The following is a 456,975-nucleotide window of genomic DNA, read 5'->3' as shown; positions in this document are numbered from 1 at the left end:
GTGTCGTCGTGGACGACGGCTCCGACATCGGCGGCGGCGCCTCGATCATGGGCACCCTCTCCGGCGGCGGCAAGCAGACCGTCTCCATCGGGAAGCGCTGCCTGCTCGGTGCCGAGGCGGGCATCGGCATCTCGCTGGGCGACGACTGCATCGTGGAGGCCGGCCTGTACCTGACGGCCGGCACCCGCGTCACCCTGCCCGACGGCAAGGTCGTCAAGGCGCTGGAGCTGTCCGGCGCGAACAACCTGCTGTTCCGTCGCAACTCCACCACCGGGACGGTCGAGGCCCTCCAGCGCTCCGGCTCCTGGGGCGGTCTGAACGAGGCGCTGCACAGCCACAACTGACCCCGAATCCGGTGCCTTCCGGTCCCGCCGCCCGCACCGGGCGGCGGGACCGTTACCCTTTCCGGCCATGGGCGATCTCATGGCCGGAGCGCGGTACCTGGGGCGGGGTCAGAAATGGGTCCTGGGCAACGGGCGGTGGTTCGGGTTCGGGCTGCTGCCCGCCCTCGTCACCCTGGTGCTGTACGCGGCGGCGCTGACCCTCCTCGCCTTCCGCGCCGACGACCTGGCCGTCTGGGCGACGCCGTTCGCCGACGACTGGTCCTCGCCCTGGAACGGACTGTTGCGCGGCACGTTCACCGTGCTGCTGTTCGCGGGCGGACTGCTGTCGGCGGTGCTCACCTTCACCGCCGTCACCCTGTTGGTCGGCGACCCCTTCTACGAGTCGCTGTCACAGAAGGTGGAGGAGACCGAGGGCGGTGCCCCCGAGGGACCGGACGTCCCGCTGCTGCGGAGCCTGTGGATCTCGCTCCGCGACAGCCTGTACGTGCTGGTGCGGGCGCTGGCCCTCGGCGCGCCGCTGTTCGTGCTGGGTTTCGTGCCCGTCGTCGGCCAGACCGTCGTCCCGGTGGTCGGCTTCGCCGTCTCCGGGTTTTTCCTGACGCTGGAACTCACCTCGGTCGCCCTGCAGCGCCGTGACGTCCCGGTCCGCGAGCGGCTGCGGCTGCTGCGCGGGCGCAAGGCGCTGGCCGTCGGGTTCGGCGCGCCGCTGGTGCTGGTGTTCCTGGTGCCGTTGGCGGCGGTCCTCCTGATGCCGGGCGCCGTCGCGGGGGCCACCTTGCTGGCCAGGGACCTGACGGACGGCTCCCGGCCGGACGGCGCCGACGACGGGCGGGACGGCGGGAGGCCCCGGCCCGGGTACCCCGGCGTCGGGCCGCACCTGCCGTAGGGAACGCCCGGCGGGCCGGGGCTCCACCCCGGAACCCGCCGCCGTCGCGGCCGTGTCGCCCGCCCCGCGGACGGGCGACACGGCCGCGACGGGCCTCGCGTCAGGGCCGGAAGCGGATCACCTGGGGGTCGTGGTCGCTGACCTGGTCGGCGAACTCCGCGTTGACGTGGACGATGTCGTAGTCGAAGCGGCGGATGCCCGGGGAGACCAGGGTCTGGTCCAGCACCTGGGAGTTGCCGTCGTAGACGTAGGTGTAGCGCTCGGACCTCGGCAGCGAGAACACCGCGTTGCGCAGCGCGCCGCCCGCGGTCAGCTTCCGGGCGGTGGTGGAGAACTCGAAGTCGTTGATGTCGCCGAGCACGACCACCCTGGCCTTGCGCTCCACCGCCAACACCTCCCGCACGAAGCGGTTGACCGCCTCGGCCTGGCGGTGCCGCTGGACCTCGGAGGAGCGGCTCGGCGGCTGGACGGCCGCGTGCAGGGACTGGTCGCCGCCCTTGGAGGCGAAGTGGTTGGCGACCACGACGACCGTCCGGCCGCGGAAGCGGAACTCGCCGACCAGCGGCTTGCGGCTGTCCTCCCAGGCGGGGTCCTCGGGCGCGATCCGGGCGGGGGAGTGGGTGAGCACGGCCCGGCCGCGCTCGCGCGCCACGCCGACCGCCGTGGTCGCGTCCGCGCCGGGGCGGTCCACGAAGGAGACCCGGTCGGGGTCGAAGAGGAAGACGTTGCGGATGTTGCCGCCGGGCAGGCCGCCGTCGGCGCCGTCGACCGGGTCGATCGAGCGCCACTCGTAGCGGGGGCCGCCCGCGGCGACGACGGCCTCGACGAGCCGTTCCACCGTCGCGTCGGCGGAGACCGTGCCGTCGTCGGTGGGTCCGGTGTCGTCCTGGATCTCCTCCAGGGCGAGGATGTCGGGGGAGGCGAGGTTCTCCACCACGCCCCGGGCCAGCCGGTCGAACTTCTCCGGGTCGCTGCCGGGGTGGAGGTTCTCCACGTTGTAGGTGGCCACGGCCAGTTCCTTCCGGTGCCGGGCGCGGGTGCGCTCCCGTTCCGGACCCCGGTCGACCACGGTGCCCATCTCGCGGGCGGCCACGAGGTAGCCGCCGTACTGGTCGTAGTCGAGCGGGCCGGTGGTCGCGCCGGCGAGCACGTCACCGGTGTCCGCGGTGGGGAAGGGCTCCTGGGAGAGCGGGACGAGGGACTCGACCTTGACGCGACCGGGGTTGGGCTCGTCGTAGCCGCCGTAGACCGTGCCGCCGCGCCGCGTCGGGTTCTGCCGGGGCTCGACGGTCACCCACAGCTCGGCGTACTCGGTGCTGGGGCCGACCACCCGGGCGTCGCGGATCCGGACGTCCATGCCCTCCAGCGACTCGTACAGGTCCAGCGCGTGGGTGTCGGGGCGCAGCCGGAGACCCTCGATGTCGCCGCCCGCCGCCGGGTCGCCCTGGGGGGCGTACGCCTCGGGGACCGAGGAGGAGTCCAGGACGACCGGGGCGGGCGTCTCGTGGCCCGAGGAGACCACGGTGACCTGCGGCCGGGTGATCTGGGTGACCGTCTGGTTGCCAGAGGAGGCCCCGCCCGGACGGTACTCGTCGACCGTGCCCGAGACCCTCACCAGGTCGCCGACGAGGACCTTGGGCGCGGAGCCGGTGTAGACGAAGACTCCCTCGCTGGTGGCCGGGTCGGCGTCGGGCGCGGTGTCCTGGATCCAGAAGCCGCGCGAGCCGTAGGCGCGGACGCCGGTGACCACGCCGGAGACGTTCGACACGCGGGTGCCGTCCAGGGGGGACAGCCGGGTGTCGCCCTGGATGTCGTGGACGCGGACCGTGCCCGCCTCGGCGGGCTCCGCCGCCGAGGCGGGCACGGCCAGCAGGGTCGAGGTCAGCGCGGCGACGGTCAGTGCGGCGGTGCGGGCCGCCGGGGTTCTGCTCACGTGGTCCCTCCGGGAGGGTGCTGGAGTGGTGATCGAGGTGCTGGGGTGACTGGGGAGCGGATGGGGAGCGGACGGGAAGCGGAGAGAAACGGCGGTGCCGTTCCGGGCCGGTGGACCGGTGGGTCCGGTGGCGGTGGTGCGCGGGGAGCGGTCACACGGTCCTACCGTGTGTTTCTCTACGCGCGTAACGTGCCGTCCTGGTCAGGTGCTTGTCAAGGAAGAGAGGCGGTACGGGCACGGAAGATCCGGTGAACCGGACGGCCGAGTCGAAAGCGGTCTACGCTGGGCAGCGTTCTTGCCGCACACCCGGCCGACCCACCGAGGAGCACTTCCCCCATGACCGGTGACGACCGTCCCACCGCACCCCCCGTACGGCTGCCCGCGGAGGCCGAGTTGGCACGGGAGGCCCTCGCCTCGCCGCTGCTGTCCCGCGCGGCCCGGCTCGCGCGCTGGGCGGAGGAGGGGGTCCGGGTCGGCCCCGGAGGGGAGCTGCCCGACGGACGGCTGGCGGAGGCCGCCGCGCTCCTGGGACTGGACGGGGACGACGAGGAGGCGCGGGAGTACGCGGCGTGGGCGTGGGACCTGGCCGTCGACACCGGGCTGCTGGAGGTCCGCGAGGACGGTGACGGCGGTGACGGCGGTGACGGCGGTGATGTCGACGGGGGAGGCGACGGAACGGCCGGCACGGCCGCCCCCGGCGAGGAGCTGGCCCTGCTCACCGGCGGTGGCCCCGCCGACGTGCTGGACGTCTGGCTCGGCGGCCTGGAGACGGTGCTCGCCGACGCGGCCACCCCCGGTCTGGAGGACCTGGTCGGCGAGTTGGGCATCGGCGAGGACGGCCGGATCGACCCCGACTCCCTCGACCTCGAAGCGCTCGACTGGGACCCGGAGGAGGAGGCCGACTTCCTCGCCGGCGCACTGACCAACCTCTACCTGCTGACCGTCGGCGACCCCACCGTGACGGCGGGGGCGATGGTGCCGCTGCCGGTGCTGGCCGCCTCGCTGGTCGCCCCCGAGGACATGGAGCACCCCGACGACGACGTCCTGGAGGAGATCTCGGCGGTGATGGTCCGCCTGGACGAGCAGTTCCGGATGCTGGAGCAGACCGGGATCCTCGTCCACCACCCGATGGACGAGGCCCTGGTCGACGAGGTCGACGGGGACGAGCCCGACACCCCGGAGGCCCCCGAGGACGACGAGGTGGCCCGCTACGGCATGGTGCGCCTCACCCCGCTCGGCCTGTACGGCGTGCGCCTGCGACTGCTGGAGGCGGGCGTCCACGCCCCGGCCGTGGGCGATCTCGCGACGGAGGACGCCCGGACGCTGCTGGCCGCCCTCCCCGGCCACGGCGAGGAGGCCGCCCGGGAGGAGATCGAGGGGTGGCTGGCCCGCCGCGCCCCCCTGGACGCCGCGCGCGAGCTGCTGGCCGCCGCCCGCGGTGACGACCGTCACGCGCCGCGCCGCCGGCTGGCCTGCCAGCAGGCGCTCTCGCTCGTCGGGCCGGAGGCCGAACCGGCCCTGCGCGAGGTCCTCGACGACGGTCACCTGGGCGGGCTGGCCCGGGTGTGGCTCTCCGAACGGGGCCTGGGCGACGTACCGGCGCCCTCCGAGGAGATGGTGTTCTGGTTGACCGTGGACACCTTGGCGGCGCAGCTCGCCACCGAGGAGGGCGAGGACGACTCGGAGGAGCTGCGCGACCTGGTGCGCGGCCTGGTCGACCAGCACAGCGGCTTCTTCGACAAGGCGTGGCGCGTCGACCACCCGGCCACCGGGGAGGTACTGGAGGCGATGAGCCGGGTGCACCCCGACCGCCAGGCGGCCAAGGACGCCCGCAAGGCGGCGTACAGGGCGAGGTCGCGCGGCTGAGCCGTCCGGTTCGGATGGTGTTCAACCCCCGTTCGCCACGGGAGGGGACGCTGGTCGGCGCCGAGCCATCGCGCAGAGCGGACGGGAGAGACGATGCCGACCACGCCGACCATGCCGACGGATCCGACGGGGCCCACCGGACCGTCGGTGCCGGCCGGGTCCATCGCCCCGGCCGCCGGCGCCCGAGTCGGTCGGGCGCGCCTGACCAGGCGGTCCGTGGTGGCGGGGGCCGGGATCGCCGTCACCGGCGGCGCGGCCGGCATCCTGGCGGGCACCTCGGGCGCGTTCGGCTCCCAGGGCGAGGGGGGACGGGAGAGGGGGGAGCCGGACGAGGTCCGGGAGGCGCGGGGGTACGGTCCGCTGCTGCCCGACCCCGCCGGGGTGCTCGCCCTGCCCGCGGGCTTCTCCTACCGCGTCCTGGCCCACTGCGGCGTCACCCGGCTGGAGAGCGGCGAGCACACCCCCGCCGGACACGACGGCAGCGCGGCGTTCGACGGCCCCCGCGGTCGGACGCTGCTGGTCAACAACCACGAGCTGAAGGGCCCCCGGACCGACTGGGAGCACCCGGTCCCGCCGGTCGAGGGGCTGGTCTACGACCCGGCCGCCGCGGGTGGCTGCACGGTCGTGGAGGTCTCGGAGGACGGGGAGAGGCTCGCCGAGTGGGTCGGCCTCGCCGGCACCTCCACCAACTGCGCGGGCGGGGTGACGCCCTGGGGCACCTGGCTGACCTGTGAGGAGAACTCCGACCGGGCCGGCGAGCGGGGCATGACCCGCGATCACGGCTACGTCTTCGAGGTCGATCCCCGCGACCGGCGGGCCAACCGCGACCCGAGGCCGATCAGGGCGTTGGGCCGCTTCGACCACGAGGCCGTCGTCGTGGACCCCGGGCGCGGCCACCTGTACCTGACGGAGGACGACTCCGAACCCAACGGACTGCTGTACCGCTGGGTCCCCCCGAAGGGCTTCCGGCACGGGCGCGGGCGACTGCGCACGCTCGCCGACGACGCCGGGAGGCTCCAGGCGTTCCGCTGCCTCGACTCCGGCGGCCGGTTCGTCGACGACCTCTCCCGCGCGGTGCGCCCCGGAACCGTCTACGGCGTGGACTGGGTGGACGTCCCCGACCGCGACGCCCGCGAGGTGCCCGTGCGCGCGCAGTTCACCGGGGACGAGGTCACCCGGGCCCGCAAGCTGGAGGGCATGTGGTGGGCCGACGGCGGCGCGTACGTGGTCGCCTCCTACGCGCGCGCCGGTGACAGCCCCGGGCAGCCGCACGACGGCCAGGTGTGGTTCTACGACCCCCGCCGCCGCACCCTCACACTGCGGCTGCGCTTCGGCGTCGTCCGCGACCCGTCGGCCCCCGACGTCCCGGACGGGCCCGACAACATCACCGTCTCGCCGTACGGCGGGGTGATCATCGCCGAGGACGGCGAGGGCCTCCAGCACCTGATGGCCGCCGACGACCGGGGCCGGGTCTTCCCCGTGGCCCGCAACGAGGTGAACATCGGGACGACGGAGGAGCCGGAGTACGGCGAGTTCGCCGGGGTGTGCTTCTCGGGCGACGGGCGGACGCTCTTCGCCGGCATCCAGGAGCCGGGCATCCTGGTGGCGATCACCGGCCCCTGGGAACGTCACCGGAGCCACCGGCACCCCTGAGGAACGCCGTCGGCGGCCGGGCGTCGCCGGCGTGCGGAAGGCCACGACGCGGAAGGGCCCGCGGGGTCGCCCCCGCGGGCCCTTCCCTGCCGCGGCGCCGGCGCGCCGCCTCGTCGTGCGCCGCTCAGGCGGCGGTGGTCATCCCGGCCCGTCCGGCCGCCCGCCACACGGCCCGCAGCCGATCCAGCTCGGCCAGCTCCGCACGGGACCAGGGACGGTCGCCGTGGGCGCGTACGAAGGCGCGGATCGCCTCGTTCGCCTGCGCGGGAGTCTGATGCCGGGGACCCGGGTTTCCTTGCTCGGAAGGGGTGGACATGGGACCAGAGTAGGCGCTGGGTATGACAACGGCAGGTCCCACCGCGTTCCCTTCGCCCACATGGTTTAAACGTCAATCGCTCCGCAAATGACCGAAATCGCGCTGACCTGCGAACTTTCCCTTCCTGCCGCCGAGTTGACGCGTACCCTCCCTCCGTCGGTGCGACGGATATCACGTCGCCCGATCGCCGGGGAGGGACCGTCACGACGCTCCCCGGGCTCCTCCACGCCGCCTTCGCGCCCCGGTCACGTCTCCCCGTCGCCGCCGACCGGCGGGGCCCGTCACAGGGCCGCTCCGCCGGGCTTGACCATGCCGCGGACGGTGCGGGAGTCGACGTAGTCGCCCAACGCCGTCATCTCCCACTCGCCCGAGTACTGGCGGATCAGCTTGCACATCAGCACGCCCGTGCGCGGCTCGGAGCCGGTCAGGTCGTAACGGACCAGCTCCTCGCCGGTGCCGGCGTCCATCAGCCGGCAGTACGCCTTGGCGACCTCGGTGAACTTCTGTCCGGAGAAGGAGTTGACCGTGAAGACCAGGCCCGTCACCTCGGGCGGCAGCCCGCCCAGGTGGACGGTGATGGTCTCGTCGTCGCCCGCGCCCTCGCCGGTGAGGTTGTCGCCGGAGTGCTGGATCGTCCCGTTCAGGATGGCGAGCCTGCCGAAGTAGCAGTTGTCGATCTTCTTGCGGCGGGCGTCGTACGCGATGACCGACGCGTCCAGATCGACGTTCTTGCCCCGGAAGGCCGGCTCCCAGCCCAGCCCCATCCGCACCGAGCTCAGCAGCGGCCTGCCGCCCTTGACCAGGGAGACGGTCTGGTGTTTCCGCAGGTCGACCCGGCCCTTGTCCAGGTTGATCTTCCCGCTTCCGGGCGCCGGGGCCGGAGCCGGTACCGGCGCCGGGGCCTGGCCGGCGGGCGGCGGCGCCGGTACCGGCTCCGGCGCGGCGGGTGCGGTGGGCGCGGCGGGTGCGGTGGGCTCCTCCACCGTCACCCCGAAGTCGGTGGCGATCCCGGCCAGCCCGTTGTCGTACCCCTGACCGACCGCGCGCACCTTCCAGTCGCCACCCCTGCGGTAGACCTCGACGACGACCAGGGCCGTCTCGGGGCCCAGCCGGGGCGGGGTGAAGGTGGCCACCACCGTGCCGTTCGCCGCGTCCCGGACGGTCGCCGTGGGCTCGGTGCCGGCGAACGTCGCTCCCGGGGCGTCGAGGCTGGCCGTCACCACGATCTTCTCGACGTCGGCGGGGACCGCCGCGGTGTCCACGGTGATGGTGTCCGCACCGCCGGCGGTGCCGTGGGTGACGCCCGGCCCGGACGGCTGGTTGTAGAAGACGAAGTCGTCGTCCGAGCGGACCTTGCCGTCGGCGCCGAGCAGCAGGCCGGAGACGTCGAGCCGCACCGGCGCGGTGACGTCCACCGCCACGCGCGGCACGGACAGGGGAAGGTTCGAGCCGGGAGTCATCGCAGTCATGGTCCGATTAACGGACGGCCGGACCGTGCGGTTCCACAATCCCCTCCCCGGCGTGTCGCACCGTCGCCCGACGGCCGGGCGGGGACGACGGTGCCCGGTGGGGCGGGTCCGAGAAGGCGGTGCGCCGGCTGCCCGCGCTCTCACGGCGCCGGGCCGAGGACCGACGCACCACCCCTTCCGGGCACGAGCTCGGGCGGGCGGCGTGACCGGGTGCCACACGCCCATCCGCACACCCGACAAAGGCGGTGCGGAGAATGTCGGGTGGCCGGGGCCGGTGCCGCCGCACGATGGGGGCATGGACGACACGACCCTGGTATCCCGCTTCCTCCGTGACGGCTTCGTGAAGGTGGAGGGCGCCGTCGCGCCGCGCGTGGCCGCGGACTGCGCGCGGCTGCTGTGGCGGGAGACGGGCTGCGACCCGGACGACCCGTCGACGTGGACGCGGCCCGTGCACTGGGTGGGCGGTATGGCGCGGGGACCGTTCGCCGCCGCACCCAACTCCCCGTTCCTGCACCACGCGTACGACCTGCTCGTCGGCGCGGGACGCTGGGAGCCGCGCTACTCGCTGGGCACGTTCCCCCTGCGCTTCCCGCACGAGGAGGAACCGGACGACGCGGGCTGGCACATCGAGGGGAGCTATCTGCCGGAGGGCGAGAGCTGGTACTTCACGAACCTGCGCTCCCGGGGCCGGGCGCTGTTGATGCTGTTCCTGTTCGGCGAGGTCGGTGAGGAGGACGCCCCGACCCGGATCCGGGTCGGCTCACACCTCGACGTGCCGAAGGTGCTGGAGAAGTACGGGGAGGACGGGGCGAGCGGGCCGACCCTCGCGCCCGAGCTGGTGGCGGCGTCCGACCACCGGCCGCTCGCCCTCGCCACCGGATCCCCGGGCGACGTCTTCCTGTGCCATCCGTTCTTGGTGCACGCGGCGCAACCGCACCACGGGGTGCGGCCGCGCTTCATGGCCCAGCCGCCGCTGATGCCGGCCGCGCCGTACGAACTGGAGCGGGCCGACGGCGCGTACTCGCCCGTGGAGATCGCGATCCGCCGGGGCCTGGGGCGGGACACCCCGGTCCGGACGGGGACGGCACCGACCACAGCGCCGGGTGGACGCGCCTGACGACCACCGCCGGCGAGGCGGCCGACGAACTGCGCCACAGCGTCGATTCGGGTGCGGTGAGGCTCGCTTCTCCCGGGGCCCGACGAACACGCCTACGCCTGTCGGGGACGGCGTCGCCGCCGTTGCGCCGGCACGGCTCGAGCCGCGTACCCGGCGCCCGGGTTGCTCAGGTGAGGACGGGCTCCGGGGCAGAATCGTCAAAGGGCGGATACGTCTGGCCGCCCATGCGCTCGGCCGCGTCAATGTAGTCGGCAAGAGCGGCACGGGATTGAGCGAGCCTGTCCATCCGGTCGTCCAGTCGCTGCAGCCGCACCCGCATCGCGGCCAGCAGTTCGGGACACCCGACCAGTTCCGGGGCCTCCCCGACCGCACAAGGCAGCAGGTACGCGATGTCCTCGGAGGACAGACCGGCGCCAAGCAGGTGGCGGATCTGTTTCACCCGCAGTACGGCACTCTCGTCGTACTCGCGGTAGCCGTTCGCGCCGCGGTCCGCGTCCAGCAGGCCCTGGGCCTCGTAGTAACGCAACTGATGGGTGTTGACGCCCGTTCGACGACTCAGTTCACCGATCCGCATCGAAACCTCGCTTGACCTTCACACCGGTATCAACGTTGACGATGCTGCCATGAACAGGACCGACACACCCGTGACAGTCATCGGACTCGGACTGATGGGCCGGGCCCTGGCCGGCGCGTTCTTGAAAGCCGGGCATCCCACAACCGTGTGGAACCGAACGGCGTCCAAGGCCGACCAGTTGGTGGCCGAGGGCGCGCGACTGGCGCCAACAGTCGGCGACGCGCTCAGGGCGGGATCCTTGGCGATCATCTGCGTGACCGACTACCAGACCGTGCACGCGTTGCTCGACGCGAGCGACGTCGAGCTCGACGGCACGACGTTGATCAACCTGACCTCGGGCGACTCGGCCCAGGCCCGGGAAACCGCCCGATGGGTCGAGCAGCGCGGCGCCCACTACCTTGACGGCGCCATCATGGCCATCCCGCCGACCATCGGCACCGCCGAGGCGGTGATTCTGCACAGCGGGCCGCAGACGAACTTCGAAGCGCACAAGTCGACACTCGACGCACTCGGCACCGTTACCCATCTCGGCGCGGACCATGGCCTGGCGTCCCTGTACGACGTGGCCGGCCTGGCCATGATGTGGAGCGTCCTGAACGCATGGCTTCAAGGTACTGCCTTGCTCAGGACGGCCGGTGTCGACGCCGCATCGTATGCGCCGTTCGCGCGGCAGGTCGCGGCCGGGGTGGCCGAGTGGCTGCCCGGGTACGCCAAGCAGATCGACAGCGGTTCCTTCCCCGCCGAGGTGGCGACCCTGGAGACCGACGCGCGGGCCATGACACACCTGATCGAGGAGAGCGAGGCGGCGGGTGTCAACGCCGAACTGCCGAAGCTGTTCAAGGCGATGGCCGACCGCTCGATCGCCGCGGGACACGGTGGGGAGCAGTACCCCGTGCTGATCGAAGAGTTCGGCAAACCCCGCACCGACTGACCGGCCTCGACACCGGGAACCAAAGCGTGTCGCAGAAGGCCGTGAGCAGGCAGGTCGAGCTGCGGTTCGGCCTCGTGTCGATCACGCGGCGAGGGTGAGGTCGTGCGTGCGGGCGACGGCCGCGGAGGACCTCGCGGTCCTTCATCCGGGCGAAGGGGCGCTCGACCCTGGCCCGTACCCGACGGGGCTCGGCGCCGTCCGCCTCCTCGCCCGCCGACAGGGCCCGTCCGGGGCGTTCGCGATGCGGCACGACCGGCCCGGTGTCGAGGTACGCGCCGTCGCCCGGCACCGGCGGTGGTGCCGGGCGACGGCCGGCCTGGTGGCCGGCTCGAGCGCGAGGAGCGGCCGCAGTCGCTGGGTGGCCCGGCACACCGTGGCCGGCGAGCCCCCGAACAGCGACGCGAGCTGCCGCATGGTGAGATCCGTTCGGCAGCACACCGTGACTGAGGCCTGTTGCGAGAGTGGAGCTGTCGGATCGGACGTGCCCTGCGGCAGGTACCGCTTCACGCCAGGCTCCGAGAGCCGCCGCCCTGGGGGATTGTCAGTCGCGATCGGGAGGCTGCGCCGTCATCCGGTAGGGCGGTCACCAGAGCGCGGTGTGCCAACAGGACCACGGCGAGGTCCGCAGCGCCGCCGTCCAGCTCGGAAGGGCGTACGGCGCCGAGGTCACGGCCCCCGCCCGCGCCGCCAACCTCGGCTTCGTCCGCGGGCTCGGCGCGCACAAGGCCGTCGACCACCGGACCGTGCGGCCGGCGGAACCGGGCCGCTTCGACGTGGTTCTGGACACCGTGGGCACCGACCTGCGCGCCGGCGCCCTTTCTCGATCCTCGGTCCTCGGTCCTCGATCGCCCGGAGGCCGTCGGGCCCGGCCGCGAGGACTCCCGGACCTCTCGGGACGGGGCGAGACGGGGCGTCGGGGGGTGCCGGGGGAGGGGAGCGGGACGCGACGAACGGACGACGGCCCCATGGGGAGGCGGGCCCAACGTCCCTGTCGCTGAACGGTGTTCACACCCAAGACCGAGGGGGCGTGATCCCGACCGCCTACCCGGGGCTACGGTGGGCCTCCCACCACGGCCGATCCGGGCCGAGGCGAGGAACCCGCGGGGAACGGAACTGTTCACGGACACGTACGTACGGCACCATCGTGGCGGCGCGGCCGAAGGGTGGGAGGAGCGTGTCGCGCGGGTTTGCCCCCGCCGCCCGCCCGCCCGTCTTCGCCGCGCCGCCCCCTGTCCCCACCACCAGCCTCCAAGGAGCCGCCGATGCGCGCATCCGCCTTCGTCTACCCCTGGGACGTCGTCGGTGACCCGGACGCCGCCCACCGGATCGCCGACCTCGGGGTCCGGCAGGTCACCCTCGCCTCCGCCTACCACTCCACCCGGGCGCTGACCCCCCGCCACCCCCGCCACCGGATCGTCACCGCCCGGCACTCCGCCGTCTACCACCCGGTGGACCCGGCCCGTTGGGAGGACGCGGCGCCCGGCGTCCCGCGCCCGTACCCGCAGGACTGGACGGCGGGCGACGACCCGTACGGCGAGGCCGCCGCCGCGCTCGCCGGCGCCGGACTGGAGGTGCACTCCTGGGTGATCCTCGCCCACAACACCCGGCTCGGCGAGGAACACCCCCGCCTCACCGTCCGCAACGCCTACGGCGACCGCTACCCGTGGGCGCCGTGCATCGCCCGGCAGGAGGTGCGCGACTACGCGGCGCGCCTGGCGGCCGACTCCGCCGTGCGTCCCGGCGCGCGCGGCACGGAGCTGGAGTCCTGCGGCTGGTACGGGCTGCCGCACCTGAACGCCCACGACAAGACCGGCGGGGTGCGGCTCGGCGGTGCCGGCCAGTACCTGATGTCGCTGTGCTTCTGCGAGGTCTGCGAGGCGGGTTACGCCGCGCACGGCGCCGACCCCGGACGGCTGCGGTCCGCCGTCACCGAGGCCCTGGGGCCGCTGTGGGCGGGGGAGCGCGAGGACGGCGCCACGGGGCGCGAACAGGAGTGGGAGGAGGTCGTGAAGCTCCTGGGGGAGGAGCTCGCCGGGGCCGCCGCACGGTGGCGCGACCGGGTGGCCGGCGCCTTCCGCGGCGAGGTCGTCCGGGCCGTGCGCGACGCCGCCCGCGTTCGGGGCGCACAGGACTTCCGGGTGTTGCTGCACGCCGACCCGGCCCCCCACCGCTGCGGCGCCAACGTCGGCGTGGACCCCGCCGGCGTGCTCGGCCTGGCCGACGGGGTGGTGCTGCCCTGCACCGGGGACGACGCCGAGCGCGTCGACGTGCTCTCGCCCTTCCTGCCCCACCGCACCCCCGCCACCGTGCTCGCCGCCAACCTCACGGTGGTGTCCGGCATGGGCGGACGCCCCCGGGAGTTGGTCGAGCACGCGGCCCACGCGCGGGAGTCGGGGGCGAACGAGTTGCGCCTCTACCACGCGGGGCTGGCCGGTGAGGCGGACCTGGCCGCCGTCCGCGCCGCGCTGGCCCGGCTCGGCTGAGGTCGCCCGGCGGCGCGCGTCGCGCCGGGACGGCTGCTTCCTCGCCGCCCGCCGCCGCCCGTCGTCCCACACCGGCCCTCGGGGCCCGTTCCGCACCGTGCCGGAACGGGCCCCGAGGGCTGCTCGAACGCTTTCCGTAGCAGCGCCGTGTAACGGGTCAAGCGCCTCTTGTCGCACACGGTAAGCGCTTTCCAACTCGGCGCCGAAAGTTCTGTCACAACCGTTGACGGGGGCCGAGGGCGGACCTACTTTCTTCCCCACCGCGCCTCGTACGCCATACCTGATACGTCATATACGAGACGCCGTGTACGACCCGCACCGACGCGTGCACCACGAACGCCCAGCGCGTGGCGCGGTGTCCGCGTCCCCTCCTTCCGCGTGCCCGATGCCGGAGCCGACCCGAGAGCCGCCTGCATGAGAGCCCCCCTGACCGGTCCCCCACCGGTGCCCGTTCCCTCCAGGACGCAGTACGTCCTGGAGCACCTGACCCACGCGATCCTCACCGGCCGACTGCCACCGGGACAGCCCCTGGTGGAGACCGAGCTGGCCGCGAGGTTCGGCGTGTCCAAGACCCCGGTCCGCGAGGCGCTGAAGACCCTCGCGGGCCGCGGGCTGGTGGTGATGAGCGAGTACAAGGGCGCCACCGTGCGCACCGTGGACGCCGCCATGGCCCGCTCCGTCTACGACGTGCGGCTGCTGCTGGAGCCGGAGGCGCTGCGCCGCACCGTCACCGCCGGCGCCGACCTGGCCGGTGCCCGCGCCGCCCTGGAGCGGGCCGACGCCGCCACCGACCGGGCCGACCGCTCGTTGGCCAACCGGGACTTCCACCGCGCCCTCTACCTGCCCTGCGGCAACCCGTTGCTGGCGCGGATGCTCGACGACCTGCGCGACCAGGCCGCCCTGGTCTCCACCGTCGCCTGGGAGGCGGTGCCCTCCTGGGAGCGCGAGGCCGCCGAGCACCGCGAGATCCTCGCCCGCGCCCTGGACGGCGACGCCGACGGCGCGGCACGGCTGCTCCACGGGCACATCGAGGGGTTCGTCCGCCGGGCCTTCCCGGCCGCCGCGAGCACCGACACGAGCACCGCCGTGAGCACCGACACGAACATCGACGAGAACGTCGCCGCGAACACCGGCGCGAACCAGGAAGGGCAGGTCCTGCGATGACGGACTTCTCCCGCCGACGGGCGGCCCTCGCCGACGTCGTGGCCATCCCCGTCACCCCGTTCGACGAGCGGGGCCGGTTGGACCCCGACGCCTATCGCGCCCTCGTCCGGCGACTGTTGGACGCCGGGATCCGCACCGTCACCCCCAACGGCAACACCGGCGAGTTCTACTCCCTCACCCCCGAGGAGCGGCGTCTGGAGGTCGAACTGACCGCCGCGGAGGTGGCGGACGCCGGCGGGGAGGCCGAGATCGTCGTCGGCGTCGGCCACGACCCGGCCGGGGCGGCCGACGCCGCCCGGCAGGCGCGCGAGGCCGGGGCGGGAATGGTGATGGTCCACCAGCCCGTCAACCCCTACGTCTCCCAGGCCGGTTGGATCGACTACCACCGGGTCGTCGCCGAGGCCGTGCCCGACCTGGGCGTCGTGCCCTACCTGCGCAACCCCCTCATCGAGGGCGAGGCGCTGGCCCGGCTCGGCGAGGAGTGCCCCAACGTCATCGGCGTCAAGTACGCCGTTCCCGACGCGGCCCGCTTCGCCGCCTTCGCCCACGACGCCGGGGCGGACCGTTTCGTGTGGGTGGCCGGACTCGCCGAGCTGTACGCGCCCGCCTACTTCGCCTGCGGTGCCACCGGCTTCACCTCCGGCCTGGTCAACGTGGCGCCGCGGATCTCCCTGGAGATGCTCCGCGCGCTGCGCGCCGGCGACCACGCCGCCGCCATGCGGGTGTGGAAGCGGATCCGCCACTTCGAGGACCTGCGCGCCGAACGGCAGTCGGCCAACAACGTCTCCGTCGTCAAGGAGGCCCTGGCCGTCCTGGGGCTGTGCCGGCGCGACGTCCGGCCGCCGAGCCGGGAGTTGCCCGATGACCTGCGCGAGAAGGTCGCCGAGATCGTCAAGGAATGGGAGCAGCCGTGACGGACACCCCGCGCCCGAGGACCCGCCGGACCCCCGAGGACCTGCGCAGCCACCAGTGGTACGGCACCGACGGACTGCGCTCCTTCAGCCACCGTGCCCGCACCCGGCAACTCGGCTACCTGCCCGAGGAGCACCTGGGCAAGCCGGTCGTCGCCATCCTCAACACCTGGTCCGACATCAACCCCTGCCACCAGCACCTGCGCGAACGCGCCGAGGCCGTCAAGCGCGGGGTGTGGCAGGCCGGCGGTTTCCCCCTGGAGTTCCCCGTCTCCACCCTCTCGGAGACCTTCCAGAAGCCGACCCCCATGCTCTACCGCAACCTCCTGTCCCTGGAGACCGAGGAACTGCTGCGTTCCTACCCGGTGGACGGCGCGGTGCTGATGGGCGGCTGCGACAAGACCACCCCCGCCCTGCTGATGGGCGCGGCCAGCGTCGACCTGCCCACCGTCTTCGTGCCCGCCGGCCCCATGCTGCGCGGCCACTGGCGGGGCGAGACCCTCGGCTCGGGCACCGACATGTGGAAGTACTGGGACGACCGGCGCGCCGGACTCATCGGCGACTGCGAGATGGCCGAACTGGAGTGCGGACTGGCCCGCTCGCCCGGCCACTGCATGACGATGGGCACCGCCTCCACGATGACCGGTGCCGCCGAGGTCCTGGGCGTCACCATGCCCGGCGCCTCCTCCATCCCCGCCGTCGACTCCGGCCACTCCCGGATGGCCGCCGCGGCCGGGCGACGGATCGTGGAGATGGTGTGGGAGGACCACCGGCTCTCCACCGTGCTGACCCGCGAGGCCTACGAGGACGCCGTCGCCGCCGTCTGCGCGCTGGGCGGTTCCACCAACGCCGTCATCCACCTGATCGCCATGGCCGGCCGCTCCGGGGTCGGCCTCACCCTGGACGACTTCGACCGGATCGCCCGCACCACTCCCGTCCTGGCCAACCTCCGCCCCGGCGGGAAGTACCTGATGGAGGACTTCCACTACGCGGGAGGGATGCCCGGCTTCCTCTCCCGGCTGCGGGACCTGCTCCACCTGGACCGTCCCACCGTCGCCCACGACACGCTGCGCGAGCAGATCGCCGGCGCGCTCGTCCACGACGACGACGTCATCCGCACCGTCGACGAGCCCCTGGCCGAGGAGGGCGGCATCGCCGTCCTGCGCGGCAACCTGGCCCCGGACGGCGCCGTCATCAAGCACATCGCCGCCGAGCAGCACCTCCTCAAGCACACCGGTCCCGCCGTCGTCTTCGACGACTACCGCACCATGCAGGCCCGCATCAACGACCCCGCGCTGGAGATCACCGCCGAGAGCGTGCTGGTGCTGCGCGGCTCCGGCCCCCTGGGCGGGCCGGGGATGCCCGAGTACGGGATGCTGCCCATCCCCGACCACCTGCTCAAACAGGGCGTGCGCGACATGGTCCGGCTCTCCGACGCCCGGATGAGCGGCACCAGTTACGGCGCCTGCGTGCTGCACATCGCCCCCGAGTCGCACGTGGGCGGACCGCTGGCCCTGGTGGAGACCGGGGACCTGATCACCCTCGACGTCGCCGCGCGCACCCTCCGCCTGGAGGTCGACGACGCGGAGCTGGCCCGGCGCCGGGCCGAGTGGCGCCCCCCGGCGGCGCGCTACGGACGCGGCTACGGGGCCCTGTACGAGGAACACGTCACCCAGGCCGACGCCGGCTGCGACTTCGCCTTCCTCGCCCGGCCCGGCGAGGTCCCCGAACCGTACGCGGGCTGACGGACCCCGTCCCGGGCCGCCCCGAACCGCCGCCCACCACCAGTCGCATTCTCGAACGACGTTCGACAGCCCTTCGTCGACGGAACGACGACGACAGAACGGAGCACCGGCAATGGCCCTCACCGCCGTGCCGAAGAAGCGTGCCCTGCCGGGCACTTTGGGGGGACCGGGAAAACCCGGCAGAGCAGGAAAGACCGGGAAATCCGGGAACCCCGGAAAACGCAGCCTGCCGTACGTGCTGATCGCGCCCGCCGGGCTGCTGATGCTGGGCTTCATCGCCTACCCGATGCTCAGCGTCCTGTACTACAGCCTCCAGCACTACAACGTCACCAAGCCCTGGCGGAACGGCTACGCGGGTCTGGAGAACTTCCGGGAGATCTTCTTCGAGGACCCGCTGTTCTGGCAGACGCTGGCCTTCAGCGCCAAGTGGGTCGTGGTGGAGGTCGGACTCCAGCTCGTCTTCGGCCTGGCCCTCGCCCTGATCGTCAACCAGACGTTCGTCGGCCGCGGCATCGCCCGCGCCCTGGTCTTCTCGCCCTGGGCCGTCTCCGGGGTGCTCACCACCACCATCTGGATCCTGCTGTACAACCCCTCGACCGGTCTGAGCCGCTACCTCGCGGACGCCGGCATCGGCGAGTACGGCACCTCGGTCCTCTCCGACACCGGCACCGTCTTCTGGGCCGCGGTCCTGGCCGAGCTCTGGCGCGGTGTCCCCTTCTTCGCGATCCTCATCCTCGCCGACCTCCAGTCCATCTCCAAGGACCTGTACGAGGCGGCCTCGGTGGACGGCGCGAGCCGCTTCCGGCAGTTCTGGCACATCACCCTGCCGCACCTGAAGGACGCGATCATCCTCTCCACGCTGCTGCGCGCGGTGTGGGAGTTCAACAACGTCGACCTGCTCTACACCCTCACCGGCGGCGGCCCGGCGGGCGTGACCACCACGCTCCCGCTCTACGTCGCCAACACCGGGATCGAGGGCCACGACTTCGGCTACGCCTCCGCGCTGACCACCGTGGCCTTCGTGATCCTGCTCTTCTGCTCGATCCTCTACCTGCGCCTGAGCAAGTTCGGAGGCGACGACAAGTGACCGCCGCACTCGCAGAGAAGAGCCCGGGCGCGCCCGCCCCGGCTCGGAACGCGACCCCACCCCGGGCGCGGGGGACGGCCCGGCGCCGCGGGCTCGACGACGGACCGCCGCGCTGGCAGATCTACCTTCCCCTGGGGATCTACCTGCTGTTCACGCTGATCCCCTTCTACTGGATGCTGCTGTTCGCCCTCCGCCCGTCCGGCTCGACCTCGCTGGTGCCCTGGCCGGTCACCACCGAGCACTTCGAGAAGGTCTGGAACGAGCGGAACTTCGGCACCTACTTCCTCAACAGCACCCAGGTCGGCATCGCCTCGATGGTGATGACGATGCTGGTGGCACTGGCCGGCGGCTACGCCCTGGCGCGCTTCCGGTTCCGGCTGAAGAACGCCTTCATGCTGGCGCTGCTGTGCTCGCAGTTCATCCCGGGCGCGCTGATGCTCGTCCCGCTGTTCGAGACCTTCCGCAACCTCCAGCTCATCAACTCCATGTGGAGCGTGATCATCGCGGAGACGGTCTTCCAACTGCCGCTGTCGATGATCCTGATCAGCGGCTTCATCAAGAACGTCCCCGAGTCGCTGGAGGAGGCCGCCTGGGTGGACGGCTGCTCCCGGCTGCGGGCCTTCCTCGCCATCGTGCTGCCGATGCTGCGCCCCGGACTGATCGCGGTGGGCTCCTTCGCCTTCGTGCACAGCTGGAACCACTTCCTGTTCGCCCTGATGTTCCTCTCCTCCCAGGACAAGCAGACCATCCCGGTGGGCCTCAACACCCTCATCGGCGCGGACAGCGTGGACCTGGGCGCGCTGGCCGCGGGCGGTGTGGTGGCGGCCGTACCCGTGGTGATCATCTTCGCCTTCATCCAGAAGTGGCTGATCACCGGCTTCAGCGCGGGGGCGGTGAAGGGCTGATGAGCGACCGCGTTTCCGGGCCCGCCCTGCCCGTCGTCCTGGCCGGCGCCCGCGGCCACGGCCGCTGGCACCTGAACAACATCCGCCGTCTCGCCGAGGAGGGCCTGGTCGACCTGGTCGGCGTCTGCGAGCTGACCCCCCTCACCGCCGAGGAACTGGACGGTTTCGGCACCCCCGAGCAGTCCGCCGACTTCGCCGCCCTGCTGGAGCGCACCGGCGCGCGGATCGCGGTGATCTGCACTCCGATCCACACCCACGCCGACCTGGCGCTCGCCGCCGCCGAACGGGGCGTGCACGTGCTGCTGGAGAAGCCCCCCGCGCCCTCGTACGCCGAGTTCGAGCGGATGACCGACGGGCTGCGGGCCGCCGGAGTCGCCTGCCAGATCGGCTTCCAGTCACTGGGCTCGCACGCCGTCACCGCCATCCGCGAACTGGTGGCCGACGGTGCGATCGGCACCGTCCGGGGCATCGGCGCGGCCGGGGCCTGGGCCCGCGACCTGGCCTACTGGACCCGCGCCCCGTGGGCCGGGCGGCGCCGCCTGGACGGTCGGGACGTGGTGGACGGCGTCCTCACCAACCCCCTGGCCCACGCCGTGGCCACCGCGCTGCGCATCGACGGCGGCGACCGCGCCGAGGACGTCGCCGACATCGAGCTGGAGCTGTACCGCGCCAACGACATCGAGTCGGACGACACCTCCTGCGCCCGCCTGCGCACCGTGCGCGGCGACGGCACCGGGGGCGAGATCACCGCGGCCGTCACGCTCTGCGCCGAACGGCCCGGCGAGCCGTACGTCGTCGTCCACGGGACCGAGGGCCGCGTCACCTTCTGGTACAAGGAGGACCGGGTGCGCCTGGAGCGCCGCGGACGGGAGCCGGAGACCACCGAGCACGCCCGCACCGACCTGCTGCGCAACCTGCTCGACCACCTCGCCGACGGCACGGAGCTGCTGGTGCCGCCCGAGCGCACCGGCGCCTTCATGCGGCTGGTGGAGGCCGTCCGTACCGCTCCCGAACCCAGGCCGCTGCCGCCGGACACCTGGCGCGCCGAGCCCGGCGCGGACGGTGCCGGCCCCGCGCGGCGGATCGTGGCGGGGGTCGACGAACTGGTCGCCGAGGGCGCCGAACGCCTGGCCCTGTACTCGGAACTGGCCGCCCGCCCGGACACGGCGGCGCGGGCCGGCTGGGCCGCGGCCGCGGGCCCCGTCCGGGAGGGAGTCGGACGATGACCGAGCGCGACACGGCCCACGACGCGGGCGCCGTCCGACTCCTGTGCGGCGGACGTCCCGTGGCCCGCTACGAGTACCGGCCGGACCTGCCCGCCCGTGAGTCCCCACGCCCCCACCTGCACCCCGTCCGCACCCTGGGCGGCACGGTCGTCACCGAGCTGCGGCCCGCCGACCACGTGCACCACCTGGGGGTGAGCGTGGCCGTCCCCGACGTCTCCGGCACCAACTTCTGGGGCGGTCGCACCTTCGTCCGCGACCGCGGCCCCACCGAGCTGGACAACCACGGCGTCCAGCGGCACCTGCGGTGGCTGTGGCGGGACGAGGACGGCCTCGCCGAGGAACTCGCCTGGGAACGCGACGGACGACGGCTGCTCACCGAGCGCCGCACCATCGTCGCCCGGGAGGTGGACGACACCTGCTGGGCGCTGGACCTCACCACCGAACTCGTCAACGTCCGCGACGAGGAGCTGTCCATCGGCAGCCCGGCCACCAACGGCCGTCCCGGCGCCGGATACGGCGGCTTCTTCTGGCGTCCGCCCATCGGCCCCCGTCCGCCCGCGGTGTTCACCGCGGACGCCGAGGGCGAGGAGGCGGTGCACGGATCGGTCGCTCCGTGGCTGGCGATGGCGGCCGACGCCTGGACGCTGGTCTTCGTCGGGGCGACCGAGGACACCCGCCGCGACCCGTGGTTCGTGAGGGCCGCCGAGTACCCGGGCGTGGGCTCCGCGCCGGCCTGGGAGCGCAGACTGCCGCTGCCGCCGGGGCGGCCGGTCGTCCGGCGCGTGGTGACCGCGGTCGCCGACGGCCGGTTGGACCGGGACGCCGCCGCCCGCGTCGCGGACCGGCTCGCCCGGCTCGCCCCGCCCGACCGAGAGGAGGCGCCCGCATGACGGCTCTCCCGAGGACCCGGACGGCCCCGCCCCCCGCTCCCCGCCCCGACGCCCCGGAGGGCCCGACGGGTCCCGCGCCGGCGGAGACCTACCGCAACCCGGTGCTGGACGCGGACTGGTCCGATCCCGACGCCATCCGGGTCGGCGACGACTACTACCTGACCGTCTCCAGCTTCGGCCGTGCGCCCGGACTGCCGATCCTCCACTCGCGCGACCTGGTGAACTGGCGGATCATCGGCCACGCGCTGGAGCGGCTGGAGCCCGAGCAGGCGTTCACCGTCCCGCGTCACGACTGCGGGGTGTGGGCGCCGTCCATCCGCCGGCACGCGGGCCGGTTCTGGATCTTCTGGGGCGACCCCGACCACGGCATCTACCAGGTCAACGCCGAGGACGTCCGCGGCCCGTGGAGCAGACCGCACCTGCTGAAGGCGGGCCGGGGGCTGATCGACCCCTGCCCGCTGTGGGACGACGACGGCCGCGCCTGGCTGGTGCACGCCTGGGCGAAGTCGCGCTCGGGGATCAAGAACCGGCTGACCGGCCACCGGATGAGCCCGGACGGCCGTGAACTCCTCGACGCCGGCCGCACGATCGTGGACGGCGACGCGCTGCCCGGCTGGTTCACCCTGGAGGGGCCCAAGCTGTACCGGCACGACGGCTGGTACTGGATCCTCGCGCCGGCCGGGGGAGTGGAGACCGGTTGGCAGGGCGCCTTCCGCTCCAGGGACTTCTTCGGCCCCTACGAGGAGCGCATCGTGCTCGCCCAGGGCCGTACCGACGTCAACGGCCCCCACCAGGGCGCCTGGGTGCGGGCGGCCGACGGCGGCGACTGGTTCCTCCACTTCCAGCAGCGCGGCCCGTACGGACGGGTGGTGCACCTGCAGCCGATGCGCTGGACCGACGAGAGCCGGGGGGAGGATCCCGGGTGGCCGGTGATCGGTGACGACGGGGAGCCCGTCGCGGTCCACACCCGGCCGGTGCCGGCACATCCCGCCGAGCGCCCGGCCTCGCCGGCCACCGACGACGACTTCCCCGGCGGACGCTTCGGCCTCCAGTGGTCCTGGGCCGCCAACCCGGGGCCGGGGTGGACCGTCGCCCACTCCGGTGACGGGCTGCGCCCGGTCTGCCGTCGCAGCCCCGACGTCCACGACCTGCGCAGGCTGCCGAACGTCCTGGTCCAGCGGCTGCCCGGGAGGCCGTGCGCGGTCGAGGTGGAACTGCGGCTGGACGACGGCCGCCCCGGCGCCAGGGCCGGACTGACCGTGCTGGGCGACGCGTTCGCCTGGATCGGGCTGGAGCGGGACGCCGACGGGATCCGTCTGGTGCACCGCTTCGCCGAACCCGTCGCCGAGCACGAACGGGACGCCGCGCGCTCCCGGCCCGCGCCGGAGGGACGGGCGCGGCTGCGGGTGGAGGTCCTGCCCGGCGCCCGTTGCCACTTCTCGGCGCGGCTGCCCGGGGACACCGGCTTCCGCTCCTCCGGCCCGCCCTTCGCCGCCACCCCCTGGCGCTGGGTCGGCGCCCAACTCGGCCTGTTCGCCGCCGCGCCCGAGGGCGACGGACCGGCCGGGACCGCGGAGTTCACGCGCTTCCGCGTCGGCTGACCCGCCCGTTCGCGGACGGGCGCGCCCCGTCCTCCCGACCCTCGACCCCCGGAAGCCCCGAAGACCCGACACATCCCGAACACCCACGCGGAAACGCACGACCGAGAAATGAGCCGACGATGAGCACAGACCCCAGCCGCAGAACCCGCGTCCGCGCCCTGCTGGCCCTGGGCACCGCCGCCTCCCTCGCCCTCACCGCCTGCGGCGGTGGCGGGGGCACCGAGGCCGGCAGCGAGGGCGACGGCAAGGGCAAGATCGTCTTCTGGGACAACAACGGCGGTGTGCGCACCGATGTCTGGAAGAAGATCATCGCCGAGTTCGAGAAGGAGAACCCGGACATCGACGTGGAGTACGTCGGCATACCCATCGCCGACGTGCAGTCCAAGTACGACACCGCCATCCAGGGCGGTGGCGACAGCCTGCCGGACGTCGGCATGGTCGGCACCGCCTACCTCGCCAACATGGTGGCCCAGGGCGCCCTGGAGCCGGTCACCGACCGGATCGAGGACAGCCCTCTGAAGGGCAAGCTCGTCAAGGGCATGGTCGACAGCGTCAGGGCCGCCGGCGGCGAGGAGGACCTGTTCACCGTCCCCACCTCCGCCAACCAGGGCGTGCTGTGGTACCGGACCGACCTGTTCCGGAAGGCCGACCTGGAACCCCCCACCTCCTGGGAGAACTTCTACCGGGCGGCCGAGGAGCTGACCGAAAAGAGCGAGAACCGGTTCGGCTTCACCATCCGCGGCGGCGCGGGATCGATCGCCCAGGCGCTGGAGATGATGTACGCCCAGTCCGGCATCGACAGCTTCTGGAAGGGCGACAAGGCCACCGTCAACGACCCCGCGAACATCGAGGCGTTGGAGAAGTACGTCGGCCTCTACAACAAGTACACGCCCGAGGCGGACCTCAACAACGACTTCACCAAGATGGTCGCCACCTTCACCGGCGGCGAGGTCGGCATGCTCCAGCACAACCTGGGTTCCTACACCGACCACGTGAAGGCGTTCGGCGAGGAGAACGTGGACGGGCTGCCGATGCCGCCGTCGTCCGAGGGCGGTCCGCGCACCCTGGTCTCCAACCCGGTCGACGGGCTGGGCCTGTTCCGGGCCGGCGACAACAAGGCCGCGGCCTGGAAGTTCATCGAGTTCGCCGCCTCGGCCGAGATGAACAGCCTCTGGAACGAGTCGGCCGGAGCCATTCCCGCCCACACCGACGCGGCGGACGACGCGTGGATCACCGAGGCCGAGCCGACCAGGGCGGCCATGGAGTCCCTCGACGACCCGAACACCAAGATCGTCCAGCTGCCGTACTACCTGCCCGACTGGAACAGCATCAGCAAGGCCGACACCGAGCCCAACTTCCAGAAGCTGCTGCTGGGCCAGATGACCGCCAAGGAGTTCGCCGACGACCTGGCGGAGCGGCTCAACGAGGCACAGGCGGAGTGGAACGAGCAGAAGGGCTGACACCGACACCGGCCCTCCGAGTCCACCGCGGCGGGGCGGCCCCGCCCGCCCCGCCGCGCGCCCTCGCCCGGGCCCCCACGCCCGCCACCCCCCCTCCCGCACGTCCTTTGACGCCCGACCCCGAACCGAAAGGGTGGGACCCCCGTGCCCGTCTCCCGTCGTCACGCGGCAGCGACGCTCGCCGCGCTCCCGCTCGCCCTCGCCGCCGCGGGCCCCGCGCTCGCCGACACCGGGTCCGCGCGCGGCCCCGGCCGCCCCCGCCGCGGGGGCACCGTGTACATCGCCGGCGACTCCACCGCCGCGCCCAAGACGGTCGGGGCCGCCCCGGAGGCGGGCTGGGGCATGGCCCTGCACGCCTTCCTCGGCCACGGCTGGACGGTGGCCAACCACGCCGTGAACGGCCGCAGTTCCAAGAGCTTCCACGACGAGGGGCGGCTGACCCCGATCCTGGAGGCGATCGGCCCGGAGGACCTGTTGCTCGTCCAGTTCGGCCACAACGACGAGAAGACCGAGGACCCCGCCCGCGGCACCGACCCCCACACCACCTACCGGGAATACCTGCGCCGCTACATCGACGGCGCCCGCGAGCGCGGAGCCCGTCCCGTGCTGCTCACCCCCGTGGAGAGACGCCGCTTCGACGCGGACGGACGGGCCAGGCCCACCCACGGGGAGTACCCCGCCGCGATGCGCGCCCTGGCCGCCGCCGACGGCGTACCGCTCGTCGACGTCCAGGCCGCGAGCCTGGCCGAGTGGGACCGGCTGGGCCCGGACGGGACCCTGGAGATCTTCCTCCACCTCGCACCCGGCGACCACCCGAACCACCCCGACGGCAAGCGGGACAACACGCACTTCGGGCCGCGCGGGGCCATCGAGGTCGCCCGGATGGTCGCCCGCGGCCTGAAGGGGCTGCGACTGCCGCACCCGGGCACGGTCCGGCGGCTGGACGACGCCGTGCCCGAGGACACGCTCACCTGGTCGGCCGACTGACGCACCGCGCCGCTCGTCGCCCGGCGGCGGTCCCGCGCCGCGACACCACCGAAGAGACCGAGAACACCGGAACGACCGAAGGGGTCACAGTGCAGAGAAAAGTGTGCCAAGCTCGTGTCATCGCGCTGGTCGGATGCGCCTCGCTCGCCCTGGCCGCCCTCACCGTGCCCGCCCAGGCCGCCCCGCGCCACGGAGGCGACTCGGCGCGCGCCGTCCTCCCGGAGAAGGACGGCTGGGGAGCGGCCGAGGGCGGCACCACCGGCGGCGCGGCCGCCGACGCCGACCACGTCTTCACCGTCACCAACCGCGCCGAGCTGGTCGCGGCGCTCGGCGACGGAGACGACACCCCGAAGATCATCAAGGTCAAGGGCACGATCCACGGCAACGCCGACGACCAGGGGAACCCGCTGAGCTGCGAGGACTACCGGCGCGACGGCTACACGCTGGAGAAGTACCTCCAGGCGTACGACCCCGCCACCTGGGGCGACGCCGAACCGTCGGGCCCGATGGAGGAGGCCCGCGCCGCCTCGGCCGCCGAACAGGAGAAGCGGGTCAAGATCCGCGTCGGCTCCAACACCACCATCGTCGGCGTGGGCGACGACGCCACCATCCTCGGGGCCAGCCTCCAGATCCGGGGGGTGGAGAACGTCATCGTCCGCAACGTCACCTTCGAGGACACCTACGACTGCTTCCCGCAGTGGGACCCCACCGACGGCGACAACGGCGCCTGGAACTCCGAGTACGACAACGTGGTGGTGTACGGCTCCCGCCACGTCTGGCTGGACCACAACACCTTCACCGACGGCCGCCGCCCCGACAGCGCCCAACCCCGCTACTTCGGGCAGCTCTTCCAGCAGCACGACGGCCTGCTCGACATCGTCCGCGGCGCCGACCTGGTGACCGTGAGCTGGAACGTCTTCACCGAACACGACAAGACGATCCTGCTGGGCAACAGCGACTCCGCCGCCGCCGACGACCGCGGCAAGCTGCGCACCACCTTCCACCACAACCTCTTCGAGGACGTCAACGAACGCGCCCCGCGCGTGCGCTTCGGCAAGGTGGACGCCTACAACAACCACTTCAAGCAGAACGCCGGCGCGAAGTACGGCTACACCTGGGGCATCGGCAAGGAGGCCGCGCTCGTGGCCGAGCACAACGCCTTCACCCTCCACAAGGGGCTGACCCCGGCCGACACCATCCGCCAGTGGACCCCCGGCACCTCCATGACCGAGCGGAACAACTGGGTCAACCACCGTCCCGTGGACCTGCTGGCCGCCCACAACGCCGCCAACCCCGACCGCGTCCTGGGCGACGACGCGGGCTGGACCCCCACCCTGCGCACCCGTGTCCACCACCCCCTGGCCGTCCCGTACCTGGTGGACCGCCACGCCGGGGCGGGGAAGCTCGACATCAGGGCCGGAAAGGGGAACAAGTGAGCGCCACCCGCCGCGGCGTCCTCCTCACCGGGGCGGGCGCCGCCCTCTCCCTGGCCCTGGCGGGACGGGCCCACGCGGGGACCGCCGGCCGTTCCCGGGCACGGCTGCTGACCGTCGCCCGGGACGGCAGCGGCGACTTCACCGGCGTGCAGGCGGCCGTCGACGCCACTCCCGACCACCCGCGGGAGCCCTGGACGATCGTCCTGGCGCCCGGGACCTACCGCGAGACGGTGCGGGTGCCCGAGTCCAAGACGGGGCTGACCCTGCTGGGCGGCACGGGCGATCCGCGCGACACCGTGATCGTCCACGACAACGCCGCGGGCACGCCGAAGCCGGACGGTTCCGGCACCCACGGCACCTCCGGCAGCGCCACGGTCACCGTCCGTCCCGACGGCTTCACCGCCCGCCGGATCACCTTCGCCAACGACTGGCTGCGCGCCGAGCACCCGGAGATCAGTGGCACGCAGGCGGTGGCGATCAAGGTGATGGGCGACCGTTCGCTCTTCGACCGCTGCCGCTTCCTCGGCCACCAGGACACCCTCTACGCCGACACCCGGCACGTGGGGCTCACCGCCCGGCAGTACTTCCACCGCTGCCACGTGGAGGGGGACGTGGACTTCGTCTTCGGCCGGGCCACCGCGGTCCTGCACGGCTGTGAGCTGCGCACCCTGGACCGGGACGTGGACTTCCGGCCGTACGGGTTCGTCTTCGCCCCGTCGACGGCGGCCGGGACCCGGTTCGGCTTCCTCGCCCACCGCTGTCGTCTCACCACCACCGCGCCGGCGGGCGCGTACAAGCTGGCCCGGCCGTGGGTGCCGAGCAGCGACCCGACCGCCCGTCCCCGACTGGTGGTGCGCGACAGTCTGCTGGGCGCCGGGATCGACGCGGCGGAGCCGTACGCGAACATGCGCGAGCAGTACCCCTGGCAGGATTTCCTCTTCCGGGAGTACGCCAACCGGGGTCCCGGGGCGGTCGTCACCGACCCCGCCGCCCGCCCCCGGCTCACGGACGCCGAGGCGGCCGGGCACACCCCGGCGGCGTATCTGGACGGTTGGCGGCCCGACGTGCGCTGACGGTCGTCCGTCGGGGCTCGTCCGGCACTCGTCCGGTGGCCGCCCGGTACCGCACCGGGGGCCACCGGTCCCGCCCGCGCCACGCTCCGGTCCCCCGCACGGGCGGACGGACTCCGCCACGCCGCGCGATCCGCCGCGTCGTCCCGCTCCGGCGGGCCCCCGCCGTGGGCACAATCGCCCCGCGGCGCCGATCGGTCGCCCGGCGGGCCGCGGGCCCGCCGGGGCGGGGGCCATGGCGGCGCGAGGAGTCGAGAGCGCCGGGAGCGCCGGGAGGACCCGAAGCGCCCGGAGCGTCGAGAGAACCGAAGCACCGAGGAGCGCCATGCCCGCACCGCCCCTGCCCCCGGCCGTCGATCGCCGTTTCCGGGTCGGCGAACGCGGTTCCACCCTCGGCCGGGAGGTCCGGGGTGGTGTCGCCACGTTCTTCACCATGGCCTACATCCTGGTGTTGAACCCGATCGTGCTGGGCGGTGCCGAGGACCGGTACGGCAACCGGCTCCCGGAGGAGCAGTTGGTGACCGTCACCGCGCTGGTGGCGGCCGTGATGACCGTGCTGATGGGGCTGACGGCCAACGTTCCGCTGGCGTTGGCGGCCGGGTTGGGCATCAACGCCCTGGTGGCCTACCAGATCGCTCCCACGATGAGCTGGCCCGACGCGATGGGGCTGGTGGTGCTCTCGGGGGTGGTGGTCTGTCTGCTGGTCGTCACCGGGGTGCGCGAGGCGATCATGCACGCCATTCCGCACGAGATGAAACAGGCCATCAGTGTGGGTGTCGGGCTGTTCATCGCCTTCGTCGGCTTCGTCAACGCGGGCTTCGTCACCCGGGTGGCGGGGGAGGACGCCTCGGTGCCGGTGCAGCTCGGTGACGACGGCGACCTGTCCGGTTGGCCGGTGTCGGTCTTCTGCCTGGGGGTGCTGTTGACGGCCGCGCTGTTGGCGCGTGGGGTCAAGGGCGCGATCCTGGTGGGCATCGTGGTGATGACGGTGGTGGCCGTGGTCGTCGACGCGGTCGCGGGGCTCACGTCCCGACAGTGGGGGCTGACCGCGCCGTCGCTGCCGGACGACCCGGTGTCGCTGCCGGACTTCTCGTTGGTGGGCGAGTTCAGTCTGTTCGGTGCGTTCGAGCAGGTCGGCGTGGTCACGGCGGTGATGCTGGTCTTCACGCTCTTCCTGACCGACTTCTTCGACACCATGGGCACGGCGGTCGGCGTCAGCAGCGAGGCGGGGTTGTTGGACGAGCAGGGGAGGGTGCCGAACCTGGGGCGTCTGTTGTTCGTCGACGGGCTCGCCGCGGTCGCGGGCGGCGCGGCCTCGGCCTCGTCGGGCACCAGCTACCTGGAGTCGGCGGCCGGTGTCGGGGAGGGGGCGCGTACGGGGTTGGCCAACCTGGTGACGGGCGGGTTGTTCGCGCTGGCGCTGTTCCTGGCGCCGCTGGCCGCGGTGGTGCCGGCGCAGGCGGCGGCGCCCGCGCTGGTGGCGGTGGGGTTCCTGCTGATGTCGCAGGTCCGGTATGTGGACTGGACGCGGTTGGACGTCGCGATCCCGGCGTTCCTGACGATCGCGGTGATGCCGTTCACGTTCTCCATCACCCATGGCATCGGCGCGGGGTTCGTGTCCTATGTCGTCGTCAAGGCGGCTGTGGGGCGGGTCCGTGAGGTGCCCGCGCTGATGTGGGTGGTGGCCGGGCTCTTCGTGGTCCACTTCGCCATCGACCCGCTGGAGCGGTTGTTGGGGGTGCGGTGAGCGCCGCCGGTCGCCCGCGGGCGTCGTGTCGTCGGGTTCGCGCCCGCCGGTTCGGTCTCGCCTCGTGGCGGGGGCTACAGGCGTCGGGTGGCCAGGGTCAGGCGGTCCCGGGCGTCGAACAGGGCTTCCTTGATGGTCTGTTCGTGGGCGGGGGTCAGTCGGGCGACGGGTACCGAGCAGCTGATGGCGTCCCGTGCGGGGGTGCGGTAGGGGATGGCGACGCCGAAGCAGCGCAGTCCCAGGGTGTTCTCCTCGCGGTCCACGGCGTAGCCCAGTTCGCGGACCTGTTGGAGTTCCTCGATGAGTTTCTCGCGGTCGGTGACGGTGTGTTCGGTCAGTGGTGTCAGCGTCTTGGGGAGCATCGCGCGGACCCGGTCGTCGTCGTAGGTGGCCAGCAGGGCCTTGCCGAGGGAGGTGGAGTGGGCCGGCAGCCGTCGTCCCACCCGGGTGAAGGGCCGCAGGTAGTGCTGGGACTGGCGGGTGGCCAGGTAGACGACGTTGGTGCCGTCGAGTCGGGCGAGGTGGATGGTCTCGGTGGTGTCGTCGGAGAGTCGGTCCAGGGTGGGCCGGGCGGCGGCCACCACCTCGTCGCCGTCGATGTAGGAGGTGCCCACCAGCAGGGCGCGCACGCCGATGCCGTAGCGGGTGCCGGTGGCGTCGGTCTCGATCCAGCCCAGGTCCACCAGGGTGCGCAGCAGCATGTAGAGGCTGGATTTGGGGTAGCCGACGGCCTCCTGTACGGCGGCCAGGGAGTGCATGCCGGGCTGTCCGGCGAAGAACTCCAGCAGTTCCACGGTGCGTACTGCCGACTTGACCTGTGCCCCGCCCGCCTCCGGCTTGCGGCCGGGGGCGCCCCCGCGCTCAGACGGCATCGACCTTGACCCTTTCACTCGACCAGCCATAGAGTCCCGGACAGATATTCACACACCGGGACAGCGTTCAGCATATCGAACAAGGTCCCTCGGGGGACAGCCCCCGGCGTCCGGGAGCCCGGGCGCCCCCGATCGGCATTCCCGCCGGCCGCGGGCCCGGCAGACGGCCGGCGGCCGCCCAGAAGGAGGAGTTCAGCGGTGGCAGTACCAGTGTGGAGCGTCGACCCCAGGACGGGGAAGCAGCGCGAGCGGGTCGCCGTCGAGGCCACGGCCGCCGACGTGGACGCGGCCGTGCGCGCCGCCCATGCCGCGCGTGGCGCGCTGGCCGACCGTACGGCGCGGATCGCCCTGCTGCGCGCGGCCGCCGAGGAGTTGGAGGCCGCCCGTGAGGAGGTCGTGGCGAGCGCGGACGCCGAGACCGCCCTCGGTCCGGCGCGGTTGAACGGGGAGCTGGGCCGTACCACCTACCAGTTGCTCGCCTTCGCCGACGAGGTCGCCGACGGCGGCTTCCTCGACGTCGTCATCGACCACGCCGACACCTCGCTCACTCCGCCCCGTCCCGACCTGCGCCGCTACAAGGTGCCGTTGGGCGTGGTGGCCGTCTACTCCGCCTCCAACTTCCCCCTGGCCTTCTCCGTCCCCGGCGGCGACACCGCCAGCGCGCTGGCGGCCGGTTGTCCGGTCGTGGTCAAGGCGCACCCCGACCACCCGGCCACCTCCGAGCTGTGCGTGGCCGCGCTGCGCCGTGCCGCCGCCCGCGCCGGTCTGCCCGAGGACGTCGTGACGGTGGTGCACGGCTTCGACGCGGGCGTGGAGCTGGTGAAGCACCCGCTGGTGGCCGCGGCCGGGTTCACCGGCTCGATCCGCGGCGGGCGGGCCCTGTTCGACGCGGCCGCCGCCCGTCCGGTCCCCATTCCCTTCCACGGCGAACTGGGCAGCCTCAACCCCGTCGTCGTCACCGAGGAGGCGGCGGCGGAGCGCGCCGAGCGGATCGGCAGCGGGCTGGCCGGGTCGATGACGATGGGCACCGGTCAGTTCTGCACCAAGCCGGGGCTGGTCCTGGCGCCCGAGGGGGAGGCGGGCGACCGGCTGGTGGAGGCGCTGGCCGGTGCTCTCGGCGAGGCCGCCCCGGGCCCGCTGCTGGACACCCGGATGCGCGAGGCGTTCCTCGCCGGTGTCCGGGCCCGTGCCGAGCTGGAGGACGTGACGGCGCCGGTCGCCGCGTCCGCGGGCGAGGAGCAGGCCGTGGGCGCGGGCTTCCTGACCGTTCCGGCCGGGAGGCTCGCCGCCGGCGGACCGCACGAGCTGCTGTTGGAGGAGTGCTTCGGCCCGGTCACCGTCGTGGCCCGCTACCGGGACACCGACGAGGTCGGTTCCGTGCTCTCGAAGCTGCCCGGCAACCTCACCGCCACCCTCCACCTCGGCACCGAGGAGGCGGACAGGGGCGACGGCGAGGCGGCCCGGTTGCTGGGCGAGCTGACCGGTCTGGCCGGACGCGTCCTGGTCAACGGCTGGCCCACCGGCGTCGCGGTCGCCCCCGCCCAGCACCACGGCGGCCCCTACCCGGCCACCACCTCCACCTCCACCTCGGTCGGCGCCACGGCCGTCGAGCGCTGGCTGCGCCCGGTCGCCTACCAGGACACGCCGGAGGCGTTGCTGCCGGAGGAGCTGCGCGACGACAACCCGCTCGGTCTGCCGCGCCGGGTGGACGGCCGTCGCGAGATCTGACCCGCGCGCCCGGAGCCCTGTGTCCCCCGCGCCGCCGTGCCCCGGCGGCGCGGGGTGATACCGGGGCAAACCTCGTGGACAGGGTGGCGGCGGAGCGTCACAGTGGGGTCCATGGAGACCACACCGCCGGGGCTGCCCGGGTTGCCGGAGAACGAGTTCGCGTCGAAGACCACCTACCTCGACACCGCTTCGCACGGCCTGTTGCCCGCCCGCACCGTCGAGGTCCTGCACCGTGTGATCCGGGAGACGGCCGAGGGGCGGGGCAGCATGCCCGACTGGCTCGCCGCGGTCGAGCGGGCGCGGGCCCGCTACGCCCGGATCGTCCGGGTGTCACCCGACCGGGTGGCGCTGGGAACGGCCGTGGCTCCCCAGGTCTCGCTGGTGGCGGGCGCGTTGCCGTCCGGTGCCGAGGTGCTGGGCGCCGACGGGGACTTCAGCTCCCTGCTCAATCCCTTCGCGATGCGCGCCGACCTCAAGCTGCGCACCGTTCCCCTGGAGGAGCTGGCCGGTGCCGTCCGTCCCGGCACCGCGCTGGTCGCCGTCAGCGCGGTGCAGTCGGCCGACGGTCGGATCGCGGACCTCGACGCGATCGCCGGGGCGGCCCGCGACCACGGCGCCCGCACCCTGGTGGACACCACCCAGGCCGTCGGCTGGCTGCCGCTGGACGCCGGCGCCTTCGACCACACGGTCTGCGGCGGCTACAAGTGGCTGCTGAACCCGCGCGGCGTCTCCTTCCTCACCGTGCCCGAGGACGGCGGCGGCCTGGTGCCCCTCCAGGCCGGCTGGATCGCGGGGGAACGGCCCTGGGAGAGCTGCTACGGCACGGTGGACGAACTCGCCCGCTCCGCCCGCCGGTTCGACACCGCGCCGGCCTTCCTGCCCTGTCTGGGGGCCGAGCGTTCCCTGTCCCTGCTGGAGGAGGTCGGCCCGGAGGCGATCGGCGTCCACAACCGGGCGCTGGCCGAGCGGTTCCGCGTCGGCGCCGCCGAGGCGGGGCACCGGCCCGTGCCCGGCGACTCGGCGATCGTCGCCGTGCCCGGGCTGGGAGAGGCGGCGGAGCGGCTGACGGAGGCCGGGGTGAGGGCCTCCGTCCGGGCGGGGAACCTGCGCGTCGCCTTCCACCTGTACAACACGGCCGCGGACGTGGACCGGCTGTTGGCGGTGCTGCCCCGCCCCTGAGGGGGCGGGCGGACGCGGGGCGCGGTGGGGCGGCGGAGGCGACCGGCCACCCCGTCCCGCCCCACCGCGCCCCACAGCGTCAGGCCGACTCGCGGACCACCAGCTCGGTCGGCAGGACGACCGCCGACGGTTCCTCGCCGCCGATCAGGGCCAGCAGCACCCGCACCATCTCCGAGCTGATCCGGTCCCAGGGCTGGCGGATGGTGGTCAGCTCCGGAAGGCCGGAGACGGCGGCGGGGGAGTCGTCGAAACCGCCGACCGCCACGTCCCGGGGCACCCGCCGCCCCGCCCGTTCCAGGGCGGCCAGGGCTCCCCGCGCCATCAGGTCGGAGGCGACGAACACCGCGTCCAGGTCCGGGACGCGGTCCAGCAGCTCGGCCGTGGCCCGCTCTCCGCTGCCGCGGCTGTAGTCGCCGTGGGCGACCAGCTCGTCCCCGGCCGGCAGGCCGGCTTCCACGAGCACCTCGCGCCAGCCCGCCAGGCGCTCCACGCCGCCGGGGGTGTCCGGCGGGCCGGCGACCGTGGCGATGGTGCGGCGGCCGGTGGACACCAGGTGCCGCACCATCTCCCGGGCGCCGGCCCGGTCGTCCGCCGCCACGTGCGCCAACCTGGCCGTACGTCCCTGCCGGTCGATCGGCTTGCCGCTGGCGACCACCGGTATGCCCGTTCCCAGCAGGTGCTCGGCCACCGGGTCGCCGGTGTGGCTGGAGACCAGCAGTACCCCGTCGACGTGGCCGGCGGTGACGTAACGGATGACACGGCGCCGTTCGGCGGGGGTGCCGGCGATCATCAGCAGCAGTGGGATGTCGTGCGCGGCCAGCGCCTGGGTGCAGCCCCGCAGCAGCACGTTGAAGTTGGGGTCCTCGAAGAGCTTCTCCTGCGGCTCGGTGAGCAGGAAGGCCACCGAGTCCGAGCGACCGGTGATCAGACTGCGGGCGTGCCGGTTGACGACGTATCCGGTCCTGCGGATGGCCGCCCGTACCGCGTCGGCCGCGGCCGGGCTGACGTTGTGTCCTCCGTTGAGGAAGCGCGAGACCGTGCCCCGCGAGACGCCCGCCTCCCGGGCCACGTCGTGGATCGTCGGCGGACGTCGCCGCTCGCCGCCGCTCATGCGGTGCCCATCCTCGTTCCTCGTCCCCTTCTGCGCGCGCGCCGTCGCGCCCTCGCGCCCTCGCGTCCCGTCGATCTCCCGCTCCGGTGTGCCGTCGTGCCGTTCTCCCGCGCGGGGTGACGGTCAGGACTTTACGGCGCCGGAGAGCAGGTCCAGGCTCCAGAACCGCTGGATCACCAGGAACAGGACGATCAGCGGCACGATCGCCAACAGTGCCCCGGTGATCACCAGGGTGTACAGGGCCGGGCTGCTCGCACCCTGCTGGAGCAGGGTGAACAGCCCCAGGGTGACCGGGAACTTCTCGTCGTCGCCGAGCATGATGTACGGCAGCAGGAAGTTGTTCCAGATCGCGACGAACTGGAAGAGGAAGACCGTCACCAGGCCCGGCAGCATCATCGGCAGCGCCAGGGAGCGGAAGATCCGCCACTCGCCGGAGCCGTCCGTCCGTCCCGCCTCGACCACGTCCTTCGGTACGGCGGCGGACGCGTAGACGCGCGCCAGGTAGACGCCGTAGGGGGACAGGATCGACGGCAGCAGCACCGACAGGTGGGTGTCGGTCAGGTTCGCCTCGGCCAACAGCAGGTACTGCGGCACGGCCAGGATGACCGGGGGCATCAGCACCCCGGTGAGCAGGACGTTGAAGACGGCTTCCCGGCCGCGGAAGCGGTAGACCGCCAGGGCGTACCCGGCCAGCGCGGAGACCGCGGTGGACAGCAGGGCGCCGAGTCCGGCGTAGAGGGCCGAGTTGCCCATCCACTGCCAGTAGACGCCGTCGCGGTAGGCCGACAGGTCCGCCAGGTTCTCGGTGAACCCGGTGCCGGGCAGGAAGGTGAAGGTGGAGAACAACTCCCGGCCGGACTTGGTGGCGGCGATCAGGACCCAGGCGACCGGCAGCAGGCAGTAGAGCGCCCCCAGGAACAGCGCCGCGGTGGGCAGCGCCGCGATCCGGCGCGGGGCGCGCGGCGTGGGGGGAAGAGGGGCGGAGAGGGTGGCGGTCATCGGGTTTCCCCCTGGCGGGTACGGGAGCCTGCGATCCTGAGGAAGCCGAAGGAGAGCACGAGCGTCACCGCGGCGATGACCACCGCGGTGGCGGCGGCCGTGTGGATGTCGTTCCTGACGAAGGCGTCCTCGTAGACCTTCATCAGCGGACTCCAGGTGGTGGGAACGCTGTTGGTCAGAGGCTTGAGCGTGGTGGGTTCGCTGAACACCTGGAGCGTGGCGATGACCGAGAAGAAGAAGGTCAGCACCAGCGACGGCGCCACCATCGGGATCTTGATCCGCAGCGCGATCTGCAGTTGTGAGCAGCCGTCCAGCCGCGCGGCCTCGTAGACCTCGGCGGGGATCGCGCGCAGCGCCGTGTAGATGACGATCATGTTGAAGCCGGTGCCGCCCCAGACGGCGATGTTGGCGAGCGCGACGTAGAGCGGACCGCCGTCGAGCAGGTCCGGCTCCGGCAGCCCGAGCTCGCGCAGCACGTGGTGGAAGGGGCTGATGTCCGGCAGGTAGAGGAAGCCCCACAGCAGTGCCGCGATCACCCCGGGAACGGCGTACGGCAGGAAGATCGCCAGCCGGGTGAACGAGCGGCCCCGGACCCGGTCGGCGTCCAGCATCAGGGCGAAGACCAGGGCGAGACCGAGCATGGTGGGGACGACGATCAGGCCGTAGCCCAGCACCCGCAGCGCGCCGGCGACCAGTTCGGAGTCGGTGAGCGCGTCCGTGTAGTTGGACAGGCCGGCCCACACCTCCTCGCGCGCGCCGCTGCCCAGGCCGAGTCCCTTGACCTCGACCCTGCGCAGGCTGAGGTACAGGGCGTGGCAGACGGGGAGCGCGAAGAAGAGGAGGAACAGGGCGGTGGCGGGCAGGAGGAAGAGGTACGGAGCCCGTCGTGTGCCGCGCGTCCCGCGCGGGGCGCGCGTCGCTGGGGTCGTCGGGTCCGTCGGGGTCGGCGGCGCGGTCTTCGCGGACCGCGCCGCCGGAGACACCCGTGTGGTGCGGGTCGCCGGTGTCACTCGGCGACCTCGAATCCCTGCTTCTTCAGGTCCGCCACGGTCGCCTCGTGCATGGTGCGCAGCGCGGCGTCGAAGTCGGCCCGGTCCTTGGCGGCCTTGCCGAAGGCGTCCTTGAAGGTGCTGTAGGCGACGTTGACGTTGGGGCCCCAGGCGGCGGGCGCGGTACCCGCCGCGATCTTCGCGGCCCGCTCGTAGAAGTCGGGCTGGTTGGGGAAGAAGTCCGGGGCCTCGGCCAGGGCGTCACCGGTCTGGGCGGCCTGTGCGGCGGGGTAGATGCCGCTCTCCTTCACCAGGGCGGCCAGCGCCTCGGGGTCGGTGTTCAGCCAGGTGGCGAACTCGGCGGCGGCCTCCTTGTGGTCGGAGTCGTTGGTGACGGCGGTGGTGGAGCCGCCCCAACTGCCGGTGGTGTTCGCGCCCTCCTCCCACTGGGGCAGGGGGGCCATCGCCCACTTGCCCCTGGTGTCGGGGGCGGCGGTGGTCAGGGTGCCGGGGGCCCACACGGCGCTGACCCAGGCGAGCTGCCGGCCGGTGTTGAGGGCGTTGTTCCAGGCCGGGGTGTACATCGGCTGGTTGTCGATGACGCCCTCCTCCACCAGGCCGCCCCAGAAGTCGGCGACCTTCCGGGTGGCGGTATCGTCGATGGCGACCTTCCACTTCTGGCCCTCGGTGGTCCACCAGCGGGCGCCGGCCTGCTGGGCGAGACCGGCGAAGAGTCCGGCGTCGTTGCTGGAGAAGGTGGTGAGGTCCGCCTCCGGCTCCTTCTCCTTCAGCTCCCGGGCGGTGGCGGCGAACTCCTCCCAGGTGGCGGGGACGGACAGGCCGTACTCCTCGAAGAGGTCCTGGCGGTAGAAGAGCATCATCGGGCCGGAGTCCTGGGGGAGCGCGTAGACCGCGTCGGTGCCCAGGGTGACCTGCTGCCACAGACCGGGGGCGAACTCCTTCTCCGCCCCGGCCACGTGGTCGGACACGTCGGCCAGGACGTCGTTGCCGACCAGGGTGGGCAGCGCCTGGTACTCCGCCTGCATCAGGTCGGGGGCCTCGCCCGCCTTCGCCGCGGTGATGGTCTTGGTGACCAGGTCGTCGCCACCGGCCTGCTTCTTCACCGTGACCCGCACGTCCGGATGCTTCTCGTTCCAGAGCCGGACGACCTTGTCCATGCCCGGCGCCCAGGTCCAGTAGGTCAGCTCGACCGGTCCGGACCCGGCCGAGTCCCCGGACGAGCCGCAGCCGGTGAGGACGGCGGCCGCCAGGGTGGCGGCGGTGCATGCCGCGACGGTGCGGTTGTTCATGGTCCCTCCCTGACAGGGTTCTGTGAACGTGCACAGTAGAAAAGCCGTAATCGCTCTTGTCAATGGTTGGGAACCTGTTGTTTTCTAGGTGACACGGCCGACAAGCGACTGTGAACGTTCACAGTATCGGCTCGGTTTCCAGCCATACCGGGGCCCGGAGGGCCCCTGTCCCGACCCAGGAGGTCGTATGACGCGCCTCGCCTACGGCGGCGACTACAACCCCGAGCAGTGGCCCGAGGAGGTCTGGCACGAGGACGTCGCGCTGATGCGCGAAGCCGGGGTGACCATGGTCAGCGTCGGGATCTTCTCCTGGGCGATGATCGAACCCCGCGAGGGCGAGTACGACTTCGACCGGCTGGACCGGATCGTCGAACTGCTCCACGAGGCCGGCATCGGTGTCGACCTGGCCACCCCCACCGTGGTGCCGCCCGCCTGGTTCTACCGCGCCCACCCCGAGGCACTGCCCGTCAGCCGGGAGGGAGTGCGCTGGGAGATCGGCTCGCGCGGCGCGATCTGCCACAACTCGCCCGCCTACCGGGAGGCGGCCGCCCGGATCACCCGCGCGCTGGGCGAACGCTACGGCAGGCACCCGGCGGTGGTGATGTGGCATGTCCACAACGAGTACGGCGTCCCCGTCCTGGAGTGCTACTGCGAGACCTCCGCCGCCGCCTTCCGCACCTGGCTGCGGGAGCGCTACACCACCCTGGAGGCGCTCAACGAGGCCTGGGGGACGACCTTCTGGGGGCAGGTCTACCACGACTGGGAGGAGATCCGGCCGCCCCGGGCCACCCCCACCGTCTGCAACCCCGCCCAGCGCCTGGACTACGCGCGCTTCGCCGACGACAGCGCCCTGGCCAACTTCCGCCGCGAGCGCGACCTGCTGCACGAACTGTCGCCGGGCGTACCGGTGACCACCAACTTCATGGTCTCGCCCGCCCAGTGCGACACCATCGACTACTGGGCCTGGGGGCGCGAGGTCGACATCGTCACCAACGACCACTACCTGACGGCCGAGGACGACCGCAACCACGTCAACCTCTCGATGACCGCCGATCTGACCCGCTCGGTCGCCGGCGGCGGCCCGTGGCTGCTGCTGGAGCACTCCACCAGCGGCGTCAACTGGCAGCGGCGCGGCATCGCCAAGCGCCCCGGGGAGATGGCCCGCAACTCGCTGGCCCACATCGCCCGCGGCTCGGAGGGGGCGATGTTCTTCCAGTGGCGGGCCTCCCGCTTCGGCGCGGAGAAGTTCCACTCGGCGATGGTCCCGCACGCCGGCACCGACAGCCGCGTCTGGCGCGAGGTGGTCGAGCTGGGCACCCGGGTCGGCGCGTTGGAGGAGGTCCGCGGCACTCGTACCGTCACGGACGTCGGGGTGGTGTGGGACTGGCAGTCGTGGCGGGCGCAGCGCCTGGAGTGGCGGCCCAGCGACGACCTCGACGCCCGTGAACGCCTGGAGGCCTGGTACGCCGCGCTCTTCGACCGCCATCTGACCGCCGACTTCCTCCCGCCCGACGCCGCCGCCCCGCGCCTGGCGACCCACCCGCTGGTCGTGGTGCCCGCCCTGTACCTGGCCACGAAGGAGACGGGAGAGAGACTGCGCGCCTACGTCGAGGACGGCGGCACCCTGGTCGTCTCCTGCTTCTCCGGCATCGTCGACGAGTACGACGCCGTCCACCCCGGCCCGCACCCGGGCGCGCTGCGGGACGTCCTGGGGGTGACGGTGGAGGAGTTCCAGCCGCTGCGGGCCGGACGGACGGTGACGATCGCCGGCGCGGACGGCCCTTCGCTGGAGGCGGAGGTGTGGGCCGAGACGGTGGTGCCGCGCGGCGCCGAGACGGTGTGGTCCTACCTCGACGGGCCCGCCGCCGGCGGTCCGGCCGTCACCCGCCACCGGCTGGGGCGGGGCACCGCCTGGTACGTCTCGGCGCGGCTGGCCCCGGCGGGGCTGGCCGCCGTGCTGGACGCGGCCTGCGACGACGCGGGACTGGCGCCGCGCGACGACCTTCCGCGCGACGTCGAGGTGGTGCGCCGCTCGGGGGAGGGCGGCACCTACCTGTTCGCCCTCAACCACACCGATGCCGAGGTCAAGGTGCCGCTGGAGGGCGACGGTGCGGAGCTGCCCGGCGAGGAGCGGGTCTCCGGGCGCCTGGTGGTGCCCGCGGGCGGGGTCCGCGTGGTCCGCCTCCGGGACTGAGCCGCCCGGGCGACGGCCGGGCGGACGCCCCGCCCGCTCGGAACGCACCGAGCGGGCGGAGGGACGGGGGCACCGCGGGGCGTCGGAACGTCAAGCGACCGGAACGACGGAACGACCGGAACGACCGAAACAAGCGGAAGAAAGGGTCACGACATGCGCAGACGCACCGCCCTGCGACTGGGGGCGGCCGCCCTGGCCGCACCCGCCCTGGCCACCGCCGTGCCCGGCACGGCCGCCGCCGCGCGGCGGCTCCGCGTCCGCGGGGCCGACCTGTCCTCCCTGGCCAAGAGCGAGGACCTCGGCGGCACCTACCACCGGGCCGACGGCAGACGGGACGATCCCGTCCGCATCCTGGCGGGAGCCGGGGTCAACTGGGGACGGCTGAAGGTCTGGGTGGACCCGGCCGACGGCTACCACACCACACCGCACGTCCTGCGCACCGCCCGGCGGATGCACGAGCGGGGCATGCGGATCCTGGTCGACTTCCACTACTCCGACACCTGGGCCGACCCGGGCAAGCAGTACAAGCCCGCCGCCTGGGAGGAACTCCACGGAGCGGCCCTGGAGCAGGCCGTGAGGGAGCACACCGCCGACGTCCTGGGCGCGCTGCGCGCCCAGGGGACCCCGGCCGCCATGGTCCAGATCGGCAACGAGATCAACGGCGGCATGCTCTGGCCCGACGGCTCCACCGACGACTGGCCCCGCCTCGCCGCCCTGCTCACCGCGGGCGCGGAGGCCGCGCGTGCCGCCTCGCCGGGCATCCGGGTCGCCCTCCACCTGGCCGAGGGCGGTCGCAACGCCGAGACCCGCTGGTGGTTCGACAACGCGGTGGCGCACGGCGTCCCCTTCGACGTCATCGCCCTGTCCTTCTACGGCTACTGGCACGGCACGCTCGCCGACCTCCAGGCCAACCTGGACGACGTCTCCGCCCGCTACCGCAGGGACGTCGTCGTCGCCGAGACCGCCTACCCCTTCCGGCTGGACAGCGAGGACTTCCTGGAGAACATCGTCGACCTGCCCTCCGAGCTCGTTCCCGGCTACCCCGCGACCCCCGCCGGACAGGCGGCCTGGCTGCGGGACATCACGGCGGTCGTGGCCGCCGTCCCCCACGGGCGCGGCCTGGGGCTGTTCTACTGGGAGCCCACCTGGACCGCGGTGCCCGGCAACGGTTGGGACCCGGCCGATCCGGCCTCGGGCAACGGCTGGGAGAACCAGGCGCTCTTCGACTACGACGGCCGCGCCCTGCCGGCCCTGGAGGTACTGGGCCGCGGCTGACCGACCCGCGCCCGGGGCGGCCGGGGAGGCCGCCCCGGGAGAGCGCGCCGGGAGGACGGAGGAAGGGGCGGGACCGCCGTGCGGTCCCGCCCCTTCCCCGGCTTTCCTTCCGGTTCCCCGCCGTCCGAGCGGCGGCTCACCCGCGGCGCGGGCGGTCTTCGCCCGCGCCGCGGGTCCGTGTCACCTCACCGGGGTGAAGTCCCGGGCGCCGATGAACTCAGGGCGCCGCACGGGCGCGGCGAACGGCTCCACCGCGGTGTTCTCCACACTGTTGAAGACGATGAAGACGTTGCTCCGCGGGTACGGGGTGATGTTGTCCCCGGAGCCGTGCATGCAGTTGCAGTCGAACCAGGTCGCGGAGCCGGGCTTGCCGGTGAACAGCCGGATGCCGTACTCGCTCGCCAGCTGCGTCAGCGCCTCGTCCGAGGGGGTGCCGGCGTCCTGCATCTGCAGCGACTTCTTGTAGTTGTCCTTCGGGGTGGCCCCCGCGCAGCCGAGGAACGTCTTGTGCGATCCCGGCATGATCATCAGACCACCGTTGGTCGCGTAGTTCTCGGTCAGCGCGATCGACACGGACACCGTCCGCATGTTCGGCAGGCCGTCCTCGGCGTGCCAGGTCTCGAAGTCGGAGTGCCAGTAGAACCCCGAGGCTCCGAAGCCCGGCTTGACGTTGATCCGGCTCTGGTGGACGTAGACGTCGGAGCCGAGGATCTGCCGCGCGCGGCCCACCACGCGCGGGTCCCGCACCAGGTCCGCGAAGACCTGGCTGATCTTGTGTACCTCGAAGACGGACCGGATCTCCTGCGACTTGGGCTCGACGATCGAGCGCTCGTCCGCGCGGATCAACGGGTCCGAGATCAGCCGCTCCAGCTCTCCGGCGTAGACCTCCACCTCCTCGGGGGTGATGAGCTGGTCGATCGCCAGGAAGCCGTCCCGCTCGTAAGCCTGGAGGTCGGCGGCCTCGATCGGCCCCGGCGCTCCGGGCTCGGACCACACCACCGGGTCCTGACGCGGGGTGATCACCTCGGTGGTGCCACGCGTCGGGTAAAGGTCGGTGGTGCGCTCGGGTGCGGTGGTCATGGTGTTGCCTTCCTCTCCTCTCGTACGGCCCTGATGATTACTGTGACCTGCGTCGCGGGTCACTTCGCGGGGCCCTGTGGCAGCGGCCCCGCGAAAGCGGTGCCCGCGTGAGGGTCGGGTCGGGCTCACCCTGTGCGGGGTGTCAGGCCTCGTCGGGTTCGGTGAGCAGCGGGTAGACACCGTTCTCGTCGTGGTCCTCCCGGCCGGTGACCGGCGGGTTGAAGACGCAGACGCAACGGAAATCCGTCTTGGGACGAAGTGTGTGCTTCTCGTGGCCGTCCAGCAAGTACATGGTGCCGGGAGTGATCCAGTGCTTCTCACCGGTCTCGTCGTTGGTGAGCTCGGCCTCGCCCTCCACGCACAGGACGGCCTCCACGTGGTTGGCGTACCACATCGAGGTCTCCGTACCGGCGTACAGGACGGTCTCGTGGAGCGAGAAGCCCACCCGCTCCTTCGCCAGGATCAGGCGCTTGCTGCGCCAGGTGCCGGACGCCGACCGTACGTCGCGGTCGGTGCCCTCGATTTCCTGCAGGGATCGCACGATCACGGTGTTTTTGGTGCCTTTCCGTCGGTGGCCCATCCCCGGAGGACCGGGGATGGGCCATTCGGGTGGTGCGGACGGCTCCCGGGGGGTCCACGGCGTCCGCGTACGGGCACCGTGGATCCCAGGGGGGCCGTCTTTACGCGGTCTCGCGGACCGCGCGGGCCAGGACGCGCAGGCCCTGGTCCAGTTCCTCGGGCGAGATGGTCAGCGCGGGCAGCAGCTTGACGACCTCGCTCTCGGGACCGGAGGTCTCGATGAGCAGGCCGAGCTCGAAGGCGCGGGAGGCGACGGCGCCTGCGCGGGCCTTGTCGTGGAACTCCAGGCCCCACACCAGGCCGCGGCCGCGGACGTCGGCCACCTCCTGGGGGTGCTCGGCGGCGATGGCGCGCAGGGCGGACTCGACCTGCTCGCCGCGGGCGAGGGTCTGCTTCTCCATCTGCCCGTCGGTCCAGTAGGTGCCCAGCGCGGCGGCGGCGGTGACGAAGGCGGGGTTGTTGCCGCGGAAGGTGCCGTTGTGCTCGCCCGGCTCCCACACGTCCAGCTCGGGACGGAACAGCGTCAGGGCCATGGGCAGGCCGTAGCCGCTGATCGACTTGGAGACGGTGATGATGTCCGGGGTGATGCCGGCCTCCTCGAAGGAGAAGAAGGCCCCCGTGCGGCCGCAGCCCATCTGGATGTCGTCGACGATGAGCAGCATGTCCTGCCGCTCGCACAGCTCGGCCAGGGCGCGCAGCCACTCGGCGCGGGCGACGTTGATGCCGCCCTCGCCCTGCACGGTCTCCACGATCACCGCGGCCGGCCGGTTCAGGCCGGAGCCGGAGTCCTGCAGCAGCCGCTCGAACCACAGGAAGTCCTCGACCTTGCCGTCGAGGTAGTTGTCGAACGGCATCGGGGTGCCGTGCACCAGCGGCACGCCGGCGCCGGCGCGCTTGAAGGCGTTGCCGGTCACCGCCAGCGAGCCCAGCGACATGCCGTGGAAGGCGTTGGTGAAGGAGACGATCGCCTCCCGTCCCTTGACCTTGCGGGCCAGCTTCAGGGCGGCCTCGACGGCGTTGGTGCCGGTGGGGCCGGGGAACATCACCTTGTGGTCCAGCCCGCGCGGGGCCAGGATCGTCTCCTGGAAGGTCTCCAGGAAGGCCCGTTTGGCCGTGGTGGACATGTCCAGGCCGTGGGTGACGCCGTCGCGCTCCAGGTAGTCCAGCAGCGCGCGTTTGAGGACCGGGTTGTTGTGGCCGTAGTTCAACGAGCCGGCCCCGGCGAAGAAGTCGAGGTAGGCGTGGCCGTCCTCGTCGTACATGTGGCTGCCCTGGGCCCGGTCGAAGACGGTGGGCCAGCCACGGCAGTAGCTGCGCACCTCCGATTCCAGGCTCTGGAAGATGCTCAGGTCCGGCTGGGTGATGGTCACAGCGATCTCCTGGGAGATGTGGTTGCGGGAGTGAGAAGTCCGGGTGCGTGCGTTCGTGTCGTCGGGCGCGCGGCGACGCGGCGGGGTCAGTCGCCGGTCGGGGCGGTCGCGCCCGCGGAGGCGGTGGGGGAGGCGGAGGCCAGGGCGGGAACCGGTCCGATGCGGTACAGCACCTCGGGCTCGTGGCCCTCCTCCGGGAACAGCGCGTCGTCGAAGAGGACCTCGCGCCGTACCGGCGCGCCGTGGCGCTCCGCGTAGGAGGTGAACAGTCGGTTGGAGGCGGTGTTGTCAGGGGTGATCGTCGTCTCTATCCCGTCGATGCCCAGCTCCTCGGCGACCCGGGTGGTCAGTCCGTCGAGCATCGCCGCGGCGAGACCCCGTCCGCGCTGCCCGTGGTCGACGGCGACCTGCCAGACGACCAGGGTCCGGGGGCGCTGCGGGCGGACGTAGCCGGTGACGAATCCGACCGGCTCGCCGTCGCCGTCACGCGCCACCGCGGAGGTGGCGGCGAAGTCCCGGCACCACAGGAGGTAGCTGTAGGAGGAGTTCAGGTCGAGCGTCCGGGAGTCGCGCGCGATCCGCCAGATCGCTGCGCCGTCCTCCACGCGAGGTGCGTCGAGCTTCAGTCCCTCCGGCATTCCAACGGTCTTGTGATGGGCACGTTCTCGGTCGGCTTGTGCGGCGGTCATGCAAATCCAATTTACCCAGGCCGAAGTTAAAACACATCGAGCAGAGGGGTTACGGGCAAGCGTGCGTTGTGATATCACGCGTGGGTGCGCCCGCGCACGGTACCGACCATGTGGTGTCCGTTTCGTCCGGTTTTTTCCGGTCAAAACGACGCCGGTGTTGAGTCTGTCACAGATCCATAACGAGGATGGAACGTGTCCGAAATACGCGGTTCGCCGATATCGAATCTTTGTGTTTAAGGTTTCCGAGAGTGGGCATGAGAAGATGGGATTCTATTCGGAATAAATGCCCGGGAATTCATCTTCGATTCACGGAAGATACCTCGGCGATACCCGATCGTGAGATTCGACGCGGTGGTTCGGCGAAAGTCGCCGCGGACCGACACCGGGCCCGCCGGTCCGTCCCCGGAAGCGGCGTACGTGTCCCCGGCGGTGTCCCGCCGCCCCTCGGCGTGGTGGTACTGACCGGCGAACCGGTGCTCGCCCGCGGGCACCGTGCGCCCCTCCCGCAGCACCCAGCGGTACACCAGCGCGCCGCCCTCCGAGCCCACCGTCACCTCGAAGTCGTCGGCCGGCAGCGTGCACCAGTGGCCGGTGGGGTGCACCCCGCCGGTCCGTGCCACGCGCAACTCGACGGAGAGGGACGTCATCGGCTCGGTGGCGCGCAGGACGACGTCGCTCTGTGCCCAGAAGGCGTTGCCGCCGGGGCCGGGCACCCCGGCGGAGTCCAGGTAGCCGTCCCCGGCGCCGGACGGGGCGGCCGTGCCGCCGGCGGGGAACGACGGGCCCCCGGAGGGCGGTCGCGCGCCGCCGTTCCGAGGCGACGGGCCGTCCGGTAAGGAGGAACCGTCGGGGGAGGGCACGGACGGCGCGGTGGACGACGCCGGCGGACCGGCCGATTCCGTCGCGGACGACCCCCGGGAGGGAGGGGAGGGGGAGACCCCCGGACCGGCGCCGTCCGGCGCGGGCCCGGCGGCGGGTCGGGCCACCCACGGCACCCCGCCGCCCCCGACCCAGCCGGTCACCAGGGCGGCGGCGACGAGCACGGCCACCAGGCCGCCCGCCGCCCAGGCCGCACCGAACCGGGCCCGGAGCGGTCCGGACCCTCCGGCCCCGTCCGGCGCGGGCCCGGTGCCCCCCGACTCCGTCCCGGCGCGGGCGGCGTGCACCCGGGCCCACATCCGGGCCCGGTCCGGCCGGTGCTCCGCGGCGGCCGTCCTGAGCCGTGCGGTCACGTCGACGCGGTCGGCCACCAACTGCTCCGTCCTGCGGGTTCGGTACGCAACGCCCGCACGGCCCGGTACGTGTGGTGTTCGTACGCGTGTCGGGCGGACCGGCGATCCGGCGCCAACAGCCGCTCCAACTCGGCGATGCCGCGCGAGGTCTGGCTCTTCACGGTACCGACCGAGACGCCCAGGGCGCGGGCGGTCTCCTTCTCCGACAGGTCGAAGGCGTGCCGCAGCACCACGCACGCGCGCTTCCGCAGCGGCAGCCGCGCCAGCGCGTCCCGCACGTCCAGCACGGCGGGTACGTCCGGGTCGTCGATGCGATCGGGCCGGTGCGACCAGAACAGGGCGATCCTGCGCCGCTCGCGCATCAGGCTGCGGGTCCGGGTGCGCGCCATGCCGGCCACCACGCCGCGCGCGTGCGCGAGCGGGTCGCCGGTCGCGCGGACCCGGTCCCACCGCCGCCACACCGCGACCAGCGCGTCGGCGGCGAGGTCGTCCGCGCCCTCGGAGTCCCCCAGCAGGAGGTAGGCGAGGCGGGACAGGTCGGCGTAGTACCGGTCGAAGAAGGCGTGGAACTCTTCGGTGGGGGCGTCCACGCGGCCTCCTTGGGGCTCGATGGATGCAGTGCTGTTCGGTACCACGACCCCCAGTGGCTGCGTGAGCCTAGCAGGAGCCTCGTACAGTGCGGGATATGAGCGAGCGCGGGAACTTCCACATCAGGGGCCGGATCCTGACCGGACCGGACCGCGAGGCGGACGTCCGGGACGAGATGTGGGTCGTGGACGGCCGGATCACCTTCGAACGCCCCGCCGGGGCGCGGGAGATCACCACGGTCGAGGGCTGGGTGCTGCCCGGCCTGGTCGACGCCCACTGCCACGTCGGACTCGACGCCCACGGCGCCGTCGACGAGGCCACCAGCGAGAAACAGGCGCTCACCGACCGCGACGCCGGGACGCTGCTGATCCGGGACGCCGGCTCCGCGGCCGACACCCGCTGGATCGACGACCGGGAGGACCTGCCCCGCATCATCCGCGCCGGCCGCCACATCGCCCGCACCCGGCGCTACATCCGCAACTACGCCCACGAGATCGAGCCCGAGGACCTGGTGGCGTACGTGCGGCGCGAGGCTCGACGGGGCGACGGCTGGGTCAAGCTCGTCGGCGACTGGATAGACCGCGAGAGGGGCGACCTGGCCGCCTGCTGGCCGCGTGACGCCGTGGAGGCCGCCATCGCCGCCGCCCACGAGGAGGGCGCGCGGGTCACCGCCCACTGTTTCGCCGAGGACTCGCTGCGGGACCTGGTGGAGGCCGGGATCGACTGCGTCGAGCACGCCACCGGACTGACCGAGGAGACCATCCCGCTCTTCGTCGAGCACGGCGTCGCCATCGTCCCCACGCTGGTCAACATCGCCACCTTCCCCGACCTCGCCGCGGGCGGCGAGAAGAAGTTCCCGCGCTGGGCCGACCACATGCGGCGGCTGCACGAGCGCCGCCACGACACCGTGCGCGCGGCGTACGACGCGGGCATCCCGGTCTTCGTCGGCACGGACGCGGGCGGCTCCCTGGCACACGGGTTGGTGGCCGACGAGGTCGCCGAGCTGGTGACCGCGGGCATCCCGCCGGTGGCCGCCCTGGCGGCGACCACCTGGGCGGCCCGTGCCTGGCTGGGGCGGCCGGGGCTGGAGGAGGGCGCCGAAGCGGACCTGGTGGTGTACGAGGCGGACCCGCGCGCCGACGTACGGGTGCTGGCGGCGCCGCGCCGGGTGATGCTCAGGGGCCGCATGGTGCGATGAGATGCGTGAACGTCCCGTGGGAACTCGGTGTGTTACCCGTGATGCGCTGATAGAAAACCATGACCGGTGTGACTCTTTCGAGTGAACTTACTCTGGGTATCCACTCCCTGGCGGTAGGTGAGTCAACAATGGCATGGTCTCGGTCACCGGTGTGGGCGATGTCCCCTTTATTGGCCCCCGGTGACGCCATGCAATTCGTGGGGGTTTCACCTGTGAACACATCTGTCCTCGGCCTGCTCGCCGCCGCGACCCTGGTGGGCGTGGCGGCCGCGCCCGCGCACGCCGCCGGCGACGAGGGAGCGGCGAACGCGGCCGTACTCCGGGCGGGACTGGAGGTCTCACTGCTCAAGGGCGGGGTCACCACGCCGTTGAACGCCGAACTCAACGCGGTCCGAGCGCCCGGCGATGCGAAGAAGACGGCGCTGACGGTCACGCTGGACGGCGCGCACGGCGACGAGCCGATCAGGATGCTGCGTGCCGACGTCGCGGAAGCGAAGGCCACGGTCACGGCGGGGAGGACCGAGGGCCGCTCCCGTCTGGTGAAGGCCGAGGTCCGCGTCCCCGGCCTGCTCGGACCCCTTCTCGGGGCCGATCTGGTCACGTCCCGGGCCGTGTGCGAGGCCGGCGCCGAGCCGGTCGCCGAATCGAAGATCCCGGGCACGGTGACGGTGTTGGGCAAGAAGGTCGCGGTCGAGGCCGGCGGTACCACCACGGTGCGGGTGGCCGGCGTCGGCACGGTCGAGCTGAGGCTCGCCGAGACCACGGTCGCCTCCGACACGGCCGCCGCCACCGCGCTCGCGCTGGACATCGCACTGGACCCGGCCGACCTGGGCGTGGCCGAGGTGGAGGGACGGGTCTCGCTGGTGGAGGCCTCCTGCCGGACGCCCGGCGAGGGAGGCGGCACCGGTGGCGGTTCCTCCGACGGTGGGGCCACCGAGGGCGGTGCCACGAGCGGTGGTTCCACCGGTGGCGGTTCCTCCGACGGTGGGGCCACCGAGGGCGGTGCCGCGAGTGGCGGTTCCACCGGTGGCGGTTCCTCCGACGGTGGGGCCACCGAGGGCGGTGCCACGAGCGGCGGGGCCACCGAGGGCGCTGCCACGGGCGGCACCACCTCCGGTGGTTCCCCGGGCGGCGACACCGACTCGGCCGGCACCTCCGGCGGGGCCAACGAGCCGGAGCCGCAGACCGGCTCGGACGACTCCTCCGACACGGAGCCCACCGGCAACCTCGCCGAGACGGGCGGCAGCTCGGCCACCCCGTACATCGCGGGCGGTGCCCTGGCGCTGGTCGCCGCGGGCGGTGCGCTGACGCTCGCCCGGCGGCGCCGCGCCGCCGGGGCGACCGACGCCTGACGTCCGCGCCCGACGTCGGCGGACGAGGGGCGGCGGGGCCCGGACCCCGCCGCCCCTCGCGTTCAGCGGACGCCGAGCCGGGCCAGGGCCCGCACCAGGCGGTCCGTCGTCGCCCGATCCCGTACGGCCATCCGCAACCACCGACCGTCCAGGCCGGGGAAGGTGTCGCCGCGCCGCACCGCGATGCCCTCCGCGCGCAGCCGCTCCCGCAGGACGGCCCCGTCGGGGTGTCGGACCAGCACGAAGGACGCCCGCGGATCCGGTGTCGCCCGGCGCAGCGTGCCGAACTCCGCCAACCGGCCCGTCAGGTACGCGCGGTCCGCGGCCGTCTGCCGCGCCGCCCGCTCGGCCTCGGCCAGCGCGGCCGGGGCGCAGCACGCCTCGGCCGCGACGAGCGCGGGGGAGGAGACCGGCCACAGCGGCTGGTGACGCTCCAACCGGGCGACGGTGACCGGGTCGGAGAGCACGTAGCCGACGCGCAGCCCCGCCAGTCCCCAGGTCTTGGTCAGGCTGCGCAACACCACGGTGGTGCCGGGCAGTTCGGTGACCCGCGCGGCCAACGACTCGCGCTCGCCCGGCACCGCGTCCACGAACGCCTCGTCCACGACCAGTGTCCGGCCCGGTCGGGCCAGTGCCCGCAGGACGGGGGCGGGATGCAGCACGGACGTGGGGTTCGTCGGGTTGCCGACGACCACCGCGCGGGCTCCCTCGGGGACGAGACCGGGATCGAGCCGGAAGCCGTCCCGCTCGGACAGGACGACGCGTCGCACCTCGTGGCCCGCGTCGCGCAGCGCGGCCTCCGGCTCGGTGAACTGCGGATGCACCACGACCGGACGTTCGGCGTCGTCGGCCGCGACGGGCAGGGCACGGGCGAGCAGCACGAAGGCCTCCGCCGCGCCCGCGGTGAGCAGCACGCACTCCTCGGGCAACCCGTGCCGGGCCGCCACCGCGCGCCGCGCGGCCCGACCGTCGGGGTAGGCGGCCAACGAGCCCAGCGAGGTGGCGATCCGCTCCCTCAACCACGCGGGGGGCGTACCGGCGCGGACGTTGACGGCGAGGTCCACCAGGTCCGCGCCCGCGTCCCGCAGCTCCGCGTCACCGTGGTGGCGCAGGTCGTGCCGGAGCTCGGGCGATCGCCGCCGGGCACCGGCGTCGGGCGGAACCGGAACCGCCTTGGCGCGCTCCGCCGACTCAGTGCGCATGGGCGTGGCCGCCGTGATGGTGATGGTGGTGGCCGTCGTCGTCCGGGTGGTGGTGCGGCTGCTGCGGCATGCCGACCTTGTCCTCGAAGCCGGGCAGCGCGACGCGGTAGACGCACGTGTCGCAGTTCATCCGCAGGTCGCCCCGGACGGCCTCCTCGTACCGCTCCCACACCAGCTCCGCCAACTCGTCGGTGGGGCCCATGACGTCGGCGCAGCGGACCTCGGTCTCCGGATGGGCCTTCGCCCAGCCCTCGGCCTGCTGCCGCACCCGCTCCGGCAGGATCCCGGTGAACAGGAAGTACGGCAGCACCACGATCCGGTCGGCGCCCAACCGCCGGCAGCGCTCCAGACCGGCGGGGACGTCGGGCGCGGCGAGCGAGACGAACGCCGTCTCCACGCCCGCGTAGCCGCGTCCCTCCCACAGCAGACGGGCGGCCTTGTGTACCTCGGCGTTGGCGTCGGGGTCGGTGGAGCCGCGGCCCACCAACAGCACCGTCGTGCGGGCGCGGTCGCCCGGGAAGCTTCCCGTTCCGCCCGGCGTCCCGAGGTCGCGGCCGGGGTCGGCCAGTGCCTCGTCCACCCGGCGCTCCAGCACCTCCAGCAGGGACGGGTGCGGTCCGAGCGGACGACCGTAGGCGTAGGAGGTGCCCGGGTGGCGGAGCTTCTCACGGGCCAGCGCGGCGGGAATGTCGCCCTTGGCGTGCCCGGCCGAGACCAGCATCAGCGGAACGGCGGCGAAGCGCCGCACGCCCCGGCCCGTGAGGTCGGAGACGGCGTCCGCGAGCGGCGGCGGAGACAGCTCGATGAACCCTCCCGCGACGGGGAGGTCGGGCCGCCGCCGGCCGAGGTCGCGCACGAAGGAACGGAACGCCTCGGCGCCGGCGTCGTCACGGGTGCCATGGCCGACGAGGAGCAGGGCGGGCGGGGTGGTCACGAGATCTCCTTGGTGGTGACGGAGGGCCGCGCCGCGGTCGGCGGCGGGACGTCCGAGGGCGTGTACAGAAGGGCGTTGAGGGCGGCGGCGGCCACCGCGCTGCCGCCCTTCTCCGAGACGTTGCTGATGGCCGGCAGACCGCTGGCCCGCAGCGCCTCCTTGCTCTCGGCCGCACCGACGAAACCGACGGGCAGGCCGATGACCAGGGCGGGATCGACGCCCAGGTCGAGCAGTTCGAACAGGGCGGTGGGCGCACAGCCGACCACCCACACCGCGCCGGGACCGACCTCCTGGTGGGCCAGCCGGACCGCGTGCGCCGAGCGGGTCAGTCCGGGGCCGCCCGAGGCGTCGGACAGCCGGCACACCGTCCTGCGGCGGGTGATCCCGGCGGCGACCATTTCGACGTCGACCACGACCGGCGCGCCGGCGTGCAGGGCGGTGTGCGCGGCGCGCAGCGCGCCCTCGTCGGTGACCAGGTCGTCGGCGTAGGCCGGATCGGCGCTGGAGTGGACCACCCGCTCCACCACGGCCCGGGTCAGCGGGGGCAGATGCGAGGTGTCCAGTCGGGAACGCAGGATGCGGTACGACTCCTCCTCGATGGGGTGGACGGTGCGGGACGACGGCGGCGGCGTCGGCGACGTCACGGTGCCTCCTCGATGAGCTTCTCCGCCCGCGCGGCGAGGGGGCGCGGGGTGGTGGTCCGCGGTGGGGTGGCCGCGCGTGCGTCGCTCACGGTGTCTCCTGGGTGAGCTTCTCCGCCCGCGCGGCGAGGGGGCGCGGGGTGGTGGTCCGCGGTGGGGTGGCCGCGCGTGCGTCGCTCACGGTGTCTCCCGCGCGGGCCGGTGTGGCGGTCTCCTCGATGGCATCGACGGGGCACACCTCGACGCACTCCAGGCAGCCGGTGCACGTCTCCGCCCGCACCAGCAGCGTGCCGCCGGACGGACGGATCGCGTGGACCGGACAGGTCAGCAGACAGGCGCCGCAGCCGGCGCAGCGCGCGGTGACGGTCACGGGGGCGGCGGAGGTCGGGGCGGTGACGACCGGCCCGGGAGGGAGCGTCACGAGCCCTCCTGCCAGCGGTAGCCGCGCGGGGTGACCATGCGTCCGGCGACAACGCGGGTGGCGGTGTTGCCGACGGTCACCACGGTCATCATGTCGACCACGTCCGGGTCGAGCTCGCCCAACGTGGTGACGGTGACCCGCTCCCCGGGGCGCGAGGCGTTGCGCACCACACCGACGGGCGTGTGGGGGGCGCGGTGCTCCGCCAGCAGGGAGAGCGCCTTGGGAAGCTGCCAGTCGCGACCCCGGCTGCGGGGGTTGTAGAACGTCACCACCAGATCCGCCTCGGCCGCCGACCGCACCCGGCGCTCGATCACCTCCCAGGGCGTGTGCAGGTCCGAGAGGCTGATCGAGACGTGGTCGTGGCCCAGCGGCGCGCCCAGCAGCGCGGCGGCGGCCAGCGCGGCGGTGACCCCGGGGACGCCCACCACGTCGATGTCCGCCGATGCCTCGGCGAGGGCGGGGGAGGCCATCGCGTACACCCCGGCGTCCCCGCTGCCGATCAGCGCCACGGCGCGGCCCGCGCGGGCCTCGGCCACGGCGGTGCGGGCGCGTTCCTCCTCCGCGCCCAGCCCCGACTCCAGCACCCGGGTGCCCGGGCGCAGCAGGTCGCGGACCTGGTCCACGTACTGGTCGAGGCCGACGACCACCGAGGCGCGGCGCAGCTCCTCGCGGGCGCGTGGGGTGAGCAGGTCGCGGGCGCCCGGCCCGAGGCCGACGAGCGCCAGGCGGCCGCGCGGCCGGCGCCGCGCCACGGCGCAGGTCGCCATCGCGGCTCTTGCCCCCGGTCCCCCCGGTTCCGACTTCCGCTTGGGGACGACCAGTTCGGCTTCCTCGCCGCAGGCCAGCAGCGCGGCGGCCTCCGCCACGCTCGGAGTGCCCACGGCGGCCAGCGGCGCGTCGGAGGGGTGGGGGACGGGCACGGCGGCCAGCGCGTCGGCGGGATACGTCCGCACCGGCACGCCCAGCCGCCGGGCCGCCTCGACGATGCCCGGCTCCTCCGCCTTGGCCTCGACGGTGGCCAGCTCGGCGACGCAGCGGGGCGAGAGACCGGCGTCGGCCAGCGACCGCTCCACCAGGTCGGTGACCTCGTCGGCGGGTGCGCCCCGGCTGGCCCCCACCCCGACGGAGAGGACGGGGGGCCGCAGCACGGCCGTGCGGTCGTCCGGCACCACGGCACGGTCGCTGACCAGCAGGACGTGACCATCCTCGTCACGCTCGGTGCCGTTGTCGGTGGCCTCGGTTACGTTGGGTGGCATTGCCGGAAGGGGGGAGGCGACGTGCCGCACCAGACGGACGGGTCCGCCGTCCAGGATCGCCCGCGAGACCGCCGCCACGGCGCCCTCGACGGGCATGCCGAGGGTGTCCAGGCCGGGCACGCCGACGGCGTCGGTGGCGGTGGTGACGACGGGCCGGCAGCCGGGCAGGGCCTCGGCCACCGCGTGCGCCAGTTCGTTGGCGCCGCCCGCGTGGCCGCCCAGCAGGGCCACCGCGTACCGCTGGGCCTCGTCCACGCACACCACGCCCGGATCGCTCGCCTTGTCGCCCAACAGCGGGGCGACCAGGCGCACGGTCGCGCCGGTGGCCAGGAAGCAGACGAGCCGGTCGCACTCGGCGAAGGCGCGGGCCACCGCGTCGCGTACGCTGCCGGGCCCCGCGCCACCGCCGGCGCCGTCCCCGGTGGTGTCGTAGACGCGGGTCTCACCGGGCCAGGCGGCGGCCAGCCGATCGCGGGCGCGCCGTCCGGCGGCGGTGGCGGAGACGAGACCGATCGGGCCTTTCGGGGGGTTCACGAGAACGCTCCTTCGGGGGCGGGGCGAGTGCCCCACAGGACGAAGACGGGATTGCGGGCGGCGAGGCGGAGCACGTCGCCGGGCAGGGGAGCCAGACGGGAGGACTGCAACAGCACGCCGTCGCAGTCGAGTCCGGCCGAGTCGAGCGCGGCCCGCACGGCCGACACCCGGTCCAGGGCGGCGAGCGTGACGACGACGGCCCGACGGGCGCGGCGGGCGCAGGCGGAGACGACCGACTCCACGTCCCGGCCCCCGCCGCCGACGAACACCGCGTCGGGGTCGGGCAGATCCGCCAGCACGTCGGGCGCGGAGCCGTGCACGGTCTGGACGTCCACACCGTGGGCGGCGGCGTTGGCCCGGCAGCGCCGGGCGCCGTCGGCGGCGCGCTCCACGGCGATGGCAGCCGCCCCCAGCCGCGCGCACTCCACCGCGACCGAACCGGAGCCCGCGCCGACGTCCCAGACCAGATCGCCCGGGCGCGGCCCGAGCCGGGCCAGGGCCAGGGCCCGCACCTCGTACTTGGTGACCATCGAGTCGCGGTGCTCGAAGGCCTCCTCGGGCAGCGCCCACCCCGCGGGCGGGCGGTACGGGCCGGCGAGCGCGCGGGGCGCCGGGGCCAGGGCCCGGGACTCGTCCAGGCACAGCACCACGTTCACCGCGTCGGGCCAGACGCGCGCGGCTGCCTCGGCGGGGGAGAGGCGCTCGACGCGTTCGTGCGGCGTGCCCAGGGCGCTCGCCACCACCAGGGTGCGCGGCAGACCGGTGCCGGTCAGCGCGGCGCCCAGCTCGGCGGGGCCCGCGCCCGGTCCGGTCAACACGGCGGTCTTGGGGTGGGCGCGGCAGACGTTGACGGCGGTGCGCGGGTCGCGTCCGTGCGCGCTGACCACGGCCGCGTCGTCCCAGGGCAGCCCGGCGCGGGCGAAGGCGGCGGCCACGGACGGCACGGTGGGCCGCACGTCCAGGGCGCGGGGGCCGAAGCGTTCGGCGAGCGCCCGGACGATCCCGAAGAACCCCGGGTCGCCGGAGGCGAGTACCACCACTCGGCCGGCGGCGAGATACTCCTCCACCGCGTCCAGGGCCGGTGCCAGCGGGCCCAGCACCACCCTCCGCACTCCGGGGGGCACCCCGGCGGCCTCCAGGTGGCGGCGGGCGCCCACGGCCAGGGACACCCCCCGCCAGTCGGTCCCGCCGGCCGGCGTGGCTCCCGTGCCCGTGCCCACGACGGTGATCACGGCAGCAGCCCCCCGTCGGCGGAGTGGAGGGCGATCACCGCGCGGCCCGTGAAGTCCACCAGGGCCGTCTCCGCCGTGACCCGGCGGTCGACGAAGCGTTCCAGCACGTCCGCCACCCGGCGGCACAGCTCGGCGCCCGCGGCGGGCAGCAGTCCCGCCGCGTCCCACAGCTCGTAGGCGTGGCGGGCGGTGTTGGCCGCCGCGACCTCCTCCGCCACCGACTCCGGCCCGCCCACCGCGCGGGTGACGTCGGCCAGGACGGAGGTGTCCACCTTCGACCGCGTGTAGTGGGTCATCAACACCCCGGAGGCCAGCTTGGTCAGCTTCCCCACCATGCCGACGAACACCACCCGGCCCATGCCGTGCTCGACGGACCGCCGCAGCGCGGCGCCCGTGAAGTCACCGACCTCGACGAAGCACACCTCCGGCAGGTCCGGCAGCAGCTCCATGGCCCCCTTCTCGGTGCGGCCGCCGGTGCACAGCACCACGGCCGGCGCGCCCTGCGCGGCCGCCACCGACACCGCCTGCTCCACGCTGGCCCGCCAGGAGGCGGTGGAGAACGGCCGCACGATCCCGGTCGTGCCGAGGATGGAGATGCCGCCGATGATGCCCAGCTTGGCGTTGGTGGTCTTCCGGGCGCGCTTCTCGCCGTCCGGCACGCTGATGGTGACGTCCACGCCGTGCTCGGTGACGTCGACGACCTCGCCCACCGCCTGGCTGATCATGGCGCGGGGCACCGGGTTGATCGCCGGGCCGCCCACCTCCAGACCGAGCCCCGGCCGGGTGACGACGCCGACGCCCACCCCGCCGTGCAGCTCGATGCCGGGCTCGTCCCGCCGGCTCACCGTGGCGGTCAGACGCGAACCGTGGGTGACGTCGGGGTCGTCGCCGGCGTCCTTGACCACCACGGCCTCGGTGCGCCCGGGGCGCAGCTCGGTCGAGCACTCCACCGCGAACGTCACGCGCCGTCCCGAGGGCAGCGCGACCTCCACCCACGGCTGGGGCTCGCCGGTGACCAGGTGCAGCGCGGCGGCGCGAGCCGCCGCCGAGGCGCAGGTGCCGGTCGTCCAGCCGGTGCGCAACGCCTTCGGCCGCTGCTTGGCGGTCCGCGGCAGGTCCGGTTCCCGCAGCTCGGGGCCCGGTGTGGTGCCGCGGCGCGGGCCGCCGTCCGGAGTCCGGCGCGCTGGGTTCCCCGGGCCCCGGTCCGTTCCCGGCGCCGGCCGCTCATCCACGGCCGGCCTCCGAGGGGACGGGAGCGTTCGCCGCCCGGCCCTCCCGCCGGGCCGCCCGCAGGGCCCGCCGCGCCTCGGGCTCGGCACGGCGGTGGCCGTGGAAGTGCCCCGGGTGGTACAGGTGCGAGCGGGTGCCGGAGGCGGACAGCGCGGGGCCGACCAGGAACAGCGTGTGCTTCCACAGCCGGTGCTCCTTGACGGTCTCCTCCAGGGTGCCGACGGTGCAGCGCAGCACCAGCTCGTCGGGCCAGGTCGCCTGGTGCGCGATCACCACCGGGGTGTCGGTCGGGTAACCGCCCTCCAACAGCTCCACCGCCAACTGTCCCGAGCGCGCCGCCGACAGGAAGACGGCCATGGTGGTGCCGTGCCGGGCGAACTCCCGCACCTCCTCGCCGGGCGGCATCGGCGTCTTGCCGCCGCCGAGCCGGGTGAGGATCACCGACTGGGCGACCTCCGGGATCGTCAGCTCCCGCCCCGCGATGGCCGCCACGGCCGAGAACGAGGACACGCCGGGCACGATCTCCACCTCGACGCCCAGCTCCGCGCAGCGGTCCACCTGCTCCTGGGTGCCGCCCCACAGCGCCGGATCGCCGGAGTGGACGCGCGCCACCCGCAGGCCCTCGTGGGCGGCCCGTTCGTAGACGGCGACGACGTCCTCCAGGGACATCGACGCCGAGTCCAGGATCTCCGCGTCCTTCCGGGCGTGTTCGAGGACCTCCTCGCGCACCAGACTGGCCGCCCAGATCACCACGTCGGCCTCGGCGATGGCCCGGGCGGCGCGGAAGGTGAGCAGATCGGCGGCGCCGGGGCCGGCGCCCACGATGGTCACCTTGCCGGAGCGGTGCGTGTCGGTGCTCGGTGCGGTGGTCACAGCTTGCCTCCTCGGCTCTCGCGGCGGGCGGGGGCGATCAGTGTGGACAGATAAGGCAGTTCGGCGTCCGGTGAGGCCGATTCGGCCTCCAGCTCCGCCGCCGGTCGGATCGACTCCTGCGGCAGCCCCAACGACGATCCCCACACCGCGCCCTCGGTGCGGCCCGTGGCGCGCAGCGCGGCGGCGACCTCGCGGGCCCGCCGCCCGAACTTGTACGCCACGACCGTCCCCGGCCCCTCCAGCGCCTGCCGGAGCGCCGCCGTTCCGGCCGTCACCGGCACCAGCGTCAGCGGTTCCGTCCCCTCGGTGAGCACGGCCCCGCCGCGCGCGGCCAGGTCCTGCATCGCGGTGATGCCGGGCACGGTCTCCACCACGGTCTCGGGCACCAGCTCGCCGACGGTCTGCGCGAGGTAGGTGAAGGTGGAGTACACGTTGGGGTCCCCGATGGTGGCGAAGGCCACGGTGCCGCGGGCGCGCAGCAGCTCGGCGACGCGCTCGCCGGCCGCGTCCCACGCGGCCTCCCGGCGGGCCCGGTCGCTGCGCTCGTTGAGCGCGAAGACCACCCGCTCGATCCGCTCGTGCGACACGTGGTGCAGCACGGTGGCCTCGGCCCGGCCCGTACCGCCGTCCTCCATCACCGGCACCACCACCACGTCCGCCGAGCGCAGCGCCTTGACGCCCTTGACGGTCACCAGGTCCGGATCGCCCGGTCCCACTCCGACGCCCACCAGCCGGGGCGCTCCTCCGTCACCGCTGCCGCTCATGCCGCACACCCTTTCCGACGCTCTGGGCGCCCTCGGCGCACCCGTTGACGAACCGCCGGGCGAGGGAGGGCTCGGCGGCCCAGTGCACGTGCAGGTACGACGCGTGCACCGCACCCCGCACGAAACCCTCCAACCGCCGCCCGGGCCGGGAGCCACCCCACGACAGCCCCCACGCGGGTGAGGCACCCGCCTCCGGTTCCACCACCGTGCGGTGGAACTCGTGACCGCGCACCCGTGTCCCGGCGACGGCCGGCACGCTGTCGCAGACGGCGACGGCCTCGCGGTAGCCGAGGGTGAGCCGCTCGGTCATCCGCGCGGTCACGTCCAGCACCCCGCACATCGGCGCGCCGTCCAGCTCCCGCGCCAGGTACAGCAGTCCGGCGCACTCGGCGGCGATCGGCGCTCCCGAGGCGGCCAGCTCGGCGACGGCCCGGCGCAGCGGCTCGTTCGCCGACAGCTCCGGCGCGTACACCTCCGGGAACCCCCCGCCGAGGACCAGCCCGGCCGTGCCCGCCGGCAGTTCGGTGTCCCGCAGCGGGTCGAAGACGGCCACCTCCGCGCCGGCCGCCCGCAGCAGCTCGGCGTGTTCGGCGTAGGAGAAGGTGAAGGCCGGTCCGCCCGCGACGGCCACCACCGGTCGCACGCGCGGCACGGGGGCGGGGGCCGGGGGCTCCCACGGTTCCTCCGGCAGCGGTGGCGCGGAGCGCGCCAGGGCGAGCAGCGCCTCCAGATCGCAGCCGGACCGTACCCGTTCCGCCAGCTCGGCCACCGACTCGGTGGCCTCCGTCCGCCGTTCGGCCACCGGCACCAGACCCAGATGACGGGAGGGAGTGCGCACCTGGCGGGCACGGCGCAGCACGCCCAGCACCGGCACCCCCGAGGCGTCCAGCGCCTCGCGCAGCAGCTCCTCGTGGCGGTCGGAGGCCACCTTGTTGAGGATCACTCCGGCGACGCGCACCTGGGGGTCCCAGGAGGCGAAGCCGTGCACCAGCGCCGCCACCGAACGGGACTGCGAGGAGGCGTCCACCACCAGCACCACCGGCGCCCGCAGCAGCTTGGCCACCTGCGCGGTCGAGCCGAGGTCCCCCCGCCCGCCCGGTCCGGCGTCCCCCTGGCCGGCGGCCCCGTCGTACAGGCCCATCACGCCCTCGACCACGGCCAGGTCCGCGCCGGCCGCCCCGTGCAGGAACAGCGGCGCGATCAGCTCCGGGCCGCACAGGTACGCGTCGAGGTTGCGGCCGACGCGTCCGGTGGCCAACGCGTGGTAGCCCGGATCGATGTAGTCCGGACCCACCTTGTGCGGGGAGACGGTCAGCCCGGCCGCCGAGAAGGCGGCCATCAGCCCGGTGGCGACGGTGGTCTTGCCGCTGCCCGAGGAGGGCGCGGCGACCACCAGCCGGGGAACGGTCGTACTCATCCGGTGCTCACCACTCGATGCCCCGCTGGCCCTTCTGACCGGTGTCCATCGGGTGCTTGACCTTGGCCATCTCGGTCACCAGGTCGGCGGCGTCGAGCAGCGCCTCCGGCGCGTTCCGCCCGGTGATCACCACGTGCTGGGTGCCGGGACGGTTCCGCAGCGTCTCCACGACCTCGTCGGTGTCCACCCAACCCCAGTGCATCGGATAGGTGAACTCGTCCAGCACGTACAGCCGGTACGTCTCGGCCGCCAGGTCGCGCCTGACCTGCTCCCAGCCCTCGCGCGCGGCCTCCTCGCTGGACTCGATGTCGCGCTGGACCCACGACCAGCCCTCGCCCATCTTGTGCCAGGCGACGGTGCCGCCCTCGCCGCTCGCGCCCAGCACGCGCAGCGCACGCTCCTCGCCGACCCGCCACTTGGCGGACTTCACGAACTGGAACACCCCGATCGGCCAGCCCTGGTTCCAGGCGCGCAGCGCCAGCCCGAAGGCGGCGGTCGACTTGCCCTTGCCGACGCCCGTGTGCACCGCCAACAACGGGCGGTTGCGGCGCTGGCGCGTGGTGAGTCCGTCGTCGGGTACGACGCTCGGTTGTCCCTGCGGCACTACGCGGCCCTCCTGCGGCTCTGGTCGGGATTCTGAACGGAACGGACAAGTCCGGTCACGGTGTCGGCGCGCAGCTCCTCCAGGGTCACCGCCGGCCCGCCCAACTCGGCGGCGAGCGCGCCCGCCAGCCCCAGCCGCACCGGCCCCGCCTCGCAGTCGACCACCACCGACGCGGTGCCGTCGGCGGCCAGCAGCCGGGCCGCCTGCCGGGCCCGCGCCGGCGGCCCGGCTCCGCCCGTCGCCCGGCCACCGTCGGCCGGCGCGCTTCGCGGCATCCCCTTCTCCGTGGCCCGGCCGTCGGTGACGGCCACCAGCAGGGCACGTCGCGCGGGATCGCGCAACCGCTCGACCCGCAGCACGTCGCGGGCCTTCAGCAGCCCGGCGGCCAGCGGGGTGCGGCCACCGGTGGGCAGCGACTCCAGGCGCGCCGCCGCGGCGTCCACCGAGGAGGTGGGCGGCAGGACGACCTCGGCGCCCCGCCCGCGGAAGGTGATCAGACCGACCTTGTCACGGCGCTGGTAGGCGTCCAGCAGCAGCGACAGCACCGCGCCCTTGACCGCGCCCATCCGCTGCCGAGCGGCCATCGAACCGGAGGCGTCCACGACGAACAGCACCAGGTTGGACTCGCGGCCCTCGCGCACCGCCTCGCGCAGGTCGTCCCGGCGGACCACCAGGCCGGGCCCGGAACGCCCCCGCGCCCGCTGGTGCGGGGCAGCGGCCCGAACGGTCGCGGCCAGGTGCAGCCTGCCCAGCGAGCCCCGGGGACGGCGGGCGCCGGTGGTGCGGCCCTGTGCGGTGCGGGCCCGCGAGCGCCGCCCGGCCGCGCCCTCGCCCACGCCGGGCACGTGCAGGGCGCGGGCGCGGAACGGCTCGCCCGCGCGGGCGGGGGTGCGCTCGCCGGCCGTGCCGCCTCGGCGGTCGCTCCCCTCGCCGTCCTCCCGGCCGGGCCCGCCGCCGCGGGACTGCTCCGGGACGGACGGCTCGGACGGCTCGGACGGCTGCGAGGGATCGGAGGAGGCGGAGGGATCGGAAGGATCGGAGGGGGCGGGGGAGTCCGGGGTGCCGGGGGACTCCTCCGGTCCGCCCCGCGGGGGCCGCCCACCGCCGGGACCGCCGTCGGGACCGCCGTCGGGACCGTCCGGATCGGGGTCGTCCCCCTCCCCGTCGTCGCCGTACTGCCGCAGCGTCTCGTCCAGCTTCTCCTCGTCGAGGCCGGGCGCGTCGAAGGGGTTGCGACGCCGACGGTGCGGCAGCGCCAACAGCGCGGCCTGCCGCACGTCCTCGGCGAGCACCTCGGTGCGTCCCGCCCAGGCCGCCAGCGCGCCGGCGGTGCGCGCCATCACGATGTCGGCCCGCATGCCGTCCACCTCGAACGCCGCGCAGGTCGCGGCGATCTGCCGCAGCGCGGCGTCCCCCAGCCGCACCGCCGGCAGCAGGGCGCGGGCCGCGGCGATCCGCTCCCGCAGCGCGGTCTCCTCACCGGCCCAACGGGCGGCGAAGGCGGCCGGGTCCTCGTCGTACGCCAGGCGCCGCCGCACGACCTCCATCCGCTCGTCCGGCTCGCGGGAGGCGGTGACCTCCACGGTCAGTCCGAAGCGGTCCAGCAGCTGCGGACGCAGCTCCCCCTCCTCGGGGTTCATCGTTCCGACCAGGAGGAAGCGGGAGGCGTGCCGCACCGAGACGCCCTCGCGCTCGACGTACGAGGCGCCCATCGCGGCGGCGTCCAGCAGCAGGTCCACCAGGTGGTCGTGGAGCAGGTTGACCTCGTCGACGTAGAGCACGCCCCGGTGCGCGGCGGCCAGCAGCCCCGGCTCGAAGGCCTTCACGCCCTCCGACAGGGCCCGCTCGATGTCCAGCGCCCCCACCAGCCGGTCCTCCGAGGCGCCCACCGGCAGTTCCACCATCCGCGCGGGCCGGCTCTCGCCGGGCCCCGCCCCGTGCGGCCCGTCCGGGCAGGCGGGGTCGGGGCGGTGCGGGTCGCAGGAGAAGCGACAGCCGGGGACCACCTCGACCTCGGGCATCAGGGCGGCCAGCGCCCGTACGGCCGTGGACTTCGCCGTTCCCTTCTCGCCGCGCACCAGGACGCCGCCGACGGCCGGGGAGACCGCGTTCAGCAGCAGCGCCAACCGCAGGTCGTCCATTCCGACGACCGCGGTGAACGGAAAGCCCGTCCGGGACCCCGCGGTCCCGGCGGTGTCCGCCGTGCCGGTGGTGCCGGTGCCGGTGGTGACAGGGGTGCTCATGCGTCGCCCTCCGCGTCGTCGTCGAAATCGCCTTCGAGGTCGCCTTCGAGGTCGCCTTCGAGATCGAGGTAGACCTGCCGGAGCCGGTCCAGGGTCTCCGCGTCCGGTTCCGCCCACAGCTCGCGGTCGGCGGCCTCCAACAGCCGTTCGGTGATGCCGCGCAGCGCCCACGGGTTGGAGCGCTCCATGAACTCCCGGTTGGTCCCGTCGAAGACGTACTCCGCCGCCAGCCGCTCGTACATCCAGTCGTCCACGACCCCGGCCGTGGCGTCGTAGCCGAAGAGGTAGTCGACGGTGGCGGCCATCTCGAAGGCGCCCTTGTAGCCGTGGCGCCGCATCGCCGCCATCCACCGCGGGTTGACCACCCGCGCCCGGAAGACGCGGTGGGTCTCCTCGCCCAGCGTCCGCGTCCTCACCTGGTCGGGTACGGCGGAGTCGCCGACGTACGCCTCGGGGGAGGAGCCCGTCAGGTGGCGCACCATGGCGACCATGCCGCCGTGGTACTGGAAGTAGTCGTCCGCGTCGGCGATGTCGTGCTCGCGGGTGTCGACGTTCTTGGCGGCCACCTGGATGCGGCGGAACGCCGTCTCCATGTCGCCGCGCGCCGGACGACCGTCCAGCCCGCGCCCGTAGGCGTAGCCGCCCCACACCGCGTACACCTCGGCCAGGTCGGCGTCCGAGCGCCAGTTGCGGGCGTCGATCAGCGGCAGCAGGCCGGCCCCGTACGCGCCCGGCTTGGAGCCGAAGATCCGTGCCGTGGCCCGGCGCCGGTCACCGTGCGCGGCGGTGTCCTCGTCGGCGTGGGCCCGCACGTAGTTGGACTCGGCGGGCTCGTCGAGCTCGGCCACCGCCCGCACCGCGTCGTCCACCAGACCCACCACGTGCGGGAAGGCGTCCCGGAAGAAGCCGGAGATGCGGACCGTGACGTCGATGCGCGGACGTCCCAGCTCCTCCAGCGGCACGATCTCGAAGCCCGTCACCCGCCGGGAGGCGTCGTCCCACACCGGACGGCAGCCCAGCAGGGCCAGGATCTCCGCGATGTCGTCGCCCTGGGTGCGCATGCAGGAGGTGCCCCACACCGTCAGACCCACCGACGTCGGATACGCGCCGTGGTCGGCCAGGTGCCGGGCCAGCAGCGAGTCCGCCAGCGCGCTGCCGACGTCCCACGACAGCCGCGACGGGACCGCCTTGGGGTCCACGGAGTAGAAGTTGCGGCCGGTCGGCAGGACGTTGACCAGGCCGCGCGTCGGGGAACCGGAGGGGCCGGCCGGGACGTAGCCGCCGTCCAGCGCGTGGAGGACGTTGCCGATCTCGTCCGTGGTGCGTGCCAACCGGGGCACCACCTCGTCCGCGGCGAACTCCAACGCCCGCACCGCGCCCGGCACCTCGGAGCCCAGCACCTCGGCGGTCACCTCGCCGACCGCCGCGCGCGCCCAACCGCGGGCCTCCATGCCCTCCACCAGGCGCCGCGCCAGGTGCTCCAGCAGGTCGATCGCGTCGGAGGCGGTGCGCGCCGGACCCTCGGCCAGCGCCGTGAGCGCCTTCGGCACCTCGACGCGGGCGCCCGGCTCGGCCAGCAGCTCGGCCTCCTGAAGCCCCACGTGCTCGGCCAGCACGGCCCGCAGGCCCGGCAGGGCGCCGCCGACACCGCCCCACATCTGTGCCGAACGCAGCACGGCCAGCACCAGGTTGACGCGCGGTTCGCCCGCCGGACCGCCGCCCAGGACGTGCAGGCCGTCGCGGATCTGCACGTCCTTGATCTCGCACAGCCAGCCGTCGATGTGCATGACGAACTCGTCGAACTCGTCCTCGTCCGGCTGCTCCTCCACCCGCAGGTCGTGGTGGAGTTCGGCGGCCCGCACCAGGGTCCAGATCTGGCTGCGCACCGCCGGCGCCTTGTCCGGGTCCAGGTCGCAGACCAGCGCGTACTCGTCCAGCAACTGCTCCAGCTTGGCCAGGTCCCCGTAGGAGTCGGCCCGCGCCATCGGCGGCACCAGGTGGTCCACGACCGTGGCGTGGCCGCGGCGCTTGGCCTGGGTGCCCTCGCCGGGGTCGTTGACGATGAACGGGTAGACCAGCGGCAGATCGCCGAGCACCGCGTCCGGAGCGCAGCCGGCCGACAGACCCAGCCCCTTGCCCGGCAGCCACTCCATCGTGCCGTGCTTGCCCATGTGGACCACCGCGTCGGCGCCGAAGGTGCGCTCCATCCACCGGTAGGCCGCCAGATAGTGGTGGGAGGGCGGCATGTCCGGGTCGTGGTAGATCGCGATGGGGTTCTCGCCGAAGCCGCGCGGCGGCTGGATCATCACCACCACGTTGCCGAACCGCAGCGAGGCCAGGACGATCTCGGCGTCCTCCCCCTCGCCGGCCACGTACAGCGAGCCGGGCGGCTCCCCCCAGTGCTCGCGCATGGCGTCGCGCAGCTCGGGGTCGAGCGTCGCGAACCACGCCCGGTAGTCCTCCAGCGGCACCCGGGCCGGGGCGGCGGCGAGCTGCTCCTCCGTCAGCCACTCCACGTCGTGGCCGCCGGCGGCGATCAGGCGGTGGATCAGCTCGTCGCCGGTATCGGGCAGTTCGCCGGTCTCGTAGCCGGCGGCCTTCAGCGCCCGCAGCAGCTCCACCGCCGAGGCGGGGGTGTCCAGACCGACCGCGTTGCCCACCCGCGAGTGCTTGGTGGGGTAGGCGGTGAAGACCAGGGCGAGCCGCTTGTCGGCGTTCGGCTTGCGCCGCAGGGCGGCGTGCCGCACCGCGATCCCGGCCACGCGCCGGGCCCGCTCGGGGTCGGCGACGTAGACCGGCACGCCCTCGGGACCCTCCTCCTTGAAGGAGAACGGCACGGTGATCAGCCGCCCGTCGAACTCCGGGATCGCCACCTGCATCGCGGCGTCCATCGGCGACAGGGCCGCGTCCGACGCCTCCCAGGCGGCGCGGGAGCCGGTCAGACACAGTCCCTGGATCACGGGCACGTCCAGCGCGGCCAGGGCGCCGACGTCCCAGGCCTCGTCGTCGCCGCCGGCGCTCGCGTCCGCAGCGCGGGTGCCACCGGCGGCCAGGACGGTCGCGACCAGTGCGTCGGCCCGGCCCAACAGCTCGTACAGGCCGGGGTCGGCGCCGCGCAGCGAACCGCAGTGGACGGGGAGCGCGTTGGCGCCCCGCTCCTCGATCGCGTCGCACAGGGTGTCGACGAAGGCGGTGTTCCCGGACAGTTCGTGGGCCCGGTAGAACAGCACGCCCACCGTCGGCCGGGACGGATCGTGTCTCCGGTCGCCGTGGACGCCGTACTCGGGCATCGGCCGCGGCTCGGAGAAGCCGTGGCCGGTCAGCAGCACGGTGTCGGAGAGGAAGCGGACCAACTCCGCCAGGTTGTCCGGCCCGCCCGCCACCAGGTACTTCAGCGCCTCGGCCACCACGCCCGCCGGCACGGTGGACATCGCCATCAGCTCGGCGTCCGGGACGGACTCGCCTCCCAGCAGCACGGTCGGGACACCGGAGGCCCGCAACGCCTCCAGTCCCTCCTCCCAGGCGCGCCGGCCACCCAGCAGACGCACGACGGCGATGTCCGCGCCCTCGACGAGCGTCGGCAACTCCTCGGTGACGTCGACGCGGGTGGGGTTGGCGATGCGGTACGGGGCGCCGGAGGCGCGGGCCGCCAGCAAATCGGTGTCGGCGGTGGACAGCAGCAGTACCGTGCTCATCGAACCCCCATCGGTGCGTAGGCCCTTCGTCGTGGTCGTTCGGTCCGTCTCGTTCGCTCCGCCTGCGGCGGTCGTATCGTTCGCTCCGCTCACGGCGGTCGTATCGTTCGCTCCGCTCACGGCGACCCCGGTGGTACGAACGGCAGGCCCTCCGGCGCGCCGTTCTCGATCAGCCGCAGCAGCGCCGCGGTGTCGGCGTGTTCCTCCACCAGATCGCCCAACCGGTCGAGCTGCTCCTCGCGCAGCGCGGCGAACGACGTGTCGGGAGCCGGGACGAACGCCCGCCCGGCGTCGGCGGCCACCCGCCGCAGGAAGGCGCGCCGGAAGCCGTCGCTCTCCAGCGACCCGTGCCAGTGCGTGCCCCACACCGAGCCGCTGCGGCAACCGTCCAGGAACGGCTCGTCCCCACCCGTCACCTCGGCCACGCCGTGGTGGATCTCGTAGCCCTCCACGCGCTCGCCCAGGGCCTCGCCGACGGGCCGGGCCAGAGTCTTCTCCGGGGCGAACCGCACCCGCAGCGGCAGCAGGCCCGTCCCCCGGACCGTCCCGGCCCGGGACTCCACCTCGTCCTCGATCCACTCGCCCAGCATCTGGAAGCCGCCGCAGATCCCCAGGACCGGGCGCCCCTCGGCGGCCCGCCGGGCCAGCGCGTCGGCCAGCCCGCGCTCCCGCAACCAGGCCAGGGCCTTGACGGTGCCCCGGGTGCCGGGAACCACCACCAGGTCGGCGTCGGCCAGTTCCTCGGGGCGGTCGGTGAAGCGCACCACCACGCCCGGCTCGGCCGCCAGCGCGTCCACGTCCGTGAAGTTCGACATCAACGGAACGGGCACCACCGCCACCCGCAGCACGTCCCGGCCGTGCGGCGGTGCCACGGACGACTCGCGCACCGTGCCGCGCAGCGACAGTCGCAGGCCGTCCTCCTCGTCGATGCCCAGCCCGTGCGCGTACGGAAGGACGCCCAGCACCGGTCGTCCGGTCAGGCCCCGCAGCATCTCCAGGCCCGGCCGGAGCAGGGCCACGTCGCCGCGGAACTTGTTGACGACGTAGCCCGCCACCAGCGCCTGGTCCTCGGCCGACAGCAGCGCGGTGGTACCGAAGAGCGAGGCGAAGACGCCGCCCCGGTCGATGTCGCCGACCACCACGACCGGCAGTCGGGCGGCGCGGGCCAGACCCATGTTGACGATGTCGGTGCGCCGCAGGTTGATCTCGGCCGGGCTGCCGGCGCCCTCGCAGATCACCGCGTCGTGGGTGCGCCGCAGCTCGGCCAGGCACTCGGTGACCGTGCCCAGCAGCCTCTCCTGCCGCCCCGCGTGGTACCCGCGGGCGCTCAGCTCGCCCACCGGTCTTCCCAGCAGCACCACCTGGCTGGTGCGGTCCCCGCCGGGCTTGAGCAGCACCGGGTTCATCAGCGCGCTCGGCTCCACCCCGGCCGCGGCGGCCTGCATGGCCTGGGCGCGGCCGATCTCGGCGCCGTCGCGGGTGACGAAGGAGTTCAGCGACATGTTCTGCGCCTTGAACGGCGCCACCTTCACGCCCGCGCGGGCCAGCCAACGGCAGATGCCGGCCGTGACCACGCTCTTGCCCGCGTCCGAGGTCGTCCCCGCCACCAGCAGGCCGCCGCCCGCCGGAACGCCCGCCGCGGCGCTCCGCGGGCCGCTCGTCACCGTGTCCGTCACCGTGCCCTCCCCGGGGCCTTCCGACGAGCCGCCCGGCGGGCGGCTCCCCTCTCCCGCAGCGCGCCGGCGCCGGCGCACAGCACCAGGGCCAACGCGCCCACCCGGCGCGACAGCCGCACCGCACGCTCGATGTCCGCCGCGCGCACCGGGCGGCCGGAGGCGTTGAGCACCGGACGGTGCTCGACCCGCCCCCCGTACGACAGCGGCCCGCCCAACCGCACGCCCAGCGCGCCCGCGAACGCGGCCTCCACCACACCCGCGTTGGGGCTGGGGTGGCGGTGGGCGTCCGCGCGCCAGGCGTCCACCGCGCCGCGCGGGTTCGGACCGGCGAGGACGGCCAGCAGCGCGGTCAGCCGGGAACCGGGCCGGCCCGCGACGTCGTCCAGCCGGGCCGAGGCCCAGCCGAAGCGCAGATGGCGCGGTGAACGGTGGCCCACCATCGCGTCCAGGGTGTTGACGGCGCGGAAGCCGACCAGTCCCGGCACGCCCGCGGCCGCCCCCCACACCAGCGCGCCCACCACGGCGTCGGAGGTGTTCTCGGCGACGGACTCCACCACCGCGCGGGCGATGCCGTCGGCGTCCAGCGCCCGCGGGTCCCGGCCGCACAGGTGCGGCAGTCGGGCGCGCGCGGCCTCCACGTCGCCCGACTCCAGCGCGGCGGCGATCGTCCGGGCCTCGCGCGCCAGGCCGCTGCCGCCGAGCACCGACCAGGTGGCGGCGGCCGTCACCGTGGTGCGGGCGGTGGGGGACCGGCGCGCGGCGCGCTCCAGCACCGCCGCGGCGGCCGTGGCGCCGCCCGCGCACACGGCGGTGTACAGGGCGCCCGCGCCGCGGTGGTCGCGCCACAGCAGGCGCTCGACCGCTGCGGCGGCACGTCCGAAGGCGGCGACGGGGTGCCCGCGGCGGGGGTCGCCGACGACCAGGTCGAGCAGGTGTCCCAGCAGCATCCCGTAGGCCCGGCCCGCGCCGGGGCCGGGTGGGGCGGGTTCCGTGGAACCGGTCGGGTCGGGAGAGGAGGTGACGGTGGCCGGGGAGACGACTGCCGCGTGGTGGGTGCGGTGGGCACGCATCGTGTCAGCGGGCCGTCACACCTCGTGGGGTTCCGTGTGCTGGGGAACGTGGGGGTGTGAACGCGGGCAGGCTGCCGTGCATGGCGGTGTCCTCACTCAGGGTCCTCGCCCTGGCTCGACGTGACCGGCGGCGAGAGTCTCCTGGCTCCCGGATCGGCGCTTCCCCCGGCCTTCCAACCCGATGTACGGGCCGTGACGCTGGGTGGGGGGCGCTCCCCGGTGACAGTGGCGGGACCGCGCCGGATTCGCACCGGCTTCCTCTCCTGCCGCCGTTGGGCAACGGGAAGTCCACCACGCCCACGGGGACGCGTCAACTCGGCGATGACCTGCGACGGCGCACTGTGCGGAAGCGCACACGGACGCGGTGTGCGCGGTGCGCGCCCGTCGGCGCGCGGTACGAGGCGCGCGCCCGGAACACCGAACGGGCGCCCGGCGTCGTCCGCCGGGCGCCCGTTCGGCGCTCTGCCCGTCCGGGGAGCCCCCTCGACGCCCCGACCCCGCCCGTGGGCGGCGGAAGGAGCGGAGGCGGGGCCCGGACTCAGGCCGCGATGATGTAGATGCCGTAGGCCACGGCCGCCGCGCACAGGGCGTAGCAGGCGTAGGAGCCGAGACGGGCCGGGGACGTGGTGCCGGCCGAGGCCCTGCGTCCGCCGGCGGAGCCGATGATGCCCAGGGTGAACACGCCCACCAGGCCGACCGTCATCACGAGGCTGACCCCGAAGACCTGGCCGAGAGCGGCCCAGTCGATGTCCATGGTGCTTCTTCCTTTGCGACTTACGACCCGTGCGGGATCCGCGTGGGTACGGGACGGGGGGATGTGGCGGGTCGGTGCCTCACGGGGCGGAGACGGTGGTCTTCCCGGCCCGGTCGTCCCGGTCGGTCGCCTCGGCGTCCCCCAGGGCGGCGGTGGTCGGCGGCGGCGCGACGGCCTGCAGGGCAGCGGTGACCACGCCCGGGTCCTCGGTCCCCTGCCGCTCGGTGGCGGTCGGCTCGACGTCGTTGACGTTGGTGTGGTCCACCGGCTCCCGACGGGAGGCGAACCAGATGGCGGCGACGGCGAGCACGGCCAGGATCGCGACCGTGGTGACGCCCCAGTCGCCCTGGGTGGCCAGCAGGGCGGACCCCGCGGCGACCAGACCGGCGGCCGGGAGGGTCAGGCCCCAGGCGGCGACCATGCGGCCCGCGGTGCTCCAGCGCACCGCGCCGCCCTTGCGACCCAGGCCGCATCCCATGATCGAGCCGGAGCAGACCTGGGTGGTGGAGAGGGCGAAGCCCAGGTGGGAGGAGGCCAGGATGGTGACGGCCGAGCTGGTCTGCGCGGCGAAGCCCTGCGCCGGACGGATGTCGGTGAGGCCCTTGCCCATGGTGCGGATGATGCGCCAGCCGCCCAGGTAGGTGCCCAGCGCGATGGCGATGCCCGCCGAGGCGATGACCCACAGCGGCGGGTCGGCGTCGGCGCCGAGTACGCCGCCCGAGATCAGGGCCAGGGTGATGACGCCCATCGTCTTCTGCGCGTCGTTGGTGCCGTGGGCGAGGGAGACCAGGGCGGCCGAGGCGATCTGTCCGGCCCGGTACCCCTTGGCGACCTCCTGCTCGTCGCTGTTCCGGCTGAGGCGGTAGGTGAGCCGGGTGGCGAGCATCGCGGCGATTCCGGCCACCAGGGGGGCTACCACGGCCGGGATCAGGACCTTCATCACGACCGCGTCGAAGGAGACCGCGCCGATGCCGACGGAGGCGACCGTCGCGCCGATCAGACCGCCCATGAGGGCGTGCGAGGAGCTGGAGGGGAGGCCGGCCAGCCAGGTCAGCAGGTTCCAGATGATGGCGCCGACCAGTCCGGCGAAGATCACCGCGGGTTCGATTCCGGCGTCCTCGTTGATGAGACCCTTGGAAATGGTCGCGGCGACCTCGACCGAGACGAAGGCTCCGACGAGGTTGAGGATCGCCGACATCGCCACCGCCGTCTTGGGCCTGAGAGCCCCGGTGGAAATGGTGGTGGCCATCGCGTTGGCCGTGTCGTGGAAGCCGTTGGTGAAGTCGAACACCAAGGCTGTGACGATCACGATCCCGATGAGAAGCGTGATGTTTTCCATCTCACCCAGGCAATCAGTCGAAGGGGCGGTACTCGGCGAACGTAGGGACCTCGGGTGAACGCAAGGTGAACTGAGAACGGATTCATGGTGTCTCACGGAACCTGTGTGCGCAGGAGCGCGCGATGAGGTACCCGAACGCCCCACCCGGCGCTCGAACGCCCGGGGCGCCCCCCCCCGTGCCGCCGTCGCCGCGCTACAGTCCTCCGCCGGAGGTGGACACGGATGCGGCCGACCCGGACCGATGCCCGGACCGACGCCTGGAGCGACGCCTGGAGCGACGCCTGGGACGAACTGGTGGAGACGGCCCGCAGGACGGTGGTCGACGGACTGGTCGTCGGCACCTCGGGGAACGTCTCGGTGCGGGTGGACGACACCGTCCTGGTCACACCCAGCGGAGTGCCCTACGACCGGCTCGGGCCGGACGAGTTGTGCGCGGTCGACCTGGCGGGCCGGCGGGTGGCCGGGGACCTGCTGCCCACCAGCGAACTGCCCATGCACCTGGCGGTCTACCGCGCCACCGACGCGAGGGCGATCGTCCACACCCACGCGGTGCACGCCACCGCCGTCTCCACGCTCGTCGACGAACTCCCCGCGATCCACTACGCGATCGCCGCGCTGGGCGGCCCGGTGCGTGTCGCCCCGTACGCCACCTACGGCAGCGAGGAGCTGGCCGCGGGAGCCCTGGAGGCCCTGCGCGGCCGCAGTGGCTGCCTGCTGCGCAACCACGGCACGCTGGTGTACGCCGACGGCCTCCGCCGGGCGTACGACGCCACCGCCCAACTGGAGTGGACGTGCCGGGTCTGGCTCGCCGCCGCCTCCGTGCCGAACCACACCCCCTCCCTGCTGTCGCCCGCGGAACTGGACCGCGTCGCCGAACGACTGCGCGGCTACGGGCAGCCCGACTGAGCGGCCCGCGCCACCGCGCTCCGCCACCGGGTCCGGGAGGGCACCGCCGCGCCCGCCCGCCGGGGGCGCGCCGGGGGCGCCCCACTGGCCCGATCGCCGTCGTCCCGCCATCCTGGGCAGGATGAGTCTGCGCAAAACGGCGATGCTGACCGCCACCACCCTGCTCGGCACCGGCACGGCCGCGGTCGTGGCCGGCCGGTACGCGGCCGTCTCCGCCCTCCGGCCGTCCTCCGGCCGTTCCCTGCCCGCCGGCTTCCAGGGTCCGTCGCTGACGGTGCACGCCACCGCCGCGGGACGGATCACCCTGACCCGTTCACCGGCCACCCGGCTACCGGGCACCTACGCGCTCACCGGGCCGGGCCGGCACGCCGTCGTCGGTCCCGTGCTCGACCTGCCCACCACCGCCGACACCGTGGTGCGGCGGCTGGAACGCGTCGACCGCGGCCGGCTCGCCACCGGCGACCGGGTGCGCCTGACCCCGCAGTTGCACACCGGCAACCCGCGCGACGCCCTCGGCCTGGACCACACGGACGTGGAGATCCCCGGCGAACTCGGTGCCCTGCCCGCGTGGTACCTGCCGGCCCTCCGCGACATCTGGGTGATCGCCGTGCACGGCCTGGGCGCCACGCGCGAGCACCCCCTGAACGTCCTGCCCTTCCTCCACGACCTGGGCCTGCCGGTGCTCGTCCCGGCCTACCGGGGCGACCCGGGAGCGCCCCGGTCCCCCGACGGCACCGGACACCTGGGCGACTCCGAGTGGCGCGACCTGGACGCCGCGATCCGCCACGCCGCGGACCACGGCGCGAGGGGCGTCGTCCTGTACGGCTGGTCCACCGGAGCCACCATGGCGCTGCGCGCCGCGGCGAACTCCCCGGTCCGCGACCGCGTCAGGGGACTGATCCTGGACTCGCCCGTGCTCGACTGGCGGGCGACCCTGCGCTCCCTGGCCGCCGCCCGCCACGTCCCCGGGCCGCTGCTGCCGCTGGCGGTGCGCGCCGCACAGGGCCGCGCACGGTTGGACCACCGGCCCCGTCCGGAGGTGGCCGACCCCGCGACGCTGGAGCTTCCCACGCTCCTCCTCCACGGCCCCGACGACACCGTCGCGCCCTGGGAACCCTCCCGCGAACTGGCCGAACGGCGGCCCGACCTGGTGTCGTTGCACATCGTCCGACAAGCCCCGCACGCCGCCATGTGGAACGCCGACCCGCGCCGCTACGAGGAGGCGCTGCGCCGGTTCCTGACGCCGCTCATGTGAGGTCGGACCGGGGCCGTTTGGGCTTTCGGGCCGTCATCAACAACACTGCTCCCGTGACGTCCCGTACTCCGCGAGACACCCGGCTGCGCCTCGTTTCCCGACAGCCTCTCGCCGCCGCGCGCCGAGCCGTGGGCTCGCGCCGCCGGCGGAGTGCGCCACGGCCCCCCGAGGGGGTGCCTCCCCGTGACCAACTGGCCCGTCAGGCACGGGCCTGCCTCAGCGAGGCCGTACGCCTCGCCCGCTGGGCGGAGGGCACCGGTCTGTCGCCGGTGACGGACGCCGAACGGGCGGCGGCCGAGCTGCGCATACCGGTGGAGCAGGTGCCCCTCCACTGGGACCGCGCCCGCCTCGCCGGCCTCATCGAGCTGCACGACGGCACCGCCGTGCCCGGCTGGCGGCTGCGCGCCTGGGACCGTGACGACTCCGCCGTGCTGCGCGGTTGGGTCGCCCTCTTCGACGCCTGGTCGCTGGCCCATCCGGCTCCCGCCGACGCCGACCCGGCGGCGGTGGGCGAGGTCGTCGTGGCGGCACCGCAGTTCCTGTCCGTGATGCACCTGTCCTCCGGGCCGGTGACCGTACCGGTCCTGCTCGACCTGTTGCGGCGACGCATCGAGGAGCTCCGCGCCGAACGCGACGGCACCCCGGTGTCCGACCCGCCCGCGGACGGTTCGGAGGGGGCCCCCGCGAAGGCCCCCACGGGTTCCGCCGGGGGAAGGCCCCCGGGCGCGGGAGGCGGTGCCGGCGCCGCGCGGGACCTGCCGACGTTGCTGGACTGGGCGCTGGACGGACTCGCCTCCGTCGGGGCGCTCACCCGCTGCGCCGAGGACGAGAGGGGCCGTCCCGGGCAGGCGGTGCTCACCCCGCTGGGCAACTGGGCGGTGTGGGTGAAGCTGGAGCAGATCTGCGTCGCCGCCCAGAGCCCCGCCGGGAACATCGAACGGCCCGCCGAGGACATGCTGCGCGGCTGTGCCCGGCTCTCGCCCGGGGAGGCCCGCGCCGAGTACCGCGCCTGGCTGGCCGCCCGACCCACCGGTCCGGCCGTCGCCGAACTCCTGGACGCGGCGCGTGGGGAGGACGCCCTCATCCGCGGTCTGGCCTTCGAGGCGCTGCGCGTCGTGGGCGCGCCGGCCGAGCCGTCCGTCCGCCGGGTGGCCCAGGAGCCGACCCTGCGCCCCTACGCCCTGCTCTGGCTCGCCGAGCACGACGGAGCCGACCCCGCCGACCTGGCGGACGGGGCCCCGGGAGTGCTCACCCGGCAGGAGGCCACCTGGCTGTGGGTGGACACCGCCGCGGCCGTCGCCGACCACGGCGAGGGACGGGTGCTGGTGGAACACCTGGAATCGGCGGTGCAGGGCAGCGTTCCCGAACTCCTGGAGGAAGTGCGGGCCACCGGCCACCCCCGCACCGTCCAGGTGCTGGTCGCGCTCGCCGCGTCCCATCCGGACCCGGCGCTGGCCAGAGCGGCGCGCCGGGCCGCCTTCCAGGTCCACACCGGCGAGGCGTGACCGACGTGTGACGCTCCGGCGCCCCGGCCCGGCTCCGCACCGGGCGGGGCGCCGGGACCGCGTCCCACGCCCCGGCCGCGGGCACGGGCGGGGGCCGGGAGGGGATCAGGGCGGGGCGGAAAACCGGTTGCGCGGCGCCGTTAGACTGGCGTCATGGCGTATCTCCTCGTGCATTAGCGGCGTACGACCGTCTCCCCAGCCCCACGACCGACGACGTCCGTGCGTCCACCCTGCCCTGGAGTGTTTCCGTGATCACCGCCACCGGACTCGAGCTGCGCGCCGGCGCCCGAGTCCTCCTCGAGTCCGCTTCCTTCCGTGTCGCCAGGGGCGACCGCATCGGCCTCGTCGGCCGCAACGGTGCCGGCAAGACCACCCTCACCCGGTGCCTGGCGGGGGAGGGCGTCCCCGCCGCCGGGACCATCACCCGCACCGGCGAGGTCGGCTACCTGCCCCAGGACCCGCGCACCGGCGACCTCGACGCCCTCGCCCGCGACCGCATCCTCTCCGCCCGCGGCCTGGACACCGTGCTGCGCAGGATGCGCGAGAACGAGGACCGGATGGCCAACGGGCAGGGCGCCACCCGCGAGCGGGCCATGCGGAAGTACGAGCGGCTGGAGACGGAGTTCCTCACCAAGGGCGGCTACGCGGCCGAGGCCGAGGCCGCCACGATCGCCGCCAGCCTGGGACTGCCCGACCGTGTGCTCGGGCAGCCGCTCCACACCCTCTCCGGCGGTCAGCGGCGCCGCGTGGAGCTGGCCCGCATCCTCTTCTCGGACGCCGACACCCTGCTGCTGGACGAGCCGACCAACCACCTCGACGCCGACTCGATCGTCTGGCTGCGCGACTTCCTGAAGACCTACCGGGGCGGCTTCGTCGTCATCTCCCACGATGTCGACCTCGTCGAGACGGTCGTCAACAAGGTCTTCTACCTCGATGCCAACCGCGCCCGCATCGACATCTACAACATGGGCTGGAAGCAGTACCTGGCCCAGCGGGAGGCGGACGAGAAGCGCCGCAAGCGCGAGCGGGCCAACGCGGAGAAGAAGGCCGCCGCGCTCAACGCCCAGGCCGACAAGATGCGCGCCAAGGCCACCAAGACCGTCGCCGCGCAGAACATGGCGCGCCGCGCCGAGCGGCTGCTGGCGGGGCTGGAGGAGGAGCGGCAGTCCGACAAGGTCGCCAAGCTGCGCTTCCCCGAGCCGGCGCCCTGCGGGAAGACGCCGCTGATGGCCGAGGGCCTGTCCAAGTCCTACGGCTCCCTGGAGATCTTCACCGACCTCTCGCTCGCCGTCGACAAGGGCTCCCGGGTGGTCATCCTCGGCCTCAACGGCGCCGGCAAGACCACGCTGCTGCGCCTGCTGGCCGGGGTGGAGAAGCCCGACACCGGCCGGGTCGTCGCCGGGCACGGTCTGAAGCTGGGCTACTACGCGCAGGAGCACGAGACGCTCGACCCGGACCGCACGGTGCTGGAGAACATGCGCTCGGCCGCACCCGACATGGACATGGTCGAGGTGCGGAAGGTGCTCGGCTCGTTCCTGTTCTCCGGCGACGACGTGGACAAGCCGGCGGGGGTGCTCTCCGGCGGGGAGAAGACCCGACTGGCGCTGGCCACACTGGTGGTCTCCTCGGCCAACGTGCTGCTGCTGGACGAGCCCACCAACAACCTCGACCCCGCCAGCCGTGAGGAGATCCTCGGCGCCCTGCGCACCTTCACCGGCGCGGTGGTGCTGGTCACGCACGACGAGGGAGCGGTGGACGCCCTCCAGCCCGAACGGATCATCCTGCTGCCGGACGGCGTGGAGGACCTGTGGGGCGAGGAGTACGCGGAGCTCGTGGCGCTCGCCTGAGGCGCGCGGCGCCGTCCGCCGTGCGGTGATCCCATCCGATCACACCGTTCTGGATCATTCGGCCGACGCTTGATCCATCATCTGAGTGAGATCGACTGGTACCCCGGCGCGGCCGCGTGTCGAGAGCGCGCTCGGTGTGGTTCATACCTCTCCCCGGAAGGTATGAACCACCCCAAACTCTCTGACCTGCGCTTTTCGTCGTTGTCGGGTTCGTGCGCCGTGCCGGGGCCCGGCACGGCGCCCTGTTCCGGAGGGCCGGCGTCCCCGTGAGGCGGCCGAGGTCGCCTCACGGACCTTGTCGAATGGGTGGCCAGAAAACCGGCAAGGGGTGATCATGAGAGTCCAGAGCGCACTTCCCATGAGGAGGCACGGGTGGCCGAGACTCTGAAGAAGGGCAGCCGGGTTACCGGCGCCGCGCGCGAGAAGCTCGCGGCTGACCTCAAGAAGAAGTACGACTCCGGTGCGAGCATCAGGGCGCTGGCCGAGGAAACCGGCCGCTCCTACGGTTTCGTGCACCGGATGCTCAGCGAGTCCGGCGTGACCCTGCGCGGTCGCGGCGGTGCGACGCGGGGCAAGAAGACCACATCGTCCTGAGACCGGAGGTGGTCCCCGAGCACACCACCCGGTCGGCCGCCTGCCCGACCGGGTGGTTACTCTTCAGTCACTTCCTGACCGTGGAGAGCCCCGGGAGACCTCATGACCCTGCTCGACAAGGACGGCGTGCGACTCGCCGTGGACGGCGCCGTGGCGACGGTCACGCTCGCCCGTCCGGACAAGCGCAACGCCCAGACCTTCGCGATGTGGCGCGCCCTGGCGGAGGCCGGCAGCCTGCTGCCCGGTGACGTCCGCGTCGCCGTGCTGCGTGGCGAGGGGCCGTCCTTCTCCGCCGGGCTGGACCGACAGGCCCTGACACCGGAGGGATTCGAAGGCGAGCCGTCCTTCGTCGACCTGGCACGCGGCTCCGACGCCGAACTGGACGCCGCCATCGCCGGGTACCAGGAGGCCTTCACCTGGTGGCGGCGGAACGACCTGGTGAGCATCGCCGCCGTCCAGGGCCATGCCGTCGGCGCCGGCTTCCAGCTCGCCCTCGCCTGTGACCTGCGGGTGTGCGCCGACGACGCACGGTTCGCGATGCGCGAGACCAGCCTCGGGCTCGTCCCCGACCTCACCGGGACGCACCCGCTCGTCTCCCTGGTCGGGTACGCCCGCGCCCTGGAGATCTGCGCGACGGGGCGCTTCGTCCACGCCGAAGAGGCCGAGCGGATCGGCCTGGCCAACCTGGTGGTGCCCGCCGCCGAACTGGAGGACGCCACCGCCGACCTGACCGCCGCTCTGATCGCCGCCCCGCGCGACGCGGTGGTCGAGACCAAGGCGCTGCTGCGGGGCGCCGCGGAGCGCACCTACGACGAGCAGCGCGCGGCCGAGCGCGCCGCTCAGGCGCGCAGACTGCGCGACCTGGCCGGTCTCGGCGAGTAGCGGACTCGCGGAAGCGGTCCCGCGCGAGGCCTCCGGAAGCCGCGCACGGGACCGTCCGCTCGACGGGATCAGAAACCGTGGCGGGCGCCGCCGTCGATCGGGAGCATCACACCGTTGACGTAGGAGGCGGCGGGGGAGAGCAGGAACGCCGCCGCCCTGCCGAACTCCTCCGGGGTGCCGTAGCGACGCAGCGGGATCGCGGCCGAGCTGCGCTCGCGGGCGGCGTCGGCGTCCCCCGAGAGCGCGTCCAGGGTGCGCACCCGGTCGGTGTCGATGCGTCCCGGCAGCAGTCCGACGACCCGGACGCCGCGCGGTCCCAGCTCGTTCGCGAGCGACTTGGCGAAGCCCGCCAGTCCGGGGCGCAGTCCGTTGGAGACCGTCAGCCCGGCGATCGGCTCGTGCACCGAGCCGGAGAGGACGAAGCCGATCACCCCGCCCTCCACCAGTCGGGCGGCAGCGGCGCGGGCCAGGCGGACCGCACCGAGGAAGACCGACTCGAACGACGCCTGCCACTGGTCGTCGGTGATGTCCTCGTGGGAACCGGCCGGCGGGCCGCCGACGCTGATCAGGATTCCGTCGAGGCGCCCGTGCCTCTCGAGGGCGGCCGTGACCAGGCGGTCGGCCGTGGTCGGGTCGGCGTTGTCCGCCGCGACACCCGATGCGCTCCCACCCAGCCGTGCGGCGGCATCGGCCACCGCCTCCCCGTCGCGGCCGGTGACGACCACCTTCGCGCCGTCGGCCGTCAACGCGCGGGCGGCGGCGAAGCCCAGCCCCCGGGTGGCGCCGGTGATGATGTACACCTTGTCCTGCAGTCCGAGATCCATGGGGATCAGTCTGCCGCCCGGCCCTCCCGGCCGGCAGTCGGGGCGGCCGGAACGGCGGACCGGTCCTCCTCCACCGAGGGCCGCCCCTCCTCGTCCCGAGCGTCTCCGGCGCCGGAACCGTCGGTCCCGGTCGGCCCGGCCGTCCGTTCCCGCCGCTCCCGTCGGACCAGGACCACCCATCCGACGGGCACGGCCGCGGCGAACAGCCACCACTGGAAGGCGTAGGCCAGGTGCGCGCCGATGCCGCTGTGGTCCGGTTCGGGAACGAGTTCGGGCTGCTCGCCCGAGGGACGCGGGGAGGTCTCCTCCAGGGCGACGTAACCGCCGAGGACGGGACGGCCCCACTCCTTGGCCATCCGCTCGCTGTCGATCAGCATCACCTGGCGGGGCGGCAGCCCTTCCCGGTCCCGGACGCCGCTCCCCTCGCTCTCGTCGGCCATCAGCCGCCCGGTCACGGTGACCTCCCCGGACGGGGGCGCGGGCACCTCGGGGAACTCCGTCAGGTCCTCCCCGGTGGGGACCCAGCCGCGGTTGACCAGCACGGCCGTGCCGTCCTCACGCACCAGCGGGGTGATCACGTGGTAGCCGATGCTCCGGCCGTCGGCGGCGGTCCGCTGGCGCACGACGACCTCGTCGTCGGTGGCGTAGACGCCGGTCGCCCGGACGGTGCGGTAACGGTCGTCGTCGTCCGGGCCGCGACCGGGAGCGGTCAGCTCGTCGACGGGCACGGCGGGCGTGGCCAGACTCTCGGCGATCAGCTCGTTCCGCGCCACCCGGTCCTCGTGCCGGTGCAGCTGCCAGAAGCCCAGCCGCACCATCACCGGGATCAACAGGAGCGCGACGAGGGTGAGGACCACCCACTGTCGGGAGAGCAGGAAGCGATACGCGGACGGTACGAACGGCACGTTCCCGACGGTACCCCGCCGTCCGTCACCGCTCGGGGGCGGGGGCCACGTCCCTCAGCAGTTGGGTGAAGGCGGCCTCGTCGATCACCGGGGTGCCGTAGGCGCGTGCCTTGGCGACCTTGGAGGTGCCGGAATCGGGGTCGTTGGTGACCAGGAGACTGGTGAGGCGGGAGACACCGCTCGCGATGTGGAGCCCGGCCTCGGTCGCCCGGTCCTCCAACAGCTCCCGGTCCACGGAGGTGTCGCCGGAGATCGCCACCCGCATGCCCTGGACGAGGGGCCCGCCCGGCTCATACCGCCCGGGGTTGGGGTACGGGCACGGGGGCCGCTTGCGCGAGGGGCGCCACCCCAGGGAGCGGGTGCGGGAACGGCCCGCGGACCCGGCCGAGGTGACGCTGTCGTTCCACTCGGTGAGCGGTGTGCAGGCCAGCAGAGGCAGGCGTATGCCGTCCCGCGCGGCCAGATGGAGGCTCGGCCGGAACGCCTCGGCCAGCACCCGGGCGTCGTCCAGCGCGTGGTGTGCCCGACGCTGTACGACGCCGTAGTGCGCGGCGAGGCTCTCCAGCCGGTGGTTGGGCAGGGGCAGCTCCAGCTCCTTGGAGAGGGCGATGGTGCACAGCCGCTGCCGCACGGGGGCCTCCAGGCGGGCGCGGGCGTACTCGCGGGCGATCATCGACCAGTCGAAGACGGCGTTGTGCGCGACCAGCACCCTGCCCCGCAGCCGCTCGGCGAACTCCTCGGCGATCTGGGGGAAGAGCGGGGCGTCGGCCAGTATCTCGCTCGTCAAACCGTGGATCCAGGTCGGGCCCGGGTCCCGCTGCGGGTTGACCGGGGTGTACCAGTGGTCGATCACGTTCCCCCGGGCGTCCAGCCGGTAGACGGCCGCGGAGACGATCCGGTCGTCCCGGGCGAGTCCCGTGGTCTCCACGTCCACCACGGCATAGCCGTCGGGGTATTCGGTGGGCCATGCCGGGCCGCTGGAGTGCGCTGGGGGCAGCGTTTCGGCCGCCGACGGATCATCGAGCATGGTTCCAGAGAATACGGGTCCTCACTGACAGCTCCACATCGTCGCAGGTCGTGCCGGTGGCCGGAGCCGCTGACGAACCGTCTCGCATACTTGTCGGTAACAGAGTCTGGCCGTTCCTCCCCGACGGCCCTACGGTGCCCGCATGCCGAGCGTGCCGAACCTTCCCGATGTCGTGCTGTGGTCCATCCCGGCCTTCCTGCTGCTGACGGCCCTGGAGGCGGTCGGCCACCACCTCCACCCCGAGGAGCCCGACAGCCCCGTCGCCGGGTACGAGGCCAAGGACTCCGCCACCAGCCTCGCCATGGGGTTGGGCAGCCTCTTCTTCGACGCCCTGTGGAAGATCCCCACCGTGGCGATCTACTCGGCGGTCTACGCGCTGACTCCACTGCGCGTCCCGATCGAGTGGTGGACGCTGCCGCTGATGCTGCTCGCGCAGGACTTCTTCTACTACTGGTCCCACCGCGGCCACCACGTCGTCCGCGTCCTGTGGGCCTGCCACGTGGTGCACCACTCCAGCCGGAAGTTCAACCTCACCACCGCGCTGCGCCAGCCCTGGACGTCCCTGACCGTCTGGCCGTTCTACCTGCCGCTGATCGCCTGCGGGGTGCACCCCGCCGCGCTCGCCTTCTGTTCCTCGGTCAACCTGGTCTACCAGTTCTGGATCCACACCGAGCGCATCGGCCGCCTGCCCCGGCCCGTCGAGTTCGCCCTCAACACGCCCTCGCACCACCGTGTCCACCACGCCTCGCAGGGCAACTACCTGGACCGCAACTTCGGCGGGATCCTCATCGTCTGGGACCGCCTCTTCAAGACCTTCGAGCCCGAGACCGAGCCGTGCGTCTATGGCCTGACCAAGAACATCGACACCTACAACCCGCTGCGCGTGGCCACCCACGAGTACGTGGCCATCGCCCGGGACCTGCGGGCCGCCCGCGACTGGCGGGAGAGGGCCGGACGGCTCTTCCGCGGCCCCGGCTGGCAGCCCTCGGGCGGCCCGGCCGCCCCGGCCGTCGCCGCATCCCCGGCCCCGGGCGGGAGGGGGCGGGCACGGACGGCGGAAGGGGCCGAACCCGCCGGGTCCGACCCCTCCCTGTCGTCCGCGTCCTGAGGGAGCCGACGGCGCGTCAGGCCGCCCGCCACGCCCCGCCCCGTGTCCGCCGCCACGCGCCGGCGGACACGGGGCGGGCGGGGCGGGACGCCGTCACTTGACGGCGTCCAGGGCGTCCACGATGCCGTGGCCGTAGAAGCCGTTGACGTTCCGCCCGCCCTCGCAGGTGGAGTCCTCGACGCCGTTGCCGTCCGGGTCGTAGGTCTCCGGGCAACCGGGGTTGTCCGCCTGCGCCTTGAGCATCAGTTGGATCATCGCCGGGCTCGCCCAGGGGTGTTCGCTCTTCAGCAGCGCGGCCACGCCCGCGACGTGCGGACTGGCCATCGAGGTGCCCTGCAGGAAGGCGTACGAGTCGTTGGGCATGGTCGACAGGATCCGGCCGTTGCCCGACGGGGTGTCCGGGATCTGGTACCGGTCGCCGCCCGGCGCGGCGACGTCGGCGACCCGGTGGCCGTAGCTGGAGTAGTACGACTTCAGGTCCTGCACGCCCGTCGCCGTGACCGTGACCACGCCCGGCAACTGGGTCGGCAGGTTCAGGCACTCGGACGGGTCGACGGTCCGCTCGACCGGAGTGGTGTCGTTCGGGCTGGAGGCGTCCAGGATCTCGTCGGAGGCGAGGTCGTGGTTGGAGTTGCCCGCCGAGGCGATGTGCAGGGTGCCCTTGCGCTCGGCGTAGCGCGCGGCCCGGTCGAGCGCCTCCACGACCGCGCCCTGGTCGGCGTCGTCCTTGCAGTTGTACAGGTACGGGTCGACGTAGTAGCTGTTGTTGGTGATCTCCACGCCCTTGTCGGCCGCGAAGACGAACGCGCAGATCACGGCCTCCGGGTAGAAGAGGCTGGTGTCCGGCTCGCTCACCTTGATGGAGGCGACCTTCACGCCCGGCGCGACCCCCGCCACACCGACGCCGTTGCGCGCCGCGGCGATGGTGCCCGCGACGTGCGTGCCGTGGTAGTCGCCGTCGGTGTACGGACGCCAGGCGCCCTCACTGGTGTCGGCCACGCCGCCGACGCAGTTCGCCGACTGACCCGCGGAGAAGTTCGGGGCCAGGTCCGGGTGGGTGTCGTCGACGCCGGTGTCGATGACCGCCACCGTGACCCGGTCACTGCCCGGGTTGATCTTGGCGGCCTCGTCGGCGCGGATGGCCCGCAGCCCCCACAGGTCGGCCTCCAGCGGCTCGCCCTCGGCGGCCGTGTCGGCGGTCGCGCTCGCGCGGGCCTTCTCCGCCACGTACTGCGGCGCTCCGACCTCGGTGGTGCCCGCGGTCCTCAGCGGCGCGGTGCGGGTGGCACCGGCGGACTCCACGCCGCGCACCTGGCGCATCCGCTCGGCGAAGCCCGGGTCGGCCGAATGGGCGACGATCACGCCGATCTTCCGGTGCGTGACGACGACCGTGCCGCCGGCCCTGGCTATCTCCTTCCTCACCCGGTTGACCGTGCCGGGGTGGGTGGAGGAGGTGTTGACCACGTACGACAGCTTCTCGCCGTCTTCAGCCGTGCGCGTGACCGCCGGTGCGTCGGCTTCCTGCGCCAGCGCCGTACCGACTCCGGGCAGCAGGGCCAGGGAGGCGGTCAGCGCCAACCCGACCGGCACTGCCACGGCGCGGCGTCGGCTGGAGGGTCTCGATGCCATGGGAGCTCCATGTCTGTGTGAGCACGAGAGGATCGCAACATGCCGTTCGGTAATCGGATTTGACCGCACGGATGTATGACGTCGGAAGCTATCGCTCCTGGCGGCACAGGGCAACGGCAGGAAAGGGCCCGGTCCGCCGGAACACCGTCCCCGCTTCGTGTCCCCCGCGGAGCGGCGCGCCTCTCGCGTAGGCTGGCCGGGAGACGTCCATCCGTGGGAGGGACCGCCTGCATGCTGCTGGACACCTATGGCCGGGTCGCCACCGATCTGCGCGTATCGCTCACCGACCGGTGCAACCTGCGGTGCACGTACTGCATGCCGGAGGAAGGCCTCCAGTGGCTCGCCAAACCGGAGCTGCTCACGGACGACGAGGTGGTCCGCCTGGTGCGGATCGCCGTGACCCTGCTCGGTGTGGAGGAGGTCCGCTTCACCGGAGGCGAACCCCTGCTCCGTCCCGGACTGGTGGGCATCGTGGAGCGCTGCGCGGCTCTGGACCCCCGCCCGCAACTGTCGCTGACCACCAACGGCATCGGACTGGAGCGCACCGCCGACGCACTGCGCGAGGCCGGACTGGACCGCGTCAACGTCTCCCTCGACACCCTCGACGCGGGGACGTTCGCCAGGATGACCCGCCGCAAGCGGCACGGAGACGTCCTACGGGGCCTGGCGGCGGCCCGTGCGGCCGGCCTCGCCCCGGTCAAGGTCAACGCCGTGCTGATGCCCGGGCTCAACGAGGACGAGGCCCCGGACCTGCTCGCCTGGGCGATCGAGCGGAACTACGAGCTGCGGTTCATCGAACAGATGCCGCTCGACGCCCAACACGGCTGGCGACGCGAGGGCATGGTCACCGCGGGGGACATCCTGGCCTCGCTGCGCACCCGTTTCTCCCTCACCCCCGAGGGGGCGGACAGCCGCGGCTCCGCCCCCGCCGAGCGGTGGCTCGTCGACGGCGGACCGCACCGCGTCGGGGTGATCGCGTCGGTCACCCGGCCCTTCTGCCGCGCCTGCGACCGCACCCGGCTCACGGCCGACGGCCAGGTCCGCACCTGCCTGTTCGCGCGTGAGGAGTCGGACCTGCGCGGCGCGCTGCGCTCGGGAGCCGCCGACGAGGAGATCGCCGAGCTGTGGAGGACGGCGATGCGGGGGAAGAAGGCGGGCTCGGGACTGGACGACCCGTCCTTCCTCCAGCCCGACCGTCCGATGTCATCGATCGGCGGCTGAACCGCCGCGCTCCGCTTTGCCGTCCGGCTCGGTCCTCCGCCCGTCGTCCCTGCGGCCGGGGTCGTCCCCCCGGCCCTCCGCCGCCTCCCACTCGGTCAGGGGCACCACGTCCTTGAGGAAGCCGCGCACCCCCAGGAAGCGCGACAGGTGCTCGCGGTGCTCCTCGCAGGCCAGCCAGGTCTTGCGGCGTTCGGGGGTGTGCAGCTTGGGGTTGTTCCAGGCCAGTACCCACACGGCGGCCGTGCGGCACCCCTTGGCGGAGCAGACGGGGACGGAACGGGCGGGGGAGTCGGTCACGGGATCGGTCACGGGTCCCATACAAACACGGCGACGCCGGGCGGCCACGGGGGGAGCCGCCCGGCGTCGGTCTGTCGCTCCGACGGGGGATGCGGAGCGTGTAGGCAGTATGGCACGTGCACCCATCACCGGGGCAGCGGAACGGCGTGATTGGTCGCAGGTTTTCCCGCGCCCCCTCGGGGGTCCGACGTGCCGGCCGAGTCGGCTCCGACGGTGGTACGACGGCGACGCGGTGCAGGTACGGTGCCGGTACGACGGCGGTACACGGGAGCGGCTCGCGGGTGTCAGGCCCGCCGCTCGGACCGCGCGTGACCGGGCGCTCGCTCGGCACCCGAGCGCTCCGGTCCCGCATCGGACTCCCCGGAGTCGGAGTCCCCCGGACCGGAGCGCTCCGGTCCGGGAGCGGGCGGCGTATCGGCCGGCTCCCGGACGACCTGCCGGATCGTCCGGGGACCGGACCGCGGCGTTCGTCCGTCGCCGGCTTCCCCTGCGTCACCGGCCGACTCCAGGGCGTCACGGGGCGGTGCGGAGAGGTAGGCGTCCGGAAGCGAGGGGGCGTTCTCCCGCCCGGCGTTGGCGATCACCACCGCCACGTACGGCAGGACCGCGCCCAACACCAGCGTCACCACGGCCAGCGGGCGCTGCACGTTCCACAGCGCCACCGTGAGCAGGACGGACACGGTGCGCACCAGCATCGAGATCACGTAGCGGCGTTCCCGGCCGCGGACGTCCTCGGCCAGACTCCGTCGGGCCCCGGTGATCCTGAAGACCTCCGGACCGCGCTGTTTGCGCCTCACACTCCACCACCCGCTCGTGCGGCCGGTGTCCGGGGACGTTTCCGCCGGACTCCCGGCTTTTCCCACACTACGCCCACCCGTCCCGCATACGACGCCGGGGAGGGGGCACCCGGAGCGCCGGGAGGGCTCCACCCGGACGACCCCCGGCCGCACGGGTGGGAGCGCCTCCGTACGAACCGAACGCGTGGCACACAACGCACGCCGCACTAGGAGGCGACATGAGCTGGTTGTGGGCGATCATCGTGGGTCTGGTCCTGGGTGTGCTGGCCCGCGCCATCCTTCCCGGCAAGCAGAACATCCCCCTGTGGCTGACCGCGATATTCGGCATCCTCGGCGGGCTTCTGGGCAACGCCGTGGCCGGCGGGATCGGAGTGGACGACACCGGCGGCATCGACTGGATCCGGCACCTGCTCCAGCTCGCCGGAGCCGTGCTGATCGTCGCTCTGGGCACCCCGCTGTACGCGGCGATCCGGGGACGAGGCGGCAGGAGGACCGCCTGACAGGGGCGGTGGAGCCGACGCGGCACGGCGACGGCGTCGTGTGAGCGTGCCGGCACCGCCCGCGGATCCGCTCCCGCCCCCGACGGCCCGGTCGGACCGGACCCGCTCGGGGGCAGGTGGAGTCCTTCGGACCCGTCGGAGCCCTCTGAGGGCTCTCCCGGGGTCCTCCCGGAGTCCGGGGTTCTCTCAGAGTCCGCGGACCTCGGCGACCTTGCGGCCGGCCTTGAGGTAGACGGTTCCGGAGAGTCCGGCGTCGGCCAGCTTCTCCGGGACGACCTCGCCCAGCGGGCGCAGTGCCTCCGCCTCGGAGAGCACGATCGCCTCTTGACCCCCTTCGGTCTCCACCACCAGCCGCAGCCCCTTCTGCTTGGCGACGCGGCGAGCGGCGGAGGCGGACGGGGTGAACTCCAGTACGGTCGCCAGGACGGCCGCGACGCCCTTCCCCCCGTGCTCGGCGGTGTCCACCACCGGCAGGCTCTCCAGATCGGCGAAGGACTTCCGCGAGAACTGCGCGGTGAAGCCCGCCCGGGCCGCCATCGCCGCCTTGACACCGTGAAGGGCGGAGACGACCTCGCCGGCCAGGACCCTCTTCAGGTCCATCGGGTGCAGCGAGCCCTTCTCGATCCGGTCGGTGACCAGGTCGATCTCCGTGTCGGTCCACTCCGTCCAGGCCCGCAGGTACGGCACCATCAGCCGGTCCGGGATCGACATGATCTTGCCGAAGACATCGTCGGCGGAGGCGTTCAGCCCGATGTAGTTGCCCTTGGACTTGGACATCTTCGCGCCCGAGCCGTCCGTGCCCTCGATCAGCGGCATGGTGACGATCATCTGCGGCTTCTGGCCGTAGATCTCCATCACTCTCCGGCCCATCTGCATGTTCAGCAGTTGGTCCACACCGCCCAGCTCGACGTCGGCCTCGATCTCGGCGGAGTCGATGGCCATCGCCACCGGGTAGATCAACTCCGACATCGTCAGTCCGTGCCCGGCCGCCAGCCGATTGCGGAAGTCCTCCCGCTGCAGCAGCGCCGAGGCCGACACCTGGGCCAGGATGCCGATCAGCCTCGGCAGGGCGATGCCGGCCAACCACTCGCTGTTGTGCCGGAAGCGCACCCGCTCGAAGTCGAAGAACGGCTTCACCTGGTCCCGGTAACCGGCCAGGTTGCGGGCGATGTCCTCGTCCGTCAGCGGCGGACGCTCCGAGGAGCGCCCCGAGGGGTCGCCGATCTTGGCCGTGATGTCACCGATGATCAGTGTGACGTCGTGCCCCATCCGCTGGAAACGGCTCAGGACGATCATCGGCACCGTGTGGCCCAGGTGCACGTCCGCGGCCGTCGGGTCGATGCCCAGCTTGACGTTGAGGCCGCGCCCGGCCTCCCGGGCGGCCTCGATCCGCTCGGCCAGACCCTCCACCGACGGCAGGACGTCCACCGCACGCCCGGCGATCAGCTCCGCCTGTTCCCCGGCCGACAGGTCCGTCAGGTCCAGATAGCGGCGGGCGCCCGTCTCCACGAGCAGCCGCTCGACGGTCTCGTCGGAGGAGAGGTCCTGTGCCAGCAGGTCGCCGGCACGCTGCACGGAGTCGCCGAGGCGTGTCACGTTCGTTTCCCGGTGATCGAATCGAATGATGGGCTGACGCGATGGTCGTGGTCGGTTACCGGGGAGAGTCTACGCCGCTCACACTCCCCGGCTGACGGAGCTCATGTTGAAGTCCGGCACCCGCAGCGGCGGCATCGCCGCCCGTGTGAACCAGTCCGACCACTCGCGCGGCAGGGTGCGCTCGGTGCGCCCGGCCTCGGTGGCCCGTGCCAGCAGGTCCACCGGCGACTCGTTGAACCGGAAGTTGTTCACCGCGCCGGTGACCTCGCCGTTCTCCACCAGGTAGACCCCGTCACGGGTCAGTCCGGTCAGCAGCAGCGTCGCCGGATCCACCTCGCGGATGTACCACAGGCAGGTCAGCAGCAGGGCCGGGCCGTCGTGGCCGGCGTCGGCGACCATCTCCTCCAACGAGGCGGTACCGCCCGCGTCCAGGATCAGGTTGTCGATCCCCGGAGCCACCGGCAGACCCGTCAGCTCCGCCGAGTGCCGGGTGGTCAACAGATGCCGCAGCTCGCCCTCGCGCACCCAGTCGGTGGCCGACAACGGCAGCCCGTTGTCGAAGACCGAGGCGTCGTCGCCGGAGGAGTGCGCGATCACGAACGGCGCCGCCTGGAGACCCGGTGCGTGCGGGTCGCTGCGCAGCGTCAGCGGCAGCTCCGACAGCCGCTCGCCGACCCGTGTGCCACCCCCGGGCCGGCTGAACACCGTGCGTCCCTCGGCGGCGTCCCGCCCGGCGGACGACCACAACTGGTAGATCAGCAGATCCGCCACGGCGCTCGGTGGCAGCAACGTCTCGTACCGCCCAGCCGGCAGCTCCACCCGCCGCTCGGCCCACTCCAGCCGCGACGCCAGCTCGGCGTCCAGCTCCCGCGGATCGACGTCCGCGAAGTCGCGGGTCGCCCGCCCGGCCCACGCGGATCGGGCGTGGTCAAAGGACTTGGCGTTGACCTCCAGGGTGCCGGTGGGCTGGTCGTGGCGGAGCCGCAGCCCGGTGGAGGTCCCCAGGTAGGTGGAGACCACCTGGTGGTGGGCGAAGCCGTACAGCTCACGGCCCTCGGCGTGGGCCCGGGCGAAGGCCTCGCCCAGCGCCGGGGCGAAGGAGGAGAAGACCGAGGAGGAGGTCTCGTCCGGGGCATCGGAGAAGTCGGGGGCGGCGGGCACGCCCTCCACCAGCGGCTTCGCGTCCTCGGCAGGTCCCGCGTTCCTGGCGGCCTCCTCCGCGGCCCGCACCAGCGGCTCGACGTCCGCGTCGGTGACGGCCGAGCGGGAGACCACGCCCGACGCCGTCCCCTCGGCACCGTCGACGGTGGCGACGACGGTCAGGGTGCGACCGCGCGTGACGCCGTTGGTCGTCAGGGCGTTGCCCGCCCACCGCAGATTGGCGGTGGACTCCTCGTCGGCGATGACCACACAGCCGTCGGCCCGCGACAGTTCCAGGGCGCGCTCGACGATCTCGTGGGGTGCGGGGGACGCTGAGGACGATGCTGTCATCGGCCGGCCTCCTGGGCGGTGTTGAGGATGTTGACGCCGCGGAAGAGAGCGGAGGGGCAGCCGTGCGAGACGGCGGCGACCTGCCCCGGCTGGGCCTTGCCGCAGTTGAACGCGCCGCCGAGCACATACGTCCGCGGCCCGCCGACGGCCTCCATCGAGCCCCAGAAGTCGGTGGTGGTCGCCTGGTAGGCCACGTCGCGCAACTGCCCGGCGAGCCGTCCGTTCTCGATTCGGAAGAACCGCTGCCCGGTGAACTGGAAGTTGTGGCGCTGCATGTCGATCGACCACGAGCGGTCGCCGACCACGTAGACCCCCCGCTCCACGCGCGAGATCAGCTCCTCGGTGTCCGGCCCGTCCGGAGCCGGTCGGAGCGAGACGTTCGCCATGCGCTGCACGGGGACGTGGGCGGGCGAGTCGGCGTAGGCGCAGCCGTTGGAGCGGCCCAACCCGGTCAGCTTCGCGATCCGTCGGTCCAGTTGGTAACCGACCAGGACGCCGTCCCGCACCAGGTCCCAGGACTGGGCCGCCACGCCCTCGTCGTCGTAGCCGACCGTCGCCAGCCCGTGTTCGGCGGTGCGGTCGCCGGTGACGTTCATGACCGGCGAGCCGTACCTCAGGGAGCCCAGCTTGTCGAAGGTGGCGAAGGAGGTGCCCGCGTACGCCGCCTCGTAGCCCAGGGCCCGGTCCAGCTCGGTGGCGTGGCCGATGGACTCGTGGATGGTCAGCCACAGGTTGGACGGGTCGATCACCAGGTCGTAGGTGCCCGGCTCGACGCTCGGGGCGCGCATCTTCTCCGCCAGCAGCTCCGGGATGCGCTCCAGCTCGCCGTCCCAGTCCCAACCGGTGCCCGTCAGGTACTCCCAGCCCCGACCGACCGGCGGAGCCAGGGTGCGCATCGAGTCGAACTCGCCGGAGTCGGCGACCGACACGGCCGTCAGCTCCGGGTGCAGCCGCACCCGCTGTTGGGTGGTGACGGTGCCGGCGGTGTCCGCGTAGAATTTGTTCTCCTGGACGGCCAGCAGCGAGGCGTCCACGTGGGAGACCCCGTCGGCGCCCATCAGCCGCTCGCTCCACCGCGTCAGCAGCCCCGTCTTCTCGGCGTCCGGTACGGAGAACGGGTTCACCTCGTACGACGAGACCCAGGTGCGCTCGCCGTGCACCGGCTCTTCGGCCAGCTCCACCCGTTCGTCGGAGCCGGCCGCCTCGATCACCCGCGCCGAGAGCCTCGCCATCTCCACGGCCTGGCTCGCCACCTTCGCGGCGGCGTCCGTCGTCATGTCCACCCCGGAGGCGAACCCCCAGGCGCCACCGTGCACCACCCGCACCGCGTACCCGGCGTCGGTGACGTCCGAGGCCCCCGACGGCCTGGCGTCCCGCAGCCGCCAGGACGCGCTGCGGATCCGTTCCAACCGGAAGTCGGCGTGCTCGGCTCCCAGCGCCCGGGCCCGCGCGAGCGCCGCGTCGGCCAGCGCGCGCAGAGGCAGCGCCAGGAAGGACTCGTCGATCTGGTGCACCACGGACGCTCCTCCTTGTCGATGCATGATCGAAGTGAACCACGTCCCACCGTCGACGCGGCAGGTTTTCCACAGGCGGGCTCCGTCGGACCCGGACCGCCGGATCCGACCTACCCTTGTGGGGGCGCGGGGACACCGACCGAGCCGAGGGCGAGGACGAGGGGGCGGGGATGAGCGACGCGGACCGGCCGGACTTCCCCTGGCGGTGGCTGTTGCCGTCACTGGCCCTCCTGCTGTGCCTGACGGTCTGGGGGATCGGGATCTATCCGCGACTGCCCGAGAGGGTGCCGCAGCACATCGGCCCGGACGGGATCGACGCCTGGACGGAAAAGTCCGTCGGCGCGGTCTTCGTCCCCGTCTTCGTCCACGCCGGGAACGTCGCGCTGACGGCGGCCGTCGCGGCGGCGACGCTGCGCATGCGTCCGGCGGACGAGATCCCTCCCGGGCAGCGGGCCTCCGCCCTGGTCAACCGCCCGTCCACCCGCGCCTCGGCGGCTCGGACGGCCAGGGCGACGCTCCAGTTGGCCCTCTGCATCGGTCTGTCGCTCGCCGTGACGTGCGCGGTGATGTGGCGCACCGAACCGGATCCGCACGTGCCCGCCTGGCTGTTCGCCGCGGTGCTCGCCCCGGTCGCCCTCGGAGTCGTTCTCGTCCTCGCCGCGGCCGTTCGGGACCGCCGTGAGCGGCGGAAGTGACCCGAGCACCGGTGTGTCGCCGCGGCGACCGGGGTACTCGCGGCGGCGCCGGCCCGCGACCGGGACCGGCGCGAGGAGCGGGAGAGGGAGGCGCGCCATGAGCGACTACTCGGGGCCCTACGACGGCAGGCAGCACGACCCGTCCGAAATGAGGACCGACGCCGGCGAGAAGGAGAAGGAACGTCGCTCCGAGAGGGAGGACCGGCCCGCCGGGAGCCGGCGCGACCGCCCCGGCGACGAGGGGGAGGGCGAGGAAGGCGGGGAGGGGAGCGTGAACCGGGGCGCCGGTGGGGCCGCCGTCACCGAGACACCGGACTGACCGGGGCGCCGGACCGCTGACGGGCGCCTCCGGCCGTCCCCGACCGGCGGTCCCGTGCGTCCTCGGAGCCGGACCGTCGGCCGAGGACGGCGAGAACGTGCGAGGAGGGGGCGTGGCGCCGCGGAACGCCGTGTGATCGGAGGATCCTCGTACGGTCGCCGCCGGAGGCGGGCGGTGAGTGCGAGTGCGCCTCGTGGAGCGGGGCGGCTTTCTGTAGGAATCCCACAGGGCCCCGGCAGAGCCCCTGTCGGGGCCCCGTTCTCCGACACGGGGAGCCGAGCGATAGCTTTTCCGGGAGTACCTGCTCCCTACGGAAGGGTGTCCTCTTGAGCCGCTCGGTTCTCGTCACCGGAGGCAACCGCGGCATCGGCCTCGCCATTGCCCGTGCTTTCGCCGACGCAGGCGACAAGGTCGCCGTCACCTACCGCTCCGGCGAGCCCCCCGAGGGATTCTGCGCCGTCAAGTGCGACATCACCGACCCGGAGCAGGTGGAGCAGGCGTACAAGGAGGTCGAGGAGCGGCAGGGCCCGGTCCAGGTGCTGGTCGCCAACGCCGGTGTCACCCGCGACCAGTTGCTGTTGCGGATGTCGGAAGAGGACTTCGGCTCCGTGCTGGAGACCAACCTCACCGGCACCTTCCGGGTCGTCAAGCGGGCCGCCCGGGGCATGCTCCGCGCCCGTACGGGCCGCATCGTGCTGATCTCCTCCGTCGTCGGCCTGCTGGGGTCGGCGGGGCAGGCCAACTACGCGGCCTCCAAGGCCGGCCTGGTGGGTTTCGCCCGCTCCCTCGCCCGTGAGCTGGGCTCCCGCAACATCACCTGCAACGTGGTCGCGCCGGGGTTCGTGGACACCGACATGACGCGCGCGCTCGGCGACGAGCAGCGCGAGAAGATCGTCGGTCAGGTCCCGCTGGGCCGGTACGCCCGGCCCGAGGAGGTCGCCTCCTCGGTGCGTTTCCTGGCCTCGGAGGAGGCCGCGTACATCACCGGAGCCGTCATTCCCGTGGACGGCGGATTGGGTATGGGTCACTGAACGCCATGAGTGGACTTCTCGCCGGAAAGCGCATCCTCGTCACCGGGGTGCTCACCGACTCCTCCATCGCCTTCCACGTCGCCAGGCTCGCCCAGGAAGAGGGTGCCGAGGTCGTCCTCACCGGTTTCGGGCGGCTGACACTGGTGCAGCGGATCGCCAGGCGGCTGCCCAAGGAGGCGCCGGTGATCGAGCTGGACGTGCAGAACAAGGAGCACCTGGACACCCTGGCCGACAAGGTCGCCGAGCACCTCGGCGAAGGGGTCGGGCTGGACGGCGTCGTGCACTCCATCGGTTTCGCGCCGCAGGACGCGCTCGGCGGCAACTTCCTCAACACCGAGTGGGAGTCGGTGGCCACCGCGGTCGAGGTCTCGGCGTACTCGCTGAAGTCGCTGACGATGGCCCTGCTGCCGCTGCTCGAACAGCGCGGCGGTTCGGTCGTCGGGATGGACTTCGACGCGCAGGTGGCCTGGCCCAAGTACGACTGGATGGGCGTGGCCAAGGCCGCCCTGGAGTCCACCTCGCGCTACCTCGCCCGGGACCTGGGGCACAGGAACATCCGCTGCAACCTGGTGTCCGCCGGCCCCATCAAGTCCATGGCGGCCAAGTCCATCCCCGGCTTCGAGGAGCTGGCGGACGTGTGGAACACCCGTGCTCCCATCGGCTGGGACCTCACCGATCCCGAGCCCGCCGCGCGCGGTGTGGTGGCCCTGCTCTCGGACTGGTTCCCCAAGACGACGGGCGAGATCGTGCACGTGGACGGCGGCGTCCACATGATGGGCGCCTGATCGCCCGCCTTCCGGGCCGAGTCCCCCGGTTCCGCACCGCCGGAGCCGGGGGACTCGGCGTCCTGCCGGGCCCCGGTGCGTCGCCTGACGTCCTCGTGGGGCGCCGGGGGAGGGGTCAGCCGGAGGCCCCGGTACGGTTCCCGCCCGCCGTGGAGTCGCCGCTGCAGGTTCGAGCGTAGGAGCCCGCCTCGCGCGCCGCCGTCTCCGCGTCGTGGACGGCGATCGCCTCCACCAGACGTCCGTGGTCCATGTACTCCTCGGGGCGCAGCTCCTCGCCCACGCCGTGGCGGAGGAAGGCGCGCAGGACCGTGCCCAGGTCCGCGTAGAGCGCCGTGATCACCTCGTTGTGGGAGGCCCGCACGATCGCCAGGTGCAGCGTGACGTCCGCCTCCACGAACCGTTCCACCTCGCCGGTGCCCCAGGCGGCCTCACGGCGCCGCAGCAGGGCCCGCAGCTGGCGCAGGTCCTGCTCGGTGCGGCGGTGCGCCGCCAGGCGGGCGGCCTCCGCCTCCAGCATCGACCGCAGCTCGGCCACGTGCCGCGGGTCGGCGTCCGCGAAGCGCCGGTGCATCACTCCGGCCAGTTCGCTGGTCGCCACCACGTAGGTGCCCGAGCCCTGCCGGATGTCCAGCAGCCCGTTGTGGGCGAGGGCGCGCACGGCCTCGCGCACGGTGTTGCGGGCCACGCCGAGCTGCTCCACCAGCTCGGGCTCGGTCGGGATGCGGGAGCCCACCGGCCACTCGCCGGAGGTGATCTGGTCGCGCAGCGCCTCGATCACCTGGTCGGCCAGGGCGGAGCGGCGGGGCGAGGTCAGGGGCATGGCACTTCCCTGTTCGGCTTCGGTGGACACGGCGGGCGCCGTGGGGGCGGGTGTGCGGAGTCGCGGGGGTACGGGGGTACGGGGGTACGGGGGTACGGGAACATGGTCGTACGGCGGCGCGGTCGGACGGAGCGGAAGAGCGGGGAAACCGCGGGCCGCCCCTAATCATCCGATGATTCTATGATGGTCCCCATGGCCGACGATCCCGTGACCACCAGCCGCCGAACGAGCGGGGACACCCCGAACAGCGTAGGCGCCGCCCCCGCCGAGAACGCGGACGCGGCGGCCCCCCGGTGGGCGCGGTGGCTGCCGGTCGCGGGCCTCGTCCTGGTGGCCTTCAACCTCCGCCCCGCCATCACCGGACTCGGTCCCCTGCTGGCGGAGGTCCGCACCGCCCTGGGGATGAACGGCACCGTCGCCGGTCTGCTGACCTCCGCGCCCGCGCTCTGCTTCGCCGTCTTCGGCAGCGTCGCCCCCCGGCTGGCCCGCAGCCGGGGACCGTCCGCCGTCGTGCTCGCCGGGACGGCCGCCGTCACCGCGGGGCTGGCGCTGCGCCCCCTGGCGGGCGGCACCGGAGGATTCCTGGCCGCCAGCGCGCTCGCCCTGGCGGGCATCGCGGCCTGCAACGTCCTGCTGCCCGTGATCGTCAAGCAGCGCTTCCCCGACCGCACCGGCCCGATGACCGGCCTGTACTCCATGGCGCTCTCCCTGGGCACCGCGACCGCCGCGGCCCTCACCGTCCCGGTGACGGAGACGCTGGGCGGCGACTGGCGGCTGGGACTGGGAATGTGGGCGCTGCCCGGGGCGCTCGCGCTGTCGGTCTGGCTGCCGATCACGCGCGAGGCCCGCCGTCGCGCCGCACGCCCCACCACGGCCCCCGGCCCCGGCGGCCCCGGCGGGAGCGAGGGCGGCCGGAGCGACGCGGACGGCGGTGCGGCCTCCGGCGTCCGCATCACCCGCTCCGCCACGGCCTGGGCGCTCGGGATCTTCTTCGGCTTCCAGGCCACCGCGGCCTACATCACCATGGGCTGGCTGCCGCAGATCTTCCGCGACGCCGGGGTCCCCGCCGCCACCGCGGGGTTGCTCCTCGCCGTCACCATGGGCCTGGGCATCCCCCTGTCCTTCGTTCTGCCCCGGATCGCCGCCCGGCTCGGCCACCAGGGTCCCCTCGCCGCCACCCTCGCCCTGTGCGGGCTGGGCGGATACGCCGGACTGTGGTTCGCGCCGGCGCAGGGCGCCTGGGCCTGGGCCCTGCTGCTGGGCGTCTCCAACTGCGCCTTCCCGCTCGTCCTGACCCTGATCGGCATGCGGGCGCGCACCGGCGCCGGGGTCGCGAGGCTCTCGGCCTTCGCCCAGGGCACCGGCTACCTCATCTCCATCCCCGGGCCGCTGCTGGTCGGCTCCCTCCACCAGCACACCGGGGGCTGGCACGCGCCGCTGGCCCTGATGGCGGCCCTGATGGTCGCCCAACTCGCGGCCGGCCTGCTGGCGGGGCGGGACCGGTACGTCGAGGACGGGGACTGAGTGCGACACTGGGCACATGCCAGTGCTCGAACCCGACCCGCCCAACGGTCAGAAGAAGCTGCTCGTCGTCCTCGGAGCGATGCTCGGCATCACGGTCGTCATCGGAGTCTTCGCCGCCGTCATCGCCCCCTGACCGCCGGCCCCGACCGCCTCGTGGTGGGGCTGCCCCCACCAACCCCTAGGGGGCGGGACTCAGGGGGCAATGGGTGGATCACTGGATGGGAACGCCGCCCCCGGATCCGTAGCGTCGAAGGTGCGACAGACCACGAGCTGCGGAAGACGACGGAGGCGAGTTCCGATGGCGGCCCACGCACCTCCCCGGACCACCCGGCGGACGGCGGACGGTGGTGACGCGCGGCTGCCCTGGTGGGCCCTGACGCTGCCCGCCGTCGTCTTCGCCGCGCTGCTGTCCCTGCTCGTCGGCGGCGAGGCGCAGGCCGCCGAGTCGCCGCAGTACCTCGGCCGGCTCCTGGAGTACTTCCGGCACCTGCTGTCCGGGTGAACCGGCCGGCGGCCTCGCGGCCCGCGGGAAGAGCGGACAACCGCACGTCACCCGGTGGGGGAAGGTCCCCAACTCCCCGCGCCTCAGGCCGCCATTCGTGCGAAGCTGGACGCATGAGCGTCGATGTGCCCCGCAGGATCGTCATCTTCCGACACGCCAAAGCCGACTGGCCCCCGCAGGTGCCCGACCACGACAGGCCGCTCGCGGAACGGGGCCGCAAGGACGCCCCGCTCGCGGGCCGCTGGCTCGCCGCGAGCGGCATCCTCCCCCAGTTCGCCCTCTGCTCCACCGCCACCCGCACCCGCGAGACGTGGAAGCTGGCCGCCCACGAGTTGCCGAAGCGGCCGAGGACGGTGTACGAGGAGCGACTCTACGAGGCCGTGCTCGGGCAGCTGATCGAGGTGGTCAACGAGGTGCCGGACGACGTACGGGACCTCCTGCTCATCGGCCACAACCCCGGGATGCACGCGCTGGCCGACGCCCTGGCGAACGAGGCCGAGGAAGAGGCCAGGAGCCGCCTGGACCGCGTCGGGTTCCCCACCTCCGCCATAGCGGTGATCTCCTTCACCGGCTCGTGGAAGTCCGTCGAACTCGGCGTCGGCCGCCTGGAGGCCCACTGGGCGCCGCACGACGAGTAGGGCGACGGAGACGGACGGAGCGGGGGAACGGGGGAGGGCGCGGCGCCCGTCGCCCGCGCGGGTCGATCGCCCCCCGGCCGTCCCCGGTCATCCCTGGCCGGAGTCGGCGGCCTCGACCTCCTCGCGCGTGATGCCCAGCAGGTACAGCACGGTGTCCAGGAAGGGCACGTTCACCGCCGTGTGCGCCGCCTCCCGCACCATCGGCTTGGCGTTGAACGCGACGCCGAGCCCGGCGGTGTTGAGCATGTCCAGGTCGTTGGCGCCGTCGCCGATCGCCACGGTCTGGGCGAGCGGCACCCCGGCCTCCTCGGCGAAGCGGCGCAACAGACGCGCCTTGCCCGCCCGGTCCACCACCTCGCCCACGACCCGGCCGGTCAGCCGGCCGTCGACGATCTCCAGGGTGTTGGCCGAGGCGAAGTCCAGCCCCAGCCGTTCCTTGAGGTCGTCGGTGACCTGCGTGAACCCACCCGAGACCACCCCCACCTGGTAGCCGAGGCGTTTGAGGGTGCGGATGAGGGTACGGGCCCCCGGCGTCAGCCTGACCTCGGAACGCACCTTGTCCACGACCGATTCGTCCAGCCCCTCCAACAGCGCCACCCGGGCGTGCAGCGACTGCTCGAAGTCCAGCTCGCCGCGCATCGCCGCGGCGGTCACCTCGGTGACCTTCTCCGCACAGCCCGCGTGGGCCGCGAACAGCTCGATCACCTCGTCCTGGATGAGCGTGGAGTCCACGTCCATCACCACCAGGCGCTGCGCCCGGCGGTGCAGCCCGGCGGCGACCACGGCGACGTCCACCCCCAGGGCCGCCGACTCGGGCGCCAGGGCGGTGCGCAGCGCCTCGGTCTCCGCGCCCGACACGGCGAACTCCACGGCCGTCACCGGATACTTCGCGAGCCGGAAGATCCGGTCGATGTTGCCGCCCACCCCGGTTATCCGGGAGGCGATGGCGGACGTCGCCTCGGCCGTCAGCGGGTGGCCCAACACGGTGACGTGGGAGCGTCCGGTGCCGCGCGGCCGATTGTCGCCCCGTCCGGAGATGATCTCGGCCTGGAGCCGCAACGACTCCGCCCAGGTGTGCACGGTCGCCCGCAGCTCCCCCTCGGCGCCGCTCCCGGACGGGGTGGTGACCAGGGCGCACAGGGTGATGCGACCCCGGGTGACGACCTGCTCGATGTCTATGACGTCCAGGGAGTGGGCGGCCAGCGTCTCGAAGAGTCCTGCGGTGATGCCCGGCCGGTCCTTGCCGAAGATCTTCACCAGGAGGGTGGGGGTGTCCTCGCCGGCGGTGGCGCCGGGGACGGGCGTCGGGGTCTGCGAAGCGCTCATGATGATCCCTACGGTATCGAGCACCGAAGCGGTTCCGTACGCACGTCCGTACCCCGGACACCCCCGTCCAGGCCCGGCCGTTCCCGGCGGCGGAGCCCGACCGCGTCGGTGTCGCGCGCCCCGCCCACCGGCCGAGAGCGGACGGTCGCGGAACCGCCACAGTCCGCCGGGGCGACTTTCTGAGCGGGTCGGGCGCCTGGAATAGTTCCTCCACGATCGTTCGCCATCCCTAGACCTCCCCTCGGGCCGTCCGGCCGTCGGGAGGTGGCTCGGGGGACAACTTTGTGGGGCATGGAGTGCCGGAACTCGTACTGGAACTGAACGGACGGACCTGGACGCTCGACCCGTCCAGGTCCTACACCCTGGGACGCGATCCGCAGGGCGACCTCGTGGTGGAGGATGCCAGGGTCTCCTGGCGGCACGCCACGCTGAGTCGGGACGGCGGTGTCTGGGTCCTGGAGGACCACGGCAGCACCAACGGCACCTACGCGCGGGGGCAACGGGTCCGACGGCTGGAGGTGGGCGCGGACTCGGTGGTGCACCTGGGCAACGCCGTCGACGGGCCCCGACTGGTCTTCTCCGCCCAGGCACCGAGCCCGACCGCGGCCGCCGCCGGGGCGGCAGCCGCGCCGCAGGTGTCCGGCGGCGAGCCCGTGGCGCGGCCGCGGCACGCCGGCCCCGGCTGGGGGCAGCCGGCCCCGCAGCCGCAGGGCGCGGTGCCCCGGCAGGGTGGCGCCCCCGCCCAGGGGGACCACCGCAGCCCGACCACCTTCCACCGGCTCTCGTTGGGGCGGGTGATGCGGATCGGCCGTGCGCTGGAGAACGACCTGGTCGTCTCCGACCTCCAGGTGTCCCGCCACCACGCGGAGTTCCGGGCCACGCCCGACGGCCGTTTCGAGATCCGTGACCTCGGCAGCCACAACGGCACGTACGTCAACGGCCAGCCGCTGCCCAAGTCCGGCTCGGCGCTCATCGGCCCCGACGACACCGTCGGGATCGGCCACTCGGCCTTCCGAGTGGTGGGCGACCGGTTGGAGGAGTTCGTCGACACCGGCGAGGTGACCTTCTCCGCCCGCCACCTGACGGTGAAGGTCGACGGGGGCAAGGTGATCCTCGACGACGTCACCTTCGGCGTCCCCGAGAAGTCCCTGGTGGCCGTCATCGGCCCGTCCGGCTCGGGGAAGTCCACGCTGCTGCGCGCCCTCACCGGCTACCGTCCGGCCGACGTCGGCGAGGTGCTCTACGACAACCGCGACCTCTACAAGCAGTTCGCCGAGCTGCGTCAGCGCATCGGCCTGGTCCCGCAGGACGACATCCTCCACAAGGAACTGACCATCCGCACCGCCCTCCGCTACGCGGCCAGGCTGCGCTTCCCCGGCGACGTCGCCGAGGCCGAGCGCGACAAGCGGATCGAGGAGGTGCTGGCCGAGCTCAAGCTCGACATCCACGCGAACAAGAGGATCACCTCCCTCTCCGGCGGCCAGCGCAAGCGCGTCTCGGTCGCCCTGGAACTGCTCACCAAGCCGTCGCTGATCTTCCTGGACGAGCCCACCTCCGGCCTGGACCCGGGCATGGACCGCGACGTGATGAAGCTGCTGCGCGAGCTGGCCGACGACGGCCGCACCGTGCTGGTGGTCACCCACTCGGTGGCCGAGCTGGGGCTGTGCGACCGGGTCCTGGTGATGGCGCCCGGCGGTGGCGTGGCCTACTTCGGCCCGCCGGAGGAGGCCCTGAACTTCTTCGGCTACGAGAGCTGGGCCGATGTCTTCTCCGCCTTCGAGAACTACCGCGACTACGACTGGAAGGGCCGCTGGCTCGGCTCCCAGCACTACCGGCTCTACGCGGCCGAGCTCGACGCCGCCGCCCCGCAGGCGCGGCCGCTCCCCGGCGGGCCGTCCGCCCCGCCGACGTCCAGGCCGCCCAAACCGCAGAGCTGGGGCTCGCAGCTGTGGACCCTCACCCGGCGCTACGCGACGGTCATCGCCTCGGACAAGGGCTTCCTGGCGTTGATGGTGATCCTGCCCGTGATCCTGGGCGCGGTCGGCGCCGTGATCCCCAACGAGCACGGTCTGCGGGCCAACCCCAACCCCGCGGGGTTCAACCAGCTCGCGGGCGCGATCCTGCTGGTCCTCGCGGTCGGCATGTGCCTGGCCGGAGCGGCCAACTCGGTGCGCGAGCTGGTCAAGGAACGGGTCATCTACGAACGCGAGCGGGCCACCGGTCTGTCCCGGTCCGCGTACCTGATGTCCAAGGTGATCGTCCTGGGGCTGATCACCGCGTTCCAGGGCGTGGTCCTGTGCGCCATCGGCCTCTCGGCGCGCGAACTGCCCGACGAGGGCCTGTTCCTGCCCACGGCCGTCGAACTGTGCCTGGGGATCATCGCGTTCGGCTTCACCTCGATGATGTTCGGCCTGGTGATCTCCTCGCTGGTGAAGACCTCCGAGATGACCATGCCGCTGCTGGTGGGCTTCGCGATCGTCCAGTTGGTCTTCACCGGCGTGCTCTTCCAGGTCTTCGACGCGCCCGGCATCGAACAGATCGCCTGGCTGATGCCCTCGCGCTGGGCGATGGGCGTGCTCGGTGCCACCGTCGACCTGTCCCACACCATGGCCCCCTGGGACCGGGAGAACCCCACCAACCTCGACCCGCTGTGGGAGCACAGCGCGGGCGTGTGGGCCGTGGACATGGCGGTCCTGCTCGCGATCGGGGTCGTCTGCGGCATCGCGGTGGCCCGGCTCCTGCGTCGCCACGAGCCGGAGGTCATGCGCAAGTAACCGTCGCCCCACACCCCGGCCCCCCGCGGCCGGCACGGCCCGCCCCGTCCGCCCCGTCGGCCCCGTCCGGCGGGGCGGACGCGTCCCACCCGGCCCCCCGCGGCGCCCCGCGGCACGACGACCCCGACGGGGGCCGGAAGTCCTACGACCACCGCCCGGCCGGCGGGTCCGGCGGACCGATCCGGCCCCCGGTGCCCGCCGGTACCGTGGCCGCATGCGCTCCCGAACCGGGCTCGCGGCCGTCAGCGCCGCGCTGCTGGCCATGAACCGGCAACTGACGGTGCGTGACGTCCTGCAGACGATCGTCACCTCCGCCCGCGACCTCCTGGACGCCGAGTACGCCGCGCTCGGCGTCTCCGACGACCGCGGCGGCTTCGCTCGGTTCGTCGTCGCCGGGGTCGACGACGAGCAGTGGAAGGCGATCGGACCACTGCCCCGTCAGCACGGCGTCCTCGCCGCCATGCTGCGCGACGCCGCCCCGCAGCGGCTCGCCGACGTCCGTCTCGACCCCCGTTTCCAGGGCTGGCCGGCGGCCCACCCGGAGCTGGCCGACTTCCTGGGCATGCCGGTGGCCGACGGCGAGGAGGTGCTCGGCGCCCTCTTCCTCGCCAACAAACGCGGGACGGCCGACCGACCGCACGGGCATCCGGCGGGCGAGTGCGGCTTCACCGAGGAGGACGAGGAGCTGCTGCGCGTCCTCGCCGAGCACGCCGCCATCGCGCTGACCAACGCCCGCCTCCACGAGCGCAGCCGCGAACTGACCATCGCCGGGGAGCGCGCCCGCATCGCCCACGAACTGCACGACGCCGTCTCGCAGAAGCTGTTCTCCCTGCGGCTCACCGCCCAGGCCGCCGGCACGCTGGTCGACCGGGACCCCGCCCGGGCCAAGGAGGAGCTGCGCCAGGTGGCGGCACTGGCCGCCGAGGCCGCCGACGAGCTGCGGTCCACCGTCGTCGACCTGCGCCCGGCGGCGCTGGAGGACGACGGCCTGGTCGCCGCCCTGCACTCCCAGGTGCGGGTGCTGGATCGGGCGCACGGGGCCTCCCTCACCTTCGACAGTCAGGAGGTGAGGGCACTGCCCGCGGACCGGGAGGAGGCGATGCTGCGCGTGGCCCAGGAGGCCCTGCACAACGCCCTGCGGCACTCCGGCGCCGAACGTGTCGCGGTCTCCCTCGTCCGACGCGGTACCGCCGTCGTCCTGCGAGTGGCCGACGACGGACGCGGTTTCGACCCCGCGGCGGTCCGCGGCGCCGGACGTCACCTGGGCCTGGTGTCGATGCGGGACCGGGCGGCCGCGGTCGGCGGCACCCTGACGGTGGAGTCGGAGCCCGGCAAGGGCACCGCGGTGGAGATGGAGGTACCCGGTGACTGACACGATCAGGGTCCTGCTGGTGGACGACCACCAGGTCGTGCGCCGGGGCCTGCGCACCTTCCTGGAGGTCCAGGACGACATCGAGGTGGTCGGCGAGGCCGCCGACGGGGCCGGGGGAGTGGCCCGCGCCGAGGAGCTGAGGCCGGACGTCGTGCTGATGGACGTGAAGATGCCCGGCACCGACGGCGTCGAGGCGCTGCGCGCGCTGCGGGAGACGGGCAACCCCGCCAGGGTGCTGGTCGTCACCAGCTTCACCGAGCGACGCACCGTCGTCCCCGCCCTGCGCGCCGGGGCGGCCGGCTATCTCCACAAGGACATCGACCCCGACGCGCTGGCCGCGGCGATCCGCTCCGTGCACGCCGGTCACGTCCTGCTCCAGGAGGAGATCGCGCGGGCCCTGCTCTCCCAGGAGGAGGCGGGCGGGTCGGGGCGGGGCACCACCCTGACCGAGCGGGAACGCCAGGTGCTCGCCCTCATCGCCGACGGGCGCTCCAACCGGGAGATCGCACGGCGCCTGGTGCTGTCCGAGAAGACGGTCAAGACACACGTGTCCAACATCCTGATGAAGCTGGACCTCGCCGACCGCACGCAGGCCGCGCTGTGGGCGGTCCGGCACGGCGTGACCGGCTGACCGGGACCCGCCGTGGCGTCGGCCGTGGTGTCGGCCGCGACGGGTCGGCCGAACCGCCGGCGCGGGCACGGGCCGCTCCCCGCCCCCTCCCGAGCCCTCGACGCCCCGGCGACAGGCCGGTCCGGTCCCGACCGTGCGACCGACCTCAGCGCCGCTCGCGCTCCTCCACGTACGCGTTGTACGCCGCCACCTTCGCCCGCCGCGCCGTCCGCTCCACCGGACGCAGCGCCTGCGACCGCGCCGCCATCGCCGCGGCGCTCACCGCGCCGCCGTGCTCCGACCCGTGCGCGATCTCCACCAGCGCGGCCACCCGCTGCGCCAGCTCCAGCACCCGCACCGCGCGGGGCGGGTATCCCGGCGCCAGCAGCCGGCGGCCCGCCTCCGCGCGCGCCCGGTAGGCCGCCAGGGCCGCGTCCGCCACCGGCCCGGATCCGGCCACGTCCAACCGCGTCAGAACCTCCGTCGCCTCGCGCAGCGCCTCCGCCAGCTCCCGTTCGGCCTCCCCCAGCGACGGCACGTCCGCGGGCGGCGCCTCCCGCACCGGCAGGCAGCGCCACACCACTTCGGCGCGTCCCCGTCCGCCCTCCCCGGATCCTCGGTCGGCCGTCTCCGGCACCAGCCCCAGCGCCGCCCCCGAGGCCACCACCGCCTCCCCGACGTCCAGCGCACGGGCGTTGAACTCCGGCGGCCCGCTGAGCCCCAGCGGATGTCCCGGCGCGGGCAGGGCCAGCCGCAGTCCGTACGCCCCCAGGGCGCGCAGCCGGCCGAGCGCGAGGGAGAGGCCCACCTCCCCCGGCTCGTCCGGCAGATCCGCCACCCGGTGCACGGCATCGTCGTCCACGATGCGCGACACGGCGTCGTCAGGGGGGACCAGTCCGGCGAATAGGGCGTTTCCCCAGGCAGTCAGCCGCCCGGAGCGAGGTTCGTCCAGCATGCCCCCAGCCTAAGGACAGCGCGGCGCCGGACGTGGCGTAGGTTTTCCCTGGGGACTGTGCCCACAGGCACAGGCGAACGCTGCGACTGCATTGGGAGACGACGCGCCATGAGCGATGTACTGGAGCTGGTGGACGTATCCGTGGTCCGCGAAGGCCGGGCTCTGGTGGAGGACGTCTCCTGGTCGGTGAAGGAAGGCGAGCGCTGGGTGATCCTGGGCCCCAACGGCGCCGGCAAGACCACTCTCCTCAACATCGCCTCCAGCTACCTCTTCCCGACCTCCGGCACCGCCACCATCCTCGGCGAGCGGCTCGGTGCCGTCGACGTCTTCGAACTGCGCCCCCGCATCGGCATGGCGGGCAGCGCGCTCGCCGACAAGCTGCCGCGCAACCAGACCGTCCTGCAGACGGTCCTCACCGCCGCCTACGGCATGACCGCCGGCTGGCGCGAGCACTACGAGGCCGTCGACGAGGAGCGCGCCCTGGCCTTCCTGGACCGGCTCGGCATGAACGCCTACCTGGACCGGAAGTTCGGCACCCTCTCGGAGGGCGAGCGCAAGCGCACCCAGATCGCCCGCGCGATGATGACCGACCCCGAGCTGCTCCTCCTGGACGAGCCCGCCGCCGGGCTCGACCTCGGCGGCCGCGAGGACCTGGTCCGTCGGCTGGGGCGGCTGGCCCGTGACCCCTACGCCCCTTCGATGATCATGGTGACCCACCACGTCGAGGAGATCCCCCCGGGCTTCACCCACGTGCTGATGATCCGGCAGGGCAAGGTGCTCAGCGCCGGGCCGGTCGAGACGGAGCTGACCTCCGCCAACCTCTCGCGCTGCTTCGGCCTGCCACTGGTCGTGGAGTACAACGCCGGCCGCTGGACGGCTCAGGGTCTCCCACTCGGGTGACCACGGCCCTACCATGACCCTGTGGACGCATGGGTGTGGTGGCTGATAGCCGCGGTAGGACTCGGGATCCCGCTCGTACTGACGGCCATGCCCGAGTTCGGCATGTTCGCGGTGGGGGCCGTCGCCGCCGCGGTCGTCGCGGGGCTGGGCGGGGGAGTGGCGGCCCAGGTGGTGGTCTTCGCGCTGGTGTCGGTCGCGCTCGTCCTCGTCGTGCGCCCCGTGGCCAGACGCTCCCAGCGCCAACGGGTCGAACACCGGACGGGCGTCGACGCCCTCAAGGGCCGTCAGGCCGTCGTTCTGGAGAGGGTCGACGGGGACGGGGGACGGATCAAGCTCGCCGGCGAGATCTGGTCCGCCCGCGCCCTCGACACCGACGCCTCCTACGAACCGGGGCAGCAGGTCGACGTGGTGGAGATCGACGGAGCGACCGCCGTCGTGATGTGATAGCCGGTAACCGCGCGGTCACGCGGGCGGCCGTACGGGCCGTACCGGGGCAGCGCCCAGTCAGCGTGAAATCCTAGGGACGCAGGGGGAGCCACGATGGACGCCATCATCATCGTGCTGATCATCCTGGTGGTGCTGGTATTCATCGCACTCATCAAGACGATCCAGGTCATTCCGCAGGCCAGTGCCGCGATCGTCGAGCGCTTCGGCCGCTACACCCGGACGCTGAACGCGGGCCTCAACATCGTGGTCCCGTTCATCGACACCATCCGCAACCGCATCGACCTGCGTGAACAGGTCGTCCCCTTCCCGCCGCAGCCGGTGATCACCCAGGACAACCTGGTGGTGAACATCGACACGGTCATCTACTACCAGGTCACCGACGCCCGGGCCGCGACCTACGAGGTCGCCAGCTACATCCAGGCCATCGAGCAGCTCACCGTCACCACCCTGCGCAACATCATCGGCGGCATGGACCTGGAGCGCACCCTCACCTCCCGTGAGGAGATCAACGCCGCGCTCCGCGGCGTCCTGGACGAGGCCACCGGCAAGTGGGGCATCCGCGTCAACCGCGTCGAACTCAAGGCGATCGAGCCCCCGACCTCCATCCAGGACTCGATGGAGAAGCAGATGCGCGCCGACCGCGACAAGCGCGCCGCGATCCTCCAGGCCGAAGGCGTCAGGCAGTCCCAGATCCTCACCGCCGAGGGCGAGAAGCAGTCCTCCATCCTGCGCGCCGAGGGTGAGGCCAAGGCCGCCGCACTGCGCGCCGAGGGCGAGGCCCAGGCCATCCGCACCGTCTTCGAGTCCATCCACGCGGGCGACCCCGACCAGAAGCTGCTGGCCTACCAGTACCTCCAGATGCTCCCGAAGATCGCCGAGGGCGACGCCAACAAGCTCTGGATCGTGCCCAGCGAGATCGGCGACGCCCTCAAGGGCCTCGGCGGCGCGTTCGGCAACCTGGGCAACGCCTCCACCGTCCCCACCACGCCGACGGCCCCCTCCGGCGACGGCGGCAACGGACGCTCCGACCTGACCAAGCGCCGCGAGCAGCCCCCCATCGACTGACCCGGCCCGCCCTCCGGCCCCCGCGTTCCGGCCGCGGCGCACGACGCCACCCGCGTACGACACCGCACCCGGACGCACACGACCGACGCCCCTCGGGCATGATCGGTGCACTGGACACCGACCGGCCGCGAGGGGCGTCGCGCATGAACATCTGGGAAGCAGTGGCCGTCTGCGCGGCCGGAATAGGCGCGGGCACCATCAACACGATCGTCGGATCGGGAACCCTGATCACCTTCCCGGTCCTCCTCGCGGTCGGACTGTCCCCGGTGACCGCGAACGTCTCCAACGCGCTGGGCCTGGTGCCCGGTTCCATCAGCGGTGCCATCGGCTACCGCCGCGAACTGCGCGGTCAACGCGACCGCGTGCTGCGGCTGAGCGGCGCGGCCCTCGTCGGGGCGCTGGTCGGAGCCGCCCTGCTGATCATGCTGCCGTCCTCGGCGTTCGACATGATCGTCCCCGTTCTCATCGGACTGGCCCTGGTGCTCGTCATCGTCCAGCCCCGCCTGTCCCGGGCCGTCCAGCGTCGCCGCGAACGCAACGGGACCGCCGGACACCCCCATGGCGGGCCCGTCCTCCTCGGCGGGATGACCGTGGCCAGCGCGTACGGTGGCTACTTCGGCGCCGCCCAGGGCGTGATCTACCTGGCCCTGATGGGGTTGCTCATCCGCGACGACCTGCAACGCATCAACGCCGTCAAGAACATCCTCGGCGCCGTCGTCAACGGCACCGCCGCCGTGTTCTTCCTCTTCGTCGCCGACTTCGACTGGACGGCCGTCCTGCTCATCGCGATCGGTTCGACGATCGGGGGCCAGCTCGGCGCCCGACTGGGACGCAAGCTGCCGCCGGCCGCCCTCCGCGCGGTCATCGTGGGGGTCGGAACGGTGGCGATCCTCCAGCTCGTACTGGGCTGAGGCCGTCGAAGACCCGCCGCGGACACCGACCGACCACCGCGCCGACCCGTTCAGGCCGCCGAGGGAACCGACACCCCCGAGGTCGCCGGCCCCGCCGGGACGGCCGGCGAGAGCCACTCCGGCAACGCCTCACCGTCCCGCAGCTCCAGCGCCAGCACCAACGCGTCCGCCGGAGTCGGCTCGAACGGCTGCACGAGCAGTCGCATCCCGGCCTGCGCGGGAGTGCGGTCGGCCTTGCGGTGATTGTCCTGCGCACACGCCGCGACCGTGTTCAGCCAGGTGTCGCCGCCCCCGTGCGAGCGCGGAACGATGTGGTCCACCGTGGTCGCGCGCCGCCCGCAGTAGGCGCACCGGTACCCGTCCCGCACGAGCACACCGCGCCGCGACCACGGCGCCCGTTGTCGGAACGGCACCCGCACGAACCTGCGGAGCCTGATCACCTGCGGTACCGGGAGGTCCACCTGCGCCGCGCGCACGCGCAACCCGGGATGCGACTGCTCCACAACGGCCTTGCCCCGCATGACCAGCACCACCGCACGCCGCAGCGACACCGTCGACAGCGGCTCGAAACCGGCGTTGAGCACCAACGTCCGACGCATTCCGCCCACCTCCGGACGACCAGGCCCCGCCCCCGCGGCGAGGTGGCACCACTGTGCCGCTGCCCGACTGGGTGAACAACGCAATTTCCCCGGCCTGTACGGCGGGTGCCGCGGGGCGTACGGCCGGATGACGGCCCGCGGAAGACCTCGCGAACCGGGGTGGCGCCGGGGAAGGGGGCGGGGGAGGAAGGGGAGAGTGGGCGGGGCGCGTGTACGAGGCGGCCGTCCGGCGGGCAACGGGACGAAACCCCCCACCGGACGGCGCGGGACGGACGGACCTCGGTGCCCGTCCGTGCTCAACCCTGCGCGGGCACCTCGTACACGCCGATCAGCTGGGCACGCGCCAACGTGTGGAACCGCAGGTTGAACCCCACCACGGCGGGTGACGCGTCCGTGTCCACCCCCAGCTTCTCGGTGTCCACGGCGTACACCGTGAAGACGTAGCGGTGCGGGCCGTCCCCGGGCGGCGGGGCCGCACCGCCGAAGTCCCGGGTGCCGTAGTCGTTGCGCACGTGTACCGCGCCCTCGGGCAGCCCCCTCATCTCGCCGGTGCCGGCGCCGGCGGGCAACTCCGTCACGGCCGCCGGGATGTCGAACACCGACCAGTGCCAGAAACCGCTGCCGGTCGGCGCGTCCGGGTCGAAGCAGGTGACGGCGAAGCTCTTCGTCCCCTCCGGGAACCCCTCCCACCGCAGGTGCGGGGAGGTGTTGCCCTCGGCGTGCACCTGGTCGGGCTTGAGTCGAGCGCCTTCGGACACGTCGTCGCTGACGACCGTGAAGGACGGCACCGGCGGGTGGAAGGCGTGGGGGAGAGGGGGCCGCTTCTCCTCGGTCACGTCGGAAAACCTCCTCGGTAGCGTGACATCGCTGCACGGGCCAGCCTAACGATCCCCCTCCCCGTCCCGTCCGTCGTCCGCTCCGCCCACCCGACACGCCGTCCCGCGCGTCGGAGGGGCGGAGGCCGTCGCTCAGAACCAGTTCCGCTTGCCGCCGACCTCGGCCAGCCACTGGTTGAGGTAGGCGACCCAGTCGGTCTGCCGGAAGTTCGACAGCCCCACGGTGAAGGAGCGGTAGGTGTCGCTGCCCTCGGAGAACAGTCCCGGCTTCTTGTCCATCTCCAGCACGACGTCCATCTCGTGCTCGCCCGCGACGAAGCTCAACTCCACCTGGTTGAGCCCGCGGTACTGCTGCGGGGCGAGGAACTCGATCTCCTGGTAGAAGGGCAGCTTCTGCCGCGTGCCGCGGATGTGCCCCTGTTCCATGTCCGCGCTCTTGAAACGGAACCCGAGGGCGCCGAAGGCGTCGAGGATCGCCTGCTGAGCGGGGAGAGGGTGGACGTTCACCGGGTCGAGGTCACCGGAGTCCACGGCCTTCGCGATGGCCAGCTCCGTCGTCACACCGATGTTCATCCCGGTCAGGTGCCGTCCCATGAACATCGTGATCGGGGTCTCCCACGGCACCTCCAGGCCGAACGGCACCGTGTGCACCGCTCCCGGCTGGAGTTCGAAGGCGCCACCGAGCGGCATGCGGTGGAACTCGACGTTCCGGGTGTACTCCTCCTCGCCGCTCTCGACCTCGACCTTGGCCTGGAGGCCGACCGACAGGCCCTGGATCTCCTGGGCCACCGATCCGCCCTGGATGCGGACCTCGCCCTGGACGACACCGCCCGGCACCACGTTCGGTTCGGTCAGCACCGTCTCCACTGACGCACCGCCGATGCCCACGCTCGCGAACAGCTTCTTGAAACCCATCTTCTTCCTCCCCCAGGCCCGGCATCGGCCTGTGTGTGACGTCGATGTCTGAAAACGCACGCGGTCCGCCGGACGGTTCCGTGCGACGGAGGCCGCTTGCCGCCGGTCGCCGTCCGACGGTTGCACTACGCTCGATCGGCGTGATGGCCGACCAAGACCGTAAGCCCCTGCCGCGCGACTTCTTCGACCGGCCTGTCCTGGAGGTCGCGCCGGACCTGCTCGGACGTGTCCTGGTCCGCGCGACCGACGACGGGCCGATCGAACTGCGTCTGACCGAGGTCGAGGCGTACGCGGGGCGGATCGACCCCGGATCGCACGCCTATCGGGGGCGCACCGAACGCAACGCCGTCATGTTCGGCCCGCCCGGTCACGCCTACGTCTACTTCACCTACGGCATGTGGCACTGCCTGAACCTGGTCTGTGACGAGGAGGGCACCGCGAGCGGTGTGCTGTTGCGCGCCGGTGAGGTGCTGAGCGGCCACGAGCACGCGCGCAGACGTCGCCCCAAGGCACGGAAGGACAGTGAACTCGCCAAGGGACCCGCCCGTCTGGCCACGGCCCTGGGGGTGGACCGGATTCTCAACGGGATCGACGTCTGTGGGGACGACCCCGGTGCCCCTCTCCGGGTCCTGGCCGGCGCTCCCGTGCCGGCGGACCGCGTGAGTGCGGGGCCGCGCACGGGGGTGGGAGGCGAGGGAGCGCTCCACCCGTGGCGCTACTGGATCACCGGTGATCCCTCCGTGAGCCCGTACCGAGCACACCAACCACGTCGACGCAAGACCACGCTTGACGCGGGGGCGTCCGACGTCTAACGTGGGACGAGCCGCTGGAACGGGACGAGATCCACGGCGACCGCACAGGTCGCGTGAGAGAGGCCCGGAGCGGACAACACCACTCACGGACTCCCCGGTCGGGGGTCGTTTCCGTCGCATGAGAACTGCTGGGAAACCGACTCGAATGGCTCGATTATGAGCCGCCGGAAACATCCGCTAAAGTGGTGGACACACCGAAGGGAAGCGCCCGGAGGGGCCCCGGGAAGGGGTGCCGATGGAAGCGTCCGTTCCTTGAGAACTCAACAGCGTGCCAAAAGTCAACGCCAGATATGTTGATACCCCGTCGTCGGAACCGGTCGGTTCCGGTGATGTGGTTCCTTTGAAACACACAGCGAGGACGCTGTGCGCCCCGGGATCATTCCTCCCGGTGGCGCCGCTCCCCGCGGATGTGACCCCCGGAGTACCGGGAAGCATTCACGGAGAGTTTGATCCTGGCTCAGGACGAACGCTGGCGGCGTGCTTAACACATGCAAGTCGAACGATGAACCTCCTTCGGGAGGGGATTAGTGGCGAACGGGTGAGTAACACGTGGGCAATCTGCCCTGCACTCTGGGATAACTCCGGGAAACCGGAGCTAATACCGGATACGACCATCGCGGGCATCCGTGGTGGTGGAAAGCTCCGGCGGTGCAGGATGAGCCCGCGGCCTATCAGCTGGTTGGTGGGGTGACGGCCCACCAAGGCGACGACGGGTAGCCGGCCTGAGAGGGCGACCGGCCACACTGGGACTGAGACACGGCCCAGACTCCTACGGGAGGCAGCAGTGGGGAATATTGCACAATGGGCGCAAGCCTGATGCAGCGACGCCGCGTGAGGGATGACGGCCTTCGGGTTGTAAACCTCTTTCAGCAGGGAAGAAGCGCGAGTGACGGTACCTGCAGAAGAAGCACCGGCTAACTACGTGCCAGCAGCCGCGGTAATACGTAGGGTGCGAGCGTTGTCCGGAATTATTGGGCGTAAAGAGCTCGTAGGCGGCCTGTCGCGTCGGATGTGAAAGCCCGGGGCTTAACTCCGGGTCTGCATTCGATACGGGCAGGCTAGAGTTCGGTAGGGGAGATCGGAATTCCTGGTGTAGCGGTGAAATGCGCAGATATCAGGAGGAACACCGGTGGCGAAGGCGGATCTCTGGGCCGATACTGACGCTGAGGAGCGAAAGCGTGGGGAGCGAACAGGATTAGATACCCTGGTAGTCCACGCCGTAAACGTTGGGCACTAGGTGTGGGCGGCATTCCACGTCGTCCGTGCCGCAGCTAACGCATTAAGTGCCCCGCCTGGGGAGTACGGCCGCAAGGCTAAAACTCAAAGGAATTGACGGGGGCCCGCACAAGCGGCGGAGCATGTGGCTTAATTCGACGCAACGCGAAGAACCTTACCAAGGCTTGACATACATCGGAAAGCTCTGGAGACAGAGCCCCCCTTGTGGTCGGTGTACAGGTGGTGCATGGCTGTCGTCAGCTCGTGTCGTGAGATGTTGGGTTAAGTCCCGCAACGAGCGCAACCCTTGTTCTGTGTTGCCAGCATGCCTTTCGGGGTGATGGGGACTCACAGGAGACTGCCGGGGTCAACTCGGAGGAAGGTGGGGACGACGTCAAGTCATCATGCCCCTTATGTCTTGGGCTGCACACGTGCTACAATGGCCGGTACAATGAGCTGCGATGCCGTGAGGTGGAGCGAATCTCAAAAAGCCGGTCTCAGTTCGGATTGGGGTCTGCAACTCGACCCCATGAAGTCGGAGTCGCTAGTAATCGCAGATCAGCATTGCTGCGGTGAATACGTTCCCGGGCCTTGTACACACCGCCCGTCACGTCACGAAAGTCGGTAACACCCGAAGCCGGTGGCCCAACCCCTTGTGGGAGGGAATCGTCGAAGGTGGGACTGGCGATTGGGACGAAGTCGTAACAAGGTAGCCGTACCGGAAGGTGCGGCTGGATCACCTCCTTTCTAAGGAGCATTCTCGGCCGGTCGTCTTCGGGCGCCGGTCCAGAGGCCACTGCGCAGACGCGTGTTCTGCGGTGGTTGCTCGTGGGTGGAACGTTGACTAGTCGGTGCTCGTGGTGGGTTCGTCTCTTCCAGTACTGCTCGGTCTCTCTTCGGAGGGGTGGGCGTGGAACGGAGAGGTGGGCGGCCGTGGGTGTCGGGCGCGCTGTTGGGTGTCTGAGGGTGCGGCCGTGAGGTCGTGGTTCCCTTGGGTTCCGGACCCGGTGTACTCGCCCGTGGGGTGGGGTGACAGTGGGCCGGTCGTTGTTTGAGAACTGCACAGTGGACGCGAGCATCTGTGGCCAAGTTTTTAAGGGCGCACGGTGGATGCCTTGGCACCAGGAACCGATGAAGGACGTGGGAGGCCGCGATAGGCCCCGGGGAGCTGTCAACCGAGCTGTGATCCGGGGGTGTCCGAATGGGGAAACCCGGCAGTCGTCATGGGCTGTCACCCGCTGCTGAACACATAGGCAGTGTGGAGGGAACGCGGGGAAGTGAAACATCTCAGTACCCGCAGGAAGAGAAGACAACCGTGATTCCGGGAGTAGTGGCGAGCGAAACCGGATGAGGCCAAACCGTTCACGTGTGAGACCCGGCAGGGGTTGCGTGTGCGGGGTTGTGGGAGTTCTCTTCGGTCGTCTGCCGGCGGCCGGACGAGTCAGAAACCGTATGGATAGGCGAAGGGCATGCGAAAGGCCCGGCGTAGAGGGTAAGACCCCCGTAGTCGAAATCTGTGCGGCTCGTTTGAGGACCACCCAAGTAGCACGGGGCCCGAGAAATCCCGTGTGAATCCGGCGGGACCACCCGTCAAGCCTAAATATTCCCTGGTGACCGATAGCGGATAGTACCGTGAGGGAATGGTGAAAAGTACCGCGGGAGCGGAGTGAAATAGTACCTGAAACCGTGTGCCTACAAGCCGTGGGAGCGTCGCCGTGAGTGCTTGCACTTGCGGTCGTGACTGCGTGCCTTTTGAAGAATGAGCCTGCGAGTTTGCGGTATGTTGCGAGGTTAACCCGTGTGGGGGAGCCGTAGCGAAAGCGAGTCCGAACAGGGCGATTGAGTAGCGTGCCCAAGACCCGAAGCGGAGTGATCTAGCCATGGGCAGGGTGAAGCGGCTGTAAGAGGTCGTGGAGGCCCGAACCCACCAGGGTTGAAAACCTGGGGGATGACCTGTGGTTAGGGGTGAAAGGCCAATCAAACTCCGTGATAGCTGGTTCTCCCCGAAATGCATTTAGGTGCAGCGTCGTGTGTTGCTTGCCGGAGGTAGAGCACTGGATAGGCGATGGGCCCTACCGGGTTACTGACCTTAGCCAAACTCCGAATGCCGGTAAGTGGTAAGCGCGGCAGTGAGACTGTGGGGGATAAGCTCCATGGTCGAGAGGGAAACAGCCCAGAGCATCGACTAAGGCCCCCAAGCGTGTGCTAAGTGGGAAAGGATGTGGAGTCGCAGAGACAACCAGGAGGTTGGCTTAGAAGCAGCCATCCTTGAAAGAGTGCGTAATAGCTCACTGGTCAAGTGATTCCGCGCCGACAATGTAGCGGGGCTCAAGCACACCGCCGACGTCGTGTCATCGGCACAGTAACCTCCAACGAGGGTGTCGATGGGTAGGGGAGCGTCGTGTGCCGGGTGAAGCAGCCGTGGAAGCGAGTTGTGGACGGTACACGAGTGAGAATGCAGGCATGAGTAGCGATACAGGAGTGGGAAACTCCTGCGCCGATTGACCAAGGGTTCCTGGGTCAAGCTGATCTGCCCAGGGTAAGTCGGGACCTAAGGCGAGGCCGACAGGCGTAGTCGATGGACAACCGGTTGATATTCCGGTACCCGCTGTGGAGCGCAAGGGCCGAGCCCGGTGATGCTAAGTCCGTGAAGCCCTCTCGTGCCTTCGGGTGCGGGGTGTGGTGGAGCCGACGGTCCGATCCGGTAGTAGGTGAGTGATGGGGTGACGCAGGAAGGTAGTCCAGCCCGGGCGGTGGTTGTCCCGGGGTAAGGGTGTAGCCCGAGGGGTAGGTAAATCCGTCCCTCGTGTAGGGGTGAGACCCGATGCCGAGCCGATGGTGGCGAAGTGGATGATCCTATGCTGTCGAGAAAAGCCTCTAGCGAGTTGCACGGCGGCCCGTACCCCAAACCGACTCAGGTGGTCTGGTAGAGAATACCGAGGCGTTCGGGTGAACTATGGTTAAGGAACTCGGCAAAATGCCCCCGTAACTTCGGGAGAAGGGGGGCCATGTCTGGTGACGAGTCTTGCACTCCGAGCCGGGTGTGGCCGCAGAGACCAGCGAGAAGCGACTGTTTACTAAAAACACAGGTCCGTGCGAAGCCGTAAGGCGAGGTATACGGACTGACGCCTGCCCGGTGCTGGAACGTTAAGGGGACCGGTTAGTGGTGCTTCGGTACCGCGAAGCTGAGAACTTAAGCGCCAGTAAACGGCGGTGGTAACTATAACCATCCTAAGGTAGCGAAATTCCTTGTCGGGTAAGTTCCGACCTGCACGAATGGCGTAACGACTTCTCGACTGTCTCAACCATAGGCCCGGTGAAATTGCACTACGAGTAAAGATGCTCGTTTCGCGCAGCAGGACGGAAAGACCCCGGGACCTTTACTACAGCTTGATATTGGTGTTCGGTTCGGCTTGTGTAGGATAGGTGGGAGCCGGTGAAGCATGCACGCCAGTGTGTGTGGAGGCGTTGTTGAAATACCACTCTGGTCGTGCTGGATGTCTAACCCGGGTCCGTGATCCGGATCGGGGACAGTGTCTGGTGGGTAGTTTAACTGGGGCGGTTGCCTCCCAAAGGGTAACGGAGGCGCCCAAAGGTTCCCTCAGCCTGGTTGGTCATCAGGTGGTGAGTGTAAGTGCACAAGGGAGCTTGACTGTGAGACTGACGGGTCGAGCAGGTGCGAAAGCAGGGACTAGTGATCCGGCGGTGGCTTGTGGAAGCGCCGTCGCTCAACGGATAAAAGGTACCCCGGGGATAACAGGCTGATCTTCCCCAAGAGTCCATATCGACGGGATGGTTTGGCACCTCGATGTCGGCTCGTCGCATCCTGGGGCTGGAGTCGGTCCCAAGGGTTGGGCTGTTCGCCCATTAAAGCGGTACGCGAGCTGGGTTTAGAACGTCGTGAGACAGTTCGGTCCCTATCCGCTGTGCGCGTAGGAGTCTTGAGAAGGGCTGTCCCTAGTACGAGAGGACCGGGACGGACGAACCTCTGGTGTGCCAGTTGTTCTGCCAAGGGCATGGCTGGTTGGCTACGTTCGGGAGGGATAACCGCTGAAAGCATCTAAGCGGGAAGCCTGCTTCGAGATGAGGACTCCCACCCCGTTTCAGGGGGTAAGGCTCCCGGGAGACGACCGGGTTGATAGGCCGGAGATGGAAGCTTCGTGAGGGGTGGAGTCGACCGGTACTAATAGGCCGAGGGCTTGACCGTAGATGCTCGCGTCCACTGTGTGGGTTCTGAGACCACGACCGGTTTCTCCGGATTTTCGAGGTTTCCAATTGAACAGTGTGCTTGTTCGCTAGGAACACTCGGATGGTGTTTCGGTGGTCATGGCGAGAGGGAAACGCCCGGTTACATTCCGAACCCGGAAGCTAAGCCTTTCAGCGCCGATGGTACTGCATGGGGGACCGTGTGGGAGAGTAGGACGCCGCCGAACAATTTTTGAAGGGCCCTTGGTCCCAGCGTACATGCTGGGACCAAGGGCCCTTTTGCTTTTGTGTCCGAGAATCTCCGCATTCGACAATGAACGTGTACCACCCCATGACAGGAGCCACAGCGATGCCCAATCCACCCGAGGAACAGTCCGGCAGGCCCGACAGGCCGCGACACCAGGGCAGTGGCGGGAGGCGAGACGGCTTCCGTCGCGACGAGCATCGAGGCGACCGTCGTGGGGACCGGTCCCCGTACCGGCGTGATGACCGTCGTGACGAGCGGGGGGACCGTGGGGATCGTCCGCGTGGGTTCCGTCGTGATGACGAGCGTGGTGAGCGGGGTGGTTTCCGGCGGGATGATCGCTCCTCGTACCGGCGGGACGACCGGCCCTCGTACCGGCGGGATGACCGGCCCTCGTACCGGCGGGATGACCGGGATCGTGGTCCGGGGCAGGGACGTGGTGAGCGGCGGGACTTCCGCCGTGATGACGAGCGGGGTGGTTTCCGGCGGGACGACCGGCCCTCCTACCGGCGTGACGATCGTCGGGATGACCGGCGTGACGACCGGCGGGACGATCGGTCGAGGGGGCCGCGTAGGGACGACGACCGAGGGCGGCGCCCCTACGGTCAGGGCGGCGGCCGGGGCCGCGACGACCGGCGTGATGACCGTCGTGACGAGCGGGGGGACCGTGGGGATCGTCCGCGTGGGTTCCGTCGTGATGACGAGCGTGGTGAGCGGGGTGGTTTCCGGCGGGATGATCGCTCCTCGTACCGGCGGGATGACCGGCCCTCGTACCGGCGGGATGACCGGGATCGTGGTCCGGGGCAGGGACGTGGTGAGCGGCGGGACTTCCGCCGTGATGACGAGCGGGGTGGTTTCCGGCGGGACGACCGGCCCTCCTACCGGCGTGACGATCGTCGGGACGACCGGCGTGACGACCGGCGGGACGATCGGTCGAGGGGGCCGCGTAGGGACGACGACCGAGGGCGGCGCCCCTACGGTCAGGGCGGCGGCCGGGGCCGCGACGACCGGGGTGGCTACCGCGGGCAGCGGGACGGCGGCCGTGCCGGCCACCGGCAGGACGACCGCCGGCGTGACCGAGGTCAGGAACGGGAGGCGCTGAAGCGTCTGCCGATCCCGGAGGACATCACCGGGGACGAGCTGGACAAGGACGTGCGGCAGGAACTGATGAGCCTGCCCAAGACGCTCGCCGTGGACGTCGCCAGGAACCTCGTCATGGTGGCGAAGCTGCTGGACGAGGACCCGGAGCAGGCGTACGGCTACGCGAAGGTCGCGCTGCGGTTGGCGTCCCGGGTCGCCGCGGTGCGCGAGGCCGCCGGGTTCGCCGCCTACGGCGTCGGCAAGTACGCCGAGGCACTGGCCGAGTTCCGCGCGGCCCGTCGGATGACCGGCTCCTCTCACCTGTGGCCCGTGATGGCCGACTGCGAGCGGGGCCTGGGCCGTCCGGAGAAGGCCCTCGCCATGGCGGGCGAACCCGAGGTGCAGAGGCTCGACAAGGCGGGCCAGGTGGAGATGCGGCTGGTCGCGGCCGGAGCGCGTCGCGACATGGGGCAGGCCGAAGCCGCCGTGGTCACCCTCCAGAGCCCCGAGCTGGCCTCGAACTCCGCCCAGCCGTGGACGGCGCGCCTGCGGTACGCGTACGCCGACGCCCTGCTCGCCGTGGGACGTGAGGAGGAGGCCCGCGAGTGGTTCGCCAGGGCTCTCGAGTCCGACCAGGGTGGGATGACCGACGCCTCGGACCGGCTGGCCCAACTGGACGGGGTGGAGTTCGTGGACGCGCTCGACCCGGACGCGGAGGACACCGACCTGCCGGTCAACGACGCGCCGGCGGAAGACCCCGGCGACGGCGACGGGGAGGCCCGGAAGGGCGGTCCGCAGGAGCCTCCGCTCGGTGGGGCGACGGCCCCGGCCGAAGCCGAGGATTCCGATGGGCGCGTGGGCGGTGCGGACGAGGCGGACGACAACCGCTGAGGACGCGACCGCCGAGGACGTTCCCCCGAGGTGCCAAGGACGGCGTGATGTGACCAGGAGGGCGGGCCCGTCGACACGGCGGGCCCGCCCTCCTCGGCTCTCCGGGGCGGGCGGCCCCGGGCCGTCGGCTGTTCAGCCGCCCGTCCCCGCGCCCCGGTGGCCGTCCTCCAGCGCGCGCAGCACCAGCCCGGTGGCCGGTTTGGGGCCGAAGGACGTCGACTTGCGCGGCATGGTGACGCCCAGCCGGGCCAGTTCGCGGACGGTGTCCTCGGCGACCGCGCGCATCAGCACCGCCGAACCGCCTCGCCGCTCGGCCTGTTCCACGGCCGCGTCCGCGTCGTGGAGGTAGCCGATCTCCGAAGGACGGTCCGGCACCCGCCAGACGGCGCCCAGCAGGGTGGAGTGGAGCACCGTGGCGTCCAGCCGCCGCCACCGCTCCGGCCGGTCGTCGCGGACGGTGCGGGCGAGCAGGGCGGGGTCGGGGGCGTGGAGCAGGCGGAAGGTGCCGTCGCCGGCCAGCAGGAAGGCGTTGCCGGGCACGGACTCCAGGGCCCGCAGGGCGCGCGGCAGGGGGCCGTCGACCGTGCGGACGCGGAAGGCGCCGCCCAGCCGGGCGAGTGCGTCGGACGGCGGTATGCCGTACAGCACCCGGTGGATGGGCTGTACCCGCAGCGGGTGACGGGCGGTGTCGACCAGCAGCACCAGGCCGTGGTCCCAGAAGTCGCCGCCGGCCCCGTCGCGTCCGGGTTCGCCGTGCTCGGCCCTCAGCCGCAGATAGGTGGCCCAGCGGTGGTGCCCGTCGGCGATGAGGGCCTGACGGCGGGAGAGGTCGCGGTCGGCCTCGGCGAGCTCGTCGGGGTCGGTGACCGCCCAGAGCCGGTGCGAGAAGCCGTCCTCGGTGGTCGTGGAGAGCAGCGGAGGGCCGGCGGTGGCGCGCTCGACGACGGCGGTGGCGCCGGTCGCGGTGCCGTCGCCGCGGTAGGAGAGCAGCAGCGGTTCGAGGTTGGCGGCGGTCTCGCGCATCAGGGCCGCGCGGTCCTCGACGACCTCCGGCATCACGTCCTCGTGCGGCAGGACGACGCCCTCCTCCGGCGGGGTCAGCCGCAGGGCGCCGATCAGGCCGCGCTGGAGGACGTCGCCGCGGCGCTGCTCGTACACGTACAGGGCCGGGCGGAGATCGCGGACGAGGACGCCCTCGGCCTCCCAACCGCGCAGGGTCTCCGCCGCCTGGCGGTGGCGGGTCGTGGGGTCGGCGGACTCCGGGAGGATCAGCCGGACGATGTTGTACGGGTCGGCGGTTCGGAGGTGGCGCAGGCCGTCGGGGCGCACGACGACGTCGTACGGGGGCGAGGTCACGGCGGCGAGGCTGCCGACCCGGTCGGGGGCGTAGCGCAGGCCGCGGAAGGGGACGAGACGGAGGCCACCGGAGGGGTGGTCGGGGCCCGGGGTACGCAGCATTGGTGCATGTTATGTCCCCGGTGCGGAGTGGGGGATGATCGGGGGAGCACGACCGGCGCGAGGAGCGGCAAGACGATGACGACGGCAGGATCCCACCGCCCGATACGCACCCGGCCCGAGGGCTGCGGGAGCCCGTTGAGCGGGGTGTACGACACCGCACTGCTGGATCTGGACGGGGTGGTCTACGCGGGCGGCGAGGCCGTGGAGCACGCGGTCGGGGCGCTGGCGGCGGCCCGGGAGGCCGGGATGCGGTCGGCGTACGTGACGAACAACGCCGCGCGCACCCCCGTCACCGTCGCCGAGCACCTCACCCGGCTCGGGGTGCCTGCGGACCCGGAGGAGGTGGTCACCTCGGCTCAGGCGGTGGCACGGATGATCGCCGAGGAGCTGCCGCCGGGGGCGCGGGTGCTGTGCGTGGGCGCCGAGGGCCTGGTGGTGGCGCTGCGCGAGCGCGGTCTGGAACCGGTGGAGTCGGCGGACGACGACCCGGTGGCGGTCGTACAGGGGTACGGCGGCCCGGAGATGCCCTGGGGACGGTTGGCGGAGGCGGCCATCGCGGTGGGGCGCGGACTGCCGTGGTTCGCGTCCAACACGGACCTGACCATCCCCAGCGGTCGAGGCATCGCCCCGGGCAACGGCGCGGCCGTCGAGGTGGTGCGGATCGCGACGCGGTGGATGCGTCCGGCGCCCGAGCCGAGGGTGGCCGGCAAGCCGCTGCCGCCGATGCACCGGGAGACCATCCTGCGGACGGGCGCGCGGCGGCCGCTGGTGGTCGGGGACCGGCTGGACACCGACATCGAGGGCGCCCACGCGGGCGGCGTGGACTCGCTGCTGGTGCTCACCGGGGTGACGGACGCGGCGCAGCTGCTCCGGGCCCGCCCCGAGCACCGGCCGACGTACGTGGCGGCCGATCTGCGGGCGCTGCACCGGCCGCAGCCCGAGGTGGCGGGGGACGGGGACGGCGGGTTCGCGTGCGGCGGCTGGACGGCCTCGGTACGCGGCGCCGCCCTGGTGCTGGCGGGCGGGGGCCCCGACCCGGTGGACGGGCTGCGGGCGCTGTGCGCGGCGGCGTGGACCGAGGCCGGGGCGGGCACGTGCCGCGCCGAGACGGACAGGGCACTCTCGGCGCTCGGACTGTGAGACGGCTTCCGGCGGCTCCGGTCGGTACCGTCCGGGCCGGTGCGGGCACGTGCCCGGACCGGCGGTCGCGTCAGCGGACGGTGACGCTCGCGGCGGCGACGTAGGCCTCCTCGACCGTCCCGTCCGGGAAGAGCCGCGCCAGTCGTTCCCGCTCCTCGTCGAGGACGGCGGCGGCGCGCTCCCGACCGAGCACGAGGAGGTGGGACTGGCTGGCGAGGTTGGCCAGGTGGGTCTCCAGGGGCACCCGACGGGACCAGCGGACCCGCCGCACGGCGAAGTCCGGCCCGGAGGGCAGGGACCGCACGCGCTCCTCCCGCGCCGTGTCCTCGTCGATGCCGAGGGAGCGGCGCAGTCGGTCGGCCTGGTCGGCGATCCAGGGAACGGACTCGTCGGAGTCGTTGCGCAGCACGGCCAGGGCGCCGCCGGGACGCAGGACGCGCAGGGCCTCGGGCACCGACCGGTCCGGGTCGGTCCAGTGCCAGGCCTGGGCGTAGGTGACCAGGTCGACGGAGGCGGCGGCCAGGGGGAGTCGGTCGCCGTCGCCGTGCACGAGCGGGACGTCGGGCAGAGCACGGCGGAACTCGGCGGCCATGCCGGCCCCCGGCTCCACGGCGACGACGCGGGCGCCGCGGGCGCGCAGCAGGGCGGTGAGGATGCCGGTACCGGCGCCGACGTCCGCGATCCGAGCGCCGGCGAGGGGGCGGCCGGACAGCTCCTCGACGGCGTCCAGCAGGCCGGCCGGGTAGGAGGGGCGGTTCGCGGCGTAGAGGGCGGCGGCCCTGTCGAACGAGCGGGCGCGGGAAGTGGTCGTCATGCGGCCATCATCGTCCGGTGCCGTCCGGTCCGCACCGGTTCCGGGTGTCCCGCGGTCCGCTCCGCCCGGGTGCCCCCGAGGCCCGGGGCCGTGGCGGCGGGCGTCGGAGCAGTGGGCGTCAGAGCAGCGAGCGGAGCCTCATCAGGTCCCGCAGTCCCGCCTCCAACCGCACCCTGCCCCGGGCCCAGGCACGGGCGAACTCCAGCCTGCCCTCCACCAGGGAGACGAGGTCGTCGCCGGCCATCGCCAGCCTGACCTGGGCGCGTTCGGAGGGCGGTCCGGGTTCGACGGCCATGTCCTCGATGCGTCCGTGGACGAGCCGACCGGTGAAGGTGGTGTCCAGATCGGTGAGGTGGCAGCTGATCGAGCGTTCCAGGGCGGTGGCCCCGCGCACGTCGTCGTTCGCCTCGGCGAGGTTCCTCGCCAGTCGTTCGAGGGCCTTGCGGCACTGCTCCGTGGTCGCCATCGCCTTACGACGGTACCGCAGGAGGGGGTGTCCAAGAAGGGAGTGCCCGCCGCCGTGGAGGGTGCCGCTCGGGTAGCGTCGGGGGCATGGACGAGCCGATGTCCGGCAGGACGCCGGAGACGGGACCACGGCCGCGGACGGCGGTGCGGCCCGGAGCGGAGAGCGGGTCGGTCGCGGAGGTCCCGAGGCCTTCGGGACCGGGGGGCACCGCGCCCGGTGACGGGCCCCGCCCCCTGGGGGTGGAGGTGACCCCCACCGGGCACGCCGGGGTCGACGCCGGGCTGCGCCGCCTGGCGGACGCCGACCACCTCGCCGTCTCCGGTCACCTGGAGGTGTACGAGGATGTGCACCGCGGTCTGCGTGACATCCTGACCGCGCTCGACCGGCGACCCGGGCCCCCCGAGCCCGGCGCACCGCACGACCCCGGGAGCTGAACCGTACGTGGCAGCGTCACGAAACCAGCGCGGCCGGCGCAGCCGGCTCGACGCCGAACTGGTGCGCCGCAACCTGGCCCGCTCGCGTGAGCACGCGGGCCGGCTGATAGCCGCGGGGCGGGTCGCCGTCGGCGGCGCCACCGCGTCCAAACCCGCCACCCAGGTGGAGACCGGTGCGGCCATCGTGGTGACCGAGGACGTCGGCGACCCGGACTACGTCTCGCGCGGCGGACACAAGCTGGCCGGCGCCCTGGAGGCGTTCACCCCGCGCGGTCTGACCGTGGCCGGGCGGCGGGCGTTGGACGCCGGGGCCTCCACCGGCGGCTTCACCGACGTCCTGCTGCGCGCCGGTGCCGCGCGGGTCGTCGCGGTCGACGTCGGCTACGGGCAGTTGGCCTGGTCGCTGCGGAGCGACGAGCGGGTGGTGGTGAAGGACCGCACCAACGTGCGGGACCTGACCTTGGAGGAGATCGGCGGCGAACCGGTGGACCTCGTCGTCGGCGACCTGTCCTTCATCCCGCTCGGCCTGGTGCTGCCCGCCCTGGCGCGCTGTGCCGCGCCCGGCGCCGACCTGGTGCTGATGGTCAAGCCACAGTTCGAGGTGGGCCGGGAGCGGCTGGGCAGCGGGGGCGTGGTCCGCAGCCCGGCGCTGCGCGCCGAGGCGGTCCGCACCGTCGCCGGCCAGGCCTTCGGGCTGGGGTTCGGCGTGCTCGGGGTGACCGCCAGTCCGCTCCCGGGCCCCTCGGGTAACGTCGAGTACTTCCTGTGGCTGCGGGCCGGGGCGCCCGAGCTCGACCCAGCCGATGTCGACCGAGCCGTGGCGGAGGGTCCCCAGTGACGACACGGAGCACGCACAGCGCACGGAACGGGCGGCAGAACGCCCGGCTCGGCGGGAACGCCGCCCGCACCGGTGACGCGTCCGGTGCCGAGCGGACCGTCCTGCTGCTCACCCACACCGGCCGTCCCGCCGCGATCCGCAGCGCCGAACTCGTCGTCCAGGGGCTGCTGCGCAACGGCATCGGCGCTCGGGTGCCGGTGGACGAGGCGGCCGACCTGTCGCTGCCGTCGTCGGTGGAGACGGTCGAGGCCGCCGACGAGGGCCACGGGGACGTGGTCGAGGGCTGCGAGCTGATCGTGGTGCTCGGCGGCGACGGGACGCTGTTGCGCGGCGCCGAGTTCGCCCGTGCCTCGGGCGTGCCGATGCTGGGCGTCAATCTCGGCCGGGTCGGTTTCCTCGCCGAGGCCGAGCGCGACGATCTGGACAAGGTGGTGCGTCGGGTCGCCACGCGCTCCTACGAGGTCGAGGAGCGGATGACCCTGGACGTCCTCGTCCGCAACAACGGGGCCGTCGTGCACCGTGACTGGGCGCTGAACGAGGCGTCGGTGGAGAAGGCCGCCCGCGAGCGGATGCTGGAGGTCGTCGCGGAGGTCGACGGCCGTCCCGTCTCCCGCTTCGGCTGCGACGGCGTCGTGTGTGCCACGCCGACCGGTTCCACCGCCTACGCCTTCTCCGCCGGCGGCCCGGTGGTCTGGCCGGAGGTCGAGGCGCTGCTGATGGTGCCCATCAGCGCCCACGCGCTGTTCGCCAAGCCGCTGGTGACCACCCCCGAATCGGTGCTGGCCGTGGAGGTGCAGCCGCAGACCCCGAACGGCGTCCTGTGGTGCGACGGACGACGCACCGTGGAGCTGCCGGCCGGGGCCCGGGTGGAGGTGCGACGCGGCAAGGTGCCGGTGAGGTTGGCCCGGCTGCACCACGCGTCGTTCACCGACCGCCTGGTGGCCAAGTTCGCCCTCCCGGTGGCCGGTTGGCGCGGAGCGCCCCGGTAGCGTGCCTCCGGGACGGGGCCCGGGCCCGCACCGCGAGTGGGGATCCGGCGGCGGAACCTCGTATGGTCGTATCCGTGTTGGAGGAGATGCGGATTCGGGCCCTGGGCGTGATCGATGACGCCGTCGTCGAGCTGTCCCCCGGCTTCACCGCGGTGACCGGCGAGACCGGCGCGGGCAAGACCATGGTCGTCACCAGTCTGGGGCTGCTGCTCGGCGGCCGCGCGGACGCCGCCCTGGTGCGGGCCGGTGCGAGGGCCGCCGTGGTGGAGGGCCGGATCCAGCTCCCACCCGGAGCCCCGGCGCTGCGGCGGGCCGAGGAAGCCGGCGCGGAGCTGGACGACGGGGCGCTGCTGGTCAGCCGGACGGTCTCGGCCGAGGGGCGCTCGCGCGCCCACGTCGGCGGCCGCTCGGCGCCCGTCGGGCTGCTGGCGGAGCTGGGCGAGGACCTGGTGGCCGTGCACGGGCAGACCGACCAGCAGGGGCTGCTGCGCCCGGCCCGGCAGCGCGAGGCGCTGGACCGGTACGCGGGCGAGGCGGTCTCCGTCCCCCTCGCGGAGTACACCGAGGCGTACCGGCGGCTGCGCGAGGTCCGCGCCCGGCTGGAGGAGCTGACGACCCGCGCCCGTGAGCGCGCCCAGGAGGCCGATCTGCTGCGCTTTGGGCTGGAGGAGATCGCCGCCACCGAGCCCCGGCCCGGCGAGGACGCCGAGCTGGCCGCCGAGGCCGAGCGTCTGGGACACGCCGAGGCCCTGGCATCGGCCGCCGCCACCGCCCACGGCGCCCTGGTCGGCGATCCGGCCGACCCCGAGGCCGTGGACGCCACCGCGCTGGTCGCGGGCGCCCAGCGGGCCCTGGAGGCCGTGCGGTCGCACGACCCGGCGCTGGCGGCGTTGGCCGACCGGCTGGGCGAGGTGGGCATCCTGCTCGCGGACGTCGCCGGTGAACTGGCCGGTTACGCCGACGACCTGGACGCCGACCCGCTGCGGCTGGCGGCGGTCGAGGAGCGGCGGGCCGCCCTGGCCCACCTGACCCGCAAGTACGGCGAGGACGTCACCGCCGTGCTGGCCTGGGCCGAGGAGAGCGCCACGCGGTTGACGGAGCTGGAGGGCGACGACGAGCGGATCGACGCCCTGGCCGCCGAGCGCGACGAATTGCGGGCCCGGCTCTCCGGCCTCGCACAGCGGCTGACGGACGCGCGGAAGGAGGCGGCCAAGCGGTTCGCCGACGCCGTCACCGCCGAGCTGGCCGAGCTGGCCATGCCGTACGCCCGCGTCACCGTGGAACTGCGGCAGCACGAGACCGCCGACGAGGACGCGGGGATCGAGGTGGACGGTCGGTCGGTCACCTTCGGTCCGCACGGGGTGGACGACGTCGAGCTGCTGCTCGCCCCGCACCCCGGCGCCCCGCCCCGTCCGATCGCCAAGGGTGCCTCGGGCGGTGAGCTGTCCAGGGTGATGCTCGCGGTGGAGGTCGTCTTCGCGGGCACCGCCCCGGTGCCGACGTACCTCTTCGACGAGGTGGACGCCGGCGTCGGCGGCAAGGCGGCCGTCGAGGTCGGCCGGCGTCTGGCGCGGCTGGCGAAGTCGGCTCAGGTCGTGGTGGTCACCCATCTTCCGCAGGTCGCCGCGTTCGCCGACCGTCATCTGGTGGTGGAGAAGACCTCCGACGGCTCGGTGACGCGCAGCGGGGTGAAGACGCTCCGGGACGACGAGCGGGTGCGGGAGCTGTCCCGGATGCTGGCCGGGCAGGAGGACTCCGAACTCGCCCGCGCCCACGCCGAGGAACTGCTGGAGACGGCGCGGGCCGGTATCTGAGGTCCCTCGGGCCGGGGAGCCGGGAGCCCCGCCGGGGTCCGCCGGGGTCCGCCGGGGTTTTCACGGCGCGAACGGCGTGGCGCGGGGGCCGCGAGTGGCATCCTGGACGCGGCACACCGTGCCCCCCGCGGCCCGGGCCGTCCCGGGCCGTCCACGAGTTTCGACCCAGGAGCCCGACGCCCCCGTGAGCAGTCCACCGGCCCCGCCGCGCGGCCGACCGTCCCTGCACGTGGTGCAGGTGATCGGCGGCCGCAGCGCCCGTGTCCTGGCCCATGTGCGTTCCCTGGCGGCCGGAATGACCGCGCGCGGGCTGCGGGTGACCGTCTGTGCCCCGAGCGGCACCGACCGGGACCACGGCTTCACCGCCGCCGGCGCTCGCTTCGTGGCCCTGACCGGCCGCACGGACGCGGAGACGGTCACGGTGTTGCGCGCGGTGTGCGCGGACGCCGACGTGGTGCACGCCCACGGGTTGCGGGGCGGTGCGCCCACCGTCCTGGCGCTGTGCGGACGGCACCGGGCGCCGTTGGTGGTCACCTGGCACGCCCGGGCCCAGTCCGTGGGGGTGCGGGCCCGGTTGACGCGGCTGGTGGAACGCCGGGTGGTGCGGTCCGCCCGGGTGGTGCTCGGCACCACCTCCGACCTGGTGGACCGGGCCCGTCGCCACGGTGCCCGCGACGCCCGGCTGACTCCGGTGTCGCCGGCCGTGCCGCGCGCCGGCTCCGGCGGCCCGCCGGACCTCCCCCTCCCCGCGCCCCTCCCCGCGCGTGGTCGGGGGCCGGCGGACGGGGCGGAGGTGGAGCGGGAGAAGAAGCGCGCCGAACTCGGTGTCACCGGACGCCCGTTGGTCGTCTCCGTCGGCCGTCTCGTGCCCCGACAGGGCCACTCCACGCTGCTGACCGCCTCCCGCGCCTGGCGCCGGCTCGACCCGCCACCGCTGCTGGCCGTCGTCGGGGAGGGGCCCGAGCGTCCGGTGCTGCAGCGCCGCATCGAGGCCGAGGACCTGCCCGTACGGTTGCTGGGGCGACGCGAGGACGCGCTGGAGCTGCCGGCGATCGCCGACGTCGTGGTGCTGCCCGCGCGCTGGGAGGGCCGGGCGCTGGTGGCGCAGGAGGCGTTGCGGGCGGGGGTGCCGCTGGTGGCGACCGCGGTGGGCGGCGTGCCCGAACTGGTGGGCGACGCGGCGTTGTTGGTGCCCTATGGCGACGCGGACGCGCTGGCGGACGCGGTGGCCGGATTGCTGGCCGATTCCCGACTGCGGCGCCGGTTGGCCCGGGCCGGGCGTGCCCAGGCGGCCACCTGGCCCAGTGAGGACGAGACCGTGGCCCAGACGTTGAGCCTGTACGACGAGCTGGTGCAGGGCTCCTGACGGTCCTGACGGCCCTGACGCGCCGCCACCGGTCGGGCGGGCCGCGCCCGGGGTCGGGTCAGCTGGAGTCGCGCACGATCAGCCGGGCCGGGGTGACCACCGGGGCCGGCGGTTCCTCGCGCGGGGCTCCGTCGGCGCCCAGTCCCAGCCGCCGCAGCAGCAGGCCCGCCATCATCCGGCCCATCTCCTGGACGTCCTGACGCACGGTGGTCAGCGCGGGATCGGCCCAGGCGGCCGGCTCCAGGTCGTCGTAGCCGACGACCGCGATGTCCTCGGGCACCCGACGGCCTCGGGCGCGCAGTGTCCGCAGCGCGCCCGAGGCCATCAGGTCGCTGCCGGCGAACACGGCGTCCAGGTCGGGGGAGCGGTCCAGCAGTTCGGCCATGGCGCGTTCGCCGCCCTCGGCGGTGAAGTCCCCGTGGGCGACCAGCGCGGGGTCCGCCTCGGTGACGCCCAGGGCGTCGAGGTAGCCGTCGAGCCGGTCCTGGGCGGAGGTCTGGTCCAGCGGGCCGGTGATCACGGCGATCCGTCGCCGTCCGCGCTCCAGCAGGTGCTCCACCGCCTGTCGGGCGCCGCCGCGGTTGTCGGTGTCCACGTACAGCAGATCGGGGTCGGTCTCGGCGCCGGGCCAGCCCGGCCGTCCGCCGAAGACCGTCGGCAGTCCGGAGACGGCGGCCATCGACGGCAGCGGATCGTCGCGGTGCAGCGAGAACATCAGCGCGCCGTCCACGTGCCCGCCCGCCAGGTAGCGGCCGATGCGGTCGTAGTCGGTGCGGCCCTCCAGCAGCAGGAGCAGCAGCTGCGTGTCGCAGGCGGACAGCTCGCGGCTGATGCCGCGCAGCTGCTGGGCGAAGAAGGGGTCGGAGAACACCCGGGTCTCCGGTTCGGCGATCACCACGGCGACCGCCCCCGTGCGGCGCGTGACCAGGCTGCGGGCCGCGCTGTTGGGCACGTAGCCGAGTTCGGCCACGGCCGCCTGGACCCGGTCGCGCAGGGCCTTGCGGACGCCGGCGCCCCCGTTGACCACGCGCGACACGGTGGCCCGGGACACCCCGGCGTGGGCGGCGACCGCTTCGAGGGTGGGTCTGGGACCGTGCACGACGCAACTCCTTCTCTCGCGGGTTCCTGACGCTACCCCCGGTGGGAAACGATCTGCGGAGACGTCCATGAGAGCGCTCCCACCGCTGTCGTCCCCCTCCGGGTACGGGCCCGGCCCCGCCCCCGAAGGAGGAGCGGGGCCGGGCCCGGCGCGGCCGGTCAGCCGCCGTAGGCGCCCGAGGCCGTCAGCCGCAGGGCGGTGTCGATCAGGGGGACGTGGCTGAACGCCTGCGGGAAGTTGCCCACCTGCCGCTGGAGCCTGGGGTCCCACTCCTCCGCGAGCAGGCCCAGGTCGTTGCGGAGCGACAGCAGCTTCTCGAACAGCCGGCGCGCCTCGTCCACCCGGCCGATCATCGCCAGGTCGTCGGCCAGCCAGAACGAACAGGCCAGGAAGGCGCCCTCGTCGCCGGCCAACCCGTCCAGGTTCTCCGCTTCGCTCGAGGTCGGGTAGCGCATCACGAAGCCGTCCGGTGTGGACAGCTCGCGCTGGATGGCCTCGATGGTGCCGATGACCCGCTTGTCGTCCGGCGGCAGGAAGCCCACCTGCGGGATCAGCAGCAGGGAGGCGTCCAGCTCCTTGGACCCGTAGGACTGGGTGAAGGTGTTGCGCTCGGGGTCGTAGCCCTTCTCGCACACGTCGCGGTGGATGTCGTCGCGCAGCCGCTTCCAGCGCTCCAGCGGCCCGTCGACCTCGCCGGACTCGATCAGGCGGATCGTGCGGTCCACCGCGGTCCAGGCCATGACCTTGGAGTGGACGAAGTGCCGGCGCGGGCCGCGCACCTCCCATATCCCCTCGTCGGGCTCCGTCCAGTGGCCTTCGAGGTAGCCGATCAGCTTGATCTGGAGGAGGCTGGCGTAGTCGTTGCGGGCCAGGCCGGTCATGTGGGCCAGGTGCAGGGCCTCGATGACCTCGCCGTAGACGTCGAGCTGGAGCTGGGAGGCGGCGCCGTTGCCGACCCGCACCGGCTGGGAGCCCTCGTAGCCCGACAGCCAGGACAGCTCCGTCTCGCCCAGCTCGCGCTCGCCGGCGATGCCGTACATGATCTGGAGGTTCTCCGGGTCCCCGGCGACCGCCCGCAGCAGCCACTCGCGCCAGGCCAACGCCTCCTCGCGGTAACCGGTGCGCAGCAGCGACGACAGGGTGATCGCCGCGTCGCGCAGCCAGGTGAAGCGGTAGTCCCAGTTGCGCACGCCGCCGATCTCCTCGGGCAGCGAGGTGGTGGGAGCCGCCACGATGCCGCCGGTGGGCGCGTAGGTGAGGGCCTTGAGGGTGATCAGGGAGCGCACCACCGCCTCCCGGTAGGGCCCGTGGTACGTGCACTGGGCCACCCAGCCGCGCCAGAACTCCTCGGTCGTCGCCAGCGCCGTCTCCGGCTCGGCGGGCTGCGGCGGTTGCTGGTGCGAGGGCTGCCAACTGATGGTCATCGCCACCCGGTCGCCCGGCGCGACGGTGAAGTCGGCGTAGGTGGTCAGGTCCTTGCCGTAGGTGTCGGCGTCGGAGTCCACCCATACGGAGTCGGGGCCGGCGACGGCGACGGTGCGGCCGTCCACCTTGTGCACCCACGGCACCACCCAGCCGTAGGAGAACCGCATCCGCAGGGCCGAACGCATCGGCACCCGTCCGCTGACGCCCTCCACGATGCGCACCAACTGCGGGGCGTGGTGTTCGCGCGGCGGCATGAAGTCGATCACGCGCACCGTGCCGCGCGGGGTGTCCCACTCCGACTCCAGCACCAGGGAGTCGCCCCGGTAGCGGCGCCGGGTGGCGGTCGGCGGCTCCTGCCCGGCGGGGTGTGCCGGGCCCAGCCGCCAGAAGCCGTTGTCCTCGGTGCCGAGGAGCCCGGCGAAGACGGCGTGGGAGTCGAACCGGGGCAGGCACAGCCAGTCGACCGAGCCGTCCCGGCAGACCAGGGCGGCGGTCTGCATGTCCCCGATGAGTGCGTAATCCTCGATGCGCCCGGCCACGAGCATCTCCAGTCGAACTGCGGTACGCCCCGTGGGACGTGCGGTCTTCCGTCCTGCCACGCGGCCACCGCGCACGGTGGCATGCGGCCGTGCGCGACAGGACACGTGGACAGTCTGAGCAGGATACGACGCGGTTCGGTGTACCGCGCCGAGGTCACCTTAGGGGGATGACCCCTTCCGGGGGACAACTTTCGCGGGGATCGACGGTCGCGGACCCGCCCGCGGGGCGCGCCCACGGAACCCCGCCCCGGTAACTGTGCCACGTCCGGCGCCGCGGTGGCGCCGCGGCTCGGCACCCCCGACGCGCCGCTGATACCCTGGTAGCCCGTGGAGCGGAGGGCACCAGAACCCCCGAACCGCAGCGACGGCGCCCCCGCCGACCGGCCGGGCCGCCGAAGCGCACGTCACCTCGCGACCACGGGAGCCCCCTCTTGGCCATGCCGCCCAAATCCATGACGACCAAGCACCTCTTCGTCACCGGGGGTGTCGCCTCCTCGCTCGGCAAGGGGTTGACCGCCTCCAGCCTGGGCGCCCTGCTCAAGGCACGGGGGCTGCGGGTCACCATGCAGAAGCTCGACCCCTACCTCAACGTCGACCCCGGCACGATGAACCCCTTCCAGCACGGTGAGGTGTTCGTCACAGGCGACGGCGCCGAGACCGATCTGGACATCGGCCACTACGAGCGTTTCCTCGACGTCGACCTCGACGGCTCGGCCAACGTCACCACCGGCCAGGTGTACTCCACCGTCATCGCCAAGGAGCGGCGCGGCGAGTACCTGGGCGACACCGTGCAGGTCATCCCGCACATCACCAACGAGATCAAGCACCGCATCCGCCGGATGGCCACCGACGACGTGGACGTGGTGATCACCGAGGTCGGCGGCACGGTCGGCGACATCGAGTCGCTGCCCTTCCTGGAGGCCGTGCGCCAGGTGCGGCACGAGGTCGGCCGCGACAACGTCTTCGTGGTCCACATCTCCCTGCTGCCCTACATCGGTCCCTCCGGTGAGCTGAAGACCAAGCCCACCCAGCACTCGGTGGCCGCGCTGCGCAACATCGGCATCCAGCCCGACGCGATCGTGCTGCGCGCCGACCGTGACGTTCCCGTCTCCATCAAGCGCAAGATCTCGCTGATGTGCGACGTGGACGACGAGGCGGTGGTGGCCTGCAAGGACGCCCCGTCCATCTACGACATCCCCAAGGTGCTGCACACCGAGGGTCTGGACGCCTACGTGGTGCGCCGCCTGGGTCTGCCCTTCCGCGACGTGGACTGGACCCAGTGGGACGAGCTGCTGCGCCGCGTGCACCAGCCCGAGCACGAGGTGACGGTCGCGCTGGTCGGCAAGTACATCGACCTGCCCGACGCCTACCTGTCGGTCACCGAGGCGCTGCGCGCGGGCGGCTTCGCCAACAACGCCCGGGTGAAGATCAAGTGGGTCACCTCCGACGACTGCCGGGTGCCCGGCGGGGCGCGCAGGCAGCTCGGCGACGTGGACGCGATCTGCATCCCCGGCGGCTTCGGCGAGCGCGGCGTGGAGGGCAAGGTGGCGGCCATCACCTACGCCCGTGAGAACCGCATCCCGCTGCTGGGCCTCTGCCTGGGCCTGCAGTGCATCGTGATCGAGGCCGCCCGCAACCTGGCCGGCATCGAGGGCGCCAACTCCACCGAGTTCGACCAGGCCGCCGCCGCCCCCGTGATCTCCACCATGGAGGAGCAGCTCGACATCGTCGCAGGCGAGGGCGACCTGGGCGGCACCATGCGGCTGGGCCTGTACCCGGCCAAGCTCGCCGAGGGCTCCATCGTGCGCGAGGTCTACGGCGGCGAGCCCTACGTGGAGGAACGCCACCGGCACCGCTACGAGGTGAACAACCACTACCGCGCCGAGCTGGAGAAGACCGGACTGGTGTTCTCGGGCACCTCCCCGGACAACAAGCTGGTGGAGTTCGTGGAGTACCCGCGCGAGACCCACCCCTACCTGGTGGCCACCCAGGCCCACCCCGAGCTGCGCTCCCGGCCCACCCGTCCGCACCCCCTCTTCGCCGGTCTGGTCAAGGCCGCCGTCGAGCGGCGGCAGGCCGCCGCCGCCGACACCGCCGCCGCCGTCGGCGCCGGCTCCGAGGAGGTCTGAACCGTGGCACGGACGGAAGGACGTCTGCGGGACGTTCCGCAGGAGTGGCGCACCACCGCCTCCGAGACGCCGTTCACCGGGAACAAGACCAGCGTGCGCACCGATCGGGTGGTGATGCCGGACGGCTCCGTCGTCAGCCGCGACTACCAGGTGCACCCCGGCTCGGTGGCCGTCCTCGCGGTGGACGAGCGGGACCGGGTGCTGGTCGTCAACCAGTACCGCCACCCGGTGCGGCACAAGCTGTGGGAGATTCCCGCCGGACTGCTGGACGTCCCCGGCGAGAACCCGCTGCGCGCCGCGCAGCGCGAGTTGTACGAGGAGGCGCACGTCAAGGCCGAGGACTGGCGGGTGCTGACCGACGTCTACACCTCGCCCGGCGGCTGTGACGAGGCGCTGCGGATCTTCCTGGCCCGAGGACTCTCCGAGGCGGAGGGCGAGCGCTTCGCGGTCGCCGAGGAGGAGGCCGACATGGAGGTGACCCGGGTGCCGCTGGCCGAACTGGTCCGCGGTGTCCTCGCGGGCGACCTGCACAACAACTGCCTGGCGATCGGTGTCCTGGCGCTGACCGCCGCGCGCGCCGCCGGTCCGGAGGGGCTCCGGGCGCTGCGTCCGGCCCAGGCTCCCTGGCCCGCGCGGCCGTTCGAGGCCTGAGCGCGCTCCGGCACCCGGGCGGACGGGCCCGGGTGCCGGACGGGCCCGGTCGCGCCCCGGACACGACGGCCCGAGGCGGCACGCGCGCGGTTCCGGCCCGCCGCCTCCGGGCCGTCGTTGCCCGGAACGGGCGGCCGGGGTGAACTACCCTCGTGCCGTGACGGATCAGGCGGTGCACACCGGCGGGTCGGCCCCCGCCGCCGACGCCGTGCCCGGAACCGCCGCGACGGACGGCCCCACCGGACGGCGACGCGAGCTGGAGCGACTGCGCGCGGAGGTCGGACGCGCCGGACCGGACGTCCGCTCCGGCCGCCCGGCCCCCCGTTGCCCCGTGCTGTCGATCACGGGACGCCCCGGATCGGGGCGCACCGCCGTGGCCGAGGAACTGGTGCGGCAGGTGGCCGCCGACTATCCCGACGGAGTCCTCCGCGCCCGGCTCACCGAACCGGACGGCACCCCCGTCCCCGTCGAGCACACCGTCCGCGACCTGCTCGGCGCGCTCACCGGCCCGGTGCCCGCGGTGCCGGCCGGAGCGGGGGAGGAGGAGTTGACCGGGGCGCTGCGCGCCGCCCTGGCCGGCCGGCGCGCCCTGCTGCTCCTGGACGAGCCGGCCGACCCCGGGCGGCTGTCGAGCCTGCTGCCCGACAACCGGGAGTGTCTCGCCCTGGTGGTCTCCCGTACGCCGCCGACCGGGGTGCCGGACGTGCGCCCCTGCGCGCTCGGTGGCCTCGACACCGCCTCGGCCGTCGCGCTGCTGGACCGGTGGGCCGGGGACACCCCACGCGTCACCGTCGATCCGCGCGCCGCCGAGTCCCTGGCCGAGGCGTGCGGGGGGCGGCCCGCGGCCCTGGTCCTGGTCGGCGGCTGGCTGGCGGCCCACCCCGCCGCCTCCGTCGCCGAGGCGGCCCGGCGGTTCGAGGCCCAGCCCGACCGGCTGCCCGGTGCCGTGGAGGAGGACGACGCCGCCGACGCCGAACCGGTCGGGGACGCCGACGACGCCGCGGGGCGCTTCCCCGGGGCGGCCCCCGGCTCCGTGTCGGGCTCCTCGGGCGGTTCGGCGGGTTCCGTGCCGAGCGCCGTCCGCACCGGGGTCCCCCGCCCCCGCGCGCGCCGCACGGCGGTCGCCCGGCCGCTGGTGAGGGCGTTCCGACTGGTCCACGACTCGTTGCCGGCCACCGCGGCCCGCGCCCTGCGCCTGCTGGCCCTCGCTCCCGCCGGACTCGTCGACGCCCACACGGCCGCGGCCCTGTGCGGCTGTCCGCCGGAGAGCGCCGGGGCGACCCTGGAGGGCTTCGCACGGCTCGGACTGCTGCGCACCACCGTCACCCCGGGGCTGTACTCCGTCCCCCGTTGTCTGGCGCCGATGCTGGCGGCCGCGGCGGCGGACGGCGAGCGCCCCGCCGACCTGCGGTTGGCGCGGGCCCGGATGCTGGAGCGGCTGGTACGGCTGCTGGGGTCCTGCCGGGCGGTCGCCGAACCGCCGGGCTCGCCGGCGCGCAGGAGGGCGGAGGAGTTGCCGCGCGCGCTGCGCTTCGCCACCGCCTCCGCCGCGGCGACCTGGTTGGACACCCGGCTGCCCGCCCTGCGCGCCGCCGTCCGTACCGCCGCCCGCGACGGCGAGCTGGACACCCTCACCCGGCGGCTGGCAGCGGCCCTGGCCCGGGCCCTGACCGTCCATCGCGGTCCCGAGGCGGCCGCCCCCGAGCTGTACCGGCTCTACGAACTGCTGCTGCCCGTCACTGAGCGGCGCGGACTGCACACCGAGCGTGCCGCGGCCCTGCTCGACCTCGGCGACCTCGACGCCGACGCCTCCCGCCCCCACCGGGCCCTGGCGCGCTACCGGGCCGCGCTGGAGGCCGCCCGGGCCGACGGCGCCCGTGCCGACGGCGGACGCGGCGGCAGGCGGGGCGAGTGGGCGGAGGCGACGGCGGCGCGGGCCCTGGAGTCCCTCGGGGAGACCTACGCGCACCTGGGCGACCGGCAACGGTCGATCGACTGGTACGGACGGGCCCTGGCCCTGTGCCAGACCCGCGGCGACCTGGCGGGCGAGGCCCGGCTGCACGGCCGGATCGGCGCCGAGCACCTGCGCGCGGGCGACTGGGAGGCGGCGCTGCGGGCGCGTCGCGCCGCGGCGGCCGCCTGCCGTCGGCTGCGGGACGGGGAGGCGTACGCCCGGGCGCTGGAGGAGGTCGCGGCCGTCCAGGAGTACGCGGGCCGCGTCGAGGACGCGCTGCGCACCCGCCGCGAGGCCCGCCGGTGGGCGGGGCGCGGAGCGGGTGGGCCGGTCGGTTCGCGGACCGGACCGGTCCGTCGGATGCTGGAGGAGGGACCGGACCCCGCCGGCTGAGCCGGGAGCGAGGTGGTGCGGGACGGGGTGCGGTCCGGCCGGAGCGGCGCCGTGTCGGGCCCGGACGCGGTCGGGGACGGCGCCGGGCCGGAAGCGAACCGGAAACATACCGGAAGCGCACCGGACACCGATCGGAGTGGCCTACGAAACAGTCGGCGATCCGCGAGAAAATCAACCCTTTGCAAGGCTGGACAGGGCGAAACCCTTCATTAAACTGGCCGAGCTGCGGCTGTTCCCCTGCGTCCGGACATCTACCGATTGTGCCGGTCCGGTGGAGTATGCCCCGGTCCAATTCGCAACCCCTCAGACAAGGACCGTGATCGACGTGAAGGTCGGTATCCCCCGCGAAGTCAAGAACAACGAGTTCCGCGTGGCCATCACCCCGGCCGGTGTGCACGAGCTCGTACGCAACGGGCACCAGGTCTACGTGGAGCGGAGCGCCGGAGAGGGCTCCGCCATCCCCGATCGGGAGTACACCGAGGCCGGCGCCGTCATCCTGGACACGGCCGACGAGGTGTGGGCCGGCGCCGATCTGCTGCTGAAGGTCAAGGAGCCGATAGCCGAGGAGTACCACCGGCTGCGCAAGGACCAGACGCTGTTCACCTACCTCCACCTCGCCGCCTCCCGCGAGTGCACCGACGCGCTGCTGCGCTCGGGCACCACCGCCATCGCCTACGAGACGGTGGAGAACGCCGACCGCACCCTGCCCCTGCTGGCGCCGATGTCCGAGGTCGCGGGGCGGATCGCCCCCCAGGTCGGCGCGTACCACCTGATGCGCTCGGCCGGCGGCCGGGGCGTGCTGCCCGGCGGTGTGCCGGGCGTCGCCGCCGGCCGGGCGGTCGTCATCGGCGGTGGTGTCTCCGGGTGGAACGCCACCCAGATCGCCGTCGGCATGGGCTTCCACGTCACCCTGCTCGACAAGGACGTGCGCAAGCTGCGCGAGGCCGACCGGATCTTCGGCACCCGGGTGCGGACGATCACCTCCAACGCCTACGAGCTGGAGAAGGCCGTCCTCGACGCCGACCTGGTCATCGGCGCGGTGCTGATCCCCGGTGCCAGGGCGCCCAAGCTGGTCTCCAACGAGCTGGTGTCGCGGATGAAGCCGGGCAGCGTCCTCGTCGACATCGCGATCGACCAGGGCGGCTGCTTCGAGGACTCGCGGCCCACCACCCACGCCGAGCCGACCTTCACCGTCCACGACTCGGTCTTCTACTGCGTCGCCAACATGCCCGGCGCGGTGCCGAGCACCTCCACGCACGCGCTCACCAACGCCACGCTGCCGTACATCGTGGAGCTGGCCAACCACGGCTGGCGCGAGGCCCTGCGCCGCGATCCGGTGCTCGCCCGGGGGCTCAACGTCCACGACGGGGAGGTCGTCTACGGGCCGGTCGCCGAGGCGCACGGGCTGCCGATGCGCGATCCGGGCACGCTGATCGGTTGACGACCGGGTTGACAAGTCGTCATGGAAACAGCGGACGACCGGTCAACCGTTCACGTCAACACCATTGGTCGACATGACCACTTCGTGTCACCGCCGGCTTCCGGACGTCCCGGAGGTCGGCGGTGACCCGTGCGAGGGAGCGACGTCCCCGGTCAGCCCGACGTCAACTCGCCGCGATCGTCGCCCTTTGACCTTTTCGCGCCCCAGTTCGGGCTCCTCCTTGTGGCCGTTACGCCCTTGACAGACGGGTACTTGGCCTCCGACACATCCCGTCGTCTGCGGCGGATTGTGTTGCTGTGGACCGCCGACACGCCATAGAGTCGCCAATCATCGGCATGGTGCCACGCTGACCTGTCTAGAAGTTTCCTGGTCACCAAGGAGGTAGGACGACTTGTGAATGAGTCGACATTTACTCCCGGGGGTGGTCAACCAGGAATGCCTTCGCGGGGCCAAGGCCCCTCGGGACTCAAGGCCGTCGGCTCCGTCGCTGTCCAGACTTTCGCAGCCCACCAGAACCAGGCGAGCATGACAGCCCACCAGAGCATGGACGGCCACCACGCGAACGCCACGGCCTCCGATCACACGGGCGGCGCAACCGGCCGGCCGGACGACCACGCGGACCCCCACTACGACGAACTCCCCGAGGGGCACTTCTACGACCCCGACGCGGAGTACGAACCCGACCCCGAGTACGCGGCGACCCTCGCGCCCGACGCCGCCCGGCAGCGCCGTGAGCGCGTCGGCCCGACCGGACGTCCGCTGCCGTACTTCCCGATCCCCGGGCCGGTCACCGAGCACGGCCCGGCGAAGATCATCGCGATGTGCAACCAGAAGGGCGGGGTGGGCAAGACCACCTCGACCATCAACCTGGGCGCCGCGCTCGCCGAGTACGGCCGTCGGGTGCTGCTGGTCGACTTCGACCCGCAGGGCGCCCTCTCCGTCGGTCTCGGCGTCAACCCGATGGAGCTGGACCTGACCGTCTACAACCTGCTCATGGAGCGGGGCATGTCGGCGGACGAGGTCCTGCTGAAGACGGCGGTGGCGGGCATGGACCTGCTGCCCAGCAACATCGACCTGTCCGCCGCCGAGGTTCAGCTCGTCAGCGAGGTCGCCCGGGAGTCGACGCTCCAGCGCGCCCTGACGCCGCTGCTGCCCGACTACGACTTCATCGTCATCGACTGCCAGCCGTCCCTCGGCCTGCTCACCGTCAACGCGCTCACCGCGGCGCACAAGGTGATCGTGCCGCTGGAGTGCGAGTTCTTCGCGCTGCGCGGTGTGGCGCTGCTGACCGAGACGATCGAGAAGGTCCAGGAGCGGCTCAACCCGGAGCTGCAGCTCGACGGCATCCTGGCGACGATGTACGACTCGCGCACCGTGCACAGCCGCGAGGTGCTCGCGCGCGTCGTCGAGGCCTTCGACGACAACGTGTACCACACGGTCATCGGGCGCACGGTCCGCTTCCCGGAGACGACGGTCGCCGGAGAGCCGATCACCACCTACGCCTCCAACTCCGTCGGCGCCGCCGCCTACCGCCAGCTCGCCAGGGAGGTGCTCGCCCGGTGCCACGCCGAGTGAGTCTCCCGGCAGCAGACGAACTGTTCCGCTCCACCGGGGGGTCCCCGGTCCAACCGTCGACCCCCCAGCAGCACGACGGTGGTGACACCGCCGCCCGACCCTCCGGTGCGGGCGGGCAGGGCCTTCCGGACGAGCACGCCCCGGCGGGCGACGGCCCGGAGGGCCCGATGGAGACCACCGCGCCCCCGGCCGGCGGCGGGGCCGGCCACGGGGGCCGGGAACCCCGGCCGAAGCCGGTGCCCGGCCAGGTGCCCGGGCGAGGCGGGAAGGAGGTCGCGGAGCGACCCCCCGCCGGGGGCGCCCCCCGGAGTCAGACCACCAGGGGGCGTGCGGCGATGGGCGCCGCGCCCCGGCGCGGCCGCACCACCCGCCGTCCCAGCGGACGCGAGCGCCATGACGAGAAGATCACGGTCTACGTCTCCGCCGAGGAGTTGATGGACCTCGAACACGCCCGGCTGGTGCTCCGCGGCGAGCACGGTCTGGCCGTGGACCGCGGCCGGATCGTCCGCGAGGCGGTCGCGGTGGTCCTCGCCGACCTCGAGTCGCGCGGCGACGCGAGCATCCTGGTACGCCGCCTGCGCGGGCACTGAACCGCGGGGCGGTAGCCTGCCGGCGATGCCGACCGCCGACGAACCCGCGCCGCCCCCCCGCCGCCTCCGCCGCCCGCTGGGCCGGGGGCCGGGGGCGGCGCCGTCCGCCCCGGTCGCGCCGTCGACACCCGAACCGACGCCCGAACCGACGCCCGGGGCCGTTCCCGGGCCCGAGCCGGCCCCGGAGCCCGTCCCCACCCCGGCCCCCGCGATCCGGGAGCCGGCGGCCGAGGGCCGCGACACCGAAGGCGCCGGAGAGGCCCCGAAGCCCTCGGGCGGCGAGGAGGCGCGGGAGGCCGAGGAGAAGCCGGACGACGGCCGCTTCACGGTCGTCCTGGACAACTTCGAGGGTCCCTTCGACCTCCTCCTCCAACTGATCTCCAGGCACAAACTGGACGTCACCGAGGTGGCGCTGTCGAAGGTCACCGACGAGTTCATGGCCCACATCCACGCCATGGGCCCCGACTGGGACCTCGACCAGACCACCGAGTTCCTGGTCGTCGCCGCCACCCTGCTCGACCTCAAGGCGGCTCGGCTGCTGCCCGCCGCCGACGTGGAGGACGAGGCCGACCTCGCCCTGCTGGAGGCGCGCGACCTGCTCTTCGCCCGACTGCTGCAGTACCGCGCGTACAAGCGGGTCGCCGCGATCTTCCAGGAGCGCCTGGACACCGAGGGCCGCCGCCACCCCCGTACGGTGGGCCTGGAACCGCACCACGCCGACCTGCTGCCCGAGGTCGTCCTCGGTGTCGGCCCCGAGGGCTTCGCCCGCCTCGCCGTCAAGGCGATGCAGCCCAAACCGGAGCCGCGGCTGTACGTCGATCACATCCACGCCCCGCTGGTCAGCGTGCGCGAGCAGGCCGGGATCGTGGTGGCGCGGCTGAGGGAACTGGGCGAGGCGAGCTTCGCGGCGCTCACCGAGGACGCCCCCGACACCCTCACCGTGGTCGCCCGCTTCCTGGCCCTGCTGGAGCTGTACCGGGAACGGGCCGTCGTCCTCGACCAACCCGAGGCCCTGGGCGCCCTCACCGTGCGCTGGATCGGCGGGGAGGGGACGGAGCCGCCGGTCACCGACGAGTTCGACGCGAACGACGGCGGAGGAGACGCGAGAGGAAAGGACGGCAGCGGATGAACGCGAACCCCCCGGGCCCCACGGCTCCCCAGGACGACCCCGCGGCGCGGGACGGCGCCGGCACCGGCACGGACGAGGGCGTCGGCCCGCCCGCCGGCGCCTCCACGGTCGCCGAACTCGATCTCAAACCCGCCCTGGAAGCCGTCCTGATGGTGGTGGACGAGCCCGCCACCGAGGAACACCTGGCCAAGGTCCTCCGACGCCCCCGCCGCGCGGTCGCCGTGGCGTTGCGCGAGCTGTCCGAGGAGTACGCCCGCCAAGGCCGCGGCTTCGACCTGCGGCCGGTCGCGGGCGGCTGGCGGTTCTACACCCGCCCCGAGTACGCCGACGCCGTCGAGGGCTTCGTCCTGGACGGGCAGCAGGCCCGGCTCACCCAGGCCGCGCTGGAGACCCTGGCCGTGGTCGCGTACCGTCAACCGGTGAGCCGTTCGCGGGTCTCGGCCGTGCGCGGCGTGAACTGCGACGGGGTCATGCGCACCCTCCTCCAGCGCGGTCTGATCGAGGAGGCGGGCACGGAACCCGAGACAGGTGCGATCCTGTACAGGACGACGAACCACTTCCTGGAGCGGATGGGCCTGCGCGGCCTGGACGAGCTTCCGGAACTGGCGCCCTTCCTCCCCGAAGCGGACGCCGTCGAGGCCGAGAGCCAGGAGGGCGTGCCGTCGTTCGACGTGGACGACAACGACAGCGGCGACAGCGGCGGATCCCAGCCCTAGAGACAGTTAGACGGAAACCTTGATGCGAAGCAGCGGCAGGAACAGCAACCGGAACCACCGGGGCGCGGGCAACAGCCGCGACGACAGGCAGAAGCGCGCGGGACGCCCCCGCCCCGAGGAGCGTCGGTACGACGTGGGCACCGGCGGCAAGCCCGACCGGGCCGACCGGGCCGACCGGGCCGACCGGCCCGGCAAGCCCAAGGGACCGGCCAAGGGCCGGACCGGGACCGCGGCGGGCCCCAAGGCCGCCGGCGGCAAGGGCGGCGGCAGGAGCGGCGCCCGCGGCCGTTCCGCACCGGCGCGTCCCCGCGAGTACGACGCGCAGATCGAGGAGCGCAACCGCGCCCGGCACGGCAAGCCGCCGCTGAAGCTCCCCAAGACCTTCGGCGAGCCGGAGGGCGAGCGCCTCCAGAAGGTCCTGGCCCGCGCCGGGCTGGGCTCGCGCCGCGCCTGTGAGGAACTGGTCGACCAGCGCCGTGTGGAGGTCAACGGGAAGATCGTCGCCGAGCAGGGCCTGCGGGTGGACCCGGAGAAGGACGAGATCAAGGTCGACGGCCTGACGATCGCCACCCAGTCCTACCTGTTCTTCGCGCTCAACAAGCCCGCCGGCGTCGTCTCCTCCATGGAGGACCCCGAGGGCCGGCAGTGCCTGGGCGACTACGTGACCAACCGCGAGACGCGGCTGTTCCACGTGGGCCGGCTGGACACCGAGACCGAGGGCCTGATCCTGCTCACCAACCACGGCGAGCTGGCCCACCGGCTCACCCACCCCCGCTACGGCGTGACGAAGACCTACCTGGCCGCGATCCAGGGCCCCATCCCGCGCGACCTGGGCAAGCGGCTCAAGGAGGGCGTGCAGTTGGAGGACGGCTACGCCCGCGCCGACCACTTCAAGGTCGTGGAGAACACCGGCAAGAACTACCTCGTCGAGGTCTCCCTCCACGAGGGCCGCAAGCACATCGTCCGCCGGATGCTCGCGGAGGCCGGCTTCCCCGTGGACAAGCTGGTCCGCACCCGCTTCGGCCCCATCGCGCTCGGCGACCAGAAGTCCGGCTGGCTGCGCCGGCTGACCAACACCGAGGTCGGCATGTTGATGCGGGAGGTCGGTCTGTAGACCGCTCGCGGCCGGCACCGGGCCGGTCGCGAGCGGACCCCGACGGCCCCGGTGGGGGAAACCCCGGCCGGGGCCGTCGGCCGCCCTCCAGAATGGTCGGCATGACGACCTCCGCCACGAAGCGCCCGGCCGCCGGCGCCCTGCTCGGTCTCGCACTCGGCGACGCCCTGGGGTTCCCCACGGAATTCAACGACGTTCCCTCGATCCTGGCCAAGTGCGGCCCCTGGCGCTCGATGGAGCTGCCCCGCCCCGCCTTCGTCACCGACGACACCCAGATGACCCTCGCCCTCGCGCGCGGCCTGCGGGCGGCCCTGGAACACGGCCCGCTCACGCCCGCGCGCCTGCTGCCTCCGGTGCGCGAGGAGTACGTGGCCTGGTGGGGCTCGCCCGAGAACAACCGGGCCCCCGGGCGCACCTGCCTGGTCGCCTGCGAGCTGCTGAGCCGGCGGGAGCTCCCCTGGCAGGAGGCGAGTCAGGTCGCCTCCAAGGGGTGCGGCGCCAACATGCGCGTGGCGCCCCTCGGGCTCGTGCCCGACCTGGACGACGACCGGCGCGCCGGGGCCGCCCGACTCCAGGCGGCCCTCACCCACGGACACCCCACCGCCCTCGCCGCCGGCGACCTGACCGCCCACGCGGTGCACCTGCTGGCCCGGGGGACGGAGCCCGGCGAGCTGGTCGGCGCGTTGCGCGCGTACGCCCACGCACAGCGCACCACCTACCACGAGGAGTGGCTCGGCGACCTGTGGCGCCACGCGCACGACCCGTCCGCCGAGTCCTTCACCGCGCGCGGCTGGGACGAGTGCCTGGCCGTGCTGGACCGGCTGGACGCCGCGCTGCGCGCCCCCGATCCGGAGACCGACCCGTGCCTGGCCACGGGGGCGGGCTGGATCGCCGAGGAGGCCCTGGCCACCGGCCTGCTGTGCTTCCTCCTCTTCCCCGACGAGCCGCTGACGGCGCTGCGACGGGCCGCCTGCACCTCGGGCGACTCGGACTCCATCGCCTGTCTGGCGGGCGCGTTCGCCGGAGCCCACCTGGGCGCGGACGCCTGGCCGCGGGAGTGGGTCGAACGCGTCGAACACCGGGAAGAACTGTCGGCGTTCGGCGCCCTCTGGGACGGTCGCTGACCGTCCCCGCCGCGACGCCCGCCCCTGCCGGGCCCCGCCGGCACCCGGCGGCGGCCCGCACGGCCGTCTCGCAGAACGAGCGGCGGGCGCGAGGCCCTCCCCGGCGCCTCTACGCTGGTCAGGACGGAAGAACGGGAGCGGGCGAACCCGCGGAGGCAGGGAGCGAGCAGGTGGCGGTACGAGCGGTGCGGGGCGCCGTCCAGTTGGACCGGGACGAGGCCGACCACATGAACGAGAAGGTGGCGGAGCTGCTCACCACCGTCCTGGAACGCAACGCGCTGACGGCCGACGACCTGATCAGCGTCTGGTTCACCGCCACCCCCGACCTGCACAGCGACTTCCCGGCCGCCGCGGCCCGCAAGCTCGGCATCGTGGACGTGCCGCTGATCTGCGCACAGGAGCTGGACGTCGCCGGCGCCATGCCGCGCGTGGTCCGCGTCCTCGCCCACGTCGAGACCGACCTGCCCCGGGCCGAGATCTCCCACGTCTACCTCGGTGCCGCCGCGGCCCTGCGCAAGGACATCGCGCAGTGAGGACGGCGCTGGTCATCGGCACCGGGCTGATCGGGACGTCCATCGCGCTGGCCCTGTCCGGGCGCGGAGTGCGGGTGTACCTGGAGGACCACGACCCGACCCAGGCCCGTACCGCCGCCTCGCTGGGCGCCGGTACCGACCGCAGCCCCGAGGGACCGGTGGACCTGGCCGTGGTGGCCGTGCCGCCCGCCCACATCCCCGCCACCGTCGCCGAGGCGCAGCGCCGGGACGGTCGGGGACGCGCCCGGGGCTACCTCGACGTCGGCAGCGTCAAGGGCGGGCCGCGCCGGGAGATCGAGGCGTTGGGCTGTGACCTGAGCACCTACCTGGGCACCCATCCGATGGCCGGCCGGGAGACCTCGGGGCCGCTGGCCGCCACCGCCGATCTCTTCGAGGGACGCCCCTGGGTGCTCACCCCCACCTCCGAGACCGACACCGAGGTGCTCAACCTGGCGTTGGAGCTGGTCTCGCTGTGCCGGGCGGTGCCCGTGGTGATGGACGCCGACGCCCACGACCGGGCCGTCGCGTTGGTCTCGCACACCCCCCAGCTGCTGTCCAGCCTGGTCGCCGCCCGCCTGGAGGGCGCGGACGAGACGGCGGTGCGCCTGTGCGGGCAGGGCATCCGCGACGTGACGCGGATCGCCGCCTCCGACCCGGGCATGTGGATCGACATCCTCTCCGCCAACCCCGGGCCCGTGGCCGACGTGCTGGCCGCCGTGGCCGAGGACCTGGCGGAGACGGTCAGCTCGCTGCGCGCGCTCCAGTCCGCCGACGACGCCAAGCGCACCGACGGCGCGGCGGGCATCGAGGGCGTGCTGCGCCGCGGCAACAGCGGGCGGGCCCGGATCCCGGGCAAGCACGGTCAGGCCCCCACCGCGTACGAGACCGTCGCCGTGCTCATCAGCGACCGGCCCGGCGAGTTGGCCCGGATCTTCGCCGACGCCGGGCACGCCGGGGTCAACGTCGAGGACGTCCGCATCGAGCACGCCACCGGCCAACAGGCGGGCCACGTCCAGCTCATGGTCGAGCCGAGCGCCGCTCCCGTCCTGTCGGCGGCGCTGCGCGAGAGGGGTTGGGCCATCCGGCAGCAGTAGGGGGCGGCGGCCGGCGGTAGCCTGGTGCCGGGCGGGCGACCGCACCGGCGGTCCCCCGCGTCCGGCGTCCCGCGCGGCACTCGCCGCACGCCCGTGACGACATCCGCGTTCCGAGCAGTACGAGAAAGGTGCCCGACACCGTGGCAGCAACCTCCCGGCAGGCGTCCTCCGTGTCCCCGGACGCTCCGGCTCCCGTCATCGTCGCCATCGACGGCCCCTCCGGCACGGGCAAGTCGAGCACCTCGCGTGCCGTCGCGACGAAGCTCGGCCTGAGCTACTTGGACACCGGCGCGCAGTACCGCGCGATCACCTGGTGGATGCTCACCCACGGCGTCGACGTCGAGGACGCCGCGGCCGTGGCCGCCGTCGCCGACCGGCCCGAGATCCTCTCCGGCACCGACCCGACCGACCCCACCATCACCGTGGACGGCACCGACGCCTCCGGCCCGATCCGCACCCAGGAGGTCACCGCCGCGGTCAGCGCCGTCAGCGCGGTCCCCGAGGTGCGCGCCCGGATCACCGAACTGCAGCGCGCGATCGCCGCCGGCGCGCCCACCGGCATCGTCGTCGAGGGGCGGGACATCGGCACCACCGTCCTGCCCGACGCCGACCTGAAGATCTTCCTCACCGCCTCGCCCGAGGCCCGCGCCGCGCGCCGCGGCGGCGAGCTGAAGGGCAACGGCGACCAGGCCGTCGACCTGGACGCCACCCGCGAGGCGTTGCTGAAGCGGGACGCCGCCGACGCCGGCCGCAAGACGTCCCCGCTGAAGAAGGCGGACGACGCGGTCGAGGTGGACACCACCGAGCTCACCCTGGAGCAGGTGGTCGAGTGCGTCGTCACCCTGGTCGAAGAGAAGCAGCAGGTCAGGTGAGCGGAACGGACGGAAACGGCGCTTTTGGCCGTGACCGCGCCCCCGGCTCCCAGGCCGGCTCCGGTGCTCCGGAGGTGCCCAGCGCGCGCGGCGCCGCGGTCGGACGCCGCATCGGGCTGGCCCTGATGCACGGGCTGTGGCGGCCCAGGGTGCTGGGCGCCTGGCGGATTCCGGCCACCGGTCCGGTCATCCTCGCCGTCAACCACACCCATGCCGTGGACGGCCCGTTGCTGATGGGGACGGCGCCGCGCCCGGTGCACTTCCTGATCAAGAAGGAGGCGTTCGTCGGGCCGCTCGCTCCCTTCCTGCACGGCATCGGTCAGGTCGCCGTGGACCGGACGACGGCCGACCGCTCCGCGATCACCAGGGCGCTGGCGGTCCTGGAGCACGGCGGAGCGCTGGGGATCTTCCCCGAGGGCACCCGGGGCGAGGGCGACTTCGCCTCCCTGCGCTCGGGGCTGGCCTACTTCGCCCTGCGCTCGGGGGCGCCCGTCGTTCCCGTGGCGGTCCTGGGCACCGCGGGGACCCGGGGCCGGGCGATACCCGCGCTGCCCCCGCTGCGCAGCCGCGTCGACGTCGTCTTCGGCGAGCCCTTCGAGGCCGGCGACGGCAGCGGCAGGCGGACCAGGGCGGCACTGGACGAGGCGACGGTGCGGATCGGCAAGCGGCTGACGGCGCACCTGGCCGACGCCCGACGCACGACCGGGCGCGATTAGGCGACACTGGAACCCCGCGCCCGCGCGCCGGCCGCCGTCCGGCCCCGGCACCACGAGGGGTCGGGGCCGCGCGGCGCGCACGGAACCCGCGGGGGCCCACGCCCCGCGCGGGCCGCGGACGAGCGACGGACGCACGGACGCCGCGCACGCGGACACACCCACACACGGACACACGAGGACAGGACTTCATGAACGAGCAGGACCACGTCGGCGACGAGCACGGGCACGGTGAGCTCGGCGACGCCGAGTACGCGGAGTTCATGGAGCTCGCCGCGCAGGAGGGGTTCGACGCCGAGGACGTCGAGGGGGCGCTGAGCGAGGCCGGGCACGGCCCGCTCCCGGTGCTGGCCGTCGTCGGACGCCCCAATGTGGGCAAGTCGACCCTGGTCAACCGCTTCCTCGGCCGCCGCGAGGCCGTCGTGGAGGACCGCCCCGGTGTCACCCGGGACCGGGTCACCTACGAGGCCGAGTGGGCGGGACGCCGCTTCAAGGTGGTCGACACCGGAGGCTGGGAGCAGGACGTCCTGGGCATCGACGCCTCCGTGGCGGCCCAGGCCGAGTTCGCGATCGAGGCCGCCGACGGGGTGGTCTTCGTCGTGGACGCCACCGTCGGGGCGACCGACACCGACGAGGCCGTGGTGCGGCTGCTGCGCAAGTCGGGCAAGCCCGTGGTGCTGTGCGCCAACAAGGTGGACGGGCCCTCCGGCGAGGCCGACGCCGCCGCGCTGTGGTCGCTGGGCCTGGGCGAGCCGCATCCGGTCTCCGCCCTGCACGGCCGGGGCACCGGCGACCTGCTGGACGAGGTGCTGAAGGTGCTGCCCGAGGCCCCGCCGCAGACCTTCGGCGCCGGGATCGGCGGTCCCCGCCGCGTGGCGCTGATCGGCCGCCCGAACGTCGGCAAGTCCTCCCTGTTGAACAAGGTGGCGGGCGAGGAGCGGGTGGTCGTCGACGCGTTGGCGGGCACCACCCGCGACCCCGTCGACGAGCTGATCGAACTCGGCGGGAAGACCTGGAAGTTCGTCGACACCGCCGGTATCCGGCGCCGGGTCCACCTGACCGAGGGCGCCGACTACTACGCCTCGCTGCGGACGGCCGCCGCCCTGGAGAAGGCCGAGGTCGCGATCGTCCTCATCGACGTCAGCGAACCGATCAGCGTGCAGGACACCCGCATCATCACGATGGCGGTCGACGCCGGGCGCGCGCTGGTCCTGGCCTACAACAAGTGGGACACCCTCGACGAGGAGCGCCGTTACTACCTCGAGCGCGAGATCGAGACCGACCTCGGCCAGGTGAAGTGGGCGCCGCGGGTCAACGTCTCGGCGCGCACCGGCCGCCACGTGGAGAAGCTGGTGCCGGCCATCGAGACGGCCCTGGCGGGATGGGAGACCCGGGTGCCCACCGGGCGGCTCAACGCCTTCCTCGGCGAGCTGGTCGCCGCCCACCCGCACCCCATCAGGGGAGGGAAGCAGCCCAGGATCCTCTTCGGCACCCAGGCCGGCACCCGCCCGCCGCGCTTCGTGCTGTTCGCCTCCGGCTTCCTGGAGGCGGGGTACCGCCGCTTCATCGAGCGACGGTTGCGGGAGGAGTTCGGGTTCGAGGGGACCCCGATCCACATGTCGGTGCGGGTGCGCGAGAAGCGCGGCCGTAAGAAGTAGCGCCGGCCGTCGGACGGCGGCCGGCCGCGGCACGGTTCGCCCCGGCCCGCGCCGCGGCCGGGGTGGGCCGGGGCACGGATCGGGGCGGTGGGGACGCGCCCGGGGGAGGAGAAGGACGCCGCGGCCTCACCGGTCGTAGGAGCGGCCGTCGCGCCGGGCGGGTGGGAGGACGGCCGGGAGCGCGGCGGGGAGGAAGTCACCGCCCCGCCGCGCGCCGTTCCACTGGGCGGTCCCGGTGCCGAAGCCCGTGAACCGCAGCTCCTCCTCGCCGGTCCGGTCCCCGGGAAGGGCCCGGAACAGCCGCCTGTACTCGGCGTACAGCGAGTCGTAGATCGGAGTGGCCGAGAAGTGGCCCTGGTCCGACATGGGCTCGTGCGGGACGCGCATCCCCGGGATCCGGCCCCGGTTGAGGTGCGCGTCGTGGGTGCGGGAAGGTTCGTAAGGCTGCACGTCAGTGCCAACGATCACGCCGCCCGGCGGATGCGGGCCCGGGCGGGGGAAACGGGAGCGGGAGGAGCGTTCAGGAGGTGCCCGCCAGCGGCATGGTGGCGCCCACCAGGACACCGCTCGCCGCGGCCTTCTCCAGCGCCTCGCGGAGCAGGTCCTCGCGCGGCTGCTGGCCGATGGCGCCGACCGGGGCGGCGTAGACGCGGACGGTGTGCGTGCGGTTGGCGGCCTTGCGCCAGTCCTCGGTGACCGGGAGCGGCTGGTGCGCCCGCCACCAGGACGTCGACGGTCCGCCCGCCGGGCCCGGCTGGAGGATGGCGTGGAGCTTCCCCACGGCGAGCAGGACGGACCAGCCGGCGATCGGCAGGGGGGCCCGGTCGATGTCGTCGACCGGGGCGAAGCCCTGCTCGACCAGGAGGGTCAGGAACTCGTCCGTCGTCCCCTCGGAACCGGGCCGGGCGATCGGCGCGGTGGGTTCGACCACGAGCGCGGGGTGGAGCTGGTCGTCGACGAGGATCTGGCCGCAGGTCACCCCCAGGATCGCCTGGCGGGGCGCGGCACCGACGGGGGCCGGGGGACCGGCCTGCGTCGGGACGCCGAGGGGCGGCACGTGGACGTCGGACCGCTCGCCGGTGCCGGTGATGGTCCGCACGGCGTCCTGGAGCTGTTCCTCGGAGACCTGGACGACCTGCGACGACAGACAGTTCGCGTGCGCGAAGGCGAGCACGGCCGTCTCCTCGCCGACGAAGAGCACGGTGCTGGTGGGCTCCTGCTCCGGGTCGCCGGGGGCGCGACAGGAGGTGCAGTCGTAGCTGCCGGGGGCGTTGTCGCCGGCGAGCAGCCGGGCGGCCTCCTCCTCGCCGATCTCGGCGCGGACGGCGTCGCTGACATCGAGCATGGGGGACAAGGGTGAACTCCTGGCGTTCGGTTCCGGTTCACATGCACAACGGGGGAGCGGAGCCTCGGTCACGTGCCAGGGGGAGCGGGGTGGTGCTTCAGGAAGTGTGGAGCGGGACACGCGCCGGGTGCGTGCCACCGTCCGCCCACGGAGCCGGGGCGCGGAACCCGGTGGTCCGACAAGGGGGAGCGCGGCGTGCGGCGGGAACCCGCCGACCGGGTGGGCGCCGGGTCCGCCACCGGCGCGTTCGTGTCGGTGGGACGGTGGGCCGGGGCTAGCGTGGGACGGTGTCGCACATGCCTCTCCACCCCCCGAGCGGGGACCCGCCCGCTCCGTGCCGCGCCGCCCTCCGGGCCCCGACCGGGTGGGTGGCGGGCCGGGCGGGCGTCCGGAGACGGGCGCGGACGCGGTACGGTCCGTCGACGCCGCCGGAGGGCACCGCGCCGGCGCGTCCGATGACACGGAGACGGCCGAGGGGGAGGTCCGACAGCCCCGTGGGGACCGGGAAACGCGTCCGTGATCGGGGGCGGGGGCGGGGCTCCCCGCTCCGAAGACCCGCACCACCGGGGGCGCGGGGCGGCCGGCGCCGCCGGCGGGCGTCCCCGACGACCACGCACTGAACCCAAGGGGCGCCACCGTCCCGTCCGGTCCCCCGCGCACTCCGCCGCCGAGGCGGGGCGCGGACCCGGGACGGGACGGTGCGCGCACCGGCGAAGACGAACGGAGGACGCGCCCGAACCGCCCTGCCCGGCCCCGCCGAGCGGGCCCGGAACCACCGCGAACGCCCCGAAGGTCCACCGAGTTCCCCGAAGACGCTCACGATGGGCGAACCGTTCGGGCACGAGGTGGTCAAGGAGTCAACCGGCGGCTGCCGCCGCCGGTCCTTCCGGGTGGAGAGCGACGCCGGGAGACGCGGTGCCGGGCCCGGTGTGCCCGCGCGCTTCCGTGGAACATGGAGACGGATGCATATCTCTTTCCTGCTGCATCACGGGTACGGAATCGGTGGAACGATCCGCACCACGTTCAACCTCGCGTGCGCGCTCGCGGAGCAGCACGACGTCGAGATCGTCTCGGTGTTCCGGCACCGTGACCGTCCCGTCTTCGACCTGGCTCCCGGTGTGCGCCTGAGGCACCTGGTGGACATGCGCAAGCACAGCCCGGACTACGACGGGGAGGACCCCGAACACGCCCGCCCCTCCCGACTGTTCCCGCGCGCCGACGGCAACTACCGCAAGTACAGCGCGCTCACCGACCGCCGGATCGTCCGGCACCTGACGGAGACCGAGGCCGACGTGGTCATCGGCACCCGTCCCGGTCTCAACACGATGCTCGCCACGCGGACCCGGCCCGGCCCGGTGCGCCTGGGCCAGGAGCACCTGACGCTCGCCACCCACTCGCGCGCCCTGCGGCTGACCCTGCGCGGCGTCTATCCGCGCCTGGACGCCCTGACCACCGTCACCGAGGCCGACGCCCGCGACTACCGCCGCATGATGCGCCTGCCGGGCGTGCGGGTGCAGGCGGTGCCCAACGGGGTGCCGGCCCCCAAGGTGCCCCCCACCGACGGCACCGGCAAGTGGGTGGTGGCCGCCGGACGGCTGGCCCCGGCCAAGCGCTACGACGTGTTGCTGAGAGCCTTCGCCAAGGTCGCCGAGGAACGGCCCGACTGGCGGCTGAGGCTCTACGGCGGAGGGCGCGAGGAGGCGAAGCTGCGCGCCCTGGTGGAGGAGCTCGGCCTGTACAACCACGCGTTCCTGATGGGGCCCGCCCACCCCATCGAGGCCGAGTGGGTCAAGGGCTCGGTCGCCGCCGTCACCTCCAGCCTGGAGTCCTTCGGCATGACGATCGTGGAGGCGATGCGCTGCGGACTGCCCGTGGTGGCCACCGCCTGCCCGCACGGACCGGGCGAGATCATCGCCGACGGGGTCGACGGACGGCTGGTGCCCACCGGCGACGTCGACGCCATCGCCGGGGCCCTGCTGGAGTTGATCAACGACGACGAGGCGAGGCAGCGGATGGGACGCGCCGCCATCGTGGACGCCGCCCGCTACGACCCCTCACGGATCGGGGAGATGTACTCCTCGCTCTGCGCCGAACTCGTCGCACGCGGCGGGGGGAGTGGCGTCGGGCGACTGCGCTCGTCCCTGCACCGCACCCGAGGAGCCCTGCTCGGCGGCGCGTACGCCACCAAGGACGCCTTGGCCCGCGCCCGTCGGGGCGCCCTGAGAGGAGGAAGGACCGCATGACCGCGACCACCCGCAGATCCGCCGGCGCGCCCGACACCCCCCGGGCGACGGCGCCGTGCGCCGACTGCACGGCGGACAGCGCGGGCGGCCTCAGCTTCGACGTCACCGTCTCCGACGCCGCCGAGCGGTGGGACGCCGCCCTGCTGCTGCGCCTGCGCGGTTCGGAGCCCGAGGAGTCGGTGCGGCTGCCGTTGGTGCCGCTGTCCGACGGGTCCGACGGGTCCGGCGGGTCCGTGCTGCGCGCCACCCTGCCCAGCACGGTGCCGCTGGCCGAGGGACGCTGGGACGTGTACCTGGCGCTGGGCGAGGGGGAGCCGCAGCGTCTGCTGCCCGGATGCAACGACCTGCGCTCCCTGGTGGACCGGGTGCCGCGCACCGACCGCACCTGGCTGGGCGTGCGCATCCCGTACGCCACCAAGTACGGCAACCTCTCGGTCCGCTCGTGGCTGCGCTGGCCGCACGCCGAGGCGGGGGAGGTGTGGCCGGCCGACGGCGGCCTGACGGTGCACGGGCGGTTGTACGGGGCCGACCTCGCCCCGGACGCCCGACTGGAGGCCCGGCCCCGGGGACGCACGGAACCGGACGCCCCGGTCGTCCTCGGAACGCTCGAACCGCAAGAGGAGCGGAGCGGGGGACACGGCTTCACGGCGCGGTTGGAGTACGGGGACCTGTGCCGTGCGGCGGGGGAGGGGACGGACGACTGGGGGGTGTGGCTGCGCCCCGGCGGGGAGGCCGACCCGGTGCGCGTCGCCCGCGTCCTCGACGACATCGTCGACAAGGCGAAGGTGCTGCGCTACCCGGCGTTGGCCGTGGCCGGCGACGGAGCACGGCCGGGGGAGGAGGCCGCGGAGGACGGCGCGGACACCACGAACGCCGTGGACACCACGAACGCCGCGGACGGGAACGGGACGGTGTGGGTCCGCCCGTACTACACCGGCGCCAACGACCTGTCGCTGCGCCTGGAGCGCTCCCCGTCGACGTCCGGCTGAGGCCCGGGCCCGACGGGGCGCGCTCCCGCGGCGCCCGCGACCGTCCGGGCGCTGCGGGAGCCTTCCCCGCCGGGATGGCAGACTCGGCCGCATGCTGGAGACATCGGCACGACTGCTGCGCCTGCTCTCGCTGCTCCAGACCCAACGGGAGTGGACCGGGGCGGAATTGGCCGAGCGCCTGGAGGTGACGCCGCGGACGGTCCGCCGCGACGTGGGACGGCTGCGGACGCTGGGCTACCCGGTGCACTCCACCACCGGGACGGCCGGCGGTTACCGGCTCGGCGCGGGCGCGCGGTTGCCGCCCCTGCTCCTGGACGACGACGAGGCGGTGGCCGTCGGCGTCGGCCTGCGCACCGCCGCGGCGGGAGGCGCGGTGCGGGGCATCGAGGAGTCCTCGGTGCGGGCCCTGGCGAAACTGGAGCAGGTGCTGCCGCACCGGTTGCGGCGGAGGATGGGCGCGGTCGCCGCCTTCACCGACCCCATCGGCGGCCACCGGGGCCCGACCGTGGCGGTGGACACCATCACCGAGCTGGTGGCCGCCTGCCGCGACCACCGGCGGATCCGCTTCGCCTACCAGGGGCACGACGGGACGTCCTCGCGGCGGGACGTCGAACCCTACCGACTGGTGTACAGCGGTCGACGCTGGTACCTGGCGGCCTGGGACACCGACCGCGCCGACTGGCGCACCTTCCGTGTGGACCGCGTCGTCCTCGCCCCGCCCCACGGGCCGCGCTTCGAACCCCGCGAGCCACCCACCGACGACTGGGGCGCCTACGTCTCCGAGGGCATCTCCACCTCGGTGTACCCGGAGCGGGCCACCGTGCTGCTGCGCGTGCCGATCGAGCGGGCGGCCGAGCGGGTCACGCCCGCCACGGGGGTGCTGGAGCCGGTCGACGAGCGCTCCTGCCTGCTGCGCACCGGGGCCAACTCGTTGCAGGAGCTGGTCTTCCACCTCCTGGCGCTGGGGTTCGACTTCGAGGTGCGCTCGCCCCCCGCGCTGGTGCGCCACGTCGAGGTGCTGGCCGAACGCCTGGCGCGGGCCGCTTCGGAGGGCCGGAGCCTGCGGGGCGGGAGCTGAGGGCGGCCCGGTCGGGGAGCGGGAGGGGTCAGCTCGCGCGCGGGAGCCCGTCGGCGTCCGCCCGGCCGTCCTCGGTCCCCTCGGTTCCGGTTCCGGTCTCGACCTCTTCGGTCCTCTCGGTCTCCTCGATCTCCTCGGTCTCCGCGCGGTGACCGGAGGCCGAACCGCCGTCGATCTCGATGCCCATCGTCACGGCGTGCCGGAAGTCCGCCAGGTCCCGGCGCGCGCGGTGGGACCGGAGGCCCCGCAGGAGCCCGGACCCCGCCACGGGCGGACCCGCGGAGCGCGGCCGGCACTCCAGGACCAACAGCACGCGGGTCAGGTTCTCGGCCACCTCGTGGAAGGTCGCCGTGCCCCTGACGGTCTCCCGGGCGGCCCGGGCGCTCCAGACGACGAGGTCGTCGGTGATCCGCTCGGTGACGCGCACCTCCCGGCCGCGCGCGGGCCACAGCAGCCGCGCGGCGCGCGGTGCTCGACGGGCCCCGTCGCCCTCCAGGAACTCCAGCCACCGGTCGTACGCCTCGCGCACCGGCACACCGACGTCGACGGACTCACCGACCGTCACGGGCCGCCCCGCGCCACCGAGGCGCGTCCCCGCTCCGCCGATCCCGCGGGCTCCGGCGGACAGCAGCCGCCGAACCCGTGCCGCGGCCCGGCCGCCGACCGCCTCGGGGAGGCGAGCGGCGGCCGGGCCGCGGCGGGCGACGCCGTCAGTCACGGCGGTCGCCTCCCGCCCGGCCGCCGCGTCCGTTCCCGCCGGTGGTCTTCTTGGCGGTGCCGGCGGTCCTCCCGGCCGTACCGCCCGTCGTCTTGCGCGCGGAGGACGCCTTCCGGGACGAGGTCGTCCCGGCGGGGCCGGAGGAGGACTTCCTCGCCGGCGCCCGGCCGGAGGCGGTCTTCCCGGTGGCCTTCCCGGCGGTTTTCCCGGCGGTTTTCCCGGTGGTCTTCCCGGCGGCGCCGGCCGCCTTCGACCCACCGGGGGCCCGCCGGGAGCGGCCGGCGGCCGTACCGTTCCCGGCCCCGGCCCGGCCGGTCCCCTTCCCGCCGTCCTGGGAGCCGGCGGTGTCGGTGCCGGCCGGGGCGTCCTCGCTGCCGTCGGTGTCCGGGTCCGCGGACGCCTCCCCGTCGGCGTCGTCGTCCTTCCTCCGGAGCGCATCGCCGAGCCGTTCGCGCATCCCCTCGACCGAGGCGCCGGAGAGCGGAGAGGTCGGCGCACCGGTCGCGGCCCTGCCGACCCGCTTGGCGTTCTCGCGCAGCCTGTCGGTGGTCCCGGCGAGTCCGGGGGCCTTCTCCTTGAGCTGCTCGCCGAGTCGGGCCGGATCCACGCCCAGCCGCCTGCTCACCACCGCGCCGGCCGCGCCGAGGGGCAGTCTCAGCTTCCTCGTGCTGCCCACCACGTACCCCGTGGCAAAGGCCAGGGCCAGTGCCGACCGGTTCGTCGACCGGTTCGTCATCTCAGTACTCTCCTTGGTCTCGCCGTCGCTGCTCCTGCACGGCCTGGAGCCGGTCGAGCAGTTCGTCCTCACGGCGGTCGAACTCCTCCTCGTCGATCAGCCCTTCGTCCAGGTGCCGCGACAGCTCCCGGAGTTCGCGCTGGATCGCCGACGGGTCGTAGTACTGCCGCTCCGCCTCCGCCACCACCTGTCGCAGCACCCACCCGGCGCCGCGCAGGGGGGCGGTGGGCAACATCAGGATTCCGCCGATCAGACCCATCTCCGCCCCGCTTCCGTCAGCCGGCGGGCGACGCGACGGGCTGTTCCGCCTCGTCCTGCGCGGGCCGGTCCACGAAGCTGTACGGGGGCAGCGGACCGGTCGCCCGGATGTCCAGATGGGGGTTGTTCCGGGCCAGTTCCTCGACGGCGGCGACGAACTCCTCGGAGGCGTCGCGGTCCAGGAGGAAGGAGAGGTTCGCCAGTCGGCCGGACCCTTCCGGGCCGGGCACGCACCGCTTCGCCAGGGGCGCCAGGGCGCTCTCGATCAGGTGGGCGTCCCGTGCCTCGCGCTCGCGGACGGCGTTCGCCAGCATCTCGCCGAGCCGCAGCTTGTCCTCGTGGGAACCGCCGCCGGACGCGCGGTTGCGCTCGGCCAGGGCGCGCGCCTCGTCGTCCTCGGCCAGGACCAGGCGCAGGACCTCCTCCTCATGGTGGGCGGCCTTGACGTTGTACTCGGACCGGCCGTCGAGCTCCTCCAGCTGCCGCAGGTAGTGGGCGGCGTGGCCGGTGATGACTCCGCGCACGGCCTCCTCGTCGTCGGAGAGGCTGCCGAAGCGCAGCGGGAGGACGGGTCCCTTGGCGCCGACCTCGGTCAGCACCCGCTGGTGGGCCAGGAGGTCGCGCCGTTTGGGCCGCAGGTTCTCCGGGCAGTCGCTGACGATCGCGGCGAGGTCGCCCTCGCGTACGATCCGCACCTCGCGTGGCGGTTCGCCGACGCCGGGTGCCTTCTCGGGCAGCGCGGGGTGGTCCGAGCGCGCTATCCCGTAGACGTAGACGCTCACTCGCCCTCCTCCTTGCGGCGGGAGGCGGCGCGGCGCCTACGGGGCTCCGGCTCCTCCTCGTCCGAGCGGCCCGTGCGGAAGGCGTCGGAGATGCTCTCCGCGGCTCCGGCCAGGGCCCCCTTGGTCTTGCTGCTCGCTCCGCTCTCGGTCGCGTTCTCCAGCACCTCGGGCAGGCCGGGCGACTTCCTCGGCCCGGCCTCCAGGTCGAGGCGGTTGCACGCCTCGGCGAACCGCAGGTACGTGTCGACGCTCGCGACCACGACCCGGATGTCTATCTTCAGGATCTCGATGCCGACCAGCGAGACGCGGACGAACGCGTCGATCACCAGTCCGCGGTCCAGGATGAGCTCCAGGACGTCGTAGAGGCCGCTGCTGCCGCCGCCTCCGCCGGAACGCTGTGCGGGAACTGCCGTAGTCATCTACGGAGCACTCCTCTCGGTGTCGCGGCCGTCAGCCGCGGCGGGACGGATCGGCCCGGCCCCGCTCGTAGCGGCGGACCCGGCGGTAACCGCTGAGCCGGCCGTCGCCGTCGAGGGTCACCTCGTACGTGGCCATCAGGCTCATCGTGTCCGGAACCCGTTCGAGTTCCAGGACCTCCACCTCCAGGACCCACCCGTCCCCGGTCCGCTCGAACCGGGAGACGCCCTCGGCGTGCAGGCCCGTGAGGTCGGTGAACTCCGACCGGGCCGAGCGCAGCACCTCGCCGGGCGGGAGGGAACGGCGGCCGTCCTTCGTCGCGTCCGCGCTGTCGTCGCTTCTGTTCTCTGTCATGTCTCCTCCCGCCTCCGCATACCGCGAAAGTATTTTCGTAAACGTAGGCTTGTCCGAAGGGAATTGGGGAAGACGATCGGAATTTGTCCTCTTGGTTCCGGGCGCGGGTCGGCGCGGGACACGTCGGGAAAGCCGACGGGAGAAACGGAATTGACGGAGGGAGAGAAGTGCGCGACGGCGCGTACGCCACATACGCACGGTGGTGTGACGGTGGACACGCGCCGCGGCGTTGTGACGCGGATGTGACGGGGCCGGGACCCGGCCGGAACTTCCCCGTGCCCACCCGGCGCCGTACGGTGGCCGGTATGGCACCGGCACCCACGAACCCGCAGACGCCCGACGACGATCCCGAGGACTACGTCGGCCTCGACGCCCGCACCGCCGAACAGCGGGCCCGCGACCGCGGTTGGAGCACCGTGCGGACCCTGCCGCCGGACGCGGTCATCACCATGGAGTACCTCTTCGGACGGCTGAACTTCACCGTCGAGGACGGCGTCGTGACCCGCAGCTGGAAGGGGTGAGGGCGCGGCGGAGCGCGCCGCGGCGTCGACGCGCCCGGCCGGCGGGGCGGTGAGGGGCGCGCGCCGTTCGCCCGGACCGCCGTGCCCCCGTCACACGAACGCGCCGTCGGCGTCGGCGTCCCCCGACGCCGACGGCGCGCTCACTTCCGCGGTCCCAGCGGCGCGGTGCGCGACACCGTCCGCTCACCGTAGGGCCGCCGGCCACCGCCCGGCGCGGTGGGGGAGCGGTCCGCGCGGGCCGGGTGCCGGCCCGTGTGCGGGGGGTGGTGGCGGGGGTCCCCGGCGCGGCCGGGATGGGAGGCGGCGGTCGGCAGCGGCGCGGTCACCGGCCGGGCCTTCGGCGCCCCGGGCGAGCCCGCCACCGGAGGGACGCGGTCTCCCGCGGACCGCGGTCGCGCCGCCGGCGCCGATCGAAAGCGGTACCAGTGGCCCAGCAGGTACGCCTCGACGCGTGCCAACAGCGGCTCGAACCAGGGCAGCGCCAGCAGGATGAGCAGCCCGGACGCCCAGCCCAGCAGCACGTCGCTGACCCAGTGGGTGCCGATGTAGACGGTGGTGGCGCCCACCCCGAGCGCGAAGACCGCGGCGACGACCGACAGTTGGCGCCGCGCGCGCGGTGTGGTGGCCAGGTAGGCCAGGATGCCCCAGGTCACCACGGCGTTGGCCGTGTGACCGGAGGGGAATATGTCACCGGTCAGGAACATCTCGTTGGCGCCGACACGGTTGGCGTAGTGCGGCCCCTCCCGTCCCATGCCCAGCTTCGCCGCGCCCACGGTCACGTTCAGCAGCAGCAGGGAGATGCCCAGGGCCAGCAGCGGACGCAGGGTGCGCTGCCGCCAGGACCGCCAGCCCAGCCAGGCGGCGACCAGCACCGCGGTGGGGCCGCGCTGTCCGAGCACCACGAAGTAGTCGAGGAAGGCGTGGAGCTCCGGCCACTGCTTGTAGGGGCGGAAGAGCATGACCCGCCAGTCCAGCCGCACGAGCCGGGAGGTGGTCAGCACCGCGGCCACGACGGCGGCGTAGAAGCCCAGCGTGGTGAAGAAGAGCGCTTTGCGGGTGCCGCTCATCCCCGGTGGGGGAGTGAGCGGCCTCGCCGGCTCCTGTTCCAGGCGGGCGAAGATCCGGTCGGTACGCACTCAAACGAGATTACAGGGGGTGACCGTCGGCACCGAACCGGCCACCGGGTTCGTAATGCCTATGTGATGTGAAATGCGCTTCCCCGAAGTCGCCGGGCGTTCTCGTTTCCCTGCGTGCCGTGGATTTTCCGGCATTCCGGCCGTCGCCTTCCGGGAGAAGTCACCGGGGGAGATCTGGCGCATTTCTTTTCCTTCGGGGTCGTGCGCAGTACACCGGTCGTTAACCGGGCCCGCGCGGGCCCGGCCGAGGAGCGCGACGGGTCGGGCGAGCCGGCGGGGCAGGTCCCGACCCGGCGCCGACGTGAGGTGGGCCACGTGGGAGCCGGAGGGACTCGCGTACGCTGGCGGATCGACTCGTCCCTCCACACCGGGCCGTACGTCGCCCGCGTACCGGCACTTCCCACGGCCCCGGCGGCCTCGGCCCGGAAGGTTTCCCCAGGGACGAGCGCAACAGGAGGTGCGTACATGCCCGGGACGACCACGGCCGGAGCCACCAGGGCGGCGGACGTCCCCCGACAGAGACCGCGCCGGACGGGACCGGCCGGTCCGGCGGACGGGGACGGCCGCTTCACCGACGGCTCCGCGAACCGCTGGACCGTACTCGTCGTCCTCTGCGCCAGTCTGCTCCTCGTGGCCGTCGACGCCACGGTGCTGCACGTCGCGGTCCCCGCCGTCTCCGAGTCCCTGCGCCCCGGTGCCGTCGAACTGCTGTGGATCGTGGACGCCTACCCGCTGGTCTGCGCGTCCCTGCTGATCCTCTTCGGCACCCTCGGCGACCGGGTGGGACGGCGTCGGGTGTTGCTGGCGGGGTACGCCACCTTCGGCGTCGCCTCGGCGTTCGCCGCCTACGCCCACACCCCCCAGGTGTTGATCGTGGCCCGCGCGCTGCTCGGCGTGGGCGGCGCGATGATCATGCCCGCCACCCTGTCGATCCTGCGGCACGTCTTCCCCGACCGCCGTGAGCGGGCGCTGGCCATCGGGGTGTGGAGCGCGGTCGCGGCAGTCGGCGCCGCCGTCGGTCCACTGGTCGGCGGGGCGCTGCTGGAGCACTTCTGGTGGGGCTCGGTCTTCCTGGTCAACATTCCGCTGATGCTGCTGTGCGTCCCCCTGGGGCGGTGGCTGCTGCCGGAGTCCACCGGCGACCGGGAGGGCCCCTGGGACGTGGTGGGAGCCCTGGTGGCCGCCGCCGGGCTGTGCCTGGTGATCCTGGGCGTCAAGCGGGCGGGCGACGGCGAACCGCTGGGGCCGGGGACGTTGCTTCCCGCGCTGCTGGGCGTGGCGCTGCTGGCCCTGTTCGTGCGCCGACAGCGCCGCCGCCGCCATCCCCTGGTGGACTGCGCCGGTCTGACCCGGCCCGCCTTCGGCACCGCCGTGGCCTGCATCGTGCTGACCGTGTTGGCGCTGGTGGGCCTGGCGCTGATCGCCGCCCAGTACCTCCAACTGGTCCTCGGTCTCACCCCCCTGCAGACCGGACTGCGACTGCTGCCGCTCAGCCTCGCCGCGATCGCCGCGGGACTGGTCGGCTCCCGACTGCTGCGCCGCCTGGGGCCGCGCACCATGGTCTGTCTCGGCTTCCTGACCACCGCCGTCGCCGTGCTGGCGCTGACCGGTGTCGGGCAGCAGGACCGGCCCGCCCTGCTGGTCGGCGGCTTCGTCCTGCTGGGCTTCGGCCTGGAGACGACGCTCTTCGGCTCCTACGAGTCGATGCTCAGCGACGCCCCGGCCGATCGGGCGGGCGGCGCCGCGGCGATCGGAGAGACCGCGTACCAACTCGGCGCGGGCATCGGCATCGCGGTCCTGGGCACCGTCGTGAACGCCGCCTACGCCCCCGGGGTGCGGGCGGTGGCCGGGGTGCCCGGGGACGCCGCGGCCGACGCCGCCCACTCGCTGGGCGAGGCGTACGAGGTGGCCGGGCGGCTCGGCGGCCCGGAGGGGGAGGCGCTGCGCGCGGCGGCGAGGGAGTCCTTCGTCCACGGGCTGCACACGGCGCTGCTGGTCAGCGCGGGGCTGCTGCTGCTCGGCGCGCTGGCCGCGCTGCGGTTGCCGCGCACGATGGTTCCCCAGGAGCGGGACGGGACCCGGGGCGGCGTGCGGAACGAGGAGCGGGGGCCCGGCGCGGAGGCCCGTTCCGGCCACCGACGGGACGGCACGCCGGGGGAGGGCGCCGGACAGCCGGGGGAATCCCTCTTGTCCGGCGGTATTACCCGGCCGTAACGTCGGGCGCGACCCTCGAAGATCCCCCGCCGGAGGCCCTACCGTGTCCAGTTCCGCCCTCCCGCCGTTCGACCCCGCCGATCCGCTCGGCCTGGACGACCTGCTCGCTCCGGAGGACCTGGCGGTGCGCGACACCGTCCGCTCCTGGACCGCCGACCGGGTGCTGCCGCACATCGCCGAGTGGTACGAGAACGGGGAGCTGCCCGGCATCCGGGAGCTGGCCCGCGAGCTGGGCTCGATCGGCGCCCTGGGCATGTCCCTGGAGGGCTACGGCTGCGCGGGCGCGTCCGCCGTCCAGTACGGGCTGGCCTGCCTGGAACTGGAGGCGGCCGACTCCGGTGTCCGTTCGCTGGTCTCGGTGCAGGGCTCGCTGGCGATGTACGCCATCCACCGCTACGGATCGGAGGAGCAGAAGCGGCGGTGGCTGCCGTCGATGGCGTCCGGCGAGGTCATCGGCTGCTTCGGTCTCACCGAACCCGACCACGGCTCCGACCCGGCCGGGATGCGCACCTCCGCCCGGCGCGACGGGAGCGACTGGGTGCTCGACGGCCGCAAGATGTGGATCACCAACGGTTCGGTGGCCGGTGTGGCCGTCGTCTGGGCCCGCACCGACGAGGGGGTCAGGGGCTTCGTCGTGCCCACCGACACCCCCGGCTTCGCCGCGCCCGAGATCCGGCACAAGTGGTCCCTGCGCGCCTCGGTCACCAGCGAGCTGGTGCTGGACGGCGTACGGCTGCCCGCCGACGCGGTGCTGCCGGAGGTCACCGGGCTGCGCGGGCCGCTGAGCTGCCTCAACCACGCCCGCTACGGGATCGTGTGGGGCGCGATGGGCGCGGCCCGCTCCTGCTTCGAGGCGGCCCTGGAGTACTCCCGCACCCGCGAGCAGTTCGGCAGGCCGATCGGGGGCTTCCAGCTCACCCAGGCCAAGCTCGCCGACATGGCCGTCGAACTCCACAAGGGCGTGCTGCTCGCGCACCACCTGGGCCGGCGCATGGACGCCGGGCGGCTCCGGCCGGAGCAGGTCAGCTTCGGCAAGCTCAACAACGTGCGCGAGGCGATCGACATCTGCCGCACCGCGCGGACGATCCTGGGGGCCAACGGGATCTCGCTGGAGTACCCGGTGATGCGGCACGCCACGAACCTGGAGTCGGTGCTGACCTACGAGGGCACCGTGGAGATGCACCAGCTCGTGCTGGGCAAGGCGCTCACCGGCGTCGACGCCTTCCGGTGAGCCCCTCGCGGGCGGGGCTGCCGGGCCGGGACCGCGGGGCGGCCCCGGCCCGGCTCAGCTCTGGTTGAAGAAGCCGCCCTCGACGGCCCGGCGGTTCTCCCCGTTGATCACCCGGTAGTCCGGCGGGGTGAGCAGGAAGACGCGGTTGGCCACGCGCTCGATCGAGCCGCGCAGGCCGAAGGTCAGGCCGGCGGCGAAGTCGACGACCCGCTTGGCGTCGGCGGGCTCCATGGACGTGAGGTTGACGATCACCGGAACACCCTCGCGGAACAGCTCGCCGATGCCCCGGGCGTCCCGGAAGCCGTCGGGGGTGACCGTCGCGATCCGGGTGCCCTGCCCCTGGGCGGTCTCGGCGGTCACGCGCACCCGTGGATCGGTGACCCACGCCTCGCGGACGTCCTCGGACTCGGGCCCCTCGGTGTACTCGTCGTCGTAGTAGCGCATCTCGCTGTCGTCGACGAGGCCCAGCCACGCACTCGCCCTGCGCACCGATCCCATGGACGCCTCCTCTCACAAGCACGGTCCACCGTGTCTGGCAGCGCCTCCGCCTCGGGGCCCGCACCCCTATGGTTGTCCATGATGCTGACAACGCGCCAAACAGTTACCCGTTCCGCGCGGGATTCGTGACGGTTCTGGTGCACAAGCGGCGTGTGGCGCGACGCCGTCACGGGGTCCGGAACCGTAACCGAGGGGTGACGTCGGGCGGAACCGGACGGCCCCGCCGGACGGGTGGTCACCAAAGGCATACGGGTGAGGTGCCCGGTATCGTGGCCGCCACTCATGCGTTCGTGGTACTGGGGGGTGGTTTGTTCGGAATCCCCGGGCCTCGCCGGCGCCGCCCGGGGGAGGAACCGCGCACGGTCCGGACGGCCCACCTGTGCGGTGACCACGGGCGGTTCGGGTGGCCGCCGACCACGGCGGGCTCGTCGTCCCGGCCCTGACGGAGGCGCAGGTTTCGCGTCCGACGGGCGGTTCCGGCGGTCTGCGCCGGGTCGCTCGGACTGTGCGGACCGCTGCCCTGCCGCGGCAACCGCTCGAAGGACTCCGGTAGTTCGGGTGATTCCGGCGGTTCCGGCGGTTCCGGGCGAGAGTGCGGCGACGGGTGCGGCTGTGGTCGTGGGTGCTGCGACCGGCGCGCTGGATGTCCGGTATGTGGGTCGTCGAGTGCGCTCAGCGTTGAACTCGACCGAGACACACCCTTGCGCGTGGAGATCGAACGTGTGAATACTCCCTTCCAGCGCTTGTCAGGGACGCGTCGAACAGCGTGCTCCGTGACACTCGCGTGCCCGTGCCCCACTACACGGGTATCCCCCCATTTTCCTTCACAGGAGGAACAGCCAGTGAGGATCAAGCGCACCTCCGCTTCCCACGCTGATTCGGCCAGACGAGGCCGTGTCCGTCTCGTCGCCGCGGCTTCCGCCGTCGCCGCCGCGGCCGCCGTGGCCCTGCCGGTCTCGGCGAACGCCGCCCCCGCCCCCTCCCCCGTCGCCAAGGTGGCCATGGCCGACAAGGCCATGAAGACCGCCGACGTGGCCGGCACCGCCTGGTACACCGACCAGGAGACCAACACCCTGGTCGTCACGGTGGACAGCACGGTCAGCCAGGCCGAGATAGCCAAGATCAAGAAGACCGCCGGGGCCGGCGCGGACGCGATCCGCGTCGAGCGCACCCCGGGCACGTTCAACAAGCTGATCTCCGGCGGCGACGCCATCTACAGCGGCAGCGGACGCTGCTCGCTGGGCTTCAACGTCCGCTCCAGCAGCGGCACCGACTACTTCCTCACCGCCGGTCACTGCACCAACGGCACCTCCAGCTGGCACAACGGCTCGACCACCCTCGGGACGACGGCCGGATCCAGCTTCCCGGGCAACGACTACGGCATCGTCCGCTACACCAGCTCGGTCAGCCGTCCGGGCACCGTCGGCGGTCAGGACATCACCCGCGCGGCCAACCCGTCCGTGGGTCAGACCGTCTACCGCCGCGGCAGCACCACCGGCACCCACAGCGGCCGGGTCACCGGCCTGAACGCCACCGTCAACTACGGCGGCGGCGACATCGTCTACGGCCTCATCCAGACCAACGTCTGCGCCGAGCCCGGCGACAGCGGCGGCCCGCTGTACTACGGCTCCACCGCCTTCGGTCTGACCTCCGGCGGCTCCGGCAACTGCCGCACCGGCGGCACGACCTTCTTCCAGCCGGTCGTCGAGGCGCTGAACGCTTACGGCGTGAACGTCCACTGATCCTCCTGGCAGTCGAGCCCCCGTCCGATCCCCATGCCGGACGGGGGCTCCGCCGTGCTTCCGGCGCCCCGTGCCGTCCTGTCGGGGGGCGTGAACGGGCGCAACCCGAACCGTCACCCACTGTGACGCAACCACCACTCGACGTGTGTGATCCCGTCCGCTGAGGAAGGATGACGTGGCCGGACATTCTTCCGGAGCCGCCCCGTAACGGGCGGCCCCTTCCCCCCACGGGAGGCACAGAGGTGAAAAACCGACGGACATTCACCCGGCGCGTGGTCGTCGCGGGCGCGAGCGTGGTGGCGCTGCTCGCCGGCCCGTTCGCCCCGGCGAACGCGGACACCGCGGCCGCGCCCAGACCCCTCACCCCCACGGCCGCCACCGAACTGGCCTCGACCCTCTCCGGCGACCTCAAGGACGACATGGCGGGCGCCTACTACGACGCCGAGGGCCGCACGCTGGTGGTCAACGTCCTCAGCGAGAAGGGGGCGGCGAAGGTCCGGCAGGCCGGCGCCGAGCCCCGTCTCGTGCGCTACTCCCTGACCCAGTTGAGCGCGGCCCAGAAGGACCTGGCGGACGAGAGCGTCCCCGGCACCGCGCGCGCCGTCGACCACCGGCTCAACAAGGTCGTGGTCACGGCGGACGAGACGGTGCGGGGCACCGCCCTGGAGGAGCTGCGCGACCGGGTCGAGCGGCTGGGCGACAAGGCCGTCCTGCGGCGGGCCGAGGGCACGTTCACCCCGATGCTGGCGGGTGGCGACGCGATCTGGCGCGGCGACGGGGCGCGCTGCTCGCTGGGCTTCAACGTCACCCGCAACGGTCTGCCGTACTTCGTGACCGCGGGCCACTGCGCCTGGCTCTTCGACGGTTGGTCCGCCACCCGGCGCGGCCGGGACGTCGGCATCACCGTGGCCGGCAGCTTCCCCGGCGACGACCACGCCCTGGTGCGCTACATCCGTCCCGTCGACCACCCGAGCGAGGTGAACCTCGGGGGCGGCGCCACCCAGGACGTCAACCGGGCCGCCGACCCCCTCGTCGGGCAGCCCGTCCGGCGCAGCGGCAGCACCACGGGCGTCCACGACGGGAAGGTCGTGGCGCTGGACGTCTCCGTCACCTACCCGCAGGGCAGGGTCGACGGCCTGATCCAGACGACCGTCTGCGCCGAGCCCGGCGACAGCGGCGGCCCGCTCTTCTCCGGTGACACCGGCCACGGGCTGACCTCCGGCGGTCGGGGCGACTGCTCCTCGGGCGGCGAGACCTTCTTCCAGCCGCTGACCGAGGTGCTGGAGGAGTACGGGGCCCGGGTCGGCTGACGCCCCGACCGTCCGGGCCCACAACCGCCCGGGAGGGGGGGAGCGGCCCCGGACGGAACGCCGACGGCCCCGGCGCCGCCCAAGGAGCGGCGCCGGGGCCGTGGCGCGGTGGTGCGGTGGGCGCACGAGGCGGCGCCGGACGGCCGGCGGTCGCCGCCGAGCCCGCCGACCGCCCCGAGACGGTCAGCGGGACTCGGCGGCGACCAGTTCCGCGATCTGGACGGCGTTGAGCGCGGCGCCCTTGCGGAGGTTGTCGCCGGAGCAGAACAGGGCCAGACCGTTCTCCACGGTCTCGTCGGCGCGGATCCGGCCCACGTAGGTCGAGTCCCGACCGGCGGCCTGCTGCGGGGTGGGGATGTCGGACAGGGCCACACCGGGCGCGTCCGCCAGCAGCTCCGCGGCCCGGCGCGGGCTGATCGGGCGCTCGAAGCGGGCGTTGATCTGGAGCGAGTGGCCGGTGAAGACCGGCACCCGCACGCAGGTGCCCGAGACCTTCAGCTCCGGAATGTCGAGGATCTTGCGGCTCTCGTTGCGGAGCTTCTGCTCCTCGTCGGTCTCGTTCAGGCCGTCGTCGACGACGGAGCCCGCCATCGGCAGCACGTTGAAGGCGATGGGACGCGCGTACTTGTTCGGCTCGGGGAACTCCACGGCCGCGCCGTCGAAGGTCAGCCGGGTGGCGTCGCCCTCGACGGCCTTGCGGACCTGCTCGTCCAGCTCGGCGACGCCGGCCAGACCACTGCCGGAGACCGCCTGGTAGGTGGAGACGACCAGACCGGTCAGCCCCGCCTCCTCGTGCAGCGGACGCAGCACCGGCATCGCGGCCATGGTGGTGCAGTTCGGGTTGGCGATGATGCCCTTGGGGCGCTCGGCGGCGGCCCGCGGGTTCACCTCGGAGACCACCAGCGGGACCTCGGGGTCCAGCCGCCAGGCCGAGGAGTTGTCGATGACGACCGCCCCGTCGGCGGCGACCTTCGGAGCCAGCGCCTTGGAGGTCGAGCCACCCGCCGAGAACAGTACGATGTCCAGCCCCGTGTAGTCGGCCGTGGTGGCGTCCTCGACGGTGACCTCCTCGCCCTTCCAGGGCAGCGTCCGACCGGCCGAGCGCGCCGAGGCGAACAGTCGCAGCCGCTCCACCGGGAAGTCGCGCTCGGCCAGGATCTCGCGCATCACTCCACCGACCTGGCCGGTGGCTCCGACGATGCCGATTCTCATGGGGCTCCTTCGTCTCGTGTCCGTCTCGTGTGCGTCTCGTGCGTGTCCCGCTGGGTCGGCCTTCTACCCTGCCACTGTCGGGTACGCGGGGGCCAATCCCTTTGGCGTACGTCACACCGTCCGAACACGGGCGGGCACGGCCGCGCGATGGGCGGACGACGGCGGTGGCGGCCGCCGAAGGCGACCGCCACCTTTCCCGGGAAGCCGTCCGGGAGTCGTGTTCGCGCCGGCGCGGACGCGTCGGCGCGAGCCCGTCAGTGCGGGCAGTTGCCGCGGAACTCCTCGATCTGGAGGCTCGGCCGCGGCAGCGGGCACAGGAACTGCTCGTAGCGGGTGTCGTCGTCCACGAAGCGCTTCAACCAGGAGATGCTGTACTTCGCGATCTCGGTGTCGGGGGTGTTCGGCGCGAAGTGCGTCGCGTTGTTCAGCTCCATGTACGCCCGGTCCGTGGAGGAGGGCAGGCTCTCGTAGAACGGCTCGGCGTGGGAGCGCACCGAGGCGACGCTGTCCGACTCGGCGCCGATGATGAACGTCGGCACGGTGATCTCGCGCCAGGTCTTGTCCAGGTTCCAGGGGGTGAGCGGGATCGCCGCCTTCAGCGAGGGCCGGTCCTTGGCGGCCTCCAGGCTGCCGCCGCCGCCCATGGAGTGGCCCATGACCGCCAGTCTGTCGCTGTCGATCCGACCGCGGACCGAGCTGCGCTGGGTGAGGTAGTCCAGCGCGGCCAGCAGTTGGTCGCCGCGGCTGGCGGGCTGGTCCATCCGGGTGTTGGTGTCGATGGTGAAGACCACGAAGCCCTGCGAGGCCAGGCGGGGGCCGTACCAGGACATGCTGGACTGGTCGGCGGTGAAGCCGGGGGCGATCGCCACGGCGCCGAAGGTGCCGTCGCCGGTGGTGGTCGGGTAGTAGATCGTCCCGCCGCCGAAACCGGAGACCACCAGGGAGGAGACCCTGGTCTCCGAGACCGCGTAGGGGCCGCGGACGGCCTCGATGCTGCGCTCGGTCGGGTCCGGGCCGCGCTCGTAGGGGTTGTCCGCCGCGGCCCGGACGGCGGTGGGGGCGGCCTGGGCGTCCTGCGCGGCCTGGGCGGTGGGCAGGGCCGCGCCCGCGGTGCCGAGGGCCAGGGCCAGGGACAGGGCCAGCTTCGTCGCGCGGCGCGGGCGGGCGCGCCGGCCCGCGGCCGAGGCGGCGTCGTGCTGCTGCGGCTCCATGAGGGTGTCCTCCCGTGTGTAGGGGGTCGGTGCCTTGTGGGGGGTCGAACAGGCGCCATCGTGGAGTCGGAAGGGTGAACTCCGCATCGGTGAAATCACCGGTCTCCGGGGTCCGCCCGGAGGCGCGTTCGGGGGCCGGCGCCGCCGGACCGTTGACGTACCGGTCGGTATGCCGTGAGGATGAGCAAGCGCTTAGTCGTGGCCCGCGAAGGAGAACCCGTGCCCCCTGAGAACGCTCCCGTGACCGATCCGGACGAGCTGCGCCGCCGCACCCGCGCGCTGCTCGACGCGCACGACCCGACCGGCACCGACCGGCTCGACTTCCTGCGCGCCCGCTACGACGCCGGGCTCGCCTGGGTGCACTTCCCCCACGGCCACGGCGGACTCGGCGCCCCGCGCGCCCTCCAGGCCGTCGTCGACACCGAGCTGGCCGCGGCCGGCGCCCCCGACAACGACCCCGGGCGCAACGGCATCGGCCTGGGCATGGCCGCGCCCACGATCCTGCGATACGGCACCGAGGAGCAGAAGGAGCGCTTCCTGCGCCCCCTGTGGACCGGCGAGGAGGTGTGGTGCCAGCTCTTCAGCGAGCCCGGCGCCGGTTCCGACCTGGCCGCGCTCGCCACCCGCGCGGTGCGCGACGGCGACACCTGGGTGGTCGACGGCCAGAAGGTGTGGACCTCCAGCGCCCACAACGCCCGTTGGGCCATCCTGATCGCCCGCACCGACCCCGACCTCCCCAAGCACCGCGGCATCACCTACTTCGTCTGCGACATGACCGACCCCGGGGTCGAGGTGCGGCCGCTGCGCCAGATCACCGGCGAGGCGGAGTTCAACGAGGTCTTCCTCACCGGCGTCCGCGTCCCCGACGCCCACCGCCTGGGCGGAGTGGGGGAGGGCTGGAAGATCGCCCAGACCACCCTCAACAACGAGCGCGTCGCCATCGGCGGACAGCGCGCGCCGCGCGAGGCCGGCATGGTCGGCAAGGTCGCGACCACCTGGCGCGAGCGCCCCGAACTGCGCACCCACGGACTCCACCGGCGGCTGCTGTCCGGCTGGGTGGGCGCCGAGGTCGCCCGGCTCACCGGCGAGCGGCTGCGCCAGCAGCTCACCGCCGGTCACCCCGGCCCCGAGGGCGCGGGCACGAAGCTCGCCTTCGCCCGACTGGCGCAGGAGCTCAGCGGGCTGGAGGTCGAGCTGCTGGGCGAGGAGGGCCTGTCCTACGACGACTGGAGCATGCGCCGCCCGGAGACCGTGGACTTCACCGGCCGGGAGGCGGGCTACCGCTACCTGCGTGCCAAGGGCAACTCCATCGAGGGCGGCACCTCGGAGATCCTGCGCAACATCATCGCCGAGCGGGTCCTGGGACTGCCCGCCGAGGCCCGCACCGACAAGGACGTCCCCTGGAAGGAGCTCGCCCGATGACCGACCTGCTGTACTCGGAGATCGAGGAGGAGCTGCGCTCCAGCGTCCGCGCGCTGCTGGCCGACCGCAGTCCGCACCAGGCCGTCCTGGCCCGCTGCGAGACGGCCGAGCCGTACGACCGGAAGCTGTGGCGGACCCTGGCCCGGGACCTGGGCGCCGCCTCCCTGGCGGTGCCGGAGGAGACGGGGGGAGCGGGGGCCTCGGTGCGCGAGGTCGCCGTGGTGCTGGAGGAACTGGGCCGCGCCGCCGCGCCCACCCCCTACCTGGGCAGTTCCGTGCTGGCCGGCACCGCCCTGCTCGCCCTGTCCGGCGACGAGGGGGCGGACGAACTGCTGGCCGCCCTCGCCTCCGGCGAGCGCACCGCCACCCTGGCGGTGCCCCTGTCCACGGCGCCCGGCACGCCCCGCGGCGCCGGGTTCCCGGCCGCCGTGCGGGCCGACAGCGCGGGCACGCTGACCGGCACGGTCACCTCCGTCGCGGACGTGGGGACCGCCGACGTGCTGCTGGTCCCCGCGGAGGGCCGGGACGGGCCGGGGCTCTACGCCGTCGAGATCAGCGCCGCGGCCCTGACCGTCGCTCCGCGCACCTCGCTCGACCTCACCCGACCGCTGTTCGACATCGCCCTCACCGGCACCGCCGCCCGACGCCTGGCCGGGCCCGACCGGGCTCCGGCGGCGCTGGAGCGCGCCGTGCTCACCGGCGCCGGACTGCTCGCCTCCGAACAGCTCGGCCTCGCCGAGTGGTGTCTGGAGAGCACGGTCGCGTACCTGCGGGAGCGGCGCCAGTTCGGGCGGACGCTCGGTTCCTTCCAGGCGCTCAAGCACCGGCTGGCCGACCTCTGGCTGGACGTGGTGGGGGCGCGGGCCGCCGCCCGGTACGCGGCCGGAACCCTCGCCGACGGCGACCCGGACGCCCCGGTGGCCGTCGCGGTGGCCGCCTCCCACTGCGGGGACCTGGCGGTGCGGGCGGCCGAGGAGTGCGTCCAACTGCACGGCGGCATCGGGATGACCTGGGAGCACCCGGCGCACCTGTACCTCAAGCGCGCCAAGGCCGACCAGATCGCGCTGGGCACCCCGGACCGCCACCGCACCGCGCTCGCCGGGCTGGTGGACCTGCCGGAGCCGGCGCCGACGGCCTGAGCGGAGCCGGGCCCGGGGCCTCGGAGGCCGCGGGGGCGAGGGCGGAGTTCCGTCCTCGCCCCCGCGGCGCTCCGTCGGGCTCCCTCCGGGGCGCGTCCCCTTCTTCCACGGCCTCGGCCACGGCCCGGCGAGGTTCCGGCCGTCGCCCTCCGACAGCCCCCTTGAGGTCCCAACACGGCGCAGTGGTCGGTGCGATGATCCTCCGTCATGGGAATGTTCCGGAAGGACGGACGGCACAGCGAGGTCGTCGACGTCCACCTCATCCTGCGGCGCGGCGACGAGGTGCTGCTCGCACGCCGGGCGAACACCGGCTACGCCGACGGGCTGTTGCACGCTCCGTCCGGGCACGTCGAGGACGGCGAGGACGTGCGGGAGGCGATGCTGCGGGAGACGGAGGAGGAGATCGGGCTGCGGCTGGAGCCGGAGGAGTTGAGGGTCGCTCTGGTGATGCAGCACCGCTCTCCGACGGGCGAACCCCGGACGGGGTGGTTCTTCGAGGCGTGGTCGGGGGAGGGGCGCGAGCCGGTCAACGCCGAGCCCCACAAGTGCTCGGAGCTGGGCTGGTACCCGCTGGAGGCGCCACCGGACGACATGGTGGCGTACTGCCGGGCGGGGCTGGACGCCTACCGGGCCGGTGAGCGCTTCGTGCTGCACTGGCACCGGCCCGGGGACTCCGTCGCCCACGACCCGGCCGCGCCCTCCCGGGCCGTGTTCCTGGGATCGACGGCCCGGGACTGACGGGGCGCGGGGGCGGACGGAGCACGGGCCACTCGGCCGGCGCGGGATCCCGGCGGCGGTACGGGGTCAGGAGCGGAGCAGCAGGGTCGCGCCGGCCACCACGAGGCCGAGCGCCACGGCGGCGGCTCCGTGGGAGAGCCGGTGGGAGCGCAGCACGGGCAGGGCGCGGTCGACGGCCCAGCGCCCCGGGCCGGAGAGGGCGAGCGCGGCGGCGCCGGCGGCGAGGAGGAGTTCGTACTCCACTCCCTGGGGCGAGAAGAAGCCGCCGCCCCACTTCACCGCCACCGCGTTGACCATCGTTCCCAGTACCGCCGCCCCGGCCAGCGGGGTGAGCAGCCCGAGCGCGAGCCCGAGGCCGCCCAGGGTCTCGGTGAGGGCCGCCACCAGGGCGAACGCCTCCGGGGAGGGGTAGCCCAGCGAGGCGAAGAACATCCCGGTCCCCTCGATGCCTCCGCCGTCGAACCAGCCGAAGAGCTTCTGCGTGCCGTGCACGGCCATCGTCAGGCCGAGGGCCAGCCGCAGCACCAGGAGCCCGGCGTCGTGGGCGGGCGGGGACGGCGGGATGCCGTCGGGGCCGGCGGCGGTGTCGGTGTGGGGGAGCGTGCCGGCGGGGGCGGTCATGGGGCCTCCTGGTCCAGGTGATTCAAATTCGAACTACTCGGTCGTGGTGAGCGTACAACTCGGTTCGAATTTGAACAACCGCGTAGGATGGAGCCATGAACGAGCCCCGATGGCTGGACGAGCTGGAGATGGCGGCCTGGCAGGGCTTCCTGGAGGCCGGCCACCGCGTCGCCCGGCGGCTGGAACAGCAGCTCAAGGACGACGCGGGCCTGTCCCACCCGCAGTACGAAATCCTGGTCCACCTCTCCTCCGTCCCGGGCGGCGAGCTCCGCATGACCGAGCTGGCCGACCGGCTGATCACCTCCAAGAGCGGCCTCACCTACCAGGTCGGCCAGTTGGAGCGGCGCGGACTGGTGCGGCGCCGGGCGTGTCCCACCGACGTCCGCGGTGTCTTCGCCGCCCTCACCGAGGAGGGCCGCGCGCTGCTGCGCGCCGCCGCGCCCGGTCACGTGGCGGCGGTGCGCGAGACGCTCGTCGACGTCCTCGACCGCGACCAGCTCGCCGTGCTCGCCGAGGCGCTCGGCGAGGTCGGCCGCCGGCTGCGCCGCGCCTGACCGGTTCCGGAGCGCGCGGCACCGATCCGGCGGGAGCGCCGCCCGGCGGCCCGGCCGTCCGCCCCGTGCCCCCGCGCCGGGCGCGGCCGGTGCCACAATCGGGACGCACCCCGCCGCCCGCACCGCCGCAGGAGACCACGTGCCGCTGAGCCTCGTCATCGACCCCGACGCCCCCACCGCCCCCTACGAGCAGGTGTACGCGCAGATCGCCGAACAGGCCCGCGGCGGAACGCTCCCGGCCGGCCACCGACTGCCGACCGTGCGGGCCCTCGCCGGGGAGCTGGGGCTGGCGGTCAACACGGTGGCCAAGGCCTACCGCGCGCTGGAGTCCGACGGGGTGATCGAGACCCGGGGCCGGCACGGCACCTTCGTCGCCGCCGCCGGGGACGCGGCCGCACGGGAGGCCGCCGCGGCGGCGCGGGCGTACGCCCAGCGGGCCCGCCGGCTGGGCCTGGACCGGGCCGCCGCGCTGACCGCCGTCGAGGAGGCGTTGAAGGTCGCCTACGGCCGCGACGGCTGACCGCCTCCCGACGCGCCGCCGGCCCCCGACAGCCGCGCCCTCGCCTCCATCAGGGCGAAGCCCAACAGGTTCAGGCCGCGCCAACGCGCCGGATCGCCCGCGCGTTCGTCGTCCGCCGTCATTCCGATGCCCCAGGTCCGATCCAGCGGACTGGCCTCCACCAGGACGCGCTCCCCCGTGGCCAGGAGGTACGCGCGCAGCTCGTCGTGCTGTCCGAACTTGTGGACGTTGCCGTCGACCACGATCCCGAAACGGTGCCGCGCCCAGACCTCCTCGTCGAAGCCGCGCACCGTGCGGCCCGCCGCCTTGGCCGCCCCCGGCTCCGTGCCGGCGAGCACCGCCCGCTCGGCCTCCGCGTCGCCGAACAGCCGTGCCTTGGCGGCCATCATCCAGTGCTCGGCGGTGGCGTACACGACCCCGTCCACGGCGAACGGCGCCGGCCACCACTGGCTGAGGAACCACGGGCCGACGGCGGCGCCGTGCCGAGGGCGATGGCCCCAGAAGTACACGGGGCGGAGCCGTTCGCCGCGCGCCCGGCGTTCCACCAACGCGGCCACCCGGTCGTCCGGCGCCCCCTCGCTCGTCACGCTCCGTCACTCCGTCCGTGTTCCCGTGGTGGCGCGGCGCCCGCGCACGACATCCCCATGATCGGCGGGCCGGTTTCCGCGCGCATCCGGTTTTCCGCCTCCCGACGGGCCGTCCGGTGCCCGCCCCCGGGGCGCTTCCGTACCGGTTCCGTCACGATGCCCGGTGACCGGCCCCGAGCCGGTCGCCGGGCGGCCGGCGGAACGCCTCCGTCTCGTACGGTGTTCGTCAACCCCCTTGCGGGGAAGGTGAATCGAGTGACCGGAATACCCGTGGGTCACGGTCGGGAGATAGGGTTACCCTGCCCGGGCCGGGAGCCCTCGTTTGGGTGGGGAGTGTCATGGAACAGATAACGGTGCGCAGCAGGGCGAGGATCCCTGCGATCCAGTGCGGGAGCGGCGCGGCCGGCGCTCGCCTCGACCGGCACCTGAGCGTGCTGGCCGGGCCGGCCGTCTCCCGGGACGACACCGCGGAGGCGATGACGCTGATGCGCGAGCTGACCACGCGTGACAGGACGCACCCCCGGACGGAGAACCGGGGCGCGCGGGTCTCGCTGTTCGCACCGCTGCGCCGGCTGCGGCGCTCCCTCTTCGGCGGACACGCCTGACGGCCGCGTTCCGGCCGACACCCCCCGCGACCGCTCCACCGAGGGCCGGGCGAGGCCGCCCGGCCCTCCGGCGTGCCCGGACACCGGTCGGCAGGGCCGGGGGAGGGGAGCCGCCCGTCCCGCCCGGGGCGGCGCCGCCGGTTCACAGCAGCGCGAGCTGTCCCTCCGGGCCCTCCTCGCGGTGGTCCAGGACGGACGCCGGACGGCGCGCGCCCGGCGGCACCGGGAGCACTCCGGCCCCGCGCAACTCGTCGGTGCCGACCGACGGCCCCCGCGCCAGCCGTTCGGCGAGCTCCGCCCGTGGGCCCCGGAGCCGGTCGACGAGGGTGAGCACGGTGATCAGCTCCAGCAGCTCCGAGGTCCACTCCCGCGGCCATTTCCTCGGGCGCACCGCCTCCAAGGTGCCGGGCTCGGCGGGGGCCGTGCGCCGCTCGAACCACTCCTCCACCACCCGTACCCCGCCCGCCTCGAACTCCCAGGCGCCGCGTTCCACGGGCGCTATCCGGCCCTCTCCCACCCACAGGGCCTCCTCCTCGGCGTCGTGGCGCAGCCACCCCGGCGCGGGTCGTTCGGGCAGCGTGGCCCGTACGTAGGGGCGGCGCCCGCCGGGCAGGCGCGGGCGGGAGCCGTCGCCGCAGCGGGCGCCCCGGGTGTGGACCCACAGCACCCGGCGGCCCAACTCCACCCCGTCGCGCCACACCCGCGGGTCCGCGGTGAGCGGCACGGCGAGTCCGGCGGGGCCCGGACGCACCGCCGCGGCGGTCCAGGCCAGGAGGTCCTCGGCCTCCACCGGCGTGCCCAGCCGGCGGGCCAGGTGCTCCCGCAGCCCCGGGGCGAGGTTGGGTTCGCGGCCGCCGGGGCGCCGGTAGAGGGGGCGTATCCGGCCCGGCCGGCCCGTGGGGGAGTGCCCGTCGGGCAGCAGGGCGGTGAAGGAGGGCTCCGGGGCGGGGGACCGGGGCGCGGGGCCGGGCTCCACCAGGTGGATCTGGTGCTCGTCCCAGACCCGCCACAGCTCCGGGCGGGCGGCGTCGATGAGGCGGTGGTCCGGTATGAGCCACTGGTGGTCGTGGAGGGAGTGGAGCACCCGCACCGGTTCGGGGCACGGTCCGTCCTCCCGTTCCAGACGGACGGTGGCGGCGGTGCTCCCGGCCGGCCCGGGAAGCCGGGGGACGGGGGTGCGCGGGGTGCGGGCGCGGGTCGGGCCGAACAGCGCCTCGCGCTCCTTCGCCCCGGCCCGCAGCAGCGCGTTCCAGCGGGCTCGCAGGGACGCCGCGTCGGGGGCCATCACCCAGGCGCGGCCCAGTCGCAGCGGCCGCACCGACCAGGGCATCAGGTCGTCCAGCGCGAGTGCTCCGCCGTCCACCGCGTCACGTCCTCCTCCGCCCCGGCCGCGGTCGGCTCCGGAGCCGACCGCGCGGTCCCTTCCGCCGCCGCGGTCCCCGTCGTCCACCACACCGCTCACCGTCCGCATGCTACGGAATCCGCGCGGCACGGGGCCGGGCCGACGGTGGATCAGTCCGCCTCCACGGTCACGGAGAAGGAGAAGCGGTCGCCGCGGTAGTGGATGCGGGCGACGTCCACCACCCGGCCGTCCTCGTCGTAGCTGACGCCGGTGTAGTGCAGGATCGGGCTGAGCAGCGGCACGTCGAGCAGCTCCGCGGTCTCCGGGTCGGCGAGCCGGGCCTGGACGGTGTCGGTGATGCGGCTGATCCGCACCCCCACCGCGTCGCGCAGCACCTTCGTCATCGGCCAGCGGACCAGGTCCTCCAGGTCGATGCGGTCGGCGATCTCCGGCAGGACCAGGTTCTCCACCCAGTTGGTCGGCTCGCCGCTCCCCCGGTCCCGGCGCAGCCGTCGGTAGGAGACGGCCTCGGGACGGTCGGGGAAGTACTCGGCCAGATCCCCCGGTACGGACTGGGTGCCGTGGCCCAGCAGTTCGGTCTCCTCGCCCGACTGCTGGGCCACGATGGCGTCCACCGAGCCGAGCAGCCGCACCGGGGACCCGCTGCGGGCGCTGGGCTCGATGAAGGTGCCGCGTCTGCGGTGTCGGGTGATCAGCCCTTCGTTCTCCAGCTCCTTGAGCGCCTGCCGCATGGTCAGGACGCTGACGCCGTAGTGCTCGGCGAGTCGCTCCTCGGTCGGCAGGCGCAGGGGCGCGTCGGGGGAGCGGCCGAGTATCGAGGCCCGCAGCGACTGCGAGACCTGGTACCACAGCGGCAGCTTGCGGTTGAGCGCGAGCGAGTCGGGAGCGAAGGTGGTCACGGCGACTTCCGAGGACGGCCAGGCCGGCGGCCTGTGGCGGTACGGCGGTACGGGCGGCGACGCGGGATCGGCGGACGTTCACGGTACGCGCCACGGTCCGGCCCGGCGCGTCACGACCCGAAGTGGCGCTCCAGACCCTGCCACACCTCGTCGTAGTCGCGCTGCAGATGACCGGCGTCGCGCGCTCGCGCGGTGAGCGTCACCGGCCAGCGGGTCTCGAACATGAAGGCCAGGCCGTCGTCCACCTTCTGCGGAACCAGTTCGGCCGCGCTCGCCCGCTCGAACGTCTCCCGGTCCGGTCCGTGCGCCGACATCATGTTGTGCAGCGAGCCGCCACCGGGCACGAAGCCCCCCGGGCCGGCCGTCTTGGCGTCGTAGGCGCCCTCGATCAGGCCCATGTACTCGCTCATCACGTTGCGGTGGAAGTAGGGCGGTCGGAAGGTGTCCTCGCCGACCAGCCAGCGCGGGGCGAAGACCACGAAGTCCACGTTCGCCAGGCCCGGGGTGTCGGTCGGCGAGGTGAGGACGGTGAAGATCGACGGATCGGGGTGGTCGTAGCTGATGCTGCCGATCACGTTGAAGCGACGCAGGTCGTAGACGTAGGGCACCAGGTTGCCGTGCCAGGCGACGACGTCCAGCGGCGAGTGGTCCCAGGTGGCCGTCCACAGGGCGCCGCAGAACTTGTTGACCACCTCCACCGGGCCCTCGACGTCCTCGTACGCCGCGGTGGGCGCGAGGAAGTCCCGCGGGTTGGCCAGGCCGTTGGCGCCGATGGGACCGAGGTCGGGGAGGGTGAGGGGACGACCGTGGTTCTCGCACACGTAGCCGCGCACCACCGGGTCCAGCGGCTCGACGCGGAAGCGCACCCCGCGCGGGATCAGCGCGATGTGGCCCGGTTCGGCGCGCAGCGGTCCGAACTCGGTGCGCAGCAGCAGCCCGCCGCGCTCGGGGACGATCAGCAGCTCGCCGTCGGAGTCGCCGAACACCCGCCGCTCCATGGGGGCGTTGGCGGCGTAGAGGTGGATGGACACGCCCTCGCGCCGGGCGGCGTCGCCGTTGCCGCCCAGGGTCCACAGGCCGTCGAGGAAGTCGGTGCCGGGGGCGGGGTCGGGCAGCGGGTCCCAGCGGAACCGGTTGGGGTCGGGCTCGGTCTCGGTGAAGGGGGCGCCGCGCAGGGCGGCCCCGGTGGTGGCGTCCGCGCGGACGAAGCGCGGGTGGGCGGCCGAGGGGCGGATGCGGTACAGCCAGGAGCGGCGGTTGTGGGCGCGCGGCTCGGTGAAGGCGGTTCCGCTGAGCTGCTCGGCGTAGAGGCCCAGGGGAGCGCGCTGGGGGGAGTTCCGGCCGACCGGGAGCGCTCCCGGAACGGCTTCGCTCGCGTGCTCGTTCCCGAAGCCGGAGGAGTACGCCAGTCCTTCGGCGGCCTTCCGCGCCTGCTCGAAACCGCTTGTGGTGCCACTCATCGCAACGCTCCCGGTGCTCAGGGTTTCCTGTTGGAAACCATAGGAATCAGGGGGGTGCACGTCAACGGCGAGGGTGTGACGGGCGTGCCGCCGTTTCGGCTCCCGCCTCTGGGCAGGACGAGGGTGCCGGGGCTAAGGTGCGCTTACCGTCTGGTCGGTATGGCGTGGCCGCCGGTGCCGTCCTACTCACCGGACACCGCCTGCGAGGGGGATCGATGTCGGAGAGCGTCAGCACGGCCACGGGCACGGGCACGGGAGCGGCCGGTATGGGCCCGGGGGACGGCGAGCGCACCCGCGCGGCCCTGCGGATCTGTCCGCTGTGCGAGGCCACCTGCGGTCTGACCGTCACCGTCGCCGCGGTCGGGGACGGTCAGGAGCGGATCACCGCCGCGCGCGGCGACCGCGACGACGTCTTCAGCCGGGGCTACGTCTGTCCCAAGGGTGCCCTCTTCGGGGAACTGGACGGCGACCCCCACCGACTCGCCCGTCCCCTGGTCCGCCGCGACGGCGCGCTGCGGGAGGCGAGTTGGGAGGAGGCGTTCGCCGCGGTCGCCGAAGGGCTCGGCGGCGTCCTGGCGGCCGGCGACCCCCGGGCGGTGGCCCTCTTCCTGGGCAACCCCAACGTCCACACCGTCGCCGGAGCCCTCTATCCCCCCTTGCTGATCAAGGCGCTGCGCACTCCCAACCTCTTCACCGCCTCCACCCTCGACCAGATGCCCAAGCACGTCTCCTGCGGGCTGCTGTACGGCGATCCGTCGGCCATCCCCGTGCCCGATCCGGACCGCGCCGACCACCTGTTGGTCGTCGGCGCCAACCCGGTGGAGTCCAACGGGAGCCTGTGCACCGCGCCCGACTTCCCCGGCCGGCTGCGGGCGTTGCGGAAACGCGGCGGCACCCTCACCGTGGTCGACCCGCGCCGCACCCGCACCGCGCGCCTGGCCGACCGGCACGTGGCGGTGCGCCCCGGCGGCGACGCCCTGCTGCTGATGGCGATGGTCCAGGTCCTCTTCGCGGAGGACCTGGTCGACCCCGGCGCGGCCGCGCCGCACCTGAGCGGGGTGGAGGACGTGGCGCGGCTCGCCGCGGACTTCACCCCCGAGGCCGTCGCCGACGCGTGCGGCGTCGAGCCCGATGTCGTCCGCGCCCTCGCCCGCGAGCTGGCCGCCGCCGAGCGCGCCGCGGTCTACGGACGGATCGGCAGCACGGCGGTGGAGTTCGGCACCCTGACCAGTTGGCTGGTCGACGTCCTCAACGCCCTCACCGGCAACCTCGACCGGGCCGGCGGCGTGCTGTTCCCGTTGTCGGCCACCGCCCGCGCGCCCCGGCCCCCCGCTGCGGGCCGGGGCTTCGTCACCGGCCGCCGGCACAGCCGGGTGAGCGGGTACCCGGAGGTCAAGGGGGAGTTTCCGGCCGCCGCGCTGGCCGAGGAGATCGACACCCCGGGCGAGGGACGGGTCCGCGCGCTGGTCTGCGTCGCCGGCAACCCCGTGCTCTCCGCCCCGAACGGCGACCGACTCGAACGGGCGCTGGCCGGTCTGGACTTCATGGTGAGCGTCGATCCCTACCTCAACGAGACCTCCCGCCACGCCCACGTCGTGCTGCCGCCGCCCCGGCCCTCCCGCAGCCCGCACTTCGACTTCTCCCTCAACGGCCTGGCCGTCCGCAACCAGGTGCGCCTCACCCGTCCCGTGATCCCCCTCGGCGAGGGGGAGATGGGCGAGGGCGAGATCCTGGCCCGACTGGTGCTGTGCGCCTCCGGCGCGCCGGGCGGGGACCCGAGCTCCGTCGACGCCGCGGTGATCGAGCGCACCCTGGCCGCCGCCGTCGCCGACTCCCGCTCCCCGGTCCACGGCCGCGAACCGGCGGAGTTGGCGGGCCTGTTGACCGGCGAGGACGGGGTCGAACGCCGGTTGGACCTGATGCTGCGCCTGGGCCCCTACGGCGACGGCTTCGGCGCGAACCCCGACGGGCTCACCCTGGCCCGGCTGCTGACGCACCCGCACGGCGTCGATCTCGGCCCGCTGCGGCCCCGGCTGCCCGAGGTGCTGCGCACCCCCTCCGGCACCGTGGAGCTGTGCCCGGAGCCGATCGTCGCCGACGTCTCCCGACTGCGTCGCTCCCTGGCGGAGCGTCGGGGGCCCGCCGGGGCGCCGGTGCTCGTCGGCCGACGCCACCTGCGTTCCAACAACAGTTGGATGCACAACATCCCCGGACTGCGGGGCGGCGGCAACCGCTGCACCCTCCACGTGCATCCCGACGACGCCGCCCGGCTGGGTCTGTTCGAGGGCGGCCTCGCCCGCGTGGTCGGCGCCGGAGGGGAGGTGGAGGTGCCGGTGGAGGTGACCGACGCGGTGCTGCCCGGGGTCGTCAGCCTGCCGCACGGCTGGGGCCACGACCGTCCCGGCACCCGGACGCCGGTGGCCGCCGCCGACCCCGGCGTCAACGTCAACCAACTGCTGGACGGCCGGCTGCTCGACCCGCTCTCCGGGACGGCCGTGCTCAACGGCTTCCCGGTGGAGGTGATGCCCGCCGGCGCGCCGGCGGGCCCTTCGGGAGGGGCGGCGCGGCCCCACGTGACCCACGGCACGCGGCGTCCTGCTGACACCTCAAACTAGCGCCGCTAGTTTAGAGTCATGCAGGCACACAACGGCATGTACATCGACGGGGAGTGGCGTCCCGCCGCGAGCGACGGGACCATCGAGGTCGTCAACCCGGCCACCGAAGAGATCATCGGCACCGTGCCGGCGGGCACCGCCGAGGACGTCGACGCGGCCGTGCGCGCCGCCCGCGCGGCCCTGCCCGGCTGGGCCGCCACACCACCCGCCGACCGCGCGGCGCGGATCGGCGCCCTCCACGACGCGCTGGCCGCCCGGCGCGAGACGATCGCGGCCACCGTCACCGCGGAGCTGGGCGCCCCCGTCTCCTTCGCGCGGGCCGTCCACGCGGACCTGCCCGTCACGGTCGCCGGGACGTATGCCCGGCTCGCCGCCGAGCACCCCTTCGAGGAGGAGCTGGGCACCTCCCGGGTGCTGCACGAGCCGGTGGGCGTGGTGGGCGCCGTCACGCCCTGGAACTACCCGCTGCACCAGATCGTCGCCAAGGTCGCCCCGGCGCTCGCCGCCGGCTGCACCGTGGTCCTCAAGCCCGCCGAGGACACCCCGCTGGTGGCGCGGCTCTTCGCCGAGGCCGTGGCCGAGGCGGGGCTGCCCGCCGGGACGTTCAACCTCGTCACCGGACTCGGCCCGGTCGCCGGCCAGGCGCTGGTCGAGCACGCGGGCGTGGACATGGTCTCCTTCACCGGCTCCACCGCCGTCGGCCGCCGCGTCGGCGCCATCGTGGGCGGCGCGGTCAAGCGGGTCGCCCTGGAACTGGGCGGCAAGTCCGCCAACGTCCTCCTGCCCGGCGCCGACCTGGTGAAGGCCGTGAAGATCGGGGTGGGCAACGTGATGGCCAACTCCGGCCAGACGTGCAGCGCCTGGACCCGGATGCTGGTCCACGCCGACGTCTACGACGAGGCCGTGGAGATCGCCGCGGCGGCCGCCGCCAAGTACGCCCCCGGGGACCCCACCGACCCCGCCACCCGCCTGGGGCCGGTGGTCAACGCGGGGCAGCGGGAGCGCGTCACCGGCTACATCCGCACCGGCGTCGAGGAGGGCGCCACCCTCGTCGCGGGCGGCCCCGAGGCGCCCGAGGGCGTGGAGCGCGGCTACTACGTGCGGCCCACCGTGCTGGCCGGTGTCACACCGGAGATGACCGTCGCCCGGGAGGAGATCTTCGGCCCCGTGCTGAGCGTCATGCGGTACGAGGACACCGAGGAGGCGGTGCGCATCGCCAACGACTCCGAGTACGGTCTGGCCGGCGCCGTGTGGGCGGCGGACGACGAGGAGGCCGTGGCCTTCGCGCGCCGCCTGGAGACCGGCCAGGTGGACATCAACGGCGGCCGCTTCAACCCGCTGGCGCCCTTCGGCGGGTACAAGAGGTCCGGTGTGGGGCGCGAACTGGGGCCGCACGGTCTGGCCGAGTACCTCCAGACCAAGTCCCTGCAGCTCTGAGCGGTCCAGAGCAGTTCCCGGCAGTCCAGAACGGTCCAGAGCAGTCCAGAACAGTCCAGAACAGTTCAGAGCAGTTCGGAGCAGTTCGGAGCAGTTCCGATCAGGCCCCGCGAGAAGCCGCACGTCCGCCGAGGACACGAGAGGAAACGCCACGTGGTCCGCGCCGTAGTCCTGCCCGCCGTCCATGCCCCACTGGAGATCGGGGAGATCGACCTGCCGGAGCCCGGCCCCGGCCGGGTGAGGATCCGCCTCACCGCCGCCGGGGTCTGCCACTCCGATCTGTCGCTGTCCAACGGCACCCTGCGCCAGCCCGTACCCGCCGTCCTCGGCCACGAGGGCTCGGGCACCGTGACCGCCGTGGGAGAGGGCGTGACCTCCGTCTCGCCGGGGCAGCGGGTCGTCCTCAACTGGGCGCCCTCCTGCGGGAGCTGCCACTTCTGCGCGAGGCTGGGCGAGCCCTGGCTGTGCACCGAGGCCAACGCGGCCGGCGGCGTCCCCTACGCCCGCGCCGCCGACGGCCGCGACCTGTACCCGGGGCTGGGCACGGCCGCGTTCGCCCAGGAGACGGTCGTCGCCGAGCGCGGCGTGCTGCCGCTGCCCGCCGGCGTGCCGCCGGCCGACGCGGCCCTGCTGGGCTGCGCGGTCCTGACCGGCTACGGGGCGGTCAACCACAGCGTCCGCCTGCGCGAGGGCGAGTCGCTGGCCGTCTTCGGCGTCGGCGGGGTCGGCCTGGCGGTGATCCAGTCGGCGCGGATCGCGGGCGCGGACCGGATCGTCGCCGTGGACGTCTCCCCGCAGAAGGAGGAGTTGGCGCGTCGCGCCGGGGCCACCGACTTCCTGATCGCCTCCGACACCACCGCCAAGGAGGTCCGCGGGATCACCGGTGGCCTGGGCGCCGACGCCGCCATCGAGTGCGTGGGGCGCGCGGAGACCATCCGGGCGGCCTGGTCCTCCACCCGGCGTGGCGGCCGCACTTCGGTCGTCGGCATCGGCGGCAAGGACACGCGGGTCTCCTTCTCACCGCTGGAGATCTTCCACTTCGCCCGGACCCTGTCCGGCTGCGTCTACGGCGACTGCGACCCCGTCCGCGATCTGCCGGTGCTCGCCGAGCACGTCCGCTCCGGCGCGCTGGACCTGGGCACGCTGGTCACCGACCGGATCGGCCTGGACGAGGTGCCGGCGGCCTTCGAGGCCATGCTCGCCGGGCGCGGCGGCCGGGCGCTGGTGATGTTCGACGAGGAGTGAGGAAGCGCGAGGGGGCGTGAGGAGGTGCGATGGGGCTTGCGCCCCCTCGGGGGGTGCCGGTCGGCGCCCGGCGGCTCAGGCGTCCGGGGCGTCCCGGGCCGTCCCGGCGTCCCCCGCGGGGAACCGCAGCGCGAGCCCGTCGACGAGGGCGCGCAGGCCCGTCTCGAACGCTCCCTCGTCGACCCGCTGTTGGTGTTCGGCCAGCAGGTGGGCCTGGTCCAGGTGGGGGTAGTCCCGTTCGTAGAGCGCGGCGTCGTCGACGAAGCCGCGGGCGAAGGAGCCCAGCGCCGAACCGGCCACGAAGTACCGCATCATCGCGCCGATGCGGGTGGCCTGGGCACGGGACCAACCGGCGTCGAGCATCGCGCCGTAGACGGCGTCGGCCATCCGCAGTTGGCTCGGACGGCGGCCGGGGCCCTGGGCCAGGTGCGGAACGATGTTCGGGTGGGCGGCGAGCGCCGCCCGGTAGGAGCGGGCCCACGCCACCAGCGCCGCGCGCCAGTCGGTGCCGTCGTCGAACATCGACAGGTCGACGTCGGCGCACACGGCGTCGGCGACCGCGTCCAGGATCTCGTCCTTGGTGCGGAAGTGGTTGTACAGGGACGGGCCGCTGACGCCCAGTTCGGCGGCGAGCCGGCGGGTGGAGACCGCCGGCAGGCCCTCGGCGTCCACCAGGGCGAGGGCCGCCGCCACGATCCGCTCGCGGCTGAGCAGGGGGGTGCGCGGGCGTGCCACGGATCACATCCTCGATGTCTCGTACGGGGTCTACGACTCGGTAACTAGCGGTGCTAGTTTAATGGGCATGGATCTGGAGCTGTCGGAGGAGCAGGTCGCCGTACGGCGGCTGGCCAAGGAGTTCGTCGACCGCGAGATCGTCCCGCACGCGGCCGAGTGGGACCGCGTCGAGAGCGTCGACCGGTCGGTGGTGCGGTCCCTGGGCGATCTGGGGTTCCTGGGGTTGACGATCCCGGAGGAGTACGGCGGCTGTGGCGGCGACCACCTGGCGTACTGCCTGGTCACCGAGGAGCTGGGGCGCGGCGACTCCGCCGTGCGCGGCATCCTCTCCGTCTCCCTCGGCCTGGTCGCCAAGTCGATCGCGGCCTGGGGGAGCGAGGAGCAGAAGAACCACTGGCTGCCCCGGCTCTGCTCCGGCGAGGCGATCGGCTGCTTCGGCCTCACCGAGCCGGGCACCGGCTCCGACGCCGCCCACCTCGCCACCCGCGCTCGCCGCGACGGCGACGACTGGGTGATCGACGGCACCAAGATGTTCATCACCAACGGCACCTGGGCCGACGTGGTGCTCCTCTTCGCCCGCACGGGTCCCGAGCCCGGCCACCAGGGCGTCACCGCCTTCCTCGTCCCCACCGACACCCCCGGCCTGACCCGCCGGGAGATCCACGGCAAGCTCGGCCTGCGGGGGCAGGCCACCGCCGAACTGGTGCTCGACGGCGTCCGCGTCCCGGACGGCTGCCGGATCGCCCCCGAGGGCAAGGGATTCTCCGTCGCCATGTCCGCCCTTGCCAAGGGCCGCATGTCGGTGGCGGCCGGCTGCGTCGGCATCGCACAGGCGGCGCTGGACGCGGCGGTGGCCTACGCGGGCGAGCGCGAGCAGTTCGGCAAGACCATCGCCCACCACCAGCTCGTCCAGGAGCTGATCAGCGACATCGCCGTGGACGTCGACGCCGCCCGGCTGCTGACCTGGCGGGTGGCCGACCACATCGACCGGGGCCTGCCCTTCGCCACCGAGTCCTCCGTCGCCAAGCTCTACGCCTCCGAGGCCGCCGTACGGGCCGCCAACAACGCACTCCAGGTCTTCGGCGGCTACGGCTACATCGACGAGTACCCGGTCGGCAAGCTGCTGCGCGACGCGCGGGTGATGACGCTGTACGAGGGCACCAGTCAGATCCACAAGCTGCTCGTCGGTCGCTCGCTGACCGGGGTGTCCGCCTTCTGAGGCCCGACCGCCTCCCCGTCGTCCCCGGAGACGTTCCCTAAGCGGCTGCTCAGCGACGCCGGACCGTCGATGTATCGTGTTCGCCCGGTCGATCCATACGGGGCGAGGTGCGCATGACGGCGGAGACGGAGCCCGGGGCCGCGGGCGGGCCCGGGGACGGCGCGGCGGCGAACGGCGCGGCCGGTGCCGGGAGCACGAAGGACACGGAGGGCGCGGAGGGCGCGGTCGGGGCGACCGGCGCCGCCGACGCGAACGGCGCGGACGGTGCGGCCGACGCGGACGACTCCTGGGGCGGGGTCGAGCCCGACGCGGCCCGACGGCTGCTGCTGGCGGCGGTCGAGGCGTTCGCCGAACGGGGCTTCCACGCCACCACCACCCGCGACATCGCCTCGCGCGCCGGGATGAGCCCCGCCGCGCTCTACATCCACTACCGGACCAAGGAGGAACTCCTCTACCAGATCAGCCGGGTCGGCCACGAGCGGTCGGTGCGCATCCTCACCGAGGCCGCCGACAGCGCCACCGGGTCCGCCGGACGGCTGGCCGCCGCCGTGCACGCCTTCGTGCGCTGGCACGCCGAGCGCCACACCACGGCCCGGGTGGTGCAGTACGAGCTGAACGCGCTGGCCGAGGAGCACTACACCGAGATCGTCGCCCTCCGCAGGCGCAGTGAGGAGATCCTGCGCGGCATCCTGGCGGACGGGGTGGCCGCCGGGGAGTTCACCGTCGCCGACATCCGGGGCACCGCCCTGGCGGTGCTCTCGCTCTGCATCGACGTCGCCCGCTGGTTCCGCTCGGGAGGCTCGCGCACCCCCGAGCAGATCGGCGCGCTCTACGCCGACCTGGTGCTGAGGATGGTCGGTGCCCGCACCGAGGCCCCGGCCACGGGGCCCACCGCCCCGGCCGGCACCCCCGAGCGGGGGGACGACCGGCCGGAGCGGTAGGTCCCACGACCGGGGCCGGGGACCGTCACAGGTAGTAGCGGACGACGCTCTCCGCCACGCACACCGGCTTCTGTCCACCCTCGCGTTCGACCGTCACCACCGTCGTGAGCTGGGCGCACTCCTCCGACACCTCGGTCACCTCGGTGATCCGCGCGCCGGCGCGCACCCGCGAGCCGACCGGCAGGGGGGCGGGGAAACGGACCTTGTTGACGCCGTAGTTGATGCCCATGCGCACGCCCTCGACCCGGATCAACTGCGGCACGAGCACCGGCAGCAGCGAGAGCGTCAGGTAGCCGTGCGCGATGGTGGTGCCGAACGGGCCGGCGGCGGCCTTCTCGGGGTCGACGTGGATCCACTGGTGGTCGCCGGTGGCGTCCGCGAACAGGTCGATCCGCTTCTGGTCCACCTCCAGCCAGTCACTGGTGCCCAATTCCTCGCCGACCGCCGCCCGCAGTTCCTCGACCGACGTGAAAACCCTGGGCTCCGCCATGGACGTTCGCCTCCCCAACCGTGGTGTTCTTGGTCCGATCTACGACTAAGCGCTTGCTCAGGATGCTGGGGAGCTCCGAACATGTCAACGGCGGCCCACCGGGTGGGCCGCCGTCGGCGCGTGGGAGCGGGGGCCACCGTGGCGGCGCCCGCCCCCGCGCGTCCTCTCGTCGTCCGCGCGCACGTCGTCCCCGTGCGCGCGGACGTGTTCGTTCCGTGTGTCCTCGTGTCCCTGTGTCCTCGTGTCCCTGTGCTCTCGGTGTCCTGCCCCTTCGGAGCCTCCCGTCGTGCCCCACCGGCTCCACCGGCCCCCGCGGGCCCGCGGACCGTTCAGTGGGTCACGGGCACCTTCCCGACCGGACGGCGCTCGGCCGTCGCCTGCCGGATGCCGTGCATCGCCTGCGCCGCGCACCGCGCCTCGCGTGCCTCCGCCTCTCGGACCAGGCGGCGCAGCACCTCCGCCAGCGGGGCGGGCGGTGCGGCCTCGGGGTCCTCGACGGGCAGCAGCATGCGACCGCCCCAGCAGCGACGGTGCCAGTCGTCGTGGCCCGGCGGCTGCCGGATGCCGTCGTACTTCTGCTGTCTGCGCCGCCGCGCGAAGTCACGCTCGTACGCCAGCCAGACCTCCCGGGCCTCCTCCAACTCCTCCAGCGCGGAGACCAGTCGCTCCGGGTCGGGGGAACGGTCGTCGGGGGAGATGCCCGCCCGGGCGCACAGGTGGTGCCAGGTGGCACGGTGCCCGTACGGCGCGAAGCGCTCCAGGCACTTGCGCAACGCCTGTCGGCGCTGGGAGGGATCTCTGTCAGGATCACGGACCTGTTCGGCCAGGGCATTGAAACCGGCCAACGCGTACCACCTCCGACGGAGTCGCCGATCGTCATCGTTGGGACGTACCGGACCCTCTGTGGGATCCGTGTGCCCCGGAATCTTCCCAAGCCACATACCGACTGGTTAGTCTGTTCGGATTCGGCGGGCGGGTCGCCGGAAGGCCGCCGACGCGGCGCGGGACGAGTCGAGGAGCGGGCATGGCGGACATGCGGGGCACGACGGTCGTGGTGACCGGAGCCGGTGGCGGCATCGGAGCGGCCCTCGCCCGCGCCTTCGCCGCGCGCGGCGCCCGGGTCGCCGTCAACGACCTCGACGCCGACCGCGCGCGGACGGTCGCCGAGGAGGTCGGAGGCGTCGCCGTTCCCGGCGACGCCTCGCAGATCGTCCCCGCCGCCCGCCGGGCGCTCGGCGGCACGATCGACGTCTTCTGCGCCAACGCCGGCATCGCCCCCTCCGGCGGCCCCGAGGCCGCCGACGACGTCTGGGAGGCGGCCTGGGACGTCAACGTGATGGCCCACGTCCGCGCCGCCCGTGAGCTGCTGCCCGAGTGGCTGGAGCGCGGTCGGGGCCGGTTCGTCGCCACCGTCTCGGCCGCCGGGATGCTGACCATGGTCGGCTCCGCGCCCTACAGCGTCTCCAAGCACGCCGCCCTCGCCTTCGCCGAGTGGCTGTCGGTCACCTACCGGCACCGCGGCATCGACGTCCACGCCGTCTGCCCGCAGGGCGTGCGCACCGACATGCTCGCCTCCGCCTCCACCGCCGGCGAACTGGTGTTGGAGCCGACGGCCATCGAGCCGGAGGACGTCGCCCGGGCCGTGCTGGAGGCGGTCGACGCGGGGCGCTTCCTGGTCCTCCCGCACCCCGAGGTCGGTCGCTACGCCGTGGCGCGGGCCTCCGACACCGACAAGTGGATCGCCGGCATGAATCATGTGCAGCGGAAGCTGGAGACAATCCAGCGGGACCAGTAGGTCCGGCACGGCCACGAGGACCAGGAGGAAGCGCCATGACGAGCCCGGCGACCCAGCGGCGGGACACCACCGAGCAGCCGGTCCCGCAGCGGCTGCTGGCCGCCGCCACCCGGCTGTTCGCCGACCGCGGCTACGACCGCACCTCGGTGCAGGAGATCGTGGAGGCGGCGGGCGTCACCAAGGGCGCCCTCTACCACTACTTCGGCTCCAAGGACGACCTGCTCCACGAGATCTACGGCCGGGTGCTGCGGCTCCAGCAGGAGCGGCTGGACGCCTTCGCGGACGCCGACGCCCCCGTGGAGCGGCGACTGCGCGACGCGGCCGCCGACGTCGTCGTCACCACCATCGAGAACCTCGACGACGCGTCGATCTTCTTCCGTTCGATGCACCAGCTCGGCGAGGAGAAGCAGAAGCAGGTCAGGGCCGAGAGGCGCCGCTACCACGAGCGGTTCCGCGCCCTGATCGAGGAGGGGCAGAAGGCGGGGGTGTTCTCCACCGCCACCCCGGCCGACCTGGTGGTGGACTACCACTTCGGCTCCGTCCACCACCTCAGCACCTGGTACCGGCCCGGCGGTCGCATGACCCCGCGGGAGGTCGCCGACCACCTGGCGGACCTGCTGCTGCGAGCCCTGCGGCCGTAGGGCCCCGCGGGCCCGGTGCCCCGAACCACCCGACGAACACGACGGAACGACCAGGGCGGAGGTCCCGGTGAAGGCATGGCGCGTCCACGGCAATGGCGAACCGCGCGAGGTGATGCGGCTGGAGGAGGTCCCGGACCCCGAGCCCGGCCCCGGCCGCCTCCTGCTGCGGGTGAGGGCGGCGAACGTCAACTTCCCCGACGCGCTGCTGTGCCGCGGCCACTACCAGGTACGGCCCCCGCTGCCCTTCACCCCCGGCGTGGAGCTGTGCGGCGAGGTGGTGGCGGCCGGTGAGGGCACCGCCACCGCCACCGGCACCCGCGTCATCGCCCAGCCCGACCTGCCCCACGGTGCCTTCGCCGAACTGGTGGCGGTCGACGAGGCCCGCTGTGCCCCCGCCCCCGGGGCGCTGGACGACGCCGAGGCCGCCGCCCTCCACATCGGCTACCAGACCGGCTGGTTCGGCCTCCACCGCCGTGCCCGCCTCCAGGCCGGCGAGACCCTGCTGGTCCACGCCGCCGCGGGGGGAGTGGGCAGCGCCGCCGTCCAGCTCGGCAAGGCGGCGGGCGCGAAGGTGATCGGCGTCGTCGGCGGCCCGGCGAAGGCCGCCACGGCCCGGGAGCTGGGCTGCGACGCGGTGATCGACCGGCGCGCGGTCGACGGTGCCAAGGGCCTGGCCGAGGCGGTCAAGGAGGCCACCGACGGGCACGGCGCGGACGTGGTCTACGACCCCGTCGGCGGCGACGCGTACACCGCCTCCACCAAGTGCGTCGCCTTCGAGGGCCGGATCGTGGTCGTCGGCTTCGCCGGCGGCACCATCCCCAGCCCCGGCCTCAACCACGCCCTGGTGAAGAACTACGCCATCCTCGGCCTCCACTGGGGCCTGTACAACACCCACGACCCGGCCGCCGTCCGCGCCTGCCACGAGGAGCTGACCAAGCTCGCCGAACAGGGCGCGATCAAGCCCCTGGTGAGCGAGCGGGTGCCGATGGAGGGCGCGGCGGACGCCGTCCAGCGCGTCGCCGACGGCACCACCACCGGCCGCGTCGTCATCCACCCCTGAGCCCCTCCGGCCCACCGGCCGACGCCGTGTGTCCCCGGACTCCGGACCGCCCAGCGGTTCGGGGACACACGGCACCGGCGAGCCGGAGGACGGCCGAGCGCTTGAGCCGAAGCGCGACAGTTGTCACATAGGCAGGCCTGTTGTCACCTGCGAGGTACAGCGCCGGAAGGTCGTCTCAACTCTTGACGGCCTCTGCGATCTGCTGGGCGGCCTGGCCGGGCGTGATGTGCGTGGTGTCCACGACCTCGGCCTCGGCGTGCAGCCACGTGCGGGCTGCCTCGGCGTAGGGCTCAAGGTACTGGAGACGGAACGGGGAGTTGGGGCCGAGAACGGTGTCGCCCGCGATGCGCGCACGGAGGGTGTCCTGGTCGGCGTGGAGGACGAAGTGCCGGACCGGAATGGCGTGCTGGGCAAGACCCGAGCCGATCTCGCGCCAGTACCGCTCGACCAGGACGGTCATGGGCATCACCAAGGTTCCGCCGGTGTAGTCGAGGACGCGTCGGGCGGTCTCGACCACGAGCGGCCGCCATGGCGGCCAGTGCTGGAAGTTGTCCGTCGCGGGCAGTCCTGGCGTGATGTCCATGAGTGTCTCGCCGACTTTCTCGGCGTCGAACACCCGTGAGTCCGGGATGAGCTGCTGCACGAGTGTGCTGGTCGTCGTCTTGCCCGCGCCGTGGGTGCCGTTGAGCCATACGATCATGGACTTGACGTTAGCGTCGTGCGGGCCGCAGGTACGGGCAGAGGAGAAGATCCGGGCAGAGAACCGCAGGTTCTCGGTCTTTGCTTCTGGTGACAGAAGGACCGCTGATTGAGCGTGTGTGACGAGTCGGATACCTCGACTGTGACAACCGGGACGCTTCGTCCGGTCCCTTTTCCTGGTTCGTCCGATCCTGCTGGTGACAGCTAACGCGCTTCGGCCCGACTACCTCGGGTGGCGAGTCCGTCGCCGGCCGTGCGTGCAGCTCGACGTCGTAGCGGACGCCGTTGTAGGCGAGCTTCTGCCGTTGCAGACCCTCGGGTGCGAACCCCGCCGCGCGGGCCACGCGGCAGGAGGCCGGGTTGTCGGTGCGGTGCCCCAACTCGAGGCGGAACAGGCCGAGGTCGGTGAAGCACCAGTCGGCCGGCGCCCGGCAGCCGTGGGCCGCCACGCCCCTGCCACGGGCGGCGGCGGTGGTCCAGTAGGAGACCCATCCGGTGCCGTGCTGCGTGTTGACGCCGCCGACCGCGACACCGCCCAGAGCCGTGTCGCTGCCGTCGGCGACTGCGAAGCCGTAGGCCACTCCACGGTGCCACTGGTCCCGCCGCCGCCGGAGCCACTGCTCGGCCTCCGCTGCCGTGGTGACGGGCGTGTCGGCCTGCCGCTCCATCACCGGTTCCGCGAACGCCTCCGGTACGGCGGAGATGCCGGACAGCGCCCACGGGCGCAGGCACAACCCGGCCGGTAGCCACAGTCGATCACGCATTCCCCGGATTCTCCCGCCGGACCGGGCGAGGCGGCAACGCCGTCAGTCCCGGGAGGCGCCCTCGGGCCACAGCACCCGGACGGGGACGCCGGTGCGGCGGGCGTAGGCCACCACATCCGCCGTGCCGCCGTAGCCGCGCGCCGGTTTCCCGTCCCAGACGGCGAACAGCCGGTCGACCAGGCGGACAAGGACCTCGCTGCCTGCTTGGTGGGCGTGGGAGCCGGACTCGACCAGCCCGGTGCGGTGCACCTCGACCGCGTTCTCCAGCAGGCCGTCGTACGTCGGGTGGTGCCACTCGGGCAGATCGTCGCGGTATTGCTCAGCGGGCAGGACGGCCTCGACACGCCCGCCATGGTCGAGCACATACTCGGCGAACCACGCGTCCGGTCCGTCCGCCAGGCAAGACACCCCTACCAGCTCACCCGGCGGGTACTGCCGCACCTCTGCCTCCAGCATGGCCCGCACCCGCTCGGCGACCGGCTCGGGCAGCCCGCGGTGCCCGGTGATTCCCACGCGCATGGGTCTCCTTCGCAGGATGCGGCTTCAGCGCAGGTAGGTGCGCTGCCACTCGGTGATGGACATGCCTTCCGCCGCTTCGGCGAGTGCCTGCGCGGAGGGCGTCTTCAGCTTCGCCCGGGTGGTGTCCACCCACTCCCGGGCGTTGGTATAGCCCTGTTCCAGGTACTCCAGCCCCTGAATCACGCATTCCAGCTTGTCGGCGTCGTGCGCGACGAGCACTCTTTCCCCGCCTTTCGGCGCATGGGCCGTTGTCCCGTGCACCGCCGGCATCGCGCCCGGTATTCCTGTATGTGATGGGAAGGGGCGGATACGGCATCAGAGTATGTTCCAGCGCAGCCGGGTGTCCGATGCCCGCAATCCCACGATGCGGCGTTCCACCTCCGCCAGGGAACCGGGGGTGTGGGCCGCCTTGCGGGCGTTGGTGGTGATCATCCTCAATTCACGGATGTCACGCAGGACCGGATAACCGGACCAGCCCGTGACGTCGTAGCCATAGGACCGGGCGAACCGCTCGTAGTGTTCGGTGCCGTGGCCGAAGCGGCGGCAGTGGATCTCGATGGTCGTCAGGTCCCACTCCGGCTGACCCCAGGCCACGGTGTCCCAGTCGCACAGCACGGCGCGATCGCCGTCGTACAGGGCGTTGCGGTGCTGAGGGTCACCTTGGAGAACGGCCTCGGGCAGTTCGTACATGAGGTCGGTGAGTTGCTTCTCCAACCTGTCCACACACCGGGAGAGGAAGCGGACCGACTCCTGAGGCAGCGAGGTGATCGCCGCGAGGGAGGCCCGGATCGCCGACACGTTGTCCAGCGGCCTGAGCCGGAACGGCGGGGCGGGCAGCCGGTGCAGGGCACGCAGCGGCCCGGCGATGCTGCCTGCGGTCATCGGCTTGTCGGGCTGGGGGAGGTACGTCCAGAAGGTGACCGGGTGGCCGTCGATGACGACCGGCTGATCCGGGCCCGGATACAGCGGGACGGTCGGGAAGTCCCGCTCCATCAGCCACCGGACGAAGCGGACGGTGCGCTCGACCCCGGCCGGGTGCGAACCCCGCCGGGCGATCTTGACGACGACGGGCACGTGGGTGAGGCGTACGACGGCATTGGTGTGGCCGCGCAGCAGCACCGCGCCGGTGCCGTCCAGCCCGGCCGTCTCGCAGGCGCGTTCCAACACGTGTCGCAGCTCGGATTCGGCGAACCCACCGTGGCGGGGCAGCGGTGCAGTCATGGACCAAGGCTGGCCGAGGGTGCGCATGCCTGTCACACCGTCCCCGGAGGAAGCGCCAGGATCTCGCCCAGTTCCCGCACGGCTCGGGCGGACCTGGCCGAGGGTGGCAGCGCCTCGATGACGTGCCGTGCCCGTGCTCCCAGAATCGTCGTCCGATGGGCCGGGGATGCCTGAAGGTAGGCCGCACCCGCCAGTCTGCACGCTTCGGTCAGGTTCCTTTCCCGGGCGAGGCAGATGGCCTGCTCCAGTCTGAGCAGTGCGGGGTCGATACCGCTGTGGCTCGGATACAGGGACAGTGCCCGTTGCTGGACCTCACGGGCCTGGCGGCTGCGGCCGAGGAAGGTGTGTACACCGCTGAGGTAGAGCAACAGTCGGCGCTCGGGGAAGGCGAAGGCGTCCTCCACCGGTCCGTGCTCGCACTTCTCGAACACACTACGCGCGTTGTGAAGCGCCTCTTCCGCTCCCGAGGCATCGCCCTGCCTGGCGAGTGCGCGTGCCTCGGCGGCTGCGGCGAAGGCACCCGTGGCGCTGAAGCGGTGGCGCAGTAGCAGACGGGCTTCCCGGGCCAGCGAGATCGCGGACTCCAACGGGCCGTAGTAGTAGGGCAGCATCGCCGCCTGAGCGCGCACCCTGGCGCGGATCTCGATGTTCCCGCTGTCGTCCGCCGCCGTGCGGGCCGTGGCGTACCAGGCGCGAGACTGCCTGAGGCGGCCGAGCTTCATCAGGCAGTCGGCGACGAGGGTCGCCAGGAGCGCGATCGTCTCCGACAGCCGCACCTGCGCTGCGGCCGGTTGCCGCTCGGCCGCCAGCGTCCGGACTTCTTCGAGGTCCGCGAGCAGCACCCCCAGCATCGCCTCCGGCGGCGTGGAGATGTACTGCGTACGCAGCCACAGCAACCGCTCGTCCAACAGGTCGAGTTGGCCGGTACTCACACTGGTGGACGCCAGCGTTCCGTCGACGGACCGGCGTACCGACCCCGCCATGCGTTCGATGGGATCGGCCGGGAGATCGGTGATCGTGTCGCCCTCCGAACGGGCGGCGGCGAAAGGCCCCCTCGCCGAGTTCTCCCGAACGTACCCCGATGAGGGACGGGGAGTCGGAGCTTCCAACTCAGAGGAGCGGCGGTAATCCCCGACCAGACCGATGCCCTGGGAGTCGGTCCGGTACAGACGGCAGAGAAGATCCACCGTCGCTGCTCTGGGACGGCGGTCCGGACGTTTCTCCCACAGGGCGAGCTGGTCCTCGTCCGCTTTCGGTGGCGAGGTCACGCCCGATTCGGAGCACATGCGGTGGAACTCGGCCACGGCGGTGCCCAGCGTCCAGCCACGGGCCAGCCGGTGCGCCCGCAGCCTGCTCACTCCGCAGCAGCCGTGGATGGCGTCCACCGTCCGCTCGACAGCCCACTGTTCGGCGGTCGCGTGCTCCCGCCAGCGCTTGGCGCAGGAAGGGCGGTGTTGTTCCGACAAACTCCCACCTCCGTTTCACCCGGACAGTCATCGAGCGTAGTGATCAACTCCACGGTCCGTGACGGAGATCCGTGACTTCTCACGGGTTTGCCCCGGCCGACCGAGAAAAGCCGCGGGTTGGGCACCATCCGTGTTTTCTCCAGGTTGTTCGCCCCCTGCCGTCATGGCGAACCTGACGCACCTCGCCTCGCCGGAAATACGGAGGTTTCGCCCCGGGCGATGCACTTCCCCAGGGGAGGCGAGCAGGAGTGCGGTTCTCCGACGAAGGCAGGAAACAGTGCGTCCACACCTCGACATCGCTCGCACGACGGTTTGGAGTACGACCAAAGCGCGGCGTCTCCTCGTCTGTTCCTCCGCGCAGATGCGGGAGGTGTTGCCCCGTGCCGCTCTCGTCCGGTCGGGTGTGTGGTGCGAGGCGGTCACCGCCGCCGAGAGCGAACCGGGCACGGAGGAGCGGCGCGGCGCGTACGCCGCCGCGTCGCCGGAGGCGGCGATCCGGTGGCTGCGGGTCGGGGCGCGGGCGGTGGCGTCGTCGCTGGGACCGTTGCAGGCCGGGTACGTGCTGGACCACTGGGTGCACGGGCCCGGCTCGCTCCAGGATTACGTCCGGCTGCGCCGGGGCCGCCCCTACGCGCTGACCGTCTACCGGAACGGGCACCGGCTGACCTGGCGGGCCCACCCGGTGCGGTTCCTGCACCTGGCGGCGGTCAACGGCGGGCGGCCGTGCACCGACCACTGCCGGCCACGTACCGCCGCCGCGCCGGCCGGGGAGGTGCGGTGGCCGTGAACGCACAGCCCCAGAGCCGGCCGGACGTGGTGCCGTACATCACCGCCTGGAGCGGTGAGCAGCGCCTCACGCCTGCGGTGATCGCCACCGCGCGAGGCATCGCCTACTCCGACGAGGTGCCCCACGACCGCGACGCCGCCGGCGCGCTGTGGGTACGCCGCGCCCTGCATCCGGGCCGGGGCAGGCCGCGCTACTCCCGCGTTCATCCCCAGCGGCAGCGCCGGGCGATGGCCCGGCTGCTGTGCCAGATCTGCGGGTCTCCGGCCGACCGCGACGAGTACGGGGTGCTGTGGCTGCTGGAGGACGACCGCGCCGACTGGGCCGGTTGGCCGGAGGGCCTGGTCACCGTCCATCCGCCCGTCTGCCTGCCCTGTGCCCCGAAGGCCGCCGGGCTCTGCCCCCACTTGCGCGGCACCGGAGCGGTGGCGGTCCGCGTCCGCGACTCCGTACTCGACGGCGTCCACGGCCAGACCTACCGCCTCCACAACGGCCGCCTCGTCCCCGACCGGCAGACCGTCGTCTTCTACGAACAGCCCGAGGTCCGCTGGACGCCGGCCGCCCAGGCCGCCCGCACTCTCAACGGCTGCACCCCGGTCGACCTCCACACCGGGCGGCCCCTGTGAACCGGCCATGGCTCCTCCGCGAGACGCACGTATCCGAGCCGTTCCGCCACCAGGACGTACGCCAGCCACCGCGAGACGTCACGGCCGTCACCGGACTCCGCCCCCTCGTGCCCGCCACCCGCTCCTACCGGTGCGAGGCCATCGCCCACACCCCCGACGACGGCCGCAACGGGGTGCTTCGGAAGCCGCGACGGCGAAGCTGTAGGACGCTCCACGGTGCGACCGGTCACGCCCTCGGAGCCACTGCTCGGCGCCTCCCTGTGGAACCGTCAGGACGTACGAACCGCTCGGCCCGTTCCGTGCCACCCGTGTTCGGACACACGAGTGGGATGGGGCAGGGTGCTTCACCTGGGAGGTGCTCCTTCGGCGACAACGGCCGTACACCGGCGATACGGCCGCATCATGGAGCCCGAGCAGGACATCACCGTGGTACGGGAAACCGTGCCGTCCGATCCTCCGGCCGGATACGTGCTGCGTCACACCCTCACGGATCCGGTCAGGGTGTCGATTCCGATCGTCGCGGCACTGGGAGTGGTGAATTTTATGAATGCCGCCCTGTGTCCGTGGGCGGCATTCGTGCCGGGACTTACCGTGGTGCTTCTCAGCTCGTGGATTCGGCACAGCGCCCAGAAGAGGTGGTTGACGGAAACGAGGGCTTCTGGGCGTCCGGGGATGACGGAAGGCGATCCGTGCCCCGATGTGTCGGGGGCGCGTTACGGGCTGTCACGGTTGCTCAGTGAGGTTTTCTCGGCGAAATGGTCTGCGGGAAGTCGGGCGAGGCTTCGGCGTCGGGGTGGACCAGGTGGTTCTGCCCCGGTGGTAGGCAGATATGAAGCCCCTGGCAGGACGGTTCTCTCACAGGATCGTCCGCGGAACCCTGCATGATCCGGACCGCCCTCCCGGGCCGTACGCTCTTCGGGGGAACCCACCGTGGTGGGGTATGGACGACACCGGCGGATGCCCGTCCAGGATGGTGCGGACCTGTGCGGGCACGGACGCAGGACGAACGCCCGCCAGGCCTGCTCGGACGGCACGCGCCGTAAACGCGTCGAAGGCACCACGCGGTACGTGGTGCCTTCGACGCGCTTACGGCGAGCGTGCTGTGTGCGTGACCGGCGGGGTCAGGCGCGCTCGAGGTACCTCCCGCCGAGGCCGCTGCACTGGTACGCGTTGTAGGTGGTGGCGCGGTACCCCGCCGGGACGGGCGAGGTGGGGCACACCCAGAGACCGGCACGGGCGAGCTTGTGGTACCAGGAACCGATGCCGCCGCACCCGTACTTGTCGTGGCCGGTCACGACGTACCCGGACACGATCGGCGAGCCGGCGCAGGTCCAGATGCCGTCGCGGGCGAGCTTGTGGTACCAGGAACCGATGCCGCCGCACCCGTACTTGTCGTGGCCGGTGATGACGTATCCGGACACGATCGGCGAGCCGGCGCAGGTCCAGATGCCGTCGCGGGCGAGCTTGTGGTACCAGGAACCGATGCCGCTGCACCCGTACTTGTCGTGGCCGGTGATGACGTATCCGGACACGATCGGCGAGCCCGAACAGGTCCAGATGCCGTCACGGACGGGTTGCTGATACCAGGATCCCCTGCCGTTGCAGCCATTGCGATCGTGCGCGGTGATGACGTACCCGGCGGGAACCGGTTCCCCGGAGCAGCTCCATCCACTCGCTGCGGCCTTCGCGGTGCCGGTTTCGGCGGCGCTTGCCGCGGTGGTGGTCGTGCCGGTGAGGACGGCCGCGAGTATCACGACCACTCCGAATGTCGCGGCGAGCCTGCTTCGGAGAACTGCCGTCGTCGTACGGATCCGCAGCGATAACTGGCTGTTCAATTCGCACTCACTTTCCTGGACGGATTCATGTGCTCCGCCCCGACGGACGAGAGCACCTGGCGGTGGATCGGGAGGAACCCTACTCGGTCCCGATGGCGAGCAGTGGTGCAGTGGGATTTTCTCAGCGAAACGGTCTGCGCGAAGCCGGGCGAAGTTTCGGTATCGGGGTGGACCGGATGGTTCTGCCCCGGTGGCGGGCAGACGTAAAGCCTCTGGTAGGACGGTCCCCTCTCTCACAAGATCGTCCTGCGACACCAGAGGCTTCACGTTGGTCCCCTGTCCTGCCGTGCTCGACGCCCCTGCCCGGTGGTGGTCTTCCTCGCCCGCCTGCCGGCCGCCCGCCGGCGGCGCATCGGCACTCCGCGCGGAGCGCGGGCGCTGGGCCCGTTCCGGCAGGCGGCGGAAGGTGCTGCGCTGGTTCCGCCACCGCACCTGCGTGCACCGCCTGGCTCGCGACGCCGGGGTCTCCCAGGCCACCGGCTACTGGGGCACCACCCGGCCGAAGGCCGGAGGAGTACCTCCACGAGGACATCGACGTCCTTGCCGAGGAGGCACCGGACCTGCACCAGGTGCTGGAGCGCTGCCGCGAGCGGGGTCTGAGCCATATGCCGCTGGACGGCACGCTCATTTTCTGCGATCGCGTGGCCGGCGCCACCGAGCGGGGCAACGACCTGCAGTACTCCCGCAAGGTCAAGCGCTTCGCCGGAAACCTGCAGTTCCCCACCCCGCCCACCGGCATCCGCCGCCTGCTGTTCCGGGCCCCCATCCACCTCTACCGACTGCGCCTGGGGTGGGTCTTCGGCGGCCGACTGCTGCTGTTGAACCACACCGGACGCATCCCGGGCAAGCACCGTCAGGTCGTCATCGAGGTCATCGAACACGACTGGACCGACGGCAGCTATGCGGTCTGCTCCGGCTTCGGCCCCAAAGCCGCCTGGTACCGGAACCTCCTCGCCACACCCGGGGCCGATACCCAGGTCGGCCTGCGCACCCTCCCCGTCACCGCACACCCGCTCGACGGGGAGGAAGGCGGCGACTTCATGGCCCGCTACGCATCCGGCCGCCCCCGGGCCGCACGCAGACTCGTGCGTGTCATGGGCTTCTCCGCCGACGGCGCACCGGAGGACCACCGTGCGGTCGGACGGCGACTGCCCTTTGTGCGCCTCAGCCCACGCCGACCGTGAAACCGACGGTTTTCCGGCGCCGGTCGGTGTGACGCTGCCGGGCGGCACGGTACCGACCGTCTCAGCGGGTGCCTCACCCCCGCCCGGACTCCGCAAGGCGGTTGAAGCCGGCGAGGCGGGGCGAGACGGTGAAGGGGAAGGACTCGCCGCCGGGGGTCTTGAGGGCGGCGACGATGTCGTGGTCCGGTTCGCCGAACACCTCGAAGTGCTGCACGGTGCAGTGCTCCATCACCTCGCGGATGTACGGGTCCGACAGCCGCCAGTGGGTGCGGACGGCGTCCGAGTCGCGGTAGAGCTGGAAGCTGTGCGCCGGCATCCGTTCCTCGTCGATGAAGACCTCGACCATGAGCTGGGGTCCGTGCTCCTGGGCGAATGCCACCGCCTGCGCGATGGCGCGGCGGAAGCCGTCGAGGTGGCCGTCGGCGATGCGCATGGTGTTGCGGAAGAGAACGGTGCCGCTGCTCGTGGTGTCCATGCGCTTGAGTGTCTTACTTCAAGCGAGATCGAGGTCAAGGGCGGAGCCCGGCAGGAGACACCGGCCACGTGAGGAGCGTCATCCGCAGGCCCGGCACGTCGCCGGCTGCCAGACTCGCTCCATGTGGAGGATCATCGAGGACATGGCCGGCCGCCTGGCCGAGGTGCCGGGCGTGGTCGGAGTGATGCTCGGCGGCAGCCGGGCGCGCGGCGAGCACCGGCCCGGATCGGACTGGGACCTCGGCGTCTACTACCGGGGCGATCTGGATCTCGCCGCGTTGCGCGCGCTGGCCGGTCCCGGGGTGGAGGTGGCCGGTCCGGGCGGCTGGGGGCCCTGGGTGAACGGTGGTGCGTGGCTGCGGGTGGACGGTGTGGCGGTGGACTGGATCCTGCGGGACCTGGACCGGGTCGAGCGGGTGTGGGCGGACTGCCGGGAGGGCCGGTACGAGGTGGGCGTACAGGCCGGGCATCCACTCGGATTCTGGTCGCCGTGCTACGCGGGCGAGGTGGCGCTCGGCCGGGTACTGGCCGATCCGTCCGGAGCGTTGACGGGCCTTCGGCGCAGGACCGCGGTCTACCCCGAGTCCTTGCGGGAGGCGCTGACCGCGGCAGCCTGGGAGGCGGAGTTCCTGGTCGACGCCGCGGCGAAGGGCGCGGCAGGGGCGGACACGCTCTACGTCTCGCTCTGCCTGTCCCGCGCGGTCGGTGTGCTGGTGCAGGCGGTGTTCGCCGAGGACCGACGCTGGTGCCTCAACGAGAAGGGCGCGCTGGCCGTCGCCGAGACACTGCCGGCCGCGCCGGCCGGCTTCGGCCCGCGGGTCCGCCGCCTGCTGGGGGCGCCCGGCGAGACCCCGGAGTCGCTGGCGGCGACGGTGGCCGAGGCGCGGGCGCTGGTCGGGGAGACCACCGCCGCGCTGAGGAACCGCGCCGGGTGACAGCGCCTGCCCTGTCGGGCGGGCATCTCGCTCCCGGTGTCAGGGCTCCGCTCCCAAGGAGTGGAGTCCTGACACCTTTCGCGCGCCCTCCGGGCGTGGGACTCAGGCCTGAGCAGGCGCGAAGCGCTTCAGCTCGCGGCGGGCCAGCGAGCGCTGGTGGACCTCGTCGGGGCCGTCGGCGAGTTGGAGGGTGCGGGCCGAGGCCCACAGCTCCGCCAGCGGGAAGTCCTGGCTGACCCCGCCCGCGCCGTGCAGCTGTACCGCGCGGTCCAGGATGCCCACCACCGTGCGCGGCACCGCGATCTTGATGGCCTGGATCTCGGTGTGCGCGCCCCGGTTGCCGACGGTGTCCATCAGCCACGCCGTCTTGAGCACCAGCAGCCGAAGCTGCTCCACCGACACCCGCGCGTCGGCGATCCACTCCCGCACCACGCCCTGCGCGGCCAGCGGCTTGCCGAAGGCGGTACGGGTGCCCGCGCGGCGGCACATCAGCTCGATCGCCCGCTCGGCCATGCCGATCAGCCGCATGCAGTGGTGGATGCGGCCCGGTCCCAGCCGGGCCTGGGCGATGGCGAAACCGCCGCCCTCCTCGCCGATCAGGTTGGCGACGGGGACGCGCACGTCGTGGAAGAGGATCTCGGCGTGGCCGCCGTGCCAGTGGTCCTCGTAGCCGTAGACCGTCATCGCGCGGCGCACCTCGACGCCCGGGGTGTCGCGCGGCACCAGCACCATCGACTGCCGGCGGCGGATGTCGTCGCCGTCCGGGTCGGTCTTGCCCATCACGATGAAGACCGCGCAGTCGGGGTTCATCGCCCCGGAGATGTACCACTTGCGGCCGGTGATGACGTACTCGTCGCCCTCGCGCCGGATCCGCGTCTCGATGTTGGTGGCGTCCGAGGAGGCCACCTCCGGTTCGGTCATGGCGAAGGCGGAGCGGATCTCGCCCGCCAGCAGCGGCTTCAGCCACCGCTCGCGCTGCTCGGCGCTGCCGAACTGGGCCAGCACCTCCATGTTGCCGGTGTCGGGCGCGGCGCAGTTGGTCGCGGTCGGGGCGAGCTGCGGGGAGCGGCCGGTGATCTCCGCCAGCGGCGCGTACTGGAGGTTGGTCAGCCCGGCGCCGTGCTCGGCGTCGGGCAGGAAGAGGTTCCACAGGCCCCGCTCGCGGGCCGCGGCCTTCAGCTCCTCGACCACCGGCGGGGTCCGCCACGGGGAGTCCAGCGCCGCGCGCTGCTCGTCGGCCACCGCCTCCGCCGGGTGGACGTGCTCGTCCATGAAGGTCGACAGCCGCTCGCGCAGCTCCTCGGTGCGGGCGTCGAATGCGAAGTCCATGGTGGGTCAGCCCTCCTGAAGGGTGGTGAGGCCGCTGTCGACGAAGAGGGGTACGAGGCCGCCGATGCGGTCGAAGCCCGCGCCGACGGTCCGTCCGAGGGTGTAGCGGTAGTGGATGCCCTCCAGGATCACGGCGAGCTTGAAGTAGGCGAACGCCGTGTACCAGGCGATGTCGGAGACGTCGCGGCCCGACAGTGTCGCGTACCGCTCGATCAGTTCGCGCGCGTCGGGGTGGCCGGGGGCCTCGCGGGTGGTGGCGATGGGCGCGCCGGGGATGTGCCGCTGGCTGCTGTACATCACCAGCAGGCCGAGGTCGGTCAGCGGGTCGCCGAGCGTGGACATCTCCCAGTCGAGGACGGCGGCGATCCGGTCGTCCGCGCCGACCAGCACGTTGTCCAGCCGGTAGTCGCCGTGGACGATCGTGGGCGCGGGGGAGTGGGGCAGTCGGCCGCCGAGGGTGGCGTGCAGTTCGTCGATGCCGGGCAGGTCGCGGTTGCGGGAGGCGTCCAGCTGCTTGCCCCAGCGCCGCAGTTGTCGCTCCAGGAAGCCCTGGGGGCGTCCGAAGTCGCCCAGGCCGACGGCGGCCGGGTCGACCGAGTGCAGCGTCACCAGGGTGTCCGCCAGGCCGAGCACCAGTGCGCGGGTGCGTTCCGGGCCGAGCGGGGCGAGCTGCTCGGCGGTGCGGTACGGGGTGCCCTCCACGTACTCCATCACGTAGAAGGGCGCCCCGAGGACGGACTCGTCCTCGCACAGCAGCACCGCGTCGGGCACGGGCACGTCGGTGGGGCCCAGCGCGTCGATCACCCGGTGCTCGCGGGCCATGTCGTGGGCGGTGGCCAGGACGTGGCCCAGCGGCGGGCGCCGCACGACCCACCGGGAGGTGCCGTCGGTCACCTGGTACGTCAGGTTCGACCGGCCGCCCTCGATCAGCTCCGCGCTCAGGGGCCCCCGGACGAGTTCGGGACGCTCGCGGTCCAGGTACGCGCGCAGCCGCGCGGGATCGAGGCCCGGTGGGTGGTGCTCGGTCATCGGAAGGCTCCTCGCGGGAGAGGGTGTCGTACGGTACCGAGCCATGATGCCGACCAGTCGGTATGGAGTCCAGAGGCGGGGTGCGGGAGACCCTCGGGACGGGGCGTCCCCGTCCGGCCCGGTGCCCCGTCCCGCCGGGACCGCGGAGGACGGGGCGCCGGGGTGCGGAAGACGCGGCGAGGTGCCGGGGAGGCGTCTCAGCGGGGCAGGGACTCGCGGGCCAGGGCGACGGTCTCCTCGACCGTCCCGTCGATGGGGACGACGGCGCCCGCCTCGTCCTCCTCCAGGGCCTCCAACGTGTCGATCTGGGACTTCAGCAGTTCCGGCGGCATGAAGTGGCCCTTGCGCGCCGACATGCGGGAGGCGATCAACTCCGCGGAACCGTTCAGGTGGACGAAGAACAGTTCCGGAGCGGCCTCGCGGAGCCGGTCGCGGTAGCGCCGCTTGAGGGCGGAACAGGTCACCACGCCGCCGCGCCCGCCCCGTTCCCGCAGCCACGCGGCGATCGCGTCCAGCCAGGGCCGACGGTCCTCGTCGGTCAACGGCACGCCCGAGGTCATCTTCTCCACGTTCGAGGGCGGGTGGAAGTCGTCGGCGTCCGCGTACGGCACGCCCAGCGACTCGGCCAGGGCCGTGCCCACCGTCGTCTTGCCGGAACCGGACACACCCATCACCACGACGAGCGGGCTCACCACAACAACACCACCACTCCAGAGATCGGCACCGCCAGCGTACAGATGACCGCGAACAGTGCCCCGGAAACGCCCAGCGGTGTCGGACGGGGGTCGGTCAGCGCCCGGACCCGACGGGCCGCCACGGCCACCAGCCCCACCCACGCGGCCGCCGCCGCCACGGCCGCCCACCACGCCGAGGCCCCCGAGCCGTGCGCCGCGTGGCGGACCGCCAGGACCGTCACCACGGCGAAGGCCAGCACCGTGCGCCGCCACGCCAGCCGGGTGCGCTCGGGCTGCGCGGCCGGATCGCGCACGGCGGCGACACCGCCCGGCGGGCCGCCCCCCGCCGCGCCGCCGTCCACCTCCGGCGATCCCGGCCGCGCCCGGCTCACCGACCGAACCCGCCCACCAGCACCCCGGCCCCCACCAACAGCGCGGCCAGCGCCGTCCCCAGCGCCAGCAACACCGGGAAGCGCGACAGCGGCAGGTCCTCGCCGCGCCGCATCGCCCGCTCGGTGCGCAGCCAGTGGTTCACCGCCCGCACCGCGCACAGCGCTCCCCCCGCCAACAGCACCACCGCGATCGCCACCCGTGCCCCGGCCCGCATCCCGGTCAGGAACTGGTCCACGGCCAACCCGCCGGCGACCAGCGCCAGCGAGGTGCGGATCCACGCCAGGAACGTCCGCTCGTTGGCCAGGGAGAAGCGGTAGTCCGGGGTCTCGCCCTCGGCCCGCAACCGCTTGGGCGTCCACCACAGCCGCGCCGTCGTCCGGAAACCGTCGATCATGCTCTCGACCCTAGACGCGCCCGGTGCCCCCGCGCCTCCGGCGCCACTCCCGCGGCCGTCGGTGGCGCCCCGGCCGTCGGGCGCCGCGTCGATTCCGGTGGTTCGTCCGCGTCCCCGCCCGCCGTCCCGTCGGTCGTCCGGCCGGCGGGAACTCCGCGAGGGGTGCCGCGCACCGGGAGCCGGGGGTTACCCTCCGGTTCACCAGTGGGGACGGACCGGGGAACGGGTGGGCCGATGGCGTACGACGCCGACGTGATCGTGATCGGAGCGGGACTGGCCGGGCTCGCGGCCACCGCCGAGTTGGCCGACGCCGGGCGCAGGGTGATCCTGCTCGACCAGGAGCCCGAGGCGTCGCTCGGCGGCCAGGCGCACTGGTCCTTCGGCGGACTGTTCCTCGTGGACTCGCCGGAGCAGCGCCGGCTGCGCGTCCACGACAGCCGTGAGCTGGCCTGGCAGGACTGGCTCGGTACGGCCGGCTTCGACCGGGCCGAGGACCGCTGGCCGCGCCGCTGGGCCGAGGCGTACGTCGACTTCGCCGCCGGCGAGAAGCGGGCCTGGTTGCACGCCCAGGGCCTGCGGCTGTTCCCCGTCGTCGGCTGGGCCGAGCGCGGCGGCCACGGCGCGACCGGCCACGGCAACTCCGTGCCGCGCTTCCACATCACCTGGGGCACCGGGCCGGGCGTGGTCGAACCCTTCGAGCGGCGCGTGCGGCAGGGGGTCGAGAACGGGCTGGTGGAGTTGCGGTTCCGGCACCGCGTCACCTCCCTGACCCGCAGCGCGGGCGCCGTGGACACCGTCGCCGGCGAGGTGCTGGCCCCCAGCGGTGCCGCGCGCGGCACCGCGAGCGGCCGCGAGGCGGTCGGCGGCTTCGAACTGCGCGCCCAGGCCGTGATCGTCGCCTCCGGCGGCATCGGCGGCAACCACGACCTGGTCCGCGCCAACTGGCCGAAGCGACTGGGCACCCCGCCCGGGCGGATGCTCTCCGGCGTCCCCGCCCACGTCGACGGCGCGATGCTCGGCGTCACGGAGCGGGCCGGCGGCCGGATCGTCAACAGCGACCGGATGTGGCACTACACCGAGGGCATCGAGAACTGGAACCCCGTCTGGGACCGGCACGGCATCCGCATCCTGCCCGGCCCCTCCTCGCTGTGGCTCGACGCCACCGGGAAGCGGCTGCCGGTGCCGTTCTTCCCCGGCTTCGACACCCTCGGCACCCTCGAACACATCATGCGCACCGGCCACGAGTACACCTGGTTCGTCCTCACCCGGAGGATCGTCGAGAAGGAGTTCGCGCTCTCCGGCTCCGAACAGAACCCCGACCTCACCGGCCGCAGCGTTCGCCGGGTCCTCGGCCGCGCACGCTCCGGCGCCCCCGGGCCGGTGCGCGCCTTCCTGGAGAAGGGCGTCGACTTCGTCGTCGAGCGCGACCTGTCCGACCTGGTGCGCGGCATGAACGCCCTCACCGGTCGGGACCTGATCGAGGAGGACGCCCTGCGGGACGAGATCGTCGCCCGCGACCGCGAGGTCGCCCATCCCTTCACCAAGGACCTCCAGATCACCGCCGTCCGCGGCGCCCGCGCCTATCTGGGCGACAAGCTGATCCGGGTCGCCCCGCCGCACCGCCTGCTGGACCCCGGTGCGGGCCCGCTGATCGCCGTGCGCCTGAACATCCTCACCCGCAAGACCCTCGGCGGCCTGGAGACCGATCTGTCCGCCCGCGTCCTCACCGACGGCGGCGAGCCGCTGCCCGGCGTCTACGCGGTCGGGGAGGCCGCCGGGTTCGGCGGCGGTGGCATGCACGGCTACCGCTCCCTGGAGGGCACCTTCCTGGGCGGCTGTCTGTTCTCGGGCCGCACCGCCGGGCGCGCGGCGGCGGAGGCCGTGGGCTGACGGCCGGCTCCGGGGCGTGCCCCCGCGAAAGCGACATCCCCCGGGGAGACCCACGGGGGATGTCGTGTCGGTGTCCGGAGGGGGACTTGAACCCCCACGCCCGATAAAGGGCACTAGCACCTCAAGCTAGCGCGTCTGCCATTCCGCCACCCGGACAGGTGAAGGCCGCCGACCGCTGCGGTCGCGACGTGTAAACCATAGCACTGGAACGGACCGGGGCGATCACCCCCGCCCCGCCCGGCCCCGGCCCCGTACCGTGCCCGGTCCTGTGCGGCGAGGACCGGAAGCGGGAGGATGGGGCCGGACCCCGCAACAGGAGGAGGCAGTGTGAGCGAGCCGAGCGCGACCACGACCGGGACGGACACCGTCAGGGGTGAGGACGAGGTCGTGGACCTGTGCCGCGACCTCATCCGGATCGACACCAGCAACTACGGCGACCACTCCGGGCCGGGCGAGCGGGCCGCGGCCGAGTACGTGGCCGAGAAGCTCGCGGAGGTGGGCCTGGAACCGAGGATCGTCGAGTCCCATCCGGGTCGGGCCTCGACCGTCGCCCGGATCGAGGGGGAGGACCCCTCGCGGCCCGCCCTTCTGATCCACGGCCACACCGACGTCGTGCCCGCCGACGCCGACGCCTGGACCCACCACCCGTTCTCCGGGGAGATCGCCGACGGCTGCGTGTGGGGCCGGGGCGCGGTGGACATGAAGGACATGGACGCGATGACGCTGGCGGTCGTCCGCGACCGGCTGCGCGCCGGCCGCAAACCCCCGCGCGACATCGTGCTGGCCTTCCTCGCCGACGAGGAGGCCGGCGGCACCTATGGGGCCCGTTACCTGGTGGAGCGGCACCCCGAGCTGTTCGAGGGAGTGACGGAGGCGATCGGCGAGGTCGGCGGCTTCTCCTTCACCGTCAACGAGAAGCTGCGCCTGTACCTGGTGGAGACCGCCGAGAAGGGCATGCACTGGATGCGGCTGACGGTGGAGGGCACCGCCGGGCACGGCTCGATGACCAACACGGACAACGCGATCACCGAACTGTGCGAGGCCGTCGGACGGCTGGGCCGGCACCGGTTCCCCGTGCGGGTCACCAAGACCGTCCGTTCCTTCCTCGACGAGCTCTCCGACGCCCTCGGCGTCGAACTGGACCCCGAGGACATGGACGAGACGCTGGAGAAGCTGGGCGGCATCGCCAAACTCGTCGGGGCGACCCTGCGCAACACCGCCGCCCCGACGATGCTCGGCGCGGGCTACAAGGTCAACGTCATCCCCGGCCAGGCCACCGCCCACGTCGACGGACGGTTCCTGCCCGGGCACGAGGAGGAGTTCCTGGCCGACCTCGACCGGATCCTGGGCCCGCGCGTGAAGCGCGAGGACGTGCACGCCGACAAGGCGGTGGAGACCACCTTCGACGGCGCCCTGGTGGACGCCATGCAGGTCGCGCTGCGGGCCGAGGACCCGATCGCCCGCGCCGTGCCGTACATGCTCTCCGGGGGCACCGACGCCAAGTCCTTCGACGACCTGGGCATCCGCTGCTTCGGCTTCGCCCCGCTGAAGCTGCCGCCGGAGCTGGACTTCGCAGGGATGTTCCACGGCGTGGACGAGCGGGTGCCGGTGGACGGCCTGAAGTTCGGCGTCCGGGTGCTGGACCGGTTCCTCGACCGGTGCTGAGCCCTCCGGGGTCGGCGCGGATCCGCGCCGACCCCCGGAATTCGTCCTTGTGTGCGTCCGTCACCAGGACGGGTGAAAGCGGCCAGGGGCCGTAGCCCGGTTCCTCCCTTGTCGTTACAGGGAGTGCGGTCCGCGGCTGGGATCGCATTGCCAACTAGGAGGAACAATGATCAAGAAGGTTGTCGCTGTCGCGGCCGCCACCGGCGGTCTCGTGCTCGCGGGCGCGGGCGTCGCCGCCGCCGACTCCGGTGCCCAGGGCGCCGCTGTCGGTTCCCCCGGCGTGATCTCCGGCAACGTCGTTCAGGTGCCGATCCACATCCCGGTGAACGTGTGCGGCAACACGGTCAGCGTGATCGGTCTGCTGAACCCCGCCTTCGGCAACGCCTGCGTCAACGGCTGACGTTGCGCCCGGGCCCCTGAGTGCCCGAGGCGCGGCGGACGGGAAGACCGAGGAGTGCTCCCCGTCCGCGTCGCACCCGTAGAACGCAAGGCACCCGCACAGTAAGGGCAAGGGGAAGTACACATGCGACAGGTCACCAGGAAGGGCCTGATCACCATCGCCGCGGCCGGCGGTGTGCTGGCCATCTCGGGCGGCCACGCCCACGCCGACGCCGACGCCCAGGGCGCGGCCGTCGGCTCGCCGGGCGTGCTGTCCGGCAACACCGTCCAGGCTCCCGTGCACGCGCCGGTGAACGCCTGCGGCAACACCGTGACGGCCGGTGGCGGCCTCAACCCCGCCTTCGGCAACCACTGCGCCAACCAGGGCTCCCGGACGGACGGCCACCACGAGGGCGGCCACGGCGGACACCAGGAGGGCGGCCACGGTGGTCACCACCAAGGTGACCACGGCGGTCACCACCGAGGTGACCACGGCGGGGACCACGGCAAGGACCGGGAGGGCGGCTACCACGGCGGTCACCGGTCCCCCGACGCCCACCGGCCCGCCGACGGGCCCCACCGGCACGCCGGTGGCGACGGCGGCGCCCGGGCCGAAGGCGTCTCCCAGGGCTCGCCGGGCGTGCTGTCCGGCAACACCGTCCAGGTTCCGGTGCACGCGCCGGTGAACGTCTGCGGCAACTCCGTGAACGTGGTCGGCGTCCTCAACCCGGCCATCGGCAACACCTGCGTCAACGACTCCGAGCCCGCCCCCGAGCGGCCGGACGAGCCGAAGCGGCCGGACGAGCCGAAGGAGCCGAACAAGCCGGACGAGCCGAAGGAGCCGAACAAGCCCGGCAAGCCCGACAAGCCGGAGCAGGCGAAGGACGAGGACAAGCCCCGCACCGAGGCCCCCGAGCGCGAGGCCGACGCGCCCGCTCCCAAGGCCATGGGCGGCGCCCTGGCCGAGACCGGGAACACCGGTCTGGGCACCATCGTCCCGGTCGGCGCCGGCGCGCTGCTCGGCGGTGCCCTGCTCTACCGGCGCGCACGGCTCGCGCGTCGCTGACCCCCTCTGCCGCCGACCCTCCCCGCGGCAGGGCACGACAAGGAGCGGGTCCGCCCCGACCATCGGGGTGGGCCCGCTCCCGTCGTGCCGTGCGTCACATCACCAGGTGGCGCGCAGCTGGCGGATGATCCGTCGGCGCAGCCTGACCTGACGGCTGCCGTCGGAGTTGAGCCTCAGCCGATCCAGCTCCCAGTGTCCGTACTCGGCGTGGTCGGTCAAAAGGCGCGTGGCAGCCTTGCGGGACACCCCGCGCGGGACGTGGACATCGCGAAATTCGTATTCCGGCATCACATCTATTGTGCGGGCAGGGGCCCGGTACGGATAGCGTCTGCACTATGTCTGATGCTGCGCAGCCCGGTGCTGCCGAGGTACGAGCCGCCGCCGAAGCCCTGAAGAACGCGCTGGACCGTCACCTCGAAGCCGTCGAACGACGGTCTGCCGAGGTGGGCGACGCCGCCGACGCCGCCCGGGCCGAGGCCGCGGTCCACGCCGCGTTCGACGAACTCGCCGCGGCGGGAGAGGCGTACGACGAGGTGTTGTACGACGTCTACGACGAGGTCACCCCCTTCGAGATCCCGGGCGGTGACAGCATGCCCCCCTACGCCGGACCGGAGGAGCCCGGCTCCCTCAGCGTTCTCGTCCGCCGCGATTACACGGTCGTCGAACCGCAGCGGCTGATGGCCCAGGCCCAGCGCGTCACCGCGCTCGACCCGGACTCCGCGGACGCCGACGAGGAGGCGCTGGAGGGACCTTTCGCCGGGAGCGGTGTGCACGCCGCGCTCAGCGTGCTCTTCGGCGAGTACGAGCCCGACGAGATCGCCACCCGACACGGGGAGTTCGGCCTGGAGGAGGGCGACTCCACCCTGTGGGTGATCGCGGGCGAGGAACCCGCCGAGCCGGGGGAGTGGCTGGCCTCGCCCTTCGAGGCGGCCGACCCCGAGCGGGTCGTCTGCCGCTTCGACGTCAGCGCCGTCTTCGACGAGGAGGAGGACCTCTACGACGAGGACGGCGGGGGCGGGCCCGGAGGCCGGTGACCCGATCGGGGTTCCGCGGGCGCGCCCGCGGAACCCCGTGTTCGGGACCGGAGGGCGCGGTCAGTCCGCCCGCTCCGCAGGCCGGGCCGCGGCCGCCTGTGCGCGCAGCAACGCGCGCAGACGGGTCGTGCGTTCCGGTGCGGGTACCTGGGCCACCGCCCGCTGCAGCGCCTGATCGACCCCGTGCACCACGGACAGGTGCCGCTCGCCCCGGCCGAAGGCCGTGTACACCCAGGCGCGGTCCAGGGCCCGAGCCGCGTCCCCGGGCAGCACCACCACGGCCGCGGGCCAGCGCGTGCCCACCGCCTGGTGGGCGGTGAGCGCCCAGCCGTGCCGCACGGTGTCCGCCACCCGGTCGCGCGGAACGACGACCGTACGGCCGGCGCACTCCAGCCGCAGCCCCTCCGCGTCGCCGGAGACCACCGTGCCCGGCACCGCGCGGCCGGGGGCGGGGGCGTGGACCACCCGGTCGCCCGGGTCGAAACCGCCGAACCGGCCCGGACCGGGGTTGAGCCGTTCCTTGAGCGCGGCGTTGAGCACCCGGGTGCCCGCCGCGCCCCCGTGGCCGGGCGTGATCACCTGGGTCCGCTCGGCGGGCACCCCGATCGCCCTCGGCACCGAGTCGGAGACCAGCTGCACGGTGCGGTGCACCGCCTCCCCGGCGTCGTGCACGGGGACGATCACCACTTCCCGGCCGGGCGCCTCCACCCGGTTCAGCTCGCCGACGCCGATGCCCGACACCAGCTCGCCGACCGGGCCGGGATCGGGGGTGCGGGAGACCACCTGCGGGCAGACGCGCGCGGCGAGCAGGTCGGTCAGCACCTGCCCGGGACCGGCGGCGCCGAGCAGGTGGGGGTCGCCGCTGAGCACCAGCCGTGCCCCGTCCGGCAGCGACTCCACCAGGGCCGCCGCCCGTTCGGTGTCGAGCTGGGGCGCGTCCAGTACGACGAGCAGGTCGAGCGCGTACGCGCCCTCCTCGTCCCGTCCGGGGCCCTCGCGGTCGGTCAACAGACCGTCGACGGTGAGAGCCGCCGGGGCCGGCTCCCCGCCGCCCTCGCCTCCCCCGGCGGTACCGTCGGGGGAGGCGAGCAGCTCCGCCAGCCGCCGCCTGCCGTCCTCCCCGTGGGTCACGGCACACGCCCGCAGCCCCAGGGAACGGGCCGCGGCCACCAGTGCCGCGGGCTCGGCACGGGCGGCCTCGCCGCCGGTGTGCACCACCAGCCCGCTGCGCGCGACGGCCCGGACCAACTCGGCCGCCGAGGGGGTGGGGGCGGCCGCCGCGGCCTTCTCCCAGCCCTCGGTCTCCGCCTCGTCGGGCGGGACGAAGGTGGAGCCGAGCCGGGCCAGGCCCTCGGCCAGCCCCTCCTCGGCGAGGGCGTACCGCTCCAGACCGAGCAACAGCCGTACCGGTCGTCCGTCGCCGTCCGCACCGAGGCCCTCGGCGGCCTCGGCGGCCTCGGTGGCATCGGGGCCCTCGGAACCCCCGGCCCCCGCGACGCCGCCCCCCTCCGTCTCGTCCTCGAACGCCAGTACCGCCCCCTCGTCGAGGGCCGCCGCCACGGCACCGTCCGGATCGGACACGGCGTACCGGGCCAGCTCCGCGGCGAGGGAGGCCGACGGCAGGACGGTGTGTCCGGACAGCGCGGCCCGCTCCAGCAGCCACACCGTCAGGGCACGAGTCCGGAGCTCGTCGTCCGGGCCGCACTCCGGTCCCCGTACCGCGCGGGCGAAGCCGTCCGCCTGCTCCGGCCGCACCCCGGGGACGGACAGCAACTGCCACGGATCCGCGCGCAGGACCTCCTCGGCCCCCTCGCCCAGGGCCCTGACCACCCGGGCGCCCAGCGAGGGGGGCGCCCCGGCCTCGGCGAGCAGCGCGACGACCCCCTCCGGTACGGCGACCGGCCCCTCCGCCGCCGGCGCCCCGCCGGGAGCGGGGGCGGGACGGGGAGCGGGACGCCGGGCGCGCGGGGCGGGGCGGGGCTCGGCGAAGAACTCGGCGGCGGAGCGCTCACCGCTCTCCACGGCCCGCACGGCGGCCATCAGCTCGGCCGCCTTGTCCCCGGCCGCGGCGGTCTTGTCTCCGGCCGCGGCCGGCCGGCCCCCGGGATCGGTGGGGTCCGTGCGGTGTGTGTCGCTGTGGTCCGTGCCGTCCGGGCGGTCGGAGGGGTCGGCGCTGGACGCGGTCACAGTGTGCTCCAGTCGTGATCGGGATAGCGGTGCACCGGCGCCGACACGTCGTCCAGCGCCCGGCAGATCTCGTCGGGAAGCGTAAGGCTCTCCACTGACAACGATTCCTGGAGCTGCCGCGCCGTCCGTGCGCCGACGACCGGCGCGACCACACCGGGCCGGTCCCGCACCCAGGCCAGTGCCACCTGGAGCGGGGTGACGGCCAGGCCGTCGGCCGCTATGGCGACCGCGTCCACGATCCGCGCCGCCGTCTCGTCCAGGTAGGGCGCGACGAAGGGCGCCAGGTGTTCCGAGGCGCCACGGGACCCGGGCGGCGGCCCGCCGCGGTACTTGCCGGTGAGCACCCCCCGCCCCAGCGGTGAGGACGGCAGCAGCCCGACCCCCAGGTCCAGCGCGGCCGGCAGCACCTCGCGCTCCACACCGCGCTGGAGCAGCGAGTACTCCATCTGGGCACCGGCCAGTCGGGTGCGCGATCCGGGCGCGGCGAGCTGCCACGAGGCGGCCTTGGCCAACTGCCAGCCGCAGAAGCCCGCCACCCCCGCGTAGCGGGCGCGGCCACTGCTCACCGCGGTGTCGAGGGCCTGGAGGGTCTCCTCCAACGGAGTGAGGGGGTCGTAGGCGTGGACCTGCCACAGATCCACGTGGTCGGTGCCCAACCGCTCCAGGGAGGCGTCCAGGGCCGACAGCAGATGGCCGCGCGAGCAGTCGAAGCGGCGGTCGGGGTCGGGCACGCCGCCCGCCTTGGTGGCGATCACCACCTCCCGGCGCGGCACCAGGTCCGCCATCAGCCGTCCCAGCAGGTACTCGGCACCGCCGTCGGCGTACACGTCGGCGGTGTCCACCAGGGTGCCGCCGGCCTCCCAGAAGGCCTTCAGCAGGTCGGCTGCCTCCCGCTCCCCGGTGTCCCGCCCCCAGGTGAGGGTGCCGAGCCCGATCCGGGATACGCGGAGACCGGTGCGGCCCACGTGCCTGTGCTCCATGGGCGTTGAGCGTACTTGCGGACGCGCGCTAGAGTCCCGGGGACAGGCACGTTACTGATCGGTAAGGGGAGCGCGGATGCGGCTCGGGATCAACCTCGGCTACTGGGGAGCCGGGATGGACGCGGACAATCTCGCGGTCGCCCAGGAGGCCGACCGCCTCGGCTACTCCGTCTGCTGGGCCGCGGAGGCCTACGGCTCGGACGCCGCCACCGTACTGGCCTGGGTCGCGGCCCAGACCGAGCGGATCGACGTGGGCTCGGCCATCTTCCAGATCCCCGCCCGCACCCCCGCCATGACGGCCATGACCGCCGCCACCCTCGACACGCTCTCCGGCGGCCGCTTCCGGCTGGGCCTGGGCGTCTCCGGCCCGCAGGTCTCCGAGGGGTGGTACGGGGTGCGGTTCGACAAGCCGCTCGCCCGCACCCGCGAGTACGTGGAGATCATCCGCAAGGCGATGTCCCGCGAGCGTCTGTCCCACTCCGGCGCGCACTGGACGCTGCCGCTGCCCGACGGCCCCGGCAAGCCGCTGAAGCTGACCGTGCACCCGGTCCGCGAGCACATCCCGCTCTACATCGCCGCCATCGGGCCGAAGAACCTGGAGCAGACCGGCGAGATCGCCGACGGCGCCCTGCTGATCTTCTTCTCGCCCGAGCACGCCGAGGAGACCACCCTCGGCGCGCTGCGCGCCGGACGGGAGAAGGCGGGCAGGACCCTGGAGGGCTTCGACGTGGTGCCCACCGTGCCGCTGGCCGTCGGCGACGACGTCGATGCCCTGGCCGACACCTTCCGTCCCTACACCGCGCTGTACGTCGGCGGCATGGGCAGCCGCAAGCAGAACTTCTACAACAAGCTCGCCCAGCGGATGGGGTACGAGAAGGAGGCCGCCGAGATCCAGGACAGGTACCTGTCCGGCGACAAGGACGGCGCCGCGGCCGCCGTGCCCCGGCAGTTGATCGACTCCACCACGCTGCTCGGCTCCGTGGACCGGATCGCCGATCGGATGCGGGCCTACGCCGAGGCGGGGGCGACCACTCTGTCCCTCGCGCCGGCCGGCTTCACGCTGGAGGAGCGGATCGCCGCGCTGCGGGCCGGGGTGGAGGCGCTGGAGCGCTCCGGCGTCGCCTGACGCCCCGGCGGTCCGGCGCCCCGGCGTCCTGGCGCGCACACCGGCATCGGCACCGACACGGGCGGGGCCGGACGCCGCCGCGTCCGGCCCCGCCCGGTGTGCTCCACGGCCGTGGTGGGGGCTCGGGGTCTCCCCGCCACGGCCGTCTACCGGCACAACGGCCCGGCCTCCGTCGGGTTACGCCCGGCACCCCGCGGCACCTCCGTTCGGCCCAGGCGGCGCGGTGAGCTGTTGCCCCCGACCGTTCGCGCCGTTTGACTCGACTCCTGCGGATACGTCCACGGAGGTGCCGGGTCATGTTCTGGACGAGGGGCCTGTCGAAGGAGATCCTCGGCGACGACGAGACGTTTCGGCTGCTCTGCTCGCTGGTCGCCGCCACGCTGGCCCGCGAAGGACGCGAGACCTGCCGGATCGCCGCGCTCGTCCCCGAGGGGCTGCGCGACCTGGCACCCGGAGTGGCCCGGCACGGCGCCGAGCAGGAACGGCACGCCCGGCTGCTGGGCGCGCTGCTCGCGGCCCGTGGTCTGGAACCGGCCGAGATCCCCCCGGAGGCGGACCACGCCCGGCTCCTGGAGCGGCGGGGCGGCTGCCCGGTACACGTCAGGGTGCGCCGTGGCGAGCCGATCAGCGAACGGGACGTCGTCGCCCACCTCGCCCACGGGTACGTCACCGCCGTCCGGACGACCGCCTGGCTGGACCTGGCCGCCGACCGGCTCGCCGACCGCCCGGAGGTCGCCGACGCCGCCGCGGAGATCGCCTCGGCCGAACGGGACCGCCTGGCCCACTGTCGCGAGGAGCTGCTGCGCTTCGCGCGGGCCGGGCACGGCGCCGCCGTCCGGTTGGCGCTGCGGGAGAACGCGTCGGCCGAGGTCGGCGTCCACCGCGACGTGGTCCTCGCCGTACTGGCCCGTGTGGGCCGACTGTCGGGGTGGCGCGTGACCCGGTCGGTGGCCCTGGAGGCGCGGGTCCAGGCGGGGTACGCGTACGAGCGGCTGGTCGGCCGGCGTCGCACGGTGGACCTCCTGCCGCCCCCGCCCCCCGAGCGGACGGACCGCTCCCGACGCCCCCGGGCACCCGAGGCGCTCACCCCGTCCGGAAACCCGCCCGACGCCCCGCCCGAGGAGGCCGCCGGGCCCGCCGGGGCCGCTACAGCCAGCCGCGGCGCCTGAAGAACCGGTACAGGCCGAGGCTCGCGGCGACCGTCAGCGCCATCACCGCCGGATAGCCCAGCGGATGGTGCAGCTCGGGCATGTGGTCGAAGTTCATGCCGTAGACCCCGGCGATCATCGTGGGGACGGCCGCCATGGCCGCCCAGGCGGAGATCCTGCGCATGTCGTCGTTCTGCCGGACGCCCACCTGCGCCAGATAGGCCGACAGGACGTCCGACAGCAACCGGTCCAACGTCTCGACCTGGTCGTTGGCACGGGTCAGGTGGTCGGCGACGTCCCGGAAGAACGGGCGTGAACTCTCGGGCACGAACGGCACCCGGGTGCCGGCCAGCCGCTCCACCGGATCGGTCAGCGGTCCGGTGGAGCGGCGGAACTCCAGCACCTGGCGCTTGAAGGCGTAGACGCGGCCCGCGGTGTCGCCCCCGGCCGGACCGTCCGGGGTGAAGACCGCCTCCTCCAGCTCCTCCAGGTCGGCCTGGAGCCGCGCGGCCACCTCCATGTACTGGTCGACGACCGCGTCGCTCACCGCGTACATCACCGCGGTCGGGCCGTGTTGGAGCACCTCGGGCCGGTGCTCCAACCGTTCGCGCACCTCGCCCAACGGGTTGATGTCGCCGTGCCGCACGGAGATCACGAAGGAGTCGCCGACGAGCAGCATCAGCTCCCCGGTGCTCACCCGCCCCGACGACGGGTCGTAGTCGACCGGCCTGAGCACCAGGAACAGCGAGTCCCGGTAGAGCTCCAGTTTGGGGCGCTGGCGCGCCGTCAGCACGTCCTCCACCGCCAGCGGGTGCAGCCCGAACTCCTCGGAGAGGCGGGCGAGCTCGTCGTCGGTGGGCTCGTGCAGCCCGATCCACAGGAAGGTGTCACCGGAATCCCGGGCCGTCCGGAGCGCCTCGGTGAGGCCGGCGGGCTCCTCGGCGCGCCGTCCGTCCCGGTAGACCGCGCAGTCGACTATCACCCCGCCATTCTGCCCGTGTCGCAGACGGAACCGGTGCGCGCGGCGGCCGTACCGCCGTCCGCACCGGCGGTTGTCCACACCGCCTGTCGGGCCGCCGCGCGCCTCGCCTACGCTGGCAGCCATGCCCACGCTGCTCCTCGTCCGGCACGGCCGGTCCACCGCCAACACCTCGGGGCTGCTCGCCGGACGCACTCCCGGCGTCGCCCTGGACGACCTGGGCACCGCCCAGGCCGCCGCGCTCCCCGGGCGCCTGGCCGCGCTGCCGCTGGCCGCCGCCGTCCACAGCCCCCTGGAACGCTGTCGCCAGACCCTGGATCCGCTGTCGCGGGCCCGGCCGGAGCTGCCGCTGCACACCGAGGAGCGCATCGGCGAGTGCGACTACGGGGACTGGACGGGCCGCAAGCTCGCCGAGCTGAACGACGAACCGCTGATGACGGCCGTCCAGCAGCACCCCTCCTCCGTGGCCTTCCCCGGCGGGGAGACGATGCGCGGCATGCAGTCCCGCGCGGTGGAGGCCGTGCGGGAGTGGAACGAGCGGATCGAGCGGGAGCACGGCGCCGACGCCACCTACCTGATGTGCTCCCACGGCGACGTCATCAAGTCGCTGGTGGCCGACGCGCTCGGTCTGCACCTCGACCTCTTCCAGCGCATCCACGTCGAGCCCTGCTCGGTCACCGCCATCCGCTACACCCCCGTGCGCCCCTTCCTGCTGCGCCTGGGCGACACCGGCGACCTCGCCTCCCTCGCCCCCCGCGAGCCGGACCGCGAGCCGGACGGGGCCGCGGCCGGCCGACCGGCCGGTGGCGACGGCAACGCGGCGGTCGGAGGCGGAGCGTAGGCGCGAACCGCGCGGGTACGGCGTACGGGCACCGCGTACGGGCCCGGCGGAAGGCACGGTGATCGCCGCGCGCAGTAGGGTGCCAGTGACCCAGCAGTCGAGCCGATGGAGCAGGACGTGTCCCGTCAGGTGTTCCTCTACGACCCCCCGGAACGCTTCGTGGCCGGCACGGTCGGGCTGCCTGGCCGCCGGACGTTCTACCTCCAGGCGTCCGCGGCCGGCCGCACCACCAGTGTCGCCTTGGAGAAGGCGCAGGTCGAAGCGTTGGCCGAGCGCATCGACGAGCTCCTCGACGAGGTCGTGCGGCGTACCGGGGGCAGCGCCCCGGTCCCGGCCGTCGCCCCCGCCGAGACGGCCGACAACGCGCCCCTGACGACCCCGGTGGAGGAGGAGTTCCGGGTCGGCACGATGGCGCTGGCCTGGGACGGCGAGGACGAGTGCGTCGTCGTCGAGGCCCAGGCCCTGGTGGAGCTGGAGGCCGACTCGGACGAGGAACTCGCCGAGGCCGAGGAGATGTTGCTGAGGGACGACGAGAACGGACCACCGGTGTTGCGGGTGCGGATCAGCGGGGCCATGGCCCGTGCCTTCGCCAAGCGCGCCATGGAGGTCGTCCGGGCGGGGCGCCCGCCGTGCCCGCTGTGCAGTCTGCCGCTCGACCCGGAGGGACACGTGTGCCCGCGCCAGAACGGATACCGCCGACAGCCGTGACGCGGACCGGAACCGGAACCGGAACACCGGGGCCCGCGAAACCGTCGAGGTGTTCGGGGCCACCGGAACCGACCGCCCCGCCGGCCCGGGTGTTGGCCGAGGGCGAGCTGACGGTGCGCGGACGGCTCCGCGAGGCGTCCAACGCGGTGCTGTACTGCACGGTGGAGGGCGACGGCCGCGCAGTGCCCTGTGTCTACAAGCCGGTGCGCGGGGAGCGTCCGCTGTGGGATTTCCCCGACGGCAACCTGGCGCGGCGCGAGGTGGCGGCGTACGAGATCTCCGAGGCGCTCGGCTGGCACCTGGTGCCGCCGACCGTGCTGCGCGACGGTCCGTACGGCGAGGGCATGTGCCAACTGTGGATCGGTCCCCGTCCGGACGGGGCCGCTCCTCCGGACGGGCCGGGCGGGCCCGAGGGCGCCGCCGAAGGAGCGGAGGAGTCCGATGGACCGGGCGGCGGACTCCTCGCGCTGGTGGAGGACGCGGAGCCCGAAGAGGGGTGGAAGCCCATCGGCCTCGTCGACGTGGGGGAGGGACGCACCGCCCTGCTGGTGCACGCCGACGACCCGCGGCTGCGCCGTCTCGCCGTCCTCGACGCGGTGATCAACAACGCCGACCGCAAGGGCGGACACCTGCTGACCACCCCCGACGGGCGGCTGTACGGCATCGACCACGGCGTGACCTTCCACACCGACGACAAGCTGCGCACGCTGCTGTGGGGGTGGGCCGGTGAGCCGCTGCCCGCCGAGGTCCTGGAACCGTTGCGGAGGTTGCTCGCGGCGCTGGACGACGGCCCCCTGGCCGTCCGGATGGGCGAGCTGATCACCCCCGCGGAGCTGGACGCCCTGCGCGGACGGGTCCGCGGGCTGCTGGAGACCGGACGCCACCCGGTGCCCGGCGGGGACTGGCCGGCCGTTCCCTGGCCGCCCATCTGACCGCGTTCCGCCCCGGCACCGGCCCGGCACCGGCCCGAGACGGACCGGCCGGTGGCTCGGATCCCACTCGTGGGCACCACCAATCGCCGGTTACGCTCATGACCATGCATGCCTGGCCCGCTTCCGAGGTGCCCGCCCTGCCAGGTCAGGGCCGCGACCTCAGCCTCCACGACACCTCGACCGGGGGACGGGTGACCCTCACCCCCGGTCCCGTCGCCCGCATCTACGTCTGCGGCATCACGCCCTACGACGCCACCCACATCGGACACGCGGCGACCTACAACGCGTTCGACCTGGTGCAGCGCGTGTGGCTCGACACCAAGCGGCAGGTTCACTACGTGCAGAACGTCACCGACGTCGACGACCCGCTGCTGGAACGGGCCGCCGCCACCGGTGAGGACTGGACGGCCCTCGCCGAGCGGGAGACCGCGCTCTTCCGCGAGGACATGACCGCCCTGCGGATGCTCCCCCCGCGGCACTACGTCGGCGCCGTCGAGGCCATACCCCGGATCGTGCCGATCGTCGAACGACTGCGCGAGACCGGCGCCACCTACGAGCTCGACGGTGACATCTACTTCTCGGTCTCCTCCGACGCCCGCTTCGGTTCGGTCTCCCGACTGGACGTCGAAACGATGCGCCACCTGTCGGCGGAGCGCGGCGGCGACCCCGACCGCCCCGGCAAGAAGAACCCGCTGGACCCGCTGTTGTGGGTGGCCGCCCGCGAGGGTGAGCCGGCCTGGGACGGCGGCTCGCTCGGCCGGGGCCGCCCCGGCTGGCACATCGAGTGCGTCGCCATCGCGCTGGAACACCTCGGCATGGGCTTCGACGTCCAGGGAGGCGGTTCCGACCTGGCCTTCCCGCACCACGAGATGGGGGCCTCGCACGCCCAGGTCCTCACCGGCGAGTACCCGATGGCCACGGCGTACGTGCACGCCGGGATGGTCGCCCTGGACGGCGAGAAGATGTCGAAGTCCAAGGGGAACCTGGTCTTCGTCAGCCGGCTGCGGGGCGACGGGGTGGACCCGGTCGCGATCCGCCTGGCACTGCTGGCCCACCACTACCGCTCCGACTGGGAGTGGACGGACACCGTCCTGGACGAGGCGGTCGCGCGGCTGAGCCGCTGGCGCGCCGCCGTCTCCCGCCCGGACGGTCCTCCGGCCGGGGCGCTGCTGGAGGAGATCCGCGAGGCCCTCGCCGACGACCTGGACGCCCCCGCCGCGCTGACCGCCGTCGACCGGTGGGCCGAACGCCAGCGGACGGAGGGCGGCACGGACACCGGCGCGCCCGGCCTGGTGTCGCGGGCCGTGGACGCCCTGTTGGGCGTCGCGCTCTAGCCGGACGTCCCCCGTCCCCCGTGCCCGACGGGCGCGGGGGACGGGCACGCTCCGGTGGGCGCGCCCGGCCGGAGCCGGACGCCCCGGAGCGGACGCCGCACGTCCCGCCCCGGCCCCGCGACCTCGTCGACCGGCCGGTCAGTCGTCCTTCTCGGACGACCCCCCGTCCTCCTCGTTCCCGGACGTTCCGCCATCCTCGCCACCGGCGCCGCCGTCACCTGATCCCTCGGCCCTCCCGGCGCTCCCGGGCCCTTTGGGGTCCTCGTCGGACGCCTTCGACGGACGGCCCAACCCCCTGGAGGGGTCGCGCAGGTACGAGCCGCCCTCGGACGCCGTCGCACCGCCGCCGGTGGCGTGGCCGCCGCCGGGCTGGCCGTCCCGCCGTCGCAGGTAGCGCTCGAACTCCTTGGCGATCGCCTCGCCCGACGCCTCCGGCAGGTCCGCGGTGTCGCGGGCCTCCTCCAGCGACTGCACGTACTCGGCGACCTCGTTGTCCTCGGCGGCGAGCTGGTCCACGCCCAACTGCCAGGCGCGGGCGTCCTCCGGCAGCTCGCCCAGCGGGATCCGCACGTCCAGCAGGTCCTCCAGCCGGTTGAGCAGGGCGAGCGTCGCCTTGGGGTTGGGCGGCTGCGAGACGTAGTGCGGCACCGCGGCCCACAGGCTCACGGCCGGCACGCCCGCGTGCGTGCACGCCTCCTGGAGGATGCCGACGATGCCGGTGGGGCCCTCGTAGCGGGACTCCTCCAGGTCCATCGTGCGAGCCAGGTCGGGATCGGATGTGACGCCGGTGACCGGCACCGGGCGGGTGTGCGGAGTGTCACCGAGCAGCGCGCCGAGCACGACGACCATCTCCACGCCCAGTTCGTGGGCGAACCCCAGGATCTCGTTGCAGAAGGACCGCCAACGCATGCTCGGCTCGATGCCGCGCACCAGCACGAGGTCGCGGGCGCGCCCCCGGCCGTCGGCGTCGCCGACGCGCACCACCGACAGGCGGGTCGTCGGCCAGGTGATCCTGCGCACACCGCCCTCCAGCCACACCTGGGGGCGGTTGACCTGGAAGTCGTAGTAGTCCTCGGCGTCCAGCGCGGCGAACACCTCGCCCTTCCACTCCCGCTCCAGATGGGCGACCGCGGCGGAGGCGGCGTCACCGGCGTCGTTCCAGCCTTCGAACGCGGCCACCATGACCGGGTCGACCAGCTCGGGAACTCCCTCGAGCTCGATCACCCAGTGCCTCCTTCCGGCCGACCGGAGCGCCTGCTCCGTACCGGCTGACGTTCCTCTACCGTGCGGGCCCAGCCTACGGCGTGACCGTGCCCGCGCCGCAGCCCCCGCATTCCTCCCCGGAGGCTTTCGGGGTGAGGAGGTGCGGATGCGTCCGGATAAGGGCGCGGGTGTCCGAAGGGACCGTCGGTCGGGGACGCCCGTGGGGGATCGGTGCCGGCACCTCATCCGACCGCCGCTGAACCGGTGTATTGCGGTGTGGGCGGGGACGTCGGAGGATCACCGGAGGATCCCGGACAGCCGGGGAGCGCCGCGGGAGGGGACGAGGATGACGGGACACACCGGAACACGAGAGCGGGAGATCGGCCGCACCGGGGTGCGGCTCCCGCCGCTGGGCCTGGGGTGCGCGCCCATCGGCAACTTCCGCCGCCCCGTCGGCGAGGAGCGGGCCCGCGCGGTGGTTAAGGCCGCCCTGGAGGAGGGCTGGACCTACCTGGACACCGCGCCGCACTACGGCGTGGGCCTGTCCGAGGAGCGCCTCGGCCGAGCCCTGGCCGGCCGCGACCGCGCCTCGTACGTGATCTCCACCAAGGTCGGACGGCGGCTGCGTCCGCTCCGCCCGGGCGAGGCACCGCCCGACGGCGAGGGCTTCGTGGAGACCCCGCCGCGCGTGCGCGAGTGGGACCTGACCCGGGACGGCGTCCGCGCCACGATCGAGGCGTCCCTGGAGCGGCTGGGCACCGACCGGGTGGAGATCGTGCTGCTGCACGACGTGGAACGGCACGTCCGCGAGGTGTACGAGACGGGCTTCCCCGCGCTGGCCGAACTGCGGGCCGAGGGGCTGGTGGGGGCGATCGGCTTCGGCATGAACCACAGCGACCACCTCGCCCGCTTCGTCGCCGACCTCGACGTCGACGTGGTGCTGTGCGCCGGCCGGTGGACCCTGCTGGACCACCGGGCGGCCGACGACCTGCTGCCGGTGTGCGCCCGGCGCGGCACCTCGGTCGTCGTCGGCGGCGTCTACAACTCCGGGCTGCTCGCCGACCCCCGGCCCGGAGCCCACTACGACTACCGGGAGGCGCCGCCGGAGATGCTGGAGCGGGCGCGGCGGATCCGGGAGGCGTGCGGGGAGTTCGGGGTGCCGCTGCGGGCGGCCGCGCTGCGCTTCCCCTTCGGTCACCCGGCGGTGGCCTCGGTGGTCGTCGGCTGCTCCGCCGAGGAGGAGGTGCGGGACAACGCGCGGATGTTCGCCCACGAGATCCCGGCGGAGATGTGGTCGGCGCTGGTCGAGCGCGGTCTGCTGCGGGACGACCTCCCCCTGCCGGGATGACGGGGCGGCCCGGCGGCGGGCCGGGTGGCGCGGTCCGCCGCGGGAACGGCCCCGGGACGGCGGGGGACGGCGGGGGCGCCATCGCCGTCCCGGGGCCGTCCCGTCTCCGCCCCGGGGCCGCCCCGGGGCGGAGACGGCTCAACTCCGGCGCTTCGCCAGCACCTCCTCGACCCTCCGGCGGACCTCCTCGGTGTCCAGACCGCGGATGGTGAGCGTGGTGCGGCGGCGCAGCACGTCGTCCGCCGTGGCGGCCCACTCGTGGTCCCGCGCGTAGACCACCTGCGCCCAGATCTCCGGGGCGTCCGGGTGGACGCGCTCGCCCAGCGCCGGGTCCTCGTGCACCAGACGGGCGATGTCGAAGGCCAGCGCGCCGTAGTGGGTGGCCAGGTGGCGGGCGGTCAGCGGGTCGAGCCGGGTGCCCGGCTCGCGGTCCACCAGCAGTCGGTGGGCGACCGCGTTCGGGTTGGCCACGCCCGGCAGCGGCACCCGCCGCACCAGTTGGGAGACCGGCACGGTGTCCTCGGTGAACCCGCTCCGCGCGGTTCCCGGCAGCGTCGCCAGCTTCCGCAGCACCGTGCGGCCGATGTGCCGGTAGGTGGTCCACTTGCCGCCCGCGACCGAGAGCATCCCGCCGCGCCCCTCGGTGACGACCGTCTCCCGCCTGGCCGACTCCACGCCCCCGGGACCGCCGGGCAGCACCCGCAGGCCCGCGAAGGCGTACGTCACCAGGTCGGGCGAGAGCTGCTCGTCCCGGACGGAGAACGCGGCCTCGTCCAGGATCTGCCGGACGTCGGCGTCGGTGGCCGACACCTCGGCCGGGTCGCCCTCGTACTCCTCGTCGGTGGTGCCCAGCAGCAGGTGGTCCTCCCAGGGGAGGGCGAAGGTGATGCGGTACTTGTCGACGGGCGTGGCCATCGCGGCCCGCCACGGGGCCGTCCGCTTCAGCACCAGGTGGGCGCCCTTGGAGAGCCGGATACCGGGGGCCGCGCCCGGGTTTTCCATCCGCCGCAGGTGGTCCACCCACGGGCCGGTGGCGTTGAGCACCAGCCGGGCGTCGACGCCGAACTCGGTGCCGTCCAGCCGGTCCCGCAGCTCGGCGCCGGTCACCCGGCCATCGGTGAAGCGCAGGCCCGTGACCTCGGCGTGGTTGAGGACCACGGCACCCGACTCGACGGCGGCGCGGACGGTCATCACCGCGACCCGGGAGTCGTTCATCTGGTGGTCGCCGTAGACCGCGACGGCCTTGAGGCCCTCGGTGCGCAGCGCCGGGTTGTCGGCCGCGGCCCGCGACGGGGAGATCAGCCGCCCCACCCCGTCGCCGAAGGCGGACAGGGCGGAGTAGGCGAAGACGCCCGCGCCCAGCTTGGCCGCGCCGTGCGGACCGCCCCGGTAGACCGGCAGGTGGAAGGTGAGCGGGTTGACCAGGTGCGGGGCCACGTCCTTGGCCAGCACCCGCCGCTCGTGGTGGTTCTCGGCGACCAGCTTCACCGCGCCGGTCTGCAGGTAGCGCAGCCCGCCGTGGACGAGCTTGGAGGAGGCCGAGGAGGTGGCGCCGGCGAAGTCGCCGGCGTCCACCATCGCCACCCTCAGTCCGGACTGCGCCGCGTGCCAGGCCACGGAGGTGCCCAGGATGCCGCCGCCGACGACCAGCAGGTCGAAGACGGCGCCGGCCAGCACCTCCCTGGTCTCGGCGCGGCCGGGGCCGGGGCCCGCCGCCGGGCGCGTCCCGAGGGTGGGAACGCCTCGCATGGTGCTGTTCATCGGGTCACTTCTCCTCTTCGATCCAGCCCATGGACCGCTCCACGGCCTTGAGCCAGTTCCGGTACTCGCGTTCCCGCACGTCCTGTTCCATCCGGGGGGTCCACTCCGCGGCCCGGCGCCAGTTGGCGCGCAGCGCGTCGGTGTCGGGCCAGAAGCCGACGGCCAGGCCGGCGGCGTAGGCGGCCCCCAGACAGGTGGTCTCGGCGACCATCGGCCGCACCACCGGAGCGTCCAGGACGTCCGAGATCTGCTGCATCAGCAGGTTGTTGCTGGTCATGCCGCCGTCCACCTTCAGGGCGGTCAGCTCGACGCCGGAGTCCTTCTCCATCGCGTCGACGATCTCGCGGGTCTGCCAGGCGGTCGCCTCCAACACCGCGCGGGCGAGATGGGCCTTGGTGACGTACCGGGTCAGACCCGCGATGACACCCCGGGCGTCGGAACGCCAGTAGGGGGCGAACAGTCCCGAGAAGGCGGGGACGAAGTAGGCGCCGCCGTTGTCCTCGACCGAGCCGGCCAGCGTCTCGATCTCGGCGGCGCTGTTGATCAGGCCCATCTGGTCGCGCATCCACTGCACCAGGGAGCCGGTGACGGCGATCGAGCCCTCCAGCGCGTACACCGGGGCCTGGTCGCCGATGCGGTAGCCGACGGTGGTCAGTAGCCCGTTGTAGGAGTTGACGGCCTCGGAGCCGGTGTTGAGCAGCAGGAAGGTGCCGGTGCCGTAGGTCGACTTCGCCTCGCCCGACGAGAAGCAGGTCTGGCCGAACAGCGCGGCCTGCTGGTCGCCGAGCGCGGAGGCCACCGGCACGCCCGCCAACTCGCCCCGGGCCTCGCCGTACACCTCGGCCGAGGAGCGGATCTCGGGCAGCATCGCGGTGGGCACGCCCATCGACTCGCAGATGCGCGGGTCCCAGTCCAGGGTGCGCAGGTTCATCAGCAGGGTGCGGGAGGCGTTGGTGACGTCGGTGACGTGCACGCCGCCGTCGGGACCGCCGGTGAGGTTCCAGATCACCCAGGAGTCCATGGTGCCGAAGAGGATCTCGCCGGCCTCGGCGCGCTCGCGCAGACCGGCGACGTTCTCCAGCAGCCAGCGGATCTTCGGGCCCGCGAAGTAGGAGGCCAGCGGCAGGCCGGTCTCACGGCGGAAGCGGTCCTGACCGACGTTGCGGGCCAGTTCCTTGCAGAGGGCGTCGGTGCGGGTGTCCTGCCAGACGATGGCGTTGTGGACCGGTTCGCCGGTGGTCCGGTCCCACAGCAGGGTCGTCTCGCGCTGGTTGGTGATGCCCAGGGCCCGCACGTCCCGGCGGGTGATCTCGGCCTTGCGCAGGGCCTCGGAGACGACCTCCCGGACGTTGGTCCAGATCTCGGCGGCGTCGTGCTCGACCCAGCCCGGCTCGGGGAAGATCTGTCGGTGCTCCTTCTGGCCGACGGAGACCACGCGACCGTCCCGGTCGAAGACGATGCAGCGGCTGGAGGTGGTGCCCTGGTCGATGGCGGCGATGAACTCGCGGCGGGTGTCGCTCATGTCGGAGTGCTCCATGGGGTGGGCGAGTGGTTGCGCGGGCAGGGAGGCGGGTGCCCGGCGGCGCCTGGTCGGCGGTCCGTCCGGGGGCCGGGGTCAGGCGAACGCGAGCCGGTAGATGCCGCCCGCCACGGCTCCGCCCAACAGGGGGCCGACCACCGGCACCCAGGCGTAGCCCCAGTCCGAGCCTCCCTTGTTGGGCAGCGGCAGCAGGGCGTGCACGATACGCGGTCCCAGGTCGCGGGCCGGGTTGATGGCGTACCCGGTCGGGCCGCCCAGCGAGAGGCCGATCCCGACGACGACCAGGGCGGTGATCAGCACGCCGGTGCCAGACAGGGCCAGTCCCTCGGTGAGGCCCTGGGTGAGGATCGCCAGGACGAGGACGGTGGTGGCGATGGTCTCGGTGGCCAGGTTCTGCGCGGGGCTGCGGATCTCGGGGGCGGTGGAGAAGATCCCGAGCACCGGTCCGGGCTCGTCGGAGCGCTGCCTGTCGGCCGCGGCGGTCGCCTGGGCGCCGGGGCCGCCGGTGATCTCGCGGTCGGTCAGGTGCGCCGTGAACTGACCGTAGTAGCACACCCACACCAGCACGGCGCCGAGCATGGCGCCGAGCATCTGGCCGGCGAAGTAGACGGGGACCCGGTTCCACTCGCCGCTCTGCACGGCCACCCCGACGGTGACGGCCGGGTTGAGGTGGGCTCCGGAGGGGCCCAGGGCGATGTAGGCGGCGGTGAGGACGGCGAAGCCCCAGCCGAAGGCGATGGCGACCCAGCCGGCTCCCACCGCCTTGGAGCGCTTGAGGGTGACGGCGGCGCAGACGCCTCCGCCGAGCAGGATGAGCACGGCGGTACCGATGGTCTCGCCCAGGAATATGTCGGAGCTGGACACCCGCGACTCCTTAGTTCGTGTCCGGAGGGAGCCAGATGGAGGACGTGGGGAAGGCGAGCCGATTCCGTTCGGTGTTCGACATTGTCGACCGCCGAACGGCAGTTTTATGCCCGGCGAACACCTCGTCAAGGGTGTGGGCTGCGGCCTGTCGCTCCGTGAACGCCAGGGACAGGGCAAGACGTACCAAAACGCCCGGGAGGGTGTCCGAAGGAACAACGCAAGCGGCCTCGGAGAGGAGGTAAAAGTATGCCAAGCAGAAAAAAAGACCACGCCGTGGCGGAGGGAGACGCGAAGAGGGGGCGGGCGGCTCGGAAGCGAGCCGGAGCGCCGGGGGCGGAGAGGAGGGGAGGGGGTGGGCGTCAGAAGCGTCCCGCGCCCAGGTCGCGGGAGACGGCCCGGGCGCAGTCCCGTACGGCCGCCACCAGGCGCGGCCGGATCGTCCCGTCGACGCACACCCGTTCCACCGCCCCCGTGACGGCCACGGCGCCCACCGGCATCCGCCGGCGGTCGTGGACGGGCGCGGCGATGGAGGCCACGCCCTCCCAGGTCTCCTCCACGTCCGAGCCCCAGCCGCGGGCCCGGGTCAGCTCCAGGACCTCCTCGAACGCCTCCGGTTCGGTGACGGTGCGGGACGTCAGCGCCGTGCGCTCCGCGTCCATGGCCTCGCTGTGCGCCACCGGGTCGTACGCCGCCAGCACCTTGCCCAGCGCGGTGCTGTGCAACGGCTGCATCGCCCCCACCTCCAGCACCTGACGACTGTCGTCGGGACGGAAGACGTGGTGCACGATCAGCACGCCCTGCTGGTGGAGCACCCCCAGGTAGACGCTCTCGCCGCTGGAGCGGGCCAGGTCGTCGGTCCACACCAGGGCGCGGGCGCGCAGCTCGTGGACGTCCAGGTAGCTGTTGCCCAGCCGCAGCAGCTCCGCGCCCAGTTGGTACTTGCCGGAAGCGGGGTCCTGCTCGACGAAGCCCTCCCGCTGGAGGGTGCGCAGCAGGCCGTGGGCGGTGCCCTTGGCCAGGTCCAGGGCGGAGGCGATGTCGGACAGGCCGAGGCGCCGCTCGCCCCCGGCGAGCAGCCGCAGCACGGCCGCCGCCCGCTCCAGCGACTGGATGGTCCGGGCCATCGGCGCCCCTCTCCTCGTGTTCGGTTCTCCGCTGGACATGAAACAGCATTCGACAATGTCGAACGCTATCGGATCATGCCGATGTCGTGGTAGCCGTCCGCCTGGGGAGTCCACGCCTCGGAACACCCGCGCCCCGCGGGGCGTCGACAGATACCCTGGCCGGGTGCGCCTTCCGATGGAAGACGCAAAGCCGACAGCCGTCGCACCTCTGGGAGCCCCTCATGGCAGCCTCGCCGACCCCGCACGCCTCCGACCGGACGCCCACCGCCGGCCCCGAGCCCGCGAACGCGCCGGAGACCACCCGAGCCCGTGTCGCCGCTCTGCGTGAGGCGTTCGCCTCGCGGGTGGTGGTCGCCGACGGGGCGATGGGCACGATGTTGCAGGCGGCCGAGCCCACGCTGGAGGACTTCCAGCAGCTGGAGGGCTGCAACGAGGTGTTGAACGTCACCCGTCCGGACATCGTGGCCTCGGTGCACGAGGCGTACTTCGCGGTGGGTGTGGACTGTGTGGAGACCAACACCTTCGGCGCCAACCACGCGGCGCTCTCGGAGTACGAGATCGCCGACCGGATCGGGGAGCTGTCCGAGGCCGGGGCGCGGATCGCCCGTGAGGTGGCGGACTCCTTCACCGACTCCGACGGTCGGATGCGGTGGGTGCTGGGCTCGATGGGGCCGGGCACCAAGCTGCCCACGCTCGGGCACATCGGGTACGCCACCGTGCGGGACGGTTTCCAGGCGAACGCCGAGGGGCTGGTCGCCGGTGGGGCGGACGCGCTGTTGGTGGAGACCACCCAGGACCTGTTGCAGACCAAGGCGGCGGTGCTGGGTGCGCGGCGGGCGCTGGACGCGCTGGGCGTGGACGTGCCGGTGTTGTGCTCGCTGGCGTTCGAGACGACCGGCACGATGCTGCTGGGCAGTGAGATCGGGGCCGCGTTGGCGGCGTTGGAGCCGCTGGGCATCGACATGATCGGTCTGAACTGCTCGACCGGTCCGGCGGAGATGAGCGAGCACCTGCGTCACCTGTCCCGCCACTCGCGCGTTCCGCTGCTGTGCATGCCCAACGCGGGGCTGCCGGTGCTGACCAAGGACGGTGCGCACTTCCCGTTGGACCCCGAGGGGTTGGCCGAGGCGCAGGAGACGTTCGTGGCCGACTACGGGCTGTCCCTGGTGGGCGGTTGCTGTGGCACCACGCCGGAGCATCTGCGGCAGGTGGTGGAGCGGGTGCGCGGTCTGGTTCCGGCCGAGCGTGATCCGCGTCCGGAGCCGGGGGCGGCCTCGTTGTACCAGGCGGTGCCGTTCCGGCAGGACACCGCGTACCTGGCGATCGGGGAGCGGACGAACGCCAACGGGTCGAAGAAGTTCCGCGAGGCCATGCTGGCCGGGCGGTGGGACGACTGCGTGGAGGTGGCGCGCGAGCAGATCCGCGAGGGCGCGCACATGCTGGACGTGTGCGTGGACTACGTGGGCCGCGACGGGGTGGCGGACATGGCCGAGTTGGCCGGTCGGTTGGCGACGGCCTCCACGCTGCCGATCGTGCTGGACTCCACCGAGCCGGCCGTCATCGCGGCCGGCCTGGAGAAGCTGGGCGGCCGTGCGGTGATCAACTCGGTGAACTACGAGGACGGCGACGGTCCCGACTCGCGGTTCGCGAGGATCACGGCGCTGGCCAAGGAGCACGGTGCGGCGCTGATCGCGCTGACCATCGACGAGGACGGCCAGGCCCGCACCGCCGAACGCAAGGTCGCCGTCGCCGAGCGGTTGATCGCGGACCTGACGGGCAACTGGGGGATCCGCGAGTCGGACATCATCATCGACTGTCTGACGTTCACCATCTGCACCGGCACCGAGGAGTCCCGCGGGGACGGCCTGGCCACGATCGAGGCGATCGGCGAGCTCAAGCGCCGCCACCCGGAGGTCCAGACCACGTTGGGGCTGTCGAACATCTCCTTCGGCCTCAACCCGGCCGCGCGGATGGTACTCAACTCGGTCTTCCTCCACGAGTGCGTCAAGGCCGGGCTGGATTCGGCGATCGTGCACGCGGCGAAGATCCTGCCGATCGCGCGGATTCCGGCCGAGCAGGTCGAGGTCGCCCTGGATCTGATCCACGACCGGCGGCGGGAGGGGTACGACCCCCTCCAGCGGTTCCTGGAACTGTTCGAGGGCGTGGACACCAGGAGCGTGAAGGCCTCCCGGGCCGAGGAGCTGGCGGCGCTGCCGTTGGAGGAGCGGCTCAAGCGGCGGATCATCGACGGTGAGCGAGGCGGTCTGGAGGCGGACCTGGACGCCGCGCTGCGGACGCGTTCGGCGCTGGAGATCGTCAACGAGGTGCTGCTGGAGGGCATGAAGGTCGTCGGCGAGCTGTTCGGTTCCGGGCAGATGCAGTTGCCGTTCGTGCTGACCTCGGCCGAGGTGATGAAGGCGGCGGTGGCGTACCTGGAGCCGCACATGGAGAAGGTGGAGGGGGCCGAGGGCAAGGGCACGATCGTGCTGGCCACCGTGCGCGGCGACGTGCACGACATCGGCAAGAACCTGGTGGACATCATCCTGTCCAACAACGGCTACACGGTGGTCAACCTCGGGATCAAGCAGCCGGTGTCCGCGATCGTGGAGGCCGCCGAGCGGCACAAGGCGGACGTGATCGGGATGTCCGGGCTGTTGGTGAAGTCCACCGTGATCATGAAGGAGAACCTTCAGGAGCTCAACGCCCGCGGCCTGGCGGCGAAGTATCCGGTCATCCTCGGCGGTGCGGCCCTGACCCGTGCCTATGTCGAGCAGGACCTGCACGAGATCTACGCCGGTGAGGTCCGCTACGCGCGGGACGCCTTCGAGGGGCTGCGGCTGATGGACGCCCTGATCGCCGTCAAGCGCGGGGTGCCCGGCGCGAAGTTGCCGGAGCTGCGGCAGCGGCGGGTGCGCGGCACGGCGACGGTGGTCGAGGAGCGGACCGAGTCCGGGCCGGTGCGCTCGGACGTGGCCGTGGACAATCCCGTGCCCACCCCTCCCTTCTGGGGCACCAGGGTGGTCAAGGGCATCCCGCTCAAGGAGTACGCCGCCTGGCTGGACGAGGGCGCGCTGTTCAAGGGCCAGTGGGGGCTCAAGGCCCCTCGCACCGGGGACGGTCCCTCCTACCGGGAGCTGGTGGAGTCCGAGGGGCGCCCGAGGCTGCGCGGTTGGCTGGAGCGGTTGCACACCGAGAACCTGCTGGAGGCGGCGGTGGTCTACGGCTACTTCCCCTGCCACTCCGAGGGGGACGACCTGGTGGTGCTGGACGAGGACGGCGGCGAGCGGTGCCGCTTCACCTTCCCCCGGCAGCGCCGTGGGCGCCGGCTGTGCCTGGCCGACTTCTTCCGTCCGGCGCGGTCGGGCGAGACGGACGTGGTCGGGCTGCAGGTGGTCACCGTCGGCTCCCGCATCGGTGAGGCGACCGCCGAGTTGTTCGCCGCCGACGCCTACCGCGACTACCTGGAGCTGCACGGGCTGTCGGTGCAGCTCGCCGAGGCGCTGGCCGAGTACTGGCACGCCCGGGTGCGTTCCGAGCTGGGGTTCGCCGGGCAGGACCCCGACGCGATCGAGGACATGTTCGCCCTGAAGTACCGCGGGGCCCGTTTCTCGTTGGGGTACGGAGCCTGCCCCGACCTGGAGGATCGCGGCAAGATCGCCGAGCTGCTCCGGCCCGAGCGGATCGGGGTGAAGCTGAGCGAGGAGTTCCAGCTCCACCCCGAGCAGTCCACCGACGCGATCGTCGTCCATCACCCCGAGGCCAAGTACTTCAACGCGCGGTAGTCGGTTGTCCGTCGTAAACTGATCTGTCCGGTACAGGCCGGTCGCCCGTCTCCTCGGGGAGGGCGACCGGCCTTCGTGTCCCTTTCAGGAGGCCCACGGATGACTCGTCCTCGTTCCCGTGTCGATGTTTCCCCCGCTGTCGGCGCCGGCGCCCCCGTTCCCGCCTACGACGGCGGGGCCGCCGGCGCGGGGGCCGTGCCGGCCCTCGGCAGACGGACGGCGGAGCGTACGGCGGTCCGCGGGGTTCGGGCTCCGGCCGGTGCGCTCCAGGCGGTGTTGTTGGACATGGACGGCACTTTGGTGGACACCGAGGGAGTCTGGTGGGAGACCGAGGTCGAGGTGTTCGCCGAGTTGGGGCACGAGTTGGCCGAGGAGCACCGGGAGGTGGTGGTCGGTGGGCCGATGTCCCGCAGTGCGACGTATCTGATTCAGGCCACCGGGGCGGACATCTCCCTGGCGGAGTTGACGGTTCTGCTCAACTCCCGGTTCATCGAGCGTGTCGGACGGGGTGTGGAGCTGATGCCCGGTGCCCGGCGGCTGTTGACGGAGCTGGCCGCGCACGGGGTGCCGGCGGCGTTGGTGTCGGCCTCGCACCGGGAGGTGATCGACCGGGTGTTGGTGTCGTTGGGGGCGGAGCACTTCGCCCTGTCGGTGGCCGGTGACGAGGTGGAGCGGACCAAGCCCCACCCGGATCCCTATGTGGTGGCCGCGTCCCGGTTGGGGGCGGATCCGGCGCGTTGCGTGGTGGTGGAGGACACGGTCACGGGGGTGGCCTCGGCGGAGGCGGCGGGATGCCCGGTGGTGGCGGTGCCGTCGGTGGCGCCGATCGAGTCGGCCGCGGGGCGCACGGTGGTGCCGTCCCTGGAGGAGGTCGACCTGGCTTTTCTGCGCTCGTTGGTGACGGTCGCGCACTGAGCGTGCGGATGTCGCTGCATGATGAATGCGCTTGGAACCGTGAGCAGTGGCGTGTTCATTATCGGTGACGAAAGTGGTGGCCGAATTCCTGCTTTTCATCCAGCAGTTGAATGCGTGACGTTTGTCACGCCGGTTGCGGTGGGTGGGTGGGGCTCCCTGGAACACCGAATGCTTTTTGTCCGTTTCGCGTAATTCTCTTTGTCTGGTTTTGTTCGCGCATGGGTTCATCGCTCCCGTGTCCGGTTATCGGACCGTGTGATCTCGCTATCGGAGCGTGATAATTCCTCGGCGGCTCCCGGGACAAGTGGCGGAGTTCACGGCGACTAATGTCTGTGCCCCGGCCAGAAATTCGGCAACAACCCGGCCGGACGAGGAGACCGTCACCGATGAACCGTAAGACGCTGGTACTGCCCGCCGTGGTGGGCCTGCTCGCTCCCCTCCTTGCCGCCTGCGGCGACGGAGACGGCGGAGGGAACGGTGGAACGATCGTTGTCGGTACCACCGACCGCATCGCGGCCACGGCGGAGGCACCCGCTCCGTTGGATCCCGCGGCGGTCTACGACGTCAGTACCTGGAACGTCTTCCGCAACACCTTCCAGACCCTGCTGAGGATGCCCCGCGCGGGCAACCAGCCGGAGGCGGAGGCCGCCGAGGAGTGCGGCTTCACCGACAAGCGCAGCGCGCGGTACCGCTGCACCCTTAGGGAGGGCCTGACGTTCTCCAACGGTCACGACCTGACCGCCGAGGACGTGGTGTTCTCCGTCGAGCGGATGACCGGCATCGACGACCCGGCCGGACCGGCGTCGCTGCTGGACAACCTCGACCGCGTCGAGGCCCCCTCCGAGCGGGAGGTGGTCTTCCACCTCAAGAAGCCCGACGCCACCTTCCCCTACAAGCTCGCCACCCCGGCCGCGGCGATCGTCGACAGCGAGGTCTACCCGGCCGACGACCTCCTGGAGGGCTACGAGCTCACCGGATCGGGCCCGTACGTGCTGGAGTCCTTCGACGCCGACAGCGGCAAGGTGGTGTTGGCCCGCAACCAGAAGTACCGCGGCGGGCTGGAACCGGCGAACGGCCGGGTCGAGCTGCGCTTCTTCGAGGACTCCGGGGACCTGGAGAAGGCCCTGCTCGACGGCCGCGTCGACGTGGTGAACCGCACCCTGTCACCCGAACAGATCGGCCGGCTGGAGAGCGACCGCGACGACGGCGTCGAGGTCGCCGAGATGTCCGGACAGGAGATCCGCTACCTCGTCTTCGCCACCGAGGACGAGACCGTCGGCGACACCGCCGTGCGTCGCGCCATCGCCCAGGTCGTGGACCGCGGCGAGCTGGTGCGCGACGTGTACGACCGCACCGCCGAGCCGCTGTACTCCATCGTGCCCAGCGGCCTGACCGGGCACCACAACTCCTTCTTCAACACCTACGGCGAGCCGGACGCGAAGGCCGCGCGCGCCATCCTGGAACGCGCCGGCGTCCACACCCCGGTCGACATCAAGCTCACCTACACCGTCGACCACTACGGCCCGGCCACCGAGGAGGAGTTCGAGACGCTGGCCCGGCAGCTCAACGAGACGGGGCTGTTCAAGGCGACCGTCGAGGGCGTGCCGTGGAAGACGTACCTGCCCACCGCCAGGAAGCAGCAGTACGAGATCTACGGCATGGGCTGGTTCCCCGACTTCCCCGACCCGGACAACTTCGTCGCGCCCTTCTTCGGCGAGGACAACTTCCTGGGGTCCCCGTACGAGAACGACGAGATCCGCGAGCAGCTCATCCCGCGGACCCGGGTGAAGGACCAGCGCGACACCGCGGTCGAGGACTTCGTCCGCGCCCAGGACATCGTCGCCAAGGAGGTTCCCCTGCTGCCGCTGTGGCAGGGCAAGCAGTACGTCGCGGCCCGTGAGGACATCACGGGCGTGGAATGGGCGCTCAACTCCGCCTCGGTCCTCCAACTGTGGGAACTGGGACGCGGCGTGCAGGCGTGAGGGCGGCGGCCGCGGTGGCCCGGGGACGGTTCCGGGCCGCGCGGTCGCCGCGCGCAACGGGGGCAGGAGCAGCACGGAAACAGGTCACGGATGGGGATGGACACGTGAGGAAAAGGGCTCGTTGGGGGGCGCTTCCGGTCGGTGTGGGCCTGACGGCCGCGCTGCTGACCGGATGCGGTGAGGAGAAGGGCGCGGGCGCCGGCGAGGGCGAGCGGATCGTGATGGGCATGACCGACGAGGTCCTGGCCGTCGATCCCGCGTCCGGGTACGACCCCGGCTCCTGGCTGGTCTTCAACAACGTCTTCCAGTCGCTGCTCAGCTTCCCCAAGGACGGGACCACGCCGCAGCCCGAGGCCGCCGAGGAGTGCGAGTTCACCGACTCCAGGAGCCGGGTCTTCCGCTGCACCCTCCAGGAGGGGCTGAAGTTCACCAACGGCAACCCGCTCACCTCGCAGGACGTGAAGTTCTCCTTCGAGCGGACCCTGCGCATCAACGACCCCGACGGGCCGGCCGTGATGCTCTCCAGCATCGAGAGGATCGACACCCCCGACGAGCGGACCGTGGTCTTCCACCTCGACCGGCCCGACGCCACCTTCCCGCAGAAGATCGCCTCCGGCGCCGGCTCGATCGTCGATCACCGCGCCTACCCGGCCGACGAGCTGCGCACCGACGGCGAGGCCGTCGGTTCGGGCGTCTACCGGCTGGACTCCTACGGCGAGGAGGAGGCCGTCTTCTCCGTCAACCCGGACTACAAGGGGCCCGCCGAGGTCGACAACTCCGGGATGACCATGAAGTTCTTCCACGGGGACCAGGCGGCGCTGAAGAAGGCCCTGCAGAACGGCGAGGTCGACCTCGCCTACCGCGGTCTGGCCATGGACGACATCGCCGACCTGGAGGCGGCCGGCGGCGAGAACGGCATCGAGGTCGTCCAGGGCACCGGAGCCGAGGTGCACCACCTGGTGTTCAACATGGACCACCCGGTCGCCGGGAAGAAGGGCGTCCGCCAGGCCTTCGCCTACCTGCTGGACCGCTCCGCGCTGGTCCGCGACGTCTACCGGCGCACCGCCGAGCCGCTGTACTCCATCGTCCCCGCCGGAATCACCGGCCACAACACGGCCTTCTTCGACACCTACGGCGAGCGTCCGCAGCCGGAGAAGGCCAAGGCCGCCCTGCGGGCCGAGGGCATCACCGAGAAGGTGAGGCTGACCCTGTGGGGCACCCCGGTGCGCTACGGCCCCGCCAAGATCCGGGAGCTGGAGGAGATCGCCCAGCAGCTCAACGCCAGCGGTCTGTTCGAGGTCGACGTCAAGAGCGTGGAGCTGGACCAGTACGAGAAGGACATCGACGCGGGCGAGTACGGGGTGTACGTCAAGGGCTGGGTGCCCGACTACCCCGACGCCGACAACTTCACCGCGCCCTTCTTCGGCGAGGACAACGTGCTGCGCAACGGCTACGACGCCGGTCGGATCACCTCCGAGCTCCTGCCGCGCACCGCCTCGGCGAGCGACCGCGCCGCCACCGTCGAGGACTTCGGCACCGTCCAGGACATCGTCGCCCGTGATGTGCCGGTCCTGCCCGTCTGGCAGGGCAAGCAGTACGCCGTGGCGCACGAGGACGTCTCCGGCCTGGAGTGGACGCTGGACGCCTCGACCGTCTTCCGCTTCTGGGAGATCGGCAAGGGCGCCGGGGACTGACCCCGGCCCCCGACGGACCGGCCCGGTGCCCTCCCCGGAGGGGGACGGCACCGGGCCGGTCCGCTTCCGGGCTACGGCCGGGAGCCGGGGCGGACCAGCCCGCTCTCGTAGGCGTACACCGCGGCCTGTACCCGGTCGCGCAGGCCCAGCTTGGTCAACACGTGCCCGACGTGGGTCTTCACCGTCGTCTCGCTGACGAACAGGTCGGCGGCGATCTCGGCGTTCGACAGGCCGCGCGCCACCAGCTTGAGGACCTCCACCTCGCGCTCGGTCAGCGTGCCCAGGGTGTCGGGCACCTGTTCCTCGCCCGTGGGCAGCTTCCCGGCGTACTTGTCCAGCAGCCGGCGGGTGACACTGGGCGCCAGCATCGCGTCGCCGGCGGCCACCACCCGGATCGCCTGTACCAGCTCACCGGCCGGGGCGTCCTTGAGGAGGAACCCGGAGGCGCCCGCGCGCAGCGCCTCCACCACGTACTCGTCCAGGTCGAACGTGGTGAGCACCAGCACCCTGGCGGGGCCGTCCTTGGCCGGGCCGGTGATCTGCCGGGTCGCCTCCACGCCGTCCATCCGCGGCATGCGGATGTCCATCAGCACCACGTCCGGCTGGAGCGCCCGCACCTGCTCCAACGCCTGGAGGCCGTCCCCGGCCTCGCCCACCACGGCGATGTCTCCCTCGGCCTCCAGGATCATCCGGAAGCCGGTGCGCAGCAGCGGCTGGTCGTCCACCAGCAGGACGCGAATTGCCACGGGAACTCCTAACGGGGCGTGGGGCCTGGGCCGTCCCATTCTCGCCCAGCGGGCTCCGGGCTCCGCGTCCGGGAGGCTTCCGGGCCGGCCGCGCCACCGTCCTCGCCCGCTCCCGCGCCCGGCCCGCCGCCCGGAGCGTCCTCGGGGGCGCCCAGTGGCAGGCGCGGCTGGATCATCAGCGGATACGGCGGGGGAGTGCCCCCGAACTCGGGGCAGAGCGCCTGGTGGGCGCACCAGCCGCACAGCGGTCCCCGCCTCGGCCGCCACTCGCCCGTCTCGGTCGCCCGCCGGATCGCGTCCCACAGGGCCAGCAGCTTGCGCTCCACGCCGCGCAGGTCGTCCTCGTCGGGGTCGTAGGTCAGCACGTCGCCGCTGCCCAGGTAGACCAGCTGCAGCCGGCGCGGGACGGTGCCGCGCAGCCGCCACAGGACCAGAGCGTAGAACTTCATCTGGAACAGCGCCCCGGCCGCGTACTCCGGACGGGGGGCCTTGCCCGTCTTGTAGTCGACGATCCGCACCTCGCCGGTGGGCGCCACGTCCACCCGGTCGATGATCCCGCGCAGCCGCAGCCCCGACTCCAGCCTCGCCTCCACGAACAGCTCGCGCTCGGCGGGCTCCAGCCTCGTCGGGTCCTCCAGGGAGAACCACCGCTCGACCAGCTCCTCGGCCTCCGCCAGCCAGTGGGCGAGCTCGGCGTCGTCCGCCGCGCCCCCGTCCCCCTCGTCGCCGGCGGTGAACAGCTCCGCCAGCTCCGGGCGCCGGGCCAGCAGCCGCTCCCACTCCCGCACCACCATCGCGCGGGCCCGCGGCACACTGCGTTCGCGGGCCGGGGAGTCGAAGAGCCGCTCCAGGACCGCGTGCACCACCGTTCCCCGGGTGGCCGCCGGGGTCGGTTTCTCGGGCAGCTTGTCGATCACCCGGAAGCGGTACAGCAGCGGACACTGCATGAAGTCCGCGGCCCGCGAGGGCGACAGGGAGTTGGGCGGCGAGGCCTGCGAGGACGCCGTGCCGGTTGCCGGATGGGAGACCATGGGGAAAGACCCTACGACCTCGCACCGACACACCGCCGCTTACCATCGGTGGCGTACCCCTTCGCACCCCCCTCGCACCGCACGACCGCGGGGGCAGCACCAGCGGGCGCGAGGGCACCTTCTACGAGGGGAACCCGTGGCGGACACGGACAACAGCGGACGGCCGGAGCCCGGTTCCGGCCCATCGGCGAACGGCAGGCCGAAGCGTCCGCGCGAGAGCGGCGGCGGCATCCTCATGGGCCGCCCCTTCGGCGTGCCCGTCTACGTCGCGCCGAGCTGGTTCGTCGTCGCCGCGCTGATCACCTGGGTCTTCGGCGGGCAGCTGGAGCGCGTCCTGCCCGAGCTGGGCGGCGCCCGCTACCTGGTGTCACTGTTCTTCGCGGTCGCCTTCTACGCCTCCGTCCTGGTCCACGAGCTGGCCCACACCGTGGCGGCCCTGCGCTTCAAGCTCCCGGTGCGCCGCATCCAGCTGCAGTTCTTCGGCGGGGTGTCGGAGATCGAGAAGGAGACCGAGAGCCCGGGCCGGGAGTTCGTCCTGGCCTTCGTCGGACCGCTGTTCTCCCTGGTGCTGTCGGGGCTGTTCTACCTCGCCCTGTTCGCCGTGGAGTCCGGCACGGTGCCGGCGGTGCTGCTGGCCGGGCTGATGGTCTCCAACCTGATCGTCGCCGCGTTCAACCTGCTGCCCGGTCTGCCGCTGGACGGCGGACGGATGCTGCGCGCGGTGATCTGGAAACTCAGCGGCAGGGCCATGACCGGCACCGTCGCCGCGGCCTGGACGGGGCGGGCGCTGGCCGTCGCCGTCCTGGTCGGGATGCCGCTGCTCAGCTACGCCGGCGGGTACACCGAGGAGGGCTTCGGCAGCAGCGACTCCCTCATCGACGCCCTGCTGGCCGCGATCCTCGCCGCGATCATCTGGACGGGGGCCGGCAACAGCCTGCGGATGGCCCGGCTGCGCGAGCGCCTGCCGGAGCTGAGCGCCCGCGCCCTGGCCCGCCGCGCCGTGCCCGTCACCTCGGACACGCCCCTGTCGGAGGGGCTGCGCCGCGCCAACGTGGCCGGGGCCCGTGCCCTGGTGGTCGTGGACGGCCAGGGCGATCCGATCGCCATCGTCCGCGAGTCCGCCATCGCCGGCGTGCCCGGGCACCGTCGCCCCTGGGTGGCGGTGAGCACCCTCGCCCAGGACATCACCGAGGGCATGCGGGTGTGGGCCGAGCTGGCCGGCGAGGAACTGCTGGACCACCTGCGGGCCACCCCCGCCAGCGAGTACCTGGTGGTCGAGGGGAACGGCGACGTCTACGGGGTGCTCTCGGCCGGTGACGTCGAGCGGGCCTTCGTGGCCGCCATGGCCAAGCCCACCGCGCCCTGACCCGACCCCGGGCCCCGCCCGCCGTGGGGCCGGGGCCTCGATTACGGACCGGGCACCGGCCTGGACTACCCTTGCCCCCATGTCCGAACCGACCGGTGCCGCCCGCCGTCGCGGGCCCTTCCAGGTCGGGGACCAGGTCCAGCTCACCGATCCCAAGGGACGCCACTACACCTTCACGCTCGAGGCGGGCAAGAGCTTCCACACCCACAAGGGAGCCTTCCCCCACGACGAGCTGATCGGTGCTCCCGAGGGCACGGTCGTCCGTACCACGGGAAACGTCGCCTACCTCGCGCTGCGTCCCCTGCTCCCCGACTACGTCCTGTCCATGCCGCGCGGCGCGGCCGTCGTCTACCCCAAGGACGCGGGGCAGATCCTCGCGATGGCCGACATCTTCCCCGGCGCGCGCGTCGTCGAGGCGGGTGTCGGCTCCGGCTCGCTGAGCACGTTCCTGCTGCGGGCCGTCGGCGACCAGGGAATGCTGCACTCCTACGAGCGCCGCGCCGACTTCGCCGACATCGCCCGGCAGAACGTCGAGCGGTACTTCGGCGGACCGCACCCCGCCTGGCGGCTGACCGTCGGCGACCTCCAGGACAACCTGTCCGACACCGATGTCGACCGGGTCATCCTGGACATGCTCGCCCCCTGGGAGTGTCTGGAGGCCGTCTCCAAGGCCCTCGTGCCCGGCGGCATCCTGTGCGCCTACGTCGCCACCACCACCCAGCTCGCCCGCACCGTGGAGTCCATCCGCGAGCACGGCACCTTCAACGAGCCGACGGCCTGGGAGACCATGGTCCGCACCTGGCACGTCGAGGGCCTGGCCGTCCGCCCCGACCACCGCATGATCGGGCACACCGGCTTCCTGCTCACCGCCCGTCGTCTCGCCGACGGCGTCGAGCCCCCGATGCGTCGCCGCCGCCCGGCGAAGGGCGCCTACGGGGAGGACTACACCGGTCCCGGAGGCGGCTCGGGCCGCGGCTGACCCCTCTCCTCCTCCGTCCGAGTGAAGCGGGCTCCGCCGCACGGCGGGAACGGAACGGGCACCCGGCGTTCCGCCCCGGTGTGACGTATGGCACGATGCTGGGCACCCCCGGCCGCCCGATCCCAGGAGTCGACCGCGTGCAGCTCCCGGCAGACTCTGTGCCCTCCCCGTCGAACCCCTCCGCCGCTTCCCCGGGCCCCGTCCCCGACGTGCCCGACCCGTCGAACGCGTCCGCGTCCGTTCCTCGCCAACCCGGCCCCGGTCTCCTGCGCGCTTTTCCTCCACCGTCCTCCCCGCCGTCTTCCCCCGGCGGCCCGTCCCACGCCCGTTCCCGCCCGCTGCACTGGCTGGTGACGGCCGCCGCGCTGGCCGGTGTGCTGGGCGGTACGGCGCTGCTGGGGCCCACGGGTGCCACCGCCACGCCCTCGGAGCGGCCCGCCGCCCCGGCTCCCGGTCCGGACGCGGACACGGCGCGTTACCCGCTGGACTGTGGTCCGACGGGGGCGGAGGTGATCGACCGGGCGACCGCGGACCTCGACGGCGACGGGCGGGCCGAGACGGTGGCGGTGGTGCGCTGCCCCGCGGGGATCGGAACCCCGCCCAGCGGGATGTACGTCCTGGCGCACCCCACGGCCGAGGGGGAGCGACCGCGGATCGCCGAGACCCTGGTGGACCCGGGCGAGGACATGTCCGTGCAGGACCTGGCCGTCCACGACCGAACGATCTCCGCCAGACTGCTGGGCTACTCGTCGTCCGACGTGCCCCGTTGCTGCCCCGACCTGGCGCGCGACGTCGAATGGAACTGGCGGGACGGGAAGTTCGTGCTCCGGGCGGCGCCGCCGGCCGGGAGCGTGTGAGCCCTCACCGTCCGCCGGCGGCGCCGCGCGTCACGCGGCGGCGTCGGGGCCGTGCACCTCGACGCCGTCCGAGGCGCGCCGCACGTGGATGCACTCGCCTGGGCACTCCCGGGCGGAGTCCACCACGTCGTTCAGCAGCGGCAGCGGGACGGGCGCGGCCGCTCCGGGCTCGGTCAGCAGGTCCGCCTCCTCGCCCGCGGGGGCCGGGGGCTTGACGTAGGCCAGCCCGTCGATGTCCAGCTCGAAGACGTCGGGCGCGTACTGCGCGCAGATGCCGTCTCCGGTGCACAGGTCCTGGTCGATCCAGACTTCCAGTTCCGAGAGCTGCTCGTGCTGCGCGCCCATGTACTGCCTGCCGTTCCTGCGCTCGTGGCCGGTCCGCGTGACGGAATTCCGACGTGATGTTGGCGGAATAGAGCCACCCGTGAGGGGGGTTGACGCCTCCGACGATACAACCGGCCGCTTTCCGGCGAGGTTGGGTGGGTATTCACCCGGGGTAAGGGAGTGCGCAAGGGTGAAGATCAGACACACCCCGACCGTGTTTGTGATCTAGGGGTTTCAACCCCCACGGGTCCAGGTAGGGTCAGGAAGCGTCCAGCTCCCCTTGGAGGAGGTGAGGACCGTGGCAGCCCACGACGACGACATCAACCGCGGTATCCGGCCCGAACGGGGTTCCGACGACCCGGCAGGCCAGGTTGCCCATCTCGAGCAGGAGATCGCCGTCCTGCGCCGCAAGCTCGCCGACTCTCCGCGGCACACTCGGATTCTCGAGGAGCGGATCGTCGAGCTGCAGACGAACCTGGCCGGCGTGTCCGCGCAGAACGAGCGGCTCGCCAACACCCTCCGTGAGGCTCGCGACCAGATCGTGGCCCTCAAGGAGGAGGTCGACCGGTTGGCCCAGCCACCGGCCGGTTTCGGGGTCTTCCTGCAGGCGAACGAGGACGGTACGGCCGACATCTTCACCGGTGGGCGCAAGCTCCGGGTGAACGTCAGCCCCAGCGTCGACCTCGGCGAGCTCAAGCGTGGCCAGGAGGTCATGCTCAACGAGGCGCTGAACGTGGTCGAGGCGATGAAGTTCGAACGGGCCGGGGACATCGTCACCCTCAAGGAGGTCCTGGAGGACGGCGAGCGGGCCCTGGTGATAGGGCACACCGACGAGGAACGCGTGGTGAGGCTCGCCGAGCCGCTCATGGACGCCACGCTCCGGGCCGGTGACGCGCTGTTGCTGGAACCGCGCTCCGGGTACGTCTACGAGGTCGTTCCCAAGAGCGAGGTCGAGGAGCTCGTCCTCGAAGAGGTCCCGGACATCGACTACGAGAAGATCGGTGGTCTGGGTGGGCAGATCGAGCTGATCCGTGACGCGGTGGAGCTGCCCTACCTCTACCCGGACCTGTTCAAGGAGCACGAACTCCGGCCTCCCAAGGGCGTGCTGCTGTACGGCCCGCCCGGCTGCGGCAAGACGCTGATCGCCAAGGCCGTCGCCAACTCCCTCGCCAAGAAGGTCGCCGAGGTGACCGGGCAGCCCCAGGGGAAGAGCTACTTCCTCAACATCAAGGGCCCCGAGCTGCTCAACAAGTACGTCGGCGAGACGGAGCGGCACATCCGGCTGGTCTTCCAGCGGGCCAGGGAGAAGGCGAGCGAGGGCACGCCCGTCATCGTCTTCTTCGACGAGATGGACTCCCTCTTCCGGACTCGCGGCTCCGGTGTCAGCTCGGACGTGGAGAACACCATCGTCCCGCAGCTGCTGTCGGAGATCGACGGTGTGGAGGGCCTGGAGAACGTCATCGTCATCGGCGCCTCCAACCGCGAGGACATGATCGACCCGGCGATCCTGCGCCCGGGCCGACTGGACGTGAAGATCAAGATCGAGCGTCCGGACGCCGAGGCCGCCAAGGACATCTTCTCGAAGTACCTGACCCCGAACCTCCCGCTGCACGCGGACGACCTCGCGGAGCACAACAACGACCCCGAGGCCACCGTCGACGGGATGATCCAGTCGGTCGTCGAGCAGATGTACGCCGAATCCGAGGAGAACCGCTTCCTGGAGGTCACCTACGCCAACGGTGACAAGGAGGTCCTGTACTTCAAGGACTTCAACTCCGGAGCGATGATCCAGAACATCGTCGACCGGGCCAAGAAGATGGCGATCAAGGCCTACCTGGACCACAACCAGAAGGGTCTGCGGGTCTCCCACCTGCTCGCCGCCTGTGTGGACGAGTTCAAGGAGAACGAGGACCTGCCCAACACCACCAACCCCGACGACTGGGCCCGCATCTCCGGCAAGAAGGGCGAGCGGATCGTCTTCATCCGCACCCTGGTCACCGGAAAGCAGGGCGCGGACACCGGACGCTCCATCGACACGGTGGCCAACACCGGCCAGTACCTGTAGCAGACGCCGTCCGGCTGCGGATCCCGTCCCCGTTCCCGACGCGGACGGGGTCCGCAGCCGGGTCTTTTCCACATCCGATCCCCACGATCCCACGACAAGACACGGGAAATCCGCAGTGATCTCCCATCCACGCTCCGACCGTCCTAGGCTCGACCCCACCGCCGCGCACGGTGCGGGACCGGGGGCCGGGTTCGGGCCGGGAGCGCAGCGGGACTTGAGCGGAGGCCCGACGGCGGGCCGCCGCCGGGCAAGGAGGGCCGCATGACCGTACGGCGAGTAATGGGCATCGAGACGGAGTACGGGATCTCCGTGCCCGCCCACCCGAACGCCAATGCCATGCTCACCTCGTCCCAGATCGTCAACGCCTACGCGGCGGCGATGCACCGGGCGCGCCGCGCCCGCTGGGACTTCGAGGAGGAGAACCCGCTGCGGGACGCCCGCGGATTCGACCTGGCGCGCGAGGTGGCCGACGCCAGCCAGCTCACGGACGAGGACATCGGTCTGGCGAACGTCATCCTCACCAATGGCGCCCGGCTGTACGTGGACCACGCCCATCCCGAGTACAGCGCCCCCGAGGTGACCAATCCGCGCGACGCGGTGCTGTGGGACAAGGCGGGCGAGCGGATCATGGCCGAGGCCGCCAGGCGGGCCGCCGAGCTGCCCGGCGCCCAGCCGATCCACCTCTACAAGAACAACACCGACAACAAGGGCGCCTCCTACGGCTGCCACGAGAACTACCTGATGAAGCGGGAGACCCCCTTCACGGAGATCGTGCGCCACCTGACGCCCTTCTTCGTCTCCCGCCAGGTCGTCACCGGCGCCGGCCGGGTTGGCATCGGCCAGGACGGCTCCGAGCACGGCTTCCAGATCAGTCAGCGCGCCGACTACTTCGAGGTCGAGGTCGGTCTGGAGACCACCCTCAAACGACCGATCATCAACACCCGCGACGAGCCGCACGCCGACGCCGAGCGGTACCGTCGGCTGCACGTGATCGTCGGCGACGCCAACCTGTCGGAGGTCTCCACCTACCTCAAACTGGGCACCACCTCACTGGTGCTGTCCATGATCGAGGACGGCTTCATCGCCGTGGACCTCGCCGTCGACCAGCCCGTGCGCACCCTGCACCAGGTCAGCCACGATCCGTCGCTGCGACGCCTGATCACGCTCCGCAGCGGCCGGAAGCTCACCGCCGTACAGCTCCAGATGGAGTACTGCGAGCTGGCCCGCAAGTACGTCGAGGAGCGCTGGGGCGCGGACGTCGACGAGCAGACCGCCGACGTGCTCGCCCGTTGGGAGGACGTCCTGGGCCGTCTGGAAAGGGACCCGATGAGTCTGGCCGGCGAGCTGGACTGGGTGGCCAAGAAGGAGCTGATGGAGGGCTACCGGCGCCGCGACGGCCTGGGCTGGGACGCCGCACGGCTGCACCTGGTCGACCTGCAGTACGCCGATGTGCGGCCCGACAAGGGGCTGTACAACCGCTTGGCGGCGCGCGGCAGGATGAAGCGGCTGTTGGACGAGGCGGACGTGGAGCGGGCCCGCACCGAGCCGCCGGAGGACACCCGCGCGTACTTCCGCGGTCGCTGCCTGGACCGGTACGCCGACGCCGTGGCGGCCGCCTCCTGGGATTCGGTGATCTTCGACCTGCCCGGGCGGGACTCCCTCCAGCGGGTGCCGACCCTGGAGCCGCTGCGCGGCACGCGCGCCCACGTCGGCGAGCTGCTGGAGCGCTGCCGCACGGCCGAGGAGCTGGTCCGGGCGCTCTCGGGGAGGTGACGGGCCCGGGATCGGGCGCGCGGAACGCGGCTGAACACCTCCGGATACGGGAATCATGAAGAAGGCTCCCGGACGTGACGGCGGTGGCGGGAAGTGGGACACGTACTCGTCAGTGACAGCAAAAGGGCCGATGTCGGACCCGGCCTGTAGGGTCCGATCTTGTACCGTCCAACCGAGCGGGGTGAGGTATATGGCGACCAAGGACACCGGCGGCGGCCAGCAGAAGGCGACGCGCTCCACCGAGGAGGTCGAGGAGCAGGCGTCGGAGGCGCAGGCTTCGGAGGATCTCAAGGAGCGCCACGAGGCGCTGTCGGACGAGGTGGACTCCGTGCTGGACGAGATCGACGACGTCCTCGAGGAGAACGCGGAGGACTTCGTTCGCAGCTTTGTCCAAAAGGGTGGCGAGTAGGGCGCGGATGTCCGTCCCGCACCTCCGCGACGGCGGGGGTGCGGGACGGATGACATGCGCCGCCAGGGGTAAGGTCCGTGCAGGAACTCCAAGATCCGGTCCCATGATCTGCTGGAAGGAAACGTGTGGAAGCCAACACCCGTAGCTCAGGGCGTCTGCCTGCCGCCTTCCTGACGCCGGGCTCGTCCTCGTTCATGGACTTCCTGTCCGAGCACGCGCCCGAGCAGCTCCCCGGCAACCGTCCGCTGCCCCCGGTGAAGGGCGCCGTGGAGGCGCCGCACGGTACGACGATCGTCTCGGCCACCTTCCCCGGCGGGGTGGTGCTGGCCGGTGACCGGCGGGCGACGATGGGCAACATGATCGCCCAGCGCGACATCGAGAAGGTCTTCCCGGCCGACGAGTACAGCGCGGTCGGCATCGCCGGGACGGCCGGGTTGGCGGTGGAGCTGGTCAAGCTCTTCCAACTGGAGCTGGAGCACTTCGAGAAGGTGGAGGGCGCCCAGCTCTCCCTGGAGGGCAAGGCCAACCGTCTGTCCACGATGATCCGCGGCAATCTCGGCATGGCCATGCAGGGCCTGGCGGTGATCCCGCTGTTCGCCGGGTACGACGTGGACCGGGGCGAGGGCCGCGTCTTCTCCTACGACGTCACCGGAGGCCGCTCCGAGGAGCGGGGCTTCGCGGCGGTGGGCTCCGGCTCGGTCTTCGCGCGCGGCTCCCTCAAGAAGCTCCACCGGGACGACCTCACCGAGGAGCAGGCCGCCACCGTGGTCGTCCAGGCGCTCTACGACGCCGCCGACGACGACTCCGCCACCGGCGGACCCGATCTCGTCCGCCGGATCTACCCCGTCGTCGCGGTGATCACCGACGAGGGATTCCGCAGGCTCACCGAGGACGAGGTGGCCGACATCGCCCGCTCGGTGCACGACGGCCGGCTCCAGTCGCCCAACGGGCCGCAGGCCCCGGTGCTCTAGAACAGGAAGGGACGGATAGCCGGTGTCGACGCCGTTCTATGTCTCACCCCAGCAGGCCATGGCGGACCGCGCCGAGTACGCCCGCAAGGGCATCGCGCGCGGTCGCAGCGTGGTCGTGTTGCAGTACGCCGACGGCATCGTGTTCGTCGCGGAGAACCCGTCTCGGGCACTGCACAAGGTCAGCGAGATCTACGACCGGATCGCCTTCGCGGCGGTGGGCAAGTACAACGAGTTCGAGAACCTGCGCATCGGTGGCGTGCGCTACGCCGACCTGCGCGGTTACACCTACGCCCGCACGGACGTCACCGCACGCGGGCTGGCCAACGTCTACGCCCAGACGCTGGGCACCATCTTCTCCAGCGCCGCCGAGAAGCCCTACGAGGTGGAACTGATCGTCGCCGAGGTCGGGGAGGGCCCCGAGGACGACCAGATCTACCGGTTGCCGCACGACGGTTCGATCGTCGACGAGCACGGCTCGGTGGCGGTCGGCGGCAACTCCGATCAGATCGGCAGCTACCTCGGTCAGCGGCACCGGGACGGCATGACCCTCTCCGAGGCGCTGAAGCTGGCGGTGGAGTCGCTCACCCGGGACAACAACGGCGGGGAGCGCACCCTCACCGCCGACCAGCTGGAGGTGGCCGTCCTGGACCGCACCCGCCCCCAGCAGCGCAAGTTCAAGCGCGTGCTGGGCAGCCGGCTCTCCCGGCTGCTGGAGGAGAACGGTGCGTCCGGGGCGACCGGGGGGTCCTCCGGTGCCTCGACGGACGACGAGGAGTGAGCGACGGGGCGGGCCGTGCCGGCCCGCCCCGGTCACGTTCGGCCCCCGGCGCGCCCCGGCGCGTCCGGCGGCGGGGCGGTGGAGTCGCGTACGGTCAACCCCACCGGCAAGGTGGTGACGTCCGGGGAAGCGGCGTCCCGCCCCCGCTCCGCGGTGGAGGGGGCCTCCAGCACCCGCAGCAGGGCCCGCATCCCGGCCGCGCCCGTCTCCTCGGCCGGCAGTCGCACCGTCGTCAGCTCGGGTTCGACCGCGCCGGCGAGCGTCAGGTCGTCGAATCCGGTCACGGAGACGTCCTGCGGCACCCGGAGTCCCAGTCGCCGCACCGCTTTGCAGGCACCCGCGGCCAGTACGTCGTCGTCGCACACCAGGGCGGTGGGGCGCGGGTCGGCCGCCAACGCCCGCGCCGCGGCGCGGGCCCCGTCCGCCACCCCCAGCCCGGCGGGGACGGTGGTCGGTGGTGGGCAGCCGGCCGCGCGCACCACGTCGGCCAGCGTTCGGGCCCGCACCTCGAAGGTCCAGGAGTCCACCGCCGCGGCGAGGTGGGCCAGCCTGCGGTGCCCCAGCCCCAGCAGGTGTTCCGCGACCCGCCGCATGCCGTCGGCGATGTCGAGGTTGACGGTCGCCGCGGCCCGGGTGCGCTCGGGGTCGCTGTCGAGCATCACCAGGGGCAGTTCGCCGCCGGTTCGCAACGCCGCCAGTGATTCGGAGGCCATGGAGGAGGCGATCACGCCGTCCAGGGCGGCGCTCGCGGACGCGAAGGGGTCCCGCGCGGGCCCGATCCCCTCCGGGGAGGGGTAGAGCACCACGCCGAAGCCGTGTTCGGCCGCCACCCGGGCGGCACCCGCGTGGAGCCTGGCGAAGAACTCGTTGGTCAGGGCCGGGACGACCAGCAGCGCGGTGCGGGTGCGCCCCAGTCGCAGACTGCGGGCGGCGAGGTTGGGGCGGTAGCCCAGCTCGCGGGCGGCCCGCCGTACCGCCTCGGCCTTCCGGGCCGACACCCGACCGTGCCACTTGTCGCCCAGTACCAGGGAGACGGCCGCCTGCGAGACCCCGGCGGCGCGCGCCACGTCCCGGCTCGTGGGGCGGATGCGGTCGGTGGTCACTGGCCGGCTCCTGATCGGGTGGGACATCGGGTGGGACGGGGGCGGGGAAGAGAAGGGGGCGTGGACCCCGAGGCTGCCTCATGGTACGTATTACCCGGGAAGTTATACGTATCACTCAAGGGGTCCGCCGGTGGGGACCGGCAGGAGAGGAGCCAGGCATGGCGACGGGCTACGTCGAGTTGTTGCGCGCCAGGCACGCGGTGCGGCTGCTCGCGGGGACCCTGGTCGGACGGTTGCCGAACGCCACCGCGGCCCTGGCAATCGTGCTGTTCACCCGGGCCGAGGGCGGCGGCTACACCCTGGCGGGCGTGCTGTCGGCCGTCTACGGCCTGTCCAACGCGGTCGGCCAGCCCCTGCTGGGCCGCGCCGTGGACCTGTGGGGTCAGCCGAGGGTGATGCTGCCCTCCGCGCTGCTCTCCGGGCTCGGCATGGCCGTCTTCGCCCTGGTCGGCATCGACCCGTTGCCCCTGGCCCACGCCACGATGGTCGTCGCCGGCTTCTTCACGCCTCCTCTGGAGGGCGGACTGCGCGCCCTGTGGCCCAGCGTCCTGGGGCGGTCCGACCGGGTGCACGCCGCCTACGCGTTGGACGCGGTCGCCCAGGAGGTGCTGTTCACCGTCGGTCCGTTGGTCGTCACCGTGCTGGTGGCGTTCCGGAGCGAGGCGGCGGCCCTGCTGGTGATCAACGTGCTCGGGGTGGTGGGGGCCCTGTCCGTGGTGGTCTCGCCGCCGTCCCGCCTCTGGCGGTCGGCCCCGCGCGAGGCGCACTGGCTGGGCGCCCTGCGCTCGGGCGGCCTGCGCTCCCTGCTCGGCGCCTTCTTCTTCGTCGGCCTCGCGTTGGGCTCGATCGCGGTGGCCGCCGTGGCCTACGCCGACGACCGGGGCGACGGCCTGATCTCCAGCTATCTGCTCTCCGCCCTCGGCGCCGGCGCGCTGGTGGGAGGGGTGGTCTACGGCGCGCGGGGGTGGGCCGGGGAGCCCGAGACGCGGTTGCGCGTCCTGGTGGCCGCCCTGGCCGCCGGCTACCTGCCGCTGGCCCTGGTGCCCGCCCCGGCGACGATGACCGTTCTGGCCGGGGTCGCGGGTCTCTTCCTGGCCCCCGCCCTCGCCTGTGCCTTCGTCGTGGTGGACCGCCACGCGCCCACGGGCACGGTCACCGAGGCGTTCTCCTGGCTGGTGACCGCCTTCGGCGTCGGCGCGGCCGCGGGCACGGCCGTGGTGGGGCCGGTGGTGGAACACGGCGGGACGGCCGCGGGCTTCTGCGTGGCGGGCGCCGGCGGCCTCACCGCCCTGCTCGTGCTGCTCGCGACCCGTCGCGTCCTGACGGCTCCCGCGGCGCCGCGGTCCGGCGACGCCCTCGGCCGGGTGGAAACCGATGACACGGGGAGCGTCGAATCCGGTTCCGGAACCGGATTCCGGGCGTAATGTTCCTCATGACTCCGCTCCCGCTCGCGGAAGGGGGGCTTCCGTCCCGGAGGCCGCGGTCCGGACGGACCGAGCCCTCGGGACTGACGTAAACCACCACGCATCGGGGAATGATCCTTGTCCACCGGCCAAAACCGGTGGTTCCCTCGTGAGGAGTCTGATGGACCGCCGAATCTTCGGACTGGAGAACGAGTACGGCGTCACGTGTACGTTCCGGGGGCAGCGGCGCCTGTCTCCTGACGAGGTGGCGCGGTACCTCTTCCGCCGTGTCGTGTCATGGGGCCGCAGCAGCAACGTCTTCCTCCGCAACGGCGCGCGCCTGTACCTGGACGTGGGCTCGCACCCGGAGTACGCCACTCCGGAGTGTGACGACGTGATCGAACTGGTCACCCACGACAAGGCCGGCGAACGCATCCTGGAGGGGCTCCTCGTCGACGCCGAACGCCGTCTGCACGAGGAGGGGATCGCGGGCGACGTCTACCTGTTCAAGAACAACACCGACTCCGCGGGCAACTCCTACGGCTGCCACGAGAACTACCTCGTGGCCCGGCACGGGGAGTTCTCCCGCCTGGCGGACGTCCTCATCCCGTTCCTGGTCACCCGGCAACTGATCAGCGGGGCGGGCAAGGTGCTCCAGACGCCGCGCGGCGCGGTCTACTGCGTCAGCCAGCGCGCCGAGCACATCTGGGAGGGCGTCAGCTCCGCGACGACCCGCTCCCGCCCGATCATCAACACCCGCGACGAGCCGCACGCCGACGCCGAGCGCTACCGGCGCCTGCACGTCATCGTCGGCGACTCCAACATGTCCGAGACGACCACGCTGCTCAAGGTCGGCTCCACCGACCTGGTGCTGCGCATGATCGAGGCGGGCACGGTCATGCGCGACCTCACCCTGGAGAACCCGATCCGGGCCATCCGCGAGGTCAGCCACGACACCACCGGCCGGCGGAAGGTCCGACTGGCCAACGGGCGCGAGGCGTCCGCGCTGGAGGTGCAGCGGGAGTACTACGAGAAGGCCGTCGACTTCTGCGAGCGTCGCGGCATCCGCACCGGAGTGGTGGACCGGGTCCTGGAACTGTGGGGCCGCACCCTGGACGCGATCGAGACCCAGGAGTTGGACAAGGTCGCCACCGAGATCGACTGGGTGATGAAACACCAGCTCATCGAGCGGTACCGGGCCAAGAACAACATCACCATGTCGCACCCGAGGGTCGCCCAGATAGACCTCGCGTACCACGACATCCACCGCCGCAGGGGCCTGTACTACCTGTTGGAGCGCAAGGGGCAGGCGGCCAGGGTCTGCAACGACCTCAAGATCTTCGAGGGCAAATCCGTACCGCCGCAGAACACCCGCGCCAGGTTGCGCGGCGACTTCATCCGTCGGGCCCAGGAGCAGCGCCGCGACTTCACCGTCGACTGGGTGCACCTGAAGCTGAACGACCAGGCCCAGCGCACGGTGTTGTGCAAGGACCCCTTCCGTTCGGTGGACGAGCGGGTGGAGAAGCTCATCGCCGGAATGTGAGCCCCGGGGGTCCGCGGCCGGCCGCGGACCCCCGGAGCCCACCCGGGCCGCGCGGACCGCTCCCGACGTCCGGGGAGCGGTCGGCATGGCGCGGGCGGGAACGAAATCGGTCCTTCCGCGAGTTCTGGGAAGAGGGCCGGGCGGCCTCTAGAGTGGCCGACACGCCCGGAACGCCCGGACACCTCCTACACCACGAGTTGGACTGATGCTGCAAACCCCAGGGGGACGCCCCCCACACCCCCGCCCCCTCACGACGCTCGGCCGCCGTGTCGCCGCGGCCCTGGTCGTGCCCGCCCTGCTGTTCACCGCCGCCTGCGGCTCCGAGGGCGACGGCTCCGACGGATCCGACGGCTCCGCCGCCTCGGTGAAGGTCGCCGGCAAGGTCGGAGAGGAACCGAAGATCACCGTTCCGGAGGACGCCGAGGCCCCCGACAAGGCCGCCGTGCGCACCCTCGCGGAAGGCGAGGGCGACGAGATGGCCGAGGGCGACTACGTCCGGTTGGACGTCTACGCCCGCATGACCGGCAACGACCAGGAACTGATCAACACCTGGAACCAGCAGGCCGGAGCCTCCGCCGAGGGCGACGCCCACACCCAGTTGGTCGTCCGTCTCGGCGAGCAGCAGCAGACGCTGCCCGACTCGGTGATGGACGCCCTGGTCGGCAAGCGCACCGGCAGTCGCGTCCTGGTCGAGGGCACGGCCAAGGCGATCATCGGCGACCGACTCAACCCGCAGGCCGGGATCCAGGAGTCGGACGGCATGGTCTGGGTGGTCGACCCCGCGGCCGCCGCCAAGGCCGACGCCAAGGCCGAGGCCGACGGGGAGCAGGCCGAGCCCGAACCGGGCATGCCGGAGGTGAAGGCGGAGAAGGGGAAGGCCGCCACCATCACCGTCCCCAAGGGGGAGAAGGCCCCCGGAGAGCTGAAGCAGCAGGTGCTGATCGAGGGCGACGGCCCCGAGGTCGAGGCCGGTGACGGCCTGATCGTCCAGTACACCGGGGTCAAGTGGGAGGACGGCGAGAAGTTCGACTCCTCCTGGGACCACGGAGGCGCCACGGCCTTCCAGATCGGCACCGGCTCGGTCGTCAAGGGCTGGGACCAGGGCCTGGTCGGCAAGAAGGTCGGTGACCGCGTCCTGCTGGTCATCCCGCCGGAGCTGGCCTACGGCGGCAACCCGCAGTCGGAGCTGGCGAAGAACACCCTGGTCTTCTCCGTCGACATCGTCGGCAAGGTCTGACGGGCCGCCTGGGACGTCGGCGGCCGGCCGGGTCTGCGAGACTGGCACGGTTGACCGGTAGAAACTTCGTAGGAGCCTTTTCGTGAGCATCGACAAGCCCGAGATCGACTTCCCGGGCGGCGAGCCCCCGGCGGACCTGGAGATCAAGGACATCTGGGAGGGCGACGGTCCCGTCGCCAAGGCCGGGGACCGCGTCTCCGTGCACTACGTGGGCGTCGCCTTCTCCACCGGCGAGGAGTTCGACGCCAGCTGGAACCGCGGTACGCCGCTCCAGTTCCAGTTGGGCGTCGGCCAGGTCATCGCCGGCTGGGACCGCGGCGTGCAGGGCATGAGGGTCGGCGGCCGTCGCCAGCTGACCATCCCGCCCCACCTGGCCTACGGCGACCGCGGCGCCGGTGGCCGGATCAAGCCGGGCGAGACGCTCATCTTCGTCTGCGACCTGGTCGCCGTCTGAGCCGCTCCCGGAGCGCGTACGCACCCGTCGGGGCCCGAGCCGAACGGCTTGGGCCCCGGCTTTGTGCCCGGTGTCCCCGGAGCGGTACGGTCGAGCCGGGACGAGCACGAGAGAGGGCGTCGATGGCCATTGCCAAGGCCGAACGGCTGATGAACCTGGCGCTGTGCCTGCTGGGGACCCGCCGCCCACTGACCAAACGCGAGCTGCGGGCGTCGATCGAGGCGTACCTGGAGGTCGGCGGGGGTCCGGGCCGGACCGGGAGCGAGGACGCCTTCAACCGGATGTTCGAGCGCGACAAGGACGACCTGCGCGAGCTGGGGCTGGTCATCGAGACGGTGGAGAACCTGGACGGCGAGATCGCCTACCAGGCCCGTCGTGACAGCAACCGGCTGCCGCCGGTCGCCCTGGACGCCGAGGAGGCCGCCGCCCTCACCCTGGCCGCCAAGGTCTGGCAGCAGGCCCGCCTCGCCGGGGCCGCCAGCGGTGCCCTGCAGAAGCTGCGGGCCGCCGGCATGCCGCTGGCCGACGAGGTCGAGGACGACCCCTACGGCGGCCACAGCGCCCTGGAACCGCGCATCCCCACCCGTGAGCCGGCCTTCGAGCCGCTGATGGTCGCCTGCCGCGACCGGCGCCCGGTCACCTTCGCCTACCGCAAGTCCAACGCCGCCCGCCCCGAGACCCGGCACGTCGAACCGTGGACCCTGGAGTGCTGGCGCGGTCACTGGTACCTGGCGGGCTTCGACCGGGACCGCGGGGCCGAGCGGGTCTTCCGGCTCTCCCGCATCACCGGCCCGGTCCGCTCCCGTGCCGGGACCTACACCGCCGAGGTGCCCGACCACGTCACCGTGCGCGAGACCGTCGAGCGCTGGGCCGGGGAGATCGCCACCGCCACCGCCCGCATCCGGCTGCGGCAGGGCGCCGGCTACCCGCTGCGGGCCCGGGCGACCGAGACACGGGACGTCGGGGACGGCTGGGACGAGCTGGAGATCCCCTACGGCCACGGGCTGGACGCCTGGCTGGTGGAGTTCGGGCCGGACGTGGTGGTGCTGGAGCCCGCCGAGCTGCGGGCCGACGTGGTGGACCGGCTGCGCGCCGTCGCCAAGGACTGAGGAGGGGGCACCCATGGCCGCCAACGCCATCGACCAGACGCGCCGGATGCTGTCCCTGGTGACCTACCTGCGCGAGCGTCCCGGCGCCCGCGTGGAGGACGTCGCCCGCGCCTTCGGCATCACCACCGACGAACTGATCTCCGACCTCCACGTCCTGCCGATGTGCGGCACCAGCTTCCGCGGCGGCGACCTGCTGGACATCGACACCGACGGCGAGCGCATCTGGTGGCACAACGCCGACGCGGTCGGCTCCGGCACCGGCGAGCCGCTGCGGCTGGCCGCCGACGAGGCCACCGCCCTGCTGGTCGCCGCGCGGGCCGTCGCCACCCTGCCGGGGCTGCGCGAGAGCGACCGCGAGGCCCTCCAGCGCGCCACCGCCAAGATCGAGACGGCGGCGGGGGAGAGCGCCGGGGCCAGCTCCCGGCTGTCGGTCACCTTCGAGTCCGAGGGCGGGGTCTTCGCCGACGTCGACCGGGCCATCGCCGAGCGGCGCCGGCTGTGGATCCGCTACTACTCGCCGGCGCGCGACGAACTCACCGAACGCGAGATCGACCCGATCCGGCTGTTCGCGGTCGGTCACACCTACGTCGAGGCCTGGTGCCGGCTGACCGAGGCGCGCCGCACCTTCCGACTGGACCGGGTGGCCGAGATCAGGCTGTTGGACGAGCCCGCCGACCCGCCGCCCATCGAGCTGCGCGATCTGTCCGAGGGACTGGTCCAGCCCTCCGCCGAGGACCCGGAGGTCGTCATCGAGGTCGGGCCCGGCGGACGCTGGGTCGCCGAGTACTACCCCCACGACAGCGCCGAAGAACTGTCCGACGGCGGGCTGCGCATCACCCTGCGCGCCTCCGATCCGGCCACCCTGCGCCGGCTGGCCCTGCGGCTGGGGCGCGACGGCCGGATCGTCTCCCCGAAGGAGCTGGCCGACAGCGCTCGGGAGGCGGCACGGGCCGCGCTGGCGGCGTACGGGGACTGACCGGCCCGGGGCCGGGCGGGCCCGTGCCGACGGCGGGAGGCGACGGGGCGTCCACTACGCTCGCCCCATGCTCTGGCCGATGTTCTTCCTGGTGCTCGCCTTCTGCGGAATCGCCGTGCTCGGTGTCCTGGCCGTACGCGTCGGGCTGGAGGTGAGGCGTCTGGCCCGCGCGGTCGGTGACGGCTGTGAGCGCCTCGCCCTGGCCGCCGACGAGCTGGAGCGGGCCGCGGCTCCGCTGGCGGCGCGGGTCGGGCGGGTCACCGAACCCTGAGCGGCGGATTCCGGCCGTGCGGGTCCGGCCGGCAACCGCGCGGGGCCGAACCGCGAGGAGGCGACCATACGGGGTCCCGGGGGACGTATCGGGTGCCGCGCTCTCCAGCTTCGGGCGCCGGGGCGGTACTCTTCAAGAGGCGTGTGGACGGCGGCCGTGGCCGGCACCGGGATGACGCAGAGGCATTGCCCCGTGTTCACCCCCCGGGGTTACGATCGCTGACAGCGCTGCCAGCGCACCAGCACGAGGAAGCCCGTCCGAATCAGTAGGGCAGGCACGGAGACCGCCGCCCCGGCGAGAAGGTAGTGGCACATGATCGGCAATCTGAGGCCCATGGAGATCGTACTGATCCTCCTCGTCATCCTGCTGCTGTTCGGCGCCAAGAAGCTCCCGGACATGGCCCGTTCGCTCGGCAAGTCGGCCCGCATCCTCAAGAGCGAGGCCAAGGCCATGAAGAAGGAGAGCGAGAACGAGTCGGCCCAGCAGGACGCCTCGGCCCAGCAGACGGCCGCGCCCAAGACCATCCAGGCCGCTCCCGGTGACGTGACCAGCTCCCGTCCGGTGAGCGAGCCCAACCAGCAGACGGCCAAGAACTGATCCGACGCCGGGCCCACGGTCGGGCCCGGTGTCGCTCGTGCCCGGACACCCGACACCATCACTGACACCGAGGACGTGGGTTGCTCAAGTCCGCCCGCAAACAGGGGAAGCCGCAGAAGGACCCCGAGGGGCGCATGCCGCTCGCGGAGCACCTGCGGGAGCTGCGCAACCGCCTGATGAAGTCGGTGCTGGCCGTCTTGGCCGTCACCATCGTCGGGCTGGTCTACTACAAGCAGATCGCCGACTTCCTCACCGAGCCCCTCCGCGACTCCGTCGGCTGTACCGAGGGCTTCGGCCGCGCGGCCGAGGACGGCGAGGCCTGCGCCGAGATCACCCTCAACGGTCTGATCGCTCCCTTCACCGTCATGCTCAAGGTGGGGCTCACCACCGGGGTGGTGCTCACCTGCCCGGTCTGGCTCTACCAGTTGTGGGCCTTCCTCGCCCCCGGACTGCACAGCCACGAGAAGAAGTACGCGCGGTCCTTCGTCGCGGCCGGTGTACCCCTCTTCCTCGCCGGTGCCTACCTGGCGTACATCGTCCTGCCGACGATGGCCTCGACCCTGATCGAGTTCACCCCCGAGGGCACCGGCAACCTCGTCCCGCTGGACGACTTCCTCGACATCATCACGCGGATGGTGATCGTCTTCGGGCTGGCCTTCGAGCTGCCCCTGGTGCTGGTGATGCTGAACCTCGGCGGTGTCGTCACCGGCCGCAAGCTGCTCGGCTGGTGGCGGGGGATGGTGGTGTCCATCGCCGTGTTCGCCGCCGTGGCCACCCCCAGCGGCGAGCCGTTGACCATGGGGGCCCTGGCCGCACCGATCGTCCTGCTGTACTTCCTGGCCGTCGGGATCTGTCTGCTCAACGACCGCCGGCGCAAGCGCAAGGACCCGTACGCGGGGCTGAGCGACGACGAGGCGGCCCCGCTCGACCACGCGCCGGAGACGGTCGGCGCGGTCGAGTCCGTCGAGGCTCCCGCCGCGCTGCCCGACGGCACCGCCGCCGACGGCGGCCCGACCCGACGGAACGGTTACGACGACGCCACCTGAGCGGTATCGTCCGCGCGTGACCGCCGAGATCACCCTGTTCGTCAACCCCGCCGCGGGCAACGGCCGCGGACGTGACGCGGCGCAGCCCGCCGCGCGGGCCCTGCGCGCGGCGGGCTTCTCCGTGCGCACGGTCGTCGGCACCGACGCCGACGACGCGCTCGCCCGGGCCCGCGCGGCCGTCCGCGGCGGCACCGGGGCGCTGGTCGCCGTCGGCGGGGACGGCATGGTCTCCCTCGCCCTCCAGGCGGTGGCCGGCACCGACACCCCGCTCGGCGTCGTCGCGGTCGGCACCGGCAACGACATCGCCCGTGCCCTGGGCCTGCCCGTCCGCGCCCCGGCCCGGGCCGGGCGGATCATCGCCGAGGCCCTCAAGGGAGGCCGGGGGCGGGTCGTCGATCTCGGCCGGGTCGACGGACGCTGGTTCGGCAGCGTGCTGGCCTCCGGCTTCGACTCCCGCGTCAACGACCGGGCCAACCGCATGCGCCGGCCCGTCGGGCGCCTCCGCTACGACCTGGCGATGCTCGCCGAACTGGCCGCGCTGCGTCCGGTCCCCTACCGCATCACCCTCGACGACGGGCCCGCGCTGGAGATCGAGGCCATCCTCGTCGCGGTCGGCAACGGCCCCTCCTACGGCGGGGGGATGCGGATCTGCGGCGACGCCGAGCTGGACGACGGCCTGCTGGACGTCACGGTGGTGGGGGAGTGTTCCCGCACCACCCTGGTGCGGGTCTTCCCCCGCGTCTACCGCGGTTCCCACCTCGCCCACCCCGCGGTCACCGCCCACCGGGCCGCGAAGGTCACCCTGGAGGCCCCCGGCGTGACCGGCTACGCCGACGGTGAGCCGGTGGGGCCGCTGCCGGTGACCGTCGAGGCGGTGGCCGACGCGGTGCGGGTCCTCGTTCCCGCGTCCGCACTCGCCGTCCCGTAGAGATCATGTCCTGTGTCGGCGGTGGCCGGTAGGCTCGTAAGTACGATGACCGAGGACATGTCCCCTGCGGAGCGCTACGCGGCCGCCCGGCTCCGGGCCGCCGAGGAAGCAAGCGCTCTGACACCCTTCCGCGAGATGTACGACTTCGAGCTGGACGCGTTCCAGATCGAGGCGTGCAAGGCACTGGAGGCCGGGAAGGGCGTGCTGGTCGCCGCGCCCACCGGCTCCGGCAAGACGATCGTGGGCGAGTTCGCCGTCCACCTGGCCCTGGAACAGGGCCGCAAGTGTTTCTACACCACTCCCATCAAGGCGCTGTCCAACCAGAAGTACAACGACCTGGTCAAGCGCTACGGTGCGGAGCGGGTCGGCCTGCTGACCGGCGACAACAGCATCAACTCCGGTGCGCCGGTGGTCGTGATGACCACCGAGGTGCTGCGGAACATGCTCTACGCCGGCTCCCAGGCGCTGGACGGCCTCGGCTACGTGGTGATGGACGAGGTCCACTACCTCTCCGACCGCTTCCGCGGCGCCGTCTGGGAGGAGGTCATCATCCACCTCCCCGACTCGGTGACCCTGGTGTCGCTCTCCGCGACCGTCTCCAACGCCGAGGAGTTCGGCGACTGGCTGGACACCGTCCGCGGTGACACCGAGGTGATCGTCTCCGAGCACCGGCCCGTGCCGCTGTGGCAGCACGTGCTGGCCGGGCGCCGGATGTACGACCTCTTCGAGGAGAAGGGCGGGCGGCGCGAGGTCAACCCCGACCTGGTGCGCATGGCGCAGCTGGAGAACAGTCGGCTGCCCGGCTTCCGCGACCGCCGCCGCGGCAAGCCGATGCGCGAGGCCGACCGCGAGCGGGAGCGACGCCGGCGCAGCCGGATCTGGACGCCCAGCCGTCCCGAGGTGATCGCCCAGTTGGACTCCCAGGGCCTGCTGCCCGCCATCACCTTCATCTTCAGCCGTGCCGGCTGTGAGGCGGCCGTCCAGCAGTGCCTGTTCGCCGGGCTCCGCCTCAACGACGCGGCGCAGCGGACGCGGGTGCGCGAGATCGTGGAGGAGCGCACCGCCTCCATCCCCGACGAGGACCTCCACGTGCTGGGCTACTTCGAGTGGCTGGAGGGGCTGGAGAGGGGCATCGCCGCCCACCACGCGGGCATGTTGCCCACCTTCAAGGAGGTCGTGGAGGAGCTGTTCGTCCGCGGCCTGGTCAAGGCCGTCTTCGCCACCGAGACCCTGGCGCTGGGCATCAACATGCCCGCCCGCTCGGTGGTGCTGGAGAAGCTCGTCAAGTGGAACGGCGAGCAGCACGTCGACATCACCCCCGGCGAGTACACCCAGCTCACCGGGCGCGCCGGGCGGCGCGGCATCGACGTCGAGGGCCACGCGGTGGTGCTGTGGCAGCGCGGCATGGACCCGGGTGCCCTGGCCGGGCTGGCCGGTACCCGCACCTACCCGCTGCGCTCCTCCTTCCGGCCCTCGTACAACATGGCCGTCAACCTGGTCTCGCAGTTCGGGCGGCACCGCTCGCGTGAACTGTTGGAGACCTCCTTCGCCCAGTTCCAGGCCGACCGCGCGGTCGTCGGCATCTCCCGGAAGGTGCAGCGCAACGAGGAGGGCCTGGCCGGCTACCGCGAGGCCATGACCTGCCACCTGGGCGACTTCGACGAGTACGCGAGGCTGCGGCGGGAGCTGAAGGACCGGGAGAACGAGCTCGCCCGGCAGGGCGCCGTCCAGCGCCGCGCGGCGGCCGCCGACGCCCTGGAGAAGCTCCGGCCCGGTGACGTGATCCACGTCCCCACCGGCAAGTTCGCCGGACTGGCACTGGTGCTGGACCCGGGGGTCCCCGCCGGGCGCAGCCACGGCGACCGCGGCTGGGACCACCACGACGGACCGCGCCCGCTGGTGCTGACCGCCGGACGTCAGGTCAAGCGACTGGCCTCGGTGGACTTCCCCGTGCCGGTCGAGCCGCTGGAGCGCATGCGGATCCCCAAGTCCTTCAATCCGCGCAGCCCGCAGTCCCGTCGTGACCTGGCCTCCGCGCTGCGCACCAGGGCCGGGCACCACGAGCCGACCCGCGGCCGCCGCAGGCAGCGTTCGGAGGCGGCCGACGACGCCGAGATCGCACGGCTGCGCAAGGCGATCCGCGCCCACCCCTGTCACGGGTGCGACGAACGCGAGGCCCACGCCCGCTGGGCCGAGCGCTACCACCGCCTCAGGCGCGACACCCGGCAGTTGGAGCGCCGCATCGAGGGCCGCACCAACACCATCGCCCGCACCTTCGACCGGGTCTACGCCCTCCTGTCGGACCTGGGCTACCTGCGTGGCGACGAGGTGACCGAGGACGGTCGGCGGCTGGCCCGGCTCTACGGAGAACTGGACCTGCTGGCGAGCGAGTGCCTGCGCGAGGGCGTCTGGGAGGGGCTGTCCCCGACGGAGCTGGCCGCCTGTGCCTCGGCCCTGGTCTACGAGGCCCGCTCCGCCGACGACGCGCTGCCGCCCACCCTGCCCGGGGGCGGGGCCAAGCACGCCCTGGGCGAGATGGTCCGCATCTGGGGCCGGCTGGACGCCCTGGAGGAGGAGCACCGCATCAACCAGGCCGAGGGTGTGGGCCAGCGCGAGCCGGACCTCGGCTTCGCCTGGGCCGCCTACCGCTGGGCGGAGGGCGACGGCCTGGACGCGGTGCTGCGGGAGGCCGAGATGCCCGCCGGTGACTTCGTGCGCTGGTGCAAGCAACTCGTCGACGTGCTCGGCCAGATCGCCGCGGCCGCCCCCGAGGGCGGCACGGTGGCGCGCAACGCCCGCAAGGCGTCCGAGAAGGTGCTGCGCGGCGTGGTGGCCTACAGCTCCGTCGGCTGACGGCCCCGCCGCGGCCTTCGGCGGAAACGGCGAGTCCCGGCCCGGTTGCGCGGCGCATGCCGCGCGGCCGGGCCGGGGTCTGTTCAGCCGGGCGTCACCGGCCGGGCACACGCGGGTCGCTCGGCCCCGGCAGTATTCCGTCGAGTTCCATCGAGTTCCGTCGCGTCCTGCCGTTGCCGTGTCCCGTTCCGTCGGGCTCCGGGGCTCCCCGCGTCCTCGCGCTCCGCCGTCCCGGCGGGACTCGCCCTCGTCCCACCGGAGGTCGATGTGCGCACCCCGAACAGAGCCCGGCTCCGCCGCTGGGGCTCCGCCGCGACCGCGCTCGCCGCCGTCGCGGCGCTGTCCTCGGCGGCCCAGGCCCGTCCCGACGACCCGACCGGGCGCCTGAGGCTCAACCACATCCAGGTGATGGCCACTCACAACAGCTACCACCGCGAAGTGTCCTTCGCGGAACAGAAGCTGATGGAGCGGCACGACCCCGACTTCGCGAACCTGCTGTACAGCCACGCCTCGTTGCCCGTGCAGTTCGCCGAACAACGCGTCCGCGGCATCGAGCTGGACGTCTTCCCCGATCCCGACGGCGGCCTGTACGCCGATCCCCTGATCCGCCGCGCCGCCGGGCTGCCCGCTCCCACCGACCCCGCCTGGCGCGAACCCGGCGCCAAGGTGCTGCACTGGGCCGACTTCGACCACGAGACCGGCTGCGTCACCCTGCGCAGGTGCCTCACCCAGGTCAGGGACTGGTCGCGGCGCAACCCCGGCCACGTCACCGTGCCGATCCTGCTGGAGCTCAAGAGCACGGACCCGCGCCTGGAGGAGATGGGCGGGGCGAAGAGCCCACCGTGGGACACCGCGGCGCTCGACGCGCTGGACGCGGAGATCCGCGCCGTCTTCGGCGAGGAGGAGGTCATCACCCCCGACGACGTCCGCCGCCGGGGCGAGACGCTGGAGCGGTCCGTCCTCCGCCACGGCTGGCCCACCCTGGCGGCGGCCCGCGGCACGGTGATGTTCCTGATGGACAACGGGGACGGACCGGTCCAGGACGCCTACCGGGCCGAGGGCCGCGAGAGCCTCCAGGGGCGGGTGCTGTTCACCGACTCGCGCCCCGGCCGCCCGGACGCCGCCTTCGTGAAGTGGAACGACCCCACCGGGGAGAACCGGGCGGTCATCGCGGACCTGGTGGAGCGCGGCTACTTCGTCCGCACCCGAGCCGACGTGCCGCTGGAGGAGGCGGCCTCGGGGGACACCTCCCGGCTGCGGGCCGCGCTGGGATCGGGGGCCCAGATGGTGAGCACCGACTTCCCCGTCCCCGGCATGGCGGCGCGGTACGGCTCCGACTACACCGCGCGGCTGCCGGAGGGGACCGCCGTCCGCTGCAACCCGGTCAGCGCGCCGCGGGGCTGCCGGACGGGGCGGCTGGAGCGCTGAGCCGGGCGGCTCTCCGGCCCTACCGGGCGGCGCCCTCCTGCTCCGCCTCCACCCGCGCGTTCCACTCCCGCTTCGACGCCTGCCAGCCGTCCTCGTCCTGGCCCAGGCGCCAGTAGCCGGAGATCGACAGCCGCTCGCGCGGCACCTTCCGCTCGGTGCGCAGGTGGCGGCGGAGCTCCTTCACCCAGCCCGCCTCGCCGTGGACGAACGCCTGCACCTCGCCGGGCGGGAAGTCCAGCGCGCGCACCGCCTCGACCAGCCGGTCCCCGACCCGCGCGGCGCCGCGGTGCAGCCACCGCAGCTCGGCGTTCGGGGGCAGGGCCAGAACCTGCTCCTCCTCCGCTCCGGAGACCTCGACGAAGGCGCGCACCGGTGCCCCGTCGGGGACGGCCTCCAGGGAGGCGGCCACGGCCGGCAGCGCGCTCTCGTCGCCCACCATCAGATGCCAGTCGGCGTCGGGGGAGGGGCGGTAGCCACCGCCCGGCCCCAGGAAGAGGATCTCCTCGCCGGGCTCGACGCGCGTCGCCCAGGGGCCGGCCAGGCCCTCGTCGCCGTGGACGACGAAGTCCAGCGTCAGCTCGCACGTCCGCGGATCCCAGCGGCGCACGGTGTAGGTGCGGGTGACCGGCCACTGGTCGCGCGGGAGGTTCTCTCGGACGACGGCCATGTCGAACGGCTCGGGGTAGCGCACGCCCTCGACCGGGAACAGCAGTTTGACGTAGTGGTCGGTGTACGCGCCCGCCGGGAAGTCCGCGAGGCCCTCGCCGCCGAGCACCACACGGATCATCCGCGGGCTCAACCGTTCCCTGCGGACCACCCGGGCACGGTTCGTACGCGGTGTACGGCGGTTCGGACGTTCTGCCACGGGAACTCCCTCGGAGCGTTGGTTAGGCATGCCTAACCAACCTAGCATCCGGTGTGCCGGAACGTCCCGGAATCACTCGGCCAGAGCGTCCAGCAACCGCCGCAGGGAACCGCCCAACCCCCACCGCTCGGCCAGCTCCCCCAGCTCCCGGGCGTGCGAGGGTTCGGCCGGGAGCGCCGGATCCACCGCGGGCAGAGGCACGTCGTCCGCGACCCGCACCACCTTCGGCGCCACGGCCAGGTACTCCCGCGCCGCCTCCAGCTTCCTGCGCTGGGCGGGGGTCAGGGCGGAGGACGGGTCGTCGACCGCGGCCAGGACGCCGGCCGCGTCCCCGTGGGCCTCCAGCAGTCGGGCCGCCGTCTTCTCGCCGACGCCCGGAACGCCCGGCAGGCCGTCGCTCGGGTCGCCGCGCAGCAGCGCCAGGTCCGCGTACGCCGATCCGCTCGCCACGCCGTACTTCTCGCGCAGCGCCGCCTCGTCCACGACCGAGGGATCGCCCATGCCCCTGACCGGGTAGAGCACCCGCACCCCGCGCGCGTCGTCGACGAGCTGGAACAGGTCGCGGTCGCCGGTGACGACGTCCACGGGACCGGCCGCGCGGCGGGCGAGGGTGCCGATGACGTCGTCGGCCTCGTAGCCGTCCGCACCGAGGCGGGCGATGCCGACCGCGTCCAGCACCTCCTCGATGACCGGGATCTGCGGGGAGAGGGTGTCGGGCACCTCCTCCGCGTCCGGGCCGGCGGCGGACCCCTCGGCCACCCGGTGCGCCTTGTAGGAGGGGATCAGCTCCACCCGCCAGGCGGGCCGCCAGTCGTTGTCCATACAGGCGACGAGGTCGTCCGGACGGTGGTCGCGCACCAGCCGGGCGATGAAGTCCAGCAGGCCGCGCACCGCGTTGACCGGGGTGCCGTCGGGGGCCTTCACCGACTCCGGGACCCCGAAGTAGGCGCGGTAGTACAGGGAGGCGGTGTCGAGGAGCATCAGGCGTCGCGTGGTCACGCCCCGATCATGCCGCACGGCACCGACAGCCGGGCGCCGCACCGACCCCTAGACTGTCGACATGGCGACCGACCACCACTACGAACTCGTCCTGAACTGGACCGGGAACCTCGGTCACGGGACCGGTGACTACCGTGCCTACAGTCGGAACCACGAGATCCTGGCCGACGGCAGGCCGCCCCTGCCCGGCTCCGCCGACCCCGCCTTCCGCGGCGACCCGGACCGCTGGAACCCGGAGGAACTGCTGGTCTCCTCGCTCTCCCAGTGCCACATGCTCTGGTACCTGCACCTGTGCGCGGCCGGGGGAGTGGTGGTCACCGACTACACCGACCGGCCCGTCGGCACGATGACGACGGACGCCACGGGCGGCGGTCGGTTCACCGAGGTGGTGCTGCGGCCGGAGGTGTCCGTCACCGAGGAGTCGATGCGGGAGAAGGCCGTGGCCCTGCACGGCGAGGTCGGGACGGTGTGCTTCATCGCCCGTTCCGTGAACTTCCCCGTGCGGCACGAGCCGACGGTGACGGTGGGAACGGCGGCACGATGAGGGGCGTCCGCGCCGTCCCCCGGGTGGTCTCGCTCGTCCCGTCGCTGACCGAGGCCGTCGCCGCCACCGCGCCGGACGCGCTGGTCGGGGCCACCGACTGGTGCACCCACCCGGCCGGACTGGACGTCGTCCGTGTGCGGGGCACCAAGAACCCCGACCTGGAGCGGATCGCGGCCCTCGCCCCCGACCTCGTCGTCGCCAACGAGGAGGAGAACCGTCCGGCCGACCTCGCCGCCCTGCGGGACGCCGGGATCGAGGTGCTGGTCACCGAGGTCCGCACGCTCCCGCAGGCGTTCACCGAGCTGGACCGGGTGCTCACCGATGGCTGCGGACTGCCCCGGCCCGCCTGGCTGGACCGGGCCGAGGCCGCCTGGCGGGACGTGCGCCCCGTCGTCGACGTCGCGGCCGTGGTGCCCGTCTGGCGGCGGCCGTGGATGGTGCTGGGCCGGGACACCTTCGCGGGGGACGTCCTGGCCCGTCTGGGAGCGCGCAACGCCTACGCGGACCACGCCGAGCGCTACCCGCGCGTCACCGTCGAGGAGCTGAACGAGCCCGGGCGCGCCGATCTCGTCGTCCTCCCCGACGAGCCCTACCGCTTCACCGCCGACGACGGGCCCGAGGCCTTCCCCCTGCGGCCCGCTGCCCTCGTCGACGGACGACACCTGACCTGGTACGGTCCCTCGTTGGTCGAGGCGCCCACGGTGCTCGGCGCGGCGCTCACCGCCGCGCTCGACACCACCGCTCCGCCACGCTGACCAGGGCGCGCGTCACCCGCGCGGCCGCCCCGGCGGCCACCTTCGGACACCACCGGGCCACACCGCCGCGACTCGGCCGGGCACCGCGTGCCCCGGGCCGGGAGCGGTCCGGGGCGCACGGCTGCCACCGAGCGCTGGTTGCCGCTACTGTGCACGGGGTGAGCATGACGACACCGCCCGGCTGGTACCCGGATCCCGGGCACACGGGCCCCGGTCCGGTACCGGAGCGCTGGTGGGACGGTTCCGCCTGGACCGAGCACACCCGGGCCCCCTCCACCGTCCCCGGCGTCGCGTACGGAGCGTACGACCCCCGCGCGGGAGGAGCCTTCTCCCCCGGCCCCGGCCCCGTCCCCGGCCCCGCTCACGCCCACGAACCGCGGGAGGGGAACCGGTCGCCGCGCGGCCCGCTGGTGGCCGCCGTCATAGCCGTCGCGGTCGTGGTGAGCGCGCTGATGGCCGGTGGGCTCCTGCTGCTCGGCGGCTTTGACGGCGGAGACCGGACGCGCCCCGAGGCGGGCGACGGGGCGAGCCGGACCCCCGGCGGAGACGGGAAGGGACCCGGCGGCACCCCCGAGGAGGAGCGGCCCGACGACACCCCCGGCACCGCCACCGACCGGGCCAACGGCGTCAGCGTGCCCGTCCTGGAGGGGTGGACCGAGACCGAGACGGACCGGGGCGTCTGGCTGGCCACCGGCTCCTACCCCTGTCCCGGTGAGCCCTCCCTGACCTGCGTCCGGGGCGGAGTCTCCCTGCGCGCCGCCGAGCGGCCGCCGGGATCGGACGTGAAGGAGGCGGCCGAGGAGGACATCGCCCGCAACGCCGAGGAGTCCTACGACACCAAGGGGTACGGCGGGGTGCGGAGCCACCGGGTGGTCTCCGCCGGAGAGGTCACCGTCGCGGGGCGGCAGGGTTACCGCGTCCGCTGGAGGATCGTCAACGAGATGAAGCCCGACGCGTACGTGGAGTCCGTGGTCTTCCCCGCCCCCGACGACAGCGGCCGACTGCTGGTGCTGCGCCTGGGCTTCGACATCCACGCGGAGGCCCCGGACGTCGGCGACATGGACCGCATCGTCTCGGGCGTCCGCGCCGCCCGGGGGCCGGGCCTGGCGGTCTGACGGCCCGCCGGCCCCCACACGGGCCGGGAGGACGCCAAAGGACGCCAAAGGACGCCAGAGGACGTCGGAGGATGCCGGGGGCGTCGGGGGCGTCAGAGAAAGGCGCGTCCCTCGCCGCGGTACGTCGGCACCACCGCCGTCACCCGGTCGCCCTCGACCAGGTGCAGCGCGTCGAAACGCTCGCACAGCTCACCGGCCTTGGCGTGTCGGAACCACACCCTGTCCCCGATCGACAGGTCGTCCGCGGGTGTTCCCAGCAGCGGCGTCTGCACCTCGCCCGGCCCCTCGGCGGGGTCGTAGCGCAGCCCGGCCGGCAGGTACGGCACCGGCAACCGGTCCCGCCCGGCCGGACCGGAGGCCGGATAGCCGCCGCCGAGCACCGTCACCACGCCCACCCCCGGGCGGCGCACCACCGGCTGGGCGAACAGCGCCGCCGGGCGACCGGAGAAGGAGGTGTAGTGGTCGAACAGCCGCGGCATCAGCAGGCCCGACCCCGCGGCGACCTCGGTGACCGCCTCCTCGGCGACGGTGTGCTGCACGCTGCCGGTGCCGCCGCCGTTGACGAACGCCAGCTCCGGCTCGATCGCGCGCACCGCCCGGACCGCCGCCGCGCGCCGCTCGGCCAGCTCGCGCCGCGCGGCCGACTGCATCAGCCGCACCGCCCGGGACCGCAGCGGACGGCCGGGGGGCGCGTCGCCCACACCCGCGACGTGCCCCTCGTACGCCATCAGCCCCACCAGCCGGAAGCCGGGGCGGCGCACCACCGAGCGGGCCAGCTCGGCCAGTTGGGCGGGGGAGTGCAGCGGGGAGCGGCGGGCGCCGATCCGCACCCGACCGCCGAACAGCCACAGGGAGGCGTCCAGTTCCAGGCAGACCCGGATCTCCTCCCGCCCGCCGTCGCGCGACGCGTCGATCAGCGCCAGCTGCGCCGGGTCGTCCACCATCACCGTCACGGCCGCGGCCAGCTTCGGGTCGCGGGCCAGTTCGGCGTACCCGGCCCGGTCCACCGAGGGGTAGGCGAGCAGGACGTCGTCGACACCGGAGCGGGCCAGCCACAGCGACTCGGCGAGGGTGAAGCCCATGACCCCGGCGAAACCGTCCCGTGCCAGGACGCGCTCCAACAGGGCGCGGCACCGCACCGACTTGCTCGCGACCCGCACCGGCTTGCCGCCCGCGCGGCGCACCAGATCGGCGGCGTTGGCGTCGAACGCCTCCAGGTCGACGATCGCGAGCGGCGCGTCGAGATGGGCGGTGGCCCGGTCGTAGCGGATCCGGTCGGCCGAGGGGGAGGCGGTCGCGTCGAACACGCCGGCAGCATGCCAGAGCGGGACCGCTCTCCGACAGACCCCGTGCCCGGTGCCGTGCCCGGCGCCGTGCCCGGTCCGCCCCCGGGCCGGCGCCTCCGCGTCCGCCCGGGACACGGGTTGTCGTGATCGTGTCGGAGCACCGTAAAGTGACGCGCACACCACCGTCCGGCGCCGGCCGGCGGTGTGATGTCCATTCGAACCGGCCTGCCCCGAGAGGGAGTCGACGGGGTGGCACAGAACGCGAGGGGGTACCGGTGAGCACTGAGGCCGACCCGGCCCGGACTCCGCTCCCGCCCGTCGTACCGCCGCGGTCCGTTCCACGGCCGCGGCCGTGGGTCCCGCGCACCGCCACCGGTGCGCCTCCCATACCGACGGGGCCGCCCCCGGGGCCCCCGCCTCCCGCCCCCCGGGCGCAGCTGCCCCCCGAGATCCCGCCCCTCCCCGGGGCCCCGTCCGCTCCGGGGGGCCCGGGGGCGACCGTCCCGACGGGGACGGGTGGGGGCGGGGCGAGGGGGCGGAGCGGAGGGCCGTTCCGCACGGCCGCCGCGACCGTCTGTCTCGTCCTCGGTTTCGGGCTGCTCGGCGGCGCGGCCGCCGGCACCTGGCTCACCGACGGCTCCGACGGCCGCCCGGGAGTGAGCTACGCCCAGGCGCGTTCGCTGTGGCACGAGATACCCGTCGACACCCTCTTCCCCCGCACCCTCCAGGGGACGGGAGCCGGACCGGGCGGGGCCGACCGGCGGTGGATCCGGGTCGGGGTGGCTCCCGACGACGACTGCACGGGCGCCTTCGACCCCCCGCTGGCCGAGGCGCTCGCTCCGGTCGGCTGCGCCCGCCTGCTGCGCGCCACGTACGTGGACGAGACCAGCAGCAGCGCCACCACGGTCGGCCTGTTGTTCACCGAGGCCGACGAGGCGGGCATGCGCGCCCTGCGGGAGCGGTTCGACCGCGAGGGCCTCCACCGACGGGCCGACCTGATGCCCCGGCCGTACGCCGTGCGCGGCACCGCGGCGGCCCGCTTCGGCGACGCCCAGCGCGCGAGTTGGACGATACGGCCGCTCACCGACGTCCCCGTGGTGGTCTACGCCGTCTCGGGCTTCGCCGACGGGCGCGCCGCCGGCGAACCGCAGGCGGCGGACGAGGCCGTCGTCGAGGGACAGACCACCGCACCCGCGCAGGCGGGCCTCGGCCACGACGCCCGCGGCATCGCCGACCGTGTCGAACGCGGCCTGCGCCGTGTCGCCGCCGAGGGAGCCGAACAGGACCGATGAACGCCACGGACCTCCCCACCCCGGAGCGCCTCCCCACCCCGGAGCGCCTCCCCGCCGACCGCCGCGCCGAGGACCGCGCCCCGCGCCCCCGTCCGCCCCGCTCCTGCCGTCGCCCCGGACGGTCGGCGGTCGTCCGGTTCCTGGCCGCCGTGCTGGCCGCGCTCTCGGTGCTCTGCGCGCACACCGCCGGCGCGCCGCCCGCGCACGCCGAGGACGTGCGGGACCGCCAGTGGGGCCTGGACGCGGTGAGCGCCCGGGACGCCTGGAACACCACCAGGGGCGAGGGCATCACCGTCGCGGTGCTCGACACCGGCGTCGACGCCGACCACCCCGACCTGCGGGGCCGGGTGCTGGAGGGCAGGGACCTCGTCGGCTTCGGAGCCGGCCCCGGCGACCGCCACTGGGCCCGACACGGCACCGCCATGGCCGGGATCATCGCCGGGCGCGGCCACGGTCCCGGGGACGGCCTGGGCGTCCTCGGCGTCGCTCCCGAGGCGCGGATCCTGCCGGTGCGCGTACTGCTGGAGGACGGCGACCCCCAGCGGAAGAAGGCCCGCGAGGAGCGCGGCGGCGCCCTGGCCGAGGGCATCCGCTGGGCCGCCGACAACGGCGCCGACGTCATCAACCTCTCACTCGGCGACGACAGCGCCTCCGCCCACCCGGACCCGGCCGAGGACGCCGCCGTGCGCTACGCGCTGGACAAGGGCGCCGTGGTGGTCGCCTCCGCGGGCAACGGAGGGGAGGACGGCGACCGGGTCTCCTACCCCGCGGCCTACCCCGGGGTGATCGCCGTGACGGCCGTGGGCCGCGACGGGAACCGCGCCCCCTTCTCCACCCGCCGCTGGTACGCCACCGTCAGCGCCCCCGGCGACGACGTGATCATCACCTACCCCGACCGCGAGTACTACGAGGGCTGGGGGACCAGCGCGGCCGCCGCCTTCGTCTCCGGCTGCGTGGCCCTGGTCCGGGCCGCCCACCCCGACCTCGGTCCGGCCCAGGTCAAGGAGTTGATCGCGCGGACCGCCCGTGACACCCCGCCCGGCGGACGCAGCGACGAGCTGGGCACCGGCATCGTGAACCCGGCGGCGGCCATCGAGCTGGGCGCGAACGTCGAGCCGCGCGGGCAGCGGCCCGTGGCCGAGCCGTACCCCGAGGAGTACTTCGGGTCGGGGCCGGCCCCCGAGCCCGGCGGTGGTCTGGTGGCCCCCGTCGCCGCCGTGGCGGGGCTGCTGCTGGTGCTCTGCGCCGCGCTCCTCTTCCGCGGCACCCGGCCGTTCCGACGGTCCGGGGGGCCGGGCGTCGGATGAGGACGGATACCCTCGACGCGTGGTGCTCAAGAACATCCCCGATCCCGGTTTCGCAGGCGACGACGGGGCCGCCGACCCCGCCCTGACCGCGGCGCTGGAAGCCTGGTCGCAGGACCGCTCGGCCGAACCGGAGGTGCTGGCCGCGCTGGCGAGGGCCCGGCTGCTGGTGCCGGTGGTGGCCGTCCTGGGGGAGGCGGAGGAGGACGAGCGGGGGCTGCGCCGCGAGAAGACCAGCGACATGGCGGTGCCCACGCTCAACGCCCCCGGCGGACGGCGGGCGCTGCCCGCCTTCACCTCCACCGACAGCCTCGCCCGTTGGCGGCCGGACGCCCGCCCGGTCGCCGTGCCCCTGCGCCAGGCCCTCGAAGCGGCCGCGCAGGAGGGCGCCGACACTCTCGTGGTGGACCTCGCCGGGCCGGTGACCTACCAACTGACCGGCTCCGCCCTGCGCGCGCTCGCCGGGGGCCGCACCGAGCCGGCCGATCCGCTGCGGGACCCGGAGGTCACCGAGGCGCTGCGCTCGGTGCTCGCCGCCGAGCCGGCCGTGTGGGCCGCGCGCCTGGGCCCCGGCCGGGACACCGACGGAACGCTGGCGCTGCGCCTGGACCCGGCGGCGCCGCCGCGCGAGACGGCCGGACGGGTCGTGGCCGCCCTCGCGGCGGACGAGACGCTGCGCGCCCGACTGGTGCGCGGCCTGGACCTGGCCCTGCTGCCCCCCGAGGGCCCGCTGCCGGGCAGCCCCCTGTACGACCGGGGCGGCGCCCCCGGCGGTCGGGGCTGAGCCCCGTCGGGGGCGCGGCGGAGCCCGGCCGGGGACCGGGCCTCAGCCGAAGACCGGCCCGGTGAACTTCTCGCCCGGCCCCTGGCCCGGCTCGTCCGGCACCACCGACGCCTCCCGGAAGGCGAGCTGGAGCGACTTCAGCCCGTCGCGCAGCGGTCCCGCGTGGTAGGAGCCGATCTCGCCGGCGGCGGCGGTGACCAGCCCGGCCAGGGAATGGATCAGCTTGCGGGCCTCGTCCAGGTCCTTGTGCTCGTCGCCGCCCTCGGCCAGCCCGAGGTGGACGGCGGCCGAGCTCATCAGGTGCACCGCGACGGTGGTGATCACCTCGACCGCGGGCACGTCCGCGATGTCACGGGTCATGGTCTCGAAGTCGGCCGATCCCTCGCTCCCCGAGGGGCCGGGGGAGGACGGGGAGGAGGGGGGAGGGGTGCCGTTGGTGTCGCTCATCGTCGTTCTTCGCTTCCTGCTGGACGGTGCGCTCCAGCCTAGGTCCCGCCCCGCCCCCGGCGCGTACCGCCCCGGTCGGGTACCGCCCTCGGGGAGGGACTTTCCCGGAACCCTGCTATGCTGGGAAATCGACCGGCCGGCCACGTTCCCTCCCCGAGGGCGCGTTCCGGCCCGCAAGTGGAGGCTCCGAAGCTCCCACCCGACCGGCCCCCGGCCGGCGGGTCAACGGTCAGGCTGCGCCCCGCGGTGTTTCGCGGCGGTGCTCCCGGTCAGCGAGGAGCCCCGCCTGCGTTCCGTCCGGGGCGTTTTCGCGTCTTGGTCCGGTGGTCAACCCATACGTCATCGTGCGCGGCTGTCCGCCAGACATCCGCGTGGCGCAACCGAGGAGGCCCCATCAGCGCCGAGCCCCGCATCAACGACCGGATCCGCGTCCCCGAGGTGCGACTCGTCGGTCCCAGTGGCGAGCAGGTCGGCATCGTGCCGCTCGCCAAGGCCCTGGAGCTTGCCCAGGAGTACGACCTCGACCTGGTCGAGGTCGCGGCGAACGCCCGTCCGCCGGTGTGCAAGCTCATGGACTACGGGAAGTTCAAGTACGAGTCGGCCATGAAGGCCCGTGAGGCGCGCAAGAACCAGGCGCACACGGTCATCAAGGAGATGAAGCTCCGGCCGAAGATCGATCCGCACGACTACGACACCAAGAAGGGTCACGTCGTCCGGTTCCTCAAGCAGGGGGACAAGGTCAAGATCACGATCATGTTCCGCGGTCGCGAGCAGTCCCGCCCCGAGCTGGGCTACCGGCTGCTCCAGCGGCTCGCCGACGACGTCCAGGACCTGGGTTTCGTGGAGTCGAACCCCAAGCAGGACGGCCGGAACATGATCATGGTCCTCGGCCCTCACAAGAAGAAGACCGAGGCGATGGCCGAGGCCCGAGAGGCGCAGGCCGCCCGCAAGGCCGGCCGCCAGCCGCAGGGGAGCGAAGCCAGCGAGGCCCCTGCCCAGCAGCGCGCCGAGGCGTGATCCGGGGGCCGGGAGGACCGGCCACCGGGCCGCGGCGGGACCCTCGGGGTCCCGGACAGCAACCGAAACAGCCGGCGCCACCACCCGCCGACCACAGGGACGGCGCGGTCGGTGGTGCCATCGACGAGGAGAGAACGGCGACATGCCGAAGAACAAGACGCACAGTGGTGCGAGCAAGCGCTTCAAGATCACCGGCTCCGGCAAGGTGATGCGCCAGCGCGCCGGTCGCCGCCACTACCTCGAGCACAAGCCGTCCACGCTGACGCGCCGCCTCGCCGGCACGACCGAGATGGCTCCGGCCGACGCCAAGAAGGTCAAGAAGCTTCTCGGCAAGTGAGCCGTGCCGCCGGCCGGTCCCAGGACCGGTCGGGCGCGGACACCGACGACCGGGACCCCATCGAACCTTCGGGTCGGCGGCGGCGCCGTGACACGGCAGCCGGACCACTACGCCGGCCCCGCGACAAGGAGTAACTCACGTGGCACGCGTCAAGCGGGCGGTCAACGCCCACAAGAAGCGCCGGGCGATCCTCGAGCAGGCCAGCGGTTACCGCGGTCAGCGCTCCCGCCTGTACCGCAAGGCGAAGGAGCAGGTCACCCACTCCCTCGTCTACAACTACAACGACCGTAAGCGCCGCAAGGGCGACTTCCGTCAGCTGTGGATCCAGCGGATCAACGCCGCCGCCCGTGCGAACGGCATGACCTACAACCGCTTCATCCAGGGCCTGAAGGCCGCCGAGATCGAGGTGGACCGCAAGATCCTGGCCGACCTCGCGGTCAACGACCCGAACGCGTTCGCCGCGTTGGTCGAGGTGGCACAGAAGGCGCTGCCGAGCGACGTCAACGCCCCGAAGGCCGCCTGAGACGCCGCCCGACGGCACCCGACCGTCCGACGACGGTGAGTGTGGCGCATCCGGACCCGCGGGCTCGAAGGCCCGCGGGTCCGGCCCTTCCCACCGCCGTCTCCGGCCCCGGACGCCCGCTCGCGACCGGAGACCGGCCGAGACCAGCCAGAGAAGCGAGAACGCCGCACCATGGCCGCCGCCCCGGAACTGACCTCCCCGCGCTCCCCGCGCGTCACCGCCGTCCGGCGGCTGGCCCGTCGCAACACCCGCGGCAAGGAGCGCCGCTTCCTCGCCGAGGGGCCCCAGGCCGTACGCGAGGCGGTCGGCCACCGCGGCGCGGACGGGCCCACGCTCACCGAGCTGTTCACCACCCCGGAGGCCGCCGAGCGGCACGCCGACATCGTCGCGGCCGCCCGTGACGCCGGAGCCCGGGTCCGCACCGCCACCGACGAGGTGATCGCGGAACTCTCCCAGACCGTCACCCCCCAGGGACTGGTGGGCGTCTGTCGCTTCCTGGACCTGCCCTTCGAGCGGATACTGGCCGCCCGCCCGCGGCTGGTCGCCGTCCTGGCCCACGTCCGCGACCCCGGCAACGCCGGGACGGTGCTGCGCTGCGCGGACGCCGCCGGCGCCGACGCGGTGGTGCTCACCGACGCCTCGGTGGACCTGTACAACCCCAAGGCCGTGCGCGCCTCCGTGGGCAGCATCTTCCACCTTCCCGTCGCCGTCGGAGTCTCCGCCGAGCGGGCCGTGGCCGAGCTGCGCGAGGCCGGGGTGCGGGTGCTGGCGGCCGACGGCGCGGGCGAGCGCGACCTGGACGCCGAGCTGGACGCCGGCCGCATGGGCGACCCCACCGCCTGGGTCTTCGGCAACGAGGCGTGGGGACTGCCCGAGGAGACCCGCGCGCTCGCCGACGCGGTGGTGCGCGTCCCCATCCACGGACGGGCGGAGAGCCTGAACCTCGCCACCGCCGCCGCGGTGTGCCTCTACGCGTCCGCCCGTGCGCAGCGTGCTGCCGGAGGGTGCCGCTCCGTGACGACGGGCTAGTAGGGTGGCGTGCCCGGACCCGAAGGGGGTGAGCGGGAGTGGACGTGACGAGCCCGGGTGAACGGGGCGGTGGTGGGTCTTCCGGCCCCGGCACCACCACGCCGGCCTCGCGCGGCTTCGGGGCGCCCGTTCCGCAGGTGCGCCCCGACGACCTGCCCGACGGCCTGGTCGTCGCCGACGCCCGCGGCCTGGTCGTCTGCTTCAACGCCGCCGCCGCCCGCATCACCGCCACGCCCCCCGGGGAGGCCCTGGGCCGCCCCGTCGAGCAGGTGCTGCCCCTGGAGGACCTGAAGGGGCGCCGCTGGTGGCAGGTCACCGACCCCTACGGCGGCCTGGCCATCCGGACCGGGCAGCCCGAGCGCAACCTCTTACTGCCCGGAGGCCGGGAGGTCCTGGTCTCCGCCCGCTACGTCCGCGCCCACCGCACCGGCCCCGTGCGGCGGCTGGTGGTCACCCTGCGCGGCACCGAGGCCCGGCGGCGCACCGAGCGCAGCCACGCCGAGCTGATCGCCACCGTCGCCCACGAGCTGCGCTCCCCGTTGACCTCCGTCAAGGGCTTCACCGCGACCCTGCTCGCCAAGTGGGAGAGGTTCACCGACGACCAGAAGCGGCTGATGCTGGAGACGGTGGACGCCGACGCCGACCGCGTCACCCGGCTCATCGCCGAACTGCTGGACATCTCCCGCATCGACTCCGGGCGCCTGGAGATCCGCCGCCGGCCCGTGGACCTGGTCGCCGCCGTGGACCGGCACGTACGCGCGCACATCGCCGCCGGCCGGCCCGAGGGCCGCTTCGTCCGCCGGATCGCCGGACCGCTGCCGAAGCTGTGGGCCGACCCCGACAAGATCGACCAGGTGCTCGGCAACCTGCTGGAAAACGCCGTGCGCCACGGCGCGGGAACCGTCACCATAGAAGTGGCACCGGCACGGACGAAGAGCGGCGACGAAGGAACGGCGGTCACGGTGAGCGACGAGGGCCCCGGCATCCCCGAGGAGTCGATGAGCCGCGTCTTCACCCGCTTCTGGCGCGGCAGCAAGCGCGGCGGCACCGGCCTGGGCCTGTACATCGTCAAGGGCATCGTCGAGGCCCACGGCGGAACGATCACGGTCGGCCGCTCGCCCGCCGGCGGCGCCGAGTTCCGATTTATCCTGCCTGTGGGGATCCCGGCCTTCCTGGCCTGAGCCGGAGACCACCGGACCCCACGGGCTCCACCGAGTCGGTGGCGATCTTCCACGCCCCGTAGACTCGGCATCCGGCACCTTCCGGCGGCCCCGGGAACGGCTCCGCCTCGGCGAGGTGTCGAAGCGCCGGAGCGGGGCGATCAGCCACCCGAAACCACGGGCCAACCGAGAAGCACGGGAAGAGATGTCGGCACCCAACAAGTCGTACGACCCTGTCGAGGTCGAGGCACTGAAACCGGAAGAGATCGACCGGGCACGGGACGCGGCTCTCGCCGCGATCGCCGAGGCCGGCGATCTGGAGGCGCTGCGCGAGGTGAAGGCCGCCCACGCCGGCGACCGCTCTCCCCTGGCGCTGGCCAACCGCGAGATCGGCGCCCTGCCGCCGCAGGCCAGGGCCGAGGCGGGCAAACGCGTCGGCCAGGCCCGCGGGGCGGTGGGCCAGGCGCTCAGGAAACGCCAGGAGGAGCTGGAGGCCGAGCGCGACGAGCGCGTACTGGTCGAGGAGGCGGTGGATGTCACCCTGCCCCACGACCGCACCCCCGTCGGCGCGCGACACCCGTTGACCACCCTGTCCGAGCGCATCGCGGACGTCTTCGTCGCGATGGGCTACGAGATCGCCGAAGGGCCCGAGGCCGAGGCCGAGTGGTTCAACTTCGACGCCCTCAACATCGCCCCGGACCACCCCGCCCGCACCATGCAGGACACTTTCTTCCTCCAGAGGGGAGAGCGGGAGGGCAAGACACCCGAGGGCGCCGGGGACGAGCCCGGGGCGGTGCTGCGCACCCACACCTCGCCGGTGCAGATCCGCTCCCTGCTGGAACGCGACCTGCCGGTGTACGTGGTCTGCCCGGGGCGCGTCTACCGCACCGACGAGCTGGACGCCACCCACACCCCCGTCTTCCACCAGGTCGAGCTGCTCGCCGTGGACGAGGGCCTGACGATGGCCGACCTCAAGGGCACCATCGACCACATGGTCCGCTCCCTGTTCGGCGAGGGTCTGGGCACCCGGCTGCGCCCGTCGTACTTCCCGTTCACCGAACCGTCCGCCGAGATGGACATGGTGTGCTTCGCCTGCCGCGGTGCCTCCGTCGGCGACCCCGACCGCCCCTGCCGGACCTGTTCCTCCGAGGGCTGGATCGAGCTGGGCGGCTGCGGCATGGTCAATCCGCGGGTGCTGACCGCCTGCGGGGTGGACCCGGAGCGCTACAGCGGCTTCGCCTTCGGGTTCGGTATCGAGCGGATGTTGATGTTCCGCCACAACGTCGAGGACATGCGAGACATGGTCGAAGGTGACGTCCGGTTCACCCGGCCGTTCGGGATGGAGATCTGATGCGGGCCCCGCTTTCGTGGCTGCGGGAGTACGTCGACCTGCCGGCCGGTGAGACCGGCCGCGACGTCGCGGCGAGGCTGATCGCCGCCGGGCTGGAGGTCGAGACCGTCGAGCGGCTCGGCGCCGGGCTGAAAGGCCCGCTCGTCGTCGGACAGGTGCTGGCGATCGAGGAGCTGACCGGTTTCAAGAAGCCGATCCGCTACTGCCAGGTCGACGTCGGCGACGCCAACGGCACCGGCGAACCGCAGAACATCGTCTGCGGCGCGACCAACTTCGCCGTCGGCGACAAGGTCGTGGTGATCCTCCCCGGCGGCGTGCTGCCCGGGGACTTCCGGATCGGCGCCCGCAAGACCTACGGCAAACTCTCGGAGGGCATGATCTGCTCGGCCAGTGAGCTGGGCATGAGCGACGACCACGAGGGCATCATCGTGCTCCCGCCGGAGCACGAGGTGGGCGCCGACGCCATCGAGCTGCTGGAACTGGTGGACGAGGTCCTCGACATCGCCGTCACCCCCGACCGCGGCTACTGCCTGTCCATGCGCGGCATCGCCCGCGAGACGGCGATCGCCTACGGTCTGCCGCTGCGTGACCCGGCGTTGCTGGACGTCCCGGTCCCCAACGACTTCGGCCACCCGGTGCGGGTCGAGGACCGGCTCGGCTGTGACCGCTTCACCGCGCGCACCGTCACCGGGGTGCGTCCCGACGCGCGCTCCCCGATCTGGCTCCAGCGGCGGCTGCAGAAGGCCGGAATGCGCCCGATCTCGCTGGCCGTGGACATCACCAACTACGTGATGCTCGAACTCGGCCAGCCCCTGCACGCCTACGACCGCTCCCGCGTCAACGGGGCGATCGGCGTGCGCCGGGCCCGGCCGGGCGAGAAGCTCACCACCCTCGACGGCACCAAGCGCGAGCTGCACCCCGAGGACCTGGTCATCACCGACGACGACGGGCCGATCGGTCTGGCCGGGGTGATGGGCGGCGCCGACACCGAGATCGCCGACGCCCAGGGCACCGCGGGCACCACCGAGATCGTGGTCGAGGCCGCGCACTTCGACCCGGTGGCCATCGCCCGCTCCTCCCGCCGGCACAAGCTCTCCTCCGAGGCGTCGAGGCGTTTCGAGCGCGGCGTGGACCCGCAGGCCACCTCCGCCGCGGCCCAGCGCACCGTCGACCTGCTGGTGCTGCTGGCGGGCGGCACCGCCGAGGCGGGCGTCACCGAGATCGTCTCGCCCAGCGGCCCGCACACCGTCAAGATGCGCGCCGACCATCCGGACAGGGTCGCGGGCACCACCTACGGCCGCGAGACCGTCGCGCGCCGTCTCCAGCAGGTGGGGTGCGACGTGTACGGCACCGACGAGCTGACGGTGACGGTGCCCTCGTGGCGACCCGACCTGACCGACCCCAACGACCTGGCCGAGGAGGTCATCCGGCTGGAGGGCTACGAGAACCTGCCCGCCACCCTGCCGCGGCTGCCCTCGGGCCGCGGGCTGACCGAGCGGCAGCGGCTGCACCGTCGGGTCGGCCGCGCGCTGGCCGGGGCGGGCTACGTCGAGGCGCCGAACTACCCGTTCGTCGGTGACGCCGCCTTCGACCGGCTCGGCCTGGAGCCGGGCGATCCCCGCCGCCGCACCGTGCGGCTGGCCAACCCGATCTCGGACGAGGAGCCGGCGCTGCGCACCATGCTGCTGCCGGGCCTGCTCGCCGCCCTGCGCCGCAACGACGGCAGGGGCTCCCAGGACGGTCGGGGAGGGCTCGCGCTGTTCGAGACGGGCCTGGTCTTCCTGCCCACCGGCGAGGAGACCCCCGCCGTACGGCTGCCGGTCGACCGCCGCCCGACGGGCGAGGAACTCGCCTCCCTCGACGCCGCGCTGCCGAGGCAGCCGCGCCGGGTCGCGGCCGTCCTGGCCGGGGCGCGTGAGCAGGACGGCTGGTGGGGCAAGGGCCACCCGGCGACCTGGGCCGACGCGGTCGAGGCGGCCCGCACGGTCGCCCGCGAGGCCGGCGTCGAACTCACCGTGACGGCCGACCGGTACGCTCCCTGGCACCCGGGCCGCTGCGCGGCGCTCCACGCCGTGGTCGACGGCGAGCACACGCTCCTCGGACACGCCGGCGAGCTCCACCCCCGCGTGGTCAAGGCGATGCACCTGCCCGCCCGTACCTGTGCGATGGAGCTCGACCTCGACCTGCTGGAGCGTGCCTCCTCGGGCGTCCCGCAGGCCCCGCGCGTGTCCGCCTTCCCGGTGGCCACCCAGGACGTGGCGCTGGTGGTGGACGGCTCCGTCCCGGCCGCCGAGGTCGAGGCGGCGCTGCGCGAGGGCGCGGGCGAGCTGCTGGAGTCGCTGCGGCTGTTCGACGTCTTCACCGGCGAGCAGCTCGGGGAGGGGAAGAAGTCCCTGGCCTACGCCCTGCGCTTCCGCGCCCCCGACCGCACCCTGACCGCCGACGAGGCCACCGCCGCGCGCGAGGCGGCCGTGGCGGCGGCGGTCGAGCGCACGGGCGCGGTGCTGCGCGGCGCGTGAGGCGCCGAGCGCCTCGGCACCCGACGCACGACGGACGGTGGGGCGCCCCCTCGGGGGCGCCCCACCGTCCGTCGTTCCCGCCCGCCGCCGTGGCCGCCGGCCGGTTCGGCGGCTGCGGCGGGTGTCTCAGTAGGTGTAGAAGCCCGCGCCGGTCTTGCGGCCCAGCCGCCCGGCGTCGACCATCCGCTGGAGCAGCGGCGGGGCGGCGTACAGCGGCTCCTTGTACTCCTCGTACATCGAGTGGGCGACCGAGGCGACGGTGTCCAGGCCGATGAGGTCGGCGAGCCGCAGGGGGCCCATGGGGTGGGCGCAGCCCAGTTCCATGCCGTTGTCGATGTCCTCGCGGCCGGCGATGCCCGACTCGAACATCCGGATCGCGGAGAGCAGGTACGGGATCAGCAGCGCGTTGACCACGAAGCCCGAGCGGTCCTGTGCCCGGATGGCGTGCTTGCCGAGCACCTTGGCGACCACGCCCTCGGCCCGGGCGATGGTGTCGTCGGAGGTGGTCAGCGCGGGAATCAGCTCCACCAGCTTCTGCACCGGCGCCGGGTTGAAGAAGTGGATGCCGATCACCCGGTCCGGGCGCGCGGTGGCCACGGCCAGCTTCACCAGCGGGATGGAAGAGGTGTTCGAGGCCAGGATCGCGTCCTGCCGGGTCACCACCTGATCGAGGATCTGGAAGATCTCGGTCTTGATCTGCTCGTTCTCCACGACCGCCTCGATCACCAGATCGCGGTCGGCGAACTCACCGAGGTCGGTGGTGAAGGAGAGCCGCTCCAGGGTGGTGTCCCGGTCGGCCTCGCTGATCTTGCCACGTGCGATGGCCCTGTCCAGGGAGGTCACCAGCCGGGTACGGCCTATCTCCAGGGCCTCGCCGGTGGTCTCGGCGACCATGACGTCCAGACCGGCCCGGGCGCAGACCTCGGCGATGCCCGAGCCCATCTGGCCGCAACCCACCACTCCGACGCGTTCGATGTCGGTCACATCGTGCCTTTCGCTGGTTCTCTGGTCGACGGCACCGCCCCCGTACGGTTCCGGCTACGGCGCCTCGCGGACCGACGTTACCCCGACGCGGTGGGGAAGAGGTCGGTCGGGGCCGCACGGCCCCGACCGACCGGCGGCGGGAGGGACGGTTTCGCGGTCCGGCGGCTCCGCGTCCCGCACCTCCCGCCGCCCGTTCGGATCACTCGACGGCGCAGGCGGCGCCGTTGACCGCGAAGGTCTCCGGGACGCGGTTGGCACCCGTCCAGGAGCCGGTGAAGCCGAAGGCCGCCGAGGCGCCCGGCTCCAGTTTCGCGTTCCAGCCGACCGAGGAGGCCGTCACCGTGCCGCCGCGTTGGGTGAACGTGGCGTTCCACATCTGGCTCACCCGCTGGCCGTCCTCGAAGGACCACTCCACCGTCCAGCCGTCGACGGCTTCGGTGCCGGTGTTCCGCACGGCGACGTCCGCCTGGAAGCCGCCCTGCCACTGGCCGGTGACCTCGTAGGCGACGGCGCACTCCGCGGTGCCCGGCTCCTCCGGCTCCTCGGGCTCCTCGGGCTCCTCGGGGTCGGTCGGGTCGGTCGTCCCGGCGGTGTCGCCGTAGAGGACGCCCCGACCGTTGGTGCCGACGTACACCCGGCCGTACACCCGCGGGTCACCGGTGATCGCCGCGCCGGTCCAGCCCCACTGGTGGGCGTCGTCGTTGATCCGCACCCAGCTTCCGCCGGCGTCGTCGGAGCGGTAGATGCCCCGTACCCCGTCGATCTTCGCGCTGGTGTAGAGGGCGGGGTGGTCGGCACCGGGAGCGGCCTTGCCGAAGCCGATGGTGTCGGCCTCGTCGACACCGTCGAGTCGGGCGAAGCTCTTCCCACCGTCGGTGGAGCGCCACAGCCCGTAGGTGTCGCCACTGCCGCCGGCGAGCCAGACGTGGCCCTTCTTGCCGGGCACCGCCTGGAAGCGGACGCTGTCGCCGGTGGGCAGCCCGCCGGCGCCGGTGGCGGTGAAGGTGGCGCCGCCGTCGGTGCTCACGTGGAAGGCGCCGTCGGCGAATCCGTAGAACGTGTCGGGGTCGACGCGGTCGGCTTCGACCCGCGCGCCCGCGGGGATGCCCCGCGAGGCCGTCCAGGAGCTTCCGTAACCGGTGGTGTGGTGGACGCCGGCGCCCTCGGGGCTCCAGACGAAGCCGCTCGCGTCGGCCGCCGCGGCCACGGTGCCGCCGCCGGTCACCCCCGACGGTTGGCTGCTGCCGGCGAACCAGTTGGCCCCGTTGTCGGTGGAGAAGGCGATGTTCTGCCCGGTCTCGCTGCTGCCGACCCGGACGACCGTGTCCGGGGCCTTCCCGGCGTAGTCCAGGCTGCTGACGTTGCCCATGTACGGGGACTGGTACATCACTTCCGGGACCCGGTCGAGGTCCGTGTGCCGGAATCCGCCGATGTCGAGGAGGCCGCTGAGCAGCGGGGCCCCGGAGGGCGGGCTGATCAGGTCGTTGACCGCCGTCTCCTCCAGGCCCTCGACCATGGGCGTGATGGTGAAGTTCTCGTCGCGGTCCCAGGCGGTCAGTTCCTCGGTGCCGTAGACGGTGGCGCCGGTGCCGTACATCATCCGGTCGGAGTCGAACGGGTCGATCTCCAGCGACTCGGTCATCCAGCCCAGCTTCGGCGCGGACTCCGGTGGTGAGGGGTTGTTGCCGAAGGTCAGCCACGGAACGGAGGAGACGTCCATGGTGAAGCGGTCGACGCGGTTGGGGTAGGCGCCGTACTCCCACGCCCGCGTCCAGGTCTCGCCGCGGTCGGTGCTGCGGAAGATCTGGGTGTCCGGCCACCAGGAGCTGTAGCCGGTGACCATGATCGTCTCCGGGTCCTGGCGGTCGATGGTCAGTCCGCTGTAGCCGAAGTAGGTGTCGGCCTCGGACATCGGGCTGATGTCCGTCCACGCGCCGCTGTCGGTGTCGTGGCGCCACACCCGACCCGTGGAGCCGTCATAGGGGCCCCCGGTGTCGGACGTGGCGATGTAGAGCAGGCCGTTCTCGGCGTCCAGCACGCCCTTGTGGGGGAGGTGACCGGTGGGTTGGCCGGGGACGGCCTCCCAGGTGGCGCCGCCGTCGGTGGAGCGGTAGATCGACTCCTCCTTGTCGGCGACGCCGACGTAGATCGTCTGCGTCCGGCTGCCGGCGTTGCCGGTGCGCTCGTCGAAGGTGACCCAGACGACGCCGACCTCGTCGGTCAGGTAGCTGTTGTCGCTGTCGGGGTCGGGGACGTAGGTGCCGGGGTTGGGGAAGGAGGCGACCTCCGACCAGGTGGCGCCCGAGTCGGTGCTGCGCCACAAGCCGTGGCCGCTGGGGGCGCCCAGATACAGGACGCGGTTGTCGTTGGGGTCGATGGCGAGGCGCTCGCCCATGCCCCGCCCTGGCATGTTCCCGCCAAGCTTGAAGGGTAATTCGGTGGTCTTCCAGGTGGCCCCGCGGTCCGTCGAACGCATGATCGCGCCGTTGTTCGGGTCCCAGTCGTTGGTGTAGTTGCCGACGGCCACGTAGACCCGGTCCGGGTCGACCGGGTCGGTGGCCAGAGAGGCCACGCCCGTGTGGCCCCACTTGTCCCAGCCGACCGAGTCCAGCAGCGGGATCCACTCCCGGTCCGCCTGGTCCCAGCGGTAGGCGCCGCCGATGTCGGTGCGGGCGTACACCAGGTTCTTCTCGGACCGGTTGAAGACGATGCCGGGGACGAAGCCGCCGCCGTCGATCCGGACGTTCTTCCAGGTGTAGCTGTCGGCCGAGACCTCGACCCGCGCGTCGGCGGTCTCGGGGTCGGCCGCGGCGGTGGTCGCGGAGGCGGTGAGCAGACCGCCTGTCAGGGCCAACGCCGCCAGGGCGGCGCCGGCCGTTCGTCTTCTGCGCACGGACACGTCCTCTCCGGGCAAGACCGCCACGGGGGCGGTACGGGGATACGGGGTGAACCAGTGAGTGGGAGCGCTCCCAGATGTGCGTGGTGCGGATGCTAGTTGTCGAACGGTGTTCGCATAAGGGGTTGCGCCAGGGGTGTCGAGGCGCGGAGCAAGCGCTTGTTGTCCGTGGCTCGGAGTTGCCCGGTGGTTACACACCGCTCATGATCGGGTAAGTCACCGTCAGGAGGAGGCGGAATGGGGCGTTTTTCTCGGAGGACCCTGGGGGTCGCGGCGGCCGGCGTGCTCTCCGGCGCGCTGCTCACCGGTGCCGGTGCGGGGCCGGCGCGAGGGGAGGGGGCGGGACGCGGGAGCGGGCGGCGTCCCGAGATGCGCGGCATGTGGGTGGCGACCGTCGCCAACGTCGACTGGCCCTCGAAGGCGGGGCTGACCGCGCGGGAGCAGCAGGAGCAACTGCTGGCGCTCCTGGACACCGTGGTCGAACGCCGGCTGAACACCGTGGTCCTCCAGGTGCGGCCCACGGCCGACGCCCTGTGGCCCTCGCCCTTCGAGCCGTGGTCGCAGTACCTCACCGGCACCCAGGGCAAGGATCCCGGCTGGGATCCACTGGGCTTCGCCGTGCGTGAGGCGCACCGCCGAGGGTTGGAGCTGCACGCCTGGTTCAATCCCTACCGGGTGGCCAACCACGCCGATCCGCGCCGACTGGTGGCCGACCATCCCGCGCGGCGCCACCCGGAATGGGTGGTGCCCTACGGCGGGAAGCTCTACTACGACCCGGGCCTGCCCCAGGTCCGCCGGTTCGTGCAGGAGGCGATGTTCCACGCGGTGGAGCGCTACGACATCGACGCGATGCACTTCGACGACTACTTCTACCCCTACCCGGTCTCCGGTCAGGTCTTCGACGACGACGCGACCTACGAGCGGTACGGCGGGGACTTCGCCGACCGGGGCGACTGGCGGCGCCACAACATCGACCTGCTGGTGCGCGAGACGTCCCGTCGGCTGAAGCGGACCAAGCCGCGCGTGCGCCTCGGCGTCAGCCCCTTCGCCGTCTGGCGCAACAAGGACACCGATCCGGCCGGCTCCGACACCCGTGCCGGGGTGCAGACCTACGACGACCTGTACGCCGACACCCGCACGTGGGTGCGCGAGCGCTGGATCGACCACGTCGTGCCCCAGGTGTACTGGAACATCGGTTTCGACGCCGCCGACTACGCCAGGCTGGTGCCCTGGTGGGCCGGCGTGGTGCGGGGCACCGGAGTCGACCTGTACATCGGCGAGGCGCTGTACAAGGTGGCGGACCCGGCCCAGGGGCCGGCCTGGCACGATCCGACCGAACTCTCCCGGCACCTGACGCTGTGCCGGGAGCACCCCGAGGTGCGCGGCAACGTCTACTTCTCGGCGCGGCACGTCGCCGCGGATCCGATCGGGGCCATGAGCCGGGTGGTGCGGGACCACTACGGCACCCGGGTCCGACCGCCCCGCTGAGCCGTGTCCACCGCCTCCTTCCGTCCTCCGTCGTCTCCTGCCGCGCGCCCGGCGCCGGTCCTCAGTGGCGTCGGGGTTCGCCGTGCTGGAGCAGGGGTTCACCGTGGTGCCGCACCACCGAGTCGGGCCCCGGCGAGACCACGGTCTCGTGCCCGTCCTCGAAACGGACCCGGTACGGTGGTTCGCCGCCGTCCCCGAGCACCTCGACGATCTCCGCGACCCTGTCGTGCTGCCCCACGGTCCTGCCGTGCACCAGCAGCAGGTCGCCCTTGTTCGCCCGCATCGTCACTCCTTTCGGAGTTCGGCCCTGCATGTCCCTTATGGGTACGAGTCTAGGGGTGCGGTCGTCGTCCGGCCTCCTCACGGGGGTCGGGCTCCGGGGGCCGCATCCGCCTTCCGCACACGACCGGAAACAGTCGTGCACGCCCTGTCCAACAATGTGGTTCACGGCTCTACCATCCGGTAATGCACCTCCGGATCACGCTGCTCGCCGCCGCCCGCAGCTCCTCCCTGCTGGACGTGCGCTTCGAGGACGACAGGCCCCTGGACGCCGCCGGGTGGCGGGAGGCCGAGCGGGCCATCCCGGTGTACGGGCACCTGGCCGGCGCGGAACTGCGGTACTGCTCGCCGACCCTGCGGTGCCGCGAGACCGGCGAGGCGCTCGGTCTGCGGCCCATCGCGCAGCCCGCGCTCCGCGAGTGCGACATGGGTCGCTGGCGCGGCCGTACCTTCAGGGAGGTCGCCGCGTGCGAGCCGAGGGCCGTGGACGTCTGGCTCGCCGATCCCCACGCGACCCCGCACGGTGGTGAGTCGCTGTTCTCGTTCATCCTGCGGATCGGCGACTGGCTGGACACCCGACCTGGAGGCGAGGGCGAGGAGTGCCCGATCGCCGCGGTCGTGGAGCCGACGGTGCTGCGCGCGGCCGCGGTCTACGCGCTGAAGGCGCCTCCGCACACCTACTGGCGCGTCGACGTCCACCCACTGTCGGCGATCACCCTGACCGGCCGGGCGGGGGACTGGATGCTCGGCATGGACCACTGAGGGTCCGGTGGGGCGCGGCGATCGTCCCGCGCCCCACCGGGATCACAGCTCGCGTTCGGCGTAGGCGGCCATCGCGTCGCGGACGAAGGCCGCCGTGCCCTCGCCGTGTCGGTCGTAGGTGGCGGTGAAGCGCGGGTCGTCGACGTACAACTGCCCGAGCCCGGCGAACTGCTCCGCGGTCGGCCTGCCCTGCCAGCCGATCGCGATCCACTCGTAGTGCCGTCGGGTGATCGCCGACACCTCGTCGCTGTCCGGCGCGAGACCGGCCCGGTGGGCGCGGGCGAAGGCGGTGGCGATGTCGACCTGTCGCTGTTGGAGCTCCTTCTTGTCGTCCGGTGACAACGAGCGCCACCAACGGTCGCCCCGCTCGTAGGCGTCGCGACCCCAGCGTTCGATCACCTCGTCCTTGTGGAGCGTGTGGTCGAAACCGTCGAGAACCTCGTCCGGCATCAGGGGCTCGCCTCCTTCCATCCTGTCCAATGTCGTCCGTACCGACTCGATCTGCCGCCCCAGTCGCTCCCTCTCCCGTTCGAGCAGCCTCAGGTGGGTGCGCAGCGCGGCGGCCGCGTCCCGCTGCCCGTCGAGGGCGTCGGAGATGGCGGCCAGTCCCAGGCCGAGTTCGCGCAGGAGCAGGATCCGCTGGAGCCGCACCAGCGCGTGCTCGTCGTAGTAGCGGGTCCCGCCGTGCCCGATCCGGCTGGGACGCAGCAGCCCGATGGCGTCGTAGTGACGCAGGGTGCGGCTGGTCGTCCCGGCCGAGCGGGCGATCTCCCGAATCGACCACTCCATGCCGTGGGGCTCCTCCGATCCGTCGGTGGTCCCGACGCTAGGGGTTTCCGCTGCGTCAACTTCAACCCCTTTCCCCGGTGGGTTCCGGCCGGCGGGCACCCGCGCGCGGACCCGCTGTCGCACCCCCGTCGCGACCGAGCGTTTCAGCCGGCCGACCGAGCGCACCTGTCGGCCGCGGGCACGGCCCGACCCTTCCGGTCCTCGACCGCCGGGCCGTCACCTCGGCTCGCGGGGGCGGGGCGACGGGCCGGCCGGGCGCCCGGTGGACGTACGCCCCCGCTCCGCCCCTGTCGCCTCCAGCGCGGTGGCCGACTCGGGACAGCCGGCCGAGCCGCGTTCACCGATGAGTGGCCGACACTGCCGCGAGGCCCTCTTGCAGATCCTTGACGAAGTACTCGGGAACCTCCAGCGACGGGAAGTGTCCCCCGCTCTCGGGTGACCTCCACCGGACGATTCGTCGGTACCGCTCCCGTGCCCAGGGGCGCGGGCACTTCTCGACATCGCGGGGATACATGGTGATGGCCGACGGGACGTCGACCCGGAGTTCGGGGTCCAGCGAGTTGTGGCTTTCGTAGTAGATGCGGGCCGACGACGCGCCGGTCCGCGTCAGCCAGTACAGGGTGACGTTGTCGAGAACCCTGTCCCTGGAAACCGTCTCGAACGGGCTGTCCTCGGTGTCCGTCCACTCGGCGAACTTGTCGAGGATCCAGGCGAGGAGCCCGACCGGTGAGTCGACGAGCGAGTAGCCGATGGTCTGCGGTCGGGTCGCCTGCTGCTTCGCGTACGCCGCGCGGTGGCGCCAGAAATCGCGGGTCTCCTCGGTCCACGCGCGCTCGACCGCCGTCAGCCCCTCTGTCGTCAACCCGGGCGGCGCCTCCGCGAACGTCGTGTGGATGCCGAGAACGTGCGCCGGGAACCTGCCGCCGAGAACCGTGGTGATATTGCCTCCCCAGTCGCCGCCGTGGGCCGCGAACCTGCTGTAGCCGAGCCTCCCCATCAGTTCCACCCATGCGGCCGCGATCCTTTCGGTTCCCCACCCGGTGGTGGCCGGCTTGTCGCTGTGACCGAAGCCCGGCAGCGACGGGACCACGACGTGGAACGCCGGCACGTCCGCGTCTTTGGGATCCGCCAGCTCGTCCACCACATCGACGAACCGAACAACGCTGTCCGGCCAGCCGTGCGTCAAGATCAGAGGAATGGCGTCCGCGCGCGCGGACCGGCGGTGCAGGAAGTGGATTCCCAGGCCGTCGATGGTCGTGCGGAACTGGCCGACACGGTCAAGGCGCTCTTCGAACGACCGCCAGTCGTACTCGGTGCGCCAGTAGTCCACGACGTCGACGAGGTCGGCGAGGGGCACGCCTTGTTGCCATCGGCGGGGGCCGGGCGCGGCGCGATGGACCGTCTCGGCCTCCGGCAATCGGGCCGCGGCCAGTCGCGCGCGCAGGTCGTCGAGGTCGGCGTCGGTTGCGCGGGTTTCGAATGCCTGCACGTCGCTGGTCGGGCGGGGCATGAGACCTCCTGGCCGTCGTGGAACCGGTTACGATCCATCGTGAACCGGCTAAGGCGGTTCTAGCAGCCCTCCGGGTCGCACTGCAACCTGCTAAGGTGGTTCCATGCGCGCTGGGTTCCCCGAGTTCCGCCTCGGCAACGTGCTGGCGACCAGCTTCACGGGGACTCTGTCGGAGCGTCACGGCAACGCTGTGGAGCGCATTCCCACGCCGGGCCGACTCGTCGACTGGCTGGCGGTGAACGGCCTCGCCGTGGACTCCTGCACCACCGCCCAGCTCGACCTCGCTCGGGAGCTGAGGGAGTCGATCCACGCCGCCGCGACAGCGGCCGCGCTCCGGGAGGCTCTCCCCGTGTCCGCTGTCCACGTCATCAACGACCGCAGCGCTCGGGGTCGGGCCGCGGCGATCCTGACGCCCGAGGGCGAGCGGCGATGGCGGCTCGGCTCGACTTCCTGCGTGGAAGACGCCCTCAGCGTGATCGCCGCCGACGCGATCGGCATCATCGCGGGCGAACGAGACGGACGACTGGCCCTGTGCGCGTCACCGACCTGCCGAGCCGCCTTCTTCGACACCAGTCAGAGCCGCACTCGCAAGTGGTGCGACATGAACACCTGTGGCAATCGCCAGAAGAAAGCGCGCTTCAACGCCAAGCAGCGCGGAACTCCCGGGCCGACGGAGTGATCGTTGCCTCGGTGGACCCGAGTGGTCCCCACGCCCGCGGCACGTCTGTCGCGTTGGGCGCACCCCAACGGCACCACTGGGAGCCGTCCGTCGTCCTCGACCGGCGTCCTCGGTGAACCTCTTTCGCCCCCGGCCGGAAGCCGGGGCATCGCCGCGGACGGGCCCCACCACTCGACCGGAGGCCGCCGGCGCGGCATGAACGCCCAGGTCGCCGCCTGTCCGAAGGGCACCTCGCCCTGATCCTCCCGCGCGACGCCGGGACGCGCCCACGGCGTGGTCCGGGCCTGTCCTCCCGAGGCGGATCCTCGCCTCGACCGATCGGGCCCGTCGGGGAGCCGGTGCCGCCGTCCGCGGCCCCTGCCACCACCGCGGCGACCAGCCCGAGCGCCACCGGCGGTTCACCCCGACGCGCCGGCCGCGCCGGCCGCGCCGGCCGCACCGTCCAGACCCTCCCCGTCCTTCCGGCCTGCGACGGCACGGGACGAAACAGGTCCACCACCTCACCCGCCGAGCAAAGCGCCCGATCGCGACGCCCGTGCCGCCCACCGCGGCCATATTGCATAAAAGTTCAGCAGTACGTATAGTCATGCTGTCCATGAGGAGGGAATCGATGGCGGTACGAGCGGCAGTGGCGGGGGCCAGCGGCTACGCGGGGGGCGAACTCCTGCGCCTGCTGGCCGCGCACCCCGAGGTCGAGATCGGCGCGCTGACGGGCAACTCCAACGCCGGGCAGCGCCTGGGCGCGCTCCAGCCCCACCTGTCACCGCTGGCCGACCGCGTCCTGGAGGCGACCACGACCGAGGCGCTGAGCGACCACGACGTGGTCTTCCTCGCCCTGCCGCACGGTCGGTCGGCGTCCGTCGCCGAGCGGCTCGGCGACGAGGTGCTGGTCGTCGACTGCGGGGCGGACTTCCGGCTGAGGGACCCGGCCGCCTGGGAACGCTTCTACGGCACGCCCCACGCCGGCACCTGGCCGTACGGCCTCCCCGAGCTGCCGGGGGCCCGCGAGGCGCTGAAGGGGTCCCGGCGCGTCGCGGTCCCCGGCTGTTACCCGACGACCGTCACGCTCTCGCTCTTCCCGGCCTTCGCGGCGGGGCTGGTGGAGCCCGACGTGGTGGTGGTCGCGGCCACCGGGACGTCCGGGGCGGGCAAGGCGCTCAAGCCCCACCTGCTGGGCAGCGAGGTGATGGGCTCGATGAGTCCGTACGGCGTCGGCGGCGTTCACCGGCACACCCCGGAGATGGTCCAGAACCTCTCGGCGGTGGCGGACGAACCGGTCACCGTCTCCTTCACCCCGACCCTCGCCCCGATGTCCCGCGGCATCCTCGCCACCTGCACCGCCAAGGCCCGCCCGGGAGTGGACGGCGACCGACTCCGCGAGGCGTACGAGAAGGCGCTGGCCCCCGAGCCGTTCGTCCACCTGCTGCCCGAGGGGCAGTGGCCGTCCACCGCGGCCGTGTACGGCTCCAACACCGTGCTGGTGCAGGTCGCCTACGACGAGGCCGCCCACCGCGTCGTCGTCGTGGGCGCCCTCGACAACCTCACCAAGGGCACCGCCGGAGGCGCGGTGCAGAGCATGAACATCGCCCTGGGGGTTCCCGAGGGGACCGGGCTCCCGGTGACCGGGGTCGCCCCGTGAACCGCGCGGGCGGCGGACGGAGCGCGGCGGACGGAACGGACGGAGGGATGCTGTGAGCGTGACCGCGGCGAAGGGGTTCACGGCGGCGGGCGTCGCCGCCGGAATCAGGAGCGACGGAGCCCCCGACCTGGCCCTGGTCGTCAACCACGGGCCGAGGCAGGCCGCCGCCGGCGTGTTCACCTCCAACCGGGTCAAGGCCGCCCCCGTGCTCTGGTCCCGGCAGGTCCTGAGGGGCGGACGGGTGTCGGCGGTCGTCCTCAACTCCGGGGGAGCCAACGCCTGCACCGGCCCGCTCGGCTTCCAGGACACCCACGCCACCGCCGAGAAGGTCGCCGAGGTGCTCGGGCACAACGCCGCCGAGGTGGCCGTGTGCTCCACCGGCCTCATCGGCGTCCGGTTGCCCATGGACAGGCTGCTGCCCGGCATCGAGAAGGCGGCGGCGGGGCTGTCGGCGCACGGCGGCGACCGGGCCGCCATCGCCATCAGGACCACCGACACCGTGTACAAGACCGCCGTCGTCGAGGGCGCGGGGTGGACGGTGGGCGGCATGGCCAAGGGGGCGGGCATGCTCGCCCCGGGGCTGGCCACCGTGCTGGTCGTCCTCACCACCGACGCCGACGTCGAGAGCGCGGAGCTGGACGCGGTGCTGCGCGAGGCCACCCGTACCACCTTCGACCGGATCGACTCCGACGGCTGCATGTCCACCAACGACACCGTCCTGCTGCTGGCCTCCGGCGCCTCCGGTGCCACCCCGGACCGCGAGGAGTTCGCCGAGGCCGTCCGCACCGCCTGCGAGGAGCTGGCCCGGCAGCTCGTCGGCGACGCCGAGGGAGCCTCCAAGGACATCCGCGTCGAGGTGGTGAACGCGGCGAGCGAGGACGACGCCGTCGAGGTCGGCCGCGCCATCGCCCGCAACAACCTCCTCAAGTGCGCCGTCCACGGCGAGGACCCCAACTGGGGCCGCGTGCTCTCCGCCATCGGCACCACCTCCGCCGCCTTCGAGCCCGACCGGCTGAACGTCGCCGTCAACGGGGTGTGGGTCTGCCGGAACGGCTTCGCCGGCGAGGACCGCGAGCTGGTGGACATGCGCTACCGGGAGGTCCGCATCACCGCCGACCTGGCCGCGGGCGACGCCTCCGCCGTCATCTGGACCAACGACCTCACCGCCGACTACGTCCACGAGAACAGCGACTACTCCTCATGAGCACCCGCAAACACACCGCCCTCCCCAAGGCCGAGATCCTCATCGAGGCCCTGCCCTGGCTCACCCGCCACCACGGCAGGACCGTCGTCGTCAAGTTCGGCGGCAACGCCATGGTGGACGAGGACCTGAAGGCGGCCTTCGCCCAGGACGTGGTCTTCCTGCGACACGCCGGCCTCAAGCCCGTCGTCGTCCACGGCGGCGGCCCCCAGATCAGCGCCCACCTGGACAGGCTGGGCCTGGTGTCGGAGTTCAAGGCCGGACTGCGGGTCACCACCGACGAGGCCATGGACGTCGTGCGGATGGTGCTGGCCGGACAGGTGCAGCGCGAACTGGTCGGCCTGCTCAACCGGCACGGGCCGCTGGCCGTCGGCATGACCGGCGAGGACGCCCACACCATGACCGCCACCAAACGCTACGCCGAGATCGACGGCGAGCGGGTGGACATCGGCCGGGTCGGCGAGATCACCCACGTCGACGCCGGCGCGGTCCGGGCCCTGCTGGACGACGGCCGCATCCCGGTGGTCTCCTCGATCGCCCGCAGCGCTGACGACGGGCACGTCTACAACATCAACGCGGACACCGCGGCCGCCGCGCTCGCCGCCGAACTGGGCGCCGAGACGCTGATGGTCCTCACCGACGTCGAGGGGCTGTACGTGGACTGGCCGAACAGCGACGAGGTGATCAGCCGGCTGACCGCGAGCGAGCTGGAGGAACTGCTGCCGGACCTGGCCAGCGGCATGGTGCCCAAGATGGAGGGCTGTCTGCACGCGGTCCGCAACGGCGTGCGGACCGCGCGCGTCATCGACGGGCGCGTCCAGCACTCCATCCTGCTGGAGATCTTCACCGACGAGGGAGTCGGAACCATGGTCGTCCCGGACGGGACGGCCCCGAACGAGGCGGTACCGGGCGGGACGACGGCATCGGACGAGGGGGAGAGGGCATGAACGGCACCGACACGGCGGACACCGCGCGCACCGGGAGCGGCGGCGAGACCGGCGCCACCGGCAACGCCGAACTGACCCGCCGCTGGCAGGGCGCGCTGATGGACAACTACGGCACCCCGCGCCTCCCCGTCACCCACGGCGAGGGCGCCCGGCTGTGGGACGCGGACGGCAAGGAGTACCTGGACTTCGTCGGCGGCATCGCCGTCAACGCGCTCGGCACCGGACACCCGGCGGTCGTACGGGCCGTCTCCGACCAGATCGCCACGCTCGGCCACGTCTCCAACCTCTTCGTCGCCGAGCCCCCGGTCGCCCTGGCCGAACGGCTGCTGCGGCTCTTCGACCGGCCCGGGCGCGTCTTCTTCTCCAACTCCGGTGCCGAGGCCGTCGAGGCCGCGTTCAAGATCGGACGCTGTACGGGCCGGACGCACATGGTGGCCACCGAGGGCGGCTTCCACGGCCGGACCATGGGCGCCCTGGCACTGACCGGGCAGGCCGCCAAGCGGGACCCGTTCCTGCCGCTGCCCGGCGAGGTCACCCACGTCCCCTACGGTGACGCCGACGCGCTGCGGACGGCCGTCACCGAGGAGACGGCCCTGGTGATCGTCGAGCCGATCCAGGGCGAGAACGGTGTCGTCGTCCCGCCCGAGGGCTACCTGGCCGCGGCCCGCGAGATCACCGCCGCCACCGGCACCCTGCTGGTGCTCGACGAGGTCCAGACGGGCATCGGCCGCACCGGCCACTGGTTCGCCTGCCAGGCCCAGGGGGTGCGGCCCGACGTGGTCACCCTCGCCAAGGGCTTGGGCGGCGGACTGCCCATCGGCGCCACGATCGCCTTCGACGGTGCCGCCGAGCTGCTGACGCCCGGCCGGCACGGCACGACCTTCGGTGGCAATCCGGTGGCGTGCGCGGCGGCGCTCGCGGTCCTGGACACCATCGAGGACGACGGGATCCTGGACCACGTCAAGCGGGTCGGCGGCCGGCTGCGCGACTCCGTCCGGGCGTTGGGACACCCGCTGATCGACCGGGTCCGCGGTGCCGGACTGCTGCTGGGTATCGTACTGACCGAACCCGTCGCGCCCCAGGTGCAGAAGGCGGCCCAGGACGCGGGCTTCCTGGTGAACGCGTGCGCTCCGGACGTCGTCCGGCTCGCCCCGCCGCTGATCGTCGGCGAGGCGGAGGTGGACGCGCTGGTCCGCTCCCTCCCCGCCGTCCTCGACGCCGTCGACGGGACCCGACGAGCCGGAGACTGACGAGACGATGACCGAGGCGCAGGGCAGCAACAACGGGGGCCCGGCCGTACCGCACACACGTACGGCCCGGCACCGCAGGATCGTGGAGATCCTGAACCGCGAACCGGTCCGCTCGCAGAGCCAGCTGGCCAGGCTCCTCGCCGACGACGGGCTGAGCGTCACCCAGGCGACGCTCAGCCGGGACCTGGACGAGTTGGGCGCGGTGAAGATCCGCAACGCCCGGGGCGAGCTGATCTACGCCGTGCCCGGGGAGGGGGGCGACCGCACTCCCAAGGCGCCGCTGGGGGAGTCGGCGAGCGAGGGGCGGATGGCGCGACTGGCGGGCGAACTGCTCATCTCCGCCGAGGCCTCGGCCAACCTGGTGGTGCTGCGCACCCCGCCCGGTGCCGCGCAGTTCCTCGCCTCGGCCATCGACCAGGCGGAGGTGCACGACATCATCGGCACCATCGCGGGCGACGACACCCTGCTGCTGATCAGCCGCCACCCCACCGGTGGCCAGGCGCTGGCCGACCACCTGCTGGGGCTGGCGCAGAAGCACTCCCCGCAGCGCAACCACCCCTGAAGGCGCGCGGGCCCCTCGGGCGCGCGGGCCGGGGGGGAAGGCCGAGGAGGCCAACGTCCCGCGTTTCCGGGGAACTTGACGGCGAGGGCCCGACGCGTCGACGCACGGTCGTGGGACTAGGCTGAAGGTCGTGGAGAAGCCGGGGAGATCGTAGAGGCGAGGGGGGCGGACTGTGGCCGCCGGGGGAGGGGCCCCGACAGGGGAGCCGGAGCTGGCACGTGAACTGCGGAGGCTGCGCCGGGACCACGGGCTGACGCTCGCCGCCCTGGCGCGGCGCACGAACTACAGCAAATCGTCCTGGGAGCGCTACCTCAACGGCAAGACGACTCCGCCGAGACAGGCCGTGGTCGCCTTCGCGCACGTCGTCGGCGTCCGCCCGGACCCTCTGCTGACCCTGCTGGAGTCGGCCGGGACGGCCACGGAGAAGGAGCACCGGGAACCGGGCGCGGACGTGCCCGATCCGGTGCCGGAGCCCCTCCCCCCGTCCGAGGAGGCCGCCGCTTCCGCACCGGCCTCGCCGACGGCGGTCGAGCCGCGGCCGGTGCCTCCCGCCGCCCGGAGACGGCCGTGGCCGTGGCGAGGAGGGGCATCGGACGGCGACGCTGCCGGCGACACCCGGCACGGGACGGCGTGGCCCCACCGCGGAAGGGTGTCGACCACCGTGGTGGCCGTCGTGCTCGCCTTCTTCGCGGGGATGCTGGCGGACCGGCTCTCCCTCCGGAAGGAGACCGTGGAGGACCCCGCGGGAACCGGGGTCACGACCCTGCGGAGCGCCTCGGAGTCGACCGCCGGCACCGTCGGCTGCAGCGGTTTCGAGTGCAAGGGGCAGGACCCGCAGCGGCTCGGCTGCCACATCGGAGTGTGGACCGCGGCCAAGATCGAGGAGGGCGACATACGGCTGGAGCTGCGCTACAGCCCCTCGTGCCGGGCCGCCTGGAGTCGGATCACCGGGGGCTCGGTGGGCGACGTCGCCCGGGTGGAGGAGGCGCGCGGGACGGTCGAGGAGCGGGCCATCCGCTACGACCACGACACCTACTCGCCCATGGTGGAGGCGCACTTCCCGGCCGCGGTCCGCGCCTGCGCCGAGCTGGTGGACGGCAGGGAACTCTGCACGCCGCAGGGTGGTGCGTCCCCCCTGCCGGAGGAGCCCACGAACGAGGCGCACAAGGACTGACGTCCCCACGTGCCCGGCCCCCCCCCGACGCGCGGCGAGCGCCACGTCCGCGGCCCGACGTCGCCGTCGGCGGCGAGACCGACGGACGTCCGGTGGCGGACCGCGGCGCTGTGGGTGTGAAGCCCGTGAGCTGTGGGGACGGTCCCCGTCGAAGCGGTCGGGAGGATCGGGACGGTCGGGACGACGAGGTTCCGTTGGGGCGCCGGGGAGCGGGGCCCGGACGCGGCGCCGGAAGGACGCCGGCGTCCTTCTCAGGACGCGGCCCGCCACTCCTCGGCCAGCAGCGACCAGACCTGGAGATCGTGGCGCCGTCCGCCCAGGGGGAACACGCTGCGCAGGGTGCCCTCGTGCGTCATGCCCAGCCGCCTGGCCACCGCGACACTGGGGCCGTTCTCCGGGGAGACCAGCCACTCCACCCGGGACAGGCCGCGGACGCCGACCGCCCAGTCGATCATGCGGGAGGCGGCGGCGGTCACCAGCCCGCGCCCCTGTGCCTCGGGTGCCAGCCAGGCGCCCAACTCGCAGGAGCCCGCGGCGGCGTCGAACAGCCGGAACATCATGCCGCCCACCAGCTCGCCGTCGAGCCGGATGCCGTAGATCCTGCCCTCGTCGGCGGCCTGCCGGTCCGCGTGTCGCTGGAGGAAGGCCCGCGCGGACTCCTCGTCGGTGACGGAGTGGGCCCACGGCAGCCAGGGGGCCAGGTGGTCGCGGACGCGCTCGGTGTACGCGGCCAGCTCCGGGGCCTGCCACGGCTCCAGGGGGCACAGCTCCGCGCCGTCACCGAGAGGGGTGCTGAGCATGGGGCGGATCTCCTCGGGTTCGTCCGCGGGCGCGTGGCCGCCGCGGTGGAGCGTGCACGGATCCGCTGCCACGGTAGCCACGTCCCCCGCACGGCACCATCGGAGAGCCGTACCGCCTCGCGGTTCGGCCCGGCGGGCTCTCAGCCGAGCTTCTTGTGGAAGAGCGTGGTGGGCCGCAGCACGCCCGCGGTGTCGGCGGCGTAGTCCGGGATCGTCCCGTCCTCCGTCCAGCCCGCCGAGCGGTAGAGGCGCTCGGCGGGGCTGCCGGTCTGGGTGTCCAGGACCAGCAGGGAGATCCCCGTGGCCGCCGCCTCCCGTTCGGCCAGCTCCAGCAGCGCCCTGCCCAGGCCGCGGCCGCGGGCGTCCCGGTGCACGATCAGTTTGGCGATCTCGGCGCGGTGGCGGCCGTTGGGCATGCCGCCCCGGCGCAGCTGCACGGTGCCCACGATCCGGCCGCCGTCCTCCCGGGCGGCCCACAGCACCGCCTCGCCCTCCGCGACCGCGGGGGCCGTCCCCTCCCACCAGGCGGCGATCCCCGCCCGGTCGGGAGGGGCGAGGAAGCCGATGGAGGAGCCGTCCTCGACGGCGTCGCACACCAGGTCGGCGAGGTCGCCGGAGAGGGCGGGGAGGTCGGTGGCGGAGAGCCGGTCGATCACCGGGGCCACGCTGTCCAAAGGGTCGGTTCGCACCGCATGATCAAACATCCTCCCCGGGCGGACGCGCAACGACGTTCCGCCCGTCGGTCGGCCGGCCGCCGTCACGCGGGGGTGGGCGGCAGGGGCAGCGGCAGCCCCGGAAGGCCGTCGATGCTGGTGGCGATGTGCTCCTTCTTGTGGAAGTACGCGTCCAGCGACTCGTCCGTCTCGCGCGCGAAGCGGGAACCGTGCAGCGGGCGGTCGCTCTCGTACGTCATCAGCGGCACGGCGTAACCGCAGGTGTCGCGGATCAGCTCGGCGGTGACCACGATGATCGCGCGCAGGCCGTGCCGGGAGTGGTCGATGTCGGGGAAGCGGCCGATCAGCTCCCCCCAGCGCGGGTCGTCGCGGAAGACGGGTTCCCCGCGGCCGTGGACGCGCACGATGTTCGGCGGGCCGGAGAAGGCGCACCACATCAGGGTGATGCGGCCGTTCTCCCGCAGATGCGCGACGGTCTCGGCGTTGGAGCCGGCGAAGTCGAGATAGGCGACGGTGCGTTCGTCGAGGACGGCGAAGGACCCCCTCAGCCCCTTGGGGGAGAGGTTGATCGTGCCGTCGCCGGACAGCGGCGCGGTGGCGGTGAAGAAGACGGGCTGCGCCTCGATGAAGTCCCGCAGCCGTCCGTCGATGCGTTCGTGTGTCCTTCCCATGTTCCGCATCATGCCCGTGCGCGCGGGTGCGCGCCCACTCTTTCCGGTGCGCCCCGGGAGGGCGAGGATGATCGAGGCGCGGGTGCGCCGGGTGCCGGTGGACCACCCGTGGCCGCCCGGTCCGCCGGGAAAGAAGGCGGGGCCGGACGCGTGGGTGGGGGACGCGGCACTCTCGGACGGGCCGCGCCGCCGGTCCGGTCACGCTTCCGGGGCGCGTTGACGAACCATGCGAGGGAGTGCATACTTATACCAGTCAGCGCATGCATCGTAAGGAGCCCCCCGTGACCGAGCGCGTCGTACTCGCCTACTCCGGTGGTCTGGACACCTCCGTCTGCATCGGCTGGATCGCCGAGGAGACGGGCGCCGAGGTCATCGCCGTCGCCGTGGACGTCGGCCAGGGCGGAGAGGACCTCGACGTCATCCGCAAGCGCGCGCTCGCCTGCGGTGCCGTCGAGGCGGAGGTCGCCGACGCCAAGGACGAGTTCGCCGAGGAGTACTGCCTCCCGGCGATCAAGGCGAACGCGCTCTACATGGACCGCTACCCGCTGGTCTCCGCCCTCTCCCGGCCGGCCATCGTCAAGCACCTGGTGGCCGCCGCCCGCAAGCACGGCGCCACCACCGTCGCCCACGGCTGCACCGGCAAGGGCAACGACCAGGTGCGGTTCGAGGCGGGCATCTCCTCCCTCGCGCCCGACCTGAAGTGCATCGCGCCCGTGCGGGACTACGCCATGACCCGCGACAAGGCCATCGCCTTCGCCGAGGCCAAGGGCCTGCCGATCGCCACCAGCAAGAAGTCGCCGTACTCCATCGACCAGAACGTCTTCGGACGGGCGGTGGAGACCGGCTTCCTGGAGGACATCTGGAACGCGCCGATCGAGGACGTCTACGACTACACCCAGAACCCGGCCACCCCGCGTGAGGCCGACGAGGTGGTCATCACCTTCGACAAGGGCGTCCCCGTCGCCATCGACGGCAGGCCCGTCACCGTCCTGCAGGCCATCCAGCAGCTCAACGAGCGGGCCGGGGCCCAGGGCGTCGGCCGGATCGACATGGTCGAGGACCGGCTCGTCGGCATCAAGTCACGCGAGGTCTACGAGGCCCCGGGCGCCATCGCGCTGATCACCGCCCACCAGGAGCTGGAGAACGTCACCCTGGAGCGCGAGCTGGCCCGCTACAAGCGGCAGGTCGAGCAGCGGTGGAGCGAGCTGGTCTACGACGGCCTGTGGTTCTCCCCGCTCAAGCGGGCCCTGGACGGGTTCGTCGCCGAGGCCAACGAGCACGTCTCCGGCGACATCCGGATGACCCTGCAGGGTGGCCGGGCCGTCGTCACCGGCCGGCGCTCCCAGGAGTCGCTCTACGACTTCAACCTGGCCACCTACGACACCGGCGACACCTTCGACCAGTCGATGGCCAAGGGCTTCATCGAGATCTTCGGCATGAGCAGCAAGATCGCGGCCAAGCGGGACCTCGACCAGTAGTCCGCGGCACACGGCAGCCGCACACCGCCCGCCTCCTCCGCCCCCGTGGTGGGGGAGGCGGGCGTCCCCTCACCCCGTCACCTCCCTGTACGACCGGTACGCGCACGAGGAGCACCGATGACCAACGGCCCGCAGACCCCCGAGCCCGCCGCGGGCGGCGACGTACGGCTGTGGGGGGGCCGGTTCGCCGACGGGCCGGCCGAGGCCCTGGAGAAGCTCTCCGCCTCCGTCCACTTCGACTGGCGGCTGGCCCCCTACGACATCGCCGGGTCACGGGCCCACGCACGCGTGTTGAACAAGGCCGGGCTCCTCACCGACGACGAGCTGGAGCGGATGCTCGCCGGACTCGACCGGCTGGCCGCGGACGTCGCCGACGGAACCTTCACCGGGACCATCGCCGACGAGGACGTGCACACCGCGCTGGAACGCGGACTGCTGGAGCGGCTCGGTCCCGAGCTGGGCGGCAAGCTCCGTGCCGGACGCTCCCGCAACGACCAGGTCGCCACGCTCTTCCGGATGTACCTGCGCGACCACGCCCGGATCATCGGCGGCCTGCTCGCCGACCTGAACGAGGCCCTGGTCTCCCTCGCCGAGGCGCACCCGGACGTGGCGATGCCCGGCCGCACCCACCTCCAGCACGCACAGCCCGTCCTCTTCGCCCACCACGTCCTCGCCCACGTCCAGGCCCTGTCCCGGGACGCCGAGCGGCTGCGGCAGTGGGACGCGCGCACCGCCGTCTCGCCCTACGGTTCGGGCGCGCTGGCCGGTTCCTCGCTCGGTCTGGACCCGCGGGCCGTCGCCGCCGACCTCGGCTTCGAGCACGGCTCGGCGGCCAACTCCATCGACGGCACCGCCTCCCGCGACTTCGTCGCCGAGTTCGCCTTCGTCACCGCGATGATCGGTGTGGACCTCTCCCGGCTCGCGGAGGAGGTCATCATCTGGAACACCAAGGAGTTCTCCTTCGTCACCCTCCACGACGCCTTCTCCACCGGCTCGTCGATCATGCCGCAGAAGAAGAACCCGGACATCGCCGAGCTGGCGCGCGGCAAGTCCGGCCGGCTCATCGGCAACCTCACCGGTCTGCTGGCCACCCTCAAGGCACTGCCGCTGGCCTACAACCGCGACCTGCAGGAGGACAAGGAGCCCGTCTTCGACTCCTGCGACCAACTGGAGATCCTGCTCCCGGCGTTCACCGGGATGATGGCCACCCTCACCGTCAACCGCGAGCGGATGGCCGAGCTGGCGCCGGCCGGCTTCTCCCTGGCCACCGACGTCGCGGAGTGGCTGGTGAAGAGGGGGGTGCCGTTCCGCGAGGCGCACGAGATCGCGGGGGAGTGCGTCAAGGTCTGCGAGGCCGACGGGATCGAGTTGGACGAGCTGACCGACGACCGGTTCGCGGAGATCTCCCCGCACCTGACGCCCGAGGTCCGCTCCGTGCTGAGCGTGGAGGGGGCGCTGGCCTCGCGCGACGGACGAGGCGGTACCGCGCCCTCGGCGGTCGCCGTCCAACTCGCCGAGGTCAAGGAGGAACTGGCCGTCCAGCGGGCCTGGGCGTCGGCGGTTTCGGGCGCCGGCGGCGCGGACCCGGGCCACTGACCGATCCGGCCGATCCGGCCGGGCCCCGGGCCGCCTGGGCCGACGCGCTCCCGGGGCGGGGCGCGGACGCGTCCCGGTGGCCCTCCGGGACCCCGGGGCGCTTCCTGGCCCTCCGGTCAGGCGGCCTTGGCCTTGGTGGCGTAGACGTCCACGTACTCCTGGCCCGACAGCCGCATCACGTGGCTCATCACCTCGTCCGTCACCGCCCGCAGCACATAGCGGTCACGGTCCATGCCGTCGTAGCGCGAGAAGTCCAGCGGCTCGCCGAAGCGGACGGTGACGCGGCGGCCCGGGCCGACCCGGGGAAGACCGCGTCCGCCGGGCTGTACGCGGTCGGTGCCGATCATCGCGAACGGAACCACCGGCGCCCCCGTCATCAGCGTCAGCCGGGCGATGCCGGTGCGGCCGCGGTAGAGACGGCCGTCGGGGGAGCGGGTGCCCTCCGGGTAGATGCCGAAGACCTTGCCCTCCTCCAGCACCCGGCGGCCGGTCATCAACGCCGCGACGCCGCCGCGGCCGCCGTCGCGGTCCACCGGGATCATGCCGACCCCGGTGAAGAACCACGCCATCAGACGTCCCTTGAGGCTGGTGCCGGTGACGTACTCGTCCTTGCCGATGAAGAAGACCTGCCGGTCGACGACGAGCGGGAGGATCATGGAGTCGATGAACGTCAGGTGGTTCCCGGCCAGGATCACCGGGCCGCTCCCCGGGATGCGCTCGGCTCCCTGAACCCGAGGACGGAACAGCACGCGCAGGAGCGGGCCGAGCAGCGCCTTGATGAACAGGAAACGGGACAACGTGTCCTCCGGTCGTGATGGTCAGCGCGCACACCCGCGCAGGTGAGTACGGTACTCGCGGATCCCCACCGGGCGCGCGCCGGGTTCGTGTCACGGATACCCCGTGACGGCGTGGTTTGTCAGCCGTTCGCGTCACGTTCCGCACGCGGTCTCCCGGCGGAAAGGGACGCACACCTACCATGCGCGGGTTCCGTTCCTTGTCAGGTTCGGGACAGTCACAGGCGTGTGAAACCGAAAGAGGAGTGTCCATGGGACAGGTGGGACGGGCGTCGGGGCCGGACCGCAGGGCCGTACTGGGGGCGGCGGTGCTGGGCGCCGGAGCGGCGACGCTGGGGCCGGCCGCCACGGCCGCCGCGGCCGGCCGGAACGGCGGGGGGCACGGGCGTCCGAAGCTGCCGGTGCCCACCGTGGTCGCCCACCGGGGCGCCAGCGGCTACCGCCCCGAGCACACCCTGGGGGCGTACCAACTCGCCCTGGACATGGGCGCGGACGTCATCGAGCAGGATCTCGTCCCCACCCGTGACGGCCACCTGGTGTGCCGTCACGAGAACGACATCACCGGCACCACGGACGTGGCCGACCACCCGGAGTTCGCCGACCGCAGGACCACCAAGACGGTGGACGGCACGCGACTCACCGGTTGGTTCACCGAGGACTTCACCCTCGCCGAGCTGAAGACGCTGCGCGCCACCGAGCGCATCCCCGACACCCGCCCGAACAACACCCTCTACGACGGCCGTTGGGAGGTTCCCTCCTTCGAGGAGGTGCTGCGCTGGGCCGAGCGCGAGGGCCGCCGACGCGGACGCCCGGTCTGGCTCCACGTCGAGACCAAGCACCCCAGCTACTTCCGCTCGTTGGGCCTGGGCCTGGAGGAGCGGTTGGCGAAGCTGCTGCGCCGGTACGGACGGCACCGCGCGAACTCCCCGACGTTCCTGCAGTCGTTCGAGCCGAGCAGCATGCGGCGGCTGGACCGGCTGGTGGAGACCCCGCGCGTGGTGCTGCTGTCCTCGGCCTCCTCCCGGCCGTGGGACTTCGTGGAGTCCGGCGACCCGCGCACCGTGGCCGACCTGGTCACGCCCGAGGGGCTGAAGTGGATCTCCGGCTTCGCCCAGGGCATCGGCCCCACGCTGGACCTGGTGATCCCCCGGGGCGCGGACGGGCGGCTGGGGGAGCCCACCACACTGGTGCGCGACGCCCACGCCCGCGGCCTGCTGCTCCACCCCTACACCCACCGCAACGAGAACCGCTTCCTGCCCGCCGACTTCCGCCGCGGCACCGATCCCGACGCCTTCGGGGACGCCTTCGGAGCCCTGCGGACGTACTTCGCCACCGGCATCGACGGCATCTTCTCCGACCACCCGGACACCGCGCTGTTGGCCGCCGAGGACTTCCGCCGGAACTGACCCGACCGACCGGCGGGCCGCTCCCCGCCGGTCCGTCCCGACAACCTCCTTCCCGGTCGTCCCGGGGGGACGCGCTCCGCGTCCCCCCGGGACGACCGCGTCACCCGGGCGGGTGGTCGCCGCCCGCCCGCGCAACCGTCCCGGCGCACCGTGTCGTCACGGTGGCCGTGACGCAGGACACCACCCCCACCCCCGTTACCACCGCCCCGCCCGATCCGCCGGGACCGCCGCCGCCCCTGCGCTCCCTGCTCACGGCGGAGTGCGCCGCGGAGGCGGTCGGTCAGGGCGTCGAGCCCGCCGACCTCGAACAGGCCGTGTGGCTGCGGTGGTTGGAACGCGGGCGGACCCTGGGTCCGCCGTCCCGCCCGGCCGCCTGGCTGCGGGCGGCGGTGCGGGCCGAGGTGCGGAGCGCGCGCCGCAGGGCCCGGCGCGAGACCGTCTACGACCCGGACGCGGCGGACGGCGTCGGTGCGTTGGGAAGCGCCGAGAGCGCCGAGAGCCGTGCCCTGCGTGCCGAGCGGCACCGGGTACTGCGCGCGGCGGTGGGGCGACTGCCCGGACGGTGCCCCGACGTCCTGGCCGTCCTGCTCTCGCACCGCGACCTCACCTACCCCGAGATGGCCCGCGAGTTGGGAATCTCACAGGGCAGTCTGGGGCCGGTTCGTTCCCGTTGCATCGATTGTCTGCGCAGAATGCTCACGACGGAGGTTGCGCCCCCCGGCCCCCGGGGAAGGGTGCGGTAAACCACCGGCGTCATCAGGGCAGACAGTTCGGGCGCGCGACCCTCGTTCCACACTCGCGCCCGGGCGCCACCACACATGGGGAGTAGTGCGCACATGGGAATGAGCGTGACCATCTCCGCGGCGACGGACGTCGACGCGGAGCAGATCCTCAAACTGCAGTACCTGTGTTACCAGTCCGAGGCCGCGCTGTACGGCGACTACGGCATCGAGCCGCTCACCCAGACCCTCGACGACCTGCGCGCCGAACTGGCCCGCGGCTGCGTGCTCGTGGCCCGGCTCGGCGAGGAGGTCGTCGGATCGGTGCGCGGACGCGTGGAGGACGACGGCACGGCCGTGATCGGGAAGCTGATCGTGCATCCGCGCATGCAGCGGCACGGCCTGGGCGGACGGCTGTTGTCGGCGATCGAGGCGCGACTGGCGGAGGAACGCTCGGCCAAGCGCTACCGGCTCTCCACCGGCCACCGCAGCGAGGGCAACATCCGCCTCTACCGCAGGCTCGGCTACCTCCCCGTGGCCACCGAGCGGGTCTCGCCCCGGCTGGACATGGTCACCCTGGAGAAGTTCCCGGAGCCTCCGGGGCAGAAGGCCGTCCGACAGGACTACGCCGCCAGCGCCTGACCGGAGGGCGGCCCCGTCCGTGCCGCGCCCCGGCGAGGTCCGCCGCCGGGGCGCGGCACGAGGGCGGAGCCGGGGCGCGGACCGCGCTCCTTCGGCACTCAGGCCGGGGAGGACCGGACGGGGTCGGGGCCGTCGTGCGGACGCCGCAACCACAGCAGGCCCACCACCGGCAGCACCAGGGGCAGCAGCAGATACCCCATGCCGTAGCCCGACCAGACGGTGGCGTCGGGGAAGGCGTCCGGGTCCAGCACGGTCCAGGTGCCGACCGTCAGCACCCCGACCAACTCGGCGGCGCAGCACACCAGGCCCACCCGACGGGCGCCCTCACCGCCGCGGATCAGGGCGACGGTGATGACCACGTACACCGCCGCCGCCACCGCCGAGAGCGAGTAGGCCAGTGGCGCCTCGTGGAAGCGCGTCGAGAGCTGGTAGGCCGAGCGTGAGGTGGCGCCGACGGCGAAGACCGCGTACAGCGTGACCAGCAGCCGCCCGGGGCCGCGGCCCAGCCCGCCGCCGGGCGCCGGCGTCCGCGGGGAGGGAGGGCGAGCGGGACCGTCAGCCATGGCCGCCTCCCCACACGTCGTACAGCCGCACCTGGAGCACCGCCATCACCACCGCGCCCGCGGCCACCGTCGCGGAACCCCACCGGGTCCGCTCGGCCAGCGACACGAAGCCGACCGCGGGCACGCAGGCGGCGACTCCCAGCAGGTACGAGACGAAGACCACCGTGCCGCCGTCCGGTTCCCCACCGCGGGCGAGCTGGACGACGCCGACGACCAACTGGACCAGGGCGAGGAGGGTCACCAGGGCCATGCCGGCGAAGTGCCGGTCCTTGGTCGGCTGGTCCCGGTAGGCCGCGAAGCCGCACCAGGCGGCCAGGGCGAGCGCGGCCACGGCGACCGCGACCGTCAGCGGGGTGAGCATGTCCGCACTGTATTCGAGCCCCGCATCCCGGAGGAAACGACCCCTTCGCGCCGAGCGGACGGGTGGGGCGGCCGCCGTGGTCTTGGCCACAGCGCCGGGCCCGTACGGGTGCCGAAGGGCTCCGGCCCCGGTGTCGTCCCGGTGGCGTCCGCGCAGCTCACGCGGGTTCGGCACGGCTGTGACGGAGTGCCTTCGCGCAGCGGCGCCCCCACCGGGCGTCCACTATCCGGACATCGCCGTCCGCGTTTTGTGTGTAGAGGGCAGGTGTCTGGTTTACTCGTCCGCATGACCGCGACGAGCCACCGCATCCCCGCGACCGAGGCGACGATGACGCCCGGTGCTCGTCGCATGTGTCGAATGTGTGACCGCTGAGGGCCCCCGCCTGAGCCACCTCGCGCCCCGAAGCGAGCCCCGAGCCCCGCTCGTGACGACCGGCACCCGCCGTCTTCGTCGCCGATCGGACGCGCCCGGACCCCGCGCTCACCCGCGCCCGCACCGCCCGTCGGCGGAGCGGAGCGCCGGTCCCCCACCTGCCAGAACCACCGTGCCCGGCGCCACACCCCGCGCGCCGCGCACTCGACAGTGACGGACACCCAGTGATCACCACCACGGGACTCACCAAGGTCTACCGATCCCGCGGCCGCGAGGTGACGGCCCTCGACGGTGTCGACCTCCACGTCCGCGAGGGCGAGGTCTTCGGCGTCGTCGGCCGCAGCGGCGCGGGCAAGTCCTCCCTCATCCGCTGCGTCAACCTGCTGGAACGGCCCACCTCCGGCTCGGTCGTCGTCGACGGTCGGGACCTCACCGCCCTGGCCGGCCGCGGACCACGGGCCGGGGCCGAACTGCGCCGGGCGCGCAGCCGCATCGGCATGGTCTTCCAGCACTTCAACCTGCTGTCCTCCCGGACCGTCCAGGGCAACGTCGAACTGCCCCTGGAGATCCTGGGCGTGCCCGGCCGCGAGCGCGCCCGCAAGGCCCGGGAACTGCTCGGTCTGGTCGGCCTCGCCGACCACGCCCGCTCCTGGCCCGCCCGGCTCTCGGGCGGGCAGAAACAGCGCGTCGGCATCGCCCGCGCCCTGGCCGGGGACCCCAAGGTGTTGCTCTCGGACGAGGCCACCTCCGCCCTCGACCCCGAGACGACCCGCTCCGTCCTGGACCTGTTGCGCGACCTCAACCGGCAGCTCGGCCTGACCGTGCTGCTGATCACCCACGAGATGGACGTCGTCAAGACCGTCTGCGACTCGGCGGCGCTGATGCGCGACGGGAAGGTCGTGGAGTCCGGGACCGTCTCCGACCTGTTGGCCACCCCCGGCTCGGAGCTGGCCCGCGAACTGTTCCCCCTCGGCGGACGGTCCCGGGACCGGGGCGGCGCCGACGAGGAGCGCACCGTCGTGGACGTCACCTTCCACGGGGAGAGCACCACCCGGCCGCTCATCTCCAGACTCTCGCGCACCTACGGGGTCGACGTGTCGATCCTCGGTGCGGCCATGGACACCATCGGGGGCCGTCAGGTCGGCCGGATGCGCATCGAACTCCCCGGCCGTTTCGAGGACAACGCCGTGCCGATCGGTTTCCTGCGAGAACACGGCCTCACCGTCGAGGCCGCCGAGACCGTCGCCGAAGCCACCGAGACCGTGAAGGACCCGCGATGACCTGGGACGAGATGCAGCCCATCCTCATCCAGGGCACCATCGACACGCTCTACATGGTCGGCTGGTCCGCCCTCGTCACCGTCCTGGGCGGACTTCCGCTGGGCGTGCTGCTGGTGCTCACCGACCGCGGCGGGCTGCTGGCGAACAGGGCGGTCAACAAGGCCGTCGGTACCGTGGTCAACGTGGGGCGCTCCCTGCCGTTCATCGTCCTCGTCGTCGCCCTGATCCCCTTCACCCGCCTGCTGGTCGGCACCTCCATCGGACCGACGGCCGCCGTGGTGCCGCTCTCCATCGGCGCCATCCCCTTCTTCGCACGGCTGGTGGAGACCTCCGTGCGCGAGGTGGACCACGGGCTGGTCGAGGCCGTGCTGTCCATGGGCGGCGGCACCGGCACGGTCGTGTTCAAGGCGCTGCTGCCCCAGTCGCTGCCGTCCCTCGTGGGCGGCCTGACCACCACCGTCATCACCCTCGTCGGCTACTCCGCGATGGCCGGCGCGGTGGGTGCCGAAGGGCTGGGCAGCAAGGCCATCACCTACGGCTACCAGCGCTTCGAGACCGGTTTCATGATCGCCACAGTCGTGGTGCTGCTCGTCATCGTCACCGTCGTACAGCTTCTGGGCGACGGAGTGGTGCGCCTGCTCTCCCGCCGGGAGCGCACCGCCTCCTGAAGCCGGCCTCCGAAGCCGCCCCCGAACCTCCCCCCACACCGGAAGCCGGACCCCTTGTCCGGCACCACCCGGAAACCCCGGAAAGAACAGAGAAAGAGGCACTCTTCGTGCGCACCGTCACCAAGTCCACCGTCACCTTCGCGGCCACCGCCGCCCTCGCCCTCGGCCTGGCCGGCTGCGGCACCGACTCCGACCCCGCCGCCTCCGGCGGCTCGAAGGACGCCGACGCACCGCTGACCGTCGCGGCCTCCCCGACCCCGCACGCCGACATCCTGGGCTTCGTCAGGGACAACCTGGCCGAGGAGGCCGGTCTGAAGCTGGAGATCAGGGAGTTCACCGACTACGTGCTCCCCAACACGGCCACCGAGAACGGCGAGGTCGACGCCAACTACTTCCAGCACAAGCCCTACCTGGACGACGTCAACGCCAAGCAGGGCACCCACCTGGTGCCCGTGGTGGGCGTGCACCTGGAGCCGCTGGGGCTGTACTCCTCCACCCTGAAGAAGGCCTCCGACCTCGGGGCCGGCGACACCGTCGCGGTGCCCAACGACACCACCAACGAGGGCCGCGCCCTGAAGCTCCTGGACGACCACGGCCTGATCGAGCTGAAGGAGGGCGCCGGGCAGGACGCCACCCTGGCCGACATAGCCGACGCCAAGGGGCTGAAGTTCAAGGAGCTGGAGGCCGCCGCGCTGCCCCGTTCCCTGGAGGACGTGGACGCCGCCGTCGTCAACGGCAACTACGCCATCGAGGCCGACCTGGAGCCCTCGAAGGACGCCTTGGCCCTGGAGGAGGCCGAGGGCAACCCCTACGTCAACCTCCTGGTGGTCAAGGAGGGCAACGAGGACGACCCGCGGGTGAGGAAGCTCGCCGAGCTCCTGACCTCGAAGGAGGTCGCCGAGTTCATCGAGGACGAGTACCGGGGTTCGGTCGTGGCCGCCCCGGACGCCGACGCCTCCTGAGCCGAGCGGCGGCGCGCGCCGGGCCCCGGTCTCCGAGCCGGGGCCCGGCCCTGCGCGCCGTCCGGGCGATGCTGCATGCTGTGCACTCGACCCCTTCAGGCTGGAGCGGCGCATGACATCCAACTTCCCGGAGACCACGATCAGTACGGAGCGGCTCGTGCTGCGGCCTCTCGAGGAGGCGGACATCCCCGCGTTCGCGGAGATGATGAACGACGAGCTGGTCACCGCGTGGACCTCCGTGCCCGTCCCCTACACCGAGGAGGACGCCCGGGAGTGGATCACCCGCGGGGCCCCCGCGGAACGCGACGAGGGGCGCGGGATCGTCTTCGCCGTCACCGAGTTCCTCACCCAACGCCTGGTCGGCACCGTTCACCTGCGCGGAGCCGACTGGCGGGCGCGGTCCGTCGAGGCGGCCTACGTGACCGCCCCCTGGGCGCGCGGCGAGGGGTACGCCGCGGAGTCGCTGCTGGCCGCGGCCCACTGGCTGTTCCGGGACCGGGGGTTCGAGCGGCTGGAGATCCGCACCGCCGCCGGCAACACGGCCTCCCAGCAGGTCGCCCAGAAGGTCGGCTGCGTGAGCGAGGGCGTGCTGCGCAACGCCTGGATAGCCCGCACCCGCACCGAGGACGGCGGCTGGACCGACATCCGCACCGACCTGATCGTGTGGAGCCTCCTGCCGGAGGACCTGGACGGCGACCCCGGGGACCCGGCCGGGACCGACGGCTACGCGACCTACCCGGAGTGGCGCTGACCGCGCGACGGCGGCCTCCCCGCCCCTGGGCGGACGGACCGCGCCGGGCGCGGTAACCTCGCTGCGGCGCCGCCGCCCGTCCGCGCTTCCACGCCGCGGCCGCACCCCGCGCCACCGTCGAAGCACCGCCGCACCACCACCCCGTCCCCGCTCAGCGACCGCGCCCAGGAGAGAGCCGACGATGGCCGACCGTGTCACCGTGATCGGGTGGGACGGCTCCCCGCTGACCGAGGCCGCCCGGTCCGCCCTCGGCGCGGCCACCCTCGTCGCCGGCGCCGCCCACCACCTGGTCCTGCCCGAGGTCCCGTCCGGTGCCGAGCACATCCGCCTGGGCAGCGTGGCGTCGGCCGCCCGCCGCATCGCCGGACACCGCGGCACCGCGGTCGTCCTCGCCGACGGCGACCCCGGTTTCTTCGGTGTCGTCCGCGCCCTGCGCGCGCCCGAGTACGGCCTGGAGGTCGAGGTCGTGCCCGCGGTCTCCTCCGTCGCCGCCGCGTTCGCCCGTGCCGGGATGCCCTGGGACGACGCCCGCGTCGTCGTCGCCCACGGCCGTACCCTGCGCCGTGCCGTCAACGTCTGCCGCGCGCACCCCAAGGTCGCCGTCCTCACCTCGCCCGGCGCCGGTCCGGCCGAACTCGCCCTGCTGCTGGAGGGGGTGCACCGCACCTTCGTCATCTGTGAGGCGCTGGGCACCGAACGCGAGCGGGTCACCGTCCTGACCTCCGACAAGGTCGCGGACCACGTCTGGCGCGACCCCAACGTCGTGATCGTCGTGGGCGGCGGGGGAGCCGGGGGCGAGCCGGCTGCCGCCCGGGGCGGCTGGCTGGCCGGGCACGGGCCGGACTTCCCCTCCGCCGTGCGCGGCTGGGCTCTGCCGGCCGCCGAGTACACCGGGCGGGATCCCGCCGTGCCGTCGGGGGAGGGGCGGGACTCGGCGCAACTGCGCGCGGCCCAGCTCGCCCGGCTCGGGCCCCGGCCCGGCGACCTGCTGTGGGACGTCGGCGCGGGCAGCGGTGCCGTCGCCGTGGAGGCCGCCCGCTTCGGCGCGGCCGTCCTGGCCGTCGAGCGCGACGCGTCCGCGTGCGCCCGGATGACGGCCGCCGCGCGGCGCTTCGGTGTCCAACTCCAGGTGGTGCACGGAATAGCGCCTCTGGCCCTGGAGGACCTTCCCGAACCCGATGTGGTGCGCGTCGGCGGCGGGGGAGTGCGCACGGTCGCCGCGTGCGCCGATCGCAGGCCCGAGCGGATCGTCACCCACGCCGCCACCCGGGACGAGGCCGAGGCCGTCGGAAGGGTGCTCTCGGAGGCCGGATACGCCGTCGAGTGCGCGCTGCTGCAGTCCGTGGAGCTGGACACCCGGGCCTGGGCGGAGCGGGAGCGCTCGGTCGTCTTCCTGCTGTCCGGCAGCCGGATGTGATCTGCCCCGGGAGAAGCGTGACCAACCGGGGTCAGTCGACCACCCCGGGCCCTCGCGGTACTCGGTGCCGGGTAGGCTGATGGATCGTTGTGCCGCCAACCGGGGTTGAGACTTTGTCTGTCAATGTCCGGATGGTTCGGGCGGGGGTACGTACCGCACCGCGTCCGCGCTCGTTGTCCTCGACGGCGCTGTTCGAGCGGCGTCGTTCCCGACGGGGACGGGGTGGGCACCCGCTGGGGCTGGAAGGAGCACTACCGATGGGCGAGGGGTACGCATGACTGACACCGGCCAGGTCCCGGGCGAGGGACTGCCGGAGAACGCAGGCGGACAGTCGGAGCGGCCGGAGGCGCAGGCCCCCGGCGCCTACACCTTCGCGGGCCCGGTGGAGGGCGTGGCGGCGAGCGACGAGGACGACCTCCTGCTGCCCGGTTCCCAGGGCGCGTGGAGCGAGGCCTCGGCGACCGCCCAGCACACGTCCCACCCGGCCGCTTCCGCGTCCGGGCAGTACGGACCGGCCGGAGCGCAGCACCCCCTGTCGTCCGCGCGGCGACCGACCCACGTCCAGGGGCCGTACTCCACGCCGACGCCGCCCCGACCGCCGCATCTGGGCCCGCCCGTACCGGAGCAGTCCGGCGCGGTGCGCTCGCTCGCCGACCGCGGCCCCACCCCGGTCGCGCCGGTCGCGCCCACCGGCCCGGCGCCCACGCCCCCGCAGGGGACGCCCGTGCGACAGCCGGGTCCGCCCACCACGGGCCCCGAGTACTTCGACGTCGCCCCCGAGGAGCCCCCGGCGTCCGCCCCGGCGGACGACGCGGGGCAGGCCCACCGGACACCGCCGCCCGGACAGCGGACCGACGCGCTGCCGGCGGAGCCCGCTCAGGCGGACGCCTGGGCGCCGCAGGCCCCGGCCGGACAACCGACGCACGACCCTGCCCAGGTCCACGCCCAGGCGCCTGCCGGGGCGCCCGAGGGGCACGTCGAGCAGTTGCCCGCTCCCGACCTCGCGGCGGACGGTGCGACACCCGTCGCCGAGGCACCCGTCACCGAGGTTCCCGCTGCCGAGGCGCCCGTTGCCGAGGTTCCCGCTGCCGGGGTTCCCGTCACCGGGCCCGGGGGCGAGGCGGCACCGGCAGAGGCGCCCCACGAGCCCGTCCCGGCGCCCGTGGCGGAGCCCTCCGTCGAGGCCGTCGGCGAGAGCCCGGTGGAGATTGCCGGGGCCGCCGTGCCGGTCGAGCCCGCCGAACCCGCCGAGCCGGTCGTGGAGGCCGCTCCGGCGGCCGTCGCTCCCGAGGCACCCACGGCCCCCGAGGAGGAGGCGCCTGCCGACGCCCCCGGCGAGGAAGCGGCGAGGACACCCGAGCCGGTCGAGCCCGCCGTGCCGGTCGAGCCCGCCGTGCCGGTCGAGCCGGCCGAGCCGGTCGTGGAGGCCGCTCCGACGGCCGTCGCTCCCGAGGCGGCGCCCGCGCCGGTGGAGGCGGAGGGGACCGGAGAGGCCGTCGCGGCCTCCGAACAGCAACTCGCCGTGACGTCGGTGCCCGGCGCCGGGCCCCAGGTGATGGAGGCCGTGGCGGTCCCCGCGTCCGCTCCCGCGCCCACCGAAACCGCCGAGGCGGCCGCGCCCGCTCCGGCGGAAGCCGCCCCGGAGCCCGAGGTTCCGGAGACGCCGGCGGAGGCGCCGGAGGCGTCAGGGACCCCGCAGGACGCGCCGGCCGACGCGCCGCCCGCCCAGGAGGCACCGGCGGCGGAACCAGCGGCCGACGGGACGCCCGCGCGGGACGCCGAGCCCGCCGAGGCGGACTCCCGGGACGGAGGGGACGGCGCCGCCGCCTCCGAGGCCCCCGCTTCGGACGGGACTCCCGCGCCGGGGGAGGAGCCCGCCCCGGCTCGCCCGGACAAGGGGCCCGCCCCCGGCTACGGCGAGGCCGAGCGCGAGACCCTGCACCGTCTGATGCGCGAGCGTCGCGACATCCGCAACGGTTTCCGCCCCGACCCGATCCCGCACGAGGTGCTGTTGCGCGTCCTGGAGGCGGCCCACACCGCCCCCAGCGTCGGCCACTCCCAGCCGTGGGACTTCGTCGTCATCCGTTCCGAGGAGACCCGGCGCACGATGCACGAGCTGGCCATGCGCCAGCGCGAGGCGTACGCCAGGTCGTTGCCCAAGGCCCGCGCCCGGCAGTTCAAGGAGCTGAAGGTCGAGGCGATCCTCGACACCCCGGTCAACATCGTCGTCACCGCCGATCCCACCCGGGGCGGTCGCCACACCCTCGGCCGCCACACCCAGCCGCAGATGGCCCCGTACTCCTCCGCGCTCGCCGTGGAGAACCTGTGGCTCGCCGCCCGCGCCGAGGGCCTGGGAGTGGGCTGGGTCAGCTTCTTCGACGAGCGGGAGATGGTCCGGGTGCTCGGCCTGCCCGAACACCTGGAGGTCGTCGCCTACCTGTGCATCGGGTACGTCGACGCCTTCCCGGAGGAACCGGAGCTGGTGCAGGCGGGCTGGTCCAAGCGGCGTCCGCTGTCGTGGGTGGTCCACGAGGAGGCCTACGGCCGTCGCGTCCTGCCCGGCGCGGAGGAGCCGCACGACCTGCTCACCGAGACCCTGGCGGGCATCCGTCCGCTGGACGCCAAGGCGTTGGGCGAGGCGTGGGAGCGGCAGAAGCGGATGACCAAACCGTCCGGCGCGCTGGGCATGTTGGAGATCATCTCCGCCCAGCTCAGCGGCCTGGCCCGGCGGTGCCCCCCGCCGATCCCCGAGCCCGCGGCCGTCGCCGTCTTCGCCGGGGACCACGGGGTGCACGCCCAGGGGGTCACTCCCTGGCCGCAGGAGGTCACGGCGCAGATGGTCGCCAACTTCCTCTCCGGTGGCGCGGTCTGCAACGCCTTCGCGAACCAGGTCGGCGCCGAGGTCTGCGTGGTCGACGTGGGAGTGGCGGGCGACCTGCCGGCCACCCCGGGGCTGTTGCCGCGCAAGGTGCGTCCCGGCACGGCGGACTTCACCGTCGGCCCGGCGCTCACCCGCGAGGAGGTGCAGCGCGCGGTCGAGGTGGGCATCGAGACGGCCCGCGACCTGGTGGCGGCGGGCAACAAGGCGTTGCTCACCGGTGAGATGGGCATCGCCAACACCACCGTCTCGGCGGCGTTGATCTCCGTCTTCACGGGGGCCGACCCGTCCGAGGTCACCGGCCGGGGCACCGGCGTGAACGACGAGACACACGCACACAAGGTCGACGTCGTGCGCCGCGCCCTGGAGGTGCACCGGCCCGACCCCTCCGATCCCCTGGGCGTCCTCGCCGCCGTCGGCGGCCTGGAGCACGCCGCGATGACGGGGCTGATCCTGGGCGGCGCCTCGCTGCGCACCCCGGTGATCCTCGACGGCGTGAGCGCGGGGGCGGCGGCACTGGTCGCCCGGGCCATCGCCCCGGAGGCCCTGGCGGCCTGCATCGCGGGCCACCGCAGCGCGGAGCCCGGCCATGTCGCCGCGCTGACCAAGCTGGGTCTGCGTCCGCTGATCGACCTCGACCTCAGGCTCGGTGAGGGCACGGGGGCGCTGTTGGCGCTGCCGGTGGTGCAGAGCGCCGCCCGCGCCATGCACGAGGTCGCCACCTTCGACTCGGCGGGCGTCACGGAGAAGGACTGACGCCCACCGGTCCCGTCCCGACCCGCGACCGAGAACAACCGAGAACGAACAAGAACGACCGAGAACGACACTGTCTTTGACCACCGGCGGGACGCGGGAGCGCGTCCCGCCGGTGACCGGAGGCACAGCGGGTCGGGGCGGTGCCGACGTAGGCTGCTGCCGCCCGCCGTCCCCCCGTCCCCGCACCCGCCTCCAGCCCCCCACGTCCCCGTCCCGCCGCTCCACCGTCGCAGCGGCCGAGGAGCCCCGCCGACCACCGGTCCGCGCCGGGGCGCGCCCCGCGCCGACGAGCCGGGGCGAGACCGTCCAAGGAGCCGCACAGCCATGTCCCACCGTCCCGACCGCTCCGAGCACCCCGCCTATCCCGTGGGACTGCGCCTGGCCGGGCGCCGCGTGGTCGTCCTCGGCGGCGGGACCGTCGCCCAGCGGCGGCTGCCCGCGCTCCTGGCCGCGGGCGCCGACGTCCTGGTGATCGCGCCCTCCGTCACTCCCGCGGTGGAGGCCATGGCCGAGGCGGGCGAGCTGCGCTGGGAGCGCCGCGCCTACCGCCCCGGCGATCTGGCGGGGGCCTGGTACGCGGTGGTCGCCACCGATGACGCGGAGGCCAACGCCGCCGCCTCCGCCGAGGCCGAGGAGAGCCGCGTGTGGTGCGTCCGCAGTGACGACGCCGAGGCCGCCACCGCCTGGACCCCGGCCACCGGCCGCGTCGAGGGGGTCACCGTCGCCGTCCTCACCGGACGCGATCCGCGTCGCTCGGCCGCCGTGCGCGACGCCGTGGTCGAGGGGGTGCGCGACGGCACCCTGAGCGCTCCCCGGCACCGGGCCCGCAGGGCGGGGGTCGCCCTGGTCGGTGGTGGTCCCGGTGACCCCGATCTGATCACCGTGCGCGGCCGGCGGATGCTGGCCGAGGCCGATGTGGTGATCGCCGACCGGCTCGGCCCCCGGGACCTGCTGGACGAACTGCCGCCGCATGTCGAGGTGATCGACGCGGCCAAGATCCCCTACGGACGGGCGATGGCCCAGGAGGCCATCAACGAGGCCCTGGTGGAACAGGCGAAGGCGGGGAAGTTCGTCGTACGGCTCAAGGGCGGCGATCCCTTCGTCTTCGGGCGCGGCATGGAGGAGGCCCAGGCGCTGGCCGAGGCGGGGATCCCGGTCACCGTGGTGCCCGGCATCTCCAGCTCCGTCAGCGTGCCCGGCGCCGCCGGGATCCCGGTCACGCACCGCGGGGTGGCGCACGAGTTCACCGTCGTCAGCGGCCATGTCGCGCCCGACGACCCGCGTTCGTTGGTGGACTGGGCGGCCCTGGCCCGACTGCGCGGCACGCTGGTGCTGCTGATGGCCGTCGAGAAGGCCGGTGCCATCGCCGACGCCCTGGTGGAACACGGGCGGGACCCCAAGACGCCCGTCGCCGTGGTCCAGGAGGGCACCATGGCCGGACAGCGTCGGGTGGACGCCACCCTGGCGACCGTGGCCGAACGCATCCGGGCCGAGGCCGTGCGGCCGCCCGCGGTGATCGTCGTCGGCGAGGTGGTCGCCGTGGGACGGTACGCCGGCGGCGCTGTCGGTGGTGTCGACGGTGGGGCGCGATGACGCGTCCGGACGCCGGGGCGGGACGCGGGAAGGGCGGGCGCGCGCCGTGGCCGAGGAACTGATCACCGTCGAGGATCCCGGCGATCCGCGCCTGGCCGACTACACGGATCTGACCGACGTCCAACTGCGGAGCCGGCGCGAACCGGCGGAGGGCCTCTTCATCGCCGAGGGCGAGAAGGTCGTCCGCCGTGCGCTGGCGGCCGGCTACGCGATGCGGTCGATGCTGCTGACGCCCAAGTGGGTGGAGACGATGCGCGACGTCGTCGAGTCGGTGTCGGCCCCGGTCTACACCGTCGCCCCGGAGGTGGCCGAGCGGGTGACGGGCTACCACGTGCACCGCGGGGCCCTGGCCGCCATGCACCGCAGGCCCCTTCCGACACCGGAGAGCCTGCTGGCGGAGGCGCGGCGCGTCGCGGTGCTGGAAGCCGTGAACGACCACACGAACATCGGAGCCCTCTTCCGCAGCGCCGCCGCGCTCGGCGTGGACGCGGTGCTGCTCTCCCCGGACTGCGCCGACCCCCTCTACCGGCGCTCGGTGAAGGTCTCCATGGGGGCGGTCCTCCAGGTTCCGTGGACGCGGTTGTCCTCCTGGCCGCAGGACATCGAGGCGCTGCGCGCCGCCGGGTACGTCACGGCGGCGCTGGCGCTGGCGGAGGACTCCCTCCGGCTGGGCGAACTCGCGGCCCGCCGCCATCCCCGGCTGGCCCTGGTCCTCGGCTCGGAGGGGAAGGGGCTGCGGCCCTCCACCGTCGCGGCCGCCGACGTGACCGTGCGGATCCCGATGAGCGCGGGGGTCGACTCCCTCAACGTCGCCGCGGCCGCCGCCGTCGCCTTCTACGCCACGGGGCCGGCCGCCGAGTGACCCGGCGGGTGCCGATCGAGGGAACGCAATCCCCCAAAGTGGTCATTCCATGACATGGGGTGATAAATTCGGAACGTCAGTACTCGGTCGGCGGCGCCGGGCGGCCCGTGAGCCGGAACCCGGCCCGCTCATGTCGGCGACACGACGACACGAGGCCCCGCACCGAAAGCGCGGACCTCGACTCCACCCCGTCCAGAGGACGGCCGGGCCGAGGCTGGTCGGGCACCGGCGAGGCCGTCCTCCCACAGGGAAGGAAGGCGACCGATGAGCGTTCAGCCCGTCTCCCACCCCCGCGCGGTCAGGGCCCTCTGGGTCCTGGCGACTGTCCAGTTCTCTGCCCTCGTCGCCCTGGTGGCCGGCATCCTCTCCGGCGCCACGGGCAGTTCCCTGCCCGAGGCCGCGCTGCACGCGGGCAGCGCCTTCGCGGCCACCCTGCCGCTCTGCCTGGCGGTCCTGTCGGCCCTGGGAGCCCTGTGACCGGCCGGAGGTGACGGGACGTCGCGCCCCGGCGGAAGGCGGGGGGCCGAGGAACATCGGGGCGAAAGGCGCTGTCGAGCCCGCGCGTCCCTCCGGGCGGCTTCGCCCCGGGCCTCCGTGAGGATCGAAACCCCGACGGTGGTGCCGGCCGACGGTCCGGAACTCCGGGACGCCGGTCACCCGGTCCGTCCGGTGCCGTCCGGTCGTCCCGGGCCGACGGCGAAGGCGGTGTGCTCGGGTGTGCTCGGGGTGCTCGGTGCGCTGCGGCACCGACCCGGAGGGGCTGCCGGCCCCGCCCGGCGACCCGCGGCACCGCGCGGTCCGGGAACGGTGGACGAGGCGCGGATCAGTGACCGCGCGGCGCGTACATGATCACGGCCATCCCCGCGAGGCACACCAGGGCGCCGATCACGTCCCAGCGGTCGGGCCGGTAGCCGTCGGCGACCATGCCCCAGGCGATCGACCCGGCCACGAAGATCCCACCGTACGCGGCGAGGATCCGCCCGAAGTCGTCGTCGGACTGGAAGGTGGCCACCACGCCGTACAGTCCGAGGGCGACGACGCCGGCGCCGATCCAGATCCAGCCCCTGTGCTCGCGGATGCCCTGCCAGACCAGCCAGGCACCGCCGATCTCGAAGAGGGCGGCGACGACGAACAGGGCGACGGAACGAGCGACGGTCATACCGGCCGACCCTACCGACGGCCCGCGGATCACCGGTGGGCCACCGGCCCCGTACGGTCTCCGCCACGTTCCCGCCGCCGGCGAGCACCGGCTCCGGCCGCACCCCCCGGGGCCGGGACGCGTCGGCCGACCGGTCGACGAACAGCGCGTCGGGTTCCGCGCTCCGCGACGGCCGCTCGGCACCGGGTGACGGGCGGGCCGCCGACACCCGGACCGCCGTGGTGACCTCTTCCGGCGCCGGGGACCGGACTACCCCCCGCTCCCCGGGCCGACCGGCGTCACCGCCCCGGCGGGGACGCCGGTGGGGCCCAGCCCCCGCGCCGGCCCCTGGCAGCCCTGGGCCGCCGCGATACCCAGCGCGACCAGCAGCGTCACCGTCACGAACACCACCAGACGCTGGCGCAGCAGATGCGGATTGGACGACGGGTGCCGCGCTCCCGGCCGGGTGCCGGAACCGGTCCGTGCCGGACGCCGGTCGGCAGGCCGCGCGGGCTTTCGGGGGCCGCCGCCGGCCGTCCGCCCGCCTCCGCCGGTCGGACGGGAACCGCCCCGCGGGGGCGTGCGCGGTACCGAACCCCTGGAACCCTCCGGCGCGCTCCGCTCCCGGCGTCCCGGGCTCCCCTGGGAGCCGGGGCCGGCCGTCGCGCGCTCGCCGTCGCGTGCGGTGCGCTGCCGCACGTACCGCTCCGTCCGCCGCCCCGTGGAGGGCCGCCCCGAGGACGGCGTCACCGGGCGTACGGCCGCGCCCGTGGCGGCGCCCTCCGGGAGGCCGCGAGCCTCCCGGGCGGCGATCTCCCGCAGCCGCATCGCCAGTTGCAGCGTGCTCGGTCGGTCCTCCGGGTCCTTGGCCAGACAGGCCCTCACCAGCGGCGCCAGGGCCACGTGCACGCCGTGGAGCTGCGGCTCCTCGTGCACCACCCGGTACAGCATCACCTCGGAACTGCCCTGCCCGAACGGGGAGTCGCCGGTCGCCGCGTACGCCAGCGTCGCGCCCAGCGAGAACACGTCCGTCGCCGGGGTCACCGCCGCGCCCCGCACCTGCTCGGGCGCGAGGAAGCCCGGCGAGCCCACCGCGGTGCCGACGTGCGTGAGCGTGCTGGCCCCCGTCGCCCAGGCGATGCCGAAGTCGATGATGCGCGGCCCCTTGGGGGAGAGCAGGATGTTCGAGGGCTTGAGGTCCCGGTGCACCACACCGGCCTCGTGCACCGCCACCAGCCCCTCGGCGAGCGCCGCGCCGACCGAGGCGACCTGCGCGGCGGGCAGCGGCCCCTCCTCGTTGACCTTGTCGTGCAGCGACGGCCCCGGCACGTACTGCGTGGCGAACCACGGGCGCTCCGCCTCCAGGTCGGCCGCCACCAACCGGGCCGTGCAACCGCCGCGGATCCGCCGCGCGGCGGAGACCTCCCGCGCGAAGCGCGTGCGGAACTCCGGGTCCTCCGCGAGGTCCGGTCGGATCACCTTCAGCGCCACTCGCTGCCCGCGCCGGTCGGAGCCGAGGTACACCACGCCCATGCCGCCCGCGCCCAGCCGCCGGTGGAGCCTGAACGAGCCGACGACTCGCGGGTCCTCGCGCCGGAGCCGCATCATCGCCATGTCCTTCCCCTACCTCCGCCGGCCTCGGAACCGACCCCGTTCGCGGCGGCCGGTCCCGCACCGCCCGGTCCCTGTGACGTGCCACAGCTTACGGACTGCCGCCCCGCGGCGCAGACAGGCCGCGCACGCCGACCGCCGTGATTGTCGGTGCCGGGTGGGAGACTGGACAGATGGGCGCGCGGGGGGACGGAGCAGAAGAACCCCTGGTCAGGAGCGCTCGACGAGCCTTCCCGGGAAGGGGATGGAGCGATGAAGGGCGACTGGGTCGAGATAGTGGTGGACGCGGGGGACACCACCCGTACCTACGAGATGGCGGCCACGCGTGCGGGCCGGCGGGTGGAGACGCAGGTGCGCAGGGGAGTGGTGGAGGTGAGCGAGGTCACCCGGAACGGCTCGGTGGTACGCACCGCCCGTTTCATGGCCAACCGGGTGCTGGCCCTGGTGGAGCACCCGGTGCCGCGCGAGGACACCGGCGTCGCCGCGGAGGCGGTGCGCTGAAGGGGCGCGCCGGGGGACGTCCGACGGCCCGCGGCGGCCCGCCCGGGGATCCGTTCCGGGGCGCGCCCCCTCCGGGAAGTCCCGGGGTGGGAGGGACCGTTGTCCACCCTGGGAAGTAGCCGGGGCGCCGCGGAGTCATCCTGCGGGAGGCCCCGACTCGATACGCGGGCATGACGCCGGTGGCCGCCCCGCACACCTAGTGTTGTCGTCAAGCGGCGGGTGCAGCACTCGTCCCCCGAGGTCAGACGCCCGCCGCCCCAGATCACGACAGGAGCGGACACCATGGCGCACACGGCAGAGCGTCCGTCGACCCGGTTCCAGGGCCGACTGGCGGGGGCGGCCACCCTCGGCACCCGGCCGAGCGGACGCCGGCACCCGTTGGTGGCCACCGCCATGGTCCTTCCGCTGGCCGTTCTGCTCGCCGTCGTCTTCGGCGGCGTGGAAGCGGTGATCACACAGGCGTCGTCCGTGGCCGGAGCGCTGGGACTCTGACACAGGGTCCGGGCTCGGGAGAGCGGCCCGAGCCGGGGACATCCGGCCTCTCACCCCGTGGGGACGGGGGTACGGCGGGCGGCGTGATGCCCGGGCAGTTGGGGAACTGCCCGGGCAACGCGCCGTCTTGAGGCCGTGGGCCCGACGAGCGCTCCCCGCCGTCCGGCAGTCCCGTCCGCCGGCGGCCCGGAACACGAGAAGGGCCGGAACCCGAAGGCTCCGGCCCTTCCCACGCGTGGACGATACTGGGATTGAACCAGTGACCTCTTCCGTGTCAGGGAAGCGCTCTCCCGCTGAGCTAATCGTCCGTCGTGCGGGGTGCCGCGTGCGCGATACTGGGATTGAACCAGTGACCTCTTCCGTGTCAGGGAAGCGCTCTCCCGCTGAGCTAATCGCGCTGGACAAGGACCCTCGGCGGGCCCTCGGTGGACGATACTGGGATTGAACCAGTGACCTCTTCCGTGTCAGGGAAGCGCTCTCCCGCTGAGCTAATCGTCCGAGGTGGAGACGGGATTTGAACCCGTGTAGACGGCTTTGCAGGCCGTTGCCTCGCCTCTCGGCCACTCCACCACAGGGGGCCCGGAGACCCCCATCGAGCGGACGACGAGACTCGAACTCGCGACATCCACCTTGGCAAGGTGGTGCTCTACCAACTGAGCTACGTCCGCAGTGCCTCCCCCGGAGGGCGTCCGGGAGCTGCCGCCTCCGACCGCTCACGCGCTCGGTGACGTCATGAACTTTAGCGGATTCCCCGGCCAGCTCAAATTCCGTTTCCCCGGCGGGCCCGCCATAGACTCGCGGCGTGCACGTTCCGGCCCCCATCGCCCGCTTCGGCGGCATCGTCGCCTCCGACCTGCGCGACGTCACCAGCGACCCTGCCGCGCTGGACTCCACGGGGTGGTGGGCCGTCGTCGCCGACTTCGAGGGGCGCCTGGTCTGCGCCCGCTTCGGCGACGTACGGCCGTCCCCCGTCCCCCGGCCCCGGCCCGGACGGTGGCGCGGACCGGCGGCGACCGCCTGGACGTCCTCCCTGGACCGCGCCGCCTACACCGCCGGAGTGCGTCGCGTGCGCGAGCACATAGCGGCGGGCGAGGTCTACCAGGCCAACCTCTGCCGGGTGCTCACCGCGCCCCTGCCCGACCCGGCCGCCGCCGACCCCGACGAGCTGACCGCCCTCCTCGCACGCGGCAACCCCGCTCCCCACGCCGGCACCGTTCGGCTCCCCGCCCACGGCGTCGAGGTCGCCACCGCCTCACCCGAGCTGTACCTGGCCCGTCGGGGCCGCACCGTGGAGTCCCGTCCCATCAAGGGCACCGGCCGCGGCGCCGCGGACCTGTTGGAGAAGGACCACACCGAGAACGTGATGATCGTCGACCTGGTCCGCAACGACCTCGGCCGGGTCTGTGCCACCGGTTCGGTCACCGTCCCCGCCCTGTGCGCCGTCGAACCGCATCCCGGACTCGTCCACCTCGTCTCCACCGTCCGCGGCGAACTCGCCCCCGGCAGGGGCTGGGCCGACCTCCTGGAACACACCTTCCCGCCCGGCTCGGTCACCGGGGCGCCCAAGTCCAGCGCCCTGCGCGTCATCCGCTCGCTGGAGACCACCCCCCGCGGCCCCTACTGCGGCGGCGTCGGCTGGGTGGACGCCGACCGCGGCACCGGCGAACTGGCCGTGGGCATCCGCACCTTCTGGATCGACCGCGCGGCGCCCGGCGGACCGGCGCTGCGGTTCGGCACCGGCGCCGGGATCACCTGGGGTTCGGACCCGGAACGGGAGTGGGAGGAGACCGAGCTCAAGGCGTCCCGGCTGCTCGCGGTAGCGTCACAGGGGCGCGGGACGGCGACCGCCACGGCCTCGACGACCACGCTCCGCGAGGCCACCGGCGTCCCCGCGGTGGAGACGACCGGCAGGACCGGAGGGAAGGCGTCATGGCGTTGATCTGGGTGGACGGGAAGCTGCGCGAGGCGGACGAGGCGCGGGTGTCCGTGCTCGACCACGGGCTGACCGTCGGCGACGGCGTCTTCGAGACGCTCAAGACCGTGGCGGGGAGGCCCTTCGCCCTCGGCCGTCACCTGGACCGGCTCGCCGCCTCCGCCCGCGGGCTGGGCCTGCCCGAACCCGACGCGGACGAGGTGCGCCGCGCCTGCGCCGCCGTGGCCGAGGCCAACCCCGTGCCGCTGGGCCGGCTGCGGGTCACCTACACCGGCGGGCTCTCCCCGCTCGGCTCCGACCGCGGGGACGCCCCTCCCACCCTGGTCGTCGCCCTGAGCGGCATCACCCAGCGCCCCGACACCACCGCGGTGGTCACCGTGCCGTGGACCCGCAACGAACGCGGCGCGCTGACCGGCCTGAAGACCACCTCCTACGCCGAGAACGTCGTCGCGCTCGCCCGCGCCCGGCGGCACGGCGCCTCCGAGGCCCTGTTCGCCAACACGGTCGGGCAGTTGTGCGAGGGGACCGGCTCCAACGTCTTCGTCGTCCTCGACGGCGAGCCGCACACCCCGCCCCTGTCCTCCGGCTGCCTCGCCGGTGTCACCCGCGCCCTGGTCCTGGAGTGGTTCGGAGCGAAGGAGACGGAGCTGCCGATGGACGTCCTGGAACGGGCCGAGGAGGTCTTCCTCACCTCCACCACGCGCGATGTCCAGGCCGTCCACCGGATCGACGACCGCGAGACGCCCGGTGCCCCGGGGCCGGTCACCGCCGAGGCGATGCGGGTCTTCGCCGAGTGCGCGGCGAACGACGTCGACCCCTGAGGGATCCGGGCCGCGTCCGGAACCCGCACGGCGGTGCGGGCGCTCCTGCGGAACCGGGTGACAGCGGGCGCCGCGCGGGGTAGAAACCGGACGGTGACCACCACCCTGCGCCCCACCGGCCCCGAGCGGCACGACGCGGACGGTTCCCGCTCCCGCTCGTACGACATCTGTGTCAACGGCCGTCCCGTGGGCGGCGTGCGGTTGACCGCCCACGGGCGGTCGGAGCCGCTCCTCCCGGGACGGATCGACTCCCTGACGGTCCACGGCCCCGACCGCCGTCGGGGCCGGGCCACCGTCGCCGCGCTCGCCGCCGAGGAGGTGCTGCGCGGCTGGGGGTGCCGCCGGGTCGGGGTGAGCGTTCCGGCGGACGCCGTACCGGCCCTGCGGCTCGCCGCCTCCCTGGGGTACACCGAGCACAACCGGCACCTGGCCAAGGAGCTGCCACCGTCCCCCGCCGAGGTGCCGGGGCCGCCGGAGGGCTCCACGGTGCGCCCTCTGGAACGCGAGGAGTACCCGGCGTGGCGGGCGTCCCGGACGGAGTCCCGCGCCCGGTACCGGGTCGGGCGGGGCCTGCCCCTCGAACAGGCCCGCCGAAGCGCCGAGGAAGAGCACGCCGCGCTGCTGCCGCAGGGGCCGGACACCCCGCGCGCCGCCCTGCGGGCCCTGGACCACCGGGACACGACCGTCGGCACGCTCTGGCTGGCCCTGGACGTCCCCCACGCGCCCGGTGGGTGGGTCTACGACATCGAGGTGGAGGCGGAACACCGCGGCCGGGGCCACGGCCGCACCCTGATGCTCGACGCCGAACGCGTCTGCCTGGCGGCCGGGGCGCGGGTCCTCGGGCTGAACGTCCTGGCCGACAACACCCCGGCGGTGCGGCTGTACGCGTCGCTCGGCTACCGGCCGACCGTCCACCACCTGGAAAAACCGCTGCTGTAGGGCCATCCCCCGGGGGCCGCCCCACGGGGGCGCGAGGGGCTCCGGGTCAGCCGTCCGTCCCCCGTGCCGACAGCCGGTCGACGATCTCCTCGATCCGCTCGCGCAGGCCGTCCTGGCTCTTCCCACCGTCCAGCCGCTCACCGCCGATCACGTACGTCGGGGTGCCGGTGACCCCGATCGCCCGACCCTCGGCCTGGTCGGCGTCGACGGCCAGCAGGTGCCGTCCGTCGATCAGCGCGGTGTCCATCTCCTCGGCGTCCAGGCCCAGCTCCCGGGCCACTTCCAGCAGGAACTCCTCGCCCCGCCGGCCGAGCTCGTCGGTCCGGGCCAGAACCGCCTCGACGTACGCGTCGCCGCGGCCCTGCGCGTACGCCTCCTCGGCGGCCTGCGCGGCGGCGTAGGCGTGGCGGTGCTTCTCCAGCGGGAAGTGGCGCAGCCTGATCTCCAGGGCGTCGCCGTACCGCTCGCGCAGCGCGCGCAGGTCGGCCACGGCCCGGTGGCAGTCGGGACACTGCAGCTCGCACCACACGTCCAGGACGGGACGGGCGGTGGGCGGGGTGGACGAGTCGTTCATGGGGACAGTCTCCCAGCCGTTCCGCGGCGCCCCGTCCTCCGGTAGGGCCCGGCGGCCCGGGGTGTCGACCCGGAGGAGGAGGGGTCCCGGAGATCTCCCCGAGTCCGGCGGGCGGGACATGGCACATACGGGGTGGAACGCGGCACGATGGAGACATGCTGACCACGACCGTCTGTGCGGCCCTCTCCGCGGCGGGGCTGGCCGTCGCCCTCCTGACGGCCTACCGCCGCCGCTTCGTCGTCGCCACCCGCGTCGCCGCCTTCGCCCTGGTACCGATCGGGCTGGCGATGTCCGGCCTGGTCGCACTGTTCGGCAAGGTGGGGAGCGCGGTGGCGTCCTGGGCCTCGGGCCTGGTGCTCGACCCGATGGTCTGGGCGGGCTTCGGGGTGCTCGCGGTGGCGGTGGTGCTCTACGTGGCGGCCGGTTTCGCCGCGCGGCGCTCCCGCGGCCGCGGGAGCGCCGAGGGCTCCGGGAAGCGGCGGGCCGTCGAACCCGGCGCCTCCGGGGCCGCCCTCGAAGGTGAGCGCGGACCCGCGCGGAAGGGCACGGGCGAGGACGACTTCTCGGACATAGAAGCGATCCTGCGGAAACACGGCATCTGAATCGGGTGAACCGTGCCCGGTGGGCCGTGCGTTGATCGCCGTCGCGGTTCGTCCCGCGCCATCATCCCGGCGAGATGCGACACACCACCGAAGACCGCCACCGCCCCGCCGGGACCGAGCCCCTCGGCGACGACCGCTCCGCCGGGTCGCCCGAGCCCGGTTCGCCGGGGTGCCTGTACGCCCTCTCGCAACCGCCGCTGATGCTCTTCCTGGGCGTCGTCGCGGGGCTGGTCTTCCTGGCGGCGGCGCACGACCTGTTCCTGCTCTGAGCCGTCGTACGGGCCGCGCGTCAGCTTCCGGCGGCCTCGCGCCGCCGCGCCCGGTAGGCGGCCACGTGCAGCCGGTTGCCGCAGGTGCGGCTGTCGCAGTAGCGGCGCGAGCGGTTGCGGGACAGGTCGATGAAGGCGCGGCGGCAGTCGGGGGCCGCGCAGCGGCGCAGTCGCTCCCGTTCCCCGGCGACGATCAGGAAGGCCAGTGCCATGCCGCCGTCCGCGGCGAGGTGGTCGGCGAGGGAGGCGCCGGGGGCGAAGTAGTGGATGTGCCAGTCGTAGCCGTCGTGGTCGGTGAGCTGGGGGGTGGTGCCGGCGGCGGCGACGAGCGCGTTCACCAGCTCCGCCGCGCGGCGGGCCTCGGAGGCCGCGAACACCTCCGCGAACCGCTCGCGCACGCTCCGCACGGCGGCCAGGTCCCTCTCGTCGAGCGTATCCACACCGCTGAGGGAGTTGCGCTCGACATAGGCGCACAGGGCCTCGACGTCGGCGAGGGTGTCGAGGCTGTGCTCGTCCGGGGCGGTGTTCAGCAGGTCGACGACGCTGTCGAGCGCGCACCGGGTGTCGTGGTTGATCAGCACGGTCGTCGCTCCCTGGCCGGTGTCTCGTCGGCGGCCCCGTGGGCCTTGCTGCCGTGAGACTCTAGTCGCTCCCGGGCGCGCGCCGACGCCGCCGCCGCGGGGAAATGCGGCGGCGGCGTCGGCGGCGGCACAGGGGCCGGGCCCCGAGCCGTCGCCCCGAGTCGGACGGCAACGGGGCTCCGGGGCGTGTCAGCTCTCCGCGAGGATGTGGGAGAGCTCCGTGTCGAGATCGAAGTGCCGGTGCTCGGTACCGGGGGGAACCGCGGCGTCGGTTCGCTTGAGGAAGGACTCCAGGGCCCGCGCGGGGGCCTCCAGCAGCGCCTCGCCCTCCGGGGAACTGAGAGCGATGCAGACGACGCCCTGGCCGTGGCTGCGGGACGGCCACACACGGACGTCTCCCGTTCCCGTCGGGCGATGCAGACCTTCGGCGAGGAGGTCGCGGGCGAACACCCACTCGACGGTCTCCTCGGCGCCGGTGTGGAAGGTGGCGTGCACGGCGTAGGGGTCGGCCGTGTCATACCGCAGGCCCGCGGGTACAGGCAGGGAGGACTCGCTCGATACAACGAGGCGCAGGTGCAGCTCGCAGCTGACCGTGGTGTTCATAAGCGCCAGGGCCTTTCGCTCAGTGTGCGCTCGGGGATTCGCACGTCGGCGAAATCGACATGCCACTTACGGGAGGCTTGTAAACCCCTCTGCACCTTTTGTTGCCCTTCACCTCATTCGGATGGAGGAATGGTCTTTTGGGGGGAGGTCCATCGGGGTGAAGCGGGGGAAGGGGGCTCGGGTAGTCTGGGCCGGGTGAAAACCGAGAGTAAGGAACGGGCCCTCGGTTCGCGGGCGCCACACTTCATCCGGGCATCCCGGGCGCTCCATCTGAGTTGGCAGGTGGGGGTCTTCCTCGTCGGGCTCGCCGTCGTGTTCGCCGGGGTGCTGATGCTCGCGCTTCCCGGCCCCGGGTGGCTGGTGATCTTCTCCGGGCTGGCGATCTGGGCGACGGAGTTCGTCTGGGCCCAGCTCGTCCTGCGCTGGACGCGGCGCAAGGTGTCGGAGGCCGCCAAGCGCGCGCTCGACCCGAAGGTGCGCCGCCGCAACATGCTCGTCACGGCTCTGGGGGTGGCCGTCGCCGCGGCCCTGGTCGGCGTCTACCTGGCGCGGTACGGCCTGGAGATGCCCTGGAGGGTCGCGGGGTGAGGCGCGGCCGCCCGGCTTCCGTCGGGCGGGGCCGGGGTGGGGCACGGGCACCCACTGACATGCGGTAATGTTGTCGGCGCACCGGGGCGATTAGCTCAGCGGGAGAGCGCTTCGTTCACACCGAAGAGGTCACTGGTTCGATCCCAGTATCGCCCACCGAAGGTCGGGGCCCGGAAGGAACGTACGTTCCTTCCGGGCCCCGACCGTTCGTCCGCCCGTCCGTCCGCCGGTGTCCGCGGCCCGGTGGGGCCGCCGGTGTCGCGCCCTCGGTCTCCGTCGGTTCCGGTCGGTCGACATCGAATTCTGTCCGAACCGTTGACGCTTCCCCCACTCGTCCCTAGGTTAACCCGGCAAGCGCTTGCCTAAAACGTTTCAAGCAACCGGGACGGCGGGACGAACCCGCACGGGAGGGGCATGTCATGAGTTCTCGACGGAGCGGGGTCAAGGGGCTGCGGGCCATGGGGGCCGGCCTGGTCGCACTGGGCCTGCTCGCCTCCGGATGCGGTGGCGGGAGCGACAGCGGAGACGGCAAGGTGACGATCCGCTACTCCTGGTGGGGAGCGCAGGACCGGGCCGACCTGATCAACAAGACCATCGACCTGTTCGAGAAGGAACACCCGGACATCGAGGTCAAGACCGACTTCCAGGAGTACGGGGACTTCTGGACGAAGTTCAACACCCAGGCCGCCGGCGGCAACCCGCCGGACGTCTTCCAGAACTCCTACGCCTTCCTCCGCAAGTACGGCCAGAAGAACCTCCTGCTGGACCTCAACACCCAGGTGAAGGCCGGCAACCTCGACCTGGACGACTTCCGTCAGGGGCTGGGGAAGGCCGGGGAGATCGACGGCAAGCTCCTGGGCGTGCCGGTCGGCGCCAACACCTTCACCCTCGTCTACGACGTCAAGGCGTTCGAGGAGGCCGGGGTCACCCCGGAGCACGGCTGGACCTGGGACGACTTCGACGAGGCCGTCGAGAAGATCGGCGGCTCGAAGGACGACTTCTGGGGCGCCAGCAACAACGGCGGCGTGATGTACCTGTACGACCTGTACCTGCGCCAGCAGGGCAAGGCGTTCTTCACCGAGGACGGACTCGGCTTCACCGAGGCCGACCTGAAGAAGTGGTGGGGCGACTACCGGAAGAAGACCGAGGAGGGACTGCTGGTCCCGGCCAAGCAGGCCGAGCAGGTCAAGCCCAAGTCCGAGGTCAGCGCCGGTCTGTCGGCCGCCGAGTTCACCTGGGACAACTTCCTGGTGCGCTACACCTCCGAGACCGACCGGGAACTCGCTCTGGCGCCGATTCCGACCACGGACGGCGAGAGGACCGGGCAGTACCTCTCCTCGCTGATGCTCAGCGCCTCCGCCCGCACCGAGCACCCGGAGGAGGTCGCCCGGTTCATCGACTTCATGGTCAACGACCCCGAGGTCGGGAAGATCATGGGCTACAACCGCGGCGTGCTGCCCACCAACGCGCAGTTCGAGGCGTACGAGCCCCAGGGGCCCGACGCCATGATCGCCGAGTACGAGAAGAGCGTCACCGAGTACCTGGAGCCCATCACCCCGCACCCGGCCGGGACCGACACCGTCGAGGCCGCCTTCCTGAGCATCTACGGCTCGGTGGCCCAGGGCACCACCTCGGTCGACGACGCGGTCGCCCAGTTCTTCGACGAGGCCAAGACCGCCCTCGGCTCCTGACCCGGGAGAACGTTCCGTGATGCGTACCGAAACACCCGCTTCGGCCACGGCGGAGGAGGAGCGGGGCGCCGAGCAGGCCCGGCGCCCCGCCCCGCCCGCCACCCCGTCCACCGCCCCACCCCCCGGCACCGCCCGCCGGCGGGCTCGGCGGGAGACCCTGGCCGGCTACCTGTTCCTCTCCCCGTGGTGCGTCGGCATCCTGCTGCTGACGCTGGGGCCGATGCTCGTCTCGCTCTACCTGGCGTTCACCGACTACAACCTCTTCGACTCGCCCCGCTGGGTCGGTCTGGAGAACTTCTCCGAGATGTTCTCCGACGACCGCTGGTGGCAGTCGGTGCGGGTCACGGCGGTGTTCGTGCTGGTCGCCACGCCACTCAAGCTCGCCGTCGCGCTCGGCGTGGCGATGCTGCTGGCCCGCCCCCGCAAGGGGCAGGGCTTCTACCGCTCGGCGTTCTACGCCCCCTCGCTGATCGGGGCGAGCGTGAGCGTCGGCATCGTGTGGCGGGCCCTGTTCCAGGACGAGGCGATCGTGGACCGCTCCCTGAGCCTGTTCGGCTGGTCCGGCGGCGGGTGGATCGGCGATCCCGACTGGTCGATGCCCACCCTGGTCGCCCTGTCCGTCTGGCAGTTCGGCGCCCCGATGGTGATCTTCCTGGCCGGCCTCAAGCAGGTGCCGCGCGAGCTGTACGAGGCGGCCGAGGTGGACGGTGCCGGCGCCTGGCGACGGTTCCGCTCCATCACCCTGCCCATGATCTCCCCGGTGATCTTCTTCAACCTCCTGTTGGAGATCATCCACTCCTTCCAGATCTTCACCTCCGCGCTGGTGATCGCCGGTCCCGGCGGCGGGCGTGCCGGAGGCCCGGGGGACTCGCTGCTCGTCTACACCTGGTACCTGTACGAGCAGGGCTTCGCCAACCTGCGGATGGGCTACGCCTCCGCGATGGCGTGGATGCTGCTGGCCGGGATCGCCGTGGTGACCGCCGTGTTGTTCTGGTCCCAGCGTCGCTGGGTGCACTACGAGGAGGGGGGCCGATGAGCGCGTCCACCGGTACCGCCGTCCGCGGCGACCGCACCGCCCGGACCACCGCGGCCGGGCGCCGCAGGATCGGCTCGGTCCTGTGGCACCTGGGTGCCCTGGTCGTCCTGGCCGTGGTGCTCTATCCCGTGGTCTGGGTGATCGGCGGCTCCCTCAAGCCGGGGGACGAGATCGTGGGCAGCCTGGAGCTGCTGCCCACCGACCCGATCACCGACAACTACGAGCGACTCGCCGACGGTATAGCGGGCATCGGCATCGAGACCTTCTTCCTCAACTCGCTCCTCGTGGCGCTGGGGTCCGTGGTCGGGGTGCTGTTCTCCTGCTCGTTGGCCGCCTACGCCTTCGCCCGGATCCGCTTCGCCGGGCGGAACCTGCTGTTCACGCTGATGATCGGCACCCTGCTGCTGCCGGTGCACGTCCTGCTGGTGCCGCAGTACGTGTTGTTCCAGAAGATGGAGCTGGTCAACACCTACGTGCCGCTGCTGCTGGGCAAGTTCCTGGCGGTGGACGCCTTCTTCGTCTTCCTGATGGTGCAGTTCATGCGGAACCTGCCCAAGGAACTGGACGAGGCGGCCCGCCTCGACGGCTGCGGCCACTGGCGGATCTACTGGACGATCGTGCTGCCGCTGTGCCGACCGGCGTTGATCACCAGCGCCATCTTCAGCTTCATCTGGGCCTGGAACGACTTCCTCGGGCCGCTGATCTACCTCAACGAGCCCGAGAAGTACACCGTCTCGCTCGGTCTGAAGATGTTCATGGACCAGGACAGTCTCGCCGACTACGGAGGCATGGTCGCCATGTCGCTGGCCGCCCTGCTGCCGGTGCTGCTGTTCTTCCTCGCCTTCCAGCGCCACCTCGTCGAGGGCGCGGCCACCTCCGGACTGAAGGGATGAGGGCCGCCGTGGGCGCCGCGTCCACCGGGAGCGCCGGCGGCTCCACGCCGGGCGGGGACGTCGGATCCACCGCCGCCGGTACGGGGGCGGCGGTGGACCGGCGGTCCCTGGCGGACCGGTTCGCGCTCTTCGCCGAGTGTCTGTTGGTCGGTGTCTGGCTGCTGCTCGCCGCGCTGCCGCTGGTGACCGCGCTGCCCGCGTTCGCCGCCGCCTGCGGGCACCTGCGGCGCCACCTGGCGGCCGAGCGGGCCGGGTGGCGGGAGTTCGCCGCCGAGTGGGCGACGGCCGTGCGGACCGGTTGGCGGTTCTCGCTGCTGTGGTGGGCCGCTCTGGCGCTGCTCGCCTTCGACCTGCGGGTGGCCTCCTCCGGGGTGTTGCCCGGCGGCCCGGTGGCGGTCGCGGTCGGTGCCGTGGCGGCCGTCGCGGCACTGGCCGTGGTGGTCACCGGGCTGCGCACGGCGGCCCTCTGGCGCCCGGGTGCGGACTGGGCCCGTACCGGGCGCGCGGCGATCCGTCGGGCCTGGCGCGCCGACCCGGGCGGCTCGCTGCTGCTGGCCGGTGGGCCGGCCGTCACCGCCGTCGCCGCCTGGATGCTGCCCCCGCTGATCGCCCCGGCGCTCGGCTGCCTGGCGGCCTGCGCGGTCGCGGTCGAGCGGCGGCACGGCCACCCCTGACCGAACCTGATCGATCCCGCCTGGCTTCGATCGACTCCAAACGTCTCTGGCCGATCGGCCCGGTCCCACCCTGGACCGGGCCGCCGACCACCCCCCACCGAACCGGCGACCCGGTCCTCCGACCGGGCCGGTCGGAGCACCTCAATGTCATGAGCCTGACATAAGAATGGGAGCGTCCATGACCCCGATCCCCCGTCGGACCGTGCTCCAGGCGGCAACCGTCGCCGGAGCCGCCGCCCACTCCTCCTGGCTGCTGGGCGGTGCGTCCGCCCACGCGGCCCACCCCGCCGGAGCCACGGCGGGCCCGAAGACCGCCGACGGCCCGGTGCGCATCACCTGGCTGGAGGACGGTGGCCTCGGCGAGGCACCCGGCAACACCTTCGGAGTGCCCTGGCCCAAGGGCGGCGTCAAGGCCGGCACCGAGTTCTCCCTCACCACCGAGGACGGGGCCGCCGTCCCCGTCCAGACCTGGACCACCGCGTACTGGCCCGACGGCACCGTCAAGTGGACCGCGCACGCCGTCGGCCCCGAGGCCGGCGCCGCCGCCTCCTACCGCCTCACCCCCGGCGCCGCCCCGGCCGCCCCGGCCAAGGCCGTCACCGTCGGGCGCAAGGGCGGCTCCGTGGAGGTGGACACCGGCGTCATCACCGTCCGCATCGGCAAGGACGGCAAGTCGCTGGTGAAGTCCGTCCGCCGGGGCGGTGCCGAGATCGCCAAGGACGGCCGCCTCGTCCTCCTCCGCCAAGGCGAGATCGACGACGGGGACCAGGGCACGCAGAAGTGGGAACGCTTCGACGGCGACATCGAGAAGGTCACCGTCGAACAGGACGGCCCGGTGCGGGCGGTGGTCCGCATCGACGGCAGGCACCGCAGGGGGAAGCGCGGCTGGCTGCCGTTCGGCATCCGTCTGTACTTCCACGCGGGCGCCGAGTCCTTCCGGATGCTCCACACCATCACCTACGACGGGGACGAGCACAAGGACTTCGTCCGCGGCCTCGGCGTGCGCTTCACCGTCCCCCTGCGCGACGAGCACCACGACCGACACATCCGCCTCGGCGGTGAGGGCCGGGGCATGCTCTCGGAGGCCGTCAGGGGCATCACCGGCCTGCGCCGCGACCCCGGCGCCGAGGTGCGCGCCAAGCAGGTCAAGGGGGAGAAGCTGCCCGACCCCGCCACCTGGGACCAGCGCGTCACCAGCCGGCTCCACCTCATCCCCACCTGGGGCGACTACACCCTCGGCCAGCTCTCCGCCGACGGCTTCACCGTCCGCAAGCGCACCAAGCCCGGCCACGGCTGGATCCCCGCGGGTGGCGGACGCCGGGCCTCGGGCTTCGGCTACGTCGGCGGCGTCAGCGGCGGACTCTCCTTCGGACTGCGCGACTTCTGGCGCAGGCACCCCACCCAGCTCGACGTCCGCGGCGCCGCCGGCGACGAGGCCGAGGTCACCCTCTGGCTCTGGTCGCCCGAGGCCCAGCCGATGGACCTGCGCTTCTACCACGACGGCATGGGGCAGGACACCCACGCCGAACAACTCGAGGGCCTCAACATCACCTACGAGGACTACGAGCCGGGCTTCGGCACCCCCTACGGCATCGCCCGCACCAGCGAGCTGATGTTCTGGGCCAACGCCGCCACCCCCGACGCCGAGACCCTCGCCCGCCAGGCCGAGGCCGTCCAGACCCCGCCCCAGCTCGTCGCGCCCCCCGAACACCTCACCGCCACCCAGGTCTTCGGCGGCCTGTTCGCCCCCGTCGACCGCTCCACGCCCGCCAAGGCGAAGCTGGAGGACCACCTGGACTTCCTCTTCACCTACTACCGGGACCAGGTGGAGCAGCGCCGCTGGTACGGCTTCTGGGACTACGGCGACATCATGCACACCTACGACCCGGACCGGCACCAGTGGCGGTACGACGTCGGCGGCTACGCCTGGGACAACTCCGAGCTCTCCCCGGACCTGTGGCTGTGGTACGCCTACCTGCGCTCCGGCCGCGCCGACATCTTCCGCTTCGCCGAGGCCATGACCCGTCACACCGGCGAGGTCGACGTGTACCACATCGGCGAGTGGGCCGGACTCGGCACCCGCCACGGGGTCCAGCACTACGCCGACAGCGCCAAGCAACAGCGCATCTCCACCGCCGTCTACCGGCGCCCGTACTACTTCCTCACCGCCGACGAGCGCTGTGGCGACCTCATGCACGCCCTCGTCGACTCCGACAAGACCTTCCTCGCCCTCGACCCGCTGCGCAAGATCCGCACCGAGCCCTACGAACCCGATCCCAGGGCACTGGCCATCGGGCTGGGCACCGACTGGAGCGGCCTGGCGGCCGCCTGGCTCACCGAGTGGGAACGCCGCGGCCCCAAGGCGGAGGAGGCGGAGAAGAAGCTCAAGGCCACCATGCGCACCATCGCGCGGATGCCCAACGGCTTCTGCACCGGCGAGGGTCTCTACGACATCGAGACCGGGGAGTTCGCCGAGGCGGAGCGGAAGGTCTCGATGAGCCATCTGAGCGCGATGTTCGGCCAGGTGGAGATCTGCGCCGAGCTGATCCACATCACCGACGTGGAGGGCTTCGAGGAGGCCTGGCTCCAGTACTGCCGCCTCTACGGCGCCACACGGGAGGAGCAGCAGGCCGAACTGGGCGGGTACGCCACCAACCTCATCCTCCAGCAGGGGCACTCCCGCCTCACCGCCTACGCGGCCGCACGGCTGAAGGACGAGCGGGACAGGTACGCCACCCGCGCCTGGCGGGAGTTCTTCACCAAGGACCGGTGGGGCTACTCCGAGTCCTCCCCCTGGAAGACGGAGAGGATCACCGGTCCCATGGCGTTGGTCGAGGGCAGCGGGGCCTCCTGGGTGGACACCAACACCACCGCCCTGTACGGCCTGGCCGCCATCCAGAACCTCGCCCTGATCGGGGACCGCGTCCCCGAATGATCCCGACCCGCCCCGCCGTCGAGCACCGGGGAGGAGTGGCGGAGAGCCGCCCGGGGCAGGAGGCGGGGCGGAACGTTCGCCCCCGCGCGGAGCGTGACGTGCGGGGGCGAGGGGACGGACACGGGCGGTGGTGCCCGGCGGCGGCCGGGCGCCACCGCGTCCGGTGGGGAGGAGGACGACCGTGGGGGTGAACCACTACCGCTTCCGCAGCGTCTGGGAGGTGGCCGCGCCACCGGAGGAGGTGTACGAGGTCCTGGAGCGGGCCGAGGAGTACCCGGTGTGGTGGCCGCAGGTGCGCGAGGTCGTCCGTCGGGACGACCGGCCCGCCGGGGCGGGCGGCTGGTCCGGCACCGCCCGCGTCCGCTCCCTGCTGCCGTACGAGGTGAGGCTCGCCGTCCGGCTGACGCACCGGGACCCCGCCGCCGGACGCCTGGGGATCGAGATGGACGGGGACCTCCGAGGCCGGGCGAGCTGGCGCCTGGTGTCGCCCGGCGGGGCCTGGGGCGGCACCCGGGCCCTCTTCGAGCAGGAGGTGGAGGCGCGCAGGCCCCTCCTGCGGCTGTTGGCCCCGCCCTGCCGTCCCCTGCTCACCGCCAACCACGCCCTGATGATGCGCGCCGGGCGGCGGGGGCTGTGCCGGAGGCTGGGGGAGCGGCCGGGGCCGTGAGGGGGACGACCGGGGCGGCGCCACCGGGAGGGCCGCCACCGGAGGGGCGGGGCAAGGAGTTTGGATGAATCCCCGGCCGCCCTGTATTGTTCTCGTCGTGCCGCGGGGCACCACGAGGGGCGATTAGCTCAGCGGGAGAGCGCTTCGTTCACACCGAAGAGGTCACTGGTTCGAACCCAGTATCGCCCACCGCCCGACGAGGCCGGTTCCATCCGAGGGAACCGGCCTCGGGTCTTTTCCGGGGGCGGCCGCGCGCCCGCGCGCCGCCCGCCCGTCCGGCCGGGCCGGGACCTTTGGGCGCCTCAGACCGCGGCCGACGCCCGGGGCCGCAGCGGCCACGCGGGATCGACCTCCTCCTGCGATCCGTTGCGCGCGAACCACGCCTGGAGCCCCCGTGCCTGCGCGGCGTGCCAGACCTCCTGCAGGGGGTACAGCTCGGCGGGCGACAGCGACGCCAACCGCCGCGCGAAACGCCGGCCCATCCCCCGCACGACCTCCAGTGCGGCCGTGGCGTCGGCGGCGGCGTCGTGGGCGTCGGCCAGCTCCGCGTCGTAGTGGGAGCACAGGTCGGCCAGGGTGCGGCGGCCCTTGCGGTAGCGGTCCAGGTGTTTGTCCAGCACCCGGGGGTCGAGCACGCGCAGCGACGCGGGGTCCACGGCGTCGGTCAACGAGGAGCCCCGGTGCCGCCGCAGCTCCCGGTCCAGCAGCGTCAGGTCGAACGGCGCGTTCATCACCACCAACGGTCGCCCGGCCGCCACCTGCTCCCGCAGGGCCCGGACGAGCTCTTCGAGCACCTCCGCCGGCGGTCGGCCGTGCTCGCGCAGGTGCTCCCCGGTCAGCCCGTGCACCCGTGCCGCCCGCTCCGGGACGGGCACGCCGGGATCGACCAGCCAGTGCGTGGCGCGGACGGGGGAACCCGGCGCCTCCTGCACGACGAGCGCGGCCGAGACGATCCGGTCCCGCTCGGTGTCCACCCCCGTGGTCTCGGTGTCGAAGGCGGCGAGCGGCCCCTCGTACCACACCGTCATGTCCGCGTTCCCCTCCGTGTCGCTCCGTGTCGCTCCGTGTCGTTTCCGGCGTTCCGGCGGCCGTCGGCGGCCGGGCCCGCCGACGGGGTTGATACCTCGCCCGGTGCGCGGTCAACCGTTCCGGGAGCCCGAGCACGGGACGCACGGGCTCGGCCGCGCGTCCCGACCGAGCGGGCGCGGGCGACGCGCCTTTGGAGCGCGGGAGGTCGGTGGGCCGAGCGGCCCGCGGCCCCGATGGTCCCGGAGGATCCACAACCGTTTCGCGGCGGGGGGCCCCGGCTCGGTACGATTCACGGTGCGCGGCGACCGTCCGCGCCTCGAGGCACAACCCGAGCACAAGGCAGTCAGGAGAGACCGGTGGCGGACGTCCGTGTGATCATCCAACGCGATTCCGAGCGGGAAGAGCGCGTGGTGACCACGGGCACCACGGCCGCCGCCCTCTTCGAGGGCGAGCGCTCCGTCATCGCCGCGCGCGTCGGCGGGCGGCTGAGGGACCTGGCCCACGAACTCGCCGACGGCGACGAGGTCGAGCCGGTGGAGATCTCCAGCCCCGACGGCCTGGACATCCTGCGGCACTCCACCGCGCACGTGATGGCCCAGGCCGTGCAGGACCTCTTCCCGGAGGCCAAGCTCGGCATCGGTCCGCCCATCAAGGACGGCTTCTACTACGACTTCGACGTTCCCGAGCCGTTCACCCCGGACGACCTCAAGCGCATCGAGAAGCGGATGCAGGAGATCGTCAAGCGCGGCCAGCGCTTCTCCCGCCGGGTGACCGACGACGACGAGGCCCGCGAGGAACTGGCCGACGAGCCGTACAAGCTGGAGTTGATCGGGCTCAAGGGCAACGCCGCCGAGGCCGCCGAGGGGGCGGCGGCGGAGGTCGGCGCGGGCGAGCTGACCATCTACGACAACCTGGACGCCAAGACGGGCGAGCTGTGCTGGAAGGACCTGTGCCGCGGCCCGCACCTGCCCACCACCCGTGCCGTCCCGGCGTTCAAGCTGATGCGGTCGGCCGCCGCGTACTGGCGGGGCAGCGAGAAGAACCCGCAGCTCCAGCGGATCTACGGGACCGCCTGGCCGTCGAAGGACGAGCTGAAGGCGTACCTGGAGTTCCTGGCCGAGGCGGAGAAGCGCGACCACCGCAAGCTCGGCGCCGAGCTGGATCTGTTCTCCATCCCGGAGGAGCTGGGGTCGGGCCTGGCGGTCTTCCACCCCAAGGGCGGCATCGTCCGCCGGGTGATGGAGGACTACTCCCGCAAGCGGCACGAGCAGGCGGGCTACGAGTTCGTCAACACCCCGCACATCACCAAGGAGGGGCTCTTCGAGACGTCCGGGCATCTGCCGAACTACGCCGAGTCGATGTTCCCGCCCCTGGAGTTCGAGGGGCAGAACTACCGCCTCAAGGCGATGAACTGCCCGATGCACAACCTTGTCTTCAAGGCGCGCGGGCGGTCCTACCGGGAGCTGCCGATGCGGCTGTTCGAGTTCGGCACGGTCTACCGCTACGAGAAGTCGGGTGTGGTGCACGGCCTGACCCGGGCGCGCGGCTTCACCCAGGACGACTCGCACATCTACTGCACCAAGGAGCAGATGCCCGGCGAGCTGGACAACCTGCTCACCTTCGTGCTGGACCTCCTGCGGGACTACGGCCTGAGCGACTTCTACCTGGAGCTGTCCACCCGCGACGACTCCGAGAAGTTCATCGGCGAGCCCGAGGAGTGGGAGGAGGCCACCGAGGCGCTCCGGCAGGCCGCCGGCAAGCAGGGCCTGGAGCTGGTGATGGACCCGGGTGGCGCCGCCTACTACGGGCCCAAGATCTCGGTCCAGGCCCGCGACGCCATCGGCCGGACCTGGCAGATGTCCACGATCCAGGTGGATTTCCAGCAGCCCAAGCGGTTCGAGCTGGAGTACACCGCGGCCGACGGCTCCCGGCAGCGGCCGGTGATGATCCACCGGGCGCTGTTCGGCTCCATCGAGCGGTTCTTCGCCGTGCTGCTGGAGCACTACGCGGGTGCCTTCCCCGCGTGGCTGGCCCCGGTCCAGGCCGTCGGCATCCCCATCGGCGACACCCACGTGCCGTACCTGGAGGAGTTCGCGGCCAAGGCCAAGGCGGTCGGACTGCGGGTGGAGGTGGACTCCTCCTCCGACCGGATGCAGAAGAAGATCAGGAACGCACAGAAGAGCAAGGTGCCGTTCATGGTCATCGCCGGTGACGACGACATGGCGGCCGGGGCGGTGAGCTTCCGCTACCGCGACGGCTCGCAGAAGAACGGCGTGCCGGTCGACGAGGCGATCGCGGAGCTGGCCAGGGCCGTCGAGGAGCGCGTCCAGAGCTGACGCCCCTCCGTCACGGAGGCGACGCGCCGCCGACGGGGGAAGTTCTATGCTGGCCCGCATGAGCAGCGAGCCGGAGCAGCAGATCGGAGTGGGGACGCCGGACGCCTTCCAGCGCCTGTGGACCCCCCACCGGATGGCCTACATCCAGGGCGAGAACAAGCCGAGCGGCCCGGGAGCCGGCGACGGCTGCCCGTTCTGCGCCATCCCGGCCAAGTCCGACGAGGACGGACTCGTCCTGGCCCGTGGCGAGCACGTCTACGCGGTGCTCAACCTCTACCCGTACAACGGCGGCCACCTGATGGTCGTGCCCTTCCGGCACGTGGCCGACTACACCGACCTCACCCACGAGGAGACGGTGGAACTGGCCGACCACACCAAGCGGGCCATGGCGGCGCTGCGCGCCGCCTCGGGGGCGCAGGGATTCAACATCGGCATGAACCAGGGCGCGGTCGCGGGTGCCGGGATCGCCGCCCACCTGCACCAGCACATCGTGCCGCGCTGGGGTGGGGACACCAACTTCATGCCGGTGGTGGGCCACACCAAGGTGCTGCCGCAGCTGCTGGCCGACACCCGGCGGATGATCGCCGAGGCCTGGCCCGCGTCCTGACGCGGCGCCCGGGTCCGGAGCCACCGCTCCCGGCCCCGTGGGCGCCCGACGCCCCGCCCGTGTGCGACGGGCGGGCGTGTCAGGCGTCGTAGAGGTCGGCCTTGCCGGGCTCGGCCGCCTGCACCTGACCGCTGAGCGCCAGCGAGCGGGCGTTGAAACCGGTGACGTCCACGCCGTTCTCCCGCAGCACCTTCAGGGCTGCCGAGTGCACCACGCGCAGCACCGGGGTGGCCGCGCGCAGCGCGTCGTCGGCCATGAAACGGTGCCGCCACGGCTTGTCGGCCCACACGTGCCGCAGCCCGAAGGGCTCGGGGAGGGTCAGCTTGCCGCCGAGGAAGTCCAGCACCGGCGGGAACCACGTCAGGGGGGCGCGCGCCGTCAGCCGCACCACCTCACTGGCCTCGATCAGGGGGAGGGAGATCTCCTTGGTCTCCCAGAACCTGACCGTCTTGGAGACGGTCTTGGTCCTCGCCTTCGGCTTGGCGAAGAACACCGAGTGCACCGGGCCCAGGGCGTGGCCGGTGACCTCGATGCGCAGGGTGCGGTGCAGCACGGTCACGTTGACCAGCATGGTGAGCACCAACTGGCCGTCCCACAGGACGAACTGCACGCCGAGGTAGTGGCGGTTGCCGCTGCCGAACTGCTGCTCGTTGCAGATCCGCTGGACCTCGAAGTCCTTGATGCGGTACGCCTCGACCTCCTGCCCCTCGGGCCGGCTCACCTCGCCGGCGCCCTCGCCGATCGGGGCGACGACCCAGTGCCGGATGGAGGGCGGAGGGAAGCCGCCGGTGTGCAGGGGGGTGCGCTCCAGCATCCGCAGTTGGTCGTGGATCGCGCGGGCGACGTCCCAGCTCCGGAAGGGGTTGATGTCCGCCGCCGGGTCGGCGGGCACCAGTTCCTCGGCGAGCTGCCAACTGCCCCACCGGGTGCCCATGCCGAGTATCCCCTTGGGACCGGCGTAGAAGACCAGGTTGCTGCGTTGCTCGGCCGTCAGTTTGGCCAGATTCAGACGGATGCTCTCGGCCTCCGCGTCACCGGGGTTGTGCGGCACCGCCTCGGGGATCTTGGCACCGACGCCGCCCCCCGACAACAGTCCCTCCCACCGCGAGCGCAGATCCTTGGCGTAACGCTCGCAGATCTGCTTGGCCCACAGCCAGCCGACGACCGGGGCGACCAGCATGACGCGCAGGTAGATCGCCCAGAACCCGGTGAACGGCAGTTGGATCAGGAAGACCACCGCGAGCACGCCGAGACCGGCGAGGGCGATCATGCCCAGTGGGCCGGCCTTCTTGTCCTGCGCGCCCGCCAGCGACCGGCGCAGCTGGAAGCCGCCGAGCCACAGCAGGACACCGGGCAGGAAGAGCAGCCCGAAAAGCCCCATGACCAGGGTGAGCCGGGCGTCGCGCTGCCGTCGGATGCGGTTGGCCGCCAGGCAGTGCTCGACCACGGTCTGTGGATCGCAGCCGAAGGACTGGATCAGCGCCTTGCGGGCGCCACCGAGCATCCGCACCTGGACGGCGCGCGAGAACGCCTCGCCCAGGTTCGGCTCGAACAGGGAGAAGCGGGGTGCCGAGACCTTGGCGTCCCCGTTCGCCGCGACGAGGTCCGCCACCGGGCCGTCCCGGTAGGCGGCCGAGGCCAGTGCCTGGGTGGCGGCGGTCTGCCCCCCGCCGGCCCCCGTCAACGGGACCTGGGCGCCGGGACTGAAGTCGTACGCGCCGCCCTCGACGTCATCGAAGCCCGCCAATGGTGCCCCCACTCCGCTCGCGCCGTCCGACGTCAGGCTCGTTCCCACCGTTCCCAACCACGGCCCGTCGCACACCTGTTGGCGCGCCGGCGCACCGAACCCGCTGCCGTGCCGTTCAGCGTATCCTCATCCCGGTCCTCGTTCCGGTGCCCGACGGCCGGATGCCGCCGGATCACGCCACACCGGCCCCGGCCCGTTCGCGGATCCTCGTCTCCACCTGACGGGGGACCGGCTCGTGACGGAGGTGGGCGCGGGTGAACCGCCCCGTGCCGTGGGAGAGGGACCGCAGATCCACCGCGTAACGGCCGATCTCCGCCTCCGGGACCTCCGCGCGCACCAGTGTGCTGCCCCCGGGCACCTGTTCGGTGCCGACGACCCGGCCGCGCCGCCCGGACAGATCGCTCAGCACCGCGCCCACGTACTCGTCGGAGACCGTCACCCGCACCTCGGCGACCGGTTCCAGCAGGAGGATCCGCGCTCCCGCGGCCGCTTCCCGCAGGGCCAGGGCGCCGGCCGTCTGGAAGGCGGCGTCGGAGGAGTCCACCGAGTGGGCCTTGCCGTCGACGAGGGTCACCCGGACGTCCACCAGCGGATATCCGGCGGCGACGCCGCGCGCCGCCTGGGCCCGCACGCCCTTCTCCACCGACGGGACGAACTGGCGCGGCACGGCGCCGCCCACCACCGCGTCGACGAACTCGACACCGGAGCCGGTCGGCAGCGGTTCCACGGTGATCTCGCAGACCGCGTACTGGCCGTGGCCACCGGACTGCTTGACGTGCCGTCCGCGTCCGGTCGCCGGCCCGGCGAACGTCTCGCGCAGCGCCACCCGGTGGGGCACCGCGTCGACCCGGACGCCGTAGCGGGTGCGCAGCCGCTCCAGTGCCACGTCCCGGTGGGCCTCGCCCATGCACCACAGCACCACCTGGTGGGTGTCGGGGTTCCGCTCCAGCCGCAGGGTGGGGTCCTCGGCGACCAGCCGGGCCAGTCCCTGGGAGAGTCGGTCCTCGTCGGACCTGCCGTGGGCCTCGACGGCCACCGGCAGCAGGGGGTCGGGCAGCACCCAGGGCTCCACCAGCAGGGGGGTGTCCTTGTCGGAGAGGGTGTCGCCGGTCTCGGCCCGGGAGAGCCTGGCGACACAGGCCAGATCGCCCGCGACGGCCTTCGGCAGATGCCGCTGACGCCTGCCGAAGGGGGAGGTCAGAGCGCCGACACGCTCGTCCACGTCGTGGGGCTCCCTCCCGGGGGCGGGACCCCGGTCGGCCGGCCCGTGACCGGAGACGTGCGCGGCCGCGTCCGGCCGCAGGGTGCCGGAGAAGACCCGCACCAGTGACATCCTCCCCGCGTAGGGGTCGGACGACGTCTTGACCACCTCGGCGACCAGCGGGCCGTCCGGGTCGCAGGCCAGGGGAGGGCAGGGACGGCCGTCGGGGGTGGTGACCGGGGGGATCTCGCGCTCGGTGGGGGAGGGGAAACCGCTGGTGACCAACTCCAGCAGCTCCACGGTGCCCAGTCCCTGCCGGGCGCCCTCGGCGGCGGGCGCGGCGGCCAGCACGGGGTGGAAGACGCCGCGGGCCACGGCCTTCTCCAGGTCCTCGACCAGGGTCTCGGTCCGGACCTCCTCGCCACCGAGGTAGCGGTCCATCAGGGTCTCGTCCTCGCTCTCGGCGATGATGCCCTCGATGAGCCGGGCCCGGGCGTCGGCGATCAGCGGCAGGTGTTCGGGGTCGGGGGCGCGCTCGACGCGCTCGCCGGACGAGTAGTCGAAGATCCGTTGTGTCAGCAGCCCGATCAGCCCGGCCACCGGAGCGTGTCCGTCGGACCGTTCCTCGCCGTGCAGGGGCAGGTACAGCGGGAGCACGGCGTCGGGGTCGTCGCCGCCGAAGACCCGCCGGCAGACCTCCGTCATCTCGTCGAAGTCCGCGCGCGCCGCCTCCAGATGGGTGACGACCAGGGCCCGCGGCATGCCGACCGCGGCGCACTCCTCCCACACCAGACGGGTGGAGCCGGCCACGCCGTCGGCGGCCGAGACGACGAAGAGGGCCGCGTCCGCCGCCCGCAGACCGGCCCGCAGTTCCCCGACGAAGTCGGCGTGGCCCGGGGTGTCCAGCAGATTGATCCTGATGCCGTTCCACTCCAGGGGGACCAGGGACAACTGCACCGAGCGCTGTTGCCGGTGTTCGATCTCGTCGTAGTCGGAGAGGCTGCCGCCGTCCTCCACCCGCCCCGTCCGGTTCACGGCGCCCGACGCCAGGGCCAGCGCGTCGACCAACGTCGTCTTCCCCGCGCCGCTGTGGCCGACCAGCACCACGTTCCGCAGGGAGTCGGGCCGGTCGACCACCGATGCCCTCCCGGCGGCCCCGGTGTGCGTGTTCGTCCTGTCGCCCATGTCTCTCCGCCTCCCGGTCGGCCCTCGGGCCGGATGGTTGGGTCGGACGGTGCCCGGTCCGGCGGCGCACCGCGCGGAACGCGCTCCCTTCGAGCTTTCCACCGGCCGTCGAGTCCGTCCATCCACGGCATGCACGGCATACACGGCAATCATGGGCAAGTTTCGAACAAAGCACCACATCGCCCATGGGTGGCGGAAGCGGAGAGTGAGGGGCGCCCCGTCCGGTTCCGGGCGCCCAGGGGCGTCGCCCACCGCGCGGGCAGGCCGTGACGCGCCGACGGCGGCCGGGTGACGGCCGGCTACGATGGGCGCGCCGACGGCCCCCTTGGCCGCCGGCCCGTCACGACCCTCGGGAAGGCCATGCTGAACAAGTACGCGCGTGCTTTCTTCACGCGTGTTCTCACACCGTTCGCCGCTCTGCTCCTCCGGCTGGGGGTCAGCCCCGACACGGTCACGCTCATCGGCACCGGTGGGGTCATGGCGGGGGCGCTGGTCTTCTTCCCGCGAGGCGAGTTCTTCTGGGGCACCGTCGTCATCACCCTGTTCGTCTTCTCCGACCTGGTCGACGGCACCATGGCGCGGCAGTCGGGCCGCTCCAGTCGGTGGGGGGCGTTCCTCGACTCCACCCTCGACCGCGTCGCCGACGCCGCCGTCTTCGGCGGCATCGCGCTGTGGTACGCGGGCGGGGGCGGCGACCCGGTGCTGTGCGCGGTGGCGATCTTCTGCCTGGCGAGCGGCCAGGTGGTGTCGTACACCAAGGCGCGCGGCGAGAGCATCGGGCTGCCGGTGAACGTCAACGGTCTGGTGGAACGGGCCGAGCGGTTGGTGATCACCCTGGTGTGTGCCGGACTCGCCGGGTTCGAGGAGACCTTCGGCGTCCCGCGCATCGGGATCCTGCTCCCCCTCGCCCTGTGGGTGGTGGCCGCGGGCAGCATGGTGACGATCGTCCAGCGGATGGTGACCGTGCGCCGCGAGGCCGCCGAGGCGGACGCCGCCGCGGCCGCGGAGGGTGGGACCTCGTGAGGGACCGACTGGCCGACCGACTGACCACCGCCCTGTACGGCCTGGGCTGGGGCGCGGTCAAACGGCTGCCCGAACCCGCCGCCGCGGCCCTGGGCCGCGCGGTCGCCGACACCGCCTGGAGGCGACGGGGCCAAGGGGTGCTGCGGCTGGAGGCCAACTACGCCCGGGTCGTCCCCGACGCCGGGCCCGAGGAACTGGCGGAACTCTCCCGTGCCGGGATGCGCTCCTACCTGCGCTACTGGATGGAATCCTTCCGACTGCCGGTGTGGAGCGGGCGACGCATCCGGGAGAGCGTCGAGGTCGAGGCGCTGCACCGGCTCACCGACCCCCTCGACTCCGGCCGCGGCGTGGTGCTGGCCCTGCCGCACATGGCCAACTGGGACCTGGCCGGCGCCTACCTCACGAGCGGCCTGGGCATCCCGTTCACCACCGTCGCCGAGCGGCTGAAACCCGAGACCCTGTACGACCGCTTCGTCGCCTACCGCGAGGGCCTGGGCATGGAGGTGCTGCCGCACACCGGTGGCGCCGCCTTCGGCACCCTGGCCCGACGGCTGCGCGCGGGCGGCCTGGTGGCCCTGGTGGCCGACCGCGACCTGTCCTCCTCCGGCGTCGAGGTCACCTTCTTCGGGGAGACGGCCCGGATGCCCGCGGGCCCCGCCATGCTGGCGCTGCAGACCGGGGCCGCACTGCTCCCGGCCCACCTGTGGTTCGACGACACCCCCGTGATGAAGGGCCGTGTCCTGCCCGCCGTCGAACCCCCCGAGGAGGGCACCCGGCGGGAGAAGGCCGCCGCCATGACCCAGGCGATGGCCGACGGCTTCGCCGCGGGCATCGCCGAGCACCCCCAGGACTGGCACATGCTCCAGCGGCTGTGGTCGGCGGACCTCACACCACCGACCGCCGCCGGCCCGAGCACCGCGGGCCCGACGGGGCCGACCGGCCCGATGGGCCCGGAAACGGAGAAGCGTTGAGGATCGGCATCGTCTGCCCCTACGCCTGGGACGTCCCCGGCGGCGTCCAGTTCCACGTCCGCGACCTGGCCCAACACCTCATCGACCTCGGTCACCAGGTGTCCGTCCTCGCCCCGGCCGACGAGGAGACCCCCCTGCCGCCGTACGTCGTGTCCGCCGGACGGGCCGTCCCCGTCCCGTACAACGGCTCGGTGGCCCGGCTGAACTTCGGTTTCCTGTCCGCCGCGCGGGTCCGCCGCTGGGTGCACGAGGGCGCCTTCGACGTCCTGCACATCCACGAACCCGCCGCGCCCTCGCTCTCCCTGCTCACCTGCTGGGCGGCGCAGGGCCCGATCGTGGCCACCTTCCACACCTCCAACCCGCGCTCGCGGGCGATGATCGCCGCGTACCCGATCCTCCAGCCCGCGCTGGAGAAGATCAGCGCGCGGATCGCGGTCAGCGAGTACGCCCGCCGCACCCTGGTGGAGCACCTGGGCGGGGACGCGGTCGTCATCCCCAACGGAGTGGACGTCGGTTTCTTCGCCGGCGCCGAGCCCAGACCCGAGTGGCAGGGCCGCGAGGGGGAGAACACCATCGGCTTCATCGGGCGCATCGACGAGCCCCGCAAGGGCCTGCCCGTGTTGATGAGAGCGCTGCCGAGGATCCTGGCGGAGCGCCCCGGCACCCGGCTGCTGGTCGCCGGGCGCGGTGACACGGAGGAGGCCGTCGCCGACCTGCCGCGCGAGCTGCGCGGACGGGTGGAGTTCCTGGGCATGGTCAGTGACGAGGACAAGGCCCGGCTGCTGCGCAGCGTGGACCTCTACGTCGCGCCCAACACCGGCGGCGAGTCCTTCGGCATCATCCTCGTCGAGGCGATGTCGGCCGGTGCCCCGGTCCTCGCCAGCGACCTGGACGCCTTCGCCCAGGTGCTGGACGGGGGAGAGGCCGGGGAGCTGTACGCCAACGAGGACGCCGACGCGCTGGCCGCCGCCGCGGTACGTCTGCTGGGCGACCCGGCGCGCCGCGCCGAGCTGCGGGGACGCGGCAGCCGTCACGTCCGCCGCTTCGACTGGTCCACGGTCGGCTCGGACGTCCTCGCCGTCTACGAGACCGTCGCCGACGGCGCCGCGGCGGTCGCGCCCGACGAACGCACCGGGCTGCGCGCCCGGCTGGGCCTGGTCCGGGACTGAGAGCCGACGAGGAGCCAACCGTGATCACCACGATCGTCTGGATCGCGGCGGCGCTGCTGCTCGTCGCGGTCTACCTGAGCTGGACCGCCGGGCGCCTGGACCGGTTGCACGCCCGTATCGACGCCGCCCGCGCCGCCCTGGACGCCCAACTGCTGCGGCGCGCCTCCGTCGCCCAGGAGGTGGCCACCTCCGGGGTGCTCGACCCGGCCGCGTCGATCGTCCTGTACCAGGCCGCCCACGACGCCCGGCAGGCCGAGGAGGACCAGCGGGAGGTCGCCGAGAGCGAGCTCAGCCAGGCGCTGCGCGCGGTGTTCGCCGACGCCGCCCAACTGGAGGCGGTGCGGGCGGCGCCGGGCGGCGAGGCGACCGCCGAGGAGTTGGGCGCCGCGGTGCGCCGGGTGCCGATGGCGCGGCGTTTCCACAACGACGCCGTACGGGCCGCCCGCGCCCTGCGCAGGCACCGCAAGGTGCGCTGGTTCCGGCTGGCCGGGCACGCGCCCTTCCCGCTGGCCTTCGAGATGGACGACGAGCCGCCCGCGATGCTCGCGGACCGCTCGGGCTCTGTCGGGGAAAGCCACTGACTTCGAATTGGCCCTTGATCGGGGGCCAGTGACGGCGTTCCATCGGTCCTGTAGCGCGGATCACTACGGACTGGACCGTTCGAAGGCTCCGGAAGCGGATCGGACAGTCCTACGATGGAGTCACCGCGCGGTCGCCGGACCGTCTCGCGCGGGCGGCCGACCGACCGGCCGCCGGTGACGCCGAGGTCCGCGGACCGGCTCCGGTCGGCGCGGTTCGCCGCCGGTCGCCGCCCACCGTCCCAACCGTCGTCGAGTGAGGTCACCCTTGTCCACCACGCCCTCCACCACGCCGTCCACCCCGTCCTCCAGCACGCCCGAGACCGGCACGGCCCGCGTCAAGCGCGGCATGGCCGAGCAGCTCAAGGGCGGTGTGATCATGGACGTCGTCACGCCGGAGCAGGCGAAGATCGCCGAGGACGCCGGCGCCGTCGCGGTCATGGCCCTGGAGCGGGTGCCCGCCGACATCCGCAAGGACGGCGGTGTCGCCCGCATGTCCGACCCCGACATGATCGAGGGCATCGTCGACGCCGTCTCCATCCCGGTGATGGCCAAGTCCCGCATCGGCCACTTCGTCGAGGCTCAGGTGCTCCAGGCGCTCGGCGTGGACTACATCGACGAGTCCGAGGTCCTCACCCCGGCGGACGAGGTCAACCACAGCGACAAGTGGGCCTTCACCACGCCCTTCGTCTGCGGCGCCACCAACCTGGGCGAGGCCCTGCGCCGGATCGCCGAGGGCGCGGCCATGATCCGCTCCAAGGGCGAGGCCGGCACCGGCAACGTCGTCGAGGCCGTCCGCCACCTGCGCCAGATCCGAGGCGAGATCGCGCGTCTGAGGGGCCTGGACAACAACGAGCTGTACGCCGCCGCCAAGGAGCTGCGCGCCCCCTACGAGCTGGTCAAGGAGGTCGCCGAGCTGGGCAAGCTGCCGGTGGTGCTGTTCTCCGCCGGCGGTGTGGCCACCCCGGCCGACGCCGCGCTGATGCGTCAGCTCGGCGCCGAGGGCGTCTTCGTCGGCTCGGGCATCTTCAAGTCCGGCGACCCGGTCAAGCGCGCCGCCGCCATCGTGAAGGCCACCACCTTCTACGACGACCCCAAGGTCATCGCCGACGCCTCCCGCGGTCTGGGCGAGGCCATGGTCGGCATCAACTGCGACACCCTGCCGGAGGCCGAGCGGTTCGCCGGCCGGGGCTGGTGACCGAACCCGCACCCGAGCCCTCGCGCCACGCGAGGCCCGAGCGCCGGGGCGGGCGGTCCGTCGGAACCGGGACCGCCCGCCCCGGCGTACCCGGCCCCGTCCGCCCCGTCCGCCCCGTCCACCCCGGCCCCGCTCGTCCCGCACGCCCGTCCACGAAGAGGTACGTCCCGTGACCACTCCCGCCACCGGAGAGACCACCGCCGTCACCGTCGGTGTCCTCGCCCTCCAGGGCGACGTCCGCGAGCACCGCGCCGCGCTGGAGGCGGCCGGAGCCACCGTCCGCGAGGTACGCCGCCCGCAGGAGCTGGCCGAGGTCGACGGGCTGGTGATACCCGGCGGGGAGTCGACCACCATCCACAAGCTGGCGGTCGCCTTCGACCTGCTGGAACCGCTGCGCGAGCGCGTCCGCGCGGGCATGCCCGCCTACGGCTCCTGCGCGGGCATGATCATGCTCGCCGACAAGATCCTCGATCCCCGGTCCGGTCAGGAGACGATCGGCGGCATCGACATGATCGTGCGCCGCAACGCCTTCGGACGGCAGAACGAGTCCTTCGAGGCCCCCGTGGAGATCGCGGGCGTCGAGGGCGGACCGGTCGAGGGCGTCTTCATCCGCGCCCCCTGGGTGGAGTCCACCGGAGCCGACGTGGAGGTGCTGGCGGTCCACGACGGGCACCCCGTCGCGGTGCGTCAGGGGCGTCTGCTGGCCACCGCGTTCCACCCCGAACTCACCGGCGACCACCGGGTGCACCGGCTCTTCGCCGCGATGGTGCGCGCGGCGGCCGGATGAGTCGGCTGTAGGATCGGCGCGTTGACTTCCCGTTGGTGACATCGAAGGAGCGAGGCTGTGTCCGGCCACTCTAAGTGGGCAACCACCAAGCACAAGAAGGCCGTGATCGATGCCAAGCGCGGCAAGCTCTTCGCCAAGCTGATCAAGAACATCGAGGTCGCGGCCCGGATGGGCGGACCCGACCCCGACGGCAACCCCACCCTGTACGACGCCATCCAGAAGGCGAAGAAGAGCTCCGTCCCCAACAACAACATCGACCGCGCGGTCAAGCGCGGTGCCGGCCTGGAGGCGGGCGGCGCCGAATACCAGACGATCATGTACGAGGGGTACGGGCCGAACGGCGTCGCGCTCCTGATCGAGTGCCTCACCGACAACCGCAACCGCGCCGCCTCCGACGTGCGCGTGGCCATGACCCGCAACGGCGGCTCGATGGCCGACCCGGGCTCGGTGGCGTACCTGTTCAACCGCAAGGGCGTCGTCATCGTCCCCAAGGGAGAGCTGACCGAGGACGACGTGCTGGCCGCCGTTCTGGACGCGGGCGCCGAGGAGGTCAACGACCTCGGCGAGTCGTTCGAGGTCATCAGCGAGGCGAGTGATCTGGTCGCGGTCCGCACCGCCCTCCAGGAGGCGGGCATCGACTACGACTCGGCGGACGCCAACTTCCTCCCCACCATGCAGGTGGAGCTGGACGAGGAGGGCGCCCGCAAGATCTTCAAACTGATCGACGCCCTGGAGGACAGCGACGACGTGCAGAACGTCTTCGCCAACTTCGACGTGTCCGACGAGGTCATGGCGAAGGTCGACGCCTGAGCCGGTTCCACCGGGTCCGGACCCCTCTCGTGCCCGTCCGCCGTGTCACCCGCCTGCGGTGTCGGTGGCAGCCGATAGCCTGCGGGAACAGATGACCGAACGACAGGTGGACGAGAGGGGGCCGCGGTGCGCGTGCTCGGTGTGGACCCGGGGCTGACCCGCTGCGGCATCGGCGTGGTCGAGGGCACCGCGGGCCGCCCGCTGCGGATGGTGGGGGTCGGTGTCGTCCGCACCCCGGCCGAGACCGGGACGGCCGAGCGGTTGGTGCTGGTCGAGCGCGGTGTCGAGGAATGGCTGGAGGAGCACCGGCCCGACGTCGTGGCCGTCGAGCGCGTCTTCAGTCAGCACAACGTCCGTACCGTGATGGGCACCGCGCAGGCCAGCGCGGTGGCCATGCTCTGCGCCGCCCGGCGCGGCCTCCCGGTCGTCCTGCACACTCCCAGCGAGGTCAAGGCCGCCGTCACCGGCACCGGTCGCGCCGAGAAGGCCCAGGTCAGCGCCATGGTGGCCCGGCTGCTGCGGCTGGACTCCCCACCCAGACCGGCGGACGCCGCCGACGCCCTGGCGCTGGCCATCTGCCACATCTGGCGGGCCCCCGCGCACAACCGCCTCCAGCAGGCCCACGAGCGGCAGCTCCGTCTCGGGCGGGCCCGCTCCGCGCGCCCGGGCCACGGGGACCGACCCGACCTCGCGGGCCGGGCGGTTCCCGCCGACCGCGCCGACCTCGGGACCCCGGCGGACCGATCTTCCGCCGGTCCCGCCGGTCCCGCCGCTCCCTCCGCCGCACGCAGCACCTCCGAGGACACCCGATGATCGCTTTCGTCTCCGGGCCGGTGGCGACCCTCACCCCGGACACCGCCGTGATCGAGGTCGGCGGTGTCGGCATGGCCGTCCACTGCACCCCGGGCACCCTCGCCCACCTGCGGGTCGGTGAGCGGGCCCGCCTGGCCACCTCGCTGGTGGTCCGGGAGGACTCCCTCACCCTGTACGGCTTCGCCGACGACGACGAGCGGCAGGTCTTCGAACTGCTCCAGACGGCCAGCGGGGTCGGCCCCCGACTGGCCCAGGCCATGCTCGCCGTGCACAGTCCCGACGCGCTCCGGACGGCCGTCGCCACCGGCGACGAGAAGGCCCTCACGGCCGTTCCCGGCATCGGCAAGAAGGGCGCCCAGAAGCTGCTGCTGGAGCTGAAGGACCGTCTGGGCGAACCGGTGGGCGCCGTCGGAGTCGGGCGTGCCACGGGCCCCGCCACCGCGGAGCCCGGCTGGCGCGAGCAGTTGCACGCCGCTCTGGTCGGCCTCGGCTACGCCCCCCGGGAGGCCGAGGACGCGGTCTCGGCCGTCACCCCGCAGGCGGAGGCGGCGTTGGCCGACGGCGGCCGGGTACCGGTGCCCCAACTTCTGAGAGCCGCCCTGCAGACCCTGAACCGCGCACGCTGAGCCGTGCCGCGCCGCCCCCGGGCACCGCAGACGGATGTCGCGGGCGGCGCGTCCGGCGCCGGACCGACGAGAGATCACCCATGACGTCGCACGCCCACCCCACCCGCTCCCCGTCCCGGGCACCCGTCCGTTCCGCCCCGCCGGTGCGGGATCGGACCCCACGCCGGTCGACCGCCCGCCCCGACGACTCCTTCCCTTCCGGCGGTTCGGTGATCGGCGAGGGGAGGCGATCGCGGTGACCGGTGGCGACCACCACGCGAACGGTTCCGCCGAGCGCCTGGTCGGCGCCACCGCGGACGGCGAGGACAGCGCCGTCGAGGCGGCCCTGCGCCCCAAGGACCTGGCGGAGTTCGTCGGCCAGACCAAGGTGCGCGAGCAGCTCGACCTGGTGCTGCGCGCCGCCCGCGCCCGCGGCGCCACCGCCGACCACGTTCTGCTCTCCGGCGCTCCCGGTCTGGGGAAGACCACCCTGTCCATGATCATCGCCGCCGAGATGGGCGCTCCGATACGGATCACCTCCGGACCGGCCATCCAGCACGCCGGGGACCTGGCGGCGATCCTGTCCTCCCTCACCGAGGGCGAGGTCCTCTTCCTCGACGAGATCCACCGGATGTCCCGGCCCGCCGAGGAGATGCTCTACATGGCGATGGAGGACTTCCGGGTCGACGTCATCGTCGGCAAGGGGCCCGGCGCCACCGCCATCCCGCTGGAGCTGCCGCCCTTCACCCTGGTCGGCGCCACCACGCGGGCCGGTCTGCTGCCCCCGCCGCTGCGCGACCGCTTCGGCTTCACCGCGCACATGGAGTTCTACGAGCCGGCCGAGCTGGAGCGGGTGATCCACCGCTCCGCCCGGCTGCTGGACGTCACGATAGACACCGAGGGCGCCGCCGAGATCGCCGGTCGCTCCCGCGGCACCCCCCGCATCGCCAACCGGTTGCTGCGTCGGGTGCGCGACTACGCCCAGGTCAGGGCCGATGGTGTGATCACCCGTGAGATCGCCGCTCGGGCGCTGGCGGTCTACGAGGTGGACGACCGCGGTCTGGACCGGCTGGACCGGGCCGTGCTCGACGCCCTGCTCAGGCTCTTCGGCGGTGGGCCGGTGGGCCTGTCCACCCTGGCCGTGGCGGTGGGGGAGGAGCGCGAGACGGTGGAGGAGGTGGCCGAGCCGTTCCTCGTCCGCGAGGGACTGTTGGCCCGTACTCCACGGGGCCGGATCGCCACCCCCGCCGCATGGGTCCACCTGGGACTCACCCCGCCACAGCAGCCACCGGCCGCGGGCCCGGGCGGACCGGGGCAACCCGGTCTCTTCGGAGCCTGACGGCGCGCGAACTCGCCGTTGACGGAACCCGAGTGCGATGCTTGACGTTGTTCCCAGGCGCGGGCTCGCTTAGACTCCGCCGACGCCTTCCGTCCCGGACGGCATGACCACACCCCCGAATACACAGGCCGCTCCCCAGCGGTCGTGCGAAGGAAACCTTCCGCCGTGGATATCGCATTCTTCCTCCCCTTCATCATCCTCATCGGGGCCATGTTCCTGATGACGCGCTCGGCCAAGAAGAAGCAGCAGCAGGCCATGCAGATGCGCGACCAGATGCAGCCGGGCACCGGTGTCCGCACCATCGGCGGCATGTACGCGTTGGTGAAGGAGGTCCGCTCCGACACGGTCGTGCTGGAGGTCGCGCCGGGCGTGCACGCCGTCTACGCCAAGAACGCCGTCGGCGCCGTGCTGGAGGGCGACGAGTACGAGGGCATCGTCAACGGCGACCCGAACCCGGACGAGGACTCCCCCGTCGTCCCGGACGACGCCTCCTCGCTGACCTCCGGCGGCGCCACCGCGGCCGGGACCGAGGGCAAGACCGACCTGAGCAAGGCCGACGGCGCCTCCGCCGACGACGCGGAGCCCAAGGACGCCAAGCGGAACGGTGACAGCGACTCCCAGTGAGTCGCTCCGCCGCCGGGCCCGACGGCTCGGCGGCGACGCACGTCCTCACCACAACCTCGCGCGCCGCGCGGCGATCACTCGTGCGCGGGCGGTCGGACAGGGAGATACGAGAAGGTGGCAGCACCGAAGAAAGGCCGTAGACCACGGAGCGCCCAGGGGCGTCCATGGCGTCCGCTGGCGGCCATCCTGGTGGCCATGGTGGCGCTCACCGGGGTGATGTTCGTCTCCGGGCACACCACGCCCCGTCTGGGCATCGACCTCGCCGGTGGCACCAGCATCACGCTCACGGCCAAGGCCCAGCCGGGCAAGGAAGAGGCGATCAACGAGACCAACATGAACACCGCCGTCTCCATCATCGAGCGGCGGGTCAACGGTCTGGGCGTCTCCGAGGCCGAGGTGAGGACCGAGGGCGCCGAGAACATCGTCGTCAACATCCCGCGGGGAACCGACGAGAAGCAGGCGCGCGAGCAGGTCGGCACCACCGCCCAGCTCGCCTTCCGCCCGGTGCTGACCTTCGCGCCCGGCACCCCGGCGACCTCCGAGCCCTCGGCGAGCCCGTCGACCTCGGCGAGCCCGTCGGCCGAGGCCGACGCGGACGGCGAGGAGGCACGGGACGGCGAGGAGGCCGAGGAGCCCTCCGCCGACGCCTCCCCCAGCGCCTCCACCCAGGGGCGGGCCGTCACGGAGGGACTGCTGGCCGACGCCTCGGAGACGCCCGAGCCCTCCGCCTCCGGCGGTGAGGAGGCCGAACCGGAGCCGTCCGAGGACGCCCCGGCCCAGGACGCCGGCATCCCGGCCGCCCTCCAGAAGAAGCTGGACGCGGCGGACTGCACCACGGCCGAAGGCCGCGCCGGGGTCGCCCAGGAGGCCGCGCAGGCCGAGAACTCCGAGTCCGTGGTCGCCTGTGACGAGTCCGGCCAGTTCAAGTACGCGCTCGGGGCCGTCGCCGTTCCCGGCACCGACGTCACCGACGCCCAGGCCCTCTTCGACGACCAGCGCGGTCAGGGGTGGGTCGTGACCATGGAGTTCGACTCCGACGGCGCGAAGAAGTTCGCCGACATCACCGAGGAGCTCTCCACCCAGGTCGAGCCGCGCAACCAGTTCGCGATCGTGCTGGACGGCGAGGTCGTCTCCGCCCCGCGCGTCTCCGAGCGCCTGGGCGGCGGCAACGCGGAGATCTCCGGCAGCTTCACCCAGGAGTCCGCCGACGAGCTGGCCAACATCCTGTCCTACGGCGCCCTGCCGCTCTCCTTCGAGGAGAGCAACGTGACCACGATCTCGCCCACGCTCGGCTGGGAACAGCTCAAGGCGGGTCTGATCGCCGGTGCCATCGGCCTGGCGCTCGTCGTGGTCTACCTGGTCTTCTACTACCGGGTGCTCGCCCTGGTCGCGGTGGCCAGCCTGGTGTCCGCGGCGATCCTCACCTACGTGGTCATGACCCTGCTCGGCCCGGCCATCGGCTTCGCGCTGAGCCTCCCGGCCGTCTGCGGCGCCATCGTGGCCATCGGCATCACCGCGGACTCCTTCATCGTCTACTTCGAGCGGATCAGGGACGAGGTCCGCGAGGGCCGCAGCATCCGGGCCGCGTTCGAACGGGCGTGGCCGAGCGCCCGGCGGACCATCCTGGTCTCCGACGTCGTCTCGATCATCGCCGCGATCGTGCTGTTCATCGTCTCGGTGGGGTCGGTGCAGGGCTTCGCCTTCGTGCTCGGCCTGACGACGGCCCTGGACCTGGCCATCGTCTTCCTGCTCACCAAGCCGCTGATGACGATCATGGCCGGTCGGAAGCTCTTCACCAGTGGCCATCCCTGGTCCGGCCTCGACCCCAAGAGGCTCGGGGTGACCCCGCCGCTGCACCGCGGTCGTCGTACCGCCGTCGCCCCCGCCGAACCGAAGGAGGCCTGAGATGTCACGACTCGGTGATCTCGGTGGCAAGCTCTACCGGGGAGAGGCCAGTTACGACTTCATCGGCAGACGGAGGCTCTGGTACGGAGTCACCCTGGCGCTGATGCTGATCTCCCTGGTCGGCCTGGGGGTCCGCGGCCTGTACATGGGCATCGAGTTCCAGGGCGGAGCGGTCTTCACCACCCCGCCCACCACGATGTCCGTGGCGGAGGCCCGCCAGACGGCCCTGGACGTCTCCGGCACGGAGCCCCGCGTCCAGGAGCTGGGCAGCGGCGCGCTGCGCATCCAGGTGACCGGCCTGGACAACGAGGAGTCCGAGGAGACCCGGGCCGCCCTGGCCGAGGAGCTCGGCCTGGAGACCCAGGAACTCGACACCGAACTGGTGGGCCCCAGTTGGGGCGACCAGATGAGCAGCAAGGCCGTCCAGGGCCTGGCCGTCTTCCTGGTGCTGGTCAGCGTCTACCTGGCCATCGCCTTCGAGTGGCGGATGGCCGTGGGGGCCATGGCCGCCCTGGCGCACGACCTGGTGGTCACCATCGGCGTCTACGCCATCGTCGGCTTCGAGGTGACCCCCGGCACGGTCGTCGGCATCCTGACGATCCTCAGCTACTCGCTGTACGACACGGTGGTGGTCTTCGACAAGGTCAAGGAGAAGACGCAGAACCTCGCCAAGCAGTCCCGGTACACCTACGGCGAGCTGGCCAACCTCGGCATCAACGCCACGGTGGTCCGTTCGGTCAACACCTCCGTGGTGGCGCTGCTGCCGGTGGCCGGGCTGCTGTTCATCGGCACCGGCCTGCTGGGCGGCGGCATGCTGAAGGACATCTCCCTGTCGCTGTTCATCGGTCTCACCGCCGGTACGTTCTCCTCCATCTTCATCGCCACCCCCGTCCTGGCGGACCTCAGGCTGCGGGACCCGGAGGTGCGGGCCCACGACCGCAAGGTACTGGCCAAGCGGGCCAAGGGGGCCGACGGAGCCGGTGGCGAGGGTGCCGAGGGGAACGCGGGGGACGCCGAACCGGTGACCGCCGGCACGGCGCCCGCCGGATCCGTCACGGCCCCTCGCGCTCCGGAGTCCGGCGACCGGGGCCAGGGGCGGGAACGCCCGTCGGGACGGCGGCGGTGATCCGATGACTCCCCTGACCGTCGGTTCCGAGGCCCTGCGGAACCTGCTGCTCGGCAAGATCCGGGACGTGCCCGACCACCCCAAGCCGGGGGTGCTGTTCAAGGACATCACTCCGCTGCTGGCGGACCCGGAGGCCTTCACCGCCCTCACCGACGCGCTGGCCGGTCTCGCCGAGGAGCGCGGCGCGACCAAGGTGGTGGGCCTGGAGGCGCGCGGCTTCATCCTGGCCGCGCCGGTGGCGGTGCGCGCGGGCATCGGCTTCGTCCCCGTCCGCAAGGCGGGCAAGCTGCCCGGCGCCACCCTGTCGCAGGCGTACGAGCTGGAGTACGGCGGCGCCGAAATCGAGATCCACGCCGAGGACCTCGACCCCGGGGACCGGGTGCTGGTGATCGACGACGTGCTGGCCACCGGCGGCACCGCCGAGGCGGCGCTGCGCCTCATCCGCCGCGCCGGCGCGCAGGTCGCCGGAGTGGCGGTTCTGATGGAGCTGGGCTTCCTGCCCGGCCGGACCAGGCTGGAGGCCGAGCTGGGCGGTGCTCCACTGGATGTGTTGATCACCGTCTGATCGCCGTCCGACCGTCGCCCCGCTACGACGACCGGCCCCGCGGCGCCCCGCCGCGGGGCCGGTCGGTTGCGGGGCGGGACCGCTCCGGGCGGCCGGCGACGTACCGGAAGCTCCGCTTCCGTCGCGTCCGGGCCCTTGGCCGTGCCACCCTGCCAGGGGCAGGACACCACCACGGCGCCCCCGGCGCACGCCCGGCCCGTTCCGGGGGACGGATGGATACCATGGCAGTCCGGCCGGTTTCCGGAGCCGGAACCTCCCTCTTCCCCCGCCACCGGCGAGGAGGGGGCCCACCGAGGAGTTGCCCTTGCCAGACGAGGCCCAGCCGCTCACCGCAGCACAGCACCAGGACGCCGGGCAGGCGGCGAAGTCCGCCGGGGCGAATCGCGCGGCGGCCGGGAAACGCGGCGGCAGTCCGAAGCCGTCGCCTCCCACCGCCTCGCAGGCCCGGCCGGGCTCCTCCGCGCCGCCCGGCGGCAAACGCGAGGAGACGAACCAGCGGGAGGCCCAGCGGGAGAAGGCGTCGGCCACGCGCGGCGTCTCCGGCGTCTCGGGCCGCTCCGGCTCGTCCAACCGGGTCCGCGCCCGACTGGCCCGCCTCGGCGTCCAGCGCTCCAGTCCGTACAACCCCGTCCTGGAGCCGCTGCTGCGGATCGTGCGGGGCAACGACCCCAAGGCCGACACCGCCACCCTGCGCCAGATCGAGCGCGCCTACCAGGTGGCCGAGCGCTGGCACCGCGGGCAGAAGCGCAAGAGCGGCGACCCGTACATCACCCACCCGCTGGCCGTCACCACCATCCTCGCCGAGCTGGGCATGGACCCGGCCACCCTGATGGCAGGCCTGCTGCACGACACGGTCGAGGACACCGAGTACGGCCTGGACACCCTGCGCCGCGACTTCGGCGACCAGGTGGCCCTGCTGGTGGACGGCGTCACCAAGCTGGACAAGGTCAAGTTCGGTGAGGCGGCGCAGGCCGAGACGGTCCGCAAGATGGTCGTCGCCATGGCCAAGGACCCGCGGGTGCTGGTCATCAAGCTCGCCGACCGCCTGCACAACATGCGCACCATGCGCTACCTCAAGCGGGAGAAGCAGGAGCAGAAGGCCCGCGAGACCCTGGAGATCTACGCGCCCCTCGCCCACCGCCTGGGCATGAACACCATCAAGTGGGAGCTGGAGGACCTCGCCTTCGCGATCCTCTACCCCAAGATGTACGACGAGATCGTCCGGCTGGTGGCCGAGCGCGCCCCCAAGCGCGACGAGTACCTGGCGACCGTCATCGACGAGGTCCAGGCCGATCTGCGCGGCGCCCGCATCAAGGCGACCGTCACCGGCCGCCCCAAGCACTACTACAGCGTCTACCAGAAGATGATCGTGCGGGGCCGCGACTTCGCCGAGATCTACGACCTGGTGGGCATCCGCGTCCTGGTCGACACCGTCCGTGACTGCTACGCGGCGCTGGGGACCGTCCACGCCCGGTGGAACCCGGTGCCGGGGCGGTTCAAGGACTACATCGCGATGCCCAAGTTCAACATGTACCAGTCGCTGCACACGACGGTCATCGGACCGGGCGGCAAGCCGGTCGAGCTGCAGATCCGCACCTACGACATGCACCGCCGCGCCGAGTACGGCATCGCCGCGCACTGGAAGTACAAGCAGGAGGCCGTCGCCGGTGCCTCCAAGGTCCGCACCGACCCGGCGGCGAAGAAGGGCGACGCCGTCAACGACATGGCGTGGCTGCGGCAACTGCTGGACTGGCAGAAGGAGACCGAGGATCCGGGCGAGTTCCTGGAGTCGCTCCGCTTCGACCTCTCCCGCAACGAGGTCTTCGTCTTCACGCCCAAGGGCGACGTGATAGCGCTCCCGGCGGGCGCCACCCCGGTGGACTTCGCCTACGCGGTCCACACCGAGGTCGGCCACCGCACCATCGGCGCGCGGGTCAACGGCCGGCTGGTGCCGCTGGAGTCCACCCTCGACAACGGCGACCTGGTCGAGGTCTTCACCTCCAAGTCGGCCGGCGCCGGCCCGTCCCGCGACTGGCTGAGCTTCGTCAAGTCGCCGCGCGCCCGCAACAAGATCCGCGCCTGGTTCTCCAAGGAGCGCCGCGAGGAGGCCATCGAGCAGGGCAAGGACGCCATCGTGCGGGCCATGCGCAAGCAGAACCTGCCGATCCAGCGCATCCTGACCGGCGACTGGCTGGTCACCCTCGCCCACGAGATGCGCTACCCCGACATCTCGGCGCTCTACGCCGCGATCGGCGAGGGGCACGTCTCCGCGCAGAACATCGCCCAGAAACTGATCCAGGCCATCGGCGGCGAGGAGGCGGCCAACGAGGACATCGCCGAGACCTCCCCGCCCCTGCGCAAGCGCGCCAAGCGGCGCACCGGCTCCGACCCGGGGGTGGTCGTCAAGGGTGTGGACGACGTCTGGGTCAAGCTGGCCCGGTGCTGCACACCGGTGCCCGGCGACCCGATCATCGGTTTCGTCACCCGCGGCAACGGGGTGTCCGTCCACCGCGCCGACTGCGTCAACGTCGACTCCCTCTCCCGCGAGCCGGAACGCATCCTGGACGTGGAGTGGGCGCCCACCCAGTCCTCGGTCTTCCTGGTCGCCATCCAGGTGGAGGCGCTGGACCGCTCCCGGCTGCTGTCGGACGTCACCCGCGTGCTGTCCGACCAGCACGTCAACATCCTCTCCGCGGCCGTCCAGACCTCACGGGACCGGGTGGCCACCTCCCGCTTCACCTTCGAGATGGGCGATCCCAAGCACCTGGGGCACGTGCTGAAGGCGGTGCGCGGGGTGGAGGGCGTCTACGACGTCTACCGCGTCACCTCGGCCCGCCGCCCGTAGCCACCGGCGGACACACGCGTTCCCTCCCGCGGCCGGAGCCGCGGGAGGGAACGCGTGGGGGGAGGAGGTACGGGTCGGACGGGGCGGCGGTCAGCCGCCGAACTCCTGCAGGCCCCTGAGCGCCTGGTCCAGCAGGGCCTGACGGCCGGCGAGCTCCTTCTCCAACTTCTCCGCCTTGGCGGTGTTGCCGGCCGCGCGGGCCTTGTCGATCTGTCCGCGGAGCTTGTCCACCGCGTCCTGGAGCTGGCCGGTCAGCCCCTCGGCCCGGGCCCGGACCTCGGGGTTGGTGCGGCGCCACTCGGCCTCCTCGGCCTCCTGGATGGCCCGCTCCACCGCGTGCATCCGGCCCTCGATCCGCGCCCGGGCGTCCCGCGGCACGTGACCGATGGCGTCCCAGCGCTCGTTGATCGCGCGGAAGGCCGCCCGGGCCGCCTTGAGGTCGGTGACGGGCAGGAGCTTCTCCGCCTCGGCGGCCAGCTCCTCCTTGCGGGTCAGGTTCTCCCGCTGTTCGGCGTCCCGCTCGGCGAACACCTCGCTGCGGGCCGCGAAGAAGACGTCCTGGGCACCGCGGAAGCGCTGCCACAGGTCCTCCTCGTGCTCGCGCTGGGCACGACCCGCGGCCTTCCATTCCTGCATCAGCTCGCGGTACCGGGCGGCGGTGGGGCCCCAGTCCGTCGAACCGGCCAGCGCCTCGGCCTCGGCGACCAGCTTCTCCTTGCGCCGCCGGGCCTCCTCGCGCTGCGCGTCCAACGAGGCGAAGTGGGCCTTGCGGCGCTTGGAGAACGCGGACCGGGCGTGCGAGAAACGGTGCCACAGCTCGTCGTCGGACTTGCGGTCGAGCCTCGGCAGGCCCTTCCAGGTGTCCACCAGCGCGCGCAGCCGTTCACCGGCCGCCCGCCACTGGTCGCTGCCGGCCAGCTCCTCGGCCTCGGCGACCAGCTCCTCCTTGGCCTTGCGGGCCTCCTCGGCCTGGCGCGCCCGGGCCGCCCTGCGCTCCTCGCGGCGGGCCTCGATCAGCTCGGTGAGCTGGTCCAGCCGCCTGCCCAGGGCTTCCAGATCACCCACCGCGTGCGCCTCGTCGACCTGCCGGCGCAGGTGGTCGACGGCCGCCATGGCGTCCTTGGCCGACAGGTCGGTGGTCCTCACCCGGCGCTCAAGGAGGTCGATCTCCACGACCAGGCCGTCGTACTTGCGCTCGAAGTAGGCGAGGGCCTCGTCGGGGGAGCCTGCCTGCCACGATCCGACGACCCTCTCGCCGTCGGCGGTACGCACGTAAACGGTTCCCGTCTCATCGACGCGGCCCCACGGGTCGCTGCTCACAGCGCCTCCTCCACATGACGCCGGCGGGAGGCGTGTGCTCCCGGGCGTCGTCCACAGTTGTCATCCGGCCGACGTCGAAGCCGGCCGGTCGGGCCGGCTCCGTTGGCCGACCAGGGGTTTTGCCGGGCCGCCGGCGCAGGCACCCTACACAACGCCCAACATAGGCGACCGGTGCCCGCCCTGTCCGCATTCCCGTCGACCGAAATCGCGGGCGCGGACGCGGGCGGCGAGGGCGTGACCGGTGCGGCCCGGTCCGTCACTTCTCGCGCACGGTCGCCTTCTCGATCACGACGGTCGCGTTCGGCGCGGTGCTGCCGGTCTGCGGGTCCATCGTCGAGCCGGCCTCGGCGATCTCCTTCAGGACGTCCATGCCCTTGGTGATGGTGCCGAAGGGGGTGTAGTCCGGGGACAGCTCGCTGTCCTCGTAGACCAGGAAGAACTGGCTGCCGTTGGTGTCCGGGCCCGAGTTGGCCATGGCCACCGTGCCCGCCGGGTAGACGCCGCCCTTGAGCCTGGGGTCCTTGAGGTTCTCGTCCTCGAACCGGTAGCCGGGGCCGCCGGTGCCGGTGGCGGTCGGGTCGCCGCACTGCAGCACGTGGATGCCCTCGGTGACCAGGCGGTGGCACTTGGTGTGGTCCAGGAAGCCCTCGCCCGCCAGGAACTCGAAGGAGTTCACCGTGCGCGGCGCCTTGGCGGCGTCCATCTCGATCTCGATGTCGCCGCAGGTGGTCTCCAGCGTCATGGTGTAGGTGGCCGAGGTGTCGATCGACATCTTCGGTTCCTTCTCCCACTGCTTGCCGTTCGGCTCGCCCTCCGCCGGCTTCTCGCAGGGGTCGGGTGCCTTGCCGGTCGCGGAGGCCGACGGCTCCGCCGAGGCGTTGGCGTTCTTCCCCTCGTCTCCGGACAGTCCGCCCACGGCCGCGTAGGCGCCTCCGGCCGCCAGCACCAGCGCCAGACCGCCCGCGACGGCCACGTTGCGGATCCGGGCCTTGCGCCGTGCCTCGGCCCGCCGCCTCTGCTGCCGCAGGTACTTCTCGCGGGCGAGCTGCTTGCGCCGCTGCTCACTGCTGACCACGGGTCGTCTCCTTCTGCTTCCCTCGGATGTCCTGGGCGTGTGTGCGCACACGTGTGCCAAGGCCTGGGCCGTACCGTATACGGGATACGGGTTCGCGGGCCCCGCCGCGTCGCCGGTAGGCTCTTGGCGGCGGTCGGCAGCCGTGTGACGGCCGCGAACTTCCAGCCGGACGACCGAAGGACGAACGTGCTCATTGCCGGGTTCCCCGCCGGGGCCTGGGGGACCAACTGCTACCTGGTCGCCCCCGCCGCCGGCGAGGAGTGCGTGATCATCGATCCGGGCCATCGGGCCGCCGAGGGCGTCGAGGAGGCCATCGCCAAACACCGCCTCAAGCCCGTCGCCGTCCTCCTCACCCACGGCCACATCGACCACGTCGCCTCCGTGGTCCCGGTGTGCGGCGCGCACGACGTGCCCGCCTGGATCCACCCCGAGGACAGGGAGATGATGAGCGACCCGGAGAAGTGGCTCGGGCGCTCCATCGGGCAGCCGCTGATGGGCGAACTCACCATCGGCGAGCCCGACGACGTCCGTGAGCTGTCCGACGGCGCTCCGCTCTCCCTCGCGGGGCTGGAGCTGACCGTCTCGCACGCCCCGGGCCATACCAGGGGGTCGGTGACCTTCCGGATGCCCGAGCGGTCCGACGTGCCGTCGGTGCTGTTCTCGGGCGACCTGCTGTTCGCCGGCTCCATCGGACGCACCGACCTGCCCGGCGGTGACCACGCCGAGATCCTGCGGTCGCTGGCACGCGTGTGCCTGCCCCTGGACGACTCGACCGTGGTGCTGTCCGGCCACGGCCCCCAGACCACCATCGGCCGCGAGCGCGCCACCAACCCGTTCCTGCGGGAGGTGGCCGCCGACGGTCCGCTCCGGGCGGAGGGTGGCACCGCCGCCCCGCGACGAGGAATGTGACGACGAAGAAGACGTGAGCACTTTTTCCGCCCCCAGGGGCACCTACGACCTGATCCCGCCGGAGTCCGCCGAGTACCTGGCGGTGCGGGAGGCGATCGCCGCACCGCTGAAGCGCTCCGGCTACGGCTACATCGAGACCCCCGGTTTCGAGAACGTGGAGCTGTTCGCCCGCGGCGTGGGCGAGTCCACGGACATCGTGACCAAGGAGATGTACACCCTCACCACCAAGGGCGGCAGCCGGTTGGCCCTGCGGCCCGAGGGCACCGCGCCCGTCGTCCGCGCCGTGCTGGAGCACAACCTGCACCGCGGCGCCCTGCCGATCAAGGTGTGGTACTCCGGTTCGCAGTACCGCTACGAGCGTCCCCAGGCCGGGCGCTACCGGCACTTCTCGCAGGTCGGGGCGGAGGCGCTGGGCGCCGAGGACCCGGCCCTGGACGCCGAGCTGATCGTCCTGGCCGTGGACGCCTACCGCTCGCTGGGCCTGCGGAACGTCCGGTTGCTGCTGAACTCCCTGGGTGACCGCGAGTGCCGGCCCGCCTACCGCGCCCGGCTCCAGGAGTTCCTGCGCGGTCTGGACCTGGACGAGGCCACCCGCGCCCGGATCGAGATCAACCCGCTGCGGGTGCTGGACGACAAGCGCGAGGCCGTCCGGAAGCAGCTCGTCGGCGCCCCGATGATGCCCGACCACCTGTGCGAGGCGTGCAAGGAGTACCACGAGCAGGTGCGCGAGCTGCTGACGGCGGCCGGCGTGGTCTTCGAGGACGACGAGAAGTTGGTGCGCGGCCTGGACTACTACACCCGCACCACCTTCGAGTTCGTCCACGACGGGCTCGGCTCGCAGTCCGCGGTCGGCGGCGGCGGTCGTTACGACGGCCTGTCGGAGATGCTCGGCGGCCCCCCGCTGCCGTCCGTCGGCTGGGCGCTGGGCGTGGACCGCACGGTGCTGGCCCTGCGGGCCGAGGGCGTCGAGATCCCGTCGCCCTCGCGCACCCAGGTGTTCGCCGTGCCGCTGGGCGAGCAGGCGCGGCGGGCGCTGTTCGGCGTGGTGACCGAGCTGCGCCGGCAGGGGGTCGCGACGGACTTCGCCTACGGCGGCAAGGGGCTGAAGAACGCCATGAAGTCGGCCAACCGCTCCGGCGCCGCCTACGCGGTGGTGGCGGGGGAACGCGACCTGGCCGAGGGCGTCGCGCAGGTCAAGGACCTCGACAGCGGAGAGCAGAGTCCGGTGCCGCTGGACCAGGTGGTGGCGGAACTGCGACGGAAGCTCGCCTGACTCGTTGGGTGTTGTGCAGAATGAAAACCCCACCCGAGACGACGGGATGACCGCCATGACGATGACCACGGCACCACGAGACGACCAGGCACGCACCGACGAGGACGCGCCCGTACGACGTGGTGCCGTGGGCGCCGGCCGCGCCTACGCCCTGTTGTTGGTGATCACCGGTCTGGCCGGGGTGCTCGCCTCCTGGGTGATCACGGTCGACAAGATCAGGCTGCTCGAGGCGAAGCTCGTCGGTGACACGCTGGACATGGCGTGCGACCTGAACCCGATCGTCTCCTGCGGCGACGTGATGGAGAGCGCGCAGGCCGAGGTGTTCGGCTTCCCCAACCCCGTGCTCGGCCTGGTCACCTACGGGATCGTCGTCTGTGTCGGGATGAGCCTGTTGGCGGGGGCGAGCTTCCCGCGCTGGTACTGGCTGACGATGAACGCCGGGATGCTCTTCGGCGTCGGCTTCTGCACCTGGCTGATGTACCAGTCGCTGTACAACATCGGCGCGCTGTGCCTGTGGTGCAACCTCGCCTGGCTCGCCACGCTGCTGATGTTCTGGTACACGACGTTCCGCAACATCCGCAACGGTTTCCTGCCCGCTCCGTCCTGGCTCCGCAACGGGGTGGCCGAGTTCCACTGGGTGGTTCCGACGGTTCACATCGGCATCATCGGCATGCTGATCCTGACCCGCTGGTGGAGCTTCTGGACGAGCTGACCGACGGTTTCCGCCACCCGGCCGCGACGGGCCGCCCCGCACCCGCGGGGCGGCCCGTCGCCGTCTCCCGTCCGACGGGGGGCGCCGTGGGGCGGCTGCCGGGTGTCGGTGGCGTGGCCTAGGGTTGCGACACGTGGAAGAGGACCTGTTCACCGCCGCCGCAGAGGAACGTCGGGAGAAGGAGCCCGCCGGCAGGCCGCTGGCGGTCCGGATGCGCCCGCGCACCCTGGACGAGGTCGTCGGCCAACGGCACCTGCTGCGCCCCGGCTCCCCGCTGCGCCGCCTGGTCGGCGAGGGGGGCAAGGGCCCGGCCGGCCCGTCGTCGGTGATCCTGTGGGGGCCGCCGGGCACCGGCAAGACGACCCTGGCGCACGTCGTCAGCCAGGCCACCGACAAGCGCTTCACGGAGCTGTCGGCGATCACCGCGGGGGTGAAGGAGGTGCGGTCCGTCATCGACGGCGCACGCCGTTCCTCGGGCGCCTACGGCAAGGACACCGTTCTCTTCCTGGACGAGATCCACCGTTTCAGCAAGGCCCAGCAGGACTCCCTGCTGCCGGCCGTGGAGAACCGCTGGGTGACGCTGATCGCGGCGACGACGGAGAACCCGTACTTCTCGGTGATCTCCCCGCTGCTCTCCCGCTCGCTGCTGCTCACCCTGGAGCCGCTGACCGACGAGGACCTGCGGGGGTTGCTGCGCCGGGCCGTCGCCGACGAACGCGGTCTGGGCGGTCGGGTGAGCCTGCCCGAGGACGCCGAGGCCCATCTGCTGCGGATCGCCGGGGGAGACGCGCGCCGGGCGTTGACCGCCCTGGAAGCGGGCGCGGGCGCCGCCCTGGACAAGGGTGAGGAGACGATCACCCTGGAGACGCTGGAGGGGGCCGTCGACCGGGCCGCGGTCAAGTACGACCGTGACGGCGACCAGCACTACGACGTGACCAGCGCCCTCATCAAGTCCATCCGCGGCTCGGACGTGGACGCGGCCCTGCACTACCTGGCCCGGATGATCGAGGCGGGGGAGGACCCGCGGTTCATCGCCCGGCGGCTGATGATCTCCGCCAGCGAGGACATCGGACTGGCCGACCCCACCGCCCTGCAGACGGCCGTGGCCGCCGCGCAGGCGGTGGCCATGATCGGCTTCCCCGAGGCGCGCATCACCCTCGCCCAGGCCACCGTCGCCCTCGCTCTCGCGCCCAAGTCCAACGCCGCCTACCTGGCGATCGACGCGGCGCTGGCGGACGTACGGGCGGGCCTGGCCGGCCCCGTGCCCCCGCACCTGCGCGACACCCACTACCAGGGGGCGCGGAAGGTGGGCCACGGCGAGGGCTACCGCTACCCGCACGATCTGCCCGGCGGCATCGCCGCGCAGCAGTACGCACCCGACGGCGTCCACGGCAGGCGCTACTACGAGCCCACGCGCTACGGCGCGGAGGCCCGGTACGCCGAGGTGGCCGAGCGGGTGCGGGCCAGGCTGCGCGGGGAACCGCCCGGAGAGCCCGGCGCGGAGGGGGAGCGGCCGGGGAAGCGGTGAGCCGCCCCGGGCCGGTCGATCTCCTCCCACCGGCCCCTCGGGTTCCCCGTCAATCGGTCGACGCCGCCTCGAACAGGGCGTGGATCGCCCTGCGCAGCCCGGCGACGTCCCGTACCGGGCGGGGGAAGTCGAAGCGCGCGTCGAAGCTCCGACCGTCCGCGCGGAACCGCACCCGCAGACCGAACCGGTCCAGCGCCACCGGCACCGCCCCCTCCCGGAAGCCGCAGGCCCGCTCGCGCTCGCCCAGCAGGGAGCACAGTCCGCGCACCAGGTCGCCGTGGGCGGCCGCGAGGTGCTGGAGGAGTTCGGCCTCGTGGCGGACCAGCGGATCGGGCGAGGCGGCGGCGAACTCCTCCGGCTCGACCGAGCCCTCGCCCCACAGGTCGTCGATCCAGCCCTCGGCCGGCTCCAGGCGCAGCAGTGTCCACGCGGGACCGGGGAACGGCCCCGACGGGTGTCGCTCGGCCAGCAGCTCGACGCAGGCGGCCCGGTCGCGACCGGTCACGGGAGTGAGCCAGCCCGCCAGGCGGGCCCGACCCCGGATGCGGTGGGGGACGGCGACGGGGGCGACGTCCGTGATCTCCATCACGGCCGTGAGGTCGTCGCCCCGGGCGTGGACGGTGGCCCGGGCGGCGGGGGAGTCCGCCGGAACCAGCAGGGCCACGTCGCCGCCGGAGGTGACGGCACGGGCCTCGGGCGCTCCCTGCCCCGGAGTCGGGTCGTGGCGGTCGACTCCGGGAATGACCAGGGCGGCCGACGCGTTCGACTCCACGAGGGTGCGCAACCGCTCGGCGGCCTCGGGCCGCCGGACGTCCGATTCCTCCTCGGGACGCGGCTGACCCCTGCCCGTGCCCTCCGTGTTCCCGCCGGCGCCGCGGTCGTCCTCACCGCCGGTACCGTGCGCGGAACCGGCGCCGGGCAGGGGGCTCCCAGGTCGAAACATGCGTTCTCCTCCGCTAAGGTTAGGCTCACCTAAATTACACGGAGGTCCGTTCAACGTGAACCAGTCGCGTCCCAAGGTGAAGAAGTCGCGCGCGCTCGGCGTCGCGCTGACCCCGAAGGCCGTCAAGTACTTCGAGCAGCGCCCCTACCCGCCGGGGCAGCACGGCCGGGGCCGCAAGCAGAACAGCGACTACAAGGTCCGACTGCTGGAGAAGCAGCGGCTGCGCGCCCAGTACGACATCAGCGAGCGCCAGATGGCCCGCGCCTACGAGCGGGCCCGGAAGGTCGAGGGCAAGACCGGCGAGGCCCTGATCGTCGAGCTGGAGCGCCGCCTGGACGCGCTCGTCCTGCGCTCGGGGCTCGCCCGCACCATCTACCAGGCCCGGCAGATGGTCGTGCACGGTCACATCGAGGTCAACGGCCGCAAGGTCGACAAGCCCTCCTTCCGCGTCCGTCCGGACGACGTGGTGGCCGTCCGCGAGCGCAGCCGCGCCAAGTACCCCTTCCAGGTGGCCCGTGAGGGCGGTTACGCGACCGACGGCGAGACCCCGCGCTACCTCCAGGTCAACCTCCAGGCGCTGGCGTTCCGCCTGGACCGGGACCCGAACCGCAAGGAGATCCCGGTGATCTGCGACGAACAGTTGGTCGTCGAGTACTACGCGCGCTGAGGCACCCCGCGTCCGCGCGGGGCGCCCGGCACGCCCGGCCTCCGGCTCCGGCCCTCCACCGCCCGACGGCGGGGAGGGCCGCCGTCGTTCCCGGCCGGCACGGCGACGGCGCGGGACCCGGGGGCGCCGACGGCGGGGGAATCCGGTACGGGACGGGGCCCGTGGCGCGATAAGGTCGGTATTCGCCGTCGCACCCGTGGAACCGGTGGGCGAAGCCCCCTCGCGCGTCCCAGGACGCGGCGGCCTACCCCCGTACGACCGATCGAGGGAAGCGGTGCAGCGTGTCCGGTGGAGAGGTGGCCGGCCTCCTGGTGGCCGTCTTCTGGGCGATCCTGGTGTCGTTCCTCGCCGTGGTGCTGGCGAGGCTCGCGCAGACGCTCAGGGCTGCGACCAAACTGGTGTCGGGCGTGACGGAGCAGGCGGTCCCCCTCCTCACCGAGGCCTCCGCGACCGTCCGCTCGGCGCAGAGCCGGCTGGACCGCGTCGACGCCATCGCCGCCGACGTCCAGGAGGTCACGGCCAACGCCTCGGCGCTCTCCTCCACCGTCTCCACCGCCTTCGGCGGTCCGCTGGTGAAGGTCGCGGCGTTCGGCTACGGCGTGCGCCGCGCCCTCGGCCGCGGGAGCGAGGAGCCCCGCCCGAAGCGGACCGTCGTGAGGGGCCGCTCCGTGCCGGCCGCGCGTCGGTCGGCCCGCGTACGCCGTGCCGGACGTGACGTCCGCGGCGGGAAGGACTGATCGACCGTGTTCCGCCGTGTCTTCTGGTTCGGCGCGGGCGCCGCCGCCGGCGTCTGGGCCACCACCAAGGTCAACCGCAAGCTGCGCAGCCTCGCCCCCGAGAGCCTCGCCGCCCGCGCGGCCGAGCAGGCCGTGGAGACCGGACACCGGTTGCGGGAGTTCGCCCTCGACGTCCGCGCCGGAATGGCGCAGCGGGAGAGCGAGTTGAACGACGCGCTGGGGCTGACGGCCTCCGGCGACCCGGTGCCCCTCGACGCCGCCACCGATCACCCCGGGCTCCCGCCGCGGGCCGTGCCCCGGACCCCGTCCGGGCCGCGGGCCCGCCGGGAACTCGGCACCAACCACCCGTACGACCGGAATGAGGACCACTGATGGAGTCGGCTGAAATCCGCCGCCGCTGGCTGCGCTTCTTCGAGGAGCGGGGGCACACCGTCGTGCCGTCGGCGTCGCTGATCGCGGACGACCCGACGCTGCTGCTGGTCCCGGCGGGCATGGTGCCTTTCAAGCCGTACTTCCTGGGGGAGGCCACCCCGCCGTACCAGCGCGCCACCAGCGTGCAGAAGTGCGTGCGCACTCCCGACATCGAGGAGGTCGGCAAGACCACCCGGCACGGCACCTTCTTCCAGATGTGCGGCAACTTCTCCTTCGGCGACTACTTCAAGGAGGGGGCCGCCAAGCTCGCCTGGGAGCTGCTCACCACCTCGCGGGACGAGGGCGGCTACGGCCTGGCCCCGGAGCGGCTGTGGATCACCGTCTACGAGGAGGACGACGAGGCCGAGCGCATCTGGCGCGACGTCGTGGGCGTCCCCGCGGAGCGGATCCAGCGCCTGGGCAAGGAGGAGAACTACTGGGACATGGGCGTGCCCGGTCCCTGTGGCCCCTGCTCCGAGATCAACTACGACCGCGGCCCGGAGTTCGGCGTCGAGGGCGGCCCGGCCGTCAACGACGAGCGCTACGTGGAGATCTGGAACCTGGTCTTCATGCAGTACGAGCGCGGGCCGGGCGAGGGCAAGGAGTACCCGATCCTGGGCGAGCTGCCCAGCAAGAACATCGACACCGGCCTCGGTCTGGAGCGCCTGGCGATGATCCTGCAGGGCGTGCGGAACATGTACGAGACCGACACCCTGCGCACGGTCATCGACAAGGCCGGCGAGCTGACCGGGGTGGCCTACGGCGACGCCGAGGACAGCGACGTCTCCCTGCGCGTGGTCGCCGACCACATGCGCACCTCGGTGATGCTCATCGGCGACGGCGTCACCCCCGGCAACGAGGGCCGCGGCTACGTGCTGCGCCGCATCATGCGCCGGGCCATCCGCAACATGCGCATCCTGGGCGCCGAGGGACCGGTCGTCGGCGAGCTGGTCGACGTGGTGATCGGCATGATGGGCCGGCAGTACCCGGAGCTGGTCACCGACCGGCAGCGCGTCGAGACCGTCGCGCTCGCCGAGGAGGCCGCCTTCCTCAAGACCCTCAGGGCCGGCACCAACATCCTCGACACCGCCGTCACCGAGACCAAGGCCGCCGGCGGAGCCGTCCTGCCCGGTGAGAAGGCCTTCCTGCTCCACGACACCTGGGGCTTCCCCATCGACCTCACCCTGGAGATGGCCGCCGAGCAGGGCCTGTCCGTGGACGAGGACGGCTTCCGCCGCCTGATGAAGGAGCAGCGGGAGCGGGCCAAGGCCGACGCGCGGGCCAAGAAGACCGGCCACGCCGACCTGAGCTCCTACCGCGAGGTCGCCGACACCGCCGGGGCCACCGTCTTCACCGGCTACACCGACACCGAGGGCGAGACCTCCGTCGTCGGCCTGCTGGTGAACGGCCTGCCCGCGCCGGCCGCCTCCGAGGGCGACGACGTCGAGGTCGTGCTCGACCGCACCCCGTTCTACGCCGAGGGCGGCGGCCAGCAGCCCGACACCGGCCGCATCCGCCTGGACAACGGCGCCGTGATCGAGGTCCGCGATGTCCAGCAGCCGGTGCCCGGCGTCACCGTCCACAAGGGCACCGTCCAGGTCGGCGAGGTCACCGTCGGGGCCTCGGCGTACGCCGCCATCGACGTCACGCGCCGCCGGGCCATCGCCCGCGCCCACAGCGCCACCCACCTCACCCACCAGGCGCTGCGCGACGCGCTCGGCCCGACGGCCGCCCAGGCCGGCTCCGAGAACGCCCCGGGCCGCTTCCGCTTCGACTTCGGCTCGCCGACCGCCGTGCCCGGCACCGTCCTCACCGACGTCGAGCAGAAGATCAACGAGGTTCTCGCCCGCGAACTCGACGTCACCGCCGAGGTGATGAGCATGGACGAGGCCAAGCGGCAGGGCGCCATCGCCGAGTTCGGCGAGAAGTACGGCGACCGGGTGCGCGTGGTGACCATCGGCGACTTCTCCAAGGAGCTGTGCGGCGGCACCCATGTGCACAACACCGCCCAGCTCGGTCTGGTGAAGCTGTTGGGCGAGTCCTCCATCGGCTCCGGCGTGCGCCGTGTGGAGGCCCTGGTCGGCGTGGACGCCTACACCTTCCTCGCCCGCGAGCACACGGTGGTCTCCCAGCTCACCGATCTACTCAAGGGCCGCCCCGAGGAGCTGCCGGAGAAGATCTCCGGGGTGCTCACCAGGCTCAAGGAGGCGGAGAAGGAGATCGAGCGCTTCCGCGCCGAGAAGGTCCTGGCCGCCGCCGCGGAACTGGCCTCCTCCGCCCGTGACGTGCGCGGCGTGGCCTTCGTCGGGGGGCGGGTGCCCGACGGCACGACCGCCGACGACCTGCGCAGGCTCGTCCTCGACGTGCGAGGCCGCATCCAGGGCGGCCGCCCCGCCGTGGTGGCCCTGTTCACGGTGGCGAACGGTCGCCCGCTGACCGTCATCGCCGCCAACGACGCCGCCCGCGACCGCGGGCTGAAGGCCGGCGACCTGGTCCGGGCCGCCGCCAAGACCCTCGGCGGCGGCGGAGGCGGCAAGCCGGACGTGGCCCAGGGCGGCGGCCAGAACCCGGAGGCGATCGACGACGCCGTCGCCGCCGTCGAGCGCCTGGTGGCAGAGTCCTCGGCGTCCTCGGCGTCCTCGGCGGCCTCCTGATGCGACGCGGCAGGCGGCTCGCCGTCGACGTCGGGGACGCCCGGATCGGGGTCGCCTCCTGCGACCCCGACGGGCTCCTGGCCACCCCGGTGGAGACCGTGCCGGGACGCGATGTCCCGGCCGCCCGCCGGCGGCTGGTCGAACTCGTCGCCGAGTACGAGCCTCTGGAGGTCGTGGTCGGGCTTCCGCGCTCCCTCAACGGACGCGAGGGCCCGGCCGCGACCCGGGTGCGGGCCTTCGCCCGGGAGTTGGCTCGGGACGTCGCCCCGGTGACGGTCCGTCTGGTGGACGAGCGGATGAGCACCGTCACGGCGGCCCAGAGCATGCGTGCCTCGGGCGTGTCGTCGAAGAAGGGACGCGGCCGCATCGACCAGGCAGCGGCCGTGGTCATCCTGCAGAGTGCCCTGGAGACCGAACGGGTGTCCGGTGAACCCCCGGGGGAGTGCGTCGAGGCGGTCGCCCGATAGCGGTACGGTAACGTTCCGTTCCGGACGGCGCTGTTCGAATACCAAGCCGTACGGCGGATACGGCTCTTCGGACGCAGGCGCCCGTGCGTACCGCAACCGTCTGCCGTTTCGCGGCTCTAGGGGACCGATGACTGAGTATGGCCGGGGCACCGGCTCCGAACCGTGGCGCCCTGACGACCCCCTCTACGGGGACCGGGGATGGAACGGAGCCCAGCACGGGGCTCAGCAGGAGGGCTGGGAGGACGCCTACGGCGGGCAGGGGCAGTACCACCCCCAACACGATCCGCACCCCCAGCAGTACCAGGCTCCCCAGGCCTCCGCCCACGACGGACAGGGCTGGGACACCCAGGACGGACAGTACGCCGACCCCCACGGCCACCAGCAGCAGCACCAGTACCAGGAGCAGTACGGCGACCCGTACGGCGGGGGGCAGTACGCCGACCCCTACGGCCACCAGCAGCAGTACCAGCAGCACCAGCAGTACCAGCAGTACGACGATCCGTACGGCGACCACCGGCAGCAGGCCGACCCGTACGACGGTGGGCACCAACAGCACCAACAGCACCAGTACCAGGAGCAGTACGGCGACCCGTACGGCGGCCACCGGCAGCACGGGCCGCCTCACCGGCAGGAGGAGTCGCCCGAACGTCCCGACGAGCACGATCCGTACGGCCGGCACACACCGCGACGACCGGAGCAGGGCCACCGCGACGAACCGGACTCCGGCCCCGAGCCGGACGAGGAGACCGGCTGGGACCCGGGCCCGGACCAGGGCGAGCACGCCTTCTTCGCGGACGACGGGGACGACGACTCGGACGACGGACACACCGGGCACGACGGCCGTTCCGGCCGGAGCCGCCGGGGGAGGAGTGGAAAGGGCCGCAACGGCCTGGCCTGCCTCACCGTCCTCGCCGTGCTGGCGGGCGGTGTGGGTGTCGCCGGCTACTTCGCCCACGACTTCTACCAGGACCACTTCGCCGCCGCCCCGGACTTCTCCGGTGAGGGGAAGGGGGAGACCCAGGTCGAGATCCCCGAGGGCAGCAGCCTGGCGCAGATGGGCGCCATCCTGGAGAAGGCCGGTGTGGTCAAGAGCCGGGACGCGTTCATCGAGGCGTCCAACGCCAACGCCAAGGCGAAGACCATCCAGGCCGGCGTCTACATGCTGCGCAAGGAGATGTCCGCCGAGGCGGCCATCGAGATGATGCTCGACCCCTCCAGCCAGAACGCCCTGATCATCGCCGAGGGCAAACGGGCCGTGGAGATCTACGCGCTGATCGACGAGAAGCTCGGCCTGGAGGAGGGCACCACCGAGAAGACGGCGGAGGAGACCGACCTCGGCCTGCCGGAGTGGGCCGACGGCAACCCCGAGGGCTTCCTCTTCCCCGCCAAGTACACGGTGGGCGAGAAGACCGCTCCCGAGGACCTGCTCAAGAAGATGGTGGAGCGGGCCGAGCGGGAGTTCGAGAAGGCGGACCTGGCGGGCCACGTGGAGCGCCTCGGCCTGGAGTCGCCGATGGAGGTGCTCACCGTCGCCAGCCTGGTGCAGGCGGAGGGCAAGTACAAGCACGACTTCGTGAAGGTGGCCCGTGTCGTCTACAACCGGCTGAAGCCGGACAACACCGAGACCAACGGGTACCTCCAGTTCGACTCGACCTACAACTACGCCAAGAACCAGTACACCCTGGACGTACCCTCGCCCAGCACCATGGCGAAGTTCGACCACCCGTACAACACCTACGCCAAGAAGGGCCTGCCGCCGGGACCGATCAACAGCCCCGGCGCCGAGGCGCTGCACGCGGCGGTGGAACCGGCCGAGGGCGGCTGGTACTACTTCGTATCGATCACGGAGGACAACACGGTGTTCTCCGACACCTACAAGGAACACCAGAAGAACGTGGAGAAGTACGAGAAGGCCCAACAGTGAGCGGTACGACGAGCGCGGGCCCCCAGGGCGCCGGGACCGGGAGGCGGGCGGCGGTCCTCGGTTCGCCCATCGCCCACTCCCTCTCCCCGGTGCTCCACCGGGCGGCGTACGCGGAGCTGGGTCTGGACGGCTGGTCGTACGACCGGTTCGAAGTGGACGAGGACGGTATCGGTCCGTTCCTGGAGAAGATCGCGGGGAGCGGCGACGACTGGGCCGGGCTGTCGCTGACCATGCCCCTCAAGCGGGCCGTCATCCCCCTGCTGGACGGAATCGGCGACACCGCGGCCTCGATCGAGGCCGTCAACACCGTGGTCCTCGCCGACGACGGCCGCCGGCTGGGCGAGAACACCGACGTCCCCGGCATGGTCGCGGCCCTGCGCGAGCGCGGAGTCGGAAGCGTCCCGAGCGCCGCGGTGCTCGGGGCCGGAGCCACCGCGTCCTCGGCGCTGGCCGCTCTCGCCCGGATCTGCACCGGGGAGGTCACCGCCTACGTCCGCAGCCGTGAGCGGGCCGCGGAGATGCGGGGCTGGGGCGAGCGGCTGGGAGTGCCGGTGGTGGCCGCCGACTGGTCACGGGCACCGCAGGCCCTGGCCGCGCCCCTGGTGGTGGCCACCACGCCGGCGGGCACCACCGACGCCCTGGCCGGGAACGTCCCCGAACGGCCCGGCACCCTCTTCGACGTGCTGTACGAGCCCTGGCCGACTCCGCTGGCCGCGGCCTGGGCCGCCCGGGGCGGAAAGGTGGTCGGCGGTCTGGACCTCCTGGTCCACCAGGCCGTTCTCCAGGTCGAGCTGATGACCGGGCGCTCCCCGGCGCCCCGGGCGGCGATGCGCGCGGCGGGCGAGGCGGCGCTCGCGGGCCGGGTGGGCTGACACCGGGCGGGCCGGGCGCGCCCGTCGGGGCCGCCACCGGGGTTCCGGCCCCCGGGACGGGTGTCCCGCCTGCTGGACTCGGGCCGGTCCCGGAAGGCCGGCCGTGAAAGGATCGGGACCCAGGACGTAAGGGCCCGGACTGAGGAGCACAGGTGAGCAGGTTGCGTTGGCTGACCGCGGGGGAGTCGCATGGTCCCGCGTTGGTGGCGACGTTGGAGGGGCTGCCGTTCGGTGTGCCGGTCACCACCGGCATGGTGGCGGACGCGTTGGCGCGGCGCCGGTTGGGGTACGGGCGTGGCGCGCGGATGAAGTTCGAGCGTGACGAGGTCACCTTCCTCGGTGGGGTCCGGCACGGTCTGACCCTGGGGTCGCCGGTCGCGGTCATGATCGGCAATACCGAGTGGCCCAAGTGGGAGAAGGTCATGGCGGCCGATCCGGTCGATGCGGCCGAGTTGGCCGAGTTGGCGCGTAACGCGCCCTTGACTCGTCCTCGTCCCGGTCACGCGGATCTGGCCGGTATGCAGAAGTACGGGGTGGGGGATGCGCGGCCGATCCTGGAGCGGGCCTCGGCGCGGGAGACCGCGGCGCGGGTGGCGTTGGGGGCGGTGGCGCGCTCCTATCTGCGGGAGGCGGCCGGTGTCGAGATCGTCAGCCATGTCGTGGAGCTGGGCGGTGTGGGGGCTCCGGCCGGGTTGGTGCCGGTGCCGGGGGACGTGGCGCGGTTGGATGCCGATCCGGTCCGTTGTCTGGACGCCGAGGCGAGTCGGGCGATGGTGGAGGTGATCGATGCCGCGCACAAGGACGGTGACACCCTCGGTGGTGTGGTCGAGGTCGTCGCTCATGGTGTGCCGGTCGGTCTGGGCTCTCATGTGCACTGGGATCGTCGGCTCGATGCCCGGTTGGCCGGGGCGTTGATGGGGATCCAGGCGATCAAGGGGGTGGAGGTCGGCGATGGTTTCGAGTTGGCTCGGGTGCCCGGGTCGGAGGCGCACGACGAGATCGTTGCCACCGGGGAGGGTATCCGTCGCTCCTCGGGGCGGTCGGGGGGGACGGAGGGTGGGTTGTCGACCGGTGAGTTGTTGCGGGTGCGGGCGGCGATGAAGCCCATCGCCACGGTGCCGCGGGCGTTGGCGACCGTGGATGTCGGCACCGGTGAGCCTGCTCGGGCCCATCATCAGCGGTCGGATGTGTGCGCGGTGCCGGCCGCGGGCATCGTGGCCGAGGCGATGGTGGCGTTGGTGTTGGCCGATGCGGTGGCGGAGAAGTTCGGTGGTGACAATGTGGCCGAGACCCGCCGTAATGTGGCCGGTTACCTTGACGGGTTGGAGATCCGGTGAGGGCCGGGTCGGGGCCGGTCGTGGTTTTGGTGGGGCCGCCGGGTGCGGGCAAGTCCACCGTGGGTGCTCTTGTCGCTCGGCGGTTGGGGGTGGGGTTGCGTGACACCGATGCGGACATCGAGGCCGCGGTGGGCAGGCCTGTTGCGGAGATCTTCGTCCAGGAGGGTGAGGAGTGGTTCCGGGAGGTGGAGCGGCGGGTCGTGCGTGCGGCTTTGACCGGGCATGACGGGGTGGTCTCGCTCGGTGGTGGCGCCGTGATGGATCCGGACACCCGCGGGCTGCTGGCCGGGTTGCCGGTGGTGTTCTTGGACGTGCCGCTCGCGGACGCGGTCCGGCGGGTCGGGTTGGATGCTCCGCGGCCTTTGTTGGCGGTCAATCCTCGGCAGCAGTGGCGCATGTTGATGGAGCGGCGTCGTCCGTTGTACGAGGAGGTGGCGCGTGTGGTCGTCGATACCGGTGGCCGTGATCCGCAGCAGACCGCGCAGGCGGTCTTGGACGCACTCGACCCGAAGGACACGTGAGCGACGTATGAGTACCGAATCCCCCACCCGCATCACCGTCGGCGGCAGCGCCGGTACCGCACCGTACGACGTCCTCGTCGGGCGACAACTCCTGGGCGAGCTGCCGGAGCTGATCGGCGCCGACGTCCGACGCGTCGCCGTGATCCACCCCGAGGCACTGACCGAGACCGGTGAGGTGCTGCGCGAGGACCTGGCCGAGCAGGGCTTCGAGGCCGTCGCCATCCAGGTTCCCAACGCCGAGGAGGCCAAGACCGCCGAGGTCGCGGCCTACTGCTGGAAGGCGCTGGGGCAGTCCGGTTTCACCCGCACCGACGTCATCGTCGGCGTCGGCGGGGGAGCGACCACCGACCTGGCCGGCTTCGTCGCCGCCACCTGGCTGCGCGGGGTGCGCTGGATCGCGGTGCCCACCACCGTGCTGGGCATGGTGGACGCGGCGGTCGGCGGCAAGACCGGCATCAACACCGCCGAGGGCAAGAACCTGGTCGGGGCCTTCCATCCGCCGGCCGGGGTGCTGTGCGACCTGGCGGCCCTTCAGTCCCTGCCGGTGCACGACTACGTCAGCGGCCTGGCCGAGGTCGTCAAGGCGGGCTTCATCGCCGACCCGACCATCCTCGACCTGATCGAGGCCGATCCGCAGGCCGCGCGCCGCCCCGACGGCCCGCACACCGCGGAGCTGATCGAGCGCTCCATCCGGGTCAAGGCGAACGTGGTCTCCTCCGACCTGAAGGAGTCGGGGCTGCGGGAGATCCTCAACTACGGGCACACCCTCGCCCACGCCATCGAGAAGAACGAGCGCTACAACTGGCGGCACGGCGCGGCCGTCTCCGTCGGCATGGTCTTCGCCGCCGAACTCGGCCGCATCGCGGGCCGGCTGGACGACGCCACCGCCGACCGCCACCGCACGGTCCTGGAGGCGGTCGGCCTGCCCGTCACCTACCGCGGCGACCAGTGGCCCAAGCTGCTGGAGACGATGAAGGTCGACAAGAAGACCCGCGGCGACCGACTGCGCTTCATCGTCCTGGACGGCCTGGCCAAGCCCACCGTCCTGGAAGGGCCGGATCCGGCGATGCTGCTCGCCGCGCACGCGGAGATCGCCGCGTGAGCGCCGCCGGCCCGCGGAAGACGCTCGTCCTCAACGGGCCCAACCTCGGCCGCCTCGGCTCCCGCGAGCCCGACGTGTACGGCTCCACCTCCTACGCCGGGCTGGTCCAGCGGTGCACGGCGCTCGGGAAGGAACTGGGCCTGGAGGTGGAGGTCCGCGAGACCAACGACGAGGGCGAGATGATCCGCTGGCTGCACGAGGCGGCCGACGGTTCGATCCCGGTCGTCCTCAACCCCGGCGCCTTCACCCACTACTCCTACGGAATGCGCGACGCCGCCGCCCAGCGCACCGCGCCGCTGGTCGAGGTGCACATCTCCAACCCGTACGCCCGCGAGGAGTTCCGCCACACCTCGGTCGTGGCGGCCGTGGCCTCGGGCACGGTCGCGGGCTTCGGCATCGGCTCCTACGAGCTGGCCCTGCGCGCCCTCGCGGACGACCTCGCGGGCTGAGCGACCGCGGGGCACCATCCGGACTCCCCGGCCGTTCACATCGAACAGGCCGGGGAGGGTACGGTTCGGTACCGACAGGCGAGGTGACACCGCCCGAGCCCACCGGAACGGCGCAGGACACCCGTACGGAAACGGAGTTGGGACCGGATGCAGCAGTACGGGACGCAGCGGCCCGTCCCGCCCTCGGGCTCCTCCCAGGGCCACGTCCACGGACAACCGCCGCACCCTCAGCCCCATCCCCAGGCGCCCCCGCCGCCCTCCCACCGTCCGGGTCGCCACGACCCCGGCCAGGCGCCGCCCCTTCCGCCTCCCCCGCCCGCCGCCCCCGCGCCCCCTCCCGCCTCGGCCCCGCCCGCGTCCGCACCCACCCCGGCGCCCCCGCGGCGGTCCCCGGACGCCACCGGACACCTCAGGTTGCCCCCCGGAGCTCCGGTGCAGAGGGCCGATACGCTCGGCCGGGCCGCCGAGCCCGTCACCGTGGAGGCCGCGCACACCGCTGCCGTCGCCGTCCTGCTGATCGGACCGGCCGGTGCGGGCAAGACGACCGTCGCCCGCCACTGGGCCGACACCCGCCGTGTGCCCACCGCGCACATCAGCCTCGACGACGTCCGCGAGTGGGTCCGCTCGGGCTTCGCCGACCCGCAGGCCGGTTGGAACGAGCACTCCGAGGCGCAGTACCGTCTCGCCCGCCGCACCTGCGGTTTCGCCGCCCGCAACTTCCTGGCCAACGGCATCTCCTGCATCCTGGACGACGCGGTCTTCCCCGACCGGCCCGTGGTCGGCCTCGGTGGTTGGAAGCGCCACGTCGGCCCCGGTCTGATCCCCGTCGTGCTGCTGCCCGGCCTGGAGGTCGTGCTGGAGCGCAACGCCGAGCGCACCGGAAACCGGCGGCTGTCCGACGAGGAGGTGGCCCGCATCCACGGTCGGATGGCGGGTTGGTACGGCTCCGGGCTGCCGATCATCGACAACTCCCGCCAGGACGTGGCGACCACCGCCCGACTGCTGGACGAGGCCGTGGCCCGCAGCCTCACCAGCCCGCCCGCCTGGTAGTCGGCGACCGGTGGGGGTGGGCCGGGGCTCCGGACAGCCGGTGGGGGCGCGCGACGCCCGTCCGGACGTGTCGGAGCGCCCCCGTGCGCCCCGGTGCGTAGGCTCGGAGCCATGTCCGAGGTGCACGCTGCCCGCCGTTCCCGACTGCGCGACCGCCGGCCGACGGCGGGCAACGAGGCCGCCCTGGTCTCCCGTTCCTTCAACGTCCGTTATCTGACCGGCTGTTCCGCTCCCGGCGCCGTCCTGTTGCTCGGCGCGGACGGCCACGACACGCTGCTGAGCCCGTCCGGAACGGCCGTCGACACACGGGCGGACCCGCTCGGGGGCACCGACGGGCTGCGCCGCGTCGTCCTCCCCGGGGGCACCGCGGACGCGGCGGTGGCCGCCGCGGAACTGGCCGCCTCACGGAGCGTCGCGGCGCTGGCGGTGGAGGAGCACGACCTCACCGTCGCCCGGCACCGGGCCCTGGCCTCGGCCGCGCCCGGGCTGCGCCTGATCGACCTGGGCCGCGCGGTGGAGCAACAGCGGCTGGTCAAGGACGAGGAGGAGCTGGCCGCGCTGCGGACCGCCGCGGAGATCACCGACCAGGCCCTGGGCGAGCTGTTGGAGTCCATCCTGGTCGGACGCACCGAACGCCACCTGGCGCTGGAACTGGAGCGGCGCCTGATGGACCACGGGGCCGACGGCCCGGCCTTCCCGACCTCCGTCGCCACCGGCCGGAACTCCGGCCGGACCGGCCACCGCCCCACCGACCGGAGGGTGGAGGAGGGCGACTTCCTCACCGTGCGGCTGGGCGCCCGCTACCGCGGCTACCGCTGCCAGATCGGCCGGACCTTCGTGATCGGCCCCGCTCCGGCCGACTGGCAGATCGAGCTGTACGAACTGGTCTTCGCCGCTCAACGCGCCGGACGGGAGGCGCTGGCCCCGGGCGTGGAGTACCGGGAGGTCGATCGGGCGGCCCGCCAGCCGCTGGAGGGGGCCGGATACGGGGAGCTGCTGGAAACCGGCACCGGACACGGGGTGGGACTGGAAATCGGAGAGGACCCTCGGCTGTCGCCCGCCGCCATGGGTAAACTGGACGCTTGCGTACCGGTCACCGTCGAACCGGGGGTCCACCTCCCGGGTCGGGGCGGCGTCCGGATCGGCGACACGCTCGTCGTCCGCCCGCAGGCGGACGGCGGACCGGAGCTACTCACCATCACGACCAAGGAACTGCTCGCCCTGTGACGCGGGGCGCGGTTCCGGGTCCGTCCGCAGCAGCAGTCTCAGGAGATTCCGCGACCGTGGCCACCACGAACGACCTCAAGAACGGCATGGTGCTCAAGCTCGACGGGGGCCAGCTCTGGTCCGTTGTCGAGTTCCAGCACGTCAAGCCCGGCAAGGGCGGCGCCTTCGTCCGCACCAAGCTCAAGAACGTGCTCTCCGGCAAGGTGGTCGACAAGACCTTCAACGCCGGCACCAAGGTCGAGACGGCCACCGTCGACAAGCGGGGCATGCAGTTCTCGTACAAGGACGGTTCCGACTTCGTCTTCATGGACACCCAGACCTTCGACCAGATGCAGATCACTCCGGAGGTCGTCGGCGACGCCGCCAACTACCTGCTGGAGGGACAGGAGTGCACGGTCGCCGTCTACGAGGGCAACCCGCTGTACATCGAGCTTCCGGCCGCGGTCGAGCTGGTCATCGAGTACACCGAGCCGGGCGTCCAGGGCGACCGCTCCACCGGCGGCACCAAGCCCGCCAAGCTGGAGACGGGCTACGAGATCGGCGTCCCGCTCTTCATCACCACCGGTGAGAAGATCAAGGTCGACACCCGTTCCGGTGAGTACCTCGGTCGGGTGAACAACTGATCGTGGCTGCCCGTAGCAAGGCCCGCAAGCGCGCCTTTCAGATCCTGTTCGAGGCCGACCAGCGCGGCAGCGCGGTGACGGCCGTGCTGGCGGACTGGATCCGGCACGCGCGGACCGACGAGCGGCAGCCGCCGGTCGGCGAGTACACGATGCAACTGGTCGAGGGATACGCGGAACGCGCGGAGCGGATCGACGAGTTGATCGCCACCTACGCCGTGGGCTGGACGCTGGACCGGATGCCCGCGGTGGACCGCAGCCTCCTCCGGCTCGGCGCCTATGAGCTGGTCTGGGAGGACGAGGTCCCCGACGCGGTGGTGATCGACGAGGCGGTGCAGCTCGCCAAGGAGTTCTCCACCGACGACTCCCCGACCTTCGTCAACGGTCTCCTGGGCCGGTTGAAGGAGCTCAAGCCGTCGCTGAGGCGTGCCTGAGCGACGGTGGCCCGGAATCCGGGCGACGACATGGCGAGGGCCCGGGACGGTGTCCCGGGCCCTCGCCATGTCGTCGCCCGGGAACTCGCTGCCACCGCCGGGCCGGCCCCGCTGGGGGACGGGACGGACCGGCGGCGGTACGTTTCTGCGGCTCCGTTCCCGTTCCGGACGGCCTACGGGCGTCCGGTGGGAGCCCTCCGGCAAGAACCACCGGAGAGACCGGAGAGACCGGAGAGAGGGGCCGCCGGGGCTCTCAGGCGTCCTCGTGCTGGACCGCGCGGCGCGCGTCGGCGTCCAGCACGCCCCAGCTGATGAGCTGCTCGGTCAGCACCGACGGGGACTGGTCGTAGATGACGGCGAGGGTGCGCAGGTCGTCCTGCCGGATCGACAGCACCTTGCCGTTGTAGTCGCCGCGCTGGCTCTGGATCGTCGCGGCGTACCGCTGCAGAGGGCCTGCCTTCTCGGAGGGGACGTGGGCCAGCCGCTCCAGATCCAGAACGAGCTTCGGCGGCGGCTCGGCGGCTCCGCCCGGCGTGCTGCCGGGCAGGAGCTCCTGCACCGGGACGCCGTAGAAGTCCGCCAGCTCGGCCAGCCGCTGTACGGTCACGGCGCGGTCGCCGCGCTCGTACGAACCGACCACGACCGCCTTCCAACGGCCCTGCGACTTCTCCTCGACACCGTGGAGGGAGAGGCCCTGCTGGGTGCGGATGGCGCGGAGCTTGGCTCCGAGCTGTTTGGCGTATTCGCTGGACATGTGGCTCCCCGGGGGACGTCTTCGTAACTCATTGTGATGTTACGCAGCGTAATGTCCGGCGTCAAGCCGGACGATCCATACCGGGGGTGCGCCGGGGGCGCGGTCCCGCGCGATCACGTCCGGCGCGCCTTTCCGACGCATCCCCCGCACGGCCCCGCACGGTCCCACACGGCTCCCCCCGGCCGGGGCGCGAGCGGGGCCTGGTACGGTTGACAGCGCACCGATCGACGTCCTTTAAGGCCCGTCCCGTGAGGCGGGGAAGGAGGTCCGTTTCCCATGCACGGCATGGACGGAGACAGCTCTGCCCAGGTCCGGCCCGTACTGGAGGCACCGGACATCGCGCGGGTCCTGACCCGCATCGCCCACGAGATCGTCGAACGCGCCAAGGGCGCCGACGACGTGGTGCTCCTCGGCATCCCCACCCGCGGCGTCCACCTGGCCCGGCGGCTGGCGGCCAAGCTGGAGGGAATCACCTCACGACCGCAACCGGTCGGCTCCCTCGACATCACCATGTACCGCGACGACCTGCGCATGGGCCCGGCCCGCGCCCTGGCCCGCACCGACATCCCCGCCGAGGGCATCGACGGCCGGTTGGTCGTCCTGGTCGACGACGTGCTCTTCTCCGGCCGTACCATCCGCGCCGCCCTCGACGCGATGAACGACATCGGCCGTCCCCGCGCCGTGCAGCTCGCGGTCCTCGTCGACCGCGGCCACCGTCAGTTGCCGATCCGCGCCGACTACGTCGGCAAGAACCTCCCCACCTCGCTGCGGGAGACGGTCAAGGTCCAGCTCACCGAGGAGGACGGCCGCGACGGCGTGCTCCTGGGCGGCCACGAGACCGCCCCGGCCGGCGAGCGGTAACCCGGCTCGACGGCCCGCCCACCGCCGGTCCGCCCACCGCTCCGACGCGCCCGGAACCCCACGGCCTCGGGCCCGTGTGCCCACGAGCCCGTACCCGGGTGCCCGTTCCCGCGCGTCGGAAGGCCGCCCGACCGCCCCGTCACGCCCACCACCCACGGAAGGCAACAGATGAAGCGCCACCTCATCTCGGCCGCCGACCTCACCCGCGACGACGCCGTCCTGATCCTGGACACCGCCGAGGAGCTGGCCCGGGTCGCCGACCGGACGATCAGGAAGCTGCCGACCCTGCGCGGCCGCACCGTCGTCAACCTCTTCTTCGAGGACTCCACCCGCACCCGCATCTCCTTCGAGGCAGCGGCCAAGCGGCTCTCCGCCGACGTCATCAACTTCTCCGCGAAGGGCTCGTCGGTCTCCAAGGGCGAATCCCTCAAGGACACCGCCCTGACCCTGGAGGCGATGGGCGCCGACGCCGTCGTCATCCGGCACCACGACTCCGGCGCCCCGCACCGCCTGGCCACCTCCGGCTGGATCGGCGGCTCGGTCGTCAACGCCGGTGACGGCACCCACGAGCACCCCACCCAGGCCCTGCTGGACGCCTTCACCCTGCGTCGCCGCCTGGTCGGCGGGAGCGACGGGGGAGCGGGGCGGGACCTGTCCGGGCGCCGGGTCACCGTCGTCGGCGACATCCTGCACAGCCGCGTCGCCCGTTCCAACGTGCACCTGCTCACCACGCTCGGGGCCGAGGTCACCCTGGTCGCCCCACCCACCCTGGTGCCCCTGGGAGCCGAGAGGTGGCCGTGCGAGGTCTCCTACGACCTGGACGCGGTACTGCCCAAGTCCGACGCCGTGATGATGCTGCGCGTCCAGCGCGAGCGGATGAACGCCGCGTTCTTCCCCACCGAGCGCGAGTACGCCCGCCGCTACGGCCTGGACGGCGACCGGATGGCGCGGATGCCCGAGCACGCGGTCGTGATGCACCCCGGACCGATGAACCGCGGCATGGAGATCACCGCCGAGGTCGCCGACTCCGACCGCTGCACCGCCGTGGAGCAGGTCGCGGGCGGCGTCACCATCCGGATGGCGGTCCTCTACCTGCTGCTGGGCGGCGCGGAGCCCGCCGTCAGCGTCCCCGCGCCCACCGCCGCCGGAACCACCACCCGCACCGAGGAGAACGTGTGACGACCACCGAAGAGAACACCGGCCGGACCCTCATCCGCGGAGCGCGGATCCTCGGCGGCGAGGTACGGGACGTCCTGATCGACAACGGCACCGTCGCCGAGATCGGCACCGGGCCGAGCGCCGAGGGGGCCCGGGTCGTCGAGGCCGACGGGCAGGTCCTGCTGCCGGGGCTGGTCGACCTCCACACCCATCTGCGCGAGCCCGGCCGCGAGGACTCCGAGACCGTCCTGACCGGTACCCGCGCCGCCGCGGCCGGCGGCTACACCGCCGTCCACGCGATGGCCAACACCTTCCCCGTCGCCGACACCGCCGGCGTGGTGGAGCAGGTCTGGCGGCTGGGGAGGGAGTCCGGCTACTGCGACGTGCAGCCCGTCGGCGCCGTCACCGTCGGCCTGGAGGGCAAGCAGCTCGCCGAGCTGGGCGCGATGCACGACTCGGCCGCCTCCGTGCGGGTCTTCTCCGACGACGGCAAGTGCGTGGACGACGCGGTGATCATGCGCCGTGCGCTGGAGTACGTCAAAGCCTTCGACGGCGTCATCGCCCAGCACGCCCAGGAGCCGAGGCTCACCGAGGGCGCGCAGATGAACGAGGGCGTGGTCTCCGCCGAACTGGGACTGGGCGGCTGGCCCGCCGTCGCCGAGGAGGCGATCATCGCCCGCGACGTGCTGCTGGCCGCGCACGTCGGCTCCCGGCTGCACATCTGCCACCTGTCCACCGCCGGATCGGTGGAGATCGTGCGCTGGGCCAAGGCCAAGGGGTGGAACGTCACCGCCGAGGTCACCCCGCACCACCTGCTGCTCACCGACGAGCTGGTGCGCTCCTACGACCCGGTCTACAAGGTGAACCCGCCGCTGCGCACCGAGGCCGACGTCATGGCCCTGCGCGAGGCGCTGGCCGACGGCACCATCGACTGCGTGGCCACCGACCACGCCCCGCACCCCCACGAGGACAAGGACTGCGAGTGGGGCGCGGCCGCCATGGGGATGCTGGGCCTGGAGACCGCTCTCTCCGTCGTCCAACACACCATGGTCGACACCGGACTGCTGGACTGGGCCGGTGTCGCCGAGCGGATGTCCTTCCGGCCCGCGGCCATCGGCCGGCTGACCGGCCAGGGGCGGCCCATCTCGGCAGGTGAGCCCGCCAACCTCGTCCTGGTCGATCCGTCCTACCGTGGAACGGTGGATTCCGCTCGCTTCGCGTCCCGTAGCCGCAACACCCCCTATCAGGGCCGCGAGCTGCCGGGCCGCGTCACGCACACCTTCCTGCGGGGCAGGGCGACAGTCAGGGACGGAAAGCTCGTATGAACATCTCACCGGCGTCACTCGCCATCCGGTACACCGCGGAACCCCAGTCGCAACAGGTGACGGACTGGGCGCCCCGGATCGCCTGGGTCATCGGCATGCTGCTGGTCGTCGCGCTGCTGTACTGGCTGATGCGGGAGGGCTGGAAGTGGCGTGCCGTCCTCCAGTCCGACCTGCCCGAACTTCCGCAGGCACCCGCCGACCCCGGCGAGCCGCGACTGACCGCGACCGGCCGCTACCACGGCACCACCACGGCCGGGCAGTGGCTCGACCGGATCGTCGCCCACGGCCTGGGCACCCGCAGCCGCGTCGAGCTCACCCTCACCGAGCACGGCGTGGACGTGTCACGGCCCGGGGCCACGGACTTCTTCATCCCCGCCGACCGGCTGCGCGACGCCCGGCTCGACAAGGGCATCGCCGGCAAGGTCCTCACCGAGGACGGCCTGCTGGTGATCACCTGGGAGCACGGCGGGAGGCTGCTGGACTCCGGCTTCCGTTTCGACCGCGCCGCCGAGCACACCGCCTGGCGGGACGCCGTCCGGGAGACGTCCGCGAACGGGGACCCCGGCGGCGCGGACACCACAGACAGACCACACGGCACCAGTGACGCTGCCACCACCACGCACCACGAGGAAGGCGCACGATGACGACCTCCACCCGCACAGCCGCGAGGGTGCCCGCCGTACTCGTCCTGGAAGACGGCCGTATCTTCCGTGGCCGCGCCTACGGGGCGGTGGGCGAGACCCTGGGCGAGGCGGTGTTCTCCACCGGGATGACCGGTTACCAGGAGACGTTGACCGATCCGTCCTACCACCGTCAGGTGGTGGTGATGACCGCTCCGCATATCGGCAACACCGGCGTCAACGACGAGGACCCGGAGTCGGGGCGGATCTGGGTGGCCGGGTATGTGGTGCGTGATCCGGCCCGGGTGCCTTCCAGTTGGCGTTCGGTGCGCACGTTGGACGAGGAGTTGGTCGCCCAGGGGGTGGTCGGCATCTGTGGTGTCGACACCCGGGCGCTGACCCGGCATCTGCGTGAGCGTGGGGCGATGCGGGTGGGGATCTTCTCCGGTGAGGCGCTCGCCGACGAGGCGTCCCTGCTGGCCCGGGTGCGTACCGCCCCCGAGATGGTCGGGGCCGACCTCGCCGCCGAGGTCGCCACCGCCGAGCCGTATGTGGTTCCCGCCGTCGGCGCCAAGCGGTTCACGGTGGCGGCGGTGGATCTGGGGATCAAGGGGATGACGCCGCGGCGGATGGCCGAGCGTGGTATCGAGGTGCACGTGTTGCCGGCGACGGCGACGGTCGAGGACGTCTACGCGGTCGATCCGGATGGGGTGTTCTTCTCCAACGGTCCGGGCGACCCCGCGGCCGCGGACCGTCCCGTCTCCGTCATGCGCTCCGTCCTGGAGCGGTCCACGCCGTTGTTCGGTATCTGTTTCGGCAATCAGGTCCTGGGCCGTGCGCTCGGCTTCGGCACCTACAAGTTGAAGTACGGCCACCGGGGCATCAACCAGCCGGTGCAGGACCGCCTCACCGGTCGGGTGGAGGTCACCGCGCACAATCACGGTTTCGCCGTGGACGCCCCCGTGGGCGCGCCCAGCGACACCCCCTACGGCCGGGCCGAGGTCTCCCACGTCTGCCTCAACGACGGCGTGGTCGAGGGGCTGCGCCTGCTCGACCGGCCCGCCTTCAGTGTTCAGTACCACCCCGAGGCGGCGGCCGGTCCGCACGACGCCGCCTACCTGTTCGACCGCTTCGTCTCCCTGATGGAGGGCCAGCGTGCCTAAGCGCACCGATATCCAGTCCGTCCTGGTCATCGGCTCCGGTCCGATCGTGATCGGGCAGGCGGCCGAGTTCGACTACTCCGGCACCCAGGCGTGTCGTGTCCTCAAGGCCGAGGGGATGCGGGTGATCCTGGTCAACTCCAATCCCGCCACGATCATGACCGATCCGGAGATCGCCGATGCCACGTATGTGGAGCCGATCACTCCGGAGTTCGTGGAGAGGATCATCGCCCGGGAGCGTCCCGATGCGTTGTTGGCCACGTTGGGCGGCCAGACGGCGTTGAACACCGCGATCTCTCTGCACGAGGACGGCACTTTGGCCGAGTACGGGGTGGAGTTGATCGGCGCCAATGTCGAGGCGATCCGCAAGGGCGAGGACCGTGACCGGTTCAAGGAGGTCGTGGCCGAGGTCCGGGCGAAGATCGGTCACGGCGAGTCCGCCCGGTCGGTGATCTGCCACTCCATGGAGGAGGTTCTGGCGGGGGTGGAGGAGCTGGGCGGCTATCCGGTGGTGGTGCGTCCCTCGTTCACCATGGGGGGTGCCGGTTCCGGTTTCGCTCACGACGAGGCCGAGCTGCGCCGCATCGCCGGGCAGGGCCTGGCGCTCTCGCCGACCACCGAGGTGTTGTTGGAGGAGTCGATCCTGGGGTGGAAGGAGTACGAGCTGGAGCTGATGCGCGACCGCAACGACAACGTCGTGGTGGTCTGCTCCATCGAGAACTTCGACCCGATGGGGGTGCACACCGGTGACTCCATCACCGTGGCCCCGGCGATGACGCTGACCGACCGCGAGTACCAGGTGTTGCGGGATGTCGGCATCGCGGTGATCCGCGAGGTGGGGGTGGACACCGGTGGCTGCAACATCCAGTTCGCCGTCAATCCCGTCGACGGCCGGGTCATCGTGATCGAGATGAATCCGCGGGTCTCGCGCTCCTCGGCGTTGGCGTCCAAGGCCACCGGTTTCCCGATCGCCAAGATCGCCGCCAAGCTGGCGGTGGGCTACACCCTGGACGAGATTCCCAACGACATCACCGAGCAGACCCCGGCCTCCTTCGAGCCGACCTTGGACTATGTGGTGGTCAAGGTTCCGCGGTTCGCGTTCGAGAAGTTCCCCGGCGCCGACTCCACCTTGACCACCACCATGAAGTCGGTGGGTGAGGCGATGGCCATCGGCCGCAACTTCCCCGAGGCGCTGAACAAGGCGCTGCGCTCGCTGGAGAAGGCCGGCAGTCAGTTCGACTTCGCCTCCCCGGTGGGGGAGAAGGAGGAGTTGCTGGCCGCCGCCCGGCGTCCCACCGACGGCCGGATCAACACCGTCATGGACGCCATCCGAGCCGGCGCGAGCCCCGAGGAGGTCTTCGAGGCCACGAAGATCGATCCCTGGTTCGTCGACCAGCTGTTCCTGATCAAGGAGATCGCCGACGAGCTGGCCGCCGCCGACCGCCTCGACCCCCAGGTGCTGGCCGAGGCCAAGCGGCACGGCTTCTGCGACGCCCAGATCGCCGCGATCCGCGGGCTGCGCGAGGACGTCGTGCGCGAGGTCCGCCACACCCTGGGGGTGCGGCCGGTCTACAAGACCGTCGACACCTGCGCCGCCGAATTCGCCGCGAGGACCCCGTACTTCTACTCCTCCTACGACCAGGAGAGCGAGGTCGCCCCGCGCGAGAAGCCCGCGGTGATCATCCTGGGGTCGGGGCCCAACCGCATCGGCCAGGGCGTCGAGTTCGACTACTCCTGCGTCCACGCCTCCTTCGCGCTGCGCGAGGCGGGCTATGAGACGGTGATGGTCAACTGCAACCCCGAGACCGTCTCCACCGACTACGACACCTCCGACCGGCTCTACTTCGAGCCGCTCACCCTGGAGGACGTGCTGGAGGTCGTCCACGCCGAGACGCAGGCCGGCCCCGTCGCCGGTGTGATCGTCCAGCTCGGCGGCCAGACCCCCCTGGGGCTGGCCCAGGCGCTCAAGGACAACGGCGTGCCCATCGTGGGCACCTCCCCGGAGGCCATCCACGCCGCCGAGGACCGCGGTGCCTTCGGCCGGGTCCTGGCCGCGGCCGGGCTGCCCGCGCCCAAGTACGGCACCGCCACCACCTTCGCCGAGGCCAAGGAGATCGCCGCCGGGATCGGCTACCCGGTCATGGTCCGCCCCTCCTACGTGCTGGGCGGCCGCGGCATGGAGATCGTCTACGACGAGTCCCGGCTGGAGGCGTACATCGCCGAGTCGACCGAGATCGGCCCCTCCCGGCCGGTGCTGGTCGACCGTTTCCTCGACGACGCCGTCGAGATCGACGTCGACGCCCTCTACGACGGCCACGAGCTCTACCTCGGCGGCGTGATGGAACACATCGAGGAGGCCGGCATCCACTCCGGCGACTCCGCCTGCGCGCTGCCCCCCATCACCCTGGGCGGCCACGACATCAAACGGCTGCGGGCCTCCACCGAGGCCATCGCCCGCGGGGTGGGGGTGCGCGGACTGATCAACATCCAGTTCGCGCTGGCCGGCGACATCCTCTACGTGCTGGAGGCCAACCCGCGCGCCTCGCGCACCGTCCCCTTCACCTCCAAGGCCACCGCCGTCCCCCTGGCCAAGGCCGCCGCCCGCATCTCGCTGGGCGCCACCATCGCCGAGCTGCGCGCCGAGGGCATGCTGCCCGCCTCCGGCGACGGCGGCACCCTGCCGCTGGACGCGCCGATCTCGGTCAAGGAGGCCGTGCTGCCCTGGAGCCGCTTCCGCGACGTCCACGGCCGCGGCGTGGACACCGTGCTGGGCCCGGAGATGCGCTCCACCGGCGAGGTGATGGGCATCGACACCGCCTTCGGCACCGCCTACGCCAAGTCCCAGGCCGGGGCCTACGGCGCGCTGCCCACCAAGGGCCGCGCCTTCGTCTCGGTCGCCAACCGGGACAAACGCTCGCTGATCTTCCCGGCCCGCGAGCTGGTCGCCCTGGGCTTCGAACTGCTGGCCACCTCCGGCACCGCCGAGGTGCTGCGCCGCAACGGCATCGACGCCACCGTGGTGCGCAAGCAGAGCGAGGGCACCGGACCCAACGGCGAGAAGACCATCGTCCAACTCATCCACGACGGCGAGGTCGACCTCATCGTCAACACCCCCTACGGCACCGGCGGCCGGCTGGACGGCTACGATATCCGCACCGCCGCCGTCGCCCGCGCGGTGCCCTGCCTGACCACCGTCCAGGCCCTGGCCGCCGCCGTCCAAGGCATCGACGCCACCTCACGCGGGGAGGTCGGCGTCCGCTCCCTCCAGGAACACGCCGAACACCTCACCGCCGCCCGCGGGGAGTGACACGCGAGGGGGACACCGGAAGGATCCGGTGTCCCCCTCGCCACGCGCCGCCACGAGACCCCGACGGACCTCGCCGAAGCCCCGTCCCGCCGCCCGGAAGACCCGCATGTACCCCCTGCTGTTCAGCCTGCTCCTCAAACGCCTCGACCCCGAGCGGGCGCACCACCTCGGATTCGCCCTGATCCGGCTGGTCGCCCGCGTCCCCGGGCTGCGCTCCCTCGTCGCGGCCCTCCTCGCCCCGAGCCGGTCCCAGCGGCGTGCCCTGGCCACCGAGGCCCTCGGCCTGCGGATGCGCGGCCCCTTCGGACTGGCCGCCGGCTTCGACAAGAACGCCGTCGGCATCGACGGCCTCACCATGCTCGGCTTCGACCACGTCGAGATCGGCACCGTCACCGCGCACGCCCAATCCGGCAACCCCACGCCGCGGCTGTTCCGCCTGGTCGCCGACCGGGCGCTGGTCAACCGCATGGGCTTCAACAACGAGGGGTCCGCCGCGGTGGCGGCCCGCCTCGCGAAGCGCCGCGCCGTCTTCCCCGCCACCGTCGGCGTCAACATCGGCAAGACGAAGGTCACACCCGAGAGCGAGGCCGCCGACGACTACGCGACCTCCGCCCGGCGGCTGGCCCCGCACGCGGACTACCTCGTCGTCAACGTCTCCTCGCCCAACACGCCCGGACTGCGGAACCTCCAGGCCACCGAGCACCTGCGTCCGCTGCTGACGGCCGTGCGATCCGCCGCCGACGCCGCGGTGCCCGACCGGCGCGTTCCCCTGCTGGTCAAGATCGCCCCGGACCTGGCCGACGAGGACGTCGACGCCGTCGCCGACCTCGCCGTCGAACTGGGGCTGGACGGCATCATCGCCACCAACACCACCATCGCCCGCGACGGGCTCGGTCTGACCACCGACCGCGCCGAGATCGAGGCCGTCGGCGCGGGCGGCCTGTCCGGAGCCCCGCTGAAGGAGCGCTCGCTGGAGGTGCTGCGCCGGTTGTACGCCCGCGTCGGCGACCGCGTCACCCTGATCGGGGTCGGCGGGGTGCGCACCGCCGACGACGTGTGGGAGCGCGTCCTGGCCGGCGCCACCCTCGTCCAGGGCTACAGCGCCTTCGTCTACGAGGGGCCGCTGTGGTGCCGCCGCGTCCACCGGGGTCTGGCCGCGCGGCTGGCCGCGAGCCCGTACGCCACCCTCGCCGAGGCCGTCGGCGCCGACACCAGGAAGGTGACCTCACGATGAGCAGCAGTCCCGCCTCCCCGACCGCCTCCCCGGGCTCGTCGTCCCCCGAGCCGTTCGGCGCCCGGCTGCGCCGCGCCATGGACGCCCGCGGCCCGCTGTGCGTGGGCATCGATCCGCACGCGTCACTGCTCGCCTCCTGGGGGCTGGACGACGACGTGGCGGGCTTGGAGCGGTTCACGCGCACGGTCGTGGACGCCCTCGCCGATCGGGTGGCCGTCCTCAAGCCGCAGTCGGCCTTCTTCGAGCGCTTCGGTTCGCGCGGTGTCGCCGTGCTGGAGCGGGCGATCGCCGACGCGCGCTCGGCCGGTGCGTTGGTGCTCACCGACGCCAAGCGCGGCGACATCGGCTCGACCATGGCCGCCTACGCCGCCGCCTATCTCGAACCGGGCAGTCCGTTGTTCTCCGACGCGGTGACCGTCAGCCCCTACCTGGGCTTCGGCTCGCTGCGGCCGGCCCTGGACGCGGCGAAGGCGGCCGGGGCGGGCGTCTTCGTGCTGGCGCTCACCTCCAACCCCGAGGGTGGCCAGGTGCAGCGGGCCACGGCGGCCGGAGGCGTGTCGGTGGCGCAGACGGTGCTGGACCACATCGCTCGGGAGAACGCCGGGGCGGAACCGCTGGGATCGGTGGGCGCCGTGGTGGGCGCGACGCTGGCGGAGGCCGGCGTCGATCTGTCGGTGAACGGCCCGCTGCTGGCACCCGGACTGGGGGCGCAGGGGGCCGGCGCGGAGGACCTGCCGAGGGTCTTCGGTGACGCGGTGCGCGACGTCGTGCCGTCCATCAGCAGGGGGGTGCTGGGGCACGGCCCCTCGCCGGCGGGACTGCGCGAGTCCGCGGCGCGGGAGGTCGACCGCATCCGGGAGGTCCTGGGCTGATCCCGGGGCTCCGGGCCGGGTTCGGTCGGGGTTCCGGGGCGCCCCGTGCGGTTCGGTCCGCCCGGCTCCGCCGTCCCGTTCGCCGCACCGGGCGGAACCTGGACCTCCGGTGGGATGGGGTCTCCATGGTCGGGCGGCGGGGCGTTTCGGAGGGGAAATCCGGCCCTCACTCCCCACAGGGTGTTCTTTTTGTCAGCATATGTCCAGGTGGACTGAAGTCTGACCTGGACTTTTCGTCTGTTCTCGCTGACTCTGGCGTCCAAGGCCGCTAGTCTCCGACGAGAGAGCCGCGAACTTCTGGGGTCTTCCCAGGTCGTAGCGCCGGGCGCGGGGTCCTCCCAAGCCCGGGGGGCCGGGCCCGGGGCAGCCGGGCCGGGGAGGTTCCAGGGGACGTGTTGCTCTTTGCTCCGCAGGTGCGGGGCCACTAGGTTCCTCACCGATCCGTATCCGACCAGTTCTACATCCGAGGTGACGTAGGCGTGGCTCTTCCGCCCCTTACCCCTGAACAGCGCGCAGCCGCGCTCGAGAAGGCCGCCGCGGCTCGCCGGGAGCGCGCCGAGGTCAAGAACCGACTGAAGCACTCCGGCGCCTCGCTCCACGAGGTCATCAAGCAGGGCCAGGAGAACGAGGTCATCGGCAAGATGAAGGTCTCCGCCCTCCTGGAGTCCCTGCCCGGCGTCGGCAAGGTCCGGGCCCGCCAGATCATGGAGCGGCTCGGCATCTCCGAGAGCCGCCGGGTGCGCGGTCTGGGATCCAACCAGATCGCCTCCCTGGAGCGGGAGTTCGGCGGCGGCTCCGCCTGACGTTTCCGGGCGCTCCTGGGAACCGGGATAATCGCCGTATGAGTGAACGTCCGCGGCTGACCGTGCTCTCCGGCCCCTCCGGGGTCGGCAAGAGCACGGTCGTCGCTCATCTGCGCAAGGTCCATCCGGAGATCTGGCTCTCGGTCTCCGCCACCACCCGCCGCCCGCGCCCCGGCGAGCAGCACGGCGTCCAGTACTTCTTCGTGGACGACGAGGAGTTCGACAAGCTGGTCGCCAACGGCGAACTGCTGGAGTGGGCGGAGTTCGCCGGCAACCGCTACGGGACGCCCCGGCGGGCCGTGCTGGAACGGCTGGCGGCGGGGGACCCGGTGCTGTTGGAGATCGACCTCCAGGGGGCGCGCCTGGTGCGCGAGTCGATGCCCGAGGCCCGGCTCGTCTTCCTCGCCCCGCCCAGCTGGGACGAGCTGGTCCGCCGGCTCACCGGTCGCGGCACCGAGTCCCCCGAGGTCGTCGAACGGCGGCTGGAGGCGGCCAAGGTCGAGCTGGCGGCCGAACCGGAGTTCGACGTGACCCTGGTCAACACCTCCGTCGAGGAGGTCAGCCGAGAGCTGCTAGCCTTGATGAAGGTTTCGTGATCGTCGCCGTACCGCCGGACAGCAGCCACCGGGCTCCGGGGCACCGGCGGCAGGCCCCCGGCCTTCCGGGGCGCTGTCGGATCACCGCCCGTATTGTCCACCGCAGCGGAAGGTAGAGCGTGTCCTCTTCCATCACCACGCCCGAGGGCATCATCAACCCGCCGATCGATGAGCTGCTCGAAGCCACCGACTCGAAGTACAGCCTGGTGATCTACGCCGCCAAGCGCGCGCGTCAGATCAACGCCTACTACTCGCAGCTCGGCGAGGGCCTGCTGGAGTACGTCGGCCCGCTGGTGGACACCCACGTCCACGAGAAGCCGCTGTCGATCGCCCTCCGCGAGATCAACGCGGGTCTGTTGACCTCCGAGGCCATCGACACCCCGGCGCAGTGAGTCCACCGCCGGTGTCCGCGGGACACCGGCGACACCGTCACGGGCCCGGCAGCCGCGCTGCCGGGCCCGTGGTGTGTCATGGGGAAGGAAGACGGCCGTCGCGCTCCGCGCGGGTGGGGCGGGCGGTCCCGGAGTCGGGGAGAGACGAACGATGGACAGGTCCGACAAGCCCAGGGTGGTCCTGGGGGTCAGCGGCGGGATCGCCGCCTACAAGGCGTGCGAGGTGCTGAGACGGCTGACGGAGTCCGGTCACGACGTGCGGGTGGTGCCGACCGCCTCGGCGCTGAGGTTCGTCGGCGAGCCCACCTGGGCGGCGCTGTCGGGCCACCCCGTCGCGACCGGGGTCTGGGAGGACGTCCAGGAGGTCCCGCACGTTCGCATCGGTCAGGAGGCGGACCTGGTCGTCGTCGCGCCGGCCACCGCCGACATCCTGGCCAGGGCCGCCCACGGCCTCGCCGACGACCTGCTGACCAACACCCTGCTCACCGCACGGTGCCCGGTGGTCTTCGCACCCGCCATGCACACCGAGATGTGGGAGCATCCCGCCACCGTCGAGAACGTGGCCACCCTGCGCCGTCGCGGCGCGGTCGTCGTCGAGCCCGCCGTCGGACGACTGACCGGCAAGGACACCGGCAAGGGCCGGCTGCCCGAGCCCGGCGAGATCTTCGAGGTCTGCCGCCGGGTGCTGGCCCGCGGCACCGGAGGGGAGCGGGACCTGGCCGGACGGCACGTCGTGGTCAGCGCGGGCGGCACCCGGGAACCACTGGACCCGGTGCGCTTCCTGGGCAACCGTTCCTCCGGGCGCCAGGGGTACGCGCTGGCGCGCACCGCGGTGGCGCGCGGCGCCCGGGTGACCCTGGTCGCCGCCAACACCGCCCTGCCCGACCCCGCCGGCGCGGACGTGGTGCGGGTGGGTACGGCCGTCCAGCTCCGCGAGGCCGTGCTGAAGGCCGCGGCGGACGCGGACGCGGTGGTCATGGCCGCCGCCGTGGCCGACTTCCGGCCCGCCCGCTACGCCCAGGGGAAGATCAAGAAACGGGACGGACAGGAGCCGGAGCCCGTCGAGCTGGTCCGCAACCCCGATGTCCTCGCCGAGCTCTCCTCGACGCGCCCCCGTCCCGGACAGGTGGTCGTCGGATTCGCCGCCGAGACCGACGACGTCCTGGTCAACGGCCGTGCCAAGCTCGCCCGGAAGGGGTGCGACCTGTTGGTCGTCAACGAGGTGGGGGAGGAGAAGACCTTCGGCTCGACGGAGAACGAGGCCGTCGTCCTGGGCGCGGACGGCAGCGAGACGCCCGTGCCACACGGCCCCAAGGAAGCCCTCGCCGACACGGTGTGGGACGAGGTCGCCCACCGGCTGAACGCGGGGTGAACGACGGGCCGGAGAGGCGTGCGATCGCGGTCGACCGCGCCCTCCCGGCCCGACGACAGCCCCGGACGGCGTGGTCCCGAGCCCGCTGTGCGCGCCCCGTGGCAGGCCGTGAGCGTGTCGGAGTGCGAGACGCGCTGGTCCATCCGTGACGGGCTGCGGATAAACTGGCGGCGGATCGCGCTCGGGCACCGCCCGGTACCGGATCCGTACACCACGTCAGCCAGCAGCCGCTGCAAACCCAGGGAGCGATGTGTCCCGCCGCCTGTTCACCTCGGAGTCCGTGACCGAGGGTCACCCCGACAAGATCGCCGACCAGATCAGCGACACCATCCTCGACGCCCTCCTGGCCCAGGACCCGGCCTCCCGGGTCGCCGTGGAGACGATGATCACCACCGGTCTGGTGCACGTGGCCGGCGAGGTCACCACCGCCGCGTACGCCGACATCCCCACCCTGGTGCGCGGCAGGATCCTGGAGATCGGCTACGACTCCTCCAAGAAGGGCTTCGACGGTGCCTCGTGCGGGGTGTCGGTCTCCATCGGCGCGCAGTCCCCGGACATCGCCCAGGGAGTGGACGCCGCCTACGAGGCCCGGGTGGAGGGCGACCAGGACGAGCTGGACCGGCAGGGCGCCGGCGACCAGGGCCTGATGTTCGGCTACGCCTGCGACGAGACGCCGGAGCTGATGCCGCTGCCGATCCACCTGGCCCACCGGCTCTCGCGCCGGCTGAGCGAGGTGCGCAAGAACGGCACCATCCCCTATCTGCGTCCGGACGGCAAGACGCAGGTGACCATCGAGTACCACGGCGACAAGGCGGTGCGGCTGGACACCGTGGTGGTCTCCTCCCAGCACGCCTCCGACATCGATCTGGACTCGCTGCTGGCCCCGGACATCCGGGAGTTCGTCGTCGAGCACGTGCTGGCGGGCCTGGTGGCCGACGGGATCAAGCTGGACACCGACGACTACCGGCTGCTGGTCAACCCGACGGGGCGGTTCGAGATCGGCGGGCCGATGGGCGATGCCGGCCTGACCGGCCGGAAGATCATCATCGACACCTACGGCGGGATGGCCCGGCACGGCGGTGGCGCGTTCTCCGGCAAGGATCCCTCCAAGGTGGACCGCTCGGCCGCCTACGCGATGCGGTGGGTGGCCAAGAACGTGGTCGCCGCCGGGTTGGCCACGCGCTGTGAGGTCCAGGTCGCCTACGCGATCGGCAAGGCCGAGCCGGTGGGCCTGTTCGTGGAGACCTTCGGCACGGCCACCGTCGATCCCGAGCGGATCGAGCGGGCCATCGGCCAGGTCTTCGACCTGCGGCCGGCCGCCATCATCCGCGATCTGGAACTGCTGCGCCCGATCTACGCACAGACCGCCGCCTACGGTCACTTCGGCCGGGAGCTGCCGGACTTCACCTGGGAGCGCACCGACCGCACCGACGCCCTGCGCGCCGCCGCAGGGCTGTGACGCCCGGAACCGCCGACCGGCCCGGCCACCCCACAGCGGGGCGACCGGGCCGTGTCGGTGGGCTCTGGTAGGACTGGAGGCTGTGAGCAGCGAGAACGGGCGGGCCGACAGGCCCCCGGCCGAGGGGGCGCCGGGGGGCGAGCAACTCGCGCTGATCCGTGAGACGGTCCGTCGGGCCAAGCCGCCCCGCGCCCGCCCGCGCACCTGGCGCGGTGCCGAACTCGCCCCGCGCGATCCGGTGGCCCGCGTACTGGTCGACAAGGGGCTGCTCCACCTCGACCGACTCTTCGACTACGCCGTACCCGCCGCCATGGACGCCGAGGCCCGGCCCGGGGCGCGGGTGCGGGTGCGCTTCGGAGCGGGCGAGCGGGGCGGGCGCCGGGAGGGCGGCGGGCTGGTCAACGGCTTCGTCGTCGAACGGTGCGCGGAGTCCGACTTCCCCGGCGTCCTCGCCCCCATCGCCCAGGTGCTCTCCCCGGAGCCGGTCCTCACCCCCGAGCTGCTGCGGTTGTGCCGGGCCGTCGCCGACCGCTACGCCGGAGCGCTGGCCGACATCGTCCAGTTGGCCGTGCCACCGCGCAGGGCCCGCGCGGAGAAGGGGGGCGACGCGCGGAGTGCGCCTCCCCCTCCACCGAGCCCGCCCGCCCCGGGCCCGTGGGCGCGCTATCCCGAGGGCCCCGGCTTCCTGCGGGCGCTCGCCGCGGGGGAGGCGCCCCGCGCGGTGTGGACGGCCCTGCCCGGACCGCACTGGCCCGACGAGCTGGCCCGCGCCCTGGTCGCCGCCCTGGCCTCCGGCCGCGGCGCGCTGGCCGTCCTGCCCGACGGACGGGCCGCCGCCCGAGTGGACGCCGCCCTCACCGCCCTGATCGGTGAGGACCGGCACGTCCTGCTCACCGCCGACGCCGGGGCGGAGGCGCGCTACCGTCGCTGGCTCGCCGTCAACCGCGGCACGGTGCGCTGCGTCGTCGGCACCCGCGCGGCGATGTTCGCGCCCGTGCGCGATCCGGGACTCGTCGCGATCTGGGACGACGGCGACTCCAGCCACCGCGATCCCCACGAGCCGATGCCCCACGCCCGTGAGGTGCTGCTGCTGCGCGCCGCCCGCGAGGGGTGCGGCTTCCTGGCGGGCGCGCACGGCCGCACCGTGGAGGCCGCCCGACTCGTCGAGACCGGCTGGGCCCGCCCGCTGGTCGCCGACCGGGACGCGGTGCGCGCGGCGGCCCCCCTGGTCCGCACGGTCGGCGACGGCGACGAGGCCCGGGATCCCGCCGCGCGCGCCGCCCGCCTGCCCACCCTCGCCTGGAGCACCGTGCGCGAGGCCCTGGCGCTGGGCCCCGTCCTGGTGCAGGTGCCCCGGCGCGGCTACGTACCCCGGCTGGCCTGCGCGGGGTGCCGCGAACCCGCGCGCTGTGCCCACTGTGCGGGCCCGCTGGAGGCCGCCGGCGGTGACGCCCCGCCCGGCTGCGGCTGGTGCGGTCGGGCGGAGCCCGCGTGGCGCTGCGCGGAGTGCGGGGCGACGAGGCTGAGAGGCCGGGTCTTCGGCGCCCGCCGCACGGCCGAGGAACTCGGCCGCGCCTTCCCGTCCGTTCCCGTGCGCACCTCCGGGCGGGACCACGTGCTGGACACCGTCCCCGAACGGCCCGTGCTGGTGGTCAGCACCCCGGGGGCCGAACCGGTCGCCGAGGGGCCCGGTTACGCGGCGGCGCTGCTGTTGGACGGTTGGGCGCTGCTCTCCCGCCCCGATCTGCGGGCGGCCGAGGAGGCGCTGCGCCGCTGGCTGGGCGCCGCCGCGCTGGTGCGTCCCCACACCGAGGGCGGACGGGTGGTCGTCATGGCCGAGCCGACGCTGCGGCCGGTCCAGGCGCTGGTGCGCTGGGATCCGGCCGGGCACGCCCGGCGCGAACTGGCCGAGCGCGCCGAGCTGGGCTTCCCGCCGGTGTCCCGGATGGCGGCGGTGACGGGGCCGCCCGAGGCCGTCGCCGATCTGCTGGCATCGGCCGATCTGCCGCCCGGCGCCGAGGTGCTGGGGCCGGTGCCGCTGCCGCCCACCGACCCCGGACGTCCCCGGCGGCCCGGCTCCGCGCCCCCGGGCGAACGGTGGGAGCGGGCCCTGGTGCGGGTGCCGCCGGGTGGTGGGGCCGCGCTCGCCGCGGCCCTGCGGACGGCACGGGCCGCTCGGCTCGCCCGCCGGGAGGGCGCACCGGTGTGGGTCCGCATCGATCCGGAGGACATCGGCTGACCGCGGTGTCCTCGCAGAGGGCTGCCGGGGGCCGCCGGGGGCTGCCTGGGGCGGGCACGGCACCGCCCGGTGTCCGGCCGGGGGCGGTCGGACACCGGGCGGTGGCGGCACGGCCGAGGAGGAGTCAGCCGTTGCGGGGGGAGGGAAGCGCGCCCGGTCGGGGGTCCGGCGGCGGCTGCGCCGGCCGACCGGGCGGCGCGTGGGCGGCGGAGGACGCCACGGGCGCGCCCTGGCCCACGGCCACGGGACGCGCGGCCCCCGCTCCTCCCTCCTCGCCGCCGGTGGCCCGCCGCACCGTCTCCGTCGCCGTCTCCGTCCCGGCCGTACCCGACCGGTCCACGCCGCGGCGCGAGCCGTAGCGCCGGTGGACCGCCTGTTTGGTCACCCCGAGGGCCGAGCCCACCGCGTCCCAGGAGAACCCCAGCGAGCGGTCGAACTCCACCGCCGCCGTCACCAGCGTCTCCACACTGTCGCGCAACTCCTGGGCGAGTCGCACGGTGGGCGCCGGAGCCCTGCCGTAGACGACGAAGCCCGAGGACGGCCCGGTGCGTCGTGGCCGGTAGACGTTGCCCAGTTGGGCGGTGAGGGTGCGCAGCGCGTCCACCTGCCGGCGGACCCGCTCGATGTCCCGCACCAGCAGGTGCAGGCTGGCCCGTGCCTGGGCGTCGGGGGTGGCGTGGTCGGCCATGGTCAAGCCTCTCCAACCGGCGTGAGTACGATCGACCGCGTCCGCGGCCGCCTCGGTCCATCGGTTCCATCGGTCAAGCTGCCTTGACCAACGCCGCAGCGGGCGCCGGGGTCACGCTGCGGGGGCGCGAGGCGGGATCCGCGAGTCGCCCGCCGGGTCGGTACGCCCCGGAGCGCCCGTCGGGTCGGCGGCCGTGACGGGTCGTACACTGGTGCGCCGTCCCGCGCCCCGCACGCGTCCGTCCGCGAGAGGTAGTTCGTCACCGATGAGGCTCGTCTTCGCCGGCACCCCCGAGGTCGCCGTACCCGCCCTCGACGCCCTGATCGCATCGGAGCGGCACGAGGTGGCGGCCGTCGTCACCCGGCCGGACGCGCCGGCCGGACGTGGGCGCCGCCTGGTGGCGAGCCCGGTCGGCCGGCGGGCCGAGGAGGCCGGGATCGAGGTCCTCAAGCCCGCCCGCCCCCGCGACGAGGACTTCCTCGCCCGACTGCGCGAGATTGCCCCGGACTGCTGTCCCGTGGTGGCCTACGGCGCGCTGCTGCCGAAGGTCGCCCTCGACATCCCCGCCCGGGGCTGGGTCAACCTGCACTTCTCGCTGCTGCCCGCCTGGCGCGGCGCGGCCCCCGTCCAACACGCGATCATGGCGGGCGACGAGGTCACCGGGGCCTCCACCTTCCTCATCGAGGAGGGGTTGGACTCCGGCCCGGTCTACGGGGTCGTCACCGAGGAGATCCGGCCCACCGACACCAGTGGCGACCTGCTGACCCGGCTGGCCTTCGCGGGCGCCGGACTGCTCTCCGCCACCATGGACGGGATCGAGGACGGCACGCTGCGGGCCGCGCCGCAGCCGGCGGAGGGCGTCAGCCTCGCCCCCAAGATCACGGTCGAGGACGCCCGCGTGGACTGGAACGCCCCCGCGCTGCGCGTGGACCGCGTGGTGCGCGGCTGCTCGCCCGCTCCCGGTGCCTGGACGCTCTTCCGCGGCGAGCGGCTCAAGCTGCGGCAGCTCGGCCTCGCGCCCGACCGCGTCGACCTGGCTCCCGGGGAGTTGGCCGTCGGCAGGAACACCGTGCACGTCGGGACCGGCTCGCACGCCGTCGAACTGCTGTGGGTACAGCCCCAGGGCAAGAAGCCGATGGCCGCCGCCGACTGGGCGCGCGGGGTCCGCATCGCCGCGGGGGAGCGTCTCGGGGAGTGAGGCGCCCGGGGGCGGGACGGACGCGGCCGGTCGCCCTCCCGCCGCCCGGCGGGTCCGTCCGGGGCGGGGGCTACGCTGGAGGGCCGCGCCCCCTCGGGCGTCCCGCGCCACCGCATCCCCGAACGATCCGGAGCACCTTCCCCGTGAGCAGCCGGCCACGCCGCCCCGCCAGGTCCCACCGTCGCCCTCCCCGGAAGGACCCCGTCCGCACGATCGCCTTCGAGGCGCTGCGGGCCGTCGACGAGCGCGACGCGTACGCCAACCTCGTCCTGCCCCCGTTGCTGCGCAAGGCGCGCGAGCGCGACGGCCTCGACGGGCGGGACGCGGCACTGGCCACCGAACTGGTCTACGGCACCCTCCGCCGCCAGGGCACCTACGACGCCGTCATCGCCGCCTGCGTGGACCGCCCGCTGCGCGAGGTGGACCCGCCGGTGCTGGACGTCCTCTCGCTGGGTGCCCACCAACTGCTGGGCACCCGCATCCCCGCCCACGCGGCGGTGAGCACCACCGTGGACCTGGCCAGGTCGGTCCTCGGCGACGGCCGAGCCCGGTTCGTCAACGCCGTGCTGCGGAAGATCGCCGCCGACGACCTGGACGGCTGGCTGGCCAGGGTGGCACCGCGCTGGGACGAGGACCCCGAGGAACACCTGGCGGTCGTCCACGCCCACCCCCGCTGGGTCGTCTCGGCCCTGTGGGACGCGCTCGGCGGCGGCCGCGAGGAGATCGAGGCCCTGCTGGCGGCCGACAACGCCCGCCCCGAGGTCACCCTGGTGGCCCGCCCCGGCCGTGCGACACGGGAGGAACTGCTGACCGGCGACGCCGAGCCGGGCCGCTGGTCCCCGTACGCCGTCCGGCTCGCCGAGGGCGGCGACCCCGGCACGATCGACGCCGTGGCCGAGGGACGTGCCGGCGTGCAGGACGAGGGCAGCCAACTCGTGGCCCTCGCGTTGGCGAACGCGCCCTTGGAGGGCGACGACCGGCGCTGGCTCGACGGCTGCGCCGGACCGGGCGGCAAGGCCGCCCTGCTGGCCGCGTTGGCGGCCGGCCGCGGCGCGGCCCTGGTCGCCGCCGAGCGGCAGCCCCACCGCGCCCGCCTAGTGGCCGGCGCGCTACGCGGCAACCCCGGTCCGTACCAGGTGGTCACCGCCGACGGAACCCGTCCCGCCTGGCGGCCCGGCACCTTCGACCGGGCCTTGGTCGACGTGCCCTGCACCGGGCTCGGCGCCCTGCGTCGCCGCCCCGAGGCCCGTTGGCGCCGCCGCCCCGAGGACCTGGCCGGCTTCGCTCCCCTCCAGCGCGCCCTGCTCACCGAGGCGCTGCGCGCCGTCCGCCCCGGCGGCGTCGTCGGCTACGCCACCTGTTCCCCGCACCCGGCCGAGACCCGCGCGGTCGTCCAGGACGTGCTGAGGCACGGGGGCGCCGAGCCGATCGACGCCCGCCCCCTGCTGCCCGACGTGCCCGACCTCGGCGACGGCCCCGACATCCAGCTCTGGCCGCACCGGCACGGCACCGACGCGATGTACCTCGCCCTGCTGCGCCGCACCGCCTGACCCACGTCCCCGCAGCGGGTCCGGACGACGGCCCGCGACCACGCGTCGGCAAAGAAGCCGCCGTCCGGACCCGCTGCGACGGCGCCCGGGACCGGGCCGAACCTGGCGGCGGGAGCGGGTGGGCGGCACGACATACTGGGGCCATGGCTCAGATCAACCCCAGCATCCTGTCCGCCGACTTCGCACACCTGGCCGACGAGGCACGGCGCGTCGGGGGACCCGAGGGCGCCGACTGGCTCCACGTGGACGTGATGGACAACCACTTCGTCCCCAACCTGACGCTCGGTGTCCCGGTCGTCGCCTCGCTCCGCGAGGCGACCGACACCCCGCTGGACTGCCACCTGATGATCGAGGATCCCGACCGCTGGGCGCCGCAGTACGTCGAGGCGGGGGCCGGCTCCGTCACCTTCCACGTGGAGGCCGCCGCCGCGCCGGTGCGGCTGGCCCGCGAGATCCGCGCCAAGGGCGCCCGCGCCTCCATGGCCCTCAAGCCCGCCACCCCGGTCGAGCCCTACGAGGACCTGCTGCCGGAGCTGGACATGCTCCTGGTGATGACCGTGGAACCGGGCTTCGGCGGCCAGGCGTTCCTCGACGTCACCCTCCCCAAGATCCGCCGCGCCCGACAGCTCATCGACAAGCACGGGCTCCAGCTCTGGCTCCAGGTGGACGGCGGCGTGTCGGCCTCCACCATCGAGCGCTGCGCCGAGGCGGGCGCCGACGTCTTCGTGGCCGGCTCGGCCGTCTACGGCGCGGACGACCCGGCGGCGGCGGTGCGGTCCCTGCGGGCCCAGGCGGAGGCGGCCGGCGGGGCCGGCGAGGGGCACGCCCACTGAGGGACGCCCCGGGGCGTCGGGGTGCTCTCCGGGACTCCGGGGGAACGTTCGGGGGACATCCGGAGAAGTCCGTCCGAACGGGACCCCACCGGGGCGTCCGTACGGCCCGGTAGCTGGGTGCACCGTGCACGGAATGGATCAGGAAGCCCGCGGATCTGCGAGGATGAACGCGCAGAGTGATTGAGGTGCGTACACGAGTACGACGGAACGGTAGCGAGGTGAGTGCGGTGTCGACCGGGCGGTCAGCCACGAGAATGGGTCCCGCCGAGCTGATGCAGGCGGCGGCCATGGCGCGCCGCTTCTATCTGGAGGGGAAGTCCAAGATCCAGATCGCCGACGAGTTCGGCGTGAGCCGCTTCAAGGTGGCACGGGTCCTGGAGACCGCGCTGGAGCGGGACCTGGTGCGCATCGAGATCCGGGTCCCGGCCGAGTTGGACGCCGAACGGTCCGACACCCTGCGCGCCCGCTACGGGCTGCGGCACGCCGTCGTGGTCGAATCCCCCTCGGACACGCCCGAGGACGCCGCCGACCCGGAGAACCTGGGCGAGGTCGCCGCCGACCTGCTCGGTGAGCTGGTCACCGAGGGAGACGTCCTGGGCCTGGCCTGGGGCCGCTCGACCATCCACATGGCCACGGCGCTGCACCGCCTCCCGCCGTGCACCGTCGTGCAGTTGACCGGGGTCTACGACGCGGGTACCGCCGAGCGCGGCTCGGTGGAGGCCGTACGGCGCGCCGCGGCCGTCTCCGGTGGCGAGGCCCACCCCATCTACGCGCCGATGCTGCTGCCGGATCCGGCCACGGCCGCCGCGCTGCGCCGGCAGACCGGGATCGCCTCGGCCTTCGAGTACTTCGACAAGGTGACGGTGGCGGCGGTGTCCATCGGCTCCTGGGAACCCGGTGTCTCCACCGTCCACGACATGCTCAGCGAGGAGGAGCGCGCGCACTACGCCTCGCTCGGGGTGGCGGCGGAGATGTCCGCCCACCTCTTCGACGCCGAGGGCCGCCGCATCGGCCGCGACCTGGGGGAGCGCTGCATCACCGTCGAGGCCGACCGACTGCGCCGCGTCCCCGAGGTCATCGCCATCGCCGGCGGGCGCCGCAAGGCGGCGGCGATCGGGGCCGTCCTCCGTTCCGGGCTGGTGACCAGCCTGGTCACCGACACCGCCGCCGCCGACCACCTCCTCCACGAGACCGGCCCGGGGCCGCGTCCCGCGCTGGAGCGGGCGGACCCGGACGAGGGCGCGCGCTGAACCGAGCGTCGGACGATCGCACGAACGTCCCCGCCTCCCCCCGGAGGTTCCTCCGCGATCGAAGGCGTGTACGGGCGTGCAACAATGAAGTACGTGCGATTTCTCAACGACCAGCGGCCCTCGTACGACCTGACGTACGACGACGTCTTCATGGTGCCGAACCGCTCCGCGGTCGGTTCCCGTCAGGGCGTGGACCTCACCACCCCCGACGGGACGGGCACCACCATTCCGATTGTGGTGGCCAACATGACCGCGATCGCGGGACGCCGGATGGCCGAGACGGTCGCCCGGCGCGGCGGACTCGTCGTCATCCCCCAGGACATCCCCCTGGACGTCGTCACCGACGTCATCTCCTGGGTCAAGCAGCGCCACCTGGTCCTGGACACCCCCATCGTCCTGGAGCCCACCGCGACCGTCGCCGACGCCCTGTCCCTGCTGCCCAAGCGGGCGCACGGCGCGGGCGTCGTGGTCGACGGGGAGCGGCGCCCGGTGGGCGTCGTCACCGAGGCCGACCTGACCGGCGTGGACCGCTTCACCCAGGTCTCCCAGGTCATGTCCCGCGAACTGCTCCTGCTGGACGCCGACATAGACCCCCGTGAGGCGTTCACCCGCCTGGACGGCGCCCACCGCAGGCTCGCCCCGGCCGTCGACGCCGACGGCCGCCTGGCCGGCATCCTCACCCGCAAGGGCGCCCTGCGCGCCACCCTCTACACCCCCGCGACCGACGCCGCCGGCAGGCTCCGCGTCGCCGCCGCCGTCGGCATCAACGGCGACGTCGCGGGCCGGGCCAAGGGACTGCTGGAAGCCGGGGTGGACACCCTGGTGGTGGACACCGCCCACGGCCACCAGGAGTCGATGCTCACCACCCTGCGGACGATCCGCGGCCTGGATCCGCGGGTGCCCGTCGTCGCGGGCAACGTCGTCTCCGCCGAGGGCGTGCGCGACCTGGTCGAGGCCGGCGCCGACATCGTCAAGGTCGGCGTCGGGCCGGGCGCCATGTGCACCACCCGCATGATGACCGGCGTGGGCCGCCCGCAGTTCTCCGCCGTCCTGGAGTGCGCCGCCGAGGCGCGCAGGCTCGGCAGGCACGTCTGGGCCGACGGTGGCGTGCGCCACCCGCGCGACGTGGCCATGGCCCTGGCGGCCGGCGCCTCCAACGTCATGATCGGCTCCTGGTTCGCCGGGACGTACGAGTCCCCCGGAGACCTCCAGCAGAGCCCCGACGGGCGCCTGTACAAGGAGAGCTTCGGCATGGCCTCCGCCCGTGCCGTGCGCAACCGCACCACGGAGGAGTCCCCCTACGACCGGGCCCGCAAGGCGCTGTTCGAGGAGGGCATCTCCACCTCGCGGATGTTCCTCGACCCGGAGAGGCCCGGGGTGGAGGACCTGATCGACTCGATCGTCGCCGGGGTGCGCTCCTCGTTCACCTACGCCGGTGCCGCCACGGTGGACGAGTTCGCGGAGAAGGCCGTCATCGGCGTCCAGAGCGCCGCGGGCTACGCCGAGGGCAAGCCGCTGCACGCCAGCTGGTAGCCCTTCCGCCCGGCGGCCCCACCGCCGCGCGCACGCGGCCCGTCCCCTTCCCGGGGGCGGGCCGCAGCCGTTTGGATGGCCCCATGAGCGAATTCCCACGACAGACACCGCGCGAGGGCCACGCGGGCACCGGGGCCGGAGCGATCACCCCGGACGGCTGCGCGGTGGAGGTCTACACCCGACTGCCCGTCGGCGACGAGCCCGACGTCATCGCCTCGGCCGTCCCCGCCGGGGCGACCCTGCTCGAACTGGGCTGCGGCGCGGGCCGGATGACCCACCCGCTCCTGGAGCGCGGCTTCGCGGTGACGGCCGTCGACGAGTCGCCGCGGATGCTGGAGAAGGTGCGCGGCGCCCGTACGGTGTGCTCGCCCATCGAGACGCTGGACCTGGACGAGCGCTTCGACGTCGTCCTGTTGGCCTCCTTCCTGGTCCACACGGCCGATGTCCGGGTGCGTGACGCGCTGCTGCGCGCCTGCCGCCGGCACGTCGCGGACGGCGGCAGCGTGCTGATCCAACGCGAGGGCGAGGACTGGCACGAGAGGGCGCCCAGGGAGCGCAGGGCCGGCGACGGCCTGGTGCGGATCGCCTCCGTCCAGCCCACCGGGGAGCCCGGGGTGTCGTCCGTCCACTGCGAGTACGTCTTCCCGGACGGCACCTGGACCCAGACGTTCCCCTCCCGGCGCATGGGGAGGGAGGAGTTCGAGGAGGCGCTGACCGGCGCGGGTCTCGTCGTCGACGCCTACCTCACCGAGGACCGGACCTGGGTGCGGGCCCTGCCCGTGCGGTGAGGCTCCGACGGGGACGGGCCGACGCAGCCGTGCGTACGGCGCGCACGGCGTCTCGATGTGCGACTCTCTGAGGCGAAACACACTCGATGCGCCGTATACGCCATACGTGACCGATCCCGAGGAGCCACTCACGATGGACCAGGGCACCGCGTCCCCCGCCCCGCGCCGCTCCGGTGCCGCCTCCCGGCTGACGCGCCGCAAACCCGTGGAGTGGCTCGTCACCGAGAGCGGCAAGGGGGAGGGGGGCGCCCTGCGGCGCTCGCTCGGCCTGTGGCAGCTGACCTCGATCAGCATCGGGGCGACGCTGGGCACCGGCATCTTCGTCGTCCTGGGCGAGGCCGTGCCCGAGGCGGGCCCCGCGGTGATCCTGTCCTTCGTCCTCGCCGGACTGACCGCGCTGTTCTCCGCCCTGTCCTACGCGGAGCTGGCCGGCACCATCCCGGTCTCCGGCTCCTCCTACAGCTACACCTACGCCACCATGGGCGAACTGACGGCCTGGGTGATCGGCTGGTGCCTGATCCTGGAGTACGGGGTGTCGGTGGCCGCCGTCGCCGTCGGGTGGGGCCAGTACCTCAACGAGCTGCTCGACGGCACGGTCGGCGTCACCATCCCCGACGCCCTCTCCGCGCCGCCCGGGGGCGGAGGCATCGTCAATCTCCCGGCCCTGCTGGTCATCCTGCTGGCCATGGTCCTCCTGCTCGGCGGAGCCCGGGAGAGCGCCACCGCCAACGCCGTCATGGTGGTGGTGAAGATCAGCGCGCTGCTGATGTTCTGCGCCGTCGCCGTCACCGGTGTGCGCGCCGGGAACTACACGCCCTTCATGCCGTTGGGCGTGGCCGGGGCCAACGCCGCCGCCGCGACGTTGTTCTTCTCCTACATCGGCTTCGACGCCGCCTCCACCGCCGGTGAGGAAGCCAGGAACCCCCGACGCGACCTGCCGCGTGCCATCATCCTGTCACTGGTCATCGTCACCGTGCTCTACTGCCTGGTCGCGGCCGTCGCCGTCGGTGCCATGCCGTGGCAGGACTTCATCGGCTCCGAGGCGGCCCTCGCCGGAATCATGGAGGAGGTCACCGGTCACACCTTCTGGTCCGTCCTGCTGGCGCTCGGCGCCGTCATCGCCATCGCCAGCGTCGTCCTGGCCGTGCTCTACGGCCAGACCCGCATCCTGTTCTCCATGTCCCGCGACGGACTGATCCCCACGGTGTTCTCCCGGGTGCACCAGCGCACCGGCACCCCGCGCGTCAACACCCTGATCGTCTCGGCCTTCTGCGGGCTGTTGGCGGCGGTGGTCCCGCTCGGCCGCCTCGCCGACGCCACCAGCATCGGCACGCTCTTCGCCTTCGCCCTGGTCAACGTCTCGGTCGTCGTTCTGCGCCACACCCACCCGCGAGCCGCCCGCGGCTTCCGTGTCCCGCTCTCGCCCCTGCTGCCCGCGCTCGGCTTCGCCTTCTGCCTGTGGACGATGGCCGGCCTGGACCTGGTCACCTGGACCGTCTTCGGTCTCTGGCTCGTCGGGGGCCTGGCGATCTACTTCACCTACGGCATCCGCCACTCCCGCCTGGGCCGGGTCCACGAGGAGGGCCGGTAGCCGCGTTCGGGCGGGCGCCCTCCGCGTGGCGCGGAAGGCGCCCTCACGGGCTCAGGTGCACTCGTCGGACTTCGCGACGGTCTCGGCGTAGGCGGCGATGAACTCCTTCATCGCCGCTTCGCCGGGGGCCTCGTCCTCCCTGCTCAAGGCTGTCACAAAAAGTTTTCTGTCAGGTTTCCGTGGGTTGGGGCAGGCGACCTCTCCGATGGCTCCGAAGGCCGAGTAGAGGTAGTGCCCGTCATCTGTTTCCTTGTCCCCGGGGTCGACCCCGGGGACAAGGGACGCAGCGTCAGTCAGTGATTGCCCCTCTTCCCGCCAGTCGATACTGGCGGAGAGCACCTGATCTCCGTCCACGAATACACGGCACCTTTTGACTCCCTCCACGAGTGAAGAGGTCTCCGTGTTCATTTCTTTCCCCGGCGGCATGAGGGGTTTCAGGGTTTCGGCCTGTATGGCTGTTCCGCACAAAGAACTGGGGATTTCGTACCCCCTTTCCTCTTTCTCTGCGCATGCGGAAAGGCCGAGAGTGGTTGCCAGTATTCCGAGGAATGCTGCTCCGAATCTTGCCCTTGACTTCATGGTGTTTTGATTATTTCCCGCCCGATGGAGCGTCAGTCTCGCATGGATGCACTGTCCGTTGATCGGGTTATTGGTTGGGTATTTTTGTTTGGAGATCGTCTGCCATTCTCCTGGCATTGTCGGAAGCAATGGAGAAGCCGATCTCATTGCCGTCCCTCACCCAGTCGGCGATCTGGTTCGCGTACGGCTTGTCGCCCGCCTCGGCGACTTGTTTGGCGGCCAGTTGTCCGTGTGTTGTGCTGTTCTCCATGGCTCTTTCCCATCGGGCGTTGACGTTGTCCCCGGCCTCCTTGAGGTTGCTTGGCTCGACCGCACCGAAAATCTGCTCCAAGACGACGCTGCTGACGGTGCCGGCGGTTCCACCCGCAACGGCCCCTCCGGCGGGTGTCGCGATGAAGCTCGTCCCCACGCCGATGCCGGTGCCGATGGTCCCGGAAATGATGTTCTTCACCTGGCCCATCGACTTCTTGTAGTCTTCGTCTTTCTGGTGCGCTTCTCCCAGAACCGCCTCTTGGCGGCCGATGGCCAAGGTCCCGCTGATCTCACCGGATCGCCGTGCGATTTCCTTGACCGTGTCCTCGGCGTCGTGCGGGTAGCGCCTGTCGTCCGGGATTTCGGAATTCAGGTGGTAGTCGAAAAGATTCGTCATGTAGGCTTTCTGGCCCATTTCGATCTTCGAGTACCCCTCGTCGTTCTGCCCCACACTGATGAGGAAGCGTGTGACGTCGCTGTGGTCCATCTCGGCGGCGGTGCCGGCGACGGGGAAGAGCAGGTTGGTGTTGCCGTATGTGTCGTCGGCGGTGGCCCGGTTGATGTCGGGCAGGTACTCCGCCGCGATCTGGCCCATACTGTCGGACAGGTAGCCACGTCCGGTGAGCCGTTCGGTGTCGTCGGAGATGGAGCTGACGATCTGCTCCACCAGCCGGGCCTGCTCCGGGCTGTGCGGGGGGAGGTCCGGGCCGGGCTGTTCGCCGGCCGGGTGGCCGGTCGCCGCGGCCTCCAGGGCCCACCCCAGGGCGTTCTGCCCGGCGATGCTCTCCTCGAACTCGGAGTCGTACTCCTTCGGCCAGTCCCGCTCCTCGAAGAGGTACTGGAAGACGGACAGGCCGACCTTGCCCTCCTTGCCGTTGCCGTCGGTGTCCCGAGTGAAGTCGTGGTCCTCGTCCTTGGTGACGAAGGTGCCGTTGAAGAAGTCGGTGGCGGCCTCCGGGCTCTTACCCAGCGCCATCATGAAGCCCGTCATCGGGTCCGAACCGCCGTCGGTACCCGTCCGGTTGAGCATCGGCCCCAGAGGGAAGTGCCAGGCCAGTTCCGCGCTCCGGCCGTTGTGGCTGCGCTCCTTCTCGACCCGGACGAGTTCGTCGCCGTAGTTCTTCAGGAACGTGTCGTCGAAGTCGCCCCAGCGCATCAGGTTGCTCATCACCTGGGCGCCCACGGCCCGGGGGCTGTCCTTGCTCGGGACGTACTCGCCGGTCAGGCCGACCATGTCCCGCTCCCAGCGCTGCATGGCGGCGCTGTCGGACCGGGTGGCGTTGGCCAGGGTCAGACCGAGGTTCTCCTGCAGGTCGCCGTACTTGTCCATCCGGGCCTGGATGAGCTGCGTGTTCGTGTGCAGGTCGTTGACGCCCGTCCAGAAGTCGAGCACGCCCCGGGGGCCCAACGCGGTCGCGAACCGTTCGGCGAAGAGGCTGTCGTCCTTGTACCGCGCCAGGGTGGAGTTGAACTCGTCGAACTCCTCGGGGGTCATGTCCCCCGGGTCCTCGGCGAGTTCGGCGGCTCGGTCGGCGGCCTCCAGGGCCTCGGCGGCGGCGTCACGGTCGGCGTAGGAGGCGTCGGAGAACCCGTAGGGGGTCTGGTCGGCCAGTGCCCTGAGCGCCCTGGCGGCGCTGGAGTCGCTCTCGGCGGCCTTGGTGAGGATGCCCTGGACCTCGTCGCGGAGGGCGGTGACGTCCTCGGGGGTGTGGTCGGGGACGTCGGTGCCCTCGGCGGCGCGGTCGGGGTGGATGTTCATGGTGACCGTGAAGCTGCCGTCGGAGTTGCCGATGACGGTCAGGTTCTTCTTCAGGCCGCGTTCGATGGCGTCGTTGAGCTGTCGGCGGTACTCCACCAACTCGTCGTGGGTGTCCCGGAGGATGTTGCGGATGGAGGTGGCCTGGGTGTGGGCGTCGCCGAACTCGCCGACGGTCTTGGCGACGAACTCGCGGGTGACGGCGGCGTTCCAGCCGGTCCAGTCGGCCTTGTCGGCCTTGCCCTTGAGCTGCGTTCGGGCGTCGTCCTTCAGGGTGCTCAGCTTGTCGACCATCTCCGACCAGTCGGTGACGGCCGCGTTGAGCCTGGAGAAGTCGGCGTGGCGGAGGGCGTCGAGCTTCACGCGAGCCGGGTCCTCTCGTCGAAGCCCTCGTCGAGCGCGGAGACGCTGTTGAACAGCGAGCCGATGTGCTGTTCGTCGTTGGCGTGGGCGCTGTTGCTGTACTCCATGTGGTTGGAGATGTGGGCGCAGGCGTCGGTGAGGGTGCGCAGCTGTTCCTGCCACCGGGTGGCGACGTGGTCCAGGGCGTCGCCGATCTCGAAGTCGCCCTTCAGGCCCGCGGCCGCGCGGGTGCTGCTCTCCCGGGCGTGGTCGCCGTCCTTGCGCAGCCGCTCATGGAGGTCGAACGCCGCGTCCCCGACGGCGGCCAGGTCCTTCTGTGTCACCGCGAGTTCGCCGGACGACGTCGAGACGCCGCCTCCGCCGCCGCCGTCGAGCCGGTTCAGGCGCATGCTCGTGGCCTTCCGCTCGGCGGCGGCCGTCACCAGTTGGTTCCACTCCTCGTCGAACGTCATGTTTCCTCCCCCGCGTCCGACTCCGCCTGCCGGGTCACAGCGTATAGAGACGGGCCACACCGTATAGAGGTCCGTCTCCAGGTCGCCAGTGAGAGGGGCGCGGAAGGAACCGGGGCGAGGTCGTCGCGCCGGTGTCGGCGCATGGGGAATGCCCGGTTCGCGGACATGTGGACGGAAGGGATGTCCGGAAGTTCGGACATGGGCTCCCCCCGAACGGTGCCGCCGGACCGTGTGACGGTTCGGTGAAGGTTCCCCGGCCGTTCGCGCCGCGGCTCCCGGCCCGCCGGGGGATCCGGCACGGGTCGGGTGTGCTGTACTTCGCTGCCGGGGAGCCGCGCGGGGCGCGGCGCCCGCTCGTACCGCCCGCACGGAAGAAGTGGTCCACCCGCAGTGCGACTGAACCAGCTCGACGAACGTATCGTCCACGCCCTCGCCGAGGACGCCCGCCGCTCCTACGCCGACATCGGTGCCGAGGTCGGGCTGTCCGCTCCGGCCGTCAAGCGCCGGGTGGACCGGCTGCGCGAGCAGGGGGCGATCACCGGGTTCACCGTGCGGGTGGACCCGGTGGCGCTCGGCTGGGAGACCGAGGGTTTCATCGAGATGTACTGCCGCAGCAACACCTCGCCCGAGGACATCCGCCGTGGCCTGGAGCGCTACCCGGAGGTGGTCTCGGCCTCGACCGTCACCGGGGACGCCGACGCCATCGTGCAGGTCTTCGCCTCCGACATGCGGCACTTCGAGCGGGTGCTGGAGAGGATCGCGGGGGAGCCGTTCGTGGAGCGCACCAGGTCGGTGCTCGTGCTCTCTCCGCTGCTGCGCCGCTACGGTTCGGGATCACCCGCCTGAGGGTCCGGGGGCGCGCAACGAATCGACGCGTCGGAGGCGAAAGACGCAACGAACCGTTCTCCGGTGCGCAACGAGTGAGGCTTGTGGTGCTCGGCAAGGGGGCCGTACCGTCGAATCGTCCCAGCTCACAGGCCCGTGCCGGTCCCATCCGGGCACGGTGACGACGAACCGAGAGGTCCCATGACGCCGCTGCGCACCGCGCTGCTCCAGGGCCCCGGCGGTGTCCCCGGCTCCACCGCGGAGAGTCTGGACGCCCTCGACCGCGCCGCCCGCCGGGCCGCCGCCGAAGGAGCCCGGCTGCTGGTCGCCTCCGAGCTGTACCTGACCGGGTACGCGCTCGGCGAGAGGGTGGCGGAGCTGGCCGAGCCCGCCGACGGGCCCGGAGCCGAGGCCGTGGCCCGCGTCGCCGTCGAGCACGGAGTCGCCGTCGCCTACGGCTACCCCGAGCGTGACGGCGACCGGGTGTACAACTCCGTCCAGCTCGTCGGTACCGACGGCGACCGGCTCGCCAACTACCGCAAGACCCACCTGTACGGAGATTTCGAGACCGCCCGCTTCGACCGGGGCGACGTCCCCGTGGTCCAGGCCGTCCTCGACGGTGTCCGCGTCGGGCTGCTGGTCTGTTACGACGTGGAGTTCCCCGAGACCGTCCGCGCCCACGCCCTGGCCGGGACCGAGCTGCTGCTGGTGCCGACCGCGCTGATGCGGCCGTACGAGATCGTCGCCGAGACCCTCCTGCCGGCGCGCGCCTTCGAAAGCCAGCTCTACATCGCCTACGCCAACCGCTGCGGAACCGAGGGCGAGGGAGGCGACGCGGTCACCTTCACCGGGTTGAGCTGTCTGGCGGCGCCCGACGGGACGGTCCGCGCCCGCGCGGGCGCGGGGGAGGACCTGGTCGTCGCGGACGTCGACCCGGCGCGGCTGGGAGCGTCGCGCGCGGGCAACCCGTACCTGCGCGACCGCCGCCCCGAGCTGTACGCCTCCCTCGTCTGAACTCCGCCTCGCCCACCCGGTCGACCCCACCGGGGGCCTCCGTCAGAACCCGGCCCGGTCACCCCCGGGCCCGGTCCGCCACGTCCCGTCAGGAGAGAACCACCCCATGACCTCCACCGTGCCCACCGCCGTCCACGACGAGCAGCACGCCGAGGCGCGGACCGAGCCGCCCATCACGATGTTCGGCCCGGACTTCCCCTTCGCCTACGACGACCACCTCGCCCACCCCGCCGGCATCGGTCAGGTGCCCGCGGCCGAGCACGGCACCGAGGTCGCGGTGATCGGCGGCGGGCTGTCGGGGATCGTCGCCGCCTACGAGCTGATGAAGATGGGTCTGAAGCCGGTGGTCTACGAGGCGGACCGGATCGGCGGACGGCTGCGCACGGCCCGCTTCGACGGCTGCGACCCCGAGCTGACCGCCGAGATGGGCGCGATGCGCTTCCCGCCGTCCTCGACCGCCTTCTGGCACTACGCGAACCTGGTCGGGTTGGAGACGAAGCCGTTTCCCAACCCGCTGGCCCCCGACACCCCCTCCACCGTCGTCGACCTCAAGGGCGAGAGCCACTACGCCCGCACCCTGGACGACTTGCCGGAGGTCTACCACCAGGTGATGGAGGCGTGGAACGCCTGCCTGGAGGAGGGCGCGGACTTCTCCGACATGCAGAGGGCCATCCGCACCCGCGACGTGCCGCGCATCCGCGAGATCTGGTCGCGCCTGGTGGAGAAGCTGGACAACCAGACCTTCTACGGCTTCCTGTGCGACTCCCCGGCGTTCTCCTCCTTCCGTCACCGCGAGATATTCGGTCAGGTCGGCTTCGGCACCGGCGGCTGGGACACCGACTTCCCCAACTCCATCCTGGAGATCCTGCGGGTCGTCTACACCGGCGCCGACGACGACCACCGCGGCATCGTCGGCGGCAGCCAGCAGCTTCCGCTGCGGCTGTGGGAACGCGAGCCCGCCAAGCTGGTGCACTGGCCGCTGGGCACCTCGCTGAAGTCCCTGCACGGCGGCGAACCGCGTCCGGCCGTGACCCGACTGCACCGCACGGCGGGCAACCGCATCACCGTCACCGACGCGACCGGTGACGTGCGCACCTACCGGGCCGCGATCTTCACCGCCCAGTCGTGGATGCTGCTGTCGAAGATCGACTGTGACGACGAGCTGTTCCCCATCGACCACTGGACGGCGATCGAGCGCACCCACTACATGGAGTCGTCCAAGCTGTTCGTGCCGGTGGACCGGCCGTTCTGGCTGGACAAGGACGAGCGCACGGGCCGGGACGTGATGAGCATGACGCTCACCGACCGCATGACCCGCGGCACCTACCTCCTGGACGACGGTCCGGACAGGCCGGCCGTGATGTGCCTCTCCTACACCTGGTGCGACGACTCCCTGAAGTGGCTGCCGCTCAGCCCCCAGGAGCGGCTGGAGGTCATGCTGAAGTCGCTGCGGGAGATCTATCCGGACGTCGACATCCGCAAGCACATCATCGGCAACCCGGTCACCGTCTCCTGGGAGAACGAGCCGTACTTCATGGGGGCCTTCAAGGCGAACCTGCCGGGCCACTACCGCTACCAGCGGCGACTGTTCACCCACTTCGTCCAGGACCGGCTGCCCGAGGACAAGCGCGGCATCTTCCTGGCCGGCGACGACATCTCCTGGACGGCCGGCTGGGCCGAGGGCGCGGTGCAGACGGCGATCAACGCCGTGTGGGGCGTGATGCGCCACCTCGGCGGCACCACCGACCCGGCCAACCCCGGCCCGGGGGACGTCTACGACGAGATCGCCCCGGTGGAGCTGCCCGAGGACTGACCGACGGACCGTCGTCCGGCGCCCGCCGGCGGCCGGGGCACGACACGGGCCCCGCGTCACGCCCCGGACGTTCCGGCGGTTCCGGCCGTGCTCTCCCGCACCACCAGTCGGTACTCCGCCTCCACCTCCGTCACCTCGGGCACGGCGGCCTCCGCCGCTCGCCGTCCGCCGCGCCCGTTGCCGCCGATGCGCGCGTCCAGCAGTTCCACGGCGGTGCGGGCGATCCGCTCCTTGTCGGGGGAGACGGTGGTCAGCGTCGGGGTGCTGTAGCGGCCGTCCTCGATGTCGTCGAATCCCGCCACGGCAACGTCCCGCGGCACCCGCAGCCCGGCGGACAGGGCGGTGCGCAGCGCGCCGAGGGCCAGCAGGTCGTTGAAGCAGAAGACGGCCTGCGGGGGCTCGTCCGACGCCAGCAGGCGGCGCATCAACGCGGCGCCGTCGGCCCGGTGGTAGGCCGGGGTGACGGGCACCAGCCGCTCGTCGTAGGGGAGGCCGGCGGCCGCGAGCGCCTGCCGGTACCCGGCCAGTCGGAGGTGGGCGGTGTTGGCGCTGGGGTTGTCCTGGGCGCCGATGGCGCCGATGCGGGTGTGGCCCAACGAGATCAGGTGTTCGGTCATCTCGCGGGCGGCGCGCTGGTTGTCGATGGCCACGTGGTGGGTGGGCCCGTCCAGGATGCGCTCGCCGAGCAGCACCAGCGGGGTGCTGTCGGTGCGGGCGGACAGCTCCTCGCGGCCGACGGTGACGGGGCTGAAGATCAGTCCGTCGATGAGCTGTTCGCGGATGCCCTGGAGCACCTGGCGCTCGCGGTCGGCCAGGCCGTCGGTCTGGTCGATCAATACCGTCCAGCCGCGCTCGGCGGCGGCCTCGATGACGAACCGCGACAGCTCGGCGAAGTACGGGGCGTCCAACTCCGGCAGGGCCAGGGCGATCACACCGGTGCGGCCGCGGCGGAGGTTGCGCGCGGAGAGGTTGGGCCGGTAGTCCAACTCGGCCAGCGCCTTCTCCACCTTCTCCCGGGTGTGCGGGGTCACGTACGTGTAGCCGTTCACCACGTTGGAGACGGTCTTGACCGACACTCCGGCCCGTGCGGCCACGTCCTTGAGGCTGGCGCCCACATCCATCACCTCCACCGGCACCGACCGGTGCCCCCTCGCGAAGCGGTACCGATCACCCTGGCACATCGACGGGGGCGGTGCGGACGGACCCGGCCGTCGGTTCCAGAGGTCGATACCACTCCGTGTCCGTCGGCGCGTCCCGCCCGGCCGGCAAGAACCGGGACACGGCCTATTTACAACGCTGTTTCAACGATGTAATCGTATCAGCGCACGGCAGCCGTCCCCGTCGGCGACGACCGATGGCGAGACCCGTCGCCGGCCCCATCCCAACCGGTACCAGCAGGGAGTCCCCATGCCCACCGCTCGTCTCACCCTCGATCCGGGTTTCCGCGTCGGCACCGTCGACCGGCGCCTGTTCGGCTCCTTCGTCGAGCACATGGGACGGACGGTCTACACCGGGATCCACGAGCCCGACCACCCGACGGCCGACGCCGACGGGTTCCGCACCGACGTGCTGGACCTCGTCCGCGAACTCGGCGTCACCCTCGTCCGCTACCCCGGCGGCAACTACGTCTCCAACCACCGCTGGGAGGACGGCGTCGGCCCCCGCCAGGAGCGCCCCACCCGGCTGGACCTGGCCTGGCGCAGCATCGAGAGCAACGCCTTCGGCCTCAACGAGTTCATGGCCTGGACCGCCAAGGCCGGCGTGGAGCCGATGATGGCGCTCAACCTCGGCACCCGCGGCACCGCCGAGGCCCTCGCCCTGCTGGAGTACGCCAACCACCCCGGCGGCACCGCCCACTCCGAACTGCGCCGCTCCCACGGGGTGCCCGACCCGCACGACATCCGACTGTGGTGCCTGGGCAACGAACTGGACGGCCCCTGGCAGATGGGCCACAAGACGGCCCACGAGTACGGCCGGCTGGCCGCCGAGACCGCCCGCGCCATGAAGCGCTTCGACCCCTCCCTGGAACTGGTGGCCTGCGGCAGCTCCAACGCCCACATCCCCACCTTCGCCTCCTGGGAGGCGACCGTCCTGGAACACACCTACGAGTTCGTCGACTACGTCTCCCTGCACGCGTACTACGACCCCGAGGGCACCGACGCCGACTCCTTCCTGGCCGCCGCCGTCGAGATGGACCGGATGATCGACGCGATCACGGCCACCGCCGACCACGTCGGCGCGAAGCTGCGCGACCGCAAGAAGATCAAGCTCTCCTTCGACGAGTGGAACGTGTGGTACCAGAGTCGCTTCGGCGGCGAGGACTCCCTGGAGTGGGAGGCCGCCCCCCGACTCATCGAGGACGTCTACGACGTCTCCGACGCCGTCGTCGTCGGCAGCCTGCTGATCACCCTGCTGCGCCACGCCGACCGGGTCGGAGCCGCCTGCCAGGCCCAACTCGCCAACGTCATCGCCCCGATCATGACCGAGCCCGGCGGTCCCGCCTGGCGGCAGACGATCTTCCACCCCTTCGCCCAGACCGCCCGCCACGCCCGCGGCACGGTACTGCGCGTGGAGGCGGACTCGCCGGTGATCGAGACCGCCGAGTACGGCGAGGTCCCGGCGCTGTGGGCCACGGCCACCCACGACGAGGAGAGCGGTGGGATCGCCCTGTTCGCCGTCAACCGCGACCGCACCTCGCCGCTGACCCTCTCCGCCTGCCTGCGACCCTTCCCCGGCGCCCGGGTGGTCGAGCACCTGGTGCTCACCGACGACGACCCGACGGCCGTCAACACCGCCGACCACCCCGACCGCGTCCGGCCGCGCCCGGTGAACGGCACCGAGGCCGACGACGACACCCTCACCGTGGAACTGCCGCCGGTCTCCTGGACCATGGTCCGGCTCGCCACACGCTGACACCCCGCCCCTCCCTCCCCGCTCCCCCCACTCCACCCACTCCACCCCCACTCCTCCCCTCCACCCTTCGCCGCCCCGGGGCGGCCCCAGAGCCATCACGAGGAGCAGAACATGCCAGGCACATCCCCGAGCGGCACGGCCGTGCAGCGCCGCGCCCTCCTCAAGGTCGCCGGAGCCCTGGCCGGCACCGGCATGCTCACCGCCTGCGGCGGAGGCACCAAGGTGGGCGCCGACGACAGCACCCCCGAGAACGCGCCGAGCTTCTCCGGTGACGAGTACGACGGCCCCAAGGTGACCCTGCGGTACTGGAACGGCTTCACCGGCGGCGACGGACCGCACATGCGCGCCATGGTCGAGGCGTTCAACGAGGAGTACGCCGGGCGCATCGAGGTCCGCAACACCACCCGACAGTGGCAGGACCTCTACCCGGCGCTGCCCACCGCCATCACCGCGGGCAAGGGCCCCGACGTCGCCGTCATCCACAACGACTGGGTCGCCACCTTCGCCGCGCGCCGCACCCTCGTCCCCCTGGACGACGTGGTCTCCGCGCTCGGCATGAAGGAGTCGGACTTCATCCCCGCCGTGTGGCAGGCCGGCATCTACCGGGACAAGCGCTACAGCGTTCCGCTCGACGTGCACTGCCTGGCCGACTACGCCAACACCCGGCACCTGGCCCGCGCCGGCCTGGACAAGCCCCCCACGGACCGCTCCGGCTACGAGGAGGCGCTCGCCGAACTCGGGGACGCCGGCATCAAGCACCCGTTCTGGATGCCCAACAAGTGGCCCGCGCACCTGATGTTCATGTCCCTGCTCTGGCAGTTCGGCGGCGAACTGTACAGCGAGGACGGCACGGAGGCGCTGTGGGGCTCGGACACCGGCGTCGAGGCGCTGAGCTGGATGCGGGAGCAGCTCACCAAGGGCCACAGCCCCGCCCAGGTCGCCCAGGACGCCCAGTACAACGCCTTCAAGAACAACAAGGTCAGCTTCACCTGGGACGGCATCTGGCAGATCAACGACCTCAAGTCCAACGCGAAGGACCTGGACTGGCAGATGGCGCCGGTCCCCGTGATCGGCGACAAGGCCGCGGTGTGGAGCGCCTCGCACAACTTCGTGCTGACCTCGCAGGCGGCCAAGGACGAGAACAAGGTGCAGGCCGCCAAGTTCTTCATCGACTACATGAGCAAGCAGTCCACCGAGTGGGCCAAGGCGGGGATGATCCCCGCCCGCAACTCCGTGCGCGAGCAGACCGAGGTGGCGAAGCTGCCGCAGATCGCGCTCGCCGAGGACATGGGGGTCTTCCACTTCACGCCCGCCCTGCCCGGCGTCGGCGACGTCCAGGCCAAGGCGCTGGAGTTGGCCGTCCAGAAGGCGATCCTGGGGCGGGCCGAGCCCGCCGAGGCGCTGGCCGAGGGCGTGCGGGCGGCCGACAAACTCCTGGCGGAGAACAAGCAGAAGTACGCGAAGTGAGGCGTTCGACGTGGCACTGCGGTTGACCGCACGGCCGACCACCAAGGGCGCGACCCGGGCTCCGGCCCGGGTCGCCACCCGCCCCTACCGGTGGTGGACGCCGTATGTCTTCATGGCGCCGTACCTGGCGCTGTTCGCGACGTTCGTGCTGGCCCCCATCGGCTACGGCCTGTGGATCAGCCTCCACGAGTGGGACATCAACTTCCCCGCCAAGCCCTTCGTCGGGTTGGGCAACTACCGCGAACTGTTCGACCCCGCGAGCGTGGACGGGCCGCGCTTCTGGGCGGCGATGCGGGCGACCGGGATCTTCACCGCCCTGTCGCTGCCGTTCCTGCTCGTCGTGCCGCTGCTCGTCGCACTGCTGATGAACGGACGCTTCCGCGGACGCGACCTGTACCGGGCGGTGTACTTCGCCCCCTACGTGCTCGGCGTGGCCGTCGTCGGTCTGCTGTGGCGCTTCCTGCTCGACGGCAACATCGGCATGGTCAACCACTACCTCGGCGTGCTCGGGCTGCCCGACGACACCCAGTGGACGACCGACACCCCGGCCGCCTGGTGGGCCCTGGTGGGCGTCACCGTCTGGTGGACGCTCGGCTTCAACGCCGTCATCTACCTCGCCGGCCTCCAGGACATCCCGGCGGAGCTGTACGAGGCCGCCCGGGTCGACGGCGCCGGGGCCTGGTCCCGGTTCGCGCACGTCACCCTGCCCGGTCTGCGGCCGGTGCTGCTGTTCGTGGTCAACGCCACGCTGCTGGCCTCGGCCAACATGTTCGGCCAGTCCTACCTGATCACGGCCGGTGCACCGGCGGACGAGACCAAGACCGCGATCTTCCTGATCGCCGAGACCGGTCTGCGCCGCTTCGAGATGGGCACCGCCTCGGCGATGAGCTTCGTGCTCGCCCTGGCCCTGATGGCCGCCAGCGCGGTGCTCTTCCGCATCTTCCGCGACCGGCAGGAGGACCGATGACCACCCCCCGCACCACCTCCGTCCCCGCCCCCCACACGGCCCCCTCCCCGCGCGGCGACGAGACCGCCCCGAAGCGGCGGACGCCCCAGGCCGGACCGGTCGCCCGGCGGCGGTTGCGCCGTTCCCTGCTCCACCTGGTGCTGGCCGTCGTCGCGGCGTTCTACCTCAGCCCGCTGCTGTACATGCTGGTCACCTCGGTCAAGACCCGCGGCGAGGCCGGGGCCACCGAACCGCGCTGGATACCCGACCCGTTCACCCTGGACGCCTACCGGCACGTGCTGGGCTCCACCGACAGCCCCGTCATGCAGTGGTTCCTCAACAGCCTGCTGGCGGCGTCCGCCCACGCGCTGCTGGTGCTGGTCACCGCGGCCCCGGCGGCGTACGCGCTGGCCCGGATGGACTTCCGCGGCCGGGGGGTGATCTTCGCGGGTGTGGTGGCCACCCTCTTCGTGCCCCCGGTGATCCTGCTGGTCCCCAACTTCCTGATCGTCAACGAACTGGCCTGGGTGGACAGCCTCCCCGCGGTGATCGTCCCGGCGGCGGCCGGCGCGTTCGGCGTCTTCTTCCTGCGGCAGTTCTTCCTGACGCTGCCCGCCGAACTGGAGGAGGCCGCCGAGATCGACGGCGCCAACCGGTGGCAGACCTTCGTCAGGGTGGTCCTCCCACTCTCCCGCCCCGCCCTGGTCACGCTGGCCCTGCTGGCCTTCCTGTCCAACTGGAACGACTTCCTGTGGCCGCTGTACGTGCTGCTCAGCCCCGACTCGCTGACGCTGCCCGCGGGTCTGGCCAACTTCCAGGGCGCGAACAACATCCGCTACGACCTGCTGATGGCGGGTGCCGTCATCGCCAGCGTCCCCGTGCTGCTGCTGTACGTGGTGGCGCAGCGCTGGGTGATCGAGGGGGTGTCCCGCTCGGGCCTGAAGGGATGAGCCGCGACGCCCGGACCGCCCCTCCGCGGCCCGTCAGTCGCACAGCAGGGACCAGGCCGCCGGACGGGAGCCCGGGCGGCGCTCCAGCGGGGTGAGCAGGAAGCGGCCGACCAGGCCCACCCCCGCGTCCAGCCGCTCGGTGAACTCCTCGGCCAGCTCCGGCAGCCGCCGCATGCTCCACAGCAGCCGCGCCGCCGACCAGGCCGCGTCCCGGGACCGTTCCATGCTCCAGCCCGCCACCAGGTGGGTGAGGGGATCGGTCACGTCCAGCGGGTCGGGGCCGGGCATCAGTTCCTCGCGGATCCCCTCCTCCGACTCGACCAGGACGTCCCCGATCCGGTCGAAGGCCCCCTGGAGGGCCGAGGGTTCGCAGCCCAGTGAGCGCGCGGTGGCCACCACGGCCAGCGCCAGGTCGTGACCGACGTGCGCGTTGATCCCCGCCAGTGCGAACTGCACCGGACGCACCCCGGGGTGGTGGCGGGACCGGAACAGCGGCCGCCAACAGACGGGGAGGGGCGCGCCGACGGCGTCGCGGTCGACGACGTCCAGGTAGCGGTGGGCGAAGACCGCCGCCAGCGCGGCGGCGGCCCGGGGGCGGGGGAGGAGACCGTCGGCGAGGTGCCGGCGCACCCGCAGCGTCACCGTCAGGTACGTCCGGTTGAAGACCGCCACCCCGTCGTGGCGGGGCAGTTCCTCGTCCAGCGACCGCATCCGCGCGATCACCCGGTCCACCCGGTCCATGGCGGTGAACGGGGCGGGGGCCGTGGGGGCCGTGGGGGTCGTGGCGCCGACCGACCCGACGGCCGGTTCGTACTGCGTCGTCGTCATGCGCCCAGCGTGGCAGGCGGGCACCGACCGTAGGGGGCGGTGCGGGAAGCACCCCCGAAACGGGCGACGTCCGAAAGGAGGCACGGGAGGGGAAGAGGGCGCGGGCGCCGGAGCGGTGGGGATCTCGCCGCGCCGAGTCTCGGCCGGTCGGACGTTCGAACGGAAGGCCGATCGGGGCCGGTCGGCGCTCACCCCGGTCGCCACGAAGGGCGGTGCCCCGGACCGCGGTGGTCCGGGGCACCGGGAACGGGCGCGGTCACCGCCCGCCGGCGCCGCCGCTCCCGTCCGCGCCGTGCGCGCCGTGCGCGCCGTGCGCGTCGTGCGCGTCGTCCGTGTCGTACGAGGAGGTGCCCTCGTCCAACAGCGGCTTCTGTTCGCGCAGGTGCGCCGGGGCCAGTGCCCGCAGCACGTGGTAGCCGGAGAGCACGACGATGGTGCCCAGCGCGATGCCGTTCAGTTCGAAGGAGTCGGTGATCTCCAGGGTGACCCCGCCGACGCCGATGATGACGCCCGCCGCCACCGGCACCAGGTTCAGCGGATTGCGCAGGTCCACGTCGCCCGCGAGCCAGATCTGCGCGCCCAGCAGGCCGATCATGCCGTAGAGGATCACGGTGATGCCGCCGAGCACGCCGCCGGGGATCGCGGCGATCACCGCGCCGAACTTCGGGCACAGCCCGAACAGCACGGCGAAGCAGGCGGCTGCCCAGTACGCGGCGGTGGAGTAGACGCGGGTCGCGGCCATCACGCCGATGTTCTCGGAGTACGTGGTGGTGGCCGGGCCGCCGACCGCGGTGGACAGCACCGTGGCGGCGCCGTCCGCGCCGATCGCGGTGCCCAGCTTGTCGTCCAACGGGTCGCCGGTCATCTCGCCGACGGCCTTCACGTGGCCCGCGTTCTCGGCGATCAACGCGATCACCACCGGCAGCGCCACCAGGATCGCCGACCACCGGAACTCGGGGGCGTGCAGGGTGGGCAGCCCGATCCAGTCGGCCTCGGCCACCCCCGTCAGGTCCAGCCGCCAGTGGTCGACGGCCTCACCGCCGCCCGCGGGGGAGTGGATCCTCCCGAAGAGCAGGTCGGAGAGCCAGGAGACGACGTACCCGAAGACCAGCCCCAGGAAGATCGCCACCCGTGACCAGAAGCCGCGCAGCGCCACCACGGCCAGCCCGGTGAAGAGCATGGTCAGCAGCGCCGTCCACTGGTCCTGCGGCCAGTAGGTCGAGGCCGTCACCGGCGCCAGGTTGAAGCCGATCAGCATCACCACCGCGCCGGTGACCACCGGCGGCATCACGGCGTGGATGATCCGGGCGCCGAACCGCTGCACCACGAACCCGGCCGCCAGCAGCACCGCGCCGACGACCAGCAGCGCCCCGGTGATCGTCCCGCTGTCGCCGCCGCTCGCCCGGATCGCCGCCGCGACACCGACGAAGGAGAGGCTGGAGCCCAGGTAGCTCGGCACCCGACCGCGCGTCATGAGCAGGAACACCATGGTGGCGACGCCCGACATCATGATGGCGAGGTTCGGATCCAGCCCCATGAGCACCGGGGCGACGAAGGTGGCGCCGAACATCGCGACCACGTGCTGTGCGCCCAGCCCCGCCGTCCGTGGCCACGACAGCCGCTCGTCGGGCCGTACGACGGCTCCGGGCGCGGGCGTCCGCCCGTCGCCGTGCAAGGTCCAGCGCAGGCCGAGGCCCATGGGTGCTCCGTTTCGTGCTGTGAGAAGCGCTCAGATGTGCGATCGGAATTGATCGGTCCACATGCTAGACGAGCGGGCCCGGTGCCCTCGGCGATCGCGGAGGGGCGGGAGACGCCCGCCCCGGGCTCCGGTGGTGGTCCGGTGGTCCGGTGCGCCGGCACGCCACCGACCGGAAGGGGCGGGCGCCGTCCGGCCCGCGCGCGTTCGCCGGAGCCGGTGCGGTCACCGGACGGTAACGGAGCCGGCCGCCGCCGGCCGGATCCGGCCGTTACCCGACGGTGGGCGGAGCATGAAGCCCCTCCGGATAGCCTCCGGGCGTCTTTCGGAGTGTTCTCTCTCGTCAGCTTCCGGCCGCGGCCGACCCGTGTCGAGCGGCGGCGGACAACAGGGGCGGTGGCGCGGTCCTCTCCCTCGACGCCGACCCGGTCGTCGACACCACCGGCCGCGGCTCGCGCACCCCCCTGTGGCTGAAGGAGGCCGGCCATCCGCAGGTGGAGGAGGAGAAGCTCAGGATCGGCCTGGGCTACACCACCCGCCACTACCGGCTGGAGAGCGAGCCGTTCCCCCCGGGGACATCTCCATCGACTCGTCGCGCCCCCCCGACCACCCCCGCGGCGGCGTCTGCGCGCGCATCGACGGCGACCACCGCTACGTGGTGACGGCCTACGGCATCCTCGGCGACCTTCCGCCCACCGAGCCCGAGGGGTTCCTGGACTTCCTCAAGTCCCTCTCCTCGCCCGAGATCCACGAGGCGCTGCTCGACGGCGAACCCCTCGACGACCCCGTGGCGTACCGGTTCCCCGCCGGCCTCCGACGGCGCTACGAACACCTGGACCGCTTCCCCGCCGGGCTGCTGGTGACGGGGGACGCGGTGTGCGGCTTCAACCCGACCCACGCGCAGGGGATGACGGTCGCCGCGCTCGGGTCCCTCACGCTGCGCCGGCACGTCGCCGGCGGCGGGGGCCGGACTCGCACGCCCACTTCCCCAACCACCTGGTGACCTTCGTCCTGGCGCTGGTGCTCTTCGCGGGGGCGACCGTGCCGTTCACCACGGCCGTGCTGAACCCACTGCCGGTGCAGTCCTGGGTTCCGGACATCGCCGTGTACTTCAGCGTCGACGAGCCGAACTGGTCCCTGGCCTGCGAGACCCTGTTCCACCTGCTCTTCCCACTGCTGTACCGGTGGACGGCGCGGATCCGTCCCGAGCGCCTGTGGCGTGGGCGGGCGGTATCGCGGCGATCGTCATGGCGCTGCCCGCCCTCGCCTGCTGGGCGCTCTACATCCTGCCGGCCACCCGGGTCCTGGACTTCGTGCTCGGCATGGTGATGGCGCGGATCGTGCGGACCGGGCGGTGGATCGACATGGGAGTGCTCCCGCCGGTCCTGCTGTTCCCGGGCTGCTACGTGCTGGCCCCGCACCTGCCCGCGGTGTACGGGTTGGTCGCCGCGACCGTCGTGCCGGTGGCGCTGATCATCCCCGCCGTGGCGGTGCCGGATGTCAAGGGGCGCCGGACCTGGTTGCGCAGCCGGACCATGCGGTGGCTGGGTGAGATCTCCTTCGCCTTCTACCCGGTGCAGTGGCTGGTCATCAAGTACGGGCTGAAACTCCTGGGGGAGGGGCGCACGTACTCGGTCGGCGAAGGCGTCGCGCTGTGCCTGCCGGCCTTCGCCCTGAGCCTGGTGGGGCCTGGCTGCTCCACGCCCCGGCGGCGGCCGCCCGGGCGGCGAAGTCGGCGAAGTCGCGGGGCTCACGGCCCAGGACGCGCTGGACACCGTCGGAGAGATAGGCGTCCTTCCCGTCGCGGATCCAGCCGAACAGCTCCGTGAGGAACTCGGCGTCGCCCCGCGGTGTGCCCGCCTCGACGAGCGAGTCCACGTACTCCTCCGGGGCGATCGGCACATAGCGCAGGTCGTCCCGGCCGCAGGCCTTCGCGATCTCCTCGACGACCTCGTGCGTGCTCAACGCCCGGGGCCCGGACAGGGGGTACGTCGCACCGGCGTGGCCGTCCTCGGTGAGGGCGGCCACGGCCACCTCGGCGATGTCCTCGGCGTCGATGTAGGGCTCGCGGCCCTCGCCCGTCGGCAGCCGGAGCTCCCCGGCGAGCAGCGGGTCCCGTAGGACCGCGTCGGTGCCGAAGCTCTGCATGAACCACGTCGGGCGCAGGATCGTCCAGGCGCAGTCGGCCTCCTTCAACGCACGCTCGGTGTCGAGCATGTCGTCGTCGCCGAAGTCCTCCCAGCCGCGCGCCGACAGCAGCACCAGCCGCTCCACGCCGCGTTCCGCGGCGAAGGGGGCGAAGGCGCGCAGCCGCTCGGCCGCGCGCTCGTTCTGAGCGTCCACCGCATAGATGGCGCCCGCGCCGGAGACCGCCGACTCCCAGGTGGACTCGTCGAACCAGTCGAACTTCCAATCACCCGAGCGGGAGGCCGCCCGGAGGTCCTCGCCGCGCTGTCGGAGGAGATTCACCACATGGCGCCCGGTTTTTCCAGTACCGCCGAGAACCGGAAAAGGTTTGCGTGCCATGGGCCCAGTAAAACACGGAAATCGATTCCGAATCGCCTATCCCGGCGCATCGAAAGAGAATGGTGGGAAACAATCGAATAGGGGGCCGCCGCCATGGGGCCGGTCACCCGGAATCGGAGAGGAATCCCTTTTCCGCGGTGGCCGCCTCCTGAAGTCCCGTCCTTTCGCCCGTCTCGAATCCGGCGATGAACGCGCGCTCGCCCAACACCTCGCGCACCCGTGCCGGGATCCGGTCGACGTCCCCGTGTTCGGCCGGTGGCAGAGGCGCCCCGGACGCCTTCCGGGTGGCCGCCGCCGTGCCCGGCAGCCGCGCCGCGCGGGCATGACGACCCGCCAGGGAGTGCGCTCCGGCCAACCCCTCCAGGGCGAGCGCCACGGCCCGGGCGGCGCCGGCGCCCGGGGAGGACGGGTTCGAGCACCTGGCCGCCGGGATCCTGCGCAGGAACGAGGAGCAGCGCTCCCGTCCGCCGCGCTTCCTGGCTCTGGAGGGCGGATTCCACGGCAAACTGGCGGGCAGCGTCCAGCTCACCCACAACGAGGGGCACCGGGCTCCCTTCCGGGCCCTGGCGGCACAGGCCCGCTTCGTGCCGCGCGATCGGCCCGAGGTCCTCAAGGAGATCCTCGCCGAGGAGCGGGCCGTCCTTTTCGACGTCGTCGACGGCGGGTCCGTCGAAGTGGTGGAACGCGACTTCCCGGTGTTCTGCGCACTCCTGCTGGAGCCCATCCAGGATGAGGGCGGAATCCATGTCGTCTCACGCGAGTTCGCCGAGGAGATCCGGCGGTTCTGCGACGAGATCGACTGCCCCGTGATCATCGACGAGATCCAGAGCGGAATGGGGCGGACCGGTGCCCTGTTGGCCGGTTCGCACATCGGTCTGCGCGGCGACTACTACACCCTGGCCAAGACCTTGGGCGGCGGAATCGCCAAGGCGTCCGTGATGCTCGTGCGCCGGGCCCGCTGTCGCCGGGAGTTCGAGATCGTCCACAGCTCGACCTTCGCCAAGGACAGCTTCTCGTGCCACATCGCGCCCAAGGTGCTGGAACTGCTGGAGGCCGACGGGGGCAGGGCCTACCGGCAGGCCGAGGAGCGGGGCGAGGCGCTGCGTGCGATGCTGGAGTCGCTGCGGGCCGAGTTCCCCGACGTGCTCGCGGAGGTGCGCGGCAGGGGGCTGATGCTCGGTCTCGAGTTCCGCGACCAGTCGGACTCCTCGTCGCGGGTCCTGCGGGACGCGGCGCGCGGTGGCATGTTCGGCTACGTGGTCGCCGGACACCTGCTGCGCCGCCACAGGATCAGGACCTTCCCCACCGCGAGCGCCGTCGACACCCTGCGGTTCGAGCCGTCTCTCCACCTCACCGACGAGGAGATCGGACGGCTGGAGACCGCCCTGCGGGACGTCTGCGGCATCCTGCGGGACCAGGACGGCGACCGGCTCGACCTCCCCGCCGGCGACTGACTCCTCCCCGCGTCCGGTGGCGGTCCGGTGCGGCGGTGGGCCGGTGCCCGGACCGTCCCCGGCGGGTCCCGCCCGTGGCCGGCCCGGTCAGTTTCCCGGCAGGTCGGTCCGCGCGTTCTCCCGGCCGTGGGCGACGATGCCGCCGCGGCCGGGAGTGCCCAGCACCCCGGCGGCCAGGACGAGAACGGCCGTGGCCGCGGTGACCAGGCCGAACGAGGCGCGGAGCGAGACGAGTTCGGCGACGGCGCCGATGGCGGTCGGTGCCAGCAGCGTGGTGGTGTAGGTGATGGTGGCGACGCCGGCGATGGCCTGGCCGGGAGCCGGGCCGCTGTGCCCGGCCGCCGCGAAGGCCAGCGGCACCACCACGGCGATCCCGATGCCCAGCAGCGCGAAGCCCGCGGTGCCCGTCACCGGATCGGACGCGGTGACCACCAGTGTCCCGCCGGCGGTGGCCAGCACGCCGCTGACGCGCACGGTGCGGACCGGGCCGATGCGGCGCACGACGGCGTCTCCGGCCAGTCGGGCGGCGGCCATGGTGCAGGCGAAGGCGGTGTAACTGGCGACGGCGACCGTCTCCGAGGCGCCGGTGACGTCCCTGAGGTAGACGCCGGACCAGTCCATCGAGGCGCCCTCGGCGAGCACCGCGCACACTCCCACCAGGCCGATGACCAGGGCCGAACGCGGGGGCAGCGCGAAGCGCGGCGGCGCCTTTTGCTCCGGTGCGGGCCGCGCGTCCGGCAGTCCGCGGCAGATCGGCGGGACGGCGGCGGCCAGGGCGACGGCGGCCGCGGCCAGGTGGAGTCGGGCGTCCAGGCCGAGGTGGACGGCCCCCACCCCGACGGCCGAGCCGAGCAGCGCGCCGACGCTCCACATCCCGTGCAGCCCGGACATGATCGAGCGCCCGTAGCGCCGCTCCACCTCCACGCCCTGGGCGTTCATCGCCACGTCCGCCATTCCGGCGGTGGCGCCCAGGACGAGGAGTGCGGCGCACAGCACGACCAGGTGGGGGGAGAGGGCGGGCAGGGCGAGGGCGGCGCACCACAGGACGAGCAGGAGGCGTACGGCCGCCCGTCCGCCGTGGTGGTGCACGATGCGCCCGGCCGACGGCATGGCGAGCGAGGCGCCGATCGCGGGGAAGGCGAGGGCGAGGCCCAGCTCGCCGTTGCCGAGGTCGAGGTGGTCCCGGAGCCAGGGGATGCGGGTGGTGAAGCTGCCGGAGACCGCGCCGTGGAGCGCGAAGACCACGGCGACCGAGCGCCGGGCCCGGCGTAGGGGAGAGGTGGGCATGGCCATAAATTATCAGGCAGGCTGCCTGATAGAAACTGTCTGCGAGGATTCGGACATGACCCCTGCGCGTACCGCGTCCCCCCGCACAGCCCGCGTCATCAACGACCGGATCGCGCTGGACCTGCTGGTGGAGCACGGGTCCCTGACGGCCGCCCAGCTCAAGGAGCTGACCGGGCTGTCCCGGCCCAGCGTCGCCGACCTCCTGCAGCGCCTCGCCGACGACGGCCTGGTCCGGATCGTCGGCGAGGCGGGCGCGGCCCGCCGCGGCCCCAACGCGCGGCTGTACGGACTGGTCGCCGAACGTGCCCACGTCGCGGCCGTCGACGTCCGGCACGGCAGCGTCTCCTTCGCCCTGGCCGACCTCGCGGGCACCGCGGTCGGCGACGCCGTGCTGTCCGTGCCGGACGAGGGGGAGCCCGGCGACCCCGTGGCGGAGACGGTGACGGCCCTGGAGACGGTGCTGCGCGAGAGCGGCGTGACCACGCTGCACACGGTCGCCGTCGGCGCGCCCGGAATGATCGACCCCGCCACCGGCGCCCTCGGCGGCGGCACCGCCCTGCCCGCCTGGCACGCCCGCGTCCCGGCCGCCCTCCGCGAGCGCTTGGGCGTACCGGTGCTGTTGGAGAACGAGGTGAACCTCGCGGGCATCGCCGAGCACCGACTCGGCGCCGCGCACGGCCGCGACGCCTTCGTCCTGCTGTGGCTGGGCCTCGGCGTGGGCGCCGCCGTCGTCCTGGACGGCCGGCTGCGCCGCGGGGCCTCCGGCGGCACCGGCGAGATCGGTTTCCTGCCGGTGCCCGGCGCCGGCGGGCTGCCCTCGGCCACCGACTGCGACGGCGGATTCCACTCCCTGGCGGGCAGCGCGGCGGTGTGCGCGCTCGCCCGCGAACACCGTCTCCGGTTGCCGCCGCACGGTACGGGGAACGGCCTGCGCGCCGCGGAGGCGGCGGTGCGCGGCGCGGCGTCGGGCGAGACCGGAGCCCGGGGGGAGGCGTTCCTGGACGCGCTGGCCGAGCGGATCGCCGTCGGCGCCGCCGCGATCACCGCCGTGCTCGACCCCGGCTGCGTGGTGCTCGGCGGCGAGGTGGGCCGGGCCGGAGGGCGGGTGCTCGCGGCCCGGGTCGCCGAGCGGTTGTCCGGGATGTCGCCGCTGGCCACCGAAGTGCTGTGCGGCACGGTCGAGGGGAGCCCGGTCCTGGGGGGCGGCCTGGTGACGGCCCTGGACGCGGCGCGGCGGGACCTGTTCGCCCCTCGGTGACGCCTCCCGGTGGCGCCCCTCGACGACGGCCGCGGTGACGGGAGCGGGCGCCCGCTGTGAGCCGGCCCACAACCGTGGGCTCGTGCCGCCCGCGTCCGGCATGGCACACTGGTGCCGTACCAATGTCAGCGCACTCCGGGGTCGGTGAAACTCCGAACCGGCGGTTACAGTCCGCGACCCGACCGCAGCCAGCGGCCGGTTGACCAGGTGAAATTCCTGGACCGACGGTCAAAGTCCGGATGGGAGGCAGTGCGCGGCGGCCGTGATGTCGGCCGGTACGCCGTCGTCGGCGGACGACCGCACGCCCTTCCGGGCGAGCGGGTCCGCCCGGTCGCCGGCGTTCCGTCCCGTACGCGCGACCGCCCGGTCGTTCCGCGACCGCCCCGGAGTCCGTGCCCGAAGAGGCAGGAGGACCCGGTGGCCCCCGAAGCCGCAGCACCCGCCGCGCGGAAGCGCGAACGCGAGGCCATGCGCCGTGCCGTCGCCCTCGCCGCCCGCGGACTCGGCTCCACCAGCCCCAACCCCGTCGTCGGCTGTGTCGTCCTCGACGCCCTCGGCCGGACCGTCGGCGAGGGCTGGCACCAGCGCGCCGGAGGCCCCCACGCGGAGGTCCACGCCCTGACCGAGGCGGGCGGCGCGGCCCGCGGCGGCACCGCCGTCGTCACCCTGGAGCCCTGCGACCACACCGGACGCACCGGCCCGTGCACCCGGGCCCTGATCGAGGCCGGCGTCACCCGGGTGGTCTACGCCGTCGCCGACCCCACCCCCGACGCGCGCGGCGGCGCGGCCACCCTCGCCGCCGCCGGGATCGACGTCGAGGGCGGACTGCTCGCGGCCGAGGCCGCCGAGGTCAACGCCGCCTGGCTGACCTCGGTGCGGCACGGCCGCCCCCACGTGCGCTGGAAGTACGCCGCCACCCTCGACGGCCGCACCGCCGCCGCCGACGGCACCAGCCGCTGGATCACCTCCGCCGAGGCCCGCGCGGACGTCCACCGGCTGCGCGCCGAGGCCGACGCCGTGCTCGTCGGTTCCGGCACGGCCCGCGCCGACGATCCCCACCTCGCCGTCCGCGGGGTGCCCGGCGCCGTCCAGCCGCTGCGCGTCGTCGCCGACACCGAGGCCGACGCCGTGAAACCCGGCGCCCGCGTCCTGGACGACGTCGCGCCAACCGTCGTGGCGGTCGCCGACGACCTGCCCGGCGACGCCACCGCCCACCTCCACGAGCACGCCGAGGTGTTGCGGATCCCGCGCGCCGCCGCAGGCCGCGGTCTGGACGTCACCGCGCTGCTCGCCGCCCTCCACGCCCGCGGCGTGCGGTCGGTGCTGCTGGAGGGCGGGGCCACCCTGGCCGGCGCCTTCGTCGCCGCCCGCGCCGTCGACCGCGTCACCGCCTACCTCGCGCCGGCCCTGCTGGGCGCCGGGCCCGCCGCCCTCACCGGCGGCGGAATCACCACCGTCACCGAGGCGTTGCGCCTGGCGGTTGCCGGTGTCGAGCGGATCGGACCCGATCTGCGTGTCGACGCCACCCCCGCGCCCGCCGCCTCCGCCGCCGCCTCCGAGCCCAAGGAGTCCTGAGTGTTCACCGGAATCGTCGAAGAACTGGGCGAGGTCGTCGCCGTCGAGGAGTTGGCCGACGCCAGTCGCTTCCGACTGCGCGGCCCCCGGGTCACCGAGGACGCGAAGCACGGCGACTCGATCGCCGTCAACGGCGTCTGCCTGACCGTCGTGGAGACCGCCGACGGCGAGTTCACCGCCGACGTCATGGCCGAGACCCTCAAGCGCTCCGGCCTCGGCGCCCTCGTCCCCGGCGACCGGGTCAACCTGGAGCGCCCCATGGCGCTCGGCGGACGACTGGGCGGCCACCTCGTCCAGGGGCACGTGGACGGCACCGGCACCATCATCGAGCGCGTCCCGGGCGAGAACTGGGAGGTCGTGCGGATCTCGGCGCCGGACGGGCTGGCCCGCTACATCGTCGAGAAGGGCTCGATCACGGTGGACGGCGTCAGCCTCACCGTCGTCGAGGCGGGCGAGGAGGACTTCACCGTCAGCCTCATCCCCACCACCCTCGCCCTGACGACCCTGGGCGTGAAGGGCGTCGGCGATCCGGTCAACCTGGAGGTCGACGTCCTGGCCAAGTACGTCGAGCGGCTGCTCGGCCACCGCACCCCCGAGGGACGCGCCGCCCCGGCCGCCCCGGCCGCCGCCCCCGTCGACATCGCCGAGGTCGTCCGATGAGCGCCCTCGACTGGCTCGACGCCACCCTCAACGGCACCGCCTTCGAGGCCTTCGGCCAGCCCGTGAAGTGGTCCGACATGGTGGGCAACGTCATGGGGCTGGTCGCCCTCGCCCTCGGCTGGCGCCGTTCGGTGTGGACCTGGCCCGCCCAGTTCCTGGCCGGCCTCATCCTCGTCGCCGCCTACGCCTCGGCCCAGCTCTCCGGCGGTGTCGGCAAACAACTGCTCGTCATCGGCGTCGCGGTGTGGGGCTGGCGCCAGTGGCGGCGCGACGCCGGCGCGGGGGAGGCGGCCGCCGAACCGGCCGCGGGCGGGACCGACGACGGCAGGATCACCGTACGGTTCGCCACCTGGCGCGAACGCGGCCGGCTGCTGGCCGGCACGGCCATCGGCACCCTCGCCGTCGGCGGCCTGTTCACCCTCTTCCCCGCACTGTCCTGGAACCCCTGGCCGGACGCGTACATCTTCGTCGGCACCCTGGCCGCGATGGTCGCCCAGGCCCGTGGACTGGTGGAGTTCTGGTTCGCCTGGCTGCTGGTGGACCTGGTCGGCGTCCCGCTCGCCTTCGGCAGCGGCCTCGCCTTCTCCGGCCTCGTCTACGTCATCTACCTCGTCCTCGTCCTGTGGGGTCTGCGCGACTGGTGGCTGCGCTCCCGCACGGAGGCGGCGAACGTCCCTGCCACGGAAGGAGTCGCGGCATGACCGTGCTGCACGACTGGAGCCCGCGCACCGCCGAAGCCGGCGGCGCCATGGACGACGCCCTCGACGGCGCCCCGGCCCTGGACCCGGTGGAGCGCGCCATCGCCGACATCGCCGCCGGTCGCCCGGTGGTGGTCGTCGACGACGCGGACCGCGAGAACGAGGGCGATCTCGTCGTCGCCGCCGAACTGATCACCGCCGAGACCGTCGCCTTCATGATGAGCGAGTGCCGGGGCCTGATCTGCGCCCCGATGGAGGCCGACGAACTCGACCGGCTGGACCTGCCGCAGATGGTCCGGAACAACACCGAGTCGATGGGCACCGCCTTCACCGTCTCCGTGGACGCCTCCGCCGAGCACGGCGTGACCACCGGCATCTCCGCCGCCGACCGGGCCACCACCATCCGGATGCTCGCCGACCCCGCCTCCGCGGCCGGCGACTTCGTCCGCCCCGGCCACGTCTTCCCGCTGCGCGCCCGTCCCGGTGGCGTCCTGGAGCGTCCCGGGCACACCGAGGCCGGCGTCGACCTCGCCCGGCTGGCCGGTCTGCGCCCCGCCGCCGCCATCGTGGAGATCGCGGGGGAGGACGGCACCATGCTGCGCCTGCCCGAACTGGTGCCCTTCGCCCGCAAGCACGGCCTGTCGATCGTCTCCATCGAGGACCTGATCGCCCACCGCCGCTCCTCGGCCCCGACCGCCCGCCCGGAGCCGACCGTCCGTCGCGAGGCCACCACCACCCTGCCCACCGCACACGGCGCCTTCCACGCCCACGGCTACCGCTCCGCCACCGACGGTGTGGAGCACATCGCCCTGGTCGCCGGCGACGTCGCCGCCGGCGAGGACGTCCTGGTCCGGGTGCACTCCGAGTGCCTGACCGGCGACGTCTTCGGCTCGCTGCGCTGCGATTGCGGCCCCCAGCTGGAGGACTCCCTGCGCCGGGTGGCCGCCGAGGGCCGGGGCGTGGTGGTCTACCTGCGCGGTCACGAGGGACGCGGCATCGGCCTGCTGTCCAAGCTGCGCGCCTACCAACTCCAGGAGCGGGGCCGTGACACCCTCGACGCCAACCTGGAGCTCGGTCTGCCCGCCGACGCCCGCGACTACGCCGCCGCCGCCCAGATGCTCATCGACCTCGACGTGCGCTCCCTGCGGTTGATGACCAACAATCCCGACAAGGTGGAGGCGCTCGCCCGCCACGGACTGCGCGTCACCGGGCGGGAACCCATGCCCGTCCAGGCCGGCGAGCACAACCTGCGCTACCTGCGCACCAAGCGGGACCGGATGGGGCACGACCTGCCCTGGCTGGACGGCGCCCCCGTCTCCGCCTGCCACAGCCAGTGACCGGGCGGGGCCGCCGCCCCGCCCGCCCGCACCCCCACCCCGACCACCGCACCCCACCCACACCCACATCGCACGAGGAGCAACGTGAGCGGCAAGGGCGCCCCCGAACTGACCGTCAAGAACTGCGGCGACCTGCGCGTGGCCGTGATCGCCGCGCAGTGGCACGAGAAGGTGATGAACGGCCTCCTGGACGGCGCGCTGCGCGCCCTGGGGGAGCTGGGCATCCACGAGCCCACCGTGCTGCGCGTCCCCGGCAGCTTCGAACTGCCCGTCGCCGCCAAGGTCCTGGCCGCCCGCGGCTACGACGCGGTCGTCGCGCTCGGCGTCGTCGTCCGCGGCGGCACCCCGCACTTCGACTACGTCTGCCAGGGCGTCACCCAAGGGCTCACCCAGGTCTCCGTCGAGACCGGGGTGCCCGTCGGCTTCGGCGTGCTGACCTGCGACACCGAGGAGCAGGCCCTGGACCGCGCCGGGCTGGAGGGTTCCACCGAGGACAAGGGCCACGAGGCGGTGACGGCCGCCGTGGCCACCGCGGCCGCCCTGCGCACGGTGGCCGAGCCCTGGCGGTGAGCGGGAGCACGGGCGGCGTAGGGTAGGGGCACCATGGCGAACAAGACATTCGAGGAGCTCTTCGGCGAGCTCCGGCAGAAGGCCGCCACCGGCGACCCCGCCACCTCCCGTACCGCCGAGCTGGTGGCGGCGGGCGTCCACACCATCGGCAAGAAGGTGGTCGAGGAGGCCGCGGAGGTGTGGATGGCCGCGGAACACGAGGGCGCCGAACGCACCGCCGAGGAGATCTCCCAGTTGCTGTACCACCTTCAGGTGATGATGGTCGCCCGCGGCATCGACCTCGACGACGTATACGCTCACCTGTAGACGGACCACGGACCGCGCTCCGGCGCGGGCCCACCGGAACCCCACGGCGGCCCCTCCGCCGCCCCACGACGACACGAAGGAAGAGACCACCGCATGTTGCGCATCGCCGTCCCCAACAAGGGTTCACTGTCCGAGCCTGCGTCGGCGATGCTCCATGAGGCCGGCTACCGGCAGCGCAAGGACCGCCGTGAACTGGTCCTGGTCGACACCGACAACGAGGTCGAGTTCTTCTTCCTGCGCCCCCGCGACATCGCCGTCTACGTGGGCTCGGGGAAGCTGGACATCGGCATCACCGGCCGTGACCTGCTGCTGGACTCCGGCGCCGCCGCCGAGGAGATCCTCCGGCTCGGTTTCGCCGGCTCCACCTTCCGCTACGCCACCCGCCCCGGCACGGCACGGAACGTGGGCGACTTCGGCGGCATGACCATCGCCACCTCCTTCCCCGGCCTGGTCTCCAAGCACCTGGCCGACAACGGCGTCGACGCCTCCGTCGTCCGCCTCGACGGTGCGGTGGAGACGGCCATCCAGCTCGGCGTCGCCGAGATCATCGCCGATGTCGTCGAGACCGGCACCACGCTCCGCAACGCGGGGCTGGAGATCATCGGCGAGCCGATCCTGGAGTCCGAGGCCGTCGTCATCCGGCGCACCGGAGCCCCCGAGGACGACCCCAAGGTGCGGCAGTTCCTCCGCCGCATGCAGGGCGTCCTGGTGGCCCGTCGCTACGTGATGATGGACTACGACATCCGCGCCGAGAAGGTCGAGCAGGCCGTCGCCCTCACCCCCGGTCTGGAGTCGCCCACCATCTCGCCGCTGCACCACGAGGGGTGGGTCGCGGTGCGCTCCATGGTCCCGGCCGGGGAAGCCCAGCGGATCATGGACGATCTGTACGAGCTGGGCGCCCGAGCGATCCTCACCACCGGAATCCACGCCTGCCGACTGTGAGGCAGGCCCCCACGACCGACGCCCCGAAACGAACCACCGGAGAGCGACGACGCCCGTGTCCACCCCCGCACCCCAGCCCGGCACGGAGCCCTGCCCCGACCTGCCGGTGACCTTCCGCCCCGCCCGCACCCGGATCGTCCTGCTGGCGGTCGGCGTCGCGATACTGGTCACCCTCACCGTCATCGCGATACTGCTGGAGGGGCTCGGAACGGGGGAGCGGGCCAGTTTCGTCCTCACCGGCCTGCTGTTCCTGGGCGTCCTGGCCTTCCTGGGCCGCCCGAAGGTGGTCGCCGACACCGACGGCGTCACGGTCGTCAACCTCGCCACCACCCGCCGGCTGGAGTGGGCGGAGATCATCAAGGTGAACCTCCGCACCGGCGACCCCTGGGTCCTGCTGGACCTCTCGGACGGCACCAACCTGCCCGCCATGGGCATCCAGCCCGGCATCGCCAAACAGCGGGCCATCCGGGACGCCAGGGCCCTGCGCGCGCTGGTCGAACGGCACGGTACGGGACGGGGCCGGGCGGAGGACTGACCCCGCCCTCCGTCCGGCCCGACCACCGCGTCGGTCAGACCTGGGGCGGAGGCTCGTGGCGCGGCCCCTCGGGGCCGCGCCCGGAGAGCACCTCCCCGTAGGCCTGCATCAGGTCCGGCAACCGCAACGTCGACAGGTCCTCGCGGGACGGTGTGCCCGGGTAGCCCGACAGCCGCAGGTCCCGGTACGCGCAGGACTTCTCGTACAGCGTGCGCAGGAAGCGCCCGTTGCCCAACTCGTCGACCCACCCCTGGTCCACCACGTGACCGCTGATGCTGCGCAGCTCCTCCAGGGCCTCCTCGTCCCACACGTCGCCGTTCTCGGCCGCCAGCACCCTCCCGATGGCCGTCAACTCCAGCGGCCGGTAGCTGGGGAAGTCCACCCGGGTGGTGAAGCGGGAGCTCAGCCCCGGATTGGCGGACAACAACCGGTCCATGCCCTCCGGATAGCCCGCCAGGATCACCACCAGCCGGTCCCGGTTGTCCTCCGCCCGCTTCAGCAGCACCTGGAGCGCCTCGTCGCCGTACGCGTCGCCCTTGGAGTAGCCGGTGTTGGAGAGGCTGTACGCCTCGTCCACGAACAGCACGCCGCCCAGCGCCGAGTCGATCAGCTCGTTGGCCTTCACCGCCGTCTGGCCCAGGTACTCGCCCACCAGATCGGACCGCTGGGCCTCCACCAGGTGGTCTCCGCCCAACAGCCCCAGCGCGCAGAAGACCTTCCCCAGGATCCGCGCCACGGTCGTCTTCCCCGTCCCCGAAGGGCCGGAGAAGACGAAGTGCCGTTTGGGCGGCTGGACGGGCAGCCCCCGCTCGGCGCGGAGCCGCGCCATGTGCAGCTGCGCCGACAGCGCCCGCACCTGCCGCTTGACCGGCTCCAGACCGACCATGCGCTCCAGGCGTTCCATCGCCTCGGCCAGCATCGCCGGGTCGGACGGCCCGGTGGGGAAGGCCCCGGCGTTCCGGTGGTCCGGGGAACCCGCCGCCCGCCGCCGCGGGTCGTCGGACTCCACCGGCGCCGGTCCGTCCGGCTCCCCCGGCGGGGCGACGGGGGACAGGTCCTCGACGGCCGGGTCGGCGCCGTCCGTCCCGACCGGGCCGAACCCCCCGGCTCCGGACGGCGGGTCGGTCGCGGGGCCGGTCGCGGGGTCGAGCACGTCCGGACCGGTGCCCACCGTCACGGACGCGACCGCGTCCGGCGGCGCGGCGTCCAGCCCGTCCCCCTCCGCGATGGCGGTGAGCCGGGCGGAGGTGTCCATGAACGCCGGATCCACCCGGTGCACCGCCCGGTACAGGGGCAGCGCCGCCGCGCTGCGTCCGGTGCCCTCCCGGGCCCGCGCCAGCCAGTAGCGCAGCTCCTTGCGCTGCGGCTGCTCGCTGCGGCAGCGCATCAGGGCCGCGGCCAGCAGCGGCTCCGCCTGCCCGTACATCTCCAACCGCACCCGGGCCATGCCCGCGAACAGGCTCGCCTCGATGCCCAGCAGCGGGTCGTCCACCAGCGGGTCGGTGTGCCGGACCAGCAGCTCCCAGTCCTTGGCGAGGTAGGCGCGGCAGGCGTGCAGGAACCGGACCTGCGGGTCGGTCTCCACCGGAGGGCACTCGGCCAGGGCCCGGTCCAACTCGGCGACGTGGCGGCCGTCCAACCAGTGGGAGGCGTGCGCCAGCAGCAGGTCGCGCTCGGTCTCCAGCACCGGCTGCACCCACCACCCCAGCCAGTACCAGGAGTTCAGCGGCCGGTCGTGCCGGGCGCGCTGCTCGCCGAAGCGGTGACGGTGCTCGTGCATGCGCAGCAGGGCCGTGGTGGTGTCGACGCGCAGGGCGTGCAGGCCCAGCCAGGCGTCGGCCATGCCCGGATCGAGCCGTACGGCGGCCCGGAACTCCTCCTCGGCGTGTGCGTAGCCGCCCACGGTGTACGCGTCCACGCCACGCAGCCAGGCGAGATCGGCGGGGGCGTGCGGGCCCCGGGTGTCCTGCGTGCCGTAGCCCATCACGTCACCCACGAAACGTCCCCCGGAGGTCTGTGCCGGGCGGTCACCCGGCGGCGGTGGCGGTGCCCAACGGCCGTACTGCGGACGGGAGTTGCCACGGACGGCAGGACAAGAACCCGGCCGACCACGGCCTTTGGCATGGTACCCGCGCCGCGGTTTCGGTCGTAGACGGCGTAGGAGCAGGCCGGAGGGACCTCGCGGGGGAGGGGAGGAGCCGGGACATCACACAGGGTGAGGCCGGGGCGGGTGCGTCCGGGCAGAACGAAGCCCCCGATCACGGGGGAACAACCGGGGGCTCCGCACTACGAACGGCCCGTCAGACCGCTCAGGGAGAACGTAGAACCAGGACCGGGCGGCGGTCAAGCCGAAGCGCGCGGGAGCGCGCCGGCCGACGGACGGGGGGAACGCCTCGCCGAGGGGACGTCACTCTCGGTGAACGAGCGGGGTGTCGTCGTCCGCCCCGCGCGGCCCGGACAGCACCAGATACCCCTCGGGGCACGGACGCACCAAGTGGTCGCAGTGCGGGCGTGAGGGGTCGGCGGCGAAGTGGCGGTTCTCCGCGCGCTCCCAGCCGTCCCAGAAGTCCGCCAGCCGGGGGCCGTCCCGACGCCGCCCGCGCGCCCAGGCCTCCTCGCGCGGCAGGTCCGTCCACAGCAGGTGCGCCAGATGGGGGCGCAGGGCCCGACGCCCCGCGCCCACTCCTTCCACGAGCACCACCGGCGCGGGCGGCAGCGTGCGCGCCCTGTCGAACACCCGGTGCTCCCAGTCGTAGATCCGGTGACGAGCGGGCTCACCGCGGGAGAAGGGGGCGATCACCTGGTCCAGGACGCGTCCGGCCCAGTCGAAGAGCGCGTCGTGGTCGGCCAGGTCGTCCAGATGGAGCACCGGAGCCCCGCCGAGCGCCTTCGCCAACCGGCCGGCCAGGGTGCTCTTCCCCGACCCGGCGTGCCCGTCGATCCCCACCAGCCGCACCGGACCGCAGGACGGCGGCAGCCCGCGCAGCAGTCGGGCGAGGCCGGCGAGGTCGCGAGGCGCGGGCGGCGGCCCCGAAGACGCGTCGAAGGAGCCGGACATCACCGCTCCAGCGTACGGCCACCCAGGTGACACCACTGGTCGAGACCAAAGTTTTCCCGAGTGCCACGGTCCCCGCCACTGGCAGGGGGCCCCCGACGGCGGCAAGATGTGGACATTCCGCGGTGCATCCGTCGCGCCACCGTACGTAGCCACACGGCACCCGCCAGCGGACCGACACGTCCACCGAACCCACGGAAGGACCGGGGTACCTACCGCCATGACCGACAGCACAGCGGCCACCCGCCGTACCGTACTCGCCGCCGCCATCGCCACAGCCGCGACCGCGGCCGTCGTTCCCTCGGCCGTCGCCTCCCCGCTCGTCGCCGCCCCCGCCACCCCGCGGAACGTCCGGCGCCGAAGGGGCGGATCCACCGTGGACTACCACGCGTGGACCTCCGCCACCGACTGGCGCTCCGGCACCGGACGGGGCACCCGTGTGGCGGCCGGACGACGCCCCGGCATCGCGATCGCCGCGCCCGCCGGCACCGTCGACCACACCGACCCGCACACCGACCGCACCGCCACCTGGGAGTACGCCACCTGGACCTCGCCCGTCCACCGTCTGCCGGTGCCCGCGAGCGAACTCGTCGCCTCCTGGAACGCCCACACCCCGGCCGGGACCTGGATCCGGATCGAGATGCGCGGCACCTACACCGACGGCACCGACACCCCCTGGTACACCCTGGGCGTCTGGGCCTCCGGCGACGAGGACATCCGCCGCACCTCGGTGGACGACCAGGGCGACGGCAAGTCCAGCGTCTGGACCGACACCTTCGCGATCGACGACACGGACACCGGTCCGCGCCTGGCCGCCTACCGGCTGCGCGCCACCCTCCACCGCGCCCCCGGCACCGACGCCACCCCGACCGTCTGGCGGCTGGGTGCCATGGGCTCCGACGTTCCCGCGCGCTTCGAGGTCCCGGCCACCGAACCGGGCGTGGCGGCCGGCGTCGAACTGAACGTGCCGCGCTACTCGCAGAACATCCACATCGGCCAGTACCCCGAGTACGACAACGGCGGCGAGGCCTGGTGCAGCCCCACCTCCTCGCAGATGATCATCGAGTACTGGGGGCGGAAACCCAGCGCCGAGGACCTGGCCTGGGTCGACTCCTCCTACGCCGACCCCCAGGTCTGCCACGCCGCCCGCTTCACCTACGACTACCAGTACTCCGGGTGCGGCAACTGGCCGTTCAACACCGCCTACGCGGCCACGTACCACGACATGCAGGGCATCGTCACCCGCCTGGACTCCCTCGCCGACGCCGAGCGCCTGGTCCGCGCGGGCATTCCGCTGATCACCTCCCAGTCCTTCCTGGAGGCCGAGCTCGACGGCGCCGGCTACGGCACCGCCGGTCACCTGATGACCGTCATCGGCTTCACGAAGGACGGCGACGTCATCGCCAACGATCCGGCCGCCGACAGCAACGAGGCCGTCCGCCGCGTCTACCAGCGCCGCCAGTTCGAGAACATCTGGCTCCGCACCAAGCGCTACGACGCGAACGGCCGGGTCAGGAGCGGTACGGGAGGCATCTGCTACATCCTCTTCCCGGCGAGGCCGGCACCGAGTCAGCACCGGGTGCTACGGGAGCTGGGCATCTGCTGACAGGCCATCTCATTGGGCGTGGTCGGTGGTCCGCGGGTGTGACGCTCGTGGAGCGGTTGGCGCCGGACGAGCTGTGGGAGCTGTTCCAGCGGGTGGCGCCACCCGCTCCGGCCCGGCGGCCGCGAGGTGCCGGCCGCGATCGTCTCCGTGGCCACCTCCGGCCGCACCTGGCAACAACCGCCGTCGGCGTCCTTCGGCCCATCCGGGGCCACGGCCCACCGACGGTTCGCCAAGTGGACCCGGCCCCGGTTGTGAGCCAGGCTCCACCGCCTGGCCCTGGACGAACTCGGCGCCCGCGGCGAGCCGGGCCGGACCCGTCGCGCGGCCGACTCGGTGACCATGCGGGCGCTGAAAAGGGGAAAGCCGGCCGGCCCGAATCCCGTCGATCGAGGCGAGTACGGTTCGAAGATCCGTCCATCACCGACCGGTCCGGTCTGCCCTTCTCGGTGGGCATCCCCGGCGCCGACACCCACGACAGCCAGGCCCTCGTCCCGCTGGTGCGTGGCATTCCGCCGATCCGCTCCCGCCGCGGCCGACGGCGACAAGGGCTACGACCACGCCCACCTACGACGATGGCTCCGCAGCCGCGGCAGCACCCCTCGCATCGCCCGCGAGGACGTCGACTCCTCCGAACGGCTGGGCCTGCACCACCGGAGAATCGAGCGGACCTTCACCTGGCTCGTCGGCTGCCGCCGACTCGCCGAATGAAGTGACCTGTTACGGGAGGACGATGTTGCGGCCGGGTCCGCCTTCGAGGGTGTCCTTTCCGGCACCACCGAAGACGAGGTCGTCGCCGCCTTCGCCGTCCAGTGTGTCGTTGCCGGGGCCGCCGAGGACGATGTCGCGGCCGTCCCCGCCCATGGCGTGGTCGTCGCCGGGGCCGGCGTACACGGTGTCGTCACCGCCGTAACCCTCGATCATGTCGTCGCCCCGGCCGCCCCACATCCGCTGGTTGCCGCTGTCGCCCATCAGGTGGTCCGTGCCGTCGCCGCCGTGCAGGGCCGCGGGTCCCATGACCATGTCGTTCCCCGCGTCGCCCAGCACCGTGCGTGCGGTGTGAGCGTGCAGTTCGTCGTCACCGGGGCCGCCGCTGACGGTGCCGATCCCGGGGGTGAAGGCGGCGATCGTGTCGTTGCCGTCGCCGAGGAAGACGTCGATCCTGTCGGGCCGGGGGCTGTCGGCGGGCAGTTCGCAGACGACGGAGGTGGTGTCCTCGGGTCTGGAGTACGCACAGTGGTTGCCCGGTTCGAGCGGGACCACGTCGCTGAAGCCGATCCGCCGGATCCCGTCGCTGGTGTACATGGAGAATACGTTGAGGTTGTTGGTCTGTCCTGCAGCGGCGGTGAAGACGATCGACTGAGTTGCCCAGTCGGCTCCGACGCGGGCCTTCGCCTCGGCGGCGGTGGCGGTGGCGGCGGCGGCGGATGCCGGGCCGACGGCGAGGCCGGCGGTGAACAGGGTCACGGCGACCGCGCTGACGGTGGCTCGGGTTCGGTTCATGAGACCTCATCTCGGTGGAGTGCCGGTGGACCGAACTGCTTGGCGTGGTGCTGCCGGGGACGGGGCGGACCCGGTCGTGAAGGTAGTCTCCCCGGCCGGCCCGGATCCGCAAGACCGCGGATTGATGCGGCGTCATGGTAAGCCGATGTCGCTCCGGAAGTGATGGTCGGGCTTCTTCGGCCGGGCATGTTCCCGGTGCGCCGTGGCAGGTCTGCCGGCTCGATCCCGGCTCGGCGAAGACGAGTCGGTCGACGCAGTCGATGGTTGGGGTGGTCGGAGGAGCGGAAGGCGACTGCCCGGGTGTGGGCGGAGGGCTCGGCGGGGGAACCGCCGGTGGGGAACTGGCGACGGCCGAGCCGCAGCCCGTGCCGCCCGCTCGCCGCGGGGCAGCCCTGTTCGGAACAGCCGTGTCGGCAAGTGTGGAACGGCCCCGGGCGTGATCGGCCAGGTCTCTTCTCCATGGCCTGGCTGGCGGTCTACCGGGAAGTGTTCCGGCGCCTGGTCCGCGAGCGATTTGGGGCCGCGGCGGCGGCCCAGGTGAGTCGGAGCGCACCGGGACTGATCCGCGTTGCCGGCGGCTTCCCTCGCCACGGCATCCATCCTCCGGCGCCGTCGGTTCGGATCGGAGGAGTGCGCACGTTCCCGCCGCGTGCCATCGGCCGCGTTTCCCGCCCGATGCGCCATGCGGTCGCAGCTCCCACCAGGCGTTTTGCCCGGCGAGGCCGACTCGGGTGTACGGAAGCGCACCGTCGGTGCCTGGGATCTCGCGTGGTGCGGAACCGGACAGCCCTCACGCCAGGACCAGGTCCCGTTGCCGTGCCGCGGGTGCCCCTCCCCGGTGTCGCCTCGCACGCCGGCCCGGGCCGCATCCTCGTTTTCGGTCCCGGGAACGGTTCTGACTTCCGGCCCACGGCAGATTCCCTGCTCGCCACCCACCCCTGTGATCAACTTCGTATGTTTCATTGACATTTCACTTGGAAGTCGTATCGTTGGGAGCGCTCCCATTGCAGCCTTGCAACTGGAAGGATCTCCCCCCACATGCGTAAACAGAGTCCGTTAAACGGGCGTTCGCGGTTGTCCCTCCGCCGGCCTCTCCAGGCGCTCGTCATGGTGTTCGCCGTGGTTGTCGGCGCACTGACCTGGACGGCCCCCGCCCAGGCTCACGGCACCATCGTCAACCCCGCCTCCCGCGCGTACCAGTGCTGGAAGACATGGGGCAGCAACCACACGAGCCCGGCCATGCAGACCGAAGACCCCATGTGTTATCAGGCGTTCCAGGCCAACCCTGACACCATGTGGAACTGGATGAGCGCGCTCCGCGACGGCCTCGGTGGCCAGTTCCAGGCGCGGACCCCCGACGGGACGCTCTGCAGCAACAACCTCTCCAGGAACGCCAGCCTGAACAAGCCCGGGCAGTGGAAGACGACCAACGTCAGCAACAACTTCACGGTCCAGCTGCACGACCAGGCGTCCCACGGTGCCGACTACTTCAGGGTCTACGTGAGCAAGCAGGGCTTCAACCCCAAGACCCAGACCCTGGGCTGGGGCAACCTCGACTTCATCACGCAGACCGGCCGCTTCGCCCCGGCGCAGGACATCAGGTTCAACGTCAACACCTCCGGGTACAGCGGACACCACATCCTGTTCGTGATCTGGCAGGCCTCGCACCTCGACCAGGCCTACATGTGGTGCAGCGACGTGAACTTCGGCTGAGCCGGAGAGCGCCGCGCACGACACCGGCCTCTGCCGGGCGCCGGTGACCGCCGCCCGGCCGACCGAGCCCCGTCGGGGCAGGGGACCCATGTGGCACCCTGCCTCGACGGGGCTCCCTGCGCTCCCGGTGTGGACACACCCGATCGCGCGGCAGTCGCACGGCACCGGCTCCCCACCGTCTCGTCATACGCCTCCGACGCTCAACGGCCATGGAGGATCCTCGGCGCCGTCAGCCCGCCGGGGCGTATCGCGTCGCCCGGCGTACCTCCCCGGTCGCCGGCAGCTCCCGGAAACCTCATGCCCTCACCGAAGCCCCCTCCCGGAGCACGCCTCACTCGCGACAGGGGGAACGATTGCCGGTGACGGGACGGCTGATCGTTCGCCGGCTGTTCTCTATTCGCTCTCACCAGGCAACTGGTTCCAAGGGAGTGTGGTCATCCTGTCTGTAATAGGCGCGCACCAGCGAGATTCTGGCGACTCGCCGGCCTTCTGCCACTGCTTGCTCCGCAGCCTTCCGCCCGGTGAAGGCCCGCTGTTCTCGTCCGTACTCCTCGTGAGGCTCGATACTGGGCGGGGTGTCCAGGAGGCGAAGCTCGCCACTGTCCTGGACCAGCGTGACGACGAGACGGTCGTGAGTCTGGGGGGAGCGGTACTCGTACCGTTCGGAGGTGCGCGCGAAATCAGGAGGGAACGGCGCCCGTGAACCGATCCACCGGTCGCCATCGAGGGCCTTTCCCCATGCCTCACCAACCGTCCGCGGGTCGCCGTCGAAGACGACATACCGCTCCAGCCGCCACTGGCAGCTCAGCGGGCCGGCGGACTCCCCTTCGAAGGGGACGTGACGGAGGCAGTGGTCCACGGCCGCGGCGCCGAGTTGCCGCGGTGCGCCCGGAAGGACGTCGACGACCTCCTCCAGGCGGCGTTCGGCCTCCGCCTTCGCACTGCGGCTAGCCGTCTCGATCTCACCGGTCTGCGACAGGGCGGCCATCGGCAAGCCCGCCACCTGCACGTAGCCGTACCACCACGCTGTGGCTAGACCCGCCGGCACAGCCACCATCATTCCCGCACCGACTATCCGGCGTCGCACCTGTGGACTTGTCCTTCTTGCCATACCGAGACTCTCCCAAGCCCATGTCACTGAAGAGCAACGAATCTGTCCGAGACCGGCAGCCGGTGCGGCCCTGGTGGAGCAGTGCGTTGGCGACCTCCCGCATCGCGTACCGGCCCTGACGGCCGCTGACCGAGGGATGCGCGGCCTTTTGTGCGGTGATCACCGGCTCGATCAGCCCCCACCGGGCGTCGGATGAGTCGCTCGGGTGGGGCTTGCGTTCACTCACCTGATCACATCAACAGGCCGGCGGCTACGGACCGACGGGTTCCGCCCCACCCCCACATCGTCAGGTGACAGCAGAGCCATCCAAAGTCTCACAGACCGCCCTCTTCCGGGGCGGCAACGCGACCACAGGAGATGTTGAGGATGAATGTCGTTTTCAGATAGTGTTCGGGTCGCCCAACGAACAGGAGAACCGTCATGGCCGTGCCCAAGCGGAAGATGTCCCGCAGCAATACCCGCCACCGTCGCGCCCAGTGGAAGGCCCGCACCCCGCAGCTGGTGCCGATCACGGTGGACGGGGTGCCCCATCTGGTGCCGCAGCGCCTGGTCAGGGCGTACGAGCGCGGTCTGCTGCGCCCCCAGGGCTGAGAACGGCATGGCGTACGGGCGGCTGCCGGAGACCGAGGGGTACGGCGTCTCCTCCACCGTCTTCCGCTCCGGCAGGCCGTTCCACTCCGAGAGGCCGTGGTCGTTCGTGGCCGAGGGGCTCGACAGTGGGAGGTTCGGGCGGGCCCTGTGCTCCAAGGGCTTCTTCCACCTGGTGTCCCACCCGCATGTGGCCGGGCTGTGGTCCCAGGCCGGCTCCGTCGCCCGCTTCGAGCCCTCCGGTGTTCGTGAGACAGGGGACGGCCGAGGGCGGGAACCGGTGTTCGTCGGCACCGACTTGCGCGCCGATGAACCGCGGGCCGCCCTGTCCGTGTGCCTGACGGCCGACGGCGAGGCGCCTCCGCTCCACGATCCGTTCCCCGCGTGGGACGCCTACGGCATCGGCGACGCCTGCGACCACGACCACCGGCAGCGGCTGCCGGTGGCGTGAGGGCTCCGGGTCGGGCGGTGGTGCGGCCACGGCACCGACCGACCCGGTCCTCTTCCTCCGTCGCCTACCGGAGCCCCTGCCGGCCGGACCGCCGGGACCGGTCCGTCCCGGCTTTCCGGGCCGGCGCCGGCCTTTCGCCGCGCCGTGCCGCGCTGGAGCCCCCACAGCGCTCATCGCCGTGCCCACGGCGCTCATCGCCATGGTGACGGCGGCCTTCTCGCCTTCGCTCCGCGCGCCCTCCGGCTCGGAGCGCGCCGCACCGCGGTGACCGAGGCGCCATGCCGCCCGGGGCGCACCGGAGGAGCGCACCGGCCGTTCCCTTCGTGGTGGAGCGGCGGCCGCTCCACCACGAAGGGGTCTGTCACCAGGAGGACTTGGTGACCCCGGGAAGGAAGCCTGCGTGGGCCTGCTGCCGCATCCGCACCCGGGAGAGTCCGAACCTGCGCAGGTGGCCGCGCGGTCGGCCGTCCACGGCGTCGCGGTTGCGCACCCGGGTGGCACTGGCGTCGCGCGGTTGGCGCCGCAGCTCGGCCAGGGCGGCGGCCCGCTCTTCCTCGGTGGAGGAGGAGCGGCGGAGGATTTCCTTCAGCTCCGCGCGCCGGGCCGCGTACCGGGCGACGGTCGCCCTGCGCTTGTCGTTCTTGGCGATCTTGCTCTTCTTGGCCATCAGACCCTTCCTCCCCGGGCGCGGATGCGGGCGACGGCGGCCTCGATACCGATGGCGTCGACGGCCTTGATGCCCTTCGCGCTGAGGGTGAGGCGGACGTGGCGGCCCTCGCCGGGCAGCCAGTACCGCTTGCGCTGGATGTTGGGGTCGAAGCGGCGCGAAGTGCGCCGGTGGGAGTGGGAGATCTTCTTGCCGAAGCCCGGCTCGGCGCCGGTGAGCTGGCAGTGGGCGGACACGGGGGTTCCTTCCTCTCGGTGAGCGGCTCCCTTTTCGACAATGGAAACCATTGTCATATACTAGCGGTCATGGCACGCAGTGAACTCCGCCCGGTCGTCAAGCTCCGCTCCACCGCGGGGACCGGCTACACCTACGTCACCCGCAAGAACCGCCGCAACGACCCCGACCGCATGGTCCTGCGCAAGTACGACCCCCTCGTCCGCCGGCACGTCGACTTCCGCGAGGAACGCTGACCCGCACCGGCTCCCACCCCTCCCGCACGGCCCCGAAGGACACCACTGTGAAACCCGGAATCCACCCCCCGTACGGCCCCGTCGTCTTCCGCGACCGGAGCGCCGGCTTCGCCTTCCTCACCCGCTCCACCATGACCAGCGACAAGACCATCGAGTGGGAGGACGGCGCCACCTATCCCGTCGTCGATGTCGAGATCTCCTCGGCGAGTCACCCCTTCTACACCGGCACCCAGCGGGTGCTGGACACCGCCGGACGCGTCGAGCGGTTCGAGCGCCGCTACGGAAGGCACGGGAAGCGCTGATGGCGGCCGGCTGCGCGCTCCCCGTGGTGGTCGTCGCCGGACTGCACTCCGACGCCCGTCGGCAGACCGTGGAGGGGCTGCTGCGGACCGTGTCGGACAGCGTGGCGCTCCACCACGACCTGTCCACCGCCGCCGAAGGCGTGGTGACGCTCACCGTGCGCGACGCCTCGGGCGAACTGTCCCGCGGTGAGGCTCCGCTGGTCAACGACTGCGCATGCTGCGCGCTGCGCGAGAATCTCGTCCCGGAGCTGGAGCGGCTGGCCGCCGCCGGCACGGTCCGGCTGGCCGTCGTCGAGCTGTGGGACTCCGTCGAGCCCAAGGGCATGGCCGAGGTGATCGCCGCCCACGGCCACGGCGCCCTGGAGTTCGGCTGTGTCGTCACCGCCGTCGACCCCGCCCTCGTCCTGCCCTGCCTGGCGAACGGGGACGACCTGACCGAGGTCGGCCTCGCCGCGGCCACCGCCGACCGGCGCACCGTCGCCGACACCTGGGCGCGGCAGATCGAGTACGCGCCGGTGCTGGCCCTCGTCGACAACCCGGAGGCCGACGAGGAGGACCACGCCCTCCTCGCCCAGCTCCACCCCACCGCCCGCCGGATGGCCGCCGATTCCCCGGAGCTGGCCGAGGCGGCCTTCGGCGGCTTCGACGTGGCGATGGCCGCCGCCGCGCAGCACCCCGCCTGCACCCTGCTGCCCCAGGACGCGGAGGAGGCCGGGGTGGGCACCCTCGTCTGGCGCCGCCACCGCCCCTTCCACCCCGAGCGTCTCTACGAGGCCCTCGAAGACCTCGCCTGCGCCGCTGCCCGCAGCCGCGGCCGCTTCTGGCTCGCCGACCGCCCCGACACCCTGCTGGCCTGGGACTGTGCCGGCGGCGCGCTCTGCGTCGAGAGCGCCGGCCCCTGGCTGGCGTCCCTGCCCGACGCCGCCTGGGAGATGGCCGATCCCGTCCGCAGGGCGGCCGCCGCGTTGGACTGGCACCCCGAACACGGCGACCGCTGCCAGCACCTGGTCTTCACCTCCCCCGGCCTGGACCGTGAGGGCCTGGCGGGCCTGCTCGACTCCTGCCTGCTCACCGACGCCGAGTACGCCGCCGGGCCCGAGGCCTGGAGACGCCTCCCGGCCGCCTTCGACCCCCTGCTGGACCCGGCCTGAGCCGGACCGGCACCGACCCGAGAGAACCGAGGAACCCCATGCCCCGCCGCCCCGATCCCCGCGGACAGGTCAGGCCCCGCCCCAACCCCCTGGACGCCGCCGGAATCACCTACATCGACTACAAGGACACCGATCTGCTGCGGAAGTTCGTCTCCGACCGCGGCAAGATCCGCAGCCGCCGCGTCACCCGCGTCACCGCCCAGCAGCAGCGCCGGCTCGCCCGCGCGATCAAGAACGCCCGGGAGATGACCCTGCTGCCCTACTCGAGCCGATAGCCGGCGTCCACCTCACACGGGGACACCGGCCCTCCACCGGTGCCGGGCCGGTACCTGCTCCCTGCGGGTACCGGTTGTGCCGCAGCGGCTGTCAAGGCGCCGACGACGCGTTCGACGCGGCTCGCGTGTCCCTGCCGCAGGGGCTCGCCTGCCGTCCCGACCCTCCGCGGCGCCCCCGCCCCGCGGCAGTGGCGCCTCCGGCCGGGGGCGCTGGGCGGGGGATGCTCAGGCTGCCGGGGTGTTCAGCACGTACTCGCGCGAGGCGTGGACCTCGCGGCGCAGGGCGGGCAGGTCGATGTCGAGGACGTGGCCGTCCCACTTGCGTACCTCACCGTTGACGAGGACGGCGCCGATGTTGCGGGCGTCGGAGCCCAGCACGACGGTGCCGACGGGGTCGTTGAGCGGCATGTTGTTGAGGTCCTCGGCCCGGACGACCAGCAGGTCGGCCTTCTTGCCCGGGGTGAGCGAGCCGGTGACGCCCTCCAGGCCGTTGGTACGGGCACCCTGGAGGGTGGCGAAGTCCAGGACGTCGTGGGTGGTGATGCGGGCGGGCTGCCCGTCGGTGCCGTGGGCGGCGTTGACGGCCCGCATCCGCTGGATGGCGTGCAGGGTGCGCATCTGCGTGAACATGTCGCTGACCAAGGCGACTTCGACGTCGATACTCAGTCCGGGGCGGATGCCGGCGGACAGGGCCTCGTCGACGGCGGGGATCGCGGTCTCCAGACCGATCTGGGCGTCGGAGGTGGGGGCGAGGGCCACGGTGGTGCCGGTCTCCCCCATGACCTTCCACGCTTCGGGGGTCAGCCCGGTGGCGTGGATGAGAGTGACGTCGGGGCCGAGGATGCCGTGTCCGGCCCAGCGCGGGATCGCCTCGGAGGAGGATGTGCCGAAGACCGCGTCCACGCTCACCCCGATGTCCAGGTCCTTCGCGACGCGGGCGAGTTCGGGACCGTAGGCGAGTGCCGGGCCGGCGATCTCGTCGGTGGCGAGCGTCGCCAGGCGCAGGGTCAGCAGCTGGTCGTCGCTGCCGAAGTACCGCTCCTTGAGGCGGGTCAGGTCGCCGGGCCACTGCCTGTCCCAGTCGCCGAAGTGCGGGCCCATGGAGGCGTGCACGCCGCGGATGCCGGTGTCGCGGAGGGCCTCGACCGCGGCGTCGGAGTGCTCGGGGGTGCGGGAGTTGTGGGAGAAGTCGAGCATGGTCGTGATGCCGCCGTCGATCGCGGTGAGGGCGGCCAGCTTGGTGCCGGTGTACATGTCCTCGGGCCGGTAGACCGTGGCGTAACCGGCCAGGGTGGACACGACGTAGGCGCCGAGGTCGTCGACGTCCGGCATGATGCGGCGCAACTGGGCCTCCCAGGCGTGCCGGTGGGTGTCGACGAAACCGGGGCTGAGGACGGAGCCGGTGGCGTCGACGGCCACGGCGTCGCCGGCGTCGATGTTCGGACCGATCGCGGTGATGGTGTCGCCCTCGACGAGCAGGTCGGCGTCGTGCAGGACACCGAGGGCGGGGTCCATGGTGACGATGGTCGCGCCGGTGAACAGGATGCGCCGTTCGTGTGCGGGGCGGCGTCGGAGCCGGTCGAGGACGGCGGCGCTGGTGGTGTCGTTGACGTTGTTCATGGGGAATCTGCTTTCCGTGGCTCTCGGGGATGTGCGGGCGCGGCCGACGGTCAGCTGCGCTTCATGACGTAACTCGCGTGGTGCAGTTCGTCGGCCTCGAACTTCCCGTAGGCCCAGAAGCCGAGGTCGTCCAGGTAGTCGATGCGGTCGCCGTCGATCCAGAACCGGCCCTGATAGGCGTGGGGGCGGCCGCCCCGGGTCTCGTCGTAGCGGCCGTCGGCGGTGAGTTCCTGGTGCAGGAAGTCCTCCCGGTCGATCCAGACGCCGAGCCGTGGGTCGCCGGTCAGGTCCGGTGCGGCGGGGATGCCCGTCTCGGGGGCGGTGGGCCTGCCGGGGGCGTCGGTGCCCGCCCACAGGACGGGCCGGCCGGCCGCGACCAGCGCGCGGACTCGTTCCGGGCGGGACACGAGGGTGGTCACCGCGCTGGGCACATCGGCGGCGAGCTCGTCGGGCACCACCAGGAAGTCGGCGGTGTTGCCCGGTGTCAGCGTCGCGACGTACTCCGAGCGTCGGCCGCGCCCGCCGACCAGGGCGGCGGTGTCCACGACGGCGGGGACGACGGTCGTGCCCGTGCAGTCGACGACGATGGCGTTGTCGTCCTGTGCCGCGGTGACGATGGCGGGGCCGACGCCCACGATCAGGGAACCGACGAGCAGGACGTCGGCACCGGTCACGGTCCCGATCAGCGGGTCCATCGTCACGATCCGGGCGTTGGTGAACAGGACCGGACGGCCACCGTCGTTCGCGACGATCTCGTCGAGGGCCTTTCGGTTCCAGTCCACGGTGTCGGTGTCGGTGTCGGTCATGGTGTTCCTCAAGGGGAGTCGGCTCATCGGTCGGTCCGACGAGCGAAGCGGGTGCCCATGCGGGCGGGGGAAGCCGCTCGGTGATTGCCGCGGCCGCACGACCACCAGGTTCGTCGCCGTGCGCAACCGGAACCAGGCCGCTGTGTCCCCGGGTGTGCGGCACCCAGGGTCGGCCCCCTGCCCACGGTGGCGTCCGCGGACGGACACACCCGTCGGGAACCACTGCCAACGGCCGCTACGTCGAGGCTCGCGGGCAGCGCCGGAGCGCCTACACCGGCCGGTACACCGCCACCGGTGACATCCGCGGCGGGACCCGGGACGTTCTGCGGTCGGGGCTCCTCGGCCGGGCGTTCCCGAACTCCCCGGTCCGCGCACCACCGGCCAACGCGGGTCAGGCGCCGCTCCGCCACCGGTCGAGCGACCGCCGGGTGGCGAGCGTGTCGGGGTGGGCCTCGCCCAGCACCCGCGTCTGCTCCGCCGGCAGGTGGGTCAGCTCGGCCACGGCGCCCGCCGCGTCGCCCGACCGCCCCAGCCAGTAGGCCTGCCGGCCATGGGGGGTGAAGACCCCGAGGTGGTCCGGCCCGTGCAGCGGGTGGATCAGCGGATCGTCGTACGGGGTGAAGGACCCGGTCTTCTGCCGGTGCAGCTCGCGTAGCTGGTCGCGCAGCAGTTCGCCCAGCGGCGCGGGGCGTGTGGTGAACAGGTCCATCAGGTTCCGGCCTCGGGGATCGTGGCCGTACAGCTGCGCCTGGTCGCGGAGGAGATCGGCCGGCACCGCGGCGGCCCCGCCGGGTCGCCCGCCTCGCCCCGCCAGTGCGCCGGCCGCGATCGTGTCTCGAAGGACGCGAGGACGCCGTCGCCCGGGGCGTGCGCTGCCCGCTGCTCGGTCGCCACCGCGGCCAGTTCCGCCGCGGCTCCCGGCGCGTCCCCGGCCACTCCCCGCCAGTGGGCGGCCTCTCCCCGGGCGAGGAGGGGGCGCGTGCGCACGGGGCCCGTGCCGGCGGCCGGCCTCGCCGGCCGGCCAGGTGAAGTGACGCCGTGCGGCCTCCGCGTCGCCGTGCCGCCCCAGCAGCCGGGGCACGTCGATCAGGACGCCGT

General features: G+C 72.9%; 409 protein-coding genes, 8 tRNA genes, 3 rRNA genes, 9 pseudogenes and 2 riboswitches (1 of these 431 running past the window's edge). Of the genes and pseudogenes, 278 read left to right on the top strand and 151 right to left on the bottom strand.

Annotation, left to right across the window (positions count from 1 at the left end; all coding sequences use genetic code 11):
• Both dapD and F0L17_RS05105 read left to right on the top strand, forming a co-directional pair.
• Positions 1-344, top strand: the 3' end of a protein-coding gene (gene dapD, locus F0L17_RS05110) for a 2,3,4,5-tetrahydropyridine-2,6-dicarboxylate N-succinyltransferase (RefSeq protein WP_155070138.1). 649 nt of this gene lie to the left of the window's left edge; 344 of the gene's 993 nt are visible here — the last part of the coding sequence; its start codon lies beyond the left edge, outside the window; the stop codon is at positions 342-344.
• A gap of 67 nt (positions 345-411) precedes the next feature.
• The gene (locus F0L17_RS05105) at positions 412-1,230 is read left to right on the top strand and encodes an EI24 domain-containing protein (protein ID WP_155070137.1); all 819 of its coding nucleotides are present in this window, start codon (positions 412-414) and stop codon (positions 1,228-1,230) included.
• Between the two features lie 100 nt (positions 1,231-1,330).
• Here the strand turns inward: F0L17_RS05105 and F0L17_RS05100 are convergent, their stop codons facing one another.
• The gene (locus F0L17_RS05100) at positions 1,331-3,163 is read right to left on the bottom strand and encodes an endonuclease/exonuclease/phosphatase family protein (protein WP_162465815.1); all 1,833 of its coding nucleotides are present in this window, start codon (positions 3,161-3,163) and stop codon (positions 1,331-1,333) included.
• 336 nt (positions 3,164-3,499) lie between these two features.
• Here F0L17_RS05100 and F0L17_RS05095 point away from each other — a divergent pair, with 336 nt between their 5' ends.
• Both F0L17_RS05095 and F0L17_RS05090 read left to right on the top strand, forming a co-directional pair.
• Positions 3,500-5,029, top strand: a complete 1,530-nt coding sequence (locus F0L17_RS05095; protein ID WP_155070136.1) for a hypothetical protein — start codon at positions 3,500-3,502, stop codon at positions 5,027-5,029.
• A gap of 93 nt (positions 5,030-5,122) precedes the next feature.
• Positions 5,123-6,682 carry an alkaline phosphatase PhoX gene (locus tag F0L17_RS05090; protein WP_238419255.1) on the top strand — a complete coding sequence of 520 codons (1,560 nt, stop codon included), beginning with the start codon at positions 5,123-5,125 and terminating at the stop codon, positions 6,680-6,682.
• A gap of 124 nt (positions 6,683-6,806) precedes the next feature.
• On the opposite strand, the gene F0L17_RS05085 is transcribed toward F0L17_RS05090, so the two are convergent.
• Positions 6,807-6,998, bottom strand: coding sequence for a hypothetical protein (locus tag F0L17_RS05085; protein ID WP_155070135.1), 192 nt, complete (start codon positions 6,996-6,998; stop codon positions 6,807-6,809).
• 281 nt (positions 6,999-7,279) lie between these two features.
• On the bottom strand, positions 7,280-8,458 hold the full coding sequence (locus F0L17_RS05080) for a TerD family protein (RefSeq protein ID WP_155073170.1): 1,179 nt from the start codon (positions 8,456-8,458) through the stop codon (positions 7,280-7,282).
• Between the two features lie 304 nt (positions 8,459-8,762).
• Between F0L17_RS05080 and F0L17_RS05075 the strand changes: the two genes are divergently transcribed.
• Positions 8,763-9,584: a phytanoyl-CoA dioxygenase family protein gene (locus F0L17_RS05075; RefSeq protein WP_155070134.1), complete on the top strand. Its 822-nt coding sequence runs from the start codon at positions 8,763-8,765 to the stop codon at positions 9,582-9,584.
• 166 nt (positions 9,585-9,750) lie between these two features.
• On the opposite strand, the gene F0L17_RS05070 is transcribed toward F0L17_RS05075, so the two are convergent.
• A complete protein-coding gene (locus F0L17_RS05070; RefSeq protein WP_155070133.1) occupies positions 9,751-10,158 on the bottom strand; it encodes a MerR family transcriptional regulator in 408 nt (135 codons plus the stop codon).
• 49 nt (positions 10,159-10,207) lie between these two features.
• Here F0L17_RS05070 and F0L17_RS05065 point away from each other — a divergent pair, with 49 nt between their 5' ends.
• The gene (locus F0L17_RS05065; protein WP_155070132.1) at positions 10,208-11,089 is read left to right on the top strand and encodes an NAD(P)-dependent oxidoreductase; all 882 of its coding nucleotides are present in this window, start codon (positions 10,208-10,210) and stop codon (positions 11,087-11,089) included.
• Positions 11,090-11,201: 112 nt separating this feature from the next.
• Here F0L17_RS05065 and F0L17_RS27400 read toward each other — a convergent pair.
• Positions 11,202-11,533: pseudogene (locus tag F0L17_RS27400) on the bottom strand (helix-turn-helix domain-containing protein); the annotation flags it as partial.
• Positions 11,534-11,703: 170 nt separating this feature from the next.
• Here F0L17_RS27400 and F0L17_RS27395 point away from each other — a divergent pair.
• The 15 genes and pseudogenes from F0L17_RS27395 to F0L17_RS04990 form a co-directional block, all read left to right on the top strand.
• Positions 11,704-11,898, top strand: a pseudogene (locus F0L17_RS27395) (NAD(P)-dependent alcohol dehydrogenase); the annotation flags it as partial.
• 453 nt (positions 11,899-12,351) lie between these two features.
• The gene (locus F0L17_RS05055) at positions 12,352-13,572 is read left to right on the top strand and encodes a hypothetical protein (protein WP_155070131.1); all 1,221 of its coding nucleotides are present in this window, start codon (positions 12,352-12,354) and stop codon (positions 13,570-13,572) included.
• Positions 13,573-13,986: 414 nt separating this feature from the next.
• Positions 13,987-14,736: a GntR family transcriptional regulator gene (locus F0L17_RS05050; RefSeq protein WP_155070130.1), complete on the top strand. Its 750-nt coding sequence runs from the start codon at positions 13,987-13,989 to the stop codon at positions 14,734-14,736.
• Positions 14,733-15,650 carry a dihydrodipicolinate synthase family protein gene (locus F0L17_RS05045; protein WP_155070129.1) on the top strand — a complete coding sequence of 306 codons (918 nt, stop codon included), beginning with the start codon at positions 14,733-14,735 and terminating at the stop codon, positions 15,648-15,650. The genes F0L17_RS05050 and F0L17_RS05045 overlap by 4 nt, the downstream gene beginning before the upstream one ends.
• Positions 15,647-17,392, top strand: a complete 1,746-nt coding sequence (gene araD, locus F0L17_RS05040; protein WP_338017955.1) for an L-arabinonate dehydratase — start codon at positions 15,647-15,649, stop codon at positions 17,390-17,392. The genes F0L17_RS05045 and araD overlap by 4 nt, the downstream gene beginning before the upstream one ends.
• 112 nt (positions 17,393-17,504) lie before the next feature.
• Positions 17,505-18,479, top strand: a complete 975-nt coding sequence (locus tag F0L17_RS05035; protein ID WP_420802379.1) for a carbohydrate ABC transporter permease — start codon at positions 17,505-17,507, stop codon at positions 18,477-18,479.
• Positions 18,476-19,384, top strand: a complete 909-nt coding sequence (locus tag F0L17_RS05030) for an ABC transporter permease subunit (RefSeq protein WP_162465814.1) — start codon at positions 18,476-18,478, stop codon at positions 19,382-19,384. Before F0L17_RS05035 ends, F0L17_RS05030 begins: the two co-directional genes overlap by 4 nt.
• Positions 19,384-20,610 (top strand): Gfo/Idh/MocA family protein, encoded by a 1,227-nt coding sequence (locus tag F0L17_RS05025; RefSeq protein WP_155070127.1) that lies wholly within the window; start codon positions 19,384-19,386, stop codon positions 20,608-20,610. Before F0L17_RS05030 ends, F0L17_RS05025 begins: the two co-directional genes overlap by 1 nt.
• The gene (locus tag F0L17_RS05020) at positions 20,607-21,500 is read left to right on the top strand and encodes a DUF6807 domain-containing protein (RefSeq protein WP_155070126.1); all 894 of its coding nucleotides are present in this window, start codon (positions 20,607-20,609) and stop codon (positions 21,498-21,500) included. Before F0L17_RS05025 ends, F0L17_RS05020 begins: the two co-directional genes overlap by 4 nt.
• Positions 21,497-23,101 carry a glycoside hydrolase family 43 protein gene (locus tag F0L17_RS05015; protein WP_155070125.1) on the top strand — a complete coding sequence of 535 codons (1,605 nt, stop codon included), beginning with the start codon at positions 21,497-21,499 and terminating at the stop codon, positions 23,099-23,101. The genes F0L17_RS05020 and F0L17_RS05015 overlap by 4 nt, the downstream gene beginning before the upstream one ends.
• 119 nt (positions 23,102-23,220) lie before the next feature.
• Complete coding sequence (locus F0L17_RS05010) at positions 23,221-24,561, top strand: ABC transporter substrate-binding protein (RefSeq protein ID WP_155070124.1); 1,341 nt, start codon at positions 23,221-23,223, stop codon at positions 24,559-24,561.
• Between the two features lie 144 nt (positions 24,562-24,705).
• Positions 24,706-25,548 (top strand): GDSL-type esterase/lipase family protein, encoded by an 843-nt coding sequence (locus F0L17_RS05005; protein ID WP_162465813.1) that lies wholly within the window; start codon positions 24,706-24,708, stop codon positions 25,546-25,548.
• Positions 25,549-25,649: 101 nt separating this feature from the next.
• Positions 25,650-26,984, top strand: coding sequence for a pectate lyase family protein (locus F0L17_RS05000; protein ID WP_338017954.1), 1,335 nt, complete (start codon positions 25,650-25,652; stop codon positions 26,982-26,984).
• A complete protein-coding gene (locus F0L17_RS04995; RefSeq protein WP_162465811.1) occupies positions 26,981-28,057 on the top strand; it encodes a pectinesterase family protein in 1,077 nt (358 codons plus the stop codon). Before F0L17_RS05000 ends, F0L17_RS04995 begins: the two co-directional genes overlap by 4 nt.
• Positions 28,058-28,379: 322 nt before the next feature.
• The gene (locus tag F0L17_RS04990; RefSeq protein ID WP_155070123.1) at positions 28,380-29,801 is read left to right on the top strand and encodes an NCS2 family permease; all 1,422 of its coding nucleotides are present in this window, start codon (positions 28,380-28,382) and stop codon (positions 29,799-29,801) included.
• Between the two features lie 74 nt (positions 29,802-29,875).
• Here the strand turns inward: F0L17_RS04990 and F0L17_RS04985 are convergent, their stop codons facing one another.
• Positions 29,876-30,673, bottom strand: coding sequence for an IclR family transcriptional regulator (locus F0L17_RS04985; RefSeq protein ID WP_155070122.1), 798 nt, complete (start codon positions 30,671-30,673; stop codon positions 29,876-29,878).
• Between the two features lie 198 nt (positions 30,674-30,871).
• Between F0L17_RS04985 and F0L17_RS04980 the strand changes: the two genes are divergently transcribed.
• Both F0L17_RS04980 and F0L17_RS04975 read left to right on the top strand, forming a co-directional pair.
• On the top strand, positions 30,872-32,401 hold the full coding sequence (locus F0L17_RS04980) for an aldehyde dehydrogenase (NADP(+)) (RefSeq protein ID WP_338017953.1): 1,530 nt from the start codon (positions 30,872-30,874) through the stop codon (positions 32,399-32,401).
• 111 nt (positions 32,402-32,512) lie between these two features.
• Positions 32,513-33,580: an aminotransferase class V-fold PLP-dependent enzyme gene (locus tag F0L17_RS04975; RefSeq protein WP_155070121.1), complete on the top strand. Its 1,068-nt coding sequence runs from the start codon at positions 32,513-32,515 to the stop codon at positions 33,578-33,580.
• Between the two features lie 79 nt (positions 33,581-33,659).
• Here the strand turns inward: F0L17_RS04975 and F0L17_RS04970 are convergent, their stop codons facing one another.
• The 4 genes from F0L17_RS04970 to F0L17_RS04955 all read right to left on the bottom strand — a co-directional run bounded on the left by F0L17_RS04970 (position 33,660) and on the right by F0L17_RS04955 (position 37,989).
• Complete coding sequence (locus F0L17_RS04970; protein WP_155070120.1) at positions 33,660-34,691, bottom strand: LacI family DNA-binding transcriptional regulator; 1,032 nt, start codon at positions 34,689-34,691, stop codon at positions 33,660-33,662.
• Between the two features lie 123 nt (positions 34,692-34,814).
• On the bottom strand, positions 34,815-35,690 hold the full coding sequence (locus F0L17_RS04965; protein WP_155070119.1) for a carbohydrate ABC transporter permease: 876 nt from the start codon (positions 35,688-35,690) through the stop codon (positions 34,815-34,817).
• Positions 35,687-36,553, bottom strand: coding sequence for a carbohydrate ABC transporter permease (locus F0L17_RS04960; protein ID WP_155073165.1), 867 nt, complete (start codon positions 36,551-36,553; stop codon positions 35,687-35,689). Before F0L17_RS04960 ends, F0L17_RS04965 begins: the two co-directional genes overlap by 4 nt.
• Positions 36,554-36,696: 143 nt before the next feature.
• Positions 36,697-37,989: an extracellular solute-binding protein gene (locus tag F0L17_RS04955; protein ID WP_155070118.1), complete on the bottom strand. Its 1,293-nt coding sequence runs from the start codon at positions 37,987-37,989 to the stop codon at positions 36,697-36,699.
• 187 nt (positions 37,990-38,176) lie between these two features.
• Between F0L17_RS04955 and F0L17_RS04950 the strand changes: the two genes are divergently transcribed.
• Together F0L17_RS04950 and F0L17_RS04945 are read left to right on the top strand one after the other, a co-directional pair.
• Positions 38,177-40,183, top strand: coding sequence for a beta-galactosidase (locus F0L17_RS04950; RefSeq protein WP_155070117.1), 2,007 nt, complete (start codon positions 38,177-38,179; stop codon positions 40,181-40,183).
• Between the two features lie 231 nt (positions 40,184-40,414).
• Positions 40,415-41,458, top strand: a pseudogene (locus tag F0L17_RS04945) (glycoside hydrolase family 53 protein); the annotation flags it as partial.
• Between the two features lie 180 nt (positions 41,459-41,638).
• Here F0L17_RS04945 and thpD read toward each other — a convergent pair.
• The 6 genes from thpD to F0L17_RS04915 form a co-directional block, all read right to left on the bottom strand.
• Positions 41,639-42,538 (bottom strand): ectoine hydroxylase, encoded by a 900-nt coding sequence (gene thpD, locus F0L17_RS04940; RefSeq protein WP_155070115.1) that lies wholly within the window; start codon positions 42,536-42,538, stop codon positions 41,639-41,641.
• A 142-nt stretch (positions 42,539-42,680) separates the two neighbouring features.
• A complete protein-coding gene (locus F0L17_RS04935) occupies positions 42,681-43,085 on the bottom strand; it encodes an ectoine synthase (RefSeq protein WP_162465810.1) in 405 nt (134 codons plus the stop codon).
• A 133-nt stretch (positions 43,086-43,218) separates the two neighbouring features.
• The gene (gene ectB, locus F0L17_RS04930) at positions 43,219-44,487 is read right to left on the bottom strand and encodes a diaminobutyrate--2-oxoglutarate transaminase (RefSeq protein ID WP_162465809.1); all 1,269 of its coding nucleotides are present in this window, start codon (positions 44,485-44,487) and stop codon (positions 43,219-43,221) included.
• A gap of 86 nt (positions 44,488-44,573) precedes the next feature.
• Positions 44,574-45,125: a diaminobutyrate acetyltransferase gene (gene ectA, locus F0L17_RS04925; protein ID WP_155070113.1), complete on the bottom strand. Its 552-nt coding sequence runs from the start codon at positions 45,123-45,125 to the stop codon at positions 44,574-44,576.
• Positions 45,126-45,409: 284 nt separating this feature from the next.
• Positions 45,410-46,426 (bottom strand): hypothetical protein, encoded by a 1,017-nt coding sequence (locus tag F0L17_RS04920; RefSeq protein ID WP_155070112.1) that lies wholly within the window; start codon positions 46,424-46,426, stop codon positions 45,410-45,412.
• Positions 46,405-46,998 carry a SigE family RNA polymerase sigma factor gene (locus F0L17_RS04915; protein ID WP_162465808.1) on the bottom strand — a complete coding sequence of 198 codons (594 nt, stop codon included), beginning with the start codon at positions 46,996-46,998 and terminating at the stop codon, positions 46,405-46,407. The genes F0L17_RS04920 and F0L17_RS04915 overlap by 22 nt, the downstream gene beginning before the upstream one ends.
• A gap of 95 nt (positions 46,999-47,093) precedes the next feature.
• Here F0L17_RS04915 and F0L17_RS04910 point away from each other — a divergent pair, with 95 nt between their 5' ends.
• Together F0L17_RS04910 and F0L17_RS04905 are read left to right on the top strand one after the other, a co-directional pair.
• Positions 47,094-48,194, top strand: a complete 1,101-nt coding sequence (locus F0L17_RS04910; protein WP_155070110.1) for an amidohydrolase family protein — start codon at positions 47,094-47,096, stop codon at positions 48,192-48,194.
• Positions 48,195-48,406: 212 nt separating this feature from the next.
• On the top strand, positions 48,407-49,546 hold the full coding sequence (locus F0L17_RS04905; protein ID WP_338017952.1) for an SCO1860 family LAETG-anchored protein: 1,140 nt from the start codon (positions 48,407-48,409) through the stop codon (positions 49,544-49,546).
• 62 nt (positions 49,547-49,608) lie between these two features.
• Here the strand turns inward: F0L17_RS04905 and cobC are convergent, their stop codons facing one another.
• The 17 genes from cobC to F0L17_RS04820 all read right to left on the bottom strand — a co-directional run bounded on the left by cobC (position 49,609) and on the right by F0L17_RS04820 (position 71,431).
• Positions 49,609-50,748 carry an Rv2231c family histidinol phosphate aminotransferase CobC gene (cobC, locus tag F0L17_RS04900; protein ID WP_155070109.1) on the bottom strand — a complete coding sequence of 380 codons (1,140 nt, stop codon included), beginning with the start codon at positions 50,746-50,748 and terminating at the stop codon, positions 49,609-49,611.
• A complete protein-coding gene (locus F0L17_RS04895; RefSeq protein ID WP_162465807.1) occupies positions 50,738-51,682 on the bottom strand; it encodes a CbiX/SirB N-terminal domain-containing protein in 945 nt (314 codons plus the stop codon). The genes cobC and F0L17_RS04895 overlap by 11 nt, the downstream gene beginning before the upstream one ends.
• The gene (locus tag F0L17_RS04890) at positions 51,679-52,326 is read right to left on the bottom strand and encodes a precorrin-8X methylmutase (RefSeq protein WP_162465806.1); all 648 of its coding nucleotides are present in this window, start codon (positions 52,324-52,326) and stop codon (positions 51,679-51,681) included. Before F0L17_RS04890 ends, F0L17_RS04895 begins: the two co-directional genes overlap by 4 nt.
• Before the next feature lie 85 nt (positions 52,327-52,411).
• Entirely contained in the window at positions 52,412-52,744 is a 333-nt protein-coding gene (locus F0L17_RS04885) for a 4Fe-4S binding protein (protein WP_162465805.1), read from the bottom strand.
• A complete protein-coding gene (gene cobJ, locus F0L17_RS04880) occupies positions 52,741-54,534 on the bottom strand; it encodes a precorrin-3B C(17)-methyltransferase (RefSeq protein WP_338017951.1) in 1,794 nt (597 codons plus the stop codon). The genes F0L17_RS04885 and cobJ overlap by 4 nt, the downstream gene beginning before the upstream one ends.
• Positions 54,531-55,766 (bottom strand): precorrin-6y C5,15-methyltransferase (decarboxylating) subunit CbiE, encoded by a 1,236-nt coding sequence (gene cbiE / locus F0L17_RS04875; RefSeq protein ID WP_162465804.1) that lies wholly within the window; start codon positions 55,764-55,766, stop codon positions 54,531-54,533. The genes cobJ and cbiE (F0L17_RS04875) overlap by 4 nt, the downstream gene beginning before the upstream one ends.
• Positions 55,763-56,998: a cobalt-precorrin-5B (C(1))-methyltransferase gene (locus F0L17_RS04870; protein WP_162465803.1), complete on the bottom strand. Its 1,236-nt coding sequence runs from the start codon at positions 56,996-56,998 to the stop codon at positions 55,763-55,765. The genes cbiE (F0L17_RS04875) and F0L17_RS04870 overlap by 4 nt, the downstream gene beginning before the upstream one ends.
• On the bottom strand, positions 56,991-57,869 hold the full coding sequence (gene cobM / locus F0L17_RS04865; RefSeq protein WP_162465802.1) for a precorrin-4 C(11)-methyltransferase: 879 nt from the start codon (positions 57,867-57,869) through the stop codon (positions 56,991-56,993). Before cobM ends, F0L17_RS04870 begins: the two co-directional genes overlap by 8 nt.
• Entirely contained in the window at positions 57,866-58,633 is a 768-nt protein-coding gene (cobI, locus tag F0L17_RS04860) for a precorrin-2 C(20)-methyltransferase (RefSeq protein WP_155070107.1), read from the bottom strand. Before cobI ends, cobM begins: the two co-directional genes overlap by 4 nt.
• Positions 58,617-60,050: a cobyrinic acid a,c-diamide synthase CobB gene (locus tag F0L17_RS04855; RefSeq protein ID WP_155070106.1), complete on the bottom strand. Its 1,434-nt coding sequence runs from the start codon at positions 60,048-60,050 to the stop codon at positions 58,617-58,619. Before F0L17_RS04855 ends, cobI begins: the two co-directional genes overlap by 17 nt.
• Positions 60,051-60,057: 7 nt before the next feature.
• Complete coding sequence (gene cobO / locus F0L17_RS04850) at positions 60,058-60,654, bottom strand: cob(I)yrinic acid a,c-diamide adenosyltransferase (RefSeq protein WP_162465801.1); 597 nt, start codon at positions 60,652-60,654, stop codon at positions 60,058-60,060.
• On the bottom strand, positions 60,654-62,795 hold the full coding sequence (locus F0L17_RS27390) for a putative cobaltochelatase (protein ID WP_238420184.1): 2,142 nt from the start codon (positions 62,793-62,795) through the stop codon (positions 60,654-60,656). The genes cobO and F0L17_RS27390 overlap by 1 nt, the downstream gene beginning before the upstream one ends.
• A gap of 98 nt (positions 62,796-62,893) precedes the next feature.
• On the bottom strand, positions 62,894-66,592 hold the full coding sequence (gene cobN, locus F0L17_RS04840) for a cobaltochelatase subunit CobN (protein ID WP_155070103.1): 3,699 nt from the start codon (positions 66,590-66,592) through the stop codon (positions 62,894-62,896).
• Positions 66,593-66,708: 116 nt separating this feature from the next.
• A complete protein-coding gene (locus tag F0L17_RS04835; protein ID WP_338017950.1) occupies positions 66,709-68,268 on the bottom strand; it encodes a cobyric acid synthase in 1,560 nt (519 codons plus the stop codon).
• Positions 68,265-69,215, bottom strand: a complete 951-nt coding sequence (locus F0L17_RS04830; protein WP_155073155.1) for a cobalamin biosynthesis protein — start codon at positions 69,213-69,215, stop codon at positions 68,265-68,267. The genes F0L17_RS04835 and F0L17_RS04830 overlap by 4 nt, the downstream gene beginning before the upstream one ends.
• 258 nt (positions 69,216-69,473) lie before the next feature.
• A riboswitch (cobalamin riboswitch) is annotated at positions 69,474-69,598 on the bottom strand.
• Positions 69,599-69,876: 278 nt separating this feature from the next.
• Positions 69,877-70,092, bottom strand: coding sequence for a hypothetical protein (locus F0L17_RS04825; RefSeq protein ID WP_155070102.1), 216 nt, complete (start codon positions 70,090-70,092; stop codon positions 69,877-69,879).
• Positions 70,093-70,171: 79 nt separating this feature from the next.
• Positions 70,172-71,431, bottom strand: a complete 1,260-nt coding sequence (locus F0L17_RS04820; protein ID WP_155070101.1) for an inorganic phosphate transporter — start codon at positions 71,429-71,431, stop codon at positions 70,172-70,174.
• A 222-nt stretch (positions 71,432-71,653) separates the two neighbouring features.
• Here F0L17_RS04820 and F0L17_RS04815 point away from each other — a divergent pair, with 222 nt between their 5' ends.
• The 6 genes from F0L17_RS04815 (at position 71,654) to F0L17_RS04790 (ending at position 78,420) form a co-directional block, all read left to right on the top strand.
• Complete coding sequence (locus F0L17_RS04815) at positions 71,654-72,337, top strand: class II aldolase/adducin family protein (protein ID WP_155070100.1); 684 nt, start codon at positions 71,654-71,656, stop codon at positions 72,335-72,337.
• A gap of 121 nt (positions 72,338-72,458) precedes the next feature.
• Positions 72,459-73,592, top strand: a complete 1,134-nt coding sequence (locus tag F0L17_RS04810) for an alpha/beta hydrolase (RefSeq protein WP_155070099.1) — start codon at positions 72,459-72,461, stop codon at positions 73,590-73,592.
• Positions 73,593-73,645: 53 nt separating this feature from the next.
• Positions 73,646-75,097 carry a hypothetical protein gene (locus F0L17_RS04805; protein ID WP_162465800.1) on the top strand — a complete coding sequence of 484 codons (1,452 nt, stop codon included), beginning with the start codon at positions 73,646-73,648 and terminating at the stop codon, positions 75,095-75,097.
• Positions 75,098-75,345: 248 nt separating this feature from the next.
• On the top strand, positions 75,346-76,944 hold the full coding sequence (locus tag F0L17_RS04800) for an ATP-binding cassette domain-containing protein (RefSeq protein WP_162465799.1): 1,599 nt from the start codon (positions 75,346-75,348) through the stop codon (positions 76,942-76,944).
• A gap of 372 nt (positions 76,945-77,316) precedes the next feature.
• Entirely contained in the window at positions 77,317-77,538 is a 222-nt protein-coding gene (locus F0L17_RS04795; RefSeq protein WP_338017948.1) for a helix-turn-helix domain-containing protein, read from the top strand.
• Between the two features lie 102 nt (positions 77,539-77,640).
• Positions 77,641-78,420 (top strand): enoyl-CoA hydratase/isomerase family protein, encoded by a 780-nt coding sequence (locus tag F0L17_RS04790; protein ID WP_155070096.1) that lies wholly within the window; start codon positions 77,641-77,643, stop codon positions 78,418-78,420.
• 68 nt (positions 78,421-78,488) lie between these two features.
• On the opposite strand, the gene F0L17_RS04785 is transcribed toward F0L17_RS04790, so the two are convergent.
• From F0L17_RS04785 to F0L17_RS04775, 3 genes are read right to left on the bottom strand one after another with little or no spacing between them, the layout of a single operon-like run.
• A complete protein-coding gene (locus F0L17_RS04785) occupies positions 78,489-79,244 on the bottom strand; it encodes an SDR family oxidoreductase (RefSeq protein ID WP_155070095.1) in 756 nt (251 codons plus the stop codon).
• A 5-nt stretch (positions 79,245-79,249) separates the two neighbouring features.
• Complete coding sequence (locus F0L17_RS04780; protein ID WP_338017947.1) at positions 79,250-80,149, bottom strand: SURF1 family cytochrome oxidase biogenesis protein; 900 nt, start codon at positions 80,147-80,149, stop codon at positions 79,250-79,252.
• A gap of 25 nt (positions 80,150-80,174) precedes the next feature.
• Positions 80,175-81,176 (bottom strand): DEDDh family exonuclease, encoded by a 1,002-nt coding sequence (locus F0L17_RS04775; protein WP_155070094.1) that lies wholly within the window; start codon positions 81,174-81,176, stop codon positions 80,175-80,177.
• A gap of 142 nt (positions 81,177-81,318) precedes the next feature.
• On the opposite strand from F0L17_RS04775, the gene F0L17_RS04770 reads away from it, so the two are divergent.
• Positions 81,319-82,284, top strand: coding sequence for a sterol desaturase family protein (locus F0L17_RS04770; protein WP_155070093.1), 966 nt, complete (start codon positions 81,319-81,321; stop codon positions 82,282-82,284).
• A 93-nt stretch (positions 82,285-82,377) separates the two neighbouring features.
• On the opposite strand, the gene F0L17_RS04765 is transcribed toward F0L17_RS04770, so the two are convergent.
• Positions 82,378-83,913: a S8 family peptidase gene (locus F0L17_RS04765; RefSeq protein WP_155070092.1), complete on the bottom strand. Its 1,536-nt coding sequence runs from the start codon at positions 83,911-83,913 to the stop codon at positions 82,378-82,380.
• A gap of 231 nt (positions 83,914-84,144) precedes the next feature.
• Here F0L17_RS04765 and moaA point away from each other — a divergent pair, with 231 nt between their 5' ends.
• Positions 84,145-85,134: a GTP 3',8-cyclase MoaA gene (gene moaA / locus F0L17_RS04760; protein ID WP_155073152.1), complete on the top strand. Its 990-nt coding sequence runs from the start codon at positions 84,145-84,147 to the stop codon at positions 85,132-85,134.
• On the opposite strand, the gene F0L17_RS04755 is transcribed toward moaA, so the two are convergent.
• Entirely contained in the window at positions 85,117-85,452 is a 336-nt protein-coding gene (locus F0L17_RS04755) for a hypothetical protein (RefSeq protein ID WP_238419254.1), read from the bottom strand. The two genes, moaA and F0L17_RS04755, sit on opposite strands and share 18 nt — an antisense overlap.
• 263 nt (positions 85,453-85,715) lie before the next feature.
• Positions 85,716-86,228, bottom strand: a complete 513-nt coding sequence (locus F0L17_RS28245) for a DUF3099 domain-containing protein (RefSeq protein ID WP_162465797.1) — start codon at positions 86,226-86,228, stop codon at positions 85,716-85,718.
• 218 nt (positions 86,229-86,446) lie between these two features.
• On the opposite strand from F0L17_RS28245, the gene F0L17_RS04745 reads away from it, so the two are divergent.
• A complete protein-coding gene (locus F0L17_RS04745; protein WP_155070091.1) occupies positions 86,447-86,728 on the top strand; it encodes a GlsB/YeaQ/YmgE family stress response membrane protein in 282 nt (93 codons plus the stop codon).
• 186 nt (positions 86,729-86,914) lie between these two features.
• Here the strand turns inward: F0L17_RS04745 and tyrS are convergent, their stop codons facing one another.
• The 3 genes from tyrS to F0L17_RS04730 all read right to left on the bottom strand — a co-directional run bounded on the left by tyrS (position 86,915) and on the right by F0L17_RS04730 (position 91,356).
• The gene (gene tyrS, locus F0L17_RS04740) at positions 86,915-88,324 is read right to left on the bottom strand and encodes a tyrosine--tRNA ligase (protein ID WP_162465796.1); all 1,410 of its coding nucleotides are present in this window, start codon (positions 88,322-88,324) and stop codon (positions 86,915-86,917) included.
• Positions 88,325-88,402: 78 nt separating this feature from the next.
• The gene (locus F0L17_RS04735) at positions 88,403-89,815 is read right to left on the bottom strand and encodes a metallopeptidase TldD-related protein (protein WP_155070090.1); all 1,413 of its coding nucleotides are present in this window, start codon (positions 89,813-89,815) and stop codon (positions 88,403-88,405) included.
• Complete coding sequence (locus F0L17_RS04730; RefSeq protein ID WP_155070089.1) at positions 89,812-91,356, bottom strand: TldD/PmbA family protein; 1,545 nt, start codon at positions 91,354-91,356, stop codon at positions 89,812-89,814. The genes F0L17_RS04735 and F0L17_RS04730 overlap by 4 nt, the downstream gene beginning before the upstream one ends.
• Before the next feature lie 143 nt (positions 91,357-91,499).
• On the opposite strand from F0L17_RS04730, the gene F0L17_RS04725 reads away from it, so the two are divergent.
• The 4 genes from F0L17_RS04725 to fabI all read left to right on the top strand — a co-directional run bounded on the left by F0L17_RS04725 (position 91,500) and on the right by fabI (position 94,159).
• Positions 91,500-92,024: a DUF1648 domain-containing protein gene (locus F0L17_RS04725; RefSeq protein WP_155070088.1), complete on the top strand. Its 525-nt coding sequence runs from the start codon at positions 91,500-91,502 to the stop codon at positions 92,022-92,024.
• Between the two features lie 97 nt (positions 92,025-92,121).
• Entirely contained in the window at positions 92,122-92,343 is a 222-nt protein-coding gene (locus F0L17_RS04720; protein WP_155070087.1) for a hypothetical protein, read from the top strand.
• A 326-nt stretch (positions 92,344-92,669) separates the two neighbouring features.
• Entirely contained in the window at positions 92,670-93,374 is a 705-nt protein-coding gene (gene fabG, locus F0L17_RS04715; protein ID WP_155070086.1) for a 3-oxoacyl-[acyl-carrier-protein] reductase, read from the top strand.
• A 5-nt stretch (positions 93,375-93,379) separates the two neighbouring features.
• Positions 93,380-94,159, top strand: a complete 780-nt coding sequence (fabI, locus tag F0L17_RS04710) for an enoyl-ACP reductase FabI (RefSeq protein ID WP_155070085.1) — start codon at positions 93,380-93,382, stop codon at positions 94,157-94,159.
• Positions 94,160-94,274: 115 nt separating this feature from the next.
• On the opposite strand, the gene F0L17_RS04705 is transcribed toward fabI, so the two are convergent.
• The gene (locus tag F0L17_RS04705) at positions 94,275-94,979 is read right to left on the bottom strand and encodes a FadR/GntR family transcriptional regulator (RefSeq protein WP_155070084.1); all 705 of its coding nucleotides are present in this window, start codon (positions 94,977-94,979) and stop codon (positions 94,275-94,277) included.
• A gap of 192 nt (positions 94,980-95,171) precedes the next feature.
• Here F0L17_RS04705 and F0L17_RS04700 point away from each other — a divergent pair, with 192 nt between their 5' ends.
• From F0L17_RS04700 to F0L17_RS04690, 4 genes are all read left to right on the top strand, one after another.
• Positions 95,172-96,503, top strand: a complete 1,332-nt coding sequence (locus tag F0L17_RS04700; protein WP_155070083.1) for a CynX/NimT family MFS transporter — start codon at positions 95,172-95,174, stop codon at positions 96,501-96,503.
• Positions 96,504-96,519: 16 nt separating this feature from the next.
• Entirely contained in the window at positions 96,520-96,636 is a 117-nt protein-coding gene (locus F0L17_RS27990) for an SGM_5486 family transporter-associated protein (RefSeq protein ID WP_274389087.1), read from the top strand.
• Positions 96,637-96,801: 165 nt separating this feature from the next.
• Positions 96,802-97,005 (top strand): hypothetical protein, encoded by a 204-nt coding sequence (locus F0L17_RS04695; protein WP_155070082.1) that lies wholly within the window; start codon positions 96,802-96,804, stop codon positions 97,003-97,005.
• Positions 97,006-97,118: 113 nt separating this feature from the next.
• On the top strand, positions 97,119-97,643 hold the full coding sequence (locus tag F0L17_RS04690; protein WP_155070081.1) for a SixA phosphatase family protein: 525 nt from the start codon (positions 97,119-97,121) through the stop codon (positions 97,641-97,643).
• 87 nt (positions 97,644-97,730) lie between these two features.
• Here the strand turns inward: F0L17_RS04690 and serB are convergent, their stop codons facing one another.
• Complete coding sequence (gene serB / locus F0L17_RS04685; protein ID WP_155070080.1) at positions 97,731-98,969, bottom strand: phosphoserine phosphatase SerB; 1,239 nt, start codon at positions 98,967-98,969, stop codon at positions 97,731-97,733.
• A gap of 296 nt (positions 98,970-99,265) precedes the next feature.
• Here serB and F0L17_RS04680 point away from each other — a divergent pair, with 296 nt between their 5' ends.
• From F0L17_RS04680 to F0L17_RS04670, 3 genes are all read left to right on the top strand, one after another.
• Entirely contained in the window at positions 99,266-101,743 is a 2,478-nt protein-coding gene (locus tag F0L17_RS04680) for an FHA domain-containing protein (RefSeq protein WP_162465794.1), read from the top strand.
• A gap of 214 nt (positions 101,744-101,957) precedes the next feature.
• Positions 101,958-103,115 (top strand): GAF domain-containing sensor histidine kinase, encoded by a 1,158-nt coding sequence (locus F0L17_RS04675; protein WP_155070079.1) that lies wholly within the window; start codon positions 101,958-101,960, stop codon positions 103,113-103,115.
• Positions 103,108-103,746 carry a response regulator gene (locus F0L17_RS04670; RefSeq protein ID WP_162465793.1) on the top strand — a complete coding sequence of 213 codons (639 nt, stop codon included), beginning with the start codon at positions 103,108-103,110 and terminating at the stop codon, positions 103,744-103,746. Before F0L17_RS04675 ends, F0L17_RS04670 begins: the two co-directional genes overlap by 8 nt.
• Before the next feature lie 145 nt (positions 103,747-103,891).
• Here F0L17_RS04670 and F0L17_RS04665 read toward each other — a convergent pair whose 3' ends face one another.
• Positions 103,892-104,680 carry a hypothetical protein gene (locus F0L17_RS04665; RefSeq protein ID WP_155070078.1) on the bottom strand — a complete coding sequence of 263 codons (789 nt, stop codon included), beginning with the start codon at positions 104,678-104,680 and terminating at the stop codon, positions 103,892-103,894.
• 108 nt (positions 104,681-104,788) lie between these two features.
• Between F0L17_RS04665 and F0L17_RS04660 the strand changes: the two genes are divergently transcribed.
• From F0L17_RS04660 to F0L17_RS04645, 4 genes are all read left to right on the top strand, one after another.
• Positions 104,789-105,580, top strand: coding sequence for an ABC transporter ATP-binding protein (locus F0L17_RS04660; protein WP_155070077.1), 792 nt, complete (start codon positions 104,789-104,791; stop codon positions 105,578-105,580).
• 21 nt (positions 105,581-105,601) lie between these two features.
• Positions 105,602-106,024: an NfeD family protein gene (locus tag F0L17_RS04655; protein ID WP_162465792.1), complete on the top strand. Its 423-nt coding sequence runs from the start codon at positions 105,602-105,604 to the stop codon at positions 106,022-106,024.
• Positions 106,025-106,120: 96 nt separating this feature from the next.
• Positions 106,121-107,092, top strand: a complete 972-nt coding sequence (locus tag F0L17_RS04650) for an SPFH domain-containing protein (RefSeq protein ID WP_155070076.1) — start codon at positions 106,121-106,123, stop codon at positions 107,090-107,092.
• A gap of 143 nt (positions 107,093-107,235) precedes the next feature.
• Positions 107,236-108,003 (top strand): sulfite exporter TauE/SafE family protein, encoded by a 768-nt coding sequence (locus F0L17_RS04645; RefSeq protein ID WP_155070075.1) that lies wholly within the window; start codon positions 107,236-107,238, stop codon positions 108,001-108,003.
• A 50-nt stretch (positions 108,004-108,053) separates the two neighbouring features.
• Here F0L17_RS04645 and F0L17_RS04640 read toward each other — a convergent pair whose 3' ends face one another.
• The 3 genes from F0L17_RS04640 to F0L17_RS04630 form a co-directional block, all read right to left on the bottom strand.
• Positions 108,054-108,602 carry an HNH endonuclease gene (locus F0L17_RS04640; RefSeq protein WP_155070074.1) on the bottom strand — a complete coding sequence of 183 codons (549 nt, stop codon included), beginning with the start codon at positions 108,600-108,602 and terminating at the stop codon, positions 108,054-108,056.
• Between the two features lie 296 nt (positions 108,603-108,898).
• Positions 108,899-109,438, bottom strand: a complete 540-nt coding sequence (locus F0L17_RS04635) for a YbhB/YbcL family Raf kinase inhibitor-like protein (RefSeq protein ID WP_162465791.1) — start codon at positions 109,436-109,438, stop codon at positions 108,899-108,901.
• A 132-nt stretch (positions 109,439-109,570) separates the two neighbouring features.
• A complete protein-coding gene (locus tag F0L17_RS04630; RefSeq protein ID WP_155070073.1) occupies positions 109,571-110,353 on the bottom strand; it encodes a sporulation protein in 783 nt (260 codons plus the stop codon).
• Between the two features lie 140 nt (positions 110,354-110,493).
• Between F0L17_RS04630 and F0L17_RS04625 the strand changes: the two genes are divergently transcribed.
• The 6 genes from F0L17_RS04625 (at position 110,494) to F0L17_RS04600 (ending at position 118,801) form a co-directional block, all read left to right on the top strand.
• Positions 110,494-111,165, top strand: coding sequence for a DNA-3-methyladenine glycosylase (locus F0L17_RS04625; RefSeq protein ID WP_162465790.1), 672 nt, complete (start codon positions 110,494-110,496; stop codon positions 111,163-111,165).
• Positions 111,166-111,599: 434 nt separating this feature from the next.
• A 16S ribosomal RNA gene (locus F0L17_RS04620) occupies positions 111,600-113,127 on the top strand.
• A gap of 336 nt (positions 113,128-113,463) precedes the next feature.
• Positions 113,464-116,587 (top strand): 23S ribosomal RNA (locus tag F0L17_RS04615).
• A 109-nt stretch (positions 116,588-116,696) separates the two neighbouring features.
• A 5S ribosomal RNA gene (rrf, locus tag F0L17_RS04610) occupies positions 116,697-116,813 on the top strand.
• The 16S, 23S and 5S rRNA genes sit together here, the layout of an rRNA operon.
• Positions 116,814-116,993: 180 nt before the next feature.
• Positions 116,994-117,932, top strand: coding sequence for a hypothetical protein (locus tag F0L17_RS27985; protein WP_155070071.1), 939 nt, complete (start codon positions 116,994-116,996; stop codon positions 117,930-117,932).
• 50 nt (positions 117,933-117,982) lie between these two features.
• Positions 117,983-118,801, top strand: a complete 819-nt coding sequence (locus tag F0L17_RS04600; protein WP_338017946.1) for a tetratricopeptide repeat protein — start codon at positions 117,983-117,985, stop codon at positions 118,799-118,801.
• A gap of 132 nt (positions 118,802-118,933) precedes the next feature.
• Here the strand turns inward: F0L17_RS04600 and F0L17_RS04595 are convergent, their stop codons facing one another.
• The gene (locus tag F0L17_RS04595) at positions 118,934-120,259 is read right to left on the bottom strand and encodes a DUF1015 domain-containing protein (protein WP_155070070.1); all 1,326 of its coding nucleotides are present in this window, start codon (positions 120,257-120,259) and stop codon (positions 118,934-118,936) included.
• A gap of 75 nt (positions 120,260-120,334) precedes the next feature.
• Between F0L17_RS04595 and F0L17_RS04590 the strand changes: the two genes are divergently transcribed.
• Positions 120,335-121,399 carry an HAD hydrolase-like protein gene (locus tag F0L17_RS04590; protein WP_155070069.1) on the top strand — a complete coding sequence of 355 codons (1,065 nt, stop codon included), beginning with the start codon at positions 120,335-120,337 and terminating at the stop codon, positions 121,397-121,399.
• Between the two features lie 70 nt (positions 121,400-121,469).
• Here the strand turns inward: F0L17_RS04590 and F0L17_RS04585 are convergent, their stop codons facing one another.
• Together F0L17_RS04585 and F0L17_RS04580 are read right to left on the bottom strand one after the other, a co-directional pair.
• Positions 121,470-122,213 carry a class I SAM-dependent methyltransferase gene (locus tag F0L17_RS04585; RefSeq protein ID WP_155070068.1) on the bottom strand — a complete coding sequence of 248 codons (744 nt, stop codon included), beginning with the start codon at positions 122,211-122,213 and terminating at the stop codon, positions 121,470-121,472.
• A 118-nt stretch (positions 122,214-122,331) separates the two neighbouring features.
• Positions 122,332-122,679 carry a sterol-binding protein gene (locus F0L17_RS04580; protein WP_155070067.1) on the bottom strand — a complete coding sequence of 116 codons (348 nt, stop codon included), beginning with the start codon at positions 122,677-122,679 and terminating at the stop codon, positions 122,332-122,334.
• 86 nt (positions 122,680-122,765) lie between these two features.
• Between F0L17_RS04580 and F0L17_RS04575 the strand changes: the two genes are divergently transcribed.
• From F0L17_RS04575 to F0L17_RS04555, 5 genes are all read left to right on the top strand, one after another.
• Positions 122,766-123,113, top strand: coding sequence for a hypothetical protein (locus tag F0L17_RS04575; protein WP_155070066.1), 348 nt, complete (start codon positions 122,766-122,768; stop codon positions 123,111-123,113).
• 7 nt (positions 123,114-123,120) lie between these two features.
• Positions 123,121-123,951 (top strand): TlyA family rRNA (cytidine-2'-O)-methyltransferase, encoded by an 831-nt coding sequence (locus F0L17_RS04570; protein ID WP_162465789.1) that lies wholly within the window; start codon positions 123,121-123,123, stop codon positions 123,949-123,951.
• A 101-nt stretch (positions 123,952-124,052) separates the two neighbouring features.
• Complete coding sequence (locus F0L17_RS04565; RefSeq protein WP_155073145.1) at positions 124,053-124,940, top strand: NAD kinase; 888 nt, start codon at positions 124,053-124,055, stop codon at positions 124,938-124,940.
• 62 nt (positions 124,941-125,002) lie between these two features.
• Entirely contained in the window at positions 125,003-126,754 is a 1,752-nt protein-coding gene (gene recN, locus F0L17_RS04560) for a DNA repair protein RecN (protein ID WP_155070065.1), read from the top strand.
• A 184-nt stretch (positions 126,755-126,938) separates the two neighbouring features.
• The gene (locus tag F0L17_RS04555; RefSeq protein ID WP_162465788.1) at positions 126,939-128,120 is read left to right on the top strand and encodes a glycosyltransferase; all 1,182 of its coding nucleotides are present in this window, start codon (positions 126,939-126,941) and stop codon (positions 128,118-128,120) included.
• A 58-nt stretch (positions 128,121-128,178) separates the two neighbouring features.
• Here the strand turns inward: F0L17_RS04555 and F0L17_RS04550 are convergent, their stop codons facing one another.
• Both F0L17_RS04550 and F0L17_RS04545 read right to left on the bottom strand, forming a co-directional pair.
• Positions 128,179-129,219 carry a substrate-binding domain-containing protein gene (locus F0L17_RS04550; protein ID WP_162465787.1) on the bottom strand — a complete coding sequence of 347 codons (1,041 nt, stop codon included), beginning with the start codon at positions 129,217-129,219 and terminating at the stop codon, positions 128,179-128,181.
• 158 nt (positions 129,220-129,377) lie between these two features.
• Positions 129,378-131,189, bottom strand: coding sequence for a glycoside hydrolase family 15 protein (locus F0L17_RS04545; protein ID WP_155073143.1), 1,812 nt, complete (start codon positions 131,187-131,189; stop codon positions 129,378-129,380).
• Positions 131,190-131,620: 431 nt separating this feature from the next.
• Here F0L17_RS04545 and F0L17_RS04540 point away from each other — a divergent pair, with 431 nt between their 5' ends.
• The 15 genes from F0L17_RS04540 to der all read left to right on the top strand — a co-directional run bounded on the left by F0L17_RS04540 (position 131,621) and on the right by der (position 148,869).
• Positions 131,621-133,312: a CTP synthase gene (locus F0L17_RS04540; protein WP_155070063.1), complete on the top strand. Its 1,692-nt coding sequence runs from the start codon at positions 131,621-131,623 to the stop codon at positions 133,310-133,312.
• A 3-nt stretch (positions 133,313-133,315) separates the two neighbouring features.
• Positions 133,316-133,963 carry an NUDIX domain-containing protein gene (locus F0L17_RS04535; RefSeq protein WP_338017945.1) on the top strand — a complete coding sequence of 216 codons (648 nt, stop codon included), beginning with the start codon at positions 133,316-133,318 and terminating at the stop codon, positions 133,961-133,963.
• Between the two features lie 157 nt (positions 133,964-134,120).
• Entirely contained in the window at positions 134,121-136,310 is a 2,190-nt protein-coding gene (locus F0L17_RS04530; protein ID WP_162465786.1) for an AAA family ATPase, read from the top strand.
• A gap of 325 nt (positions 136,311-136,635) precedes the next feature.
• Complete coding sequence (gene ald / locus F0L17_RS04525) at positions 136,636-137,751, top strand: alanine dehydrogenase (protein WP_162466734.1); 1,116 nt, start codon at positions 136,636-136,638, stop codon at positions 137,749-137,751.
• Between the two features lie 435 nt (positions 137,752-138,186).
• Positions 138,187-139,326, top strand: a complete 1,140-nt coding sequence (locus F0L17_RS04520; RefSeq protein ID WP_155070062.1) for a ParA family protein — start codon at positions 138,187-138,189, stop codon at positions 139,324-139,326.
• Positions 139,311-139,916 (top strand): hypothetical protein, encoded by a 606-nt coding sequence (locus F0L17_RS04515; protein WP_162465785.1) that lies wholly within the window; start codon positions 139,311-139,313, stop codon positions 139,914-139,916. Before F0L17_RS04520 ends, F0L17_RS04515 begins: the two co-directional genes overlap by 16 nt.
• Before the next feature lie 25 nt (positions 139,917-139,941).
• Positions 139,942-141,045, top strand: coding sequence for a segregation and condensation protein A (locus F0L17_RS04510; protein WP_155070061.1), 1,104 nt, complete (start codon positions 139,942-139,944; stop codon positions 141,043-141,045).
• Positions 141,042-141,761, top strand: a complete 720-nt coding sequence (gene scpB / locus F0L17_RS04505; protein ID WP_238419251.1) for an SMC-Scp complex subunit ScpB — start codon at positions 141,042-141,044, stop codon at positions 141,759-141,761. Before F0L17_RS04510 ends, scpB begins: the two co-directional genes overlap by 4 nt.
• Before the next feature lie 22 nt (positions 141,762-141,783).
• Positions 141,784-142,875 (top strand): pseudouridine synthase, encoded by a 1,092-nt coding sequence (locus tag F0L17_RS04500; protein WP_155070060.1) that lies wholly within the window; start codon positions 141,784-141,786, stop codon positions 142,873-142,875.
• Positions 142,876-142,976: 101 nt separating this feature from the next.
• On the top strand, positions 142,977-143,999 hold the full coding sequence (locus F0L17_RS04495; protein WP_155070059.1) for an ADP-ribosylglycohydrolase family protein: 1,023 nt from the start codon (positions 142,977-142,979) through the stop codon (positions 143,997-143,999).
• Between the two features lie 170 nt (positions 144,000-144,169).
• The gene (gene aroH, locus F0L17_RS27380) at positions 144,170-144,532 is read left to right on the top strand and encodes a chorismate mutase (protein WP_162465784.1); all 363 of its coding nucleotides are present in this window, start codon (positions 144,170-144,172) and stop codon (positions 144,530-144,532) included.
• Entirely contained in the window at positions 144,529-145,626 is a 1,098-nt protein-coding gene (locus F0L17_RS04485) for a prephenate dehydrogenase (protein WP_162465783.1), read from the top strand. Before aroH ends, F0L17_RS04485 begins: the two co-directional genes overlap by 4 nt.
• Before the next feature lie 140 nt (positions 145,627-145,766).
• Positions 145,767-146,498 (top strand): (d)CMP kinase, encoded by a 732-nt coding sequence (gene cmk / locus F0L17_RS04480; RefSeq protein ID WP_338017944.1) that lies wholly within the window; start codon positions 145,767-145,769, stop codon positions 146,496-146,498.
• Positions 146,499-146,572: 74 nt separating this feature from the next.
• Positions 146,573-147,214: a lysophospholipid acyltransferase family protein gene (locus F0L17_RS04475; RefSeq protein WP_338018237.1), complete on the top strand. Its 642-nt coding sequence runs from the start codon at positions 146,573-146,575 to the stop codon at positions 147,212-147,214.
• A 188-nt stretch (positions 147,215-147,402) separates the two neighbouring features.
• A complete protein-coding gene (der, locus tag F0L17_RS04470) occupies positions 147,403-148,869 on the top strand; it encodes a ribosome biogenesis GTPase Der (RefSeq protein WP_155070058.1) in 1,467 nt (488 codons plus the stop codon).
• 126 nt (positions 148,870-148,995) lie between these two features.
• Here der and F0L17_RS04465 read toward each other — a convergent pair whose 3' ends face one another.
• Both F0L17_RS04465 and F0L17_RS04460 read right to left on the bottom strand, forming a co-directional pair.
• Positions 148,996-149,319, bottom strand: a complete 324-nt coding sequence (locus tag F0L17_RS04465) for a hypothetical protein (protein ID WP_420802378.1) — start codon at positions 149,317-149,319, stop codon at positions 148,996-148,998.
• Positions 149,320-149,389: 70 nt separating this feature from the next.
• Entirely contained in the window at positions 149,390-150,214 is an 825-nt protein-coding gene (locus F0L17_RS04460) for a hypothetical protein (protein WP_155070057.1), read from the bottom strand.
• Positions 150,215-151,176: 962 nt separating this feature from the next.
• Between F0L17_RS04460 and F0L17_RS04455 the strand changes: the two genes are divergently transcribed.
• The 3 genes from F0L17_RS04455 (at position 151,177) to F0L17_RS04445 (ending at position 154,524) form a co-directional block, all read left to right on the top strand.
• Complete coding sequence (locus F0L17_RS04455) at positions 151,177-152,457, top strand: glycosyltransferase family 4 protein (RefSeq protein ID WP_155070056.1); 1,281 nt, start codon at positions 151,177-151,179, stop codon at positions 152,455-152,457.
• Positions 152,454-153,446 carry a hypothetical protein gene (locus F0L17_RS04450; protein ID WP_155070055.1) on the top strand — a complete coding sequence of 331 codons (993 nt, stop codon included), beginning with the start codon at positions 152,454-152,456 and terminating at the stop codon, positions 153,444-153,446. Before F0L17_RS04455 ends, F0L17_RS04450 begins: the two co-directional genes overlap by 4 nt.
• Positions 153,447-153,537: 91 nt before the next feature.
• The gene (locus tag F0L17_RS04445; RefSeq protein ID WP_155070054.1) at positions 153,538-154,524 is read left to right on the top strand and encodes a helix-turn-helix transcriptional regulator; all 987 of its coding nucleotides are present in this window, start codon (positions 153,538-153,540) and stop codon (positions 154,522-154,524) included.
• Positions 154,525-154,552: 28 nt separating this feature from the next.
• Here the strand turns inward: F0L17_RS04445 and F0L17_RS04440 are convergent, their stop codons facing one another.
• Genes F0L17_RS04440 through gvpO form a run of 6 tightly spaced genes read right to left on the bottom strand, consistent with a single transcriptional unit; the run spans position 154,553 to position 157,789 of the window.
• Positions 154,553-155,242, bottom strand: a complete 690-nt coding sequence (locus tag F0L17_RS04440) for an SRPBCC family protein (protein WP_155070053.1) — start codon at positions 155,240-155,242, stop codon at positions 154,553-154,555.
• A complete protein-coding gene (locus F0L17_RS04435; RefSeq protein ID WP_155070052.1) occupies positions 155,235-155,978 on the bottom strand; it encodes a hypothetical protein in 744 nt (247 codons plus the stop codon). Before F0L17_RS04435 ends, F0L17_RS04440 begins: the two co-directional genes overlap by 8 nt.
• Position 155,979: 1 nt before the next feature.
• Positions 155,980-156,237, bottom strand: coding sequence for a gas vesicle protein GvpG (locus tag F0L17_RS04430; protein ID WP_155070051.1), 258 nt, complete (start codon positions 156,235-156,237; stop codon positions 155,980-155,982).
• A gap of 16 nt (positions 156,238-156,253) precedes the next feature.
• The gene (locus F0L17_RS04425) at positions 156,254-157,018 is read right to left on the bottom strand and encodes a GvpL/GvpF family gas vesicle protein (RefSeq protein ID WP_162465782.1); all 765 of its coding nucleotides are present in this window, start codon (positions 157,016-157,018) and stop codon (positions 156,254-156,256) included.
• The gene (gene gvpJ / locus F0L17_RS04420; protein ID WP_155070050.1) at positions 157,015-157,437 is read right to left on the bottom strand and encodes a gas vesicle protein GvpJ; all 423 of its coding nucleotides are present in this window, start codon (positions 157,435-157,437) and stop codon (positions 157,015-157,017) included. The genes F0L17_RS04425 and gvpJ overlap by 4 nt, the downstream gene beginning before the upstream one ends.
• Positions 157,438-157,468: 31 nt before the next feature.
• Complete coding sequence (gene gvpO / locus F0L17_RS27375; protein ID WP_155070049.1) at positions 157,469-157,789, bottom strand: gas vesicle protein GvpO; 321 nt, start codon at positions 157,787-157,789, stop codon at positions 157,469-157,471.
• A 305-nt stretch (positions 157,790-158,094) separates the two neighbouring features.
• Here gvpO and F0L17_RS04410 point away from each other — a divergent pair, with 305 nt between their 5' ends.
• Complete coding sequence (locus F0L17_RS04410) at positions 158,095-158,310, top strand: proteinase inhibitor I78 (RefSeq protein WP_155070048.1); 216 nt, start codon at positions 158,095-158,097, stop codon at positions 158,308-158,310.
• 140 nt (positions 158,311-158,450) lie between these two features.
• Here F0L17_RS04410 and F0L17_RS04405 read toward each other — a convergent pair whose 3' ends face one another.
• The gene (locus F0L17_RS04405; protein WP_338017943.1) at positions 158,451-159,446 is read right to left on the bottom strand and encodes a phosphatase PAP2 family protein; all 996 of its coding nucleotides are present in this window, start codon (positions 159,444-159,446) and stop codon (positions 158,451-158,453) included.
• Between the two features lie 465 nt (positions 159,447-159,911).
• On the opposite strand from F0L17_RS04405, the gene F0L17_RS04400 reads away from it, so the two are divergent.
• Positions 159,912-161,660, top strand: a complete 1,749-nt coding sequence (locus F0L17_RS04400) for an MFS transporter (protein WP_155070047.1) — start codon at positions 159,912-159,914, stop codon at positions 161,658-161,660.
• Between the two features lie 43 nt (positions 161,661-161,703).
• Complete coding sequence (locus tag F0L17_RS04395) at positions 161,704-162,891, top strand: acyl-CoA dehydrogenase family protein (RefSeq protein WP_162465781.1); 1,188 nt, start codon at positions 161,704-161,706, stop codon at positions 162,889-162,891.
• Positions 162,892-162,945: 54 nt separating this feature from the next.
• Here F0L17_RS04395 and F0L17_RS04390 read toward each other — a convergent pair whose 3' ends face one another.
• Complete coding sequence (locus F0L17_RS04390; RefSeq protein ID WP_155070046.1) at positions 162,946-163,389, bottom strand: cell division protein SepF; 444 nt, start codon at positions 163,387-163,389, stop codon at positions 162,946-162,948.
• 842 nt (positions 163,390-164,231) lie between these two features.
• Here F0L17_RS04390 and F0L17_RS04385 point away from each other — a divergent pair.
• Both F0L17_RS04385 and F0L17_RS04380 read left to right on the top strand, forming a co-directional pair.
• Positions 164,232-165,131, top strand: a complete 900-nt coding sequence (locus tag F0L17_RS04385) for a trypsin-like serine protease (protein ID WP_162465780.1) — start codon at positions 164,232-164,234, stop codon at positions 165,129-165,131.
• Between the two features lie 242 nt (positions 165,132-165,373).
• On the top strand, positions 165,374-166,441 hold the full coding sequence (locus F0L17_RS04380) for a S1 family peptidase (protein ID WP_162465779.1): 1,068 nt from the start codon (positions 165,374-165,376) through the stop codon (positions 166,439-166,441).
• A gap of 183 nt (positions 166,442-166,624) precedes the next feature.
• Here F0L17_RS04380 and F0L17_RS04375 read toward each other — a convergent pair whose 3' ends face one another.
• On the bottom strand, positions 166,625-167,653 hold the full coding sequence (locus F0L17_RS04375) for an aspartate-semialdehyde dehydrogenase (RefSeq protein ID WP_155070043.1): 1,029 nt from the start codon (positions 167,651-167,653) through the stop codon (positions 166,625-166,627).
• A gap of 254 nt (positions 167,654-167,907) precedes the next feature.
• A complete protein-coding gene (bdeA, locus tag F0L17_RS04370; protein ID WP_155070042.1) occupies positions 167,908-168,864 on the bottom strand; it encodes a bis(hydroxyethyl) terephthalate hydrolase in 957 nt (318 codons plus the stop codon).
• 240 nt (positions 168,865-169,104) lie between these two features.
• Here bdeA and F0L17_RS04365 point away from each other — a divergent pair, with 240 nt between their 5' ends.
• The 3 genes and pseudogenes from F0L17_RS04365 to F0L17_RS04355 form a co-directional block, all read left to right on the top strand.
• Complete coding sequence (locus F0L17_RS04365; protein WP_162466732.1) at positions 169,105-170,286, top strand: acyl-CoA dehydrogenase family protein; 1,182 nt, start codon at positions 169,105-169,107, stop codon at positions 170,284-170,286.
• Positions 170,283-171,425, top strand: a complete 1,143-nt coding sequence (locus F0L17_RS04360; RefSeq protein ID WP_155070040.1) for an acyl-CoA dehydrogenase family protein — start codon at positions 170,283-170,285, stop codon at positions 171,423-171,425. Before F0L17_RS04365 ends, F0L17_RS04360 begins: the two co-directional genes overlap by 4 nt.
• A 231-nt stretch (positions 171,426-171,656) precedes the next feature.
• A pseudogene (locus F0L17_RS04355) lies at positions 171,657-172,163 on the top strand (NUDIX hydrolase); the annotation flags it as partial.
• Between the two features lie 66 nt (positions 172,164-172,229).
• On the opposite strand, the gene F0L17_RS04350 reads toward F0L17_RS04355, so the two are convergent.
• Entirely contained in the window at positions 172,230-172,784 is a 555-nt protein-coding gene (locus F0L17_RS04350) for a DoxX family protein (protein ID WP_155070038.1), read from the bottom strand.
• A gap of 95 nt (positions 172,785-172,879) precedes the next feature.
• Here F0L17_RS04350 and F0L17_RS04345 point away from each other — a divergent pair, with 95 nt between their 5' ends.
• Together F0L17_RS04345 and F0L17_RS04340 are read left to right on the top strand one after the other, a co-directional pair.
• Entirely contained in the window at positions 172,880-173,338 is a 459-nt protein-coding gene (locus F0L17_RS04345) for a MarR family winged helix-turn-helix transcriptional regulator (RefSeq protein ID WP_155070037.1), read from the top strand.
• A gap of 139 nt (positions 173,339-173,477) precedes the next feature.
• Positions 173,478-173,858 carry a GntR family transcriptional regulator gene (locus F0L17_RS04340; protein ID WP_162465778.1) on the top strand — a complete coding sequence of 127 codons (381 nt, stop codon included), beginning with the start codon at positions 173,478-173,480 and terminating at the stop codon, positions 173,856-173,858.
• Here F0L17_RS04340 and F0L17_RS04335 read toward each other — a convergent pair.
• A complete protein-coding gene (locus tag F0L17_RS04335) occupies positions 173,840-174,445 on the bottom strand; it encodes an NADAR domain-containing protein (RefSeq protein ID WP_162465777.1) in 606 nt (201 codons plus the stop codon). The two genes, F0L17_RS04340 and F0L17_RS04335, sit on opposite strands and share 19 nt — an antisense overlap.
• Positions 174,446-174,783: 338 nt before the next feature.
• Here F0L17_RS04335 and F0L17_RS04330 point away from each other — a divergent pair, with 338 nt between their 5' ends.
• The gene (locus F0L17_RS04330; RefSeq protein ID WP_155070036.1) at positions 174,784-175,050 is read left to right on the top strand and encodes a hypothetical protein; all 267 of its coding nucleotides are present in this window, start codon (positions 174,784-174,786) and stop codon (positions 175,048-175,050) included.
• Between the two features lie 142 nt (positions 175,051-175,192).
• Here the strand turns inward: F0L17_RS04330 and F0L17_RS04325 are convergent, their stop codons facing one another.
• The 3 genes from F0L17_RS04325 to hmgA form a co-directional block, all read right to left on the bottom strand.
• Positions 175,193-176,380: a type ISP restriction/modification enzyme gene (locus F0L17_RS04325; protein WP_238420164.1), complete on the bottom strand. Its 1,188-nt coding sequence runs from the start codon at positions 176,378-176,380 to the stop codon at positions 175,193-175,195.
• A 182-nt stretch (positions 176,381-176,562) separates the two neighbouring features.
• Complete coding sequence (locus F0L17_RS04320) at positions 176,563-177,312, bottom strand: UTRA domain-containing protein (protein WP_162465775.1); 750 nt, start codon at positions 177,310-177,312, stop codon at positions 176,563-176,565.
• Positions 177,313-177,422: 110 nt separating this feature from the next.
• Positions 177,423-178,772, bottom strand: coding sequence for a homogentisate 1,2-dioxygenase (hmgA, locus tag F0L17_RS04315; protein WP_155070035.1), 1,350 nt, complete (start codon positions 178,770-178,772; stop codon positions 177,423-177,425).
• Between the two features lie 266 nt (positions 178,773-179,038).
• Between hmgA and F0L17_RS04310 the strand changes: the two genes are divergently transcribed.
• From F0L17_RS04310 to F0L17_RS04300, 3 genes are all read left to right on the top strand, one after another.
• Positions 179,039-181,387: a molybdopterin oxidoreductase family protein gene (locus tag F0L17_RS04310; protein ID WP_238420162.1), complete on the top strand. Its 2,349-nt coding sequence runs from the start codon at positions 179,039-179,041 to the stop codon at positions 181,385-181,387.
• An 18-nt stretch (positions 181,388-181,405) separates the two neighbouring features.
• A complete protein-coding gene (locus F0L17_RS04305) occupies positions 181,406-182,824 on the top strand; it encodes an aldehyde dehydrogenase family protein (RefSeq protein ID WP_155070033.1) in 1,419 nt (472 codons plus the stop codon).
• A gap of 153 nt (positions 182,825-182,977) precedes the next feature.
• Complete coding sequence (locus F0L17_RS04300; RefSeq protein WP_162465774.1) at positions 182,978-184,069, top strand: zinc-binding dehydrogenase; 1,092 nt, start codon at positions 182,978-182,980, stop codon at positions 184,067-184,069.
• Between the two features lie 75 nt (positions 184,070-184,144).
• Here the strand turns inward: F0L17_RS04300 and F0L17_RS04295 are convergent, their stop codons facing one another.
• Positions 184,145-184,804 (bottom strand): TetR/AcrR family transcriptional regulator C-terminal domain-containing protein, encoded by a 660-nt coding sequence (locus tag F0L17_RS04295; RefSeq protein ID WP_162465773.1) that lies wholly within the window; start codon positions 184,802-184,804, stop codon positions 184,145-184,147.
• A gap of 67 nt (positions 184,805-184,871) precedes the next feature.
• Between F0L17_RS04295 and F0L17_RS04290 the strand changes: the two genes are divergently transcribed.
• Both F0L17_RS04290 and F0L17_RS04285 read left to right on the top strand, forming a co-directional pair.
• Positions 184,872-186,023, top strand: coding sequence for an acyl-CoA dehydrogenase family protein (locus tag F0L17_RS04290; RefSeq protein ID WP_155070032.1), 1,152 nt, complete (start codon positions 184,872-184,874; stop codon positions 186,021-186,023).
• Between the two features lie 320 nt (positions 186,024-186,343).
• A complete protein-coding gene (locus F0L17_RS04285) occupies positions 186,344-186,964 on the top strand; it encodes a TetR/AcrR family transcriptional regulator (RefSeq protein ID WP_238420160.1) in 621 nt (206 codons plus the stop codon).
• A 25-nt stretch (positions 186,965-186,989) separates the two neighbouring features.
• Here F0L17_RS04285 and F0L17_RS04280 read toward each other — a convergent pair whose 3' ends face one another.
• On the bottom strand, positions 186,990-187,454 hold the full coding sequence (locus F0L17_RS04280; RefSeq protein WP_155070030.1) for a MaoC family dehydratase: 465 nt from the start codon (positions 187,452-187,454) through the stop codon (positions 186,990-186,992).
• Between the two features lie 329 nt (positions 187,455-187,783).
• Positions 187,784-188,299, bottom strand: a complete 516-nt coding sequence (locus F0L17_RS04275) for a hypothetical protein (RefSeq protein WP_238419249.1) — start codon at positions 188,297-188,299, stop codon at positions 187,784-187,786.
• 179 nt (positions 188,300-188,478) lie between these two features.
• Between F0L17_RS04275 and F0L17_RS04270 the strand changes: the two genes are divergently transcribed.
• From F0L17_RS04270 to F0L17_RS04260, 3 genes are all read left to right on the top strand, one after another.
• Positions 188,479-189,249 (top strand): SDR family oxidoreductase, encoded by a 771-nt coding sequence (locus tag F0L17_RS04270; protein WP_155070029.1) that lies wholly within the window; start codon positions 188,479-188,481, stop codon positions 189,247-189,249.
• A 35-nt stretch (positions 189,250-189,284) separates the two neighbouring features.
• Positions 189,285-189,890 (top strand): TetR/AcrR family transcriptional regulator, encoded by a 606-nt coding sequence (locus F0L17_RS04265; RefSeq protein ID WP_155070028.1) that lies wholly within the window; start codon positions 189,285-189,287, stop codon positions 189,888-189,890.
• A gap of 67 nt (positions 189,891-189,957) precedes the next feature.
• Positions 189,958-190,950 carry a zinc-binding dehydrogenase gene (locus F0L17_RS04260; RefSeq protein WP_162465772.1) on the top strand — a complete coding sequence of 331 codons (993 nt, stop codon included), beginning with the start codon at positions 189,958-189,960 and terminating at the stop codon, positions 190,948-190,950.
• Positions 190,951-191,125: 175 nt separating this feature from the next.
• On the opposite strand, the gene F0L17_RS04255 is transcribed toward F0L17_RS04260, so the two are convergent.
• The 6 genes and pseudogenes from F0L17_RS04255 to F0L17_RS04230 form a co-directional block, all read right to left on the bottom strand.
• Entirely contained in the window at positions 191,126-191,650 is a 525-nt protein-coding gene (locus tag F0L17_RS04255; RefSeq protein WP_155070027.1) for a P-loop NTPase family protein, read from the bottom strand.
• A 238-nt stretch (positions 191,651-191,888) separates the two neighbouring features.
• A pseudogene (locus F0L17_RS04250) lies at positions 191,889-192,413 on the bottom strand (GNAT family N-acetyltransferase); the annotation flags it as partial.
• Positions 192,414-192,455: 42 nt separating this feature from the next.
• A complete protein-coding gene (locus F0L17_RS04245) occupies positions 192,456-192,932 on the bottom strand; it encodes a hypothetical protein (RefSeq protein WP_155070025.1) in 477 nt (158 codons plus the stop codon).
• Between the two features lie 24 nt (positions 192,933-192,956).
• A complete protein-coding gene (locus tag F0L17_RS04240; RefSeq protein WP_155070024.1) occupies positions 192,957-193,115 on the bottom strand; it encodes a hypothetical protein in 159 nt (52 codons plus the stop codon).
• A gap of 132 nt (positions 193,116-193,247) precedes the next feature.
• Entirely contained in the window at positions 193,248-194,153 is a 906-nt protein-coding gene (locus tag F0L17_RS04235) for an aminoglycoside phosphotransferase family protein (protein WP_155070023.1), read from the bottom strand.
• Positions 194,154-194,185: 32 nt separating this feature from the next.
• Positions 194,186-195,619 (bottom strand): NsdA family TPR-like regulatory protein, encoded by a 1,434-nt coding sequence (locus F0L17_RS04230; RefSeq protein WP_155070022.1) that lies wholly within the window; start codon positions 195,617-195,619, stop codon positions 194,186-194,188.
• A gap of 361 nt (positions 195,620-195,980) precedes the next feature.
• Between F0L17_RS04230 and F0L17_RS04225 the strand changes: the two genes are divergently transcribed.
• Both F0L17_RS04225 and F0L17_RS04220 read left to right on the top strand, forming a co-directional pair.
• A complete protein-coding gene (locus F0L17_RS04225; RefSeq protein WP_155070021.1) occupies positions 195,981-196,406 on the top strand; it encodes a hypothetical protein in 426 nt (141 codons plus the stop codon).
• A complete protein-coding gene (locus F0L17_RS04220) occupies positions 196,403-197,029 on the top strand; it encodes a hypothetical protein (protein WP_155070020.1) in 627 nt (208 codons plus the stop codon). The genes F0L17_RS04225 and F0L17_RS04220 overlap by 4 nt, the downstream gene beginning before the upstream one ends.
• A gap of 1,121 nt (positions 197,030-198,150) precedes the next feature.
• Here F0L17_RS04220 and F0L17_RS04215 read toward each other — a convergent pair.
• The gene (locus F0L17_RS04215) at positions 198,151-198,783 is read right to left on the bottom strand and encodes a hypothetical protein (RefSeq protein WP_202917836.1); all 633 of its coding nucleotides are present in this window, start codon (positions 198,781-198,783) and stop codon (positions 198,151-198,153) included.
• Positions 198,784-199,574: 791 nt separating this feature from the next.
• Between F0L17_RS04215 and F0L17_RS04210 the strand changes: the two genes are divergently transcribed.
• Positions 199,575-200,048: a nitroreductase family deazaflavin-dependent oxidoreductase gene (locus tag F0L17_RS04210; RefSeq protein ID WP_155073123.1), complete on the top strand. Its 474-nt coding sequence runs from the start codon at positions 199,575-199,577 to the stop codon at positions 200,046-200,048.
• Positions 200,049-200,121: 73 nt separating this feature from the next.
• On the opposite strand, the gene F0L17_RS04205 is transcribed toward F0L17_RS04210, so the two are convergent.
• Positions 200,122-200,523, bottom strand: a complete 402-nt coding sequence (locus F0L17_RS04205) for a hypothetical protein (protein ID WP_155070019.1) — start codon at positions 200,521-200,523, stop codon at positions 200,122-200,124.
• A gap of 121 nt (positions 200,524-200,644) precedes the next feature.
• On the opposite strand from F0L17_RS04205, the gene F0L17_RS04200 reads away from it, so the two are divergent.
• Positions 200,645-201,457, top strand: coding sequence for a nucleotidyltransferase domain-containing protein (locus F0L17_RS04200; RefSeq protein WP_155070018.1), 813 nt, complete (start codon positions 200,645-200,647; stop codon positions 201,455-201,457).
• Between the two features lie 102 nt (positions 201,458-201,559).
• Here F0L17_RS04200 and F0L17_RS04195 read toward each other — a convergent pair whose 3' ends face one another.
• The 5 genes from F0L17_RS04195 to F0L17_RS04175 form a co-directional block, all read right to left on the bottom strand.
• Positions 201,560-202,786 (bottom strand): acyl-CoA dehydrogenase family protein, encoded by a 1,227-nt coding sequence (locus F0L17_RS04195; protein WP_155070017.1) that lies wholly within the window; start codon positions 202,784-202,786, stop codon positions 201,560-201,562.
• Between the two features lie 6 nt (positions 202,787-202,792).
• On the bottom strand, positions 202,793-203,815 hold the full coding sequence (locus tag F0L17_RS04190; RefSeq protein ID WP_155070016.1) for a phosphotransferase family protein: 1,023 nt from the start codon (positions 203,813-203,815) through the stop codon (positions 202,793-202,795).
• Between the two features lie 197 nt (positions 203,816-204,012).
• Entirely contained in the window at positions 204,013-204,486 is a 474-nt protein-coding gene (locus F0L17_RS04185; RefSeq protein ID WP_155073122.1) for a gluconokinase, read from the bottom strand.
• Between the two features lie 17 nt (positions 204,487-204,503).
• Positions 204,504-204,851: a DUF202 domain-containing protein gene (locus F0L17_RS04180; RefSeq protein WP_162465771.1), complete on the bottom strand. Its 348-nt coding sequence runs from the start codon at positions 204,849-204,851 to the stop codon at positions 204,504-204,506.
• A 26-nt stretch (positions 204,852-204,877) separates the two neighbouring features.
• The gene (locus F0L17_RS04175) at positions 204,878-205,276 is read right to left on the bottom strand and encodes a YidH family protein (RefSeq protein ID WP_155070015.1); all 399 of its coding nucleotides are present in this window, start codon (positions 205,274-205,276) and stop codon (positions 204,878-204,880) included.
• Positions 205,277-205,510: 234 nt separating this feature from the next.
• Between F0L17_RS04175 and F0L17_RS04170 the strand changes: the two genes are divergently transcribed.
• Positions 205,511-207,166, top strand: a complete 1,656-nt coding sequence (locus F0L17_RS04170; RefSeq protein WP_155070014.1) for an FAD-binding dehydrogenase — start codon at positions 205,511-205,513, stop codon at positions 207,164-207,166.
• A 71-nt stretch (positions 207,167-207,237) separates the two neighbouring features.
• Here the strand turns inward: F0L17_RS04170 and F0L17_RS04165 are convergent.
• Positions 207,238-207,322: transfer RNA gene (locus F0L17_RS04165), tRNA-Leu, on the bottom strand.
• Positions 207,323-207,460: 138 nt separating this feature from the next.
• Here F0L17_RS04165 and F0L17_RS04160 point away from each other — a divergent pair.
• From F0L17_RS04160 to F0L17_RS04150, 3 genes are all read left to right on the top strand, one after another.
• Positions 207,461-208,831: a M20/M25/M40 family metallo-hydrolase gene (locus tag F0L17_RS04160; protein ID WP_155070013.1), complete on the top strand. Its 1,371-nt coding sequence runs from the start codon at positions 207,461-207,463 to the stop codon at positions 208,829-208,831.
• Between the two features lie 166 nt (positions 208,832-208,997).
• Complete coding sequence (gene chpH, locus F0L17_RS04155; protein WP_155070012.1) at positions 208,998-209,231, top strand: chaplin ChpH; 234 nt, start codon at positions 208,998-209,000, stop codon at positions 209,229-209,231.
• 123 nt (positions 209,232-209,354) lie between these two features.
• Positions 209,355-210,275: a chaplin gene (locus F0L17_RS04150; RefSeq protein ID WP_155070011.1), complete on the top strand. Its 921-nt coding sequence runs from the start codon at positions 209,355-209,357 to the stop codon at positions 210,273-210,275.
• 99 nt (positions 210,276-210,374) lie between these two features.
• On the opposite strand, the gene F0L17_RS04145 is transcribed toward F0L17_RS04150, so the two are convergent.
• Positions 210,375-210,563 carry a DUF5703 family protein gene (locus F0L17_RS04145; RefSeq protein WP_155070010.1) on the bottom strand — a complete coding sequence of 63 codons (189 nt, stop codon included), beginning with the start codon at positions 210,561-210,563 and terminating at the stop codon, positions 210,375-210,377.
• A 47-nt stretch (positions 210,564-210,610) separates the two neighbouring features.
• On the opposite strand from F0L17_RS04145, the gene F0L17_RS04140 reads away from it, so the two are divergent.
• Positions 210,611-211,309 carry a hypothetical protein gene (locus tag F0L17_RS04140; RefSeq protein WP_155070009.1) on the top strand — a complete coding sequence of 233 codons (699 nt, stop codon included), beginning with the start codon at positions 210,611-210,613 and terminating at the stop codon, positions 211,307-211,309.
• A 60-nt stretch (positions 211,310-211,369) separates the two neighbouring features.
• Here F0L17_RS04140 and F0L17_RS04135 read toward each other — a convergent pair whose 3' ends face one another.
• Together F0L17_RS04135 and F0L17_RS04130 are read right to left on the bottom strand one after the other, a co-directional pair.
• Positions 211,370-213,496, bottom strand: coding sequence for a helix-hairpin-helix domain-containing protein (locus tag F0L17_RS04135; RefSeq protein ID WP_420802377.1), 2,127 nt, complete (start codon positions 213,494-213,496; stop codon positions 211,370-211,372).
• Positions 213,493-214,476 (bottom strand): aldo/keto reductase, encoded by a 984-nt coding sequence (locus F0L17_RS04130; RefSeq protein ID WP_155070008.1) that lies wholly within the window; start codon positions 214,474-214,476, stop codon positions 213,493-213,495. Before F0L17_RS04130 ends, F0L17_RS04135 begins: the two co-directional genes overlap by 4 nt.
• Positions 214,477-214,552: 76 nt before the next feature.
• Here F0L17_RS04130 and F0L17_RS04125 point away from each other — a divergent pair, with 76 nt between their 5' ends.
• Both F0L17_RS04125 and F0L17_RS04120 read left to right on the top strand, forming a co-directional pair.
• Positions 214,553-215,602, top strand: coding sequence for an LLM class F420-dependent oxidoreductase (locus F0L17_RS04125; protein ID WP_155070007.1), 1,050 nt, complete (start codon positions 214,553-214,555; stop codon positions 215,600-215,602).
• A gap of 296 nt (positions 215,603-215,898) precedes the next feature.
• Positions 215,899-216,771 (top strand): ferritin-like domain-containing protein, encoded by an 873-nt coding sequence (locus F0L17_RS04120; protein ID WP_155070006.1) that lies wholly within the window; start codon positions 215,899-215,901, stop codon positions 216,769-216,771.
• On the opposite strand, the gene corA is transcribed toward F0L17_RS04120, so the two are convergent.
• Positions 216,749-217,732 carry a magnesium/cobalt transporter CorA gene (gene corA / locus F0L17_RS04115; protein WP_338018235.1) on the bottom strand — a complete coding sequence of 328 codons (984 nt, stop codon included), beginning with the start codon at positions 217,730-217,732 and terminating at the stop codon, positions 216,749-216,751. The two genes, F0L17_RS04120 and corA, sit on opposite strands and share 23 nt — an antisense overlap.
• A 121-nt stretch (positions 217,733-217,853) precedes the next feature.
• Here corA and F0L17_RS04110 point away from each other — a divergent pair, with 121 nt between their 5' ends.
• The 4 genes from F0L17_RS04110 to mshC all read left to right on the top strand — a co-directional run bounded on the left by F0L17_RS04110 (position 217,854) and on the right by mshC (position 221,544).
• Positions 217,854-218,570, top strand: a complete 717-nt coding sequence (locus F0L17_RS04110; protein WP_155070004.1) for a histidine phosphatase family protein — start codon at positions 217,854-217,856, stop codon at positions 218,568-218,570.
• 117 nt (positions 218,571-218,687) lie between these two features.
• Positions 218,688-219,278: a DUF3090 family protein gene (locus F0L17_RS04105; protein WP_162465769.1), complete on the top strand. Its 591-nt coding sequence runs from the start codon at positions 218,688-218,690 to the stop codon at positions 219,276-219,278.
• Positions 219,242-220,210: an SCO1664 family protein gene (locus F0L17_RS04100; RefSeq protein ID WP_420802376.1), complete on the top strand. Its 969-nt coding sequence runs from the start codon at positions 219,242-219,244 to the stop codon at positions 220,208-220,210. Before F0L17_RS04105 ends, F0L17_RS04100 begins: the two co-directional genes overlap by 37 nt.
• A gap of 104 nt (positions 220,211-220,314) precedes the next feature.
• Positions 220,315-221,544 (top strand): cysteine--1-D-myo-inosityl 2-amino-2-deoxy-alpha-D-glucopyranoside ligase, encoded by a 1,230-nt coding sequence (gene mshC, locus F0L17_RS04095; protein WP_155070002.1) that lies wholly within the window; start codon positions 220,315-220,317, stop codon positions 221,542-221,544.
• Between the two features lie 138 nt (positions 221,545-221,682).
• On the opposite strand, the gene F0L17_RS04090 is transcribed toward mshC, so the two are convergent.
• Positions 221,683-222,768 carry a PAC2 family protein gene (locus F0L17_RS04090; protein WP_162465767.1) on the bottom strand — a complete coding sequence of 362 codons (1,086 nt, stop codon included), beginning with the start codon at positions 222,766-222,768 and terminating at the stop codon, positions 221,683-221,685.
• A gap of 325 nt (positions 222,769-223,093) precedes the next feature.
• On the opposite strand from F0L17_RS04090, the gene F0L17_RS04085 reads away from it, so the two are divergent.
• On the top strand, positions 223,094-224,095 hold the full coding sequence (locus F0L17_RS04085) for an aldo/keto reductase (RefSeq protein ID WP_155070001.1): 1,002 nt from the start codon (positions 223,094-223,096) through the stop codon (positions 224,093-224,095).
• Positions 224,096-224,233: 138 nt separating this feature from the next.
• On the opposite strand, the gene F0L17_RS04080 is transcribed toward F0L17_RS04085, so the two are convergent.
• The 4 genes from F0L17_RS04080 to F0L17_RS04065 form a co-directional block, all read right to left on the bottom strand.
• On the bottom strand, positions 224,234-225,856 hold the full coding sequence (locus F0L17_RS04080; protein WP_155070000.1) for a glycerol-3-phosphate dehydrogenase/oxidase: 1,623 nt from the start codon (positions 225,854-225,856) through the stop codon (positions 224,234-224,236).
• 4 nt (positions 225,857-225,860) lie between these two features.
• Entirely contained in the window at positions 225,861-227,378 is a 1,518-nt protein-coding gene (gene glpK / locus F0L17_RS04075) for a glycerol kinase GlpK (protein WP_155069999.1), read from the bottom strand.
• Between the two features lie 93 nt (positions 227,379-227,471).
• Entirely contained in the window at positions 227,472-228,260 is a 789-nt protein-coding gene (locus tag F0L17_RS04070; RefSeq protein ID WP_162465766.1) for an aquaporin, read from the bottom strand.
• 359 nt (positions 228,261-228,619) lie between these two features.
• The gene (locus tag F0L17_RS04065; protein WP_155069998.1) at positions 228,620-229,384 is read right to left on the bottom strand and encodes an IclR family transcriptional regulator; all 765 of its coding nucleotides are present in this window, start codon (positions 229,382-229,384) and stop codon (positions 228,620-228,622) included.
• 221 nt (positions 229,385-229,605) lie between these two features.
• On the opposite strand from F0L17_RS04065, the gene metH reads away from it, so the two are divergent.
• The 4 genes from metH to F0L17_RS04045 all read left to right on the top strand — a co-directional run bounded on the left by metH (position 229,606) and on the right by F0L17_RS04045 (position 237,757).
• Positions 229,606-233,166 (top strand): methionine synthase, encoded by a 3,561-nt coding sequence (gene metH, locus F0L17_RS04060; protein ID WP_155069997.1) that lies wholly within the window; start codon positions 229,606-229,608, stop codon positions 233,164-233,166.
• A gap of 195 nt (positions 233,167-233,361) precedes the next feature.
• Positions 233,362-234,081: an HAD family hydrolase gene (locus F0L17_RS04055; RefSeq protein WP_420802462.1), complete on the top strand. Its 720-nt coding sequence runs from the start codon at positions 233,362-233,364 to the stop codon at positions 234,079-234,081.
• A gap of 386 nt (positions 234,082-234,467) precedes the next feature.
• The gene (locus F0L17_RS04050) at positions 234,468-236,063 is read left to right on the top strand and encodes an ABC transporter substrate-binding protein (RefSeq protein ID WP_155069995.1); all 1,596 of its coding nucleotides are present in this window, start codon (positions 234,468-234,470) and stop codon (positions 236,061-236,063) included.
• A 104-nt stretch (positions 236,064-236,167) separates the two neighbouring features.
• Complete coding sequence (locus tag F0L17_RS04045) at positions 236,168-237,757, top strand: ABC transporter substrate-binding protein (protein WP_162465765.1); 1,590 nt, start codon at positions 236,168-236,170, stop codon at positions 237,755-237,757.
• 71 nt (positions 237,758-237,828) lie between these two features.
• Here F0L17_RS04045 and F0L17_RS04040 read toward each other — a convergent pair whose 3' ends face one another.
• The gene (locus F0L17_RS04040; RefSeq protein ID WP_162465764.1) at positions 237,829-238,503 is read right to left on the bottom strand and encodes a response regulator; all 675 of its coding nucleotides are present in this window, start codon (positions 238,501-238,503) and stop codon (positions 237,829-237,831) included.
• A gap of 8 nt (positions 238,504-238,511) precedes the next feature.
• Positions 238,512-239,534 carry a RecB family exonuclease gene (locus F0L17_RS04035; protein ID WP_155069992.1) on the bottom strand — a complete coding sequence of 341 codons (1,023 nt, stop codon included), beginning with the start codon at positions 239,532-239,534 and terminating at the stop codon, positions 238,512-238,514.
• 136 nt (positions 239,535-239,670) lie between these two features.
• Here F0L17_RS04035 and F0L17_RS04030 point away from each other — a divergent pair, with 136 nt between their 5' ends.
• The 3 genes from F0L17_RS04030 to F0L17_RS04020 all read left to right on the top strand — a co-directional run bounded on the left by F0L17_RS04030 (position 239,671) and on the right by F0L17_RS04020 (position 242,736).
• A complete protein-coding gene (locus tag F0L17_RS04030) occupies positions 239,671-240,900 on the top strand; it encodes a site-2 protease family protein (protein WP_420802375.1) in 1,230 nt (409 codons plus the stop codon).
• Positions 240,901-240,979: 79 nt separating this feature from the next.
• Positions 240,980-241,879, top strand: coding sequence for a tRNA (adenine-N1)-methyltransferase (locus tag F0L17_RS04025; protein ID WP_155069990.1), 900 nt, complete (start codon positions 240,980-240,982; stop codon positions 241,877-241,879).
• Positions 241,880-242,229: 350 nt separating this feature from the next.
• On the top strand, positions 242,230-242,736 hold the full coding sequence (locus tag F0L17_RS04020) for a hypothetical protein (protein ID WP_338017940.1): 507 nt from the start codon (positions 242,230-242,232) through the stop codon (positions 242,734-242,736).
• Between the two features lie 30 nt (positions 242,737-242,766).
• On the opposite strand, the gene F0L17_RS04015 is transcribed toward F0L17_RS04020, so the two are convergent.
• The gene (locus tag F0L17_RS04015) at positions 242,767-243,081 is read right to left on the bottom strand and encodes a ferredoxin (RefSeq protein ID WP_155069989.1); all 315 of its coding nucleotides are present in this window, start codon (positions 243,079-243,081) and stop codon (positions 242,767-242,769) included.
• 277 nt (positions 243,082-243,358) lie between these two features.
• Here F0L17_RS04015 and arc point away from each other — a divergent pair, with 277 nt between their 5' ends.
• The 5 genes from arc (at position 243,359) to prcA (ending at position 249,056) form a co-directional block, all read left to right on the top strand.
• On the top strand, positions 243,359-245,125 hold the full coding sequence (gene arc / locus F0L17_RS04010; RefSeq protein ID WP_162465763.1) for a proteasome ATPase: 1,767 nt from the start codon (positions 243,359-243,361) through the stop codon (positions 245,123-245,125).
• Positions 245,126-245,386: 261 nt separating this feature from the next.
• On the top strand, positions 245,387-246,898 hold the full coding sequence (dop, locus tag F0L17_RS04005) for a depupylase/deamidase Dop (protein ID WP_155069987.1): 1,512 nt from the start codon (positions 245,387-245,389) through the stop codon (positions 246,896-246,898).
• Between the two features lie 190 nt (positions 246,899-247,088).
• Positions 247,089-247,307 (top strand): ubiquitin-like protein Pup, encoded by a 219-nt coding sequence (locus F0L17_RS04000; RefSeq protein ID WP_155069986.1) that lies wholly within the window; start codon positions 247,089-247,091, stop codon positions 247,305-247,307.
• A 125-nt stretch (positions 247,308-247,432) separates the two neighbouring features.
• Positions 247,433-248,278: a proteasome subunit beta gene (gene prcB, locus F0L17_RS03995; protein WP_162465762.1), complete on the top strand. Its 846-nt coding sequence runs from the start codon at positions 247,433-247,435 to the stop codon at positions 248,276-248,278.
• Positions 248,279-248,300: 22 nt separating this feature from the next.
• Positions 248,301-249,056: a proteasome subunit alpha gene (prcA, locus tag F0L17_RS03990; RefSeq protein WP_162465761.1), complete on the top strand. Its 756-nt coding sequence runs from the start codon at positions 248,301-248,303 to the stop codon at positions 249,054-249,056.
• A gap of 32 nt (positions 249,057-249,088) precedes the next feature.
• Here the strand turns inward: prcA and F0L17_RS03985 are convergent, their stop codons facing one another.
• Positions 249,089-250,186, bottom strand: coding sequence for a LacI family DNA-binding transcriptional regulator (locus F0L17_RS03985; protein ID WP_155069985.1), 1,098 nt, complete (start codon positions 250,184-250,186; stop codon positions 249,089-249,091).
• A 131-nt stretch (positions 250,187-250,317) separates the two neighbouring features.
• Between F0L17_RS03985 and F0L17_RS03980 the strand changes: the two genes are divergently transcribed.
• The 12 genes from F0L17_RS03980 (at position 250,318) to F0L17_RS03925 (ending at position 264,004) form a co-directional block, all read left to right on the top strand.
• Entirely contained in the window at positions 250,318-251,583 is a 1,266-nt protein-coding gene (locus tag F0L17_RS03980; protein ID WP_155069984.1) for an MFS transporter, read from the top strand.
• Between the two features lie 160 nt (positions 251,584-251,743).
• Entirely contained in the window at positions 251,744-253,105 is a 1,362-nt protein-coding gene (pafA, locus tag F0L17_RS03975; protein ID WP_155069983.1) for a Pup--protein ligase, read from the top strand.
• Positions 253,106-253,310: 205 nt separating this feature from the next.
• The gene (locus F0L17_RS03970) at positions 253,311-254,342 is read left to right on the top strand and encodes an FKBP-type peptidyl-prolyl cis-trans isomerase (protein ID WP_155069982.1); all 1,032 of its coding nucleotides are present in this window, start codon (positions 253,311-253,313) and stop codon (positions 254,340-254,342) included.
• Between the two features lie 82 nt (positions 254,343-254,424).
• On the top strand, positions 254,425-254,796 hold the full coding sequence (locus tag F0L17_RS03965; RefSeq protein WP_162465760.1) for an FKBP-type peptidyl-prolyl cis-trans isomerase: 372 nt from the start codon (positions 254,425-254,427) through the stop codon (positions 254,794-254,796).
• 122 nt (positions 254,797-254,918) lie between these two features.
• Entirely contained in the window at positions 254,919-255,905 is a 987-nt protein-coding gene (locus tag F0L17_RS03960; RefSeq protein ID WP_155069981.1) for a helix-turn-helix transcriptional regulator, read from the top strand.
• 13 nt (positions 255,906-255,918) lie between these two features.
• Positions 255,919-256,881 carry a helix-turn-helix transcriptional regulator gene (locus F0L17_RS03955; protein WP_155069980.1) on the top strand — a complete coding sequence of 321 codons (963 nt, stop codon included), beginning with the start codon at positions 255,919-255,921 and terminating at the stop codon, positions 256,879-256,881.
• Between the two features lie 67 nt (positions 256,882-256,948).
• A complete protein-coding gene (locus tag F0L17_RS03950) occupies positions 256,949-257,152 on the top strand; it encodes a hypothetical protein (protein WP_155069979.1) in 204 nt (67 codons plus the stop codon).
• 312 nt (positions 257,153-257,464) lie between these two features.
• On the top strand, positions 257,465-257,749 hold the full coding sequence (tatA, locus tag F0L17_RS03945; RefSeq protein WP_155069978.1) for a Sec-independent protein translocase subunit TatA: 285 nt from the start codon (positions 257,465-257,467) through the stop codon (positions 257,747-257,749).
• Between the two features lie 80 nt (positions 257,750-257,829).
• Positions 257,830-258,795 carry a twin-arginine translocase subunit TatC gene (gene tatC, locus F0L17_RS03940; protein ID WP_238419246.1) on the top strand — a complete coding sequence of 322 codons (966 nt, stop codon included), beginning with the start codon at positions 257,830-257,832 and terminating at the stop codon, positions 258,793-258,795.
• Positions 258,796-258,811: 16 nt separating this feature from the next.
• Complete coding sequence (locus tag F0L17_RS03935) at positions 258,812-259,723, top strand: diacylglycerol kinase (protein WP_162465759.1); 912 nt, start codon at positions 258,812-258,814, stop codon at positions 259,721-259,723.
• 45 nt (positions 259,724-259,768) lie between these two features.
• Positions 259,769-262,576: a DEAD/DEAH box helicase gene (locus F0L17_RS03930; RefSeq protein WP_155069977.1), complete on the top strand. Its 2,808-nt coding sequence runs from the start codon at positions 259,769-259,771 to the stop codon at positions 262,574-262,576.
• A 267-nt stretch (positions 262,577-262,843) separates the two neighbouring features.
• Entirely contained in the window at positions 262,844-264,004 is a 1,161-nt protein-coding gene (locus F0L17_RS03925; RefSeq protein WP_162465758.1) for a Ca2+-dependent phosphoinositide-specific phospholipase C, read from the top strand.
• A gap of 19 nt (positions 264,005-264,023) precedes the next feature.
• On the opposite strand, the gene F0L17_RS03920 is transcribed toward F0L17_RS03925, so the two are convergent.
• Together F0L17_RS03920 and F0L17_RS03915 are read right to left on the bottom strand one after the other, a co-directional pair.
• Complete coding sequence (locus tag F0L17_RS03920; protein ID WP_162465757.1) at positions 264,024-264,869, bottom strand: SIP domain-containing protein; 846 nt, start codon at positions 264,867-264,869, stop codon at positions 264,024-264,026.
• Positions 264,870-264,941: 72 nt separating this feature from the next.
• A complete protein-coding gene (locus tag F0L17_RS03915; protein ID WP_155073109.1) occupies positions 264,942-265,850 on the bottom strand; it encodes a 5'-3' exonuclease in 909 nt (302 codons plus the stop codon).
• A 79-nt stretch (positions 265,851-265,929) separates the two neighbouring features.
• On the opposite strand from F0L17_RS03915, the gene F0L17_RS03910 reads away from it, so the two are divergent.
• The 3 genes from F0L17_RS03910 to F0L17_RS03900 all read left to right on the top strand — a co-directional run bounded on the left by F0L17_RS03910 (position 265,930) and on the right by F0L17_RS03900 (position 268,282).
• Positions 265,930-266,412, top strand: a complete 483-nt coding sequence (locus tag F0L17_RS03910; RefSeq protein WP_155069975.1) for an OsmC family protein — start codon at positions 265,930-265,932, stop codon at positions 266,410-266,412.
• Positions 266,409-267,167: a helical backbone metal receptor gene (locus tag F0L17_RS03905; protein ID WP_155069974.1), complete on the top strand. Its 759-nt coding sequence runs from the start codon at positions 266,409-266,411 to the stop codon at positions 267,165-267,167. The genes F0L17_RS03910 and F0L17_RS03905 overlap by 4 nt, the downstream gene beginning before the upstream one ends.
• 164 nt (positions 267,168-267,331) lie before the next feature.
• The gene (locus tag F0L17_RS03900; RefSeq protein WP_238420116.1) at positions 267,332-268,282 is read left to right on the top strand and encodes a DUF2510 domain-containing protein; all 951 of its coding nucleotides are present in this window, start codon (positions 267,332-267,334) and stop codon (positions 268,280-268,282) included.
• 92 nt (positions 268,283-268,374) lie between these two features.
• On the opposite strand, the gene F0L17_RS03895 is transcribed toward F0L17_RS03900, so the two are convergent.
• Positions 268,375-269,589, bottom strand: a complete 1,215-nt coding sequence (locus tag F0L17_RS03895) for an alanine racemase (RefSeq protein ID WP_162465756.1) — start codon at positions 269,587-269,589, stop codon at positions 268,375-268,377.
• Between the two features lie 635 nt (positions 269,590-270,224).
• On the opposite strand from F0L17_RS03895, the gene F0L17_RS03890 reads away from it, so the two are divergent.
• Genes F0L17_RS03890 through F0L17_RS03880 form a run of 3 tightly spaced genes read left to right on the top strand, consistent with a single transcriptional unit; the run spans position 270,225 to position 272,948 of the window.
• Positions 270,225-270,860 carry a hypothetical protein gene (locus tag F0L17_RS03890; RefSeq protein WP_155069972.1) on the top strand — a complete coding sequence of 212 codons (636 nt, stop codon included), beginning with the start codon at positions 270,225-270,227 and terminating at the stop codon, positions 270,858-270,860.
• Complete coding sequence (gene mycP, locus F0L17_RS03885; RefSeq protein WP_155069971.1) at positions 270,857-272,167, top strand: type VII secretion-associated serine protease mycosin; 1,311 nt, start codon at positions 270,857-270,859, stop codon at positions 272,165-272,167. Before F0L17_RS03890 ends, mycP begins: the two co-directional genes overlap by 4 nt.
• A 19-nt stretch (positions 272,168-272,186) precedes the next feature.
• Positions 272,187-272,948, top strand: a complete 762-nt coding sequence (locus F0L17_RS03880; protein ID WP_162465755.1) for an SseB family protein — start codon at positions 272,187-272,189, stop codon at positions 272,946-272,948.
• A 42-nt stretch (positions 272,949-272,990) separates the two neighbouring features.
• Here the strand turns inward: F0L17_RS03880 and F0L17_RS03875 are convergent, their stop codons facing one another.
• Positions 272,991-273,395: a DUF1844 domain-containing protein gene (locus F0L17_RS03875; protein ID WP_155069970.1), complete on the bottom strand. Its 405-nt coding sequence runs from the start codon at positions 273,393-273,395 to the stop codon at positions 272,991-272,993.
• 315 nt (positions 273,396-273,710) lie between these two features.
• Between F0L17_RS03875 and infC the strand changes: the two genes are divergently transcribed.
• The 7 genes from infC to pheT all read left to right on the top strand — a co-directional run bounded on the left by infC (position 273,711) and on the right by pheT (position 281,331).
• Entirely contained in the window at positions 273,711-274,412 is a 702-nt protein-coding gene (gene infC, locus F0L17_RS03870) for a translation initiation factor IF-3 (RefSeq protein ID WP_155069969.1), read from the top strand.
• Between the two features lie 142 nt (positions 274,413-274,554).
• On the top strand, positions 274,555-274,749 hold the full coding sequence (gene rpmI, locus F0L17_RS03865) for a 50S ribosomal protein L35 (RefSeq protein WP_155069968.1): 195 nt from the start codon (positions 274,555-274,557) through the stop codon (positions 274,747-274,749).
• 139 nt (positions 274,750-274,888) lie between these two features.
• Positions 274,889-275,272, top strand: a complete 384-nt coding sequence (gene rplT, locus F0L17_RS03860; protein WP_162465754.1) for a 50S ribosomal protein L20 — start codon at positions 274,889-274,891, stop codon at positions 275,270-275,272.
• 171 nt (positions 275,273-275,443) lie between these two features.
• Positions 275,444-276,301, top strand: a complete 858-nt coding sequence (locus F0L17_RS03855; protein WP_155069967.1) for a TrmH family RNA methyltransferase — start codon at positions 275,444-275,446, stop codon at positions 276,299-276,301.
• 44 nt (positions 276,302-276,345) lie between these two features.
• Positions 276,346-277,482, top strand: a complete 1,137-nt coding sequence (locus F0L17_RS03850) for a sensor histidine kinase (RefSeq protein WP_162465753.1) — start codon at positions 276,346-276,348, stop codon at positions 277,480-277,482.
• A 184-nt stretch (positions 277,483-277,666) separates the two neighbouring features.
• Complete coding sequence (gene pheS / locus F0L17_RS03845) at positions 277,667-278,812, top strand: phenylalanine--tRNA ligase subunit alpha (RefSeq protein WP_155069966.1); 1,146 nt, start codon at positions 277,667-277,669, stop codon at positions 278,810-278,812.
• On the top strand, positions 278,812-281,331 hold the full coding sequence (gene pheT / locus F0L17_RS03840) for a phenylalanine--tRNA ligase subunit beta (RefSeq protein WP_155069965.1): 2,520 nt from the start codon (positions 278,812-278,814) through the stop codon (positions 281,329-281,331). Before pheS ends, pheT begins: the two co-directional genes overlap by 1 nt.
• A gap of 126 nt (positions 281,332-281,457) precedes the next feature.
• Here the strand turns inward: pheT and F0L17_RS03835 are convergent, their stop codons facing one another.
• Entirely contained in the window at positions 281,458-282,315 is an 858-nt protein-coding gene (locus F0L17_RS03835; RefSeq protein WP_162465752.1) for a 3-hydroxybutyryl-CoA dehydrogenase, read from the bottom strand.
• Positions 282,316-282,514: 199 nt separating this feature from the next.
• Positions 282,515-285,208 (bottom strand): cellulose binding domain-containing protein, encoded by a 2,694-nt coding sequence (locus F0L17_RS03830; RefSeq protein WP_338017939.1) that lies wholly within the window; start codon positions 285,206-285,208, stop codon positions 282,515-282,517.
• A 240-nt stretch (positions 285,209-285,448) separates the two neighbouring features.
• Between F0L17_RS03830 and F0L17_RS03825 the strand changes: the two genes are divergently transcribed.
• A complete protein-coding gene (locus F0L17_RS03825; protein ID WP_155069964.1) occupies positions 285,449-286,699 on the top strand; it encodes a glycoside hydrolase family 10-like protein in 1,251 nt (416 codons plus the stop codon).
• 61 nt (positions 286,700-286,760) lie between these two features.
• Here the strand turns inward: F0L17_RS03825 and F0L17_RS03820 are convergent, their stop codons facing one another.
• Positions 286,761-286,982 carry a DUF1918 domain-containing protein gene (locus tag F0L17_RS03820; protein ID WP_155069963.1) on the bottom strand — a complete coding sequence of 74 codons (222 nt, stop codon included), beginning with the start codon at positions 286,980-286,982 and terminating at the stop codon, positions 286,761-286,763.
• Positions 286,983-287,164: 182 nt separating this feature from the next.
• Between F0L17_RS03820 and F0L17_RS03815 the strand changes: the two genes are divergently transcribed.
• Positions 287,165-287,740: a histidine phosphatase family protein gene (locus F0L17_RS03815; RefSeq protein ID WP_155069962.1), complete on the top strand. Its 576-nt coding sequence runs from the start codon at positions 287,165-287,167 to the stop codon at positions 287,738-287,740.
• Positions 287,741-287,782: 42 nt separating this feature from the next.
• On the opposite strand, the gene F0L17_RS03810 is transcribed toward F0L17_RS03815, so the two are convergent.
• Together F0L17_RS03810 and F0L17_RS03805 are read right to left on the bottom strand one after the other, a co-directional pair.
• Entirely contained in the window at positions 287,783-288,529 is a 747-nt protein-coding gene (locus F0L17_RS03810) for a MerR family transcriptional regulator (RefSeq protein ID WP_155069961.1), read from the bottom strand.
• 337 nt (positions 288,530-288,866) lie between these two features.
• On the bottom strand, positions 288,867-290,039 hold the full coding sequence (locus F0L17_RS03805) for an epoxide hydrolase family protein (RefSeq protein WP_155069960.1): 1,173 nt from the start codon (positions 290,037-290,039) through the stop codon (positions 288,867-288,869).
• Between the two features lie 103 nt (positions 290,040-290,142).
• Between F0L17_RS03805 and F0L17_RS03800 the strand changes: the two genes are divergently transcribed.
• The 7 genes from F0L17_RS03800 (at position 290,143) to F0L17_RS03770 (ending at position 297,491) form a co-directional block, all read left to right on the top strand.
• Positions 290,143-290,718: a CGNR zinc finger domain-containing protein gene (locus F0L17_RS03800; RefSeq protein WP_155069959.1), complete on the top strand. Its 576-nt coding sequence runs from the start codon at positions 290,143-290,145 to the stop codon at positions 290,716-290,718.
• A gap of 610 nt (positions 290,719-291,328) precedes the next feature.
• Positions 291,329-292,357: an N-acetyl-gamma-glutamyl-phosphate reductase gene (gene argC / locus F0L17_RS03795; RefSeq protein WP_155069958.1), complete on the top strand. Its 1,029-nt coding sequence runs from the start codon at positions 291,329-291,331 to the stop codon at positions 292,355-292,357.
• A gap of 52 nt (positions 292,358-292,409) precedes the next feature.
• Positions 292,410-293,561 carry a bifunctional glutamate N-acetyltransferase/amino-acid acetyltransferase ArgJ gene (argJ, locus tag F0L17_RS03790; RefSeq protein ID WP_162465751.1) on the top strand — a complete coding sequence of 384 codons (1,152 nt, stop codon included), beginning with the start codon at positions 292,410-292,412 and terminating at the stop codon, positions 293,559-293,561.
• Positions 293,558-294,505 (top strand): acetylglutamate kinase, encoded by a 948-nt coding sequence (gene argB, locus F0L17_RS03785; RefSeq protein WP_155069957.1) that lies wholly within the window; start codon positions 293,558-293,560, stop codon positions 294,503-294,505. The genes argJ and argB overlap by 4 nt, the downstream gene beginning before the upstream one ends.
• Complete coding sequence (locus tag F0L17_RS03780) at positions 294,502-295,755, top strand: acetylornithine transaminase (RefSeq protein WP_155069956.1); 1,254 nt, start codon at positions 294,502-294,504, stop codon at positions 295,753-295,755. The genes argB and F0L17_RS03780 overlap by 4 nt, the downstream gene beginning before the upstream one ends.
• 7 nt (positions 295,756-295,762) lie before the next feature.
• A complete protein-coding gene (locus F0L17_RS03775) occupies positions 295,763-296,317 on the top strand; it encodes an arginine repressor (protein WP_155069955.1) in 555 nt (184 codons plus the stop codon).
• A gap of 172 nt (positions 296,318-296,489) precedes the next feature.
• Complete coding sequence (locus F0L17_RS03770; RefSeq protein WP_338017938.1) at positions 296,490-297,491, top strand: helix-turn-helix domain-containing protein; 1,002 nt, start codon at positions 296,490-296,492, stop codon at positions 297,489-297,491.
• Positions 297,492-297,742: 251 nt separating this feature from the next.
• On the opposite strand, the gene F0L17_RS03765 is transcribed toward F0L17_RS03770, so the two are convergent.
• The 3 genes from F0L17_RS03765 to F0L17_RS03755 all read right to left on the bottom strand — a co-directional run bounded on the left by F0L17_RS03765 (position 297,743) and on the right by F0L17_RS03755 (position 299,636).
• On the bottom strand, positions 297,743-298,291 hold the full coding sequence (locus F0L17_RS03765; RefSeq protein ID WP_155069954.1) for a GNAT family N-acetyltransferase: 549 nt from the start codon (positions 298,289-298,291) through the stop codon (positions 297,743-297,745).
• A gap of 140 nt (positions 298,292-298,431) precedes the next feature.
• The gene (locus F0L17_RS03760; RefSeq protein ID WP_420802374.1) at positions 298,432-298,980 is read right to left on the bottom strand and encodes a GNAT family N-acetyltransferase; all 549 of its coding nucleotides are present in this window, start codon (positions 298,978-298,980) and stop codon (positions 298,432-298,434) included.
• Between the two features lie 68 nt (positions 298,981-299,048).
• On the bottom strand, positions 299,049-299,636 hold the full coding sequence (locus tag F0L17_RS03755; protein WP_155069952.1) for a pyridoxamine 5'-phosphate oxidase family protein: 588 nt from the start codon (positions 299,634-299,636) through the stop codon (positions 299,049-299,051).
• A 281-nt stretch (positions 299,637-299,917) separates the two neighbouring features.
• On the opposite strand from F0L17_RS03755, the gene F0L17_RS03750 reads away from it, so the two are divergent.
• Both F0L17_RS03750 and argH read left to right on the top strand, forming a co-directional pair.
• Complete coding sequence (locus F0L17_RS03750) at positions 299,918-301,114, top strand: argininosuccinate synthase (protein WP_162465750.1); 1,197 nt, start codon at positions 299,918-299,920, stop codon at positions 301,112-301,114.
• Between the two features lie 117 nt (positions 301,115-301,231).
• Positions 301,232-302,710 (top strand): argininosuccinate lyase, encoded by a 1,479-nt coding sequence (gene argH, locus F0L17_RS03745; RefSeq protein ID WP_155069950.1) that lies wholly within the window; start codon positions 301,232-301,234, stop codon positions 302,708-302,710.
• Between the two features lie 116 nt (positions 302,711-302,826).
• On the opposite strand, the gene F0L17_RS03740 is transcribed toward argH, so the two are convergent.
• The gene (locus F0L17_RS03740) at positions 302,827-303,507 is read right to left on the bottom strand and encodes a lysophospholipid acyltransferase family protein (protein ID WP_155069949.1); all 681 of its coding nucleotides are present in this window, start codon (positions 303,505-303,507) and stop codon (positions 302,827-302,829) included.
• A 248-nt stretch (positions 303,508-303,755) separates the two neighbouring features.
• Between F0L17_RS03740 and F0L17_RS03735 the strand changes: the two genes are divergently transcribed.
• From F0L17_RS03735 to F0L17_RS03725, 3 genes are all read left to right on the top strand, one after another.
• Positions 303,756-304,910 (top strand): glycerophosphodiester phosphodiesterase, encoded by a 1,155-nt coding sequence (locus F0L17_RS03735; protein ID WP_155069948.1) that lies wholly within the window; start codon positions 303,756-303,758, stop codon positions 304,908-304,910.
• A gap of 236 nt (positions 304,911-305,146) precedes the next feature.
• The gene (locus F0L17_RS03730) at positions 305,147-305,653 is read left to right on the top strand and encodes an RNA polymerase sigma factor (protein WP_155073102.1); all 507 of its coding nucleotides are present in this window, start codon (positions 305,147-305,149) and stop codon (positions 305,651-305,653) included.
• A 93-nt stretch (positions 305,654-305,746) separates the two neighbouring features.
• A complete protein-coding gene (locus tag F0L17_RS03725) occupies positions 305,747-306,271 on the top strand; it encodes a GNAT family N-acetyltransferase (protein WP_155069947.1) in 525 nt (174 codons plus the stop codon).
• A gap of 98 nt (positions 306,272-306,369) precedes the next feature.
• Here the strand turns inward: F0L17_RS03725 and F0L17_RS03720 are convergent, their stop codons facing one another.
• Both F0L17_RS03720 and F0L17_RS03715 read right to left on the bottom strand, forming a co-directional pair.
• Entirely contained in the window at positions 306,370-306,834 is a 465-nt protein-coding gene (locus F0L17_RS03720; RefSeq protein ID WP_155069946.1) for a hypothetical protein, read from the bottom strand.
• Entirely contained in the window at positions 306,827-307,195 is a 369-nt protein-coding gene (locus F0L17_RS03715; RefSeq protein WP_155069945.1) for a hypothetical protein, read from the bottom strand. Before F0L17_RS03715 ends, F0L17_RS03720 begins: the two co-directional genes overlap by 8 nt.
• Positions 307,196-307,791: 596 nt before the next feature.
• Between F0L17_RS03715 and F0L17_RS03710 the strand changes: the two genes are divergently transcribed.
• The 9 genes from F0L17_RS03710 (at position 307,792) to F0L17_RS03670 (ending at position 319,211) form a co-directional block, all read left to right on the top strand.
• Complete coding sequence (locus F0L17_RS03710; RefSeq protein WP_162465749.1) at positions 307,792-308,847, top strand: ATP-binding cassette domain-containing protein; 1,056 nt, start codon at positions 307,792-307,794, stop codon at positions 308,845-308,847.
• Complete coding sequence (locus tag F0L17_RS03705) at positions 308,844-309,515, top strand: methionine ABC transporter permease (RefSeq protein WP_155069943.1); 672 nt, start codon at positions 308,844-308,846, stop codon at positions 309,513-309,515. Before F0L17_RS03710 ends, F0L17_RS03705 begins: the two co-directional genes overlap by 4 nt.
• A gap of 107 nt (positions 309,516-309,622) precedes the next feature.
• Entirely contained in the window at positions 309,623-310,477 is an 855-nt protein-coding gene (locus tag F0L17_RS03700; RefSeq protein ID WP_162465748.1) for a MetQ/NlpA family ABC transporter substrate-binding protein, read from the top strand.
• 112 nt (positions 310,478-310,589) lie between these two features.
• On the top strand, positions 310,590-311,228 hold the full coding sequence (locus F0L17_RS03695; RefSeq protein WP_155069941.1) for a GNAT family N-acetyltransferase: 639 nt from the start codon (positions 310,590-310,592) through the stop codon (positions 311,226-311,228).
• Between the two features lie 181 nt (positions 311,229-311,409).
• Positions 311,410-312,645: a precorrin-6y C5,15-methyltransferase (decarboxylating) subunit CbiE gene (gene cbiE, locus F0L17_RS03690; RefSeq protein WP_155069940.1), complete on the top strand. Its 1,236-nt coding sequence runs from the start codon at positions 311,410-311,412 to the stop codon at positions 312,643-312,645.
• A gap of 274 nt (positions 312,646-312,919) precedes the next feature.
• Positions 312,920-316,279: a nicotinate-nucleotide--dimethylbenzimidazole phosphoribosyltransferase gene (gene cobT / locus F0L17_RS03685; RefSeq protein ID WP_155069939.1), complete on the top strand. Its 3,360-nt coding sequence runs from the start codon at positions 312,920-312,922 to the stop codon at positions 316,277-316,279.
• A 324-nt stretch (positions 316,280-316,603) separates the two neighbouring features.
• Positions 316,604-317,872 (top strand): uroporphyrinogen-III C-methyltransferase, encoded by a 1,269-nt coding sequence (gene cobA / locus F0L17_RS03680; protein ID WP_155069938.1) that lies wholly within the window; start codon positions 316,604-316,606, stop codon positions 317,870-317,872.
• A gap of 46 nt (positions 317,873-317,918) precedes the next feature.
• Positions 317,919-318,734: a TrmH family RNA methyltransferase gene (locus F0L17_RS03675; protein ID WP_162465747.1), complete on the top strand. Its 816-nt coding sequence runs from the start codon at positions 317,919-317,921 to the stop codon at positions 318,732-318,734.
• Between the two features lie 264 nt (positions 318,735-318,998).
• Positions 318,999-319,211 carry a hypothetical protein gene (locus tag F0L17_RS03670; RefSeq protein ID WP_155069937.1) on the top strand — a complete coding sequence of 71 codons (213 nt, stop codon included), beginning with the start codon at positions 318,999-319,001 and terminating at the stop codon, positions 319,209-319,211.
• Between the two features lie 346 nt (positions 319,212-319,557).
• On the opposite strand, the gene F0L17_RS03665 is transcribed toward F0L17_RS03670, so the two are convergent.
• Both F0L17_RS03665 and F0L17_RS03660 read right to left on the bottom strand, forming a co-directional pair.
• Positions 319,558-319,893: a YnfA family protein gene (locus tag F0L17_RS03665; protein ID WP_155069936.1), complete on the bottom strand. Its 336-nt coding sequence runs from the start codon at positions 319,891-319,893 to the stop codon at positions 319,558-319,560.
• Positions 319,894-320,142: 249 nt separating this feature from the next.
• Positions 320,143-321,486: a serine/threonine-protein kinase gene (locus F0L17_RS03660; protein ID WP_155069935.1), complete on the bottom strand. Its 1,344-nt coding sequence runs from the start codon at positions 321,484-321,486 to the stop codon at positions 320,143-320,145.
• Between the two features lie 249 nt (positions 321,487-321,735).
• Between F0L17_RS03660 and F0L17_RS03655 the strand changes: the two genes are divergently transcribed.
• Together F0L17_RS03655 and F0L17_RS03650 are read left to right on the top strand one after the other, a co-directional pair.
• Complete coding sequence (locus F0L17_RS03655; RefSeq protein WP_155069934.1) at positions 321,736-321,984, top strand: hypothetical protein; 249 nt, start codon at positions 321,736-321,738, stop codon at positions 321,982-321,984.
• Between the two features lie 282 nt (positions 321,985-322,266).
• Positions 322,267-322,476: a hypothetical protein gene (locus F0L17_RS03650; RefSeq protein WP_155069933.1), complete on the top strand. Its 210-nt coding sequence runs from the start codon at positions 322,267-322,269 to the stop codon at positions 322,474-322,476.
• A 236-nt stretch (positions 322,477-322,712) separates the two neighbouring features.
• Here the strand turns inward: F0L17_RS03650 and F0L17_RS03645 are convergent.
• From F0L17_RS03645 to F0L17_RS03625, 5 genes are all read right to left on the bottom strand, one after another.
• Positions 322,713-322,784, bottom strand: a tRNA-Val gene (locus F0L17_RS03645).
• A gap of 18 nt (positions 322,785-322,802) precedes the next feature.
• Positions 322,803-322,874: transfer RNA gene (locus F0L17_RS03640), tRNA-Val, on the bottom strand.
• A gap of 28 nt (positions 322,875-322,902) precedes the next feature.
• Positions 322,903-322,974: transfer RNA gene (locus tag F0L17_RS03635), tRNA-Val, on the bottom strand.
• A 1-nt stretch (position 322,975) separates the two neighbouring features.
• Positions 322,976-323,046, bottom strand: a tRNA-Cys gene (locus F0L17_RS03630).
• A 25-nt stretch (positions 323,047-323,071) separates the two neighbouring features.
• Positions 323,072-323,144: transfer RNA gene (locus F0L17_RS03625), tRNA-Gly, on the bottom strand.
• A gap of 134 nt (positions 323,145-323,278) precedes the next feature.
• Here F0L17_RS03625 and F0L17_RS03620 point away from each other — a divergent pair.
• The 3 genes from F0L17_RS03620 (at position 323,279) to F0L17_RS03610 (ending at position 326,169) form a co-directional block, all read left to right on the top strand.
• Positions 323,279-324,415, top strand: a complete 1,137-nt coding sequence (locus F0L17_RS03620) for a chorismate-binding protein (RefSeq protein ID WP_162465746.1) — start codon at positions 323,279-323,281, stop codon at positions 324,413-324,415.
• Positions 324,406-325,230, top strand: coding sequence for an aminotransferase class IV (locus tag F0L17_RS03615; RefSeq protein ID WP_155069932.1), 825 nt, complete (start codon positions 324,406-324,408; stop codon positions 325,228-325,230). The genes F0L17_RS03620 and F0L17_RS03615 overlap by 10 nt, the downstream gene beginning before the upstream one ends.
• Before the next feature lie 93 nt (positions 325,231-325,323).
• Positions 325,324-326,169, top strand: coding sequence for a GNAT family N-acetyltransferase (locus F0L17_RS03610; protein ID WP_162465745.1), 846 nt, complete (start codon positions 325,324-325,326; stop codon positions 326,167-326,169).
• A gap of 46 nt (positions 326,170-326,215) precedes the next feature.
• Here the strand turns inward: F0L17_RS03610 and F0L17_RS03605 are convergent, their stop codons facing one another.
• Complete coding sequence (locus F0L17_RS03605; RefSeq protein ID WP_162465744.1) at positions 326,216-326,743, bottom strand: DsbA family protein; 528 nt, start codon at positions 326,741-326,743, stop codon at positions 326,216-326,218.
• Positions 326,744-326,898: 155 nt separating this feature from the next.
• On the opposite strand from F0L17_RS03605, the gene F0L17_RS03600 reads away from it, so the two are divergent.
• Together F0L17_RS03600 and F0L17_RS03595 are read left to right on the top strand one after the other, a co-directional pair.
• Positions 326,899-327,345, top strand: a complete 447-nt coding sequence (locus F0L17_RS03600; protein ID WP_155069930.1) for a hypothetical protein — start codon at positions 326,899-326,901, stop codon at positions 327,343-327,345.
• A gap of 74 nt (positions 327,346-327,419) precedes the next feature.
• Positions 327,420-327,614: a hypothetical protein gene (locus F0L17_RS03595; RefSeq protein ID WP_155069929.1), complete on the top strand. Its 195-nt coding sequence runs from the start codon at positions 327,420-327,422 to the stop codon at positions 327,612-327,614.
• Between the two features lie 20 nt (positions 327,615-327,634).
• On the opposite strand, the gene F0L17_RS03590 is transcribed toward F0L17_RS03595, so the two are convergent.
• Both F0L17_RS03590 and F0L17_RS03585 read right to left on the bottom strand, forming a co-directional pair.
• Positions 327,635-328,195: a CGNR zinc finger domain-containing protein gene (locus F0L17_RS03590; protein ID WP_162465743.1), complete on the bottom strand. Its 561-nt coding sequence runs from the start codon at positions 328,193-328,195 to the stop codon at positions 327,635-327,637.
• A 189-nt stretch (positions 328,196-328,384) separates the two neighbouring features.
• Positions 328,385-328,798, bottom strand: a complete 414-nt coding sequence (locus tag F0L17_RS03585; protein WP_003959770.1) for an SsgA family sporulation/cell division regulator — start codon at positions 328,796-328,798, stop codon at positions 328,385-328,387.
• Positions 328,799-328,927: 129 nt separating this feature from the next.
• Here F0L17_RS03585 and F0L17_RS03580 point away from each other — a divergent pair, with 129 nt between their 5' ends.
• The 9 genes from F0L17_RS03580 to F0L17_RS03540 all read left to right on the top strand — a co-directional run bounded on the left by F0L17_RS03580 (position 328,928) and on the right by F0L17_RS03540 (position 337,471).
• Complete coding sequence (locus tag F0L17_RS03580) at positions 328,928-329,386, top strand: TIGR02611 family protein (protein ID WP_155069928.1); 459 nt, start codon at positions 328,928-328,930, stop codon at positions 329,384-329,386.
• Between the two features lie 84 nt (positions 329,387-329,470).
• Positions 329,471-329,542, top strand: a tRNA-Val gene (locus F0L17_RS03575).
• A 263-nt stretch (positions 329,543-329,805) separates the two neighbouring features.
• Positions 329,806-331,077: an ABC transporter substrate-binding protein gene (locus F0L17_RS03570; RefSeq protein WP_155069927.1), complete on the top strand. Its 1,272-nt coding sequence runs from the start codon at positions 329,806-329,808 to the stop codon at positions 331,075-331,077.
• Between the two features lie 19 nt (positions 331,078-331,096).
• Positions 331,097-332,113: a carbohydrate ABC transporter permease gene (locus F0L17_RS03565; protein ID WP_155069926.1), complete on the top strand. Its 1,017-nt coding sequence runs from the start codon at positions 331,097-331,099 to the stop codon at positions 332,111-332,113.
• Positions 332,110-333,006, top strand: coding sequence for a carbohydrate ABC transporter permease (locus F0L17_RS03560; RefSeq protein ID WP_155069925.1), 897 nt, complete (start codon positions 332,110-332,112; stop codon positions 333,004-333,006). Before F0L17_RS03565 ends, F0L17_RS03560 begins: the two co-directional genes overlap by 4 nt.
• Positions 333,007-333,014: 8 nt before the next feature.
• On the top strand, positions 333,015-333,680 hold the full coding sequence (locus F0L17_RS03555) for a hypothetical protein (protein ID WP_420802373.1): 666 nt from the start codon (positions 333,015-333,017) through the stop codon (positions 333,678-333,680).
• A gap of 178 nt (positions 333,681-333,858) precedes the next feature.
• On the top strand, positions 333,859-336,615 hold the full coding sequence (locus F0L17_RS03550; RefSeq protein WP_155069924.1) for an exo-rhamnogalacturonan lyase family protein: 2,757 nt from the start codon (positions 333,859-333,861) through the stop codon (positions 336,613-336,615).
• Positions 336,616-336,796: 181 nt separating this feature from the next.
• Positions 336,797-337,282 (top strand): SRPBCC family protein, encoded by a 486-nt coding sequence (locus F0L17_RS03545; RefSeq protein WP_162465742.1) that lies wholly within the window; start codon positions 336,797-336,799, stop codon positions 337,280-337,282.
• Positions 337,283-337,399: 117 nt separating this feature from the next.
• A tRNA-Val gene (locus tag F0L17_RS03540) sits at positions 337,400-337,471 on the top strand.
• 113 nt (positions 337,472-337,584) lie between these two features.
• Here the strand turns inward: F0L17_RS03540 and F0L17_RS03535 are convergent.
• Positions 337,585-338,310, bottom strand: coding sequence for an exonuclease domain-containing protein (locus F0L17_RS03535; RefSeq protein WP_155069923.1), 726 nt, complete (start codon positions 338,308-338,310; stop codon positions 337,585-337,587).
• 357 nt (positions 338,311-338,667) lie between these two features.
• Between F0L17_RS03535 and thrS the strand changes: the two genes are divergently transcribed.
• Both thrS and F0L17_RS03525 read left to right on the top strand, forming a co-directional pair.
• Positions 338,668-340,647, top strand: a complete 1,980-nt coding sequence (gene thrS, locus F0L17_RS03530) for a threonine--tRNA ligase (RefSeq protein ID WP_162465741.1) — start codon at positions 338,668-338,670, stop codon at positions 340,645-340,647.
• Positions 340,648-340,693: 46 nt separating this feature from the next.
• Complete coding sequence (locus F0L17_RS03525; protein ID WP_155069921.1) at positions 340,694-341,254, top strand: HIT family protein; 561 nt, start codon at positions 340,694-340,696, stop codon at positions 341,252-341,254.
• A 79-nt stretch (positions 341,255-341,333) separates the two neighbouring features.
• Here the strand turns inward: F0L17_RS03525 and F0L17_RS03520 are convergent, their stop codons facing one another.
• Both F0L17_RS03520 and F0L17_RS03515 read right to left on the bottom strand, forming a co-directional pair.
• On the bottom strand, positions 341,334-343,001 hold the full coding sequence (locus tag F0L17_RS03520; protein ID WP_155069920.1) for a hypothetical protein: 1,668 nt from the start codon (positions 342,999-343,001) through the stop codon (positions 341,334-341,336).
• A gap of 172 nt (positions 343,002-343,173) precedes the next feature.
• Positions 343,174-345,387 carry an elongation factor G-like protein EF-G2 gene (locus F0L17_RS03515; RefSeq protein ID WP_155069919.1) on the bottom strand — a complete coding sequence of 738 codons (2,214 nt, stop codon included), beginning with the start codon at positions 345,385-345,387 and terminating at the stop codon, positions 343,174-343,176.
• Positions 345,388-345,747: 360 nt separating this feature from the next.
• Here F0L17_RS03515 and pgsA point away from each other — a divergent pair, with 360 nt between their 5' ends.
• The 15 genes and pseudogenes from pgsA (at position 345,748) to F0L17_RS03440 (ending at position 361,745) form a co-directional block, all read left to right on the top strand.
• The gene (pgsA, locus tag F0L17_RS03510) at positions 345,748-346,410 is read left to right on the top strand and encodes a phosphatidylinositol phosphate synthase (protein WP_155069918.1); all 663 of its coding nucleotides are present in this window, start codon (positions 345,748-345,750) and stop codon (positions 346,408-346,410) included.
• Complete coding sequence (locus F0L17_RS03505; RefSeq protein ID WP_420802372.1) at positions 346,407-347,381, top strand: phosphatidylinositol mannoside acyltransferase; 975 nt, start codon at positions 346,407-346,409, stop codon at positions 347,379-347,381. The genes pgsA and F0L17_RS03505 overlap by 4 nt, the downstream gene beginning before the upstream one ends.
• Entirely contained in the window at positions 347,378-348,550 is a 1,173-nt protein-coding gene (locus F0L17_RS03500; RefSeq protein ID WP_155069917.1) for a glycosyltransferase family 4 protein, read from the top strand. Before F0L17_RS03505 ends, F0L17_RS03500 begins: the two co-directional genes overlap by 4 nt.
• A gap of 20 nt (positions 348,551-348,570) precedes the next feature.
• On the top strand, positions 348,571-349,131 hold the full coding sequence (locus F0L17_RS03495) for a LemA family protein (protein WP_162465740.1): 561 nt from the start codon (positions 348,571-348,573) through the stop codon (positions 349,129-349,131).
• A gap of 265 nt (positions 349,132-349,396) precedes the next feature.
• Positions 349,397-350,326, top strand: a complete 930-nt coding sequence (gene pdxS / locus F0L17_RS03490) for a pyridoxal 5'-phosphate synthase lyase subunit PdxS (protein WP_155069915.1) — start codon at positions 349,397-349,399, stop codon at positions 350,324-350,326.
• A 169-nt stretch (positions 350,327-350,495) separates the two neighbouring features.
• Entirely contained in the window at positions 350,496-351,113 is a 618-nt protein-coding gene (gene pdxT / locus F0L17_RS03485; protein ID WP_162465739.1) for a pyridoxal 5'-phosphate synthase glutaminase subunit PdxT, read from the top strand.
• Between the two features lie 57 nt (positions 351,114-351,170).
• A complete protein-coding gene (locus F0L17_RS03480; RefSeq protein ID WP_162465738.1) occupies positions 351,171-351,923 on the top strand; it encodes a YebC/PmpR family DNA-binding transcriptional regulator in 753 nt (250 codons plus the stop codon).
• Positions 351,924-352,049: 126 nt separating this feature from the next.
• A pseudogene (gene ruvC / locus F0L17_RS03475) lies at positions 352,050-352,648 on the top strand (crossover junction endodeoxyribonuclease RuvC); the annotation flags it as partial.
• Between the two features lie 84 nt (positions 352,649-352,732).
• Positions 352,733-353,362: a Holliday junction branch migration protein RuvA gene (ruvA, locus tag F0L17_RS03470; protein ID WP_155069914.1), complete on the top strand. Its 630-nt coding sequence runs from the start codon at positions 352,733-352,735 to the stop codon at positions 353,360-353,362.
• 235 nt (positions 353,363-353,597) lie between these two features.
• Positions 353,598-354,680 carry a Holliday junction branch migration DNA helicase RuvB gene (ruvB, locus tag F0L17_RS03465; protein ID WP_162465737.1) on the top strand — a complete coding sequence of 361 codons (1,083 nt, stop codon included), beginning with the start codon at positions 353,598-353,600 and terminating at the stop codon, positions 354,678-354,680.
• 165 nt (positions 354,681-354,845) lie between these two features.
• The gene (gene yajC, locus F0L17_RS03460; RefSeq protein WP_162465736.1) at positions 354,846-355,304 is read left to right on the top strand and encodes a preprotein translocase subunit YajC; all 459 of its coding nucleotides are present in this window, start codon (positions 354,846-354,848) and stop codon (positions 355,302-355,304) included.
• A 114-nt stretch (positions 355,305-355,418) separates the two neighbouring features.
• On the top strand, positions 355,419-357,209 hold the full coding sequence (secD, locus tag F0L17_RS03455; RefSeq protein ID WP_162465735.1) for a protein translocase subunit SecD: 1,791 nt from the start codon (positions 355,419-355,421) through the stop codon (positions 357,207-357,209).
• 1 nt (position 357,210) lies between these two features.
• Positions 357,211-358,335, top strand: coding sequence for a protein translocase subunit SecF (gene secF / locus F0L17_RS03450; RefSeq protein ID WP_155069913.1), 1,125 nt, complete (start codon positions 357,211-357,213; stop codon positions 358,333-358,335).
• 4 nt (positions 358,336-358,339) lie between these two features.
• A complete protein-coding gene (locus F0L17_RS03445; protein ID WP_155069912.1) occupies positions 358,340-358,900 on the top strand; it encodes an adenine phosphoribosyltransferase in 561 nt (186 codons plus the stop codon).
• A 304-nt stretch (positions 358,901-359,204) separates the two neighbouring features.
• Complete coding sequence (locus F0L17_RS03440; RefSeq protein ID WP_155069911.1) at positions 359,205-361,745, top strand: RelA/SpoT family protein; 2,541 nt, start codon at positions 359,205-359,207, stop codon at positions 361,743-361,745.
• Between the two features lie 90 nt (positions 361,746-361,835).
• Here the strand turns inward: F0L17_RS03440 and F0L17_RS03435 are convergent, their stop codons facing one another.
• Positions 361,836-363,065: a DUF349 domain-containing protein gene (locus tag F0L17_RS03435; RefSeq protein ID WP_162465734.1), complete on the bottom strand. Its 1,230-nt coding sequence runs from the start codon at positions 363,063-363,065 to the stop codon at positions 361,836-361,838.
• 256 nt (positions 363,066-363,321) lie between these two features.
• Positions 363,322-364,140 carry a peptidylprolyl isomerase gene (locus F0L17_RS03430; RefSeq protein ID WP_162465733.1) on the bottom strand — a complete coding sequence of 273 codons (819 nt, stop codon included), beginning with the start codon at positions 364,138-364,140 and terminating at the stop codon, positions 363,322-363,324.
• A 186-nt stretch (positions 364,141-364,326) separates the two neighbouring features.
• Between F0L17_RS03430 and F0L17_RS03425 the strand changes: the two genes are divergently transcribed.
• The 4 genes from F0L17_RS03425 to F0L17_RS03410 all read left to right on the top strand — a co-directional run bounded on the left by F0L17_RS03425 (position 364,327) and on the right by F0L17_RS03410 (position 368,562).
• Entirely contained in the window at positions 364,327-365,049 is a 723-nt protein-coding gene (locus F0L17_RS03425) for an MBL fold metallo-hydrolase (protein WP_162465732.1), read from the top strand.
• A gap of 13 nt (positions 365,050-365,062) precedes the next feature.
• Positions 365,063-366,322 (top strand): histidine--tRNA ligase, encoded by a 1,260-nt coding sequence (hisS, locus tag F0L17_RS03420; RefSeq protein WP_162465731.1) that lies wholly within the window; start codon positions 365,063-365,065, stop codon positions 366,320-366,322.
• Positions 366,323-366,377: 55 nt separating this feature from the next.
• On the top strand, positions 366,378-367,034 hold the full coding sequence (locus tag F0L17_RS03415) for a vitamin K epoxide reductase family protein (protein ID WP_155069907.1): 657 nt from the start codon (positions 366,378-366,380) through the stop codon (positions 367,032-367,034).
• Between the two features lie 133 nt (positions 367,035-367,167).
• Complete coding sequence (locus F0L17_RS03410; RefSeq protein ID WP_162465730.1) at positions 367,168-368,562, top strand: AAA family ATPase; 1,395 nt, start codon at positions 367,168-367,170, stop codon at positions 368,560-368,562.
• A gap of 49 nt (positions 368,563-368,611) precedes the next feature.
• Here the strand turns inward: F0L17_RS03410 and F0L17_RS03405 are convergent, their stop codons facing one another.
• On the bottom strand, positions 368,612-369,505 hold the full coding sequence (locus F0L17_RS03405; RefSeq protein ID WP_420802371.1) for a DUF2470 domain-containing protein: 894 nt from the start codon (positions 369,503-369,505) through the stop codon (positions 368,612-368,614).
• Positions 369,506-369,560: 55 nt separating this feature from the next.
• On the opposite strand from F0L17_RS03405, the gene rpsD reads away from it, so the two are divergent.
• From rpsD to nusB, 15 genes are all read left to right on the top strand, one after another.
• Positions 369,561-370,172: a 30S ribosomal protein S4 gene (gene rpsD, locus F0L17_RS03400; RefSeq protein WP_338017935.1), complete on the top strand. Its 612-nt coding sequence runs from the start codon at positions 369,561-369,563 to the stop codon at positions 370,170-370,172.
• A 281-nt stretch (positions 370,173-370,453) separates the two neighbouring features.
• Positions 370,454-370,909: a DUF948 domain-containing protein gene (locus F0L17_RS03395; RefSeq protein ID WP_162465729.1), complete on the top strand. Its 456-nt coding sequence runs from the start codon at positions 370,454-370,456 to the stop codon at positions 370,907-370,909.
• A 6-nt stretch (positions 370,910-370,915) separates the two neighbouring features.
• On the top strand, positions 370,916-371,281 hold the full coding sequence (locus tag F0L17_RS03390) for a DUF6167 family protein (RefSeq protein WP_162465728.1): 366 nt from the start codon (positions 370,916-370,918) through the stop codon (positions 371,279-371,281).
• Entirely contained in the window at positions 371,281-373,974 is a 2,694-nt protein-coding gene (gene alaS / locus F0L17_RS03385) for an alanine--tRNA ligase (RefSeq protein WP_155069904.1), read from the top strand. Before F0L17_RS03390 ends, alaS begins: the two co-directional genes overlap by 1 nt.
• Entirely contained in the window at positions 373,974-374,441 is a 468-nt protein-coding gene (ruvX, locus tag F0L17_RS03380; protein ID WP_155069903.1) for a Holliday junction resolvase RuvX, read from the top strand. Before alaS ends, ruvX begins: the two co-directional genes overlap by 1 nt.
• Positions 374,442-374,568: 127 nt before the next feature.
• A complete protein-coding gene (gene mltG / locus F0L17_RS03375) occupies positions 374,569-376,365 on the top strand; it encodes an endolytic transglycosylase MltG (protein ID WP_155069902.1) in 1,797 nt (598 codons plus the stop codon).
• Entirely contained in the window at positions 376,362-377,237 is an 876-nt protein-coding gene (locus F0L17_RS03370) for a shikimate dehydrogenase (protein WP_162465727.1), read from the top strand. Before mltG ends, F0L17_RS03370 begins: the two co-directional genes overlap by 4 nt.
• A gap of 152 nt (positions 377,238-377,389) precedes the next feature.
• Positions 377,390-378,574, top strand: coding sequence for a chorismate synthase (aroC, locus tag F0L17_RS03365; RefSeq protein WP_162465726.1), 1,185 nt, complete (start codon positions 377,390-377,392; stop codon positions 378,572-378,574).
• A complete protein-coding gene (locus F0L17_RS03360) occupies positions 378,571-379,095 on the top strand; it encodes a shikimate kinase (protein ID WP_162465702.1) in 525 nt (174 codons plus the stop codon). Before aroC ends, F0L17_RS03360 begins: the two co-directional genes overlap by 4 nt.
• Before the next feature lie 7 nt (positions 379,096-379,102).
• Positions 379,103-380,197, top strand: a complete 1,095-nt coding sequence (gene aroB, locus F0L17_RS03355) for a 3-dehydroquinate synthase (RefSeq protein WP_155069901.1) — start codon at positions 379,103-379,105, stop codon at positions 380,195-380,197.
• On the top strand, positions 380,194-380,646 hold the full coding sequence (aroQ, locus tag F0L17_RS03350; RefSeq protein WP_162465725.1) for a type II 3-dehydroquinate dehydratase: 453 nt from the start codon (positions 380,194-380,196) through the stop codon (positions 380,644-380,646). The genes aroB and aroQ overlap by 4 nt, the downstream gene beginning before the upstream one ends.
• 147 nt (positions 380,647-380,793) lie before the next feature.
• Positions 380,794-381,696: an AAA family ATPase gene (locus tag F0L17_RS03345; RefSeq protein WP_155069900.1), complete on the top strand. Its 903-nt coding sequence runs from the start codon at positions 380,794-380,796 to the stop codon at positions 381,694-381,696.
• Between the two features lie 111 nt (positions 381,697-381,807).
• On the top strand, positions 381,808-382,923 hold the full coding sequence (locus F0L17_RS03340) for an aminopeptidase P family protein (protein ID WP_155069899.1): 1,116 nt from the start codon (positions 381,808-381,810) through the stop codon (positions 382,921-382,923).
• Between the two features lie 56 nt (positions 382,924-382,979).
• Positions 382,980-383,546 carry an elongation factor P gene (gene efp, locus F0L17_RS03335; protein ID WP_162465724.1) on the top strand — a complete coding sequence of 189 codons (567 nt, stop codon included), beginning with the start codon at positions 382,980-382,982 and terminating at the stop codon, positions 383,544-383,546.
• Between the two features lie 2 nt (positions 383,547-383,548).
• A complete protein-coding gene (nusB, locus tag F0L17_RS03330; protein ID WP_162465723.1) occupies positions 383,549-383,977 on the top strand; it encodes a transcription antitermination factor NusB in 429 nt (142 codons plus the stop codon).
• A gap of 253 nt (positions 383,978-384,230) precedes the next feature.
• Here the strand turns inward: nusB and bldD are convergent, their stop codons facing one another.
• Entirely contained in the window at positions 384,231-384,731 is a 501-nt protein-coding gene (bldD, locus tag F0L17_RS03325; protein ID WP_155069897.1) for a transcriptional regulator BldD, read from the bottom strand.
• 285 nt (positions 384,732-385,016) lie between these two features.
• Here bldD and pyrR point away from each other — a divergent pair, with 285 nt between their 5' ends.
• From pyrR to F0L17_RS03255, 14 genes are all read left to right on the top strand, one after another.
• Positions 385,017-385,592 carry a bifunctional pyr operon transcriptional regulator/uracil phosphoribosyltransferase PyrR gene (gene pyrR, locus F0L17_RS03320; RefSeq protein WP_155073086.1) on the top strand — a complete coding sequence of 192 codons (576 nt, stop codon included), beginning with the start codon at positions 385,017-385,019 and terminating at the stop codon, positions 385,590-385,592.
• A gap of 168 nt (positions 385,593-385,760) precedes the next feature.
• Positions 385,761-386,771, top strand: coding sequence for an aspartate carbamoyltransferase catalytic subunit (locus F0L17_RS03315; protein ID WP_155069896.1), 1,011 nt, complete (start codon positions 385,761-385,763; stop codon positions 386,769-386,771).
• Positions 386,768-388,075: a dihydroorotase gene (locus tag F0L17_RS03310; RefSeq protein ID WP_162465722.1), complete on the top strand. Its 1,308-nt coding sequence runs from the start codon at positions 386,768-386,770 to the stop codon at positions 388,073-388,075. Before F0L17_RS03315 ends, F0L17_RS03310 begins: the two co-directional genes overlap by 4 nt.
• A complete protein-coding gene (locus F0L17_RS03305; RefSeq protein ID WP_155069895.1) occupies positions 388,072-388,719 on the top strand; it encodes a PH-like domain-containing protein in 648 nt (215 codons plus the stop codon). Before F0L17_RS03310 ends, F0L17_RS03305 begins: the two co-directional genes overlap by 4 nt.
• Complete coding sequence (carA, locus tag F0L17_RS03300) at positions 388,716-389,858, top strand: glutamine-hydrolyzing carbamoyl-phosphate synthase small subunit (protein ID WP_155069894.1); 1,143 nt, start codon at positions 388,716-388,718, stop codon at positions 389,856-389,858. Before F0L17_RS03305 ends, carA begins: the two co-directional genes overlap by 4 nt.
• Complete coding sequence (gene carB / locus F0L17_RS03295; RefSeq protein WP_162465721.1) at positions 389,851-393,162, top strand: carbamoyl-phosphate synthase large subunit; 3,312 nt, start codon at positions 389,851-389,853, stop codon at positions 393,160-393,162. The genes carA and carB overlap by 8 nt, the downstream gene beginning before the upstream one ends.
• A 106-nt stretch (positions 393,163-393,268) precedes the next feature.
• A complete protein-coding gene (locus F0L17_RS03290) occupies positions 393,269-394,396 on the top strand; it encodes a quinone-dependent dihydroorotate dehydrogenase (protein ID WP_155069893.1) in 1,128 nt (375 codons plus the stop codon).
• Positions 394,393-395,268, top strand: a complete 876-nt coding sequence (gene pyrF, locus F0L17_RS03285; RefSeq protein WP_155069892.1) for an orotidine-5'-phosphate decarboxylase — start codon at positions 394,393-394,395, stop codon at positions 395,266-395,268. Before F0L17_RS03290 ends, pyrF begins: the two co-directional genes overlap by 4 nt.
• Before the next feature lie 479 nt (positions 395,269-395,747).
• A complete protein-coding gene (locus F0L17_RS03280; RefSeq protein ID WP_162465720.1) occupies positions 395,748-396,071 on the top strand; it encodes an integration host factor in 324 nt (107 codons plus the stop codon).
• A 38-nt stretch (positions 396,072-396,109) separates the two neighbouring features.
• Positions 396,110-396,667: a guanylate kinase gene (gene gmk / locus F0L17_RS03275; RefSeq protein WP_155069891.1), complete on the top strand. Its 558-nt coding sequence runs from the start codon at positions 396,110-396,112 to the stop codon at positions 396,665-396,667.
• Positions 396,668-396,786: 119 nt separating this feature from the next.
• A complete protein-coding gene (gene rpoZ, locus F0L17_RS03270) occupies positions 396,787-397,059 on the top strand; it encodes a DNA-directed RNA polymerase subunit omega (RefSeq protein WP_162465719.1) in 273 nt (90 codons plus the stop codon).
• A gap of 151 nt (positions 397,060-397,210) precedes the next feature.
• Positions 397,211-398,431 carry a bifunctional phosphopantothenoylcysteine decarboxylase/phosphopantothenate--cysteine ligase CoaBC gene (gene coaBC / locus F0L17_RS03265; protein WP_155069890.1) on the top strand — a complete coding sequence of 407 codons (1,221 nt, stop codon included), beginning with the start codon at positions 397,211-397,213 and terminating at the stop codon, positions 398,429-398,431.
• 250 nt (positions 398,432-398,681) lie between these two features.
• Positions 398,682-399,890 carry a methionine adenosyltransferase gene (gene metK, locus F0L17_RS03260; RefSeq protein WP_162465718.1) on the top strand — a complete coding sequence of 403 codons (1,209 nt, stop codon included), beginning with the start codon at positions 398,682-398,684 and terminating at the stop codon, positions 399,888-399,890.
• An 82-nt stretch (positions 399,891-399,972) separates the two neighbouring features.
• Positions 399,973-402,129 carry a primosomal protein N' gene (locus tag F0L17_RS03255; protein ID WP_162465717.1) on the top strand — a complete coding sequence of 719 codons (2,157 nt, stop codon included), beginning with the start codon at positions 399,973-399,975 and terminating at the stop codon, positions 402,127-402,129.
• 124 nt (positions 402,130-402,253) lie between these two features.
• On the opposite strand, the gene F0L17_RS03250 is transcribed toward F0L17_RS03255, so the two are convergent.
• Entirely contained in the window at positions 402,254-402,817 is a 564-nt protein-coding gene (locus F0L17_RS03250; RefSeq protein WP_155069889.1) for a hypothetical protein, read from the bottom strand.
• Between the two features lie 265 nt (positions 402,818-403,082).
• Here F0L17_RS03250 and fmt point away from each other — a divergent pair, with 265 nt between their 5' ends.
• From fmt to F0L17_RS03215, 7 genes are all read left to right on the top strand, one after another.
• Complete coding sequence (gene fmt, locus F0L17_RS03245; protein WP_155069888.1) at positions 403,083-404,015, top strand: methionyl-tRNA formyltransferase; 933 nt, start codon at positions 403,083-403,085, stop codon at positions 404,013-404,015.
• 143 nt (positions 404,016-404,158) lie between these two features.
• Positions 404,159-405,565 carry a transcription antitermination factor NusB gene (locus F0L17_RS03240; protein ID WP_162465716.1) on the top strand — a complete coding sequence of 469 codons (1,407 nt, stop codon included), beginning with the start codon at positions 404,159-404,161 and terminating at the stop codon, positions 405,563-405,565.
• A gap of 143 nt (positions 405,566-405,708) precedes the next feature.
• The gene (gene rpe, locus F0L17_RS03235; protein ID WP_155069887.1) at positions 405,709-406,398 is read left to right on the top strand and encodes a ribulose-phosphate 3-epimerase; all 690 of its coding nucleotides are present in this window, start codon (positions 405,709-405,711) and stop codon (positions 406,396-406,398) included.
• 254 nt (positions 406,399-406,652) lie between these two features.
• Positions 406,653-407,648: a sugar-binding transcriptional regulator gene (locus tag F0L17_RS03230; protein ID WP_155069886.1), complete on the top strand. Its 996-nt coding sequence runs from the start codon at positions 406,653-406,655 to the stop codon at positions 407,646-407,648.
• An 84-nt stretch (positions 407,649-407,732) separates the two neighbouring features.
• Entirely contained in the window at positions 407,733-409,181 is a 1,449-nt protein-coding gene (locus F0L17_RS03225) for a GuaB1 family IMP dehydrogenase-related protein (RefSeq protein WP_155069885.1), read from the top strand.
• An 83-nt stretch (positions 409,182-409,264) separates the two neighbouring features.
• Positions 409,265-409,969, top strand: coding sequence for a class I SAM-dependent methyltransferase (locus tag F0L17_RS03220; protein ID WP_155069884.1), 705 nt, complete (start codon positions 409,265-409,267; stop codon positions 409,967-409,969).
• 133 nt (positions 409,970-410,102) lie between these two features.
• A complete protein-coding gene (locus tag F0L17_RS03215; RefSeq protein ID WP_155069883.1) occupies positions 410,103-411,560 on the top strand; it encodes an amino acid permease in 1,458 nt (485 codons plus the stop codon).
• A gap of 51 nt (positions 411,561-411,611) precedes the next feature.
• Here F0L17_RS03215 and F0L17_RS03210 read toward each other — a convergent pair whose 3' ends face one another.
• The 3 genes from F0L17_RS03210 to F0L17_RS03200 form a co-directional block, all read right to left on the bottom strand.
• Complete coding sequence (locus F0L17_RS03210) at positions 411,612-412,139, bottom strand: hypothetical protein (protein WP_155069882.1); 528 nt, start codon at positions 412,137-412,139, stop codon at positions 411,612-411,614.
• Between the two features lie 67 nt (positions 412,140-412,206).
• The gene (locus F0L17_RS03205) at positions 412,207-414,510 is read right to left on the bottom strand and encodes a DUF6571 family protein (protein WP_155069881.1); all 2,304 of its coding nucleotides are present in this window, start codon (positions 414,508-414,510) and stop codon (positions 412,207-412,209) included.
• Positions 414,507-414,962, bottom strand: a complete 456-nt coding sequence (locus tag F0L17_RS03200) for a hypothetical protein (RefSeq protein ID WP_155069880.1) — start codon at positions 414,960-414,962, stop codon at positions 414,507-414,509. The genes F0L17_RS03205 and F0L17_RS03200 overlap by 4 nt, the downstream gene beginning before the upstream one ends.
• A 390-nt stretch (positions 414,963-415,352) precedes the next feature.
• On the opposite strand from F0L17_RS03200, the gene F0L17_RS03195 reads away from it, so the two are divergent.
• From F0L17_RS03195 to F0L17_RS03185, 3 genes are all read left to right on the top strand, one after another.
• Positions 415,353-415,808, top strand: coding sequence for an AsnC family transcriptional regulator (locus F0L17_RS03195; RefSeq protein ID WP_162465715.1), 456 nt, complete (start codon positions 415,353-415,355; stop codon positions 415,806-415,808).
• 180 nt (positions 415,809-415,988) lie between these two features.
• Positions 415,989-416,801, top strand: coding sequence for a carbon-nitrogen hydrolase family protein (locus F0L17_RS03190; protein ID WP_155069879.1), 813 nt, complete (start codon positions 415,989-415,991; stop codon positions 416,799-416,801).
• 106 nt (positions 416,802-416,907) lie between these two features.
• Positions 416,908-418,614: a flavin monoamine oxidase family protein gene (locus F0L17_RS03185; protein ID WP_155069878.1), complete on the top strand. Its 1,707-nt coding sequence runs from the start codon at positions 416,908-416,910 to the stop codon at positions 418,612-418,614.
• A gap of 56 nt (positions 418,615-418,670) precedes the next feature.
• Here F0L17_RS03185 and F0L17_RS03180 read toward each other — a convergent pair whose 3' ends face one another.
• On the bottom strand, positions 418,671-419,729 hold the full coding sequence (locus F0L17_RS03180) for a substrate-binding domain-containing protein (RefSeq protein WP_162465714.1): 1,059 nt from the start codon (positions 419,727-419,729) through the stop codon (positions 418,671-418,673).
• 292 nt (positions 419,730-420,021) lie between these two features.
• Here F0L17_RS03180 and arfA point away from each other — a divergent pair, with 292 nt between their 5' ends.
• The 4 genes from arfA to F0L17_RS03160 all read left to right on the top strand — a co-directional run bounded on the left by arfA (position 420,022) and on the right by F0L17_RS03160 (position 424,890).
• The gene (arfA, locus tag F0L17_RS03175; protein ID WP_155069876.1) at positions 420,022-421,527 is read left to right on the top strand and encodes an arabinosylfuranosidase ArfA; all 1,506 of its coding nucleotides are present in this window, start codon (positions 420,022-420,024) and stop codon (positions 421,525-421,527) included.
• A gap of 111 nt (positions 421,528-421,638) precedes the next feature.
• Positions 421,639-422,994, top strand: coding sequence for an ABC transporter substrate-binding protein (locus F0L17_RS03170; protein ID WP_155069875.1), 1,356 nt, complete (start codon positions 421,639-421,641; stop codon positions 422,992-422,994).
• A 10-nt stretch (positions 422,995-423,004) separates the two neighbouring features.
• Positions 423,005-423,961 carry a carbohydrate ABC transporter permease gene (locus tag F0L17_RS03165; RefSeq protein ID WP_338017934.1) on the top strand — a complete coding sequence of 319 codons (957 nt, stop codon included), beginning with the start codon at positions 423,005-423,007 and terminating at the stop codon, positions 423,959-423,961.
• A complete protein-coding gene (locus tag F0L17_RS03160; protein WP_155069874.1) occupies positions 423,958-424,890 on the top strand; it encodes a carbohydrate ABC transporter permease in 933 nt (310 codons plus the stop codon). Before F0L17_RS03165 ends, F0L17_RS03160 begins: the two co-directional genes overlap by 4 nt.
• Before the next feature lie 33 nt (positions 424,891-424,923).
• Here F0L17_RS03160 and F0L17_RS03155 read toward each other — a convergent pair whose 3' ends face one another.
• Positions 424,924-425,631, bottom strand: coding sequence for a DUF5995 family protein (locus F0L17_RS03155; protein ID WP_155073078.1), 708 nt, complete (start codon positions 425,629-425,631; stop codon positions 424,924-424,926).
• A 343-nt stretch (positions 425,632-425,974) separates the two neighbouring features.
• Entirely contained in the window at positions 425,975-427,417 is a 1,443-nt protein-coding gene (locus tag F0L17_RS03150; RefSeq protein WP_155069873.1) for a uracil-xanthine permease family protein, read from the bottom strand.
• A 652-nt stretch (positions 427,418-428,069) separates the two neighbouring features.
• On the opposite strand from F0L17_RS03150, the gene F0L17_RS03145 reads away from it, so the two are divergent.
• Together F0L17_RS03145 and F0L17_RS03140 are read left to right on the top strand one after the other, a co-directional pair.
• The gene (locus F0L17_RS03145) at positions 428,070-428,417 is read left to right on the top strand and encodes a hypothetical protein (protein WP_155069872.1); all 348 of its coding nucleotides are present in this window, start codon (positions 428,070-428,072) and stop codon (positions 428,415-428,417) included.
• Positions 428,414-428,743: a hypothetical protein gene (locus F0L17_RS03140; protein WP_155069871.1), complete on the top strand. Its 330-nt coding sequence runs from the start codon at positions 428,414-428,416 to the stop codon at positions 428,741-428,743. The genes F0L17_RS03145 and F0L17_RS03140 overlap by 4 nt, the downstream gene beginning before the upstream one ends.
• A gap of 261 nt (positions 428,744-429,004) precedes the next feature.
• On the opposite strand, the gene F0L17_RS03135 is transcribed toward F0L17_RS03140, so the two are convergent.
• Both F0L17_RS03135 and F0L17_RS26955 read right to left on the bottom strand, forming a co-directional pair.
• The gene (locus tag F0L17_RS03135) at positions 429,005-429,940 is read right to left on the bottom strand and encodes an NAD(P)H-binding protein (protein WP_155069870.1); all 936 of its coding nucleotides are present in this window, start codon (positions 429,938-429,940) and stop codon (positions 429,005-429,007) included.
• Between the two features lie 103 nt (positions 429,941-430,043).
• The gene (locus F0L17_RS26955) at positions 430,044-430,445 is read right to left on the bottom strand and encodes a hypothetical protein (protein WP_202917834.1); all 402 of its coding nucleotides are present in this window, start codon (positions 430,443-430,445) and stop codon (positions 430,044-430,046) included.
• Here F0L17_RS26955 and F0L17_RS03125 point away from each other — a divergent pair.
• A complete protein-coding gene (locus tag F0L17_RS03125) occupies positions 430,360-431,394 on the top strand; it encodes an aminotransferase class III-fold pyridoxal phosphate-dependent enzyme (protein ID WP_155069869.1) in 1,035 nt (344 codons plus the stop codon). The two genes, F0L17_RS26955 and F0L17_RS03125, sit on opposite strands and share 86 nt — an antisense overlap.
• Positions 431,395-431,481: 87 nt before the next feature.
• Here F0L17_RS03125 and F0L17_RS03120 read toward each other — a convergent pair whose 3' ends face one another.
• The gene (locus F0L17_RS03120) at positions 431,482-432,681 is read right to left on the bottom strand and encodes an MFS transporter (protein WP_238419245.1); all 1,200 of its coding nucleotides are present in this window, start codon (positions 432,679-432,681) and stop codon (positions 431,482-431,484) included.
• A gap of 55 nt (positions 432,682-432,736) precedes the next feature.
• On the opposite strand from F0L17_RS03120, the gene F0L17_RS03115 reads away from it, so the two are divergent.
• The 9 genes from F0L17_RS03115 (at position 432,737) to F0L17_RS03075 (ending at position 440,562) form a co-directional block, all read left to right on the top strand.
• Positions 432,737-433,939 (top strand): ROK family transcriptional regulator, encoded by a 1,203-nt coding sequence (locus tag F0L17_RS03115; RefSeq protein WP_155069867.1) that lies wholly within the window; start codon positions 432,737-432,739, stop codon positions 433,937-433,939.
• 126 nt (positions 433,940-434,065) lie between these two features.
• A riboswitch (FMN riboswitch) is annotated at positions 434,066-434,196 on the top strand.
• A 211-nt stretch (positions 434,197-434,407) separates the two neighbouring features.
• Positions 434,408-435,514 (top strand): bifunctional diaminohydroxyphosphoribosylaminopyrimidine deaminase/5-amino-6-(5-phosphoribosylamino)uracil reductase RibD, encoded by a 1,107-nt coding sequence (gene ribD, locus F0L17_RS03110; RefSeq protein ID WP_155073077.1) that lies wholly within the window; start codon positions 434,408-434,410, stop codon positions 435,512-435,514.
• Positions 435,515-436,174, top strand: coding sequence for a riboflavin synthase (locus tag F0L17_RS03105; protein WP_162465713.1), 660 nt, complete (start codon positions 435,515-435,517; stop codon positions 436,172-436,174).
• Positions 436,171-436,875, top strand: coding sequence for a nicotinamide mononucleotide transporter family protein (locus tag F0L17_RS03100; protein WP_155069866.1), 705 nt, complete (start codon positions 436,171-436,173; stop codon positions 436,873-436,875). Before F0L17_RS03105 ends, F0L17_RS03100 begins: the two co-directional genes overlap by 4 nt.
• A gap of 47 nt (positions 436,876-436,922) precedes the next feature.
• Positions 436,923-438,209 carry a bifunctional 3,4-dihydroxy-2-butanone-4-phosphate synthase/GTP cyclohydrolase II gene (locus F0L17_RS03095; protein ID WP_238420016.1) on the top strand — a complete coding sequence of 429 codons (1,287 nt, stop codon included), beginning with the start codon at positions 436,923-436,925 and terminating at the stop codon, positions 438,207-438,209.
• A gap of 84 nt (positions 438,210-438,293) precedes the next feature.
• Positions 438,294-438,779: a 6,7-dimethyl-8-ribityllumazine synthase gene (gene ribH, locus F0L17_RS03090; RefSeq protein WP_162465712.1), complete on the top strand. Its 486-nt coding sequence runs from the start codon at positions 438,294-438,296 to the stop codon at positions 438,777-438,779.
• Positions 438,780-438,812: 33 nt separating this feature from the next.
• Complete coding sequence (locus F0L17_RS03085; RefSeq protein WP_093849276.1) at positions 438,813-439,085, top strand: phosphoribosyl-ATP diphosphatase; 273 nt, start codon at positions 438,813-438,815, stop codon at positions 439,083-439,085.
• Positions 439,086-439,178: 93 nt separating this feature from the next.
• Complete coding sequence (gene hisG, locus F0L17_RS03080; RefSeq protein ID WP_155069864.1) at positions 439,179-440,027, top strand: ATP phosphoribosyltransferase; 849 nt, start codon at positions 439,179-439,181, stop codon at positions 440,025-440,027.
• A gap of 55 nt (positions 440,028-440,082) precedes the next feature.
• Positions 440,083-440,562, top strand: coding sequence for a PH domain-containing protein (locus F0L17_RS03075; RefSeq protein WP_162465711.1), 480 nt, complete (start codon positions 440,083-440,085; stop codon positions 440,560-440,562).
• A gap of 34 nt (positions 440,563-440,596) precedes the next feature.
• On the opposite strand, the gene F0L17_RS03070 is transcribed toward F0L17_RS03075, so the two are convergent.
• Together F0L17_RS03070 and F0L17_RS03065 are read right to left on the bottom strand one after the other, a co-directional pair.
• Positions 440,597-442,546 (bottom strand): AAA family ATPase, encoded by a 1,950-nt coding sequence (locus F0L17_RS03070; RefSeq protein WP_155073073.1) that lies wholly within the window; start codon positions 442,544-442,546, stop codon positions 440,597-440,599.
• Between the two features lie 423 nt (positions 442,547-442,969).
• On the bottom strand, positions 442,970-443,620 hold the full coding sequence (locus F0L17_RS03065; RefSeq protein ID WP_238420015.1) for a uridine kinase family protein: 651 nt from the start codon (positions 443,618-443,620) through the stop codon (positions 442,970-442,972).
• A 217-nt stretch (positions 443,621-443,837) separates the two neighbouring features.
• Here F0L17_RS03065 and F0L17_RS03060 point away from each other — a divergent pair, with 217 nt between their 5' ends.
• Together F0L17_RS03060 and F0L17_RS27370 are read left to right on the top strand one after the other, a co-directional pair.
• Positions 443,838-445,223 (top strand): peptidase C39 family protein, encoded by a 1,386-nt coding sequence (locus tag F0L17_RS03060; RefSeq protein ID WP_155069863.1) that lies wholly within the window; start codon positions 443,838-443,840, stop codon positions 445,221-445,223.
• An 11-nt stretch (positions 445,224-445,234) separates the two neighbouring features.
• Positions 445,235-445,922, top strand: a pseudogene (locus F0L17_RS27370) (IS5 family transposase); the annotation flags it as partial.
• Between the two features lie 18 nt (positions 445,923-445,940).
• On the opposite strand, the gene F0L17_RS03045 reads toward F0L17_RS27370, so the two are convergent.
• Positions 445,941-446,723 carry a calcium-binding protein gene (locus F0L17_RS03045; protein WP_155069861.1) on the bottom strand — a complete coding sequence of 261 codons (783 nt, stop codon included), beginning with the start codon at positions 446,721-446,723 and terminating at the stop codon, positions 445,941-445,943.
• Positions 446,724-447,761: 1,038 nt separating this feature from the next.
• Between F0L17_RS03045 and F0L17_RS03040 the strand changes: the two genes are divergently transcribed.
• A complete protein-coding gene (locus tag F0L17_RS03040; RefSeq protein WP_476691282.1) occupies positions 447,762-448,436 on the top strand; it encodes a lytic polysaccharide monooxygenase auxiliary activity family 9 protein in 675 nt (224 codons plus the stop codon).
• Positions 448,437-448,839: 403 nt separating this feature from the next.
• Here F0L17_RS03040 and F0L17_RS03035 read toward each other — a convergent pair whose 3' ends face one another.
• Positions 448,840-449,496 carry a hypothetical protein gene (locus F0L17_RS03035; protein ID WP_162465596.1) on the bottom strand — a complete coding sequence of 219 codons (657 nt, stop codon included), beginning with the start codon at positions 449,494-449,496 and terminating at the stop codon, positions 448,840-448,842.
• A gap of 471 nt (positions 449,497-449,967) precedes the next feature.
• Here F0L17_RS03035 and rpmF point away from each other — a divergent pair, with 471 nt between their 5' ends.
• A complete protein-coding gene (rpmF, locus tag F0L17_RS03025; protein ID WP_155069859.1) occupies positions 449,968-450,138 on the top strand; it encodes a 50S ribosomal protein L32 in 171 nt (56 codons plus the stop codon).
• Between the two features lie 22 nt (positions 450,139-450,160).
• A pseudogene (locus tag F0L17_RS03020) lies at positions 450,161-450,586 on the top strand (CobW C-terminal domain-containing protein); the annotation flags it as partial.
• A gap of 361 nt (positions 450,587-450,947) precedes the next feature.
• Here the strand turns inward: F0L17_RS03020 and rpsN are convergent.
• Positions 450,948-451,253, bottom strand: a complete 306-nt coding sequence (gene rpsN, locus F0L17_RS03015; protein WP_155069857.1) for a 30S ribosomal protein S14 — start codon at positions 451,251-451,253, stop codon at positions 450,948-450,950.
• Positions 451,253-451,489 carry a 50S ribosomal protein L28 gene (rpmB, locus tag F0L17_RS03010; protein ID WP_162465710.1) on the bottom strand — a complete coding sequence of 79 codons (237 nt, stop codon included), beginning with the start codon at positions 451,487-451,489 and terminating at the stop codon, positions 451,253-451,255. Before rpmB ends, rpsN begins: the two co-directional genes overlap by 1 nt.
• Positions 451,490-451,558: 69 nt before the next feature.
• On the opposite strand from rpmB, the gene rpmG reads away from it, so the two are divergent.
• From rpmG to rpsR, 4 genes are read left to right on the top strand one after another with little or no spacing between them, the layout of a single operon-like run.
• Positions 451,559-451,723: a 50S ribosomal protein L33 gene (rpmG, locus tag F0L17_RS03005; protein WP_155069855.1), complete on the top strand. Its 165-nt coding sequence runs from the start codon at positions 451,559-451,561 to the stop codon at positions 451,721-451,723.
• 47 nt (positions 451,724-451,770) lie between these two features.
• A complete protein-coding gene (locus tag F0L17_RS03000) occupies positions 451,771-452,025 on the top strand; it encodes a type B 50S ribosomal protein L31 (protein WP_162465709.1) in 255 nt (84 codons plus the stop codon).
• Entirely contained in the window at positions 452,025-453,176 is a 1,152-nt protein-coding gene (locus tag F0L17_RS02995) for a CobW family GTP-binding protein (protein ID WP_155069853.1), read from the top strand. The genes F0L17_RS03000 and F0L17_RS02995 overlap by 1 nt, the downstream gene beginning before the upstream one ends.
• Positions 453,177-453,214: 38 nt before the next feature.
• Positions 453,215-453,451, top strand: coding sequence for a 30S ribosomal protein S18 (gene rpsR, locus F0L17_RS02990; RefSeq protein WP_155069852.1), 237 nt, complete (start codon positions 453,215-453,217; stop codon positions 453,449-453,451).
• A 225-nt stretch (positions 453,452-453,676) separates the two neighbouring features.
• Here rpsR and F0L17_RS02985 read toward each other — a convergent pair whose 3' ends face one another.
• Positions 453,677-455,071, bottom strand: a complete 1,395-nt coding sequence (locus tag F0L17_RS02985; protein ID WP_155069849.1) for an amidohydrolase family protein — start codon at positions 455,069-455,071, stop codon at positions 453,677-453,679.
• A 50-nt stretch (positions 455,072-455,121) separates the two neighbouring features.
• Positions 455,122-455,877, bottom strand: a complete 756-nt coding sequence (locus F0L17_RS02980; protein ID WP_155069846.1) for an Atu4866 domain-containing protein — start codon at positions 455,875-455,877, stop codon at positions 455,122-455,124.
• A gap of 177 nt (positions 455,878-456,054) precedes the next feature.
• Here F0L17_RS02980 and F0L17_RS02975 point away from each other — a divergent pair.
• Positions 456,055-456,176, top strand: a pseudogene (locus tag F0L17_RS02975) (Atu4866 domain-containing protein); the annotation flags it as partial.
• 92 nt (positions 456,177-456,268) lie between these two features.
• On the opposite strand, the gene F0L17_RS26795 reads toward F0L17_RS02975, so the two are convergent.
• Positions 456,269-456,652, bottom strand: a complete 384-nt coding sequence (locus F0L17_RS26795; RefSeq protein WP_162465595.1) for a hypothetical protein — start codon at positions 456,650-456,652, stop codon at positions 456,269-456,271.
• Between the last annotated feature and the right edge of the window lie 323 nt (positions 456,653-456,975).

The sequence above is a fragment of the Streptomyces taklimakanensis genome (assembly GCF_009709575.1).
Classification (GTDB): domain Bacteria; phylum Actinomycetota; class Actinomycetes; order Streptomycetales; family Streptomycetaceae; genus Streptomyces; species Streptomyces taklimakanensis.
The sequence above is the reverse complement of the archived record's forward strand: the minus strand, read 5'-3'. Positions and strand labels throughout refer to the sequence as shown.

Excerpts from the sequence above, each read along its gene's own strand:
- F0L17_RS03600 (WP_155069930.1), top strand. The coding sequence starts at position 326,899 with ATGCTGACCACGACCGTCTGTGCGGCCCTCTCCGCGGCGGGGCTGGCC.
- hmgA (WP_155070035.1), bottom strand. The coding sequence starts at position 178,772 with ATGAGTGGCACCACAAGCGGTTTCGAGCAGGCGCGGAAGGCCGCCGAA.
- F0L17_RS03855 (WP_155069967.1), top strand. The coding sequence starts at position 275,444 with ATGGCCGCCGCCCCGGAACTGACCTCCCCGCGCTCCCCGCGCGTCACC.
- F0L17_RS04630 (WP_155070073.1), bottom strand. The coding sequence starts at position 110,353 with ATGGGTTTCAAGAAGCTGTTCGCGAGCGTGGGCATCGGCGGTGCGTCA.
- F0L17_RS04705 (WP_155070084.1), bottom strand. The coding sequence starts at position 94,979 with ATGCCCCTGACCTCGCCCCGCCGCTCCGCCCTGGCCGACCAGGTGATC.
- F0L17_RS03695 (WP_155069941.1), top strand. The coding sequence starts at position 310,590 with ATGACATCCAACTTCCCGGAGACCACGATCAGTACGGAGCGGCTCGTG.
- F0L17_RS03045 (WP_155069861.1), bottom strand. The coding sequence starts at position 446,723 with ATGAACCGAACCCGAGCCACCGTCAGCGCGGTCGCCGTGACCCTGTTC.
- carA (WP_155069894.1), top strand. The coding sequence starts at position 388,716 with ATGACGACCTCCACCCGCACAGCCGCGAGGGTGCCCGCCGTACTCGTC.
- F0L17_RS04975 (WP_155070121.1), top strand. The coding sequence starts at position 32,513 with ATGGAGACCACACCGCCGGGGCTGCCCGGGTTGCCGGAGAACGAGTTC.
- F0L17_RS05065 (WP_155070132.1), top strand. The coding sequence starts at position 10,208 with ATGAACAGGACCGACACACCCGTGACAGTCATCGGACTCGGACTGATG.
- metH (WP_155069997.1), top strand. The coding sequence starts at position 229,606 with ATGGCAGCCTCGCCGACCCCGCACGCCTCCGACCGGACGCCCACCGCC.
- F0L17_RS04450 (WP_155070055.1), top strand. The coding sequence starts at position 152,454 with ATGACCGCGACCACCCGCAGATCCGCCGGCGCGCCCGACACCCCCCGG.
- ectA (WP_155070113.1), bottom strand. The coding sequence starts at position 45,125 with ATGCCGGAGGGACTGAAGCTCGACGCACCTCGCGTGGAGGACGGCGCA.
- F0L17_RS03525 (WP_155069921.1), top strand. The coding sequence starts at position 340,694 with ATGCTGGCCCGCATGAGCAGCGAGCCGGAGCAGCAGATCGGAGTGGGG.
- pheT (WP_155069965.1), top strand. The coding sequence starts at position 278,812 with ATGCGGGCCCCGCTTTCGTGGCTGCGGGAGTACGTCGACCTGCCGGCC.
- F0L17_RS03735 (WP_155069948.1), top strand. The coding sequence starts at position 303,756 with ATGGGACAGGTGGGACGGGCGTCGGGGCCGGACCGCAGGGCCGTACTG.
- F0L17_RS03570 (WP_155069927.1), top strand. The coding sequence starts at position 329,806 with ATGAGTTCTCGACGGAGCGGGGTCAAGGGGCTGCGGGCCATGGGGGCC.
- F0L17_RS03535 (WP_155069923.1), bottom strand. The coding sequence starts at position 338,310 with ATGACGGTGTGGTACGAGGGGCCGCTCGCCGCCTTCGACACCGAGACC.
- F0L17_RS04640 (WP_155070074.1), bottom strand. The coding sequence starts at position 108,602 with ATGCGTCGGACGTTGGTGCTCAACGCCGGTTTCGAGCCGCTGTCGACG.
- F0L17_RS04310 (WP_238420162.1), top strand. The coding sequence starts at position 179,039 with ATGGGCCCGGGGGACGGCGAGCGCACCCGCGCGGCCCTGCGGATCTGT.
- F0L17_RS03550 (WP_155069924.1), top strand. The coding sequence starts at position 333,859 with ATGACCCCGATCCCCCGTCGGACCGTGCTCCAGGCGGCAACCGTCGCC.
- gvpJ (WP_155070050.1), bottom strand. The coding sequence starts at position 157,437 with ATGACTACGGCAGTTCCCGCACAGCGTTCCGGCGGAGGCGGCGGCAGC.
- F0L17_RS04200 (WP_155070018.1), top strand. The coding sequence starts at position 200,645 with ATGTGGAGGATCATCGAGGACATGGCCGGCCGCCTGGCCGAGGTGCCG.
- F0L17_RS04500 (WP_155070060.1), top strand. The coding sequence starts at position 141,784 with ATGCGAAGCAGCGGCAGGAACAGCAACCGGAACCACCGGGGCGCGGGC.
- F0L17_RS04205 (WP_155070019.1), bottom strand. The coding sequence starts at position 200,523 with ATGGACACCACGAGCAGCGGCACCGTTCTCTTCCGCAACACCATGCGC.
- F0L17_RS05025 (WP_155070127.1), top strand. The coding sequence starts at position 19,384 with ATGAGCGACCGCGTTTCCGGGCCCGCCCTGCCCGTCGTCCTGGCCGGC.
- cobC (WP_155070109.1), bottom strand. The coding sequence starts at position 50,748 with ATGCGCACTGAGTCGGCGGAGCGCGCCAAGGCGGTTCCGGTTCCGCCC.
- pyrF (WP_155069892.1), top strand. The coding sequence starts at position 394,393 with ATGAGCAGCAGTCCCGCCTCCCCGACCGCCTCCCCGGGCTCGTCGTCC.
- rpe (WP_155069887.1), top strand. The coding sequence starts at position 405,709 with ATGGCTCAGATCAACCCCAGCATCCTGTCCGCCGACTTCGCACACCTG.
- F0L17_RS03115 (WP_155069867.1), top strand. The coding sequence starts at position 432,737 with ATGACCCCTGCGCGTACCGCGTCCCCCCGCACAGCCCGCGTCATCAAC.
- F0L17_RS03220 (WP_155069884.1), top strand. The coding sequence starts at position 409,265 with ATGAGCGAATTCCCACGACAGACACCGCGCGAGGGCCACGCGGGCACC.
- F0L17_RS05050 (WP_155070130.1), top strand. The coding sequence starts at position 13,987 with ATGAGAGCCCCCCTGACCGGTCCCCCACCGGTGCCCGTTCCCTCCAGG.
- pyrR (WP_155073086.1), top strand. The coding sequence starts at position 385,017 with ATGGACGGAGACAGCTCTGCCCAGGTCCGGCCCGTACTGGAGGCACCG.
- secF (WP_155069913.1), top strand. The coding sequence starts at position 357,211 with ATGTCACGACTCGGTGATCTCGGTGGCAAGCTCTACCGGGGAGAGGCC.
- pafA (WP_155069983.1), top strand. The coding sequence starts at position 251,744 with ATGGACCGCCGAATCTTCGGACTGGAGAACGAGTACGGCGTCACGTGT.
- F0L17_RS04350 (WP_155070038.1), bottom strand. The coding sequence starts at position 172,784 with ATGACCGCCCCCGCCGGCACGCTCCCCCACACCGACACCGCCGCCGGC.
- F0L17_RS03580 (WP_155069928.1), top strand. The coding sequence starts at position 328,928 with ATGGTCTTTTGGGGGGAGGTCCATCGGGGTGAAGCGGGGGAAGGGGGC.
- F0L17_RS03120 (WP_238419245.1), bottom strand. The coding sequence starts at position 432,681 with ATGCCCACCTCTCCCCTACGCCGGGCCCGGCGCTCGGTCGCCGTGGTC.
- F0L17_RS03150 (WP_155069873.1), bottom strand. The coding sequence starts at position 427,417 with ATGGGCCTCGGCCTGCGCTGGACCTTGCACGGCGACGGGCGGACGCCC.
- F0L17_RS05105 (WP_155070137.1), top strand. The coding sequence starts at position 412 with ATGGGCGATCTCATGGCCGGAGCGCGGTACCTGGGGCGGGGTCAGAAA.
- F0L17_RS04460 (WP_155070057.1), bottom strand. The coding sequence starts at position 150,214 with ATGCTCGATGTCAGCGACGCCGTCCGCGCCGAGATCGGCGAGGAGGAG.
- gmk (WP_155069891.1), top strand. The coding sequence starts at position 396,110 with ATGAGTGAACGTCCGCGGCTGACCGTGCTCTCCGGCCCCTCCGGGGTC.
- F0L17_RS03190 (WP_155069879.1), top strand. The coding sequence starts at position 415,989 with ATGACGCCGCTGCGCACCGCGCTGCTCCAGGGCCCCGGCGGTGTCCCC.
- der (WP_155070058.1), top strand. The coding sequence starts at position 147,403 with ATGAACGAGCAGGACCACGTCGGCGACGAGCACGGGCACGGTGAGCTC.
- F0L17_RS03805 (WP_155069960.1), bottom strand. The coding sequence starts at position 290,039 with ATGCCCCGCCCGACCAGCGACGTGCAGGCATTCGAAACCCGCGCAACC.
- tatA (WP_155069978.1), top strand. The coding sequence starts at position 257,465 with ATGATCGGCAATCTGAGGCCCATGGAGATCGTACTGATCCTCCTCGTC.
- F0L17_RS04575 (WP_155070066.1), top strand. The coding sequence starts at position 122,766 with ATGGACGAGCCGATGTCCGGCAGGACGCCGGAGACGGGACCACGGCCG.
- F0L17_RS04790 (WP_155070096.1), top strand. The coding sequence starts at position 77,641 with ATGACCCTGCTCGACAAGGACGGCGTGCGACTCGCCGTGGACGGCGCC.
- F0L17_RS04290 (WP_155070032.1), top strand. The coding sequence starts at position 184,872 with ATGGATCTGGAGCTGTCGGAGGAGCAGGTCGCCGTACGGCGGCTGGCC.
- bldD (WP_155069897.1), bottom strand. The coding sequence starts at position 384,731 with ATGTCCAGCGAATACGCCAAACAGCTCGGAGCCAAGCTCCGCGCCATC.
- bdeA (WP_155070042.1), bottom strand. The coding sequence starts at position 168,864 with ATGGAGCCGCAGCAGCACGACGCCGCCTCGGCCGCGGGCCGGCGCGCC.
- F0L17_RS03905 (WP_155069974.1), top strand. The coding sequence starts at position 266,409 with ATGAGGGGCGTCCGCGCCGTCCCCCGGGTGGTCTCGCTCGTCCCGTCG.
- F0L17_RS04970 (WP_155070120.1), bottom strand. The coding sequence starts at position 34,691 with ATGAGCGGCGGCGAGCGGCGACGTCCGCCGACGATCCACGACGTGGCC.
- arfA (WP_155069876.1), top strand. The coding sequence starts at position 420,022 with ATGCCCACCGCTCGTCTCACCCTCGATCCGGGTTTCCGCGTCGGCACC.
- rpsR (WP_155069852.1), top strand. The coding sequence starts at position 453,215 with ATGCCCCGCCGCCCCGATCCCCGCGGACAGGTCAGGCCCCGCCCCAAC.
- coaBC (WP_155069890.1), top strand. The coding sequence starts at position 397,211 with ATGGACAGGTCCGACAAGCCCAGGGTGGTCCTGGGGGTCAGCGGCGGG.
- F0L17_RS04645 (WP_155070075.1), top strand. The coding sequence starts at position 107,236 with ATGAACATCTGGGAAGCAGTGGCCGTCTGCGCGGCCGGAATAGGCGCG.
- F0L17_RS04720 (WP_155070087.1), top strand. The coding sequence starts at position 92,122 with ATGAGCGACTACTCGGGGCCCTACGACGGCAGGCAGCACGACCCGTCC.
- F0L17_RS04965 (WP_155070119.1), bottom strand. The coding sequence starts at position 35,690 with ATGACCGCCACCCTCTCCGCCCCTCTTCCCCCCACGCCGCGCGCCCCG.
- F0L17_RS04065 (WP_155069998.1), bottom strand. The coding sequence starts at position 229,384 with ATGGCCCGGACCATCCAGTCGCTGGAGCGGGCGGCGGCCGTGCTGCGG.
- F0L17_RS04585 (WP_155070068.1), bottom strand. The coding sequence starts at position 122,213 with ATGACGACCACTTCCCGCGCCCGCTCGTTCGACAGGGCCGCCGCCCTC.
- mycP (WP_155069971.1), top strand. The coding sequence starts at position 270,857 with ATGAACGCCACGGACCTCCCCACCCCGGAGCGCCTCCCCACCCCGGAG.
- F0L17_RS04280 (WP_155070030.1), bottom strand. The coding sequence starts at position 187,454 with ATGGCGGAGCCCAGGGTTTTCACGTCGGTCGAGGAACTGCGGGCGGCG.
- F0L17_RS04050 (WP_155069995.1), top strand. The coding sequence starts at position 234,468 with ATGAACCGTAAGACGCTGGTACTGCCCGCCGTGGTGGGCCTGCTCGCT.
- pgsA (WP_155069918.1), top strand. The coding sequence starts at position 345,748 with ATGCTGAACAAGTACGCGCGTGCTTTCTTCACGCGTGTTCTCACACCG.
- F0L17_RS03305 (WP_155069895.1), top strand. The coding sequence starts at position 388,072 with ATGAACATCTCACCGGCGTCACTCGCCATCCGGTACACCGCGGAACCC.
- F0L17_RS04195 (WP_155070017.1), bottom strand. The coding sequence starts at position 202,786 with ATGGACTTCGCATTCGACGCCCGCACCGAGGAGCTGCGCGAGCGGCTG.
- F0L17_RS04145 (WP_155070010.1), bottom strand. The coding sequence starts at position 210,563 with ATGCCGGAATACGAATTTCGCGATGTCCACGTCCCGCGCGGGGTGTCC.
- F0L17_RS04035 (WP_155069992.1), bottom strand. The coding sequence starts at position 239,534 with ATGGTCTCCCATCCGGCAACCGGCACGGCGTCCTCGCAGGCCTCGCCG.
- rpmI (WP_155069968.1), top strand. The coding sequence starts at position 274,555 with ATGCCGAAGAACAAGACGCACAGTGGTGCGAGCAAGCGCTTCAAGATC.
- F0L17_RS04775 (WP_155070094.1), bottom strand. The coding sequence starts at position 81,176 with ATGCTCGATGATCCGTCGGCGGCCGAAACGCTGCCCCCAGCGCACTCC.
- F0L17_RS05095 (WP_155070136.1), top strand. The coding sequence starts at position 3,500 with ATGACCGGTGACGACCGTCCCACCGCACCCCCCGTACGGCTGCCCGCG.
- F0L17_RS03585 (WP_003959770.1), bottom strand. The coding sequence starts at position 328,798 with ATGAACACCACGGTCAGCTGCGAGCTGCACCTGCGCCTCGTTGTATCG.
- chpH (WP_155070012.1), top strand. The coding sequence starts at position 208,998 with ATGATCAAGAAGGTTGTCGCTGTCGCGGCCGCCACCGGCGGTCTCGTG.
- F0L17_RS03155 (WP_155073078.1), bottom strand. The coding sequence starts at position 425,631 with ATGGACCGGGTGGACCGGGTGATCGCGCGGATGCGGTCGCTGGACGAG.
- F0L17_RS04455 (WP_155070056.1), top strand. The coding sequence starts at position 151,177 with ATGCATATCTCTTTCCTGCTGCATCACGGGTACGGAATCGGTGGAACG.
- F0L17_RS03970 (WP_155069982.1), top strand. The coding sequence starts at position 253,311 with ATGCTGCAAACCCCAGGGGGACGCCCCCCACACCCCCGCCCCCTCACG.
- scpB (WP_238419251.1), top strand. The coding sequence starts at position 141,042 with ATGAACGCGAACCCCCCGGGCCCCACGGCTCCCCAGGACGACCCCGCG.
- F0L17_RS04595 (WP_155070070.1), bottom strand. The coding sequence starts at position 120,259 with ATGCTGCGTACCCCGGGCCCCGACCACCCCTCCGGTGGCCTCCGTCTC.
- F0L17_RS04650 (WP_155070076.1), top strand. The coding sequence starts at position 106,121 with ATGGACGCCATCATCATCGTGCTGATCATCCTGGTGGTGCTGGTATTC.
- F0L17_RS03250 (WP_155069889.1), bottom strand. The coding sequence starts at position 402,817 with ATGGCCGACCACGCCACCCCCGACGCCCAGGCACGGGCCAGCCTGCAC.
- F0L17_RS03985 (WP_155069985.1), bottom strand. The coding sequence starts at position 250,186 with ATGTCCCACCCGATCAGGAGCCGGCCAGTGACCACCGACCGCATCCGC.
- F0L17_RS04015 (WP_155069989.1), bottom strand. The coding sequence starts at position 243,081 with ATGGGCGCGCAGCACGAGCAGCTCTCGGAACTGGAAGTCTGGATCGAC.
- F0L17_RS03655 (WP_155069934.1), top strand. The coding sequence starts at position 321,736 with ATGAAGGGCGACTGGGTCGAGATAGTGGTGGACGCGGGGGACACCACC.
- thpD (WP_155070115.1), bottom strand. The coding sequence starts at position 42,538 with ATGACCACCGCACCCGAGCGCACCACCGACCTTTACCCGACGCGTGGC.
- F0L17_RS04590 (WP_155070069.1), top strand. The coding sequence starts at position 120,335 with ATGACGACGGCAGGATCCCACCGCCCGATACGCACCCGGCCCGAGGGC.
- F0L17_RS03670 (WP_155069937.1), top strand. The coding sequence starts at position 318,999 with ATGAGCGTTCAGCCCGTCTCCCACCCCCGCGCGGTCAGGGCCCTCTGG.
- rpmF (WP_155069859.1), top strand. The coding sequence starts at position 449,968 with ATGGCCGTGCCCAAGCGGAAGATGTCCCGCAGCAATACCCGCCACCGT.
- F0L17_RS04325 (WP_238420164.1), bottom strand. The coding sequence starts at position 176,380 with ATGCCCTGGTCGGTGCGGCCGCTGCGACTGGGCCGCGCCTGGGTGATG.
- F0L17_RS04000 (WP_155069986.1), top strand. The coding sequence starts at position 247,089 with ATGGCGACCAAGGACACCGGCGGCGGCCAGCAGAAGGCGACGCGCTCC.
- F0L17_RS04545 (WP_155073143.1), bottom strand. The coding sequence starts at position 131,189 with ATGCTCGTGGCCGGGCGCATCGAGGATTACGCACTCATCGGGGACATG.
- argC (WP_155069958.1), top strand. The coding sequence starts at position 291,329 with ATGGCGGTACGAGCGGCAGTGGCGGGGGCCAGCGGCTACGCGGGGGGC.
- F0L17_RS03665 (WP_155069936.1), bottom strand. The coding sequence starts at position 319,893 with ATGACCGTCGCTCGTTCCGTCGCCCTGTTCGTCGTCGCCGCCCTCTTC.
- F0L17_RS03720 (WP_155069946.1), bottom strand. The coding sequence starts at position 306,834 with ATGGCTGACGGTCCCGCTCGCCCTCCCTCCCCGCGGACGCCGGCGCCC.
- F0L17_RS03725 (WP_155069947.1), top strand. The coding sequence starts at position 305,747 with ATGGGAATGAGCGTGACCATCTCCGCGGCGACGGACGTCGACGCGGAG.
- F0L17_RS04675 (WP_155070079.1), top strand. The coding sequence starts at position 101,958 with ATGCGCTCCCGAACCGGGCTCGCGGCCGTCAGCGCCGCGCTGCTGGCC.
- F0L17_RS03070 (WP_155073073.1), bottom strand. The coding sequence starts at position 442,546 with ATGGGCTACGGCACGCAGGACACCCGGGGCCCGCACGCCCCCGCCGAT.
- F0L17_RS03605 (WP_162465744.1), bottom strand. The coding sequence starts at position 326,743 with ATGAACGACTCGTCCACCCCGCCCACCGCCCGTCCCGTCCTGGACGTG.
- F0L17_RS03765 (WP_155069954.1), bottom strand. The coding sequence starts at position 298,291 with ATGCTCAGCACCCCTCTCGGTGACGGCGCGGAGCTGTGCCCCCTGGAG.
- hisG (WP_155069864.1), top strand. The coding sequence starts at position 439,179 with ATGTTGCGCATCGCCGTCCCCAACAAGGGTTCACTGTCCGAGCCTGCG.
- argH (WP_155069950.1), top strand. The coding sequence starts at position 301,232 with ATGACCAACGGCCCGCAGACCCCCGAGCCCGCCGCGGGCGGCGACGTA.
- F0L17_RS04520 (WP_155070062.1), top strand. The coding sequence starts at position 138,187 with ATGCCTTCGCGGGGCCAAGGCCCCTCGGGACTCAAGGCCGTCGGCTCC.
- F0L17_RS04120 (WP_155070006.1), top strand. The coding sequence starts at position 215,899 with ATGTTCTGGACGAGGGGCCTGTCGAAGGAGATCCTCGGCGACGACGAG.
- F0L17_RS03405 (WP_420802371.1), bottom strand. The coding sequence starts at position 369,505 with ATGTTTCGACCTGGGAGCCCCCTGCCCGGCGCCGGTTCCGCGCACGGT.
- mshC (WP_155070002.1), top strand. The coding sequence starts at position 220,315 with ATGCATGCCTGGCCCGCTTCCGAGGTGCCCGCCCTGCCAGGTCAGGGC.
- F0L17_RS03780 (WP_155069956.1), top strand. The coding sequence starts at position 294,502 with ATGAACGGCACCGACACGGCGGACACCGCGCGCACCGGGAGCGGCGGC.
- F0L17_RS04910 (WP_155070110.1), top strand. The coding sequence starts at position 47,094 with ATGAGCGAGCGCGGGAACTTCCACATCAGGGGCCGGATCCTGACCGGA.
- F0L17_RS04430 (WP_155070051.1), bottom strand. The coding sequence starts at position 156,237 with ATGGGTCTGATCGGCGGAATCCTGATGTTGCCCACCGCCCCCCTGCGC.
- F0L17_RS03085 (WP_093849276.1), top strand. The coding sequence starts at position 438,813 with ATGGCGAACAAGACATTCGAGGAGCTCTTCGGCGAGCTCCGGCAGAAG.
- cobI (WP_155070107.1), bottom strand. The coding sequence starts at position 58,633 with ATGAGCGGCAGCGGTGACGGAGGAGCGCCCCGGCTGGTGGGCGTCGGA.
- F0L17_RS04785 (WP_155070095.1), bottom strand. The coding sequence starts at position 79,244 with ATGGATCTCGGACTGCAGGACAAGGTGTACATCATCACCGGCGCCACC.
- F0L17_RS04085 (WP_155070001.1), top strand. The coding sequence starts at position 223,094 with ATGACGGGACACACCGGAACACGAGAGCGGGAGATCGGCCGCACCGGG.
- F0L17_RS03415 (WP_155069907.1), top strand. The coding sequence starts at position 366,378 with ATGACGATGACCACGGCACCACGAGACGACCAGGCACGCACCGACGAG.
- F0L17_RS04855 (WP_155070106.1), bottom strand. The coding sequence starts at position 60,050 with ATGAGTACGACCGTTCCCCGGCTGGTGGTCGCCGCGCCCTCCTCGGGC.
- F0L17_RS27990 (WP_274389087.1), top strand. The coding sequence starts at position 96,520 with ATGCCAGTGCTCGAACCCGACCCGCCCAACGGTCAGAAGAAGCTGCTC.
- F0L17_RS02980 (WP_155069846.1), bottom strand. The coding sequence starts at position 455,877 with ATGACCGACACCGACACCGACACCGTGGACTGGAACCGAAAGGCCCTC.
- F0L17_RS04660 (WP_155070077.1), top strand. The coding sequence starts at position 104,789 with ATGAGCGATGTACTGGAGCTGGTGGACGTATCCGTGGTCCGCGAAGGC.
- F0L17_RS04150 (WP_155070011.1), top strand. The coding sequence starts at position 209,355 with ATGCGACAGGTCACCAGGAAGGGCCTGATCACCATCGCCGCGGCCGGC.
- serB (WP_155070080.1), bottom strand. The coding sequence starts at position 98,969 with ATGAGCGCTTCGCAGACCCCGACGCCCGTCCCCGGCGCCACCGCCGGC.
- F0L17_RS03875 (WP_155069970.1), bottom strand. The coding sequence starts at position 273,395 with ATGAGCGACACCAACGGCACCCCTCCCCCCTCCTCCCCGTCCTCCCCC.
- F0L17_RS04160 (WP_155070013.1), top strand. The coding sequence starts at position 207,461 with ATGGGGCCGGACCCCGCAACAGGAGGAGGCAGTGTGAGCGAGCCGAGC.
- F0L17_RS03910 (WP_155069975.1), top strand. The coding sequence starts at position 265,930 with ATGGCGACCGACCACCACTACGAACTCGTCCTGAACTGGACCGGGAAC.
- F0L17_RS02985 (WP_155069849.1), bottom strand. The coding sequence starts at position 455,071 with ATGAACAACGTCAACGACACCACCAGCGCCGCCGTCCTCGACCGGCTC.
- F0L17_RS03595 (WP_155069929.1), top strand. The coding sequence starts at position 327,420 with ATGCGACACACCACCGAAGACCGCCACCGCCCCGCCGGGACCGAGCCC.
- F0L17_RS05070 (WP_155070133.1), bottom strand. The coding sequence starts at position 10,158 with ATGCGGATCGGTGAACTGAGTCGTCGAACGGGCGTCAACACCCATCAG.
- F0L17_RS03095 (WP_238420016.1), top strand. The coding sequence starts at position 436,923 with ATGGACGACGCCCTCGACGGCGCCCCGGCCCTGGACCCGGTGGAGCGC.
- F0L17_RS04730 (WP_155070089.1), bottom strand. The coding sequence starts at position 91,356 with ATGCATCGACAAGGAGGAGCGTCCGTGGTGCACCAGATCGACGAGTCC.
- F0L17_RS03340 (WP_155069899.1), top strand. The coding sequence starts at position 381,808 with ATGTCCGAGGTGCACGCTGCCCGCCGTTCCCGACTGCGCGACCGCCGG.
- F0L17_RS03930 (WP_155069977.1), top strand. The coding sequence starts at position 259,769 with ATGACCGAGGACATGTCCCCTGCGGAGCGCTACGCGGCCGCCCGGCTC.
- F0L17_RS03035 (WP_162465596.1), bottom strand. The coding sequence starts at position 449,496 with ATGATGGTGGCTGTGCCGGCGGGTCTAGCCACAGCGTGGTGGTACGGC.
- F0L17_RS04185 (WP_155073122.1), bottom strand. The coding sequence starts at position 204,486 with ATGGGTGTGTCCGGTTCCGGCAAGACGACGGTGGGCACGGCCCTGGCC.
- F0L17_RS03960 (WP_155069981.1), top strand. The coding sequence starts at position 254,919 with ATGGCCATTGCCAAGGCCGAACGGCTGATGAACCTGGCGCTGTGCCTG.
- F0L17_RS04755 (WP_238419254.1), bottom strand. The coding sequence starts at position 85,452 with ATGGGACCCGTGACCGATCCCGTGACCGACTCCCCCGCCCGTTCCGTC.
- F0L17_RS05090 (WP_238419255.1), top strand. The coding sequence starts at position 5,123 with ATGCCGACCACGCCGACCATGCCGACGGATCCGACGGGGCCCACCGGA.
- F0L17_RS03825 (WP_155069964.1), top strand. The coding sequence starts at position 285,449 with ATGGGGCGTTTTTCTCGGAGGACCCTGGGGGTCGCGGCGGCCGGCGTG.
- F0L17_RS04820 (WP_155070101.1), bottom strand. The coding sequence starts at position 71,431 with ATGGAAAACATCACGCTTCTCATCGGGATCGTGATCGTCACAGCCTTG.
- F0L17_RS03810 (WP_155069961.1), bottom strand. The coding sequence starts at position 288,529 with ATGGAGTGGTCGATTCGGGAGATCGCCCGCTCGGCCGGGACGACCAGC.
- F0L17_RS03290 (WP_155069893.1), top strand. The coding sequence starts at position 393,269 with ATGTACCCCCTGCTGTTCAGCCTGCTCCTCAAACGCCTCGACCCCGAG.
- F0L17_RS04360 (WP_155070040.1), top strand. The coding sequence starts at position 170,283 with ATGACCGACCTGCTGTACTCGGAGATCGAGGAGGAGCTGCGCTCCAGC.
- F0L17_RS04375 (WP_155070043.1), bottom strand. The coding sequence starts at position 167,653 with ATGAGAATCGGCATCGTCGGAGCCACCGGCCAGGTCGGTGGAGTGATG.
- rpsN (WP_155069857.1), bottom strand. The coding sequence starts at position 451,253 with ATGGCCAAGAAGAGCAAGATCGCCAAGAACGACAAGCGCAGGGCGACC.
- F0L17_RS04810 (WP_155070099.1), top strand. The coding sequence starts at position 72,459 with ATGAGTCTGCGCAAAACGGCGATGCTGACCGCCACCACCCTGCTCGGC.
- F0L17_RS03040 (WP_476691282.1), top strand. The coding sequence starts at position 447,762 with ATGCGTAAACAGAGTCCGTTAAACGGGCGTTCGCGGTTGTCCCTCCGC.
- F0L17_RS03660 (WP_155069935.1), bottom strand. The coding sequence starts at position 321,486 with ATGGCGATGATGCGGCTCCGGCGCGAGGACCCGCGAGTCGTCGGCTCG.
- F0L17_RS03980 (WP_155069984.1), top strand. The coding sequence starts at position 250,318 with ATGGCGACGGGCTACGTCGAGTTGTTGCGCGCCAGGCACGCGGTGCGG.
- F0L17_RS02995 (WP_155069853.1), top strand. The coding sequence starts at position 452,025 with ATGGCGGCCGGCTGCGCGCTCCCCGTGGTGGTCGTCGCCGGACTGCAC.
- F0L17_RS04700 (WP_155070083.1), top strand. The coding sequence starts at position 95,172 with ATGGCCGACGATCCCGTGACCACCAGCCGCCGAACGAGCGGGGACACC.
- F0L17_RS04410 (WP_155070048.1), top strand. The coding sequence starts at position 158,095 with ATGGCACCGGCACCCACGAACCCGCAGACGCCCGACGACGATCCCGAG.
- F0L17_RS27390 (WP_238420184.1), bottom strand. The coding sequence starts at position 62,795 with ATGGACGACCTGCGGTTGGCGCTGCTGCTGAACGCGGTCTCCCCGGCC.
- ribD (WP_155073077.1), top strand. The coding sequence starts at position 434,408 with ATGCGCCGTGCCGTCGCCCTCGCCGCCCGCGGACTCGGCTCCACCAGC.
- F0L17_RS04130 (WP_155070008.1), bottom strand. The coding sequence starts at position 214,476 with ATGGAGCACAGGCACGTGGGCCGCACCGGTCTCCGCGTATCCCGGATC.
- F0L17_RS03560 (WP_155069925.1), top strand. The coding sequence starts at position 332,110 with ATGAGCGCGTCCACCGGTACCGCCGTCCGCGGCGACCGCACCGCCCGG.
- F0L17_RS04235 (WP_155070023.1), bottom strand. The coding sequence starts at position 194,153 with ATGACTGCACCGCTGCCCCGCCACGGTGGGTTCGCCGAATCCGAGCTG.
- aroB (WP_155069901.1), top strand. The coding sequence starts at position 379,103 with ATGAGTACCGAATCCCCCACCCGCATCACCGTCGGCGGCAGCGCCGGT.
- F0L17_RS04955 (WP_155070118.1), bottom strand. The coding sequence starts at position 37,989 with ATGAACAACCGCACCGTCGCGGCATGCACCGCCGCCACCCTGGCGGCC.
- F0L17_RS03210 (WP_155069882.1), bottom strand. The coding sequence starts at position 412,139 with ATGAAGTCAAGGGCAAGATTCGGAGCAGCATTCCTCGGAATACTGGCA.
- F0L17_RS04765 (WP_155070092.1), bottom strand. The coding sequence starts at position 83,913 with ATGGCATCGAGACCCTCCAGCCGACGCCGCGCCGTGGCAGTGCCGGTC.
- F0L17_RS04345 (WP_155070037.1), top strand. The coding sequence starts at position 172,880 with ATGAACGAGCCCCGATGGCTGGACGAGCTGGAGATGGCGGCCTGGCAG.
- F0L17_RS03060 (WP_155069863.1), top strand. The coding sequence starts at position 443,838 with ATGACCGACAGCACAGCGGCCACCCGCCGTACCGTACTCGCCGCCGCC.
- F0L17_RS04140 (WP_155070009.1), top strand. The coding sequence starts at position 210,611 with ATGTCTGATGCTGCGCAGCCCGGTGCTGCCGAGGTACGAGCCGCCGCC.
- F0L17_RS04025 (WP_155069990.1), top strand. The coding sequence starts at position 240,980 with ATGTCCGAACCGACCGGTGCCGCCCGCCGTCGCGGGCCCTTCCAGGTC.
- F0L17_RS04745 (WP_155070091.1), top strand. The coding sequence starts at position 86,447 with ATGAGCTGGTTGTGGGCGATCATCGTGGGTCTGGTCCTGGGTGTGCTG.
- F0L17_RS03775 (WP_155069955.1), top strand. The coding sequence starts at position 295,763 with ATGACCGAGGCGCAGGGCAGCAACAACGGGGGCCCGGCCGTACCGCAC.
- F0L17_RS04445 (WP_155070054.1), top strand. The coding sequence starts at position 153,538 with ATGCTGGAGACATCGGCACGACTGCTGCGCCTGCTCTCGCTGCTCCAG.
- F0L17_RS03565 (WP_155069926.1), top strand. The coding sequence starts at position 331,097 with ATGCGTACCGAAACACCCGCTTCGGCCACGGCGGAGGAGGAGCGGGGC.
- F0L17_RS04110 (WP_155070004.1), top strand. The coding sequence starts at position 217,854 with ATGCCCACGCTGCTCCTCGTCCGGCACGGCCGGTCCACCGCCAACACC.
- argB (WP_155069957.1), top strand. The coding sequence starts at position 293,558 with ATGAGCACCCGCAAACACACCGCCCTCCCCAAGGCCGAGATCCTCATC.
- fmt (WP_155069888.1), top strand. The coding sequence starts at position 403,083 with ATGAGGCTCGTCTTCGCCGGCACCCCCGAGGTCGCCGTACCCGCCCTC.
- F0L17_RS04305 (WP_155070033.1), top strand. The coding sequence starts at position 181,406 with ATGCAGGCACACAACGGCATGTACATCGACGGGGAGTGGCGTCCCGCC.
- F0L17_RS03135 (WP_155069870.1), bottom strand. The coding sequence starts at position 429,940 with ATGGCACGCAAACCTTTTCCGGTTCTCGGCGGTACTGGAAAAACCGGG.
- F0L17_RS04255 (WP_155070027.1), bottom strand. The coding sequence starts at position 191,650 with ATGATCGTATGGCTCAACGGCACCCACGGCGCGGGCAAGACGACGACC.
- F0L17_RS05085 (WP_155070135.1), bottom strand. The coding sequence starts at position 6,998 with ATGTCCACCCCTTCCGAGCAAGGAAACCCGGGTCCCCGGCATCAGACT.
- F0L17_RS05055 (WP_155070131.1), top strand. The coding sequence starts at position 12,352 with ATGCGCGCATCCGCCTTCGTCTACCCCTGGGACGTCGTCGGTGACCCG.
- mltG (WP_155069902.1), top strand. The coding sequence starts at position 374,569 with ATGACTGAGTATGGCCGGGGCACCGGCTCCGAACCGTGGCGCCCTGAC.
- F0L17_RS03650 (WP_155069933.1), top strand. The coding sequence starts at position 322,267 with ATGGCGCACACGGCAGAGCGTCCGTCGACCCGGTTCCAGGGCCGACTG.
- F0L17_RS03955 (WP_155069980.1), top strand. The coding sequence starts at position 255,919 with ATGGCCGCCAACGCCATCGACCAGACGCGCCGGATGCTGTCCCTGGTG.
- cobT (WP_155069939.1), top strand. The coding sequence starts at position 312,920 with ATGACTGACACCGGCCAGGTCCCGGGCGAGGGACTGCCGGAGAACGCA.
- F0L17_RS04435 (WP_155070052.1), bottom strand. The coding sequence starts at position 155,978 with ATGACGAACCGGTCGACGAACCGGTCGGCACTGGCCCTGGCCTTTGCC.
- F0L17_RS04695 (WP_155070082.1), top strand. The coding sequence starts at position 96,802 with ATGGCGGCCCACGCACCTCCCCGGACCACCCGGCGGACGGCGGACGGT.
- F0L17_RS04225 (WP_155070021.1), top strand. The coding sequence starts at position 195,981 with ATGCGGGAGGTGTTGCCCCGTGCCGCTCTCGTCCGGTCGGGTGTGTGG.
- ruvX (WP_155069903.1), top strand. The coding sequence starts at position 373,974 with ATGCGACGCGGCAGGCGGCTCGCCGTCGACGTCGGGGACGCCCGGATC.
- F0L17_RS04190 (WP_155070016.1), bottom strand. The coding sequence starts at position 203,815 with ATGACCGAGCACCACCCACCGGGCCTCGATCCCGCGCGGCTGCGCGCG.
- pheS (WP_155069966.1), top strand. The coding sequence starts at position 277,667 with ATGTCGGCACCCAACAAGTCGTACGACCCTGTCGAGGTCGAGGCACTG.
- F0L17_RS04400 (WP_155070047.1), top strand. The coding sequence starts at position 159,912 with ATGCCCGGGACGACCACGGCCGGAGCCACCAGGGCGGCGGACGTCCCC.
- fabI (WP_155070085.1), top strand. The coding sequence starts at position 93,380 with ATGAGTGGACTTCTCGCCGGAAAGCGCATCCTCGTCACCGGGGTGCTC.
- cobN (WP_155070103.1), bottom strand. The coding sequence starts at position 66,592 with ATGAGCACGGTACTGCTGCTGTCCACCGCCGACACCGATTTGCTGGCG.
- F0L17_RS04330 (WP_155070036.1), top strand. The coding sequence starts at position 174,784 with ATGGAACAGATAACGGTGCGCAGCAGGGCGAGGATCCCTGCGATCCAG.
- dop (WP_155069987.1), top strand. The coding sequence starts at position 245,387 with ATGACCGTACGGCGAGTAATGGGCATCGAGACGGAGTACGGGATCTCC.
- F0L17_RS03345 (WP_155069900.1), top strand. The coding sequence starts at position 380,794 with ATGCAGCAGTACGGGACGCAGCGGCCCGTCCCGCCCTCGGGCTCCTCC.
- F0L17_RS05080 (WP_155073170.1), bottom strand. The coding sequence starts at position 8,458 with ATGACTCCCGGCTCGAACCTTCCCCTGTCCGTGCCGCGCGTGGCGGTG.
- F0L17_RS03815 (WP_155069962.1), top strand. The coding sequence starts at position 287,165 with ATGCACCTCCGGATCACGCTGCTCGCCGCCGCCCGCAGCTCCTCCCTG.
- F0L17_RS05020 (WP_155070126.1), top strand. The coding sequence starts at position 20,607 with ATGACCGAGCGCGACACGGCCCACGACGCGGGCGCCGTCCGACTCCTG.
- cobA (WP_155069938.1), top strand. The coding sequence starts at position 316,604 with ATGTCCCACCGTCCCGACCGCTCCGAGCACCCCGCCTATCCCGTGGGA.
- F0L17_RS03820 (WP_155069963.1), bottom strand. The coding sequence starts at position 286,982 with ATGCGGGCGAACAAGGGCGACCTGCTGCTGGTGCACGGCAGGACCGTG.
- F0L17_RS03950 (WP_155069979.1), top strand. The coding sequence starts at position 256,949 with ATGCTCTGGCCGATGTTCTTCCTGGTGCTCGCCTTCTGCGGAATCGCC.
- F0L17_RS04990 (WP_155070123.1), top strand. The coding sequence starts at position 28,380 with ATGCCCGCACCGCCCCTGCCCCCGGCCGTCGATCGCCGTTTCCGGGTC.
- F0L17_RS03170 (WP_155069875.1), top strand. The coding sequence starts at position 421,639 with ATGCCAGGCACATCCCCGAGCGGCACGGCCGTGCAGCGCCGCGCCCTC.
- F0L17_RS04815 (WP_155070100.1), top strand. The coding sequence starts at position 71,654 with ATGCGGCCGACCCGGACCGATGCCCGGACCGACGCCTGGAGCGACGCC.
- F0L17_RS04540 (WP_155070063.1), top strand. The coding sequence starts at position 131,621 with ATGCCGCCCAAATCCATGACGACCAAGCACCTCTTCGTCACCGGGGGT.
- F0L17_RS05075 (WP_155070134.1), top strand. The coding sequence starts at position 8,763 with ATGGACGACACGACCCTGGTATCCCGCTTCCTCCGTGACGGCTTCGTG.
- F0L17_RS04495 (WP_155070059.1), top strand. The coding sequence starts at position 142,977 with ATGACGACCTCCGCCACGAAGCGCCCGGCCGCCGGCGCCCTGCTCGGT.
- F0L17_RS03065 (WP_238420015.1), bottom strand. The coding sequence starts at position 443,620 with ATGTCCGGCTCCTTCGACGCGTCTTCGGGGCCGCCGCCCGCGCCTCGC.
- recN (WP_155070065.1), top strand. The coding sequence starts at position 125,003 with ATGGTCGTATCCGTGTTGGAGGAGATGCGGATTCGGGCCCTGGGCGTG.
- F0L17_RS03915 (WP_155073109.1), bottom strand. The coding sequence starts at position 265,850 with ATGCTCCTCGACACCGCCTCCCTGTACTACCGCGCCTACTTCGGGGTC.
- F0L17_RS04270 (WP_155070029.1), top strand. The coding sequence starts at position 188,479 with ATGGCGGACATGCGGGGCACGACGGTCGTGGTGACCGGAGCCGGTGGC.
- ruvA (WP_155069914.1), top strand. The coding sequence starts at position 352,733 with ATGATCGCTTTCGTCTCCGGGCCGGTGGCGACCCTCACCCCGGACACC.
- F0L17_RS04830 (WP_155073155.1), bottom strand. The coding sequence starts at position 69,215 with ATGCTGCTGGGACACCTGCTCGACCTGGTCGTCGGCGACCCCCGCCGC.
- F0L17_RS03100 (WP_155069866.1), top strand. The coding sequence starts at position 436,171 with ATGAGCGCCCTCGACTGGCTCGACGCCACCCTCAACGGCACCGCCTTC.
- F0L17_RS04390 (WP_155070046.1), bottom strand. The coding sequence starts at position 163,389 with ATGGGATCGGTGCGCAGGGCGAGTGCGTGGCTGGGCCTCGTCGACGAC.
- F0L17_RS03515 (WP_155069919.1), bottom strand. The coding sequence starts at position 345,387 with ATGGGCGACAGGACGAACACGCACACCGGGGCCGCCGGGAGGGCATCG.
- F0L17_RS05035 (WP_420802379.1), top strand. The coding sequence starts at position 17,505 with ATGGCCCTCACCGCCGTGCCGAAGAAGCGTGCCCTGCCGGGCACTTTG.
- F0L17_RS04735 (WP_155070090.1), bottom strand. The coding sequence starts at position 89,815 with ATGACAGCATCGTCCTCAGCGTCCCCCGCACCCCACGAGATCGTCGAG.
- F0L17_RS03755 (WP_155069952.1), bottom strand. The coding sequence starts at position 299,636 with ATGGGAAGGACACACGAACGCATCGACGGACGGCTGCGGGACTTCATC.
- gvpO (WP_155070049.1), bottom strand. The coding sequence starts at position 157,789 with ATGACAGAGAACAGAAGCGACGACAGCGCGGACGCGACGAAGGACGGC.
- F0L17_RS03230 (WP_155069886.1), top strand. The coding sequence starts at position 406,653 with ATGGGTCCCGCCGAGCTGATGCAGGCGGCGGCCATGGCGCGCCGCTTC.
- cbiE (WP_155069940.1), top strand. The coding sequence starts at position 311,410 with ATGGCCGACCGTGTCACCGTGATCGGGTGGGACGGCTCCCCGCTGACC.
- F0L17_RS03705 (WP_155069943.1), top strand. The coding sequence starts at position 308,844 with ATGACCTGGGACGAGATGCAGCCCATCCTCATCCAGGGCACCATCGAC.
- rpmG (WP_155069855.1), top strand. The coding sequence starts at position 451,559 with ATGGCACGCAGTGAACTCCGCCCGGTCGTCAAGCTCCGCTCCACCGCG.
- F0L17_RS04690 (WP_155070081.1), top strand. The coding sequence starts at position 97,119 with ATGAGCGTCGATGTGCCCCGCAGGATCGTCATCTTCCGACACGCCAAA.
- F0L17_RS04725 (WP_155070088.1), top strand. The coding sequence starts at position 91,500 with ATGAGCGACGCGGACCGGCCGGACTTCCCCTGGCGGTGGCTGTTGCCG.
- F0L17_RS04665 (WP_155070078.1), bottom strand. The coding sequence starts at position 104,680 with ATGCTGGACGAACCTCGCTCCGGGCGGCTGACTGCCTGGGGAAACGCC.
- alaS (WP_155069904.1), top strand. The coding sequence starts at position 371,281 with ATGGAGTCGGCTGAAATCCGCCGCCGCTGGCTGCGCTTCTTCGAGGAG.
- F0L17_RS04125 (WP_155070007.1), top strand. The coding sequence starts at position 214,553 with ATGCGGCTCGGGATCAACCTCGGCTACTGGGGAGCCGGGATGGACGCG.
- F0L17_RS03800 (WP_155069959.1), top strand. The coding sequence starts at position 290,143 with ATGCGCGCTGGGTTCCCCGAGTTCCGCCTCGGCAACGTGCTGGCGACC.
- F0L17_RS04770 (WP_155070093.1), top strand. The coding sequence starts at position 81,319 with ATGCCGAGCGTGCCGAACCTTCCCGATGTCGTGCTGTGGTCCATCCCG.
- F0L17_RS04170 (WP_155070014.1), top strand. The coding sequence starts at position 205,511 with ATGGCGTACGACGCCGACGTGATCGTGATCGGAGCGGGACTGGCCGGG.
- glpK (WP_155069999.1), bottom strand. The coding sequence starts at position 227,378 with ATGAGCGACACCCGCCGCGAGTTCATCGCCGCCATCGACCAGGGCACC.
- F0L17_RS03315 (WP_155069896.1), top strand. The coding sequence starts at position 385,761 with ATGAAGCGCCACCTCATCTCGGCCGCCGACCTCACCCGCGACGACGCC.
- F0L17_RS04510 (WP_155070061.1), top strand. The coding sequence starts at position 139,942 with ATGCCGACCGCCGACGAACCCGCGCCGCCCCCCCGCCGCCTCCGCCGC.
- F0L17_RS05010 (WP_155070124.1), top strand. The coding sequence starts at position 23,221 with ATGAGCACAGACCCCAGCCGCAGAACCCGCGTCCGCGCCCTGCTGGCC.
- F0L17_RS03715 (WP_155069945.1), bottom strand. The coding sequence starts at position 307,195 with ATGCTCACCCCGCTGACGGTCGCGGTCGCCGTGGCCGCGCTCGCCCTG.
- F0L17_RS03200 (WP_155069880.1), bottom strand. The coding sequence starts at position 414,962 with ATGACGTTCGACGAGGAGTGGAACCAACTGGTGACGGCCGCCGCCGAG.
- F0L17_RS03225 (WP_155069885.1), top strand. The coding sequence starts at position 407,733 with ATGAAGTACGTGCGATTTCTCAACGACCAGCGGCCCTCGTACGACCTG.
- F0L17_RS03160 (WP_155069874.1), top strand. The coding sequence starts at position 423,958 with ATGACCACCCCCCGCACCACCTCCGTCCCCGCCCCCCACACGGCCCCC.
- F0L17_RS03615 (WP_155069932.1), top strand. The coding sequence starts at position 324,406 with ATGGCGTTGATCTGGGTGGACGGGAAGCTGCGCGAGGCGGACGAGGCG.
- F0L17_RS04580 (WP_155070067.1), bottom strand. The coding sequence starts at position 122,679 with ATGGCGACCACGGAGCAGTGCCGCAAGGCCCTCGAACGACTGGCGAGG.
- F0L17_RS03185 (WP_155069878.1), top strand. The coding sequence starts at position 416,908 with ATGACCTCCACCGTGCCCACCGCCGTCCACGACGAGCAGCACGCCGAG.
- moaA (WP_155073152.1), top strand. The coding sequence starts at position 84,145 with ATGCTGCTGGACACCTATGGCCGGGTCGCCACCGATCTGCGCGTATCG.
- F0L17_RS04080 (WP_155070000.1), bottom strand. The coding sequence starts at position 225,856 with ATGAACAGCACCATGCGAGGCGTTCCCACCCTCGGGACGCGCCCGGCG.
- F0L17_RS05045 (WP_155070129.1), top strand. The coding sequence starts at position 14,733 with ATGACGGACTTCTCCCGCCGACGGGCGGCCCTCGCCGACGTCGTGGCC.
- F0L17_RS03900 (WP_238420116.1), top strand. The coding sequence starts at position 267,332 with ATGACGACACCGCCCGGCTGGTACCCGGATCCCGGGCACACGGGCCCC.
- F0L17_RS04950 (WP_155070117.1), top strand. The coding sequence starts at position 38,177 with ATGACGCGCCTCGCCTACGGCGGCGACTACAACCCCGAGCAGTGGCCC.
- F0L17_RS04825 (WP_155070102.1), bottom strand. The coding sequence starts at position 70,092 with ATGGACATCGACTGGGCCGCTCTCGGCCAGGTCTTCGGGGTCAGCCTC.
- F0L17_RS03445 (WP_155069912.1), top strand. The coding sequence starts at position 358,340 with ATGACTCCCCTGACCGTCGGTTCCGAGGCCCTGCGGAACCTGCTGCTC.
- F0L17_RS05015 (WP_155070125.1), top strand. The coding sequence starts at position 21,497 with ATGACGGCTCTCCCGAGGACCCGGACGGCCCCGCCCCCCGCTCCCCGC.
- F0L17_RS04985 (WP_155070122.1), bottom strand. The coding sequence starts at position 30,673 with ATGCCGTCTGAGCGCGGGGGCGCCCCCGGCCGCAAGCCGGAGGCGGGC.
- F0L17_RS04175 (WP_155070015.1), bottom strand. The coding sequence starts at position 205,276 with ATGATCGACGGTTTCCGGACGACGGCGCGGCTGTGGTGGACGCCCAAG.
- F0L17_RS04245 (WP_155070025.1), bottom strand. The coding sequence starts at position 192,932 with ATGCGCGTGGGAATCACCGGGCACCGCGGGCTGCCCGAGCCGGTCGCC.
- F0L17_RS04265 (WP_155070028.1), top strand. The coding sequence starts at position 189,285 with ATGACGAGCCCGGCGACCCAGCGGCGGGACACCACCGAGCAGCCGGTC.
- F0L17_RS03215 (WP_155069883.1), top strand. The coding sequence starts at position 410,103 with ATGGACCAGGGCACCGCGTCCCCCGCCCCGCGCCGCTCCGGTGCCGCC.